General features: G+C 64.8%; 408 protein-coding genes and 11 pseudogenes. 224 read left to right on the forward strand and 195 right to left on the reverse strand.

The window, feature by feature from the left end; all coding sequences use genetic code 11:
- Positions 1–21 precede the first annotated feature (21 nt).
- Positions 22–588 (reverse strand): annotated as a pseudogene (locus tag AC1DMA_RS06270) (isochorismatase family protein); the annotation flags it as partial.
- On the opposite strand from AC1DMA_RS06270, the pseudogene AC1DMA_RS06275 reads away from it, so the two are divergent.
- Positions 581–997 (forward strand): annotated as a pseudogene (locus AC1DMA_RS06275) (LysR substrate-binding domain-containing protein); the annotation flags it as partial. The pseudogenes AC1DMA_RS06270 and AC1DMA_RS06275 overlap by 8 nt on opposite strands.
- A 59-nt stretch (positions 998–1,056) precedes the next feature.
- Here AC1DMA_RS06275 and AC1DMA_RS06280 read toward each other — a convergent pair.
- The gene (locus AC1DMA_RS06280; protein ID WP_478124257.1) at positions 1,057–1,593 is read right to left on the reverse strand and encodes a hypothetical protein; all 537 of its coding nucleotides are present in this window, start codon (positions 1,591–1,593) and stop codon (positions 1,057–1,059) included.
- 11 nt (positions 1,594–1,604) lie between these two features.
- Here AC1DMA_RS06280 and AC1DMA_RS06285 point away from each other — a divergent pair, with 11 nt between their 5' ends.
- On the forward strand, positions 1,605–3,992 hold the full coding sequence (locus tag AC1DMA_RS06285) for a fatty acid cis/trans isomerase (protein WP_478124258.1): 2,388 nt from the start codon (positions 1,605–1,607) through the stop codon (positions 3,990–3,992).
- Between the two features lie 7 nt (positions 3,993–3,999).
- On the opposite strand, the gene AC1DMA_RS06290 is transcribed toward AC1DMA_RS06285, so the two are convergent.
- Positions 4,000–4,881, reverse strand: coding sequence for an alpha/beta hydrolase (locus tag AC1DMA_RS06290; protein ID WP_478143615.1), 882 nt, complete (start codon positions 4,879–4,881; stop codon positions 4,000–4,002).
- Between the two features lie 8 nt (positions 4,882–4,889).
- Positions 4,890–6,392, reverse strand: coding sequence for a flavin-containing monooxygenase (locus AC1DMA_RS06295; protein ID WP_478143616.1), 1,503 nt, complete (start codon positions 6,390–6,392; stop codon positions 4,890–4,892).
- A gap of 143 nt (positions 6,393–6,535) precedes the next feature.
- Between AC1DMA_RS06295 and AC1DMA_RS06300 the strand changes: the two genes are divergently transcribed.
- A complete protein-coding gene (locus AC1DMA_RS06300; protein ID WP_478143617.1) occupies positions 6,536–7,513 on the forward strand; it encodes an AraC family transcriptional regulator in 978 nt (325 codons plus the stop codon).
- 40 nt (positions 7,514–7,553) lie between these two features.
- Here AC1DMA_RS06300 and AC1DMA_RS06305 read toward each other — a convergent pair whose 3' ends face one another.
- Positions 7,554–7,784: a hypothetical protein gene (locus tag AC1DMA_RS06305; RefSeq protein WP_478143618.1), complete on the reverse strand. Its 231-nt coding sequence runs from the start codon at positions 7,782–7,784 to the stop codon at positions 7,554–7,556.
- A 196-nt stretch (positions 7,785–7,980) separates the two neighbouring features.
- Here AC1DMA_RS06305 and AC1DMA_RS06310 point away from each other — a divergent pair, with 196 nt between their 5' ends.
- From AC1DMA_RS06310 to AC1DMA_RS06320, 3 genes are all read left to right on the forward strand, one after another.
- Positions 7,981–8,784 carry a DUF2092 domain-containing protein gene (locus AC1DMA_RS06310; protein WP_478143619.1) on the forward strand — a complete coding sequence of 268 codons (804 nt, stop codon included), beginning with the start codon at positions 7,981–7,983 and terminating at the stop codon, positions 8,782–8,784.
- Positions 8,781–9,272, forward strand: coding sequence for a hypothetical protein (locus AC1DMA_RS06315; protein WP_478143620.1), 492 nt, complete (start codon positions 8,781–8,783; stop codon positions 9,270–9,272). Before AC1DMA_RS06310 ends, AC1DMA_RS06315 begins: the two co-directional genes overlap by 4 nt.
- Positions 9,273–9,376: 104 nt before the next feature.
- Entirely contained in the window at positions 9,377–10,321 is a 945-nt protein-coding gene (locus tag AC1DMA_RS06320) for a hypothetical protein (RefSeq protein WP_478143621.1), read from the forward strand.
- A 24-nt stretch (positions 10,322–10,345) separates the two neighbouring features.
- Here the strand turns inward: AC1DMA_RS06320 and AC1DMA_RS06325 are convergent, their stop codons facing one another.
- The gene (locus tag AC1DMA_RS06325; RefSeq protein ID WP_478124265.1) at positions 10,346–10,717 is read right to left on the reverse strand and encodes a response regulator transcription factor; all 372 of its coding nucleotides are present in this window, start codon (positions 10,715–10,717) and stop codon (positions 10,346–10,348) included.
- A 220-nt stretch (positions 10,718–10,937) separates the two neighbouring features.
- On the opposite strand from AC1DMA_RS06325, the gene AC1DMA_RS06330 reads away from it, so the two are divergent.
- Entirely contained in the window at positions 10,938–12,407 is a 1,470-nt protein-coding gene (locus tag AC1DMA_RS06330; protein ID WP_478143622.1) for a DUF1254 domain-containing protein, read from the forward strand.
- Between the two features lie 37 nt (positions 12,408–12,444).
- Positions 12,445–13,398: a SphA family protein gene (locus AC1DMA_RS06335; protein WP_478143623.1), complete on the forward strand. Its 954-nt coding sequence runs from the start codon at positions 12,445–12,447 to the stop codon at positions 13,396–13,398.
- Between the two features lie 27 nt (positions 13,399–13,425).
- Here the strand turns inward: AC1DMA_RS06335 and AC1DMA_RS06340 are convergent, their stop codons facing one another.
- From AC1DMA_RS06340 to AC1DMA_RS06350, 3 genes are all read right to left on the reverse strand, one after another.
- The gene (locus tag AC1DMA_RS06340; protein WP_478143624.1) at positions 13,426–15,306 is read right to left on the reverse strand and encodes an ATP-binding protein; all 1,881 of its coding nucleotides are present in this window, start codon (positions 15,304–15,306) and stop codon (positions 13,426–13,428) included.
- A gap of 61 nt (positions 15,307–15,367) precedes the next feature.
- The gene (locus tag AC1DMA_RS06345) at positions 15,368–15,679 is read right to left on the reverse strand and encodes a hypothetical protein (protein WP_478143625.1); all 312 of its coding nucleotides are present in this window, start codon (positions 15,677–15,679) and stop codon (positions 15,368–15,370) included.
- 63 nt (positions 15,680–15,742) lie between these two features.
- Positions 15,743–16,186 carry an outer membrane lipoprotein gene (locus tag AC1DMA_RS06350; RefSeq protein ID WP_478143626.1) on the reverse strand — a complete coding sequence of 148 codons (444 nt, stop codon included), beginning with the start codon at positions 16,184–16,186 and terminating at the stop codon, positions 15,743–15,745.
- 137 nt (positions 16,187–16,323) lie between these two features.
- Between AC1DMA_RS06350 and AC1DMA_RS06355 the strand changes: the two genes are divergently transcribed.
- From AC1DMA_RS06355 to AC1DMA_RS06375, 5 genes are all read left to right on the forward strand, one after another.
- The gene (locus AC1DMA_RS06355; RefSeq protein ID WP_478143627.1) at positions 16,324–17,112 is read left to right on the forward strand and encodes a DUF3313 domain-containing protein; all 789 of its coding nucleotides are present in this window, start codon (positions 16,324–16,326) and stop codon (positions 17,110–17,112) included.
- The gene (locus AC1DMA_RS06360) at positions 17,109–17,921 is read left to right on the forward strand and encodes a transporter family protein (RefSeq protein WP_478143628.1); all 813 of its coding nucleotides are present in this window, start codon (positions 17,109–17,111) and stop codon (positions 17,919–17,921) included. Before AC1DMA_RS06355 ends, AC1DMA_RS06360 begins: the two co-directional genes overlap by 4 nt.
- 148 nt (positions 17,922–18,069) lie before the next feature.
- Positions 18,070–24,975 carry an autotransporter-associated beta strand repeat-containing protein gene (locus tag AC1DMA_RS06365; protein ID WP_478143629.1) on the forward strand — a complete coding sequence of 2,302 codons (6,906 nt, stop codon included), beginning with the start codon at positions 18,070–18,072 and terminating at the stop codon, positions 24,973–24,975.
- Positions 24,976–25,076: 101 nt separating this feature from the next.
- Positions 25,077–26,420, forward strand: a complete 1,344-nt coding sequence (gene gdhA, locus AC1DMA_RS06370) for an NADP-specific glutamate dehydrogenase (RefSeq protein WP_478143630.1) — start codon at positions 25,077–25,079, stop codon at positions 26,418–26,420.
- A gap of 61 nt (positions 26,421–26,481) precedes the next feature.
- On the forward strand, positions 26,482–27,375 hold the full coding sequence (locus AC1DMA_RS06375) for a DMT family transporter (protein ID WP_478143631.1): 894 nt from the start codon (positions 26,482–26,484) through the stop codon (positions 27,373–27,375).
- A 14-nt stretch (positions 27,376–27,389) separates the two neighbouring features.
- Here AC1DMA_RS06375 and AC1DMA_RS06380 read toward each other — a convergent pair whose 3' ends face one another.
- Positions 27,390–28,901, reverse strand: a complete 1,512-nt coding sequence (locus tag AC1DMA_RS06380) for a nitronate monooxygenase (protein ID WP_478143632.1) — start codon at positions 28,899–28,901, stop codon at positions 27,390–27,392.
- Positions 28,902–28,940: 39 nt separating this feature from the next.
- Entirely contained in the window at positions 28,941–29,645 is a 705-nt protein-coding gene (locus AC1DMA_RS06385; protein ID WP_478143633.1) for a CBS domain-containing protein, read from the reverse strand.
- 138 nt (positions 29,646–29,783) lie between these two features.
- Between AC1DMA_RS06385 and AC1DMA_RS06390 the strand changes: the two genes are divergently transcribed.
- The 3 genes from AC1DMA_RS06390 to AC1DMA_RS06400 all read left to right on the forward strand — a co-directional run bounded on the left by AC1DMA_RS06390 (position 29,784) and on the right by AC1DMA_RS06400 (position 33,628).
- On the forward strand, positions 29,784–30,695 hold the full coding sequence (locus AC1DMA_RS06390) for a LysR family transcriptional regulator (RefSeq protein WP_478124278.1): 912 nt from the start codon (positions 29,784–29,786) through the stop codon (positions 30,693–30,695).
- A gap of 78 nt (positions 30,696–30,773) precedes the next feature.
- Complete coding sequence (locus AC1DMA_RS06395; protein WP_478143634.1) at positions 30,774–31,748, forward strand: DUF2272 domain-containing protein; 975 nt, start codon at positions 30,774–30,776, stop codon at positions 31,746–31,748.
- A 170-nt stretch (positions 31,749–31,918) separates the two neighbouring features.
- Positions 31,919–33,628, forward strand: a complete 1,710-nt coding sequence (locus AC1DMA_RS06400) for a uracil-xanthine permease family protein (protein ID WP_478143635.1) — start codon at positions 31,919–31,921, stop codon at positions 33,626–33,628.
- A gap of 35 nt (positions 33,629–33,663) precedes the next feature.
- Here AC1DMA_RS06400 and AC1DMA_RS06405 read toward each other — a convergent pair whose 3' ends face one another.
- Positions 33,664–34,347: a TetR/AcrR family transcriptional regulator gene (locus tag AC1DMA_RS06405; RefSeq protein ID WP_478124281.1), complete on the reverse strand. Its 684-nt coding sequence runs from the start codon at positions 34,345–34,347 to the stop codon at positions 33,664–33,666.
- A 149-nt stretch (positions 34,348–34,496) separates the two neighbouring features.
- Between AC1DMA_RS06405 and AC1DMA_RS06410 the strand changes: the two genes are divergently transcribed.
- The 3 genes from AC1DMA_RS06410 to AC1DMA_RS06420 are packed head-to-tail and all read left to right on the forward strand — an operon-like array spanning position 34,497 to position 38,046.
- Positions 34,497–35,300: an SDR family NAD(P)-dependent oxidoreductase gene (locus AC1DMA_RS06410; protein ID WP_478143636.1), complete on the forward strand. Its 804-nt coding sequence runs from the start codon at positions 34,497–34,499 to the stop codon at positions 35,298–35,300.
- A 40-nt stretch (positions 35,301–35,340) separates the two neighbouring features.
- Positions 35,341–36,474, forward strand: coding sequence for a DUF5938 domain-containing protein (locus AC1DMA_RS06415; protein ID WP_478143637.1), 1,134 nt, complete (start codon positions 35,341–35,343; stop codon positions 36,472–36,474).
- A gap of 12 nt (positions 36,475–36,486) precedes the next feature.
- Positions 36,487–38,046: an AMP-binding protein gene (locus AC1DMA_RS06420; RefSeq protein WP_478124284.1), complete on the forward strand. Its 1,560-nt coding sequence runs from the start codon at positions 36,487–36,489 to the stop codon at positions 38,044–38,046.
- A 7-nt stretch (positions 38,047–38,053) separates the two neighbouring features.
- On the opposite strand, the gene AC1DMA_RS06425 is transcribed toward AC1DMA_RS06420, so the two are convergent.
- Together AC1DMA_RS06425 and AC1DMA_RS06430 are read right to left on the reverse strand one after the other, a co-directional pair.
- Complete coding sequence (locus AC1DMA_RS06425) at positions 38,054–39,340, reverse strand: MFS transporter (RefSeq protein ID WP_478124285.1); 1,287 nt, start codon at positions 39,338–39,340, stop codon at positions 38,054–38,056.
- Between the two features lie 69 nt (positions 39,341–39,409).
- Positions 39,410–40,732, reverse strand: a complete 1,323-nt coding sequence (locus AC1DMA_RS06430; protein ID WP_478143638.1) for an amidohydrolase — start codon at positions 40,730–40,732, stop codon at positions 39,410–39,412.
- 359 nt (positions 40,733–41,091) lie between these two features.
- Here AC1DMA_RS06430 and AC1DMA_RS06435 point away from each other — a divergent pair, with 359 nt between their 5' ends.
- The 5 genes from AC1DMA_RS06435 to AC1DMA_RS06455 are packed head-to-tail and all read left to right on the forward strand — an operon-like array spanning position 41,092 to position 45,915.
- Entirely contained in the window at positions 41,092–42,210 is a 1,119-nt protein-coding gene (locus AC1DMA_RS06435; RefSeq protein WP_478143639.1) for an ABC transporter substrate-binding protein, read from the forward strand.
- Positions 42,211–42,220: 10 nt separating this feature from the next.
- Entirely contained in the window at positions 42,221–43,255 is a 1,035-nt protein-coding gene (locus tag AC1DMA_RS06440) for an adenosine deaminase (protein WP_478143640.1), read from the forward strand.
- The gene (locus tag AC1DMA_RS06445; protein WP_478143641.1) at positions 43,252–44,052 is read left to right on the forward strand and encodes an ABC transporter ATP-binding protein; all 801 of its coding nucleotides are present in this window, start codon (positions 43,252–43,254) and stop codon (positions 44,050–44,052) included. Before AC1DMA_RS06440 ends, AC1DMA_RS06445 begins: the two co-directional genes overlap by 4 nt.
- Positions 44,052–44,873: an ABC transporter permease gene (locus AC1DMA_RS06450; protein WP_478124290.1), complete on the forward strand. Its 822-nt coding sequence runs from the start codon at positions 44,052–44,054 to the stop codon at positions 44,871–44,873. Before AC1DMA_RS06445 ends, AC1DMA_RS06450 begins: the two co-directional genes overlap by 1 nt.
- 34 nt (positions 44,874–44,907) lie before the next feature.
- Positions 44,908–45,915 carry an isopenicillin N synthase family dioxygenase gene (locus AC1DMA_RS06455; RefSeq protein ID WP_478143642.1) on the forward strand — a complete coding sequence of 336 codons (1,008 nt, stop codon included), beginning with the start codon at positions 44,908–44,910 and terminating at the stop codon, positions 45,913–45,915.
- A 4-nt stretch (positions 45,916–45,919) separates the two neighbouring features.
- On the opposite strand, the gene AC1DMA_RS06460 is transcribed toward AC1DMA_RS06455, so the two are convergent.
- From AC1DMA_RS06460 to AC1DMA_RS06475, 4 genes are all read right to left on the reverse strand, one after another.
- A complete protein-coding gene (locus AC1DMA_RS06460; RefSeq protein ID WP_478143643.1) occupies positions 45,920–46,861 on the reverse strand; it encodes a LysR family transcriptional regulator in 942 nt (313 codons plus the stop codon).
- A gap of 74 nt (positions 46,862–46,935) precedes the next feature.
- Positions 46,936–48,117 (reverse strand): ABC transporter substrate-binding protein, encoded by a 1,182-nt coding sequence (locus AC1DMA_RS06465; protein ID WP_478143644.1) that lies wholly within the window; start codon positions 48,115–48,117, stop codon positions 46,936–46,938.
- Between the two features lie 168 nt (positions 48,118–48,285).
- On the reverse strand, positions 48,286–49,806 hold the full coding sequence (locus AC1DMA_RS06470; RefSeq protein ID WP_478124294.1) for a tripartite tricarboxylate transporter permease: 1,521 nt from the start codon (positions 49,804–49,806) through the stop codon (positions 48,286–48,288).
- Between the two features lie 15 nt (positions 49,807–49,821).
- Positions 49,822–50,313, reverse strand: coding sequence for a tripartite tricarboxylate transporter TctB family protein (locus AC1DMA_RS06475; RefSeq protein WP_478124295.1), 492 nt, complete (start codon positions 50,311–50,313; stop codon positions 49,822–49,824).
- A 229-nt stretch (positions 50,314–50,542) separates the two neighbouring features.
- On the opposite strand from AC1DMA_RS06475, the gene AC1DMA_RS06480 reads away from it, so the two are divergent.
- From AC1DMA_RS06480 to AC1DMA_RS06515, 8 genes are all read left to right on the forward strand, one after another.
- Positions 50,543–50,962, forward strand: a complete 420-nt coding sequence (locus tag AC1DMA_RS06480) for a MarR family winged helix-turn-helix transcriptional regulator (RefSeq protein ID WP_478124296.1) — start codon at positions 50,543–50,545, stop codon at positions 50,960–50,962.
- Positions 50,963–51,265: 303 nt separating this feature from the next.
- Positions 51,266–52,894 carry a D-alanyl-D-alanine carboxypeptidase/D-alanyl-D-alanine endopeptidase gene (dacB, locus tag AC1DMA_RS06485; RefSeq protein WP_478143972.1) on the forward strand — a complete coding sequence of 543 codons (1,629 nt, stop codon included), beginning with the start codon at positions 51,266–51,268 and terminating at the stop codon, positions 52,892–52,894.
- Positions 52,895–52,911: 17 nt separating this feature from the next.
- Positions 52,912–55,005, forward strand: a complete 2,094-nt coding sequence (locus AC1DMA_RS06490; RefSeq protein WP_478143645.1) for a hypothetical protein — start codon at positions 52,912–52,914, stop codon at positions 55,003–55,005.
- Between the two features lie 64 nt (positions 55,006–55,069).
- Positions 55,070–56,755, forward strand: coding sequence for a histidine kinase (locus tag AC1DMA_RS06495; RefSeq protein ID WP_478143646.1), 1,686 nt, complete (start codon positions 55,070–55,072; stop codon positions 56,753–56,755).
- Complete coding sequence (locus AC1DMA_RS06500; RefSeq protein WP_478124300.1) at positions 56,728–57,393, forward strand: LuxR C-terminal-related transcriptional regulator; 666 nt, start codon at positions 56,728–56,730, stop codon at positions 57,391–57,393. The genes AC1DMA_RS06495 and AC1DMA_RS06500 overlap by 28 nt, the downstream gene beginning before the upstream one ends.
- Positions 57,394–57,499: 106 nt before the next feature.
- Positions 57,500–59,380: a serine hydrolase domain-containing protein gene (locus AC1DMA_RS06505; protein WP_478143647.1), complete on the forward strand. Its 1,881-nt coding sequence runs from the start codon at positions 57,500–57,502 to the stop codon at positions 59,378–59,380.
- Between the two features lie 40 nt (positions 59,381–59,420).
- Positions 59,421–61,007 carry a serine hydrolase domain-containing protein gene (locus tag AC1DMA_RS06510; RefSeq protein WP_478143648.1) on the forward strand — a complete coding sequence of 529 codons (1,587 nt, stop codon included), beginning with the start codon at positions 59,421–59,423 and terminating at the stop codon, positions 61,005–61,007.
- 4 nt (positions 61,008–61,011) lie between these two features.
- The gene (locus AC1DMA_RS06515; protein ID WP_478143649.1) at positions 61,012–62,190 is read left to right on the forward strand and encodes a serine hydrolase domain-containing protein; all 1,179 of its coding nucleotides are present in this window, start codon (positions 61,012–61,014) and stop codon (positions 62,188–62,190) included.
- 258 nt (positions 62,191–62,448) lie between these two features.
- On the opposite strand, the gene AC1DMA_RS06520 is transcribed toward AC1DMA_RS06515, so the two are convergent.
- From AC1DMA_RS06520 to AC1DMA_RS06535, 4 genes are all read right to left on the reverse strand, one after another.
- Entirely contained in the window at positions 62,449–63,792 is a 1,344-nt protein-coding gene (locus tag AC1DMA_RS06520) for a sigma-54-dependent transcriptional regulator (protein WP_478124304.1), read from the reverse strand.
- Positions 63,785–65,737: a sensor histidine kinase gene (locus AC1DMA_RS06525; protein WP_478143650.1), complete on the reverse strand. Its 1,953-nt coding sequence runs from the start codon at positions 65,735–65,737 to the stop codon at positions 63,785–63,787. The genes AC1DMA_RS06520 and AC1DMA_RS06525 overlap by 8 nt, the downstream gene beginning before the upstream one ends.
- Positions 65,738–65,892: 155 nt before the next feature.
- The gene (locus tag AC1DMA_RS06530) at positions 65,893–66,849 is read right to left on the reverse strand and encodes a tripartite tricarboxylate transporter substrate-binding protein (RefSeq protein WP_478143973.1); all 957 of its coding nucleotides are present in this window, start codon (positions 66,847–66,849) and stop codon (positions 65,893–65,895) included.
- 131 nt (positions 66,850–66,980) lie between these two features.
- A complete protein-coding gene (locus tag AC1DMA_RS06535) occupies positions 66,981–69,278 on the reverse strand; it encodes a DUF6351 family protein (RefSeq protein WP_478143651.1) in 2,298 nt (765 codons plus the stop codon).
- 240 nt (positions 69,279–69,518) lie between these two features.
- Here AC1DMA_RS06535 and AC1DMA_RS06540 point away from each other — a divergent pair.
- Positions 69,519–69,614 (forward strand): annotated as a pseudogene (locus AC1DMA_RS06540) (nitronate monooxygenase); the annotation flags it as partial.
- Between the two features lie 31 nt (positions 69,615–69,645).
- Here the strand turns inward: AC1DMA_RS06540 and AC1DMA_RS06545 are convergent.
- The 28 genes from AC1DMA_RS06545 to AC1DMA_RS06680 all read right to left on the reverse strand — a co-directional run bounded on the left by AC1DMA_RS06545 (position 69,646) and on the right by AC1DMA_RS06680 (position 105,691).
- Positions 69,646–69,987, reverse strand: coding sequence for an IclR family transcriptional regulator domain-containing protein (locus tag AC1DMA_RS06545; protein ID WP_478143652.1), 342 nt, complete (start codon positions 69,985–69,987; stop codon positions 69,646–69,648).
- Entirely contained in the window at positions 69,893–70,237 is a 345-nt protein-coding gene (locus AC1DMA_RS06550) for a hypothetical protein (protein ID WP_478143982.1), read from the reverse strand. The genes AC1DMA_RS06545 and AC1DMA_RS06550 overlap by 95 nt, the downstream gene beginning before the upstream one ends.
- An 891-nt stretch (positions 70,238–71,128) precedes the next feature.
- Entirely contained in the window at positions 71,129–72,628 is a 1,500-nt protein-coding gene (locus AC1DMA_RS06555) for a hypothetical protein (RefSeq protein ID WP_478143653.1), read from the reverse strand.
- Positions 72,625–76,287: a BadF/BadG/BcrA/BcrD ATPase family protein gene (locus tag AC1DMA_RS06560; RefSeq protein ID WP_478143654.1), complete on the reverse strand. Its 3,663-nt coding sequence runs from the start codon at positions 76,285–76,287 to the stop codon at positions 72,625–72,627. Before AC1DMA_RS06560 ends, AC1DMA_RS06555 begins: the two co-directional genes overlap by 4 nt.
- A 262-nt stretch (positions 76,288–76,549) precedes the next feature.
- Positions 76,550–77,674, reverse strand: coding sequence for a prolipoprotein diacylglyceryl transferase family protein (locus AC1DMA_RS06565; protein WP_478143655.1), 1,125 nt, complete (start codon positions 77,672–77,674; stop codon positions 76,550–76,552).
- Positions 77,671–78,258: a HEAT repeat domain-containing protein gene (locus tag AC1DMA_RS06570; RefSeq protein ID WP_478143656.1), complete on the reverse strand. Its 588-nt coding sequence runs from the start codon at positions 78,256–78,258 to the stop codon at positions 77,671–77,673. Before AC1DMA_RS06570 ends, AC1DMA_RS06565 begins: the two co-directional genes overlap by 4 nt.
- Complete coding sequence (locus AC1DMA_RS06575; RefSeq protein WP_478143657.1) at positions 78,255–80,348, reverse strand: eCIS core domain-containing protein; 2,094 nt, start codon at positions 80,346–80,348, stop codon at positions 78,255–78,257. Before AC1DMA_RS06575 ends, AC1DMA_RS06570 begins: the two co-directional genes overlap by 4 nt.
- 2 nt (positions 80,349–80,350) lie before the next feature.
- Complete coding sequence (locus AC1DMA_RS06580) at positions 80,351–82,978, reverse strand: eCIS core domain-containing protein (RefSeq protein WP_478143658.1); 2,628 nt, start codon at positions 82,976–82,978, stop codon at positions 80,351–80,353.
- A 35-nt stretch (positions 82,979–83,013) separates the two neighbouring features.
- Positions 83,014–83,919, reverse strand: coding sequence for a hypothetical protein (locus tag AC1DMA_RS06585; RefSeq protein WP_478143659.1), 906 nt, complete (start codon positions 83,917–83,919; stop codon positions 83,014–83,016).
- 11 nt (positions 83,920–83,930) lie between these two features.
- On the reverse strand, positions 83,931–84,716 hold the full coding sequence (locus tag AC1DMA_RS06590) for a hypothetical protein (RefSeq protein ID WP_478124317.1): 786 nt from the start codon (positions 84,714–84,716) through the stop codon (positions 83,931–83,933).
- 20 nt (positions 84,717–84,736) lie between these two features.
- Entirely contained in the window at positions 84,737–86,842 is a 2,106-nt protein-coding gene (locus tag AC1DMA_RS06595; RefSeq protein WP_478143660.1) for a phage tail protein, read from the reverse strand.
- A gap of 5 nt (positions 86,843–86,847) precedes the next feature.
- Positions 86,848–87,840: a hypothetical protein gene (locus tag AC1DMA_RS06600; RefSeq protein ID WP_478143661.1), complete on the reverse strand. Its 993-nt coding sequence runs from the start codon at positions 87,838–87,840 to the stop codon at positions 86,848–86,850.
- A complete protein-coding gene (locus tag AC1DMA_RS06605; RefSeq protein ID WP_478143662.1) occupies positions 87,837–90,665 on the reverse strand; it encodes a hypothetical protein in 2,829 nt (942 codons plus the stop codon). Before AC1DMA_RS06605 ends, AC1DMA_RS06600 begins: the two co-directional genes overlap by 4 nt.
- 2 nt (positions 90,666–90,667) lie before the next feature.
- Complete coding sequence (locus AC1DMA_RS06610; RefSeq protein ID WP_478143663.1) at positions 90,668–92,803, reverse strand: putative baseplate assembly protein; 2,136 nt, start codon at positions 92,801–92,803, stop codon at positions 90,668–90,670.
- 5 nt (positions 92,804–92,808) lie between these two features.
- Positions 92,809–96,273, reverse strand: a complete 3,465-nt coding sequence (locus tag AC1DMA_RS06615) for a putative baseplate assembly protein (RefSeq protein WP_478143664.1) — start codon at positions 96,271–96,273, stop codon at positions 92,809–92,811.
- Positions 96,270–96,683, reverse strand: coding sequence for a GPW/gp25 family protein (locus AC1DMA_RS06620; RefSeq protein WP_478124323.1), 414 nt, complete (start codon positions 96,681–96,683; stop codon positions 96,270–96,272). The genes AC1DMA_RS06615 and AC1DMA_RS06620 overlap by 4 nt, the downstream gene beginning before the upstream one ends.
- A 4-nt stretch (positions 96,684–96,687) precedes the next feature.
- A complete protein-coding gene (locus tag AC1DMA_RS06625) occupies positions 96,688–96,969 on the reverse strand; it encodes a PAAR domain-containing protein (protein WP_478124324.1) in 282 nt (93 codons plus the stop codon).
- A 13-nt stretch (positions 96,970–96,982) separates the two neighbouring features.
- A complete protein-coding gene (locus AC1DMA_RS06630) occupies positions 96,983–97,648 on the reverse strand; it encodes a phage baseplate assembly protein V (protein WP_478124325.1) in 666 nt (221 codons plus the stop codon).
- 15 nt (positions 97,649–97,663) lie between these two features.
- A complete protein-coding gene (locus tag AC1DMA_RS06635) occupies positions 97,664–98,857 on the reverse strand; it encodes a phage late control D family protein (protein WP_478143665.1) in 1,194 nt (397 codons plus the stop codon).
- Positions 98,857–99,510 (reverse strand): CIS tube protein, encoded by a 654-nt coding sequence (locus AC1DMA_RS06640; protein ID WP_478143666.1) that lies wholly within the window; start codon positions 99,508–99,510, stop codon positions 98,857–98,859. The genes AC1DMA_RS06635 and AC1DMA_RS06640 overlap by 1 nt, the downstream gene beginning before the upstream one ends.
- A 3-nt stretch (positions 99,511–99,513) precedes the next feature.
- On the reverse strand, positions 99,514–100,254 hold the full coding sequence (locus AC1DMA_RS06645; protein WP_478143667.1) for a hypothetical protein: 741 nt from the start codon (positions 100,252–100,254) through the stop codon (positions 99,514–99,516).
- Positions 100,255–100,268: 14 nt separating this feature from the next.
- The gene (locus tag AC1DMA_RS06650) at positions 100,269–100,478 is read right to left on the reverse strand and encodes a DUF6760 family protein (RefSeq protein ID WP_478124329.1); all 210 of its coding nucleotides are present in this window, start codon (positions 100,476–100,478) and stop codon (positions 100,269–100,271) included.
- On the reverse strand, positions 100,430–100,801 hold the full coding sequence (locus AC1DMA_RS06655) for a phage tail assembly protein (protein WP_478124330.1): 372 nt from the start codon (positions 100,799–100,801) through the stop codon (positions 100,430–100,432). The genes AC1DMA_RS06650 and AC1DMA_RS06655 overlap by 49 nt, the downstream gene beginning before the upstream one ends.
- 13 nt (positions 100,802–100,814) lie before the next feature.
- Positions 100,815–101,240, reverse strand: coding sequence for a phage tail protein (locus AC1DMA_RS06660; protein ID WP_431273008.1), 426 nt, complete (start codon positions 101,238–101,240; stop codon positions 100,815–100,817).
- 11 nt (positions 101,241–101,251) lie between these two features.
- On the reverse strand, positions 101,252–102,433 hold the full coding sequence (locus AC1DMA_RS06665; RefSeq protein WP_478124331.1) for a phage tail sheath family protein: 1,182 nt from the start codon (positions 102,431–102,433) through the stop codon (positions 101,252–101,254).
- 39 nt (positions 102,434–102,472) lie between these two features.
- Positions 102,473–103,303 carry a Pvc16 family protein gene (locus tag AC1DMA_RS06670; protein ID WP_478143668.1) on the reverse strand — a complete coding sequence of 277 codons (831 nt, stop codon included), beginning with the start codon at positions 103,301–103,303 and terminating at the stop codon, positions 102,473–102,475.
- Entirely contained in the window at positions 103,293–105,455 is a 2,163-nt protein-coding gene (locus AC1DMA_RS06675) for an ATP-binding protein (protein WP_478143669.1), read from the reverse strand. Before AC1DMA_RS06675 ends, AC1DMA_RS06670 begins: the two co-directional genes overlap by 11 nt.
- Positions 105,452–105,691, reverse strand: a complete 240-nt coding sequence (locus AC1DMA_RS06680) for a hypothetical protein (protein ID WP_478124334.1) — start codon at positions 105,689–105,691, stop codon at positions 105,452–105,454. Before AC1DMA_RS06680 ends, AC1DMA_RS06675 begins: the two co-directional genes overlap by 4 nt.
- A gap of 322 nt (positions 105,692–106,013) precedes the next feature.
- Here AC1DMA_RS06680 and AC1DMA_RS06685 point away from each other — a divergent pair, with 322 nt between their 5' ends.
- Positions 106,014–107,045, forward strand: a complete 1,032-nt coding sequence (locus AC1DMA_RS06685; RefSeq protein WP_478143670.1) for a sigma 54-interacting transcriptional regulator — start codon at positions 106,014–106,016, stop codon at positions 107,043–107,045.
- A 110-nt stretch (positions 107,046–107,155) separates the two neighbouring features.
- On the opposite strand, the gene gcvA is transcribed toward AC1DMA_RS06685, so the two are convergent.
- A complete protein-coding gene (gene gcvA, locus AC1DMA_RS06690; protein ID WP_478124336.1) occupies positions 107,156–108,061 on the reverse strand; it encodes a transcriptional regulator GcvA in 906 nt (301 codons plus the stop codon).
- Positions 108,062–108,154: 93 nt separating this feature from the next.
- Between gcvA and AC1DMA_RS06695 the strand changes: the two genes are divergently transcribed.
- The 9 genes from AC1DMA_RS06695 to AC1DMA_RS06735 all read left to right on the forward strand — a co-directional run bounded on the left by AC1DMA_RS06695 (position 108,155) and on the right by AC1DMA_RS06735 (position 116,746).
- Complete coding sequence (locus AC1DMA_RS06695; RefSeq protein ID WP_478143671.1) at positions 108,155–109,159, forward strand: Bug family tripartite tricarboxylate transporter substrate binding protein; 1,005 nt, start codon at positions 108,155–108,157, stop codon at positions 109,157–109,159.
- Positions 109,160–109,199: 40 nt separating this feature from the next.
- Positions 109,200–110,621 (forward strand): 3-isopropylmalate dehydratase large subunit, encoded by a 1,422-nt coding sequence (leuC, locus tag AC1DMA_RS06700; protein ID WP_478124338.1) that lies wholly within the window; start codon positions 109,200–109,202, stop codon positions 110,619–110,621.
- A 21-nt stretch (positions 110,622–110,642) separates the two neighbouring features.
- On the forward strand, positions 110,643–111,248 hold the full coding sequence (gene leuD, locus AC1DMA_RS06705) for a 3-isopropylmalate dehydratase small subunit (protein ID WP_478143672.1): 606 nt from the start codon (positions 110,643–110,645) through the stop codon (positions 111,246–111,248).
- Positions 111,249–111,276: 28 nt separating this feature from the next.
- Positions 111,277–112,341 (forward strand): 3-isopropylmalate dehydrogenase, encoded by a 1,065-nt coding sequence (gene leuB / locus AC1DMA_RS06710; RefSeq protein WP_478143673.1) that lies wholly within the window; start codon positions 111,277–111,279, stop codon positions 112,339–112,341.
- Between the two features lie 38 nt (positions 112,342–112,379).
- Entirely contained in the window at positions 112,380–113,285 is a 906-nt protein-coding gene (locus AC1DMA_RS06715) for an SMP-30/gluconolactonase/LRE family protein (protein ID WP_478143674.1), read from the forward strand.
- Positions 113,286–113,303: 18 nt separating this feature from the next.
- A complete protein-coding gene (locus AC1DMA_RS06720; RefSeq protein WP_478143675.1) occupies positions 113,304–114,269 on the forward strand; it encodes a Bug family tripartite tricarboxylate transporter substrate binding protein in 966 nt (321 codons plus the stop codon).
- A 19-nt stretch (positions 114,270–114,288) separates the two neighbouring features.
- Positions 114,289–114,582: a YciI family protein gene (locus tag AC1DMA_RS06725; protein WP_478124343.1), complete on the forward strand. Its 294-nt coding sequence runs from the start codon at positions 114,289–114,291 to the stop codon at positions 114,580–114,582.
- 173 nt (positions 114,583–114,755) lie between these two features.
- A complete protein-coding gene (locus tag AC1DMA_RS06730; RefSeq protein WP_478124344.1) occupies positions 114,756–115,757 on the forward strand; it encodes a Bug family tripartite tricarboxylate transporter substrate binding protein in 1,002 nt (333 codons plus the stop codon).
- A gap of 11 nt (positions 115,758–115,768) precedes the next feature.
- Entirely contained in the window at positions 115,769–116,746 is a 978-nt protein-coding gene (locus AC1DMA_RS06735) for a D-2-hydroxyacid dehydrogenase family protein (protein ID WP_478143676.1), read from the forward strand.
- Positions 116,747–116,778: 32 nt separating this feature from the next.
- On the opposite strand, the pseudogene AC1DMA_RS06740 reads toward AC1DMA_RS06735, so the two are convergent.
- A pseudogene (locus tag AC1DMA_RS06740) lies at positions 116,779–117,130 on the reverse strand (IS30 family transposase); the annotation flags it as partial.
- A gap of 250 nt (positions 117,131–117,380) precedes the next feature.
- On the opposite strand from AC1DMA_RS06740, the gene AC1DMA_RS06745 reads away from it, so the two are divergent.
- Positions 117,381–117,569 carry a hypothetical protein gene (locus AC1DMA_RS06745; RefSeq protein ID WP_478124346.1) on the forward strand — a complete coding sequence of 63 codons (189 nt, stop codon included), beginning with the start codon at positions 117,381–117,383 and terminating at the stop codon, positions 117,567–117,569.
- Here AC1DMA_RS06745 and AC1DMA_RS06750 read toward each other — a convergent pair.
- From AC1DMA_RS06750 to AC1DMA_RS06760, 3 genes are all read right to left on the reverse strand, one after another.
- The gene (locus AC1DMA_RS06750) at positions 117,566–119,524 is read right to left on the reverse strand and encodes a hybrid sensor histidine kinase/response regulator (protein WP_478124347.1); all 1,959 of its coding nucleotides are present in this window, start codon (positions 119,522–119,524) and stop codon (positions 117,566–117,568) included. The two genes, AC1DMA_RS06745 and AC1DMA_RS06750, sit on opposite strands and share 4 nt — an antisense overlap.
- A gap of 529 nt (positions 119,525–120,053) precedes the next feature.
- Entirely contained in the window at positions 120,054–120,515 is a 462-nt protein-coding gene (locus tag AC1DMA_RS06755; protein ID WP_478124348.1) for an AAC(3)-I family aminoglycoside N-acetyltransferase, read from the reverse strand.
- 128 nt (positions 120,516–120,643) lie between these two features.
- Entirely contained in the window at positions 120,644–120,967 is a 324-nt protein-coding gene (locus tag AC1DMA_RS06760) for a winged helix-turn-helix transcriptional regulator (protein ID WP_478124349.1), read from the reverse strand.
- A gap of 72 nt (positions 120,968–121,039) precedes the next feature.
- Between AC1DMA_RS06760 and AC1DMA_RS06765 the strand changes: the two genes are divergently transcribed.
- A complete protein-coding gene (locus AC1DMA_RS06765; RefSeq protein WP_478143677.1) occupies positions 121,040–121,594 on the forward strand; it encodes a carboxymuconolactone decarboxylase family protein in 555 nt (184 codons plus the stop codon).
- 105 nt (positions 121,595–121,699) lie between these two features.
- Positions 121,700–122,026 carry an EthD family reductase gene (locus AC1DMA_RS06770; protein WP_478143678.1) on the forward strand — a complete coding sequence of 109 codons (327 nt, stop codon included), beginning with the start codon at positions 121,700–121,702 and terminating at the stop codon, positions 122,024–122,026.
- A gap of 675 nt (positions 122,027–122,701) precedes the next feature.
- Here the strand turns inward: AC1DMA_RS06770 and AC1DMA_RS06775 are convergent.
- Positions 122,702–122,854, reverse strand: coding sequence for a hypothetical protein (locus tag AC1DMA_RS06775; RefSeq protein ID WP_478143679.1), 153 nt, complete (start codon positions 122,852–122,854; stop codon positions 122,702–122,704).
- A gap of 679 nt (positions 122,855–123,533) precedes the next feature.
- Here AC1DMA_RS06775 and AC1DMA_RS06780 point away from each other — a divergent pair.
- The gene (locus AC1DMA_RS06780; protein WP_478124353.1) at positions 123,534–124,253 is read left to right on the forward strand and encodes a hypothetical protein; all 720 of its coding nucleotides are present in this window, start codon (positions 123,534–123,536) and stop codon (positions 124,251–124,253) included.
- Between the two features lie 125 nt (positions 124,254–124,378).
- On the opposite strand, the gene AC1DMA_RS06785 is transcribed toward AC1DMA_RS06780, so the two are convergent.
- A complete protein-coding gene (locus AC1DMA_RS06785) occupies positions 124,379–125,428 on the reverse strand; it encodes a ParB/RepB/Spo0J family partition protein (protein WP_478143680.1) in 1,050 nt (349 codons plus the stop codon).
- A 1-nt stretch (position 125,429) separates the two neighbouring features.
- Positions 125,430–126,737, reverse strand: a complete 1,308-nt coding sequence (locus AC1DMA_RS06790) for a ParA family protein (protein ID WP_478124355.1) — start codon at positions 126,735–126,737, stop codon at positions 125,430–125,432.
- A 511-nt stretch (positions 126,738–127,248) separates the two neighbouring features.
- On the opposite strand from AC1DMA_RS06790, the gene AC1DMA_RS06795 reads away from it, so the two are divergent.
- From AC1DMA_RS06795 to AC1DMA_RS06825, 7 genes are all read left to right on the forward strand, one after another.
- Positions 127,249–128,622 (forward strand): hypothetical protein, encoded by a 1,374-nt coding sequence (locus tag AC1DMA_RS06795; protein ID WP_478143681.1) that lies wholly within the window; start codon positions 127,249–127,251, stop codon positions 128,620–128,622.
- A gap of 108 nt (positions 128,623–128,730) precedes the next feature.
- Complete coding sequence (locus AC1DMA_RS06800) at positions 128,731–132,759, forward strand: Pls/PosA family non-ribosomal peptide synthetase (RefSeq protein ID WP_478143682.1); 4,029 nt, start codon at positions 128,731–128,733, stop codon at positions 132,757–132,759.
- A 235-nt stretch (positions 132,760–132,994) separates the two neighbouring features.
- Entirely contained in the window at positions 132,995–133,861 is an 867-nt protein-coding gene (locus AC1DMA_RS06805) for a branched-chain amino acid ABC transporter permease (protein WP_478124358.1), read from the forward strand.
- Complete coding sequence (locus tag AC1DMA_RS06810) at positions 133,861–134,880, forward strand: branched-chain amino acid ABC transporter permease (RefSeq protein ID WP_478124359.1); 1,020 nt, start codon at positions 133,861–133,863, stop codon at positions 134,878–134,880. The genes AC1DMA_RS06805 and AC1DMA_RS06810 overlap by 1 nt, the downstream gene beginning before the upstream one ends.
- Positions 134,873–135,637 (forward strand): ABC transporter ATP-binding protein, encoded by a 765-nt coding sequence (locus AC1DMA_RS06815; protein WP_478143683.1) that lies wholly within the window; start codon positions 134,873–134,875, stop codon positions 135,635–135,637. The genes AC1DMA_RS06810 and AC1DMA_RS06815 overlap by 8 nt, the downstream gene beginning before the upstream one ends.
- Entirely contained in the window at positions 135,624–136,331 is a 708-nt protein-coding gene (locus AC1DMA_RS06820) for an ABC transporter ATP-binding protein (protein ID WP_478143684.1), read from the forward strand. Before AC1DMA_RS06815 ends, AC1DMA_RS06820 begins: the two co-directional genes overlap by 14 nt.
- Positions 136,332–136,374: 43 nt before the next feature.
- A complete protein-coding gene (locus AC1DMA_RS06825; RefSeq protein ID WP_478143685.1) occupies positions 136,375–137,559 on the forward strand; it encodes an ABC transporter substrate-binding protein in 1,185 nt (394 codons plus the stop codon).
- 6 nt (positions 137,560–137,565) lie between these two features.
- Here the strand turns inward: AC1DMA_RS06825 and AC1DMA_RS06830 are convergent, their stop codons facing one another.
- The 5 genes from AC1DMA_RS06830 to AC1DMA_RS06850 form a co-directional block, all read right to left on the reverse strand.
- Positions 137,566–138,801 (reverse strand): acyl-CoA dehydrogenase family protein, encoded by a 1,236-nt coding sequence (locus tag AC1DMA_RS06830; protein WP_478143686.1) that lies wholly within the window; start codon positions 138,799–138,801, stop codon positions 137,566–137,568.
- Between the two features lie 21 nt (positions 138,802–138,822).
- Positions 138,823–139,587, reverse strand: a complete 765-nt coding sequence (locus AC1DMA_RS06835; protein WP_478124364.1) for an SDR family NAD(P)-dependent oxidoreductase — start codon at positions 139,585–139,587, stop codon at positions 138,823–138,825.
- Between the two features lie 71 nt (positions 139,588–139,658).
- Positions 139,659–140,678: a cytochrome d ubiquinol oxidase subunit II gene (gene cydB / locus AC1DMA_RS06840; RefSeq protein WP_478143687.1), complete on the reverse strand. Its 1,020-nt coding sequence runs from the start codon at positions 140,676–140,678 to the stop codon at positions 139,659–139,661.
- Positions 140,675–142,090 (reverse strand): cytochrome ubiquinol oxidase subunit I, encoded by a 1,416-nt coding sequence (locus tag AC1DMA_RS06845; RefSeq protein WP_478143688.1) that lies wholly within the window; start codon positions 142,088–142,090, stop codon positions 140,675–140,677. The genes cydB and AC1DMA_RS06845 overlap by 4 nt, the downstream gene beginning before the upstream one ends.
- Before the next feature lie 13 nt (positions 142,091–142,103).
- Positions 142,104–143,489, reverse strand: coding sequence for an aldehyde dehydrogenase family protein (locus AC1DMA_RS06850; protein WP_478143689.1), 1,386 nt, complete (start codon positions 143,487–143,489; stop codon positions 142,104–142,106).
- A gap of 202 nt (positions 143,490–143,691) precedes the next feature.
- Between AC1DMA_RS06850 and AC1DMA_RS06855 the strand changes: the two genes are divergently transcribed.
- The 4 genes from AC1DMA_RS06855 (at position 143,692) to AC1DMA_RS06870 (ending at position 147,636) form a co-directional block, all read left to right on the forward strand.
- A complete protein-coding gene (locus tag AC1DMA_RS06855) occupies positions 143,692–145,605 on the forward strand; it encodes an ABC transporter ATP-binding protein (RefSeq protein ID WP_478143690.1) in 1,914 nt (637 codons plus the stop codon).
- Positions 145,606–145,615: 10 nt separating this feature from the next.
- Positions 145,616–146,644 (forward strand): phospholipase D-like domain-containing protein, encoded by a 1,029-nt coding sequence (locus AC1DMA_RS06860; RefSeq protein WP_478143691.1) that lies wholly within the window; start codon positions 145,616–145,618, stop codon positions 146,642–146,644.
- Entirely contained in the window at positions 146,641–147,342 is a 702-nt protein-coding gene (locus tag AC1DMA_RS06865) for a hypothetical protein (RefSeq protein WP_478143692.1), read from the forward strand. Before AC1DMA_RS06860 ends, AC1DMA_RS06865 begins: the two co-directional genes overlap by 4 nt.
- Positions 147,343–147,432: 90 nt before the next feature.
- Complete coding sequence (locus tag AC1DMA_RS06870; protein WP_478124371.1) at positions 147,433–147,636, forward strand: hypothetical protein; 204 nt, start codon at positions 147,433–147,435, stop codon at positions 147,634–147,636.
- Between the two features lie 29 nt (positions 147,637–147,665).
- On the opposite strand, the gene AC1DMA_RS06875 is transcribed toward AC1DMA_RS06870, so the two are convergent.
- Positions 147,666–148,568, reverse strand: a complete 903-nt coding sequence (locus tag AC1DMA_RS06875; RefSeq protein ID WP_478143693.1) for a LysR family transcriptional regulator — start codon at positions 148,566–148,568, stop codon at positions 147,666–147,668.
- A 111-nt stretch (positions 148,569–148,679) separates the two neighbouring features.
- Here AC1DMA_RS06875 and metE point away from each other — a divergent pair, with 111 nt between their 5' ends.
- Positions 148,680–151,019, forward strand: coding sequence for a 5-methyltetrahydropteroyltriglutamate--homocysteine S-methyltransferase (metE, locus tag AC1DMA_RS06880; RefSeq protein ID WP_478143694.1), 2,340 nt, complete (start codon positions 148,680–148,682; stop codon positions 151,017–151,019).
- A gap of 1 nt (position 151,020) precedes the next feature.
- On the opposite strand, the pseudogene AC1DMA_RS06885 reads toward metE, so the two are convergent.
- Positions 151,021–151,104, reverse strand: a pseudogene (locus tag AC1DMA_RS06885) (ImmA/IrrE family metallo-endopeptidase); the annotation flags it as partial.
- Positions 151,105–151,256: 152 nt separating this feature from the next.
- On the opposite strand from AC1DMA_RS06885, the gene AC1DMA_RS06890 reads away from it, so the two are divergent.
- Together AC1DMA_RS06890 and AC1DMA_RS06895 are read left to right on the forward strand one after the other, a co-directional pair.
- The gene (locus tag AC1DMA_RS06890) at positions 151,257–152,117 is read left to right on the forward strand and encodes an isocitrate lyase/PEP mutase family protein (RefSeq protein WP_478143695.1); all 861 of its coding nucleotides are present in this window, start codon (positions 151,257–151,259) and stop codon (positions 152,115–152,117) included.
- A 164-nt stretch (positions 152,118–152,281) separates the two neighbouring features.
- Positions 152,282–154,687 carry a DUF6351 family protein gene (locus AC1DMA_RS06895; protein WP_478143696.1) on the forward strand — a complete coding sequence of 802 codons (2,406 nt, stop codon included), beginning with the start codon at positions 152,282–152,284 and terminating at the stop codon, positions 154,685–154,687.
- A gap of 78 nt (positions 154,688–154,765) precedes the next feature.
- On the opposite strand, the gene AC1DMA_RS06900 is transcribed toward AC1DMA_RS06895, so the two are convergent.
- Positions 154,766–155,797 carry a GlxA family transcriptional regulator gene (locus AC1DMA_RS06900; RefSeq protein WP_478143697.1) on the reverse strand — a complete coding sequence of 344 codons (1,032 nt, stop codon included), beginning with the start codon at positions 155,795–155,797 and terminating at the stop codon, positions 154,766–154,768.
- A gap of 65 nt (positions 155,798–155,862) precedes the next feature.
- On the opposite strand from AC1DMA_RS06900, the gene AC1DMA_RS06905 reads away from it, so the two are divergent.
- Complete coding sequence (locus AC1DMA_RS06905) at positions 155,863–156,852, forward strand: fatty acid desaturase family protein (protein ID WP_478143698.1); 990 nt, start codon at positions 155,863–155,865, stop codon at positions 156,850–156,852.
- A gap of 24 nt (positions 156,853–156,876) precedes the next feature.
- On the opposite strand, the gene AC1DMA_RS06910 is transcribed toward AC1DMA_RS06905, so the two are convergent.
- Positions 156,877–158,364: an arylsulfatase gene (locus AC1DMA_RS06910; protein WP_478124378.1), complete on the reverse strand. Its 1,488-nt coding sequence runs from the start codon at positions 158,362–158,364 to the stop codon at positions 156,877–156,879.
- 139 nt (positions 158,365–158,503) lie between these two features.
- Positions 158,504–158,965: a YidH family protein gene (locus tag AC1DMA_RS06915; RefSeq protein ID WP_478124379.1), complete on the reverse strand. Its 462-nt coding sequence runs from the start codon at positions 158,963–158,965 to the stop codon at positions 158,504–158,506.
- Between the two features lie 186 nt (positions 158,966–159,151).
- Here AC1DMA_RS06915 and AC1DMA_RS06920 point away from each other — a divergent pair, with 186 nt between their 5' ends.
- Entirely contained in the window at positions 159,152–160,411 is a 1,260-nt protein-coding gene (locus tag AC1DMA_RS06920) for a cation:proton antiporter (protein WP_478143699.1), read from the forward strand.
- Here AC1DMA_RS06920 and AC1DMA_RS06925 read toward each other — a convergent pair.
- From AC1DMA_RS06925 to AC1DMA_RS06965, 9 genes are all read right to left on the reverse strand, one after another.
- On the reverse strand, positions 160,401–161,162 hold the full coding sequence (locus tag AC1DMA_RS06925; protein ID WP_478143700.1) for a hypothetical protein: 762 nt from the start codon (positions 161,160–161,162) through the stop codon (positions 160,401–160,403). The genes AC1DMA_RS06920 and AC1DMA_RS06925 overlap by 11 nt on opposite strands.
- Positions 161,163–161,186: 24 nt before the next feature.
- On the reverse strand, positions 161,187–161,972 hold the full coding sequence (locus AC1DMA_RS06930) for a DUF3313 domain-containing protein (protein ID WP_478124382.1): 786 nt from the start codon (positions 161,970–161,972) through the stop codon (positions 161,187–161,189).
- A gap of 38 nt (positions 161,973–162,010) precedes the next feature.
- Complete coding sequence (locus AC1DMA_RS06935) at positions 162,011–162,541, reverse strand: hypothetical protein (RefSeq protein ID WP_478143701.1); 531 nt, start codon at positions 162,539–162,541, stop codon at positions 162,011–162,013.
- A 20-nt stretch (positions 162,542–162,561) separates the two neighbouring features.
- Complete coding sequence (locus AC1DMA_RS06940; RefSeq protein WP_478143702.1) at positions 162,562–162,993, reverse strand: hypothetical protein; 432 nt, start codon at positions 162,991–162,993, stop codon at positions 162,562–162,564.
- A gap of 121 nt (positions 162,994–163,114) precedes the next feature.
- Positions 163,115–163,726, reverse strand: a complete 612-nt coding sequence (locus tag AC1DMA_RS06945; RefSeq protein WP_478143703.1) for a response regulator transcription factor — start codon at positions 163,724–163,726, stop codon at positions 163,115–163,117.
- 13 nt (positions 163,727–163,739) lie between these two features.
- Positions 163,740–165,632, reverse strand: coding sequence for a GAF domain-containing sensor histidine kinase (locus tag AC1DMA_RS06950; protein WP_478143704.1), 1,893 nt, complete (start codon positions 165,630–165,632; stop codon positions 163,740–163,742).
- 93 nt (positions 165,633–165,725) lie between these two features.
- Positions 165,726–166,691, reverse strand: a complete 966-nt coding sequence (locus tag AC1DMA_RS06955) for a tripartite tricarboxylate transporter substrate-binding protein (protein ID WP_478124387.1) — start codon at positions 166,689–166,691, stop codon at positions 165,726–165,728.
- 57 nt (positions 166,692–166,748) lie between these two features.
- Positions 166,749–167,159: a hypothetical protein gene (locus AC1DMA_RS06960; protein WP_478143705.1), complete on the reverse strand. Its 411-nt coding sequence runs from the start codon at positions 167,157–167,159 to the stop codon at positions 166,749–166,751.
- Between the two features lie 132 nt (positions 167,160–167,291).
- The gene (locus AC1DMA_RS06965) at positions 167,292–168,215 is read right to left on the reverse strand and encodes a LysR family transcriptional regulator (protein WP_478143706.1); all 924 of its coding nucleotides are present in this window, start codon (positions 168,213–168,215) and stop codon (positions 167,292–167,294) included.
- 95 nt (positions 168,216–168,310) lie between these two features.
- On the opposite strand from AC1DMA_RS06965, the gene AC1DMA_RS06970 reads away from it, so the two are divergent.
- Positions 168,311–169,351: an SDR family oxidoreductase gene (locus AC1DMA_RS06970; RefSeq protein ID WP_478143707.1), complete on the forward strand. Its 1,041-nt coding sequence runs from the start codon at positions 168,311–168,313 to the stop codon at positions 169,349–169,351.
- On the opposite strand, the gene AC1DMA_RS06975 is transcribed toward AC1DMA_RS06970, so the two are convergent.
- Entirely contained in the window at positions 169,297–170,217 is a 921-nt protein-coding gene (locus AC1DMA_RS06975) for a protein NO VEIN domain-containing protein (protein WP_478143708.1), read from the reverse strand. The two genes, AC1DMA_RS06970 and AC1DMA_RS06975, sit on opposite strands and share 55 nt — an antisense overlap.
- Positions 170,218–170,741: 524 nt before the next feature.
- Here AC1DMA_RS06975 and AC1DMA_RS06980 point away from each other — a divergent pair.
- From AC1DMA_RS06980 to AC1DMA_RS06990, 3 genes are all read left to right on the forward strand, one after another.
- Positions 170,742–171,251, forward strand: a complete 510-nt coding sequence (locus AC1DMA_RS06980; protein ID WP_478143709.1) for a PH domain-containing protein — start codon at positions 170,742–170,744, stop codon at positions 171,249–171,251.
- A gap of 217 nt (positions 171,252–171,468) precedes the next feature.
- Positions 171,469–172,554 (forward strand): carboxymuconolactone decarboxylase family protein, encoded by a 1,086-nt coding sequence (locus AC1DMA_RS06985; RefSeq protein ID WP_478124397.1) that lies wholly within the window; start codon positions 171,469–171,471, stop codon positions 172,552–172,554.
- Positions 172,554–173,333, forward strand: a complete 780-nt coding sequence (locus AC1DMA_RS06990) for an adenylate/guanylate cyclase domain-containing protein (protein WP_478143710.1) — start codon at positions 172,554–172,556, stop codon at positions 173,331–173,333. Before AC1DMA_RS06985 ends, AC1DMA_RS06990 begins: the two co-directional genes overlap by 1 nt.
- A 19-nt stretch (positions 173,334–173,352) precedes the next feature.
- Here AC1DMA_RS06990 and AC1DMA_RS06995 read toward each other — a convergent pair whose 3' ends face one another.
- On the reverse strand, positions 173,353–174,252 hold the full coding sequence (locus tag AC1DMA_RS06995) for a dienelactone hydrolase family protein (RefSeq protein WP_478143711.1): 900 nt from the start codon (positions 174,250–174,252) through the stop codon (positions 173,353–173,355).
- Positions 174,156–174,952: pseudogene (locus AC1DMA_RS07000) on the reverse strand (type 1 glutamine amidotransferase domain-containing protein). Before AC1DMA_RS07000 ends, AC1DMA_RS06995 begins: the two are co-directional and overlap by 97 nt.
- 273 nt (positions 174,953–175,225) lie before the next feature.
- Between AC1DMA_RS07000 and AC1DMA_RS07005 the strand changes: the two are divergent.
- The 7 genes from AC1DMA_RS07005 to AC1DMA_RS07035 all read left to right on the forward strand — a co-directional run bounded on the left by AC1DMA_RS07005 (position 175,226) and on the right by AC1DMA_RS07035 (position 181,843).
- Positions 175,226–176,104, forward strand: coding sequence for a UDP-2,3-diacylglucosamine diphosphatase (locus AC1DMA_RS07005; RefSeq protein ID WP_478143712.1), 879 nt, complete (start codon positions 175,226–175,228; stop codon positions 176,102–176,104).
- On the forward strand, positions 176,101–177,312 hold the full coding sequence (locus tag AC1DMA_RS07010) for a glycosyltransferase (protein WP_478143713.1): 1,212 nt from the start codon (positions 176,101–176,103) through the stop codon (positions 177,310–177,312). Before AC1DMA_RS07005 ends, AC1DMA_RS07010 begins: the two co-directional genes overlap by 4 nt.
- Positions 177,313–177,502: 190 nt before the next feature.
- Positions 177,503–177,844 carry a hypothetical protein gene (locus tag AC1DMA_RS07015; protein ID WP_478143714.1) on the forward strand — a complete coding sequence of 114 codons (342 nt, stop codon included), beginning with the start codon at positions 177,503–177,505 and terminating at the stop codon, positions 177,842–177,844.
- 281 nt (positions 177,845–178,125) lie between these two features.
- Positions 178,126–178,284, forward strand: a complete 159-nt coding sequence (locus AC1DMA_RS07020; RefSeq protein WP_478124404.1) for a hypothetical protein — start codon at positions 178,126–178,128, stop codon at positions 178,282–178,284.
- A 274-nt stretch (positions 178,285–178,558) separates the two neighbouring features.
- Positions 178,559–179,998 carry a metallophosphoesterase gene (locus AC1DMA_RS07025; protein ID WP_478143715.1) on the forward strand — a complete coding sequence of 480 codons (1,440 nt, stop codon included), beginning with the start codon at positions 178,559–178,561 and terminating at the stop codon, positions 179,996–179,998.
- A 48-nt stretch (positions 179,999–180,046) separates the two neighbouring features.
- Complete coding sequence (locus tag AC1DMA_RS07030) at positions 180,047–180,616, forward strand: 5'-nucleotidase C-terminal domain-containing protein (RefSeq protein WP_478143716.1); 570 nt, start codon at positions 180,047–180,049, stop codon at positions 180,614–180,616.
- Positions 180,617–180,631: 15 nt separating this feature from the next.
- A complete protein-coding gene (locus AC1DMA_RS07035; protein WP_478143717.1) occupies positions 180,632–181,843 on the forward strand; it encodes a tetratricopeptide repeat protein in 1,212 nt (403 codons plus the stop codon).
- Between the two features lie 111 nt (positions 181,844–181,954).
- Here the strand turns inward: AC1DMA_RS07035 and AC1DMA_RS07040 are convergent.
- Positions 181,955–182,251 (reverse strand): annotated as a pseudogene (locus AC1DMA_RS07040) (alpha/beta hydrolase domain-containing protein); the annotation flags it as partial.
- Between the two features lie 89 nt (positions 182,252–182,340).
- On the opposite strand from AC1DMA_RS07040, the gene AC1DMA_RS07045 reads away from it, so the two are divergent.
- On the forward strand, positions 182,341–183,498 hold the full coding sequence (locus tag AC1DMA_RS07045; protein WP_478143718.1) for a type 1 periplasmic-binding domain-containing protein: 1,158 nt from the start codon (positions 182,341–182,343) through the stop codon (positions 183,496–183,498).
- Between the two features lie 260 nt (positions 183,499–183,758).
- On the opposite strand, the gene AC1DMA_RS07050 is transcribed toward AC1DMA_RS07045, so the two are convergent.
- The 3 genes from AC1DMA_RS07050 to AC1DMA_RS07060 all read right to left on the reverse strand — a co-directional run bounded on the left by AC1DMA_RS07050 (position 183,759) and on the right by AC1DMA_RS07060 (position 186,462).
- Positions 183,759–184,166: a thiolase family protein gene (locus AC1DMA_RS07050; RefSeq protein ID WP_478143719.1), complete on the reverse strand. Its 408-nt coding sequence runs from the start codon at positions 184,164–184,166 to the stop codon at positions 183,759–183,761.
- Positions 184,167–184,208: 42 nt separating this feature from the next.
- The gene (locus tag AC1DMA_RS07055) at positions 184,209–184,346 is read right to left on the reverse strand and encodes a hypothetical protein (RefSeq protein WP_478143720.1); all 138 of its coding nucleotides are present in this window, start codon (positions 184,344–184,346) and stop codon (positions 184,209–184,211) included.
- 145 nt (positions 184,347–184,491) lie between these two features.
- On the reverse strand, positions 184,492–186,462 hold the full coding sequence (locus tag AC1DMA_RS07060) for a hypothetical protein (protein ID WP_478143721.1): 1,971 nt from the start codon (positions 186,460–186,462) through the stop codon (positions 184,492–184,494).
- Positions 186,463–186,691: 229 nt separating this feature from the next.
- On the opposite strand from AC1DMA_RS07060, the gene AC1DMA_RS07065 reads away from it, so the two are divergent.
- Positions 186,692–186,901 (forward strand): hypothetical protein, encoded by a 210-nt coding sequence (locus AC1DMA_RS07065; protein WP_478143722.1) that lies wholly within the window; start codon positions 186,692–186,694, stop codon positions 186,899–186,901.
- A 122-nt stretch (positions 186,902–187,023) separates the two neighbouring features.
- On the forward strand, positions 187,024–187,620 hold the full coding sequence (locus tag AC1DMA_RS07070) for a hemerythrin domain-containing protein (RefSeq protein ID WP_478143723.1): 597 nt from the start codon (positions 187,024–187,026) through the stop codon (positions 187,618–187,620).
- A gap of 41 nt (positions 187,621–187,661) precedes the next feature.
- Here the strand turns inward: AC1DMA_RS07070 and AC1DMA_RS07075 are convergent, their stop codons facing one another.
- Together AC1DMA_RS07075 and AC1DMA_RS07080 are read right to left on the reverse strand one after the other, a co-directional pair.
- Positions 187,662–188,345, reverse strand: a complete 684-nt coding sequence (locus tag AC1DMA_RS07075; RefSeq protein ID WP_478143724.1) for a cupredoxin domain-containing protein — start codon at positions 188,343–188,345, stop codon at positions 187,662–187,664.
- 4 nt (positions 188,346–188,349) lie between these two features.
- Positions 188,350–188,772: a COG4315 family predicted lipoprotein gene (locus AC1DMA_RS07080; protein WP_478143725.1), complete on the reverse strand. Its 423-nt coding sequence runs from the start codon at positions 188,770–188,772 to the stop codon at positions 188,350–188,352.
- A 201-nt stretch (positions 188,773–188,973) separates the two neighbouring features.
- Here AC1DMA_RS07080 and AC1DMA_RS07085 point away from each other — a divergent pair, with 201 nt between their 5' ends.
- The 5 genes from AC1DMA_RS07085 to AC1DMA_RS07105 are packed head-to-tail and all read left to right on the forward strand — an operon-like array spanning position 188,974 to position 194,392.
- Positions 188,974–190,008, forward strand: coding sequence for an amidohydrolase family protein (locus AC1DMA_RS07085; RefSeq protein WP_478143726.1), 1,035 nt, complete (start codon positions 188,974–188,976; stop codon positions 190,006–190,008).
- Positions 190,005–190,904: a VOC family protein gene (locus tag AC1DMA_RS07090; protein ID WP_478124416.1), complete on the forward strand. Its 900-nt coding sequence runs from the start codon at positions 190,005–190,007 to the stop codon at positions 190,902–190,904. Before AC1DMA_RS07085 ends, AC1DMA_RS07090 begins: the two co-directional genes overlap by 4 nt.
- A gap of 55 nt (positions 190,905–190,959) precedes the next feature.
- Positions 190,960–191,823, forward strand: a complete 864-nt coding sequence (locus AC1DMA_RS07095) for a fumarylacetoacetate hydrolase family protein (RefSeq protein ID WP_478143727.1) — start codon at positions 190,960–190,962, stop codon at positions 191,821–191,823.
- A gap of 2 nt (positions 191,824–191,825) precedes the next feature.
- A complete protein-coding gene (locus AC1DMA_RS07100; RefSeq protein ID WP_478143728.1) occupies positions 191,826–193,418 on the forward strand; it encodes a bifunctional 3-(3-hydroxy-phenyl)propionate/3-hydroxycinnamic acid hydroxylase in 1,593 nt (530 codons plus the stop codon).
- Complete coding sequence (locus tag AC1DMA_RS07105) at positions 193,415–194,392, forward strand: Bug family tripartite tricarboxylate transporter substrate binding protein (RefSeq protein ID WP_478143729.1); 978 nt, start codon at positions 193,415–193,417, stop codon at positions 194,390–194,392. The genes AC1DMA_RS07100 and AC1DMA_RS07105 overlap by 4 nt, the downstream gene beginning before the upstream one ends.
- A gap of 6 nt (positions 194,393–194,398) precedes the next feature.
- Here AC1DMA_RS07105 and AC1DMA_RS07110 read toward each other — a convergent pair whose 3' ends face one another.
- Positions 194,399–195,340, reverse strand: a complete 942-nt coding sequence (locus AC1DMA_RS07110; RefSeq protein ID WP_478143730.1) for a LysR family transcriptional regulator — start codon at positions 195,338–195,340, stop codon at positions 194,399–194,401.
- A gap of 64 nt (positions 195,341–195,404) precedes the next feature.
- Here AC1DMA_RS07110 and AC1DMA_RS07115 point away from each other — a divergent pair, with 64 nt between their 5' ends.
- The 6 genes from AC1DMA_RS07115 (at position 195,405) to AC1DMA_RS07140 (ending at position 200,764) form a co-directional block, all read left to right on the forward strand.
- Complete coding sequence (locus AC1DMA_RS07115) at positions 195,405–196,310, forward strand: 1-acyl-sn-glycerol-3-phosphate acyltransferase (RefSeq protein ID WP_478143731.1); 906 nt, start codon at positions 195,405–195,407, stop codon at positions 196,308–196,310.
- 121 nt (positions 196,311–196,431) lie between these two features.
- The gene (locus AC1DMA_RS07120; protein ID WP_478124422.1) at positions 196,432–197,586 is read left to right on the forward strand and encodes a zinc-dependent alcohol dehydrogenase; all 1,155 of its coding nucleotides are present in this window, start codon (positions 196,432–196,434) and stop codon (positions 197,584–197,586) included.
- 21 nt (positions 197,587–197,607) lie between these two features.
- Entirely contained in the window at positions 197,608–198,096 is a 489-nt protein-coding gene (locus tag AC1DMA_RS07125; protein WP_478124423.1) for a hypothetical protein, read from the forward strand.
- Between the two features lie 130 nt (positions 198,097–198,226).
- Complete coding sequence (locus AC1DMA_RS07130) at positions 198,227–198,562, forward strand: hypothetical protein (RefSeq protein ID WP_478143732.1); 336 nt, start codon at positions 198,227–198,229, stop codon at positions 198,560–198,562.
- On the forward strand, positions 198,559–198,798 hold the full coding sequence (locus AC1DMA_RS07135; protein ID WP_478143733.1) for a hypothetical protein: 240 nt from the start codon (positions 198,559–198,561) through the stop codon (positions 198,796–198,798). The genes AC1DMA_RS07130 and AC1DMA_RS07135 overlap by 4 nt, the downstream gene beginning before the upstream one ends.
- Positions 198,799–199,108: 310 nt before the next feature.
- Positions 199,109–200,764 carry an ABC transporter ATP-binding protein gene (locus AC1DMA_RS07140; RefSeq protein ID WP_478143734.1) on the forward strand — a complete coding sequence of 552 codons (1,656 nt, stop codon included), beginning with the start codon at positions 199,109–199,111 and terminating at the stop codon, positions 200,762–200,764.
- Here AC1DMA_RS07140 and AC1DMA_RS07145 read toward each other — a convergent pair.
- From AC1DMA_RS07145 to AC1DMA_RS07160, 4 genes are read right to left on the reverse strand one after another with little or no spacing between them, the layout of a single operon-like run.
- Positions 200,749–201,915 carry a hypothetical protein gene (locus AC1DMA_RS07145; RefSeq protein WP_478143735.1) on the reverse strand — a complete coding sequence of 389 codons (1,167 nt, stop codon included), beginning with the start codon at positions 201,913–201,915 and terminating at the stop codon, positions 200,749–200,751. The two genes, AC1DMA_RS07140 and AC1DMA_RS07145, sit on opposite strands and share 16 nt — an antisense overlap.
- 28 nt (positions 201,916–201,943) lie before the next feature.
- Positions 201,944–203,149: a glycosyltransferase family protein gene (locus AC1DMA_RS07150; RefSeq protein ID WP_478143736.1), complete on the reverse strand. Its 1,206-nt coding sequence runs from the start codon at positions 203,147–203,149 to the stop codon at positions 201,944–201,946.
- A 43-nt stretch (positions 203,150–203,192) separates the two neighbouring features.
- On the reverse strand, positions 203,193–204,098 hold the full coding sequence (locus AC1DMA_RS07155; RefSeq protein WP_478124701.1) for an MBL fold metallo-hydrolase: 906 nt from the start codon (positions 204,096–204,098) through the stop codon (positions 203,193–203,195).
- 18 nt (positions 204,099–204,116) lie between these two features.
- A complete protein-coding gene (locus AC1DMA_RS07160) occupies positions 204,117–204,626 on the reverse strand; it encodes a ferritin-like domain-containing protein (RefSeq protein WP_478124429.1) in 510 nt (169 codons plus the stop codon).
- A gap of 430 nt (positions 204,627–205,056) precedes the next feature.
- On the opposite strand from AC1DMA_RS07160, the gene AC1DMA_RS07165 reads away from it, so the two are divergent.
- Positions 205,057–205,383, forward strand: coding sequence for a Rieske (2Fe-2S) protein (locus AC1DMA_RS07165; RefSeq protein WP_478124430.1), 327 nt, complete (start codon positions 205,057–205,059; stop codon positions 205,381–205,383).
- Positions 205,384–205,411: 28 nt separating this feature from the next.
- On the opposite strand, the gene ligD is transcribed toward AC1DMA_RS07165, so the two are convergent.
- From ligD to AC1DMA_RS07180, 3 genes are read right to left on the reverse strand one after another with little or no spacing between them, the layout of a single operon-like run.
- Complete coding sequence (gene ligD / locus AC1DMA_RS07170) at positions 205,412–207,949, reverse strand: DNA ligase D (protein WP_478143737.1); 2,538 nt, start codon at positions 207,947–207,949, stop codon at positions 205,412–205,414.
- A gap of 27 nt (positions 207,950–207,976) precedes the next feature.
- The gene (locus tag AC1DMA_RS07175) at positions 207,977–208,201 is read right to left on the reverse strand and encodes a hypothetical protein (RefSeq protein WP_478124432.1); all 225 of its coding nucleotides are present in this window, start codon (positions 208,199–208,201) and stop codon (positions 207,977–207,979) included.
- Positions 208,202–208,238: 37 nt separating this feature from the next.
- Positions 208,239–208,868 (reverse strand): uracil-DNA glycosylase family protein, encoded by a 630-nt coding sequence (locus tag AC1DMA_RS07180; protein ID WP_478143738.1) that lies wholly within the window; start codon positions 208,866–208,868, stop codon positions 208,239–208,241.
- A gap of 252 nt (positions 208,869–209,120) precedes the next feature.
- Here AC1DMA_RS07180 and AC1DMA_RS07185 point away from each other — a divergent pair, with 252 nt between their 5' ends.
- Entirely contained in the window at positions 209,121–210,053 is a 933-nt protein-coding gene (locus tag AC1DMA_RS07185; protein ID WP_478143739.1) for a hypothetical protein, read from the forward strand.
- Positions 210,054–210,101: 48 nt separating this feature from the next.
- On the opposite strand, the gene AC1DMA_RS07190 is transcribed toward AC1DMA_RS07185, so the two are convergent.
- Positions 210,102–211,835: an OPT/YSL family transporter gene (locus tag AC1DMA_RS07190; RefSeq protein ID WP_478143740.1), complete on the reverse strand. Its 1,734-nt coding sequence runs from the start codon at positions 211,833–211,835 to the stop codon at positions 210,102–210,104.
- 98 nt (positions 211,836–211,933) lie between these two features.
- Here AC1DMA_RS07190 and AC1DMA_RS07195 point away from each other — a divergent pair, with 98 nt between their 5' ends.
- The 3 genes from AC1DMA_RS07195 to AC1DMA_RS07205 all read left to right on the forward strand — a co-directional run bounded on the left by AC1DMA_RS07195 (position 211,934) and on the right by AC1DMA_RS07205 (position 214,822).
- Positions 211,934–213,490, forward strand: a complete 1,557-nt coding sequence (locus AC1DMA_RS07195) for a long-chain-fatty-acid--CoA ligase (protein WP_478143741.1) — start codon at positions 211,934–211,936, stop codon at positions 213,488–213,490.
- 163 nt (positions 213,491–213,653) lie between these two features.
- Entirely contained in the window at positions 213,654–214,277 is a 624-nt protein-coding gene (locus AC1DMA_RS07200; protein ID WP_478143742.1) for a hypothetical protein, read from the forward strand.
- Positions 214,274–214,822, forward strand: coding sequence for a hypothetical protein (locus tag AC1DMA_RS07205; RefSeq protein WP_478124438.1), 549 nt, complete (start codon positions 214,274–214,276; stop codon positions 214,820–214,822). The genes AC1DMA_RS07200 and AC1DMA_RS07205 overlap by 4 nt, the downstream gene beginning before the upstream one ends.
- A 10-nt stretch (positions 214,823–214,832) precedes the next feature.
- Here AC1DMA_RS07205 and AC1DMA_RS07210 read toward each other — a convergent pair whose 3' ends face one another.
- The 7 genes from AC1DMA_RS07210 to AC1DMA_RS07240 form a co-directional block, all read right to left on the reverse strand.
- Positions 214,833–215,948, reverse strand: a complete 1,116-nt coding sequence (locus AC1DMA_RS07210; protein ID WP_478124439.1) for an ABC transporter ATP-binding protein — start codon at positions 215,946–215,948, stop codon at positions 214,833–214,835.
- 22 nt (positions 215,949–215,970) lie between these two features.
- Positions 215,971–216,822 carry a carbohydrate ABC transporter permease gene (locus tag AC1DMA_RS07215; protein ID WP_478143743.1) on the reverse strand — a complete coding sequence of 284 codons (852 nt, stop codon included), beginning with the start codon at positions 216,820–216,822 and terminating at the stop codon, positions 215,971–215,973.
- Positions 216,812–217,744 carry a carbohydrate ABC transporter permease gene (locus AC1DMA_RS07220; RefSeq protein WP_478143744.1) on the reverse strand — a complete coding sequence of 311 codons (933 nt, stop codon included), beginning with the start codon at positions 217,742–217,744 and terminating at the stop codon, positions 216,812–216,814. Before AC1DMA_RS07220 ends, AC1DMA_RS07215 begins: the two co-directional genes overlap by 11 nt.
- 13 nt (positions 217,745–217,757) lie before the next feature.
- Positions 217,758–219,026, reverse strand: coding sequence for an extracellular solute-binding protein (locus AC1DMA_RS07225; RefSeq protein WP_478143745.1), 1,269 nt, complete (start codon positions 219,024–219,026; stop codon positions 217,758–217,760).
- 39 nt (positions 219,027–219,065) lie between these two features.
- On the reverse strand, positions 219,066–220,667 hold the full coding sequence (locus AC1DMA_RS07230) for an FAD-dependent oxidoreductase (RefSeq protein WP_478143746.1): 1,602 nt from the start codon (positions 220,665–220,667) through the stop codon (positions 219,066–219,068).
- Positions 220,668–220,703: 36 nt separating this feature from the next.
- Positions 220,704–221,738 carry a LacI family DNA-binding transcriptional regulator gene (locus tag AC1DMA_RS07235; protein WP_478143747.1) on the reverse strand — a complete coding sequence of 345 codons (1,035 nt, stop codon included), beginning with the start codon at positions 221,736–221,738 and terminating at the stop codon, positions 220,704–220,706.
- A 114-nt stretch (positions 221,739–221,852) separates the two neighbouring features.
- Positions 221,853–223,046 carry an MFS transporter gene (locus tag AC1DMA_RS07240; RefSeq protein ID WP_478143748.1) on the reverse strand — a complete coding sequence of 398 codons (1,194 nt, stop codon included), beginning with the start codon at positions 223,044–223,046 and terminating at the stop codon, positions 221,853–221,855.
- Between the two features lie 207 nt (positions 223,047–223,253).
- Between AC1DMA_RS07240 and AC1DMA_RS07245 the strand changes: the two genes are divergently transcribed.
- Positions 223,254–225,491 (forward strand): NADP-dependent isocitrate dehydrogenase, encoded by a 2,238-nt coding sequence (locus AC1DMA_RS07245; protein WP_478124446.1) that lies wholly within the window; start codon positions 223,254–223,256, stop codon positions 225,489–225,491.
- Positions 225,492–225,660: 169 nt separating this feature from the next.
- Complete coding sequence (locus tag AC1DMA_RS07250) at positions 225,661–226,830, forward strand: YihY/virulence factor BrkB family protein (protein WP_478143749.1); 1,170 nt, start codon at positions 225,661–225,663, stop codon at positions 226,828–226,830.
- Between the two features lie 32 nt (positions 226,831–226,862).
- Here AC1DMA_RS07250 and AC1DMA_RS07255 read toward each other — a convergent pair whose 3' ends face one another.
- On the reverse strand, positions 226,863–227,474 hold the full coding sequence (locus AC1DMA_RS07255) for a ParB-like protein (RefSeq protein ID WP_478124448.1): 612 nt from the start codon (positions 227,472–227,474) through the stop codon (positions 226,863–226,865).
- A gap of 68 nt (positions 227,475–227,542) precedes the next feature.
- On the opposite strand from AC1DMA_RS07255, the gene AC1DMA_RS07260 reads away from it, so the two are divergent.
- From AC1DMA_RS07260 to AC1DMA_RS07290, 7 genes are all read left to right on the forward strand, one after another.
- On the forward strand, positions 227,543–228,055 hold the full coding sequence (locus AC1DMA_RS07260) for a DUF421 domain-containing protein (protein WP_478124449.1): 513 nt from the start codon (positions 227,543–227,545) through the stop codon (positions 228,053–228,055).
- A gap of 82 nt (positions 228,056–228,137) precedes the next feature.
- Positions 228,138–229,922 (forward strand): thiamine pyrophosphate-requiring protein, encoded by a 1,785-nt coding sequence (locus tag AC1DMA_RS07265; protein ID WP_478143750.1) that lies wholly within the window; start codon positions 228,138–228,140, stop codon positions 229,920–229,922.
- Positions 229,923–230,139: 217 nt separating this feature from the next.
- A complete protein-coding gene (locus tag AC1DMA_RS07270) occupies positions 230,140–230,475 on the forward strand; it encodes a hypothetical protein (RefSeq protein WP_478124451.1) in 336 nt (111 codons plus the stop codon).
- 108 nt (positions 230,476–230,583) lie between these two features.
- Entirely contained in the window at positions 230,584–230,889 is a 306-nt protein-coding gene (locus AC1DMA_RS07275; RefSeq protein ID WP_478124702.1) for an NIPSNAP family protein, read from the forward strand.
- A 17-nt stretch (positions 230,890–230,906) separates the two neighbouring features.
- Positions 230,907–231,545, forward strand: a complete 639-nt coding sequence (locus tag AC1DMA_RS07280) for an ABC transporter ATP-binding protein (protein ID WP_478124452.1) — start codon at positions 230,907–230,909, stop codon at positions 231,543–231,545.
- Positions 231,546–231,671: 126 nt separating this feature from the next.
- On the forward strand, positions 231,672–231,884 hold the full coding sequence (locus AC1DMA_RS07285) for a hypothetical protein (protein ID WP_478124453.1): 213 nt from the start codon (positions 231,672–231,674) through the stop codon (positions 231,882–231,884).
- Positions 231,885–231,945: 61 nt separating this feature from the next.
- Complete coding sequence (locus AC1DMA_RS07290) at positions 231,946–232,692, forward strand: ATPase (protein WP_478143751.1); 747 nt, start codon at positions 231,946–231,948, stop codon at positions 232,690–232,692.
- A 64-nt stretch (positions 232,693–232,756) separates the two neighbouring features.
- Here the strand turns inward: AC1DMA_RS07290 and AC1DMA_RS07295 are convergent, their stop codons facing one another.
- From AC1DMA_RS07295 to AC1DMA_RS07310, 4 genes are all read right to left on the reverse strand, one after another.
- Complete coding sequence (locus tag AC1DMA_RS07295) at positions 232,757–234,049, reverse strand: MFS transporter (RefSeq protein ID WP_478124455.1); 1,293 nt, start codon at positions 234,047–234,049, stop codon at positions 232,757–232,759.
- Entirely contained in the window at positions 234,046–234,603 is a 558-nt protein-coding gene (locus AC1DMA_RS07300) for an isochorismatase family protein (RefSeq protein ID WP_478143752.1), read from the reverse strand. The genes AC1DMA_RS07295 and AC1DMA_RS07300 overlap by 4 nt, the downstream gene beginning before the upstream one ends.
- A 31-nt stretch (positions 234,604–234,634) precedes the next feature.
- Positions 234,635–235,081 (reverse strand): MarR family winged helix-turn-helix transcriptional regulator, encoded by a 447-nt coding sequence (locus AC1DMA_RS07305; RefSeq protein WP_478143753.1) that lies wholly within the window; start codon positions 235,079–235,081, stop codon positions 234,635–234,637.
- Positions 235,082–235,256: 175 nt separating this feature from the next.
- Complete coding sequence (locus tag AC1DMA_RS07310) at positions 235,257–236,714, reverse strand: efflux transporter outer membrane subunit (RefSeq protein ID WP_478143754.1); 1,458 nt, start codon at positions 236,712–236,714, stop codon at positions 235,257–235,259.
- Between the two features lie 100 nt (positions 236,715–236,814).
- On the opposite strand from AC1DMA_RS07310, the gene AC1DMA_RS07315 reads away from it, so the two are divergent.
- The 9 genes from AC1DMA_RS07315 (at position 236,815) to AC1DMA_RS07355 (ending at position 251,762) form a co-directional block, all read left to right on the forward strand.
- Complete coding sequence (locus tag AC1DMA_RS07315) at positions 236,815–237,432, forward strand: TetR/AcrR family transcriptional regulator (RefSeq protein ID WP_478124459.1); 618 nt, start codon at positions 236,815–236,817, stop codon at positions 237,430–237,432.
- Between the two features lie 76 nt (positions 237,433–237,508).
- Complete coding sequence (locus tag AC1DMA_RS07320) at positions 237,509–238,624, forward strand: efflux RND transporter periplasmic adaptor subunit (protein WP_478143755.1); 1,116 nt, start codon at positions 237,509–237,511, stop codon at positions 238,622–238,624.
- The gene (locus AC1DMA_RS07325; RefSeq protein WP_478143756.1) at positions 238,621–241,782 is read left to right on the forward strand and encodes an efflux RND transporter permease subunit; all 3,162 of its coding nucleotides are present in this window, start codon (positions 238,621–238,623) and stop codon (positions 241,780–241,782) included. The genes AC1DMA_RS07320 and AC1DMA_RS07325 overlap by 4 nt, the downstream gene beginning before the upstream one ends.
- Before the next feature lie 41 nt (positions 241,783–241,823).
- Positions 241,824–242,630, forward strand: a complete 807-nt coding sequence (locus AC1DMA_RS07330) for an oxidoreductase (protein ID WP_478143757.1) — start codon at positions 241,824–241,826, stop codon at positions 242,628–242,630.
- 378 nt (positions 242,631–243,008) lie between these two features.
- Complete coding sequence (locus AC1DMA_RS07335; protein ID WP_478143758.1) at positions 243,009–247,139, forward strand: CheR family methyltransferase; 4,131 nt, start codon at positions 243,009–243,011, stop codon at positions 247,137–247,139.
- Between the two features lie 100 nt (positions 247,140–247,239).
- The gene (locus tag AC1DMA_RS07340) at positions 247,240–247,914 is read left to right on the forward strand and encodes a 2Fe-2S iron-sulfur cluster-binding protein (RefSeq protein WP_478143759.1); all 675 of its coding nucleotides are present in this window, start codon (positions 247,240–247,242) and stop codon (positions 247,912–247,914) included.
- The gene (locus tag AC1DMA_RS07345; RefSeq protein WP_478124465.1) at positions 247,911–248,888 is read left to right on the forward strand and encodes an FAD binding domain-containing protein; all 978 of its coding nucleotides are present in this window, start codon (positions 247,911–247,913) and stop codon (positions 248,886–248,888) included. Before AC1DMA_RS07340 ends, AC1DMA_RS07345 begins: the two co-directional genes overlap by 4 nt.
- A 13-nt stretch (positions 248,889–248,901) precedes the next feature.
- Positions 248,902–251,127 (forward strand): molybdopterin cofactor-binding domain-containing protein, encoded by a 2,226-nt coding sequence (locus tag AC1DMA_RS07350; RefSeq protein ID WP_478143760.1) that lies wholly within the window; start codon positions 248,902–248,904, stop codon positions 251,125–251,127.
- Positions 251,124–251,762, forward strand: a complete 639-nt coding sequence (locus AC1DMA_RS07355; RefSeq protein ID WP_478143761.1) for a UdgX family uracil-DNA binding protein — start codon at positions 251,124–251,126, stop codon at positions 251,760–251,762. The genes AC1DMA_RS07350 and AC1DMA_RS07355 overlap by 4 nt, the downstream gene beginning before the upstream one ends.
- Here the strand turns inward: AC1DMA_RS07355 and AC1DMA_RS07360 are convergent.
- Together AC1DMA_RS07360 and AC1DMA_RS07365 are read right to left on the reverse strand one after the other, a co-directional pair.
- Positions 251,752–252,654, reverse strand: coding sequence for an aspartyl/asparaginyl beta-hydroxylase domain-containing protein (locus tag AC1DMA_RS07360; RefSeq protein WP_478143762.1), 903 nt, complete (start codon positions 252,652–252,654; stop codon positions 251,752–251,754). The genes AC1DMA_RS07355 and AC1DMA_RS07360 overlap by 11 nt on opposite strands.
- A gap of 112 nt (positions 252,655–252,766) precedes the next feature.
- Entirely contained in the window at positions 252,767–253,654 is an 888-nt protein-coding gene (locus AC1DMA_RS07365; protein ID WP_478143763.1) for an ion transporter, read from the reverse strand.
- Between the two features lie 63 nt (positions 253,655–253,717).
- Here AC1DMA_RS07365 and AC1DMA_RS07370 point away from each other — a divergent pair, with 63 nt between their 5' ends.
- From AC1DMA_RS07370 to AC1DMA_RS07470, 21 genes are all read left to right on the forward strand, one after another.
- A complete protein-coding gene (locus tag AC1DMA_RS07370) occupies positions 253,718–254,938 on the forward strand; it encodes a helix-turn-helix domain-containing protein (protein ID WP_478143764.1) in 1,221 nt (406 codons plus the stop codon).
- 45 nt (positions 254,939–254,983) lie between these two features.
- Positions 254,984–255,700: a Vgb family protein gene (locus AC1DMA_RS07375; RefSeq protein WP_478143765.1), complete on the forward strand. Its 717-nt coding sequence runs from the start codon at positions 254,984–254,986 to the stop codon at positions 255,698–255,700.
- A gap of 30 nt (positions 255,701–255,730) precedes the next feature.
- Positions 255,731–256,288 carry a hypothetical protein gene (locus AC1DMA_RS07380; RefSeq protein WP_478124472.1) on the forward strand — a complete coding sequence of 186 codons (558 nt, stop codon included), beginning with the start codon at positions 255,731–255,733 and terminating at the stop codon, positions 256,286–256,288.
- 84 nt (positions 256,289–256,372) lie between these two features.
- Complete coding sequence (locus tag AC1DMA_RS07385) at positions 256,373–257,329, forward strand: LysR substrate-binding domain-containing protein (protein ID WP_478143766.1); 957 nt, start codon at positions 256,373–256,375, stop codon at positions 257,327–257,329.
- Between the two features lie 37 nt (positions 257,330–257,366).
- Positions 257,367–258,269 (forward strand): formate dehydrogenase accessory sulfurtransferase FdhD, encoded by a 903-nt coding sequence (gene fdhD, locus AC1DMA_RS07390; RefSeq protein WP_478124474.1) that lies wholly within the window; start codon positions 257,367–257,369, stop codon positions 258,267–258,269.
- A gap of 163 nt (positions 258,270–258,432) precedes the next feature.
- A complete protein-coding gene (locus tag AC1DMA_RS07395; RefSeq protein WP_478124475.1) occupies positions 258,433–260,142 on the forward strand; it encodes a sigma 54-interacting transcriptional regulator in 1,710 nt (569 codons plus the stop codon).
- Positions 260,143–260,366: 224 nt separating this feature from the next.
- Positions 260,367–260,636, forward strand: a complete 270-nt coding sequence (locus AC1DMA_RS07400) for a phenol hydroxylase subunit (protein ID WP_478143767.1) — start codon at positions 260,367–260,369, stop codon at positions 260,634–260,636.
- Positions 260,637–260,677: 41 nt separating this feature from the next.
- On the forward strand, positions 260,678–261,682 hold the full coding sequence (locus AC1DMA_RS07405; RefSeq protein ID WP_478124477.1) for an aromatic/alkene monooxygenase hydroxylase subunit beta: 1,005 nt from the start codon (positions 260,678–260,680) through the stop codon (positions 261,680–261,682).
- A 34-nt stretch (positions 261,683–261,716) separates the two neighbouring features.
- Positions 261,717–262,013, forward strand: a complete 297-nt coding sequence (locus AC1DMA_RS07410; RefSeq protein ID WP_478143768.1) for an MmoB/DmpM family protein — start codon at positions 261,717–261,719, stop codon at positions 262,011–262,013.
- Positions 262,014–262,060: 47 nt separating this feature from the next.
- Positions 262,061–263,641, forward strand: a complete 1,581-nt coding sequence (locus tag AC1DMA_RS07415; protein ID WP_478143769.1) for an aromatic/alkene/methane monooxygenase hydroxylase/oxygenase subunit alpha — start codon at positions 262,061–262,063, stop codon at positions 263,639–263,641.
- A gap of 97 nt (positions 263,642–263,738) precedes the next feature.
- The gene (locus AC1DMA_RS07420; RefSeq protein WP_478124480.1) at positions 263,739–264,101 is read left to right on the forward strand and encodes a phenol hydroxylase subunit P4; all 363 of its coding nucleotides are present in this window, start codon (positions 263,739–263,741) and stop codon (positions 264,099–264,101) included.
- 18 nt (positions 264,102–264,119) lie between these two features.
- Positions 264,120–265,178 carry a 2Fe-2S iron-sulfur cluster-binding protein gene (locus tag AC1DMA_RS07425; protein WP_478143770.1) on the forward strand — a complete coding sequence of 353 codons (1,059 nt, stop codon included), beginning with the start codon at positions 264,120–264,122 and terminating at the stop codon, positions 265,176–265,178.
- Positions 265,179–265,191: 13 nt separating this feature from the next.
- Complete coding sequence (locus AC1DMA_RS07430) at positions 265,192–265,542, forward strand: 2Fe-2S iron-sulfur cluster binding domain-containing protein (protein WP_478124482.1); 351 nt, start codon at positions 265,192–265,194, stop codon at positions 265,540–265,542.
- Positions 265,543–265,572: 30 nt separating this feature from the next.
- Positions 265,573–266,505: a catechol 2,3-dioxygenase gene (locus tag AC1DMA_RS07435; protein ID WP_478124483.1), complete on the forward strand. Its 933-nt coding sequence runs from the start codon at positions 265,573–265,575 to the stop codon at positions 266,503–266,505.
- Between the two features lie 13 nt (positions 266,506–266,518).
- The gene (locus AC1DMA_RS07440; RefSeq protein ID WP_478143771.1) at positions 266,519–267,973 is read left to right on the forward strand and encodes a 2-hydroxymuconic semialdehyde dehydrogenase; all 1,455 of its coding nucleotides are present in this window, start codon (positions 266,519–266,521) and stop codon (positions 267,971–267,973) included.
- A gap of 4 nt (positions 267,974–267,977) precedes the next feature.
- Entirely contained in the window at positions 267,978–268,808 is an 831-nt protein-coding gene (locus AC1DMA_RS07445) for an alpha/beta fold hydrolase (protein WP_478143974.1), read from the forward strand.
- A gap of 39 nt (positions 268,809–268,847) precedes the next feature.
- Positions 268,848–269,630 (forward strand): 2-oxopent-4-enoate hydratase, encoded by a 783-nt coding sequence (gene dmpE, locus AC1DMA_RS07450; protein WP_478143772.1) that lies wholly within the window; start codon positions 268,848–268,850, stop codon positions 269,628–269,630.
- Between the two features lie 13 nt (positions 269,631–269,643).
- Positions 269,644–270,573: an acetaldehyde dehydrogenase (acetylating) gene (locus AC1DMA_RS07455; protein ID WP_478143773.1), complete on the forward strand. Its 930-nt coding sequence runs from the start codon at positions 269,644–269,646 to the stop codon at positions 270,571–270,573.
- A 10-nt stretch (positions 270,574–270,583) separates the two neighbouring features.
- Positions 270,584–271,651: a 4-hydroxy-2-oxovalerate aldolase gene (gene dmpG, locus AC1DMA_RS07460; protein WP_478143774.1), complete on the forward strand. Its 1,068-nt coding sequence runs from the start codon at positions 270,584–270,586 to the stop codon at positions 271,649–271,651.
- Positions 271,648–272,436 (forward strand): 2-oxo-3-hexenedioate decarboxylase, encoded by a 789-nt coding sequence (gene dmpH / locus AC1DMA_RS07465; RefSeq protein ID WP_478143775.1) that lies wholly within the window; start codon positions 271,648–271,650, stop codon positions 272,434–272,436. Before dmpG ends, dmpH begins: the two co-directional genes overlap by 4 nt.
- A 41-nt stretch (positions 272,437–272,477) precedes the next feature.
- The gene (locus AC1DMA_RS07470; protein ID WP_478143776.1) at positions 272,478–272,669 is read left to right on the forward strand and encodes a 2-hydroxymuconate tautomerase; all 192 of its coding nucleotides are present in this window, start codon (positions 272,478–272,480) and stop codon (positions 272,667–272,669) included.
- Between the two features lie 195 nt (positions 272,670–272,864).
- Here AC1DMA_RS07470 and AC1DMA_RS07475 read toward each other — a convergent pair.
- Positions 272,865–272,927, reverse strand: a pseudogene (locus AC1DMA_RS07475) (hypothetical protein); the annotation flags it as partial.
- A 198-nt stretch (positions 272,928–273,125) separates the two neighbouring features.
- On the opposite strand from AC1DMA_RS07475, the gene AC1DMA_RS07480 reads away from it, so the two are divergent.
- Together AC1DMA_RS07480 and AC1DMA_RS07485 are read left to right on the forward strand one after the other, a co-directional pair.
- Positions 273,126–275,009: a CocE/NonD family hydrolase gene (locus tag AC1DMA_RS07480; protein ID WP_478143777.1), complete on the forward strand. Its 1,884-nt coding sequence runs from the start codon at positions 273,126–273,128 to the stop codon at positions 275,007–275,009.
- Positions 275,010–275,018: 9 nt separating this feature from the next.
- Positions 275,019–276,020, forward strand: a complete 1,002-nt coding sequence (locus tag AC1DMA_RS07485; protein ID WP_478143778.1) for an acyltransferase family protein — start codon at positions 275,019–275,021, stop codon at positions 276,018–276,020.
- A gap of 18 nt (positions 276,021–276,038) precedes the next feature.
- Here the strand turns inward: AC1DMA_RS07485 and AC1DMA_RS07490 are convergent, their stop codons facing one another.
- Positions 276,039–276,788, reverse strand: coding sequence for an SDR family NAD(P)-dependent oxidoreductase (locus AC1DMA_RS07490; RefSeq protein WP_478143779.1), 750 nt, complete (start codon positions 276,786–276,788; stop codon positions 276,039–276,041).
- Between the two features lie 104 nt (positions 276,789–276,892).
- Between AC1DMA_RS07490 and AC1DMA_RS07495 the strand changes: the two genes are divergently transcribed.
- Entirely contained in the window at positions 276,893–277,780 is an 888-nt protein-coding gene (locus AC1DMA_RS07495) for a LysR family transcriptional regulator (protein WP_478143780.1), read from the forward strand.
- A 110-nt stretch (positions 277,781–277,890) separates the two neighbouring features.
- Here AC1DMA_RS07495 and AC1DMA_RS07500 read toward each other — a convergent pair whose 3' ends face one another.
- The 25 genes from AC1DMA_RS07500 to AC1DMA_RS07620 form a co-directional block, all read right to left on the reverse strand.
- Positions 277,891–278,436 carry an Ohr family peroxiredoxin gene (locus AC1DMA_RS07500; protein WP_478143781.1) on the reverse strand — a complete coding sequence of 182 codons (546 nt, stop codon included), beginning with the start codon at positions 278,434–278,436 and terminating at the stop codon, positions 277,891–277,893.
- A gap of 117 nt (positions 278,437–278,553) precedes the next feature.
- A complete protein-coding gene (locus AC1DMA_RS07505) occupies positions 278,554–279,309 on the reverse strand; it encodes an SDR family oxidoreductase (protein WP_478143782.1) in 756 nt (251 codons plus the stop codon).
- 64 nt (positions 279,310–279,373) lie between these two features.
- Positions 279,374–279,853 carry a carboxymuconolactone decarboxylase family protein gene (locus AC1DMA_RS07510; protein WP_478124496.1) on the reverse strand — a complete coding sequence of 160 codons (480 nt, stop codon included), beginning with the start codon at positions 279,851–279,853 and terminating at the stop codon, positions 279,374–279,376.
- Between the two features lie 317 nt (positions 279,854–280,170).
- Positions 280,171–280,806 (reverse strand): peroxiredoxin-like family protein, encoded by a 636-nt coding sequence (locus tag AC1DMA_RS07515; protein ID WP_478143783.1) that lies wholly within the window; start codon positions 280,804–280,806, stop codon positions 280,171–280,173.
- Positions 280,803–281,726, reverse strand: coding sequence for a glutathione S-transferase family protein (locus tag AC1DMA_RS07520; protein ID WP_478143784.1), 924 nt, complete (start codon positions 281,724–281,726; stop codon positions 280,803–280,805). Before AC1DMA_RS07520 ends, AC1DMA_RS07515 begins: the two co-directional genes overlap by 4 nt.
- 223 nt (positions 281,727–281,949) lie before the next feature.
- Entirely contained in the window at positions 281,950–282,369 is a 420-nt protein-coding gene (locus tag AC1DMA_RS07525; RefSeq protein WP_478143785.1) for a cupin domain-containing protein, read from the reverse strand.
- 73 nt (positions 282,370–282,442) lie between these two features.
- Positions 282,443–283,678, reverse strand: a complete 1,236-nt coding sequence (locus AC1DMA_RS07530) for a bifunctional alpha/beta hydrolase/OsmC family protein (RefSeq protein ID WP_478143786.1) — start codon at positions 283,676–283,678, stop codon at positions 282,443–282,445.
- A gap of 80 nt (positions 283,679–283,758) precedes the next feature.
- Complete coding sequence (locus tag AC1DMA_RS07535) at positions 283,759–284,118, reverse strand: hypothetical protein (RefSeq protein ID WP_478124501.1); 360 nt, start codon at positions 284,116–284,118, stop codon at positions 283,759–283,761.
- Positions 284,115–284,747, reverse strand: coding sequence for a glutathione S-transferase family protein (locus AC1DMA_RS07540; RefSeq protein ID WP_478143787.1), 633 nt, complete (start codon positions 284,745–284,747; stop codon positions 284,115–284,117). The genes AC1DMA_RS07535 and AC1DMA_RS07540 overlap by 4 nt, the downstream gene beginning before the upstream one ends.
- Positions 284,744–285,697, reverse strand: coding sequence for an Ig-like domain-containing protein (locus AC1DMA_RS07545; RefSeq protein ID WP_478124503.1), 954 nt, complete (start codon positions 285,695–285,697; stop codon positions 284,744–284,746). The genes AC1DMA_RS07540 and AC1DMA_RS07545 overlap by 4 nt, the downstream gene beginning before the upstream one ends.
- Before the next feature lie 3 nt (positions 285,698–285,700).
- Complete coding sequence (locus tag AC1DMA_RS07550; RefSeq protein ID WP_478143788.1) at positions 285,701–286,936, reverse strand: hypothetical protein; 1,236 nt, start codon at positions 286,934–286,936, stop codon at positions 285,701–285,703.
- 133 nt (positions 286,937–287,069) lie between these two features.
- A complete protein-coding gene (locus AC1DMA_RS07555) occupies positions 287,070–288,194 on the reverse strand; it encodes an iron-containing alcohol dehydrogenase (RefSeq protein WP_478143789.1) in 1,125 nt (374 codons plus the stop codon).
- A 123-nt stretch (positions 288,195–288,317) separates the two neighbouring features.
- The gene (locus AC1DMA_RS07560; RefSeq protein WP_478143790.1) at positions 288,318–289,241 is read right to left on the reverse strand and encodes a LysR substrate-binding domain-containing protein; all 924 of its coding nucleotides are present in this window, start codon (positions 289,239–289,241) and stop codon (positions 288,318–288,320) included.
- A 99-nt stretch (positions 289,242–289,340) separates the two neighbouring features.
- Positions 289,341–289,970 carry an NAD(P)H:quinone oxidoreductase gene (gene wrbA, locus AC1DMA_RS07565; protein WP_478143791.1) on the reverse strand — a complete coding sequence of 210 codons (630 nt, stop codon included), beginning with the start codon at positions 289,968–289,970 and terminating at the stop codon, positions 289,341–289,343.
- A gap of 51 nt (positions 289,971–290,021) precedes the next feature.
- Positions 290,022–290,972 carry a ring-cleaving dioxygenase gene (locus AC1DMA_RS07570; protein ID WP_478143792.1) on the reverse strand — a complete coding sequence of 317 codons (951 nt, stop codon included), beginning with the start codon at positions 290,970–290,972 and terminating at the stop codon, positions 290,022–290,024.
- A gap of 31 nt (positions 290,973–291,003) precedes the next feature.
- Positions 291,004–291,684: a nitroreductase gene (locus AC1DMA_RS07575; protein WP_478124704.1), complete on the reverse strand. Its 681-nt coding sequence runs from the start codon at positions 291,682–291,684 to the stop codon at positions 291,004–291,006.
- Between the two features lie 168 nt (positions 291,685–291,852).
- Entirely contained in the window at positions 291,853–292,740 is an 888-nt protein-coding gene (locus tag AC1DMA_RS07580; RefSeq protein ID WP_478143793.1) for a tryptophan 2,3-dioxygenase, read from the reverse strand.
- Positions 292,737–294,143, reverse strand: a complete 1,407-nt coding sequence (locus AC1DMA_RS07585; protein WP_478143794.1) for an amidase — start codon at positions 294,141–294,143, stop codon at positions 292,737–292,739. Before AC1DMA_RS07585 ends, AC1DMA_RS07580 begins: the two co-directional genes overlap by 4 nt.
- 111 nt (positions 294,144–294,254) lie before the next feature.
- Entirely contained in the window at positions 294,255–295,304 is a 1,050-nt protein-coding gene (locus AC1DMA_RS07590; RefSeq protein WP_478143795.1) for a glutathione S-transferase family protein, read from the reverse strand.
- A gap of 174 nt (positions 295,305–295,478) precedes the next feature.
- Positions 295,479–296,102, reverse strand: coding sequence for a glutathione S-transferase family protein (locus AC1DMA_RS07595; protein WP_478143796.1), 624 nt, complete (start codon positions 296,100–296,102; stop codon positions 295,479–295,481).
- Positions 296,103–296,191: 89 nt separating this feature from the next.
- Entirely contained in the window at positions 296,192–296,407 is a 216-nt protein-coding gene (locus AC1DMA_RS07600) for a dienelactone hydrolase family protein (RefSeq protein ID WP_478143797.1), read from the reverse strand.
- 10 nt (positions 296,408–296,417) lie between these two features.
- Positions 296,418–297,293: a hypothetical protein gene (locus AC1DMA_RS07605; RefSeq protein WP_478143798.1), complete on the reverse strand. Its 876-nt coding sequence runs from the start codon at positions 297,291–297,293 to the stop codon at positions 296,418–296,420.
- A 32-nt stretch (positions 297,294–297,325) separates the two neighbouring features.
- Complete coding sequence (locus AC1DMA_RS07610; protein ID WP_478124515.1) at positions 297,326–298,294, reverse strand: alpha/beta fold hydrolase; 969 nt, start codon at positions 298,292–298,294, stop codon at positions 297,326–297,328.
- Between the two features lie 119 nt (positions 298,295–298,413).
- Positions 298,414–299,457 (reverse strand): LysR family transcriptional regulator, encoded by a 1,044-nt coding sequence (locus AC1DMA_RS07615; RefSeq protein WP_478143799.1) that lies wholly within the window; start codon positions 299,455–299,457, stop codon positions 298,414–298,416.
- 166 nt (positions 299,458–299,623) lie between these two features.
- Positions 299,624–302,494, reverse strand: a complete 2,871-nt coding sequence (locus AC1DMA_RS07620) for an ATP-binding protein (RefSeq protein ID WP_478143800.1) — start codon at positions 302,492–302,494, stop codon at positions 299,624–299,626.
- A gap of 564 nt (positions 302,495–303,058) precedes the next feature.
- Between AC1DMA_RS07620 and AC1DMA_RS07625 the strand changes: the two genes are divergently transcribed.
- The 5 genes from AC1DMA_RS07625 to AC1DMA_RS07645 all read left to right on the forward strand — a co-directional run bounded on the left by AC1DMA_RS07625 (position 303,059) and on the right by AC1DMA_RS07645 (position 308,196).
- Complete coding sequence (locus tag AC1DMA_RS07625; RefSeq protein WP_478124518.1) at positions 303,059–303,832, forward strand: sensor histidine kinase; 774 nt, start codon at positions 303,059–303,061, stop codon at positions 303,830–303,832.
- Positions 303,833–303,994: 162 nt separating this feature from the next.
- A complete protein-coding gene (locus AC1DMA_RS07630; RefSeq protein WP_478143801.1) occupies positions 303,995–304,294 on the forward strand; it encodes a hypothetical protein in 300 nt (99 codons plus the stop codon).
- Positions 304,295–304,346: 52 nt separating this feature from the next.
- Entirely contained in the window at positions 304,347–305,165 is an 819-nt protein-coding gene (locus tag AC1DMA_RS07635; RefSeq protein WP_478143802.1) for an alpha/beta fold hydrolase, read from the forward strand.
- A gap of 156 nt (positions 305,166–305,321) precedes the next feature.
- The gene (locus AC1DMA_RS07640) at positions 305,322–305,501 is read left to right on the forward strand and encodes a hypothetical protein (RefSeq protein WP_478143803.1); all 180 of its coding nucleotides are present in this window, start codon (positions 305,322–305,324) and stop codon (positions 305,499–305,501) included.
- Positions 305,494–308,196, forward strand: a complete 2,703-nt coding sequence (locus AC1DMA_RS07645; protein ID WP_478143804.1) for an ATP-binding protein — start codon at positions 305,494–305,496, stop codon at positions 308,194–308,196. Before AC1DMA_RS07640 ends, AC1DMA_RS07645 begins: the two co-directional genes overlap by 8 nt.
- Here the strand turns inward: AC1DMA_RS07645 and AC1DMA_RS07650 are convergent.
- The 10 genes from AC1DMA_RS07650 to metC form a co-directional block, all read right to left on the reverse strand.
- Positions 308,193–310,916 carry an ATP-binding protein gene (locus AC1DMA_RS07650; RefSeq protein ID WP_478143805.1) on the reverse strand — a complete coding sequence of 908 codons (2,724 nt, stop codon included), beginning with the start codon at positions 310,914–310,916 and terminating at the stop codon, positions 308,193–308,195. The two genes, AC1DMA_RS07645 and AC1DMA_RS07650, sit on opposite strands and share 4 nt — an antisense overlap.
- Positions 310,917–311,106: 190 nt before the next feature.
- The gene (locus AC1DMA_RS07655; protein ID WP_478143806.1) at positions 311,107–311,463 is read right to left on the reverse strand and encodes a c-type cytochrome; all 357 of its coding nucleotides are present in this window, start codon (positions 311,461–311,463) and stop codon (positions 311,107–311,109) included.
- Positions 311,464–311,473: 10 nt separating this feature from the next.
- A complete protein-coding gene (locus tag AC1DMA_RS07660) occupies positions 311,474–313,234 on the reverse strand; it encodes a GMC family oxidoreductase (protein ID WP_478143807.1) in 1,761 nt (586 codons plus the stop codon).
- 12 nt (positions 313,235–313,246) lie between these two features.
- Positions 313,247–313,996: a gluconate 2-dehydrogenase subunit 3 family protein gene (locus tag AC1DMA_RS07665; RefSeq protein WP_478124526.1), complete on the reverse strand. Its 750-nt coding sequence runs from the start codon at positions 313,994–313,996 to the stop codon at positions 313,247–313,249.
- Positions 313,983–314,375 (reverse strand): hypothetical protein, encoded by a 393-nt coding sequence (locus AC1DMA_RS07670; protein WP_478143808.1) that lies wholly within the window; start codon positions 314,373–314,375, stop codon positions 313,983–313,985. Before AC1DMA_RS07670 ends, AC1DMA_RS07665 begins: the two co-directional genes overlap by 14 nt.
- 38 nt (positions 314,376–314,413) lie before the next feature.
- Positions 314,414–314,893: a carboxymuconolactone decarboxylase family protein gene (locus tag AC1DMA_RS07675; protein WP_478124528.1), complete on the reverse strand. Its 480-nt coding sequence runs from the start codon at positions 314,891–314,893 to the stop codon at positions 314,414–314,416.
- A 124-nt stretch (positions 314,894–315,017) separates the two neighbouring features.
- Positions 315,018–315,935 (reverse strand): MBL fold metallo-hydrolase, encoded by a 918-nt coding sequence (locus tag AC1DMA_RS07680; RefSeq protein ID WP_478124529.1) that lies wholly within the window; start codon positions 315,933–315,935, stop codon positions 315,018–315,020.
- A 350-nt stretch (positions 315,936–316,285) separates the two neighbouring features.
- Positions 316,286–317,065, reverse strand: a complete 780-nt coding sequence (locus tag AC1DMA_RS07685; protein ID WP_478124530.1) for an amino acid ABC transporter ATP-binding protein — start codon at positions 317,063–317,065, stop codon at positions 316,286–316,288.
- The gene (locus AC1DMA_RS07690; RefSeq protein ID WP_478124531.1) at positions 317,062–317,712 is read right to left on the reverse strand and encodes an amino acid ABC transporter permease; all 651 of its coding nucleotides are present in this window, start codon (positions 317,710–317,712) and stop codon (positions 317,062–317,064) included. Before AC1DMA_RS07690 ends, AC1DMA_RS07685 begins: the two co-directional genes overlap by 4 nt.
- A 10-nt stretch (positions 317,713–317,722) precedes the next feature.
- Positions 317,723–318,880 (reverse strand): cystathionine beta-lyase, encoded by a 1,158-nt coding sequence (gene metC / locus AC1DMA_RS07695; RefSeq protein WP_478124532.1) that lies wholly within the window; start codon positions 318,878–318,880, stop codon positions 317,723–317,725.
- A gap of 109 nt (positions 318,881–318,989) precedes the next feature.
- Here metC and AC1DMA_RS07700 point away from each other — a divergent pair, with 109 nt between their 5' ends.
- Both AC1DMA_RS07700 and AC1DMA_RS07705 read left to right on the forward strand, forming a co-directional pair.
- Positions 318,990–319,943 carry a LysR substrate-binding domain-containing protein gene (locus tag AC1DMA_RS07700; RefSeq protein ID WP_478143809.1) on the forward strand — a complete coding sequence of 318 codons (954 nt, stop codon included), beginning with the start codon at positions 318,990–318,992 and terminating at the stop codon, positions 319,941–319,943.
- 123 nt (positions 319,944–320,066) lie between these two features.
- On the forward strand, positions 320,067–320,912 hold the full coding sequence (locus AC1DMA_RS07705; RefSeq protein WP_478143810.1) for a transporter substrate-binding domain-containing protein: 846 nt from the start codon (positions 320,067–320,069) through the stop codon (positions 320,910–320,912).
- A 7-nt stretch (positions 320,913–320,919) separates the two neighbouring features.
- On the opposite strand, the gene AC1DMA_RS07710 is transcribed toward AC1DMA_RS07705, so the two are convergent.
- A complete protein-coding gene (locus AC1DMA_RS07710) occupies positions 320,920–321,732 on the reverse strand; it encodes an SLOG cluster 4 domain-containing protein (RefSeq protein ID WP_478143811.1) in 813 nt (270 codons plus the stop codon).
- Positions 321,615–322,280: a GntR family transcriptional regulator gene (locus AC1DMA_RS07715; protein WP_478143812.1), complete on the reverse strand. Its 666-nt coding sequence runs from the start codon at positions 322,278–322,280 to the stop codon at positions 321,615–321,617. The genes AC1DMA_RS07710 and AC1DMA_RS07715 overlap by 118 nt, the downstream gene beginning before the upstream one ends.
- Position 322,281: 1 nt before the next feature.
- Between AC1DMA_RS07715 and AC1DMA_RS07720 the strand changes: the two genes are divergently transcribed.
- Both AC1DMA_RS07720 and AC1DMA_RS07725 read left to right on the forward strand, forming a co-directional pair.
- Positions 322,282–324,723, forward strand: coding sequence for a molybdopterin-containing oxidoreductase family protein (locus AC1DMA_RS07720; protein WP_478143813.1), 2,442 nt, complete (start codon positions 322,282–322,284; stop codon positions 324,721–324,723).
- A gap of 30 nt (positions 324,724–324,753) precedes the next feature.
- Positions 324,754–325,704 carry a PDR/VanB family oxidoreductase gene (locus AC1DMA_RS07725; RefSeq protein ID WP_478143814.1) on the forward strand — a complete coding sequence of 317 codons (951 nt, stop codon included), beginning with the start codon at positions 324,754–324,756 and terminating at the stop codon, positions 325,702–325,704.
- Positions 325,705–325,805: 101 nt separating this feature from the next.
- On the opposite strand, the gene AC1DMA_RS07730 is transcribed toward AC1DMA_RS07725, so the two are convergent.
- The 8 genes from AC1DMA_RS07730 to AC1DMA_RS07765 form a co-directional block, all read right to left on the reverse strand.
- Complete coding sequence (locus tag AC1DMA_RS07730) at positions 325,806–326,132, reverse strand: hypothetical protein (protein WP_478124538.1); 327 nt, start codon at positions 326,130–326,132, stop codon at positions 325,806–325,808.
- Entirely contained in the window at positions 326,129–326,890 is a 762-nt protein-coding gene (locus AC1DMA_RS07735) for an orotate phosphoribosyltransferase (RefSeq protein ID WP_478143815.1), read from the reverse strand. Before AC1DMA_RS07735 ends, AC1DMA_RS07730 begins: the two co-directional genes overlap by 4 nt.
- Entirely contained in the window at positions 326,844–327,749 is a 906-nt protein-coding gene (locus AC1DMA_RS07740; RefSeq protein ID WP_478124540.1) for a helix-turn-helix transcriptional regulator, read from the reverse strand. The genes AC1DMA_RS07735 and AC1DMA_RS07740 overlap by 47 nt, the downstream gene beginning before the upstream one ends.
- A 136-nt stretch (positions 327,750–327,885) precedes the next feature.
- A complete protein-coding gene (pyrC, locus tag AC1DMA_RS07745) occupies positions 327,886–328,953 on the reverse strand; it encodes a dihydroorotase (RefSeq protein ID WP_478143816.1) in 1,068 nt (355 codons plus the stop codon).
- Positions 328,954–328,963: 10 nt separating this feature from the next.
- Entirely contained in the window at positions 328,964–330,220 is a 1,257-nt protein-coding gene (locus AC1DMA_RS07750) for a hydantoinase/carbamoylase family amidase (RefSeq protein ID WP_478143975.1), read from the reverse strand.
- Between the two features lie 23 nt (positions 330,221–330,243).
- A complete protein-coding gene (locus AC1DMA_RS07755; protein WP_478124542.1) occupies positions 330,244–331,194 on the reverse strand; it encodes a dihydroorotate dehydrogenase in 951 nt (316 codons plus the stop codon).
- Positions 331,187–332,098, reverse strand: a complete 912-nt coding sequence (locus AC1DMA_RS07760; RefSeq protein WP_478124543.1) for a dihydroorotate dehydrogenase electron transfer subunit — start codon at positions 332,096–332,098, stop codon at positions 331,187–331,189. The genes AC1DMA_RS07755 and AC1DMA_RS07760 overlap by 8 nt, the downstream gene beginning before the upstream one ends.
- Positions 332,095–333,306 carry an MFS transporter gene (locus AC1DMA_RS07765; protein ID WP_478143817.1) on the reverse strand — a complete coding sequence of 404 codons (1,212 nt, stop codon included), beginning with the start codon at positions 333,304–333,306 and terminating at the stop codon, positions 332,095–332,097. Before AC1DMA_RS07765 ends, AC1DMA_RS07760 begins: the two co-directional genes overlap by 4 nt.
- A gap of 399 nt (positions 333,307–333,705) precedes the next feature.
- On the opposite strand from AC1DMA_RS07765, the pseudogene AC1DMA_RS07770 reads away from it, so the two are divergent.
- Both AC1DMA_RS07770 and AC1DMA_RS07775 read left to right on the forward strand, forming a co-directional pair.
- Positions 333,706–333,798 (forward strand): annotated as a pseudogene (locus AC1DMA_RS07770) (NADP oxidoreductase coenzyme); the annotation flags it as partial.
- Between the two features lie 22 nt (positions 333,799–333,820).
- Positions 333,821–333,946: a hypothetical protein gene (locus tag AC1DMA_RS07775; RefSeq protein ID WP_478124545.1), complete on the forward strand. Its 126-nt coding sequence runs from the start codon at positions 333,821–333,823 to the stop codon at positions 333,944–333,946.
- 280 nt (positions 333,947–334,226) lie between these two features.
- Here AC1DMA_RS07775 and AC1DMA_RS07780 read toward each other — a convergent pair whose 3' ends face one another.
- Positions 334,227–334,925, reverse strand: a complete 699-nt coding sequence (locus AC1DMA_RS07780; protein WP_478143818.1) for a TetR/AcrR family transcriptional regulator — start codon at positions 334,923–334,925, stop codon at positions 334,227–334,229.
- Positions 334,926–334,972: 47 nt separating this feature from the next.
- Between AC1DMA_RS07780 and AC1DMA_RS07785 the strand changes: the two are divergent.
- From AC1DMA_RS07785 to AC1DMA_RS07795, 3 genes and pseudogenes are all read left to right on the forward strand, one after another.
- A pseudogene (locus tag AC1DMA_RS07785) lies at positions 334,973–335,722 on the forward strand (SDR family NAD(P)-dependent oxidoreductase); the annotation flags it as partial.
- Positions 335,723–335,816: 94 nt separating this feature from the next.
- A complete protein-coding gene (locus tag AC1DMA_RS07790) occupies positions 335,817–336,446 on the forward strand; it encodes a class I SAM-dependent methyltransferase (protein WP_478124548.1) in 630 nt (209 codons plus the stop codon).
- A 139-nt stretch (positions 336,447–336,585) separates the two neighbouring features.
- Positions 336,586–336,984, forward strand: a complete 399-nt coding sequence (locus tag AC1DMA_RS07795; protein WP_478124549.1) for a nuclear transport factor 2 family protein — start codon at positions 336,586–336,588, stop codon at positions 336,982–336,984.
- A gap of 523 nt (positions 336,985–337,507) precedes the next feature.
- Here AC1DMA_RS07795 and AC1DMA_RS07800 read toward each other — a convergent pair.
- Positions 337,508–337,981, reverse strand: a complete 474-nt coding sequence (locus tag AC1DMA_RS07800; protein WP_478143819.1) for an NAD(P)-binding domain-containing protein — start codon at positions 337,979–337,981, stop codon at positions 337,508–337,510.
- Positions 337,982–338,040: 59 nt separating this feature from the next.
- On the opposite strand from AC1DMA_RS07800, the pseudogene AC1DMA_RS07805 reads away from it, so the two are divergent.
- The 13 genes and pseudogenes from AC1DMA_RS07805 to AC1DMA_RS07865 form a co-directional block, all read left to right on the forward strand.
- Positions 338,041–338,226, forward strand: a pseudogene (locus tag AC1DMA_RS07805) (hypothetical protein); the annotation flags it as partial.
- A 587-nt stretch (positions 338,227–338,813) separates the two neighbouring features.
- The gene (locus tag AC1DMA_RS07810; protein ID WP_478143820.1) at positions 338,814–339,128 is read left to right on the forward strand and encodes a helix-turn-helix domain-containing protein; all 315 of its coding nucleotides are present in this window, start codon (positions 338,814–338,816) and stop codon (positions 339,126–339,128) included.
- A 3-nt stretch (positions 339,129–339,131) separates the two neighbouring features.
- Positions 339,132–340,472 (forward strand): type II toxin-antitoxin system HipA family toxin, encoded by a 1,341-nt coding sequence (locus AC1DMA_RS07815; protein ID WP_478124552.1) that lies wholly within the window; start codon positions 339,132–339,134, stop codon positions 340,470–340,472.
- A 740-nt stretch (positions 340,473–341,212) separates the two neighbouring features.
- Positions 341,213–342,025: an alpha/beta fold hydrolase gene (locus AC1DMA_RS07820; protein ID WP_478143821.1), complete on the forward strand. Its 813-nt coding sequence runs from the start codon at positions 341,213–341,215 to the stop codon at positions 342,023–342,025.
- 9 nt (positions 342,026–342,034) lie between these two features.
- Positions 342,035–343,087, forward strand: coding sequence for a 2,5-dihydroxypyridine 5,6-dioxygenase NicX family protein (locus AC1DMA_RS07825; protein WP_478124554.1), 1,053 nt, complete (start codon positions 342,035–342,037; stop codon positions 343,085–343,087).
- Positions 343,088–344,323: 1,236 nt separating this feature from the next.
- Positions 344,324–345,487 carry a thiolase domain-containing protein gene (locus AC1DMA_RS07830; protein WP_478124706.1) on the forward strand — a complete coding sequence of 388 codons (1,164 nt, stop codon included), beginning with the start codon at positions 344,324–344,326 and terminating at the stop codon, positions 345,485–345,487.
- A gap of 4 nt (positions 345,488–345,491) precedes the next feature.
- Complete coding sequence (locus AC1DMA_RS07835; protein ID WP_478143822.1) at positions 345,492–345,902, forward strand: Zn-ribbon domain-containing OB-fold protein; 411 nt, start codon at positions 345,492–345,494, stop codon at positions 345,900–345,902.
- Positions 345,899–346,771: a MaoC/PaaZ C-terminal domain-containing protein gene (locus AC1DMA_RS07840; protein ID WP_478143823.1), complete on the forward strand. Its 873-nt coding sequence runs from the start codon at positions 345,899–345,901 to the stop codon at positions 346,769–346,771. The genes AC1DMA_RS07835 and AC1DMA_RS07840 overlap by 4 nt, the downstream gene beginning before the upstream one ends.
- A 14-nt stretch (positions 346,772–346,785) precedes the next feature.
- Entirely contained in the window at positions 346,786–347,703 is a 918-nt protein-coding gene (locus AC1DMA_RS07845) for an SDR family NAD(P)-dependent oxidoreductase (protein WP_478143824.1), read from the forward strand.
- A gap of 116 nt (positions 347,704–347,819) precedes the next feature.
- Positions 347,820–349,016 carry an acyl-CoA dehydrogenase family protein gene (locus tag AC1DMA_RS07850; RefSeq protein WP_478124557.1) on the forward strand — a complete coding sequence of 399 codons (1,197 nt, stop codon included), beginning with the start codon at positions 347,820–347,822 and terminating at the stop codon, positions 349,014–349,016.
- 11 nt (positions 349,017–349,027) lie between these two features.
- Positions 349,028–350,194: an acyl-CoA dehydrogenase family protein gene (locus AC1DMA_RS07855; RefSeq protein ID WP_478143825.1), complete on the forward strand. Its 1,167-nt coding sequence runs from the start codon at positions 349,028–349,030 to the stop codon at positions 350,192–350,194.
- A gap of 50 nt (positions 350,195–350,244) precedes the next feature.
- Complete coding sequence (locus tag AC1DMA_RS07860) at positions 350,245–351,231, forward strand: Bug family tripartite tricarboxylate transporter substrate binding protein (RefSeq protein WP_478143826.1); 987 nt, start codon at positions 350,245–350,247, stop codon at positions 351,229–351,231.
- 27 nt (positions 351,232–351,258) lie between these two features.
- Complete coding sequence (locus AC1DMA_RS07865) at positions 351,259–352,917, forward strand: long-chain-fatty-acid--CoA ligase (protein WP_478124560.1); 1,659 nt, start codon at positions 351,259–351,261, stop codon at positions 352,915–352,917.
- Between the two features lie 478 nt (positions 352,918–353,395).
- Here the strand turns inward: AC1DMA_RS07865 and AC1DMA_RS07870 are convergent, their stop codons facing one another.
- Positions 353,396–354,178: an IclR family transcriptional regulator gene (locus AC1DMA_RS07870; RefSeq protein ID WP_478124561.1), complete on the reverse strand. Its 783-nt coding sequence runs from the start codon at positions 354,176–354,178 to the stop codon at positions 353,396–353,398.
- 344 nt (positions 354,179–354,522) lie between these two features.
- On the opposite strand from AC1DMA_RS07870, the gene AC1DMA_RS07875 reads away from it, so the two are divergent.
- The 9 genes from AC1DMA_RS07875 to AC1DMA_RS07915 all read left to right on the forward strand — a co-directional run bounded on the left by AC1DMA_RS07875 (position 354,523) and on the right by AC1DMA_RS07915 (position 364,693).
- Complete coding sequence (locus tag AC1DMA_RS07875) at positions 354,523–355,497, forward strand: Bug family tripartite tricarboxylate transporter substrate binding protein (RefSeq protein WP_478143827.1); 975 nt, start codon at positions 354,523–354,525, stop codon at positions 355,495–355,497.
- A gap of 17 nt (positions 355,498–355,514) precedes the next feature.
- On the forward strand, positions 355,515–357,815 hold the full coding sequence (locus AC1DMA_RS07880) for a xanthine dehydrogenase family protein molybdopterin-binding subunit (protein WP_478143828.1): 2,301 nt from the start codon (positions 355,515–355,517) through the stop codon (positions 357,813–357,815).
- Positions 357,816–357,825: 10 nt separating this feature from the next.
- Positions 357,826–358,665 carry a CoxG family protein gene (locus AC1DMA_RS07885; protein ID WP_478143829.1) on the forward strand — a complete coding sequence of 280 codons (840 nt, stop codon included), beginning with the start codon at positions 357,826–357,828 and terminating at the stop codon, positions 358,663–358,665.
- Positions 358,665–359,528, forward strand: coding sequence for an FAD binding domain-containing protein (locus tag AC1DMA_RS07890; protein WP_478143830.1), 864 nt, complete (start codon positions 358,665–358,667; stop codon positions 359,526–359,528). Before AC1DMA_RS07885 ends, AC1DMA_RS07890 begins: the two co-directional genes overlap by 1 nt.
- Positions 359,525–360,037 carry a (2Fe-2S)-binding protein gene (locus AC1DMA_RS07895; RefSeq protein WP_478124566.1) on the forward strand — a complete coding sequence of 171 codons (513 nt, stop codon included), beginning with the start codon at positions 359,525–359,527 and terminating at the stop codon, positions 360,035–360,037. Before AC1DMA_RS07890 ends, AC1DMA_RS07895 begins: the two co-directional genes overlap by 4 nt.
- Positions 360,034–361,254, forward strand: coding sequence for an FAD-dependent oxidoreductase (locus tag AC1DMA_RS07900; RefSeq protein ID WP_478124567.1), 1,221 nt, complete (start codon positions 360,034–360,036; stop codon positions 361,252–361,254). Before AC1DMA_RS07895 ends, AC1DMA_RS07900 begins: the two co-directional genes overlap by 4 nt.
- Position 361,255: 1 nt before the next feature.
- Positions 361,256–361,966: an isochorismatase family protein gene (locus AC1DMA_RS07905; protein WP_478143831.1), complete on the forward strand. Its 711-nt coding sequence runs from the start codon at positions 361,256–361,258 to the stop codon at positions 361,964–361,966.
- 1,009 nt (positions 361,967–362,975) lie between these two features.
- Positions 362,976–364,301 carry an NAD(P)/FAD-dependent oxidoreductase gene (locus AC1DMA_RS07910; RefSeq protein ID WP_478124570.1) on the forward strand — a complete coding sequence of 442 codons (1,326 nt, stop codon included), beginning with the start codon at positions 362,976–362,978 and terminating at the stop codon, positions 364,299–364,301.
- 62 nt (positions 364,302–364,363) lie between these two features.
- Positions 364,364–364,693, forward strand: a complete 330-nt coding sequence (locus AC1DMA_RS07915; RefSeq protein WP_478124571.1) for a hypothetical protein — start codon at positions 364,364–364,366, stop codon at positions 364,691–364,693.
- A gap of 18 nt (positions 364,694–364,711) precedes the next feature.
- On the opposite strand, the gene AC1DMA_RS07920 is transcribed toward AC1DMA_RS07915, so the two are convergent.
- Positions 364,712–365,362 carry a TetR/AcrR family transcriptional regulator gene (locus AC1DMA_RS07920; protein WP_478124572.1) on the reverse strand — a complete coding sequence of 217 codons (651 nt, stop codon included), beginning with the start codon at positions 365,360–365,362 and terminating at the stop codon, positions 364,712–364,714.
- A 156-nt stretch (positions 365,363–365,518) separates the two neighbouring features.
- On the opposite strand from AC1DMA_RS07920, the gene AC1DMA_RS07925 reads away from it, so the two are divergent.
- Together AC1DMA_RS07925 and AC1DMA_RS07930 are read left to right on the forward strand one after the other, a co-directional pair.
- On the forward strand, positions 365,519–366,901 hold the full coding sequence (locus AC1DMA_RS07925) for an MFS transporter (RefSeq protein ID WP_478143832.1): 1,383 nt from the start codon (positions 365,519–365,521) through the stop codon (positions 366,899–366,901).
- Between the two features lie 137 nt (positions 366,902–367,038).
- Positions 367,039–367,992, forward strand: coding sequence for a dipeptidase (locus tag AC1DMA_RS07930; RefSeq protein ID WP_478143833.1), 954 nt, complete (start codon positions 367,039–367,041; stop codon positions 367,990–367,992).
- Between the two features lie 497 nt (positions 367,993–368,489).
- Here AC1DMA_RS07930 and AC1DMA_RS07935 read toward each other — a convergent pair whose 3' ends face one another.
- Positions 368,490–369,377 (reverse strand): LysR family transcriptional regulator, encoded by an 888-nt coding sequence (locus AC1DMA_RS07935; protein WP_478143834.1) that lies wholly within the window; start codon positions 369,375–369,377, stop codon positions 368,490–368,492.
- Positions 369,378–369,499: 122 nt separating this feature from the next.
- On the opposite strand from AC1DMA_RS07935, the gene AC1DMA_RS07940 reads away from it, so the two are divergent.
- From AC1DMA_RS07940 to AC1DMA_RS07955, 4 genes are all read left to right on the forward strand, one after another.
- Positions 369,500–370,501, forward strand: a complete 1,002-nt coding sequence (locus tag AC1DMA_RS07940) for an ornithine cyclodeaminase family protein (RefSeq protein WP_478124576.1) — start codon at positions 369,500–369,502, stop codon at positions 370,499–370,501.
- Positions 370,498–371,325: a phosphate/phosphite/phosphonate ABC transporter substrate-binding protein gene (locus AC1DMA_RS07945; RefSeq protein ID WP_478143835.1), complete on the forward strand. Its 828-nt coding sequence runs from the start codon at positions 370,498–370,500 to the stop codon at positions 371,323–371,325. Before AC1DMA_RS07940 ends, AC1DMA_RS07945 begins: the two co-directional genes overlap by 4 nt.
- A gap of 29 nt (positions 371,326–371,354) precedes the next feature.
- The gene (locus tag AC1DMA_RS07950) at positions 371,355–372,311 is read left to right on the forward strand and encodes a tripartite tricarboxylate transporter substrate binding protein (RefSeq protein ID WP_478124578.1); all 957 of its coding nucleotides are present in this window, start codon (positions 371,355–371,357) and stop codon (positions 372,309–372,311) included.
- A gap of 142 nt (positions 372,312–372,453) precedes the next feature.
- On the forward strand, positions 372,454–373,074 hold the full coding sequence (locus AC1DMA_RS07955) for a hypothetical protein (protein ID WP_478143836.1): 621 nt from the start codon (positions 372,454–372,456) through the stop codon (positions 373,072–373,074).
- A gap of 646 nt (positions 373,075–373,720) precedes the next feature.
- On the opposite strand, the gene AC1DMA_RS07960 is transcribed toward AC1DMA_RS07955, so the two are convergent.
- Both AC1DMA_RS07960 and AC1DMA_RS07965 read right to left on the reverse strand, forming a co-directional pair.
- Positions 373,721–374,671, reverse strand: coding sequence for a PDR/VanB family oxidoreductase (locus AC1DMA_RS07960; RefSeq protein WP_478143837.1), 951 nt, complete (start codon positions 374,669–374,671; stop codon positions 373,721–373,723).
- Positions 374,668–375,984 (reverse strand): Rieske 2Fe-2S domain-containing protein, encoded by a 1,317-nt coding sequence (locus AC1DMA_RS07965; RefSeq protein WP_478124581.1) that lies wholly within the window; start codon positions 375,982–375,984, stop codon positions 374,668–374,670. The genes AC1DMA_RS07960 and AC1DMA_RS07965 overlap by 4 nt, the downstream gene beginning before the upstream one ends.
- Before the next feature lie 167 nt (positions 375,985–376,151).
- Here AC1DMA_RS07965 and AC1DMA_RS07970 point away from each other — a divergent pair, with 167 nt between their 5' ends.
- From AC1DMA_RS07970 to AC1DMA_RS07980, 3 genes are read left to right on the forward strand one after another with little or no spacing between them, the layout of a single operon-like run.
- The gene (locus AC1DMA_RS07970; protein WP_478124582.1) at positions 376,152–377,147 is read left to right on the forward strand and encodes a Bug family tripartite tricarboxylate transporter substrate binding protein; all 996 of its coding nucleotides are present in this window, start codon (positions 376,152–376,154) and stop codon (positions 377,145–377,147) included.
- Between the two features lie 9 nt (positions 377,148–377,156).
- Positions 377,157–378,212 carry an SDR family oxidoreductase gene (locus AC1DMA_RS07975; RefSeq protein WP_478143838.1) on the forward strand — a complete coding sequence of 352 codons (1,056 nt, stop codon included), beginning with the start codon at positions 377,157–377,159 and terminating at the stop codon, positions 378,210–378,212.
- Positions 378,209–379,045: a sugar phosphate isomerase/epimerase family protein gene (locus AC1DMA_RS07980; protein WP_478143839.1), complete on the forward strand. Its 837-nt coding sequence runs from the start codon at positions 378,209–378,211 to the stop codon at positions 379,043–379,045. The genes AC1DMA_RS07975 and AC1DMA_RS07980 overlap by 4 nt, the downstream gene beginning before the upstream one ends.
- A gap of 6 nt (positions 379,046–379,051) precedes the next feature.
- Here AC1DMA_RS07980 and AC1DMA_RS07985 read toward each other — a convergent pair whose 3' ends face one another.
- The 3 genes from AC1DMA_RS07985 to AC1DMA_RS07995 are packed head-to-tail and all read right to left on the reverse strand — an operon-like array spanning position 379,052 to position 381,427.
- Positions 379,052–379,849: an enoyl-CoA hydratase/isomerase family protein gene (locus tag AC1DMA_RS07985; RefSeq protein WP_478143840.1), complete on the reverse strand. Its 798-nt coding sequence runs from the start codon at positions 379,847–379,849 to the stop codon at positions 379,052–379,054.
- A 6-nt stretch (positions 379,850–379,855) separates the two neighbouring features.
- A complete protein-coding gene (locus AC1DMA_RS07990) occupies positions 379,856–380,254 on the reverse strand; it encodes a Zn-ribbon domain-containing OB-fold protein (protein WP_478143841.1) in 399 nt (132 codons plus the stop codon).
- A gap of 3 nt (positions 380,255–380,257) precedes the next feature.
- On the reverse strand, positions 380,258–381,427 hold the full coding sequence (locus AC1DMA_RS07995; RefSeq protein WP_478124587.1) for a thiolase domain-containing protein: 1,170 nt from the start codon (positions 381,425–381,427) through the stop codon (positions 380,258–380,260).
- 75 nt (positions 381,428–381,502) lie between these two features.
- Here AC1DMA_RS07995 and AC1DMA_RS08000 point away from each other — a divergent pair, with 75 nt between their 5' ends.
- Genes AC1DMA_RS08000 through AC1DMA_RS08015 form a run of 4 tightly spaced genes read left to right on the forward strand, consistent with a single transcriptional unit; the run spans position 381,503 to position 384,715 of the window.
- Complete coding sequence (locus AC1DMA_RS08000; RefSeq protein ID WP_478124588.1) at positions 381,503–382,276, forward strand: SDR family NAD(P)-dependent oxidoreductase; 774 nt, start codon at positions 381,503–381,505, stop codon at positions 382,274–382,276.
- A 1-nt stretch (position 382,277) separates the two neighbouring features.
- Positions 382,278–383,075, forward strand: coding sequence for an enoyl-CoA hydratase/isomerase family protein (locus AC1DMA_RS08005; RefSeq protein ID WP_478143842.1), 798 nt, complete (start codon positions 382,278–382,280; stop codon positions 383,073–383,075).
- A 4-nt stretch (positions 383,076–383,079) separates the two neighbouring features.
- The gene (locus AC1DMA_RS08010) at positions 383,080–383,952 is read left to right on the forward strand and encodes a MaoC/PaaZ C-terminal domain-containing protein (protein WP_478143843.1); all 873 of its coding nucleotides are present in this window, start codon (positions 383,080–383,082) and stop codon (positions 383,950–383,952) included.
- Between the two features lie 28 nt (positions 383,953–383,980).
- Positions 383,981–384,715 carry a tyrosine-protein phosphatase gene (locus AC1DMA_RS08015; protein ID WP_478143844.1) on the forward strand — a complete coding sequence of 245 codons (735 nt, stop codon included), beginning with the start codon at positions 383,981–383,983 and terminating at the stop codon, positions 384,713–384,715.
- A gap of 57 nt (positions 384,716–384,772) precedes the next feature.
- On the opposite strand, the gene AC1DMA_RS08020 is transcribed toward AC1DMA_RS08015, so the two are convergent.
- The gene (locus tag AC1DMA_RS08020; protein WP_478143845.1) at positions 384,773–385,744 is read right to left on the reverse strand and encodes a Bug family tripartite tricarboxylate transporter substrate binding protein; all 972 of its coding nucleotides are present in this window, start codon (positions 385,742–385,744) and stop codon (positions 384,773–384,775) included.
- 79 nt (positions 385,745–385,823) lie between these two features.
- Here AC1DMA_RS08020 and AC1DMA_RS08025 point away from each other — a divergent pair, with 79 nt between their 5' ends.
- From AC1DMA_RS08025 to AC1DMA_RS08080, 12 genes are all read left to right on the forward strand, one after another.
- On the forward strand, positions 385,824–386,882 hold the full coding sequence (locus AC1DMA_RS08025) for a phosphotransferase (protein WP_478143846.1): 1,059 nt from the start codon (positions 385,824–385,826) through the stop codon (positions 386,880–386,882).
- Complete coding sequence (locus tag AC1DMA_RS08030; protein ID WP_478143847.1) at positions 386,879–387,874, forward strand: NADPH:quinone oxidoreductase family protein; 996 nt, start codon at positions 386,879–386,881, stop codon at positions 387,872–387,874. Before AC1DMA_RS08025 ends, AC1DMA_RS08030 begins: the two co-directional genes overlap by 4 nt.
- Positions 387,875–387,979: 105 nt before the next feature.
- The gene (locus AC1DMA_RS08035; protein ID WP_478143848.1) at positions 387,980–389,071 is read left to right on the forward strand and encodes an ABC transporter substrate-binding protein; all 1,092 of its coding nucleotides are present in this window, start codon (positions 387,980–387,982) and stop codon (positions 389,069–389,071) included.
- Positions 389,055–389,957, forward strand: coding sequence for a branched-chain amino acid ABC transporter permease (locus AC1DMA_RS08040; protein WP_478143849.1), 903 nt, complete (start codon positions 389,055–389,057; stop codon positions 389,955–389,957). Before AC1DMA_RS08035 ends, AC1DMA_RS08040 begins: the two co-directional genes overlap by 17 nt.
- Positions 389,954–391,750 carry a branched-chain amino acid ABC transporter ATP-binding protein/permease gene (locus tag AC1DMA_RS08045; RefSeq protein ID WP_478143850.1) on the forward strand — a complete coding sequence of 599 codons (1,797 nt, stop codon included), beginning with the start codon at positions 389,954–389,956 and terminating at the stop codon, positions 391,748–391,750. The genes AC1DMA_RS08040 and AC1DMA_RS08045 overlap by 4 nt, the downstream gene beginning before the upstream one ends.
- Entirely contained in the window at positions 391,747–392,460 is a 714-nt protein-coding gene (locus AC1DMA_RS08050) for an ABC transporter ATP-binding protein (protein WP_478143851.1), read from the forward strand. Before AC1DMA_RS08045 ends, AC1DMA_RS08050 begins: the two co-directional genes overlap by 4 nt.
- Before the next feature lie 23 nt (positions 392,461–392,483).
- Positions 392,484–393,413 (forward strand): SMP-30/gluconolactonase/LRE family protein, encoded by a 930-nt coding sequence (locus tag AC1DMA_RS08055; RefSeq protein WP_478143852.1) that lies wholly within the window; start codon positions 392,484–392,486, stop codon positions 393,411–393,413.
- Positions 393,403–394,611, forward strand: a complete 1,209-nt coding sequence (locus AC1DMA_RS08060) for an acyl-CoA dehydrogenase family protein (RefSeq protein WP_478143853.1) — start codon at positions 393,403–393,405, stop codon at positions 394,609–394,611. Before AC1DMA_RS08055 ends, AC1DMA_RS08060 begins: the two co-directional genes overlap by 11 nt.
- Before the next feature lie 14 nt (positions 394,612–394,625).
- Positions 394,626–395,675 carry a DUF7064 domain-containing protein gene (locus AC1DMA_RS08065; protein WP_478143854.1) on the forward strand — a complete coding sequence of 350 codons (1,050 nt, stop codon included), beginning with the start codon at positions 394,626–394,628 and terminating at the stop codon, positions 395,673–395,675.
- Positions 395,672–396,874, forward strand: coding sequence for a CaiB/BaiF CoA transferase family protein (locus AC1DMA_RS08070; protein WP_478143855.1), 1,203 nt, complete (start codon positions 395,672–395,674; stop codon positions 396,872–396,874). The genes AC1DMA_RS08065 and AC1DMA_RS08070 overlap by 4 nt, the downstream gene beginning before the upstream one ends.
- Positions 396,871–397,644: an enoyl-CoA hydratase-related protein gene (locus AC1DMA_RS08075; protein WP_478124603.1), complete on the forward strand. Its 774-nt coding sequence runs from the start codon at positions 396,871–396,873 to the stop codon at positions 397,642–397,644. The genes AC1DMA_RS08070 and AC1DMA_RS08075 overlap by 4 nt, the downstream gene beginning before the upstream one ends.
- A 13-nt stretch (positions 397,645–397,657) precedes the next feature.
- On the forward strand, positions 397,658–398,587 hold the full coding sequence (locus tag AC1DMA_RS08080; RefSeq protein WP_478143856.1) for an SMP-30/gluconolactonase/LRE family protein: 930 nt from the start codon (positions 397,658–397,660) through the stop codon (positions 398,585–398,587).
- Here AC1DMA_RS08080 and AC1DMA_RS08085 read toward each other — a convergent pair.
- Genes AC1DMA_RS08085 through AC1DMA_RS08125 form a run of 9 tightly spaced genes read right to left on the reverse strand, consistent with a single transcriptional unit; the run spans position 398,574 to position 407,695 of the window.
- Entirely contained in the window at positions 398,574–399,557 is a 984-nt protein-coding gene (locus AC1DMA_RS08085; RefSeq protein ID WP_478143857.1) for a Bug family tripartite tricarboxylate transporter substrate binding protein, read from the reverse strand. The two genes, AC1DMA_RS08080 and AC1DMA_RS08085, sit on opposite strands and share 14 nt — an antisense overlap.
- A 20-nt stretch (positions 399,558–399,577) precedes the next feature.
- Complete coding sequence (locus AC1DMA_RS08090) at positions 399,578–399,943, reverse strand: DUF6285 domain-containing protein (RefSeq protein ID WP_478124606.1); 366 nt, start codon at positions 399,941–399,943, stop codon at positions 399,578–399,580.
- A 12-nt stretch (positions 399,944–399,955) separates the two neighbouring features.
- Positions 399,956–400,966 carry a phosphotransferase family protein gene (locus tag AC1DMA_RS08095; protein ID WP_478124607.1) on the reverse strand — a complete coding sequence of 337 codons (1,011 nt, stop codon included), beginning with the start codon at positions 400,964–400,966 and terminating at the stop codon, positions 399,956–399,958.
- The gene (locus tag AC1DMA_RS08100) at positions 400,963–401,937 is read right to left on the reverse strand and encodes an NAD(P)H-dependent flavin oxidoreductase (RefSeq protein ID WP_478124608.1); all 975 of its coding nucleotides are present in this window, start codon (positions 401,935–401,937) and stop codon (positions 400,963–400,965) included. The genes AC1DMA_RS08095 and AC1DMA_RS08100 overlap by 4 nt, the downstream gene beginning before the upstream one ends.
- 7 nt (positions 401,938–401,944) lie before the next feature.
- Complete coding sequence (locus AC1DMA_RS08105; RefSeq protein ID WP_478124609.1) at positions 401,945–402,928, reverse strand: tripartite tricarboxylate transporter substrate binding protein; 984 nt, start codon at positions 402,926–402,928, stop codon at positions 401,945–401,947.
- Between the two features lie 28 nt (positions 402,929–402,956).
- On the reverse strand, positions 402,957–403,835 hold the full coding sequence (locus AC1DMA_RS08110) for a crotonase/enoyl-CoA hydratase family protein (protein WP_478124610.1): 879 nt from the start codon (positions 403,833–403,835) through the stop codon (positions 402,957–402,959).
- A gap of 10 nt (positions 403,836–403,845) precedes the next feature.
- Positions 403,846–405,378: an acyl-CoA synthetase gene (locus AC1DMA_RS08115; RefSeq protein ID WP_478143858.1), complete on the reverse strand. Its 1,533-nt coding sequence runs from the start codon at positions 405,376–405,378 to the stop codon at positions 403,846–403,848.
- A 10-nt stretch (positions 405,379–405,388) separates the two neighbouring features.
- Positions 405,389–406,525: an acyl-CoA dehydrogenase family protein gene (locus tag AC1DMA_RS08120; protein WP_478143859.1), complete on the reverse strand. Its 1,137-nt coding sequence runs from the start codon at positions 406,523–406,525 to the stop codon at positions 405,389–405,391.
- A gap of 9 nt (positions 406,526–406,534) precedes the next feature.
- On the reverse strand, positions 406,535–407,695 hold the full coding sequence (locus AC1DMA_RS08125) for an acyl-CoA dehydrogenase family protein (protein ID WP_478143860.1): 1,161 nt from the start codon (positions 407,693–407,695) through the stop codon (positions 406,535–406,537).
- A gap of 65 nt (positions 407,696–407,760) precedes the next feature.
- Between AC1DMA_RS08125 and AC1DMA_RS08130 the strand changes: the two genes are divergently transcribed.
- A complete protein-coding gene (locus tag AC1DMA_RS08130) occupies positions 407,761–408,507 on the forward strand; it encodes a FadR/GntR family transcriptional regulator (protein WP_478124614.1) in 747 nt (248 codons plus the stop codon).
- 6 nt (positions 408,508–408,513) lie between these two features.
- On the opposite strand, the gene AC1DMA_RS08135 is transcribed toward AC1DMA_RS08130, so the two are convergent.
- On the reverse strand, positions 408,514–409,497 hold the full coding sequence (locus AC1DMA_RS08135) for an NADPH:quinone oxidoreductase family protein (RefSeq protein WP_478124615.1): 984 nt from the start codon (positions 409,495–409,497) through the stop codon (positions 408,514–408,516).
- 102 nt (positions 409,498–409,599) lie between these two features.
- Here AC1DMA_RS08135 and AC1DMA_RS08140 point away from each other — a divergent pair, with 102 nt between their 5' ends.
- Together AC1DMA_RS08140 and AC1DMA_RS08145 are read left to right on the forward strand one after the other, a co-directional pair.
- A complete protein-coding gene (locus AC1DMA_RS08140; RefSeq protein WP_478143861.1) occupies positions 409,600–410,232 on the forward strand; it encodes an EthD domain-containing protein in 633 nt (210 codons plus the stop codon).
- Positions 410,229–410,363, forward strand: a complete 135-nt coding sequence (locus AC1DMA_RS08145) for a hypothetical protein (RefSeq protein ID WP_478124617.1) — start codon at positions 410,229–410,231, stop codon at positions 410,361–410,363. Before AC1DMA_RS08140 ends, AC1DMA_RS08145 begins: the two co-directional genes overlap by 4 nt.
- Here the strand turns inward: AC1DMA_RS08145 and AC1DMA_RS08150 are convergent.
- Positions 410,350–411,318: a Bug family tripartite tricarboxylate transporter substrate binding protein gene (locus tag AC1DMA_RS08150; RefSeq protein ID WP_478143862.1), complete on the reverse strand. Its 969-nt coding sequence runs from the start codon at positions 411,316–411,318 to the stop codon at positions 410,350–410,352. The genes AC1DMA_RS08145 and AC1DMA_RS08150 overlap by 14 nt on opposite strands.
- A gap of 92 nt (positions 411,319–411,410) precedes the next feature.
- Between AC1DMA_RS08150 and AC1DMA_RS08155 the strand changes: the two genes are divergently transcribed.
- Complete coding sequence (locus AC1DMA_RS08155) at positions 411,411–411,710, forward strand: hypothetical protein (protein WP_478124619.1); 300 nt, start codon at positions 411,411–411,413, stop codon at positions 411,708–411,710.
- On the forward strand, positions 411,710–412,858 hold the full coding sequence (locus AC1DMA_RS08160; protein ID WP_478143863.1) for a CaiB/BaiF CoA transferase family protein: 1,149 nt from the start codon (positions 411,710–411,712) through the stop codon (positions 412,856–412,858). Before AC1DMA_RS08155 ends, AC1DMA_RS08160 begins: the two co-directional genes overlap by 1 nt.
- A gap of 6 nt (positions 412,859–412,864) precedes the next feature.
- On the opposite strand, the gene AC1DMA_RS08165 is transcribed toward AC1DMA_RS08160, so the two are convergent.
- Positions 412,865–413,383: a nuclear transport factor 2 family protein gene (locus tag AC1DMA_RS08165; protein WP_478124621.1), complete on the reverse strand. Its 519-nt coding sequence runs from the start codon at positions 413,381–413,383 to the stop codon at positions 412,865–412,867.
- 85 nt (positions 413,384–413,468) lie between these two features.
- Between AC1DMA_RS08165 and AC1DMA_RS08170 the strand changes: the two genes are divergently transcribed.
- Positions 413,469–414,776, forward strand: a complete 1,308-nt coding sequence (locus AC1DMA_RS08170; protein WP_478143864.1) for a CaiB/BaiF CoA transferase family protein — start codon at positions 413,469–413,471, stop codon at positions 414,774–414,776.
- Positions 414,773–415,336, forward strand: a complete 564-nt coding sequence (locus tag AC1DMA_RS08175) for a DUF2889 domain-containing protein (protein WP_478143865.1) — start codon at positions 414,773–414,775, stop codon at positions 415,334–415,336. The genes AC1DMA_RS08170 and AC1DMA_RS08175 overlap by 4 nt, the downstream gene beginning before the upstream one ends.
- 18 nt (positions 415,337–415,354) lie before the next feature.
- Here AC1DMA_RS08175 and AC1DMA_RS08180 read toward each other — a convergent pair whose 3' ends face one another.
- On the reverse strand, positions 415,355–416,332 hold the full coding sequence (locus AC1DMA_RS08180) for a Bug family tripartite tricarboxylate transporter substrate binding protein (RefSeq protein WP_478143866.1): 978 nt from the start codon (positions 416,330–416,332) through the stop codon (positions 415,355–415,357).
- A gap of 130 nt (positions 416,333–416,462) precedes the next feature.
- Between AC1DMA_RS08180 and AC1DMA_RS08185 the strand changes: the two genes are divergently transcribed.
- From AC1DMA_RS08185 to AC1DMA_RS08210, 6 genes are read left to right on the forward strand one after another with little or no spacing between them, the layout of a single operon-like run.
- Positions 416,463–417,146: a nitroreductase gene (locus AC1DMA_RS08185; RefSeq protein WP_478124625.1), complete on the forward strand. Its 684-nt coding sequence runs from the start codon at positions 416,463–416,465 to the stop codon at positions 417,144–417,146.
- A gap of 4 nt (positions 417,147–417,150) precedes the next feature.
- Positions 417,151–418,332: a thiolase family protein gene (locus AC1DMA_RS08190; protein ID WP_478124626.1), complete on the forward strand. Its 1,182-nt coding sequence runs from the start codon at positions 417,151–417,153 to the stop codon at positions 418,330–418,332.
- A complete protein-coding gene (locus AC1DMA_RS08195) occupies positions 418,329–418,721 on the forward strand; it encodes a Zn-ribbon domain-containing OB-fold protein (protein ID WP_478143867.1) in 393 nt (130 codons plus the stop codon). The genes AC1DMA_RS08190 and AC1DMA_RS08195 overlap by 4 nt, the downstream gene beginning before the upstream one ends.
- Before the next feature lie 51 nt (positions 418,722–418,772).
- A complete protein-coding gene (locus tag AC1DMA_RS08200) occupies positions 418,773–419,747 on the forward strand; it encodes a Bug family tripartite tricarboxylate transporter substrate binding protein (RefSeq protein ID WP_478143868.1) in 975 nt (324 codons plus the stop codon).
- 2 nt (positions 419,748–419,749) lie between these two features.
- Positions 419,750–420,340: a nuclear transport factor 2 family protein gene (locus AC1DMA_RS08205; RefSeq protein ID WP_478124629.1), complete on the forward strand. Its 591-nt coding sequence runs from the start codon at positions 419,750–419,752 to the stop codon at positions 420,338–420,340.
- Positions 420,337–421,308, forward strand: a complete 972-nt coding sequence (locus tag AC1DMA_RS08210; protein WP_478143869.1) for a Bug family tripartite tricarboxylate transporter substrate binding protein — start codon at positions 420,337–420,339, stop codon at positions 421,306–421,308. The genes AC1DMA_RS08205 and AC1DMA_RS08210 overlap by 4 nt, the downstream gene beginning before the upstream one ends.
- A gap of 17 nt (positions 421,309–421,325) precedes the next feature.
- Here the strand turns inward: AC1DMA_RS08210 and AC1DMA_RS08215 are convergent, their stop codons facing one another.
- Positions 421,326–423,881 (reverse strand): CaiB/BaiF CoA-transferase family protein, encoded by a 2,556-nt coding sequence (locus tag AC1DMA_RS08215; protein ID WP_478143870.1) that lies wholly within the window; start codon positions 423,879–423,881, stop codon positions 421,326–421,328.
- Between the two features lie 59 nt (positions 423,882–423,940).
- On the opposite strand from AC1DMA_RS08215, the gene AC1DMA_RS08220 reads away from it, so the two are divergent.
- Together AC1DMA_RS08220 and AC1DMA_RS08225 are read left to right on the forward strand one after the other, a co-directional pair.
- Positions 423,941–424,915 carry a Bug family tripartite tricarboxylate transporter substrate binding protein gene (locus tag AC1DMA_RS08220; protein WP_478124632.1) on the forward strand — a complete coding sequence of 325 codons (975 nt, stop codon included), beginning with the start codon at positions 423,941–423,943 and terminating at the stop codon, positions 424,913–424,915.
- The gene (locus tag AC1DMA_RS08225; RefSeq protein WP_478124633.1) at positions 424,912–426,585 is read left to right on the forward strand and encodes an AMP-binding protein; all 1,674 of its coding nucleotides are present in this window, start codon (positions 424,912–424,914) and stop codon (positions 426,583–426,585) included. Before AC1DMA_RS08220 ends, AC1DMA_RS08225 begins: the two co-directional genes overlap by 4 nt.
- Here the strand turns inward: AC1DMA_RS08225 and AC1DMA_RS08230 are convergent.
- Positions 426,506–427,324 (reverse strand): FadR/GntR family transcriptional regulator, encoded by an 819-nt coding sequence (locus AC1DMA_RS08230; RefSeq protein WP_478124634.1) that lies wholly within the window; start codon positions 427,322–427,324, stop codon positions 426,506–426,508. The two genes, AC1DMA_RS08225 and AC1DMA_RS08230, sit on opposite strands and share 80 nt — an antisense overlap.
- Positions 427,325–427,399: 75 nt before the next feature.
- Between AC1DMA_RS08230 and AC1DMA_RS08235 the strand changes: the two genes are divergently transcribed.
- Positions 427,400–428,224 carry an SDR family NAD(P)-dependent oxidoreductase gene (locus AC1DMA_RS08235; RefSeq protein WP_478124635.1) on the forward strand — a complete coding sequence of 275 codons (825 nt, stop codon included), beginning with the start codon at positions 427,400–427,402 and terminating at the stop codon, positions 428,222–428,224.
- A gap of 18 nt (positions 428,225–428,242) precedes the next feature.
- Here AC1DMA_RS08235 and AC1DMA_RS08240 read toward each other — a convergent pair whose 3' ends face one another.
- Positions 428,243–428,998, reverse strand: a complete 756-nt coding sequence (locus AC1DMA_RS08240; protein ID WP_478124636.1) for an SDR family NAD(P)-dependent oxidoreductase — start codon at positions 428,996–428,998, stop codon at positions 428,243–428,245.
- A gap of 96 nt (positions 428,999–429,094) precedes the next feature.
- On the opposite strand from AC1DMA_RS08240, the gene AC1DMA_RS08245 reads away from it, so the two are divergent.
- Genes AC1DMA_RS08245 through AC1DMA_RS08255 form a run of 3 tightly spaced genes read left to right on the forward strand, consistent with a single transcriptional unit; the run spans position 429,095 to position 431,858 of the window.
- Positions 429,095–430,276, forward strand: a complete 1,182-nt coding sequence (locus AC1DMA_RS08245; RefSeq protein WP_478124637.1) for a thiolase C-terminal domain-containing protein — start codon at positions 429,095–429,097, stop codon at positions 430,274–430,276.
- Complete coding sequence (locus AC1DMA_RS08250) at positions 430,273–430,719, forward strand: Zn-ribbon domain-containing OB-fold protein (protein WP_478124638.1); 447 nt, start codon at positions 430,273–430,275, stop codon at positions 430,717–430,719. Before AC1DMA_RS08245 ends, AC1DMA_RS08250 begins: the two co-directional genes overlap by 4 nt.
- Positions 430,701–431,858: an MFS transporter gene (locus AC1DMA_RS08255; RefSeq protein ID WP_478124639.1), complete on the forward strand. Its 1,158-nt coding sequence runs from the start codon at positions 430,701–430,703 to the stop codon at positions 431,856–431,858. Before AC1DMA_RS08250 ends, AC1DMA_RS08255 begins: the two co-directional genes overlap by 19 nt.
- 452 nt (positions 431,859–432,310) lie before the next feature.
- Here AC1DMA_RS08255 and AC1DMA_RS08260 read toward each other — a convergent pair whose 3' ends face one another.
- Both AC1DMA_RS08260 and AC1DMA_RS08265 read right to left on the reverse strand, forming a co-directional pair.
- Positions 432,311–433,408 carry a CaiB/BaiF CoA transferase family protein gene (locus AC1DMA_RS08260; RefSeq protein WP_478124640.1) on the reverse strand — a complete coding sequence of 366 codons (1,098 nt, stop codon included), beginning with the start codon at positions 433,406–433,408 and terminating at the stop codon, positions 432,311–432,313.
- Positions 433,409–433,434: 26 nt separating this feature from the next.
- Positions 433,435–434,274 (reverse strand): hypothetical protein, encoded by an 840-nt coding sequence (locus AC1DMA_RS08265; RefSeq protein ID WP_478143871.1) that lies wholly within the window; start codon positions 434,272–434,274, stop codon positions 433,435–433,437.
- 139 nt (positions 434,275–434,413) lie between these two features.
- Between AC1DMA_RS08265 and AC1DMA_RS08270 the strand changes: the two genes are divergently transcribed.
- The 5 genes from AC1DMA_RS08270 (at position 434,414) to AC1DMA_RS08290 (ending at position 439,051) form a co-directional block, all read left to right on the forward strand.
- Entirely contained in the window at positions 434,414–435,124 is a 711-nt protein-coding gene (locus AC1DMA_RS08270; protein WP_478124642.1) for a FadR/GntR family transcriptional regulator, read from the forward strand.
- A 139-nt stretch (positions 435,125–435,263) separates the two neighbouring features.
- Positions 435,264–436,496: an amidohydrolase family protein gene (locus AC1DMA_RS08275; protein ID WP_478143872.1), complete on the forward strand. Its 1,233-nt coding sequence runs from the start codon at positions 435,264–435,266 to the stop codon at positions 436,494–436,496.
- 7 nt (positions 436,497–436,503) lie between these two features.
- Positions 436,504–436,905: a cupin domain-containing protein gene (locus AC1DMA_RS08280; RefSeq protein ID WP_478124644.1), complete on the forward strand. Its 402-nt coding sequence runs from the start codon at positions 436,504–436,506 to the stop codon at positions 436,903–436,905.
- On the forward strand, positions 436,902–437,579 hold the full coding sequence (locus AC1DMA_RS08285) for an EthD domain-containing protein (protein ID WP_478143873.1): 678 nt from the start codon (positions 436,902–436,904) through the stop codon (positions 437,577–437,579). Before AC1DMA_RS08280 ends, AC1DMA_RS08285 begins: the two co-directional genes overlap by 4 nt.
- The gene (locus tag AC1DMA_RS08290; protein ID WP_478124646.1) at positions 437,576–439,051 is read left to right on the forward strand and encodes an FAD-dependent oxidoreductase; all 1,476 of its coding nucleotides are present in this window, start codon (positions 437,576–437,578) and stop codon (positions 439,049–439,051) included. Before AC1DMA_RS08285 ends, AC1DMA_RS08290 begins: the two co-directional genes overlap by 4 nt.
- Before the next feature lies 1 nt (position 439,052).
- Here AC1DMA_RS08290 and AC1DMA_RS08295 read toward each other — a convergent pair whose 3' ends face one another.
- Genes AC1DMA_RS08295 through AC1DMA_RS08310 form a run of 4 tightly spaced genes read right to left on the reverse strand, consistent with a single transcriptional unit; the run spans position 439,053 to position 441,793 of the window.
- Positions 439,053–439,811: a FadR/GntR family transcriptional regulator gene (locus AC1DMA_RS08295; RefSeq protein WP_478124647.1), complete on the reverse strand. Its 759-nt coding sequence runs from the start codon at positions 439,809–439,811 to the stop codon at positions 439,053–439,055.
- A 27-nt stretch (positions 439,812–439,838) separates the two neighbouring features.
- The gene (locus tag AC1DMA_RS08300) at positions 439,839–440,165 is read right to left on the reverse strand and encodes an NIPSNAP family protein (protein ID WP_478124648.1); all 327 of its coding nucleotides are present in this window, start codon (positions 440,163–440,165) and stop codon (positions 439,839–439,841) included.
- A gap of 15 nt (positions 440,166–440,180) precedes the next feature.
- Positions 440,181–440,603, reverse strand: coding sequence for a Zn-ribbon domain-containing OB-fold protein (locus tag AC1DMA_RS08305; RefSeq protein ID WP_478124649.1), 423 nt, complete (start codon positions 440,601–440,603; stop codon positions 440,181–440,183).
- Positions 440,600–441,793 (reverse strand): thiolase family protein, encoded by a 1,194-nt coding sequence (locus AC1DMA_RS08310; protein WP_478124650.1) that lies wholly within the window; start codon positions 441,791–441,793, stop codon positions 440,600–440,602. The genes AC1DMA_RS08305 and AC1DMA_RS08310 overlap by 4 nt, the downstream gene beginning before the upstream one ends.
- 77 nt (positions 441,794–441,870) lie before the next feature.
- Between AC1DMA_RS08310 and AC1DMA_RS08315 the strand changes: the two genes are divergently transcribed.
- Genes AC1DMA_RS08315 through AC1DMA_RS08325 form a run of 3 tightly spaced genes read left to right on the forward strand, consistent with a single transcriptional unit; the run spans position 441,871 to position 444,921 of the window.
- A complete protein-coding gene (locus AC1DMA_RS08315) occupies positions 441,871–442,830 on the forward strand; it encodes a flavin reductase (protein ID WP_478143874.1) in 960 nt (319 codons plus the stop codon).
- Positions 442,831–442,832: 2 nt separating this feature from the next.
- Positions 442,833–444,596: an FAD-dependent oxidoreductase gene (locus tag AC1DMA_RS08320; RefSeq protein ID WP_478143976.1), complete on the forward strand. Its 1,764-nt coding sequence runs from the start codon at positions 442,833–442,835 to the stop codon at positions 444,594–444,596.
- Positions 444,580–444,921 carry an NIPSNAP family protein gene (locus AC1DMA_RS08325; protein ID WP_478124653.1) on the forward strand — a complete coding sequence of 114 codons (342 nt, stop codon included), beginning with the start codon at positions 444,580–444,582 and terminating at the stop codon, positions 444,919–444,921. Before AC1DMA_RS08320 ends, AC1DMA_RS08325 begins: the two co-directional genes overlap by 17 nt.
- 48 nt (positions 444,922–444,969) lie before the next feature.
- On the opposite strand, the gene AC1DMA_RS08330 is transcribed toward AC1DMA_RS08325, so the two are convergent.
- Genes AC1DMA_RS08330 through coxB form a run of 4 tightly spaced genes read right to left on the reverse strand, consistent with a single transcriptional unit; the run spans position 444,970 to position 449,909 of the window.
- Positions 444,970–446,295 carry a ferredoxin reductase family protein gene (locus AC1DMA_RS08330; RefSeq protein WP_478143875.1) on the reverse strand — a complete coding sequence of 442 codons (1,326 nt, stop codon included), beginning with the start codon at positions 446,293–446,295 and terminating at the stop codon, positions 444,970–444,972.
- A gap of 16 nt (positions 446,296–446,311) precedes the next feature.
- Positions 446,312–446,659 carry a hypothetical protein gene (locus tag AC1DMA_RS08335; RefSeq protein WP_478143876.1) on the reverse strand — a complete coding sequence of 116 codons (348 nt, stop codon included), beginning with the start codon at positions 446,657–446,659 and terminating at the stop codon, positions 446,312–446,314.
- Positions 446,656–449,193, reverse strand: a complete 2,538-nt coding sequence (gene ctaD / locus AC1DMA_RS08340; RefSeq protein WP_478143877.1) for a cytochrome c oxidase subunit I — start codon at positions 449,191–449,193, stop codon at positions 446,656–446,658. Before ctaD ends, AC1DMA_RS08335 begins: the two co-directional genes overlap by 4 nt.
- Positions 449,190–449,909, reverse strand: a complete 720-nt coding sequence (gene coxB / locus AC1DMA_RS08345) for a cytochrome c oxidase subunit II (RefSeq protein ID WP_478124657.1) — start codon at positions 449,907–449,909, stop codon at positions 449,190–449,192. The genes ctaD and coxB overlap by 4 nt, the downstream gene beginning before the upstream one ends.
- A 36-nt stretch (positions 449,910–449,945) precedes the next feature.
- Between coxB and AC1DMA_RS08350 the strand changes: the two genes are divergently transcribed.
- A complete protein-coding gene (locus AC1DMA_RS08350) occupies positions 449,946–450,494 on the forward strand; it encodes a DUF2231 domain-containing protein (protein WP_478124658.1) in 549 nt (182 codons plus the stop codon).
- Here AC1DMA_RS08350 and AC1DMA_RS08355 read toward each other — a convergent pair.
- Both AC1DMA_RS08355 and AC1DMA_RS08360 read right to left on the reverse strand, forming a co-directional pair.
- On the reverse strand, positions 450,458–450,970 hold the full coding sequence (locus AC1DMA_RS08355) for a CopD family protein (RefSeq protein WP_478124659.1): 513 nt from the start codon (positions 450,968–450,970) through the stop codon (positions 450,458–450,460). The two genes, AC1DMA_RS08350 and AC1DMA_RS08355, sit on opposite strands and share 37 nt — an antisense overlap.
- Positions 450,967–451,707, reverse strand: coding sequence for a cytochrome c oxidase assembly protein (locus tag AC1DMA_RS08360; RefSeq protein ID WP_478143878.1), 741 nt, complete (start codon positions 451,705–451,707; stop codon positions 450,967–450,969). The genes AC1DMA_RS08355 and AC1DMA_RS08360 overlap by 4 nt, the downstream gene beginning before the upstream one ends.
- Between the last annotated feature and the right edge of the window lie 103 nt (positions 451,708–451,810).

Below are 451,810 nucleotides of genomic sequence, written 5' to 3' on the forward strand. Positions count from 1 at the left end.
CGCCAATCGGCAGCTACTTCCTTGTGAGTCCAGTTGCTCGCTGTTCTTCACGACTTCCTGAGCTCTCGCATAACTCTCGATCAGCAGCTGGTACGGCGGGAACACGGCGCTGTAGGCTTCGGCCCACTGCCCCGCATCTTCGCGGCTCCAGGTCTTCTGGATCTCGGAGCACACGCCGGCGGTATCGATCGGCACCACGCCCGCCTGCACGACGCGCGCCAGCGTGATCTCCTGGGCCATCTTCGAATAGGTGCCTGAAGCGTCGATCACCGCAAACACCTTGTAGCCTTCATGCACCGCCGCGATGCTCGGGAAGGCCATGCATACGCTCGTGATGGTGCCGGCGATGATCAGTGTGCCGCGGCCGGTGGCCTTCACTGCAGCGACGAACTCGGGGTTGTCCCACGCATTGATCTCACCCTTGCGTGCCACGTACTCGGCATGCGGCGCGTACTTGTGGACTTCAGGGATCAAAGGCCCGTTCGGACCCTGCGGGACCGAGGCCGTCGTGATGACAGGAATCCTTGCCAGCGTCGCCACCTTGGCAAGTGTGGTGACATTGGCGCGCAGCTCCGTCATCGGCATGTCCCTGGTAGCAAGCCCGCGCCTTCTGGAGAAGACGGGCACTCCTCAGTTGCCCGCGGACTTGTCCAAGCTCCCCAGCATGGACATGGGCATGCCCCAGAGCCAGCACGTTTGGAGTCTCATCGGCCCCAATGGCGCGCATGTGGATGTTCACCACAACCCGCGGTTCGTCACGCGCAGCATGCTGGCGCTTCGTGCGGGCGCTGCGTCGGGAGTGGGCGTGGTCCAACTCCCGACGATGATGGTGCGCGAGGAGATCGAGCGCGGGGTGTTAGTGCACGTGATTCCCGGCTGGGCACCTCGGCGCGAACTCATTCACGCTGTATTCGGCTCTCGCCGTGGTCTCCTGCCGGCTGTCCGAGCGCTGATCGATGACCTCGCCGAACGCTTCGCGCGGCTGGAAGAGGACTGACGCGAGCGAGCTGGTTGCCCTGCGAGGCGTGGATGCGCGGCCGGACACAAGGTCCTTTCTCAGGGGCCGAAACCTCCGACGAAAGCCACGCCGCCACCGCCCCACGCGCCCCAATCTGCATTGTTCAGCTCATCGTACTGAGCCTCTCGCAGATCCTCTTTGTTCATTTGTTGGTGATAGCGCATTTCCTGGTAAACCGAGTATTGCGCCGAGTTGCCAACGAGTGCCATTCCATTCGTGGAATCGCGCATCACGTAGTAAATGACTCCCTTGTACTTGACGGGTGTGACAGTGTCTTTGGGTAGCTTGGCGTAAATGGCCGACTGTTCAGGAGTCGTCGGCGTAACGATCTTGAAGCCCGCAGCAATTGCGATCTTGTCGCGGTCCGGGTGGCTGGTTGCGCATCCGGCGGCGGCCAACGCAATCAGCGCCACGCCGCAGATTCTCTTGAAGATGACTTTGAATTTTTTCATGGTTTTTGCTTGAAGTTGGCGACAGGTGACCAGACAACGCAGCAGTCCGCTTTCTGTTTCGCGGATTGCTCTCGAAGCCTGCCAGCAATGTAACCCCTTGCCGCCGGAAAGCTGTCCTTCCACGGGTACATTGCATGTCCTTTGCCGAATCCGAGAACACCCGCATGCGCCGCGTCAAAACCCTGGTCCTGATCATCCTGCTCATCCTGATCGCCGCATGCACGACCTTGGCGCTCCAGCACTTCGATGAGCTCTACGGACCGGCCGACCCGAAGCGCTTCGACCATCCGCTTGCGCCAATGCCCGGAGAGTCCTATGCGCAGACGATCCAGCCGATCCTCGACCGCCGCTGCGTGGTCTGCCACGCCTGCTATGACGGACCCTGCCAGCTCAAGGCCACGGCCTGGGAAGGCTTGGCTCGAGGTGCCAGCAAGACGCCGGTGTACGACGCGTCGCGGCTGCTCGCGGCGAATCCCACGCGGCTTTTTGTCGACGCGCAGGAGCCTTCGCAATGGCGGGATAGGGGCTTCTTTCCGGTGCTCAACGAGCATGCGCCGACGCCCGAGGCCAATCGCACGGCCGGGCTGATGCACCGGCTTCTGGTGCTGAAGGAGAAGCATCCGCTGCCCACCAGCGGGATCGTGGGCGCAGGGCTCGATTTTTCAATCGGGCGCGAAGCGATGTGCCCGGCCGGTGCCGAGATCGACGCCTATGAACGCAAGATGCCGCTCGGCGGCATGCCCTTCGGCCTTCCGGGCCTGAGTCCGGCCGAGCAGAACCAGCTCAAGAGCTGGATCGAACGCGGCGCGCCTTACGAAGGCCCGCCGCCGCTGGCGCCGCTCGCGCAAGACCGCATCGCGGCTTGGGAGCGCTTCTTCAATGGCGATTCGCGCAAGGAGCGGCTCTTCAGCCGCTATGCGTACGAGCACCTGTTCCTCGCTCATCTCTATTTCGATGACGATCCGCAGCGCCAGTTTTTCAAGATGGTGCGTTCGGCAACCGCGCCCGGCCAGCCAGTGCAATTGATCGCCAGCCGCCGGCCGGTCGACGATCCAGGAGTCGAGCGCTTTTACTACCGCCTGGTCCCGGAGCGCGAATCCATCGTTGCCAAGACTCATATGCCCTACGCGCTGAGTCCCGCCCGAATGCAGCGCTGGCGTTCGCTGTTTCTTGATGCGCCCTACACGGTCGATCGCCTGCCCGGCTACAGCGCCGATACGGCCGCGAATCCATTCGCAACCTTCGCCGCGCTACCCGTGGAGGCGCGCTACCGCTTCATGCTCGACGAGGCCGAGTTCACGATCATGGGCTTCATCAAAGGCCCTGTGTGCCGCGGCCAGATGGCACTCGACGTCATAGAGGACCGTTTCTGGGTCACCTTTTTTGCGCCGGGTGGGCGCAATGATCAGGTGCAGGCAGACCTGCTCGCAAAGGACAGCAACCTGCTGCGCCTGCCAACCGGCAGCAGCAACGAGCAAGTGGTCACGCCTTGGATTCACTACGCGCGCCTGGAGAACGAATACCTGCGTGCCAAGTCAGCGTTCCTGGCCCGCAACATCGGTGGCCCCCAGCAGCAGAAGCTCGACCTGCAACTGTTGTGGGACGGTGATGGTCGCAATGACAATGCCGCACTCACCGTGTTCCGCCACTTCGACAGCGCCAGTGTCGTCAAGGGCATGGTCGGTGACGCGCCCAAGACTGCCTGGGTCATCGGCTATCCGCTGCTGGAGCGCATCCATTACCTGCTGGTTGCCAATTACGACGTGTTCGGCAACGTCGGGCATCAACTCAACTCGCGCCTCTACATGGACTTCCTGCGCATGGAAGGCGAGTTCAATTTCATCGTGCTGCTGCCGAAGGCACAGCGCATTGCGACACGCGACTATTGGTATCGATCCGACAGCCGTGCCGCACGCGATCAGGTCTACGGCGGCCCATCGACCACGCTGTCTGTCGACAGCGGCATTCACTACCAAACTGCAGATGCCCGACTCGAACTGATGGAGATAATGAAGAAGGGGCTAGCGCCGGTGCTGCCCCGGGAGTTCGAGCTGAGCCGCGCGGCGCCGCCTTTGCAGGGGCCGTTGCGCGAACTCGAGGCGGTGCGCGGCGCGTCATTGCAATGGCTTCCGGAGGAAGCCGCATTGGTGGTCGAGGCGCCCGGTGCCGCGCCAGCGACCTTCAGTCTTCTGCGCAACACCGCGCATGCGAGCGTGTCGCACCTGCTGGGTGAGCGCCGCGAATTGCGGCCGGACGAGGACACCCTGACGCTGGTGCCCGGTGTGATCGGCGCCTATCCGAATGCCTTCTACAGGGTTGACTCATCGCAGCTGCCGGCGATGGCCGACGCGATCCGGAAGCTGAAGTCTGAAAAAGATTACGCAGCCTTTTCGGAACGCTTTGCAGTGCGTCGCACCGACCCGGCCTTCTGGGCCGTGAGCGACGGGCTTGTCGAGCGGTACCGACGGGACCAGCCTGTTCAGGCCGGCATCCTGGACCTCAACCGCTTCGAGGACAGGTGACAGTCCTTCACTCAGCGACGTGCTTACGGAGAAAAGCCAACTGGGCGCGGACGTTCTCGTCCAGGTAGCGTCCGTAGTAGGGCTGAAAATGATCCGATGCATGCAGAGTGAACTCGGCGTTGGGCATGCGTTCGGCTGCCTTGCGAGCGACATCGGCCGGGATGATGCTGTCGTTCGATCCGGCAATGACGAGCGTCGGCACCCGCACCTTGTGCGCGCTGCGAATGGGGTTGTAGAGCGGGATCTTCAACAGCACTCTTGCGAGTACCTTGTTTTCCCACGTCACGTTGGCGATGTCCTTGAGCTTTTCCATCCCGCTCCATGCCTCGGGGCCTGTCAGCACGGCGAATTCGCCAGGCCGGCCGACGACGGGCAGGTAGTGCGGTCTGCCGAACAAGCTGCCAATGACATCGCGTATGCCAGCGGCAGTCAGCCGCAGAATGACCTTCGGGCTCAGCGAGCCAATCACACCCAGTCCACTCATCAGCGGATGCCCTGCAATGACCGCGGATACGCGATGACCGCGCGCCGCCATGCAGACTACGTGGCCGCCGGAGAGTGAAGTGCCCCACAGCACCATGCGCTGCCCATCCACCTCGTTCCTTGTCTTGACGAACCGAATGGCGGCATCCCAGTCCTGCAGGTGGCGGTCCGGATCGACCCAGTGCCGCGGTTGCCCTTCGCTGTCGCCGAAGTTGCGGTAGTCGAAGAGGAACACGGCATACCCGGCTTCGACGAAGCGCTCCGCGTGCGGACGCAGCATCGCCCGCACGCCGGCAAAGCCGTGTGCCATCACGATGACGGGAGGGCGATCTCCATGGCTCGGCAGCAGCAGGGTGGCCGCGCAGCGCAAGCCGCGGCTCATGAATGAAGAGTCGATGATTTCCACGGGATCTCTCAGGCGCTCACGGGGACTGGCGCAACGCACAGAGATCCGCCGCGAAGCGATTCGACACCGAACTCCAGTGCGGAATCCTCCACCGGATCCTTGAGGAGCATCACACGGTCTTTTTCAGGGCTGTGCAGCACGCGCCATGGCAATGCGCGGCCTTGTCGCGGCAATATCGCCGCCCCGCGCTGCGCATAGCCTGACTGGAGCGCACCCGCGATCGTTTCGTCCTGCGCCTGGCCCTGCGGCGCGCGTGCCGTGACGACGTCGAGACCTTTGCTGTCCATGTGCTTGAGCAGCCGACAGATGTACCCTCCCGCCATGTCGACCTTCAAGGTCCAGGATGCATTGACGTAGCCGAAGACCCACGCCAGGTTGGGAATGTCCTGCAGCAAGACTCCCTTGTAGGTCATCAGTTCATTCACGGAACGAGTCTGCCCGTCGACCCGCAATTCCATGCCGCCAAAGCACTGCAGTTTCAAACCGGTCGCGGTCACGATGATGTCAGCTTCCAGTTCCTTGCCGGACTTCAGTCGGATGCCGTTCTCCGTGAAGCTGTCGATCTGGTCAGTCACGATGGAGGCCTTGCCTGCCCGGATCGCCTTGAAGAGGTCGGCATCAGGCACTGCGCACAGGCGCTGATCCCACGGCTTGTAGTTGGGCGAGAAATGGCGTATGTCGAAGTCCTTGCCCAAGTGCTTCCTCACACCTGACAGCAGCAGCTTTCTCATCCGTTCGGGCCACCGCTTGGACGCCTTGTAGATCAGTCTCTGCAGGAACAGGTTGCGGGCACGTGCCATGCCGAAGACCCAACGGTCAGGCAGCACGCGCTGCAACACTTCCGAAATCCTGTCGTAGCCCGGCACGGAGAACACGTAGCTGGGCGAACGCTGCAGCATGGTGATATGGGCCGTCTCCTGCGCCATGGTCGGAACCAGCGTCACGGCGGTCGCACCACTGCCGATCACGACAACTCGCTTGTTGCGGTAGTCCAGGCCTTCGGGCCAATGCTGGGGATGCACGCACTGGCCCTTGAAACGCTCTACGCCGGGAAAGCTCGGGAGATAGCCCGCGTCGTAGTCGTAGTAGCCCGTGCAGCTGATCAGGAAGCTGCAAGTGAAGGTGCGGGTCTCACCGCTCTCCTCGTCGACTGCACTGATGGTCCAGCACCTGTGCTCGCTCGACCACGATGCCTGCGTGGTGCGGACGCCAAAATGAATATTCTTGTCGACTCCGAACGCCCGCGCCGTATCGGCAACGTACCGTCGGATCGATGGCCCGTCCGCCAGGACCTTGAGTTCATGCCATGGACGAAATGCATAGCCGAAGGTGAACATGTCCGAATCTGAACGGATGCCTGGATAGCGAAACAGGTCCCAGGTACCGCCTATCGCTTTGCGGCGTTCCAGAAGGCCCACGCGCTTGTCCGGGCATTCCTTCTGCAAATGGCAAGCCATGCCGATGCCGGAAAGTCCGGCCCCGATGATCAGGACGTCGTAGTTTGTCTCCATGTGCTGTCGCCTCTGGTTATGTAGTGGCCACGAGTATTGCTGTGCGTCGTCAGCTCTTCTTGACACTGGGAGACTAATCTTTGACAGTTTGAGACATGACAGCAATGGTCCGAGCGAGTGGATTGCAAGGCTATGCGGCGCTCATGCAGAGCATGGGCTGCAACCCGGCAGTGCTTCTGAAGCGACATCGAATGTCCTTGGCGTTGTTGGCAGATGAAGACGCAATGGTGTCGCTTCGCTCCGGCGTGCAGCTTCTGGAAGCCAGCGCTTTCGAGACCGCCTGCCCCGACTTCGGTTTGCGGATGGCGCAGCTCCAGAATGTCAGCGCGCTCGGTCCGCTCGCGATCGTTTTGCAGAACGCGCCCACTGTCAGGAGCGCGTGGGACTATGTGTCCAGCCATCTGTTCGTCCAGAGCCCCGGTCTCGGAATGAGCGTCCACGAGGATAGTTCGGTGGTCCAAGACGCAGCGGAAATTGCAGTCGAGATCCGGCTGCCTCGATTGCCTGCGCAACGACAGACGATTGATCTGTGCCTGGGCGACTGTCATCGCATTACCCGCTTGCTTGCAGGCAAGAATTACCACTTGCACGCGGTCACCCTGCCTCATGAGCCGCTTGCGCCACTCTCCGTCTACAGGCGATTCTTCGGGGCACCCGTGTTCACTGAGCAGCCGAGAGCCGCCCTGCACCTAAGCCGCGAAACCCTCGACGCAGACTTGCGCGACGCGAATCCTGCGTTGAGACAAATCACCGAAGACTATCTCGACAGGCACTTCCGCAACCCAGGCGAAAGTGTTTCGGCTCGAGTCCGCCTTGCCTTGCGGCGCACGCTAGGAACGCCGCGGGCCGACAAAACACACGTCGCCGAACTACTCGGCGTCCATCCCCGTACCTTGCAACGCCACCTTGCTGCCGAACGCACGACCTTCGAAGCGATTCGAGAAGACACCCGCAAGGAGGTTGCGCATCACTTTCTGCGTGAGACCCGTATTCCTCTTGGCCAACTCGCCCACCTGCTCGGCTTCTCTGAGCAGTCGGCCATGACACGATCTTGTCGCCGCTGGTTCGGCGCCCCACCTTCAGTGATACGCGGGCAAGAATCCAGTCTCGAGTCTGACTGAGGTCTGCCTCTGGGCGGCCCGCATGCTGGCAATGCCAGCGCTACTTGCGGACAACCGCCGCGCCGTTGGGACCCACGCAGCCCGCGCGGTAAACGCCATTGGCGCACGCGACTTTGGGGGGCGGAGGCTTCCTGACCGCGACTGCGCCGTTGGGACCGGCGCAGCCCGCCCGATACACGCCTTTGACGCAAGCGCCTGCGGAGGCGTCCAGCGGCAGCAGCACCATCATTCCGAACGCTGTGGCCGCAGCCAGCGAGTACCTGAGTTTCATGCGTTGTTCCTGTAGTCGAACGGCTGGCCCGCCATCAAAATTCCAGCGGTCTCTCCCGGGCAGAGGGTACTGACAAATGCCGCGAGACGCACCTTCCCCAAAGGGAAGTAGACGGCGAGCGCGCGCGCGCCCAAAGTACTTGCGGATCAAAGAATGGACATTCGGCCTGGTCCGTTCCCATCCGCTCTGGAGATATATGAACCTGAACCTCAAAACAACCACTCGCCAGCTTGGCATTGCCTTGTTGGCCGTCTCGACGCTGATCGGGCCCGTGGGCGTTGCAATGGCCCAAGAGGCACCCGCGACAGCCACGGCACCTGCAAAGACATTCAAGGACGAACGCGCCCTCGGATTGCTCAAGGCCATGAGCGACACGCTCACGGCGGCGAAGACGCTCGACTTCAAGATTCGAGGCATCGTTCCGACGCCCTCTCCGACGGGGCAGTACGTCAGCCTGTTCGCTTCGTCGCGCGTCGTGATGCAGCGGCCCGACAAACTCTTCGTGACCTCGCGTGGAGACCTGTTTCCAAGCGACATCGTCTATGACGGCAAGACGGTGACAGTCATCGGCGCGGATCACAAGTTCTACGCGCAGCGCGAGGCAGCGGGCGGTGCCATCGAATCGCTCATGAAGAACGAGCTGCCAGGGTCGGATGCGACAACGCCGTTTCTGGATCTTCTCGTGCCGGATCCCTTCGCACTGTTGACGCGGGATCTTTCCAGCGCGTTCTGGGTCGGCCAATCGACTGTCGGCGGCGTCAAGACCGACCATCTCGCATTCACTGCCGAGGGGCTGGACTGGGAAATCTGGATTGGTGCCAAGGACAAGCTGCCGCGCCTGATGGTCATCTCCTATCGCACTGGCGAGCGCCAGCCGACGTTCACCGTAGAGTTCTCCGACTGGAGGCTCGGTGCGCCGGTTGCGTCGCAGACCTTCAACGCGCCGATCCCCAAGGGCGCGCTGAAGCTCGAGTTCAAGCAAATGGACGCCCTCAAGTGATCCTGCAAAAAGGCAATGTGATGAAGCATCTCAAGACACTCGTGTTCAGCGTCGCAATCGTGTCCGGTACGCTCGCGCCCTTGTCTGCCGCGAACGCATGGGTCGCCGCTGCCGGCGGCTGGCGCGGCGGGGCGGTCGCGGTCGGTGGCGTCCACCGGCCCTACTACCACCCCTACTATCGTCCCGCGGGCTGCTACGGGTGTGGTGCTGCAGCGGGTGCGGTCGCAGGAATGGCGGTCGGCGCGGCAGTCGCTACTGCGGCGCGACCTACCACTGTGGTGGTCCAACAGGCCCCGGCGGTGGTAGTCCAGCAGCCCGCCTACGTGGTCCACCCGAGCTTGCCGATCGGCACCCAGATCGCCAACGTACCGGGCGGGGCGAGGGAGATGGTCGTGAACGGCACCCGGTATTACCAGGCAGGTCCAATCTGGTACAAGCCCTACTTTGGTTCGAGCGGGGTCTACTACGAAGTCGTGCCGGCGCCATAGGGCGCCCAAGATTGCGACGCGGACTCGACGGCCGCGCCGCGTCTTCGTTCGTGAGCAATCCATTACCTCGCCGCGGCGGCCAGTCCTCGTTTGATTTTCGGAGCATGAGGTCTATCGCGTTGGCCTTTGTGCTTGGTGCTGCGGTCTTCGCCTCCTGCGTGGCGGCACAACCGGCAGACCTCGTGCTGACTGAGGCCAAGCTTCAACAGCGCGTGAACGGTGTGCTCGCGTTGATGAGCTATTCCGTTGTGCCCGACCTCGCTTCGAGTTCGCTATCGATCTCCAGTCCCGATACTGGAGATCCAACGATTGCGATGTCTCAGGTCGCCGGTGGATTCACCGTCAGCCAATCCTTTCCGCTCTATCTCGAAGGAGGACTCGCCGCGAGCCGCTATGACCCGACGTTCTACGCGAGTAGAGGCAATGAGGAGCGACCGATCCCGGCGAAATGGAACAACGGCGCGTTGACCGGCGGAATAGGATGGGACTTCCCCTTGATTCCAGACCTCAAGTTCAGGCCTATCGTCAATGTCGCGCTCGGACGCGTCGCAAGCGACTTGGCAATAGCCAGAGCCCTTCTCGGCCCCAATGGGGGGCCCGAGTTCGATTTTCTCGACAGAGGCCATCTCACGGCCTACGGCTTTGGCGGCTCACTGATGCTGGACTACGAGCGATATCGGCCGGAGGATGAGATCGACGTCGAGCTTCGCTACACCAACATCCGGCTGCAAAGTCGCAGCAGCAGTTCACTGGCCGTACAGGGCCACGCCGACGCCATCACCGCCAGTCTTTGGAGCCGCTACCGGGCTCCGACCGGATTCACGGCAATGGAGCGCCCATTGCGCTATGTACTGGAGTACGCATACACACGCTATCTCGGCGACCAGGCAGGGGTGCTGGGGTTCTCTTCGCTGAATTCGGTCGGAATCGGCCTCGAGCTTGATTCGAGTGCGCGCGACCTCTTCATTACCCGCACGCGACTCGTTCTGCGTCACATGTTCGGTCACGCGGTGTCGGGGTTCTCGGTCGGACTGGCAGTCAGCTTTTAACGTTCCGCCGGCAAACTCCGCATCTCAGTCGGCCACGCGCCGGATCGCCTCGAGCACATCGGCTCCCGCCTCGCTTTTGAGAAAGTAGGCCGCACAGCCGATGTCCCGTGCCGCAGCCCGGGTCTCAGGGTCGTCGTGCGCAGTAATGAAAATGAATGGCGGGTGCCCGCCCTGCGCGACCATGTACTGAGCCAATTCAATGCCCGATAGGCCCCCGAGCTGGATGTCCAGCAACAGACAGTGGAACCGGGGTTTCTTCGCGTCCGCGAGGAACTCTTCTGCCGAGCCGTAGGTAACCGGCTGCATGCCGGACGCGCGCAGCAGCCTGCCAAGCGATCGGCAAAGGCTGTCGTCATCATCGACGACGGCAACGTAAAAAGGAGTGATGGTGCTCATCGGGAGTCACCTTCTACTTTGGGCGCCTCCGAAGTCGCCGTCTACTGCCCCTTAGGGAAGGTCGGAGTGGGCAGCTACCTACCACCGAGACTGCTATACCTCAAGGCAAGGGTGCGTCGACCCTGCCCTTTGGTGCAGTTGCCAACTCACTGATGCCGCTGGCATCATGCCGCCGAACGCTGCAACACTGCAGTGACGACACTGCACGCAAAGGGCAAACATGAAAGCGAAACGGAAGATATGGCTCACGGTGCTTGCCGGGGCGATCAGCCTGACGGTTGGCTGCGCGAGCAAACTCGATCCAGTCAGCCAGGCGGCCAAGGCCGATGCTGCGAAGGGAGCGGCAGTGCCCAGCATTGCCGAGACCAAGGCGATCGCCGAAGAGGCCTTCGTCTATGGTCTTCCGATCGTGATGAACTATGCGGTGATGTACGAATTCGCCGTGGATTCGAAGTCGAGCCAATTCAAGGCGCCGTTCAACAAGATCAATAATCAACACCATGTCGCCACCTATGAGGACACGGCGATCGTCACCCCCAACAGCGATACGCCCTATTCCTTTGTCTGGCTTGATCTGCGCGCCGAGCCGATAGTGGTCTCCGTGCCTGCAGTGGATAAGCGGCGTTACTACTCCGTGCAGCTCATCGACGGCAACACCTACAACTACGGCTACATCGGCACTCGCGCCACGGGCAGCGCACCGGGCAACTACCTGGTGGTTGGCCCGGACTGGAAAGGCGAGACTCCGGCGGGAATCAAGAAGGTCTTCACCTCGACCACCCCGTTTTCACTCGCACTGTTTCGGACACAGCTGTTTAACCCGAAGGACATCTCGAATGTCGAGAAGGTGCAGGCAGGCTACAAGGCGCAGCCGCTTTCCGCATTTCTCAACCGACCCGCGCCGCCTGCCGCCCCGGCCCTCAACTTCCTGCCGGCGACCACGGCCGGGATCAAGCAGAACTACTTCGAGTATCTCGACGCGGCGCTTCAGTTCGTGCCCGTGACACCCGAAGACAAGGAGCTGCGCGCCAGGCTTGCCCGCATCGGCATCGGCCCAGGCAAGACCTTCGAGTTCAAGGATCTATCGCTTGAACACAAGGGTGCCGTTCTGCTGGCCATGAAGGAAGGGGACGAGAAGATCGACAAGTACGTGGCCACTGGCGTGAAGAACATCAACGGTTGGAACGTCGGCTCGTTCTTTGGCGATCGCGCCTACTACAAGGGCGACTGGCTCAAGCGCGCTGCAGGCGCCAAGTCCGGCGTGTACGGCAACGACGACGTCGAAGCGATGTATCCCATCACTCGCGTGACAGCGACGGGCGAGACGATCGACACCAGCAAACGCAACTACACCATCACCTTCCCTGCCGGGCAGTTGCCGCCCGTGAACTCGTTCTGGTCGGTGACGATGTACGACGGCAAGAGCCAGCTGCTGATCAAGAACCCCATCAACCGCTACCTCATCAATTCGCCGATGGTCTCGGCGATGAAGAAGAACGCCGACGGCTCGCTGACGCTCCACATCCAGAAGGACTCACCGGGCAAGGCGCTCGAAGCCAACTGGCTGCCGGCGCCGAATGACACCGTCTACCTGGTAATGCGTCTGTACTGGCCCAAGGAGTCGCCGCCTTCGATCCTGCCAGCAGGAGCAGGCACCTGGAAGCCGCCCGCAGTCGTGGCGTCGAAATAGGCCTCTGCTGGCGAGCTTCAGTTCGTCGCCAAGACCTATGAAGGCTCGCACCCTGCTCGCGAGCCGCTGCCTTCTAGGCGCGGCACTGGCGCTCACCGCAGTGCACAGCCACGCGGACGAGGGCGGTGTGCCCTTCTGGTTCTCGGGCCAGTATTCGAGTCTTTCTGCCACACCGGCCACGCCCGGCTGGTCACTCACCACGATGGGCTACGGCTACAGCGGCAGCGCCTCGACGGGCAAGCTGCTGCCGAGAGGCAACACCGTGTCGGCGGGGGTGAGTTCCGATGTGGCGTTGCTGCTCGCACAGCTAAGCTACGCGCCAGAGACCCAGTGGCTGGGCGGCCAGGCTTCTCTGGGCGTGGGCTTCGGCTACGGCAGGAACTCGACGAAGGCAGACATTTCAACGTCCGCCCTCGGCACCGAGCTAAAGCGCACCGATACGACCAACGGCTTCACTGACCTTTACCCGATCGCCAGCATCGCCTGGACACAGGGCGTGCACAACTGGATGACCTACGCGACGGGTGATGTCCCGGTGGGCGCCTACGACAGCAAGAGACTCGCGAACATCGGTATTGGGCATGCGGCCTTCGACGCCGGTGGCGGCTACACCTATCTGGATCCGCAGAGCGGGCGCGAGTTCTCGGTCGTGGGGGGCCTCACCTACAACTGGGAGAACTCCGACACGAACTACAAGAATGGGGTCGACTCGCATATCGATTGGGCGGCGTCGCAATTCCTCTCGGCCAACTGGGAGGTCGGGCTGGCAGGCTACGTGTACTACCAGCTGACCGGAGACAGCGGATCGGGTGCCAAGCTAGGACCGTTCAAGTCTCGGGTCGCAGCCATCGGACCCGAAATCGGATACGCATTCAAATTAAGGGGACTGCCGGCCTATGCCAATTTGCGCGCTTACTACGAGTTCTGGGCGCAGAATCGCATCTCGGGCTACTCGGTGTTTGCAACGTTGGTACTGCCACTCGGGAAATGAAGCCTCACTGGGTGCCGAGCGCGCAATTCACGCCGCCTTTAAGGCTCCGGCAGATCCCATAGGCCTCGGCACAGGCTTGGCAGTCTGATCTGTCAATGAGGCCGGCAGCGTAAAGCGCAGGCTGGCCCCGCCACCTTCGCTGTTCTCGGCCCACAAGCGCCCTCCATGCGCCTCGATCAACGAGCGCGAGATCGACAGGCCCATGCCCATCCCGGCGGATTTGGTCGTGAAGAACGACTCGAAGATTTGCTCCGTTCGCTCCCTGGCAATGCCGGCACCGGTGTCGTTGACGGCGATCTCGACCGTGCCGGCGGCACGACGCATTGCGCTGACCACAATGCGCCGGCCCTTGCCTGCGGCTTCATCGATGGCGTCCATGCCGTTGGAGATGAGGTTGAGCAGCACCTGCTGCAGATGGATCCGATCACCCAGCACCGCAGGCAGACCGTGCGCAACTTGCAAGACCACCCGAATGTGCCGCGCCGCCGCATCGGGGCGCACCAGCGCGGTGGCGTCCTCCAGCAGCTCATCGACCTTCAGGGGCACGACTTCGATTTCGTGGCGCCGCAGCATCGCGCGCATGCGGTCGATCACGGCACCGGCGCGCTGGTCGTCGGCGCGGATGTCTTCGACGATCTCGCGGATCTCGTCGAGATCCGCATGCCCTGAGCGCAACATCAGTTCAGCGGCTTCGGCGTTGCGAAGGATCGCGCCAAGCGGCTGGTTGATTTCGTGGGCCAGGGCCGCTGCCAATTGGCCCATGACCGACAGGCGGCCCGCATGAGCGATCTCGTCGCGCAGGCACAAATTCTCTTGCTCGGCTTCCTTGCTCGTGGTGATGTCGCTGCATACGCCCCGGCTGCGGACCGCGCGATCGCGGTCGAATTCGAACTGGCCCTGCGCCGAGACCCACCGCAAGTCCCCATCAGCCCCGCCGGCGCGAAACTGCATCTGGTAGCGGCCTTCCCCGACGCCGGCGGCCGCTTGCGCGAACGCCGACCGAACTGCGTCGCGGTCGTCCGCATGCACCTTCAGCAGCAATGATTCGAAGCTGATCTCCTCGCCCGGCGAGAAGCCGAACAACTGGCGCGTTCTCGGACTCGCCCAAACCGCATCGCTCGCCACATCGCGCATCCACAGGCCGAGTTTTGCAGCCTGCGTGGCGAACGTCACGCGCTCTTCGCTCTCGCGCAAGGCGTTGACCAGGTTTGCTGCAGAACGCACGTTGCGGCTCAGCTCGTACGCCATTGCAAACACGATGCCCAGGGAGAACAAGCTCACGGTGATGGGCATCTCGATGAAGCCCCAGAACACGAGGATGGCCTGGCCGACGCCGCCCACTGCGAACAGGCAGGTCGTCCCGCCGATGGTGAGGGCGGCGGACCTGTCGCCGCGGCGCCAAGCCGAGCGGCCTGCATCCAGCACAAAGATGGCGAACAGGCCCATTGCCACCTGAGCAACCAGCATCCAATGATTGGGTGTGCCGACAGCGACCGAGACGTTCTCGCCCAGGAACGGCAGGGCGCGCAAGTCCGAGATCTCGTCATAGTTCAATGACTGGCCGCTCAGGAAGTTGGGCACCAGCGTGAAGGTCCTCAGTGCGATGACTGTCCACCCCAGCCAAGGGCGACCGCTCCGGAGATAGCTGCGCACGAAGGCGACCAACGATACGGTGACAAGCCATACCGCCACCTGCCCCACGCGATTCGCAAGCGCATATTCATCTGGCGTCTGCGATTTCATGGCGACGAGTTCGCAGAAGGCAAGCGCGGCCGTCGCCATGGCCAGGAGCGACAGGAACAGACTCGGCCATGCGGCCCGGTCCTTCACCCAAACCAGCAGATGCACTGCAGCCAGCATGAGGCAGGCGGAACCGACCATGGCCCAGACAATGGTGACCCAGCTCATAGAACTCCATTCGTTGCGGACCTCGATTCTCGTTCGAGTCCAGCAACGAAGGCGACGGGATCTAGGAGCGAGCGCGAATCACGTCGGATACAACACCGTTCTCGTTGACTGTGCAGTTGACGTCACGTTGTCCGGCACCGATGGCGAGCGTGACCACGTAGATCCCTTGCTGCATGGTCTCTGTGTCGCCAAGCGGCTTCACGTCTTCCCTTGCGACCTTGTACTCGCGGGAAACAGCATCGACGCAACTGGTTCGTGCCATGACCGGGGACATGAAGCCTCCGATGATCGGCGCCGCAGGGCGGTAGTTGGCACAGCCGCCGACGACCGAACAAAGAATGACGAAAGCTGTCGAACGATTGCGAAAGGACATGCTGATTGCCTGGGGAGTGTGACTCACGAAGCGAGACTCATGACGACGAGAACTACTTGTGCCTCATTGAGGCAGGACGCGAGCGGCCTCGCCATTGCCCTGGATGAAGACGCGCTGACCTACCCGCAATCCGTGCGTCACCGGCTGAGTCACCTCGACAAGCACGCCGCTGTCGACTCGAACGAAGATCTGCTGACCTTCAAGTGGCTTGCTGTAGCGTTCCGCGATTTGGCCGCCCGCCATGCTGCCGCCGATCGCGCCCACCACCATGGCGACGTCGCGGCCGGTGCCGCCGCCGATCAGGCTGCCAATTCCCACACCCGCCAGTCCGCCGAGCACCGCGCCCACGCCGGCGTGGTGAGAAGTCGGGATTTCTGTAGGCGAGATCTGCTCAATCTTGCCTTGTCGGATCGACACTGATGCTTGCTGCGATGCCGGCACGGCGCAACCCGCGAGAAAGACAGCCATTGCGAATGCGGAAAACAGTGAGAGAAGACGCAATTTCATGAACTCAATAACTCCTGGATTTTGGAAACAGCGCGCACTGTGTGCGCTTCGCGCAGTGGCGTCTACTGCCCTTTAGGGAAGGGGCGCATTCGCCTGTTTACCCATATGCTCGGCCTCAAAACCAATGAGGAGTCCAAGTGGGAATTCGAGTTCGTCCTTACGTCGCGCTGATGGCGCTTGCTTCCGGTGCACTCCTTGCGGGCTGTTCCACGCCGGGCGCAAGCAGCACCGGAATCGTGGCATCCAACAACGCCGAGGCCAAGATCGGCAAGGTTGGATTTCTTACAGAGCCGGCACGGTTGAAGCCCACGCCGGGCGGCGAAGGATTTCTGTGCTGGCTGCAACCCGACGTGAGGTGGAGCAGCTACGACAAGGTCATGATCGAACGCATTCAGGTTTACCTGGAGCCCGGTGCGGTGCAGCGCCCTGTCGACCCGACCGACCTGAAGGCACTGCTGGACTACTTTCATGGCGCATTGGTCAAGAACCTTGCGCCAGTCGTCCAGATCGTTGATGCGCCAGGACCGGGTGTGCTGCGCTTGAAGTTCGCGCTGACCTCCCTCATTCCGACCAACACCGTTGCAAGCCTGGCAGGTACGGCGGTGCCCTATGGGTTCGTTGCCGAGATGGGCGCTGGCGCTGCGACCGGCCGCCCTGTGGGCTCGACGCCCTATATGGGCCAGACAGGGCTGGAGGCACAGTTCAGGGACGGCGCAACGGGCAAGGTCGTCGGCGAGTGCGCGGACACCGAGATCGGCCTCAAGTACGCCGCCGACCTGAATAAGGGTGCAACGACTGCAGCGGTCGCATGGATGAACGGCTATGCCAGTTCGTTCACGAGCTGGAGCTATGCGCAGGACGCCTTCAATAAATGGTCGGAGGCGTTCGCCCGCCGTTTCGCTGTCCTGCGCTCGGCGTCACGATGAAAGCGTTCGCTCGGACACGGGCCATCAGCGTCGTGCTGATGGCTCTTTCTTCGGCGGCTTCGCACGCGCAGCAAAGCAACGAGGAGCTCGCCAAGGCGGCGCAGAACCCGCTCGCCAGCTTGATCAGCGTGCCGTTCCAACTCAACACCAACTTTGACACCGGCCCCGAGCAGCGCACGCAGAACGTGCTGAACATCCAACCGGTCGTGCCGTTCAGCCTCAACGAGGATTGGAACCTGATCTCGCGGACCATCATGCCGCTGATCTGGCAGCCGCCCTCCTCCCCCCTTGAAGGCTCCACGTTCGGTCTCGGAGACATCCAGGTCAATGGCTTCCTGTCGCCGAAGAACTCGGGGAGCTGGATCTGGGGCGTTGGTGCTGTGGCACAACTGCCCACCCACACCAACGACAGGCTGGGCAATGACCGCTGGGGCCTCGGTCCCACAGCGGTGGTCCTTCGGCTCGAGAAGGGCAGCCCTTGGGTCTATGGCGCATTGATCAACAACATCTGGTCAGTGAGCAGTTCCTCGGCGGACCCGAAGATCAACCAACTCACCTTGCAGCCGTTCCTGAACTACAACTTTGCAGGCGGCTTCTACCTGACCTCGTCACCTCTCATCACAGCGAACTGGGAGGCGTCGGGAGGCCAGAAGTGGACGGTGCCCGTGGGCGGCGGAGTCGGCAAGATTGTCCGGTTCGGAAGGCTCCCGGTGAACCTGCAGGCCTCTGCTTACTACAACGTCGAGCGGCCCGACAACGCGCCTCGCTGGTCGATGAGACTCCAGGCGCAGCTGATGTTCCCCAAGTGAGTGTTCAGAAGATGCGCTGGCGACGCGCGATCCACAGCAAGGTGCATCGCAGCGTCATCGCCATCGCCATCGCTCTGGGACCTACGTGGACGACGGCGAGTCGGGCGTAGGGCTGCGACGGACCGTCAGACAAGGAGACGATTTCACAATGAACAAGTCGTATCACAGCCTTTGGAACGCCGCATTGTCGTCCTGGGTAGCAGTACCCGAGACGGCGCGCACACAGAGCAGCGGCAAGTCCCGAGTGGCATCTTGTGTTGGCGGATTGCGGCTCGCCGTCCTGGCCTTCGCCGTAGCAAGCGCCTGGGCGATGCCCGCGGCAGCAGCCACGCTGTACTGGGACACCAACGGCAACACTGCGGGCCTCGGCGGCACGGGCATGTGGGATACCAGCAATTCATCTTGGAATACCAGCAGTACCGGTACCGGTGGCACGCTGTCCGCCTGGAACAACGCGGCGCCGGACAACGCGCTCTTCGCGGGGAGCGCTGGCACCGTGATCCTTACCCAGCCGATCAGCGTAGGTAACGTTAGCTTCAGCACCAGCGGTTATGTCCTCAATGCTGGTCAATTGACGCTTGCTGGCACTGGCGGTTCCACCTTCACCACTGCGACCGGGATTACGGCCACCATCAATTCCGCCATAACAGGGACTGCTCCCCTCGTCAAATCAGGGGCCGGCACACTGAACATCTCCAATATCGGCAACAACTATTCCGGCGGCACCGTTGTCTCGCAGGGCACGGTCGTTTCCGGGGCAGGTGTGAACCCGTCGAGTGCGAACAACTATCTCGGGTCCGGCACGATTACCCTTGGCGATGCGAATACCGGATCCGGCAACGTCGCATTGCTGATGAACTACGGTAACTTTTTCACCAATCAAACGGTTTTCGGCAACAACATTGTTGTGAGCAGTCTGGCGGGTGGCCAAGTCACCATCGGCACAACGTTCTTCAGTCCGGGCACCAATGGATCTCAATACAGCGGAACCATCACATTAGGACGTGATGTGACACTGCAGGGAGGCAATGCCGACCGGACAACGTACATAGGAAAGATTACCGGCACCGGAAACCTCACTGTCACCGGGGGCCGCACGACCTTCCAAAACAGCATCAACGATTTTCTGGGTACCGTCACCGTGACGTCTGGCGCGACGTTACAGCTCAGCGCATTGAATGCCGTACCCAGTACATCTGATGTCACGATCAACGCGGGAGGCGTTCTGGACACGGCCGCTGCAGGAGCCCACCAGACCATCAAGTCGCTGAACGGGGCTGGTACCTTCTTGGGGTCGGTCACGGGACACGCGACGACGCTGACCCTGGGTGCCAACAATGGCTCGGGTGTGTTTTCTGGAGCGATTCAGAATGGAGGCGTGGTAAGCCTCGTAAAGACGGGCTCCGGCACGCAGAGCCTCTCAGGAACGGGCAACAGCTATACGGGCAGTACCACGCTCAGCGGCGGCACTCTCAGCGTCACGCGACTGGTTGACGGCGGTGCTGCCAGCAGCATCGGTCAATCGACCAATGCAGCGGGCAACTTGGTGCTCAACGGGGGCGCCTTGAGCTATGTTGGCGCGGCTACGAGTACCAATCGCCTGTTCACCATCAACGGAAGCGGCACGCTGGATGCCTCCGGCAGCGGAGCGTTGACGTTCAGCAACGCGGGCGCCATCGTGGGCAACGGCGTCCTCACGCTCAGCGGCAGCAGCACCAGCAATAACAGTCTGGCGCCAACGCTTGGCGGAACATCGTCGCTCGTCAAAGGCGGAAGTGGAACGTGGATAGTCTCCGGGAACAATTCGTATACCGGCGGCACCGCGTTTAATGGCGGCACTTTGCAGGTGTCCAGTGATGGCAATCTGGGTGCTGCCAGTGGCGCGATACGTTTCGACGGTGGAACTTTGCGCTTGGGCAGTAGCTTCGATCTTGCGATCGGTCGCGCTGTCGTTCTAGGCGCCGGAGGCGGCACGATTGACCTCCAGGGCTTTGATTCCGTGTGGGGCCAGGGCGCCAGTGGCAGCGGCGCACTCACGAAGGCCGGTGCGGGAACACTTGTTCTCACCGGTAGCAACACCTATGGCGGAGGCACGACCATCGCTGGCGGTACCTTGCAGATCGGCGCTGGCGGCACCTCGGGCGCCATCGTCGGCGATGTGACGGACAACGGCGCTCTCATCTTCAATCGCAGCAATGCCTTCGCTCTCGAGGGCGCCATCTCAGGAGCCGGAAGCCTCTCGCAGATAGGCGGCGGAGTCACCAGCCTGAGTGGCAACAGCAGCACCTTCTCAGGCAGCACCAGCATCACGAACGGCACCCTGCTGGTCGACGGCGTCCTGGGTGGCTCCGGTAGCGCCATGAGCGTCTCCAATGGCGGCGCCCTTGGCGGCAATGGCACCGTTGGCGGAAGCGTCGCGATCAGCGACGGCATCCTCGCGCCTGGCACCATGCCCGGCAACGTGCCCGGGACGCTGACGATCAACGGCAATCTGTCGCTGACAGGCGCGTCACGGCTCAACTATAAATTCGGGCAGGTCGGCGTCGTCGGCGGTCCTCTCAATGACCTGACGGTGGTGGGCGGCAATCTGACGCTGGACGGCACCCTCAACGTCGCCACCTCGGCAGGCGGCAGCTTCGGCCCTGGCCTGTACCGCGTGATCAGCTATGCCGGCACGCTGACCGACAACGGCCTTGTCCTCGGCACGCAGCCCGTCGGCAGCACGAGCTTCGTGCAGACCGCCGTCGCCAACCAGGTCAACCTGGTCAACACGGCGGGCCTGACGCTGAACTACTGGGACGGCCCCGCCGTGCCGCGCAATAACGGTGTCGTCAACGGCGGCAATGGCACTTGGCAGACCTCAGCCGGCAACGACAACTGGACCGAGGCGACCGGCGCCATCAATGCGCCTTATGCGAACGGCGCCTTCGCGATCTTCTCCGCTGTGCCCGGTACGGTCCAGGTCGACAACAGCTTAGGTGCAGTGGTTTCCGGCGGCATGCAGTTCGCCAGCAGCGGGTATCGTGTGCAGGGCCAGCCCATCACACTGGCGGCCGGCAGCAACACGCTTCGAGTCGGTGATGGCTCGGGGCCGAGCGCGGGTTACGTCGCGACGATTGCGTCCGCGCTGACCGGTGCCGGCGGCATCGACAAGACCGACCTCGGCACCCTCGTGCTCACCGGCACCAACAGCTACACCGGCGGCACCACTGTCAGTGCGGGGACGCTGCAACTGGGCGCTGGTGGCGCGTCCGGGGCGATCGTCGGCAACGTACTCAACAACGGCACACTCGCCTTCAATCGTCCCGATGACGTCATCTTCGATCCCGTCATTTCGGGCGGCGGTGGTGTGATTCAGCGCGGTGCCGGCGCCCTCACCTTCACGGCTGACCAGAGCTATACGGGCGGAACGACCATCAGCAGCGGCGCGCTGAGCCTGGGCAACGGCGGCACGAGCGGGACCGTCGTGGGCAATGTGGTCAACAACGCGGCGCTGGTTTTCAACCGCTCGGACGATCTCAGTTTCGGCGGCGCCATCTCCGGTGCGGGCATGGTCGCGAAGGTCGGCGCCAACAAGCTGGTCCTGACGGGAGACAGTACGTTCACAGGCGGCACAACCATCGCGGGAGGAGGCACGCTTCAACTGGGCAATGGCGGGACCTCGGGCAGCATTGTGGGCGATGTCGTGAACAGCGGCACGCTTGTCTTCAACCGCAGCAACGACCTGAGCTTCGCCGGTTCCATCAGCGGCGCCGGAGCGCTGTCCCACATTGGCAGCAGCAGCACAACGCTCACYGGTGACAGCGGAGCCTTCGCAGGCAGCGCCAGTGTCACGAATGGGGCCTTGTGGATCGAAGGCTTACTGGGCAACGCCGCTAGCACGCTCAACGTGGCGACCGGCGGAACATTGGGAGGTACTGGTACTTTCGGCGGCAGCATGACCATCGCGGATGGCACCCTGGCGCCGGGCAACCCGCTAGGTACGCTGACCATAGGCGGCAATCTTTCGCTGGCCGCGCCGTCGGTACTGGCGTACGAGTTCGGACGGTCGAACGTCGTCGGCGGCGCGCTCAACGACCTCACCCTGGTCGGTGGCAACCTGACCCTGGACGGCACGATCAATGTCAGCGCACCAGGCGGAGGGGCGGCCGGTCCAGGCTTGTACCGCGTGATCAGCTATGGCGGCACGCTGACCAACAATGGCTTGGCGATCGGAACCCAGCCGGCAGGCAGCTCGCTGTTCGTTCAGACGTCCGTGCCGCAGCAAGTCAACCTCGTCAATACCGCGGGTCTCGCTCTGAATTTCTGGGATGCAGGCAACACAACCCGCAACAACGGTGTCATCAACGGCGGCAACGGGGTGTGGCAGGCGACGGGCGGGAATGACAACTGGACCGAGTCGACCGGCGCCATCAATGCGCCCTATGCGACAGGCGCCTTCGGGATCTTCTCGGCCACGCCCGGCACCGTGACAGTGGACAACAGCCTGGGCGACGTCGTATCGGGCGGCATGCAGTTCGCCAGCAGCGGCTATCGCGTGCAGGGGCAGCCCATCACGCTGGCTGCCGGCAGTAACACGCTTCGCGTGGGTGACGGTTCGGGACCGGGCGCCAGCTACCTCGCGACGATTGCATCCTCGCTAAACGGTGCCGGAGGAATCGACAAGACGGACCTGGGCACCCTCGTGCTCACCGGCGCCAACGGTTACACCGGCGGGACCACCATCAGCGCCGGCACTCTGCAAGTCTCGCTGGACACAAACCTCGGTGCCGCAACCGGTGCGCTCAATCTTGCGGGCGGCACGCTCCGGACCACAGGCGACATCGCCACGGCGCGGCCCACCACCATCAGCGCTGCGGTCGGTTCGATCGACACCGCCGCTGGCACAACCCTGACGCACACGGGCAACGTGGCAGGCGGCGGCGCCTTGCTGAAGCTCGGCGCCGGCACGCTCGTGCTGGGTGCCGATGCCACCTACCGCGGCGGCACCACCATCGCTGGCGGCACGCTGCGATTGGGCAACGGCGGCACGATGGGCAGCATCGTTGGCAATGTCTTGAACAACGGTGCGCTGGTATTCGACCGCAGTGATTCGCTGACCTTCGCGGGGGCCATCAGCGGCAGCGGCACGGTCACCAAACTCAACGGCGCGAATCTCACTCTCGCAGGAGCGAACAGCTACAGCGGCGGCACTGCGCTGAAGGGCGGGCAGATCACGGTCGGCAACAACAATGCGCTCGGCAGCGGCGCGCTGTCCATGGACGAAGGCACGACGCTGGGCTTCGCGGCGGACAGACTGAAGTTGGGCAATGCCGTAGTGCTGACCGGCACGAGCGATCCGGTCATCGACACCGGCTCCTTCACCGAAACGCTGTCGGGCGTCATCTCGGGCGGCGGCGCACTCACGAAGAATGGAAGCGGTACGTTGGTGGTGTCGGGTGCCAACACCTACAGCGGTGCCACCAACGTGGCTTTCGGAAGCCTGCAAGCGGGCGCCGCCAACAGTTTCAGCGCGGCATCTGCCCACAGGGTCGCCGCGGGTGCCACGCTCGATACCGGCGGATTCAATCAGCGCGTGGCCGCGTTGACGAACAGCGGCACGGTCAATCTGGCAAGTGGCGTCGCGGGCAGCGCACTGACCGTTGCAGGACCCTACGTGGGCAAAGGCGGCCTCCTGCGTCTGGGCACGACTCTGAACGGCAGCGCCAGCGCGAGCGACAGGCTGGTACTCGACGGACCGACTGCCGTGGCGAGTGGCAGCACCAGCGTGCAGATCGTGAATCTCGGCGGCCTCGGCGGCTTGACCACGGGCAATGGCATCGAGGTCATCAGCGCGACCAACGGTGCCACCACGACCGCGCAGACCACCCGCAACGCATTCAGCCTCGCAGGTGGTCACGTGGATGCGGGTGCCTATGAGTACCGCCTCATCGCAGCCGACGCGCTGGGTGCCGGCGAGAACTGGTACTTGCGTTCATCCACCACGGCTGTCATTGCGCCACCGGTCGATGAAGTGCTGCCTCCCGGACAGCCAACGCCACCTGCGACGCCGCCCGTTCAGCTCCCGACATACCGCGCGGAGGTTCCATTGGTGGCCGCTTTGCCTTCGCAGCTCAGGCAGGCAGATCTGGCGATGCTCGGTAACCTGCACCGGCGCGTGGGCGACGAAGATCCAGCGACCCTCGCCAGCACCGCCGTCGGCACCGCCCCAGACTCGGCGAGCACAGGCGCGCGCCGCACGTGGGGCCGCCTCGTCTATGCCGACCTGGACATCCAGCAGCAAGGCATCGCTCAGCCGCACAGCGATGGCAGGCTGAGCGGCCTGCAGGTCGGCACCGACCTGTTCGCCACCGATGCATGGAAGGCCGGCATCTACGTCGGCTATCTCGACGGCAGCGCCGATGTCAGCGGGAATGCGCGCGGCCTCACGGCACGAGTGGGCAACAACGACCTGCGCTCGCGCTTCCTTGGTGGGTACGCGACCTGGATGGATGCGAGCGGCTGGTATGTCGACAGCGTGCTGCAGGGCGCGAGCCAGCGCTACAACGTGAACCCCGACATCAACCCCCACGCCTCGGGCAAGGCCAGCAGCTTCTCGGCCTCGGTCGAAAGCGGCAAGGCCTTTGCGCTGAACGAGCGCTGGAGCATCGAGCCGCAGGCGCAGCTTGCGTGGCAGCACAGCAGCTTCGATGATCTGGTGCTCGGTGGCGCGCGCGTGCGGCAGGACGCCGGCGACGGCTGGATCGGACGGCTTGGCGTGCGCGTCAAGGGCGATCTCGCAACGGGTGCGGGAAGGCTACAGCCCTATGGCCGCGTGAATGTCTACCACGCGAGCTTCGGCGATGACGTCGCCAGCTTTGTCGGCCCTGCGGGCGTGACTGCCATCGTCAGCCCGGGCGGCTACAGCGCTGCCGAAGTGGCCGCGGGCGCGACGCTGTCGCTCACAAGAGCGACCAGTCTCTACGGGGAAATCGGCCACATGTGGAGCATCGGCGGCAATGCCAGCGTCAAGGCATCCGTGCAGGCATCGGCAGGGCTCAAAGTGCGTTGGTAGCGAAGCGCCATTGATAAGATTCGGTGGCGTCTCGTTGCGCGTGAGTTCGCAAGCTCAGGGCCGCATTCGGGCCTCTCACCACCCTCTGATCAACCCTCAAGATGAAATACCGATCGCCAGAAGATTTCCTGAACTGCGTTGCGACACGCAATCCCGACCAGCCGGAGTTTCTGCAGGCTGTCGGGGAAGTGATCGAAAGCTTGTGGCCGTATGTTCAGAAGCATCCCAAGTATGCGGACAACGGACTGCTCGATCGCCTTGTCGAACCTGAGCGGATCATCATTTTTCGCGTGTCCTGGGTGGACGACCACGGCGATGTCCAAGTGAACCGCGGCTACCGTGTCCAGCACAGTTCGGCCATCGGACCCTTCAAGGGCGGATTGCGTTTTCATCCCTCGGTGAACCTGTCGATCCTGAAGTTCCTCGCGTTCGAGCAGACTCTGAAGAATGCGTTGACGACGCTCCCCATGGGCGGTGGCAAAGGCGGATCTGACTTTGATCCCAAGGGGCGCAGCCCGGGCGAGATCATGCGGTTCTGCCAGGCATTCGTGAGCGAGCTTTTCCGCCACCTGGGCGCGGACCGGGATGTACCCGCGGGCGACATCGGTGTTGGCGCGCGTGAGATCGGATTCATGGCGGGCATGATGAAGAAGCTCAGCAACAGCGCAGACTGCGTCTTCACCGGCAAGGCATTGAGCTATGGCGGATCACTGATTCGACCGGAAGCAACAGGTTATGGCGTTGTTTACTTCGTCGAGGAAATGCTCCGGCAAGAGGGTCGCTCGCTTGAAGGGCTGCGGATCAGCGTCTCCGGGTCAGGAAACGTGGCGCAGTTCGCGATCGAAAAGGCCATGGCGCTTGGCGCCCGTGTGGTCACGGTTTCGGACTCGAGCGGCACGGTGTACGACGAGACGGGTTTCACGCCGGACAAGCTGGCTCAATTGATGGAAGTGAAGAACCATCTCTATGGCCGGGTGGACGAGTATGCGCGCCGGGTTGGCGCCGAGTTTCATGCAGGAAAGCGTCCGTGGATCGTGCCTGTCGATGTTGCGCTGCCCTGCGCCACGCAGAATGAACTCGGCGGCGAAGACGCGGATACATTGGTCCGCAATGGCGTGCGCTGTGTCGCCGAGGGCGCGAACATGCCCTCAACCATGGACGCCATTCGAACGTTCGAAAGCAGCGGCGTTCTGTTCGCGCCCGGCAAAGCCAGCAACGCTGGTGGCGTAGCCACCTCGGGACTTGAAATGAGTCAGAACGCGATGCGCATCTCGTGGCCGCGTGAGGAAGTCGACACGCGCCTGCACGGCATCATGCGCAGCATTCACGAGGCTTGCCGCCACCACGGGCGACGGGAAGACGGAACGATCAGCTACGTGAGCGGCGCCAATGTCGCCGGATTTGTGAAGGTCGCGGACGCGATGCTGGCGCAAGGGGTCATCTGACCGAAGCCCGGTCATCAACTTCGACGGGTGGCACTACGCACTACCACGAGAGAAGTCTCCCTTGCACTCAACCGGAACCCTGCGCGGCATCGCCGCCATGCTGCTTGCTTGCGCCTTCTTCGCCTGCATGGACGCGCTGCTCAAGAACCTCGCCGGGCACTACCCGCCGGTGCAAGTGATGGCACTGCGCGGCCTCACGGCGCTGCCCCTGGTGTGCGCGTACATCGTGTGGCGGCGCGAGGCTTCCGGCGTGTTCAACCGCCGCCTGCGTTGGCGCCTGCATCTGTTGCGCGTCGCGCTGAACATGACGATGCTCGTGCTCTTCGTCAACGGCCTGAAGATCCTGGGCCTGGCGCAGGCCTACACGCTCAGTTTCATTGCTCCATTTCTGATGGTGCTCATTGCGGTGCCGATGCTCGGCGAGCCGGTCCAGCCTCGGCATTGGATCGCTATCGGGCTGGGCTTCATTGGCGTTGTGATCGCACTGCGGCCGGACCAGAGCGCCTTTCTTTCGATTGGTGCGTTGTCGGTGCTGGCAGCCGCGGTCTGCTATGCGCTGTCGAACATGCTGGGTCGGCTCATCAGCCGCACCGAATCGAGTTCAGCCCTGGTCTTCTGGACCACGGCAGGCATGGCAGTGGGAGGCAGCCTTTTGTCGGCACCTGGTTGGGTCCCGCTTGAGCCTGAGCACACGTGGGTGCTTGCAGGCCTGGCGATCAGCGGCTTTCTCGGCCAAATGTGCATTGCAGAGGCCTTCCGGCACGGCCAAGCCGCCGCCATCGCCCCGTTCGAATACAGCGCCTTGGCCTGGGGGCTCGTGCTGGACTGGCTTTTCTGGCGGGCCACGCCCGACGCATGGACGTTGGGCGGCGGCGCACTCATCATTGCAAGCGGACTCTGGCTTGCGCGAAGCGAAGCGTCGAGGTCCGGGCCGCCGAACCGGCAGACCGCCTGAGCAGCGCGGCGCGGTCAGCCTCGAAGATAGTCATCCAGGCCCGCGATGTTCAGCCTGTGCGAGCGCAGCATTTCCGCCAGTTCATTTTGAAGGCGCTCTTCGCGCAATCGAGGCGTCAGGCTCTCCAGCTTTCTCACCACCCAGGACTGGCCGCGATTGAGAAATTCCAGCCGCTTTCTCCGATCGGGAATGGCTATCAGTTTGTTGTAGAACTCGCCGGTGCGCGTGCTGGGCACCGCATTGCAAGCCTGTATTCCCCGGATCAGGACGCCGCACCACTTCACTTCGTCTTTCCATATGCCGCGCGCGATTGTCCTGAGTGCGTCATCGTCGGTCTCGCGGGCAAGTTCCATGGACACGCGGGCGCCGGCGCGTTCTGCCTCCAGCAGCTCGTTCAATGCGCCAATCACCTCATCGTCGTCTGCGAGGTCCACATACGCCGCTTCCAACTCGTTGGCGTAGCAAACGGGCGAGGCGAATTCAATCTTCTCAGTCACCGAGTCCGTCCGCACAAACAGCGCTGCCGCAGCCTCAGCCGCAATTTTCTCGATGCGTTCGCCCGCAGCCAGAACGTCCCGGATGCGCGCCGCACCTTCCCCTGCATACAAGGCCATGGCCTCCAGGTCGCCAGTCGTGGTTCGCAGCGGTGAGTCGGTACTGAAAAGGTAGATCGGTCGATCTGCTTCGCGGCCTATCGGCGTCAGTTCATGTCCAAACGGGTCGCCTCGCTCACCTCGAGTGACGCTGTTTTGCAGCACCCGAACCTGTGCATCGGGTGGCCAGTTGATGTGAAAGGCATGCGTCAAGATCGTGTCCCCGTCACGCGAGTCGACAATCGCGTCCTTGTGGAAGTCATGGGCGAACGACTCTTGGGTTGCCAGCAAGGCCGTACCGAGCACCGCGCCTTGTGCGCCCAACGACAGCATGTTCGCGACGTCCTGACCATCCGCCATGCCGCCCGCCGCGAGGACCGGAATGTCGACCTTGGCAAGCACGTCCGCGAGCAAATCGGCCAACGGCTGGTTGCCGCGCACATGACCACCAGCCTCCCTCCCCTGCGCGATCAGCACCTGGGCTCCGGATCGCTCCGCCAACACTGCCTCTTCGGCACTGCCGATCTGGCACATGACGAGCGTGCCCGCTTCGCGAAAGCGGCCGATGATGGCTTGTGAAAGATCCCAGAACAAACTTACGACGGGCACCTTCAGTTGAATGCAGGTCGTTACTTGTTCGTCGAGCAGCTTCCTTGGAGTGGCCGCGGGGATGATGCTCACGCCGAAAGGGCGGCTGGTGAACGAGCGAACCTTCTCGACCTCGCGCCGGATCAGATCCACTGGCTCCCTCACCATGCCGAGCAGTCCGAAGCCGCCCGCCTCGCTTACTGCGCAGACGAGTTCAGAGCGCGAGACTCCGCCCATCCCCGCGAGGACCAGCGGGTAGCGGCATTCCAGCAGATCGCACACAGGGCGATACAGCGCGCCCGAGCGCAGAGGCTCGCGAGCATTGGACTCATCAGTGATCGTCATGGGCAGGCAGCTTGCAGGGTACGTTGGAACATGAGGGACTCAGAACATCACGCCATAGTCCCCGTATTGCAGCCTGCGGTCGTTCACGCCGCAGACACCCGGAATGTTTTCCGCGGCGATTCGCGCGGCATCACGATCGGCGGCTCGCTGGACAATTCCGACGAAGCTCACGACCCCTTCGTGAACGAAAACGTTCGACCATCCGCCGGACCACCACGAGTGTGAGCTCAATTCGGCCAGCAGACGCTTGCGGATGGAATCATCATCGAGGCTCTGTGCGTCGGAATGCGCCGCGAAGTCATGACTCGTTGCAATAGCGCGCATCAGATCGGCACGCGTCACCAATCCGCGCAATTCGCCTTCCTCGAGTACCGGGACACGGCGGATGTGGCGCGCCTCGAAGATCGAAGCGATCTGACCGAGTGGCGCATCGACATTCACGCTCACGAAGTTGCCACTCATGACATCCCTGACGTGCCCGCCATAGGCCCTGACATAGGCGCGAGGACTCGGATCGACTCCCACGAGCCGCTGCCACCATGTGCGGCCATCGGCACAGCGATCCGTTCCGATCTCGTGCCGATGCACAAGATCGCCGTCACCGACCACGCCTACGACCTTGTTGTCCTCCATCACCAGCACGCCGCTGATGCGACGCGCCAGAAGGATGCCGATCACTTCGTGCAGGGCCGTATCGGGCGTCACGGTGATGACCGGGGTGATCATGATGTCGCCAGCCTTCATGTCGTTCTCCTCTTCAGGGGCAGAAGCGCAAAAGCGTCCGCGTCGAAGCTATTGTTGTGCCAGCGTACGCTCCTTGTAAAACGAGTTTTATTGCTTGTTGAATGCAATAATTCCTCATCGATATTGGAAGGCCGGACCATGGATCTGACGCTCGCAGAGACCTTCTTGCGGATCGCTCAGGTCCGAAGCTTTCTGCGCGCGGCAGAGCAGTTGCATGTCACGCCTACTTCAGTCAGCGCCAGGGTCAGGACTCTCGAGCAGTTGCTCGGACGCAGTCTCTTCGTGCGAAACAAGTCCGGCGCTGTCCTGACACCGGCGGGCGAACAGTTCCTTCCGCATGCGACCAGCCTGATGCAGGTGTGGGAGCGCGCTCGGCACCAGGTCGCCGTGCCCGCGGGACGCCGCGCCGTCATGACGATCGGCTGCGAGGTCAGCCTGTGGGACCCGCTTGTGCTTCAGTGGCTACTCTGGATGCGCTCGGCCGCGCCGCATCTCGCGATTCGCGCGGAAGTGGGGCTTCCTTCGGAGCTTCTTGAAAAGATCGTCAGCGGCGTCCTGGACATTGCCATCGTCTACGCACCGCAGCGGCGGCCCAATCTTCGGATCGAACTCCTGATTGAAGAGAAGTTGATCATGGTGACCACGTCCAAGCGGCTGCGGGCGCCACGCCCCGAAGACTATGTCTACGTCGACTGGGGCCCTGAGTTCGCGGCGCAACATGGCCTGGCGTTTCCAGAACTTTCCAACGCGGCGGTGAAAGTGGGGCTTGGGCCGCTAGGGCGCGAGTATTTGCTCAGCGCCGGCGGCACTGGGTATTTTCGACAGGACGTGATCCGCGAGCACCTCGACAACGGCCGGCTGCACAAGGTGCCTGGCATGCCCGAATTCCTCTATCCAGCCTATGCCGTCTATGCGGCCGGTGCCGACGCGAACATCGTCAAACCCGCACTGGTCGGGTTGAGAAATGTGGCACGGTCCGGCCGAGAGGGAGCGAGCGCGCCGGCTTCGAAGTCGCGGCAACCCAAGAGGCGGCCAAAGTCGTCCCGATAGGCAGAGCGGCTATGGCTATGCTCAGTGCGCATGTGCACCTTCTTTCGATCGCAGCGGTTGGTTTCGAAGTGCGCGTCCGTGCTTTTGCTCGCGCTCCCGTTGGCCGCCCAAGCTGCCTCCTTCTGCCTCGACAGCGCCAGGCATCCGCCGCCGCCGCGGGCGCTCGCCATGGCCGCCGCCGCGCAGCGCGAACACCTGGCTTTTGGCGGCCAAGCCATGGACGCCGAGGGCCGGCTTACTGAATCGGGCCTCTCCGAGGCCGAGGACGTGCGCGCAACGCGCTTCTCGCCGGCGCCCTGGCAGCGCGTGCTCGGCTACTGGGAAGCTGTCCAGTTCAAAAAAGGCGAAGAAGGGCGCCTGCCGTCGCTGGTGCGATTCGGCGCCCTTCTGCCGGCCGATCGGCGGCTGCTCATCCAAGCGCTGAATCAGGCGAGCACGGACCATCTGCAGGGCCTGGGCGTGGGGCCGGATCAAGGCCTGCAGTCGCACGAGCTGCGGGCCGCCAGGACCGCGATCGATCGCGTGGCGGTGATCGACACACCCTGGTCCGCGGCCTTCGTGAGCTGGCTTGCACGCGAAGCCGGACTGTCGCCGCAGGAGTTCGAATTCTCGGATGCGCATGCCGACTACGCAGGCGCCGCTTGGCAGGCCGGCAGCGCCGAGGCATCGGGCCGCCCGACGTCCTACGCGATGCGGGCCTGCGACATCACGCTCACCACGCCGAGAGTCGGAGACCTGATCTGCCAGGCGCGCGGCACCCAGGCCGGCCTCGACAGCTTCGAGAAGATCGGCGAAGCCCTGGCCGCTCGCACAAGCAGCGGCGGTGCGCTGCCGATGCATTGCGACGTGGTGGTCGCGGTGGATGCGGGCGGCTTCGATGCCATCGGCGGCAACGTTCTGCAGTCCGTCACTCTGCGCCGGATGGCCTTTGTGCCCGGCAGCTCGCTGATCGATTCGAGTTATCTGCCCGGCGGCTGCAGTGCCGCGCAAACGGGTTGCGTGGATCGCCACCTGAGCCGACAGCCGTGGTCATTGCTGCTGCAATGGCGCTGAGCGATCCGATCGCAACAGCGCAGAACCGCTTTGCGCCCTGCGAGCCCGCGGTCGCCAAGTTCTCCATGTGACCGCTTCTCCTCTCAACGGGCTATGATCCGCGCGGCCAAGCGACCGCACTGCGGCTTCGTCGCTCGCAAGCGCCTCAAACCAAGAAGGAACGCAAGCCGATGTCGCAAAAGCCTGTGGGGCTGATCTATGGGGTCGACGAGACTCCGCCCGTCGGCGTCAACATCCTCGCCGGACTGCAGCAGGTTGGGCTGATGTCGATTTTCCTGGTCTACCCAGTGTTGATCGCGCAGGCGGCCGGCAGCACGGCAGAGGTGGCAGCGGCGATGGTCAGCGCCACAATGATCGCGATGGCCGTCGGCACCATTCTTCAGGTCATCAGGGTCGGGCCGATCGGCTCCGGCTTCCTGTGCCAGCCATCGCCCAGCGTGGTCTATCTCGTGCCCTCGCTGATCGCCGTACGCGGCGGCGAACTGTCGGCGCTGTTCGGCATGACGATCCTCGCCGGCCTCTTCGAGGTGGCCTTGGCACGCGTGCTGCCGCGCCTGCGTCCACTCTTCACGCCGGAGATCACAGGCCTTGTCGTGCTGATGTCCGGCATCTCGGTCGGCGTTGTGGGGCTGCGCACCGCGCTGGGTGGTTCGCAGCCAGACGCGCCGCCCGCGGAGATGGACGTTTTGCTGGGACTCGGCACGCTCGCTCTCATGGCCGCCCTCAACGTCTGGGGCCGTGGCGGCCTGCGCGTCTTCAGCGTGCTGATCGGCCTCGGCTTCGGTTGCCTCGTCGGCGCAGCGCTCGGCCGGCTGGACGCCCACGACATGGCGCGCGTCGCAACGGCGCCGGTGTTGTCCGTACCTTCCTTGGGGGCGATCGGCTTGTCTTTCGACGCGTCGCTGGTGTTGCCCTTTGTGATCGCATCGGTGGCTGCAGTGCTGAAGGTGATCGGCAATGTGACGACCGCGCAGAAGGCCAGCCAGACGGGCTGGGTGCGCGCCGACATGCGTTCCATCAGCCGCGGCGTGATGGCCGACGGACTGGCGTCGGTGGCCGCCGGCGTTCTGGGCGCGCCAGGCATCAACTCGTCCACGGGTGCGGTCGGCCTCGCGACGGCGACGGGCGTGGTCAGCCGCCGCGTCGGATGGTCTGTGGCGGCGATCCTGCTGCTGTTCGCCTTCGTACCGAAGCTGGGCCTTCTGTTCAACCTCATACCGCGACCGGTGCTCGGTGCGGCGCTGGTGTTCTCGTCCACTTTCATCGTCATCAACGGACTGATGATCATGACCTCGCGCCTGCTCGATGCGCGCAAGACGCTGGTGATCGGATTGGCGATTGTCTTCGGCCTGGCGGTGGAAATTTTCCCCGGACTGCTGGTGGTCCTGCCGGTGGCGCTACGGCCTTCCTTGGGCAATTCGCTGGTGCTGGGCACGCTCGTGGGGCTCGGCTTGAACCTGCTCTTTCGAATCGGCCTGCGGCGCAGCGTATCGATGACGATAGGACCGGCGGCCATCGACCCGTCGGCGCTGGAGCAGTTCCTCGATCTGCACGGGGCGACCTGGGGTGCGCGCAGCGACGTCATCGTGCGCGCCAAGTTCAACCTGGTGCAGTCCATCGAGACGCTGGTGTCGAGTGGCGTCGCCGCCGGTCCGTTGGTCATCGAGGCCTCGTTCGACGAGTTCAACCTCGATCTGCAGGTGTCATACGAAGGTCTCGAACTGGAGTTGCCGCAGCAGCGTCCGACGATCGACGAGATCATTGATTCGGAAGACGGCGAACGGCGGCTGTCCGGCTTTCTGCTGCGCAGCTTTGCCGATCGCGTGACGTCGCGGCGTTCAGGCTCGCAGGCGTCGGTCGCGTTCCACTTCGATCACTAGCCAGGGCACGAGAGGCATCGCCTCTTCTGCGCACTTCAGGCTGCGCGGGGCCGAGCGTTGACCAAACTGCCGCGAGAGGCACGCCGCGCACGACGGACGGGCGCATCAGCCGCAGCACCAAACCATTGCCCCACGACCAGTCTGACCTGCGATTTCATGGCAGCCACGGCCCGGCGATCGCCCGCCAGGTGCTTAAGCAAGCATTGCTGGAACAGGCCGTCGAACATCGCATAGGCCACGCTGCTGGGGACGGGCACCGGCGTTCCGGACAGTTCGGCGAAACGAGTGAGGACGCGCCAGATCATGCGCTCCAGGCTCTTGTCGATTTCGGCGACGTCGGCGCGGAACGCCTGCTCGAAGAGCGACTGCGCGCGCAGGTCATACCAGAGCCGATGCATGCTCGTGTCCTTTCGCAAGGTCTCGGCCAGGCTCTCGGTGAAGCCCTCCATCAGCGCGTTGAACGAACCGGCATCGGCGGTGACCTCGTCGTAGCGCGTCACGCAGCGCGCCTTGTACTGGCGCACGCTGCACAGGATCAGGTCGAGCTTGTCGGTGAAGTAGTAGTGCAGCACCCCGTGCGAGAAAGCGGAGTTCTGCGCGATTTCGCGCAGGCTGGTGCGGGCATAGCCGAGTTCGGCAAGGGTTTGCATGGCTGCCTCGCCGAGCTCGGCGCGGCGCTCGGCGAACTTGGGATCGGATGCGCGGGGCGTCTTGAGCATGTGCCGATTGTAGAGAGCGATCCCGACTTGCGCCCGTGCAAACCCTCGCTTCTTGACAACTGTCCAGATTCATCTTGACAGCCGTCAAGACGACTCCTAGCATCGACTCGCGTTCCTTGACAGTCGTCCAAAAATCAACAGGAGACATCGTGCAGAAGTTCAACTTGACGGGCCGCAAGGCCCTGGTGACGGGCGGGGCGCGCGGCCTCGGCGAAGGCATGGCGCAAGCGCTCGCAGCCGCAGGCGCCTCGGTGATGATCGGCGACGTGCTTGCGCCCCTGGGTCGTGAAACTGCAGGCAAGCTCTCTGCCAGCGGCGCGAAGGCCGGCTTCGTCGCATTGGACGTCACCAAGGAAGAGGACTGGGCAGCAGCCGTACAGGCCACCATCGAAACGCTCGGCGGCTTCGACATCCTCGTCAACAACGCCGGCATCGAGATCACCGCGCTGGTGGCCGATGTCGACGCGGCCGACCTGCGCCGCATGCTCGACGTGAACATCGTCGGCACCGCGCTCGGCATGAAGCACGCTTTTCGCGCGATGCGCCCCGGCGGCGCCGCCGGCAAAGGTGGCGCGGTGGTCAACATCTCCTCGGTTGCGGCGACCATTGCCTTTCCGGCCATCGCGGGCTACTCGGCCACCAAGTCGGCGGTGGACCGTCTGACGCGCGTCGGTGCCATGGAGGCCGGCAAGCTCGGCTACGGCGTGCGCGTGAACTGCATCTACCCCGGACTCGTGGCCACCGAGATGGGGATGAGACTCGCCGGTGACGTGGTCGCGGCGGGACTCTTCCCATCTCCCGACGCAGCGGTAGGCGCAATCGTCGAACTGACCCCGGCCGGACGCTTGGGCGAAGTGAGCGACATGGCCGATGCGGTGGTGTTCCTGTGCTCCGACGCCGCTCGCTTCATCACGGGCGCAGGCTTGCCGGTGGACGGCGGCATGGGCATGTGAACTGCGCGTTCCATTCACCACCACCGACAAGGACGACACAATGAGCAGCAGCAAGAAACCCGTCGTGGTCTACGGCGCGTCCGGCTACACCGGCCGACTCGTGTGCGAGTACCTGCGCGAGTACAACATCCCCTTCATCGCCGCGGGCCGCAGCAAGGAAAAGATCGACGCCGCGATGAAGTCCAATGTCGCGGGCATCGAGACCGCGAGCTTCGAAGTGATCGAGGTGGCGCACACGGTCGATGCGCTCACCGAGCTCTTCAATGGCGCTTCGGTCGTGCTGAACACCGTCGGCCCCTTCGCGAAATTCGGACCGGAAGTCGTGCAGGCGTGCCTTGCCGCGAAGTGCCACTACACCGACACCACGGGCGAGCAGGACTGGCTGATCACTCTCGAAGAGCAATACGGCGCGAAGTTCGCGGCCGCCGGCCTGCTGCTGTCTCCGGGCCTTGCGCAGATGTACACCACGGGCGAGATCGCCGCACAGTTGTGCCTGGAGACGCCGGGGCTCGACACGCTCGACATCGCGGTGTTCTGGGGCGGGAGTCCGACCATCGCATCGACGCAGACGATCCTGGTCAACGCCGCGACGTCCAAGGCCTACTACCTCGAGCAGAACCAGTACGTCGAATGGCAGCCCGATGCAGGCTTGTACAGTCTCTCGATCCCCGGCCAGCATGAGGCGGGGTTGGCGCTTCCATGGGGCGGCACTTCGCATCCTGTGTGGTTCAGGAAAGACCCTCGCGTGTCCAACGTGAAGGTGCTCGGCGGCGTGTTCAACAAGCCGTTGATGCAGGGCGTGCCGCACATTGTTGCCGCAGCCCTCAAAGCAACCGAAGGCATGAACCCCGACGACCGCTACGCCGCACTGGCCCAGACGGCCGCCGGTGTGATGAACACGATGCCCCCGCGCGAGAACCCGCGCATCAACAAGTCGGTCGATTCCGTTCACGCCTCTGGCCCGCTGGCGCGGGCGCACTGCGTCATCTTCGGCAACTGCAACTACAAGCAGACCGGCTTGCTGCAAGCCTATGCCGCCGCGTCGCTGTTGCAGCAGGCGCCCAAGCGCGTCGGCTTTGCGTCGGGCTGCCAGGCCTTCGGCCACCACGAGCTGCTGGGCACCTTGCGCAGCTTCGGACTGGTGCAGGCGCCGCTGTTGACAGTGCATCGCTGATCGGCGCGCGCCGTGCGGTTGATCGACTATCTCGACAAGGGCGCCCAGCTCGGCGACGGGGCACCGTGCCTGACGATGGGTGACCTGGACCTGTCGTATGCGCAGGTGCAGCGGATCAGCCATCGCGTGGCACGCGCACTGCAGCGCTCCGGGCTTCGCCCCGGACACAAGGTGGCAGTGCTCTCGGGCAACGACGCAGTGGCGTTCGCCTGTGTGTTCGGCATCTCGCGCGCGGGCGCCGTCTGGTGTCCAATCAATCCGCGCAACGAGGCGGTCGAGAACCGGTATGTGCTCGACGCCTTCGACTGCGCATGCCTTATCTTCCACAGCAACTACGCGGCGATGGTCGACCAGATCCGTGCCGAGTGCCCCAAGCTCACGACGCTCGTGTGCCTGGACAAGGCGCTGCCTTTTGCGCCTTCATGGGCGCAGTGGGTCGAGGAAGCGGGTGAGGAAGCGCTTCACCTCGAGCCGCCGGACGACCTCGCCATGATCGCCGGCACCGGCGGCACCACGGGTCAGCCCAAGGGCGTCATGCTGTCGGGCCGAAATCTCGAGACGATGTCGGCCTTGACCTTGATGGGCTACCCGTTCGATGGCCGTCCCACGTACCTGGCGCTCGCTCCACTGACACACGCGGCGGGCGTGCTGTGCTTGCCCGTAATGGCATTGGGTGGGCGCATCGTCATCATGCCCAGCCCCGATCTCGGTGACTTCCTCGGGTTGATCGAGCGTCACCGCGTCACTCACACCTTCTTGCCGCCCACGTTGATCTACATGCTGCTGCAGCATGAGCAGCTGGCATCGACCCGGCTCGATTCGCTGCAGTGCTTCTGGTACGGCGCAGCGCCGATCTCATCGGCGCGGCTGGAAGAGGCCCTCACAAAGATCGGCCCCGTCATGGCGCAGCTGTTCGGCCAGACCGAAGCGCCGATGATGATCTCGATGATGGCACCACGTGACCATTTCCACGCCGACGGCACGGTGGCGCGCCAACGCCTCGCCTCCGCAGGGCGCCCGGGCCCGCTGGTGCAGGTTGCGACTATGGCCACGGATGGCGCATTGCTGCCGACCGGTGAGACTGGGGAGATCGTGATTCGCAGTTCGCTGGTGATGATGGGCTACTACAAAGACCCGGCGGCCACGCAAGAGGCGTGGCGCCACGGATGGCATCACACCGGCGACATCGGCCGACTCGACGCCGACGGCTACCTGTACATCGTCGATCGCGCGAAGGACATGATCATCACGGGCGGCTTCAACGTCTATTCGGTCGAGGTCGAGCAGGCACTGATGCAGCACCCCGACGTGCAGGACAGCGCCGTCATCGGCCTGCCCGATGACAAGTGGGGCGAGCGCGTGGCGGCCGTGCTGCAGCTACGTTCGGGCCGCAGCAGCGACAGCGACAAGACAGTCGACGAGATTCAGGCCTTCGTGAAGGCGCGCATCGGCAGCGTCAAGACGCCCAAGCAGATCGAGATCTGGCCAGACCTGCCGCGCTCGAAGGTCGGCAAGGTGCTCAAGAAGGACATTCGATCGGTGCTTCTCGAACGGCTCTTGGCGCCCCCTTGAATCCTCGTCACGGTGCTGGCTCGCAGTGTCTCGACGATGTCCTCGGGCGCCATCGCACCGTGCGCAGCAGCAGCGTCGCGACAATCGTGAGGTTCAGCAGGTTCCATGCGATGCCGTTGAGGAAGGCCGCGTGATAGCTCCCCGTCAGATCGAAGACCTTGCCCGACATCCAGCCGCCCAGCGCCATGCCGAACAGCGTGCACATCAGCACCGTGCCGACGCGCGCACCGGCTTCGGCGGGCGGGAAATGCTCACGCACGATGATGGCGTAGGAAGGCACGATCCCGCCCTGAAAAAGTCCGAACAGGGCCGACACCACGTACAGCGACACAAGCCCGTCGAAGGGGAGGAAGAGCAGCAGCGCAAGCCCCTGCAACGCAGACCCCAGCAGCAAGGTGCGCAGCCCGCCGATCCGGTCACAGATCGCCCCGGAGACCAACCGGCTGATGATGCCGAAGCCCAGCATGATCGACAGCATCTGCGCGCCGCGCGCGGCGCCATAGCCGAGATCGCCGCAGTAGGCCACGATGTGCACCTGCGGCATGGCCATGGCGACGCAACAAGCTGTCGCCGCCACGCACAGCAGGCCCTGTGCCGTGCCAATGCTGAGACCGAATGGGCGCAGCGCAGCCGAAGACAACGCGGCCGTCGCGCCGCTGGCCGCGACGGCCGGCGCGGCAGCCAGCGCCGGCGGGCGGGGTCGCATGAACAACGCGAGCACCGCCATGGTCACACCACAGAACACGCCCATGCCGAAGTAAGTCTGCCGCCAGCCGACCGTCTCGACGAAATGCTGCACGATCGGTGGCCAGACCGCGCCGGCAACGTAGTTGCCACTGGCGCACAGCGCGACGGCAATGCCGCGTCGTCGCACGAACCACAGCGAGGTGTCGGCCACCAATGGCGCAAAGACCGCCGCACTGCCGAACAAGCCGACCAGCACGGCCTGCGCGGCAGTGAAGGCCACGATGCCACGGGAGAAACTACAGGCGATGTAGCCAAGCCCCACGCCCACTGCGCCAAGCAGCAGCGGCCACATCACCCCGAACCGATCCGCCAGGCGGCCCATCAGCACGCCGCCGGCGCCGAAGCCGATCATCAGCAAGGTGTACGGAAGCGATGCGTCCGAACGCGCGATGCCAAAGTCGGCCTGCACGGCGGGCAGCACCACTGACACCACGTACATGCCGCTGCTGCCCACTGTCATGAGCAGGATCGTCACCACGAGGCGCAGCGCCGCGTAACGCGAGTCCGGCAGGTGGCGAGACGGCGCAAGCAAGGTGTTGGAAGTCATGAAGCGAGCATATCCAACCGGCCGCAGACGACCGCCTCTGCGGTCGCCCACGATTCAACACAAAAGACACTACTTGGGTGCCATCGTTGTCAGCACCGCGACGCTCATCGCCTCCACGCTTGTCTTGATCGATGGCTCGGGCACCGGCGCGAAGAAGGGCGAATGGTTGAAGGCCAGCGGCTTGCCCCCGGGCTTCATCGACGCGGCAACGTCTTCGGGCGAGAGCACGCCGACAAAGAAGAACATCGACGGCACGCCGGCATTGACGAATTCCGAGAAGTCTTCGCTCGCGGTGATGGGCGGCACCGCCACTACCTTCGGGTCGCCGAACGCTGCCTTGAGCGCGGTGACGGTGCGACCGACCACGGCCTCGTCGTTGACGACGGCCGCACCGCCGGGCACCAGTTCAACCACCGGCTCGGGCGCACCACCCATCATCGCTGCCGCATTGGCGGTGCGACGAATGCCTGCGAGCAGCTTCTCGCGCACCTCGGGCTTGTACGAGCGGATGGTGCCGCGCAGCACCACCGAGTCGGGAATGATGTTGCCTACAGTGCCGCCCTGGATCGCACCGACGGTGACGACTCCGAACTCCGCCGGATCCTTTTCGCGGCTGACCACCGTTTGCACATCGGTCACGAAGCGCGCTGCAATCGCGATGGGGTCGATGGTCTTGTCAGGAGCCGAGCCATGGCCGCCGCGGCCCTTGAAGGTGATTTCGAGCGAATCTGAATTCGAGCTGACCGGGCCGACCTTGTAGCCGACGAAGCCGTAAGGTGACGGCGACGTGTGCAGCGCAAATGCATAGTCGGGCTTGGGGAAGCGCTTGAACAGACCGTCCGCAATCATCGCCTTGGCTCCGGAGACGGTTTCCTCGGCGGGCTGCGCCACGAACATCAAGGTGCCTTTCCACTGATCCTTCATCGCGAGCAGCGTGCGCGCGGTGCCGACCCAGCTCGCCATGTGGATGTCGTGTCCGCAACTGTGCGCAACGAAAGTCTCCCGGCCGTTGGATTGCGTTTTCACCTTGCTCGCATATGGCAGTCCGGTCTTCTCTTCCATCGGCAGGGCATCGAGTTCGGTACGAACCAGCACCGTCGGACCTGCGCCATTCTTGTAGATCGCGACGAGGCCGGTGCCCCCGACTTTCTCGGTGACGTCGAAGCCGAGCTTGCGCATTTCATCGGCCAGTTTTGCGGCGGTGCGCACCTCCTGGAACGCGATCTCGGGATTGGCATGCAGGTCCTTGTAGAGCGTCTCCAGCGAAGGGTACATGCCGCCGACGATGGGCGTGATCTGCGCATGCAGGGCCGATTGGGTTTGGGCGCCGACGGACGCGGCGAAAAGAACGGCAGCGACCATCGCGCCGCTGCGGAACAGAACAGATCCCATTGCGAAGACTCCAGTGAAAAATTGGATGACGGAACCAAAGGCTCTCGTGCATTGTGAGGGCGTTTTCGGGACGCTCCCGTGGGAGGCTACTTCACAGGCACGGCGACCACCGACGCAAGCTGTGGCGCACCGATTAGTCAGTGTGGCTTCCGTCGAACGCACCAAGCGTGTGCCGCATTCGGCGCGCACGGCCTCCCTGCCTGTATAGCGCTCGCCCGGGGTGCGGATTGCCCCAATCTTGAGCACAAAACACCCAAATCAATGATCTAACTATTCGCACATTACTCTCTAAATATTGATCCCACGATAAGCATTCCAACCGATAACCTTCATCGCACGTCACCCCTTCAAAGACCTCGATGAAGCTCACATTCCTCTCAAGATTCAAGCGCCCGGCCGTGCAGGCCATTGGCGCCGCGCTCGGCCTCCTGGCCCTGAGCGCTCAAGCCCAGCAGTTGGGCACAAAGCCGCTGAAGCCAGTCACCATTGCCCTGGGTACTCAGGTGGTCAATGTGACCTATCCCTGGCTCACGCTTCCGATTGCCTTGGGTTATTGGAAGGAAGAGGGCTATGACGTCAAGATCGTTACCACCGGCGGCTCGCTCCAGGGCATTCAGCAGATGGTGGCCGGTGGGGTGGACTTCGCACAGGTGAACTCCACGGGCCTTGTCCAAGCCAACACCGAGAACAACGTGGCGGTGCGGGGTCTCATGGGCACTGGCGTCATCGACTGGGGCATTGGCATCCTCGAGGGCAGTGCAATCAAGTCTGTGGCCGACCTGAAGGGCAAGAAGATCGGCATCTTCAGCTTGGGCACGGGCGGCATGCCTCTACTCAAAGGCTACCTGCGCGCCAACGGCATCAACCCGGATTCGGACGTACAGATCATCGCCACCGGTGCCGGCGCCCCCGCACTCGAGGCTCTCAAGTCCGATCGCGTGCAAGCTCTGATGTTCTGGGGTTCTGCACTCACTGGATTTCAAAATGCAGGAACGAAGATGCGCGTGATCTTCGACCCGGCTTGGCGCGCCCTGCCGGACTTCACCTTCGCCGCGATGCAGAAGACCATCGATTCGGACCCCGCGATGGTGGAGGCCATCTCGCGCGGCGCGGCCAAGGCGACGCTCTTCGCGCAGACCAACCCCGAATGCACGCGCAAGATCCACTGGAAGAACTTCCCGAGCACGAAGCCCACCGGCGCCGATGAAGCAACACTTGCCAAGTGGGATCTGGCGCTGCTGGAATCGCAGCTCGAATCCATGTCCGCCGCCTACACCATGAACGGCGGCAAACTGATCGGCGCGATGAACCCAGCGGCCTATGGCCGTATGCAGGACCTGATGCTCAAAGACGGTCTCATCAAGCGCACCCTGCCGCCCGAATCCATGCTCTATCTCAAGCCCGGTTTCGTGGAGGCGATCAACCGCTTCGACCACGCCGCCGTGATCGATGCCGCCAAGTCCTGCAATGGCGCCTGAATCCGTTCAGATGACGCCTGAAGAATTCGTCGCCGGCCTGCCCAAGGCCGAGCTGCACATGCACATCGAAGGCTCGATCGAGCCCGATCTGTTCCTGCGGCTGGCAAGCCGAAACGGCGTGGCCATCCGCTGGCAGTCCGAGGCGCAACTGCGCGCCGCCTACCGCTTCACTGACCTGCAGGACTTTCTGGACCTCTACTACGACGGCTGCCGGGTGCTTGTGCAGGCGCAGGACTATTTCGATGTGACGCGCGATTACCTCCGGCGCGCTCACGCGGACGGCGTCTTGCACGCGGAAATGTTCCTCGGCCCCCAAGGCCACACCCTGCGCGGCGTACCCATTGCCACCGTAATGGAAGGCGTCTTCGCGGCGATGGACGCGGCACAGGCCGAGGACGGCATCACCAGCGGCCTCATCCCGGTGGCGCAGCGCCATCGCAGCGAGACGGAGGCGCTCGCCATGCTCGAAGAACTGGAGCCCTGGTACGGCCGCCTGCTGGGCTTTGGCCTCGGCGGTGCCGAAGTCGGCAACCCACCGGGCAAGTTCGCCGAGTTCTTCCGCCGTTGCCGCGCTCTGGGCTTCAAGGTCGTGGCCCATGCAGGCGAGGAAGGTCCCGCAGCGTATGTGCGCGAGTCGGTCGAACTGCTGCAGGTGGACCGCGTTGACCATGGCAACGCGTGCATCGACGACACCGCGCTCGTCGAGATGCTCGCGCAGCGGCGCACGCCGCTCACGATGTGTCCGCTGTCCAACCTCAAGCTGCAGGTGATCGACTCGTTGGCTGCGCATCCGCTCAAGCGCCTGCTTCAAGCGGGCCTGTGCGTCACCGTGAATTCCGACGACCCCTCCTACTTCGGCGGCTACGTCAATGACAACTACCTGGCCTGCCAGCGCGAACTCGGCCTTGGGCACAACGAGCTGGCCCAGCTCGCGCGCAACAGCTTCGAGGCGGCGTTCATCCCGGACGCACAGCGTCGAGACGCAAACGCTCGCATTGACGACTGGATGGCGCGGGCCGCCCCATTCAAGAAAGACCACCGATGAGTTCGCTTTTGGCGTCTGAACCGAAGGCGCCTGCATTCAGATTCGACCGCCTGCACAAGACCTTCCGCTCCAAGGATGGCGGCAACGTCGTCGCGCTCCAGGACATCGACTTCCGTGTCCGGCACGGCGAGTTCGTGACCGTCGTCGGTCCCAGCGGCTGCGGCAAGAGTACGCTGCTTCGCATCCTTGCGGGCCTGGAGCGCGCCAGCAGCGGCAACGTCGAACTCGGCGGACGCGAGCATGTCGGCCCGAGCAGGGACGTGGGCGTCGTCTTCCAGGCGCCCGTGTTGCTGCCCTGGCGCAACGTCCTTCAGAACGTGCTGGTACCCGCGCAGATCCAGGGCCGCGATGCCAAGGCCGCGCGTGAGCGGGCCATCCATTACCTGAACCTCGTGGGCCTGTCCGGCTTCGAGACCAAGTACCCGAACGAGTTGTCCGGCGGCATGCAGCAGCGCGTGGGCATCGCCCGTGCGCTGGTCAACGATCCGATGCTTCTGCTCATGGACGAGCCCTTCGGGGCACTGGATGCCATGACACGCGAGACCATGAACGTGGAGCTGCTCAAGCTGCGCGAACGCACCGGCGCGACCATCATGCTCGTGACTCACAGCATTCCCGAGGCGGTTTTCCTCGGCGATCGGGTGATCGTCATGTCCCCGAGGCCAGGACGCGTCACCCAGGTGATCGACGTCGAGCTCCCATTGCCGCGCAGCTTGGACTTGATCAACACCGAGGGCTTCGGCAAGTACGTGTCCTCCATCCGCGCCAACCTGAACGCCAGCGGAGGCCTGGACTGATGAGCACAACCACCCCCAACCCGGAAAGCCCGGCCAACAAACTCACGCCCGGGCGGCGCCGCGCACTCATTGCGATGTTCTTCGTCGCAGTGATCGCTGGCTGGCATGTCGCGGTGACCGCACTGAATGTCTCGCACCTGATCTTCCCCGGGCCGGCTGGCGTTGCGCGTGCGGTCTACGATGCGCTCGCCTCTGGCGAGATCTGGCCGCACCTCGGCGTGACCCTCTACGAGATCCTTGCGGGCTTTGCGGTGGGGGCGCTTTCCGGCTTCGTGCTGGGCGCCCTCATTGGGCAGAGCGCCGTGCTCGAAGCTGTGCTTTATCCCTACGTACTCGCCTTCCAGACCGTGCCCAAGGTAGCGGTTGCGCCGCTCTTCGTGCTCTGGTTCGGCTTCGGGACCACCTCCAAGGTGGTGATCACGGCCACCATCGTGTTCTTTCCGGTGCTGGCCAATACCATCGTCGGACTGCGCTCTGCGCCGCGCGATCAGATCGACCTGATGCGCGCCTTCACCGCCTCCGGCTGGCATGTGTTCCGCATGGTGCGACTGCCGCATGCCCTGCCCTACGTCTTCGCGGGGCTGGACATCGGGATCGTGCTGGCCGTCATCGGCGCGATCGTCGGCGAATTCGTGGGCGCCCAGGCGGGGCTGGGCTACCTGATCCTGCAGCGCAACTTCTCGATGGATGCCGCCGGCATGTTCGCCATCCTCATTGTCCTGTCCCTCATCGGAATCGTGCTGCATGCGATCGTGAAGACCATCGCACGGCGCGTCATCTTCTGGGCCGACGCCTTCACCGACCTGTCGCGCGGCACCTGATCAATCCCTCTTAGCCAACCAAGGAGCCCATCCAATGCACTCGTCCTCCGAACACGCGGTGGACGCACCGCGCCGTGCGTCCGCCGAAGAAATGCCAGTCCTCGACCTCGGAGCCTGGCTCGCGGGCGGCCCGATCGAGCCGCTCGTCGAGCAGTTCAAGGCTGCCTGCACCAACACCGGCTTCTTCTATGTGAAGAACCACGGCATACCGCAGGAAACCATCGATGGGGTCTTCGAGGCCACCCGGCGCTACATGTCGCTGCCGATGGAAGAACGCCTGCGCGACAAGATCGACGAGCGCTTCCGCCGTGGCTTCATGCCCATGGGAGTGACGCAGCATCCGGGCCACAAACCCGACCTCAAGGAAAGCTACGAACTGGGCCTGGACCTGCCGCTGACCGACTCCGACGTGGCCTCGGGGCGCCCGCTTCACGGCCCCAACCACTGGCCGGCAGACAAGCCCTGGCTCGAACAGGCAGCCATGAGCTACTTCAACGCGAGCATCGAGCTGGGCCGCAATCTGCTGAAGGTGTTTGCCGCGGCCGTGGGCAAGGAAGAAGGCTTCTTCTTGCAATATGCGAAGAAGCCGATGGTGCAGGCTCGCCTCTTCCACTACCCGCCCCAGCAGTCGTTTACCAATCTGGAACTGGGTGCGGCCGCGCACACCGACTACGGCATGCTGACGCTGCTGGCGCAGGACCCGATCGGCGGGCTCGAACTCCGCACCCGAAGCGGCGAATGGGTGGCGGCGCCCTATATCGAGGGCACGCTCGTCATCAACCTCGGAGACCTCGTGAAGGTTTGGACCAACGACGTGTATGTGTCCAATCCACACCGGGTCGCGAACCGCACTGGCAAGGAGCGCTATTCGATCCCCACCTTCTTCAACCTGGACTACGACACGCCCGTGGCCTGCCTGCCCGAGTTCGCGCCGGCCTCCGGTGCCCCCCGGCATGCACCGATCAAGTCGGGCGAGTATCTGGTGAGCCGCTTCGCCGCCGTGCAGAAGTACAAGACCCCGGCCGAACTGGCGGCCGGGTAGCGTCTCAGACGGGTGCGCGGCCGGTCTTGGCGCGGCGCTCGATGTCCTCGAGCACCGCCGTCAGGTCACCGAGGAAGGTGTCGACCGCGAGCGGCAGGTTTCTCCCCTTGTGCACGCTGAGCGCAAAGCGCTGCGGCCTGGCACGCGGATCCTTGAGCGGGATGTAAGAGCCCGCGCGCGGGTTGCCGAAGGGATCGTCCAGTGGCCGGGTGGTGAAGGTCAGACACATGCCTTCCGCCGCGACGTTGCGCATGAGCTCGTACGAGTTCGTCTCCAGCGCCACCCGAGGCCGCACCTTGGCCTTGGCAAGCATCTCGTCGTACTGCTGCTTGGCCCACAGCGACGCATCCAGGGTGGACATGCTGTACTCGGCGCAGTCGCTTAAACGCAGGGTCTCGCGATGCTCCAGTGGATGGCCCTTCGGCACCAGCACGAACAGCGGCAGCAGACGCGAGTACAGCACCGAAAGGTCCTGCAGTGCGACGTCTCCGAACGTGAAGCAGGCATCCAACTCGTCTTCGAGAACCATCTGCGCCAGTCGCGGGCTGCCGGCCACATGCACATTGAAAGACAAGCCCGGATAGCGCTTGGAAAAGCGGGACAGGAACTTGGGCATGAGGTCCCGCACCAGCGACTCGGGCATCCCGAAATTGATGCCGCCCCGCTTCAGGCCCTGAAGAGATTCGATCTCGGAGTGAAGTCGGCGTGTCTCGTTGCCCACGTTCTTGTAGTAGCGCATGAGGGCTTCGCCCGCGGCGGTGAGCTTGACCTTTCCTCGCCCCTGGCGCCGCTCCAGCACCGGAGCGCCAAGCGCGTCCTCAAGCAGCGCAAGCTGCCGACTGATTGCCGACGAGGCGACGAACAGCGTCTCTGACGCCGCTCTGATCGACCCGGTGCGGACGACTTCCGCGAAGTAGCGAAGCGAAGTGGTCGAGACGGGATTCAAGAGGCGGCTCCGCAGCGCGATTGCCCAACAAGATCAGGGAAGCCGCGATGATGCCTGACACGGACATGCGTCGCTCACTTCGCTTTCCCCGGATCCTTGACGGCCGTCTGGGTGTCGAACTCCACGTTGTACAGCTTGCCCCCGACGCGTTCGACCTTGCGGATGTACACGTTCTGGACGATGTCGCGGGTCTGCGGATCGATCAGCACTGGGCCTCGGGGGCTATCGAATTGCTGCCCCTTCATTGCATTGACCAGTGCTTCGCCGCCTGCGCCATTCGTCGTCTTCAGGCCCTCCATGATGACGCGCATGCCATCGTAGCCACCGACGGCCATGAAGCTGGGCCGCATGCCCTTGTTGGCTTTTTCGATCGACTCGACGAACTTCTTGTTCAACGCGGAAGGATGCGCGGCGGAATAGTGGTGTGACGTGATCGTCCCGAGCGCGACGTCGCCCATTTGTCCGAGTACATCGTCATCCACGATGTCGCCCGTCCCAATCAGTTTGATCCCCGCCTTGTCCAGTCCGCGTTCCGCGAACTGCTTCATGAAGATGGCCGCCGAATCGCCCGCCGGCAGGAACAGGAAAATCGCATCCGGATTGGCGTCCCTGGCGCGCTGCAGGTACGGCGAGAAATCAGTGGTGATCATCGGCATCCGCAAGGCCTCGATCACCTGACCGCCTTTCCCGACGAACTGCTCCCTGAAGGTGGTTTCGGCATCGACGCCGGGTGCGAAGTCCGAGACCAGCGATACGACCTTCTTGATCTTGTTGTCGGCCGCCCAATCCGCCACGCCGACAGTCACCTGCGGCAGAGTCATGCTGGTACGCACGATAAAGGGAGACTTCTCCGTCACCGAAGACGTCGCCGCCTGCATCACGACCATGGGCGTCTTGCTCAGTGTCGCGACGGGGGCCGCGGCAAAGGCTTGCGGGGTCAACCCAAAACCAGCCAGAACTGCGACCTTGTCGTTCAATACAAGTTCTTGCGCCAGTCTTTTGGTGGTCGCAGGCACGCCAGCGTCGTCCTTGAGCACGATCTCCACTTTGCGGCCCGCGACGGTGTCACCGTGCTCCGCCAGATACAGCGATGCCCCGGCCTCGATCTGGCGGCCCATGTACGCGAATGGCCCTGTCACGGGCACGACCAGGCCGACCTTGATCGGATCTGCCGCAGCGGCCTGCCCGGAGGTAAGGGCCGCTGCGGCCAAGAGCGCGATCGCGGCGACACGAGCCGCGATTTTCCTGAAGATCATGATGTTCTGTTCCTTTAACCTTTGCGCCATTCGGTTCAGTATTGCATGCACGGCGACGCCGCGTTCGCAGACCGGGCAGCACCGATTGTCACGCTCGGTTTGTTGGGAACAGGAACATCCTCGCCAGGGGATCAAGCAAGCGTCCGCCGGCGCCTGAAGGTCAAGAGGCTAGCCCACCTCCTCGACGAACGCCTCCTCGCGCTTGGAACGGATGGAGGGCAACAACACGATCACCAGCAGCAGCATCGCCGCGATCAGCAATCCCATCGAGATCGGCCGGGTGACGAACACGCTCCAGTCGCCGCGCGAGAGCAGGAGGGCACGCCGCAGGTTCTCCTCCATCATCGGCCCAAGGATCAGACCCAGCAGCAAAGGAGCCGGCTCGCACCCGAGCTTGATGAACGTATAGCCAACGATCCCGAAGATCGCCACCAGCCAGATGTCGAACACGTTGTTGTTCGTCGAGTACACGCCGATGGCGCAGAACAGAACGATCGCGGGAAACAGCCAGCGATAGGGGATCGTGAGCAGCTTGACCCAAAGGCCGATGAGCGGCAGGTTCAGGACCACGAGCATCAGATTGCCGATCCACATCGACGCGATCAGGCCCCAGAACAGTTCCGGGTTGCTGGTCATCACCTGCGGTCCGGGTTGGATGTTGTGGATCGTCATGGCGCCGACCATCAGCGCCATCACCGGATTCGGTGGAATGCCCAGGGTCAGCATCGGAATGAACGAGGTTTGCGCGCCCGCGTTGTTGGCTGCCTCGGGGCCCGCCACGCCGCGGATGTTGCCCTTTCCGAAGGGAACCTCGCCGGCCTTGAGCTTGATCTTCTTTTCGATCGTGTAGGCGGCGAAGGCCGACAGCAGCGCGCCCCCTCCCGGCAGGATGCCCAGGGAGGAGCCCAGCGCGGTGCCGCGCAGCACCGCAGGCACCATGTGCTTGAAGTCTTCCCTGGTCGGGAACAGCCCCGTCACCTTCGAGGTGAACACCTCTCGCTCATCTTCGGGACGAGCAAGGTTCGCGATGATCTCGCCATAGCCGAACACGCCCATGGCGATCGCGATGAAGCCGAGCCCGTCGGTGAGTTCCGGAATGTCGAAGGTGAAGCGCGCCACGCCGGAGTTGACGTCCGTTCCCACCAGGCCCAGGAGCAGTCCCAGCAGGATCATGCAGATCGCCTTGATCAACGACCCCGATGCCAGGACGACCGCACCAATCAGCCCCAGGATCATCAGCGAGAAGTACTCGGCCGGGCCGAACTTGAACGCGATTTCCGTCAACGGTGGCGCAAAGGCCGCCAGGATCAAGGTGCCGACGCAGCCCGCGAAGAAGGACCCGAGGCCTGCCGCCGCAAGCGCCGCCCCTCCTCTCCCCTGCTTGGCCATCTGATGCCCATCGATGACCGTCACGACGGACGATGACTCGCCCGGGAGGTTCACGAGAATGGCCGTCGTCGAGCCACCGTACTGCGACCCATAGTAGATGCCCGCCAGCATGATCAGTGCGGCCACTGGCGGCAGCGCATAGGTGGCCGGCAGGAGCATGGCGATCGTGGCCGTCGGGCCGATCCCGGGCAACACCCCGATCAGCGTGCCCAGGAGGCAGCCGATGAAGGCGTACATGAGGTTCTGCAGGCTGACGGCGGTCGCAAAACCGATCGAAAGGTTGTTGATCAGATCATTCATGGTGTCGGCTCTTGCTCAACCGCTGATGAAGGTCGGCCATACCTGAAACTGCAGCTTCAGGCCGACAATGAAAGTGAGATAGCTGCCGATTGCCAGCACGGTCGCGAGCATGACGGCCAGCTTCATCCTGAAGTCGGCCCCGGCCATGCACGCGACGATGACGAGCGCATAAATGGCGATGACCAACCCCATGGCGGGAAGCCCGATGCTCCCAATGCCCGCGAGCAGGATGCCGAAGAGCACGTTGGCGCCGATCACGAACCCCAGCGGCTTCCAGGCAATCCTGCCGATCGGGTCTCCGTCGCCCACGCGCCTGGACGTGAGGGAGCCCGCGACCACGACCAGCCCCAGCAGAGTCAGCAAGACGCCGATCATCAGCGGGAAGTAGCCCGGCCCCATGCGGGCCGCACTGCCGACGTTGTAGCCGGTGGCGCCCAGCGCGAACGCCGCCCCGACGGAAGCGAACAGGAGCCCGGAGGCGAAATTCTTCTTGCTCTTGATTTGCATAGGCAGATTACTTTTGGATCAAGGAGGTTGAAACGGAAACGGACAGGCGCCGGCCGTTGAAAGCCGTGGCTTGTGGGAATGGCTCCCACCTCGGCGCGGGGACTGCGACCTTGGTCAGGTCGCATTCAGTTAGGTCATGTTATGAGGTTTAATACCTCACGCTGTGAGCAATTACCCTTGCTGCCGGCCCGCTGTTACATTCAGCTCCCCTCCCCTTTCAACGCCGTCCATGCCCGCCGTTCGAGGATCCGTCGACAAGCAGCGCCTCGAAGCGCTGTCCGAGTTCAGGTACAGGCTGCGCAGCTTTCTTCGCTTCAGCGAAGACGCCGCCCGCGCCGAGCGCATCACCGTGCTCCAGTACCAGGTGCTGTTGCACACTCAAGGTTTCCCAGGTCGCGAATGGGCATCGATCAGTGAGATCGCAGAGCGATTGCAAGCGCAGCCGCATGGCGTCGTGGCACTCGTCTCGCGCTGTGAGGAAGCCAAACTGGTCAAGCGCCAGCCGAGCACCACCGACCGAAGACAGGTGGAGGTGCACTTGCTTCCGGCAGGACGAAGAAAGCTTGAGGCACTCGCCAAACAGTTCGAGACCCATGTGGCCGATCTGGCTGAGGTCGTGGCGTTCGCGGGCGGTTCGCGGTTGCCTTAGAGCGACGCGTTCTGGTTTAGGCGCCGCCACCAAGCGGCTTCATGCCTGCAAGTTCGTGTCTCCACCTGCGGCCAGCCGGATGACCTTCCGGCTGTTCGGCGGCACGAGATGGCCATGGCGTTCCATCGCATCGACCAACATCGGGATCAACGCCTAGGCGTTTGCCGCAGACCCGATCGGCAGCCTCCCACAGCACCGTCAGCGATTGGGAGCCAGGTCCGATGCGCAGGACCGGGGATGAATGTTTCACTCGACGGATCGACCACGAACATCACCCATGCCGCAGCACCTGTCGAGGGCCCCATGACACCCCAACCCCTGCTCTTACGCGCGCTGTGTACCGCAGTCTTCGCCAGCGCCTTCGCGCTCACGGGCTGCGGTGGCGGTGGTTCCGCCCCTGTGTCGATTACCGTTCCCATCGAAGAAGGTGCTCCCGCCGGAGGAGGGTCCGGCCGTGTGCCTCCCTCCGTTCGCGACGCCATCACGGCAGTCCAGGCCAAACCGGCATTCGCCTCCGCCACATGGGGCATTCACGTGATCGATCTCGCCACGGGCGGGGTGCTGCTCAACCAGGCCGGAGGAACCTCGCTGGTGCCTGCCTCGACGATGAAGGTCTTCAGCGTCGCGACGGCGCTTGAAAGATATGGCGCGGACTACCGGTTCCACACGCCGGTCTACCGCGTCGGAGAGGTCTCGAACGGCGTGCTCGCCGGAGACCTGGTTCTCGTCGCCTCCGGCGACTTCAGCTTCGGGCTGCGCGAACAGGCGGATGGCACGCTGGCCTTCAACAACCTGCCCGAGGTTGACCACAATTCCACCTACACCGGCTTTCCGGGCGGTGCCTTCGTCAAGAACAGCAATCCGCTTGCGGCGCTTGACGCGCTGGCCGCGCAGGTCAAGGCGGCAGGCATTGGCGCCATCACCGGCGATGTTCTGATCGACGATCGCCTGTTCGAGACTTACCGCAACTTTCCATCCGGAACCATCGCGCCGATCTGGGTCAACGAGAACGTCATCGACATCACGGTGACGCCCGGCCGGAACGGCGAGAAGCCGGCCATCGACTGGCGTCCGAAGAGCGCGGCCATCACGGTCGAGAACGATGTCACCACGGTCGCCGGTCCGGCCGGGGCGCTGACCGTGACGACGCCCAGCCCGGGCGTGGTCCGGGTCAGCGGGTCCATTGCGGCGGACAGCACCCCGGTGCTGACGATGTCCCAGATCGCCGATCCGTCGGCCTTCGCGCGGACGGCCTTCATCGAGGCGTTGGCGCGGGCCGGGGTCACGGTCGCGGCCCAGCCCCTGGCCGCTGCCGGCGCGCTGCCCGATGCGAGCGCCTATCTCGACGCTGCCCGGGTGGCGGAACGCGTGTCCCCGTCGCTGTCGGAATACGTCAGGGTCATCCTGAAGGTCAGCTACAACCGCGGCGCCGATCTGATGCTCTGCCTGGCGGCGGTCAAGGCCGGAAGCCGGGATTGCGGCGATGGGCTGGCCGAGGAACTGAAAGTCCTCGGCAGTCACGGCATTGCCAGCACCTATCCCTTCGACGGCGCAGGCTCGAACGGCAACAATCGGACGACCGCGTCGGATATCGCGGGCTTCCTCGGCGCGATCGCACAGACCCCCACGGGCATCGCAATCCGCAACGGCATGGCGGTCCTGGGCGTCGACGGCTCGCAGGCGCAGAACGGCCTCGGCACACCGGCGGCCGGGCATGTCCGAATCAAGGACGGCGACCTCATCGCGGGAACCGCAGCCGGGCAGCTTATCGCCATCGCCATGACTCAGGCCGGCTTCATCGACGCCAGGAGCGGACGCCGGCTCGTCTACAGCGTGTTCGTCAACAACGCCGCCTTCTGGTCGTTCGAGGATTACGCCGCCGCTCGCGCGGAGCTGGCGAGCATCGTCGTGGCGTTCCAGCAAGCCTATTGAGAACGGAGGAGAAATTCATGACACGCAACGCACTGATTTCACGCGCGCTGCGCGCCGTCGCCCTGGCGGGCGCTTTCGCGCTGGCGGGCTGCGGCGGCGGCTCCGGTTCGGATGTCGGCGCCATACCTTCGACCGCCCCCAACCCGGCGCTTCCCCCGGGCCCTCCCGCGAGCGCCCCGGGCGCGGTGACGTGCCTGGACCATGACAACAAGCCCATGGCGGTCGCGCCCAAGACCATCACCATCAACAACGATTCCGATGGCGCGATCTATCCGATTCTGGCCATCGGCAAGAACGAGGAAGACCAGTGGGTTCAAGGATGTCTGCGCACGCAGGATCCGAATCCCTCCAACTACATCTACAGGCTGTATGTCAACGAGGGCCAGGGCATACCGCCGAATTCGTCGGTGACGATCACGCTCCCCCTGTTCAGCGAACTTCCGGCGGGGACCCTGCCGAACGCGAAATACATCACCTGGTGGAATGGCGGGCGCGTCGTGCTGGCCGACAGGAATGAGAGGCTGCGCCTGGACTCGGACCAGCGATTGACAACACCGGCCAGCGTGACGTGCATCGGGGAAGGCGCTCAGTGCGCGCTCAGTGTCTATGCCGGCACGGAGGGGCTTCCGGAAGACATCTATGCGCAACTGTCGGAATTCACCTTGGGAGATTCCCTCGATCCTCCGGCTGGACAGACCACGCGGTGGCTTAGGCCGGACAACGTGGGATACAACATCTCGTACGTGGACCATGTCTATCTGCCCGTGGCGATCGGGCCGAAGAACAATCCCTATATCGGATACAGCGGATCGACAAGGTCCTTGCCGTCGTTCAGAAGCGCCCTGAATGCGTTTTTGCAGGCCGGCGCCGTCGGCGAGGGCTGGCCCGTCTACAACCTGTACGAACGGAAATTGCCGGGCGGCTACAACATCCTTGCCCAGCGCACCGGCACCTTGAACGACCACGACGTGCCCGTGAAACCCGTCAACCCGCCTGATCTTCCGCCGGTGTTGACCGTGATGAAGTGCATCGAGGGCGGATGCGACAACAACGAGAAGAAGGCCGGCAATTTCGGCGCAGCGGTCCAGAACATCCAGAATCTGTGGGGTTCCTGCGTCGCATGGACAGCGGAAGAACAAGCGAGCGGCTACATCACCGAACAGATCCCCTGCCCGGATGAACTGAAAGTCAAGATGGAAGCGGTCAAGGCTTTCTTCAAGAAGAGCCACGATCAGTACCTGGCGCTGCATGCCGGCAATCGATGCCCTCAGGCGATGCCGCAAAGGCTGGCGACCTTCACCTACTGGGAGGCCCTCCTGCACATCTATGGCTGGGTGCCTTTCAACGAAGGCTGCGGCTCAGGGGCGAACAAATTGGTCGACACGGTGATTCCAGGCTGGACGCATGCGACCATCCAGCCCATGTACATCCATGACCTGCAATACAACCACTTGCAGCAGTACGTCAAAAACGACACCCGGTTGACGTTCAACCCTTACGTCAAATTGATCCATGACGATCTCGGGATGAGCGCCTATGGGTTCTCCGTGGATGACGCCGTCGGGTTCATGAGCGAACTGGGTGACGGCCTGATCTTTGCCGTGGGCGGAGATCGCGGCCTGGAAACCAAGGGGCAGTTCACCTATTCGGGCGGTTTTTCCCTGGCGCTCGGCGTGCCTCAAAGCCAGGCTCCCCTTGTGACCCAGCCCTTGCTCAAGAAATACGGCGTATGCGCCTTCGGCAGGGAGGCCGGCGATCCGAATTGCGAGCAGGACAAGCAGGACGTCACCATGCCCAGCCATAGCCAGATCGCGGGGTTCAGGGTGGGCACGGTGCCTTCTTATCCCATCAAGGTGCGCTTCACCGACGCGAAGGACAACCGCTACACCCTGGTCATCAAAGCGCCGTTCCCCGAATGCGCGGCAGCGCAGTGCGACCCGAACAAGGCGCTGATCATCGATCCGGCGGATTGCAGCGTCGTCAACAGCAACGGCATGCCGCATCCCAAATCGAGCGCCTGGTGCCAAGCCGCCTATCCACACCAGACGAGGGAAGATCAAGTGACCAAGAACAGCCTGCAGGCCACGGTCGCGGTTGACTATTTGCCGTGACTCGATGAACCGCCCCGCCTCGCCACGGGGTGCGTTGTCGTCCCCTTTTGGGCTGGCGTTGTGGATGCTGGGCGGGCTGGGCGTCGTGCTCGGCCTGATGCTGTTTCCGCTGTTCACCTTCGAGGGCCTGCCGCCGCTGGCGGTAGCGACGGTCTGGGCCTTGCCGGTGGTGTTCTGGATCTACCTCGCGGCGGGCTTGATCGCCTGGTGGCGCCGCCCCCGCAACGGCGTCGGGATGCTGCTGGTGTGGACCGGCCTGGGGGTCTGGATCGTCGGCCTCAACAACACCACGGTGCCGGCGTTCCTGATGGTGAACGCGGTGGTCCCGACGCTCTATGGGGCGCTCGTCCATCTGTTGGTGGCGTTCCCGACCGGGCGGCTCTCCTCGCCGGGGGAACGCGCGCTCGTGGCCGGCGGGTACTTCGCGGGAACCGGGTTGCAAGTGCTGCGCTACTTCTTCGATCCGCCGGCGCCGACTGCTGTTTGGAGTCTTGCCGGCATGTTCAGCATGGCGCAATCGTTCGCCACCACAGCGCTCAGCGTGGCCGTCGCGATCGTCCTGATCGCGCGATTGCTCCGGGCCAGGCCCGAGCATCGCCGGCCGCTGGGCGTGGTCTATGGCTACGGAATCTTCGTGATGGTGTTCGTGCCCTTGATGGCGTGGGTGTTTCGCATCTGGTCGTCCGAGTACGGCGCCGAGGGGGAAATACGCGATTCGCTTCAGATCATCGCGGTCGCGGCACTGCCGCTGGTGGTGCTGATCGCGTTCCTGCGCGGCGGCTTTCTCCGCACCGCCGACCTGGAGACGCTGGGCGCGTGGCTGGGCGAATCAGAGGCGTCGCGCATCCCGATCCGCGATACGCTGGTCGCCGCGCTGGGCGACCCGACCCTCGCGATGCGCTACTGGTCAACCGAGCTGCGTCACTGGGTGAACGCGGAGGGCCTGATCGCCGCCGAACCGGAGGGCGGGAAGGGACGCACCCGCCACCAGATCGACCTGGGCGGGGCACCGGTGGCGGTGATCGAGTACGACGGCGATCTGCTGCGCGACCCGCACGAGGTCGAGCGCGCCGCCAACTTCGTCGCGCTGGCGCTCGAGCGCGAACGGCTCACCGTCGAACTGCGCGCCTCACGGCAAGCGGTCGTCGAGTCGCGCGAACGGCTGTTCAGCGCCGCCGATGCCGAACGGCGGCGCATTGGCCGCGACTTGCACGACGGGCTGCAGGCCCGGCTGGTGCTCATCGGCGTCGAGGCACAACGCATCGCCACCGCACCGGCGCACCAAGTGGCGCAACGCGCGACCACGCTGCGAGACACCATCGACCAGGCCGCGGCCGAGCTGCGTGCCATCGTCCATGATCTGGTGCCGCCGGCGCTGGTCGAACTGGGCGTCGCCGGAGCGGTGGAAGAACTGGTCCAGTCGATGCCGATCCCGACCCGCCTCGATGCGGCAGTGCCGGGACGGCTCGGCGACAGCGCCGAAACCGCAGCCTACCTGGTGGTGGCCGAGGCGCTGACCAACGTCATCAAGCACGCTGGCGCGACGCGCTGCACCGTGTCGCTCCACGCCGACGGCGCACACCTGCGCGTCGCCGTCATCGACAACGGCAACGCCCGCATCGATCCGCGACGCGGCACCGGCCTGGCCGGCATCGCCGACCGGGTCGCGGCGCTCGGCGGTGCGAGCGGCGTGGACATGCCACCAGAAGGAGGGACAAAGGTATGGGCGCAAATCCCCTGCGGGTCGTGATTGCCGAAGACGAGGCGCTGATCCGCCGCGGGCTCGAAGTGGTTCTCGCGGACGGCGACTTCGAGATCGTCCGCATGGTCGGCACCGCCGACGAACTGATCGCTGCCGTGCGCGACGAGTCGCCCGCGCTCGTCATCACCGACATCCGAATGCCGCCGGGCTTCACCAACGAGGGACTCGCCGCCGCGCTGGAGATCCGCCGCACCTGGCCCGCCATTCCGGTCTGCGTGCTGTCTCAATACGTGCTGGCGCATTCCGCGCGTGCGCTGCTCGACGCCGATGGGGGTGGGATCGGGTATCTGCTCAAGCAACGCATCACGCACATCGACGACTTCCTGTCCGACCTGCGCCGGATCATCGCCGGCGAAATCGTGCTCGACCCCTCTGTCGTCGAGCAACTGCTCGCACGCGCGGACCAGGCCGGCACACCCGCGGCCCAACTTACGCCCCGCCAGCGCGGCGTGCTCGCCCTGGTCGCCGAAGGCCGCTCGAACGCGGCCATTGCCGCGCGCCTGTTCATCTCCGAGAAGACCGTGGTCAATCACCTCACGAGCATCTATATGACGCTCGGGCTGGAGATCGACGACGACGCCCACCGGCGAGTCCAAGCCGTGCTGGCCTATCTCTCCAGCCGTTAGCTTCAAGGATGCGCTTGGGAGCCAGGTCCGATGTGTGCGCCGGAGGGCGGTGTTCAACTCGCCACCGAGCCAATCCAACGTCTGCCAATCCATGACTGATTCGCCATTGACCGCTTCCCGCACCCTCATCGAGCCTTCCGCGTTCTCCACTCCCGGCATTTCGCGTCGCGCCTACCTGGGTTCGGCCGTGGCCGGGCTTGCCGCCCCGCTGCTGCAGGCCTGCGGCGGCGGCAGCAGTGGTTCCGGCACGCCAATCGCTCTGGCCGACCGTGAATCGGTGCGGTGGTGCCGCGAGGCCATCCAGGCCGCGCTCGGCCGACCTCAATCCGCCACCACCGCCGTGTCCGTGGCGCTGTTTGATGAAGACCGCGTAGTCTGGCGCGAGGCCTTTGGCTACGCCAACCGCGATACCGGGCAATTGGCGACCCCCGACACGCGCGTCTACATCGGCTCGGTCGCCAAGGTAATCGCCACGCTGGTCGTGATGATCCTGCGCGACCGCGGCCAGTTGGCGCTCGACCAGCCGCTGGTCGAACTGCTGCCCGGGTTCACCATGCTCGCCCCGGGCTACGAGCGGGTGACCGTGCGCCACCTGGTGTCCCACAGTTCCGGCTTCCCGGGCACCAACATGCACAACGCGTTCATGTTCGTGCCTTATCTGGACTATGCGCAGGACACCCTGCAGGAGCTGGCGAACTCGCACCTGAAGCACGAACCGGGGGAACTCGCGGTGTACTGCAACGACGGCTTCACCATGGTCGAACCGCTGGTGCGCGCGCTGACCGGGCTGCCCTTCTACGAATTCGTCCAGCGCGAAATCTTCGCTCCCCTGGGCATGAACCTGTCGGGCTATCCGGTGACGCCTGCCGCCGAAGGCACTTATGTACACCCGTACGCCGAAGGCCGCAGCCTTCCCCAGGAAATGCCCGCGCCCTATGCGACCGGCGGCGTTCTCACCACCCCCACGGACATGTTGAAGCTGGCGCAAATGTTCCTGGACCAGGGCGTCTACCAAGGCCGACGCATCGTCTCGGCCGACGCGGTGCGCGAGATGGGCGTCGAACAGGGCGCCCGCACGCGCATCAACCCCTCGGCTTCGTCATGGCGCTGGGGCCTGGGGTGGGACTCCGTGCGGCAGCCGGGCCTGGATGCTGCGGGGCTGCTGGCCTGGAACAAAAACGGTGGCACCGCCTTCTTTAATGCCGACTTCTTCGTGCTACCCGAAGCCCGGCTGGCCATGTTGATCAGCGGCAACGGCTTCGATTACGGCATGCGCCAGTTGGCCGAGGGCCTGCTGCTGCGCGCAGCCCAAGAGCGCGGCGCCACCAAAACGCTGCCGCCGGCGATTGCCGGGGCAGTACCTCCCGCGGCGTCGCCTGCTCCAGATCTCGATGTCTTGACGGGCGTCTATGCAAACTACACCGCCCCCTTCCAAGTCCTCGCGGCGGCCGACGGCTCGCTGACCCTGCGCCGCTGGAGCGAAGCTGGCTGGACCCTCGTGCAGGCCAATCTGCGCGCCCGCACCGATGGCCGCTGGTGGACGGATGGACAAACTTCCACCTGCTACCGCTTCCAGACCGTGGAAGGGCATCTCTACCTGATCACCCGCACGCTCTCGGCCAACGCGCTGTACTGGGGCGAGGGCCCCCTGGGCGAACGACTTCTGCCGCTGGACACGCCGCTGCCGCCCGCGTGGCGCGCGCGCGTGGGGAGCCAATGGCGTCTTGTCAACGAATCCCCCGATTCGACCGTGAGCCGCCTGCACTCGCCAGTGATCTATCGCATGGGCGAGTTGGCGGAGAGGCCGGGCTACGTCATGCTGAACAATGAGCAGTTGCTGCGCGTGGTGAGCGACAACGAAGCCGGCATGACCGTCAAGATCCCAGGCAACGAAGGCCGCGACCTGTACGAACTTTTCATGGTGACGGTGGACGGCCAGGAGGAGATGCACACCGGAACGACGGTCTGGCAGCGAGTGGCGGCATGACGAACAACGAGCAGCATTTGCGCGTGAAAAAGGAAAGTGCATGAGACACAAATCCCCGGTTTTGCGCGCGCTGCACGGCATCGCATTCGTGAGTGCTTTCGCGCTCGCGGGCTGCGGCGGTGGTGGCGGTGGCGCGGGTGGCGCCAATGTCTCGGCGACGGAGCTTCCGGCCATCCCGCCGGCTCAGATCGACGCGGCCATCGCCCAGATCGACCGATTGGCAGCCGACCTGATGCGCCGCTCGGGCATTCCGGGCATGGCCGTGGCCGTGGTGAAGGACGGCAAAACCGTTTACGCCAAGGGTTTCGGGGTGCGCCGCTTGGGTTCGCCTGAAAAGGTCGACACGGACACGGTTTTTCAACTGGCTTCGGTGTCGAAGTCGGTAGGCGCAACCGCGATGGCCACGCTGGTCGGTGCGGGAAGCGTCAACTGGGACACTCGGGTTGCCAGTGTGATGCCTGACTTCAAGCTGGCCAACGACGCGGTCACGCAGCAAGTGACGATAGGAGACTTCTACGCCCTCCGTTCGGGCCTGCCGGCCGGGGCGGGCGACATGCTCGAAGTGCTGGGCTACGACCGGGGGCAAATCCTCGAGCGCCTGCGCTACGTTTCGAACCAGGGATTCCGGACGCAGTACGGGTACGCGAACTTCAGCATCACGGCCGGGGCGCAGGCCGCGGCCACGGCCGCCGGCATGGATTGGGAGACGATCAGCGAGCAGAACCTCTATCGGCCGCTTGGAATGGCGTCCACCAGTTCCCGCAATGCCGACTTCATGCGGCAGAGCAACCGCGCTTCGCTGCACGTCAAGCGGGGTGGCAACTATCAGCCGCTGTATCTGCGTCAGCCGGACGCCCAATCCCCCGCGGGCGGCGTGAGTTCCAGCGTCAAGGACATGGCGCGCTGGCTGGCCATGGTTCTGCAAAACGGCGTCTACGAGGGTCGGCAGGTGGTCAAGGCCGATGCCTTGTTGCCCGCCTTGAACGTGCAGATCGACCGGGGCCCCGCCGATGGTGTCTCCGCGCGTTCGAGCGGCTATGGCTATGGCTTCGTCGTCACTGTCGCGCCGTCTGGCCGCGTCAAGCTGGGGCATTCAGGGGCGTTCACGGCGGGCGCAAGCACGTCCTTCTCGATCATGCAATCGGCTGGCGTGGCGATCGTCACGCTGACGAACGCGATGCCGGTGGGGGTTCCCGAGGCGTTGAACTCGTCTTTCGATGATCTGGTCGAGTACGGCAAGGTCACGCGCGATTGGTATTCCATCACGCGAGCCGCATTCGAGCCGATCAACGATCCCTTGGGTTCGCTGGCTGGCCAAACGCCGCCGGCCCCGCCGGTTCCAGCCCTTGCCGCCACGGCTTATGCCGGCACCTATGCCAACAGCTACTTCGGCGACGCGGTGGTCGAAGCCAGCGCCGGCAATTTGACCTTGAAGATGGGCCCCGGCGGCGTGACGGTCTACCCCTTGCGCCACTGGAGCGGAAATACTTTCATCTTCGACTGGAGCGAAGGCGAAGGCAGCCTGATGAGGGTCGATTTCAATGAAGCTTCAGGCGTGGTGAATGGTGTGCAGATCGAGGCCTTTGTGGAAGACCAGACGGGCGGCGTGTTCACAAGGAAGCGATAGCCACATGACAAAGCTCAAATTTCCGGGCTTTACGTGGTCGCTGCCATTCCTGCTGAGTCTGGCCGCGTGCGGCGGCGGTGGCGGCGGCAATCTGATGGCGGTCTGTCGAGCCGGGCAGGTCCAGCTCGAATCCAACTGCGTCGACGCGGCACAGACCGCCGATCTGGTGCGCGAGGTCGTGCGCGAGACGATGGCCGAACTCGACCTGCGCTCGGCCATCGTGGGTGTGAGCGTGGGCGACACACCGGTCCTCAGCCAGGCCTGGGGCGAATCCGCGCACGGCCAGGCGGCCACCGTGGACATGCATTGGCGCAATGGCGCAATCGGCATCTCCTACCTGACCACCGCCTTGCTCCAATTGCAAGACCAAGGCGTGCTCAGCATCGACGACAAGCTGTCGAAATGGCTGCCCGACTACCCGCGAGCCGGCGAGATCACGCTTGCCATGCTGGCAAGCAGCACGTCGGGCTATGCGGAATACGTGGACCCGGACGTCATTCCGCTGAAAGGCGACGTTGATCGGCAATGGACCCAGGACGAACTGATCCAGATCAGCCTGGCGCAGGGGATGAAGTGCGAGCCCGGCACGTGCTTTTTGTATTCGCACGCGAACTTCGTCATCCTCGGGCGTGTCATGGCGATGGCCAGCGGCAAGCCGGTCGCCGATTTGATCCGCACCGGCATTCTGGAACCGCTGAACCTGCGCGAGACACGCAGCGACTCGACGCCCTTCATCCCCGAGCCGGTGCTGCACGCCTTCTTGAATGTTCGGGGAAGCTATGAGGACAGCACCGGTTGGAACCCCTCGTGGTCTACCGCCGAAGGCGCAATCATGACCAGCACCATCCCCGACGTCATGCGCTCGGCGGAGGCAATCGCCACGGGCCGCTTGATCTCGCCCAAGAGCCACGCGCAGTTTCTGGAACCACGCACCGCCGCGTTCGCGCCGTGGACGCGCTCGCGCTACTACGGCCTGGGTATCTTTGTATCCAACGGATGGCTCATGCAGAACCCGGCTTTCTACGGCTATGCGGGCACGATGGCCTACCTGCCGGCGCAGAAGATCACGATCGCGGTCAGCACCACCCTGGGGCCTGATGCTTCCCCTGACGGCAATGCGTCGTCCACGCTGTTTGAGCGGATCGCGCGGCGCCTGACGCCATCCAGCGCACCCACATCGTGACGCAACGGTGACTCAGCAGGCACTTCCGGCTCAAATGCAAGACAGAGAGTGGCGCACTGCACTAGCTTCCAGCGTCTGCATACCGCTCGACCTGACAGGCATAGCTGCCGGGACCCGATGAGCACGCCGAGTACGGATTGGGCGGAAGGGAGCATCCGCCGAGGACACACAACAGCACGAAGCTGATCGCAATTTTGAACACTTTGGCCTCCTGAATCTTTGCTGTGACGTAGCGCCCATTCCCTGGGCGAGCTCGGTTCAAGCCGCTGCACGCATGGGGCCCAAGCGTCGCATCTTGTCGTACAGCGTCTTGCGCGGCAGACCCAGGCGCTCGGCTGCTGCGGCCGCGCTGCCGTTGCACGCTTCAAGGGCCTCGTTGATCAGGTAGCGCTCGAACTGCGCCAGTTGCTCGTCGAGCGTGCGTTCGATGTGAGTGAGCTCGCGCACGCCGGCCTCGCCGTCCCACAGGCCGAGCACGAAGCGGTCGGCGACATTGCGCAGCTCTCGCACGTTGCCCGGCCATGCATGCGCCACCAGTGCCTCCAGGTGGCGCGGCGCCACGGTGGGCAGTTCGCGCTCGTGCCGCAAGGCGGCCTGGGTTGCGAAGTGGGTGAAGAGCAGCGGGATGTCCTCGCGCCGGTCGCGCAGCGGCGGCAACTGCAGCAGCACCACGCCAAGACGCCAGTACAGGTCGTCACGGAACTTGCCCTCGCGCGCTGCGGCCAGCAGGTCGGCCTTGGTGGCAGCAACCACCCGGCAATCCATGGGCCGCAGCTCGTTGGTGCCCAGCCGCTCGAACTGCCGCTCCTGCAGCGTGCGCAGCATCTTCACCTGCAGGTTCATGGGCATGGTTTCGATTTCATCGAGAAACAGAGTGCCTCCGCGGGCATGCTCGATCTTGCCGATGCGCCGCTTGGCCGCTCCCGTGAAGGCGCCGGCCTCGTGGCCGAACATCTCGCTTTCGAACAGCGTCTCGGGCATGCCGCCGCAGTTGATGGCGGCAAAGTGCCCTGCGCGGCGGCGGCTTCCTTCGTGCAGGCAGCGCGCCACCAGCTCCTTGCCGGTGCCGGTCTCGCCCAGGATCAGAACATCGGCGTCCGAACTTGCAACGTCGCGCACCAGGCGCCGCAGCTGTTGCATGACTGAAGAGCGGCCAATGAGGCGGGCCTCGATCGATTCGAATCCAGCCAGCTTTGAACGCAGCTGCTCCACCTCCAGGCTCAGCGCGCGCCTTTCCATTGCGCGACGGACCACATCGGTGAGCTGCTCGGGTGAAAAAGGCTTTTCGAGAAAGTCGTAGGCGCCCAGGCGCATGGCCTGCACGGCCATGGTGATGTCGCCATGGCCGGTGACCAGAATCACCGGCAGCGCCGGGTCGATCTTCAGTGCGCGCGAGAGCAACTCCAGTCCGTCGATGCCCGGGAGCTTTACGTCCGTGACCAGCACGCCCCGCAGGCCAGGTGCAAGCCGCTCCAGCACTTTCTCGGCCGAGCCAAAGCCGGACACGTTCAAGCCAGCGAGCTGCAGAGACTGCGTGCTGCCCAAGCGCACGGCCGGGTCGTCTTCCACGAAGAGCACTTCCATTGCATTCGATTCAGGCATGTGATGTTTCCCGTTGTCCATGGCGCAGCACTGCGATGAAAACCGCACCGCCCAGTTCGCTGCGACCCGCCCGCAAAAGGCCGCCGAAGTCGCGAACGATGCCGGCCGAGATAGCCAGCCCCAGCCCCAAGCCAAGGCCTTGGTCCTTGGTGGTGAAGAAGGGCTCGAACACGCGCTGCGCCACTTCAGGCGCAATGCCCGGGCCGTTGTCGTGCACCTCCACCACCACGTTGGCGCCCGAGCGGAACACAACGATGCGCACGCGGCGCCGGCCCTGCGGCTTTGTGAGCGCGGTTGCGTCGAACGCGTTGACCAGAAGGTTCACCAGCACCTGCTCGAGCCGGTTGCCCTCGCACAGCGCATGCAGGCCTGGCTGCACCCGCTGCTCGAGCTCGATGTGCTCCTGCCTGATGCGCTGCTCCAGCAGGAACAGCGCATCACTGATCACGTCCGCCAGCGGCACCGGCTGCAGTTCGACGCCCGAGCGGCGCGCAAACTTCTTGAGCTGCGCGGTGATCTGCCCCATCCGGTCGGTCAGCTGGCAGATGGTGCGCAAGTTCAGGTCCACCTGCTCCGCCTCCCCGCGCTGCAGGAACACCACAGCGTTGGCCGATAGCGTGCGCAGCGCCGCCAGCGGCTGGTTCAGCTCATGCGTGATGCCTGCAGACATCTGGCCCAACACGGCCATCTTGCCGGTCTGCACCAAGTCTTCCAGCGTGTTCTTCAGGATCTCCTCGGCCTTCTTGCGTTCGGCCACCTCGGTCTGCAGATGCTGGTTGGCTTCGCTCAGCGCCTCGGTGCGCAGCTGCACCTTGTGTTCCAGCTCGTCGTAGGCGCGCTGGAGCGCTTCGCGTGCAGCCAGTCGCTGGTGCACGATGCGGCGGCGCTGCTGGAAGAACAGCACCAGCAGCGTGAGGAACACCAGCGTGAACATGGTCAGTACCGCCGCTGTGCGCGCAGACGCATGCACAGGACCCATGTCCGACAGCATGATCAGCTTCCAGTCGGTGCCTTCCACAGCCCGCGCGTCCAGTAGCAGGTCGGGCCCGAAGCGGACGGCGGCCGACCGGCCGGGCGCACTGTCGGCGCCGATCTGCACCACTTTTGCCGCACCGCCCGACATGGGCCGGTGCTCGCGCATGGCCAGCGGCGTGAGCGTGCCGGCCTCTGTGTACTGGCGCGTCTGCGCCAGCTGCGCCTGCGTCTGGCTGGAAAGCGGGTGCAGCGTGCGGAACTTCCACCCCGGCACGGACGACAGCACCACCACGCCGTTGCTGTCGATGGCCAGCACCTTGTCGGCCGAACTCGACCACGCCGCATCGAGCTTGTCCAAGCCCACCTTCACGGTTGCCACGCCAATCTGCCGCCCGCCGTCCGAAACAGCAAACGAGAAGTAGTAGCCAGCCTCTCGGCTCACGGTGCCGATGCCATAAAAGCGGCCCGGAACGCCGCGCATCGCGTCGTGGAAATACGGCCTGTACGAAAAATTCATGTGCACGAAGCTGCCCGGTTGATCCCAGTTGCTGGCGGCCAGCGTCAGGCCAGTGGCGTCCATCACGTAGCTTGCACTCGCCTGTGCGTGGGCGTTCACGGTTTCAAGATAGCGGTTGGCGTCTTGCCGCAGGCTGTCGTCGCCGGGCGAGCGCAGCAGGTCCAGAACATCAGGACTCAACGACAGGACCTGCGGCAGGTACTCGTAGCGGCTGAGTTCGCTGCGCAGGCTGGTTGCATAGATGTCGAGCCGATGCAACGTGCCCTGCTGAAGCGAGCGGATGCCGCTGCGCTCGGCCGCAAGATAGGCCAGCGCACCTGACGCCGCGGCCAGGCAAACCCACGCGCCGACAGCGAGCCAGCGCCACCATCGCGTGTGCGGCGCGGGATGTTCCCGAAGCTCGTCCAGGGAGCCGGTCAGGCTGGCACGGTAAGGCTCGGCGAGCCTCAACACGGTACGCCCAGCCGAAAGGAGCAATGACACAGGAGCGGGAAGCGGTGCCGCTTGGGTTGGCAACAATGGGAAGCGATCATAGGGACGCGCCTCCCCGAGCGGGAGGTCGGAATTACCCTGCTTGCGCTCTGCGGCCGCTTCACCGCACTGGGCTCTTAGTCCGCGTAGATGCCCGCGGCCCTGATGACCGGCCCGAAGCGCTCCACTTCGGCCTGCACGAACTTCTTGTGCTCGGCCGGTTCCTCGCGCTTGTCAGCCATCACCACCGCGCCCAAGCCTTCCTGCTTCTTGATGAAGTCCGGGTCTTTCAGAGCCACCCTGAGCGCATCGTTGAGCTTCTTGAGCACTGGCGCTGGCGTGCCCTTGGGCGCGTACATGCCGTGCCAGATCGTCACCTGGAAGTTCTTCAGGCCCGACTCGTCCAGTGTCGGAATGTCCTTGAGCGCGGGCGTGCTGAGGCGCTTCAAGGTGGTCACCGCGTAGGGCTTGACCTTCTTCGCCTCGATCTGTCCGGTGGTGTTGGTGGTCTGGTCGCACAGCAGGTCGATCTGCCCGCCGATCAGGTCGGCAATGGCCGGTGCCGTGCCCTTGTACGGCACGGTGGTCATCTCGGCCTTGAGCTCGCTCTGAAACAGCAGCCCGCACAAGTGCGAGGCCGAACCAATGCCTGCATTGCCGAGGTTCACCTTGCCTGAACTCTTGGCGATCCACTCGCGCAGCTCCTTGAAGTTGTTGGCCGGCAGGTCGGGCTTGCCGATGAGCGTCATGGGCACGTCGTTGATCATGCCCAGGTACTCAAAATCGGTGTCGTATTTGTAGGGGAGCTTGCGATACAGAACGGGGGTGGTGGCCATGCCCACGTGGGTGATCAGCAGCGTGTGGCCATCTGGCTTGGCGCGCGCCACCTTGGCGTTGCCGATGGTGCTGCCTGCACCGACCGTGTTGTCCACCACGATGCTCACGCCGTCCAGCGGCGTGCGTAGGGCCTCGGCCAGGTCGCGCGCGACGCGGTCGGTGGGCCCGCCGGCGGCAAAGGGCACCACCAGCGTGATGGGCTTGCCATCCGGGAAATTCTGGGCATGGGCGCTCATCGATGCAGCGGTGGCTGCCATCAGCGCGATGGCTGGAAGGATCTTTTTGTAGGCGTTCAAGTTTCACTCCGCATGGCGGCAGGTGGTTGGAAAGAAAAGTGGAAGGAAAAGCCGGAAAGATCGGCCGCCGGGCGCACCCGGCGGCCGACGGATCATTGCGGCAGGCTCGGCGTCAGCTGGCCCGTGATGTCGAACAGCAGGTTCACCGTCGAGGGCCCGAACGACAGCCACGTACCGGCTAGCGGCTGCTGGCCAACGCCCGGCTTCGTCCAGTCGCACACGCCTTCGGGGAATGCGGCGTTGAGCCGCGCCCATTGCGGGCCGCTGAAGATCACGCCGTAGTCCGACGGGTTGAGCGGCTTGAGCTGGCACTTGGCAATGTCGTCAACCAGCGGCCCCCCGGCTGCCATGCGTGGTGTGGTGCCTGCCGGGTAGAAGGTGTTGCAGGCGCCCGGGCCGAATGCGGTCTGCTCTTCCTCGTACTTCAGGCCATTGGCCCAGCAGGCATCCTTCAGGTCGGCCGGGCGATCTGCGCGAACCTTCTGCGCCAACGTGCGATCCGAAGCGTCGGCCTTCACGGCGCGCAGCCAGCGGTCCATGGCATCGAACGCCTCGGCGCTGCTTGCGCCCTTGGTCCACATCACGTGGTTGCCGATATCGCCATTGGCTCGGCGCAGGCGCTCGCGCATGGAGAACGAGTGGATCTTGGTGTGAATGTCGCCGCCGACCGTCTGATCGTTGTAGTCGCGCAGGTCGATCACGGCGGTAGAGGCGAGCCCCCCGGCGCCGTTGACGATGCGACCCGACTGGTAGGCCCGGCGCAGCGCTTCGATGTCTCCGACCGTGCGCGTTGCGGTACGTTTCATGTCGCGGTCCACACCGCCGACCCGCTCGTTGAGGTCCAGAAACTTCTCGAGGCTCAGCTTGCCCTCGTTGAGCGCGCTCAGGCCGTACTGAATGCCCACGTTGTCGATGGGTCGCAGCGCAAAGCCTTCCTGCGCCGTCTTGCCATAGACGTTGATCGTGTGGTCCCACACGGTGGCGCGCGCTCCGGTCGGGTTGTTGATCGGGTGGTAGCGCTGCGCCGCCGGCACGCCCGCGGGGAAGGACACCACCGGGTCCAGCCGGCCGGCGCTGTTGCTCATGTTCGAGATGTTGCCGATCTGCAGGTAGCCCGAGATGGCCTGCTTTTCCGCGACCGTGTAGCTCAACGCGCTCGTGGCCGGATCGTTGAAGTAGTTGTTCAACACCCGCGAGTCGTGCAGCTTGAAGATGGTCGACGAGGTCACGTCGGCAAACACCTGGCTCACCACCACACCGTCGAAAAGGCCCGGATAGTTGTCGCTGGTCTGGTGGCTCTGGTATGAACCCCCAGAGCCGCCGGTGCCGATTGTGTAGTCGGGTACGCCGAAGTTCTCGATAAAGCGTTCCTTCACCATCGCAATCGTCTCGGACGAAAGTTGGTCGTTGCAGTTGGTGCCGAACACGTTGAGTGTGGACGTGGTCACCGCCAGCCCGCGGCTCTGGTAGGTGGGATTGATCAGCGTGCCGAAGTCATTGCCCTGCTGGAACCACCCGCCCTGGCAGCCGCCCCCTAGCGGATAGATCACGCCGCCGGTCCAGCCGGCCGGTCGCGACGTGGGCGACGGCGCAGGCTCGTTGAGCACGTCATGCAAGATGGCCGACTGGTACAGCGCGCGATTGATGGTGCCGCTTTCCAGCCGCACCACATAGGGCACCGACTTGCCGTTCACGGTCAGATAGCTCATGTTGGCCGGGTACGAGGTGATTTCTTCCGGCACGAACCGCGTGTTGCCGCCGGCGGTGTTGCGGTAGTAGTAGTCGACTCGGGTCACGACAGAGCACTTGTCGTCGCCCGTGGGCGTGAGCTTCTGGCCGCCCATGCGGGTGAAGGTTTCGTAGCCACACACGAAGGGCTGTTCGTGCGGGCCAGAGATCATCGGCCCGGTCACCGGGTACGCGGTGAGCACCTGGTGCGCGCGGTAGCCGCGGAACTTGGCCACCAGGTCGTTGTTCCCCAGCTTCAGACCCGTGAGCTTGCCGATCAGCCGGCCGGTCACGGGATGCGTCTGAAACACATCGGTCACGTCAGTGCCATTGAGCGTGACGGAGAAATCCTGACTCGGTTGCGGCGCCAGCTTTTCCAGTTCGACCAGCGCGTCGTCGCCCGACACCAGGTGGGGCTTGGACGACAGCACGTTGATGCGGATGGTGGGCGCGCTATTGCGCGGCTCGCCGGGAACATCGTTGCCAGGCTTGGCCGCCGAAAATGCGCTAGCGGTTCTCGTGCCGATAGCGCCACCGCCACCGCCAGCGCCATCGCTCCCTCCCCCGCAGGCTGCCACGATGAGTGCGGCGCCAAGCGCAGTGATTGCGCTCGGGTGCCCAGGCACGCGAGCGCGCGCCAGGACTTTGTCGGTTCTGTTCATTGATCTGTCTCCTTCTTGGACTTGCAAAAAGCACGGACCCGGCGCCGAATGCAATTGCCACTTCTCTTCGCGGCGCGCGGCGGCCAGGGCAAATCGTGAATAGCAACGCACATGCCAATCGGCACATGGCTTGCAAGTCGTTGAATTCAAAGGAGCGCGCCCGTGATGCTCAGGGTTTTCCCCGGCGCTTGCGGATGGAGATCCGCACAGCTGGAATCAGCTTTGTCTGGAAAATGGCACGCGAGCATCGTCGGGACCTTCCCCGCGCTGAATGCGCGACCAGCAAACGAACTGGAACGCTGGATCGATGAAATCGAGCGGCACCTCGCCGAACACGGGACAAGGTGCCATGCCCAAGACGGCAGCGCTACCGAATCGCGCGAATCGAACCAGCCCCCTTGCGCCCCGCCATCGCACTCGAGATTTCAGCCCCGCGCTCGCGCAGATCCTCGCCAAGCGCCTTGATGTCGGTCTTCGTCATCTGCGCGCCGATGCCCACGGCACTGATGGCCATCAACGGCTTCTTGAGTTCGTCCAGCACGGCCGTCGAGACTGTGGTGACACCTTTCGCGTAGTGCCCGTGGTCAACGGCGTAGCCGCGCTTGCGTGCCTCTTCAACTTCCGTTGTGACGCAGAGCGACCTCCCGCAGATGCGGCTTGACCATTGCGATATAGCTGGCTTGCTCGAGAGTCCCCTTGGCAAGGGCAAGCAAGCCCAGGCCCACCGAATAGGTCTTGAGCTGCTTTCCAAGGCTGTCCATGGCGGGATCCGTGTTTCGAGCGCGGCGCATGGCTGCTAGGCCTGCACGCCGCTCAACATAGTCGGCCACGCGTGCGCGCGCCGCGTCGGCGAAGCCGTCGACCGAAAGCACCTCCGTGGCAAGACCAAAACCCAGTGCCTGCCTTGCAGCGAGTTCCCTGGCACCGACGCACAACTGCGCCACAACCGCCAAAGGCAAGCGCGACTGCAGCACGGCCGGGTACAGAGAACCGCGCGCTCATTTCCTTCAGCCGGACTGCCTGGTTGTCGCAGAGTGTGCGCACCAGTACGCGACAAGCGATTTCCGAACGAGCAAAGGCCATGAAGAATCGGTCGCGGAAAGCCGGCGGCGAGCGCTACAGGGGGATCGACGTGCAGTCGGAGGCCTGACAACAAGCGTCGACCTCAGGGTCGCCAGGAGCTCTCCGGTGGAGGCGTCCTTTAAGAGCCTTCGAGTGAAACTTTTTGGCGCCGTAGTTCGGGCGTCCACACTGGTACCTTCTTCGCCCAGCCAGAAGCCAGGGCTCCCAAGGACGGTCGCCATGCTGGGCAAGGTCTGGAGGTCCTTCTCGTAGAGGAAGGAAAGATCAAGCGGGTCGGGTGGTTCCCGCGGGCAGCAAACGCTAAGCCCGTAGAGGAGCGTATCGCGCAAACCATACGCTTGCTCGATCGGCTAAAACTTCCAGTTCTTCAGGTGCTCAACATCCACGCGCGACCTTTTGTCTAATGGCCGACCTTGATTGCGATCTTTCCTACAGCCTTGCGATTTTCCACCGCCGCGATCGCCGCAGGCGCATCCTCAAATGAAAAAGCGGTTGCACTTCCGGCTGTATCAACTGCTCGTACCAAAGCGCGACAAGCGACGCAATGTTGCGACCATTGCCGGCAGGGTTCTCCAATAAAAAGCCGCGCCAGTCCACACCGAGAACCTTGCAACGCTTCAATAGGACCAGGTTCAGGGGCAAACGTGGAATTCCAGCGGCAAAGCCGACCACCAGATGCCGGCCACCGGCGCAGAGAGCGCAGCGCCGCCTCACTGTAGTTGCCACCAACGTCCGCTTCAAAGCAGATTGTCCGCAATTCGGCGGCGTCAGAAATCACTAGAGCGGCGCCCTCGGGCTTCATCCCGCGCCGCCCGCTTCGCCTTGAACAGATCCCGAAGTACCCGGCTGTATGCATTGGCGGCGCCGTCTCCTGTCGTCTCGATGGCGCAAAAGATCGCCTGCGGATACTTCTCGGTCACCAGCGACTGAACGCCGTCCGACACCCCCGAGGACGGCATGCAGCCGAAGGGCTTGACGCTCACCACCATGTGCGCCTTGCGGTGCCGAACGCTCTGGATGAGCTTGCCGACTTCCATGTGGCCTTCGCCGCCGCGCAGATGGTTGTCGTAGTAGGGGTGCGAAAGCGTCGCGATCTCGTCGAAGTCCGACAAATGGGCTTTCTTCAGCCCCAGTAGCGCCGCACAGACACCGAATGCGGCTCGCAATGCAGACTCCGCCGCCATCATCGAGAGCAGCCTGCGCACCGGGCGCTTTCCGGCCAACCCATGCCGCGCATCGTCATCCGAGGGCAAGGCCATGCGCCGCCGCGTGTCCCACTTCACCTGCCATAGGTTGTAGAGCAACCAGGCCGTGACCGGCTGCACGTCGACCTCCGCACCCTCGGCTTCGAGAAAGCGCTGCAGTCGATAGTTGCCGTCGCCCTCCGTGGTCATGGCCCAGAACTCGCCGATGACCGAGACCTTGGGCTTGACTTGCGAGCGGTCGAGCGCAACCGCGGCAAGCAGGCGGCGGCATTTCCACAGCGCGGCAAGCATGCTGCTTCGATGCTCGAGCGCGTCGTGCAACAGGGCCTTGCAGCGATCCAGCGCGGCATCTGTTGCGCCGTGCACCTGTTCGTAGGGTCGCATGCGATAGCCCATCGCATTCAGGACGTCGCCGGCAACGACCGCTCGCAGCACCGCCAGGAAGAACCTGCGGTCGAGTTCCAGCCCATCGCCCTCGCCGCAAGCCTGCCTGAGGCCGCCCTGCTGCTGGAACAGCAGCACGCGAAAGCCCTCGAAGCCCGCATCGCGCAAAGCCTTGCGGTATTCGGTGGCGTAGGTACCAAAGCGGCACGGGCCGCATGCGCCCGCGGTGAGAAAAACATGGCGCTCGACGATCTCGCGTGTGCTCAAGCCCTGCACATCGCGCAACGCAACCAGGTGCTTGACCAGATTGCCCACGGTGAAATACGTCGGATTGCACTGCCCCCGGTTGCCGAACTCGCGACCGAAGCGCAGCGCCTCGTTGTCCGGCACATCGAGCACGCGAACCCGATAGCCGATGCCTGCGAGCGCGCCCTGAACGAGCAGGTCCTGCGCCTGTGTCAAGCCGCCACACAGCAGCGTGGTGTGCTCGCGTTGGGCACGCGTGAAGCGCGTCGGTGCGGCATCGCGCCAATGAACCGGCGGTTTTCCGTCCAGCCCGAGCCGGGCGCGCTCTTCGCGTTCGAAGCGGCGCAGTTCTTCCTCGATGTCGGCGGCGCGTGCCGCTTCGTCGCGCAGCCAGACGACGGTGCGGGGCGCCGCGTTTGAAACATTGTTCATGCCAGCCTCCGTGGGTGGTCGGAGTCGGTCGCGGATTGAGGCCGCGACCGGTGGATGGTGATCGGATGCACGTTCGAAGGCGGCGGCGCGCCGCAGGCGCGGTCATGCACCGGCTCGGGCCGTGCGAACACCATCGGCTTTTCTTCGGCCAGGTACGACGCGTAGGCCATGTCGAGGGCGTCGGGCACTTCCGAAACTCCGCCGCCCTGGCGCGCCGCCCTCAGTTCCCGCCGCCTTTCGACGATTCGCCGCTCGAGTTCGCTGCGCGCCTGGCGCAAGTCCTCCAGCTTCTCCGAATGCCGCTGAAGCGCATGCGCATAGGTCCTCACCCTGATCTTGATCGAGCCGGACGGCTTGTTGGCGTCGATGTCGTGCAGCGCCGCGTAAGGCGTGGTGCTCGCACCGATGATGTTGTCGATCATCCCGTAGGTCGGCGCATCGTGGCCGCACTTGAAGCTGGAGAAATCGAGCACGACCAGGTTGGGATGGCGCGCTGCGAACTTTGCGGCCCAGACCTTTTCCGCGCTGTTGGTCGAGTAGGCCTCGGGCCACACGTCGGCGATGCGAAGCGCATCGCCCTCTTCCGCTTCCTCGTCGGCAAAGAAGCGCGCCAGCCATCGTGGATCCTTCGGGATGGAGCGAATCGAAAGCACCGGATAACCAAGCGCCTGGAACTCGTCCAGCACGCCATGGTTCAGGCCCGGATCGTTGTGATAGGGCCGCCCCAGCATCAGGATGCCGACCTTGTTCTCCTCCTCGAGCCGCTCCAGCAGCAGCAAGCCGCGCCGTTGCATCTCGCTCTCGAAGGCCTGCATCGCCGCAAGTCCCTGCTCCACCGCGAAGTCGCTCTCGTCGCGCGTGATGCGCAGGCGCGTGCCCCAGGCCTCGAACATCTGCATCTTCATGTAGTGCTGCTCGTTCAAGGTGATCGCCGGATCGACATACGCCACGCCGGCTTGCCCGAAGTAGTCCACCTCTTTCGTAAAGGCGGCGCGCACGACCTTCGGAACCCCCGCCACGATCGGGCACGCGGTCGTGTCGGGCATGCCCCGCACGAAGCTCGGCAGATGGGTGAGGCAGGGGAAGAAGATGAAGTCCAGCGGCCGGGACTTGTGCTTGACCATCAACAGGTCGTGGACGTGTGCCTGCGCCACCTTGGACGGAAAGCACGGGTCGATGGAGCCGTATCGACTGCCCGCTTCCCACAGAGCCTCGCTCGTGAAGTCGGAGAACACGATCTGACGACTGTCGACGCCAAGCGCTTCGAAATACCCGCGAAACAGCGGCGCGGTCGAATACATGTTGAGCACGCGCGGCATGCCAATGCGCAGACGTGCGCGGTGCGCCGCGCTGTCGTCGCACGAGCGCTCGAAGCCTCGCTCGAAGGGCCGGCGCGTCATGCCCAGGTAGAAGGACTTCCATGACCTGCGTACGCGCACGTCCTCGACCGGTGTGCCTGCATCAGGCAACGGCTCCGCCTGATGGAATGACTTGAAAGCAAGCTCCGCCTCGTAGTCGACCAGATTGGGAAACTGCGATTTCAGCGACTTGCGCTGCGTGACCAGCGCCTTGAGCGCCTCCTTCGACTCCACCGTGCCGTTCTCGCAAGAGAAGCCGGCGATGTAGCGGCTCTTCCTGCCGCTCTGCGTTGCGGCATCGATGAAGGTGCGCTTGCAGGCGTTGGCGCAGAAGTGGCAGACGGTGCTCTCGTCGTTGCGCGTGGTGTACCCGAGCCCGATCGCCGCATCGAGCCCGACGAACCGACTGGCGCCACGCCGCATAACGACACGCCTCGCCTCCAGGGCCGCGCCGATCGCGCCCGCTTCTCCGCAGTGCGGGTGCACGCGCACCACGGCGCCCGGCACGCGGTCCACGATGTAGTCATGTTGCGCCTTGACAGCTGCGAGGTTGTGTTGCGTGCCGCCCTGAAGCACGAAGACGCGGCCGAGCTGCGCCAGCCTCGGCATCTGCACCACGTACTGCCAGATGTTCTTCGGCAGCACGAGCGCCAGGCCGGCCATGAGTTCTTCCTTGGCGTAGCCCTCTTTCTGGAAGGTCACGCGGTCGGTGTCGAGAAACACCGCGCAGCCGTAGTTGAACTGCGGGCTGAGCCTCGCCTTGAATGCCGTCGCGGCATAGTCTTCCATCGCGACACCGAACTGGCTCGCCATGGCCTGCAGCAGCATGCCGTTGCCGGCGGAGCATTGGTTGGAAAGCCGGAAGTTGCGGATTTCCCCCTGCGCCATGAAAAGCACCTTGATGTCCTGCCCGCCGACATCGCACACCACGTCCACATCGCCGAAGCTGCGCGTGGCCGACATCATGTGCGCGACTGTCTCGACGATGTTCGCGTCCGCGCCGATGGTTTCTTCCAGGATGTCGGCCGCATAGCCGGTCGCGCCGAGGCCGAGCACTTGCAAGGTGGCGCCCTGCGCCGTGACGAAATCGCGCAGTCGCGCCAGGATCTGCTTCGCATCCGCGATCGGGTTGCCTTGCGAGAGCTGGTAGTGCTTGAACAGAAGCTCGCCGGCCGGATCGAGCAGCACGGCCTTCGACGACGTCGAGCCGCCGTCGATGCCGACATAGGCCTCCACCAGCCGGCCCGGAGAGAACGCCGCTGGCACGAAGGCAGGCACACGAAAGCGGTCGATGAATGCGTCGCGCTCTTCATCGCTCGCCACCAGCGCCGGGCCTTGCGCAAGCATTGCGCGAGCGCCTTTATCTACCGCAAGGGAGGCACGCAGCGCAGCGCTGCCCAGGTAGCGTCCCGTCTCGGCCGGTTCCTCCAGTCCGTAGACCGCCGCGCCATAGGCGGCGTACAGCGCAGCGTTGTCCGGAACGAAGACGAGTTCCTCGGGACGCGCGTCGCGCACGCATGAATGGTCGCGCGCCCGCCATAGCTCGACGATGCGCTGCCGCCAGCAGGCCTGCAGAAACGGCAGGTAGGTATTCGGCCCGCCGAGCAGGAGCACGCGCGGCTGCAAGGTGTGCCCGCGCGTGAGCACGGACAGGTTCTGCGCCACGATCGCATCCGCGAGCGAGCACATGACCTCTTGCGCCGGAATGCCCGACTTCACGAGGCCCACGATGTCGGTCTCGGCGAACACGCCGCACTTGGCGGCCACGGGATGCAGCTTGTCGGCATTCCACGCGAGCGTCGCGAGCGCCTCGGCTGGCAGGCCCACCTTCATCACGCACTTGTCGATGGTCGCGCCGGTGCCCGAGGCGCACTTGTCGTTCATCGAGGCGACCACGCGCCGGTCGGAAGCCGCCGCACCGGGCGGCGCGGGCTTGTAGATGATGATCTTCGCGTCCTGCCCGCCGAGCTCGATCACGCTGCCGACATCCGGATGCAGCGCATCGACGGCGATGGTCACCGCATTCACCTCCTGCACGAACTTCGCGCCGATGAGCGGGGCCAACGGCGGCGCACCGGAGCCGGTGACGAAGGCGCGCATCGATGAAGGCGGTACATCGCCGAAGTGCGATTCGATCGCCGAGAGCTGCACGTCGAGCGCCGCAGCCTGGCGCGTCTCGTGGCGGCGATAGTCGGACCAGAGGACGGCGCGCGTCGCTGCATCGACGACCACGGTCTTGACCGTCGTCGAGCCGATATCGATGCCCAGGACGCGTTCCGACGCCGCAGATCGTCTTTCCACGTCAGTCCTTCTCGGCTTTGACGCCTGTCATCCGTCCCCAGGCGATCGCGAGGCGGGCTCTCAGCGGCACCCGGGGCGCCACGGCCGGTGCGCACAACGCCTGTGGTGTCGCGCTCGCGCATGTCGTCGAGGACGGAGAAACCGCCAGCAGGCGCGCGACCTCGCGATTGCCAAGCGTTTGCTGCAGACGCAGGACCGTGCGGGGTGGCAAGGGCCGGCCCCCACTCCCGGCTCTCAACGGGTCATTCATCCGAGCCTCCCTTCAGCGCGACTCGCCGCGCAGGATCAAATGGAACACGCCGCGTCGGCTGTCCAGCAGTTCTCGACGGCGGCTGGTGCCGGCAAAGGCCAGGCGCGCAATCAGCCGCGCGAGCGTACGCGCTTCATCCGCCGTGAGCCGCCTGTTGGCGCGGGACAGGGAAACCAGGAGGGCTTGGGAGTCTTCCAGCGTTTGCGTGGAGACGCAGATCGCCAACGAGGTGCGCCTGACATCGATGGACCGCGCCGAAGATGGCGCCGCCTGCACGATGTCGGCGATCTCGCCCGCGTGGCCGGCCAGCCCAAGCATGCGGAGAGGAGACCGTCCGATAGCGAGCCAGGCCATCGACAACACAGCAAACACGAGCATGGCGAGATGCCATGGCGACATCGGCAGGCGCCCCTGCCACTCGCCGATCACGACGCCGGAGAGAATGACCATCGAGGTCCATTGCGCTTCGGAGAGCCTGTGCCAGTAGGGCCGCAGCGCGTCGCCGCGCAGTTCCTCCAGCCAGATGCGCAGGGTCGAGTACGTGGCGACATACCACGACAGTGCCGTCCCGGGCGCCCAGCCTTGCAGCACGAGCAGCGTGCCGCCGCAGACGATGGCCAGCACCAGCAGCGATTCGAGGGCCTGCACCGGAAACAGACGGACACCGACATAACGATGCGGAAAGCCTTCGTCGGCATGGGCCTCGCTGTAGGCGACGCCGAACGCATGCGGCTTGCCGTGGCAGCATCCCACCATCAGGCAGCCCTGGCGCCCGCACGCCAGGAACACGCCCAGGCCGAGTGCCGTGAGGTCAAGGTATGGCAACACCGGCAGCCCACGGGTACGGAGGACCAAGGCGCAGCACGCGAGGATCGCTATTTCGTGGTGGTAATAGACGAGCGACTCCCTCCCGGTGAGCACCTTGGTCGCCATCGCCAGCGTGAGGAACACGATCGCCGCCACGCCAAGCAGGCCGCACAGCACGGTACGCGACAGACCCGTCTGCCCCGCCAGCCACATCGCCAGCGAGGCGCCGAGCACGAGACCCGTCATCCCGCACACCTGGAAGCTGCTCCAGTCGCGGCCCAGCAGCCGCATGCGCGGTCGCGGCCAGCCGGACGGTGGACGGCGGTTCACCGGGCCCCCTTCAGCAATTCAAGCACCTGGGGATCGGGCTCGGTCGCGCGGTGTCGTCGCAGTGCGTCGATCGCGAGCGGCGTGCCGGCACGAAGCAGGCCGCGCACCGCGCTTGCGCGTGACGCCGCCACAGGACTTGCAAGCAGGCCCATGATCGCCGACTGCGCGGTCGCTGCGCCACTGCCCTGCCCGGCCACCCGATCGCCCAGCAGCACGGCGGCGTGATTCACGAAATCCGCGTTGCCGCAATCCAGCACCTCGACCAGCGCGGAGATCGCCTCCTCCGTGTCGATGGCGGCCACGGCTTCCATCGCGCCCGGGAGCACGACCGGATCGCGTTGGGCCAATGCCTCGCGAAAGGCGCCCAGCACTCCCGGCAGCGTCGAAGGCAAGGCAAGCTCACGCAGCAACAGCAGGATGCGCCAGCGCCCGGTCGGCCCCAAGGTGCTGTCGCCCAGCCCCCGCAGAAGCAACGGCGCAGCCGCAGGTCCCTGCGCCCGGAACCATCGGAACGCATCCTCGTAGATCGACGCGGCATCGCTCGCAAGACGATCGAGTTGCGCGTCACCCTGTTCGGCGGTCATAAGCTGATCCCCATGATTTCCTTGACCTTCAGCACGAAGAAGTCCTTGTCGCGCTGGAGGATCTCGTCGTTGGCATCGACGCGTCGCTTCAGCTCCTTGAGCACGGCCCTCGCGACATCGGGGTGCAGGACGTCCTTCATGACTTTCAGCCTCTTCACGATGTTGTCATCCGGATGGATCCCGCCGGACGGAAGCTCCTTGCCGCCGCCTGGCGGTACACGATATCGGCGCTGCCAGAGCGACGCGTAAATTTCGGTTTCGGGGTATTTGTACGCTTCGAAGAACTTCTGCGGGTCGCCGATCACTCGCTTGCGCTCATCGGCGGACAGCGGCGAAAGTGCTGCGTCCATGATTTCGCTCGAATAGGTCGTGCCGTATTGCAGGTGCCCCGCCATCTCATGGGCAAGGTTTTCCCATACGTTCTTCGGGTCCTGTTCGGCGATCTGAACCCACGACATGCCCACCGTCAGCGTATTGCCGTTCTGCGAGGCATAGAAGCCGCCCTTGAGCGCTGCCGCCGGATCGAAGTTGAACGTGACGCCCTTTGCAACTTTTTCAAGCTCGGTGCCCTTCACGCTCGCCACCACGCTGGCCCATGCGGCAGCGGCACGCTTCTTCCATGCCGGCTGGTCGGCGGTGTCCCAGGACGTGGTCGGACTCGCCTTGAGGCTGTGTTCATCCACGTCCTTCTTGACGACGTCCTCGAGTTCCACCTTCGGCGCCTTGGCCGGCGGTGGCAAGCCATTCTTCTTCGCTTCGTCCTCCGCTTCCTTCTTGAGGCGAGCCTCCTCGGCCTTGCGCTTGTCCTCCATGTAGCCGCCCTGGAGCTTGCCCAGGCGCTCGATCTCCTTTTGTCGTTCGCTCTTGCCGCACCGACTCAGGCGCAGTCCGGTCCGGATGCGCGGCACGGCGTTCCTGCGCACATCGCCCGTGGACGTGCGCGTCCGGTCCCAGAGCGACTCGACCGCTGCGGCGGCCGAGCGATCGGCGTCCGCTTCAAGCCTGCCCGCGCCGTCGTTCGATTTCGTCATCGGGCTCGATGCCGTGCTGCTTCCTTGCTGGACCACATGGGCCAGTTCGTGCGCGATCAGGGCGTCCCCAGCGACCGTGCCGGGCCGAAATTCCCCGGCACCGAAGGCGACATGGCGGCCGACCGTGAACGCGTGCGCATTCAGTTGGTCCGACAACCGCGCGCCCTTTTCGTCCGCATGCAGCCGCACATCCGCGAAGCTCGTCCCGAACACCGGCTCCATGCGGCCGCGCACGTCTGCCGGCAACTGCCGTCCTTCGCCCAGTTCCTCCTGGATCGAGCCGGGCGGCTTCGCCGCACGCGGCCCGCCAGGACGTGCCTTGAAGAACATGCCGCCGAAGGCATCGAGCATCTCGCCGCCGGGCATGACGCCCGCGGGCAGGTCCTGCGGAATGCCGACGACCTGCCCGGTGCGGGCAAAGGTCACCGCGCTTCGATGCACTCTTGCGGCAACAATACCGATGTAAGCGTCGGCGCTTGCCGCGTTGCGTGCCTCGGGGGCATAGCGGCGAAGCGAGACCTCGATTTGCGACGCGTTGCGCTCCGCGTAGTAGTCGAGCCAGTGGTCGATCCACGGACAACCCTGCGAGTCCCGGCCAGTGCCGCTCAGACCCTCGTCGACGGCATTGCAAACGGACTCGCGCAGGCGGGCCAGGAATTCGCTCTTTCGCATCTGTCCGCGCACGACGGTCGCATCGTCCTCTGCCAGCAGGTGCGAAGCCTGGTCGGCGGCCGGCTGCTGCCCCTTTTCCTGCCCTTTTTCTTGCGACAGGTCCTGCACAGCGGCAGGGGGTGGCGCGGGTGCCTTTGCGGGCGGTGGCTCGTCCTTGGGCGCGCGCCTGATCGTCGGCACACCGGCCCCGGAAGCTGCCGACCATCCTGTCTCGGGCAAGCCGTGGAAGTCGCTGCGCCCCACCGCATCGGCAATGCGGTGTGCTTGCACTTCGGCCGCATCGTCGACCCGTCCCACGGGCTCGACGAAGCTGCGCTGTGGCAGGCCGCGCGCCGCCGTCGAACGGTTCGCGGCCTTCGAATCGGCGGGTGCTCTCTTCGTGGCCATGCCTACCTCCTTCGCCCGCCCGGCTGGGCAGGTCGTCGCCCGCCGCCGGCCAGCGCATCCGCCAGGGCCTGGTTCGCGGCCTTCAGCGTCGGGCCGCTGTGCTTGTGCAGCGGCGCATCCTTCTTTTCCCAGGCCACGGCATTCGGTCCGRTACCGTCGTTCTCGGTCATCACGATCAGGTGGTTCGATACCCAGAAGTGCTTTCCCTGCCGCGTCAGGTGGGCCAGGGCGTGGCCTTCATCGATCTTGTTCGCGGCAATGTCCGTGTCGGTCGCGCGCACGGCCACCACGAACTCCCTGAGCGAAGCGCCAGCTTCCACCATCAGGTGTGCGCCGAGCAGCGCGTAGCCCGTACAGACCAGTCTTCGCACACCGAACACCGAGAGCTGGGTCTTGTAGAGCTCCGACACATCGACCACGTCCATGTCGGCGAGCGTTGCCACCTGTCCATGGAGGAAGAAGGCACTTGCATAGTCCGTGTAGGCCGCGAACACTTCGTCGTTCTTCTTGCCTTTGAGTGACTTGAAATAGTCCTCCGCGTTGCCTTGCGTCGGTATGGGCTTGGCTGCGACCTTGGCCTGCGCCATCTTTGCGCGCACCGCGAGTTGCTTCTCGAGCAGGTCCGCGTAGAGCAGGAACGCATCGAAGCCCTGCACCACCTTGCCTTCGCCGAAGACGATGCCGAAGTCGTGCTGCAGGTTGTGCGCTTCGCTCGTGAAGGTCTTGATCTCTTCCTCGCTCGGCGCCTTTCCGCGCGCGGGCGCATTGAGCGCGAGAAAGCTGCGCAGCACGAAGATCACGTGCTCCATGGCTTTGGGCGTCTCGGTGTCGCGCGACTGGATTTCCGTGATCTGCTTGCCGATCGACTTGACGCGCTTCTCGACCTCGTCCTTCGCGTCCGCAATGGTGCCGGGATTGGACTGGGCCCCTGCGAGCGCCGTGGCGATGGCGTCGGAGTCCTTCTTGATGTCCTTCACGTCCACCAAGGCGCTGGCCTTCACGACCAGCTCGTCGAGTTCATTCGATGCGGTGATCGCCAGGTTCAGTGCGTGCTTGCTCGCCAATGCGTCGTCCTGCGGTCCGTACCCGGTCTTCGGGTTGTTGGCGACCTTGGTCTGGTCGAGCACGTCCTTGAGCTTGGGCCGCAACGGGTCCAGGGCCTTTGCCCCGGAGAGCGCACTGGCCTTCGTCAACAGCTGGATGGCCGTCGCGACGTTGGTGGCTTGTTCGTTGTCGAGCTTGCTCACTCCCTTGATGTCAGGGACCTTCTGCACCTTTTGCTGCAACGAGACCCACTTGTCGACGTCGCGCAGCCGCTCGCTGGCACCGGCAATCGAATCCTGGCGCTCTTGCGCCGGTGACAGCTTGACCTTCACTTGCGGACCTGCCGCGGCCTTTTGGCCGCCGCCACAGCGCTGCAGGCTGAGTCCCGAGCGCATGCGCGGCCTGGCCTGGCTGCGCAACTCGGAGAACGATCCCGCGCCCCAAAGCGCCGCCGCCGCACCAGCCGCCGAGCGGTCCGCGTCCTGTTCCAGCGCTTCGGTCGAGGCAGCCGCTCCACGCGCATCGGCGCGCCCATCGAGCGCCGTCGCCGCATGCCCCTGCTGCACCACATGCGCCAGCTCATGCGCAATGAGTGCATCGCCTGCCAGCGTGCCCGGCTGGAACTCGCCGGCCCCAAAGGCCACGTGCGGGCCCACCGCGAAGGCACGCGCATTGAGCCGGTTCGACATTCGCGCGGCCGCGCCATCCGTATGCAGCCGCACGGCGGCGAAGCTGGTGCCGAACGCGCCTTCCATGCGCGAGCGCAAGCCGCTGCCAAGCGACTCTCCGCGCCCGAGTTCCTCGCGCACCGAAACCGGGTCGGCGGCCTGTGCGCCACCCGAGCGCGCCTTGAAGAACATCGCGCCGACACCCGCGAGCAGGCCGCCAGCAGCGCCTCCGGCCGGCGCTTCCTCGGGCAGCCCGGTGACTTCTCCCGTATTCGCCCATCGCCGTGCGCTGACGCTGACGCGCGCGGAGACGACCCGGATGTATTGCGAGGCGCTCGATGCGCCGGCTGCCTCGGGTGCGTAGCGCAGCAGCGCGCGCTCGATGTCAGCGGCGCCGCGTGCTTCGTAGTAGCCGAGCCAGTGGTCGATCCACGGACAACCCTGCGAGTCGCGTCCGGTGCCGGCCAGCGCCGCGTCGACGGAGGCGCAGATGCCGGCGCGCAAGGCCTTCATGAATTCGCTCTTGCGCATTTGTCCCCGCGTGACCTCGGCATCGTCCGCCACCAGCAGCACAGGTGCGGCATCGGTCACGGCGGCTGCGGGCTGGGGTGCACGCGCAGGCGCGGCCGGTTCCGGCGCGGCAATCGGCGCTTGTTCCGCGACCGCCTTCGGTGCGCGACGGATCGGCGCGCCCTGGCCGTCGGGCCCACTGGCCGCGGACCATCCTCCCTGCCTCGGCGGATGCCAGCGCCCGCCGTGCAGAACTGCGTCCGCGATTCGATCGGCCTCCTGCTCGAATGCATCGTTGGCAGGACCGACGGCCTCGCTGAATTGCGACACGCGAGCGCCCGGCACGCCGCCCAACGCACCGCGCTGCGGGCTTGCTGCCTGGACTGCGGTTCTATGGGACTGGCTCATCGTGGCGCATTTCTCTCCGCCGTATCGCCTGGGCTTCAGCCGGGAGGACGACCGGGCGTGTTGTTCGTTCCCGGCACCGGCGCGGGTGCCGGTGCCGGCACTGGCGCAGGCGTTGGCGCAGGCGCCTGCACCACCGGATCCGAGCACTGCCACCAGTATGGTGCGAGCGTGCGCACCATGCGGCGGCACCCGCAGTTGTCGATCGAGACTACTCTGCCCTGGCCGTCGACCGTCGCGATCGCGAGCACCACCCACGGCTCGGTCGGACACGGCGGACATTCCGGGATGGTCGTCGGCTTCGCGAATTGGTCGAGGCTCGGCGGCTTAGCGTGCGAGTCGGGGCAGGCATCGAGCACGCATATTTCATAGCCGTCCTGCCAGCGCGAAAACTCGCAGCTCGTGTCGTCGCAGCCGCAACCCACTGGCGCCACGCGAACCGGCCGTGCAGGCACTTCCTTGTAGCGAAGCGCAATGTAGAGCGGCGCGTTCCCGGTGCGACCCGTGTCGACGATGCGATCGGGGCACAGGGGATCGATCACGACGTCGTCGCAGGCGTCTGCGCCACCGGACGTGCAGCGCGTGCGAAGGTCGAAGCAGACGTCCTGCTCGATCACGATCTCGTCGCCATACGGACCCAGGATGTAGCCGGGATGCACGATCACCATCCACGGCTTGGTGCTGGTCTCGACCTTCGCGCCGCACACGACCCCCCAGCCGTGCAGGTAGCGATTCATGCGGCGCAGCTTGTTGCGGAAGTACTCCTGGCCGAGCGTGAGGTCGTCGGGCGTGACCAGTTGGCGTGGAAAGAAACGCGGCCGCTCGATGCTTCCACGGCCGGTGATGCCGCCCGCCGATGAGGTGGACGTGCATCCGCACCCGCCTCCGCACCCTCCGCCGCATCCGCAGCCGCCGATCGACTTGGTTGCCGTCATGGTGGACATGTTGCTTCCTTTCAGTTCTTGCCGGAGCGGCGGTTGGGAGCGTCGTGGCTGAGCGCCAGCACCAGTTCCCAGAGCAGATCGAGGCTGTAGACGATCGGCCGCACCGAGATGTCGATGTCCGAGGGCTCCAGCGTCTTGTCCGTCGCGGGAAGATGAATGTTGGCGAGCGTGATGCAGCCCGGCCCGCTGTCGCAATCGCAGGGCGCGCTGACCCATTCGACCAGCGCGCGGTAGTTGATGTTGTTGCCCTTGACGAGCCCCTGGATGACGGAATCGAGCGGGATGTCGGGCGCCTTGCCCGGTTGCAGCGACAACGAGTAGCCCTCGCGGATCGCGCCCGGTGAACAGCGCGAGGTGGTGTCGCAGCCGCCTGACATCACGGGTTCGGGGTCGGCCTTGCATTCCTCGTAGCAGATGACGAGGTGCACCCAGTCATCGTCGCAATGGTCCTCGTTGCCGTAGTTGCTGCCACCGTTGTTGCCGGATGGCGCGCCTTCGGGTGCTGCGCGCGCAGGAATCGCGAGCGGCTTGCTGCGCGCCGGCATGACGATCTCGCGCCCTTGCCTGTCGAGCGCGAGCCCGGGCAGCACGACCACGCTGTGCTCGTCGTCGCCCACCTGCACGTCGAGCCCGCACACGACGCCGAAGCCGTCGACCAGCCGGTTGCGCATCCATTGCTTGCGCTTGAAGTAGGCCTGCTCGGATTCGAAATGACGAACGTCGAGCAGTTGACCGTAGAAGTAGCGCGGGCGAGAAAAGCTTCTCAGCGCATCGCATTCGACCGAATCGTCTTGCATGTCGTTTCTCCTGGTGTCCATCAAAGTTGTGCGCCTTCGCCCACGCGGCTGTCCATGCCGAGCCGCGCGCGCGGCTGCCCGCCCAGTACCAGGGCGCCATCGCCCAGCAGGCCCGGCTCGGCCGGACCGCCACCGAGCAGGGTGTCGATGCCCAGGCAGGCCTGGTAGCCCACGCGCAGGCCCGACTCGATCACGCACAGGTCGTAGAGCGTGTGCGCCGGCTTCTCGCGTTCGACGATGGCGCGCACCTCTTCGAGCTTGCCGGCGCAATGCAGGTCGCCCGGATAGAGCCGCACAAGGAAGCGGTAGGCGGCCGCCTCGAAGAGCGGCGTTCCGAAGTCGTCCTGCGTGATGAGTTGCGAGCGGTCGAACGTGGCCGTGGTGCCGACCACCGCGCCCTGCGGCTCGGCGTCTGCGAGCACGGTGTTGAAGCCGAGGATGGAGTCGCCTCCGTCCGTCCAGGTGCCGGCCTCGCCGGGTTTGCACGACGTGGACGGCGCGGGCAATCCCCACCAGGCCATGGCCTGTAGCGGCTCGTCGATCAGCGCGCGCACGCCCGCCTCTTCGCGCAGGGTCTCGCGCAGCCCGGCGACCGTGCCGCGCCTGGCGTAGCGTGCAAAGGCACTTGCGATGGATTCGCGCTGCGCGTTTTGCGCCTGCACTTCGGGCAGCGGCAGCGCGAGGAAGCCGGCCAGCCAGGGCAGCGCATCCGGCGGTGCCGCGGCCGGATCGAGTAGCGCCGGCAGCCCGTCGACCTTTGCTTCGAGTTCGTCGAAGAAGCTCTCGAAAAGGCTCAGGTAGCGCTGCAGGAAATTCCCGCATTCGCGGGACTCGCGGTAGATCGCAGGCAGCGCCAGAAGGTAGCTCGTCTGGTCGAAGTCGACCCGCGCCTGCGACAGCACCGGCGTCGAATGCAGTTCGCTGGCGAAGCGCGCGCCCAGCCAGAGCGCCTCCTGCTTCGAATCCCCGGCGAGGTCGATGAAGAAGTCGGTCACATCGCTGCCGACTGCGCGCCACGGTGCGCCGAAGATGCCTTCCGGCGATGGCGGCGGAGGTGGCGTTCCGCGAGCGCCGGTGAAGGCGAAGAACTGCACATGGCTGCCGTCTGGGAGGTCGATGTCGGCATGCAGGCGGTTCCAGTCATGCGTGAGCGTGTCGAAGTAGATGGCATCGCTCCAGAGCCAGCCTTCGGTCGCATGGCTGGCGTCGAGTCGCAACCGGAAGGGCGCGACGCAGCCGCCGGGCGACACCAGCAGTCCGCCCGCGCCGTCAGACGCAAGGGCTGCCACCGGCCCGTCGTAGTCGGCCGCGTCGCCCACGGACCGGTACTTGCCGGCCTGGTCGCGCTGCCACACGGCAATGCGCCGACGGTTCGGGTCGCCCAGGTAGATCGCGCCGTCGATCACGGTGAAGACGCTCGCCGCCGCGATGCCGGTGACCACGACCTCCACCAGGGCGTCCTGCGAAAAGACGCACAGCTCGTGCGTGGACCCGTCGAGCACGTACACCCACTTCCCTTCGCAGGCGACCGCGCAAGGGTCGCCCGCATGGCCGCTCGCTGCGACCATGTCGCCGAAGGCAGGCTGCTTGTCGGCCGAAGTGCTGAACAGGTCGACGCGTTTCGCTCCGGTATCGACCACGTACAGGCGGCCTTCCTCGTCCAGCGCCAACGAAAGAGGCGTGACGAATCCATCCAGCACTTCCGACAGTGCCATCGCGTCCAGGTCGAAGATCTGCACGCGGCCATTGCCGGCGTCCGCCACATACAGCGCATGCCGCTTCGGCGCGATCGCCAGGCCCGAGGGACGGTCGAACTGCGCGTCGCCCGATCCGTGGCCGCCGATGCAGGGCGCGGGGTCGACTTCTCCGAAGCAGCCATCGAGGCGGCAGATGTTGTCGTTCGCCGGATCGCTGATGTAGACCGATCCGTCCGTGTCGACCGCGAGGCCTGCGGGCGGTGGCTGCGTGTTCGACGCTTGCGGCATCGCCGGTGGTACGCCGTCGAACGCGGGCAGCCCCGGGAGGCGCAACGCACCGTCCTCGCCGAGCGTGAGTCCTTGCCAGTGAAAGCGCGGCCAGAGGCCGTCGTCGTTCAGGTGGCGGAAAGGGTGGGTGTCCTGGTCCATGGCATTCATCCCTCGACGCCGATCCAGTCGATGGTCCACAAGTCACTGGCCTGCTTGGCCAACTGCGCTTCGAAATCGGAGGCATTCGTCGGGTCCGGGTCGTCCGCGGATGGCGGCAAGGTCGAAAGCAGCGCATCCGGGACCAGCAGCGAAAAGCGGAAGCCCGATTTGTCCGCAGCCAGCAGCATCACGAAGCCATCGACCAGCCGCATCACCTTCTTGCCCTTCACGTCGAACGTGAACTCGCGGCTGCCCATCACTTGCGCCGAATAGCAGGGTGCGGTGCGGAAGGCGGCCTCCGTGGTGTCGACCGCAGCGACGAGCTGCACCCCGAAGCCCGAGGCGCCGCCGCCCGACACCGTCCAGTCGAGCTTTTCGGTGGCACCGCTGGCGACATAGGGCTGGGCCGCAGGCCGCGCGTTGCGGCGCTGGGCCAGCGAAAGCGGCTGCTCCAGCTTGCAGTTGAGCACCTGGGCGCGGGCGAGCCGCAGTTGCGTGCCGTCTTGCACCGCGTCGCGCAGGATCGGGTCCTTGGGCAATCGATCCGGCGCCGGCCCCAGGCGAACCCAGCAGAACACCGGTGTCTCGCGCAGGCGAATCGCCCCGGTCGGCGCGCCGCAGACGCCTTCGCGCGTCTCCGCCACGTTGAGCGCGCGTTCGTCCGGGTACGACACGGTCAGGTCGAAGAACACCGGCGCGCCGAAATCGTCGCCCGCAACCGGCGGCACGGCCAGCACCATGGCATCGGTCAGCACGATCTCCCGCCCGGCCGAATCGATCGCATAGCCGGGTTGGATCGACACCTCTCGATCCCCCTTGGCGCCGCTGACCGCGAAGCCGGCGCCGATGCCCGGCTGGTGCAGGCTCTGGTTGTGCAGCCAGCGCATCTGGCGATTGAATTCCTCCACGCCCTGCAGATCCGAGGCGAACAGGCGCTGGCCGTTGAAGAAGGTGCTGCGCTCGACGAAGCGGGTGTCACCGATGATGGATAGGGTCATGAGTCCTCCGGGGAAGTCGCCGGCGCAGCGGACGCGCAAACGTCGTAGGGCGCCTGCGCCGGACAGCCGCGAGCGGGGGAAAACTCCTCCTGGCAGCCGATCCAGCGCACCACGAGTTGCTGCTTCTGCGCGAAGGTGGCAAACGCGCGCGGAAAGTCGGTGTTGAAGCGTGTGATCAGGGAGAGCGTCTCGGGACGGAAGCGGTAGGGTTCCGTGCCCTGGATGAAGAAGATCAAGTGGGCGCCCGCAGGGTCCAGGATGAGCGGCAACACGCTGCGCGACTGGAACTGGCCGGTGAGCAGGTCGAGGCCATAGGCGGTCGCGGGCGAGCGACCATCGAGCCCCTCGAGCGTCTCCATGCGCACCAGCGGCTGCCAGAGTGACGGGAAAGACAACTGCACGGGCGAGGGCAGGCTCACCGCGGCGGGGCCGACGATGCCGCCGTCGATCCAGCCCTGGTCCACGATGCCGTCGCCGTGCTCCAGTCCCGGCAGCAACGTCAACAGGTTGCCTTCGATCTTCTCGACATAGCCCGGGTTGGAAGCGTCGGCATGGTGCGTGAACACCCCGACCACGTCGCCTTCCCGGAAGGCCACGGCGCCATCGACCTCGACGTGCGTCGCGTCGGCCGGGTCCACGGTCTTGACGCCCGCGAGATCGCGCCAGTGCACCGTCGCCAGCCTGTCGCCGGGCGCGAGCGCTCCAGGCGATTCGGACAGCACGACCTGCGTGCCACTGATGCTCACGACCTGCACGACCGCACCCTCGTCGACCGACGCATCGCCGGACGGCACGCGCATCACGCAATCGCCGGCGTTCAAGGCACCGGCCTCGGCAATGGCGACATTGGCCGGGTCCGTGTCCTGCGAAACGACGGTCGCGATGCGCGGAAAGCGGCCGACCGCAAGGGTGTCGAGCCGTGCCGCGCCGACGAGCGACCCGTCCAGCGTGAGGACCTTGTCGGCGACGCTCGCAACCGGCACTGCCGTTGCGAACTCGTCCGCTGCACGCAGCGCCACGAAGTCGCCTGGCAGCGCCGCCTTTGCGCGACCCACGGTCACCTTGTTCGGAATCTTCGAATCGAAGACATCGACCGTGGTTGCTGTCTGCCAGTTCACGCCGACGATCACGGAGCCCGCCTTGACCGCGAGCGCCGTGCTCAGCTCCAGTTGCTTCTTGCCCTTGTTCACCTGCTCCACGACCGCGACGTGCGCCGGATCGTCCGACGCGGCCACGAAATCGCCGACATCGAAAGGTCCGACGCTGTCGACCCCGACAGTGCTGCGGTTCTTGGGCTGCAGACTCTGGATCGTGATGCCGGCGGCCAGCGGCGCGACGCGCGCGAGGCCCGCGATCTCGGCGGCGGTCGGCACCGGCTGCACTTCGATGATGGCCCCGCTATGGCTGGTGACCTTCGGCGTGCTCGCGAGCGGAAGCGGGAGCTTGTCGCCATCCAGCAGCACGAGGGACATGCCGAGTTCGACACCGTGCGTCGCGGGCTTGAGCTCCAGCACGAGACGGGCGCCGTCGGCCGATGTCGAGACGGTCTTCACATCGGCGGCACCGGTCATGCGGGCGACCATCAGTGGGTCTGTGGCCTTCCAGCCGGCGAAGGGCTTGCCGATGGTGAGCTTGCCTTGCGACACGCGATCCACGACGGCCAGCGCACTGTCGGCGGTGCGTTGCAGCACGTCGCCCTTCTTCACCGGCAGCGTGGCCGTGAAGGCCGCCAGCACGGCGGGGTCTTCGGGCAGCACTTCGAGCACGGAGGCCATGCGCGGCAGATTGGCCACTGCGAGCGTCGTGACGCCCGCTTCCACCGGCAGCGTCGCGGCGAGCGTGAGCTTGTTGCCGGCGAAAGTGTCGATGCGAACGACGGAGCCTGCCCGCGGCCGCAACTGCGCGACCACGTCACCGACCTTGAACGTGGCCTGCGGGTCCACTTCCACCAGCAGTCGATCTCCGACGCCGCGGGCGATCGAAGCGACCCTTCCCGTACCGAACCACGCGCTGTTGCGACGCCGCGCGATTTCGGTCATCAGCAGCCGGAAGGTGAAGCCGTCCGCCGCCGGATCGGCCAGGCTCGGAAAGAAGGCCGGCGCGAATTCGGCAGTGGCCAGATCCCAGTCCTGCGCCTGCAGGTTGGCAACGTAGCGCGGCGTCTGCGTGAAGCCGCTCGCCGAGGTGTCGATGTGCGTCTGCACCCCGACCACCTGGCTCAGGATGCCGCCCTTGCCGTCCGGCCGCTCGACCACCCAGGGTTCCCAGGGCGTGTCGCCCTTGACAGTCTCGCCGCGCGCAAGTCGTGGGCGGGCGATCGGCCTGGCCTGCGTCGGCACGAATTTGTCGTCGAGCACGCCGTCGCCGAAGATCGCCAGCATCACACCGTTGGCGGGGGCGAAGGATGAACGCGGAGCCCAGGCCAGTTCGACATCCTGCTCCAGCAGATGCGTGTCGGCGGGTGGACATCCGGCGTCGAAGGGCACGCAGCATGTGGACGCGCGCGACGGGGCGGCGTTCTTCATGCGAAGTACCAGCCAACTCGGCGCCGTGGGCACGGCGATGCGGCGCGCACGCTGCAGGATCAGCTCGCGTCCGCGCGCGTCGTAGGCCAAGCCGCAAGCGACCTCGACCGTCTGGCGGTCGCTGTCGGAGAACTTGACGGCGAGACCGAAGGCCACGCCGCCGGTGGAATGCAGCGCGCGGTTGTGCAACTGGCGGCGCAACGCATCGAAGCGCTCCTGGTCGCGTGCATCGACGCTGCGCAAGGTCTGGCCCTGCCAATAGCGCAGCCTTTCCAGATCGCGGCGGTAGGGAGTCGACATGGTCAGGCCACCTCGATGTTGTGCGGCCCCGCATCGACCAGCCAGGTCGGGCGCAGGCAGACGTTGCCGCAGGTGGGCGCGCAGCCCTCGGCGATGAGTTCGAGCGACAGGACGTGATCGACACCGGGCGTCTGGTCGATGACCTGCATCACCTCGGCGCGGTAGACGTCTCGGCCCAGCGGCCAGCCGGTGCCATCGGGTCCGCCGCCCAGGGGGTCGAAGAAGGCATCGAGCGCCTGCGCCACTTGCGCGGCAAGCCGCTTTGAGTCGGTGCCCTCGAAGGCCTTGAGCGTGGCGTGCACTGCCACTTCCAGATAGCGAGGGCCCGCGACCACCACCCGCGTTCCGATGGTGCGCCGCGCCTCGATGCGCACTGCGATGCGCTCGATGAAGCCCATGCCCGGAACCGGGCGGGACAGCGGCAGCGTCGGCATCACGATCACCGTGACCATGCCGGGCGCGTTCACGCATTGCAGCGCCGGGTAGAGGTTGGGCCGGGCGATGGCACGCGCCACGCGCAGGCCGGGGGTCTCCGTGGCGATGGCTTCGAAGTCTTCGGCCGTCACGGCACGCAGCCGAGCTTCGCGAGATGCGATCGCGCGGCCGATGGCATGCGTGAGCGTCTCGGCATCGGCAGCGGCTTCGACTGCAACCGGCGCGTCGGCGGCGACGCGCCCCATGGCGCTCGCATCGGTGATGAAGGCACGGTTGTGCGGCGTATCGGCCAGCCCGGTGAGTTGCGACAGCGCGGGAGCCGGCTGCGTCGCTTCGTAGCTAGCGAACACCTGGCAGCCTTTCGGAAACACCCTGCCCTTCTCGCCATCGCCGGACACCACCTCACCGCGGGTCGGATCGAGATGGAAATGCGCGTCGGCGCGGGTGGACGCCGCGAAGTCATCCACCTGCTTCCATTCGCGGTATTGGTCGTTCTCGGCACTGAAAAGCCGCAAACTCGATTCGACCAATGGTCGTTGCCTCAAGGTGATGCGCTGGCCGGGCTCGCCGGTGCCGGTGCCCGCGAGCGAGCCTTCGATGACGAGCAGGCCAGGCAGGGTCGCGGTCGCGGCCTGGTAGGCCAGCAGGACGAAGGCAGGAGCGTCGGGCGCAGTGTCCACGGACAGCGCGACGATCTGTCCCTTCTGCACGGTCAGTCGCAGGCCGGTGGACTGGCTGGGCGTCAGGCTGCCCGTGACCACGGTGCCCATCGCGATGGGCCACGAAGTCGTCACTGGCACCGACTGCACGAGTTCCACGCCGTTGGACATCAGACGGGTGGCGCGTGGCGCGTCGTCGAATGCGCCTTGATCGAAACGACAGCGCACCCAGCAAAGCGCCTCGGCGATGCGCCCGAGCGCCGCGGATTTCATGCCCTGCGTCGGGCGCAGTCGCACCGAACCGGTGAGGCTGAAGCTGCGCGTCTCGTCGACGGCCTCCAGCGCTAGCCAGGTGCCTGAAGCGCCGACGTCCGCAAGGTATTCCCACGCCACGCGCGCGCCGTGATGCACGAGCGGTGCCGTGGCGTTCTCATCGGCCGCGATGCGCGCCCGCTCGGCGAGGCTCGCTTGCGCACCATCGATGCAGAAGTAGAGCTGCGCCCAGGCGCCGACGGGCAGGGCCTGGTCGAAGCCCAGATAGAGCTCGGCGCCAGGCACCGGGTCGTCGCCGAACAGCGCGATGCTCTCCTGGCGCGTCCATGCCGCGGTGAGATTCTGGAAGCCTCCGGCGTCCTTGCGTTGAACGGCGCGCAGGCCGGCGGCGACCACGTCGATCGCGGCTTTCGAGCGCAGCAGCACGGGCGTTCCGTCAAGCCGCGTGCCCGCGAATTCACTCCCTGCAGGCAGCGACACCGGACTCGCGCCCGCGGTGATGCGCAGCGCACTCGCCACGGTGGCAGGACGCGGTGGTTCAGGGCGCACACCCATCAGCGCGAGCAGCCGCAGCTTCTGGGCGTCGGTCAAGCGGTTCAGCCGGTAGATGTCCATCTCCGCCACCCAGGCGAAGAGTTCCATCAACGTGATGCCAGGGTCGGATGCGTTGTGGTCCGTCCATTCCGGCGCATAGAGCGGCACGAGCGCACGGCCCTGCTCCACGAGGTCGGACCAGCGGCGATCGTCGAGGTTGGGCAATGCGATCGACATGATGCTCAGGCTCCCGATTCGTCGATGCGCAGCACGATGGGCCCGGCCGCGACCACTTCGTCGTCCGCCACCCGCACCGACTCGCCCTGCGGCACGCCGCCGATCACGAGGTCGAGCGATTCGATGTAGTCGACGCCCGGCACGCGTTCGAGTTCGGCTGCGACATCGGACATGTAGACATCGCGCCCCAGGTCCCACCCCGTTCCGTTCGGGCCGCCGAAGACCGGATGCAGGAAGCGTCCGAGCGCATTGCGCACGCTCTGCTCCACCGCGCCGGCCTGGCTCGGGTCAACCGGCGTGATGCTCGCCGTGACGCCCACCGGCAGGTAGGTCGGGCCGGTGACGTGAATGCGACGCAGCGCCGCCAGATCGGCCGGCGCGCGCGCCTCGATGTACTTGCGCACCTGCTCGCGCAGACCGAAAGAGGGATAGGGCTGCGCGTCGAGACTGCCGGGCACGATGAGCACGGTGACCCATCCCGCGAGCGTCTGCCCGGAGGGGCTTCGGCCGGGGATGGCGTGCACCATCTTCACCGCCGGCGAAGCCTGCACGGCGAGCGTCTCGTAGTCGGCCGGCGCCATCGCGCGGCCGCGATGCCGCACCGTGCGAGGACCGCGATCGAGCACCGCCGACGCGGGCTCGCCATCGGCGCCACCTTCGGCTGCGCGCGGATTGAAGACATCCTGGATGCCGGGCACCACGCCCAGCAACTGCTTGATCGCGCCGGCCGCCACGTTGCCCTTGGAGCCGCCGCCCACGCTCACCTCGCGCACGAGGATGGCCGCGCTCGCCGGCGGCACGCGGCCGTTCTCGCCGTCGCCGAAATCCACGCGCCCGCTGCTCGCATCCAGCGCGTAGTGCCGGTCGGCCGGCGCGGAAAAGAAGAGCTGTTCGCGCCGAACCCACTGGACCCAGGCTTCGGTCACTTGCTTCTGCCGGTTTCGCACGAGCCGCAGCGGCCCGATCGCAACCTGCGTGTCGGTGGACTCGCGCGCCAGCAACTGCTCGAACTGCGCCAGCACGCTGCCGTCGCCGTTCCAAAGCTCCATGGCGAGGATGCGCCATTCGACATTCGCGCGGGGCCCGCCGAGCTCGCGCACCTCGATGCGCTCGCCGTCGAGTACCGGCGTCTGCGTGAGCGCAAAGCGCTGGTTGGGCGTGCCGTTGCTGGTGCCGAGCGGCAGGTCGTGCAATGTGTGCCGCTCCGAAGCCCACACCGCGTTCGGATAGAGCGAGGTGAACACCGGCTCGCCGGGCGGCCCGTCTTCCTTCAGCCGCGCACGCAGCCAATGGTGGGGCGCGTCGAAGCGTGCAAGTTCGCTGTCGTCCGATTGCGCGAGCACGTTCACGATGCCGGGGCGACGCAGGTAGCCGGTCTCGTCGTCGGCTGGCGTGCGCGTCCATTCCAGTCCGTCCCAGTATTCCCACACCAGCGCAGGACCCAGCGGTGCATCTGGCGCTTCCACCACGTCGAAGAAGAGACCGAGCTGGTCGACGGGCGGCTGCTTGTCGAACCCAAGATAGAGCGCCGGCGTGAGATCGCGCACGCGTTCGAAGGGCGCGAAGGTGCTCCCCGGCCACATCGCCTCGGCGGTGCGCTCGACGTAGGCAAAGTCGTTGTACGCCAGCACGGACTCGGCATGGAAAGGCCCGTACTGCCACGTGTAACCGATGGCGAAGGACGCGAGCACCGGCGGCTGCGCAGCGACGTAGGTAAAAGTGTTGCTGGTACCGACACCCGCCGCGTCGGTCTTGAAGCTGATGGTCTGCTTGAAGCCATAGGAGCCGCTCTGCAGGCGCACACGCACCCAGCGCGCCTCCTGTTCGTTGACCTTGACCGGCGTCATGTCGATCGGCACGGTGAAGTCGATCACCTCGGTGCGATCGAGGTCGAGCTTCGAGTCCGCGAAGTTCGACGTCACCGCGAGTGGCGCCCACATGCGGCTGTTCCAGTATTCCCAATCCACTTGGTGCGCGAGCGCGGTCGAGCCCGACACTGCCCCTTCGTCCTGGGGCGACAGCGTGCGCGCGATGTAGATGCGAACCTTGGCCAGCGGCTTGCCGAAGGCTTCCTCGTTGGCGAAATAGAAGGCGGAGCCAGGTTGCGGTTGTTGGCCGAGCGGATAGAAAGGCTTGCTGAGGTCGAGCGCCGTCGCATCGGCGAAGGCCTTGTCCGCCGCGAGCCCTTCGACGGAAAGCGTCAGGTCGACCTTGGGCCGCACCGTCGATGCGGCCTGCGCGGGACTCCGAAGCTCGTCGGGCGCCGAGAAGGTGATGCCGGCGAAGGTCGCATCGAACAGATACGTGCGGCTGAAATTGACATTGGGAATCTGATAGATGCCGTCCGCCCCGGTCGGTGAGGAGGTGTACGCCGCGCGCGTCGGGTCGGCGGGGTCGGTCAGTCGCACGATGGCGCCCTCGACGGGCCGACCCGCTGCGTTGCTCACCACTCCGCCAAGGCTGCTCGGTGGGTTCGGCGTCGGCGCTGCCTTGCTGTAGGCGAGCATGAGCGACGCCTCACTTGCCACGGCGGGCGCAGCGACCGCCTTGCCCACGGCGATGCGTCCGCGCAGCGCGCCGTTGACCGTGCTCGACAGGCGGATGGTGTCGACCTCGGGCAGCGACTGCCCCGGGTCGGGCGGCAGCGGTTCAGTCAGTCGCGCGCGCAGCCAATAACCATCGCTGCCGTTCACCTTCGTCTTTGCGGCCGATGCGCAATCGGTCTCGAGAACGAAGCTCCCGCTTTGCGTGAGTCCGTCCGTGCTGTCGAAATCCGCGGCGGCCGCCCCACCGCACTCGGTGCTGGTCGCAATGAAGCCGCGCCAGGTGGCGCCGTCCCAGTACTCCCAAACGATGTCGAGCCCCGAAGTGGCACCGTGCTGCAGTTCGAATTCGACTGAAAGCCGTACCTTGCCCGACAGCGCAAGCAACACCGGGTGCGACAGATACAGCTGATGCGGCGTCGGCTCGCGCAGGCGCGCAGCGAAAGGCTCGACCGGATCCCCGCGCAGGAAGGCCGCGGTGTGGTCGATGTATTCGTCGCGGCCCGGCCAGAGGCTCACGATCTGCACGATCTTTCCGGCTGTGACGCCGACCGCGCGTTCGGTCTCGTAGAGGATCTGCTCGCTGCTGCCGGGCGGAGGTGCGGCACCGACGGGTGTTCGGGCCGGGGCCGAGCCGCCGGTCGCCTGGTCGTTCAGCTTGAACACGACGGGCGCGCGCGCCGCCTGCGCAGGCACCAGGCTCAGGCCGGCGATGTCGAGGAAGCCGAGCTTGAGCTTGGGCGGCACCTGTTCGAGCCGCTGGGCCACCGCTTCGAGGTAGCGCGCAACGATGGCGGCCAGGCCGACACCGGCGCTCTTGTCGGCCGCGAGCCACTCCGGCGTATAGCCGACGCGGCGAGCGAGGAGGGCCGCGAGCAGCGCCTGCGCGTCGCGGCGGTCCAGGTCGACGGTAGGCTTCGTGTTCACTGCGCGGACCCTTCCTCGAGGTAGAAGGGATAGACCAGGTTGGCATGCGAGTTGGTCGCACGAACCCGGTAGCTCATTTCGATCAGCACCTTGCCCACGCTCGCGACATCGGCCGTGGCAACGACGCTGTCGACATCGATGCGCGGCTCCCAGTCGATGAGCGCTTCCATCACACGCTGGCGCAGCGCCTCCAGCGTGGAAGGATTGAGCGGCTCGAAGACGAACGCGCGCAGCCCCGCGCCGAAGTCCGGCCGCATCACGCGCTCGCCGGGGTCGGTGCCGAGGATGATGAGAATGGCCTGGCGCACGTCTTCGTCATAGGCGGCCGTGGCCGTCTGGCCGGCATCGACGCACACCGGAAAGCTCCAGCCCTTGCCAAGGAACGACGACGTGAGATCGATCCGGGCCATCGCGTCAGCCTCCGATTTCCACGAGCGGGCAGCCCATGACGATCGGCGCGCCACAGCCGCTCATGTCGCCCATGCGTGCGGCCGGCCGGCCGCCGATCAGCACCGTCAGGCTGCCCTTCACGATGGGCGTCGGCGGATGCGGGCCGGCGAGCGGCGGCATGGAACACGCATGCATGTCGCCCATCACGGCGGCCGGCATGCCGCCGATGAGCACCATCGGTACGCCCGGGCCGGTGATGACGCCGGGATGAGCGGTGGGGTCGCCGACGCGGGCTGCGAAAGGCATGGCGTTTCCTTCCTCAGTTGAGCTTGATCGGCAGGCCCTGAACGGTGCAGGGGCCGGAGGACTGGATGTTCACCATCGCGCCCTTGATGTCTACCTGCGTGCCTTCGAGCGAGATCTGCAGGGCCTTGAGTTCGATCTTCACGGCCGCCTGCACCGTGACGGTCTGCGTCGTGTTGTCGAGCGTGATCGAAAGCGTGCCGGCGGTGTTCTCCAGCTTGATCTGCAAGGGGTCGATGGTCACCTTCTGCATCGTGCTGGTCGTGATGGTGATCGACTGCTCCAGATCGTCGAACTCGATCTCGTGGCCGAGACCGCCGGCCATGCCGGTCTTGATGACGCGCTTGGTGAGGAAGTCGGTGGGCAAGGTGAGCGGCGGCCGGTCGGCCGTGCTCCACAGGCCGCCCAGCACATAGGCCGCACTCGCGTCGTTCTGCGCGAAGGCGACCAGCACCTCGTCGTCGATCTGCGGCACCCACACGAAGCCGCGACCCGAGCCGCCACCAACGGACGGCAGGCGGCACCACGGCTCTATCGCCGGAATCGACGGAATTCGCACCTGCACCCGTCCCTCGGCGACCGCGTCAAGGTTGTTGGTTACCACGCCAGGTGCAATCGCGAAGCCGTCGGGCTGCGATTCGACGCCGAGCTGGTCGAGCCGTTCGAAGAGTTGGTCATCCATGGTGGCCGCCTTTGCTCATACGGTGAACTGGCCCTGCAGCCGCACCAGCCCGCCGCGGCCCTTGGGCAAGGGAATGGACCCGAACCAGACTTCCTTGCGCGCCTGAAAGCTCGTGCGGTAGCCGCCGCCGTCGATGGTGTGCGTGGCCGAGGTGATGCGGTAGAGCCCCCCGAACTGGTCGCCAAGCCCTTCCAGGTTGATCACACGGCTGGCCTTGATGCGCGGATCGCCGACCGTGCTGCCGGAACCCGTCAGCCGGTTGTTGAGCTTGGGCAGCAGCTCGGTGAGGATCTTGCGCGGCGCGGTCGCGTAGCTGGTCGGCTTCAGCGTCGTGACCTTGCCCGGCGCGAGCAGCTCGCCGATCTCGCCACCGGGCGTGATCGAGAGCTTGAACATCGCGCGGTCGTAGTCCCAGTTCAGGGCGATGACGAAATCCATCTTGATGCTGTCGACCCACACGCGCGCGGCCACGCCTTCGATGTCGCCCACTGTCGTGAGGCGCGGCGTGAACTCCATCAGCGAGGCACCCCATTTCAGCGTGAGGCTCGGCGCGTAGTCCTGGATCAGGAATTGGAACTTGAGCACCCGCCCGTGCGGCTCGGCCGTGTGGTCGATGTACATCTGCCAGCCGTTGTCCTTGGCGACTTCGGTGAGGAACTGGAAGTCGTCCACGCCGCTCTGTTTGCGCACTGCCATTTGCGCAAACTGCGGAAAGGCCAGGAAGGTGGCCAGTCCGATCAGCGTCGACAGCGTGCCGCCGACCGGGTCGAGTTCAGGGATCAGGGCATTGGTGCCGGCCACGAGCGCGGCCACCGCGGAATCCGGCAGCGGGAAATTGCCGACCGATGGAATCTTGATGCGGAAGGCTCGGTCCTTGGTGCCGATCTGCAGGCGCTGCAGGTAGTCCTGCGCGGTGAGCCGGATCATCGGAATGCCGCTCGACGGGAAAGAGGGCTCGATGCCGGTGATCTCGCCCACGAACACTTCTTCGAGCGGGCCGGGCGCATAGCCCATCGAAAGGCGGAACTCGTTGTTGACCTGCAGCAGCGGATGGTCGAGCCACTGCAGCGATGTGTTGGCGACGCTCACTTCGACGCGGTCCGCACCCTCCATGCCGTCGGTGTGGGTGACGGAGACGATCGACGCGCGCAAGGCCGCCGGAATGGCGTTGCCGTCGATGCTGATCGCGAATTCAGGAGCGAGGCGCATCAGGATGTCACCTCGCCGGTGGCCGGATCGGTAAAGGGCAGGGCCGGCACCTTGAGCGCCTGTCCCGGTTCGATGGCACGCGGATCGTTGATGTCGTTGGCCGCGGCGATGGGCCGCCACAGCGCCGGGTCTTCGTAGAAGCGGAAGGCAATGGCCGAGAGCGTGTCGCCGCGCTGCACTGTGTAGCCCTTGCTGAAGTCCGCGGTCTGTCGATTGACCTCCTTGGCCTCGCGTTCCGGGTCGATGAACTCGCTGAAGCTCACCGTGACGCGCGCCCGCGTGGGCCGCCCGTCTTCGAGGAACTTGATGAACTTCTGGTTGGCACGCGCGAGCACGCAGCGCAGTTGCAGCGACCCCCAGGCCACGCGCAGCACCGGCGGCGCATGCAGTTCGGAATCGATCTTGAGCAGGTCCACCACCTTCTGCGTCTCGGCACGCACATCCGTGCGGGTGTCGGTGGTGTCGAAGAAAAGCTCCATCTCCAACGTGCGCAGGTTGCCATGCACGAACTGCAGGATCGGCGAGCCCAGGCCCGGTATGGCCTGCGACGCGTAGTTGTTGTCCTTGTTGAGGCCGTACTCCTCGGGGTTGAACATCACGTCGAAACGCGCGCCCGTGTGTTCGACCGTGATGCTTGCCTTGGCGAGTGCCATGGTTCAGGCCCTCCCCATGCGTTCGCGGTAGGCCACGAGGCGGCGATCGATTTGCTGGATCACCAGGCCGGTGAGCGCCTCGACGTTGAAGGCTGGCGCGGCGTGCGGCGCCCTCGCCTCTTCCAACCGCGTGCGCGACAGCGCAGACCCTTCGATGCTGTCGACCGCGCTTCCGGCCGGCTGCGCTGCTGCGCGTCGCGGCACAGCCAGCACTGCGGGCCCCATGGCGGGCCTGACCTCCTCGCGATGGGCGTTGAGCCGGAGGCGCACTGCCATGTCGCCGGCATGCGTCGCGATGGTCGAGACTTCTTCGCCGCGCCGCACCGACAGGCGAATGGGCTGGTGCCCAGCCGGCGCCGCGTGTGCGGGTCCGACCTTTCGGAACGCGGGAACAAAGGCCGGCGACGCCACGTGCGCGACAGGCTCACGGTGCTCATCCGATTGCGCGACATGCCGTGGCGCGTGCCCGACGAACATCTCCGGCTCGCGCCAAGCGCTGCCTGTGGGTAGCGCACTGCGCAGGATCAAGGGCCGCGCCATCGCCGGCCGCATGCTCACGGTGATCAATGGCGAGACAGCGAAGTGCGTGTGCAGATGGAGGCTCGGCCGCAGGTGAACGTGCCGAGCCTGCGCGGCGGCGCCGAGCCCTCGCTGCTGCAGCACCATCGCGCCCGGCGCGCGCCATGCGTCGATGCGGCCGTGCCGCGCGCGCAGGCGCTGAGCCCATGCTTGCCATCTGTTCACGTCGTCCACTCCTCTTACTGAAGGGCTTCGCTGTTGGCTCTTTCGTTGATCGCGGAGATCTCTTCCATCCAACGCTGCCGCTCCTTGTGTTCGAGCGACATCACGACTTCCTGCGACCAGTGAAAGTGATAGGCGATGAAGGCTACTTCCCTGTACAGCGCGGGCAGGGGGTAGCCTACGATCCCCCCGGGCTGTTCATCTCCAGCGCGAACTCGTGCGCGCACTTCGGGCAGGCCGCCTCGATCACGGCCTTGCCGCTGCGGTTGATGCGGTTGTAGAACTCCTGCAGATAGGCCAGGTCGGCGGCGTAGACGCCCTCGACCACCTTGGGCGTGACCTGCGCCACCGAGCCCAGGCGCACGATCACGCGCGACAGCAGGATCACGGTGAGGTAGGCCTCGTTGCTCTGCACACGCGGGTCCTTCAGCGGCAGGATCTCGTCGGCCGCGGTGGCGAGCCGCATCACGCCTTCGCGGTGCAGGTCGCCTTCAGCGTCGACGAAGCCCAGCGGCAACGTGAACTCGTATTCGGTCTGGAACGACGTCATGAGAGGCTCCGTCTCACGCACGCTCGACGCGCTCGCAACTCACCGTCATGCTGTCGAGCGAGACGTCGTTGCCCTTGGCGTTGAAGTCCGGCCCGTCATATTTGCTGGGCCACGCGCTGAAGAAATTCCAGCGCACCTTCTCCTGGCCCGAATCGTCCTGAAGAATGATCGAGCCATTGCGCCGGTCGATGGTGCCGTTGACCGCTGCGAGATGCCAGTCGTAGAGCTCGCGCGAATCGGTGACGCCCCACTTGAGCGTGATGTCCGGGTAGGAGATCTTTCCGGGCAGCTTGCGCACTGTGGCGGCTTCACCGCCTTCGCGGTACTCCACCACCTCGATGTTGGAGCCGAAGCCGCTGCACTCCGAGAAGCCGGCCTGCACGATGCCGTCGATCTCGACCAGAAAGCGGAAATTCCTGTAGGGGTCTTTTCTTGCCATGACGTTGCTCCTCAAGCGCCGGTGTTTTGCTGAATGCGGAAGATGACGAACTCGGCCGGCTTGGTGACGGCCACGCCGATCTCGGTGATCACCTGCCCCGCCTCGCGCGTGCTCGCCGGGTTGGTCTCCGCGTCACACTTGACGAAGAACGCGTCCTTGGGCGTCGCACCGAAGAGCGCGCCGTCGCGCCACTGGTTGTAGAGAAAGTCGCTGACCGAACGGATGATCCGTTGCCACAAGGCGGGCGTGTTCGGTTCGAACACGACGAACTGCGTGCCCTGGTCGATCGACTCTTTCAGGAAGTTCATGAAGCGGCGCACGTTGAGGTAGCGGTATTCGCCGTTGCGGTCCCCGCCCAGCGTGCGCGCGCCGTAGACCATCGGCGAGCCGCCGAAGGGCCGGATCACGTTGATGCCCGGCGGGTTGAGGCTGATCTGTTTGTTCTTGTCCATCGGCCTCTCAAGGTCGACGATGCCCACCACGCCTTCGTTGGCAGGCGCCTTGAACACGCCGCGCGTCGCATCCACCCGGGCCCAGATGCCGGCGACATGGCCGCTCGGCGGCACATCGAGCAATTCGGGCTCCGCGCCGCCGTCGGTGAACAGCGGATTGAAGACCTTGAGCCACGGGAAGTAGATGGCCCCGTAGCTGAACTTGTCCGGCGTGGTGGGGCCGCCGCCGGGCATCGGTCCGCCGTAGATGTCGTCCGGCGTACTGTCCGACGCAGGCGCCTTCTCGCCGTCGAGCACCGCAACGCGGTCCTGCATCTCGAAGCAGTGATCCATGATCTGCACCTTCGGCGCGGTGCCCTGCGCACCCGGTGCAGCGACGATGGCGATCTCGTCGATGGGCTTGAGCGTGTCCAGCGGTGCCTGCAGGTTGCCCATGCCGCCCGCCGCGATGGGTACGACGTAGCAAGTGGTCCCGCCGTTGGCGAAGAAGCCGAACACTGCCAGCGCCAGTGTGCGATTGACCGTGGTGTAGATCGGCGTGTCCGGCGTCGCGCCCGCGCCCTTGATGAAGGCCGAGAATTCGCTCCAGTTGGTGAACTTCTTCGGCTTTCCGACATCCGCGCCGGCGAGCCGGTCGGCCTCACCGATGAAGGCGGCGGTGCTGGTGCCCACGCCCGCGATCGGCCTGGCGAGCGGAGGAATCTCTTCGACGTAGACGCCGGGTGCGAAATAGTTTGCCATCCTTGCCCTCTCCTTCTTGCGGTGTAGGGATGAAACCGTTCAGGTCAACTGCACGTCGTAGCCCGCGAGCGCAGGTGCCGGGACGACGACGGCCCGGTCTTGCGTCACGGCGCCCGCCGTCACGCGCAAGGTGAAATTGCCGGCCGGAATGGCCGACAGCGAAAACTTTCCTTCGGCATCGGTGAGCGTGCTGCGCCCGCGCTCGACGATGCGCACGCCCGCATTCGCGACCGGCGCGGAGGCCGCGTCCACCACGACCCCACCGATCTGGAAGAAGGGCGCATCCAGCGCCGCGCCGCCGGGCTGTGTCTCCAGGCGGATTTCGCTGGTGATCACGGTCGGATAGGTCGCGGTATCAAAGGCCTTGAGCGACACAGTCACCGACAGCAGAACCGAGGCCTTGATGCGATTGCCGATCGCCGCCCAGAACTCCGCCGGGTTGCGCACGCCGTCCGGCTGCAGCATCAACATTGGCAGCGGCGGTTCCTGCAATTGCAGGTTCGGCGTCAGGAAGGCGTGCGGCAGCAGCGGCGATCCGGCGATCAACTGGAGCACCTGGCCCAGCAACTGGTGCTCCTGCTTGGGCAGGTCGGTGCCGCCCACCGGCCACGCGGTGACGAGGTACAGGCAGGTCGCGCGAAAGGCAGGCGGCTCGACGAGCGACTGGCCACCCACGCGACGCGTGACGCTCTCGTTGTTTCGTAGCTCCAGGTTCTCGTGCACCTCGAAGAGGAACAGATTGACCGTGGTCTGGTCGAGCGCGTAGGGGTCGGTCGGCCGATCGAACCGGATCGCCGCATCGCGCAGCGGCGGCGCGAGACCGGGCTGCTTGAAGAAGGCCTCCAGGCTTTCGGTCACTTCATTGAGCATGAAGGCCTCCGTTGCCCATGGCCTCGACGCGCGGCGCGTAGGCGCCGAATTCCGAGCCTGCGACACGACGCCCGGATTTCTCGATCTCACGCCGCGCCGCCCACAGCAAGTGCTCTGTCTTCACGTCGCCGCCTTGCTCGGCCGCGAGGAAGGCCGCGGCCACGGCGATGTTCTTGACCGCGCCGCCGGGCAGCTTGAATTGCGTCGCCATGAATTCGAGATCCAGGTCCTTGCTGCGCGGCAGCTTCGCCGGCCAGATCGACTGCCACAGCCGCCGCCGGCTCTCTTCGTCGGGAAAGGGGAAGTCCACGATGAATCCCAGGCGGCGCGTGAAGGCCACATCGAGGTTCTGTCGCAGATTGGTCGCGAGGATGCACACGCCGTCGTGCTCGTCGAGCTTTTGCAGCAGGTAGGCCACTTCGATGTTGGCGTAGCGGTCGTGCGCGTCCTGCACGGTGGTCCGCTTGCCGAAGAGCGCATCGCATTCGTCGAAGAACAGGATCGCGTTGCCGGCGCGGGCTTCCGCGAACAGGCGATCGATGCTCTTCTCGGTTTCGCCGATGTACTTGCTGACCACTTGCGAGAGGTCGATCTTGTAGAGCTCCAGCCCGAGATCGTTGGCGATGACTTCGACCGCCATCGTCTTGCCGGTGCCGGGCGGTCCGCTGAAGAGTGCGCTCAGTCCCTTGCCGAGCGAGAGCTTCCGGCCGAAGCCCCAGTCGTCGTAGACCACATGCTGATGGCGGGCCTGCCGGCAGATTTCCTTCAGTTGAGAAATCGAGTCCGCCGGCAGCACGAGATCGCTCCACACGTACAAGGGCGAGAGCTTGCGCGCAAGGGCGCCAGGATCGCGCGCGACTTGCAGGCGAGCGGCGCTGGCCAATTCGGCACCGTCGGGCTTGCCCTGCTCGAGCGCGGCCTGCCGCTCGGCATGCACGACCGCGCCGGCGATCTGGGTGTCATTGAGCCGGTAGCGCGCCGCGAGTTCGTCGATGCTGCGTGCGTCGATGTCGAGCCGGCGATCGCGGAGCTCGGATGCCCAGAGCGCGCGGCGTTCGACAAAGCTTGGCGGCGCGACCTCGAGCGTCGCCATGCCGCAAAGGGCGGGGCCGCAAGGCCGCGTTCCGGAGAGCACCACGACATTGCCGAAGGCTTGCGTCGATTGACGCGGCTGCAGCGCATCCGCGAGCGCTGCGCGGTCCTGTGGCGACAGCGCATCGAAGCCCTCCAAGTGCAGAACTGCGGACAGCAACTGGGCCTCGCGCAACAACAGCGCGACCGTATCCCCGAAATCGCCGACAGGCTCGGCCGCCTTTCCGAGATCCGCGGTGATGAGGGGTTGACGCAGCTTCGCAGCCAGGCTTGCCACGGCGGCTTCTTTCTCGCCACCGTCCGCACCTTGCAGATACACGTGCGATCCTTCGCCGGCGGCCAGCGCCTTGGCGATGGTCTTGCCCAGCGCCTCGGCGCGCGTACCCACGCCTGCCGCGGGTTGCATGTCGAATCGGGCGGCTGCAAGCAGGCGAGCATCGAGCGACGTCTGTCCGAGCAGGAAGCGCACGACCGGCTCCTCCAGCTGCAGCGTTTGCGCCAGCAGCGGCGGAGGAAGTCCGACGTTGTCCGCCGCAAGGTGCAATAGCCGATGCCGCAACAGAGGCGCATCGGGCGCGAAACGGGCTCGCGCAGCGATCTTCGCGTCACGGGACGCGCACAGCAGGTTGAGCACCAGATCCACCGTGGGCCGCCGGCGCGTCACGTCATCCTGCAGATAGGCAAAGAGCCTCTCGTAGCGCAGGTCGACCTCGGGTGCTAGCGCGATCAGCACGATGTCGAGATCGATCGTGTCAAGACCGAAGGCCTGCTGGAGCCATGGAAAGCGCGATCCGTCAGGCATCGGCGTGCCGCCTGCGGCATCCACGCCTGCGAGGAAGGGCTCGCCCGCGCCGCGCCGCACGAGCCGCTGCACGTCCTGCGATGTCACATAGAGCCCCCTATAGGGCTCGGTCTGAACGCTCGCGCCGGTTCCGCTGGCCGCGGCATCGGCGGCCGTCGTGGCGCGCTCCAGCATCCGATCAAGGCGGCCAAGGGCGTTCCACAAACCCTCCATCTGGAAGGCGGGAGCCTGGGACTGCGAAGCAATGGCGTTGATCATCGTTGCACTGATCGATAGACAGTGAGGCCGTCGGCACCGGTCGACGCTTCCATCCGGCCTGCGGCCACGAGGCCCTGCAGCGCTGCAGCAACCGCCTTGCGCGTGTCATCGCGTCGCTGGCGCACGAGCCACCAGTCGCAAATGCCCTCGATGGAATCGCAGGCATCCGGATGCGCAGTGACGTAGCGCAGGATCGTTTCCGCGACGTCGTGGGTCAGGAGCGAATCGGTTGTCACACTTCACTCATCGCTTGAATCGTGCCAACGCGGCGGCGCGTCTAAGTCGTTGATTCCATTGACCTTGTCCGCAAGCGCTTCGCGGGGGCCGAGTCGATGCCGACACGGGCGCCCCGGGCAAGCCGCACTGCCGCGCCCTCTTGATCACGCTCGATTTGCGCTGGTGTGTCGCCACCGACACGGCCCGTGCGCAAACAACACAGCCGCGAACCACGAGAGAGGCTTGCTTAGTCGGTACGTCGTTTGGTGGATGTGCGCACGCGCTTCGCTTCCTAGAATGCGCCCCGAGACGAACGATCCCTGGACGGGAAGGAGGTCCTTGATGCACGGAATCACGGAAAGCCGTGACGCACCGCTCGATTCGAGAATCGTCGGCACGTCCCCGATATTCATCGCCGCCATCGAGCTGATGGCCCGCTATGCCGCGTGCACTGCGCCGGTCCTGATCGTCGGAGAGAGCGGGACTGGAAAGGAACTGGTGGCGCGCGCCACGCACTACATCGGGCCTCGCCGAGACGGCGCCTTCATTCCGGTGAACTGCGGCGCCCTGCCCGAGTCGCTCGTGGAGAGCGAATTGTTCGGCCACGCCCGCGGTGCATTCACGGACGCAGGCCGCGCTCGGCTCGGTCTTGTGCGCAAGGCCGAGGGTGGCACCTTGTTCCTTGACGAGATCGAAGCGCTGTCCCCGCGCGGACAGGTCGCGCTGCTTCGTTTCCTGCAGGATGCGTCGTTCCGCTCGGTGGGCGATGACCACGTGCAGCATGCCGACGTGCGCATCGTCGCTGCATGCAACGTCGACCTGCGAGAGTTGTCACAACGCGGCGAGTTCAGGGCCGACCTCTTCTTCCGACTGGACGTGCTCCGCGTTCGGTTACCGCCCCTTCGCGATCGTCCGGAAGACCTGGACCTGCTGGTGCCGCACCTGCTGCGCAGTGCCGCACGCGCCACGACCGGAGAGCCCAAGGAGATCAGCGACGACGCGCTCGCACTGCTGCGATCCTTCGACTGGCCGGGCAATGTGCGCGAGCTCGAACACACGCTGCTGCGCGCCCATCTCATCTCGACCGACAACTGCATCAATGTTGATGCGCTGCTTGCGAGTGCCCCTGCCCTCGCGAAATCGTCCGCGCAAGTGCACCCCGCGCGAGACCTTGCCTCGCTGCGCGAAGCCAAGCGCTCGGCTGTCTGCAACGTCGAGCGCCAGTTCGTCGAAGACGCTCTGGCCATGACCAACGGCAACATCAGCGAAGCCGCACGCTTGTGCGACATGCAGCGCGCGTCGCTGAGCAAGCTGGCAAAGAAGCACGCGATCCTCGCTGAGAGCGTTCGATTCGGAGGGGTGAGCGGCCGCTGATATTGCGGCACATCGTGTCGCCCCCTGCTGCGGCAGAGAATGTTGCCTTCCCTGTTCGCTCGGAGTGAGCCATGCAGAGTGGCACATACGGCCGCGTCTGGACGTGGCCATCAGGCCTCCGCCAATGCCGCCTCCCTTGCCAGCCAGTCCTCGAAGTCCCGCACCCTCTGTGGCACAGCCCGGTCGGTGCGCCAAGCCATGAAGTACCCGCCATCGGTTGGCACCCGCAGATCGAAGGGCGCAACCAACCGCCCCGCCGCAAGGTCATCGCGCACGAAGGCGAGCAATCCAACCATGACTCCGAGCCCTTCGGCCGCCGCTTGATAGGCCATGGCAGCGTTCTCGAACTTGAGCCCGCGCCGCGTGTCGGTGTCCGGTACGCCTGCGGCGGTGAGCCATGCACGCCAGTCGTGTGGCCGGTTCAGTGAACTCAGCAAAGCTTGTTGAGCCAGGTCGGCGGGCTCTTTGAGCGGCGGGCCGGCGCCCAGCAGCGAAGGCGCGCAGACAGGGAGCAGCGTTTCGCGAAACAGGAGGCGGTAGCCAGGACCTTCAGGCGGGCTCGGCTGGGAATGAATGCTCACGTCGATCTCGTCGCGCTCGAAATCTGCCGGCCTGTGAGACGTGGTGATTTGCACATCGATGCGTGGATGCAGCGCATGAAAGCGAGCCAGCCGCGGAATAAGCCAGCGAATGGCGAAGGTCGGTGGCAGCTTGACGCGCAGCAGCCATTCGTCGGGGCTTTGATGCTGCAACTGCCGCGTGCCAAGCTCGATCTGGTCGAACGCCACGCTCATGCTGGCGAAGTAGCGCTGTCCCGCCGGTGTGAGACTGATACCGTGCCGTCCGCGCTCGAACAGTTGAACGCCAAGCCAGCCCTCGAGCGTCGCGATGTGCCGGCTGACGGCCCCCTGCGTGACGAAGAGTTCCTGCGCCGCTCGCGTGAAGTTGCCGCAGCGCGCGGCGGCGTCGAAGGCCCGCAAGGCGTTGAGGGGGGGAAGGCGGCGTGTCATAGGCATGAAGTTTACTCATGCATGCATGTTTTTATTGTGATTGCGATACGCCATTCCTTCGGCATAGCATGGCCCCACTAAAAGATAAGGAGACAAGCTATGACGATGAAGAAATTGCATGCCCGAGTGAGTGCGGCACTGATGGCTCTCACGGCCGCGGCGATCTTGGGCTCGCCCCTTGCTGCGCGCGCCGAAGACGCGGCCAAGAACTACCCCTCCCAGCCGATCAAGCTCATGGTCCCGTGGCCTCCGGGGGGCGGCGTAGACACCACTGCGCGCATCCTTGCCGAGCTGCTGGGCCAGCGCATGGGTCAGCCCATCATCGTCGACAACCGCTCGGGCGCGGGCGGCAACATCGGTACCGAGTTGCTCGCTCGCCAGCGGCCCGATGGCTACAACCTCCTGATGTCTTCGATCAGCCCGAACGCGGTGAACATCAGCCTCTACAACAAGCTGGGCTTTGATCCGGTGAAGGATTTCGAGCCGATCATCTACGTCTCGGCCGTGCCCAACATCCTCGTGGTGCCGGCCGACTCGCCCTTCAAGACGGTGAAGGACGTGATCGAGGCGGCGCGTGCCAAGCCCGGTTCGCTGAACTACGGCTCCGCCGGGATTGGCTCGTCGCAGCACTTGGCGGCGATCCAGTTTGCGACCGCGGCCAAGATCGACATCGTGCACGTGCCGTACAAGGGCACGGCCCCGGCCGAGGCCGACCTGGCCGCCGGCCATGTGTCGCTGATGCTCGATACGACCACGTGCCTTCCCTTCATCTCAGGCGGCCGCATGCGCGCATTGGCGGTGGCCTCCAAGCAACGCAATCCTGCCTTGCCCGACGTGCCCACCTTCGACGAAGTGGGCCTGAAGGGCATCTATGCCTCCTCGTGGTACGGGCTCTCGGCGCCGGCGGGCACGCCGCGCGCCATCATCGCCAAGCTCAATGTCGAGGCCAACGCGGTGCTCAAGTCGCCCGAGTTCCACAAGCGCATGGCTGCGTTCGGCGCCGAGATCGGCGGCGGTTCGCCCGAAGACTTCGGCCGCTTCATGGCCAGCGAGACCCAGCGCTACGCCGAGATCGTGCGCATCTCGGGCGTCAAGCTCGACTGAGCCTTTCCTCTTTTTCTTCGTTCTCCACAGCGGTTCCTCAATGCCCCCCCAAACGCCCCACACGCTGTTCGACAAGATCTGGCAGTCCCACGTCGTCACGCAGCGCGAAGACGGTCAGAGCCTGCTGTACGTCGATCGCCACCTGGTGCAGGACGGCTCGGCGCCGGCCTTCGAGATGCTGCGCCAGCGGGGCCTCCCCGTGCGTCGGCCCGAACGCGCCTTCGCCACGCCCGACCACTACGTGCCGACCAGTTCGCGCTCTTTTGCCGATATCGCCGACCCCGAGAAGCGCGCGATGGCGCAGGCGCTGAAGGACGACAGCGCCTCCGCGGGCATCCGCTTCTTCGGACTGGACGACCTGCGCCAGGGCATCGTGCATGTGGTCGGCCCCGAGCAGGGTCTGAGCCTGCCGGGCCAGGTGATCGTTTGCGGCGACAGCCACACGGCCACGCACGGGGCGCTCGGCGCACTGGCCTTCGGCATCGGCGCGTCCGAAGTGGCGCACGTGCTGGCCACGCAGACGCTTTGGCAGCGCAAGCCGCGCACTCTGCGCGTGAACATCGACGGACGGCTGGGCGAAGGGGTGTCGGCCAAAGACATCATCCTGGCCGTGATTGCGCGCATCGGCGCGGGCGGCGGCACCGGGCACGTCATCGAATACGCGGGCGAGGCGATCCGCGCGCTGTCGATGGCGGGGCGCATGACCGTGTGCAACATGTCGATCGAGGCCGGCGCACGCGCAGGCATGGTCGCGCCCGACGACACCACTTTCGAATGGCTGGCCGGCCGGCCCGAGGCGCCCAGCGGCGCCGCATGGGATGAGGCGCTGGCGCTATGGCGCACGCTGCCCGGCGACGAAGGGGCGGTGTTCGATCGCGAAGTGCAACTGCACGCCGGCGACATAGCACCCATGGTGACCTGGGGCAACAGCCCCGAAGACGCGCTGCCCATCACTGGCCGCGTGCCAGACCCCGCACAGGCCGCGAGTGCCGAGCGCCGCGAAACCCTGCAGCGCACGCTGGCCTACATGGGCCTGCAGCCGGGCCAGGCGCTGACCGACGTGAGCGTCGACCGCGTCTTCATCGGCTCTTGCACCAACGGCCGCATCGAGGACATGCGCAGCGCCGCCGACGTGGTACGCGGGCGCCGCGTGGCGGCGGGTGTCGAGGCCTGGGTCGTGCCCGGCTCCGGGCTGGTGAAACAGCAAGCTGAAGCCGAAGGGCTCGACGCCGTCTTCCTGGCGGCGGGCCTGCAATGGCGCCATGCGGGCTGCTCGATGTGCCTGGGCACCAACGGCGACCAGGTGGCCGCCGGACAGCGCTGCGCCTCCACGTCGAATCGCAATTTCGTCGGCCGTCAGGGACCCGGATCACGCACTCATCTCATGAGCCCGGCCATGGCCGCCGCCGCGGCCATCACCGGCCGCCTGACCGATGTGCGCCGCTTGCTGGCCGCGCACTGAAAAAGAGGAAAAGCCAACACCATGGAAGCCTTCACGCGACTCGACGCCGTGGCCGCGCCGCTGGACCGCGCCAACGTCGACACCGATCAGATCGTGCCGGCGCTATACCTGCAGAAGCCGCGCTCCGACAATTTCGGTGACTATCTTTTTCGCGACGTGCGCCACGATGCGAACGGCGTGCGGCGGCCCGGCTTCGTTCTCAACGACCCGGCCTATGTGCATGCGCGCATCCTCGTCGCGGGTGCCAACTTCGGCTGCGGCTCGTCGCGCGAACACGCGGTGTGGGCGTTGCATGACGGCGGCTTTCGCGCGGTGATCGCGCCGAGCTTCGGTGACATCTTCCATAGCAATGCGCTGAAGAACGGCCTGCTGCCCGTGCGCCTGCCCGCGCCCGTCGTGCAGCGCCTGCTGGGCGAACTGCAGGCCGCCCCCGGGGCGCACATGCAGGTCGACCTGCTGGCGCAGACCGTCACCGGCCCTTCGGGCGATGCAGAGCCTTTCGCCATCGACCCGTTCCCGCGCCGCTGCCTGCTCGAAGGCCTCGACGAAATCGACTACACGCTGACCCAGCGCGGCGCCATAGACGCCTTCGAGCAAGCCCGCGCACGCGAAGCTGCTCATGCCTGATTGAACTCAACACCAGAGGTTTGTGAATATGAAGATTGCAGTGATGCCCGGAGACGGCATTGGCCATGAAGTGACGGCGCAGGCCGTGAAAGTGCTGAAGGCCGTCGTGGGCCCGACCCAATCGCTGGAACTGGTCGAGGCCGCCATCGGCCAAGCCGGCATCGAAGCCGCGGGCGACCCCTTGCCGGCGGCCACCAGCGAGATCGCGCGCAAGGCCGACGCCATCCTGTTCGGTTCGGCCGGCATGCCGGGCGACGAAGCCATCCCCTTCATGATGCGCCCGGGCGCCAGCCTGCTGCGCCTGCGCAAGGAACTGGGCTTGTTTGCGAACTTCCGCCCCGCCTTCTTGTTCCCCGAACTCATCGGCGCATCGACGCTGCGCCCCGAAGTCGTCGAAGGCCTGGACATCCTCATCCTGCGAGAACTCACGGGTGATGTGTATTTCGGCGAGCCACGGGGCACGGGCATCAATGCGGCCGGCGAACGCGAGGCCTTCAACACGATGCGTTACTCGGAGCCTGAAATCGAGCGCATCGCGCACGTCGCTTTTCGCACCGCGCGTGCGCGTGGCCACCGGCTGTGCTCCGTGGACAAGGCCAACGTGCTGGAGGTGATGCAGCTGTGGCGCGAAGTGGTCACGCGTGTGGGCAAGGAGTATCCCGACGTCGAACTCACGCACCTGTTCGTCGACGCGGCCGCCATGCAGCTGATGCGCGCGCCCAAGCAGTTCGACGTGATCGTCACCGGCAACATCTTCGGCGACATCCTGTCCGACGCCGCGGCCATGCTCACGGGCTCGATCGGCATGCTGCCCTCGGCCTCGATGGCCGCAGGCACTTTCGGGCTGTACGAGCCGGTGCACGGCACCGCACCCGATATCGCGGGCAAGAACCTCGCGAACCCGCTGGCGTCGATCCTGTCGATGGCCATGATGCTGCGCTTCTCCTTCAAACAGACCGCCAATGCCGAGCGCGTGGAGCGCGCCGTGCGCCGCGTGCTGGCTGAAGGCTTGCGCACTGGAGACATCTTTCAGGAAGGCTGCACACGCGTCGGCACTGAAGAAATGGGCGCAGCGGTCGCGGCATCCCTTTGAGGCATCCCTTTGAATTTTTGCTAACACGACCTAGCGATATGAAGATCCTGGCTGAAGGTTTGCAATTTCCTGAAGGTCCGGTCGCCTTGAGCGACGGCTCAGTGGTGCTGGTGGAAATGCGGGCGGGCAGGATTGTGCGCGTGACGTCGGACGGCAAGGTGCACGTCATTTCGGACTGCGGCGGCGGACCCAACGGCGCCGCTATCGGTCCTGACGGCGCGCTCTACATCTGCGACAACGGCGGCAGCGCCTATGTGCCCGGCCAATTCACCTCGACCGGCCCGGCGCCCGACTATGCGGGCGGCAGCATCCGCCGCGTAACGCTCGAAGGGGGCGCATGCACCACGCTGTACACCCACTGCGATGGCCAGCGGCTCTCGTCGCCCAACGACATCGTGTTCGATGCGCAAGGCGGCTTCTATTTCACCGACTTCGGCAAGAAGCATCCCCGCTCGCGGGACATGGGCGGCATCTACTACGCGCTGCCCGATGGCTCCAGCATCAGGGAGGTCGCCTACGGTCTGCTGTCGCCCAATGGCATTGGCCTGTCCCCCGATGACAGCGTGCTCTACATCGCAGAGACCGAAACCGCGCGGCTGTGGGCCTTCGACATTGTCGAGCCTGGCATCGTGACGAAGCTGCCCTTTCCGTCGCCGCATGGCGGCCGGCTGGTGTGTGGGCTGCCGGGCTTTCAGCGCTTCGACAGTCTGGCCGTGCAGGCGCAAGGCGACATCTGCGTTGCCACGCTCGTCACCGGCGCCGTATCGGTCATCACGCCGCTGGGCGAACTGCGGCGCCAGTTGGTCTTGCCCGACATCTACGTCACCAACCTCTGCTTCGGCGGACCGGACCTCAAGACGGCCTGGCTCACGTTGTCGGCCACCGGACAGCTCGTGTCCATGCCGTGGCCCGAAGCGGGGCTGCGCCTTCATTTCAACGCCTGAGTGGCACCCGGAGACACCATGAATCGTCGAGAACTGATGAGCGCCCTGGCCGGAGGCTGCCTCTATGGCGCCCTGCCCGCACATGCCGCGAGCCCCTACCCGCAACACCAGGTGCGCGTGGTCGTGCCGTTCACGGCAGGTGGCGGCACCGATGTGGTGGCGCGCGCCATCACCACCAGCATGTCCGGCTCCATGGGCCAGACCTTCTATGTCGAGAACAAGCCGGGCGCCAGCACACTGATCGGCTCGGAGTACGTAGCCAAGTCGGCGCCCGATGGCTACACGCTGCTGGTGGCCAGCGTCCCGCACGCCACCAATCCGTCGATGATGAAAAGCCTGCCTTTCGACACGGTCAAGGCGTTCGCGCCCGTCAGCCTTGCCACGCAGTCACCCTTCATCATGGTGGCCGCGGCAAGTTCGTCGGTGCAATCGATGAGCGACGCGCTCGCCCTGGCCAAGGCGCAGCCGCTGTCGTTCGCGTCCACGGGCAGTGGAACGGCCGACCATCTCTCGATGGAACTGCTGGCGCTGCAGTCGGGCGTCAAGATGACTCACGTGCCCTATAAGGGCACCGGGCCAGCCCTCGCCGATGTGATGGGCGGCCACGTCGACCTGATGTTCGCCAACGTCGTGGCGGCGGCGCCGCTGGTGAAATCAGGCAAGCTGCGCGCGCTGGCCGTGTCAACGGCGCGCCGCTCGACCTCGCTGCCAGACGTGCGTACTGTGGCCGAACTCAGCGGAAAGCCCTTCGACGTGAGCGCATGGACTGGCGTGCTTGCGCCCGGCGGCACTGACTCGGCCCTGGTCGAGCGGCTGAGTGCCGAGGTGCGCAAGGCACTTCAGACGCCGCTCACGCGCGAGGCGCTGGTGACCAATGGCGCGGAACCCGTGGGCAGCACACCTGCCGAGTTCCAGGCCTTCATCTCGCGTGAGATGCAGACCTGGAGCGGCATCATCGCCAAGGCGGGCATCACGCCGAGCTGAGCGGGGACGCGGCCAAGCCATGCCCTACGCAATCGTCTCGCACGACAAGCCCGGTGCGCATGCGCTGCGCGCGTCGCTCAAGCCGGCGCACCTCGACTACCTCGTCGCGCGGCAGCATCTACTGCTGGCCGGCGGCGCCATCCTTGACGACCAGGGCCGGGCTATCGGCGCGCTGGTGGTGGTCGACACGGATGACGCACGCGAAGCGAAGGCCTTCATCGCGGAAGACCCGTTCACCACGGGCGGGCTGTTCGAGTCGTCGCAGGTAATGCCTTGGCGACAGGCATTTTTTGATCGCCGGCGCACCCGTTGAAGGGGTTCGCGCGCGAACGCGGGCAAGCAGGGCGCCCTGCGATACGTTGCCATCCACCGGATTCGAGCACGGTCCTGTAATTCCAAGGAGTGGAATTGGAGGGCTGCGCCGCGGGAGTATGGGGGCTAAGCTTTGAACGCAGCTCCAACCCAAGTCAAGAGAAAGAGACATCCATGCGTGCATCCACTCGCCTTTCCATCGACCGACGCGGCTTCCATCAGCTCGCCGCGTCGGCCACCCTCATGGCGTTGGGCTTGGCAAGCCCCCTCGCACACGCAGCCTTCCCTGACAAGCCGCTGCGCATCGTCGTGCCCTTCGCCCCCGGCGGACCCACCGACCTGATGGCGCGCGCGATCGGCAAGAGCATGACGGCGAGCCTTGGCCAGCCGGTCATCGTGGACAACAAGCCCGGCGGTGGTGGCGTGATCGGCATGAGCGAGGTGGCGCGCGGTCCGGCCGACGGCTACACGATGGTGTTCCCCTCGATCCTTGCGGTTACCAATCCCGCGCTGATGGCCAACTACCCTTTCGACACGCTGCGCGATTTCGCGCCGCTCACCGTGGTGGGCTTTATCCCGCATGCAGTGGTGGTGCGGCCGGACTTTCCTGCGAAGACGCTGCAGGAGTTGGTGGCGATGGGCAAGGCCAAGCCCGAAAGCCTGTCCTATGGCTCCTCGGGCAACGGCACCTCGGCGCACCTGGGCGCCATGATGTTCGTGCAGCGCGCCGGCATTCAAGCCGTCCACGTCCCCTACCGCGGCGCCGGTCCGGCGGTGCAGGACCTGCTGGGCGGCCAGATCCAGTTCATGTTCCTCGACATGAGCTCGGCGCTGGGGCAGATCAAGGCCGGCAAGCTGCGCGCACTCGCCGTGGCACCGAAGACGCGCTTCGCGGGCCTTCCAGAGGTGCCGACCGTGGCCGAGCAGGGCTACCCGGGCTTCGATGTGCATGGCTGGTATGGCCTGCTGCTGCGCGCGGGCACGCCAGCGCCCGCGATGCAGCGGCTGTACGCGGAGGTGAAGCGCGCGCTCGAGACGCAGGAGGTGCGCGAGGTCTTCAGGGCGCAGGGCATCGAACCGGGCGGCATGCCGCCGGCCGAGTTCACGGCACTGGTGCGCGACGACCTGGCGCTCTGGAAGCGCACCGTCGAGCAATTGCACATCCCCATGCAGTGAGAAACCAGCCGATGCGCATCGCCATCCCCGACGACTACCAGGACTGCGTGCGAACGCTGGACTGCTTCGCCCGGCTCGCAGGTCACGAAGTCCGCATCTTCAACGACACGGTGAAAGGCACCGATGCGCTCGCCGCGCGCTTCGCCAATGCCGAGGCGATCGTGCTGACGCGCGAGCGCACGCGCATCGATGCGGCATTGCTCGATCGCCTGCCGAAGCTGCGCCTCATTAGCCAGACCGGCAAGCTCGCGGGGCACGTGGACCTGGAGGCCTGCACCGTGCGCGGCGTGGTGGTGGCCGAGGGCCGCGGCGCAGGCTCGTCGACCGCGGAACTCACCTGGGCACTGACGCTGGCAAGCCGCCGTCATCTTGTGCAGGAAGCCAACCGTCTGCAGCAAGGCAAGTGGCAAGGCCACCTGGGCCAACAGCTCGGCGGGCAGCGCTTGGGCGTGTGGAGCTACGGCCGCATCGGTCGCCAAGTGGCCGCCTACGGGCGCGTGTTCGGCATGCAAGTCTGGGTCTGGGGTCGAGAGGCCTCGACGCAGGCTGCGCGCGCCGATGGCTTCGAGGTCGCTCCCACGCGCGAAGCCTTCTTCGCCGATAGTGACGTGATCAGCCTGCACGTGCGGCTCAGCGAGCACACCACCGGCATCGTGCGCGGAACGGATCTCGATCGCATGAAGCCCACCGCCCTGCTGGTGAACACCAGCCGCGCCGAGCTGGTCGAGGCCGGTGCGCTCGAACGTGCGCTGCGACACGGCCGGCCGGGCTTCGCGGCCGTGGACGTGTTCGAGGAAGAGCCTCCGCAGGGCGCCGCGCATCCCCTGCTGGCCTTGCCCAATGCGCTGTGCACGCCCCATATCGGCTATGTCGAGCGCGACAACTACGAGCGCTACTTCGGCATTGCGTTCGACAACATCAACCGCTTTGCGGAAGGCACGCTGACCGACGCCGTCAACCCACAGGCCCTGGCAACCATCACCCGCTGAAATTGCTCCAGTTCTGCGGGCGCCGCGCAATCCGCGATCTGGCTGTTGGAACTTCCGAACAGCAAGTCACCTTCCCAATGGCCAGGCACTGCTCGATCTTCTGCCGTGGCCGGGCGCTCGCTGATCGAGACCGCGTCAACGATTCTTCCGTGGGTGTCGGTCTTCTGCGGTGTGGTGGCGCGAGCGACGCATGCCTCGCGTGCGCCTGAGATGCTGCAGCAGTTCCTTCTTCAAGGCCCCGCGGGCTTGAATGAACAGGCTGCGGTAGATGGTCTCGTGTGACACGTGGCAGTTCTCGTCGCAAGGGTAAGTGCGTTTGAGCCACCCCGCAATCTGCTCCGGAGACCATTGCAGGCGAAGTTTGTCCGTGACGATGCCCGCCAAGCCGGGTTCGACCACATCTGGGACTACTTGGCCATTCAGTGCCAGAGTGATCTGGTCAATAGGGCAAGGTCAATGATGCCAGCGAAGCCATGAACACCTTTTCTCGCCCGTGGACACTGGGCCTCTCAGCCGCGAGTCACTACAGCGGCAGCACCGATGCGAATGACCAATCCGGCACACGGATGCGCGCGAGGCGGTCACGCTGGACGGTGCGTGTGCGTGCCGTCTCTCGCGCTCATTCCGGTTTGACATGACCTCGTTCGGGAATGTCGCTGGTCTTCGTCGGTCGACCGCCTTGTCGGCGGCATCGGACCACACTGAAAACAACGGCGGCACGGCGGTGATCGGGAAGAAGCCGACGAAACTGCCGATGATGCCGCCACCGACCTGCGTCACCTCGGTGCGCGTCGGCGACGACGTCCAAACCGCCGCCGACTAAGCCCTCTGACCTAGCGTGAAGCGAATCCTCCGCGCCAGATCCTCGCGGGAGTACGGCTTGCTCAACAACTCCACCCCGGCATCGAGGCGACCACCATGGACGATCGCATTTTGTGTGTAGCCCGACGTGAATAGCACCGCGATGTTCGGCAGGTAGCCGCGAGCCATTCGGGCCAAGTCCAGGCTGCGCAAGGGGCCGGGCATGACGACATCAGTAAACAGCAGGTCGATCTTGATGCCGCTCCTGATGATGGCCAGCGCGCTCTCGGCATCACTCGCTGCAAGCACCTGGTAGCCAAGCTCTTGGAGCGTGTCCATAACCGTTCCACGCACTTGATCATCGTCCTCCGCAACGAGGATGGTCTCGGTCCCACCTACGGCTGGGGTTGATCCTGTCGGCGTGATCGACTGTTCCAAGTCCTTGGATCGTGGCAGGTACAGCTTGACCGTGGTTCCATGACCGAGCTCGCTGTAGATTTTGACGTGCCCCCCGGACTGCTTGACGAATCCATAGACCATGGACAAGCCCAACCCCGTGCCTTTTCCCTCCGGTTTGGTCGTATAGAACGGCTCGAAAGCTTGTGCGATTACCTCTGGGGACATTCCGCTGCCGGTGTCAGAAACTGCGAGCATGACGTATTCGCCCGGATTCACCTCCGCATGGACGAGTGCGTAGGCCTCGTCCAGCAGAGCATTCCCAATTTCAATCGTCAGCTTGCCGACTCCCTCCATGGCATCGCGTGCGTTGATGGCCAGATTGAGCACGGCGTTCTCGACCTGGGCGAGATCAGCGCACGTGTTCCAGAGACCCTCGGCTACAAGCGTCTGCACCTCGACAGTTTCGCCCAAGGCCCGCTGGAGCATGTCGTCCAAAGTGAATAGGAATCTCCCAAGATTCACCACCTTAGGCTCAAGGGCCTGGCGCCTGCCATACGCGAGGAGGTGCCCGGCAAGTCGCGCTCCCCCACGAACAGCCTCGAGCGCGTTCTGGACCCGCCGCTCCGCGCGCTCGTTACCGACCACCTCTCGGGCAAGCAACTGCAAGTTGCCAGCGATGACCTGTAGCAGATTGTTGAAGTCATGCGCCACGCCGCCCGTGAGCTTGCCGATGGTCTCCATCTTTTGTGCTTGTAGCAGGGCTCGCTCCGTCCGTTTCAGCGTTTCCGCAGCGGCCTGACGCTCAGTGACGTCCCGCGTGATCTTGGCGTACCCGACGAAGTTGCCATGGGAGTCGTGGATCGGGTCGATGACCACATGCGCAAGGAAGCGGGACCCATCCTTTCGTACGCGCCATCCTCCTTCCTGTTCAAAACGGCCCTCAACCAGAGCCGTCGCAAGAGCTCGCTTGGGCAACTCAGACTCTTGATCTTCAGGCGTATAGAACTTGGAAAAATGAGTCCCGATGACTTCAGCTCGGGTGTACCCTTTGATTCTTTCCGCGCCTGCGTTCCAAGTGGTGATCAGCCCCGAGGGATCGAGCATGTAGATCGCATAGTCGGTGACGCCCTCGACCAATAGGCGGAACTCCTGCTCTCGCTTGCGAAGTGCCTCTTCGGCGGCCTTTCGCTCGCCGACGTCGCGGGTTATCTTGGCGAAACCGAGCAAGCGCCGGTCGGGCGTATAGATCGGATCGATGACCACGTTTGCCCAGAATCGGGAGCCATCCTTTCGAACCCTCCAACCCTCGGCCTGGAACGTACCTTCAGCTTCTGCGGTTTTCAGCGCGCGGTCTGGAACTCCGGCCTCTCGGTCCTCAGGCAAATAAAAGCGCGAAAAATGCTGACCTATGATTTCTTCAGCGGCGTATCCCTTGAATCGAGCCGCACCTGTATTCCAGCTGACGACATTTCCGTTCGCATCCAGCATGTAGATGGCGTAATCATGGATCGCAGAGACGAGCAGTTCGAACCTCTGTAGTTCCATCATCCTGCGATCATCTGGAAGCTGGTTGTTCATGTCGTTGCACTGATGTGAAAACCCCGCATTTTGCTGGTTCGTGACGCTCAGGGTGTCCCCAAACGGCCCAACAAACGAAAACGATTTTGGCCCAAGCAGCGCTCGAATTCGACACCTCTCTAGCGTCGCTGGAGCGGCGTCTGCCTTTCGACATCGTCGACGCATGGTGCACTGCACAAAGGACAATATCCAGAACTCCTGGTCGGGACTAGGTTCGAGCCTTTGGGACGCCAGAGCAAGTGCGCGGCAACACGCTCGCCTACTTTGCTGGGGATCAGGCTGGACCTTGAGCGAACCCACTGTATTCATCGTCGACGACGCTTGTCGCGATTTGGTTCGCGAGTTGGTCGCGTCCGTTGGACTCGCGGCAGGGGCCTTCAGCTCTGCGGCTGCATTTCTGGTCGTCTTTGAACATGGGTGCTTGCTTGGTGCTCGACCTATTCATGCCGCGCTAAAGGGCTCGCACTCCAGGAGCGCCTTCGATAGCTGCGCGTCAACCTGCCCATAGTTTTTATCAAGGTCATTGCTTTCAGTGTGGAGGCCGTCGGACCGGGATGTCGAAGTGCAGCACCTCTTCTCGCACACCAAGCTTTTCGTAGAGGCGTATGGCCGGAGTGTCGGGCGGATCGGCCTGCACAAAGACCACCCAAGCACCGCGCTCAGCGCCGATCTCCTGGAGGCGGCGGATGAGCCCGGTTGCAACCCCCTGGCGACGATGCGCTGCCATGACGGCAAGGTCGTAGATGTAGATCTCCGCACGCTCCTGCTCGAACTTCTGCAGGACATAAGCGGCAAGTCCCCCGATGACCTGTTCGCCCGCGCGGGCGACAAGCCCAATAAAGCTATCGCCGCCTAGAAGTCGCTGAAGATAGGCGGCACTGGGACGACGAGCGGCGTAGATTTCAGGATCTTCAAAGGCCTCCGCGAATACGTCGAGCATGCCCGACATCCAGGCACCGTCGGCCGCGGTCAATTGATGGAACGTGTGCATTGTTCTTTCTGGCATCTGCGTCACAGAACGAAAGTGGATCTTGCCAATGACTACAGCGAGCCACGGAGGGCCTAGGCCCGCTTCTGGCCGAATTTTGCCCGGGATGCCGAGCATCGAAGGCGCGCGACTCAGCGGGCCGTGGGCTTCCACTGACGCGCCCAATCGCTCAGAGGCGTCAGCGCTGCACTCAACTTTCGCCCCTCTTCGGTGAGTCCGTAGCCGCCTTCGTCGTGCTCAACCAAACCAAGCGCTCGTAGCTCTGCGAGCCTCGTGTTCAACAGACTGGAGTTTGTGTCGCAGGCCTCCTGAAGCGCGCGAAACGTCAGCTGCTCCTTGCGGAGCTCCCAAAAAATCCGAAGCGTGGACCTTCGACCCAGTAGGTCCAGAGCCACCATGATGGGGCGGCCGGTCCGTGAACCGCGCACGGGGACGCCAACCTTTAGAACAGCCATGCTTTACTTTTCAAAGCAACGTGGATAGAGTTCAATGCTTTAGAAAATGTAGCAGATGCTTGAGAGCAAGCCATGACTGTTCGTATCGCTCCCGCGGAGCCACCTTTCCCCGCCGGTATCCAATCTTCGCTTGACGGCCTCATGCGTGGAAAGTCGCCCCTGGTGCTCTTTACCACGCTCGCGAGGGACCCTCGCCTTTTCCAGAAGTTCTTCGCGGGCGGGCTGCTTGACCGTGGAAACCTAACGTTGCGACAGCGCGAACTCGTCATCGCGCGCACCACGGCGCTGTGTGGGTCGGAATACGAATGGGGCGTCCACATCGCACTGTTCGCATCGCACGCCCGATTCGATGAAGCGCAGATCCTTTCGCTCGCCTCCGGACAACCGCGAGATACCTGCTGGCAGGATGAGGACAGGCTGCTGTTAGAGCTTTGCGACATGCTTCACGCCAACTGCACTGTCGACGACGCTCTATGGCAGTCGCTGAAGACAGCGTTCAGCGACGAGGGCATTCTCGAGTTGCTCATGCTGGCAGGCTTCTATCGCACCGTCAGCTATCTGACAAACGCTCTGCGCTTGCCGGCCGAGCCAGGCTCGGCAACCTTTCCCTCGACTTACGGCGGCTAAGCCCCCTTCGTGCCCTGTCGCTTGAAACAAGTGGGAGGTCGCCAGCCAAGCCTTCGAAGTTCGTCGCGAGTGGCGGACGACGGCAATGATGACAAGGAGAACCGAATGATCGAAGTCACTGTGATGTACCCGTGCGCCGAAGGCGCGCGCTTCGACCACGCCTACTACCGCGACCGGCACATGCCGATGGTGAAGGCCAGGCTGGGCAGTGCATGCGCCTACTACACCGTCGAAAAAGGCCTGGCCGGCCGAGCACCAGGTTCACCGCCCGCCTTCGTGGCGACGTGCGCGTTCATCTGTAATTCGGCCGAAGGCTACCTTGCCGCAAGCCAGGAGAACGGCGCCGAGATCAGGGGCGATATCGCCAACTACACCGACATCGTGCCGGTGATCCAGATAAGCGAGGTCGTCGTCGAGCGGTCGGATCGTTGAACGGACCAGGTCGATCAAGGCCAGCTGGACTGATTTTCAATCTGGCTCCGAGGCTTGTCGCAATATGGGCGCCTAGCTTGAGTTAGACCTGCCGCTTGAAGCAGTAGTGTCGCGCGCGTTCATCGCCGACCTCGTCGTCGTCAATTCGAAGAGGTTGGGCCGTGTCGGGTGCGCGCGGTTCCTTGTCGATGAACGGAAGCAGTAACTGTCATTGATTCCTCGATCGAATCCAAGGCAACCCAGCCTTCGCAACCAGCGTTCGTGATCTCGGCTGCGTAACATGGGCGCAACGTGCCAACGCTTGGCGCCGGTTTTGCTCGGTCGCTTTGAACTCGGCCAAGCGAATCACCTCGTGGCCACCATCGGCATCATGTGAGCAAGAACATGCGAGCCTCAATCGCCGGGCTGAGGCGCTGGGGCTCGCCCTCCCCGCCCCCGCAAGCTACGCGGCCCTATCGCTTCTCTGCTTCGCTTCGGAACGCCTTCAGCGCGTCGTTGGACACGCCAGGCAGCGCCTGCGGCGGCGAAAGACACCCACTTCGGATCGGCCGGGATCAGCCGTGCGCTCTTCTTGCTTGAAGAATCCGCCCTCCTTGGCAGCTCACAAGAACTTTCACGACGGTTTAACGGGCGCGATCGTTGCAGCGGTTCTAGCTGCTGCAACTCGCTCTCTCGCTAGGCGCCGGCGGCGTTCGACTTCAAAAGACGCGCACTCCTCAACGGGTTTTTGTCGCCCCGCAGCGCCTGCGCGCGCCAAGCGGCGGCGATTTGTTTCCGGCGCTCCCCGTCGAGACTGGCGATCTCGCGCGACGTGGGCAGACTGGCCATTCGGAAAATGATATCGATTAAAACCTGGACAGTTGAGCAACCGCTTGTCAGTACGCCCTCTGGGCAGAGATTTAGGCATCCGCGCTAGGAAAATCTTTCGTTTGGCGCCAGGTTAAAAGTGCCACGCCTGTTCTATTCGCCCGGTTCGAGCCCCTGAGTTCACCATCTAGTCAGATTTGCGGCATTGGGACCTGATGCCCCTTGGGCCGTCTGTACGAGGCACCGGACTCGTCAGTCCAAAGGATTCAAGTCGCCGAATCGGGGATTCTTTGATGTTCGTGGTTGCTTTAGTGTTTGGGGATCGCCATTCAGCGCGATCGAGCCCTGTGGGGAACGCCACTCTGCGGCGATTTCGCTTCGTGAAAAATGAGGTGAAATGTTGGCCGACTCGCACGGGAATGATGTCGCACGACACGATTAGAAGCTGGACATTTCCAAACCAACGCCGTGAAACAATTTCCGTGCCCCGGTAGGCAAGTTAATGAGGCTGTTTTCTGAACAAAAACAACGAGTTAGCACTCAATTTTGATTTTCCGCTGGCGATGTTTCACGCAAATGCCTTATTTGCCGGGACATGGGTCCAAGTTCAATCCATAATTTGGTTACTGAATAACCTATTGCTCCTATGCCATCTCCAAACGGACCGAATCCTGGGGTTGAGAATCCCTCCTGGGCGCCGGTGATCAGCATCGTCGACCTCGGCCGAATTCTCATGCTCCTGCATGGGGCCAATGCCCCATCGATGGCCACGCTCAAGAAATGGAGCGCCAGCGGCGAATTTCGAAATTGCTTGCTAACCGCAGATGATGCATTCGGAGGACGTACAGACCCCGCGCGTACGGAGAGGGAAGGAACATCTCCGCGCGCACGTCCCGGGCGCCCGGGTCTGCGGCTAAGCACCGATAGAGCGATCGCGCGTGTCTATGAACTATGGCCACAATTGGTGGAGAGTTCTTCCCCTGCTGCTGTCTTCGAGCAAGCAGTCGCTCGAACGGCGGACCAACTCGTCGCCGCCATTCGGCCGTTGATTCACGATGCATCTTCAACGTCGCAAACACCACGAGTTGAACACCCGAGACTCGGTGCGCCGCACCAAAGTGCCAGCCAAGAATGGCAGCAGCGCATCGAAGAGGCGGTTTCGTTGCTGGGTCGGGACATGCGTGAACTGCGCCGCGAGATGGCGCAGTTCACGGCCTTGCGCAACAACCTGATCACACGGCTGGATGAAGTGGTCGCACGTTCTCGGGAGTCCTTGCTTGCGGGGCCGCGAGCAGAAGCGGGCACTGACCCGATCGTCGAAGCTCGGCGCGACAGAGACATGGGTGTCCTCAAGTCGACCATCGATCAAATTCGATCGACGCTCGAACGGATCGAGACATCAAACCGTGGATCTCGTTGAGGGGTGTAGTACGGTACTACGCGCTGCAGGCGCCGGTCGATCGGAAGCGCCGTAGTACGGTACTACACCTGACCAACCCAAAAGAAAAGGCGCCAAGCGGCGCCTTTTCCTTTGGGTTTCATCGCTCAACCGGCAGCCGCGAAGTCTTCTAAAAGCCGTGCAAGTTCCACTTGGCGCGCGGCACTCAGCGCCACATGAATGCGAACCGAGGCTCGTCCATCCTTGTCGATCTTCATGGTCGCCACGGTCTCGCCGTCCTTGGCGAAGGACTGAATCGATGGGTGTGAAGGAGCACGCATGACCGATTCGCTGGTGGAGGTGAGCCTTGCGAAAATGTCCTTCGCACTCATTGAGCCACGGTTCATGGCAATCTCCGCGGCTCGCGACTCCACCACCGCCGGGTCGCGCTCAAGCGCAGCCTTGAAGGCGGTCGACCACCGAAACTGCAAATCAAGGGGTGACGCAAAGGCGCGCAACACGGCGTCCGGCAAGCGCGCCAGCACCAATGCCTTGGACAAGTTGGTTGCATCGACGCCGATCGCAGCAGCCATCTGGCGCAACGATGGATAGAGCCCTCGGTCCAGCGCCCGCGCGTACATCACGCCTTGCTCCCAGGCCGACAGGTCTGCCCGCTCCCGGTTTTCGCGCTCCATTTCCTCGAACAGCGCCCGATCGTCGAGGTTGTCGACGAAAACCAGAACCTGAAATCCCAACTGCAAGCACGCCTCGTGGCGACGGTGACCAAACACGATCTCATACCTGGGCCCCTCACCCGAGTTCGCGATCGCCCTCACCTTGATCGGCTGGATATTGCCGCCCGCCTCCTTGATCTCTCGTTTCAGATCTTCGAACGACCTGCTCTGAAAGCTCGACTCGTGGCGGTTGGCAAAATCACTGCGGCGAATCAGATGAGGATCGAGAAGCCGGGTGGCCTTGGCGCCGTCCCAAGCGCTGAGCTCGGTCACCGCCTCGCTGAGGCGTCCTTCCAGTTCGACGGCTTTTGCGGCTTGCTGGCGCAACTCGTCGTTTTCGCGCAGAAGTTCGGACCGCTGGTCGTTTGCAAGGGCCATCATGGCTCCGGGGGCCGTCTTCGGCTTCGCAGCCTCCGGATTCGGCGCCGACGCCGGCATCAGCGAGGCGAAATCGATCTTCGATGCTTTGTCCTTGAGTCCCATGTCAAACCGCCGTTTCCAGAACTTGCCGTTCGGCCACCTGTCGCGCCCAGACGGCTTCGATTTGCTGCTCGATCAATTCGCACATACGGTCGTAGGCGACTCGCGCGCGCGAAAAGGTCTTCGAATTGACCGAGCCGCGAGGCAAGTCATAGACGGTTCCGAATTCGGCGCTCGCCGTTGCGGCCACGGCCGTCTTCGGAATTTCGATCGGCAGCACCTTGTCGCCGTAACCCTCGAGCACCCATTGCCGGACCACCGAGCTCGCGGTGTCTGATGCTTCAACCCTGGACAACAGCACGTCGATGAACTCAAAGCTCTTGTCTTTGCCTCGGCTGCGAACCAGCTGATTGCAGAGATCCGAGAACAGATCCCAGAACTGGGCGGAACTGGCGAAGTCCAGGGCCGAGGGCGGCAGCGGCATGATCACTCCATCCGCGGCCATGAGCGCATTGATGGTGACGTAGCTCAGCGAGGGCGGCGTGTCGATCACGATCACGTCGTACTCCTCCCGCGGCAAATCCAGACCCCGATCCAGCACGCGCCAGAATTCAAAGCCCGGGTCCCTGGCCTGCCGGGCCGGCAAATGGAATTCCGCGCCATAAAGCAGGGGCGCCGCGCAAACCAGGTCGATGTTGGGCCAGTAAGTCGAACGAACCGCATATTTGAGGTTTTCCTGTTCGCCGGTGAACAGCGACATGGCGGTGTGCTCGGTCTCGACCTCCGCGTCAGGGAGCACGCCGAACAACGTCGTTGCAGAACCCTGGGGATCGAGGTCGACGAGCAGCACCCTGTGCCCCCGCATGGAAAGCCCTTGCGCCAGCGTGACAGCCGACGTCGTCTTGGCCACGCCCCCCTTGAAATTGGCCACAGTGATGGTGATGCCGGCGGCGCCGTTCGGCCGAAGGTGCTCGGACCGCAATTCACGCGCCCAACGCTGCGCATCGCCCATGGACCATTCGCGGCTGTTTCCGTGGATTTCCCCGGCGGGCAAGTCGCCCCGGGTCAATCGGTAAGAGATCTTGGATTTGTCGACCCCACACAACTCAGCCAATTGCACCGCCTTGAGCGTCGGTGCAGACTTCACCGCGGTCGGTGCCAGCATGGCAGCGCGGATCCGGTCCATCATGCCGGCGATCTTCTGCGCTTGCTGTTCGATGTCTTCGAGATTCTGTCGCCGGATTGTTTGTTTGATGTCCACGCGTTTGTGCCTTGAAAGTTTTGCAGTCGTGCGATTATGCCCATCACACCTCAAAAAACGAAGAATCGCGTAGACACTGCAAGAACAAGCGTGCAATCGGCGGGTTTTCATGCCTTTTTTGACAGAAAACCTCCGAGATTAAGAAAGCATCTTGAATACCTTAAGAGATTAAGGACTCCCGTCGAAGTGAAATTCATCAATGAAATCAATGACTTACGAGATTTTTTCGATCCTTTACGTCCGACTTCTCATCGCATGTGTCCGGGTTTTCATCGGATGTGTCCGACTTTCCATCGCCCGCTGTCCGGAATCTGATCGCCTCCGCCGAAGGTTATCCACAAAGCATGCCGCCGCTCCAGCGGCGTGCAAAACAGCAACTGTCCAGGTATTTATCGGCTGTTTTTTGGCCGCTGGAGGGTACGAGCCGCACCCGGCACGGCAAATGTCCGGGTTTTGATCGCGGTCTGGAGCCATGGACGGGCGCCAGCAAACAGAGAATGTCCAGCCTTTAATCGGGTCGCGCGCCAGCTTTGCGTGCGAACTGTCCAGGTTTCCATCGCCTTAGCGCTGAACTTCTGCGGATCTTGTGTCCAACAGCCCTTGGACATAAGATCTCGCCTTCATGAGCACACCCTCCGCCACACCTGTCGACAAACCGGCCATCGGACCGGGCGTCGATGAGATTCTGGAGTTGCGCAAGCCGCACGAGATGATCGTGATGATGCCTCGCTCCGCGCGCGTGACGCTCACGGGCCGGCGCATCTACAGCGCGTTGCTGCAGGTGGCGCAGACTCGACTGGTCGCGCTGCCGGCCATGCCCGCGGCGGACTTCATGTTCGAGGCGCCTCTGGCGGCCATCCTGAGGACGACCGGTTCCAGCGGCAGCGAGCGCACCGCAGCGAAGAAGTATTTGATCGAGATGCGCAGCCTGGAGGTGGACTGGGAGTCGACCGCGCCCGGCGACGGCGTCAAGTGGCGCGGCTTCTCGATGCTGTCGGAAGTGGCACTGGAACAGCGCCGCGGCGAAAACTGGGTGAGCTGGTCCTACCCCCCCACGATCATGGCCGCGCTGAGAGAGCCGCAGCGCTGGGCGAGGATCGACCTCGATGTCCTGGCCAAGCTGGGCTCCTACACCGCCGTCGCGCTCTACGAGATTTGCGCGCGCTACCGCGAGAATCCAAGCGGGGTGACCAGCCGCAAGCCCGTGAACTGGTGGGTGGACGCCTTGAGCAACGGGCCCGGGCCTGATCGTCGTGAATGGCGCAAGTTCAAGAACGAACGCGTCAAGGACGCCATTGCCGAAATCAACGCCGAGACGGATCTCGACATCGACCTGGTCGAGCACAAGCAGGGCAGGGTGATCACCGAAGTGCAATTTGCGGTGCGCAAGAAGCGCCAGGCGATCGCGCCGCGGCAGCTTGCGGGCGAACCCGTCGATGCCACGCTCGTGCTGCGGGCCGAGACGCTCGGCATCCGCGAAATCAAGCTCGAAGGGCTCATCAAGGAGTTCGGCGACGAGCGTGTGCGTATGCAGATCGAGGTGCTGGAACGGCGCGCTGCCAACAAGTCGTTGCGGAGCATCGACAACGCCTTTTCGTACCTCCGTTCCCTCTTGCGCAACGAGCCCGTGCAGGACGGCGCGGGGGAGGGCGCACGGCCGGCCAGCGCACCGGTCATTCAGGCGCCGCCTCCGGAAGATCCCCCCGCCGCGCCGGCTGTCGCGAGCGTGGACAGCGGCACTTGGCTTCGAGAGCAGATCCAGGCGATGAAGAAGGAAGTCGCCGCCCTCGAACCGGCACAACTGAAGCGCTGGGTCGACCTGGCTTTGCAGGACCTGGCGCGCAAGGGCGCGCTGACTGCAGTCATCAGCCGACGCGCCGCGCAAGGCGATGTACTCCACGGACTGCTGGGTTCCGCCGTTGTGTATGCATATGCGGATGCGACCTACGGTCCGGAATGGAAGGTCGACCGCCAATTGTTCGACGCGTTGCCATAAGTTGCACTGTATGGGTGTCGGCGGCTGCCTTCTTTGGCGAAGCTTGAACGACAATCCAGGCCCGGTCGCCGGCAGACGCATTGCCGCGCTGCCAAGCCCGCACGCCCGATGTTCCGCCCGAATTCCGACTCCAGCCCCCACGCCGCTTCCGCAGATTCTCCCGACATCATTCATGGCCCTGACCGGCCTGAGTTGCTCCGATCCGAGACCCTTGCCGACCTGTTCGAGGCCACTGCCGAGAGGGCTCCCGCACGTACTGCGCTGATCTTCGGCGAGCGGGAGATCAGCTACGGAGAACTCGATGCCCAGGCGAGTCGGGCCGCTTCCAGGCTGATCGATGCCGGCGTTCGGCCGGGGCACATCGTCGGCCTGTGGCTCCCACGCGGCGTCGAGCTGCTGGTCATGCAGCTCGCCATCGCCAAGAGCGGCGCTGCCTGGCTGCCCTTCGATGCCGACACGCCGCCCGAGCGCATCGCTGCTTGCCTGGATGACGCCGATGCTGTCGGCGTCGTGGGTTGCGCAGCCCTGGGGCCCGAGCGGCTGGCGACCGAGCGGACCCTCTGGACGGACGAGATGCTCCTGGGCGGCGTTCAACGAGAGACGCTGCGTCGCCGCGAAGGCACAGCGCCGGATCACCCGGCGTACGTGATCTACACCTCCGGCTCCACCGGCAAGCCCAAGGGAATCGGGATCAGCCAGCAAAGCATCTGCCACTTCCTTCGCAGCGAGAACGCCGTGTTGGGCGTGCGGGAGGACGACCGCGTCTACCAGGGCTTCTCGGTTGCGTTCGACATGTCCTTCGAGGAGATCTGGCTGAGCTACCTCGTCGGGGCGACGCTCTGGATTGCGCCGAAAGCCATTGCGTCCGATCCGGAAGCATTGCCGAAGGCGCTGATCGAACAGCGCATCAGCGTGCTGCATGCCGTACCGACGCTGCTTGCGTTGTTCGATCGCGATGTCCCCGGATTGCGCCTGATCAACCTGGGCGGCGAAATGTGCCCCGCATCGCTGGTCGAACGCTGGGCGCGGGCCGACCGGCAGATCTTCAACAGCTACGGCCCGACCGAGGCAACCGTCTCGGCGAGCATGGCTGAGTTGCGTGCTGGCGATCGCGTGACCATCGGCCTGCCGTTGCCGAATTACGCGTTGCTGGTCATTGCGCCTGACGTGGAGCAGGGGCTCAAATTGCTGCCGCGTGGCGAGGTTGGCGAACTGTGCATTGCCGGTCCCGGCGTCGCTGCGGGCTATCTCGCGCGCCCCGAGCTGACGGCCGAGAAGTTTCTCCCCAACCCTTGGTCAAGCGGTGCGCACGACGATCGGCTCTATCGCACGGGTGATCTGGCGCGCATCGACGAAGACGGGCGCGTGCAGTGCCTGGGCCGCACGGACGACCAGATCAAGATCCGCGGCTTTCGGGTGGAGCTCGGCGAGATCGAAGCTGTGCTGGCGCAGCAGCCGGGTGTCGGCACAGCCGCTGTGGTGCTGCGTCAGGTGGAGGGCGTCGACCAGTTGATCGCCTTTCTCGTGGCGGACAGTGGCACGGCGCTTTCAGCGTCATCGTTGCGCTCCGCGCTGGGCGCGCGGCTGCCACCCTACATGGTGCCCAGCCGCTACGAGGTGTTGGCGCAAATGCCGCGCCTGAGTTCCGGCAAGATCGACCGAAAGACGCTCAAGTCCCAGCCTCTGCCCGAAGCGAAAGGGCCATCCGAAGGCTCGGATGCACCGGAGACTCCGGTCGAAGTGGCGCTCTTCGCCGCTTTGGCAGGGCTCTTTCCCGGCCTGGCGATCCGACGTACGTCGGATTTTTTCGACGAACTCGGCGGCCACTCGCTGCTGGCGGCACGCCTCGCGTCCCTGCTGCGCGCCGATCCGCGCTTTGCCCAGATCACGGTGCGCGATATCTACCAGCGCCGCACAGTGGACGGCATTGCCGCAGCGCTCGAATCATGCGGTGCGCGGCAAGCGCAGCCCGTGCCGGACTGGACGCCGCCTTCGGCATGGCGCCGCTGGCGTTGCGGAGTCGCACAGGCCGCGGCAATCCCCGTATTGGTCGCGATCCGCATGATGCAGTGGCTCGCCCCGTTCTTCACGTATCACTTCTATACAGGCGGGGCAGGGGATTCCATCCCCTTTGCGGTGGTGATGTCGGTCGTGGTGTTCCTGGGCGCGACGCTGCTTGAATTCGCACTGGCCGTCGCCGGCAAATGGCTCATCGCAGGCCGGCTCAAGCCGGGTCGTTACCCGCTCTGGGGCCTGACCTATTTCCGCTGGTGGCTGGCCGACCGGCTGGTCGATGCCGCGCCGACGTACTTCATCAGCGGTTCATCGCTGCATGCCTGGTGGCTGCGCGCATTGGGCGCGCGCATCGGCAAGGACGCGAGCATCGGCTCGATCAAGCTGCGCGCACCCGACCTGTTCACGCTCGGCGACCGCGCGAGCATCGGCAATGCCGTGAACTTCGAGAACGCGCGCGTGCAGCGCGGCGAACTGATCATTGGTCCCGTCGACATCGGCGCAGAGGCGCACATTGGCTCCTACGCCGTGCTGGAAGGCAACACGCGCGTCGGGAGCTGGGGCCATCTGGACGGGCAGTCGGCGCTCGCCGATGGGCAGACAGTGCCTGCAGGGCGCATCTGGAGCGGTTCACCCGCGCGCGACGTCGGCCCTTTCGACGCTGCCGGGTTGCGTCCCCGCCCACCGGTCAGCAATCGGCGGCTCGCGGGCGAAGGCGTGTTCTTCCTGGGCGGTGCGATGCTGGTGGCGGCCCTGTTCTTCCTGCCGGTGTTTCCGACCTTCATGCTGATCGACGTGCTGGACGACACCGAACGGTTTCCGTGGCTCGAAACGAGTTCGACGGTGTTGCGCCTGTTCAAGTACTTCGTGCTCGCGCTGCCGGCAGGGGCCGTGATGATCGTGCTCACGGCCTTGATTTCCGCGGCCATCCGCTGGAGCGTCTTGCCGCGCCTGAAGAGCGGGAGCTGGCCCGTGCACAGCAATGTCTACTGCGGCAAATGGCTGGTCAACCAGATCCAGGAATCCAGCCTGCAGGTGCTGCATGGTGTGTACGCCACGCTTTTCGCGCCGATGTGGTACCGGTTGCTCGGCGCCAAGGTGGGGCGCAACGCGGAGATCTCGACCGCGCTTGGCGTCGTGCCTGACATGCTGACGCTTGGCGACGACACCTTCATCGCCGACGCGGTGCTTCTGGGCGACGAGGAGATCGACGGCGGCTGGATGACGATGCGGCCGACCGTCATTTCCCGCCGCAGCTTCGTCGGCAACGGCGCCTATCTGCCCGATGGCACCACCTTGCCCGAGAACGTGCTGATCGGGGTGCTGGGCCGCGCGCCGGAAGCATCGGCGCTTCGCAGTGGCGACACCTGGGTGGGCTCGCCCGCGCTGCGGTTGCCGGCGCGCGAGATCGTCAGCGGCCATCCTGAATCGCTGACTTTCAAGCCCTCGCCACTGCGCCGCCTGGGCCGGGGCATGGTCGAAGCCTTCCGCATCGTCGCGCCGCACGCGATGGTGATCGCCGCCGGCTACAGCATCGTGCTGGCCGTGATGCCGTCCGCGGCTGCCGAGCACTGGGGCGCCGTCGCGTGGTATCTCACCGTCGACGGGCTGATCTTCGGGCTCTCCACCTTCGTCTTCGTGGCGATGTTCAAGTGGCTCTTCTTGCGCCGCTACCGGCCGTTGGCGGTGCCGATGTGGACGCCTTTCGTCTGGCTCTCCGAAGCGGCGACGAACTTGTACGAAGGGCTCGCGGTGCCGAACTTCATGCACTATCTGCGCGGCACGCCCTGGCTGCCCATCGCCTTCAATCTGATGGGCGCGCGCATCGGCCGCGGCGTCTATCTGGACACTACCGACTTCACCGAATTCGATTGCGTCCACATCGGCGACTACAGCGAACTCAACGCGATGACGTGTCCGCAAACCCACCTGTTCGAAGACCGGGTGATGAAGATCCATCACGTGAACATCGGTTCGAAAGTGAGCATCGGGCCGCGCAGCACGGTGCTGTATGGGGCGACCGTGAACGATGGCGCGCAACTGGGGCCGATGACGTTGGTCATGAAGGGCGAAAGCATTCCGCCAGCGACACGCTGGAGCGGGAACCCCGCCGCACCCGGCTGAGCCTCTTTCGCCTTTCCAGCAGGCTCAGGCCCGGGGCGGGCCAATTCCCGAAAGTTGCAGGGATATTCGCCGTTCCCGCCGTGCCCAACCTACCGGCCGGTAGGAGTGACTGTCTCCTGGGTGTCTCTCAAGTGACGCGCTCTCCGGACAAACCTTGAGCCCGCGCGGCAGCCCGCGCTTCCACAATGACCGCTGTCTCAACCCGGAGCCATCCCGGGCCATCCCGAGGAAGCATGTGGAACTCTTCTTTCAACAATTCCTGAACGGTCTCACCATCGGCGGTGTCTACAGCCTCGTCGCGCTGGGGCTGACGCTGGTGTACGGCATCCTGCACGTGCCGAACTTCGCGCACGGCGCGTTCTACATGAGCGGCGCATTCGCTGGCTACTACCTGATGGCCAAGCTGGGCGTCAACTACTGGCTCGCGATGGCCGGAGCGGCGGCCATCGTCGCGGTGATTGCGATGCTCGCGCAAAGGCTGGTGTTTCATCCGCTGCGCAATGCCCCCGAACTGCACGACATGATCGCCGCCATCGGCATCCTGCTTTTCCTCGAAGCCGGCGCGCAGGCGTTGTTCGGTGCGGACTTTCATCGCATGCCGACGCCTTACGGGCAGGTGGTGGAGATCTTCGGACTCACCGCGCCCCTGCAGCGACTGCTGATCATCGCCGGCGCGTTCGGGCTGATGGTGTTGCTGCACTTGTTCCTGAACCACACGGTGCTCGGCTCGACCATCATCGCCATGGCGCAGAACCGCGACGGCGCCGCGCTTGTGGGCATCGACGCCACGCGCGTGACGCTGCTGGTGTTTGCCATCTCTGGCGCGCTCGCGGCCATCGCCGCGGTGCTGTATGCGCCGATCAACCTCGTTTATCCCGCGATGGGAAATCTGGTCATCACCAAGGCCTTCGTCATCATCATCCTGGGTGGCATGGGGAGCTTTCCGGGCGCAATCGTGGGCGGGCTGATCATCGGCATGGCGGAGAGCTTTGGCGGCTTCTACTTCTCGACGGACTACAAGGACATCATCGCCTTCGTGCTGTTGGTGGTGATCCTTTCGTTCCGGCCGCAGGGCCTCTTCACGGCGAAGGGGGCGCGCTGATGAAGTGGCTTCAAGGCAAGACCGGCTGGGCGCTTCTCGCCGCCGTGGCGCTCGTGTTTCCGCTCTTCGCGCAGAACAACTACCTGATCTCGGTCGCGACGCAGGCTTTCATCATGGCCATCGCCGCGCTCGGGCTCAACCTCATCACCGGCTACACCGGCCAGTTCAACCTGGCGCACGGGGCCTTCATGGCGGTGGGCGCTTACACGGTCGGCATCCTGACGGTCGATCATCACGTGCCCTTCTGGATTGCGTTCGCTCTGGCGGGCGTGGTGACCGGCATCCTCGGCTACTTCATCGGGCTGCTTTCGTTGCGCCTGAGGGGCCATTACTTCTCGATCTTCACGCTGTGCGTGAGCTACATCATGTTCCTGCTCATCGAGAAGTGGGAAAGCCTGACCCACGGACCGGTCGGGATCATGGGGATCCCCGCGCCCACCGGCATCGGCCCGGTGCAGTTCGGAACGCCGCTGTCGCAGTACTACCTGGTGCTGGCCTTTCTCGCGCTGGGCATCTGGATCATGTCGCGCATCGTCGGTTCGCTGCTCGGCCGAAGCTTCATGGCGGTGCGCAACAGCGACGATCTGGCCGAAGCGCTCGGCGTGGACCTGATGCGCACCAAGACGCTTTCCTTCGTGCTGTCGGTCGTGTATGCGGGATTCGCGGGCGCGCTGTACGCAGGGCAGGTCCGCTTCCTGGGGCCGGATCTCGCGAGTGAAACAGTGACCTTCGACCTGATCATGTTCGTCCTGGTCGGCGGCATCGGGACGCTGCTCGGGCCGCTCGTGGGCACCTTCCTCGTCACGTGGCTCACGCAGAGCCTGCAGTTCCTGCAGGACTACCGCATGGTGGTGTTCGGCCCCGTGCTGATCGCGCTGATCATCTTCCTGCCCGATGGCATCGTTGGCACGTGGCTCAAGCGGCGTGCGCAGCGCGCCGATGCGGCGAGGGCAGGGCGGCAGCCGGGCGAGACGACGGCTGACGATGCAAGCGCAAGGGAGGCGCAGGGCAATGCTTGAAATCGATGCACTGACGAAGCAGTTCTTCGGCCTTACCGCCGTCGACCAGGTGTCGACACGCTTCGAGCGCGGACAGGTCAGCGCCATCATCGGCCCGAACGGCGCCGGCAAGACCACTTTCTTCAACCTCGTCGCAGGCACGCACAAGCCGACCTCCGGCCGCATCACTTTCAACGGCAGGGACGTCACCGGCATGCGGCCCGATCACGTCGCCAAGCTAGGCATCGCGCGCACCTTCCAGGCCACGCACCTGTTCGACAACGCGACGGTGCTGGACAACCTGATCGTGGGCCATCGCCTGCGCACGAAGTCGGGCCTGTGGGACGTGCTCGCGAATACGCAGCGCCTCAAGGAAGAAGAACGCCTTTGCCGTGAGAAGGCGCGCGAGGCGCTCGAGTTCGTCGGGCTCTCTCACGTCGCGAATCGCATTGCGGCCGACATCACGCAGGAAGAGCGCAAGCGCGTGGCCTTTGCGCTGGCGCTCGCCACCGAACCCGAACTGTTGCTGCTCGACGAGCCGGCCGGCGGCGTCAATCCAGAAGAAACAGTCGGCCTCGCGGCCCTGATCCGCAAGCTGGTGGACCACGGCAAGACCGTGTGCCTGATCGAGCACAAGATGGACATGATCATGCGACTGGCCGACAAGATCGTCGTGCTCAACAACGGCGCCAAGATCGCCGAGGGTACGCCCGCCGAGATCCGGCGCGATCCGCATGTGATCGAAGCCTACCTGGGAGCGGACCATGCTGCGGTTTGAAGGCGTCGACCTGCACTACGGCAGTTTTCGCGCATTGAGCGGCGTCACGCTGCATGCAGGCCCCGGCGAACTGGTCGTGCTGCTGGGGGCCAATGGCGCTGGCAAGACCTCGATCTTCATGGCGGCCAGCGGCATCCAGAAGCCGAGCGCCGGCAGCATCCGCTTCGGCGATCGCGAACTGGTCGGCCAGCGGCCCGCGCAGATCGTCGGCGCCGGCCTCGTGCACTGTCCAGAGGGTCGCAAGCTGTTCCCGATGATGTCCGTCCGAAAGAACCTCGCGCTCGGCGCCTATGTGCATCGGCGCGACAAGGCGGGCATCCAGCGTTCGATCGATGAAGTCTTCGAGCTCTTTCCGATCCTCGAGAAGAAGCAGAACGATCCCGCGGGTTCGCTCTCGGGCGGCCAGCAGCAGATGGTGGCCATCGGGCGCGCCATGCTAGGGCGACCCAAGGTGCTGCTGCTGGATGAGCCTTCGCTCGGGCTGGCGCCGCTGATCGTCAAGCAGGTGTTCGAAGTCATCCAGCGCATCAACCAGGCAGGCACCACCGTGCTGCTCGCGGAACAGAACGCGTACTCGGCACTGGCGATCGCGCATCGGGCCTATGTGATCGAGCGCGGCCACATCACGCTCGAAGGCGATCGCGAATCGCTGCTGCACAACGAAGCGGTGCGGGCTGCCTACATCGGCGCGTGAGCCGCTTCCATCTTTCCTTTCCATCAACCGGAGACATTTCCTCATGAACGTAATTGCATTTCCCCGTCGTCGCCTGGCCCTGCTGCCGATAGCCGCCGCATTTGCCGGTGCCTTCGGAGCCGGCAGCGCGTTGGCGCAAGACACCGTCAAGATCGGCTTCACCGGGCCGCTGAGCGGCGGTGCTGCGCTGTACGGCAAGAACGTGGTCAACGGCATGGAAATGGCGATCAAGGAGATCAACGCCTCCGGCCTCGAAGTCGCCGGCAAGAAGGTCAAGCTGGAACTCGTGGCGCTCGACGACAAATACTCGCCAGCCGATGCCGCGATCAATGCCCGCCGCCTGGTGCAGCAATACCAGACCCCGGCCGTGTTCGTGCCGCACTCCGGCGGCATCTACGCCATGCAGGCCTTCAACGAGCAGGAGAAGTTCATCGTGATGGCGTACTCCAGCACGCCCAAGATCACAGAGACGGGCAACAAGCTCACGGTGCGCATTCCGCCTACCTTCAATTCATACATCGAGCCCTTCACGCGCTACGAGATGACGAAGTTCGGCAAGAAGGTCGGCATGCTGCCTGGCGACCACGAGTACGCGAAGAACTGGACGCAACTCTTCGGACCCGCATGGGAGAAGGCCGGCGGCACCATCGTGTCGAACAACCCCATGTCCTATAACCGCTCGGCCGACTTCTACAGCGGCGTGAGCCGTGTGCTGGCCGAGAAGCCGGACGTGCTGTTCATCGGCGGTCCGTCGGAGCCGACGGCGCTGGTCGCCAAGCAGGCGCGCGAACTCGGCTTCAAGGGCGGCTTCCTGATCATGGACCAGGCCAAGCTCGACGAGATGGCCAAGGTCACGGGCGGCCTCGCGCCGCTGGAAGGCTCGATCGGCGTGCTGCCGGTGTCCTACGACGAACGCGTCGGCCCGAAGACCTTCGCCGCGGCCTACCGCAAGGCCTACGGCGCGGACAAGGACCCGACGACCGAATCCTCGTACAACTACGCGTTGACGCATGCCCTGGCCAACGCCATGAAGCTGGCGGGCACGACTACCGATGCCGCCGCCATTCGCGCCAAGATGGGCGAGGCGCTCGCCAAGCTGCCGAAGGAAACCAACGCCGGGGATTTCAAGGGTGTGGATGACGTGGGCGGAACCATCGTCGATCCGGTGGTTGCCACCGTTGAAGGCGGCAAGATCAAGCCGGTGAACCTGAGCGACCTGATGAAGTAAGTGCCGTCAGGCCGCCGGGTACTTGCCGTATTCCATCCGGGCAATCGCCCGGTTGTGGACTTCGTCGGGCCCGTCGGCCAGGCGCATCGTGCGCATGCTCGCGTACTGCTTGGCGAGGCCGAAGTCGGTGGTCACGCCGCCGGCGCCGTGCGCCTGGATCGCGTCGTCGATGATCCTCAGCGCCATGCGCGGCGCCGCGACCTTGATCATCGCGATCTCGAGTCGCGCCACCTTGTTGCCGACGCGGTCCATCATGTCCGCCGCCTTCAGGCACAGCAGACGCGTCATCTCGATGTCGATGCGCGCTTCGGCCACGCGCTGTTCCCACACCGACTGCTCGGAGATGCGCTTGCCGAAAGCCACACGCGACTGCAGCCGCTTGACCATCTTCTCCAGCGCGACTTCGGCGCTGCCGATGGTTCGCATGCAGTGGTGAATGCGACCGGGGCCGAGCCGACCTTGTGCAATCTCGAAGCCGCGGCCTTCGCCCAGAAGCAGGTTCGACGCCGGGACCCGCACATTGCGGAACACCACTTCGGCATGCCCGTGCGGCGCATCGTCGAAGCCGAACACCGGCAGCATGCGCACGATCTCGATGCCGGGTGTGTCCAGCGGCACGACGATCTGCGACTGCTGCGAATGGCGCGTCGCGTCGGGGTCGGTCTTGCCCATGACGATTGCGATCTCGCAGCGCGGATCGCCCACGCCTGAAGACCACCACTTGCGGCCGTTGATGACGTAGTGATCGCCGTCGCGGCGAATCTCGGTCTGGATGTTGGTTGCGTCCGAAGAGGCTACGTCCGGCTCGGTCATCAGGAAGGCGGAGCGAATCTCGCCCGCCAGCAGCGGCTGCAACCAGCGCGCTTTGTGCTCATCGGTTCCGTAGCGGATGAGCACTTCCATGTTGCCGGTGTCCGGCGCCGAGCAGTTGAAGACTTCGGACGCGAAGTTGACCTTGCCCATTTCTTCGGCACAGACCGCGTACTCGAGATTGGTCAGGCCCGCGCCGCGGTAGGGGCTGCCTTCGGGCACCGAATCGAGCGGCAGGAAGAGGTTCCACAGACCTTCGGACTTTGCCTTGGCCTTGAGGTCCTCGACGATGGGAACCACTTGCCAGCGGTTCTCGCCGAAGTCCTTCATCTGCTGCATGTAAAGCGGCACCGCCGGGTAGACGTGGCGATTCATGAAGGCGACGACGCGATCGCGCCAATGCACCTGCTTTTCTGAAAGTGTGAAGTCCATGTGTTCCTCTGCCTGATGGCGTTAACAGGTCACGCCGCCGTCGATGACGAGGCTTTGCCCCGTCATGAAAGCGCCCGCTTGCGATGCGAGGAAAACCGCGGCGCCCGCGATCTCGTCGGGTTCGCCGATGCGCCGCAGCGGCGTGCTGGCCGTGCGGTGCCGAAGGTTCTCCGGGTCCTCCCAGAGCGCGCGCGCGAAGTCGGTCTTGATGAGGCCGGGCGCGATGCAATTCACGCGCACGTTGTGCGGCCCATACTCCACGGCCAGGTTGCGGGCCAACTGGAAGTCGGCAGCCTTCGAGACGTTGTAGGCACCAATCACCGGCGATCCACGCAGCCCGCCAATGGAAGAGACGATGATGATCGACCCTTCCTTGCGCTCGATCATCTGGGGCACCGCGAAATTGATCAGCCAATGGTTGGCGATTACGTTGTTCTCGAGGATCTTGCGGAACTGGTCGTCTTCGATGCCTGCCAGCGGCCCGTAGTAGGGGTTGGACGCCGCATTGCAGACCAGCACGTCGACCTTGCCGAGCTGCCGGGTCGTCTCTTCCACCAGGTGCTTGAGCTCCTGCTTGGAGGAAATGTTCGCGGGGATCGAGATCGCGCTGCCGTCACCGTGCTTGCGGTTGATCGCATCACGCACTTCGGCGCAGGGCTCCGGCTTGCGTGAAGAGATGACGACCCTGGCGCCTTGTTCAGCCATGCGTTCGGCGATGGCGCGCCCGATCCCACGCGACGAGCCCGTGATGATGGCCACCTTGCCGGCCAACGAAAACAAGGACATGGATTTCTCCTGGAAAGCTTGCGGATCTGCGATTTTGAAGATAGCAGGACCGCCGGGAGAGATCTGTCGCTTTAGTTCCTCGAATCGGCCTGGGCGCCGCGTACCTTGCCGCGGAACACCCAGTAAACGCCGAAGGTATAGAGCGCGATCACGGGCAGCACGACGACACCGCCATAGAAGAGAAAGCGCAGCGATTCGTCCGGCGCTGCCGCGCTGCCGACCGTCACTGCATACGGGACCATGTAAGGCCAGAACATCACTCCCAGCGTCAGGTAGGCTGCGGCGATGAACAGCACGGTCATCGCATAGGCGGCGCCATCCCTGCGCGAGCGGGCGCCGGTGAGGACGCCGATCAGCGCGGCAATTGCCACCACCGGAAAGACCCAACCCCAGGGCCGATCGGCGAGGTGCCCCTGCGCGACCGCTCCCGCGTCGACCGTGAGCGAAACGGCGAAAGCGAGCCCGATGACCGCGAAGACTGACGCTGCCAGCCAGGGAATGCGGCGATAGGCCCAGGCGCGCAGCTCGCCTTCGCTCTTGAGCACGATCCAGCCTGCGCCGAGCAGCGCATAGCCGAGGACGAGGCCGAAGCCGGTGAGCACCGAAAAGGGATGCAGCCACTCCAGGGAAGTGCCTGCGAACTGCTCGTTTGCCACGGGAAGCCCGCGCATCAAGGCCCCCACCGCCGCTCCCTGGACGAACGCGACCATCGTCGAGCCGAGGAAGAAGCCGGTGTCCCAGACCCAGCGCATCCTGCGGCTGTGAAAGCGGAACTCGAAGGCGATGCCTCGAAAGATCAGGCCCACGAGCAACAGGAGGATGGGCAGGTAGAAAGCGCCGAGAAACACGGCATAGACCACGGGAAAGGTCGCGAACAAGCCTGCGCCGACCACCACCAGCCATGTTTCGTTGCCGTCCCAGAAGGGCGCGATCGTTTCCATCATGGACAACCGATGGCTCTCTTCGGACGTGGTGCCGAAGAGGATTCCGACGCCGAGATCGAAGCCGTCGAGGATCACGTAGACCAGGATCGACCCGGCGATCACAGCCGCCCAGAAGAGCGCCAGATCGCTGGGCTGGGCCTGGCTCATGCGATGCCTCCGGCCTTGGCCCTGACGTCGGCGGGCGTTTCAGTGTGCGCCGCAATGGCGAGCGGCCGGCTGCCCGTGACGGTGGCCGTCACCTTCGTCCTGGCGCGCGGTCCGTCCCGAAGCAGCTTGTAGATGTAGTAGATGCCGAAGGTAACGAAAAGGCAGTAGACCGCCACGTAGACGATCAGCGATGTCATCACGTCGCTGGCGGTGAGCGAAGGGGTGACGGCATCCGCGGTTCGCAGCAGGCCATAGACCACCCAGGGCTGGCGCCCGATCTCGGCGGTGTACCAGCCCGTGAGGATGGCGACAAAGCCCGTCGGAAAGGCCGCGAAGGCGCACCAGAGAAACCAGCGCGAGGACTCCAGCTTGCCGCGCCAGCGCAGCAGATTGCCAACCCACGAGACAGCCAGCATGACGAGTCCCATGCCGACCATCAGCCGGAACGCGAAGAAAGGAATCAGCACCGGCGGCCGGTCCTCCGGCGGAAACGATTCGAGGCCCCGCTCCGCCGAGGTGAAGTTGCCGGACGCGATGAAACTGCCCAGCCTTGGCACCGAGATGGCATAGAGGTTGCGTTCATTCTTCTCGTCGGGAATGGCAATCAGCACTTCGCTCGCGGGTTGCTCGTTCTTCCAGCGTGCCTCGATGGCGGCAAACTTTGCCGGCTGGTGCTTCAGCACGTACTCGCCCGTCAGATGCCCGAAGAAGAGTTGAACCGGGATCAGTACCGCGGCCAGCCCGAGTCCCCAGTGCAGCATCATCCGGCCTTCGTCGACATGCACGCGCCGCAGCAGATACCAGGCGCCAGTTGCGGACACGCACATCGACGTCGTCAGCATGGCCGCGAGCAGCATGTGCGGCCATCGCACCAGTTGGACAGGACCGAGCACGATCTGCATCCAGTCACTCGGGATGATCTTGCCGTCGACGATGGTGTGACCCAGCGGCACTTGCATCCAGCTGTTGTTGGCCAGGATCCAGAAGGACGAGAACATCGTGCCCAGCGACACCATGCAGCACGCCACGAAGTAGAAGCGCGGCGACACGCGGTCGCGCCCGAGCAGCATCACGCCGAAGAAGGTCGCTTCGAGCATGAAGGCCGTGAACCCCTCGTAACCCAGCAGCGGCCCCTGGATGGCGCCTGTCTTTGCCGACAGCACACCCCAGTTGGTGCCGAACTGGAATGCCATCACGATGCCGGTGACCACCCCCATTCCGAAAGACACAGCGAAGATCGGCAGCCAGAAATCGAAGACTCTCCGATAGAGGTTGTTGCCAGTCGCCAGCCTCGCGCCTTCGATGGTGGCCAGCCACGCCGCCAGCCCGATCGTGAATGCCGGGAAGATGATGTGGAAGCTGATCAGGAACCCGAACTGGATTCGCGACAGCAGGACCGCATCGAGCATCATGACGCCGCCGCGGCTAGGGCATCAGCTTGTTGACGACAGTGCGCTCGAGCCCGTGCCTGGCGTAGGGCGGATAGCGCACGCCAGGGTCCACGGCGCTGCTGTGGTGGAGCACCCCGCGTGCGTTGGTGAAGGCCTCGAATCCCCATCGCCCGTGGTACTTGCCCATGCCGGAATTGCCGACGCCGCCGAATGGAAGCTCCGGAAAAAGCGGATGGATGGCGCAGTCGTTGACTTCGGCATCACCGGAGCGCGTGGCCGAAAGAATCCTGTCGACCACCTGCTTGTCCTCCGCGAAGATGTAGAGCCCCAGTGGGCTCGGGCGGCTGTTGGTCCACCGGATGACCGCATCGACCGAATCGATCTCCAGCACAGGCAGGATCGGTCCGAAGATCTCTTCCTTCATGATCGGCGAATCGACTGCAACATCCACCAGCACTGTGGGCGCGATGTACAGCTCATCGGCATCGGTCTGGCCGCCAGCCACGGCCCTGCCGCTGTCGAGCAGTGCCGCGAGGCGGTCGAAGTTGCGACGATTGATGATGCGTCCATAGTCCGGGCTCTGCTTCGGATCGTCGCCGTAGAACTCGCGGATCGTGTCCTTCATGTGCTGCACGAATTCATCCTTGATCTCGGGCCATGCCAGCACGTGGTCAGGCGCGGTGCAGATGTGCCCTGAATTCAGGAAGCGCCCGTAAGTGATGCGCCGGGCGGCCGACTTCAGGTTCGCCGACGAGTGGACGATGGTCGGATTCTTGCCGCCGAGTTCGAGCACGCACGGCGTCAGGTTCTTTGCGGCGGCCTGGTGCACGATCTTCCCGACCGGCGGACTGCCGGTGAAGAAGATCATGTCCCATTGCTGCGAGAGGAGGGCCGTGGTCTCGGGAACCGCGCCTTCGACCACCGCGACCGCGCGTGGATCGAAGTACTTCGGCACCAGACGGGCGGCAGCGGCGGCGCAGTGGGTGGCGATCTCGGAGGGCTTGAGCACGGCGGTGTTTCCGCCGGCCAGTGCAGCCACCAGAGGCCCGAAGACTAGCATGAAAGGTTCGTTCCACGCGCCGATGATGAGCGCCACACCCAAAGGATCGCGGTTCACACGGATGTACCCCGGCTCGAACACCAGCGGCATCGGCTCGTGGATCGGCTTCATCCACTCGTCGATGTGCTTGAGCGCGTAGGCAGCCTCCTTGGCGCAGTAGTCGACATCCATCAGGTCCGCGTCATTCACATTGCGCCTCAGGTCCTTCCAGAGCGCTTCGCACAGTTCGTCGTGGTGCTCGGTGAAGAGTGCCTTGACCGCTTCGAGTTGGGCCTTGCGCCAGGCCACGGGCCGAGTGTGGCCTTCGAGAAAGAAGGCTCGCTGGCTGGCGACCAGCGAGCTGAAGTCTGGAGATGCCATGTTGCTGGGTTCCTGCTGTAGATGGACGTATGCCCTCGGAGGCAGTGATCGTCGAACCGCCTGTGCGATGGGTCAATCCCGGCGGCTACGGGTGAGTGCATCAATTCCGCGGGGATCACGTACGTGACCGTAAGTGGCCCCCGGGATTGCCATTGGCGCGTTCGAATCGAGAATTCCAGGCTAGCCAGCCCCTGGGCCCATCATGTCAATACCGATCCCTCCCCAAGCGGCGGTGCCGCCCAAATCGGCGACCGCACCGCTGGATTCCGCAACAGTGGTTGCGACACGTGCCGCCAAGGCGCAGAGCAGGGACATGACACGCCTCGTGCTGGGCCTGATGAAGCCCTATCGCACATGGCTGGTGATCGTGCTGATCGCCATGCTGGTCGAAGTGCTGATGAGCCTGGCGGCTCCCTGGCCGCTCAAGCTGATCCTCGACGACGCGCTGGGCAAGCACCACTTGCCGTCATGGCTGGAATGGGCGCACCAGATGGGCATCGGCCGGCACACGCTCGGCGTCGCGCTGTTTGCCGGCATCGCGACCCTGTTGATCGCGGTCATCAGCGGCGTCGCGGCCTATATCGACAACTACTACTCGGCCAGTATCGGCCAGTGGGTCGCAAACGATCTTCGCCTGCGAATCTACGAGCACCTTCATCGGCTGTCCCTCGCGTTCTACGACAGCGCCAAGACCGGGACCTTGATGTCGACCATCACGAGCGATGTCGCGACGGTGCAGAACTTTGCTTCTTCGTCGACGCTCGGCATCGCCATCGACATGCTGACCATCATCTTCATGCTCGGACTGATGGTGTGGCTGGATTGGGACTTCACGCTGATTGCGGTGGCGGTGATGCCCTTCCTTCTGCTGTTCGTGTTCCGGTTCAAGAAGGCGGTGAAGGAAGTCACGCGCAATGTTCGCGCGCGCCAGAGCGAGGTGGTCGCCGTGGTCCAGGAAGGCCTCGGCTCCGTGCGCGCGATCAAGGCCTTTGGCCGCCAGGACCTCGAGTTTGCGCACATGGAGACCGCCAGCCACGCCACCGCTGAAGCGGCCCTGCAGGCGAGAAAGATCAAGTCGCTGTTGTCGCCGGTGGTCGCCATCGTCGTTGCCTTCTGCACCAGCATCGTGCTGTGGAAGGGGACGGCGCTCATCGTCGCCGGGACCATGACCGCGGGGGCGTTGACGGTCTATCTGGCCTACCTGGGCAAGTTCTTCAAACCTGTGAAGGACCTTGCGAGCATGGCGAGCACGATTGCCCAGACGACAGTCGCGCTCGAGCGAATCCAGAAGATCCTGGGTGCGGACGACATCATCCATGAGCACCCCGATGCGGTCGATCCAGGCCGGGCGAAGGGCGAAATCACCTTCGAGCACGTGGCCTTCGGCTATGGCGCGGACGACCCTCCGGTGCTCCGCGATGTCTGCTTCAAGATCGAGCCCGGTCAGGTCGTGGGCATCGTCGGCCCGACCGGCAGCGGCAAATCGACCGTGGTGAGCCTGATGCCGCGCTTCTACGATCCGACCGGCGGGCGCGTGCTCATCGACGGCCACGACATCAGCAAGTACAAGCTCGCGGCGCTGCGTTCGCAGATCGGCTTCGTCCTGCAGGAAACCGTGCTCTTCAGGGGCACCATCGGCGAGAACATCGCCTACGGAAAGCCCGATGCCACCAAGGAAGAAATCGTTGCGGCGGCCAAGCTCGCCAATGCCGACGAATTCATCAGCCGCATGCCGCACGGCTATGACTCGCTGGTGGGCGAACGCGGCGACACGCTTTCCGGCGGCCAGCGCCAGCGCATCGGCATCGCGCGCGCCGTGATCCGCAACAGCCCCGTCATGATCCTGGACGAGCCGACCGCCGCGCTCGACACCGAATCGGAGCGCCTGGTGATCGAAGGATTGACGCGCCTCATGAAGGGGCGCACGGTGATCATGATTGCGCACCGGCTCAGCACGATTCGCGACGCCGACAAGATCATCGTCCTGAAAGACGGGGTCGTGGTCGAGGAAGGACCGAACGACGAACTGATCGCACTCGGGGGCGTGTACGCCGAACTGCATCGCATCCAATACGAAACGCAGCCGTCGGCCGCTGCCGCTGCTGCATCCGCGTGAGGTTCACACCATGTCCCACAAGCTCATTGTTCTGCCCGACGACACATCCAAGCCCATCCTGGACGCCATCCAGGGGGCGAAGACGGCACTCAACATCCGGATGTTCCTGTTCACCGACGAGACGCTCCTCGATGCCGTCATCGCGGCCCGGCAACGCGGCGTCAAGGTTCGCGTGATGCTGAATCCCGCACGCCGGAGCGGAGAAAGCGAGAACGAGCAGGCTCGCGCCAAGCTGGTGGCCGCCGGCATCGAAGTGCGCGACAGCAACCCGAAGTTCGACCTGACCCACCAGAAGTCGATGGTGGTCGACCACCAGACCGGCTTCGTCGAGTCATTGAACTGGGAGCCGAGGGACCTGACCGAGACGCGCGACTACGCGGTCATCACCACGCACGACCTGGAGACGCGCGAGATGGTCTCCTGCTTCGACGCCGACTGGGCCCACGAGGACTTCGCGCCGCACCCGGAGTCTCGCTTGATCTGGTGTCCGGACAACGGGCGCCAGCGCGTCGCCGCTTTCATCGACTCCGCCGAGAGCACCCTGTGGGTGCAGAACGAACGCTATCAGGACATGGTGATCATCGAGCGACTCGTGCGCGCGGCAGTGCGCGGGGTCAAGGTCCACATCCTGACAAAGCCGCCACATTCGCTGAAAGCCGAAAAGCTGATCGAGGGCGTGGGTGGACTTCGAATCCTCCAGGATGTCGGCGCCAAGGTGCACACGATGCGGCACTTGAAGCTGCACGCGAAGATGATGCTGGCCGACGGCAAGCGAGCCATCGTCGGGTCGATCAATCTGGCGCCTGGCAGCTTCGACGGACGGCGCGAACTCGCGATCGAGACAGATGATCCCGGCACGGTGCATCGCCTGCAGGAAACGGCGCTGCATGACTGGGAGGCGTCGCACAAGATCGATCTCAGCGACGCGGGTCTGCTGCAGGACCTCAAGAAGCGCGAACTCGATCCGAGCCACCTGGTGCTCGACGGCGACGCCGCACCGGCGAAGAAGCACAAGGGCAAAGACAAGGACAAAGCTTGAAGAGCCGCCCAGTCATCGCGGCCGCAGTCTTGCTGTGGCTCGCCAACATGGCGCACGCCGGGAGCCCTGCGGAATTCGCCATTCGCTGGGACACCGCGGCAGGCGGACCCCGATCGATCGAAGAGGCTGCTGCCTTGCTTGGGCTGGGGGTCGGCAAGCGCAAGTCCTTCGAGGTGCGGTATTTTTCAGTCGAGCAGCCGGCCGACGCAAAGGATCGCTCGGCCCTYATCGTCCGGCAGCGCTCCTCCGGGCGTTCCGTCGAATCCATGGTCAAGCAGCGAAGCGCCGATGCATTTTCGGCCGGCGATCCGCTGGCGGGCTGGCAGTGCCCGTTTCCGGCAAGGGCGAAGGCAAAGTCCAAGAGTGAAGTCGACGTGGGCTGGACTGTCGAGGGGCTGACGAAGAAGAGCTATTCGCTCAGTTGCCAGGCCGCCGGCGAGGTCGAGACTCTGCTGCCGGCCCGTTTCATGGCAAAGCCGTTCGGATGCGTCAGCCATGTGGAGCGAGCGCAGGCGCAAGGCATCAAGATCGAGCATTGGCGCCTGCCGCGGGGAGCGGATTCGATCGAGGTGTCCTGGAACGGCGAAGACACAGCCGCTGACCTGGAAAAATTCGCCAGCCGGGTCGTTCGTCCACTCATGGCGCACGGTGTCAAGCCCGTGGGGGAGAGCAAGACTGCGCTGGGCAGTGGGTGCTAGCGTTTTCATCTGTCATCAACACTTTTGAGGATGTCCTTCCGCCGACTCCGGCAAGAAACTCCGGGTCAACAAAAACAAGCGGAATGATGGATGGAATCGATGCACTGGCTGTTGGTGTCTGGCTTCTTTGCGGTTGCCGCTGCCTTGGCATGGTTGCTCGTGATCCGCCCTGCGTATCGCGTCTGGGCCTCGTTGAACGACCGGATGGCCGACCAGGTCACCCAGTCCGCTGAATTGCTGAGGGATTGCGGTGCGGGTGGATCCGTACCCGCGCGGCTCTCGACGATTCGCTGACACATTGCAGACCGATCAGCGCAGGCCAGTCAGGTTGCCTTTCCCCGCGCGGGCGCACGGCGCGACAGCCCGATGAAAGCCTTCAGGTAGTCCACGTCCATATCCGACTCGCGGGCCCCGAGGAAGATTTGCTTGGCGAGCCCATGGCGGCCGAGCCGCACAGGGACGATCTCCAGTTTTCCCGCGTACTCCTGCACCAACCAACGGGGAAGGGCTGCCACGCCTCGGCCGCTGGCGACCATCTGCAGCATGATGTCCGTCGTCTCGATGGTCTTGTGGCGCTTGGGGGTGATGCCGGCGGGCATCAGAAACTGGTTGTAGACGTCGAGCCGTTCGGCGGCCACGGGATAGGTGATCAGAACCTCGGATGTCAGTTGCTGCGGCTTGACATAGGGGGCTGAAGCCAGCGGATGCCTGGCACCGACCACCAGCACCTGTTCATAGTCGAACACCGGCTCGAAGCGCAGCCCGGGTTTGAACAGGGGGTCCGGGGTCACCAGCAGGTCGATCTCGAAGCCGAACAGCGCGCCGATGCCACCGAACTGGAATTTCTGCTTGACGTCCACGTCCACGTCGGGCCATTCAGCGAGATACGGTGCCACCACCTTGAGCAGCCACTGGTAGCAGGGGTGGCATTCCATGCCGATGCGCAGCGTGCCGCGCTCGCCCTGCGCGTACTGCCGGAGGCGTTCCTCCGCGACCTCGAGTTGAGGCAGCACCCGGTTGGCCAAGGCGAGCAGGTAAACGCCTGCCTGCGTGGGTCGCAGGCTGCGTCCCTCACGCAGCCAGATCGCGGTGCCCAGTTGTTGCTCGAGTTTCTTCATCGCATGGCTCAGCGCTGACTGCGTGAGGCAAAGCGTGCCTGCAGCGGCGGTCAGGGAGCCCTGTTTGGCGACTTCCTGCACGATGGCCAAGTGAATCCGCTCGAGCATTTTGTATGAGCGAAATTAATCGATCGTTGAAATAAGACCATTTTACTTCATGGACACGCCTGTCTACGATCGCGCCATCCGAAATCTGAATCGTCCAAGGCAGTCACTCTCATGGTCCTTACCCACAACCTTGGTTTTCCCCGCATCGGCGCGAAGCGCGAACTCAAGTTCGCGCTCGAGTCGTATTGGAAGGGCGCATCCTCACGCGACGAGCTGAAAGCTTTAGGCGCGCAGCTGCGCCAACGTCACTGGCAGCATCAGGCCGGCCTCGATCTCGCCCCGGTCGGTGATTTCGCTTTCTATGACCAGGTCCTGGACATGAGCTTCACGCTGGGCAATCTGCCCGAACGCGTGTGCGATTTCCATGGCGATGCACTGGACAACTATTTCCGGGTCGCGCGCGGTCGCTCGGCTCAAGGCGCCGAAGACCACGGTGCATGCTGCGGCGGTGTCGCTGCCGGCGAGATGACCAAGTGGTTCGACACCAACTACCACTACATCGTGCCGGAGTTCAGCGCGCAGACCCAGTTCCAGCTCGATGCCTCTCGCTTGCTGGAACAACTGGCCGAAGCGAAGGCCCAAGGCGTCAACGCGAAGCCCGTGATCGTCGGGCCGGTCACCTACCTGGCCATCGGCAAGGCCAAGGATGGCTCGGACAAGCTGGCGTTGCTGCCACGTCTTCTGACGGTCTACGCCGACTTGCTCGCCACCCTCGCCGCGCAGGGAATCGAATGGGTGCAGGTCGACGAACCGTTGCTGGTCACCGAGCTCGATGCCGAATGGCAGCACGCCTTCAACATCGCCTATCACCAACTCAAGGGCGCCCGCGTCAAGCTGCTGCTGGCCACCTACTTCGGACAGCTGCTGGACAACCGCTATCTCGCGGTCAACCTGCCGGTTGCGGGCCTGCACATCGACGCGATCAACGGGCGCGACGACGTGAAGCCGTTGCTGAACCTGTTGCCATCCCACAAGGTGCTGTCGCTGGGCGTGATCGACGGCCGCAATATCTGGAAGACCGATCTGGCCGCGGCGCTCGACTGGGTCGAGCCGATCGCGCATCAACTTGGCGACCGATTGTGGATTGCGCCGTCCTGCTCGCTGTTGCACGTGCCGGTCGATTTGGCGAGCGAGCAAAAGCTCGACCCCGAAGTCAAGTCGTGGCTTGCCTATGCACTGCAGAAGCTGGACGAACTGAAGGTGCTGGCGACAGGTCTCAACCAGGGCCGCGATGCAGTCAACGACGCGCTGGACGCCAACCACGCTGCCATCGCGACGCGTCGGTCGTCGCCGCGCGTCAACAAGCCGGCAGTCAAGGCGGCGATGGCCCGACTCGATGCCAAGCTCGGTGAGCGCAAAAGCGGCTACGCACAACGTGCCCCTCTGCAGGCGGCCAGGCTGAAGCTTCCCGCGTTCCCGACCACCACCATCGGCTCGTTTCCGCAGACCGCCGAGATCCGTCACGCGCGAAGCCAGTTCAAGGCCGGCGAACTCGATGAAGTTGGCTACAAGGCCGCAATGCAGGCGGAAATAGCCCGCAGCGTGCGTGAGCAGGAGGCATTGGGCCTGGATGTGCTGGTTCACGGCGAGGCCGAGCGCAATGACATGGTCGAGTACTTCGGCGAGCAACTCGATGGCTACGCCTTCAGCCAGCTCGGCTGGGTGCAATCCTATGGCTCACGTTGCGTGAAGCCGCCGATCCTCTTCGGCGACATCACCCGCCCCAAGGCGATGACGGTCGAATGGATCCGGTACGCGCAGTCGCTGACCGACAAACCGATGAAAGGCATGCTGACCGGCCCGGTCACGATCCTGAACTGGTCATTCGTGCGCGATGACCAGCCGCGCTCAGTGTCCTGCAAGCAGTTGGCGCTTGCGATCCGCGAGGAAGTGCTCGACCTGGAGAAGGCCGGCGTGCGCGTGATCCAGATCGACGAAGCGGCTTTGCGCGAAGGGCTGCCGCTGCGCAAATCGCAGTGGAAATCCTACCTCGACTGGGCCGTCGAGTCCTTCCGCATCACCGCCAACGGCGTGCACGACGAGACCCAGATCCACACGCACATGTGCTATTCGGAGTTCAACGACATCATCGGGTCGATCGCCGACATGGATGCGGATGTGATCACGATCGAGACCTCGCGCTCGAACATGGAACTGCTCGACGCGTTCGACAATTTCAACTATCCGAACGAGATCGGTCCCGGTGTCTATGACATCCACTCGCCCAACATCCCGACGCAGGCGCACATCGTGCAACTGATGGAGAAGGCGGCCGAGCGTATTCCGGCCGGGCGACTGTGGGTGAATCCGGACTGCGGCCTCAAAACGCGCCAGTGGGCAGAAGTGATTTCCGCGCTGACCCACATGGTGGAAGCCGCCAAGACCCTGCGCACGACAGCCCGGGCGGGCGCCACCACCTCGGATTCGCCGATCCGGCCGGGTAGGGAGTGAAGTCGTAGCGCAAGCTCTCCGCCGCCGTGAGGAACGGCGCATAGGGGAGCAGCAAGGCGCCCGCAAAGTAATTCGTCAGGCGAGCGATACGGCCGAGGAGGTCTCGATCTACGATGGTGGCGCCGACGGCATGGCCGCGGCGAAACGTCCAGCACCAGCAAGACGGTGATCCTGTCCATATGGAAGGCCAGCTTCGCGTGCCTGGCGACAGCTTTTGAATCTCACAGGAGTTCCTGAATGTCTACCCGCAAACAACTCAGGGCTTTGGTCGAAGCCCGCCGCGGCGTGATCGTGCCCGGCGCGTTCAACGCGCTCTCGGCCAAGGTCGTCGAAGACCTCGGCTTCGATGCCATCTACATCACCGGTGCCGGCGTGACCAACATGTGGTTCGGCATGCCCGACCAGGGCTTCATGGGCCTGCATGAGATCGCCGAGCACACGGCGCGCATTCGCGATGCGGTGAGCGTCCCGCTCATCGTCGACGCCGACACCGGCTTCGGCAACGCACTCAATGTGCGGCACACGGTTCGCGTGCTGGAGCGGGCGGGCGCCGACTGCATCCAGCTCGAAGACCAGGTGGCACCCAAGCGATGCGGCCACTTCTCGGGCAAGGAGGTCATCTCGACCGAGGAGGCGGTGAGCAAGATCAAGTCGGCCGTCGATGCGCGGCATGACCCGGACTTTCTCGTCCTCGCGCGCACTGACGCGTGTGCCACGCAAGGCTTCGAGGCTGCCATCGAACGGGCGCAGAAGTTCGCCGAGGCCGGCGCTGACATCCTCTTCGTCGAAGCGGTCACCACAGCGGAAGAGATCCGTGCATTGCCGCAGCGCCTGCACAAGCCGCAACTGATGAACATGGTGATCGGCGGCAAGACGCCAATCTTTGGCGCTGAGGAGCTGGGACAGCTGGGATACGGCGTGGTGCTCTACGCGAACGCGGCACTCCAGGGCGCCGTCGCGGGAATGCAGAAAGCACTCACCACGTTGCGCGACTCCCGCCGTCTGACGGAAGACCCGGCACTCGTCGCGCCATTCGCGGAGCGACAGCGCCTGGTCGGAAAGCCCGAGTGGGATGCGTTGGAGAAGCGCTATTCCTGACTTGCTCTGACGGGTGCTCCGCACTCTGCATTAACCACTGTCTCCGATGCGACTAAGGCCGAGTTGCAATGAGGCCCGATTAGGGAAAACCTCGTGAATGTGACACTCGGTCACCCATAGCATGACTCGGCTTTCTAACGCCTGAGAAAAACGGAGACAAACATATGAGGCTTTATAAAAGGCTGGCGGCGTGTGCCGCGGGCTCGACCTTGTGCGTCTTATTGGCTGCCTGTGGCGGCGGTGGCGGAGGCGGGTGGCTCCCCACGTCGACACAGGGAGGACAGGTGAAGGTGCAGCCGCTGTCGACGCGCGCCGACATGGTGTCCGGCGGCTCTGCATTGGTCGAGATCAAGATGCCGGTCGGCGCCTCGACTTCAATGCTGAAAGTCACGCTCGGCTCTACCGACGTGACGAGTGCTTTCAAGGAAAAGCGCAGTGACGGGCGCATCGTGGGACTCGTGACCGGACTGGCCAAGGGTGACAACTCACTCAAGGTGACGTCCACCGACAACTCCTTCCGCGGCGCTTCGCTCACACTGACCAATCATCCGATCGGCGGTCCTGTGCTGTTGAGCTCGCAGGTCATGCCCTGGGTTTGCGCGACGCCGACACCGACGGCCGCAACGGCATCGGCCGCCGGAACGAATGCGAGTGGCCTGCCGACCACCGCGACCGACGCGCAATGCAATATCGCGACGCAGGCCAAGCTGTACTATCGGACGCTCACGCCGTTGACCGTGGCCGCCGGCGATGGCGGCTGTTCGTTCGTGCTGCCGGACCCTTCGCCCACCATCGCGAATCCGAACCCGCCGACACCGGCGAACTCGTGCCTGCAGCCTTATGTGCACGGCACGACGCCAATGTCGTCGGTCGCGACCACCACCCCGCTCGGCGCGACGACGCCGGTGCCGTACATCGTCAGGGTCGAGCGCGGGACCGTGAACCGCGGCATCTTCGACATCGCCGTGCTGTTCGATCCGACCAAGCCCTGGACTGCCAATGCACCCCAGGCGCAATGGACCGGCAAGGTCGTCTATTCGTTCGGCGCGAGCACGGGCCAGCCGCGGCAGCAGTTCCGCTCGGAACAGAACTGGGCGGACGACAGCGCGCTCTCCCGGGGCGTCATGGTCGTCGACAACAGCATGACCGATTCGCTCTACAACTCGAATCGCATCCTCGCCGGCGAAACCGTGATGATGATGAAGGAATACATCACCAAGTCGTACGGTGAGATCAAGTACACGACGGGCAATGGCTGCTCCGGCGGATCGATCGGACAAAACACCGTGGCGTCGACGTTCCCAGGCCTGCTCGACGGCATTCAGGTTCAGTGCGACTACCCCGACTCGATCACCACCGGCATCGAAGTGGCCGACTGCGTGCAGCTCGTGAACTTCTACGCCAGCCCAGCCTGGAAGAATCTCCAGACTGGCCTCGACGCACCGACCGTTGCCGCCAAGAAGACCGCCATCAATGGCCACCTCGATCAAACGGGCTGCCATTCGTGGGTTAACGCCTTCGGCTACAACAACAAGCCCGGCAACTACGCGCCGATGTTTGTTGCCAATCCGGCCGGGGATCTCGTGCCGGGTGCCGCCACCAACAATTGCAAGCTGCCGGCAAGCCAGGTCTATGACCCGGTCTCCAACCCGACCGGCCCGCGCTGCGGTGACCCCGATCTCGCAGTCGCTGTCTGGGGAGTTGCACCGGGCACGACGCGAGCCAACCAGACGAACGACAACGTCGGCGTCCAGTACGGCCTGAAGGCGCTGCTTTCCGGAGCGATCAACGCCGAGGAATTCGTGACGCTGAACGAAGGCGTCGGCGGCAGCGACGCTGATTCCAACCTGACGACGTCGCGCTCGGTGGCCGATCCGGCCGGATTGCAGATCGCCTACCAGAGTGGAATCGTCGCCAGCGGCGTGCAGCTCGCAAAGCTCCCGATCATCGATCTTCGCGGCTATGACGAATCCGGTATCCACTACATCTGGCGCAGCTTCGCGGAACGCGATCGCCTCGACCAGGACGGTGGTGGCCACGGCAACCAGGTGATGTGGCGCTTCGGTACCGGCCTGGTTGCGCCGGCACCGCTCACGCTCCAGTCTTTCCTGATGATGGACACCTGGCTCTCGAGCCTGGTCACTTCCGCGCCGAAGGCGACGCTGAACAGCGAGCGCACGCCGGCTCAGGTGCTCGCCTCCAAGCCATCAGCGGCATTCGACTATTGCTACCTGAGCACCGACACTTCGTTCTCGACCAAGGTGACCGATCAGGCGACATGCAATGCGGACCCCAAGCTCGCCATCCATGCGTCGCCGCGGCAAGTCGCTGGTGGCCCACGCGCGGAGAACATCCTGAAGTGCACGCTCAAGCCGCTGAATTTCAGCGACTACGCCGGCATCACCTTCACGGGCATTCAGCAAACCCGCCTGCAAGCAGTGTTCAGCACCGGCGTCTGCGACTACTCGAAGCCGGGCGTGGGGCAGCAAGCGCCCGTCTCGCCCCGCACCTATGCGAACGGCCCAGGCGGGACGCCGCTTCCGCCGGCACCGCAGGCGACGCCGATCTGATCAGCTGATCTGATCCGCGCTTCATCCAGGCCGGTTCGCCGGCCTGGATGATTTTGTTTGTTCGTCGCTCAGCGTCGATCAGCGTCCCTGTGGCCCGACCGAATGATCGACCCGATATCGGCGCGGAGCCTTGCCGCGAGCGGCGGCGAATGCGCGGCTCAGGGCGCTGGCGCTTGCATAGCCGCACTCGCGCGCCACGTGCGCCAATGGCAGGCGCGTCGTCGCAAGCAGATGGTCGGCATGTTCGAGCCGCAGGTTCGCGACGTACTGGCGCATGTTGAGGCCCACGGCCTCGGCGAAGCGGCGTGACAGGCTGCGTTCGCTCAATCCAACCTGCCGTGCAAGGGCAGCCAGGGTGGGCGGCGGGTCCATTTCCCGCTCGAGTGCTTCCTGTGCGGCAATGACTTGCGCATCGCCGTGTCTCTTGTAGGGCGCACTCCACAGCGCGAGTTTGTTGTCCGCAGGGAGCGCCTCGGTGCTTGTGTGGCGCAGAAAGCGGCGTGCGCGCTGCATTCCGAAGAATCGCTCGATCAGGTGTGCACAAGCGTCCACCGTGGGGCCAATGCCGCATACCGTCACGATGTCGGCGGCGGCGACGATCCGGCGAGACGACTGGTAGCGCACCTCCGGAAAGCGCCGCTGGATGATCGAGCGCTCGCTCAGCAGCCCCGTGGCCTCGCGGCCATCGAGCAGCCCCGACTTCGCCAGCAGAAGCGCTCCGCCGAAGCTCATCAGCAATGCACCGCGCGCGTGCTGGCGCCGCAGCCATAGGCCGTACTGCGCGTCGTCTTCGGTGGTCTCGGCCGCCGGTGCGAACTGCGCAGGCACGACCACCACGCTGAAGTCTCCCGATCGCCTCAGCGTCAGGTCAGGTGCCAGAGGCAGGCCGCCAAAGCTTGTGACCGGCGCTCTGCTGCGCGCCACGAGCCGCACATCGAACAGCGCACTGGCCGCGATGTCGTCGTTGCGCATCGCCAGCGTGCCGGCGGCCTGGAGCAGGTCGCGCACCAACAGTACCGATCCTGCCCACGGCCTGTCAGGAAGAACGATCGCCACGCGCACTGGCTTCGCGGCGCCCGACGCTTTCATGTCATTGATCTGGCGCTTCATGTCAACAAATTGTGCCGGTGCTTTGCTTCAATCGAGGCTTCCGGATTGGAAATGGAGTGTGATCGATGAATGACGTACGCAAACTGCTGGACCGCCAGGAGCTGCGCGACTTGCAGCGCAAGTCCAACGGGCACGCCGCCTGGATGCTGTTGGTCAACTGGAGCCTGATCGCCGCCAGCTTTTTCTTCGTCGTCGCGTGGCCGGGCGTTGCCGCCGTGGGTGTGGCCATGCTGGTGCTGGCCGGCCGCCAACTGGGACTGGGCATCCTGATGCACGAGTGCGCACACCGCTCGTTCACGCCTTCGCGCGCCTTGAACGACTGGATTGGACAGTGGCTGTGCGCCGCGCCCGTGTTCGCGGATCTTTCGATCTATCGCAGCTATCACATGACCCACCATGTGAAGACCGGTACGCCGGACGATCCCGACTTGCCCAACTACCGCGGCTATCCGGTGAGCAAGGCTTCCCTCGCACGCAAGGTCTTGCGCGACCTTCTCGGCATCACCGGGCTCAAGGCGGCGACGACCCTGGCTGTGTTGTATGCGCATGCGGAACCCCAGAACCTGCGATTCGGCTATGCCTACAAGAAGCAGAGCGCCCAGGCCGGGGCAGCGCTTGCCGACGGGCCGGAAAAGCGCACCGTGCGCCATCTGCTGTGGAATGCTCGCCGCATCCTGCTGGTCCACGCAGCCGCACTGGCACTGCTGTGGGCTTGCGGCCATCCGATGGCGTATGTGCTCTGGCCGGTGTCATGGCTCACCACTTACATGCTGGTCAGCCGCATCCGCAATGCCGCAGAGCACGGCGCGCTGCCGGGCACCATGAGCCAGGACGTCTGGAGCAACACCCGGACTGTCCTCGCGTCGTGGTGGGAGCGTCTTCTCTTCGCGCCCAACTTCGTCAACTATCACGTCGAGCACCATCTGGCACCCACCGTGCCGTCATACAACTTGCGCCGCATGCATGCGATCCTCGAGCGAAAGGGCGCCTTGAAAGAGGCGCGGGTCGCGCACGGCTATGTGCAAGTCGTGCGCGACCTCGTCAAAGCGAAGTGACCTCCGGCCGGCGCCTTGCGGGCGTCAATGCGCGGCGCTGTTCGCTTCCTGCAGCTTGCGCAAGACTTCATCCAGGTTGAAGGACGCTGGCTTCTGCCTTGGCGGGAACTTGACGAATGCCTCGATCTGCTTGGACACCACCGACTGCATGGCGTAGACGATGTAGGCGTGCGAGATCACCCAGTCCCAATAGGTATTGGAGTTCTCGTCCGCTCGCTCGAAGGGGTCTCGACGCAGGTTGAAGATCTTCGGTGCCCGGTATTTGACGAAGGGCTCGAACCAGCATTGCAGCGTCTTGGCACGTTGCTCCATCAGCACCACCTTCCAGTCGTGCATGCGGATCGCCATGATCTCGCCGTCGTCGCTGATGTAGAAGAAGGTGTCCCGCGGCGAAGCCTTGGCCTCGCCGCTCAGGTAGGGCAGCATGTTGAAGCCGTCGATGTGAACCTTGAAGTTCTTGTCGCCGACCTTGCAGCCTGCCACGAGCTTCTCCTTGACGTCGGCCTCGCCCACTGCCGCGAGCAGCGTCGGAAGCCAGTCCTGGTGCGAGACCATGCCGTTGATCACCGTGCCGGCCTTGAACTTCTCGGGCCACCGCACGAAGCACGGCACGCGCCAGCCGCCTTCCCAATTGGTGTTCTTCTCGGCCCTGAAGGGGGTGATGCCCGCGTCGGGCCAGCTGTTGTAGTGCGGGCCGTTGTCGGTCGAATACATGACGATGGTGTTGTCGGCGATGCCGAGCTCGTCCAGCTTGTCGAGCATCTGTCCGATGTGTTCGTCGTGCGCGACCATCACGTCGTTGTAGTCGCCCTGGCCGCTCTTGCCCTTGTGCTTTTCCGCGCAGTGGGTGCGGAAATGCATGGCCGTGGTGTTGTACCAAAGGAAGAATGGCTTGTCGTCCGCGTGGCACTTGTCGATGAACTTCAGCGCCGCCTCGGTCGTCTCGTCGTCGATGGTTTCCATCCGCTTCTTGGTCAGCGGGCCGGTGTTCTCGATGGTCTGCCCACCCTTGCCGTCCGCCAGGCAGTGCAGCACGCCGCGCGGGCCGAAGGCCTTCTTGAAATTCGGGTCCTTGGGGTAGTCCGGGTCCTCAGGTTCCTCTTCCGCGTTCAGGTGGTAGAGGTTGCCGAAGAATTCGTCGAACCCGTGCACCGTGGGCAGGTATTCGTCCTTGTCGCCCAGGTGGTTCTTGCCGAACTGTCCCGTCGCATAGCCATGCGGCTTCAGGAGCTCGGCGATGGTCGGGTCTTCCTCGTGCAGGCCGACGGATGCGCCCGGCATTCCGACCTTGGTCAATCCGGTCCGGATGGGGTTCTGGCCAGTGATAAAGGCGGCCCGGCCGGCGGTGCAGCTCTGCTGGGCGTAGTAGTCGGTGAATGCGATGCCTTCGTTGGCCACGCGATCGATGTTCGGCGTCCTGTAGCCCATCTGGCCGCGGCTGTTGTAGCTGATGTTCCACCAGCCCACGTCGTCGCCCCATAGGATCAGGATGTTCGGCTTCTTGCTCGTCATGTTTGTTCCTCTGTGATTGAACTGATGGAGAGGTGCCAGGTGGCCCTGGATCCGGACTTGTGGGCATTCTCAAGACTCGGGGCGTCGAAAGCCATCCGAGTGCGCACGCAGCACCACGTACGTGCGATTTCGCTCGCGCTCATAGCGTCCTGGAGATGATCCCGACAAAGATCAATATCCCGACCGCGCACATGATCAGCCCCATGATGAACGAGGGCTGCATGAGCCGCAAGTACTTGGTCCGCCGAAGCTCCTTGATGCGCGTCCAGTATTCGATCGAGCCCATCACCATGGCCAATGTGCCCAGGGCCGTCAGGAAAAGACCGGCATCGCGCGGCAATCCTTGCCTGATCGGCGTGGTGGCCTGGCTCGCGAGCGCCTCCAGGACCTTGTAGATCGTGAATCCGAAACTGATCATCGACAGCGAAGTCCGCGTCCAGGCCATCAAGGTCCGGTCTGCCGCCATGACGGTGCGGTCGATGGCCAGGTCGGTGTTGATCTGCGCCGATGTGGGCGCAGCGCCGGGAGCGGCAACTGGCAGTGCGGACGGCGGTGCAGACGGACGCTTCGCGCCGGTTGGACGTCGGGGTGTGGAGTTCATGTGAAACCGTCGGGCCTTGTCATTCCCTGAAGGCTAGGCCCAGTCCGGCAGCTGGAGAATCGTGGCGGCCACGGCTTCGACCACGTACGTAGCGGTCAGTACGCGCAGTCATAGGCAACGCCTGCACCGGCGTTCAAAATCCCCGACAGAGATCGGCGCTGGCACGCTGCCAGTCCCGCAAAGGCAATGGTGAAATCACCGGGGATCGACATGCTGTTCCTTGAAGTCGTACATCGGGCCATAGAGTTGCTTCCGACGCTGGCGAGATTCGCGATCTTCATGGCCTTGATCCTCGTCATGCCGCACATTGCCCGCATCCTTCGGGTGCCGGTGGTCGTCGGCCTGTTGCTCAGCGGGGTCCTGCTCGGCCCGCACATGCTGGACGTCTTCCCGAAGGATCACCCGACCGCGCAGTTTTTCTCCGAGCTGGGCATGTTGCTGCTGATGTTTTTCGCCGGGCTCGAAATCGATTTGACGCTCTTTCGCGAAAAACTCGCGCGGTCCATCATCTTCGGGGTGGTCACGACCTCGATTCCGCTGGTGCTGGGTGCGCTGGTGGCCACTTGGCTGGGTTACACGCTCCTGCCCGCGATCGTCGTCGGCTCGCTGCTCGCCTCGCACACCTTGCTCGCACTGCCCATCGTTACCGCTCGCGGCCTGACGAAGTCGGAGCCGGTGGTCGTCACGATCGGCGCCACGATGGTGTCCGACACACTCTCGCTGCTCGTCTTTGCTGCCTGCGTTCCGATGTTCGTCAGTGGGTTTTCCGCGAGCGGCCTGGCGGTGCAGGTGATCGAGATCGTCGCATTCGTCGCCTTCGTGCTGGCGGGACTGAGTCGTGCGGCCGCCTACATCCTCAAGAGGGTGGAACACGATGAGGAAACCTACTTCGTCATCATGCTGGCGATACTGGCAATCACCGCGCTGCTCGCCCAGGCCATCAATCTGCCGGGCATCGTGGGCACTTTCATGGCGGGCTTGGCGGTCAACGCCGCCGTGAAGGACAAGCCGGCCAAGAACAAGCTCGAATTCATGGGGACGACCTTGTTCATCCCCGTCTTCTTTGTCGTCACGGGCTTCCTCATCGACCCGTTGGCGCTGCTGCGAAGCCTGTCTGTCGACGGCCTCCTGGCGGGCGGCATCATTGGCGCGCTCTTCATCGGCAAGCTGCTGGCCACTGAGAGCTGTGGCCGCGCCTTCGGCTATCTGCCAGAGGAACGGATGACGATGTGGTCGCTGACCCTTCCGCAGGTTGCCGCAACGCTCGCGGCGGCGCTGGTGGCCAAGCAGACGTTCAATGCAGCCGGGCAACCCCTGCTTGACGGCCGCATGTTCGACGGCGTGCTGATCATGGTGCTGGTCACATCCATCGCCGGGCCGCTGTTCACAGAGCGCTTTGCACGGCGGGCTCCGGGCGTCGCGCCGGGCCCCCGTCTCAAAACTTGAAACCCGCGCCGACGTAAAAGCCGCCCAGGGCGACCTTGTTGAGAACGGCGTTGTCTCGATCGAAGCTCAGGTAGCGATAGCCGAACTTCAGTGAAACCGTGGGCGAGTACTGGTAGCTGGTGCCGAGGATGCCCTGCCAGCTCGAAGTCGAATTGCCTTCGCCGGCATCCAGGTAGCCCATGGCCGACCATTTGTCGCCGAGCGGCACGATGGCGCGAACGCCGACGATGCCATTCCACCAGCTGGCCGATGCATCCGTCTGACGGCCCAGCCCGCGCAGGCTGGGCGAGATGTCGAGGGTGCTGCGCGCGTCGACATAGCGAGCACCGCCCAGCACGTCGACCGCAACCCTCGGGTCATCGACGACGCGGTAGTAGCCCGCCAGCGTCACGAGCGTTTGCTCGTACTTCAAGTTGTAGCCGCCCGCGAGCCCGCCCAGGAACTGGTTCGACACGCCGAGCTTCACGTACTGCATGTCGAGCAGCCCGCCCCAGGGTCCCTTGCGTGCTTCCAGGGTTCCCATCGCGCCGAAGTCGAGCGCTTTGAGCACGCCGCTCGACTTGATACGTGCGGTGTTCTCGGGCAAGGGGCCGAGCTTGATGTCCGAGCGGATTCCGGCGGCCCATAGATACGGGATGAACTCGAACTGCCACGCGTTGGCTGCAGGCAAGTCCTGCGCAGCGGCGGGAAGCGCTGCGAACAGCGGAAGCAGGCAGGCGGTCGGAAGAGATAGTTTGTTCAGGCGATTCATGCGATTCATGGGCTTACCAGAAGATCAGGCTCCAGCGCGCAACTCCGAAAACCTGCGCGCAAAGGCCGCCGACCACTTGTTGAAGGCGTCCTGAGCATACGTCCAACTCTGGAACGAGCTGGCGTAGCCATCAAGCCATGCTTTTGCCGCGGTCGTTGCGCCGCTGTTCAGGTCGGCCGCGTACTTCAGGCCGATCTCCGTGTCGGCGCATTCACCCAGCACCGCGCCGGTGGCGCCGTCGCGGAACTGCGCCTCGAGACCGGTCTGGCCCATGTAGGGCGTCGACCCGACGGGGCGGCCAGTGGTCGAGCCCGATCCGATTTCCGCCACGAAGCCATAGGGCACCGCAGTGCCTGCGAGGCTCTTGGCGGTGTTGGTGGGCACCAACGCCGTCAATGCCAGCCGGACACGAATGACGCCTGGCCCCGCCGTGTCCACGATCTTCACGTCACGTCCCAGATCGCGCACGAGCGCGCCATGGAAATAGTCCAGCAGCGTCTTGAGATCGCTTGGGTCGATGGGGCGCTGGTCAGGTGTGGGCTGGATGTAGACCTGGATGCGCTCGATCATGGCCTTGTCGTAGCGCTTCCAGTCCACACCGGGCTGGCGCCAGCAGAGCAAACCGCCGGTCGCGGCCACTGCCTTGAGCCGGCCCGGCTCGCTCAGGAAGCCGACATCCCGGACCTTGTCCTTCGAATTCTCGGAGGCCACGACGTCGGCGCCTGTGCTGGGCGAGGCGCAGCCGGCAAGCTGGCCGGCACAGATCACGATACACGCCAGCGAAGCGGCGGAGAAGAGAGACACTTTCATGGGAGTTCCTGTTGACTGTCGAGGGAAGATCAGGCCGGCTACGGCCCAGGTACCAGAATGGCCGCCCGAAGCTCGTTGTAGCGGGCGACAAAATTGACCAGCACGCTCGCGGTCCATGCAAACGCGAAGATGCCGGACATCGCGATGATCGGCGCCACGATGCGCCAGGTGCGCGGCAGCGAGAAGGGCTCGCCGAGTGCCGTATAGCAGTTGGCTGCAAAGTAGGTCGCGCTCGCCCAGTTGCCGACGATGTTGCCGAAGAAGAGCGCCGCCGCCCAGACGACCACCTCCGCCAGGTGCAGCACCAGCATCATCATCACCATGGCGGCAAACAGCAGGTCCGCGCGCCATAGCGACACATGCATGCGGATGACTTGCGAGCGCTTGAGAAACGAGTTGGTGATGACGCGTATCCAGAACGCGTGGAACATGATCACCACGACCAGCACGCAACCTCCGAACATGATGTCGGGCAGCGGCAGGGCCTGCGTCAGTGCGTTCGACAGCTCCGACGTGGCTGTCGTCAGCGCACCGGGGAGCAAGTCCGGGTCGATCTTGGTGTCGCTCATGTTCGGCTCGGCGCTCGCTGTCAAAGCGTCTCCGCGCAGGCGCGCCGCACTGCCGCGCACAGTTGTCTCACGCTGGCTGGCCTTTCGAGAAAATCGGTCGCCTCCAGCCTCGCGATGTCCACCGCCGTGCGAAACGCGGTGTGCGGCCCCAGCACGATGACCGGCAGGGTGGCGCCCGAACTCCTGAGCTCGCGCACCAGCCGCAGTGTCGCCGCTTCGTCTTCGTCGGCCGAGACGATCAGGCAATGTCCCGGGCCGCGCGGCATCTTGGCGAGCTGTCCGCGCACATCGTGGAGGAAGACCAGCGAGTCCACCCAGCGCACGAGCGCGGACTCGATCCATGCGCGATCGTGCGGATCGAGGACGAGGACATACACGTGTGCAGGCATCAATTCCGACAAGCCGGCACTCATCACGATGGGAATCACCACGCCAGCGTATGGCGGCGGCATGCCCGTCGGTGCCCACTGGATCGGCCCTTTCCTGTGCCCATGGTGACCGCCCGCACCCGGGCAGTCCATCCCGGTGAGCACGCAGAGCCACGTACGTAGCGAGCGGCCGCAGCCGCCTGCGCTATTCCAGCGAGCCTTGGAGATTCAGGCGCAGCAGCTCGGTGATCGAGCCGACGCCGAGCTTTTCGAGCAGGCGGCTGCGGTGCTGTTCGACCGTGCGATGGCTGATCGCGAGTTCCTTCGCGATCACCTTGCTGGGCAGCCCCTGGAGCGCCAGCGTCATGACTTCCCGCTCGCGCGGGCTCAGTGCCGCGACGCGGCTCGCCAACGCCTGCTGCGTGTCGCCGCTGTAGGTGCGCGGGGCCGCGTTGCGGCGCAGCGCTTCGTCGATGGCGTCGAGCAACTGTTGTTCGCGGTAGGGCTTCTGCACGAAGTCCACCGCACCTTCCTTGACGGCCTTGACGGCCATCGCGATGTCGCCGTGGCCGCTGATGAAGACGATCGGGATGGTGGCGCCCATCGTGCGGAGCCGCTCCTGAAGTGCCAGGCCGCTCATGCGCGCCATGCGCACGTCCAGCACCAGGCAGCCAGGCCGCGCGCAATCGAAGCTCTCCAGGAAATCGAGCGCCGAGGCGAAGGTCTCGGTGGGCAGGCCGACCGAACTCACGAGCTCCTGCACCGAGTCCCGGTAGCCTTCGTCGTCGTCGATGATGAATACCGTCGGTTCTGCCATGTCGTCGATCTTGTCAATCCGCATGAGAAGCGGTGGGAATGGTGAATCGGAAAAGAGCGCCGCCGCGCGGATTGTGCGCGGCCCAGAGCATGCCGCCGTGCGCTTCCATCAGCTTTCGGCAGATCGCGAGTCCGACGCCCAGGCCACTGGCCTTGGTCGAATAGAAGGACTCGAAGATCCGCTCCAGATCACCTTCGGCAATGCCGCTGCCGGTATCGGCGACCTCGACCTGAACCTCGTCCCGCTGGTTGAGCGCAATCGAAATGTTGATCACGCGCTCGCCACCGCCCTGCTCGATGGCCTCCATCGCATTGCGAAGCAGGTTCAGCACGACCTGCTGCAGATGGATCTCGTCCACCGTGATGCGGGGCAGTCCGCTGTCGGCCAACAAGCGGATCTCGATTTCGCGCAGATCGCAATCCATCTTCACCATGCCGACGCATTCGGAGACAGCGCGTTCGATCTCGATCAGCTTCAGGTCGAGCTCGTGCCGCTGCACCATGCTGCGCATGCGCGTGACCACGTCGCCGGCACGGGTGGCCTGTCCAACCACCTTGTCGAGCAGTTCGGTCACCCGCGCCAAATCAGGCGCGGGCTCACCCGCACGCCGGCGTGCCGCCAGCGCATAGTTCTCGATCGCGCCGAGCGGTTGGGTGATCTCGTGCGCGAGCGCTACCGACATCTCGCCCGCCGTATGCACCCGGACCAGGTGGGCCAGCCGCTCGCGCCAGTGCGCTGCCTCGACCTCTGCGGCGAGCTTGCGGCGTTCGGCCGTGTCCCGGGCATGAAGGCTGCCGAACACTTCGGCGAGCAGACTGACGCCGGGCATCAACGCGTCCGGCCATTCGTGTTCGAGCTGTGTGCTCGCGATGGACAAGGCGCCCGCGATCCGGCCCGATACCGAGATGGGCACCACGAGCAATGAACGGACTCTGGAGGCCTGCAACGCGATGCGATCGCCCTCGGCGTCACGCGGAAGATCGCTGACCCGGGCCAGCCGCACGATGTTCCCCATGGCCAGTCGCTGCATGATCCAGGGGAGATCCGGTGTGTCGCCCAGCGCCAGTGGTGGCGCGAATTCATCCTCTTCCCAGCGCTGGACCGAACGGAAGGTCGCCTCGCCCGCCATGCGGTCCCAAAGTGAAACCCGCTCGGCGCCCATGAACTGTCCGATCTGCCGCAGGCCGATTCCGATGGCGGCATCCGTCTGGCCTGGATCGGCCAGCACCAGGGATGCCAGGATGCAGCTTGCCAGCCTTTCGAAGCCGATGGCATTGTCAAGCTGGTCCTGGGTGCGTTTGCGTGCAATGGCACTGCCGAAGATATTCGCCAGCAGTCGCATGCGGCCGAGAAGGTCGGCCGACCACCTGCGCTCGTTGCGCACGCAGCCAAAACTCAGGCCGCCATGCAGTTCGCCCGCCACGATGATGGGCATCGTCACGTGCGACTTGAGGCGAATGCTGCGGTAGTTCTCCTTGTCCACGCTGGCCTCGGGCGGGAGATCGTCCAGTCGCTCGAAAACGACGGGCTTGTTGGCCATCGCCATCTTCAACGCCCAGGGACTGACCTCGCGCGCCGCGAGGCTCATGGGCACCGGCTCGATACCCTCCACGGCGTACGAGTGGGTGACCTCGATGCGGCCGGTCAAGGGAAAGACCCGCGCGAGCGTGGAACGATCGATGCCGAGCGTCGAGACGATGAGCGCCAGGCTGTCCTGGATGGCCCCATCGATCTCCTGCGGAGGCAGCGCGATGAATGTCGCCGACAAGTCGGAGAGCAGCCGCTCGAAGCGCAGCGGATCGTGTACTGAAGGCGGAAGCGGCTCTTGCACCTTGCCCGCTAGCGAATCGGAAACGAGCCGGATGGCTGCCGGTGGGGGACAGGCATCGGAGGGGCGCACGGCCATTAACGACGTCCAGTTGTGTCGGGCCGCCCATGCTAGCGAGCGTCTTGTCCTACGGCAATAGACCTTTCGGGCAATGGTGCGGCTGCGCCGGATTCAGTCGGCGTGAAAGCCCGCTGCCTTGATGACTGGCTGCCAGCGGGCAATATCGCTCGCCAAGGCGGCCGCGAGTTCGCCGGGGCCCGTTCCGGTCGGTTCGAGGCCCAGTTCGGCCAGCCTGGCGCTTGCCTGCGGCGAATGCACGATGTTCGCGAACATCGATGACCATTGATCGACAAGTTTCCTCGGGGTCCCGGCAGGGGCGAAGACGCCGACCCAGCCGGTGGCCTGCACGGTCGGAAAGCCCTGTTCGGCAAAGGTCGGTACTTCGGGCAATTGCGCCAGGCGCTTCGGGCCGGACACCGCGATGATGCGGAACCTGTGCGCACGATGCATCTCGATCAGGTCGGAAATCGTCGAGATGCCGGCGGGGATGCGACCCGCGATGAGGTCGACCGTCATGGGCCCCGCGCCCTTGTAGGCCACGTGCATCATCTCGATGCCCGCCGCTTGCGCCATCATCATCCCGAGGAAATGCGGCAGGCTTCCCGCCGCGCCGGTGCCGAAGAACGCTTGCGAGGGATGTTCCCTGGCCCACGCCACGAACCCGGCAACCGACGTGGCGGGGTGGTCGTTGGGCACCGCGAGCGCCAGGCTGTAGGTGGCGATTTGCGATACGGGCGCGAAGTCGCGCACCGGGTCGTAACGGACGTCCTTGAAGATCAGCGGCGCCAGCACCGGCACCACGAAGGGAAACAAGGCGATCGTTCTGCCGTCGGGCGCGGCGTTCTTGACCATCATCGCGCCGATGCGGCCGCTCGCACCGGGCTTTTCCTCGACATAGACGTGGGCGCCGTATTCGGCGTTGGCTCGTTCGGCCAGATACAGCGCGACCGCGGTGCCGGAGCCGCCTTCGAAAGGCATGACCAACCGGGTCGGCACGCCGTCGTCCGCACGCGCAGGCCCTGCGAGCCAGATGCCCAGCGACAAACAAAAGACCTTGAGGACCCTGGCCAGGCGCATGGCCGCTCCTTCAGCAACGCGCCCGTCCGGCGGACGACCTCGCGCGAAGCTGCGATGCTAGCGCGCAAATCCGATAAAGCCCGGTCCGCCCCATCCGCCCCAGCCACCCCAATCCATGTCCATCTGGTTGATCTGCGCCGCCTCGAGGTTGTTGTTGCTGAGCTGCTTCGCCACGCGCAGCTTCTGGTACTGCTGGTATTCCGCAGGGCCGCCCACATAGACCAGGTTGTTCATCGAATCGGGGATCACGTAGTACATCTTGCCCTGGTAGTTGACAGGTGAGACCTGGTCCTTGGGCAGTTTGGCGAGCATGGCGCGCTGCTCCGGCTTCACGGGCGTCACGACCTTGAAACCCGACGCAATGGCCAGGTTGTCGTTGTTGAGTGCGTTCGTGCTGCAGCCAGCGGCCAGCGCGATCAGGGCAGCGGCCGCAAAGCGCTTGAGCGATGTCACGGAGAGAAGGGTCATGATGGTCACCGGGTTGTCGGCTCGTTATTGGCCCTGCAGATCATGGAATGCCAGGGGCCGCTGCGTAATCCGGGCGCCCACGTAGCAAACACGTACGGGGCGGGGGCGCGAAGAGGGGGGATGGGATCGGCCCTAAGGCATTGGGCCGGCCTGGCGCGGCGCGGCCGTGTATTCCTGCATGCCGTCGGCCAGCGCGTCGAAAGTGGCGCGGCACCGGGGGCTGCCGCGTAAATCCTCGTGCATCGTCACCCAGGTTTCGAGATGAAGCGAATACGCTTTCGCCAGCACACGCCGCAGCGAAGCGTCGCGCCTGGCCAGCGGGACCTGACAAAAGCCGATTCCCGCGCCGCAGCGAATGAGCGCCAGCTGGGCGAGATCGCTGTCCGTGCGCAGCGAGAAGCCGTCGCGACGCAAGCCCGGCAGGGTCTTGCCGACGCGCCGGATGAAATCGGTCGGTTGGTCATATCCGATGAGCGAATGGTTCTCCAGGTCGCGCGCATTGCGCGGCGTGCCCTGGCGGCTCAGGTACTCCTTGGTCGCATGCAGGCCAAGTTCGATTCGTGCAACGCGACGCGCCACGAGCTGCTCCTGCCTCGGAGGCGTCATGCGAACGGCAATGTCCGCCTCTCGCCGCAGCAGATCCTGCACCCGATTGGTCAGCACCAGTTCGACCTTCAGGTCGGGGTGGCGCTCGCGCAGTCGGGCAACGATGGGCGGCAACACCTCCACGCCGATCACATCGCTGGCCGACACGCGCACCACCCCGCGCACCCCTTCGCCCTGGCTGGAGGCTGCGCGCGCCAGGGAGGCGGCCGTGCTTTCCATCGCTTCGGCATAGGAGCGGAGCGCCAGTGCCAGTTCTGTCGGCATCAGGCCGAGCTGGGAGCGCGTGAACAAGACGACACCCAGCGCCTTCTCGAGCGCCGCAACGTGGCGGCCGACAGTGGGCTGCGTGATGCCGAGTGCGCGCGCCGCTCCGGACAACGAGCCTTCCTTCAGCACGCCAAGGAACGACCGATAGAGCTCCCATCCGATTTCCTGAGTCTTCAGAGTCATACATAAATGTATAGCGGCACATCCGTTCTCGGCAATTTCAATTGAGCGGATCAAAGCCAAGAATCCATGCATCGGCAACAAACGGAGTGAATCCCATGAGCGGCAGCAGCAAGACGGTTCTGGTTCTCGGCGCCACCGGCGGCATTGGCGGTGAGCTTGCCCGCCAACTGAAGGAAGAGGGCTGGCACGTCCGCGCACTCACGCGCCGCGCCGAACAAGCCTTGGAGCACAAGGATGGCTTCACATGGTTGCGGGGCGATGCGCTGAATCCGCAGGACGTCGCCCGGGCCGCGAAGGGCTGTGCGGTCATCGTGCATGCGGTCAATCCGCCGGGCTACCGCCGGTGGTCGGAATGGGTCTTGCCGATGCTGGACAACACCATCGCGGCGGCCATCGCGGAAGGCGCGACGATCGTGCTGCCGGGTACGGTCTACAACTTCGGGCCCGATGCGTTCCCGGTGCTGCATGAAGACTCGCCGCAGCGCCCGTCGACCCGCAAGGGCGCGATCCGCGTCGAAATGGAACAGCGCCTGCGCAAGGCGAGCCAGGAGGGCGCGCGCGTGCTGATCGTTCGCGCCGGTGATTTCTTCGGGCCGAAGGCGGCCAACAACTGGTTTTCGCAGGGCCTCGTCAAGCCGGGACAGCCGGTCAAGTCCGTGAGCGACCCCGGCCGGCGCGGCGTCGGCCATCAATGGTCATACCTGCCCGACGTGGCACGAGTCGTGGTCGAGCTGTTGGCACGCCGGCATGCGCTCGATGCCTTCGCCAGCTTTCACATGGCCGGTCACTGGGACGCGGACGGCACGCAGATGAGCGGCGCCATCCAGCGCGTCGTCATGCGGCGCACCGGCATGGCGCCGCGCGTCTCGGCCTTTCCCTGGTGGCTGCTGGACTTGGCGTCGCCATTCGTGAGCGCCTTCCGGGAAATGCGCGAGATGCGCTACCTGTGGCGAACGCCCGTGCGAATGGACAACGCGCGACTGGTCGCGGCGCTCGGCCGCGAGCCGCACACACCGCTCGACCAGGCGGTCGAAGCCACGCTGGTCGGCATCGGCAGCCTGCCCGCCAGCAGCCCGGCTAGTTATTCGAGCAGGGGCTCGAGCCCGGGCGCGCTGTCGATCTCGGAAGGCTTGTAGAGCTTGTGCTGCGCTGCGGGACTCGTGGCGTCCGTGACCACCACCAGGCGCCACGGGTCGCCCCGCTTCGCGCCCGCGCGCTCTTCGCTCGTCAGCTGGAAGCTGGTCATGCCTGGCACGGTGCCCTTGACGGCCAGCTTGAGCAGGGTGTTGCCCTTCTTGTCGGACACCTCGATGTCGTAGCCGAGCTTCTGGCTCGTGACGTTCTCGGCCTTGTAGCCGTAGCCTCCGAAATGGCGCGTCAGATAGTCCAACGCCGCTGCCTGGACTTCTTCCCGCGATGCCTGGCCCGAGGAACCCTCCGGCTCCGGGGCCACTGCGGGAAGGCTGCCGCGCGCTCGCGCCGCCTGGATCTCTTCGTCCGTCGGTTGCCATCCCCGCTCGCCGCGAACGAGGACCGCGAACTTCTGATCGGCATTCCACGAGGCGATATGCCACTCTTCATCGTCCGGCACCCGGGTGGAGACCCTGGCGGCCCTGTCAGTCTCGATGTCGAGAATGGCGACGCGGTTCGTCTGAAGAACCGCCCTCAGCCCTTGTCCTGCGTCGAGCGTGCGCTTGAGCAGGGTGAGCCGGTCGTTGGCGCGCTGCATCTGCAATGCGCTGCGTTCGCCGCCGCCGATCCGGTGATGGGTGTCGAGCGACTCGAGATAGAACCACCGCCCGCCGACGCCGACACTGACGAATTCAGCCCAGATCGTGGCGATCACGTTGTCGCCCGTGGCCAGCCAGGCGTGGTCGGATGCCTTGTCGCGGGCCTCGAAGACGCCCATTTTGGCGATGATTTCGACGGGCGTCCGCTTTTCGCCTCTCAGGCGCTTTTCATTGATGACCGCAAGTACTGCGGGGTCGACTTCTTTGTCCATACGGAAGGGTTTTCAACACAGTTGTGATCGCTTCGAGTATGCCGTGGAGCCATCGCCCACACGGCGGGCGTGCCGCTTCGCTGATTTGCTCGGCCGCGCAAGCTACTTGTGCGGCGGAAGCGTTTGAGAACGCGGTGGCGTCAACGAGTAGAGCGCCGAAGTCCTATGCAATCGTCATGGAATGGTGTCGTTGCATTTCGAACACGGAGTAGGCGTGCTTCCTGGGGACCATTTGCCTATTGGGTCTATCCGGAAGCAGCAAAAACATCCCTGTTGGTTCTAATTGGCTAATACCAAATGCCAAATCCCAACAAGCGAATGTTTGAATAGAACTAAATAGCCGCGCCTTCGGCAGTTACTTATTTGCGGACATTGCCGGCCTTTGGTTGCGTGCCATCTCCGATTGGCAGAACATTGAGAGTAATCCGCGGCGCGGGATTCCGGTAGCGTCCCGGCGCGAAGTCGTCGCCACCATTCAAAATATGGCGCTGCGTGCAGCAGCACTCTACTGAGCGAAGGTCTACATGCAATTGCAAGACGTGGGTGTGAAGCCCTTTGGAATCTTGTTTGCGATTCTTGCCATTGGGCCGATCGTGGCGGGCATGGTTCTCCAGCGCCAGGCGGGTAGCGCCAACCATTTTGCATTTTGGGGAATTCTTGCCATCGGAATCCTGGTGTTCGGCGCGGTCGGGTGTGCGATGTTGAATCGGAGCGTGACGATTCAGGACGCCGTCCTCACTGTGAAGTCGACCTTCTATGCAACCAGCGTACCGTTGCCCACGATCACGAATGTCCAGACGATAGTTGGGGGTTCGAAAGATGACTTGGTCGGCTTACGCGTCAACGGAGTCGGACTTCCGGGCTTTCGCTCCGGATGGTTCAAGTCCCGAAGCGGTGGCCGCTTGTTCGTGGACCGTTTAGCTGGCGACTACCTGCTGATATCCGTGGATGGCAAACCGAGGCTCGCGCTTGAGTTTTCCAACCATCAAGCGGCCGCGAAAACACTAGCGGCCGCGATAAGCGATGAGCAATAGGAGCCCGGATGAGGCGTGAGCTGGGTGGCTTGGCCACGCGAGCGATTTCCGTGGTTGCGTAGGCGGCCCGTGACGCGGAGCAAGTCATGCGCGTACAGTCCCGGTCACAGACGCGAGAACCCTGCCCCGATGGAAATGAAGGACCGAGGCCGCTCGCATTGGTTAGCGCAGGGCCAATCGCCGAGGACCCCAATCACGAGCCGACAGGAGCGCGCCCATGGCAGTCTTGCTGAGCGAAATCCAGTGGAGCGAACCGCTGCTGCCGACGGCGCACGACGCCGAGTGGGAAGCCGAGCTCAAGCGCCGCGGCGCGCAGGTGCTCGAAGTCGACCGACGGGTTGCGCCCAGCCGCTGGCTGCGCGAGGCGGCCTACCAGGCGACGAGCTATGTGCCGGCGGTGTTGCCCGAACGGCTGTACCGCATGGGCAGCATGGTGACGGCGCAGGAAAACGCGTGCCGCTACTGTTATGGCGCGAACCGCGCCTACATGAAGGTGCTGGGGTATTCGGAGTCTTTCATCCAGAAGGTCGAACGCGACGTGCAGACGGCCGAGCTGGACGAAAAGGAGCGCGCCTACATCGCCTTCTGCCGCAGCCTGGCTCGATCCAGGCCCCGGCCTGCCGCGGCCGAGCGGGCGAAGCTGCTGGCGCTTGGCTATACGCCGGTGCAGGTCGGCGAGATCGCCTTCTCGATCTCGTTCGGCTGCTTCTTCAACCGGGTCAGCACCTTGCTGGCGTGCCCGCCGGAGCAAAAATTCGAACGCATGGCGGCCGGGCCTTTCCGTTGGATGCTGCCGCTCATGATGGCGGCGATGAAGAAGTTCGGACCCGCCAAGCCTGCCGATGCCGTGCCGGGCCCATCCGAGTTGGCCAAGGGCCCCTTCGGCGCGGTGGTGGCGCCGCTTGCCGGTCTGCCCGCGGGCGGCGTCATGAAGGCGGCGCTCGACGGCTCCTTCGACTCCGGCGTGCTCAGTCGCGATGCCAAGGCGCTGATGTTCGCGGTGATCGCGCGCACGCTCGGGTGCCCGCATTGCGAGGCGGCGGGTACACGGTTGCTGCGCGACCAGGGCCTGAGCCAGACGGAAATCGAAACCGCCATGGCAACGCTGCGTTGCCCCCGGCTGGCGCCGCGCGAAGCCAGTCTGCTGGCCTGGGCGCGAGACACGGTGTATTACGAGCCTTCGTCCATTCAGAAAAAGACGCGCGCCCTCGGCGCCCAGCTGGGCACGGACGCGCTGCTGGACGCCATCGGAGTGGCATCCCTGGCCAACGGAACCGTTCGCCTGGCGATGTTGCTCGAGTGATGGCGCTGACCTGGGTCCTTGGGGCTGGCGTCGTCATCGCACTTTCGGCCTTTGCGGTGCTCGTGCTGCGGGCCAGGCGGCAGAACGAGCAGCTCGAAAAGCTGCTGCTGGCGGCCGACGACAAGCTGGAGCAGCTGCAGCGCCAGTTCGAGCGCTTCGTGCCGGCTGACGTGGTCGAGCGGCTCACCCGCGCCGGCGACGCTTTCGCGCCCGAACGGCGTCAGGTCACGATGTTGTTTGCCGATCTGCGCGGCTTCACGGCGTTTTGCGATCGGCTCGATCCCGCCGTGACGGTGAAGATCCTGAACGACTATTTCCGGCACATGACGGCAGCGATCACCCATCATCACGGCCACGTCACTGAATTCGTGGGCGATGGCTTGCTGGCCCTGTTCGGCGCCATGGAGTCCAACCCGTGGCAGGCACGGGACGCCGTGCTCGCTGCCTTGGACATGCGTGCGGAATTGGCGCGCTACAACGCGATCCTGCGTGAGCAGGGACTGCCTGAATTGCGCTTCGGCATCGGCATCCACGGCGGCGAGGTGGTTGCCGGTGTGATCGGCACTGCGGGGCTTTCGAAGTTCAGCGTCACGGGCGACCCGATCAATGTCGCGTCGCGGGTGGAGGGGCTGACCAGCAAGTTCGAAGTCGATCTGCTGGTCACCGAGGACATCCGCCGCGTCGTCGACGACCAGGTGCGCCTGCGGGCCATGCCGCCGGCGATGGTCAAGGGCAAGGCGGAGCCGATCCAGACTTATTTCGTGGAGGGTGAAGCGTGAAGCTTTCTGGCGCTCCGGGCTATTCGCCAGCGAGCTGCGTCTTCAGGAAAGCGACCGTGCGCGACCAGGCGAGCTTGGCTGCGGCCTCGTCGTATCGCGGCGTGGTGTCGTTGTTGAAGCCGTGCTGCGTGCCGGGATACTGATAGGCTGTGAACTGCACGCCGGCGGCACGCAAGGCGGCTTCATAGGCTGGCCATGCGGCGTTGATCCGCTCGTCGACTTCGGCGCGCTGGATGAGCAGCGGCGCCTTGACTTTCGCGGCCTCCGACGGCGCGGGCGTATTGCCGTAGAACGGAACGGCGGCATTGAGATCGGGCAGCCTGACCGCGAGCTGGTGGACGATGCCGCCGCCGTAGCAAAAGCCGACCGCGCCGAGCTTGCCGCTGGCATCGGGACGCGTTCGAAGCCACGCCGCAGCAGCAAGGAAATCATTCAGCGCATGCGTCTGGTCCAGCTTGGCGAATGCTTCGCGCGCCTTGTCTTCATCGCCGGGATAGCCGCCGAGCGGCGTCAGTGCGTCCGGCGCAAAGGCCATGAAACCGTCGAGCGCCAGCCGCCTAGCAATGTCCTCGATGTGCGGATTGAGTCCGCGGTTTTCATGAATGACGAGCACTGCCGGCAGGCGCTTGTCACCAGCCGCCGCCGGGCGCGCCAGATAGCCCTTGACCGTGCCGCTGCCCGAGGGCGAGGGATAGCTCACCCGTTCGGTCTTGAGTCGTGAATCGCCGGGGCTGATTTGCTGTCCGGCCGCAAAGTCGGGGCTCAGCGCGGCCAGCAAGGTCGTCGCCGCAATTCCCGCCTTGGCAAATTTCTGCGCTTGGCTCAGGAAGGAACGCCGGTCGAGATCGCCATGCACATAGGCATCGAAGAGGATGAGCAGTTCCTGGTCGAAATCACGAGCTGTAAGACGAGAGGGCATGGCGCAGTGCATTGGAGAAACGAGTCTTGCAGCATAGCGCCGAACGCCGTGCCGGCCTTCGGCCCTTCGTTGCTGTTCGGGCTCGGCGAAGGCACCATCCTCCCCATCGTTCCCAGTGCGCGCACGAACGGCACCATGTCCTGTGGTCCGCGGCTGGTGAGCCAGTTGCCGTCCTGCACAACCGTCTCGTCCACCCAGGTCGCGCCCGCGTTGACCATGTCATCGCGCACGCCCGGCCAGGACGTCATGCGCCGGCCCGAGTGAGTCCGGCAGAGGCCAGCAGCCAGGGCCCGTGGCACCGGGTCGCGATGGGCTTGCCAGTGGCGTCGAACTTGCGCACGAACTCGCGCGTCTCCGCCGATTGGCGCAGGAGGTCGGGGTTGATGAAGCCGCCGGGGATCAACAGGGCGTCGTAGTCTTCTATCGCGACTTCCGAGAGTGTGTAGTCCACCTTCACCCGGCTCGCCGGCTCGTGAAGGTTCACCCCGTGGATGCGTCCGTGGCGAAGGGAGATGATGTCGACGTCCGCGCCCGCTGCTCGCATGGCCGTGACGGGCACGGTCAGTTCGACCTTCTCGAACCCGTCCGCGGCGAGCACCGCGATACGTCTTCCCAGGTCGACCGCATCCTCATAGGAGCCCGTTGCGCTCATTTGCACTCCTTTGGAACGGAAAAGAAAATCTGAGCGCGCCGCGCGCATCCGGTGTGGGACGAGGACGCTGACTGGGCAGGAAGTTTCAAGGGCCCCTGCGTTCGCGCAGACGCGGCGTATGCTGGATCTCGTACGGGAGACAAGGAGACCGCACCATCTTCTTTATCCCGACCGGGGCATGCAGCGTCTAGACGGCGTACGACACGGATGAGCAGCGGAGCGCGACGCGGTCGAGAGCGTCCGCGGCATCTGGCGGCATGTCTTTGCTGCGTCACGCGAGTGCCACTTCCTGGTCACTTGCGGGTGCGAAGCTGTGTGTCCATGCAACGCGACGACGCTTTTTTGCGTGCATGGCACGCCAATGCTCCTCCACTGATTGATCCGGACGAGGGGGATGCGACGCGGCCTCTCCAGCGTTTTCGCACGCTGTGGATCTCGGACCTGCACCTCGGAACCCCGGGCTGCCAGGCGACTGCACTGCTCGACTTTCTCAAGCACACTGATTGCGAGACCCTCTTCCTGGTCGGCGACATCATCGACGGCTGGCAACTGCGCCGTCACTGGTACTGGCCGCAGACGCACAACGACGTTGTCCAGAAGTTGCTGCGCAAGGCGCGCAAGGGCACACGCGTGATCTTCATTCCGGGAAACCACGACGAGTTCGCGCGCAAGTATCTCCACCACAATTTCGGCGGCATCGACGTGGCGGACGAATGGATCCACGAGACAGCGGACGGCCGCAAGCTCTGGGTCATGCATGGCGACCTTTTCGATGGTGTCATCCAGTGCGCCAAGTGGCTGGCGCATGTGGGGGATTCACTGTACGAGTTCACGCTGCGGCTCAATCGTCATCTGAATTCGTTGCGCGCACGAATGGGCCTGCCGTACTGGTCGCTTTCCAAGTACCTGAAGCAGAAAGTGAAGCGTGCGGTCAGCTATGTCGGTGATTTTGAGACCGCGGTCGCGCGCGAAGCGCGACGCCTTGGTGTGCAGGGCGTCGTCTGCGGCCATATCCATCACGCTGAACTGCGGGACATCGACGGCATTCTGTACGCCAACGACGGCGACTGGGTCGAGAGCCTCACCGCCCTCGCCGAGCACACTGACGGGACGCTTGAAATCCTCTATTGGGCCGGCCAATTGCCCGTGGCCACCCAAGCCGGACGGCCAGCTTTCCGGTCCGAGCCGGCAAGCGTATGACCGGCGTCAAGCTTCCACGATCGGGAACGCGTAGGACGGTCGACCTCGTTTACTTCAATGCGGGCGGGGGCCATCGGGCTTCGGCGCTGGCGCTCTCGGCGGCCATTCAGCGCGCGGGTCTGCCATGGACGGTGCGCCTGGTCAACCTGCGCGAGATGCTCGATCCCGGCGACAGCTTCCGCAAGCTCACCGGCATGGACCCGGAGGACATCTACAACAAGCGGCTCGCGCGCGGATGGACGCTGGGGCTCTCGCACGAACTCAAGCTGCTGCAAGGTCTGATTCGACTTGCGCATGCAGGCCTCGTCCGCATCCTGCAACGGCATTGGCTCGTCATGGAGCCGGACATGGTGGTATCGCTCATCCCGAACTTCAACCGTTCGCTGTGCGAGTCGCTGAGGTCCACGCTCCCGGGCGTACCGTATGTGACGGTCCTCACCGACCTTGCCGACCATCCGCCTGCTTTCTGGATGGAGAAGGATCTGCCGCAGCATCTCGTGTGCGGTAGCCCCAAAGCCGTTCAGCAAGCCCGCGCCGCCGGCTGCGCCGAGGCGCGCATTCACGCGACCTCCGGCATGCTGTTGCGAGCGGCCTTTCATGATGCACCGCGGATCGATCGCAACGCCGAGCGAGCCGCTTGCGGGCTCGATCCCGATCGCCTGACGGGGATCGTGCTCTTCGGCGGTCAAGGCTCGAAGGCCATGCTGACGATCGCACGGCGGTTGCCGGACATGCAGCTCATCTTTGCGTGCGGGCACAACGCGAAGCTGGCGCAGGCCCTGCGTGCGCTGCCGTCACGCGCGCCGCGATTGGTGCTGGGATTCACGCCGGACGTGGCACGCTACATGCAGCTTGCGGACTTCTTCATCGGCAAGCCAGGACCTGGAAGCCTCAGCGAGGCGGTGCAGATGCACTTGCCAGTGATCGTCGCGCGAAACCGAGCAACGCTTCCGCAGGAGCGCTACAACGTCCAATGGCTGAGGGAGCAGGGCCTGGGAGTGGTGTGCAGCAGCTTTACGCAGATCGACAAGGCGGTCGAATGCCTGATGGCCGGGCTGGATGGCTATCGAGAGGCGACTCGGCGGATGCAGAATCGCGCAATCTTCGAAGTGCCTTGCATCCTGGAGCGCATCATGTTCGAAGCGGGAAGGGCGGTGCGAGGGCAGCACGGAGTAGCTCTGCCACCACTGAAGGAAGTTCTTGGTTAAGCCCCTTGGCATTGATCGCCCTTGCGCCGCCGCCAGACAGAGTTGCTCGCAAGCGATAGAACCTCGATATTCGTGAACCAGTTGCCGAGTCAGCGCTTTCGATGTATTGCGCCAAGACGCACCGAAGCCTAGTCTTCGCTCAAGGTCCTCGATTTTTCTTTTTCCAAGAACCATTTACGCACGAAGCCTCATGTTGGCCGCATTGCTCATCCTTCTGTTGCTGGCGGGTTGGGAACTCCAACTCCAGTTCCGAATGGCAAGCGCCGTGCGTATCCGAGCGAAGCGCACGGGCGTGTTCATGATAGAGGTGAGGCGACGCGTTTCAATGCAGCGCGTGCCTGACCATGTGTCGGAGTTTCCAATGCCACGAGAGGAGCGCATGCTGGTCCGTCGACTCTTCGGTCTTGTGCTCTGGCACGAGGAAATCAGCGTGGCGCTTCCAAATGCCGCCTGTGAGCATCTCGCGGACATCACGCCACACGAATTCGATCGTCAGTTCCCGAGCCGGCTGCGCCTCGGAAGCCCCACCTGACTTCGCAATAAAACGTCAACCTTCGATCGCTGATCCAGATAGTCCAGATCGCGCACTGGGCTCGTCGGAGGCAGAGGCGTCCGGATAAGTTCTGCGTTGCGCCATGCTTCGAAGTCCAAGATCTGCAGCGCAGAAAGGGTCCCGTGTGGAGGTTTGGTGACCGACCCCACGGCAGGCTTGGGCTTTGATGCTTGTTCATCGCAGAGCCACAGGTGGCCGCTAGCCTTTGACGCATGGCGCCGCAATGGGGTAGCGCTCCAGGCCATGGAAGGCAAACCATCATGAACACACCGATTTCGAAGATTCTTGCGGTCACCGCGGTCGCGTGGCTGCTCGGGCCTGCTAGCCCGCGACTCTTCGGCGGCCGTCTCGGCCTGGAGCGAGATCAAGGACGGGTCCGGCAAGACGATCGGGTACAAGTGATGCCGGCGCTGGGGTGATGCTCGATCAAACGATCAACCGATCAAACGATCAAGCCCCTCTGTTGCTCTCTAAGACAATGACATCTGCCTGACCTGATGGGACGGGTCGAAGAGCTTCGCCTTTCCCGCGTAGTACCGGTCGATGCGCCACTCTTCGAGGATCTTCATCGCGAGTTGAATGCGTCGATGTCCTCGCAACATCGGGACGATGGCGCTCGGTTTCACCGTGCCGTCACCACACGGTCACCTTTGGACTCGATAGTTTGCGATCCAAAGGCCCGGAGGGAACCCCATGTCGAAACTTCGCTTCTCGCTGGTCTGCGCCCTGTCGTTGATGGCGCCATGTTTGGCACTGACGATCACCACGGCTCACGCGCAGCCCGATGCGAGATCCCGCAATTCCTATAGTGCCGACCGGGACGGGGGCCGCGACAATGAGCGTGATCGCGGAGGCGATCGTGATCACGACCATGACCGAGACAACGACCACCACGGTCGGCCGCCCGAGCCGATCAAGGTCAAGATCATCGGGTTCAATGACTACCACGGCAACCTGCAGACACCGGGCACCTTCGGCGTCAACACGCTGGTGCCGGCAGCCGAGCGCCCGGCGGTCGGCGGAGCCGAATACCTCGCCGCATACGTTGCGCGGATGAAGGCGCAGAACCTCAACAACGTGGTGGTGGGGGCGGGCGACTTCATCGGTGCGTCGCCCCTGATCTCGGCTCTGTTCTTCGACGAGCCCGCAGTCGAGACGCTCAACAGGATCGGCGTCGAGTTCAACGCCGTCGGCAATCACGAGTTCGACAAGGGTTTGGTCGAACTCCGGCGGCTGCAATCGGGCGGGTGCAAGACGACCGGTGGCATGCCCGATCCGAACAGCTGCAAGGGACTGGGCTCGAATGCGCCGGGTACGTTTGACGGTGCTCGCTTCAAGTGGCTGTCGGCCAACGTCATCGAGACGGCGACCGGGCGCACGCCGTTTCCCGCCTATGGCATCAAGACCTTCCAGGGCGCGAAGATCGCCTTTATCGGGATGACGCTGAAGGGCACGCCGAGCATCGTGACGCCGACCGGCGTCGCCGGTCTCGAGTTTCGCGATGAGGCGCAGACCGTCAATGCCCTGATCCCGCGGCTGCGCGCACAGGGCGTCGATGCGATCGTGGTGCTCGTCCACCAGGGAGGCTTCCAGACCAGCCCCAACGTCGGGGACATCAACGGCTGTGATGGCAACCTGAAGAACGCCGACGGTACCGATTCCGACATCGCCAGGATCGTGAAGGGTCTCGGCAACGAGGTCGACCTGGTCATCAGCGGCCACACGCATGCCGCCTACAACTGCTCCGCCAACACGGTCGAGGTGAAGGGCGTCACCGGCGCGCCGGTCAGCATGCCGCGGCCGACGGGGCTGCCCAACCGTGCAGGCCGCCTGGTCCCCGTCACGAGCGCGAGCGCCTTCGGTCGTGTGCTGACAGACATCGACCTGACCCTGCACCCGCGTACCCACAAAGTGCTGGCGGTGTCGGCCACGAACCGCCTGGTCGACCGCACCGACCCCGCCATCAACAATGCTATTGCGAGTGACCCGAGCGTCCGGAACATCGTCGACGGATACAACACGCTCGTGTCGCCGCTGTCCAACCAGGTCATCAGCACGATCACGTCGGCCCTGCCGAACACCGCGAATGCGGCCGGTGAGATGCCCGCAGGGAGCCTGATCGCCGACGCGTAACTGCAGGCTACGCAACCGGCATCGCTCGGTGGCGCGGTCGTCGCGTTCATGAATGCCGGCGGCGTGCGCAGCCCGGGCTTCGTGAATGCGGCCGGGACCTACCCGTACGACGTGACCTATGGCAATGGCTTCACCGTGCAGCCCTTCGGGAACAGCCTGGTGACCATAACGCTGACGGGGCAGCAGATCAAGGATCTGCTGGAGCAGCAATTCACTGGCTGCATGGGACAGACTGCACAGCGTGTGATGCAGGTGTCGAACGGTCTGAAGTACTCCTGGAGCGCCGGCGCGCCGGCCTGCTCCAAGATCGTGAACCTGGTGCTGACGCCCACCGACGTGACCGTGACGCCGCCCATTGCGACCGGTGCGCCAGACAATATCGTGGTCAATGGCGTCGTCCAGAACCCGGCCAAGACCTATCGGGTCACCGTCAACAACTTCATGGCCACCGGCGGCGACGGCTTCACGGTTCTGCTTGGCGGCACCAACTCGCTCGGCGGTGCCCAGGACATCGATGCGCTGACGGCCTACTTGAACGGCGGCTACAAGGCGCCCAGGCCCGCTTACGATCCGACGCTGCCCGCACTGGCGATTCCGAGGATCACGCAGCTCCCCTGACGGCGATCGAGATTGATGCGCGCGGTCCGGACCCTTGCAATGGCGGTGCTCGCGTTGAGCCTGCAGGGTATGCAGAGCCTCGCACAGCAGGCCCCCGCGAACAACTCCTGGCCTCACTCGGCGGCGGCGATCACGGACTTCCGGGTGAACGACCCCATGATGATGGCGGCCCGCTCCGCGCTGCTAGACCGCGCCGAAGCGCAACTCGCCCGCGGCGAAGTCGTCGAGGCCACCGACACCTTCGAGCGCGCGGCCATGATGCTGCACGCGCCCGATACCGAGATGGGCCTTGTCCGTGCCTACATGCAGGCCGGGCAGTACCGGCGGGCACTTTCCTTCTGTGCCCATGTGAGCGGCGCTCACCTTGAATCCGGCGCTGCGGGCGCGTTGTACGCCTGGCTGCTCAGCGCAGGGGGACAGAGGCAATTTGCGACGCGCGTGCTCACGGAAACGCGCGAGCGCCTGCCAGGAGATCCCGTCGGGCTCGAAGTCGCCCGAGCCTTCGCGTCTGCGGCCCCCGTCGCGACGGGCCTCTTGGTGCAGTCGCCGCAGCGCATGGCACCGCAGGCCGTGTCGGAGCGCGGCGCGCCGACCCTTCCGAATTCGGTCCGCGTGGTTTCGAGTGGCGTGCTGGTCGCCAATGGGACGATGGCGCTGGTACCCAGCACAGCCGTGGAGCCTGCGAGCAGCGAGGCCGTCCGGGTCCGCAACGGCATGGGGCTGATAACGCAAGCGCATGCGGATGTCGCGCAGCCCCTCGCGTCGCGCGGCGTCACGGTGCTGCGCCTTGACGTTGCACTACCGGTCGAGGGGATCCCGGCCGTGGCGCCGCGGGATCCGTTCGCGGGGAGCGCAAGTTTCGCATTCGCCTATGCGGCACAGGAGAGCGCGCAGCCTGCATGGCCTTGGCTGAGTCAAGGCTTCTTTGGCAGTTTTCTGGGTCGCGATGGCTATCGAAAGCTCGGCATCGGAATAGTTGGCAGTTACGGCGGACCGGTTCTCGACGCTGCAGGGCGGCTTGCAGGGATGGTGCTGGAGGGTCGCGGGGAAGAGCCCGCGATGCTGTCCGCTTCGCACTGGCTCGACTTTTTTCCGGTGTCGGCGCCAGCTGTCGTCTCGGCCTCGTCGTCGGTGGGCGCTGCTGAAAGGCAAATCGGCGCCATACCCGCCGATGAGGCCTACGAGTACGGAATGCGCATTGCGCTTCAGGTGCTCATGCCTCGCTGAGTCAGGCATACCTTTTTCGCGCTCCGCAATCGATGGCGTGCATGTTGCCTTGTGCTCACCGGCGCGGGCCGGCCGAGCCGATCAGCGGAGATCGCCGAGCCGTTTTCCAAGTCAAGGCAGAACCGGTGTCGCCGCTGCCGCAGCGATTGCTGCATCGGCATCCGCGCGCAGCATGAAGCGCTTCGCCACCAGGTCGTTGGCTGCAGAGGTCACGGCCGCCACGTAACCGGCTTGGTCGATACGCCCCGGGACGTTCGTGACGTTCCAGCCGGTGTTGGTGCCCAGCGGCACGGCCACATCGAGGCTGCGGATGCCGGCCAGGTCGTTGCCGTCGGCGTCGACCTGTGGCACCAGGATCGCGTAGTCGCGTCCCAGGTAGGCGGGCGGCACCTGCGTCGCGATACCAGCGCTGAAAGCGTGACGCGATCGTGACATAGTTCACGTCCACGCAGGCCTGTGTCGTTGAATCGACATATTGCATCCGCAGGATGCGCCCGATGAATTCGTCCATAACAGTCCATCATCGGCGGCGCTTCCTCCGCAGCGCGGCTGGAATCGCCAGCCTTGCCGCTCTTTCCACGCCCGTTTCATTCGTCCATGCGCAGTCGCGACCGCTCGATGTCAGCGCCTTGCGGGTGACCCAGTTGCTCGACATGTCGCCAGACCAGCAGCAGTTGTCACGCGACTATTCGACCGGACTTCGCCTGGCCTTCGCCGAACTGAAGAAATCGAAGGTGCCGGTGCCGCAACTCGCCACTGTCGAGACCGATGGCACGAACGCGGCGGTCCGCAGCGCTTTGCAGGACGTCAGGAATGACCCGGCTCAGGTCGCCATCTTGGGCGCGGTAGGCGAGGAGCTGGCGCTTTCGAGCCTTGCCGAATCCGCGCAGTTGGGCATGGACATTGCGCATGTCGCGCCCTGGCTTGCGGACTCGCGGATGGATGGGGATCCACGCCTGTTCGCGCTTTTCGCCTCGCGCGAAGATCAGGTCCGCCATGTACTCAAGGCGCTCGCGGTGGCTGGCGTGAGCGAACTCGGGGTCGTTTACCCGAACCCGCGTCACGCACAGGCGATGCACGGCGGGATGGCCGCCATGGCGAGCCGCCTGAAAGTGAATACGCGCGACATCGTCGTGCCGCCCGACCAGGACGTCGCCGGTTTCGCCTCGCGTCTGCCGGCGAGCGCACCGTTCTACCTTTTGTTCATGGGTGGCAGCATCGAACTGTCGCTGTTCACGCAGGGACTCAGCAAGCGCGGCATGCAGCGCTACATGGTGTGCCTGTCGGACAGCGACACAAATACATTCATGCAGTTGAACCCCGGGAAGTCGGTACCGGTGATATTCACCGACGTGGTTCCAAACCCACTCACCAGCAAGTTGCCCGTGGTCCTCGCATACCGGGCGGCCCTGCAGCGTCTGTTTGACGAGGCGCCGTCGCCGGTGAGCCTGGCCGGCTATTTGGCAGGGCGCTACACGGCGACGGTACTCGCGGGGGTCGGCGCCAATCCGACGCGCGCACGCGTGCTTGCGGAATTCCAGCGTCGACGCCCACTCGAGCTCGATGGCTGGCACCTCGCTTTCAACCAAGCTGGGCGCGCGAGCGAATTCGTGAGCCAGACACTGCTCAACGGAAACGGCAACTTCGTCGGTTGAGCCTCACAGAACCTCGACGGATCGCTCGGGCGGTGCTTAAATCGCCGCCTGAGATGCTCTGCCGCCGCGGCGCCTTACCGTATCTGCGGCAGGGCAAGAGCTTCTCTGCGCCATCGGCATTCTGGTGGGCGTCGGCTTCTACTTGCCGGCCGTGGGATTGACTGCACTCTTCGTCTTTTCAGTCTCTGTTCTTCCGAAGATTGAGCAAATGCTCCCCGCCCATGGCGCATTGGCAGGGAATCTGCGGTTTCGCGAAGGGGTCAGGCCTCGGGCCGAAGAGATCCACCGGTTCCTGGAAAAGCGCGGTCTGAGAATTCCTGCGGAAAGCCTGGCCATTGACTTCGACGGCAAGCGCTACGAACTCCAGTGCGTGATCTTCGCACCGCCTGCATCGAGGAGCCGCAGAAGCGGTTTACGGTCATGCCGCCCACGGTCTCCGGCAAGCCCGCGAGAAGGCCGACGATGCGCGCCAGGTTGTTCCCCTGTGCGGCCTCGGGGTAGGCGCAGCCAAGGATCACATCCTCCAGCAGTGCCGGGTCGAGATCGGTGCGCTTCAGCAGGCCTTGCACGACCTGCGCGGCCAAGGTGTCGGGCCGTACCTCGGCCAGGCGGCCCTTGCGGGCAAAGTGAAAGGGCGAACGTGCATAAGCGGCGATGACGGCTTTCATGGTGTGTTTTCCTCGTGGCTGATGAAGGGATTGCTCAGCGGCCTATCTCAAGAGCGAAGCCGTGCAGAGGACAACGCCGGCGATCGAGAACGTTGCCAACAGGCACGGCAGGATGAAGAGCGCGGCGCCGAAGTCTTCGTAGCCGTCGGCGTCGTCGATCGCGCCAGCGTGCGGTCCCAAGCCTTTGCCGCTTCGCGCGGGCGCGGACTTTCCCTGTGAGTAGGCCAACTCAAGGCAAAGAAGCCGGGGCTCGTGTCCCGGCTTTTTTTTGTTGAAGGGGATCTGTCCCCACACGAGTAGGGAGCAAACAGGAGCCTTGCGCGCCTCAGGGCACGTTCGCCGTTGAGATCTGGAAAGGTTTGCCGGGCATCGACAGGGCGCCCCCGTACTCGGCGATGCTGCCGTTGATCGCATTGACCGGGCACCCCTTGGGCGCGGGGCAAGCGCCGCCGTCCGCGAAGACGACGGGCCCATAGCGATAGTTGCGCACGGCCTTTCCCGCGTAGTCGGCCACGCTCACTACGTGATTGCCGTTGGCGAAATTGTCGGCCTCTTCGACTGCGACGAGATCCGTCAGCAGGTTGTGCTTGATCGTGCGAACGACGCTGCCGGTGTTGCCGTCCTTCGAGAAGCGCACCCAAGAGATCCGGTTGTCGCCGCGCGAGCCGACGATCACCTGCTGGTTGATGGGTTCGCCGTCCCACTTGCCCGGTTCGCCCTTCGACGTGGCCAGGGACGTCGGATTGCGGCCGATGCCGGTCACCGTGCCGACTTCGGCCATGGCATCCGCATCGGCTTTCGGCGTGGCGACCACGGCACCCGGCGCAAAGCCGCCCAGGCTGTAGATGTGCAGCGTGCCGTCCTGCGTGGCAATCCAGGCGCGCTGATTGCTGCCGAAGATGGTCGTCTTCACGGCGGTGGGCCGGGCGCCGAGCGATACCGTCTTGATCACCTCCGGCATCTGCGAGGGCACGTGCTCGAAGGCGAAGGGCCACTGGTTGGGTGCGCGTCCGAGATTCGATGTGCTGACGACGTTGGGGCTGAAGTACGTGTCGTTGAAGTAGCTGAAGAGTGGCCTCAGATCGATGAAGGCCGCTTTCTGCTCCGACTTCGATATCACCACGGCCACGCCGCCCTTGGCGTAGCGGTCGTAGTTGGGTCCGCCGCGAACGAAGCTCGCCCAATGCTTGTGCAGGGGCGAGTGGTCGGAGCCCATGAAGATGCCGCCCCCCTGCACCGTGCTGAACTGGTCCAGGCCGGTGGTGACCGCAATCTCGGTTGGCGCCGTCATCCCGGGCAAATCGACATAGCCCAGTACCTTCATGAAGGCGATGTTGCCCATGTTGGGCAAGCCTGGGTAGACGCCGATCCAGTCGTTCCACCAGTTGTGCCAGGCTGCGTAGGAGCGGCCGTCCGCCTTGTGCTCGGCGGCATTCATTGCGTCGCAGCCGTCGCACAAGCCGGCGAGCGCCACCACGGCGACCTGGCCTTTCATCGCTGCGGTGTCCCAGACGGTGACCAGTGCGAATTCGTTGCCGTTGGTCACGGCGACGCCGGTCGGCACCTTGTTGGGCGCGAGCCTGGCGGTGGCGTTGTTGCTCGCCGTGTTGCTGCCCACTGCGCCGAGCACGCCGTTCTGGAAAGCGACCACGGCTTCCGCGCAGAAGCCGGTGCGGCCGGAGCAGCGTCCGATGGCGACCGGATTTCCGCTGGTGATGCCGGCCGCCTTGTAGTTCATGACATTGGGCGTGTCGATGCCTTGCCCTGCCTGGTAGATCTGCCACGGAAGCTGGGGCAGTTGGGCAAACACGTTGTACATGTAGGCGGAAACCTGGAGCAGGCTGACCCCGACCCGTTGCGATGGATCGTCCGCCACGAAGATCGCGTTGGCCTGGTTTGTGGAGAAGGGGCCCGCGTCGGCCGTCACCGGCCCGCCAACGGACCAGTAGAACGGGAGGTTCTGCGCCGGCTCGGTGAGCCGCGTGTCCTCCCGCTTCGCAAGGGCAGGCCCGGTGTTGGCCGTGCCGTAGGCCTGCGCGTCCGGCCCATAGCGGTAGGCGATGCCCGCGTCGCTGCTGAGCTGGCCCGCCATCTGGACATACGAATTCTTGATCACCGCCAGTTTGGAATCGACGATGTCGCTACTTCCGTGCGCAGCGCGCGGGGGAGCCTGAGTCTTCGGGGTTGCCGCGGTCGCTGGTGCCTTGGGCTGGGCATAGGCGCTTCCACAGAGACAGAGCGCGAATGCACTGGACTCCAGCAGGAGCACAAGCCAACGTGAAGAGAGTTTTTTCATGAAACCTCGGGTCAGGATCAATGAATACGATGTGGACGATTCCGGACAATAAGCGCTGTCCTACGCGCGGCTGCGAAAACTTCTGAACAGCCCCTGGTCACCGGGGCATATGGTGCGTCGACGATTTCGGCACGCAAACGCACGCCGGAGTTGTCACAGACCCCTCGCGCAAGGCTCCTTGGCGAGGGGCTTTTTTCCGTTTTAGCGCAAGACGATGGAGACAAAACCTATGCCGTTTGAACTTTTGGCCCAGGTGGGGAAGGGCCCGTTTCCGCAACTTTTCCACGATGGCGAAAGGGTGGAAAAAGTGATGTTGCTCAACGCCGCCGGACTGGTCAAAGCGGGTCTTTCTGAAGACTTGGACGAAGTCATGGTCTACGGAATCACCGACAAGGGCCGCCAGGCGCTGACGCCGGAAGCGGCCCCTCGGCCACGGTGATGCTAGCCGCGCCGCTCGGCAGCGCTACGTAGGATGCAGACGCGCGGCGCGCTCGCTTCTTTCTGACGGGAGGATCGCAGTGCTGATCTTTCAATGAGCCATCACTGTTTATTGGAGGTCTCATGACCAGTCTCGTCTCCCAGATCATGCCCAGCGCGACCAACATGCTTCGCCTGGATCACACGCATGTCATGTCCACGTTCCACCAGTTCAAGGTGGATGCGCCCACGCGCGTCAAGAAGGGTCTCGTGAACACCATCTGCACCTCCCTGGAGGTACACGCGCAGCTGGAAGAGGAGATTTTTTATCCGGCGGTGCGGGAGATCTGCGGCGAGCGCATCCAGCAAAGCCTGCACGAGCACGATGAGATGAAGCGGCTGATCAAACTGCTACGCCAGATGGAGCCCGAGGCGATCGACTACGACGAGACAGTGATGGCTCTCATGCGCGACGTCATTCACCACGTGGCCGATGAGGAAACCATCGTTTTTCCCGCGGCCGAGCAGAAGATGCGCGACCAGCTCGGCGAATTGGGCACGCAGTTGACGAAGCGGCGCCTCCAGTTGGTTGCGCCACGCACGGGTGAGATCGCGCTCGACATGGGGCGCGCGGTCTCGGGCAACACAGCGGCGCTTGCTTTCGCGGCTGCGGCGGCGCTCAGCGTGCTGGCCATCGGCCGGGCGAGAGCGCGCTCAAAGAGCGCACATCCGCATTTGTGACGGCCGCGCGCGCAGCACGCGCGGGCAGAGCCTTCAGACCCTCAGATCCTTTTGCGCCGAGGAACCACGTTGAGTTGCAAGCTCGCCTTGGCCGGGCCATCTCCGAGCACCACCTGGAGCGGTGCGATGTCGATGAGCTGGTCTGCGTGCCACACCTTGATGGTCGCGGCGCCCTCGGGCACGTCGAGCGTGGCGAGGCCGTCGGCGGCCGTCACTGCGGCCCAGGGCGAGTCGCTCACGTAGACGTGTCCCCGCATCGAGCTGTGGAGATGGCAGCCGAGCAGCACCGGGCCGGCCTTGTCGAAAGCCGCGTCGGCCGTCTTGCCGGGTTTGCCTTCGGGCTTGCCGGCGATCATCAGTTCGAAGCCGCCTGCGGGACCGACATCGAATTGCGCGACCCCGGCGGCTGAAGCCCGCACGTGGTGATCCCATGGGTCGTTGTTGACAAAGTGAACCTTTGCGCCGACCGGTACCAGGGTCACTGCGGGAACGAAGCGCATCTTCTCCTGGCTGATCGTCACCTCCTTGGCCAACGGACGGGACGGTGCCGCCTTCGAGGTCGTGACCACGACGACGACCGCTTCGGTCACGGGTTGTCCGTCCTTGTCGATGACGCTGACCTGAAGCGGCGTCGCCGAGCAAAGTGCGCAGAGAAGCGCACCGGCGAGGGTAACCACCGAACTGCGGATGCCCAAGACGCGCCGGGGTGAGGAGTGGCTCTGCATACGCTTACAGCTGGCCCGTCTTCACGACGTGCCAGACCTTGTCGTAGTTGTCGCCGTACACGTCCCCGGGCTCCTGGTCCTCGGGCCACGTGTAGAGCGGCTGACCCTTGAATGTCCACTGCCTGGCACCGTCGGCGCGGGTGATCACCGAGAGTTTGCCCGTCGGATTGACGCCTTCGCCAGCGAGGACCGGCGGCCAGGTCACGGCGCAATTGCCATAGCAGGCCGACCGGCCCGTGTTCGGCTTGTCGTCGTCGAAGGTGTAGAGAGTCATCCCCTTGTCGTCGACCAGCATTCCGTTGGCGAGCTTGATGGTCGAGACGTTGGCGGCCGTTGGCGCCTTGGTCGCGCAACCGGCGAGCAGGCCGGAGACAAGGGCGAGACTGATGGCGGCATTGCACATTGAGCGACGCATTGAGTGGCGCACGGAGTGGCTCCTTTGGAGTTTTGTTGAGATCGCGGTGTATTAAACATTTAGATACAGCAACGCCACTGCGCACTTTGTCACGGCCACGAAGCTTCGTTTGCGGGCGCATCCACCGCATGAATTCAATGTATTCACGGAATCACCTTCATCGATGCGGCGCTTCTGTCTAGAGTTCGGGCCCATAGAGCTGGAGACAAATGGATGGGCAACGCAACGATGACATGCCGCTGCGGTGTCGACGTGCATGCGCATGTCGTCCCGCGGGACTTCCCTGCTTACCTGGGCAGCAAGCTGCCGGCGCAGTGGCCTTCGATGGCGCCGGCGCACGAATGTCATCGCAACGTGATGATCGCGGGCAAGCTCTATCGCACGGTCTCCGACAAGGCCTGGGATGTGCCGAAGCGGCTCGCAGACCTGCCATCCATGGGGCTCTCGCACCAGGTGATTTCGCCGATGCCCGAGCTGCTGTCGTATTGGATGGACGCTCCCGCAGCGCAGCAATTGCTGCGCTTTCTCAATCAGACGATCGCTGCGATGGTCGACGAGTCGGCGGGTGCACTGCTGGGCTTTGGCGCGGTGCCCTTGCAGGACATCGATGCCGCCATCGCGGAGCTGCAGCACATCCATCGAACGCCGGGCCTCGTCGGCATCGAAGTGGGAAGCAACGTCAATGGGGTTCCCGTGGGCGATCCGAGCCTCGACCCCTTCTTCGAGGCCTGCGAGGCGCTGAACATGCCGGTGTTCGTTCATGCCGTGAAGCCGACGGGCATGGACCGGCTGGTCGGGCCGCCGCCGTTGCAGCAAGTGCTCGCCTACCCCGCTGAAGTGGGACTCTCCGCTGCTTCAGTGATCACCAGCAACCTGATGTTGCGCCGCCCGCGCCTGCGCATTGCCTTCAGTCATGGCGGCGGCACCCTGAGTGCGCTGTTGCCCAGGCTGCAGCAGGGCTGGCAGGTCTTCCCCGCCTTGAAAGAGGCTCTTCAGTTGTCACCGGTGGAGCAGGCCCGCCGGCTCTACTACGACACCCTCGTGTTCGACACGCCTGCCCTGCAGCACTTGGTGAAGACGTTCGGCCACGGGCAACTGATGCTCGGCAGCGACTATCCATTCAACTTCCACGAGCGCCTGCCCGCGCAACGCGTGGCCGAAGCAGGCTTTGACGAGGCCACGCAGGCGCGGCTCGTTCATCTGAACGCCGAAGCCTTCCTGGGCATTGAGACAAGGAGTTCCCCATGAGTTCACCGTGGATCGCGGGGCTGCGCAGCGTCTCGCTCGACGTGCCCGATCTTGCGCTGGCCGAGACTTTCTATACCGGCACATGGAACCTCGAAGTCGCCGCGCGGAGCGCCGAGGTGCTTTACCTGCGCGGCACGGGTGCCGATCACCATCTGCTGGCCCTGCACCGCGGCGGCCTCGCACCGGCGATTCGCAAGGTCACGTTGCGCGCCCGCTCGGAAAAGGCCTTGCATCACATTGCCGATGCAACAGCGGCTGCCGGCGGCCGCGTGCTCCAGGCGCCGTGCGCGAGCGATGAGCCATCGGGCGGCATTGCAATGCTGATCGCCGATGCCGACGGCCGGGTGATCGAGGTCGTGCATGGCGACGCGCGGCGCCCCGAAGCGACGGAAGTCAGGGACCGGCCGATCCGGCTGGCGCACGCGGTGCTGAACGCGCACGACGTGGAGGCGACCCAGCGCTTTTTCGAACAGGCGCTGGGCTTCACGCTGGCGGACCGGACCCGCATCATGGCTTTCATGAATTGCGACCGCGACCATCACAGCATCGCGCTGGGCGACTCGGACAACGACGCGCTCAACCACATCGCTTTCATGATGCCCGAGCTCGATTCGGTGATGCGCGGCGGCGGCCGGATGAAGGACGCGGGCCATCCGATCGAGTGGGGTCCGGGTCGCCATGGTCCGGGCGCGAACGCCTTCAACTACTTCATCGACCCGTTCGGCATCGTCATCGAGTACACGGCCGAGGTCGAGCAGATCGACGACAGCTACGTGGCAGGCCGTCCGGAAGATTGGAAGTGGCCGCCCGGACGGGTCGACCACTGGGGTATTTCGCAGCCACCGAGCGCGCGGCTCAAAGAGGCGCAACGCCGGGTGCTGTTCAAGCCTGCATGAGTGCATTGGTGCATGCGTGCATGAGCACGGCAAAAGAATCCAAACGGAGAACTCAATGAAACTCGTGACCTTCATCGAAGCGGGCGCGCCCCGGCTCGGCGTTGTCGATGGCGATGCCGTCGTCGACCTGAACAAGGCCCAGCCTCAAGTGCCGGCGGATCTGCGCGCGGCATTGCGAGCGGGCGCGGACCTGGCCGGAGCGGCAACCGCTGCCATCGCCTCGTCTGCGCCGCGCCTTCGCCTCGGCGCCATCAAGTTCGCGCCGCTGATCCCCGAGCCCGGCAAGATCATCTGCCTCGGTCTCAATTACTACGACCATGCGAAGGAGGGCGGCCGCGAGAAGCCGGTGTATCCGTGGTTCTTCTACCGTGGCGCGACATCCTTGCTTGCGGCGAACGAACCCGGGTTGCGGCCGAGGGTTTCAGAGAAGTTCGACTTCGAGGCCGAGCTCGCGGTGGTGATCGGCAAGTCCGGCAAGCATGTTTCGCAGGACGATGCCTTGTCGCTCGTCTTCGGCTACACCTGCTTCAACGACATGTCGGTACGCGACTACCAGAAGCGCACGCCGCAGTGGACCATCGGCAAGAACTTCGACAGGACCGGCGGCTTCGGCCCGGTATTGGTGAGTGCCGATGAACTGCCGCCGGGCGCGGTGGGTCTCAAGATCCAGGGCCGCCTCAACGGCGAGGTCATGCAGGACGCCAACACCGCCGACATGATCTGGGGCGTGGCCGAGACGCTCGCCCTGCTCACCGAATGCCTGACGCTCGAACCCGGCGATGTGATCGTGATGGGCACGCCCGCCGGTGTCGGGCAGGCCCGGACGCCGCCCGTCTGGATGAAGCATGGCGACCGCTTCGAAGTCGACATCGAAGGCATCGGGACCCTCGTGAATCCGATCGTCGACGAAGAGGCTTGACGATGACGGACGACTCGACACGCGACATCGTGGACGTCGCGGTGATCGGCTTCGGCCCGTCGGGCGCGGCGGCGGCCGGCCTGCTCGCGAGCTATGGGCTGCGCACGTGGGTCTGCGACCGCTCGACCGAGGTGTACGACAAGCCGCGAGCGATTGCGATCGACCACGAGATCCTGCGTGTGTTTCAGCAGATCGGTGTCATCGACAAGATCGAATCGGACGTCGAGCCGTTCACTCCGTCGGAATATTTTGGCGTCGACGGGCAGTTGATCAAGCGCATGACGATGGTCGCTCCGCCCTATCCGCTGGGCTATACGCCCTCGAACGTCTTCACCCAGCCGGCTATCGAGAAGAAGCTACGCGAGCATGTCTCGCGCATGCCCGGCGTCACGGCCGCGCTCGGCTCGGAGGTGATCCGCATCGAGCAGGACGAAGCCGGCGTCCAATTGCATGTGAAGGATGCCGAGGGCGACATACGGACTGTGCGCGCGCGCTATGTGGTTGCCTGCGATGGGGCCTCCAGCGGCATTCGTGAAGCAATGGGCCTCGAACTCGAAGACCTGGCCTTCGACGAGCCCTGGCTCGTGATCGACGTCCTGGCGAACGACCGCGGCCTGGCGAAGCTGCCGAAGACCAGCGTGCAGTATTGCGACCCTGCGCGTCCGAGCAGCTTCCTCATTGGGCCGGGCAGGCATCGGCGCTGGGAGATCTCGCTGAAGGAAGGTGAGGATCCGCAAGTGGCCGCCACGCCGGCGCGTACCTGGGAACTGCTCGCGCGCTGGATGACGCCGTCCGACGGAGAGCTCTGGCGCCAGGCGAGCTATCGCTTCCATGCGCTGGTGGCAAAGCAATGGCGCCGCGGCCGCGTCTTCATCGCGGGCGATGCGGCGCACCAGCAGCCGCCGTTTCTTGGACAGGGCATGTGCCAGGGTATTCGCGATGCAGCCAACCTGAGCTGGAAGCTGCGCGCGGTGCTGCGCGACAACATGGGAGCGGACGCCACCGAGTCGCTGCTCGACAGCTACGGCGTCGAGCGCGGCGAGCATGTGCGCCAGTTGACCACGCGCATCAAGGACATTGGTGCCGTGATCTGCGAGCGCGATCCGGCAAAGGGGCGGGAGCGCGATGCCCATCTGCTGGCGCAGGGCGGCGGGATGGTGGTGGACACGCCACGACAGGATGTCATTCCGAGGTTGCAGGGCGGACTGCTGTCGCCCACGGCGAGCGCAGCAGTCGGCACGATCTTTCCCCAGCCATGGCTTGAGCAGGGCGGCGAGCGGATTCGCTTCGACACGCTGGCCGGCGACGGATGGTGGCTGGTGCTCGATGCGGCTTTCGATGGCGCCATCCCCGGTGCTCCGGCAGCCTTGCGCAGTCTACGGACCATCCGGTTGGGTGCGCTGCGCGAGACCGAACACGTGGCGGCTGCATGGTTTCGCCGCCACGGCTGCGGCGCTGCCATCGTCCGGCCGGACCGCTACGTCTACGGCGTAGCCGCGACACCGGCTGAACTCGCGGCGCAACTCGCCAGCCTCGCGGCCCGGCTCGGCTCGCCGGAAGTCCGAACCCACAAACAACCCGGAGACCCAAGATGAAACGAAGAGACTTCCAGATCCAGCTTGCCATTGCAACCATCTTCGCGCCCTACGGTCTCGTGCGCGCGCAGGAGCCCTGGCCGACAAAGCCCATCAGGCTGGTGTTGTCCCAGCCGGCCGGCTCCGGGCCCGACAACGTGGCCCGCCTTCTCGGCGATGGGTTGTCGCAGTCGGTCGGCCAGCCTTTCGTCATCGACAACAAGCCGGGCGGCCAGAACGTGATTGGCGCACAGGCCGTGAAGCATGCGGCACCCGACGGCTACACCTTCTATTTCGCGACGACGGCGGCGCTGGTGACCAACAGCTATCTCTTCAAGTCGCTGTCGTACGACCCCTTGAAAGACTTCAGTCCGGTGGCCTTCGTGGCAAACAGTCCGTTCGCGCTGCTTGTGAATGCGCAGTCGCCTTTCAAGTCCGTGGCCGATCTCGTTTCGCGCAGCAAGGCCGATGCGGGCAAGCTGTCGCTCGCCAACGAGGGCCCGCGCACTTTCGGCGGCATGATCGCGCGCCTCTTCAATGCGCGCACCGGCGCGGGAGCGAACCTGGTGGCCTACAGCTCCATCGGCACGGGTGTGCAGGACTTGATCGGCGGCCAGGTGGATTCGCTGGTGGCCGATGTGGCTTCCACCGCCGAACTCGTGCGCAGCGGTCGGCTGCGCATGCTGGGCGTCACTTCGCCCAAGCGCATCGTCGGTTGGGACAAGGTGCCCGCATTGGCGGAGACTCTGCCGGGCTTCGACATGGTCGGCTGGATGGCCGTCGTCGCCCCGGCTGGAACGCCAGCGCCCATCGTCGCGCGAATGAATGCCGGCATCAACGCCATGCTGGAGAAGCCGGCCTTCGCGGAGAAATTGCTGGCGATCGGTCCAATCGCCGCGCCGCCCACTTCGCCGCAGCAGTTCGATGCCTATCTGCGTGCCGAGCATCAGCGCTTGGGCCAGATCGCAGCCGAGATCGGGCTGCTCCCTGAATAGACGGGATCAGGACCGCCTGCGCGCAGCCGGCGAGCTGCGCAGGCCATCGCCGCCGAACAGTTCGTGCACGAGTGAGCGCAGCCAAGCGCTGGCCGCATCCTGATGGAAGCGGCGGTGCCAGAACTGATGCACCTCCACCACCGGTGACCTGAACGGCGGATCGACGATACGGATGTTTCCGTGGCGCACGCAGATGTTCGCCAGATCGCGCGGCACGGTTGCGATGAGGTCCGAACTTTCGATGATCGGCAGCAGGCTCATGAAGTGCGACAGGCCCACCGCCACATGGCGCTGCAACCCACGGCGCTGCAAAGCCTGCTCCAGCAGATGCTCGCGGCCATCGGGGCTGACGACCGCGTGCGAAGCGGCCAGGTAGGTTTTCAGCGAGATGCGCTCGCCGACCACAGGATGCGCGCTGCGCACGATGCACACATAGTCGTTGCGAAACAGCTTCTGCATGAAGAAGCCGGCCTTCTGCAAATCCGGCAGGTAGCCGATCGCGAGTTCGGCAGCGCCCGACGCCAATGCATCGGCCGCCGTATGACGCGCCATCGACAACGTGCGCAATGAGCATCCAGGCGCCAGTTGTGCCAGGCGCGACAGGATCTGCGGCAGGAAGTGAACCTCCGCGATGTCGGGCGTGACGATCGAGAACTGCTTGCGAGCGCTGCCGGGGTCGAACTCAGAGGCAGGGAGGATTTCGGTCTTGATCGCCTCCACGACGCGCCTGATCGGCTCGCTTAGTTCGATGGCGCGCGGCGTAGGTTGCATGCCGGCGCCCGTCTTGACGAACAGCGCGTCTCCGAACAGCACGCGCAGCCGCCGCACCGCCGCGCTCATCGCAGGTTGGCTCAGCCCGACCGCCTCGCCAGCCTTGGTCACGCTTTGGTGCTCCGACATCGCCGAAAAGGCAACCAGCAGGTTGAGGTCCACGTCGGTGATATTCATGCCGTGGATTCTAGGAAGCCAGGAGATCATGCGGCATCATTGCGCACACCATGAAGATCCAGGGATGACCGCCGCCTCGCCATTGGTAGAGACACTGACCGAGCTCAACGTCGTCGATCTGCTCGATTCGACGGGCCTGTCGCGCCTGCACCGCACGCCGTTGCGTCGCTTGTTCCGGCCCGCCGCCCACCGATTCGCCCGGACCGCGCACGAGTTCGATACCCGTGTGGGCGAGCACGGTCTCGCGCAGGGCAGCGCCTGGCTGATGAAGCGAATGACCGCGGGCATCGTCACATCGGGACTGGAGCACGTTCCACCACAAGGGCCGGTGGTCATCCTCGCGAATCATCCGGGCATGACCGACACGGTCGCACTTTTCACCAGCTTGGCATCCCGCCCCGACCTCCGGGTGATCGCCCTGGATCGCCCATTCCTTCGCGCCTTGCCTAACGTGGCGCGCCAACTGATCTTCCTGCCTGATGAGGAAGGCGGGCGCCACGAAGGCGGACGCATGGCCGTGCTCAGGACGGCCGCCAGGCACTTGCAGGAAGGGGGTGCGTTGTTGACCTTTCCGGCGGGTGAGATCGAGCCCGATCCCGCAGCCTTCGGCGTGCAGCGGGCCGCAGCGTCCTTGTTGAACTGGTCGAGCAGCTACACCCTGTTCGCCCGGCTGGCGCCGCGGACCCGGTTCGTGCCCGCGCTGGTGAGCCATGTCATTTCGCCGCATGCGCAAAGGCATCCGCTGACCCTGCTTCGCCGCACTGCGCGCGACAAGGAAAAGTTCGCTGCCGCATTGCAGGTGGCCTTTCCGCGCTATCGCGATCTGGTGGCGCGGGTCACCTTCGGGGTCACATGCGGCAACCCGCCGCAAGCTGGATCTGACGGAGTGCAGGCGCTCGATGTCTTGATCGCCGCGCAGATGCACAAACTCATCCTTGCGAACGGATCGTCTTCACACGCCATCGCCTAGCACCTGCGTCCACCCGCGGGCCGATCGCAGGATGCCGCCTACAGCCCTTACGCCCGATGCCCCACGGAGGGCCGCCTGCGTCGGCTCCTAGCTTGGTCGGTCCAACGATCAAGGAGCGCGCATGCTTGCAATGAACTACCGGGGCCCGTATCGCGTACGAGCCGCACAGAAGCCCGATCCGGTGATCGAGCACCCCAATGACGCCATCGTGCAGGTCGAGCGGTCCTGCATCTGCGGGTCGGACCTGCACCTCTACCATGGGCTGGTGCCGGACACCCGCGTGGGGACCACCTTCGGCCACGAATTCGTCGGCACGGTGAAGGAAGTGGGCAGCTCGGTGCAGAACCTGAAGGTCGGCGACCGTGTCCTGGTGCCGTTCAATGTCTTCTGCGGCACCTGCTACTTCTGCCAGCGCGAGCTGTACGGCAACTGCCACAACACCAATCCCGAAGCGACGGCGGTCGGCGGCATCTATGGCTACTCGCACACGGCGGGTGGCTACGACGGCGGCCAGGCGCAATTCGTGCGCGTGCCCTTTGCCGACATCGGCCCGACAAAGATTCCGGACGAGCTGTTGCTGGAAGACGCGTTGATGCTCACCGATGCGCTCCCCACTGGCTACCAAGCCGCCGAGATGGGCGAGATCGAGGAGGGCGACACGGTGGTCATTTTCGGCGCCGGCCCGATCGGCATCTTCGCGGCCAAGTCCGCATGGCTGCTCGGCGCCTCGCGCGTCATCGTGGTCGACCACCTCGAGTACCGGCTGGAGTTCGTCAAGAACTATGCGCAGTGCGAGACCATCGACTTCAAGTATGTGGACGACATGGCCATTCACATCAAGAAGATGACGGACTGGATGGGCGCCGACGTCTGCATCGACTGCGTCGGATGCGAAGCGGCCGGCAGTGCGTTGCAGCGGCTGACAGGCATCAAGCTCAAGCTGCAGGCGGGCGCGTCGACGGTGCTGCACTGGGCCATCAACTCGGTGCGCAAGGGCGGGGTGGTGTCGATCGTCGGCGTCTACGGGACCACGTTCAATGCCGTGCCGATCGGCAATGCGCTGAACAAGGGGTTGACGCTGCGAATGAACCAGGCCAGCGTGAAGCGCCATCTGCCTCGGCTCATCGAACACATCCAGGCCGGCCACATCGAGCCGCACAAGATCATCACGCACCGGATCCCTCTCGAAGAAGTGTCCGATGCGTATCACATCTTCTCGAGCAAGCTCGACGGCTGCATCAAGCCTGTGTTGATTCCGCCGGGCGCCACGCTCTGAACACCCCGCAAGGAGAACCGTATGGAAGCACCTCTCAAGCACAGCCACATCAAAGGCTGGGGCAGTGACCTGGACCATGCCAATCGGCCTGCATATCCGAGAGAGCGGACTCCGCCGCGCCTCGAGGGCGTTCACTGGGACAAGCCGGAGCAGCAGCCGAGGAACGTCGAGATCCTCTGCTCCATCGAGCGGCCGGGCATCACGCCCGTCTTTGGCACGCCCCAACCGCCGCGGGGCATGAGCGGAAGCCTGAGGCGCATCGCCTTCCGCTACAGCGAGAACGACGTTCGCCACTGGATGCTGTTGCTCCTGGCCGACCGGATCAACGTGGGTGAAGGGCTCATCGAAGACCTGTCGCACGGCCATGTGCCGAGGATCTACGCCGAGATGGGCGGACGTGCCGAGTTGAAGCACAACCCCATGGGCGCCGCCCGCAAGGCGCTGACGGTCGTGGCGGTCAGCGGCCTGCTCTATCTCTGGCTGAAGCCGCGCAGGCGCACGCGCTACTGAGGTGCGCTCACTTCGCGGGTTCGAAAAAATTCGTTACTTTGTCGCCCGCTCCGCCGGCTTGAAGAGGGTCGCCGCGGCCCTTATTTTTCCGGCGTTCCACTTTGGTCAGAGAGAAAAGGAGGACCAGAAAATGGCCATGGACATGCTCAGGCAACTCGCCGGCTCGCCGCTGCCGGCTACGTTTCGCACGCGGGCCGAGATCGATCAGATCAAACTGCTGCGCGCTGCGGGACTCGTGATCGCGCTCACACCGGCGCCATCCGATCCACTCACGCTTTCGGGGCCCTCCGACGCCGCCCAGGTGCTCGCGATCACCGAGAAGGGACGCGAAGAACTCGCCCGCTACGGGTATCCGGGAGACGTGCCGATGTCCCACGTCAAGTCTCACAGCCCACCCAAGGGGTGGAAATCGAGGCTGGACGCCGTCGTCCGTTCGCGTCGTCCGACGTGGGGAGACCGGCCATGAAAGCGGCGATGGCGAGTCCGCTCGTATACCGCGGCGTGCAGATCGACGTCAAGGTGAACCAGGCGGGCAAGCGCGTCTTCGGCCATGCCGATCTCTTTGCGAACAATGAATTCAAGGCTCGCCTCTCGGTCGGAAGCGCGAAGTCTCGCCCCGAGGACCTGCGCGATCGGCTCCGATGTCTTGCGAAGTCGAAAGTGGACGTGTGGGCGATCGCCGGATCAGAGGCCGTCCACTGAGGCGTGAAGCCTGGCCCGTGCCTGGCCCGTGCGCGGTGCGCGATGCGAGGCGTCGCCTACACAGCGTCGGGCCAACCACCGATCCGGTCCGCGTTCGCGCTCGCCAGATTCGAGCATTCATCAACATGCCGCTCCGATGCGCATAGATCACGAACAGACAGCTCCAGCGCACCTGCCGCGGACGCAAGGCCGGCCGCGAGTCCGTGAAGAACACCGAGAAGAGCCGCTGTCGCAGCAGCCGGGACAGCTCATTGCCTGGCTGGTGCGCCGGAGATGGTGGCAGTTCTCGGCACTCTGGCTGTCTATCATCATGGCCGCGTCGCTGGGTGTGGCGGCCCAGTACGGAATGAAGCTCATCGTCGACGCGATGTCCTTGCAGAGGCCAGCGGAGAGCGTCTGGGCCTTCCTGACGCTCTTCATCGGCCTCGTCATGGCAGAGAGCGTCTTCTGGCGGCTCAGTGGATGGATCGGCTGCAACACAGTGGTCGACGTCGGCATCGACGTGCGAACGCGGCTCTTCGCCTACCTCAGCGCCCATTCGGTCGATTTCGTCACGCGCAACAGTTCCGGGGCGCTGGGCGGCCGCATCACTGCGACGGCCGGCTCTACGGGCGCGCTCATCGCCACGCTCACCTGGCGGATCGCGCCGCCATGCGTGGACTTTCTCGGCGCGGTCGTCCTGCTGATGACCATCCAGCCCTGGATGGCCGTCGCACTGGTTTGCTTCGTTCTGCTGATGGCCGCGGCTCTCGCGCTGTTCGGTCGGCGCGGACGGCCTTTGCACCAGGCCTATGCGGCGGCGCACTCGAAGGTCACCGGCGAACTGGTCGACCTCGTCAGCAATCTCTGGACCATCAAGTCCTTCTCGGCGCGCGAGCGCGAGATCCGCCGCGTCGCGGAAGTGACGGGCAGCGAAGGGCAGGCGCACCGCACCAGCTGGCTGTTTCTCGAGCAGGCGCGAGTGCTGCACGACGTGTGCGTCTGGATCATGACCGGAACGATGATGACGTGGTCCATCCACCGCTGGCTCGAAGGCACCAGCACCGCAGGCGACGTGGTCCTGGTCAGCGCCCTGAGCTTCCGGATCCTGCACGGCTCGCGCGAACTCGCACTCGCGTTCGTCGAGGCCACGCAGCACGTCGGTGTGCTTCGGGAGATGCTGGGCGTGATCGCCATTCCGCATGACCCGCAGGACGCGCCGGGAGCGAAGGCCTTCCAGCCGGGCGCGGGGAGCATCCGGCTGCAGGACGTCGACTTTGCATACCGGGATGGTTCACCGGTGCTGAAGAACTTCTCGCTGGACATTCCAGCCGGCCAGCGCGTGGGCATCGTGGGCCCTTCCGGCTCGGGCAAGAGTACGCTGCTGGGGCTGATCCAGCGGCTGCACGACGTGCAGGCCGGGGCAGTGATCGTGGACGGACAGGACGTGCGCACGGTGAGCCAGGAGAGCCTGCGCGCAGCCATCGCCGTGGTGCCGCAGGAGATCTCGCTCCTGCATCGCAGCATCAGCCAGAACCTGCGTTATGGGCGGCCGGATGCCACCGACGCGGAACTGAAAGCGGTCGCCGAGGCGGCTCACGTCGATGAGTTCGTGCGGGATTTTCCGCAAGGCTATGAGACCCTCGTCGGTGAACGCGGTGTCAGGCTTTCCGGAGGGCAGCGCCAGCGCGTCGGCATTGCACGCGCGATGCTCAAGGACACCTCCATTTTTCTGCTGGACGAGGCGACCTCGGCGCTCGACACCGCTGCCGAGCGCCAGATCCACGCCGCGCTGCATCGCGCCATGGAAGGACGCACCGTGGTTGCCGTTGCGCACCGGCTTTCGACCGTGGCGAGCTTCGACCGCATCGTCGTCCTCTGCCAGGGCCGGGTCGTCGAGGACGGCCATCCCGAGCAGCTGCGTCGTGCCGGTGGGCTCTACGAGCGGCTTTGGAACGCACAGGCCAAGGGTCAGAACGTGGCCTGAGCGTGCCGGGGCAGCAGCTCCTGCCAATAGCGCAGGCGCCGCGCGAGCGGTCGATCGATGACGCGGCGCTCCGGTTGCTCCAGAGGGTCGGGCAAGTCCCAGAGGCCGCTTCGATGCCAGTGCGCCGGGTCCAGCCAGTCGGGGCGGTCCACGATCGGATAGAGGCAGATTCCCTGGATCGGCACCCCTGCGGCGACGGAGCGGCGCACCGCCGATGCAATGTAGTCGAGCCAGTCCGCCCGGCCATGCCCCATGTGGCCGGTCTCCGCGATGAACACCGGGCGGCCATAGCGCTGGCTGACTTCGCGCAGCATGTCCGCGGCGTCCCGCCGTCGCGGGTCGTCCAGATGCCAATGCAGTCGCTCGTTGCTCGGGTGCTCCCACTGGTTGGGGTGGTAGTAGTTGACGCCGATCACGTCGAGGTAGCGAGGCGCGCCGCCGAGTTGCGGCTCTGTTCTTCCCGAGATCATGTCCCATGCCTGGAACTGCGACTCGGCGACCGACTGTGCTTCGCACTGCTGCGCCTCCGTGCCGTCCGCGGGGCCGATCACGTGGATCATCGGATCCGTGTGCACCATGCGCGCTTGCGGTGCGACCGACCAGAGCGCGTCGCATCCCATGAGGGTGGCTCGCACCAGCTGCCGCTTCATCGCATCGCCGGCGGCCGGGCCGGGCGCTTGACCGGTCTTTATCAATGCACCGGCGCTCGCCGCCCAACTCAGGTAAGAGATTTCGTTGATCGGCTGGAAGATCGGTACACCCTCCGTCAGCGGCACGAGACAACGTGCCGCGCGTTCGCAAAAGTCGGCAAAGCGTGCCCCGAAGTCCGCCGCAAAGAAATCGACTCCCGGCGGCACACCGTAGTGATGAAGCGTCCAGATCACTTGCACGCCGCACCGCCGAGCCACTTCCGCGTGGTGCGTGAGCCGCCGCGGACCGGCGCTGCCTGTGTCGAACTCACGCCAGCCGACGCTCTCTCGCACGGTGGCGATGCCGAAGTCCGCGAGCCGCCTGTAGTCGTCCTCGATCAGGTCCCAGTGCGCGTTCGCGCGGTTCATCGACAGCGTCTGCCCGAGGCTGTTCACGTGGTCGGCGCCTTCGAATCCCGCTATCCAGAAGCTCTTGAACAGAGCAGCCTCGCGCCCGTTCATGCACTCTCCGAACATGTTTCCGTGCGGTTCAGCGGTCCAGCGGAACGACCATTCGAGTGTCGACCTTGGCGCCGGCGTCCGCCAGCAGCGGCGCCGGGAGCAATTCAGTTCCCGGGGGCTGCGCGTCCTGCTGCTGAGTGAACCTCGCAGCCTCCAGCAGCGCCAACATGCTCGCCGCCGTCTTGTCCCACGACGTGCTGGCGACCACGGCCGCGCGCGCACGGGCGGCTTTGGCGCGTGCGGCTTCGTCCATGGCCAGCACCGCTTCGCATCGCGCGACGAACTCGAGCGGTGTGGAGGCAATGCCCACCACGCTGCCGAAGCAGTCGACGACGTCCTTGATGGGCGTACTGACGACCGGGCGATCGGCCGCCAGGTATTCGAGCRTCTTGGTGGGGCTGATGTAGCGCGTCGCCTGGTTGAGCGCAAAGGGCAGCAGACACACGTCCCAGCCCGCCACCAGTGCGGGAAGTTCCTCGTAGCTGCGCTGTCCCAGCCATTGGATGTTGGGCCTGCGCGGCAGTGTCGACGGGTCGATCTTGACGACAGGCCCCACCATGACAATCTGCCAATCAGGGCGCCTGTCCGCAATGGCAGCGACGAGACTCAGGTTCAGGCGCTCGTCGATGACTCCATAAAAACCGAGCCGGGGGTGAGGCACATCGGCTTGTGCCGGATGCTCCCCACGGCCCGTTGCCGAGCCGCTGAAGTGCACCGCATCGACACTGCTCGGAAAGCAATAGACGTTCGGATGGCGCAGCCGCTTGGCCTGGTACAGGCTGGTGCCTCCCGTGAAGACGACGTCCGCCGTTTTCAACAAGGCGTTCTCTCGCTGGAGCAACTGTCGCGGCGCCTTCAGGAAAGCCGACAGCTCATCCATGCAGTCATACACGATGCCGATCGGATCGAACTCGGCAGCCAGCGGGAGCGCCATGGGCGTATAGAGCCAGAGCCAGTACGGCTCCGGCTGCTCGGTTCGAAGGTATTCCATGAGGAGCGAGCGCAACCCCGGCAAATGATCGTCGTGAAAGCCCATCGCAGCACCCGGCAAGTGGGGTCGAAGGATTTCGACGCCCGGTGCCGGGTGAAGCCGCTCGAGCCGCGGCACGTCATCCCGCACCGGCTCTTCGATGAAGACCACCGGATATGTTCTTGCCAGTCTGGAGAGAAGGTGTTGCGGGCGCTGGTAGACGAAATCCCAGCGAAGGTGCGAAAAGGCGATGAGCCGTGTCATGGAATTCTCTGATGGGTTGTTGAAGAGATGGCGTTGGTCTGACTCAAGTCGCTGTTGCATGCACCGCCTGGCCGGGCCGCAGTGCGTGCGGCGCCTGCAGGGGGTCTCCGGCATTGCGCTGGGCCAGCCTTTCGAACTCGGCCGGGTCATGTGCGCAAAAGGATTCGAATTCCCCGTCAAGCGACTGCTTGAGCGAGCGCAGCCGCCGCTGGTTGTCCAAGCGCGCGCGGCGATCCTTCTCCATCAGCGTCTGGTACATGCGAAGGCCCGGCGTACACCAGGGCTCCAGGTCCATCTCGCAGTGATGAAAGTAGGCATCGCCCGCCAGCATGATCCACCGCGCGCCCGCGCCCGAGCGCACTGCGATGCCTGCATGGCCCAGCGTATGCCCCGGAAGGGGCACCATGAGGATGTCGGGCGCAATGCCTTGCAGCTCGCGCACGCCGTCGAAGCCGAACCAAGGTTCGCCCACTCCAAGGCCATACGCCTGCCAGCGGTCTCGACTCGACCATTGCTGGGGCCTGTAGCGCTGCCGGTCGAGCCATGAGCGCTGGCGCAGCGCGTCGTCGCGCTCGGTGCGCAGCATGTGGATCCTGGCTTCCGGAAAGTCGTCGAGGCCGCCGGCGTGGTCGAAGTCCAGATGGGTCAGCACGATGTGCCGCACGTCGCGCGCGCTGAAGCCGAGGCTCTCCACCTGGCGCACGGCGGTCATTTCCTCGCGGAAATCCGGCGACATCAGCTTGAGAAAGAAGCCGCTGAGCCGGCTGCGCGGATCACGCACGTCGCGCAGGCCATAGCCCGTGTCGGCCAACACGAGCCCGTCATCGGTTTCCAGCAAAAGGCAATGGCAGCACAGGGTGCCACGCTGGAATGCGGAAGGACTGCGTCCATCCATGAGCCGGCCACCGAGCGGGCAAGCGGAAACGCAGTTGAGATGGTGGACGGCAATCATCGCGGCGCCGCGACATCAGCCCCGGGCGCGCATCTGGTCGCGCAGCGCCTTGATCTGATCATGGTTGCGCTGCGCACCCCGCGCCTGGCGTTCGACCACGGTGCGCACGTCCGCCGGCAGGTTGGCCTTCATCGCCTTGCGATAGCGGGCCACGGCTGCATCTTCGCCGCGCTCGCATTCCTCGAGAATCGACAGGGCACTGTTCGCGCCCACGGCGCTCTTCACGTGGACCCATCCGCGATGCAGAGCGCCGCTCACGCTGCCGCTCGTATCGTCCGCAGTGCCGCCGCATTGGCGGATGAGTTGGGTCAGCTCCGATGCGCTTCGTGCACACTCGGCGGCGCGTTCGGTGAAGACCTGCTTCAGGTCGGGCGCATCGACTTCTTCCGCGCAGGTGCGGAATCCATACTCGCCGTCTCGCGTGGTCTCGAGCAGGTCTTCGAGCACCTCTCTCACGTCGTCGAGATCGCTGGCCGAAGGTGTGACGCCGCTGGCTGTCCCCTGCGCAGCCGACGACGAAGCCATGGAGGAGGGCTTTGAGGAAGGCATCGAAGAAGGCATCGAAGATGGCATGGCTGGGAAGTTGGTGTAAATGGGCATGATGTCGTCGAATCCGTGTCGGCCTCTCGTTGACGTCGAGGCCCTGGGTGGGCCCATGGTTGGGCATGGCCAAGGGCTGCCGCTCTTCGCTGTCCGTCAACGCCAGCGTGTCGAAGAGCGTTCCGTGACCTTGGTGCTCATTCCATGATCGGAAACGAACCCTCGCTCCTTGTCGTCGGCGCGCGATGCCCGCTGTAAGCATTCGTCCCCTCGCTTTGGTGGGGCTTCGTTTCTTTGGGAAATCGGCGGGCCGTTTTTGCGGCAATCTTTGCAGCGGGTGGTTGGCGAAAGTCCGCTGCCCTTGACTCCCCGCGAGAGACCCCATGGGCATTTGACTTGCTTGGAACAGCCCGCAATGAGCACCAGTCCGAAGAAGCAGTCGCCGAGTCCCGCCGGGCCCACGGACTCGAGTGGCCAGCGCAGCGTTCAACAGTTGCAGATCCCGCCGATCCAGCAAATGCCCGGCTTCTCGGAGATCACCTTGCTGTCATTGGAGGAAGGGGCCCTGACTGTCGAACTGCGAGGCGGCCCCGTCTTTCTGCGAAGCGCGGAGCAGCGACTGCATCGCCGAACCCCGGCCTTGCTGGGAGAGGACGCCGTGAGCCTGAAGGCACAGTGGTCCCGAATGCTGGACAACACGCATATGGTGCTGCGATGCCGGATCTACCCGGTTGCGGACTGACCTGCCGCGGAAGCGGCGCGACCGACGATTACCCCCGGTGGAGCATCTTCATTGCGCCGCTCAGCGTCTGCTTCTTCTTCCAATAGCCCGCCCAAGGGTCTTCGGTCTGGAAAGACAAGTGCTCCCGCGCGGTGGCGATCGTCCACTGCGCACCGCTCTTGAGCTTGGCAAGGTCGTCCCATGGCACTGGCATCGATACGCCCAGCCCCGGACGCGCACGCGCGGAAAACGCAGCCGCGGTGGTTGCGCCGTGCCCATTGCGCAGATAGTCGACGAACAGCTTTCCCTTCCGGTTCGACGGCCCGCTCTTGGCGACGAAGCGAGACGGTATGGTGCGCGCAAGGTGCTCGACGACCCTCTGCGAAAAACCCTTGACCGTCTCGTAGTCGAGCCGGGGAACGATCGGCACGACGACGTGCAAGCCCTTGCCGCCGCTGGTCTTCAGCCACGCCTCCAGGCCGAGTTCAGACAAGAGCGTCCGCACCAGCGAGGCGGCGTCCTGCACGTGCTGCCATGGCGTGCCTTCGCCGGGGTCGAGATCGAAGACGATGCGATCGGGTTTGTCGATGTTCTTCGCTGTCGAATTCCACGTGTGAAATTCAATGACGTTCATCTGTGCGGCATTTGCGAGCGCGAGGGCCGACCCGATCTCCAGCAGGGCGCCATGTCCCGGCCAAAGGGAGGAATCGAGTTCCTTGATGCCCGGGATGCTGACCTTCTCGTCGTGCTTCTGGAAGAACAGTTCTCCGTGGATGCCTGACGGTCCACGCACCAGTGAACAGGGCCTTCCCTTGAGATGCGGCAGCATCCATGGCGCGATCGACTCGTAATAGCGGACCAGATCGAGTTTTGTCAGTCCCGAAGAAGGATCGATCACTCGATTGGCATTGCTGACCTTGATCCCACCCACCGCGGATTTGCCCGCCGTCCTCACCGGCCCATTGCCGATCTGCCTGGCGGTCTCACGCACGACGGCTGTTGCCTGCTTGTCGGCTCGCAGCGCGACGTACGACGCATGGCGGATCTGGCCATCGGGTGTCCATTCCCCGAAGGCCACTTCGGCGACGAGATCGGGCTTGACCCATCGTTCACTGCCCGCCTCGCGCCGCGACCATCGTCCTGGCTTGGCGGCACCTGCGGAAAACGGCGGCTTGTTCGTTTCGATCTTCGACAGCTTCTTCTTGAGTTCCGCGGCTTCCTTGGCATCCCACCCGGTGCCCACGCTCCCTACTGAAATCAACTCGCCGTTGGGCGCATGCACCCCGAGCAGCAGGCTGCCTACCTGCGACGGCGATCCGAGGCGGTCGGTGTAGCCTGCGATCACGAACTCCTGCCGCAGCTGGCACTTGAGCTTGAGCCACGTCTCGGTGCGGCGTGACAAGTAGGGCGCATCGGTGCGCTTGGCGATCACGCCTTCCAGGTTCATCCGGCACGCGGAAGTCAGGATCGACGAAGGATCGGCATCGAAAGCCGCGCTGAACCGGACCCGCTCGCTGCCGCGCTCCTTCAAGAGCCCCTCGAGCAATTGCCGGCGCGCGCCGAGAGGCGATTCACGCAGGTCATAGCCCTCGAAGTAGGGCACGTCGAAAAGGAAGTAGACGATCTGGTCAGTGCCTGACCCGCGTTCGAAAGCACTCTGGAGTGCGTTGAAGTCCGGCAGGCCCTTGTCGCCGAACACGACGATCTCGCCGTCGAGCCAGGCCGACTGCAGCCCGAGGCCTTCCAGCTCGCCGACGAGGCTCGGCATCTTGGCCGACCAATCGTGCCCGCCGCGCGTGACGAGGGTTGCCTTGCCGTCGCGGATGCGAGTCATCAGCCGGTAGCCGTCGAACTTGATCTCGTACACCCAGTCGCCGCTGGCTGGCACGCCGGTCGAGAGTGTGGCGAGCTGCGGCGTCATCCTTGCCGGCATCGGTGCCTTGGTCGCGCCCGGCATTCCCTTGTCGGACTCTTCCTTGCGCGCGGGTTTTCGTTCCTTCAGCGGCTTGGCAACGACGCTGTCGGGCAGCGCCGTGACGACGTCGTACTCCTCCCTGGAGCGCGCGAATGCATCGCGCTTCTTGAAGAGGATCCAGGGCTCCTGCTTCTCGCCGCCCTTGGCGATCTTCACGAGTTCCCACAAGCCCGCGAGCTTCTGGCCGTTCAGATGGAAGACCAGCTTTCCCTTTGCCAGACCTTCTCGCGGGTCGCCGACGGGCTCCCAAGTCCCGTTGTCCCAAACGATCACCGTGCCGGCGCCGTATTGCCTGGGGGGAATCGTCCCTTCGAAGGAGCCATACGAAAGCGGATGGTCTTCCACGTGGATCGCCATGCGCTTGTCGTTCGGATCGAAGCTGGGGCCTTTGGGCACGGCCCAGGACAGCAGCACGCCGTCCAGCTCGAGGCGGAAGTCGTAGTGCAGCCGGCTCGCCGCGTGCTTCTGGATGACGAACGACAGCGCCTTCTGCTTTTTCTGCGCCTTGGGCTTGGCGGGAGCGCGGCTACCGCGCGGCTCGGAGGTGACCTCGAAATCCCGCTTGGCCCAATACCGCTCCAGCGGGTCCGCTCTCGCATCCTTGGCCGGCATGGTCGAAAGTAGCGGGCGGGGAGCCCGTCAGCGCCTGCCGCTGGCGGGCGAGCCGGTCTGGACGCCGGCATCCGTGCGCGGGGTGCGCTTGGCGGGCTTGCGCGGCCCCAGTTGCAGAAGCGGCTCTACGTTTTCGTTGCGCGTTACTGGCGGATCGAGGACCTGGCGCATCCCCTCTGAAAACTCCCGGCACGAACGCTCGAACTCCGCCAGCGCCTGGAGGTATTCACGACGAGCGGCTTTGTGTGTCATGGATCGCGCAGTGTCCGCGATTTCGAGGGCGCATGCATCAGGCTTTGCGCGCACCCCGGCTCATGATCTCGCGCACTCTTTCTTGCAATACGGGCACCAGCTCGTCATCGAACCAGGGATTCGACTTGAACCATGCCACGTTGCGCGGCGACGGGTGGGGCAGGGGGATCACGCCGGGCGCATGTGCCCGCCACTCTTTCGTGGTGGCAGTCACCGATGCGTGGCCCTTGTCGCGAAGAAAGTGAGTCTGCGCGTATTGGCCGATCAGCAACGTGAGCTCGATCCGGGGCATTCGGGCGAGCAGGGCATCGAGCCACAGCGGCGCGCATTCGCGGCGCGGCGGCAAGTCGCCGCTCGTGGCGCGCCCGGGATAGCAAAAGCCCATCGGAATGATCGCGACGCGATCTCGGTCGTAGAAGGCATCGGGCGAGACGCCCATCCAGCTGCGCAGCCGCTCACCGCTGCGATCGTCCCACGGCACGCCACTCGCGTGCACCTTGGCGCCGGGCGCCTGGCCGACGATGAGGATCCGCGCGGCTGCTCCCGCTTGCAACACGGGTCGCGCACCCAACGGGAGGTGGGCTTCGCACACGCGGCAGGCTCGCACCGACTCCAGAAGAGAGTCGAGGGATCGGCCACTGTCTACGATTTGAACGGGGCTCCTCATAAGTCGGGCAGAGCGTGCGTTGCGGTCCACTGAAAAGGAAAACGGCAACAATCGTAGTCGCTGCGCTACGGCCATTCGATCGACCATCACCTTCTCAAGCCCATCGCTCTCGCTGACGTGCTGGGGCTGCTGCGGCGCCATTAGCAATCCGTTACGCGCACAGGTGATTGCCGCCGAATCCTTGAAAACCAAAGTTCCTATTCGAGTCCCGGTAATGCGAAACTCTGGTCACTCGCACAAATCGGGATATCAATGGATAACGAAGCCGATGTGGTCGGGCAGGCGTTCTTGCGCGGAGAGCGCCGCCTCACCGTTCCTGAATACATCGGGCTGGTTGCATCGTGCCAGGCGGCGTTCGATGCGGCGATGGCCGAGTTGCCTCCTTCCAGGCAGGTGGATCTCTGGAACGCTTTTCATCCCGAGACCTTCCTGCCGTCCAGCGGAAGGCGGTTGCTTTGGGTGCTGCGCCGAGGCGTTCTCGACGACCTTGCCCCGAAGGCCGAGGACGTCCTGCCGCAGACCTGGCGACCCGCGCCGACCGAGCACGAGCAACTGGCCTTTCGCGCCATGCTCGAAGCGCTGGCGACGGGCCGCGAGCGCTCCGGCGAACTCGCGGACTTTTGCAACGAGATTTATCAGTGGCCCTCGGTCCAGGGCGTGGCCGAATACCTCACGGCGAACCTCGCGTCGGCAGTGCGCGTAGCCGCATTGGACGTCCCTGTTGATTCCGGGCCGAGGCGGTTGGACTTGCCGAGCTGGGCGCTCGTCGGCACCTTGCTCGACGCGTTGGGCGCTGCGCCCGATCACCGGGAAATTCCGCTCGCGGCTTTCACGGCCGCGCTGTCGACGGCACTCGGCGCTGAAAGGGACACGCTGAACCGCAAGCACTCGCAGTTGCTGGTCGAGTTCTACTTTGCGACGGATTCAGGCCGCCAGGCTTCTGCACCCGAAGCGCTGCTCCGGCTGAGGCTGGGTTTTGCCGAAGAGCTTGGCGAAGCGTTGGCCCAAGAGAGCGACGTTTCCCGGATCTCGCTCGAAGACCGCTTTCATGAGCTTCTGCGTCCACTGCAATGGCTGCGGCTGCTTCAGTTGACTGAAGGTCTGATCGGCTGGACTGCGCTCACTCTCGTGCATCTGCCGCCGGGCCAGATTGCCAGCGACTCGCCCTTCCGGTTCCTGAAGTGATGTCGAGCGAGGTCGAGCGAGGTCGAGCGCTTTTCGCGCTTGCCGAGGCTAGTCCAGAACCGCCAGCAGGCTGACGATGCCGATCGCCACGGCGGCCAGCGCATCGCCTGCGATCAATCCGCCGCCGAACAGCGATGCGCTGCTCATGTCTTCCGGCACGTCGCTTTTCGCAGGCGTGCGCGCCGTCCAGAGGCTTCCTGCGACACCGCCAGCGCCGAACCACAGCGAAGTCGGCAAGTTGACGAAGCCTCCGAAAGACAGCGCATAGGGCGACGGCAACACAATGGCATCGAGCACGAAGCTGCGTGGACGCAACCACTTGCGCAGCAGCTCGATCACGAGGCCCGCGGCGATGCCGACGGCCATCGCAGTGCGCTGAAACGGCAGGTCCTCCGTCAGGCCGCGCAGCACGCCGACGAACTTGTAAGTCATGGCCGAACTCCATTCGGCCGGCTGCTGATCGGCCTTCAGCACGGTCTGGTCCTGGAGCAGCACCGGATAGGCCGCCATGAACAACCGCGCGAAGACCACCGCCAGCACGGCACCCACGACGACGCCCATCACCTGATAGCGGAACTGCACGACGCGCGGCGTGCCGAGCCGCCAGCCCGTGGAGCGGTCCTGCTGCATGTCGCAGGCGACACTCGTCGCCACCAGCAACACAGCGCCGGCCATCAGGCCCACGCCAGGATCGCGCAAGCCGATGGCGGCGAGGATGACGACCGTCACGACGAAGGCGGACGAGATCGGATTGGAGTCGCTGACGCCCACCGAGATGCCGTTCACCAGGGCAAACACGAGGACCAGCGCGACGGCCACCGCGAGAAAGAAGAGGGGCTGCCCCAGCAGCCAATGCCCGCATGCCAGCGTGGCGGCGGCCCAGAAGAGCACCCATGCGATCAGCCGCACGCTGTTGACGCGCCGCCAATCGTCTTTGCCTGGCGATGCATCTTGCGTGGCCCTCAAGCGTTCTTGCGGAAGGGCCCGCACGAAGAGGAGCGTCATGTCGACCAGCGCGGCGCCCATGATCGTTCCCAGGGCAATCAGGAACATGATCTTGCGCGGCGGATCGCCGGTCTGCAGCCATCCGATCGAGACGAAGTACGGTTGCAGCGCAATGCCGATCAGGCCGCCCGTCACGGCGGGGATGCCGATGCGGGCGCCGACGACGAGGCCCGCACCGAAAGTCGAAGCAGACAAGCCGATGGCGCCCAGCAGCGGAACCCGGGTCGACGCCAGCCCTGACAACAACCCGATGCCTATCCCACCGCCGAGCTGTCCCACGGAGCGCCGCAGCAGTGCGGGATCGGTCAACGCCCGAAGGATGTTGGCGACCGCCAGCCCCGAAGGAAAGGCCAGGCGCATGCGGTCGACCAGCACGGGCGTGTAGAGCATGCCGACCCCCACACCGAACATGCCCACGCAGGCAAGGTAGAGCGCCATCTGCCACGCTGGCGGCTGCGGCATGCCCATCCACGCCATGGCCTGCAGCAGCACGCCGAGCCCGCTCATGCTGGCGACGGACGAAGCCGCTGTCTGGATGTAGTTGGCGCCGTGGCGCCCGGCCGCGCCGTAGCCTGCGGTGACGGCAGAGCCGAGCAGCCCTGCCAGCACTTGTCCGCCGACGAAGAAGCCGAGCGAGAAGTTCATGTAGGCCGCCGTCACGCCGGCCAATGGCCCCAGGATGAACATGCCCGTGCACGCCAGGAGCAGGTGATATTGCCAACTGCCCTCGGCGGGCAACCAGCGCCATCGGGGGCTTTGGCTTTGGTGGGGATCCATGGACGGCGATGATCTCGCACTCGTGCCCCGCATCGGCCATTCAGTTCACCGTCAGATGACTTTCCTCGACACAATCACGCCAAACAAGAGGAGACAACATGACGGTTCCAGCCACCTTCACCGAGATCCTTGCCCACTGGGAAGCCCGGCAGCCCGATGCCATGGCGCTGACCTTTGGCGAATCAAGCCTGAGTTGGGCCGAGCTGGCCCGGCGGGTGCGCCGCAATGCTGCAGCGCAGCGGGCGGCGGGGCTCCAACCCGGCGACCGGATTGCCGTTCTCGATCTCAACCATCCGTCTTGCCTCGAACTCACGCTCGCGTGCGCGCAGGTCGGTACGGCCAATGCCGTGGTCAACTTCAGACTCGCCCCGCCCGAGATCGCCTATGTGATCAACGACGCGCGCGCCCGGCTGCTTTTCGTCGGACCGGAGTTCGCCGGGGCCGTCGAAAACCTGCGCGACAAGCTGCCCGCCGTGGAGCGGGTGATCCGCATCGGCGGGCCCGAAGACGAGTACGAAGCCTGGCTCGCTGCGCATGAGCCCGATGGCGAGATTCATCCGGCAAAGCCGGACGATTGCTTTCTGCAGTTGTACACGTCGGGCACCACGGGCTTTCCCAAGGGCGCGATGCTCACCCACCGCGGAATGGTCGCGCATTCGTACAACGTGGCAGTCGACCAGGGCATGGATGTCGACGCACGCGTCCAGGTCGCAATGCCGTTGTTTCATGTCGGCGGGACCAGCTACTCGCTCGCGGTGATCAGCCAAGGCGCACGGATTTTCATGCTGCGCATGCCCGACCCCGCGGCGGTGCTGGAAATGCTGGAGCGCGAGAAGATCACGCACACCTTCCTGGTGCCGGCGCTGCTGGCAATGATGACCAAGGTCCCCGGTGCGGCGCAACGCGACTTCTCCGCATTGAAAACGCTGTCCTACGGTGCCTCTCCGATGCCGCTTCCGGTGATGCGCGCTTCGCTTGAGCTGTTTCCCGGAGTGATGCAGCAGGTCTATGGCATGACCGAGGAAAGCGGCGTCGTGACCATCCTCGGCGCAGCGGACCATGCCGACCCGGCGGTGGCTCACAGGTTGGTGTCGGCGGGTACGCCGATTCGCGGCGTCGAAATAAAGATCTGCGACCCGGCGACCGGCGAGGCGGTTGCGACAGGCGAGCCCGGAGAGATCTGGGTGCGCAGCGAGCAGGTGATGAGCGGCTATTGGGGCAAGCCGGAGGCCACCGCGGCGGCGATCACCAAGGACGGCTGGCTGCGCTCGGGCGATGGAGGCCACATGGATGCCGATGGCTATATCTATGTCACCGACCGCATCAAGGACATGATCATCAGCGGCGGCGAGAACATCTATCCGGCGGAAATCGAGCGGGTGCTGATCGAGCATCCGTGCATCGCCGATGTTGCAGTGATCGGTATTCCGGACGATCAGTGGGGAGAGGTCCCCAAGGCGGTGGTCGTTGCCGCGCCAGGGGCCACCGTCGATGTCGAAGAGGTGTTGGCCTATTGCCGCGAACGCCTGGCTTCGTTCAAGTGTCCCAAGTCCTTCGATGTCATCCTGGAGTTGCCGCGGAACCCGACCGGCAAGGTCTTGAAGAAGGATCTTCGCAAGCCCTACTGGGAGGGGCGCAACCGCCAGGTCGTGTAGACCGAGGGCGAACCGACGGCACTCCTGTAGGCAGTCTCCCACGCCCGAAAGTCTCGTGGGCTGCGGTGGGTCCGCGCGACCGCGACGCAGCATGAATTCGTCTGCCGTCGCCGCGTCGCCGTGATTGCAGCGTGCGGCGCGACGCATCACTCCAGGAGATGCCATGGACAAGATCGTGGACAAGATGACACCTGAGACGTGGATGCTGATCGCCATCGTCGCGGCGGTCGTGCTGATCGCCCTCATTGCCTATGCCGTTTATCGCGGCAGACAGTCTCGTCGATTGCGGGAGCGCTTCGGTCCCGAGTATGAACGTGCGGTCGCGACGCACGCCAGCCGCGCCGAGGCCGAAGCCGAGTTGAGGCGCCGCGAGGAGCGCGTCGAACATCTGACCATCGTTCCACTCACCCCGGCGGACGGCGCACGCTTCAGCGAAGCCTGGACCGCGCTGCAAGCCCAGTTCGTCGACAACCCGCGAGGTGTGGTCGACCAGGCGGATGCACTGGTGCGCGAACTGCTCGCCAAGCGCGGCTATCCGCTGGCCGACTTCGAGAACCGCGCGGCTGACGTTTCCGTCGATCACCCTGTCGTGGTGAACAACTACCGCGCAGCGCAGGAGATCCGGCACCGCGTTCTCCAGGGCGACGTGGAGACGGAAGAGCTGCGCAAGGCGGTGGTTCACTACCGGGCGCTGTTCGACGAATTGCTGGAAGTGCGTGAACAGCGGCCGGGCGCCAAACCCGTGCAATCAATGCGGCCGGGCCGGCCGATGGAGGTTCGATCATGATTTTCGATTCCAAGCGCCGTCGGCCGCCAGAGGCCGAATCGGAAGTGGCGACGGTCGCGGACCGCGAGCACCGTCCCGACGAGCGAAGCGGCGGACATGAAGACGCCCCGCCCGTGGCGCGCGCCACGGCCGACGCCAGAGCCGAGCAGCCGATTTCCGGCGGTGGAGTTGGAATGGACGCCCATGCCCCCGCGAACCGAGCCGTGGAGCGGCAGGGCGCCGACGCTGGGCATGCGCACGGTACTGGCGGTACATCGGAGAGCGAGCGCGAAGAACTGGAACCGCTCTTTCCGCCAGACCTGGCGAAGCAATTCCGCCACGGATGGGACGCAGTGCAGATCGGCTTCGTCGATGACCCGCGGCAGGCGGTGCGCAACGCCGACGAGTTGGTGAAGCAAGTGCTGCAAAGCCTCACGGAGACCTTCGGCGGAGAGCGCGGTCGCGTCGAAGCGCAGGTTGCGCAAGCGGATTCGACATCGACGGAAGACTTGCGAGTGGCCCTGCGGCGCTATCGCTCCTTCCTGCACCGACTGCTGTCGCTTTAGCTCCAGGCGCTCAGGTCGAGAGAAACGGCACGCCGGTGGCGGTGCCGCCTTCGATATCGGCATCGATGTCGATGCGCGCGCCGCTTGCGGAATCGAACAGATGCACTCCGCCCGGCTTCGGGCGCAGATGGACGGTGTCGCCGGGCGCGACGGACAGGCGCTCGTGGAAGAGTGCAATCACCTGGGTATCGCCCATGCGGACGCTGAGTTGCGTGTCGGACCCGAGCGGTTCGACCACCAGGACCTGACTTGCCGCACCTTCAGCCGGCGTACAGATCTCGAAGTGCTCGGGCCTGATCCCGCAAAAGACGTCGCGTCCCGCATGGATGAGAGAAGCCGTCTGCGACAGCGGCAAAGAGACGCCTGCCGCTTCGAATCCTTTCGGCGTGCAGCGGCCTCGGATGAAGTTCATCGCGGGCGAGCCGATGAAGCCCGCGACGAACTGATTGGCAGGCCGGTCGAAGAGTTCGAGCGGCGATCCGACCTGCTCGACACGGCCTGCGTTGAGCACCACGATGCGGTCGGCCATGGTCATGGCTTCGACCTGGTCGTGCGTGACATACACGGTGGTGGTCTTGAGCCGCTGGTGCAGGCCCTTGATCTCGCCTCGCATCACGATGCGCAGCTTGGCATCGAGGTTGGACAGCGGCTCGTCGAAGAGGAACACCTGCGGATTGCGCACGATGGCGCGCCCCATGGCGACGCGCTGGCGCTGCCCGCCGGAGAGTTGGCGCGGATAGCGATCGAGCAGTTGCGCCAGCCCGAGGATGTCGGCCGCCCATTGCACGCGCTGGGCGATCTCGGCGCGAGCACTGCCGCGATGCTCCAGCGAGAAGCCCATGTTCGCCGCCACCGTCATGTGCGGATAGAGCGCGTAGTTCTGGAACACCATCGCGATGTCGCGGTCCTTCGGATCGAGGTCCGTCACGTCGCGTCCGCCGATGTGGATGCGCCCCTGCGTGACCGCCTCCAGTCCGGCGATCATTCGCAGCAAGGTCGACTTGCCGCAGCCCGAAGGCCCGACGAGCGCGACGAATTCGCCGTCATGAATATGCAGGTCGAGCCCGTGGATGACCTGCACGCCGCCAAAGCGTTTCTGGATTCGGGAGAGAAGGACTTCTGCCATGAATGGATTGGAGTGAAGAGGCTCAGCCTTTGAGTCCCGTATGCGCCAGGCCTTCGACGAACTGCTTTTGCGCGAGCACGAAGACGATCAGCACCGGCAGTGCCGTGAGCGTGGCCGCGGCAAGCTGGATGTTCCACATCGGCCCGCCGTAGGCGTCGGTGTATTGCGTGAGCGCCTGCGGAAGCGTGAACTTCGATGGCGTCGACAGGAAGACGATCGGCTCAAGGTAGAGGTTCCAGCTGTGCAGAAAGGTGAAGATCGCCACCGACGCCAGCGCCGGACGCGCCAGCGGAAGTGCGATGGTGCGGAAAATCCTGAAGCGGCCGAGACCGTCCACGCGCGCGGCTTCTTCCAACTCGGGCGGCAGTGCGATGAAGAACTGGCGCATCACGAATGTCGCAAAAACGCTCGGTGCGCCGAACACCGGAATCAGCACCAGCGGCCAATGCGTGTTGACCCAGCCCAGCTTCAGAAACATCTGGAACAGCGGCACGATGGTGACTTCGGAGGGGATCAGCAAGCCCGTCAGCACCACGATGAACAACGCATTGGCGCCAGGAAAGCGAATGCGCGCGAACGCATATCCGGCCATCGATGAGATCGCGAGCGTGGCAGCCGTGACCACTGCGGCAATCCATGCCGAGTTCCAGTACTGCTGCGCGAAGGGCTGCACCGTGAACACCTGCTTGTAAGTGCTCCAGTCGGGATGCGACGGAAAAAACTGCGGCGGAAAAACGAAGATGTCGCTGATCGGCTTGAGGGACGAAGTCACCATCCACCAGGTCGGGAACACGAACGGAATCAGCAGCACGCACAGCAAGCCGTACAGCACGACCTTCATGCGTGCGGAGGTCTGGTTGATTTCACTGTTCATGGAAGACGAACTTCTTGCGCATCTGCCATTGCGCGAGCGTCAGCAGTGCGACGATCGCGAACAGCACGATCGCCAGCGTCGATCCGTAGCCGAACCGATGGAACTGAAAGGTCTGCTGGTACAGGTAGTACACCAGCACGGTGGTCGACACGCCGGGGCCGCCTTGCGTCAGCACCGCGATCTGCGCGAACACCTGCAGCGAACCGACGATCGTGATGATGGACGTCAGCAGGATCGTCGGACTGATGAGCGGCAGCGTGATGCGGCGAAACTGCTTGAAGCGCGGTGCTCCGTCGATGCGCGCAGCCTCGTAGAGTTCGCGCGGGACGCCTTGCAAAGCCGCGAGAAACAGCACCATGTTGAGCCCGACGTTCTTGAACACCTGCACCACGATCACCGAAAGCATCGCCGTGGTGGGTGTGCGCAGCCAGTTCGGTCCTTCGATGCCCAACAGCGCGAGCATGCCGTTGATGCCGCCGTTGTTCTGCAACAGAAAGCCCCAGACGATGGTCCAGGCAACCAGCGAAACCACCACCGGGGAAAAGAACAGCGTGCGAAACACCGTGATGCCGGGAAGCTTCTGGTTCAGCAACACCGCCAGCAAGAGCGCCAGCGACATGTTCAGGATCACCAGTCCGCCCGAGAACAAGGCGGAAGCGATCAGCACAGAAGGCAGCAGAGGGTCGTTCAGCAACTGCTGGTAGTTGGCGGTGCCTGTGTAGTTGAAGGTGTTGGCCAGCACGTTCCATTCGTGCAGCGAATACCAGAACACCAGCAGCAGCGGCACGAGCACGAAGACGAGCGTCCCCGCCAGTTGTGGTGCGGCGAACAGCAAGCCCGCCACGCTGTCGCGCCGCGCAATGGTCCAGAACGGCCGCGGCGCCGGGAGCGGCTCGGGCGTGCGATCGAGTACGCGTGCCATGGCGCCTCAGGCCTTATTGCGCGAGCAGCGGGCCGATCTGCGCGCAGATCGAGCGCGTCGCCGCGGGGATGTCGGCCTTCGGCTGCCACACGGCATCGAGACCGGAGCGCACCATCTGCTGCAGGCGCGCGAAGTCCGTGTGTGCCGGCATGACCTTGCCGGTGGAGATGCCCGAGACGACGACCTTGTCGAGCTGCACCGGCGAGAGCAGGGCATTCGTCTTGCCGAGCACTTCGGCATTGAGCAAGGACTTGCGCGCCGAAGGGAAGAACTGCGCGAGCTTGGCCGAGTTCTCCGGATTGGTCATGTAGCCGACGAAAGCGGTCGCCATCGCCGCGTCCTTGGCTGCCTTCAGCACGCCGATGCCTGCCTGTCCGACGATCGCGTAATCGCCGGCCGGGCCCTTGGGCAGCGGCACGAGATCCCAGTCGAAGCGCTTGTCCTTGGGCAGCAGCGAGGCGCGGCTGATCTGCGTGATCGTCATTGCGGCGTCGCCGGCGAAGAAGTCGACGTTCTGCCCCGGCCCGGGGATTGCCTTCTTCACGAAGATCGCCTCGTGGATGAAGCCAAGCGCATCGACCATCGGCCTGTCTGCGAAGGTGCAACGCTTGCCGTCGGCACTCCAGGGCGCGGCGCCCCATGCGTTCCATACCGACGACAGGTATTGCCAGGCCTGGTAGTTGAAGTCGCGCACCACGAGGCCGCCCTTGCCGCCTTGCGCCACGGCCTGAGCGGTTGCGATGGCATTGGGCCAGGTCCATTCGCCGGCGGCGATCAGTTCCGCCGGGGTCTTGGCGCCGGCCTTGCGGATGAGGTCGTTGTTGACGAACACCGCAAAAGGCGAGGTCGAGAAGGGATAGGCGTAGAGCACGCCGTCCTTCGACCAGCGCTCTGTGGCGGAAGGGCTGATCTCGCCCAGGTTGTAGCCCGGGGTGGCGGCGAGCGGCTTGCTGAGCGGCACGAGCGCGCCCGAGTTGACGAAGTCATAGGCGCTGGTCTCGAAGATCCACGCCATGTCCGGCGCGTTGCCGCCGGCGATCTGCGTGGTCAGTGCGGTGGTGTAGTTCTCGAAAGGCAGCGACTCGAAGGTGACCGTGACGTCGGGGTGCTCCTTCTTGAATCCGTCGGCAATGCCGTTGAAGAGCTTCAGATGGGCTTCGTTGGCGCTCCAGATGGTCATGCGCAGCCTGGTCTCTGCCGATGCGCCGGCGGCGAGCGCGAGCGACAGGGCCAGACCGCCGGCAATGGCGCGCAGGGTGACGGACTTCTTGCTTTGAAACATGGGGGTCTCCTCGGTGTCTTGTCGCTGCCTTGAGCGGGCTCAGTAGGCGCGCACGTCGGGCCAGCGCGTCTCCACGCCCGCGCCGGCCAGCAGCGCCTGGAAGCTCGCGAGCCGCGTGTCGTCCGCCTGCACCTGGTGCGGCGTCACCTTGCCTTCGAGGCAATGCGCCGCCAGCATGCCGGCCACTTCGCCTACGTTCCATTCGACCGGGTGCAGCCGGTAGCAGCCGTTGGTGATGTGCGTGGTGGCGATGTTCTTGCCGCCCGCCAGCAGGTTCGTCATTCGGCGCGGCAGCAAGGCGCCGAGCGGGATTTCGAAGGGGCAGGACGGCACGTCGATGTAGTTGTCGCCGCCCGTCGAGGGGTGCAGGTCGATGCGGTACATGCCGACGCCCACGCTGTCGCGGTAGTGCACTGCGCCCTGGTCGCCGCGCACGGCATGCGACAGATGCTGCTCGACGATGCGCGTCATGCCGATGATGCGCCGGCTTTCTCGCACATAGGGCGCCATGGCCAGGCCGTGCGTCGTGCCCGTGACATCGCCGCGCAGGCGCAGCCCCGGAAAACCCGTTCCGCCATCGGCGCGTGGTGCTTCGGTCTGCAGCCAGTAGAAGACCGAGTGCGACAACTCCGCCGCGGACTGCAGATGGCGCGCCTTCTCATCTTCGGAGACATCGAGGATCGACCCCTCCATGTAGTCGATCATGGGCCAGTTCACGAGGCAGATGTCGGACGCATAAGCGCCCGGCCTGAAGTTGCGCCGCGCCGCGATGCGCCTGAAGGTCCACAGGTTCTGGTCGCCTCCGCTCTTGCGTTGGTCTGCATCGACGAGCAACGGATCGTCATCCGGATTGGGCGTGAACGATCGCTCGGCGATCTCCAACGTGCGCGGATTCGGCGCCTTGAAGCCGAGCAGCGGGCCGCCCCAGAAGTGCGGTTGATATTCGCGCCAGAAGTCGTAGTTGCGGGGTTTGTCGATGGTGTGGTCGCCGTCGACGTGGTCGATCGCAAAGCAGATCGAAACCGCCTGCACGTTGGCCGGCTGTGCGGTCGGCGGGGCGCTCGGCTCGCCGGTGTCGGCCTGGCTTTCGAAGCCGATCGCGTATTCGCAGCCAGTCAGCGGCAGCACGTCGCCCAGCTCGGTGGCGTCGATGACGAACGCGGCCGCCACCGTGATCTCTTCCTGGGTGTCGCGGTGGCGCAGCGTGACCGAACGCACTTTGTCGCCGTCGGTGTCGGTCGCCACCGGGCGGTACGGTTGCAGCACTGTCAGGCGGCCTGCGCCGCGATGAGGCGCCAGCATGGCTTCGATCACCGCGAGGCCGACGCGCGGTTCGGCGCAGAGGCGGCTGACCCAGCCGGCGCCGGGGTTGAGTTCGTCCCATGCGCGGCTGGCCGCGGTGAGCGGATAGTGATCGCGGTAATAGCGCCGGATGCCATTGCGCAGCGCGCGATAACGGCGGGTGACGCCGAACTGCTCGACCCAGCTGTGCTCGTCCGGCGGCACTGCCTGGCTGGTGAGCTGTCCGCCGATCCAGTCGTACTCTTCGCTCATCACCACTGAACGGCCGGCCTCCAGCGCGCCCAGCGCAGCGGCCACGCCGCCGAGGCCGCCGCCTACCACCAGGATGTCCGTCTTCATTTCTCGCATGCTGTGTCGTTTCAGTCGGTTGAGGTGTCAGTGAGCCTTGGCGGGCCCGAGGGTTTCGCCGCGGATGGGCTCGCAGGGCAGCAGCACTTGTTGCACCGGTTGCGACATGCCGCCTTCGACGCGACGGACCAGCATCGCTGTCGCCTGGCGGCCCATCTCTTCACGCGGAACCACGAACGATGCGAAGCGCGTGCCGCTGCCTTCGGTGCGAACGTGAGAGCCCAGGGCAACGACAGACAAGTCTTCCGGCAGCCCCAGGCCGCGCGCCTTGGCCGCGCGCTCCATCCGAACGGCGTCGGCAAGCTCGACGCAGAAAGCGACCGTCGCGCCGCTGCCGAGCAGGGCGTCGAGCAGTTCAACGTCGTCGGCTGGCGTGTCCGGCATTTGCAGGACCAGTTCCATGTCGGCGCCGAGGGCCGCGGAGAAGCCTGTCCAGCGATCGAACTGCGACTCCGCCGGACCGATGGACCCCAGATAGGCCAGGCGGCGATGCCCGAGGTCGTGGGCCTGCCGCACGAGAGCGCCCGTGGCCGCGGCATAGTCGCCGCCCACGAAAGGCACTCGCCCGCCGGCATCCTCGCGCCGGCCGATCGCAACGAAGGGAAAGTCGCCGGCCACCAGCCGCGCGAGTTCCGTCCGGTCGAAGGTCTTGCCCAGCACGATGCAGCCATCGGCGATGCGCAGCCGGCTTTCCTCGGCAAATATCTTTCGCTGTGCGTCACTGCTGGCGCCGGTCAAAAGCAGAAGGTCGTAGCCCCGCGCCTGCGCTTCCTCCTCGATTCCGAAGAGAAAGGGCAGGAAGAAGTCGGCGTGCGCGTTCGGAAAAGCGGGTTCGTAGGTGAACACGCCGAGGATGCGGTTCGAGCCCTTCGCCATCCGGCGCGCAATCGGATCGGGCACATAGCCGGTGTCGCGAATGATCTTCTGCACTCGCTCGCGGGTTTCAGGCGGAATGCGGGCAAGCGCGTTTTCGGCCCCATTGAGCACCAGGGACACGGTCGCCTGACTCACGCCCGCGAGCTTGGCGATGTCGAGCTGGGTGACGCGGCGGGCGGCGGGCATTTGTGGCTGCTGATGCGCATTAGCAATTTGGTAATGCGTATTATCAGCAAAGAATCCGCAATTTCGCGGTGGAAAGAGGGCAGGGATTTCCCTGCTTTATCTGCTTTATCTGCTTTAGGGACGCAAAAGCAGCGGCCGCAAAAACAGCAAACCCAGCAGAGGTCCGGGCAGCAAGAGCCAGGCGATCGAGGTTCCCATCCGGTCGACGCTCGAAGTCACCCAGGTGATCGACAACACTGTCACGAAGAAGCCCAGGCTGTTCTGGATTGCCAGTGCACTGCCGACGGCGGTGGGCGGGCAGGCCTTGGCCGCGATGGCCGAGAACTGCGCGGAGTCCGCAATGACCGCGACGCCCCAGAGCACCAGCGCCGCCATGCACAGGCCGAGTCCCGCGGTGCTCACCCAGGGATAGACAAGACACATCGTCCCCGACGCTGCCAGGGCTGCGGCGGCGACCCTGGGGCTGCCGAATCGCTTGCTCATGGAGCCGCCGAGCACGCAGCCGACTGCACCGACAGCGATCACGAAGAAGGACAGTGACGAGATCCAGCGCGGCTGGATCGCTGCGGCGATTCCTGACTGCCGCACCGCATGGGCGACCAGGAACGGCACCACGGTCCAGAAGGCATAGAGCTCCCACATGTGACCGAAGTAGCCGAGCGCACCCGCCCTGAATTCGGGGTTCCTGAACATGGTGAGCGCTTCGCCCCAGCGCGCGCTTCTTCCGGGTTGTCGCTTCAAGTAGGGCCCATCGCCCAGCGAGAACACTGCGGCAGCCGCGAGCAGCGCCAGCACGGATGACGTCAGGATGACGCCCTGCCAAGACAGGTCGCCGCCCGCCGCACGTATGGCGTGGGGCAGGGCGGTTCCGAGCGTCAGCATCGCCACCAGCAGCCCCAGCGATGCACCGGTGCTGCCTTCGCTCCACGAGATGACCATCTTCATGCCCAGCGGGTAGATCCCGGCCAGGCACACGCCGACGATCAATCGCAGCACGAGCGCTTGGTGCAGGTCGACGGGCGCCAGCGCAAAAGCCGCGTTGAATGCAGCGCCCGCCACGCACGAGACCGCGAATATCCGGCTCGCGGAAAAGCGATCCGCCAGACCCGATATGGCGAGGAGCAGCGTTCCGAGGATGAACCCGATCTGCACCGCACTCGTGAGCTGCCCCAGTTGCGCCGGAGAAAGCGACCAGACGCGCACCAGGTCGTCCGCCGCGCTGTTGGGGCTGAACCAGAGCGAGGTGCCGAACAGTTGCGCCATGACGATGGTCGCGACCGGGTGTCGGCTCCAGGTGTGACGCTTCATTGGTCGACCCGTCGTTTGTCGTTTATGTTTCCCCTGGGCAGGACGCCGGCACCGGCCGCCTCGCCGGGCTTTTCTGGTACGGGCGCCGATAATGCGCCTCGCCGGATAAACCCTGCTTCAACTTGCTAAAGTTCGCGTCAGTTCGCAAACCATTTGCCCTGCTGGCGAGTGCCGCTGCGCCCTTGTTCAACCTATCCAAAGCCTGCCATGACTGCCGGAAAATCCCAGATCATCTACACCCTCACCGACGAGGCGCCTCGCCTGGCAACCGCTTCGCTGCTGCCCATCATCAAGACCTTCGCCGCGCCGGCCGGCATCGACGTCACCACCAGCGACATCTCGGTGGCCAGCCGCATCCTGGGGCAGTTTTCAGAGCTGTTGACCGAAGCGCAGCGCGTGCCGGACAACCTGGCCGAACTCGGCAAGCTGACGCTTCGCCCTGAAGCCAACATCGTCAAGCTGCCCAACATCAGCGCGTCCGTGGCCCAGCTGAAAGCCGCCATCAAGGAACTGCAGGACAAGGGCTACAAGATTCCGGATTACCCCGAGAATCCGAAGACGGACGAGGAAAAGGACATCCGCGCCCGCTACAACAAGTGCATCGGCAGCGCGGTGAACCCGGTCCTTCGCGAAGGCAATTCCGACCGCCGCGCGCCCAGGGCAGTGAAGGAATTCGCACGCAAGCATCCGCACAGCATGGCCGAGTGGAGCCAGGCGTCGCGCTCGCACGTGTCGCACATGCATCACGGCGACTTCTATCACGGCGAAAAGTCGATGACCCTCGACAAGGCCCGCGACGTGAAGATGGAACTGATCACCAAGAGCGGCAAGGCGATCGTGCTCAAGCCGAAGGTCTCGCTGCTGGAGCGCGAGGTGGTCGACTCGATGTTCATGAGCAAGAAGGCGCTGGTCGACTTCTATGAGCAGCAGATCCAGGACGCCCACAACACCGGCGTGATGTTCTCGCTGCACGTGAAGGCGACCATGATGAAGGTGTCGCACCCGATCGTGTTCGGCCATTGCGTCAAGATCTTCTACCGCGAGGCTTTCGAGAAGCACGCCAAGCTCTTCGAAGAACTGGGCGTGAACGTCAACAACGGCATGGTCGATCTCTACAACAAGATCGCCGCGCTGCCACAGAGCACGCAGGACGAGATCCGGCGCGACCTGCATGCGTGCCATGAGCACCGCCCCGAACTGGCCATGGTGGATTCCGCCAAGGGCATCACCAACTTCCATTCGCCCAACGACATCATCGTGGACGCCTCGATGCCCGCGATGATCCGCAACGGCGGCAAGATGTACGGCGCCGACGGTCGCCTGAAGGACGTGAAGGCCGTCATGCCTGAAAGCACCTTCGCCCGCATCTACCAGGAGATGATCAACTTCTGCAAATGGCACGGCGCGTTCGACCCGAAGACCATGGGCACGGTGCCCAACGTCGGCCTCATGGCCCAGCAGGCCGAGGAATACGGCTCGCACGACAAGACCTTCGAGATCACCGAAGACGGCGTGGCCAACATCACCGACCTCAACACCGGCGAAGTGCTGCTCAGCCAGAACGTGGAAGCCGGCGACATCTGGCGCATGTGCCAGGTCAAGGACGCCGCCATCCGCGACTGGGTCAAGCTGGCCGTCACGCGTGCGCGCAACTCGGGCATGCCGGTGGTGTTCTGGCTGGACGCCTATCGTCCGCATGAAGCGCAGCTGATCACCAAGGTCAAGATGTACCTGCACGAGCACGACACGACGGGGCTCGACATCCAGATCATGAGCCAGGTGCGTGCCATGCGCTACACGCTGGAGCGTGTCGTTCGCGGTCTGGACACCATCAGCGCGACCGGCAACATCCTGCGCGACTACCTCACCGACCTGTTCCCCATCATGGAACTCGGCACGTCGGCCAAGATGCTGTCGATCGTGCCGCTGATGGCCGGCGGCGGCATGTACGAAACGGGCGCCGGCGGCTCGGCGCCCAAGCACGTACAGCAACTGGTGGAAGAGAACCACTTGCGCTGGGATTCGCTGGGTGAGTACCTGGCGTTGGCCGTGAGCCTGGAAGACCTGGGCATCAAGAACAACAACGCCAAGGCCAAGGTCCTGGCGAAGACGCTCGACGCCGCCACCGGCAAGCTGCTGGACAACAACAAGGGTCCGTCGCCCAAGACCGGTCAGCTCGACAACCGCGGCAGTCATTTCTATCTCGCGCTCTACTGGGCGCAGGCTTTGGCCGAACAGTCCGACGACAAGGAACTGGCCGCGCACTTCAAGCCGCTCGCAGACGCCTTGGCCGCCAACGAGAAGAAGATCGTCGACGAACTCGCTGCCGTGCAGGGCAAGCCGGCCGAGATCGGCGGCTACTACCTGCCGGACCCGGCGAAGACCGATGCCGTGATGCGCCCCAGCGCAACGTTGAACTCGACGCTCGCCGCCGCGAGCGCCTGACCGCGGAAGCCTCCTTCGGAAGCGCCGCTTTCAACGGCCTTCCGACGGCCTCCGATCGAGCCGGTCAGTTGGCTGCCTACAGCCAATCGCGCGCTCCGCCTGACGTCGCGCCCCACCCGCGCGAAATAGCTTGGTAGAACCAGCCGCCCGGGAGTGCGGAAGTCTGATCATGCCGGCTCCCGAGCTGTTCCAGCAGACGGAGCCAGCCATGAAGCCCAAGCAGTTCATCGATCTTTGTCGAACTTCGGTCGTGGCGTGGTCCGACGACTACGCGCCCAGCATGGGCGCAGCCATCTCGTACTACACGATCTTCTCGATGGCGCCGCTGCTCGTGATCGTGATCGCCATCGCCGGCGCCTTGTTCGGCCGTGAAGCCGCCCAAGGGCAGATCGTGGCGCAGATTTCAGGGCTGGTCGGCCAGGACGGAGCGACCGCGGTCGAAGGACTGCTGCGCAGCGCGAACGAGCCGCAGCGCGGCCTCATTGCAGGATCGATCAGCGTCGTGGTGCTGCTCATCGGCGCGACGTCGGTCTTCGCTGAGCTCCAGAGCGCGCTCGACCGCATCTGGCATGTCCCCGAAAAGGAAAAGCCCTCGGGCGTGTGGGCCGTGCTGCGTGCGCGGATCCTGTCGTTTGGCCTGATCCTGGGGCTCGCTTTCCTGCTGATCGTCTCGCTTGTCGTGAGTGCAATGCTGGCGGTGTTCGACACGTGGTTCGGAAGCCTGCTCCCCGGCTGGGAGGTCATTCTGCAGGGCATCAACGAGCTGTTCTCGATCGGGATCTTCACGCTTCTCTTCGCGATGATTTTCAAGTTGATGCCGACCGTGCCGATTGCCTGGAAGGACGTGGCGACCGGCGCCTTCGTCACGGCGCTGCTGTTCGAACTCGGCAAGTTGCTGATCGGGCTCTACTTGGGCAAAAGTGGATTCCAGCAGTCGTTTGCGGCCGCCGGGTCGCTGGTCGTGCTGGTGGCCTGGGTCTACTACGCCTCGCAGATATTTCTGCTCGGCGCCGAGTTCACCAAAGCCTACGCAGACCGGCACGGCTCACGCTCCGCTCGCCGGGCGGCGGACGCGACGCGCAGCAGCGCGGACAGCGCAGGGCCGACCAAGGCTTCGGCCGGTGCGGCACCGCCGCCGCCGATGCCGGACTACTCCGGCCTTGGCCAGACTGCCAGGATGCAAGTCGAGGTCGACCGTCGCGTCGACTCGGCAGCGCAGCAACTCATCAAGCGCCTGGTGGTGCTGGGCGTTCTGGTGACCGCCAACGCAGTGGCGGCCCGCTGGACCAAGCGCAAGGAAAAATCAAGGCGCCAGCGCAGGATGCGCACTGCGGCTTGAGCGCATCTGGCTTCGCAGGCCTTCAGGGGCTTTCAGCTGTGTCCCGGCCAGCCGGGCAGGTACGCGCATTTCTTCGATCGAGCCACTTCCAGCGCCTGGGCCAGGGCCTCCTTCGGATCTTCGTCGAGAAGGTTTTTCTGAATGGCGCGCCGAAAGTGATTCGCCCAAAGGAACTCGAGAAACGGCGCATCGGACTTGGCAAAGCCGCCGGCATCCCGAACCTCGCCGGCCAGGCTGCGATACGGATCGTCGCGCAGGTCCTCGAACGCCTTGGGAATGTCGTCGAATTCCCGCCGGTCGCCTGATTCGTCGTAGGGGTGGACCCAGCTGTAGTGGTCCATGAAGATCCAGAAGCTCCGGGGCTCGAGTTTGGACAGGTCCTTCACCACACCGACCGTGACGGATTCGGATTTTTCGCGCACGAGTGCGGCGGCGGTGTGATGGTGGTCGACGATGTAGAAGGTCTTGCCCGGCCCCTGGATGGCCGGGAACAACTCGCGCCGCATGGCCTCACGCCTTTCCTTGGGCGCAAGCTTAGACCACGACTTACGCTTTTTGTCGACTTCCTTGAACCCGACAGTGATCTGCGTTGGACGAAGCTCTCGGAGCTTCACGTCCTTGAGCTGCGAGCCAATGCTGTACATCGAAAGCCCCCAGGCAATGATGAAGGATCTTCGCGCAGTCCCTCGGCGCCGTGCAGTAGGAGAACGCCGTGAATGAACTCACAAGCCTCGTCAGCACGCTGTTCGGAGAAGGCCCGGATCTGGAGGTCTGGCAAATGGCGATGCGCGGTGCAGTGGTGTTTGTCATCGCGCTCGTGCTCATTCGCGCTTCGGGTCGGCGTTCGTTCGGCCAGCACAGCCCGTTCGACGCATGCATCACGGTTCTTCTCGGCGCCGTACTGAGCCGTGCGGTGGTGGGTGTGTCGCCGTTCTGGGGCATCGTTGCCGCGGCTGCGGTGCTTGTTGTCATCCATCGTGCAGTGGCGCTGGCCAGCACGCGCTGGGCCTGGTTGGATCACCTGGTCAACGGGCCGGAGATCGAACTCGTCCGTGACGGACAGATCGACCCGGCCGCCATGCGGCGGGCCCTCCTGACGGACAGGAATCTGCACGAGGCCATCCGGCAGTCGATCGGGAACAAGGCGATCTCGGATGTCGCGCTGGCCCTGCTCGAAACCGACGGAAAGGTCACCGTCGTCGGCAGGGAGGACCATGCGGGCTGAATGCGCGCAACCGGCTTCTCTTTTGTCCCACAAACGGCCCTGATGCAAAGGCCCAGGCTGGGTCCCTGTAAAGGAGCCGGCCATGCGCATGAACGTCAGCGAGTTTGTCTGCCAGAGATTGCAGGAATGGGGTCTTCATCGCATCTACGGCTATCCGGGTGATGGCATCGGCGGTCTGGATGTCGCTCTGGAGAAGGCCAAGGGCCTGCAATACGTGCAGGTGCGACACGAAGAAATGGCCGCGTTCATGGCTTCGGCGCACGCCAAGTTCACCGGCGAGGTCGGCCTCTGTTATGCGACGTCCGGCCCGGGCGCTATTCATCTCTTGAATGGCTTGTATGACGCGAAGATGGACCATGTGCCTGTCGTGGCGATCGTCGGTCAGCAGGCACGAACCGCGATCGGCGCCAGCTACCAGCAGGAGGTCGACCTTCAATCGTTGTTCAAGGACGTGGCGGGCGATTTCGTCGCCACGGCCGCGGTGCCGAGCCAGGTGCGCCACCTCGTCGACCGCGCCGTGCGCATTGCGGCGACGAACCGGACCGTGACCTGCGTCATTTTGCCGAACGACCTCCAGCAACTGGACTATGAAGAACCGCCCATGGCGCACGGGTCGACCCACACCGGCGTCGGCTATGCGGGGCCTGCGCAGCTTCCGGCGCCCGAATTCCTGCAAGCGGCAGCCAACGTGCTGAACGCGGGCGAGAAGGTGGCGATGCTCGTCGGCGCGGGTGCGCTGGGCGCCACGGATGAGGTGATCGCCGTCGCGGAACGGCTGCAGGCGGGCGTCGCCAAGGCTTTGCTCGGGAAGGCCGTGTTGCCGGACGACCTGCCGTGGGTGACTGGACAGATCGGCCTGCTGGGCACCGAGCCGAGCTGGGACCTCATGCAGAAGTGCGACACCTTCCTGATGGTGGGCTCGTCATTTCCTTACAGCGAGTTCCTGCCCAAGCCCGGAAGTGCGCGAGGCGTGCAGATCGACATCAACGGCGCGTCGCTCAGCTTGCGTTATCCGATGGAAGTCAACATCGTCGGCGACAGCGCCGTGACGCTCCGCGCCCTGTTGCCGCTGCTGGACCCGAAGCCGGCCGGCGCGTGGCGCGAAGGCATCGAATCAGGCGTTGCCAAATGGTGGAACACGCTCGAAGAGCGCGCGATGCAACCGGCCAAGCCGATCAACCCGCAGCGCGTGTTCCGGGAGCTGTCGCCACGCGCGCCGGACAACTGCATCTTCACCGGCGACGCCGGCACGGTCGCCAACTGGTATGCACGCGACATCTCCATGCGCCGGGGAATGATGGGCTCACTGTCCGGCAGCCTGGCATCGCTCGGCTCCGCAACGCCCTACGCGGTGGCCGCGAAGATGGCGTTCCCTGATCGTGTCGTCATCGCCTTCATTGGCGACGGCGCGATGCAGATGAATGGACTGAACGTCATGATCACCGTCGGGAAATACTGGCGGCAGTGGTCGGACCCGAGATTGATCGTCCTGGTGCTGAACAACCGCGATCTCTCGCAGGTGACATGGGAAGAGCGCGTTCAGATGGGCGAAGGCAAGACCGAGTCGACCCAGAGCATTCCGGACTTTCCATACCACCGCTATGCGGAGCTGCTGGGGCTCAAGGGCATCTACGTCGACGACCCGGAGCAGTTGGGCGCGGCTTGGGACGAGGCGCTCGCCGCCGACAGGCCGGTGATCTTCAACTGCGTGACCGACCCGAACGTGCCGCCGCTGCCGCCGCACATCACCGCCGAGGACGCGAAGAACTTCATGAAGATGACGGTCTCCGAGCCGGAGCTTGGCAGCGTGCTGTCGAATACGGTCAGGCAAGTCATGGCGAAGGTGTTGCCGGGATCGCGGCACTGAGGCGAACCAGTCATCAGGGTCTTGGGACTCCCGTCGGGTGGGTGCGGTCAGCAGGGCTCATCAGCGTAGGATGACCCCGCATCACTGAACAGAAAGCCCATCGTCATGTCCGGAACGCTCATCCTCATTGCCCTCGCAATCGCCGCAGTGGTCATCATGGTTGCTTTGGCAGTGCGCGAGAGCCGCAAGAAGGAAGATTCCTGACGCCGGATCGAGCATGCAATCGAAGCAGCTTCTCGCGCAGAAAGTCGAATTCGGCAACGCCGGCGATTTGGACACCAGCGGAACCGGCTGGTTTGTCGGCTTCAGCGACTGGACCAGGACGCCGCCGGCCCACTTGCGCCACATGCCCGCCGAAGAACTTGCGGCCGGGCTGTGCGTCAAGTGGTTTTCTCATCCAGCTGGAAATCCAAACGGTGAATCGAAGCCATTGAGCGATGGCCGGACGATGTCGATCCTGGTGAGCCCAAGTAGTGAATTCCGGATCGAGTTCGGCCACGGCCGACTTCGCGTCGAAGGAAATTCTGGCGCACACCTTGCGCCGCCATGGTGACTTCGTCATTTGGGGGTCCGGCCTATTTCATCGCGCATTTGGCGTGCAGCCGGCATGCATACTCACGGTTCGATGGTCCTCGCCACCTCCAACCCTTCGCAATTCAAAATGGTCACCTGCTATCTCCGATATGTCATCGACCCCTTCAAGCTGAAGGAATTCGAACACTACGGCAAGCTCTGGATCCCGCTTGTCGAGAAGTTCGGGGGACAGCATCACGGCTACTTTCTGCCGTCCGAAGGAGCGAACAACATCGCTCTTGCGATGTTCACCTTTCCAAGTCTTGCGGCCTACGAGATCTACCGCATTGCGTCCGCCGATGATTCCGAGTGCCAGGCGGCATTCAAGTATGCAGAAGACACGCGCTGCATCGTCAGCTATGAACGCAGCTTCTTCAGGCCGGTGTTCGAGTGACGAGCCCGGGTTGCGGCATGAACGCCACGGCACTTGCCCCCATCCTCGAGATCGAGGACTTGAGATTCGCGTACCCAGGGCAGCCGGCACTCGCGGCTGGATGGAGCGCTTGCATTGGCGGTGGAGTCACGCTGTTGTACGGCGACACAGGCAGCGGCAAATCGACCCTTCTTCGGCTGCTTGCGGGCACCATGCCCGGCAAAGGCCGACTGATCCTCTCAGGCGCACGCCTCGAGAGCGAACCGGAAGCCTATCGACGCCACGTGTTCTTTTGCGATCCGACGACCGACACGTTTGATCAGGTCACGGCAGTGCAGTGCACGGCATCTCTCAAGGCTGGCGATGCGCGCTTCGATGAGGCGAAGTGGCAGGGACTCGTCGAGGGATTTGGCCTGACTCCGCACCTGGACAAACCGATGTACATGCTCTCGACCGGCTCGAAGCGCAAGGTGTGGCTGGCCGCGGCGCTCGCATCGGAACGCGCACTCACGTTGCTCGACGAACCTGCAGCCGCACTCGACGCAGCATCGGTCCGCTTCCTGTGGCGCTCGCTCGCTGAATTGGCCGAGCGGCCCGACCGCGCCATCGTTGTCGCAAGCGCCGAGCGGATGGATTCGGTTCCGCTTGCCGGTTTGATGGAGCTACCGTTGCGGTGAACGCTGGCTTGGCCCGATAGCCCTTCGGACAGCCTTCCGGTCAGCCGCTGCTAGACTGCGCGCATTGCCTTCAATCGGACTCAAATGTCTACCCGTTCAAGCCTGAATTCCCTCACCGAAAGAGGAATGCGAATCGTCGAGCGACGCATCCCTCAACTCGCGGCAAAGGCTGGGCATGACGCCTATTGGGCGACTCTGAAACAGACCGGCGCCGTCATTGTGAAGACGAGCACCGGCCAAATGGTCGAACGCAAGCGCGACGGCAGCATCACCGTCATCAAGGATCTGCCGATCGGCAAACGCGTCAAGCCGGGCACGGTCCTCAAGCGTGTCAGGTAACGCGGCCGACGACGAACCTGGGACCAAGACTGCCAAGCCACCCCTGCGGGGGGCGGCCCAAATGGCCCGGCCGCGCCTTCGTGTTCTGGCCGGACCCAATGGTTCTGGAAAAAGCACGATCAAGCCTGAACTGGAACCCCGCTGGTTAGGCGTTTTCGTCAATGCTGACGAGATGGAGCGCGATCTCAAGGCCAGCCAGGGCTTCCTGAGCTTGCGCAATCTTGGGATCAGCGGCGAGCCGGTCGCGGCGTTAAAACGGATCAAGCGGAGCCTCAAGTCATCGGAACTGAAAAAGAGCTTCGACTTGCCGGCGCTGCTTTCGGGCATCACGCTCAACGACGCCATGATGCTGTGGGTGCCCGGCCCATACAACTCTTACCTCGCCGCGGCGTTGGCAGATGCCGTACGTCAGGAGCTTCTAGAGGAGGAACGGACCTTCACCTTCGAGACGGTGATGTCTCATCCCTCAAAGATCGAGTTCATGAGGAAGGCCCGAGCCCGCGGCTATCGCGTCTACCTCTATTTCGTGGCCACGGACGACCCGGACATCAACATCGACCGCGTGCAGCGGCGCGTGCTGCTGGGCGGACATCCTGTCGCTGCCGAGAAGGTTGTCGAGCGATATCACAAGTCGATCGCCCTGATGACTCAGGCGTGCGAGGTCGCCCACCGTGCCTACATCTTCGACAACTCGGGTTCCAAGCACAAGCTCCTCGCCGAGGTCACTGACTTCGAGACCATCGAGCTCGCGTCCAGCCGCATCAACCCTTGGTTTCTCGGCACCGACCTTTGGAATGCCTTCGCCTGAGCCTAGGACGACGACCAAGAGAACGATGGGAACTCGCCGCGAGCGCGTGTGCGAGTTTCTCCATTCAAGACGCGCTCGCACCCGGCTCCGTCGCCACGCTGGAGGGCGTCGGCGCGCTGAACCGCAGCCACATCCCTTCGCGCCGCAGCCGGAAACCGTGCGCCTTGACCAAATAGCGCAGTCCGATCAGCGCAGACCCCAACCCTGCGGCCGCAGCCACACCCATCGCCCAGCGCGGACCGAATGTGTCGGCCACCCAGCCCACCACGGGTGCGCCGATCGGCGTGCTGCCCAGCAGCGTGGCAAGCAGGATCGCGATGACGCGGCCTCGCAGCGCGGGCTCGGTCGACAACTGCACGAGGCTGTTGGTGGACGTCGTGATCGTCTGCGCCGCAATGCCGGTCACGACGAGCGCGATCCCGAAGCCGATGACGTTCGGCATCGATGCGGCCGCGAGGCAGCCGAACCCGAAAGCCGCCGAGCCGAACATCAGTAGCTCGAAACGCGGCCTCGCCCTGCGCGCCGCGAGCAACGCGCCGGTGACGGAGCCGATGGCCATGGTCGACGACAACAGACCGTACTGCCCCGGCCCGCCATGGAAAGCGCTCACGGACATGGTCGAAATGAAGATCGGAAAATTGAGCCCGAAGGTGGCCACAAGGAGCAGCATCGCGAGCAAGGCGCGAAGGTCGGGCCGCCGCCAGACATAGCGGAAGCCCTCCATCAGGCTGCCTTTGGCGCGTCCGGTCGTGCCCAGCCGCGGAAACAGTTCAGACCGGCGCAGGCTGAACAGTGAAGCCAGCACCGCCACGTATGACAGCGCGTTCAGCAGGAATGCCTCGCCGGGTCCGGTCGCGGCGATCACCAGCCCCGCCACCGCCGGGCCCACCATGCGCGCGGCGTTGAAGGATGTGGAATTGAGCCCCACCGCATTGGCCAGCTCGGTCTCCGGGACCAGCTCCGAGACGAAGGTTTGCCGGGCCGGGGCATCGAAGGCCGCGACGCAGCCCAGCACAAGCGCAAACACGTACACGTGCCAGAGCTGGACCATTCCGCTCATGGTGAGCAGGCCCAGTCCGAGCGCCAGCAGGCCCATGGTGGCCTGTGTCGCCATCAGCACCTTGCGCCGGTCCAGCCGATCGGCCGCCAGTCCGGTGAAAGGCAGCAGCACGAGTTGCGGCCCGAACTGCAGCGCCATCACGATGCCGACAGCCGTGGCGTTGTGCTTGGTCAGGTGCGTCAGGACAAGCCAGTCCTGCGCAGTGCGCTGCATCCATGTGCCGATGTTGGACACCACCGCCCCGGCCGCCCACAGCCGGTAATTGCGAATTCGCAGTGATCGGAAGGTGCCGCTCACCGCACCTCCAACTTCGCGAGGATGTCCGAGCTGCTGCCGGTTTCGCCCAGGCGCGGAAAGATGCGCTCGACGCTGTTGGCATGCGCCTGCTCGCTGCGGTCGGTCATGGCGTCGATGGCCAATGTGACGCTGAAGCCCAGTTCATGGGCTTGTCGCGCGGTCGATTCGACGCCGATGCTGGTGGCGATGCCGGCCAGCACGACCTGCGTCACACCGCGCCCGCGCAGGGTGGCCGCCAGATCGGTGCCGGTGAAGGCGCCCCAGGTCTTTTTGCTGATGCGGATGTCTTGCGGCTGCGCACCGAGTTCTGGCACGAGGTCGGCCCAGTCCGCGCCCGGAGCGGCTCTGGCCGGTTGCGGATCGGTTCGCCCGGGAGCGCCGCCGATCACGTTCACCAGCACCACCGGCAACTGGTGGCGGCGGAAAGCGGCGGCCAGCTCCGCGGCGCGGGCAACAACGTCGCTTGACGGATGCGCGGTGGGCATGCCGACGATGCCTTTTTGCAGGTCGATCAGAACCAGGGCCGTGTGGGGGTCGAGTTGTGTGATGGGCATTTGAATGAATCTGCAGTTAGGGAGAGGTGGGTCAGTCCAGCAAGCGCTGGAGCAGCCGCACGGCGCCCTGCAATTGCTTCAGTTCGGAAGAGGAAAAGCGCGCCGCGATGGCATGTTGCAGCCAGTCCTCGCGCGCCGCGCGCACTTGGCGAAACACCTTGCGCGCATGCGGCGTGAGAGAAAGCAGCGTGCGTCTGCCGTCTGCCGGGTCGGGCGCACCCTCGACGTAGCCGGCTTCGATCAGCGACGCCACGGTGGCGCCCATCGACTGCGAGCGCACGCCCTCGGCAAGCGCGAGTTCGGTCACCGTCGCGCGGTCGTGGCGCTCCAGCCGCAGCAAGACAGCCCGTTGCGATTCGGTCCAATCGGCGGCGGATGCCTGCTGCCGCAGACGGCGGCGCAGTTGGGAGGCCACCAAGCGGAGTTCGACCGCGACCGTGTGCGTGGTTTCGGCGTCGGTTTCGGCGAGGGAGGACATGTCGGACGGACCGGTGCAAAGGCGAACTGCGAAGTCTACCTTCCTATCTGGAACCGTGCGGACGAACGCTTCATAGCCACTTCGCTTTGAGGGTTGGCAGATCTAGTTTTTTGGTGTGACAGTCAAGAGAGCCTTTTCACACAACCCCATCTAACCAGCGGACAGTCGAGGATGGCTATCTGATTGCCGCTACGTGGGATTCGTTGGGCTGCCAGCCCCCGCCCAGTGCCTTGAAGGCAGTCACCGCAGCGCGTGCTGAATCGGTCTGCGCCTGTGCCCGCGCATCGGAGGCACGTAGCAAGCTTTCGTCGGCTTGCAGGACTTCGATCAAGCTGACGACGCCGCTTCGGTATGCCGCGAAAGAAGCGCGCCGCGCACGGTCGAGCGAGTCCACCCCCTGCGCGAGCACGCTGGCCTGCTCCTCTCGCTTGACCAGGGCCGAGAAGGCGTTTTCGACGTCCTCGGTTGCACGCAGCACGGCCAGTCGATAGGCAGCGAGCATCTCGGCGTCCTGGCCCTTGGCGAGCTCGATCTGCGCGTTGATGCGGCCGAAATCGAACAGGCGCCAGCGCAGGCCCAGCACGCCGGCGGCCTGGCTTGCACCGCTCGTGAACAGGTTGTCGGCGGACACCGATGTGGCGCTGCCGATCAGTCCACTCAGGGAGAGCTTGGGGTAGTACTCGGAGATCGCAACGCCGATACGAGCGTTCGATGCGGCAAGGCGGCGTTCGGCTGCGATGAGATCGGGCCGGCGCCTGAGCAACTCACCTGGCGAACCCGCGCCCGCGATCTGCGGGGCGGCGGGGATGATGCCGCCATCGGCCACTTCCGCCCGATGCGTGCCTGGCGACGACCCGAGCATCACATCCATCGCGTTCATGGCCGCATCCAGGCCTGCTTCCAGGACGGGTACGGACGCCCGGACCTGGGCCAACTGGCCTTCGGCCTGTTGCACCTGAAGTTCGGCTGCCAACCCTTTGCCATAGAGGAGGTTGACGGTGGAGAGCAGCTCCTGCTGCGTCCTCACTTGGTGCCGCGCAATCTCAAGCCGGGTCTGCAATCCCCGGATACTGATGTAGATGTCGGCAGTCTGTGCCGCCACGGTCAATCGGGTGGCGGCCGCGCCTGCTTCCGAAGCCCGGTAGTCGGCAAGCGCCGCTTCCCGCCCACGGCGCAGACCGCCGAACACGTCCAGTTCCCAGCTCGCACCAAGATTGGCTTCGTAGACGTTGCCATAGCGATCGAAGCCGGGCGTCGAGTTCAGGACGCGTCCCAGCGGCGTTTCGACCGACCGGTAGGCCCTGGCTGCTTGACCGCTGATGTTTCCGGACGGCAGCAACGCGGCATTCGCTGCCCCGAGTCCCGCGCGCGCTTGAGCGACGCGGGCGGAAGCCTGCGCCAGATCGAGGTTTTGCTCCAGCGCAAGCGTCACGAATCGAGTCAGTTGCGGGTCGCCGAACCCCGTCCACCATACAAGGAGGTCGGCGCTGGCAGCGGCAGGACGTCGATCCACTGCCGCCTGGCCCAGGTACTGTTCCGGCATGGGCGTTTCGGGCCGGACGTAGTCGGGGCCGACTGCGCAGCCTGCCAGGAGGCTGGCTGTGATGAGCGCGACGAGGGTGCGTTTGGGCATGGGCTTCTTCCGGAGCAGCAGAAAACGTGTCCGGGACGTGACTATAGTCCAAATTGGTCACTAGTTGGTGATTTTCGACCGTCGCGGTAAGCTGTGAGACATGAACAAAGCAACCAGTTCTCCCGTTCCGGCTCGAGGCCCGGCCGATCACGAAGTGCGCGACCAGATCGTTGCTGCGGCGACCGAGCACTTCAGCCGCTATGGCTACGAGAAGACGACCGTCTCCGATCTCGCCAAGGCCATCGGCTTTTCCAAGGCCTACATCTACAAGTTCTTCGAATCCAAGCAAGCCATCGGCGAGATGATCTGTGCGAACTGCCTGCGCGAGATCCAAGTCGAGATCAGGACGGCCGTGGACGGCGCCGACCGGCCGGCCGAGAAGCTGCGGCGGATGTTCAAGGCAGTGGTCGAGGCGAGCCTGCGCTTGTTCTCCCAGGATCGCAAGCTCTATGAGATTGCAGCTTCTGCAGCCACTGAGCGCTGGCAGGCGGCACTCGACCACGAAGCGTGGATACGGCAATTGCTTCAGGACATCTTGCGGGAAGGGCGGGAGACGGGCGAGTTCGAGCGCAAAACGCCTCTGGACGAGACCGCGATCGCCGTCTACCTGGTCATGCACCCCTACGTCAATCCGCTGCTCCTGCAGCATAGCTTCGCCTACACGGCCGAGGCGCCGGCTCAACTGTCTGGCCTGGTGCTGCGCAGCTTGTCACCCTGACGTCGTTGTGACGATTGACTGAAATGGTCACAAGCATCAAAATGGAGGTCCCGATCAACTCACTCCTGGGCCTCTCATGCTTCGGCGCCTCCTCGTTATCTCTACAGTCATCTGCGCATTGCCATGTGGGTTAGTCGCTTGCGGTGAGAAGGCGCAACCTGATCCGCGCTCGGAAGCGCCGCTGGTGCGTGCCGCCACCCTTCAGGGGGCAAGCGCCTCATCGCGCTCCTTCACCGGGACCGTAGCTGCTCGGGTCCAGAGCGACCTGGGGTTTCGCGTCTCCGGCAAAGTGCTCGAGCGGCTCGTAGATGCGGGCCAGGTCGTCAAGCGCGGCCAGTTGCTCATGCGCATCGACCCGGTCGATCTGAAGCTCGCGGCGCGTGCGCAGCAGGAGGGGGTCGCCGCTGCGCGAGCGCGGGCGCGGCAGACGGCGGAGGACGAAGTCCGCTACCGCGATCTGCGTGGAACCGGCGCGGTATCGGCTTCGGCCTACGACCAGATCAAGGCCGCGGCGGATGCCGCCAAGGCCCAACTCAGCGCGGCCGAGGCCCAGGCCGACGTGGCTCGCAATGCGAGCCGCTATGCGGAGCTGGTAGCCGACGGCGATGGTGTGGTCGTGGAAACTCTGGCCGAACCCGGCCAGGTGGTCAATGCCGGACAGGCCGTGGTCCGCCTAGCCCGCGCCGGAGCTCGCGAGGCAATCGTCCAGTTGCCTGAAACCCTGCGCCCGGCGATAGGCTCCGCCGGACAGGCCACGCTGTTCGGCAAAGAGGGCGTCAGCGTGCCGACCACCCTCCGGCAACTCTCGAATGCTGCGGATCGGCTGACCCGCACCTTCGAGGCGCGGTACGTGCTGAACGGAGATCTCGCCAATGCACCACTGGGTGCCACGGTCACCGTTCGGATTCCGGATAGAGATTCCTCTGCGCAAGATGGCTTGCAGGTGCCGATTGGCTCCCTGTTCGATGCAGGCAAGGGGCCGGGGGTGTGGGTCATCAGCGGCGAGCCGGCGAAGGTTCACTGGCAACCGGTTGCGGTTCAGCGCCTGGATGACGATGGCGCACTCGTCGCCGGCCAGCTCAAACAAGGCGACCGGATCGTCGCGCTCGGCGCGCACCTGTTGCGCGAAGGCGAGCGGGTTCGCGTGGCCGGCCAAGCTGCCGCCGCTGCGACGGAGGGAGTCCGCCCGTGAGCGAAGGCCGTTTCAACCTGTCTGCGCTCGCGGTCCGCGAGCGCTCCATCACACTCTTTCTGATCTGCCTGGTGTCGCTGGCGGGTCTCGTTTCGTTCTTCAAGCTGGGCCGAGCGGAAGACCCGGCTTTCACGGTCAAGGTGATGACCATCATCACGGCCTGGCCCGGCGCCACCGCGCAGGAAATGCAGGACCAGGTCGCCGAGAAGATCGAAAAGCGCATGCAGGAGCTGCGCTGGTACGACCGGACGGAGACCTACACAAGACCTGGCTTGGCCTTCACGACCTTGACCTTGCTCGACAGCACACCGCCTTCGCAAGTGCAGGAGCAGTTCTACCAAGCCCGCAAGAAAGTCGGCGACGAGGCAGGCAACCTTCCGCCTGGTGTGATCGGACCGATGGTCAACGACGAATACGCTGATGTCACCTTTGCTCTGTTCGCGCTCAAGGCAAAGGGCGAACCGCAGCGCCTGCTGGTGCGCGACGCCGAGACGCTGCGCCAGCGGCTTTTGCATGTGCCCGGTGTGAAGAAGGTCAACATCGCCGGCGAGCAATCCGAGCGAATCTATGTCGAGTTCTCACATGAGCGCCTGGCCACGTTGGGCATCAGCCCGCAGGACGTGTTCGCTGCGCTCAATGGCCAGAACGCCCTGACGCCGGCTGGCTCCGTCGACGCCCAGGGGCCACAGGTGTTCATTCGCCTTGACGGCCCTTTCAACGAATTGCAGAAGATTCGCGACACGCCGGTCGTAGCGCAGGGTCGGACACTGAAGCTTTCAGACGTCGCCACCGTCGAGCGTGGCTATGAAGATCCGGCGAGCTTCATGATCCGCAGCGGCGGCGAGCCGGCCCTGCTGCTGGGCGTCGTCATGCGAGAAGGCTGGAACGGGCTCGACCTGGGCAAGGCCCTGGACAAGGAGGTCGGTGCGGTTAACGCCGAGCTGCCTGTGGGCATGAGCTTGACCAAGGTCACGGACCAAGCCGTCAACATCAGCGCCGCGGTCGACGAGTTCATGGTCAAGTTCTTTGCCGCGCTGCTGGTGGTCATGCTGGTGAGCTTCGTGAGCATGGGCTGGCGCGCGGGTCTCGTGGTCGCCGCAGCGGTGCCGCTGACCTTGGCGGTGGTCTTCATCGTGATGGCCGCCACCGGCAAGAACTTCGACCGCATCACCCTGGGCTCCCTGATCCTGGCGTTGGGACTGCTGGTGGACGACGCCATCATCGCCATCGAAATGATGGTCGTGAAGATGGAAGAGGGCTACAGCCGCGTCGCCGCCTCCGCGTATGCATGGAGCCATACCGCAGCGCCGATGCTCGCGGGCACGCTGGTGACCGCAATCGGCTTCATGCCCAACGGCTTCGCCCCCTCCACCGCGGGCGAATACACGAGCAACATGTTCTGGATCGTCGGCATCGCACTGATCGCCTCCTGGCTGGTCGCGGTGGTTTTCACACCCTACCTGGGCGTCAAGCTGCTGCCTCATTTCAAGGTGGTCGAAGGCGGCCACGCCGCGATCTACGACACGCCGCGCTACAACCGCTTGCGTCAAGTGCTGGGTCGCGTCATCGCTCGCAAGTGGCTGGTCGCCGGCGCCGTGGTGAGCCTTTTCGTCATGGCCATATTCGGCATGGGCATCGTCAAGAAGCAGTTCTTCCCGATTTCCGACAGACCCGAAGTCCTGGTCGAGGTGCAGATGCCCTATGGCACTTCGATCGCGCAGACCAGCAGCGCCACGGCGAAGGTGGAAGCGTGGCTGGCCACACAGAAGGAAGCACAGATCGTCACGGCTTACGTCGGGCAAGGCGCACCACGCTTCTACTTCGCGATGGGACCCGAGCTGCCGGACCCCTCATTTGCCAAGATCGTGGTCCGTACGGGCAGCCAGGATGAGCGCGAGGCGTTGAAACACCGACTGCGCCAGGCGATCGCCGATGGCCTGGCCTCTGAGGCGCGCGTGCGTGTCACGCAACTCGTGTTCGGGCCGTACTCGCCGTTTCCGGTCGCCTACCGGATCAGCGGGCCGGACCCGGACAAGCTGCGCAAGATTGCGGCCGAGGTGCAGCAGGTCATGGATGCCAGCCCGATGATGCGTACTGTCAACACGGACTGGGGCACGCGCACGCCCACCTTGCACTTCACCTTGCACCAAGACCGATTGCAGGCCTTCGGGCTGAGCTCTAGTGCCGTGGCGCAGCAACTGCAGTTCTTTTTGAACGGAGTGCCTGTCACCGCCGTGCGCGAGGACATTCGCACGGTGCAGGTCGTGGCCCGTTCGGCAGGCGCCATCCGTCTCGACCCGGCGAGGATCGCGGACTTCACGCTCACCGGCGTCAATGGGCAACGCATCCCTCTGTCGCAGGTGGGCGAAGTCAATGTAGTCATGGAGGAGCCCATGATGCGCCGGCGCGATCGAATGCCGACGATCACCGTGCACGGCGACATCGCCGATGGTTTGCAGCCGCCGGACGTTTCGACAGCCATCACGCAGCAACTCCAGCCGATGATCGACACGCTGCCAGGCGGCTATCGCATCGAGCAGGCGGGCTCCATTGAGGAATCAGCGAAGGCGACCAAAGCCATGCTGCCGCTGTTCCCGATCATGCTGGCTTTGACTCTGCTCGTCATCATCTTTCAGGTGCGCTCGATCTCCGCCATGGTCATGGTCTTCCTGACCAGCCCGCTCGGGCTGATCGGCGTCGTGCCAACGCTGATTCTGTTTCAGCAGCCTTTCGGCATCAACGCACTGGTCGGCCTGATTGCACTGTCGGGCATCCTGATGCGCAATACGCTGATTCTGATCGGGCAGATCCACCAGAACCAACAGGCTGGGCTGGATCCCCATCGTGCGGTCGTCGAGGCCACCGTGCAGCGTGCCCGACCGGTGATCCTGACCGCGTTGGCGGCGATCCTGGCGTTCATTCCGTTGACCCATTCGGTGTTCTGGGGAGCGCTCGCTTACACGCTGATCGGTGGCACTCTGGCGGGAACGGTCCTGACTCTGGTGTTCCTGCCGGCCATGTATTCCATCTGGTTCAAGATCAGGCCCGGCCACGGTGGCCGATCTGTGGACGAGAAGCCGGCAAGCAAGGCGTCCATCTGGGCGCTTGTTATGGCGGGCGCAAGAAAAGCCTATCCGCAGGGCTCGTCCCGCCGCTGATCCGCTCCTCATTCTCATTCACCTCCATCGAAAGGACTGCAATGTCGAATTCGACAGTTGTCGTGGTTACCGGCGTGTCATCAGGTATCGGACGCGTCGCTGCAGAGAAGTTCGTCAAGCGCGGTTGCCAGGTATTCGGCACCGTGCGCGACATCACGAAAGCTCCCCGAGTTGCCGGCCTCCTTCTTGTCGAGATGGATGTTCGCGACGAAGCTTCCGTTCAATCGGGCATCCGATCAATCATCGGCCAGACTACGCGCATCGACGTGCTCGTCAACAACGCGGGAGTGACCATGATCGGCGCGGTGGAGGAAACTGCGATCACCGAGGCGGCAACGTTGTTTGACACAAACGTGCTCGGCATCCTGCGAACGACACAGGGAGTGCTCCCCCACATGCGCGCACAGCGTCGCGGGAGGATCGTCAATGTCAGTTCGGTGCTCGGCTTTCTTCCGGCCCCGTACATGGGACTCTATTCGGCTTCGAAGCATGCCGTGGAGGGACTGTCCGAAACTCTGGATCATGAGGTACGCCAGTTCGGCATCCGCGTCACGCTGGTCCAACCCGCTTACACGAGGACCAATCTGGAAGCCAATTCGCCCCGCGCAAAGTCAAGGATCTCTGACTACGAACGCGAGCGCGAGCTCGTATCGCGCTCTTTCGCCGACACGGTCAGCGGTGCTCCCGAACCCGATGGCGTGGCAAGCACGATCGTCGAAGCGGCGCTTGGCGAGTGGCGCATGCGTTGCACTCCGCCCGGACAGGCGTCCCTGTTGAGCAAGCTGCGCCGCTTCATGCCTGCCGGTCCCGTCGATTCCAGCCTCAGAAAAACGCTCGGGCTCGCCTGAGATTGCATGCAGCCACCAGGAAGATTCATAACTTCGTGAATGTCTGAGCGTCTCCGTTCTTGTTCAATGCTCTTGCCCTGCACGCGATAGCCGCCCAACGCGTGCGCCGTTAGCGACTAGCGCATGGTGCAGTCCACGCGCGACGCCCACTGTGCCGGGCAACCCCTGGCAGACCACGCTTGCGAACGCGCGCGCGGCCGAAGAAGCAAGCTGATCTCATGGGAGGTGATAGTCGACGCACATCACTGCGCAGAGTTCTCGATGACGCGGGACATCGCCAGACCTTATTCTCTTTCTAGACCCCCGCTCCGGCATGTCGCCAAGCGGCTGGAATTGGGCCATCATCATGGCTCACGCTGAGTTCGAGCCGAAACATCCATGACCAAGCCTCTCCTTGATTCCGCCCTTGCGCCGGAGGCCGACGAGCTCACGCCGAGTTCGCTCAGCTTTCCCGTGATCGGCATCGGCGCCTCGGCGGGCGGGCTGGAAGCGCTTCTCAGCTTTTTAGAGCATGTCCCCGCCGACTCCGGCATGGCTTTCGTTACGATTTTTCACCTGTCGCCGGAGCACGAAAGCAGTGCTGCGGAAATTCTTCAGCGCGCAACGCAGATGAAGGTCGTGCAGGTCAAGCAGCCGATGCGGATCGAGGCCAATCACGTCTATGTCATCCCGCCGGGCGTGGACCTCACGATGGACGACGGCCATCTTCGCGTGGCGCATCGCCAACGGGCCGCCGGGCCGCACGTGGCAATCGATATCTTCTTTCGCACCTTGGCGCAGGTTCACCGGGAAAGGGCGATCTGCATCGTCATGTCGGGAACCGGAAGCGATGGTGCCGTCGGCCTCACGCGCGTCAAGGAAATGGGAGGCATCACCGTCGCGCAGTTGCCTGAAGACGCGCTGCACGACGGCATGCCGCGCGCCGCCATCGCAACGGGCATGGTGGATTTCGTCTTGCCGGCGGGGAACATGGGCGAGCGGCTGATGGAGCTGTGGAGCAATGCCCGCAAGGTCCAGCTGCCCGACGTGCGATGGGTCTCGCCGAACATCAACGAGCCCTCCGACGACGAAACGAACCGAAGGGCGGGGGCCGCCCTGCGCGAAATCATGGGCCTGCTGCGGACCTACACCCGGCACGATTTCCGGCACTACAAGCGCGCGACCGTACTGCGGCGCATCGAGCGGCGAATGCAGGTGAATCGGCTGTCCACCCTGCCCGCTTACCAGCACTATCTGCAGGAACACGCCGAGGAAGCCGGCCCCCTGCTGCAGGACATGTTGATCAGCGTGACCAACTTTTTCCGCGACCGCGAGCCTTTCGAGGCGTTGCAGCAAGAGGTGATCCCGCAGCTCATAGAGCGGAAGGCGGCGGGCGAACAATTGCGCGTGTGGGTGGCCGGGTGCGCGACCGGCGAGGAGGCCTATTCGCTCAGCATCTTGCTGCACGAACAACTCGACGCGCAATCGAAGCAGCTCGACATCCAGATCTTTGCCACCGACATCGACGAGCGGGCAATCAATGTCGCGCGCAAGGGCCTCTATGCGGAGGGCATCGTCGAAGACATGTCCGCGGCGCGTCTGAGGCAGTTCTTTACCAAGGAACAGGACCAATACCGCGTCGCCAAGGCGGTTCGAGAGCCGGTGCTCTTCGCGGTCCATAACCTGTTGCGCGACCCGCCGTTTTCGCGATTGGATCTGATCTGCTGCCGCAACCTGCTCATCTATCTCGATCGCAGCGCCCAAGCGCGCGTGCTCGAGCTTTTTCGGGCATCGCTCAACCCGGAGGGTGTTCTCTTCCTTGGCTCGTCGGAGTCGACCGAGGCGGCGGGCGAACTCTTTGTTTCGATCGACAAGAAAAACCGCATCTTTCGCGGCAATCCCGGCGCTGCGCCGCGGCGCCAGGTGGCACTGATCGGCGATTCGCCAGCGGACAGCGGACTGCCAAGCGCATCGACGGCGAAGCAGGCCGTGCGCAACGCCGAGCGCCCCAGTTTCACGGCGCTTCACCAGCGTGCGCTGGAGCAATACGCACCACCTAGCGTGTTGATCGACAAGAACCACATGGTCTTGCACCTCTCCAACGGCGTGGGGCGCTACCTGGAACGTCCGAGCGGTGAGCCCTCCGACAACCTGCTGGTCAATGTCCGCGAGGATCTTCGGCTCGAATTGCGCACGGCCTTGTTCAAGGCCGCGCAGGCCAACCGCAGCGTCGAGACGCGCGTTGCACAACGCAAGCAGGACGGTCGGCAGGTCTACCTGAACATCATCGTCCGCCCGTTGCCGCCCGACTGGAGCGGGGCCCCGCTGACCTTGGTGGTCTTCGACGAGGTCGAGGAAAGCATGCGGCCCGCGGATGGAGAGCCGCCGGACCTCGCGCGCGCGCAGTTGATCAAGCAGCTCGAAGAGGAGATCCAGCAGCTCAAGTTGGATTTGCAGGACACCATCGAAGGCTCCGAAACATCGACGGAAGAACTGAAGGCTTCGAACGAGGAGCTGCAGGCCATCAACGAGGAGCTGCGTTCCGCCACCGAAGAACTCGAAACGAGCAAGGAAGAACTGCAGTCAATGAACGAGGAGCTCGTCACCGTCAACTACGAGCTCAAGGTCAAGGTCGAGGAACGCGGTCATATCAATGACGACTTGCAGAATCTCATCGCCTCGTCGGAGATTGCCACCGTGTTCGTCGACCGCGGCATGCGGGTAAAGCGCTACACGCCTCATGCGAGCAAGCTGTTCAACCTGATCCCTACCGATCTGGGGCGCTCGCTGTTCGACATCACCAGCCAGCTGGACTACCCGCAACTGGCCGAAGACACAGCGTCCGCCTTCAGGGATCTGCGAATCACCGAACGGTATGTGACGGGCGAGGAAGGGCACCACTACCTGGCGAAGATCCTGCCGTACCGCACGGCAGAAGACCGGATCGAAGGCGCGATCCTCAATTTCTTCGACGTCACCGAACTGCGAAGGGCTGAGGAACGCGCAAGAGAAGGCGAAGAACGCCTGAAAGTGGTGGCGGCGACCACGCGCGATTTCGCGATCATCACCACCGACTCGCAAGGAATCATCGCAACGTGGAATGCCGGCGCCGAGCGCACTTTCGGCTATGAGGAACGGGAGATGCTGGGCCAGCCCATCGGCCGCATCTTCACACCCGAGGACCAGGCCAGCGGCGTGCCCGAGCGCGAAATGCGCACCGCCGCCGAAACAGGGCGGTCGGAGGACGAGCGCTGGCACCGCCGCAAGGACGGCAGCCGCTTCTTCTGCAGCGGCGTGATGACCCCGCTCGACAGCGCCTCCGGCGGCGGCTTTGCCAAGATCGCGCGCGACATGACCGGCTCCAAGCGGCAGGAGCTCGCCCAGGAGCAGCGCATCTTCAAGGAAAAGAAGGCGAGCCTGACGGCGCAGATGGCCAACGAGCTCAAGGACAGGTTCCTGGCCGTGATGTCGCACGAGCTGAAGCAGCCGCTGAACCTCATCCAGATGAACGTCGAGCTGTTGACGCGCCTGCCGGCGGCGGAAGAGCATCCCAAGGTCAAGTCGATCGGCGACACCATCAAGCGGGCGGTGGCGAGCCAGACGCGAATCATCAACGACTTGCTGGACCTCTCGCGCATCAGGACGGGCAAGCTGCGGCTCAAGCGCGTGGCGGTGGATCTGAGCGAATTGATCCAGACGCTGGCAACCGCCGCGACGCGGGAAGTGCCGAGCAAGCGCTTCGTGCTGGACGTGAAATGTGCGCCGAGCATCGCATGCGTGGGCGATCGCGTGCGCATCGAGCAGATCGTCTGGAACCTGCTGAGCAACGCGGTCAAGTTCACGCCCGATGGCGGCCGCATCTCGGTGTCCGCCGAAGAAGAGAACGAGCAGGTCAGGATCACCGTGGCCGACAGCGGCTGCGGGATCGCCAAGGAGGACCTGCCGCGCGTGTTCGGCATGTTCAACCAGGCCGACGTCGACGCGAATGCCCGCAACGGCGGTCTGGGCATCGGCCTGGCGCTGGTCGAGGAGCTTGCGCGCGCCCACGGCGGACGCGTCGAAGTGGCCTCGGAGGGCATCGGGCAGGGCGCGCGGTTCAGTGTGTGGCTGCCGATGCATGGGTCGGTCGTGGCGCCCGCACCGGCGGTGGAGTCTGCCGAGGTCGATTTCAGGAAGCTTCGGGTGCTTGCGGTCGACGACCACGCCGAAAGCCTGCTTCCGTTCGCCGAAGTGCTTCGCCTCGAAGGCGCCTATGTCGACGTCGCCAACAGCGCCAGGGCGGGGCTGGACCTGCTCTCGGCGAACAGCTACGACGTGCTCATCTCGGACCTGGGCATGCCCGAAATGGATGGCTACCAGTTCGTCTCCGAGGTTCGGCGGCGGCCGGAAACCAGCCGGATGATCGCCATCGCAATGTCCGGCTTCGGACGCCGCGCGGATGCCCGACGCGCGCTGGAGGCGGGCTTCAACGCTCATGTGGCCAAGCCCGCGAGCATCGAAGACATCAAGACCGCACTCCAGAAGGTCTAGCGCGGGAGGACAGTCGCGGACTACATGCCGTCGGCATGGAGCCTGATCAACGCGGACTTCGTGCGGCGGCATACCTGCGCTCTAGCTGTCAGGAGCCAATATGGACGATCCCGCCTCGCGTGATCCCGCCGAGTCCGCCTGGGCAATGTCGCGTCGCTCGCTGTTCCAGACCGGCGCGGCCCTGGTGGCGTTGCGCGCGGGCAATCATGCAAGCGCCCAGCCGGCCACCATCGATCGCGGCGAGCAAGTCGATCTTGCACCGCAACACGCCGCCGTCCAAGTGGAAGTCAATGGGACTGCGCATCGCCTCGAAGTCGACACGCGCACGACGCTGCTGGACGCCTTGCGCGAAAACCTCGGCATGACCGGCACCAAGAAGGGCTGTGACCACGGCCAGTGCGGTGCTTGCACCGTGCTTGTCGAAGGGCGCCGCATCAATTCGTGCCTCTCGCTCGTGGTCATGCACGACGGCCAGCGCATCACCACCGTCGAAGGGCTTGCCGATGGCGACCGGCTTCACCCAGTGCAGCAAGCCTTTCTGGCGCACGACGGCTTCCAGTGCGGCTACTGCACGCCGGGTCAGATCTGTTCGGCCATCGGCATGCTCGGGGAAGCCGACCGGGGCATGCCCAGTCATGTCACGCGCGATCTCGGCGCGCCGGTCACGTTGGCCGACGAAGAGATCCGTGAGCGCATGAGCGGAAATCTTTGCCGATGCAGCGCCTATCCGAACATCGTCGCGGCGATCAAGGAAGTTGCAAGGAGCCGCTCGTGAAGGCGTTCACCTATGAACGCGCCGCGTCGCCCGCTGCCGCCGCCGCGGCTGCTGCGAAGCCGGGCGCGAAATTCATTGCCGGCGGCACCAATCTTCTCGACTTGATGAAGCTGCAGATCGAGACGCCGGTGCATCTGGTCGACATCAACAGACTCGGGCTGGAGACGGTCGATACGACCCCCGACGGCGGGTTGCGCATCGGAGCGATGGTGCGCAATGCCGACTTGGCGGCCGATCCGCGCGTGCGGCGCGACTATGCGGTCTTGAGTCGTGCGCTGCTGGCGGGCGCATCGGGGCAGTTGCGCAACAAGGCGACGACCGGCGGCAACCTGCTGCAGCGCACGCGTTGCAACTACTTCTATGACACCTCCAAGCCTTGCAACAAGCGGCTGGCCGGATCGGGCTGCTCGGCCATCGGCGGCTACAACCGCATGAATGCGGTGCTCGGCACCAGCGAGCAATGCATCGCGACGCACCCTTCGGACATGGCCGTTGCGATGCGGGTGCTCGATGCCAAGGTGGAGACGATCTCTTCCAGCGGCGGCCGGCGGGTCATTCCGATTGCCGACTTTCATCGGCTGCCCGGCAATGAGCCGCAACGGGATACGAACCTCGCGCCCGGCGAAATGATCATTGCCGTGACACTGCCGGCGCCCGTTGGCGGGCATCACGTCTACCGAAAAGTGCGCGATCGCGCGTCCTATGCTTTTGCGCTGGTTTCAGTGGCCGCCATTGTGGATGCGAACGGCGGACGGGTCCGGACGGCTCGCTTCGCCATGGGCGGGTTGGCGCACAAGCCCTGGCGTGTCGAGTCGGCCGAAGCATCGCTGACCGGTGCCAACGCGAACGAGGCGAGCTGGAACCGTGCCGCCGACCAGATGCTGCAAGGGGCGCGCGGCTTCGGGCACAACGATTTCAAGATTCCGCTGGCGCGGCGCACATTGGCCGCGGTCGCCGCCGAAGCCAGCGCCTGAAGGAGAGCAGATCGTGGAGATGACCGCACCTTCCGCTACCAATCCGATCGACGACAACCGCGAGGGATTGATTGGCAAGCCGATCGACCGCGTCGACGGCAGGCTCAAGGTGACGGGCACGGCACCGTATGCCTATGAGGTGCAAGACGGGGGCAAGCGCGCGGCCTACGGCGATATCGTCGAGTCCTCGGCTTTCGGCCGTGTGGCCGACATCGACACATCGGCCGCTGAGCGCGCACCTGGCGTGCTGCTCGTCTACACGCACCGCAATGCGCCTGCACAGGCACCCTGGGGTCCTGTGGAAGCTCAGGACCGCTATGGCAGGTCATCGCCCCAGCTCGCGAGCGATCGGCTTCGCTACTACGGCGAGCCCGTCGCCTTCGTCGTTGCGGAAAGCTTCGAGCAGGCGCGCGCTGCGGCCGGTCTGGTCCGCGTCCGCTACGACACCAGCCGGGGCGACTTCTTGCTCGACAAGAACAAGGCACTAAAACCCGCCGACACCGCCGAGAAGAAGGCGGACAGCGCGGTCGGCGACTTCGCTCTCGGTTTCGCGGACGCTCCCATCAAGATCGACGCCACCTACACCACACCGCACTACATCCACGCGCAGATGGAGCCGCACGCGACGCTCGCCTACTGGAGAGACGGCAACCTGACCGTGCATTGCTCGGCGCAGCTTCTTGTCAGCGCGAAGAAGGCGGTCGCGGCCACGCTGCAGATTCCGCCCGACAAGGTGCGTGTCGTGAGCCGCTACATCGGGGGCGGCTTCGGCGGCAAGCTCCCTGTCTATGGCGACGTCATGCTGTCGGCCTTGGCCGCCCGGCAACTCGATCGTCCCGTCAAGACGGCGATGACGCGCCAGCAGATGTTTCACCTCGCCACACACCGCAGCCAGACCATCCAGCGCGTGCGGCTCGGGGCTACCCCCCAAGGGCAACTCATCGCGATCGGGCACGAGACTTGGTCGCACAGTGCGCGCTTCGACAACTTCTACGAGAGCGCGAGCGCGCAGACCCGGTCGCTCTACGCGGCGCCCAATCGCATGAGTGCACACCGCTCGGCCAAGCTCGACTTGCCCGTTTCCGATTCAACCCGCGCGCCGGGCGAAGCCGTGGGCATGCTCGCTCTCGAAGGTGCCATGGATGAGCTGGCCGAGGCATTGCGCATGGACCCGATCGAATTGCGCATCCGCAATGAGCCGAAGATGGACCCGGAAAAGAACGTTCCGTATTCGACGCGGCAACTCGTGCGCTGCATGCAGGAAGGGGCCGAGCGCTTCGGCTGGAGCCAGCGCAAAGCCGTTCCGGCCTCGCGGCGAGAAGGTCGCTCATGGATCGGCATCGGCATGTCGGCGTCCACGCGCGGCAACTTCTTGCGGGACTCCAAATGCACGCTCTATCTGGACAAGGACGGCCAACTGACCGTGCGCATGGCGATGACCGACATCGGTACCGGCAGCTACACCGTGCTGTCGCAGATTGCCGCGGAAATGATGGGCCTGCCCGTGCGCATGGTGCGCATGCAGCTCGGCGACAGCGACTTTCCGGAAACGCCCGGCTCGGGCGGCTCCTTCGGCGCCGCGAGCGCCGGATCGGGGCTCTACGACGCCTGCATGAACCTGCGACAGAAACTGGCGCGTCGCATGAACGTCGCCGCCACGGAGGCGCGCTTCGAGAACGGCAAAGTGGTCGCAGCGGGACGCTCGGAGCCGCTCGGTGCCGTCGCCGGCACGCTGGGATTGCAGGCAGACGGAGAAATCAAGCCCGGCGACATGACGAAGAAGTATTCGCAGCAGGCTTATGGCGCGCACTTCGCCGAAGTCTCGGTCGACATGGACACCGGAGAGATTCGTCTGCGCAGGATGCTCGGCGTCTTTGCCGCTGGCCGCATCCTGAATCAGAAGACCGCGACCAGCCAGGCCATCGGCGCCATGATCTGGGGCGTGGGCAATGCGCTGCATGAAGAGGCCGCCCTCGACCCGCGCTACGGGTTCTTCGTCAATCACGACCTGGCCGAATACCACGTCCCGACCCATGCCGACACTCCGCGCGTCGAGGCTTATTTCCTGCCCGAAGTCGACGACAAGGCCAACCCGCTCAAGATCAAGGGCGTGGGCGAACTCGGCATCTGCGGGGCGGGCGCGGCGGTCGCCAATGCCGTCTACAACGCTTGCGGCGTTCGCATTCGCGACTACCCGCTGACGCTCGACAAAGTGGTGGCCGGTCTCGAAAGATCATGACGCGTGCGTCCGCATCCGATGCTGTGGCGCACAGTCCGCGCGGCATCGAGGCGCTGCGCAAGGCGACCAACGCCTGTCGCGAGTGCCCTCTGGGCGCGCTGGCGACGCAATCCGTGGTCGGCGAGGGGCCGCTGCGGGCCGTTCTGATGGTCGTGGGCGAAGTGCCGGGCGACAAGGAAGACCTGGCGGGAAGGCCCTTCATCGGGCCGGCCGGGAAGCTCTTCGACCGCGCCGCTGCCGAACTCGGATGGCGCCGCGAAAAGCTCTACGTCACCAACGCCGTCAAGCACTTCAAGTACGAGCTGCGCGGCAAGCGCCGGATGCACAAGACGCCAGCCCAGCGCGAGATCGATGCTTGCCGGCATTGGCTGGAGGATGAGATCGAGCTGGTGCGACCCAAAGCCTTTCTTGCGCTGGGCGGCACGGCAGCGCGCGCGCTTCTGCAGCGCCCGGTTGCGGTCTTGCGGGAGCGCGGTAGCTGGCAAGCCGACCCGGCAGGGCGCCGCGTGCTCGTCACGCTGCATCCGTCGGCGCTGCTGCGCGGCGATCCGTCGCAGCGCGAAGAAGCCTGGGCGGCCTGGCTGAAGGATCTTTCGATGGCTTCGAGCCTGATCGCGCCGAAGGTCACCACCTGATCAGGACCGCAGCCACGAGCACCATCAAGCCATAGCGCGTGAAGGTGTAGACCATCGGGTTCCACGACTTGAACCGGCGGCGAAGGCGTCCCGTCACGAGCGAGACGTAGAAGAGCTTGCTGATCAGCCCGGTGCGGTCGCCCGAATCGTTGGGCGACGCCGCGGCCGTCATCACGTGGCGCGCGAACGCGCGATTCAGCGCCTCTGCCCAGCGAAAGCGCAAAGGCCGCTCCACGTCGCACAGCAGGATCAGCCGGGAGCGGTCGGTGTCGTTGCGCACCCAGTGGATGAAGGTCTCGTCGAACACCACGCCCGCGCCATCGCGCCAGCTATAGGGTTCCCCGTCGACCCATATCCGGCAGCGATCGTCGTTAGGCGTCGACAGCCCCAGGTGATACCGCAGCGACCCGGCATACGGATCGCGATGGCGCTTCAGTTCGGAGCCCGGAGGGAGTTCGGCAAACAGCGCGCCCTTGATGCAAGGCACGCGCTGCAGCAGTTCGACGGTGCGGGGGCAATAGAGCGCGGCGGAGGGCGGCGCTTCTTCATACCACTTGAGATAGAAGCGCTTCCAGCCATGCTTGAAGAACGAGTTGAACCCCGCGTCATCGTTCTTCTCCGAAGCCTTGATGCGGCGCAATGCGGCAAGGGCCTCGGCTTCGTCGCGGATCGTCTCCCAGTGCTTTTCGAGTTCGCGCAGTCCCTCGAACTCATCCACGCTGATGTAGGGCTTGGTCGGCACCCGCGACAGCATGTAGAGCATCACGTTCAGCGGCGCCAGGAATGCGGAATGGTCGAACAACTGCTTGCGGAACCGGTGGCGCTCGCTTCCGCGCAAATGCACGTAAATGATCGACGCCAGGAATAAGCACACGACAAGCGCTTTGAACATCGTGACGTACCGGCTGTGGGCAGTAAGAGCAATCTCCTGTTCTGGTTGCGCAAGATAGTCTCTTCGCGCGCCGGATGGCGTAGGAATGTTCTGACGCGCGGGTGCTGTGCCCTCAGCCACCTGCCCCCGACTGACGCTGCCAGGGCGGCAGTGGGGCGCCGCAGTCGCTGCAAAACCTGGCCTCGGGTGCGTGCCCTTCGCTCAGGCACTCGTGGCAGGTGCGCGTGGTGGGCTCGCGGTGCATGCGCTGCGAGGTGAGTTCGGCGCTCACGATGCCGGTCGGTACCGCCAGCGTGCCCCATCCGAGCAGCATCATCATCGATGCGATGAACCGCCCGACGTCCGTGTGCGGCGCGATGTCGCCGAAGCCGACCGTGGTCAAGGTGGTGATGGCCCAGTACACCCCCGTCGGAATGCTGGTGAACCCATGCTCCGGCCCTTCGACGATGTACATGAGGGTGCCCATGATGACGACCACCAGCATGACGAACGCCATGAAGACGAGGATCTTTCGCCTCGACAAGGCGAGCGCGCGCCCCAATGCGCCGAACTCGGCCACGTACTCGGTGAGCTTGAGGATCCGGAAGATCCGCAGCAGCCGCAGCAGGCGGACGTCGATGAGCGCGTTCGCGCCGGGCACCAAGATGGCCACATAGGTGGGCAGGAGCGCCAGCAGGTCGATGATGCCGAACGCGCTTCGCGCATAGCGCAGCGGGCGACGCACGCAAAGCAGGCGCGCTACGTATTCGATCGTCAGCGCGATCGTGAAGGTCCACTCGAGCGCGTCGAGCAAGCTCTCGTACTTGTCGTGGATCGAAGCGACGCTGTCGAGCATGACTACGGCGACACTCGCCAGGATCACCGCGATCAGCGCCAGGTCGAAGCGACGTCCCGCCCGCGTATCGGCTTCGAAGATGATGGTGTAGGTGGCCAGTCGCCAGCCGTGGTCCGGCCTGCCGAACTTCGTTTCGGGAGGGCGCGGGAGGGGTTCTGTCGACATGCGCGGGATCGTATGCCATTCGCTCGTCTGCATAATCCGCGCGCCGCTCTTTTTTCTTCCTACATGGACTCCTTGATCGCCGCCTCGGGGCGCGCCCTTGCAGCCGGAGATGCACTCGGTGCGCTCAAGCGCATTGCGCTGCGCGACGATCCGCCGGCGCTCGCCTTGCGCGGCATCGCCATGGCGCAGCTCGGCGAGCATCCACGCGCTCGCGAGCTGTTGCGCCGCGCCGCCCGCGCCTTCGGCAGCCACGAAGTGCTGGCGCGTGCACGTTGCGTCGTGGCCGAGGCCGAAGTGGCGCTGGCGATGCGCGATTTCGGTGGCTCGACGCGTTCTCTGGCAGCCGCGGCGGCCACCCTCGATGCGCACGCCGATCGCACCAACGCATTGCAGGCCAGACTGATCGCGGCGCGCCGGCTGCTGCTGCTCGGACGGCTCGATGAAGCCGCTGCCGCGCTGGAAAGCATCGACGCGAAAGGCTTCGCGCCGTCGCTGGCGGCAGTGGCAGAGCTGACGGCGGCCGAACTGGCCCTGCGTTCGCTGCGCGTCGGCCCTGCGCGAGAAGCCCTTGCCCGTGCGCATGCCCTGGCCACTCAGGCGCGCGTGCCGGCGCTTCTGGCCGAGGTGGAAGAGGCGCAGGCCGCGCTCGACCGGCCCGCCGCCCGGCGGCTTTCGGCGGAAGGCGAGCAGATGCTGCGGCTCGATGAAGTCGCGGCGCTCCTGGCATCGGACGCATTGGTCGTCGACGCCTGCCGTCGCGGCCTGCAGGTCGGCGACGCATGGCGGCCGCTGGCACGCCGGCCTGTGCTGTTCACCCTGGCGCGTGCGCTCGCTGCGGCATGGCCCGGCGACGTCGACCGGGAAGCCTTGATCGCCAGCGCTTTTCGCACCCGCCACCCCAACGAGACCCACCGGGCCCGGCTGCGGGTCGAAATCGGGCGCTTGCGGGCGCTTGTCACGGAACTGGCGCACATCGAGGCCACCGCCCGGGGCTTCGTGCTCAGGCCGCGAGGTGAGCGCCCTGTAGTCGTGCTGGCGCCGCCCATCGATGGCGATCAGGCGTCGGTGGTTGCATTGCTGTCCGATGGCGCGGCCTGGTCGACTTCGGCCCTGGCGCTGGCCCTGGGCGCCAGTCAACGCACCGTTCAGCGTGCGCTTGCCGAGCTCGAGGCCGCCGAAAGGGTGCGTTCGATCGGCCAGGCGCGGGCTCGTCGCTGGCTGTCGCCGCCGCTCGCGGGTTTCACGACGATCTTGTTACTCCCCGCTGCGCTGCCGATTGAATAGAGTTGCCCTGTCGCGCCAAACCCGGCGCATCACGAGGAACTCGATATGAGCGGACAGACAATCAGGAGCAGACCCCGCGCCAAGTCGCGCGCGGCCGAGATCGTGCGCGAATACGGCCCCTTCGACGGCGCGAGCACGGTCGCGGGCGTGACGCACGACGGCCACCGCGTCTGGGCCGCCACGGGCGCCCGGCTGGTTGCCTTCGACCCGGAAAGCGGCCAAACCACGCAGACGCTCGACCACGCCTGTGACGCCGGCACCGCGTTCGACGGCACATACCTCTATCAGATCGCCGAAAAGCGCATCGACAAGATCGATCCGGCCACCGGCAAGATCGTGTCGTCGATCCCCGCGCCAGGCCAGGGGTACGACTCGGGGCTGACCTGGGCCGAAGGCAGCCTCTGGGTCGGCGCATACCGCGATCGCAAGATTCACCAGATCGATCCCGAGACGGGCAAGGTCCAGCGCACCATCGAATGCAACCGCTTCGTGACCGGCGTGACCTGGGTCGACGGCGAGCTGTGGCACGGCACCTGGGAAGGGGACGAGAGCGAGATCCGCCGGATCGACCCGGCGGACGGCGCGGTGCTCGAAAGGCTGGAAATGCCGGCCGGCGTCGGCGTCAGCGGGCTCGAATCGGATGGTGCCGATCTTTTCTATTGCGGCGGCGGTCCGAGTGGAAAAGTCCGCGCCGTGCGGCGCCCGAAAGCCGAGCAGCCCGATGCGGACAAGGCGGGATCGTGCTGTCTTGCGAGCTCCTGAGCGGGTGCGCGCAGACATCGCGCATGCGCCATGGAAAGCCTCTGGCCTTGGCTGGTCGTCGCGGGCGTCGGCGCGCTCCACGGGCTCAACCCCGCGACCGGCTGGATGTTTGCAGCGGCGTGGGGCGTGCGTTCCCGCAACAGGGCGCAGGCTCTGCGGGCGCTGGTGCCAATCGCGATCGGGCACCTCATGTCGATCGCGCTGGTCGCTGGTGCGGTCGCATGGGGCCTGTCAATGGATCGCACGGTGCTGCAAGTGTGGCTGGGCGGACTGCTCGTCGTTGGGACGATCGTCCACCTGTCGGGCCGCATGCCGAGAATGGCGCGGGCGCCCGCGGGGCACGCCGGTCTGGCGCTCTGGTCATTCATGATGGCCACCGCCCATGGGGCAGGCCTGATGCTGGTGCCGGCGCTGATCCCGATCTGCATCGGAGATGCGGCCACGCACAGAATCACCGCCTCTGACTCGCTCATGCTGGCTCTCGCGGCGATCGGTGTTCACACGGCTGCCATGCTTGCCGTCACCGGCCTGATCGCCGCAGGCGTGTGCCGGGGACTCGATGCCGCACGGACAAGGCGCAAAGCTTGACGCGGTCCGGGCAGTTGCGGATGGCGCAGGGCCCGTTCGCAAGTAGATTCAGGATCCAAAGAAGATCCGCACGAATCCTGCCGCATGAACCTTTTCGTCTCGCTCAAGTATCTGGTTGCCCTCGACGATCATCGTCACTTCGGTCGCGCTGCGCTCGCTTGCAGCGTGACGCAACCGGCCCTTTCCAATGCCATCAGGGCGCTCGAAGAGAACTTCGGCACTTCGATCGTGAAGCGGGGCCGCAGCTTTGCCGGGTTCACCGTCGAGGGTGAGCGGATCCTTGCCAGCGGCCGCACGATCCTGCGGGAGTATGAAATGCTGCAGCAGGACCTGCACAGCGGAGCGGGTGATCCCACAGGCAATCTGTTGATCGGCGCAGTACCGACTGCAATGCCGATCGCGGCGAGGTTCGTCGCGATGCTGCAGGACCGCCATGCGGGCATCGTGCCGACGCTGCGCTCGATGAGTTCCGTCGAGCTCGAAACGGGCCTTGAAAGCATGGCACTGGACCTCGGGCTGGGCTACACAGAGCGCATCGGCAACAACCATTCGACGATACGGGTCCTGCCGCAGTATGTGGAGCATTATTTTCTGCTGCGCAAATGCGAGAGCCTGAAAGGCGAGGGTCTGCGGATGGGGCCTGCGACCACTTGGGCCGAGGCTGCCAAGCTGCCGCTGTGCCTGCTGAGTTCGGAGATGCACAACCGCACCATCGTGGACCGCGCGTTCGCGCAGTTCGGCGCGCGGCCCAAGCCTGTCATCGAGACGAATTCGATTCTCGCGTTGGCCCTGAGCGTTCGGGCTGGACGCGTGTGCAGCGTGATGCCGGGCGCACTGGTCGATGCGGTGCAAGGCTATGACGACCTCGAAGCGCTGCCGCTGAAGGACCCGCACGTCGAGGTGCCGATCGCATTCATGGTGCATGAGACCAACCGCCCCTCACGCACGCTGCAGGCCGCCCTGTCTTTCGCCGCCGAGCCGATCTGGCTTGGCGAGGTGGCGCTGCACGCGGGATCGCTCGGCAGCCGCGAATCCGCTTGAGCGTTAGGATGGTGCATGCGTCACGGTGAGCATGCGCATGACTGACGAGCCCAACTCAGCCCAACCCGCGAAAGACGCGCCTGTCGTCTGCCAAGGTGCTGTCTGCGTGCCTGTGCGGGGCGTGCGCGCCGGGCGCGAGTTCACGGCGCAGGATTGGGTCGCTGATGAAGTGCCGGTGGCGCTCGAATACAACGGCATCTCGCACGCGGTGATGCTCGCCACGCCACTCGATCTGGAGGACTTCGCCTTGGGGTTCTCGCTCAGCGAAGGCATTCTCGGCGCACCGCGCGAACTCTTCGCCGTCGACGAGGAACGTTCTGAAATGGGCATCACGCTCCACCTGCAGGTGGCGAGCGGACCCTTCGCGCGCTTGAAAGAGCGCCGGAGATCGTTGACGGGCCGCACCGGCTGCGGCCTTTGCGGCACCGAGAGCCTCGCGCATGTCACGCACAACCTTCGTGTGCTGTCGCCCGTCGGCCTGCCATGGCGGCGCGAGGCAGTGAGCCGGGCGATGTCGAAGCTGGGCGAGTTGCAGGATCTGCAGCATGTGACCGGCGCTGTTCATGCGGCGGCCTGGTGTTCGGCCGATGGCCAGGTGCGATGGCTGCGCGAGGATGTCGGGCGGCACAACGCGCTCGACAAACTGATTGGTGCGCTGGCTGCGAACCAAGTCGACGCCTCTAGCGGATTCATCGCGGTCACAAGTCGTGCCAGTTTCGAGATGGTGCAGAAGGCGGCGCTGGCGGGGGTTTCGCTTCTGGCCGCCGTCTCCGCGCCGACCTCATTCGCCGTTGCGACTGCGCAGCGCATGGGCATGACCCTGGTCGGCTTCGCGCGGAAGCAGGACCTTGTCGTCTATTGCCACGCCGATCGACTGGAATTCGGTCTCGCCGATGGAGACCGCCCGGACGGCTTCGGAGGTCCGGGCATTGCTCGTTAGGGCAGACGAACGAGCTGTCCGTTTGCCGCGCGCCTGATCGACGACTTTGGGCTCGATGTCGTGCAGCTCGTGGCGCACGTAAGCCGGTCGCGACCCTACCTAGACGGCTTTCGATCTGGCGTCCGGGACTGTCCCGACCTTGACGTTGCGTCCTTGCGGGAGAATGCGGCAGGAACGATTCCAGACAAGTAAAGGGGACACGGTGGGAGAACTTCTTTCTCTCCTGCGCTTCAGCGCCGGCTCGGGCCATATCTGGCTGGACGAGCAGCGCATGCTGCTCATGCATGCCCGGGCCTTCGCTGAACTGCGTCGCGAACTGCTCGACTCGCTGGGCATCGAGCGCGCGCGCGGCCTGCTGGTGCGCATGGGCTTTGCTTCGGGCCTGCGTGACGGCGAGGTGGCCGTGCGCGAGCGCCGCGCCGGCATGCGCGCCGAAGACGCGTTCATGCTCGGGCCGCGCCTGCATTCCATCGAGGGCATCGTCTCGGTGCAGAAGGTGCAGCTCGACCTGGATGTGGCCACCAAGCACTTCTATGGCGAATTCCTCTGGGAGAACTCCTGGGAATGCGAGGCCCACGTGGCCGACTTCGGCTACGGGGAAGACCCGCAGTGCTGGTCGCAGATCGGCTACGCCTCAGGCTACACCACCGCCTTCATGGGGCGGCTCGTGGTGTTCAAGGAAGTCGAATGCACCAGCATGGGCGACAGCCGTTGCCGCATCGTCGGCCATCCGGCCGAGGAGTGGAACGACGAACACTACCTCGAGTACTTCCGCCAGCACCATGTGGCCGAGAAACTCATCGACTTCAACCTCGGCCTGCAGCACCTGCGCCGCTTGCAGCCGCGCCGCGAGTACGACCAGAAGCTGGTCGGTGTGTCGCCGGGCTTCCGTGCCGCTTTCGACCTCATGCGCAGCGCGGTCGACAGCGCAATCACCGTGTTGCTGCTCGGCGAGACCGGCGTCGGCAAGGAGGTGTTCGCCCGCTGGCTGCATGACAATGGGCCCCGCGGCAAGCAACCCTTCATTGCCGTCAACTGCGCGGCGATTCCTGCCGACCTGATCGAGGCCGAGCTGTTCGGCGTGGAGAAGGGCGCCTACACCGGCGCCCACCACGCGCGCGCCGGGCGCTTCGAGCGCGCCCACGGCGGCACCCTGTTCCTGGACGAGGTGGGTGACCTGCCGCTGGCCGCGCAGGTCAAGCTGCTGCGCGTGCTACAGACCGGCGAGGTCGAGCGCCTGGGCGCCGAGCAGCCGACCACGGTCGACGTGCGCATCGTGGCGGCCACCAACGTCAACCTGCAGCAGGCCATGCAGGCGGGCAAGTTCCGCACCGACCTGTTCTACCGGCTCAACACCTTCCCGATCCAGATTCCGCCGCTGCGCGAGCGTACCGCCGACATTCCGGCGCTCGTGGCGCGCTTCGTCGAGAAGTACAGCGCGCTGTACGGCAAGAAGCTGCGCGGCCTCACCGACAAGGCCGCGCTCGACGTGCAAAAGCATGCCTGGCCCGGCAACATCCGCGAACTCGAGAACGTGGTCGAGCGCGCGGTGCTGCTGGCGCCCGATCACGGCGACATCGAGGCCTGCCACCTGTGGATGCAACCGTCGGGCGTGATGCCCGGCAACCAGCTCGACGCCAGCGGCAAGGTCGCGACGGGGGCCGCTGCTTCAGGTGCCGACGCGAGCGAGCTCGATGCGCTGTGCCAGCGCGTGCTCGAGCAGAACATCGACATTGCCTCGCTCGAGCAGCGCCTCATGCAGACCGCGATGCAGCGTGCCAAGGGCAACCTGTCGCAGGCCGCGCGCATCTTGGGCATCACGCGCCCGCAGCTGGCCTACCGGCTCAAGAAGGAAGGCCTGCCGACGTCTTGAGCGGACGCAGGCGGCCGCGTTTTCCGGTTTTCACCATTTGATCAAGCTGCACTGCAGCAAATGATCAAACCAGCATCCGGGACTTCCCGGTGCTTCGGGCCCGCAGGCGCAGCGGGCCCATGCAAATCAATCACTTAGCCACGCTGGCACGTCCGTTGCCCTTATCAGGCCGGGCGGCGCTGGTGCCGTCCACCTGTTGATGGATTGAACAAGTGATGCCCTCGATGCAGCCCGACTCCCGCAGCGGCAGCGCCGGACAGATGACCGGCCAGCCGTGTTTCGTGCGCGTCACCGGCACGCGCAACGCGCGCTTCGTGGAGTTCGAGTTCGCCATCGGCGACCCCGAGCTGGCCGTGGAGCTGGTGCTGCAGTTCGACCAGTTCCGGGAGTTCTGCACGCGCCACCAGGTGCGCCACCTGAGTACCGAAGAGGGTGCGCGCCTTGACTTCGAGCGCATGAAGTGGCGCTTCGGCGCGCCCGGCATCGACCACTGACGACCCCGCATTTTTTCCCGCGACAACCAAGGAGACACCCCGTGCAAGTCGACATCAAGACCTCGGACATCCGGCCGATCCGGCAGACCTTCTCGCATGTGGCGCGGCGGCTCGGCGACAAGCCGGCTTCGCGTTACCAGGAGGCCACGCTGGACATGCAGCCCACGGCCAACTTCCACTACCGACCGCTGTGGGACCCGCAGCACGCGCTGTACGACAAGCGCCGCACGGCCCTCGTGATGGCCGACTGGTACAGCTTCAAAGACCCGCGCCACTACTACTACGGCGTGTACACCATGACGCGCGCACGCCAGCAGGAAGGCGCCGACCGCCAGTTCGAGTTCGCCGAAAAGCGCCAGCTGCTGGCCCAGGCCGATGCGGGCGTGCGCGAGTCGCTGCAGCAGGTGCTGGTGCCGCTGCGCCACTACGAGTGGGGCGCCAACATGAATCACAGCTACTGCTGCGGCTACGGCTACGGCACGGCCATCACGCAGCCCTTCATCTACGCGGCCATGGACCGCCTGGGCATCGCGCAGTACCTCTCGCGCGTCGGCCTGCAGATCGACGGCAACTCGGGCCGCGCACTGGACGCCGGCAAGCAAGCCTGGCTCGCGCACCCAGCCTGGCAGGGCGTGCGCCGCCTCATGGAAAACCTGTTCGTCACGAAAGACTGGTTCGAGGTGTTCGTGGCCCAGAACCTCGTGCTCGACGGCCTGCTGTACCCGTTGATCTACCGTCACTACGTGAACGCGCACAGCGCCGCCACCGGCAACGCGCTGGCGATGCTGACCGAGTTCATGAACGAGTGGTTCGACGAGAACGTGCGCTGGGTCGACGCCACGCTGAAGACCGCCGCCGAGGAATCGCCCGCCAACGCCGAGCTGCTCGCGCAGTGGTACGCGGGCTGGCGCAACCAGGCCGTGCAGGCGCTGGCGCCGCTGGCCGCGCTGGCCCTGGGCGCGCAGGGCGCCGAGGTGCTGAAGACGCTGCACACCGCGCTCGATGCGCGCGTAGCCCGGCTGGTACGCACGGGCGCGGCCGCCTGAACGATCACACCTCGAGAACCAAGGAGACCACCCCATGACCACCGTCACCGCCGAAGTGTCCCGACCGCCCGTCTTCATCGCGCTGCAGACCGGCGAGGCCGCGCGCTCGATCCTCGAAGCCATCGTGGCCGACAACCCCGAGGCCACCGTCACCGAGTACCCCGCGATGGTGAAGATCGATGCGCCCGGCCGCCTCGTGATCCGCCGCGACAGCGTCGAAGCGCTCGTCGGCCGCCGCTGGGATCTGCAGGAGCTTCACCTGAGCCTGATCTCGCTGTCCGGAAGCATCGAAGAGACCGACGACGAATTCATCCTCCACTGGGGCGCATGAGCGGACGCCGCCTGCGATCTCTGGACCACGACCCCAAGGACAACGCCATGACCACCCAAGCAGCAAAGACCCCCACGACCCCACGCCTCGGCCTGAAGGAACGCTACGCCATGATGACGCGCGGCCTCGGCTGGGAGACCACGTACCAGTCAATGGACGACGTGTTCCCGTTCGACAAGTTCGAGGGCATCAAGATCCACGACTGGGACAAGTGGGAGGACCCGTTCCGCCTCACGATGGACGCCTACTGGAAATTCCAGGGCGAGAAGGAGAAGAAGCTCTACGCCATCATCGATGCGTTCCAGCAGAACAACGGCCAGTTCAACATCAGCGATCCGCGCTACCTGAACACGCTCAAGCTGTTTCTCACCGGCGTCTCGCCGCTGGAGTACGCGGCGCACCGCGGCTATGCGATGGCCGGGCGTTCGCTGCGCGGCGTGGGCGCGCGCGTGGCCTGCCAGATGCAGTCGATCGACGAATTGCGCCACGCGCAGACGCAGTTCCACACCATCAGCCACTTCAACAAGTACTTCAACGGCCTGCACGACCCGCAGCACATGCACGACCGCGTCTGGTACCTGTCGGTGCCCAAGAGCTACTTTGAAGACGCGATGAGCGCGGGGCCGTTCGAGTTCATCACCGCCATCTCGTTCTCGTTCGAGTACGTCCTGACCAACCTGCTGTTCATGCCCTTCATGAGCGGCGCGGCCTACAACGGCGACATGGCCACCGTCACCTTCGGCTTCTCGGCGCAAAGCGACGAGTCGCGCCACATGACGCTGGGGCTGGAGGTGGTGAAGTTCATCCTCGAGCAGGATCCGGACAACGTGCCCATCGTGCAGAAGTGGGTCGACAAGTGGTTCTGGCGCGGCTACCGCCTGCTCACGCTGGTCGCGATGATGATGGACTACATGCTGCCCAAGCGCGTGATGAGCTGGTCCGAAGCGTGGGAGATGTACTTCGAGAAGAACGGCGGTGCGCTGTTCGAGGACCTTGCGCGCTACGGCATCCGCATGCCCAAGTACCACGAGGTCGCCTCGCAGGAAAAGAGCCGCATCTCGCACGAGGCCTGGGCCATCTTCAACAACTACGGCCATGCCGCCAACTTCAATGTCTGGGTGCCCAAGCCCGACGAGATGGCCTGGCTGGCCGAGAAGTACCCCGAGACCTTCGACCGCCTGTACCGCCCGCGCTTCGAATGGCTGGCCGAGCAGGAAAAGCAGGGCAAGCGCTGGTTCAACAACACGCTGCCCATGCTGTGCCAGACCTGCCAGATCCCGATGGCCTTCACCGAGCCCGACGACCCCACCAAGATCTGCTACCGCGAGAGCAGCTACCACGGCATGAAGTACCACTTCTGCTCCGACGGCTGCAAGGACGTGTTCGACGGCGAGCCCGAGAAGTACGTGCAGGCCTGGCTGCCGGTGCACCAGATCTACCAGGGCAACTGCTTCCCCGAGGGCACCGACCCGACGGTGGAAGGCTTCAACCCGCTGGCGGCCGTGCTCGACTACTACCACGTCAACGCCGGCGCCGACAACGGCGAGTTCAACACCTCGCCCGACAAGGCCAACTGGGAACGCTGGACTGGACAGGACCTGTCGGCGGCCGAGCCCAAGGTGGCTTGAGCACCCAGGCCCCGCGTCCACCCCTTCAACGTTCCCGCGCTCACGCTGTGCCCCACGCACGGCGCGAGTGGCGCTCACCCCAAAAAAGGAGACCGACATGTCTGTTGTTGCACTCGCCCCCGGCTACACCGGCACCGTCATGGACAGCGAAGACCGCTTCCACGGCAACCGCCTGCTCTACATCGGTTGGGACGACCACCTGCTTTTCTGCTCCCCCGTGTGCCTGCCGCTGCCTGCGGCCATGCCCTTCGGCGCGCTCGTCAGCGACGTGCTGCCCGGCGTGTACGGCAGCCACCCTGATTTCGGCCGGATCGACTGGTCGCGCGCCGAGTGGCTCGACTCCGGCAAGCCCTTCACGCCCGACGCATCGAAGTCGCTGGCCGACAACGGCCTGGTCCACAAGTCGGCGCTGCGGTTTCGCACGCCCGGGCTCACGGGCATCGGCGGTTCGTTCAGCTGAGCACGGGAGGGCCTTGCCATGAGCTTCCAGATCATGATCGAGCCGCTCGGACAGGCTGTGGCGGTGCGCGACGGACAGACCGTGCTGGACGCCTGCCTGCGCGCCGGCGTGTGGCTGCCCCACGCTTGCGGCCACGGCGTGTGCGGCACCTGCAAGGTGCAGGTGCTCGAAGGCGAATGCGAGCACGGTGACGCCTCCAACTTCGCGCTCATGGACTTCGAGCGCGACGACGGCAAGATCCTCGCGTGCTGCGCGATGGCGCAGGCCGACCTGGTCATCGAGGCCGAGATCGATGAAGACCCCGACGCGCAGTTCCTGCCGCTGGAAGACTTCGACGCCGAGCTGGTCGAGGCGCGCATGCTCACGCCCACCATCCGCGGCTTGTGGCTGCGCACCGACCGGCCGGCCCCGTTCCAGGCTGGCCAGTACGTGATGCTGCACGTGCCGGGCGTGGAAGGCGCACGCGCCTTCTCGATCGCCAACGCACCCGACGATGAGCTTGTCGAGCTGCACATCCGCCGCGTGCCCCACGGCCACGCCACGGGCTGGCTGCATGACGAGCTGCAGGTGGGCCAGCGCCTTCGCTTCACCGCGCCCAACGGCCGCTTCTTCGTGCGCAAGTCGGCAGGGCTGCCGATGATCTTCGTGGCCGGCGGCTCGGGCTTGTCGAGCCCGAAGTCGATGGTGCTGGACCTGCTCGCCGAAGGCTGCACCTTGCCGATCACGCTGGTGCAGGGTGCGCGCAGCACCGAGGAGCTGTACTTTCGCGAGCTGTTCGAGCAGCTCGCCGAACAGCACCCCAATTTCACGTACGTGCCCGTGCTGTCGCACCTGCCGGCCGACAGCCACTGGCTTGGTGCGCGTGGCTTCGCGCATGAAGCGCTCAAGGCCCATTTCGCGAACGACTTCCGAGGCCACAAGGCCTACCTGTGCGGTCCGCCCCCGATGACCGAGGCCTGCATCGCCACGCTGATGCAGGGCCGATTGTTCGAGCGCGACATCTACACCGAGAAGTTCTTCACAGTCGCCGACGCGGCGTCCGCGGCGCCGCGCAGCCCGCTGTTCAAGGCGCTGTGACGTGGAGTCGGCCATGAGCTTCCGTGTCGCCATCGGCAACACCCACGAGCGCTACAGCTGCCGCGCCGACCAGACCCTGCTCGGCGGCATGGAGCAGCTCGGCCGCAAGGGCATTCCCGTCGGCTGCCGCGGCGGCGGCTGCGGCGTGTGCAAGGTGCGCATCGAGTCCGGCGCCGTGCGCCGCGAGCGCATGAGCCGTTGCCACGTCAGCGTCGAAGAAGAAGAGCAGGGCTACGTGCTGGCCTGCCGCGCCTACCCGCAGAGCGATCTGGCCCTGCGCGCCGTCGAGAAGCTGGCGCGCTGCATCGAGCGGCGCCTGGCGGCGTCGATGCCATCGCCATCCGATTCCCGTTCCCCCACCTGAACTTTCCATCACCAACCAAAGGAGACTTCCATGGCACTCACTGGCGTCATTCGCCCCGGACACGTGCAACTGCGCGTGCTCGACCTCGGGGCTGCCCTCACGCACTACCGCGATGTGCTGGGCCTGATCGAAACCGGGCGCGATGCGCGGGGCCGCATCTACCTCAAGGCCTGGGACGAGCACGACCACCACAGCGTCGTGCTGCGCGAGGCCGACGAGGCCGGCATGGACTTCATGGGCTTTCGCGTCGATTCGCCCGCCACGCTCGACAAGCTCGCCGCCGACCTGAAGGCCAGCGGCCTGGCCACCGACATGCAGTGGATCGAAGCCGGTGAGCACCTGCGCACGGGCCAGCGCTTTCGCTTCACCGTGCCCACCGGCCATGCCATCGAGCTCTTTGCCGAGAAGGAGAAGGTCGGCAACGGAATGCCCTACGAGAACCCCGAGGTCTACCCCGACGATCTCAAGGGCATGGCGCCTTCGCGCTTCGACCACTGCCTGCTGTACGGCGACGACCTCGACGGCACCATGAAGCTGTTCACCGAGGTGCTGGGCTTCCAGCTGGCCGAGAGCGTGGTGGCCGGCCCCGAGCGCATGTACATCGCGGCCTTCCTCACCTGCTCGACCAAGCCACACGACATCGCGTTCATCCGCCATCCGGAGAAGAACAAGTTCCACCATGCCTCGTTCCTGCTCGACAACTGGGGCGAGGTGCTCAAGGCGGCGGACATCATCACCAAGCGGCGCGTGTCGCTCGACATCGGGCCCACGCGTCACGGCATCACGCGCGGCGAGACCATCTACTTCTTCGACCCGAGCGGCAACCGCAACGAAGTGTTCTCGGGCGGCTACATCTTCTACCCGGACAAGCCGCCGCTGGTGTGGACCGACGACGAACTCGGGCGCGCGATCTTCTATCACGACCGCAAGCTCAACGAGAACTTCCTGAGCGTGGTGACCTGAAGGAGTCGGTGCGATGAAACAGTTCATGAACTTCATCGGCGGCGAGTTCGTCGCCACTTTGAAGACCTTCGACAACCGCGCGCCGGTGGACAACCGCGTCATCGGCAAGGTGCACGAGGCAGGCCGCAGCGAGGTCGATGCGGCCGTGCGCGCCGCACGCGCGGCGCTCAACGGTGAGTGGGGTCGCATGAGCGTCGCGCGCCGCGTCGAGCTGCTGCACGCCGTGGCCGACGAAATCAACCGGCGCTTCGACGACTTCCTGGCGGCCGAGATGGCTGACACCGGCAAGCCGCACGCGCTGGCCTCGCACGTGGACATTCCGCGCGGCGCGGCTAACTTCAAGGTGTTTGCCGACATCGTGAAGAACGTACCGACTGAGAGCTTCGAGATGACCACGCCGGACGGCGGGCAAGCGCTGAACTACGCCGTGCGCTCGCCGCTGGGCGTGATCGGCGTCGTGTGCCCGTGGAACCTGCCTCTGCTGCTCATGACCTGGAAGGTCGGCCCGGCGCTGGCCTGCGGCAACACCGTGGTGGTCAAGCCTTCGGAGGAAACGCCCGCCACTGCCACGCTGCTGGGCGAGGTGATGAACGCGGTCGGCATTCCACCGGGCGTCTACAACGTGGTGCACGGCTTCGGGCCTGACTCGGCCGGCGAGTTCCTCACCACGCATCCGGGCGTGGACGGCATCACCTTCACGGGCGAGACGCGCACCGGCGAGGCCATCATGGGCGCCGCTGCGAAGGGAGTGCGGCCCGTGTCCTTTGAACTGGGCGGCAAGAACGCCGGCATCGTGTTCGCCGACACCGATTTCGACAAGGCCGTGGCCGGCATCACCCGCTCGGCCTTCGAGAACTGCGGCCAGGTGTGCCTGGGCACAGAGCGGGTCTACGTGCAACGACCCATCTTCGACAGGTTCGTCGCGGCGCTCAGGGCCAAGGCCGAGGCGCTCAAGCCGGGCCCGTCGGAAGAAGCCGGCGTGGGCATCGGCCCGCTGATCTCGCGCGAGCACCAGCAGAAGGTGCTGTCGTACTACCGCAAGGCGAGGGAGGAGGGCGCCACCGTCGTCACCGGCGGCGGCGTGCCGGCGATGCAAGGCGCGCTGGCCGAGGGCCACTGGGTGCAGCCCACGATCTGGACCGGCCTGCCCGAGACGGCTTCGGTGATCCGCGAGGAAATCTTCGGCCCCTGCTGCCACATCGCGCCGTTCGACACCGAGGAAGAAGCCATCGCGCTGGCCAACGCCACCGACTATGGCCTGGCGACCACCGTGTGGACCGAGAACCTGGGCCGCGCGCACCGTGTGGCAAAGCAGGTGCAGGTCGGCATCTGCTGGGTCAACAGCTGGTTTCTGCGCGACCTGCGTACCGCCTTCGGTGGCGCCAAGTCGTCGGGCATCGGGCGCGAGGGCGGAGTGCATTCGCTCGAGTTCTACACCGAGCTGCGCAACGTCTGCATCAAGCTGTGAGGACCTGGCGGTGAGCAACCCCGAAATCGCGAACAGCGTGCGCACCGGCGCTTTCGACACCAACGTGCACGACCTGGGCGAGGGCGCGCCGGTGCTCTTCATCCATGGCTCGGGCCCGGGCGTGAGTGCGTGGGCCAACTGGCGCCTGGTGCTGCCCGTGCTCGCGCGCACGCGCCGTGTGATCGCGCCCGATATGGCTGGCTTCGGCTTCACGCAGCGCGTGCCCGGCGCGACCTACACGATGGACACCTGGGTGCAGCAGGCACTCGACCTGCTGGACGCACTGGACATCGAACGCGCCGACGTGGTGGGCAACTCCTTCGGCGGAGCGCTCGCGTTGGCGCTCGCCATCCGTGCGCCGCACCGCGTGCGCCGGCTGGTGCTCATGGGCAGCGTGGGCGTGCCCTTCCCGATCACGCCCGGGCTCGATGCCGTCTGGGGCTACATGCCCTCGTTCGCGAACATGCGCCGGATCATGGACGTGTTCGCGTTCGACCGCACGCTCGTCACCGACGAGCTCGCGCAGCTGCGCTACGAGGCCAGCATGCGGCCCGGCTTCCAGGAAGCCTTCGGTGCGATGTTCCCGGCACCGCGCCAGCGCTGGGTCGATGCCATGGCGAGCCCGGAGCCCGACATTCGGGCGCTGGCGCATGAGACGCTGCTGATCCACGGCCGCGAAGACCAGGTAATTCCGCTGGCCACCTCGCTCACGCTGAACCAGTGGATTCCCAACAGCCAGCTGCATGTGTTCGGCCGCTGCGGCCACTGGACGCAGATCGAGCACAGCGCGCGCTTCGCCCGCCTGGTCGGCGACTTCCTCAACGAACCCGATTGATTGATTCACCCCCGAGACAGAGCAAAGGAAAGACTTCCCATGGACTCCACCCTCATCCGGCGGCTCGGCGACGAGCTCTACGACGCGCTGCGCGAGCGCAGCGTCGTGGACCCCCTCACGAGCCGGCACGATGGCATCACCATCGCGGACGCCTACGGCATCCAGCAGCGCATGATCGCGCGCCGCCTGGAAGCCGGCGAGCGCATCGTCGGCAAGAAGATCGGCGTGACCTCGCGCGCCGTGATGAACATGCTGGGCGTGTTCCAGCCCGACTTCGGCTATCTGCTCGACGGCATGATCGTCGGCGAGGGCGAGTCGATCGACAGCCGCACGCTCATCCAGCCCAAGGCCGAGGGCGAGATCGCCTTTCTGCTCAAGCGCGACCTCATGGGTCCGGGCATCGGCAACGCCGACGTGCTGGCCGCCACCGAATGCGTGATGCCCTGCTTCGAGATCGTCGACTCGCGCATCCGGGACTGGAAGATCAAGATCGCCGACACCGTGGCCGACAACGCCTCGTGTGGCGTGTTCGTGCTCGGTGACCACGCGGTCGATCCGCGCCGAATTGACCTGGCGACCTGCGGCATGGTGCTTGAGAAGAACGGCGAAATCATCGCCACCGGCGCGGGCGCCGCCGCGCTCGGCTCGCCGGTGAACGCGGTCGTGTGGCTGGCCAACACGCTCGGCGCGCTGGGCATCGGGCTCAAGGCGGGCGAGGTGATCCTGTCGGGCGCGCTCGCCGCGATGTTCCCTGCGCAAGCCGGCGACAACTTCCGCGTCTCGATCGGCGGCCTGGGCGGCTGCTCGGTGCGCTTCCATTGAAGGAGACAACCCCATGACGAACCCAACGAAGATCAAGTGCGCGCTGATCGGCCCCGGCAACATCGGCACCGACCTGCTCGCCAAGCTGCAGCGCAGCCCGGTGCTCGAACCCGTGTGGATGGTGGGCATCGACCCCGAGTCCGACGGCCTGAAGCGTGCCCGCGAGATAGGTCTGAAGACCACGGCCGAGGGCGTGGATGGCCTGCTACCGCATGTGAAGGCCGACGGCGTTCAGATCGCTTTCGACGCCACCAGCGCATACGTGCATGCCGAGAACAGCGCCAGGCTCAATGCCCTGGGCGTGCTCATGATCGACCTCACGCCCGCGGCCATCGGCCCGTTCTGCGTGCCGCCGGTCAACCTGAAGAGCCTTCTGATGGCGGGCGGCGCGCGTCCGGCCAACGTCAACATGGTCACCTGCGGCGGACAGGCCACGATCCCGATGGTGGCGGCGGTGTCGCGCGTGCAGCCCGTGGCCTACGGCGAGATCGTGGCCACTGTGTCCAGCCGCTCGGTCGGTCCTGGCACGCGCAGGAACATCGACGAGTTCACGCGCACCACGGCCGGTGCGGTCGAGCGCGTGGGCGGTGCGGCCAAGGGCAAGGCAATCATCATTGTCAACCCGGCCGAGCCGCCGCTGATCATGCGCGACACGGTGCACTGCCTGACCGAAGGCCCGCCCGACGAGGCGCGCATCACGGCCTCGGTGCACGAGATGATGGCCGAGGTGCGCAATTACGTGCCGGGCTACAAGCTCGTGAACGGACCCGTGTTCGACGGCAACCGCGTGTCGATCTACCTGGAGGTGGAAGGCCTGGGCGACTACCTGCCCAAGTACGCCGGCAACCTCGACATCATGACCGCCGCGGCGGCGCGCACGGCCGAAATGTTCGCCGAAGCGATGCTCGCCAGCCTCCCGCAACCCGAGCCCGCCGTGGCCTAGGAGCACACTCATGACCACCACGAACACCCATCTCCAGGGCCGCCGCGTGACCCTGCACGACATGACGCTGCGCGACGGCATGCACCCCAAGCGCCACCTGATGACGCTCGAACAGATGAAGCACATCGCCAGCGGGCTCGACGAAGCGGGCGTGCCGCTGATCGAAGTGACGCATGGCGACGGCCTGGGCGGCAGCTCGGTCAACTACGGCTTTCCCGCGCATTCCGACGAGGAGTACCTGGGTGCCGTGATCCCGCTGATGAAGCAGGCCAAGGTCTCGGCCTTGCTGATTCCCGGCATCGGCACCGTGGAACACCTGCGCATGGCGCACGGCCTGGGCGTGCACACCGTGCGCGTGGCCACGCACTGCACCGAGGCCGACGTGTCCGAGCAGCACATCACCATGGCGCGCCAGCTCGACATGGACACGGTCGGCTTTCTCATGATGGCCCACATGGCCTCGCCCGAGACGTTGGTGCGCCAAGCGCTGCTCATGGAAGGCTACGGCGCCAATTGCATCTACGTGACCGACTCGGCCGGCTACATGCTGCCGGACGATGTCACGGCGCGCATCGGCGCGGTGCGCGCGGCGCTCAAGGCCGATACCGAGCTGGGCTTTCATGGCCATCACAACCTCGCGATGGGCGTGGCCAACTCGGTCGCGGCCGTTGCGGCCGGTGCCAATCGCATCGACGCCGCCGCCGCGGGTCTGGGCGCGGGCGCGGGCAACACGCCGATGGAAGTGTTCGTGGCGGTGTGCGACCGCATGGGCATCGAGACCGGTATCGATGTGTTCCGCATCCAGGACGTGGCCGAAGACCGCGTCGTGCCGATCATGGACCACATGATCCGTGTCGACCGCGACTCACTCACGCTGGGGTACGCGGGCGTGTACTCGAGCTTCCTGCTGTTCGCCAAGCGCGCGGAGAAGAAGTACGGCGTGCCCGCGCGTGAGATATTGGTGGAACTGGGCCGGCGCGGCATGGTCGGCGGGCAGGAAGACATGATCGAAGACACGGCCATCACGCTGGCTCGCGCACGCCAGGCCGTGCAACAACAGGAAGGAGTGGCGGCATGAAGCTCGACAAGAACACCATCGCCGCGCTCGCCGAGCACCTGGAGACCTGTGAGCTGGAGGCGCGCGACACGCCCAAGATCACCGACGAGTATCCCGAGATGGATTGGGACGACGCCTACGCCATCCAGAACGAGATCCGCCGCCGAAAGCTCGCACGCGGCCATCGCATCATTGGACTGAAGGCCGGGCTCACCTCTCACGCGAAGATGAAGCAGATGGGCGTGACCACACCGGTCTTCGGCTTCATGGCCGACAACTACGCCGTGCCCGAAGGCGGCGAGTGCAAGATGAGTGAGCTCATCCATCCCAAGGTCGAGCCCGAGATCGCGTTCGTCACCAAGCGCGCGCTTAGCGGCCCGGGCTGTCACATCGGTTCTGTGCTCGCGGCCACCGACTTCGTGCTGCCAGGCATCGAGGTGATCGACAGCCGCTACCGCGACTTCAAGTTCGACCTCAAGAGCGTGGTGGCCGACAACACCTCGGCCTCGCGCTTCGTGGTGGGCGGGCGCGCCGTGCCCGCGAGCGAGGTCGACCTGCGTACCGTCGGCATCGTGCTCGAGAAGAACGGCCACCCCGCGGCCTTCGGCGCGGGCGCCGCGGTGCTCGGGCACCCGGCCGCGGCCATTGCGATGCTGGCCAACCATCTGGGCGCGCGCGGCGAGGAGATTCCGGCGGGCACGCTGATCCTGTCGGGCGGCATCACCGAGGCCGTAGCCGTGCAGGCCGGCGATGCCGTCACGCTGAAGGTGCAGGGGATGGGCAGCGTGGGCCTGCGATTCGTTTGATCTGCATCAATCACCGAAGCACATACCACTGGAGTAGACGAATGCCCTTTGCACAGATCTATCTCATCGAAGGTCGCACCGAGGAGCAGAAGCGCGCGTTGATCGAGAAAGTGACCAGCGCCATTGTCGAGGCCGTCGACGCGCCGAAGGAGAACGTGCGCGTGTGGCTGCACGACATGCCCAAGGAAAACTGGGGCATCGGCGGCGTGTCCGCCAAAGACCTGGGGCGCTAACCGGTTCGCGCCGCGGCGCGTCGGAAAGGTGTGGAATGGGCAGTGAGAAATCCACGGCGCTTGCCGCGTGCACGAATCAGAAGGTCTCGCCGCGGGTCGTCCTTTCCGATGCGGTCCGCACATCTGCGCACGCTCTTCAGCGACGAACCCGCCTTCAACAAGCACGGCGAGGTGCTTGAGGGCCGAAGGCAGCGCCATCCCCAGCGTTGCGGCCGGCTCGGACACCGAGGCCGGTCCGCGGCTCAGGCGGTCGAGCATGCCGCGGCGGGCAAAGGTCGCGTCGTCGAAGCGCCACGTCGGTGACCATCGCTTCCAGAAGATCCGGTTGAATTCGCGGCGGTACTTCGCGTAGCCGGAGCGACCGCCAACGTTTGTCGTGCGAAGGACTGTCGATGACGCAGCAATGCCCTAACATCGCCACGCCGCCGATCCGGCAAGCCCCCAAGTACACGAACCATGAAGAAGTTCATCGTTGCCGCCATTACGCTCACCACGGCGTTCGTCACGTCGCTCGCAGCACATGGGCAGGATGTCCCGCTGGATCCCGACACGGGCCTGCCGGCGTCGCGGCCTTTCGATTTCCCCGCGCAGGGACCGGCCGCACCGTTCTGGGCCAAGCGCCTCACTGGCTATTTCACGACGACCGACGGCGTCAGGCTGCGCTACAGCGTGCTCTTGCCGAAGGCCTCGGGCAAGGTCCCCGTCATCCTGAGCATCAACGGCTACGACGCCGGCTCGATCGGCGGAACGCCCTATCTTCAGTACAAGACATCAATGTCGGTCGAGCTCGACAAGCGGCTCGTCGAGGCCGGCTATGCCGTGATGGGCGTCAGCGCCGCGGGCAGCGGGTGCTCCACGGGCCCGCTCGAGTACACGCGGCCGCAACTCGGAAGACATGGTGCCGAAGCCGTCGAATTCGCGGCGTCGCAACCGTGGTCCGACACCAAGGTCGGCATGGTGAACTGGTCGTACGGAGGTTCGTCCCAACTGGCGACGGCGCAGCACCGGCCGCTGCATCTTCGGGCCATCGTGCCCGGCATGGTGCTGACGGACTTCCGTGACGCCCTGATGCCCGGCGGTGTGCCGGCGCCAGGTTTCATCACGCCCTTGCGCGGCTCCATGCGCGCCTACTGGGAAAAGGTGGTTGCGCAGACCGCAACCGAAGAGGGCGATGCCGCCTGCCTGGCGCAGATCCGGAAGAACCTCGCGGCAGAGGACGCGAGCTCCGTGATGCACCTGTTCCTGTCGCATCCCCTTCGGGACGATCACATGAAGAGCTTCGACCTGGCACCGCATGCAGACCGTGTGCAGGTTCCCGTGCTGTCGCTCGAAGCGTTCCAGGACCAGGCCATCACACCGCGCAGCGGCTACTACCAGGCCCGACTCGATCCGTCCAAGCTGTGGTCCGTGCAGACGAACGGTCGGCACGACATGTACTTGGCCGCGGATTTCCAGGCGATGGCGGTGCGCTTTCTCGACCGCTTCGTCAAAGGCGAGAACAACGGATTCGAGCGCGACACGCCACGCACCACCGTCTGGATGGAAACCGCCGAAGCAAGCGCGAGCGCCAATGCGCTGGAGCGGCGCGTCTCTCCCAAGCCGCGCTGGGTGGTGCAAAGGGGGCCGATCCGCAGCGACGACCTGGTCGTCAAGGCGTTCCACCTGGGTGCGGGCCATACGCTCGCCGATGCGCCCGGCTCCGGAGCCGCTGATGGCTTCGACTATCCCGGTACCGGTGTGGTCGTCAACGACATCGCGGGAAGGAGCTTCTGGGGTCCCTTGCCAGGAGACTGGGAGACCACGGGCGTGGCCTACACCTCGCCGCCGTTGGGTGAGGACATGATGGTCTACGGGCCGGGCAGTGCCGACCTCTGGGTCACGGCCAGCGCCGGCGACGCCGACTTGCAGGTCACCGTCACCGAACTGCGGCCCGACGGGCAGGAAACCTATGTCCAGCGGGGCTGGTTGCGCTTGTCGAACCGCGCCTTGGACACCTCGCGCTCGACGCCGTTGCTGCCCATCCGGCTTGAACGACCGGAGCAGCCCATGCCGCTGCTGCCGGGCCGGCCGGTGCTTGCGCGTGTCGAGATCAACAAGATGGGCCACTACTTTCGCAGCGGCTCGCGGCTGCGGATCTGGATCGACACGCCGGCCCAAACCGGTGGCCTGGTGTTCGACACCTTCACGCAGAAGCAGCGCCTCCATGTGCTGCACAACGCCAGGTACGACTCCGTGGTGCGGCTCGGCGTGCTGAAGGACGTCAAGGGACCGGCAAGCTTTCCGGCGTGCGGTGCGACGATCCTGCAGCCGTGCCGTGCGGACCCGCTGGCCACGCGCTGAGCCGCACGGATGTCCATGCCCTACAACCCGGCGCTCGACGGTGTTCGCGCGTTGTCCATCCTCGCGGTGGTCCTGTTCCACTGCCAGGTCCCCGGTGCGCATGGCGGGTTCATCGGGCTGGACATCTTCTTCGTTCTGTCCGGCTACCTCATCACTTCGCTGCTGACAGCCGAGCACCGCCATGGCGGCATCGAGATCGGCCGCTTCTACGCGCGCCGGGCGTTGCGGCTGTACCCGACATTGCTGCTCGTGGTCGCGGTCTACGTGGGGCTGGCCCCCATCCTCTGGCCGGCAGAGAATCGCTGGCTGTCCGCCGTGCTCGCCGCACTCTATGTCTACGACTATGCGCTGGCCTTCTGGGAGGTGGCCTACACCATCGGCCACACCTGGTCCCTGGGCGTGGAGGAGAAGTTCTACCTGCTATGGCCCCTGGTGCTGCCGCTGCTTCTGCGAACGCGCCACCCCGTCGGCTGGCTCGTATCGGCATTCCTGGCAGTGACCGCATGGCGCTATGCCGTGGCCATGAACTGGACCTGGTCGCAGGCGTATTTCCGCTTCGACACGCGAATGAGCGGGATCCTGCTCGGGGCCATTGCGGCGCTGTCCCCTGTCAAGGTGTCGAGGCGCCTGCTCGCAGTGGCCTGCATGGCACTGCTGGTTCTCATGACCTTGCCTTCGCTGCCCACGAGCCACCAGACCGAAGCGGTCACGCTGCGCATCACATTGGCGGAGTTGTCGGCATTCGTGCTGATCTGCTACGCCGCAGCGCATGGGAGCGCGACCTTGCTCGCGTCGCGGCCCATGGTCTACATCGGCCGGCTGTCCTATGGCATCTATCTTTGGCATTTCCCGCTGGTGCTGCTGCTGCGCGATACGCAGCCGCTTTGGATCACGCTGAGCGTGACACTTGCGTTCTCGTTCACGATGGCGGCGATCTGCCTGCATCTGGTGGACACGCCCCTGAAGCGATGGCGTCAGAAGGCCTGGCCGCAGGTCCGCAGCACCGCGTGAGCGCCGGGCATTGGCCTTTCAGGTCAGCGCCATCCCGCCGTCGACCTTCAGGTTGACGCCCGTGACGAACACGCTGTCGTCGCTCGCCAGGAAAAGCGCTGCCTGCGCCAGCTCGTCCGGTTGGCCCAGGCGTCCCAGCGGGATCGCGGCCGACATGGCCTTGTCGAACTCGGGCCGCGCGGATTCCGTGATGCCCAGCTTCCCCAGGATCGGCGTGTCGACCGGTCCGGGGCTGAGCACATTGACGCGGATGCGGCGCTCCTTGAGTTCGAGCGCCCAACTGCGTGCGAAGGCCTCGATGGCGGCTTTGCTGCCTGCGTAGACCGCGTGGTTGTCCATGACCTTGCTGGCGGCGATCGAGCTCGTGAGAATGATCGAGCCGCCATCGCGCATGAGTGGCAGCGCCTTGGTCACGCCGAAGAACACGGCGCGCGCGTTGGTGGCGAACTGTACGTCGTAGTTGTCCACGGTGACGGCAGATGATGGCTCGAGAATGGCCGTGCCCGCATTGGCCACGTAGATGTCGATGCCGCCAAAACGCGCCATCACCGAAGCGAGCAGACGGTCGTGCATCYCCAAATCCGCCACGTCACCGACGAAGCCCATCGCCTCTGGGCCGAGGCTCGCCAACGCCGTGTCCACGGCGTCCTGGCGGCGACCCACGATGACGACACGGGCGCCTTCAGCGGCGAACGCCTGGGCGCAGGCCAGGCCGATGCCGCTGTTGCCGCCGGTGATCACGGCCACTTTGTCCGAGAGTTTTTGCATGATGCTTTTCCTTGTTCAACGAAGAGAGAAGCCTTCAATCTAGGGCGTCCCCGTGAACTCCAGTAGTGGGAAAAAATGGAAACACTTGTGCCTCGGAGTCTTCAATGAATGTTCTCGACCACGCGCCCGGATTGATGGCCTTTGCCACTGCTGTCGAGGCCGGCTCGTTCAGTGCGGCCGCGCGGATGCTGGGCACCTCACCGTCGGCGGTTTCCAAGGGCGTGGCGCGGCTGGAGCAACGCTTCGGCGTGCGGCTCTTCCAGCGCTCGACGCGGTTGCTGTCGCTCACGCAGGAGGGGGCCGCGTACTACGAACGCATCGCGCCGCTGCTGCGCGCGCTCGACGAGGCGAGCGACGTGATGCAGCCAACGGGCATAGCGCGGGGCGTGTTGCGCATCACCGCCCCCGGCGACCTGGGTCGCATCTTGCTGGAACCCGTGGTCGGCAAGTTCCTGCCCAGGCACCCTGAGCTGAAGCTGGAGATGAGCCTGGCCGACCGCCATGTCGACCTGATCCGCGAGGGCTACGACATCGCCATCCGCGCAGGGGATGTGGCGGACTCCGACCTCACCGCGCGGCGCCTCGCCGATCTGCCGCTCGCGCTGGTTGCGTCGCCCGGATACCTCGCGAATCGCGGCACGCCCGACTCGGTCGAGGCTCTGCACAGCCACGCGCACGTGCGCTACATGCTGGGCGGCAAGGCGTTTCCGATCCGCTTTGCCGATGGCACGGTGCTGAACCCCGCCGGCGTGTTCGACACGGACAACAGCGTCGCTCTGCGCGTCGCGGCGCTCGGCGACCTGGGCATCGTGCAGATCCTGCGCCTGTTCGTGCAGGACGACATCGATGCTGGTCGACTGGTGCCCGTGCTGCCGTCCCAGCCGTTGCCGCGTGTGACCATCTCGGCCCTGCATGCCTTCGGGCGCCAGGCGCCGGCGCGTGCACGTCTGTTCATCGAGTTCCTCGCGGCGCAGCTCGAACGTCTGTTCTGAAATAGCGCTGCCTTGCAGACCCAGCTTTCGCCACGCCGGCGCCGTAGGCCGGATCGGCCCGGGTGATGGGTGATGGGTGCCCCGCCTGAGGGCGCAGAGGGGGTGGACTCCTAGGTCGCCAGTGCCACGATGGTGGTGATGCCGTTGCGCGCCATCTTGGCGTACGGACAGAACCGCTCGGTGCTGCGCACCAGTTCCTCGGCCACGCTTTTCTCGACGTCGGGCAGGTGAATCCGGACATCGGCCGTGAGCATGAAGAGCCCGTCGACGGGGTCGCGACCGAACGCGACGGACATCTGCACGTTGGCGTCGTGAATCGGAATCCTTCTTTTCGCGGCCAGCAGGTTCAAGGCCCCATGGAAGCACGCGGCGTAGGCTGCTGCGAACAGCTGCTCCGGGTTGGTGCCGTCGCCGTCTCCGCCCAGGGCGGTGGGAAGGCGAAGCTGCACGTTCAGGTTGCCGTCGTCGGAGCGCGCCACGCCCGAAGCCCGTCCGTGTTCGGCTTCGCCGCCGCTCACTGTGACGACCGTCGAATAGATCGGTTCGAACTCCTGTCCCTTGTACCTGTCGAGCAGCGCGACGGGAGGCGGTTGCAATCGACCTCGTTGCGCCGCTTTCGCTGCGACGACGTCGGCTTTGTCTTTCTGCGTGGGCATTCCAGGCTTCCGTTCAATTCAAGGAGGGAACGCTTTGGGGTTCACAAAGAAGGGGAGGGGAGACTTGGGGCAGCAGCCCCCGGCCGCGTCAGGCGGCGGCCGAGGGCGGACTTCGCATCAGCGTGCGGGCTTGGGCAGTGCGTACCAGGCTTCGAAGTTGAGCGCGCCGATGCGTGGGTTGGCGCCCGGCACCAGCGTGTCGTCCTTCAGCTCCGCGCCGAAGTAACGCGCGTGCACGTCCTGGACGACCTTGCGCGGATCATTGGTCTTGGCGAGAAAACGCTGTACCAGATCGGACAAGCGAACGCGCTCGGGGCCCGCAATTTCGACCACGCCGTTCACGGGGCTGCCCAGGGTGTAGTCCGCGACGGCGGCGGCGACGTCATCCGATGCGATCGGTTGTACGAAGGCCGGCGAGAGATGCACGGTGTCACCGTCGGTGCCCGACTGCGCGATGCCGCCGAGGAACTCGAAGAACTGCGTCGAATGGACGATGGTGTACGGAATCTTCGATTCGCGGATCAGCTTTTCCTGCGCGATCTTGCCGCGGAAGTAGCCGCTATCGGAAAGGCGGTCGGTGCCGACCACCGACAGCGCGACGTGGTGCTTCACGCCGGCCACGGCTTCCGCGGCCAGCAGGTTGCGCCCGGACGTCTCGAAGAACTCGAGCACGGCCTTGTCCTCGAACGAGGGCGAGTTCGCCACGTCCAGCACCACCTGCGTGCCTTGCAGGGCCTCGGCCAGGCCTTCGCCGGTGATGGTGTTCACGCCCGAGGCGGGTGACGCGGCGACGACCTCATGGCCGGCGTCGCGCAGCTTGCTGACAACCTTCGAGCCGATGAGGCCCGAGCCGCCGATGACAACGATCTTCATGATGATTTCCTTGTAGCCCGCAAGGGGCCGGGTGGTTGATGGAAACGGTTCCTGCCAGCGGGGCTCAGGAGAGCTTTGCCTTGTCCAGGCCGAAGACCTTGTCGGAGGCTCCGGGCACGCTCTTGAAGGCGATGTTCAGGCGGCTCCATGCGTTCGTCGACATGACGAGAAAGGTGAGGTCGGAGATTTCCTTTTCCGACAGCTGCGTGCGCACGCGCTCGTAGATTTCGTCGGGCACGCCTTGCTCGGGCAGCTTGGTCAGCACTTCGGTCCAGGCCAGTGCCGCACGCTCGCGCGGGATGAACAGCGTCGATTCGCGCCACGCGGCCAGGTGGTACAGGCGCAGCTCGCGCTCGCCCTGGATCTTGGCCTGCTTGACGTGCATGTCCAGACAGAAGGTGCAGCCGTTGAGCTGCGATGTGCGGATCGACACGAGGTTGCGAAGCGGCTCTTCGATTGCGCCCTCCTTGATGGCATTGAGGAACTCGACGAACTTCTTGAAGAGTTCGGGCGACTGCTCGACATAGTTGACACGTTGGGTCATGACTGGCTCCTGGAAATGGGTGGCGGATGCCTGTACTCAGACTCGGCTGAGTCATCCGTTTGCGAAGATCGCGTAGACAGGGAGGTAGCGTAGGTTTGGCAGGTCGCCACCGGTAGCCACGCACAAGGCTTCACGGTGTTGCCCCTCGCGCAACAATCCGGCGGGGGACTCGGCATGTTTTTTTTGGGCGCCCGCGCCAACGCGGCGTCATCCCATTTCCCGGTGGAACGCCCAACTGAGCAGCGAACTGTCGATCCGCCAAGCGACGAAGCCCGTCAATTCCTGGCGGGCTTCGTCATTTGGGGCGGCTGCAGCCCTCAGCCCCCACCGGCTGCCGAAGGCGCACGGCTGCGTACGAGGTCCTCGATGACGCGCAGCACATTGGCCGGCTCCGCGCGCTTTCGGATGTCTTCCTCGATGTGGGCGAAACGGATGCGGCCTTCCTCGTCGATCACATAGGTCGCCGGGACCGGGAGCACCCACAGGCCGTTGCCATTGAGGACGGGGATGTCGGTGCCCACCGAACCGTAGAAGCTCACGAGTTCGGGAGGAAGCGTGAAGGCCAGCTCGAAGCCATTGGCGGCCTCGAGGTCGGAATCGCTGAGCACGGTGAACGCGAGCTGGTTGTCCTCGGCCGTTCGCATCGAGTGATCAGGCGTCTGCGGCGAGATCGCCAGGAGCGTGGCACCGAGCCTTGCCAGGTCGTCTGCGCGCTGATGCCAGGCCCGCAGCTGGAGGCTGCAGTAACCGCACCAGCCGCCGCGGTAGAAGACCAGCACGAGCGGTCCCTTGCGCCACACGTCCGAAAGGCGGACCGGACGACCGTCACCGTCCGGCAATGTCGCGTCAGGCGCCAGGTCGCCGGCACGCTTGGCGCGGGCAGCGATGCCTGTGGCGTCGAACACCGCATCGGCGGCGTCGTTGTGGTCAAAGGCGGAAAGTTGCGCGCTCATGGCGGGGTTCCCAAAAGTGAGGACAGGTCGAGCCGGATCGCGCCATTGCTGACATAACGCGAGAAGTTCTGGAACGGAATGGCTGCCTGTGCGCGGTAGTTCTCGTCCTGCCAGCTGAAGACCGTGTCCATCCGGACGACCTCCACCTGCACGAGACCACGGCGCACTTCGAGCTCGGGGCCGTCGCCTTCGCTGTACTCGACCACGCCGACCACTTCGGCCGTCAGCGTGGTGGCCAGGTTGTCGCGGATCCGTTCGGTCAGGCGCATCAGCTGATCAGGCGCACTGGGCGCACGTTCGGTGTGCGGCGCCAGACCTTCCTCCATCACGAGCGCCGCATGCACGCCTTCGTCGGCATGCATGCGGCGAACGAAGGCCGTCAGGTGTTCCAAGCCGTGCAGGCCGACCTTCGTGCCGATGGCCCAGCGCAGCATCACGAAGTGATAGGCATCGGCAATGGAACGCTGGCCCGTGAGCCATTCGCGCCCGGCGAGTTGCGCATCGAGCCGCGCGAGGTACTCGCGCACGCGGCTGCGCGCCGTGGCAGCCAGTCGCGCCGCCTGGCCGTCGTCCGGCAGGTAGCGCTCGGGAAAGAAGATCGGCCTGAACGCCTTGTGCACATCGGAGTTCAGGAAACCGAGCCAGCGCATCACCTCCGCCCGCGCGCGCGGCGAGCCGTCGCCTGCCAGCTGCAGTTGCGGATGCAGGTCCGCAAGGTAGCCAAGGATGGCGACGTTCTCGGTCAGCGTGAAGTCGCCATCCACAAGCAGCGGCACTGCGCCTGTCGGGTTGAGTGCCAGGTACTCCGGCGTCTTGATGCTGCGGCGGTCCATGCGCACCGTTTCGTACGGCTGGCCGGACCACTCGAGCACGATGTGATCGGCCAGCGCGCTGGCGCCGGGCATGTAGAAGAGTTTCATGGCGGGGGTCCTGTGTGCGTGTGCCGGCTTCCTGTTGCAGGAAGCAAGGGATGCCTTCCACCCGCCGCGTCGCCGTGTTGCTGGTCGGATTTACGCGGGGACACCGCGCCGACGTGAGTCTGTCCCGTGCACGAACGGGTGGAAAGTGCACGCCTCATTACAGCCGCCTCGGCGATCTGACACCCGTCATCTTCGTCGCGGCGGGTGGAATGCAACCGGTGGGTTATTTCACTGGAATGAAGAACTCGGCACCCTTGTTCTTCACGAGCATGACGACGAACTTCGCGGGCTTGGTCTTGCTCGCGTTGCGCCCGACGGTGTGGATGTCGTCGGGGCCTTCGTAGAAGGTGTCTCCGGCCTTGAGCGTGACTTCCTTGCCGCCTTTGACGCCCATCACGATCGAGCCCTCGAGCACATACACGTAGCTGTGGGCGTCATGGCGATGCACGGGGTCAACGGCGCCGGGCGGGTAGTCCACCGTGATCATCAGCACTTCCTTGCCGGGGATGTCCTTCATCTCCTGGGTCAGCAGCGGCGTCACCTTGGCGTCTTTGGGCGTGCCGTGCGCGATGGCGTGCTGTGCCATGGCGGCGCCTGCGGCGAGCACAAATGTGAGCCCGAGGCTTCTTGCGATCTTGATCATGGTCTTGCCTTTGTTGAAGCGATGGATGAATCGTAGGATCGGGTTTCCGGGTGCGGTAGGCCTGCGCGATGGATCACGGTGTTGTCTGCAAGGCACCAATCGCGCAAAGGCCGCTGCGCTCCGGGGGCTCCCCTTCCACAGGCTCGAAGCGCGCGCCCGCTTCGAGCGTTCGGTGAACGGGGCATCGCTGCGCCATTTCCAGAAGCTCCTCGCGTTGCGCCTGCGTGAGGGTGCCCTCGATGGACACCCGGCGGCTGAAGACATCGGCCGGGGAGGCCGACTTGTCCTTTCGGTGACTCACCGCGGTGCGGATGCGCGCGACCTGCCAGCCCTTGCTGTCGGCGTAGTGGCGCAGCGTCATGGTCGTGCAGGCGGCGAGCGCGGATGACAGGAGGTTGTAGGGTGTCGGTCCCGAACCGAGCCCTCCCACCGTTGCGGGTTCGTCGGCGAGCCAGCGCGAGCCGCCCGAGCGCAGCGCGAGCTGGAATTTGCCCAACCCCGTTTCTTCGGCCTCGGCATCCGCCGCGAGGGGGTGCCCGGCGGGCGGCTCGGGCAGGTAGGGGGCCGCCCAGGTCGCGATGAGGCGCGCGACCTGTTCGGCGTCTTCGCGCTTGGACAACAGATGGTCCGCATCATCGAGCGAGACGAAACTCTTCGGATGCCTTGCCGCCAGAAAGATGCGCGTGGCGTTCTCGATGTCGACCGTCCGGTCCTGCGGCGCGTGCAGCAGCAGCAGCGGCCGGTGAAGTGCCGCGATGCGCGCACCCGGGTCGTGTGCGCGCAAGTCGTCCACGAAGGCCTTGCCCACCGCCATGGGCCGTCCGACCACCTGGACCAGCGCATGCCCCTCGAACTCCAGGCGCGCAAGACCCGCCGGGTCCAGCAGGTGCAGCACCTGGGCTACGTCGAACGGCGCGGCAATGGTCGCAACCGCTCGCGCGCCCGCGATGCGGCCTGCCGCGGCGAGCACGGCGGAGCCGCCCAGGCTGTGACCGATGAGCAGGCGCGCCGGCATGCCGGCGGCCTCCATGGCGTCGGCGGCAGACACGAGGTCCTGCACGTTCAGCGAAAAGCTCGCGTCGGCGAAGTTGCCCTCGCTGTCGCCCAGCCCGGTGAAGTCGAAGCGCAGCACACCGATACCCACGCTGGCCAGCGCGCGAGCGATGCGCACGGCCGCGAGGTTGTTCTTGCCGCAGGTGAAGCAGTGCGCGAAAAGCGCCCAACCCCGCTGAATGCCCTCGGGCATTTCGAGGCTGCCTGAGAGGCGGTGTCCCTGGGCGTTGATCACTTCGAAGGGGCGTGTGGGCACGGGGCGAGTTCCTGTGTCTGGAGCAGATGCGTTCGGATGGGGATGCGTCCGATGCGCGCTGCGCCTTGGGCCAAGGGGGCTCAGGCGTCGGGCGCGGTCGAGTCACGCCAGCACAGCGCCGCAAGCACAGCACCTTCGCCGTCGATCTCGAATTCGTCGGGCAGCGGCCCGTCGATGCGTTCCAGTTGCACGGCGCCGGCCAGCCGTTCACGCAGATCGCGCGCCCAACGGCTGCCGTGAGCCATCCAGGCGGGGCTGATCTCGTCGCCGTCCAGCGAGGGTTCCAGCATGACGATGACGCGCAGCATGGGCTCGTCGGTCGCCTGGACGGCCCACAGCCGCCGCACGGCGGGCTGTTCGGCGTACCAGTGGGCGAGCGCGCCCGAGGTGGCGCAACGCGGCTCGGAGGCTTCGGGGGAAGCTGCCAGCGAAAGTCTCATGGCGTTCCGGCTTGCTGCGCCATATCGCGCTCTGCGTCCAGCGCGGCTTGCACGCCGGCGTCGCCGTCCATCATCCGGACGAAGCGTGCGAGGTTGTCCAGGCCCTGCATGTCGACCTTTTTGGCCGCCGACCAGCGCGAGAGCACGAACAGGTACGGGTCGGCAATGGAGCGTTCGCCGGTGAGCCAGTCGCGCCCTTCGAGTTGGTCATCGAGTCGCACGAGATAGTCGCGCACATGGCCGCGCGCGTTCTCGGCCAGCGCGGGCGCCATCGCCGCGTCCCTCAGGAAACGCTGCGGCACGAAGATCGGCTTGAACGCCTTGTGCACATCCGAGTTGAGAAAGCCCAGCCAGCGCATGACCTCGGCGCGGGCGCGCGGTGAGCCGTCACCGAGCAGGCGCGCTTCGGGGTACAGGTCTGCCAGGTAGCCGAGGATGGCGACGTTCTCGGTGAGCGAAAGGTCGCCATGTACCAGCAGCGGCACCGTGCCGCCCGCGTTGATGGCGAGGTAGTCGGGCGACTTGATGCTTTCCAGGCTCATGCGCACCGGCTCGTGGTCTGCGCCGATCCACTGGAGGACGATCAGGTCGGCGAGGGAGCATGCGCCGGGCATGTGATAGAGCTTCATGATGTATCCGTTGGGTTGAAGTGAGTCCTTCGCTTTCGGCGGGGCAGTCGGCCTCGCGTCGTGAAGGAGAGGCTGGCGAACGATTCGATGCTAGGCAGGCGTGCACAGTGGCGGTAGGCCTGTGTCGGGCTGCACCGTGTTGTCGCCGGCGCACCAATCGCGGCACTGGCCAATGACGAGGTAGAGTCCACGGTGAATGCAAGTGCGGCATCGGCGGGTACAGTCTCCGGCGCGTCTGCGGGCGTTTCGAAGCGTCCGCCAAGGCGATTGCCGGCCGGGTCTTCGAGGGTCCCGCGGACGATCAGTCGGTATTCGCCGGCGCGCCATGCGGTGTGTGGCGTGAACGACCAGGTGCGCTCGCCGTCTTTCAGCAGGGCTTGGCCACTCACGCGCCGGCCGTGTGGGTCTGCGATCGCGATGTAGTCGGCTTCCCGGCCATCGATGGCGTCGTCCAGCGTCACGACGAGCGCTTGCTTCGATGCGGCGCGCACGGACGACAGGCGCCATGCCGCCACGGCGGGACCGCTCGTGTCCGGGGGGCCGACGCGCCAGTGATGTATGGGACGGCCGTCAAGCGTCAAGGTCACATCGCCTCCCTCGACCAGGATCGGCCCCAGGACATCACGCGCTTTCAAGCCGGTCTTGACGCGGCCTGGATGCATCAGCACGGTCAGGACTCGGCCGCTGGGCGACCAGAGTTCCTGCTCGAGAAACGGTTGCGTGAGCGGCTTTCCGTCGGGGCGCAGCAGTGCGAGCCTCGGCAGCACCGGGCCTTCGATCGGTGTCGCGAACTCGATGGACAGGCGCAGCAGGTTGGCCGGCACCTGGCCAGCGGACGGCTGGACGCGCACCATTTGCGCAGCTGCGGGGGATGGCGCGGCAGGTCCGGCGTGCGACGCGCCCAGCATCACGACGAGCGCCACGGCACCGCATAGTCGGCGAAGACGCACGGCTTACTCCGATGCCTTGATCAGGTCCGGGAAGCCTTCGTCCTTCAGCAGGATGTCCTGCCGGGGTTTGATGTTCTGCAGCTGGAAGTTGTCGCCCTTGAAGCTGTACTCTGCGAAGGCGTACTCCGAGACATGGTCGGTCAGCCGGAAGCTCAGTTCCTTGCCGATGGAAACGAGCTGCAGCGCGTCCTTCTCGAGCCTGCGGCGCACGACGACGAACGATTTCTCGTCGAGATTGTCCAGCCGCAGTGTGCCGGCCAGCGGGGCCTGCATGACTTCGACACCCGCGAGCTGCCCGAAAGGCACCTGCTTCTCGATGCCAGGACGCGAACCCGTCGCCTCCAGCTCCGACACGGGAATGACGTTCGACACGCGGTCGAAGTTCGCCAGCAGCAGGAAGTCTTCGGTCTTGCCTTGCTCGCTGCGCGAGTAGGCAATCATGTCAGCCGGCGTGTTGCCGTAACCGAGTTCGGCGACGGTCTTGCCGCGGATATGCGCGCCGTCCTTCAGGTCATCCAGCGGGATCGTCACCAGCGGCGTGCAGGTGTAGGCGGCCACCAGGTAGGGCTTGCCGCCCCAGCTCGCGAAGCTCATCGCGCGGATCGGCGCGCGCGTCTCGATCAGGTTGTGGCCCGCGTGGTAGATCTCCACCGAGGTGATCGACTGCTCCGTGTCGAAGGGGTACTTCACCCGGCGCAGCGTCGAGGCGAAGTCCTGGTTGGAGAGGCCGGCAACGAAGAGTTCGCCTTCGCGCCACTTCATGTCGGTGACCGTGAAGCTGCGCTCCGGCGTTTCCTTCCAGAAGCTGTAGTCCGAGGTGGGCGCGTCGCGCAGTGCGACCGACGTAGAGGCCGCCGCCTTCAAGTCGACGCGGCGCGCCTTCTTGTCGCTGGTGATCATGATGAGCGCTGGCGTCTTCGCGGCGCCGTAGCTCACAGCCACGTACACCTGCGCGGTGCCAGGCCGCACGACCATGTCCTCGACAGTGACCTTGGCGCCGCCGACCTGGGCGGAGAGCAGGCTCTCCAGGTCAAGGATGTTGAACGCCGTGCCTGCCGGCCGCTGCTGTGCCGCAGGTAGCGAGATCGCGTGGACGCGGGCGGCTTTCCAGTCGGCGATGAAGAGGATGTTGCCGGGGCCCGCGGCAAGGCGGGAGATGGACTTCACATCCGCCGCGACGGCGTTGAGAGAGGCACCGAGGCAGCAGGCGAGGGCGGTGACGATGGTGCGCAGACGCATGGGGAGCTCCTTGAAGGTTGGATGGACCCATCGATCCTAGGAACGGCCGGCCCTCGGCGGTAGGTATGCGAGAGGGAGCACGGCGTTGTCTGCAAGGCACCAATGCGTTTGCGGCCAGGCGCTCACCAAGGACTTACCAGAGGCTATCGAGCAGCGCGTCGAGCTTGACGCTCGCGTTGTTGCCCAGGTCGGCGACTTCATTGGGGTAGTTCTTCTTCAGCAGCCGCGCGACCTCGGGGAGTTTGGCCCGGTCGAGATCGAAGGCGCCGATGCGATCGGGCAAGCCGAGCGACCTCACCACTTGCGAGATGCTGTCGGCCAAGTGAGCGGCGGCATCCACGTCGCGCGAAGCGCCGGCATTGATGAAGATGCCGAGCTTGTCGCCGTAGAAATCCGCGCAGGCGCGAATCACCGGTGCCAGCGTGATGCAGGACGTCGCACTGTGCGGCAGGCCGAAGGTGCCGCCCAGGATGTGGCCGATGCGATGGCTCAGGCCGTAGATGACCGAGGCGGGCGAGAAGTAGCACTGCCAAGCCGCCAGCTGCAGCTGCAGCAGGTCGTCGGGGGTCACCAGCCCCTTGTCCAGCGCCTCGCGCGTCGTCACGGCCTGCGGCCACTTCTGCAGCACCTTCAGGAACCGCTCCAGCCCGCTTGCCGCCATGATCGCGTGGGGATGCTCCTTCGTCACCTTGCGCATGCCTTCCACCGCATGATCCATGCCCTTGATGGCGGATGACAGCAGCAGCGCGCGCGGCGTGTCGAACACGAGAACGGGGTCGATCACGACCGCCTTAGGCACCGTCTCGCGCACCGCATAGCTGCGCTTGAATTTCTCGGGGCCGTCGGTCTCGGTGATGCCGAAGTAGTGAGAGAACTCGGAGCCCGAGAGCGTCGTCGGCAGCGCCGCGATGGGCAGGTAGCGTCCCGTCTTTTCATGGTGCAGGTAGGACACGGCCTTGGCCGCATCGAGCACCGAGCCGCCGCCCAGCGCCACGATCGATTCGGCGCCGGCGTGCAGGAAGGCGTCGAGGCCGGCTTGCACCGCCACGTCGGGCACGTGCGCCGGCAGTTCCATGAAGCTGCCTACGGACTGCTTCAGGTTGGGGCGCACGCACTCCTGATAGAGCTTCGTCAATGGTTCGACGGTGAACGCCATCGGGCGATGGATGCCGTGCTCGCCGAGCCGCGCCACCGCGCCTTGCAGGATGTGATGGCCCCAGAAAATGCCGTCTTGCGGCAAGCAATTCAAATGATTCATCTCGATCGGCCTTGTGGAAGTCAGGGCCGAAAAGATAGGTCCTTCACCGATCGCTCACAAGCCGCTCTTTGCCAGACGCAGCGTCCATGTTCGTGGACGACGCGACCGTGCCGCGCGGGCGCTTCACTCGAAGCTGCGCGGGTGGTCGAAGGCCGTGACGACCGGCATCTCGACGGCGAGGAAATCGACCAGTGAACGCACCGCGGGAAGCAGCCCGGTGCGAAACGGAATCAGCGCCGAGATGCGCGCATCCGCCGCTGACCAGTCGGGCAGCAGCTGCTGCAGGACCCCATCGCGCAATTCCGACCTGCAGATGTAGCCCGGCAGCGCCGCGATGCCCAGGTTGGCGCAGGCCGCCTCTTTGAGCGCGACCATGTTGTTGCTTTGAAAGCGTGGGTCGATGGGCATCACGAGCTCTTCGTTGTTCGGCCCATTCAGTTGCCATTGCAGCGGCCCGTTGCGCGCCATCGCGATGCTCGCGTGCTGGGCAAGGTCCGCGGGGCTCTCGGGCACGCCGCTTTGCGCGAGGTACCCGGGGCTTGCGAACAGATACCAGGGCACCTCGGCCAGCGCGCGCTGCACCAGCGTGGAGTTCTGCAGCGCCGCCGTGTGCCCGCGTATCGCAAGGTCGAAGCCTTCGCCCACGATGTCTACGTACCGGTCGGTCGCGATCTCGACGATGCGCACCTTCGGGTACCGGTTCAGGAAAACGGGAAGAATCTCGCGCAGCGCAAACTGCGCAATCTCCACGGCGGTGGTCAGCCGGATCACACCGCTGGGTTCGGCCAGGCGCTGGCGCACCGCCTCTTCGGCCACGTCGGAACTGTGCAGCATCGCGACCGCGTACTGGTAGAACTCCTTGCCGATGTCGGTCATACCGAACTGGCGCGACGTCCGGTTGAGCAGGCGCACGCCCAGGTAGCCTTCGAGTTCCTGGACGCGATGGCTCAGTGTCGACTTCGGCAGGCGAAGGGCTGACCCAGCGGCCGTGAACCCTCCGCGGTCGACGACTTGGACGAAATAGAAGACATCCTTCAGATCCAGCATCGCAATCCTGGTGAGAGCGCAGGCAAATCGCGCCGCATGTGCAGCGACAGCGCTGCCGTCGAGGATAGCGCCGCCGCTGCCTGTCCGCTATTGCCTGTCTCAGGCGGCTTCGGCCACCGGCTGCACCACACGCAACGACCGCGCCACCGAAGCAACACGCCGGCCCTGGTAGGTCGCGACGGCGAGGTCTTCGGCGCCGGGCATGACCGAGTCGCGGATGGAGACGTGGGTCGCGCCATAGGGCGTGCCTGCCGCGAACATCGCCGGATCGGCATAGCCCAGCGGCACGATGATCAGGCCCAGGTGCGCCATGGGGCCGTACAGCGACAGCAGCGTCGACTCGTTGCCTCCGTGCCTGGAAGAGGTCGAGCCGAACACCGAGCCGGCCTTGCCGTTCAGCTTGCCCTGGAACCAGAGACCGCCGAGCGAGTCGATGTAGGCCTTGAGTTCGGCGGCAATGGAGCCGAAGCGCGTCGGTGTGCCGAAGACGATGGCATCGGCCCATTCGGCGTCGGCCTCGGTCGGGGCTTCGTACTTGGCGTTCATCTCGCTGGCCCGCTCGGACCATTCGGGCACCTGGCGCATGACCTCGGGTGCAACGAATTCCCGCGCGCGGCGAAGGCGCACTTCCGCGCCCTCGGCCATGGCGCCTTGCGCGAGGGCCTTGGCCAGAAGCTCGGTGGAACTGTTGCGGGAATAGAAAGCGATGAGAACCTTGGGTTTGGACATGGGTTGACCTGTATGGGAAGCTAGGGGAAAAAGAAGGTGCCTTGCACGTCGTCAGACGGCGATGGGCTCCAGGCGTGCAAGCAGCTCGTCCTTGCGCTCGCGCAGCCATGGCGGCAGCTGGAACTCCGCCCCGAAGTGGCCGGGCTCTTCGTCGATGGCAAAGCCGATGTCGGTGGTCGCCGCCTCGAACATCACGCCGCCGGGCATCTTGAAATACATCGAGCGGAAGTAGTTCCGGTTGACCGATTCGGAGGTGTCGATATGACCCATCGACATCAGCTTCTCCTTGATCTGCATCTGTTGCTCGACGTTGTCCACCGCGAAGGCCACGTGATGGATCGTGCCCTCGCCGTAGATCGACGAGCCTTGCAGGCGGTCGGGTTCGTGCACGAACTCGACGATGGTGCCGGGCTTGCCGTCGGCGGTCTCGAAGCGATGGTGCGGGCCGGCTTGGCCGGCGTAGTGGAAGTCCAGCGCTTCCTTCATGAAAATGATGGATTCATCGACCTCCCGCAGCGACAGCGTGATGCTGTGCACGCCGCGGATCGCGACCTCGGCCGGAATGTCGTCCGCGATGCAGGGCGGGCGTGCGTCCTTGTTGGAGGCCACAAGATCGAACTCGATGCCGCAGGGATGCTGAAAGCGTTGGCGCTGCTCGCCGAAGCGCTCGACGACGTTCTTGTCGAAGGTCACGCCATGGGCGCTGAAGCGGTCGCGCCAGAAATCCAGCGAGCCTGCCGGCACCGAGTAGTTGATGACCTTGATCTGGCCCGAGCCGCGGCGCCCCTTCACGCCCTTCTGCTTGAAGGGGAACGAAGTGACCAGCGTGCCGGCGTCGCCCTGTGCGTTGCCGTAATAGAGGTGGTAGACCGGTTCGTCGCCGTCCAGCAGCACCGTTTTCTTGACCAGGCTCTGGCCCAGTAGCTTCACGTAGAAATCCACGTCTTCCTGTGCGCCGCTGACGCACGCGGTCAGGTGATGAAAGCCTTTGATGATCGACATGTGTGTACCCTTGTGTGAATGCGGTTGGTGGCTAGTGGGTGAACGAGGCGAATTGCTCGACCGGTGTTTTGTGCAGGGTCATGCGGTTCTCCGGCATGCCGTTGTTGGCCCAGCCCAGCGACATGCCGGCGATCACCATCTCGTTCTGCGGAATGCCCAGCTCTTGCCGCAAGATGTGGTGTTGCAATGACCAGATCTGCTGCGGGCAGGTGTCCAGGCCCCGGCCTCTGGCGGCCAGCATGATGTTCTGCAGGAAGCAGCCGTAGCACAGGAAGCTGGCCCATTCCAGACGCCGATCCATCGTGAAGATGATCCCGACCGGCGCATCGAAGAACAGGAACTGGCGCTCCACGTCGCGCAGGCGCCCGGTCTTGTCGCTGCGATGCACGCCCTGTGCGTCGCCGAGCTGGCCGCGGAAGGTGTTGAAGCGGGTGCCGTAGGGTTCGTGCAGCGGCTGGGGGAAGAAGGGGTACTCCGGGGCCAGCGTGGCATGGTTGGCACGGAACTCCGCCACGGCAGCCCGGGTGACACGGTCGCGGGTTTCTCCGGTCACGACATAGCAGCGCCACGGTTGCGTGTTGCTCGAACTGGGTGCGTGGCTCGCGGCCGACAGGATGTCCTTCACTGTGTCGATGGGGACGGGCCGGTCGAGAAAGCCACGCTTGCTGCGCCGATCCCGGATGAGGTTATCGATGAAAGGTGCCGAATTCATTTCCAGAATCTCCATCAGTAGGTTGGCTGACATGGTTGTCTCTTGCGGTGTTGTTGTTGAATTCACGCGATCTCGTGAAGGCTGGGGAAATCGTAGGCAGACGGCTGGCGCCTGAGAAGACGTTGCTTCTTGCACGCACGGTCCGACAATCGCGAACGATCAGGGTGTTCATTTCCCCTGACGGGCCATGTGAGGGCACACGGGTGGCGGATCACCGATGAAGGTGCGTGCCGACCAGAGTTCGGGGAACGGAATCTCGTCCATCGTGGGCGCGAGCCACGCGACGCCTTCCGTGCCGAAGTACGCCGGCCGCGCACCGAAGGTTCGCCGCGTCGCCATCAGGTGGCGGAATTTCCAGTTGCAGAAGCCTTCGGCAATGTCGGCCAGGGTCTCGCCGAGCTGCTGGAGCTCGATGTTCGCGTGCGGGTCGGCGTAGACCTGGCGCCAGGCCTGTTCGACGTCGCGACTGGGCTTGTAAGGCGCGCGCAGGTCGCGTGCGAGCACCTCGGCCGGCACGTTCAGTCCACGACGCTGGAGGAACGCGAGCACGTCGTCATACAGGCTGGGTTCGCCCAGCGCCTTGTTGAGCTGTTCCCAGCGATGGGGTTGCGGCTCGAAATGCTGCAGGTGCTCGGCCTGCTTGATGCCCAGCAGATAGACCATCTGCCGGTAGGTCCACCCTTGGAGCGCCGTGTCCTTGCCATGCGTGGCGACCGCGCGCGAAAGGATGGCGAGCAGGTCATTCGGCGTCATCCAGTCGATCGAGCGCCAGATGGCGTCCAGCGGCGCGTGATGCGCAACGACGCGCTGCAAAGTGCGCCAGGCCTGCGGCAGATCGTCGGCCCGCAGGAAGGCCTGGGCCGACTGGATCTCCTTGATGATGAGCATCCAGTAGAGCTCCGACACCTGCACATGCACGATCCAGGCGTGCTCGCCCGGATGGTCGCTGACTGTGCGCTGCAGTGAGTGCAAGGTGTCGGTCTGCATCCATGCGCTGTAGGGTGTCTGGCCGGCCGCAGGACGTTCGATGGTCTGAGGGGTGGGGGTGTCGCTCATGGTGTGCTCCTGGTGGTGGGGGGATACGTCGTCGGTGCGCCGGCATGCAACAGGCGTTCGATCTGCTGTGCGATCTGCAGCAGGGCGCCGTCGTGGCCCGGCTTCGCCACGATCTGCAACCCGACGGGCAGCCGGCCGTCGCGTACGGCAAGGGGGATCGAGAGGGCGGGGAATCCTGCGACGTTGAAAGGCGCCGTGTAGGTCATCAGCGCCTCGCGCACCGTGCCGGACCATGGGCCGATGTCGATCGATGGCTGGCCCACTCGCGGTGCGATGCAGGGGCAGGTCGGCAGCACGAGATAGTCGAGCACCGACATCGCGCGATGCAGCCGGGCGGTGAAGTCGCGCCGCGTCTGCTGCGCGCGCGCGTAGTCGCCGAGCGTGAGGGTCCTGGCGCGCTCGAGCCTTTCGATGGTTTCACGGCCGTAGTGGGCTGCGATGCGATCGACGTCGTTGCGCCGGAAGTGCTCGACCCCGCCTTCGGTGAGGACGATGTGCGCAAAGGCTTCGAAGACGCCGTCGAACAACCCGGGCGCATCGAGCGCCGTGCACGCAAAGACCTGGCCGAGGCTCGCCACGGTGGCGTCGAACGCGTCCGCGACGTCCGCGCCCAACGGCACGGGCGCGATCTCGCGCACCACGCCCAGGCGCGCGGAGGCCGGGACGGCGTGCTGCGGCATGTCGATGGCGAAGGCAGCCGCCAGCATCGCGACGTCGTCGACCGTCGCGCCAAGTAAGCCGGGATGGTCCAGCGTCGGCGCCAGTGGAAAGATGCCGCGCGTGGACAGCGCGCCGTAAGTCGGCTTGAACCCCACGACCGCGCACAGCGCGGCCGGGATGCGCACCGACCCGCCGGTGTCCGTGCCGAGGCCGGCCGCCACGGCGCCGCAGGCGATGGCCGCCGCGGCGCCGCCGCTGGAACCGCCGGGAATGCGTGTGCGGTCCCACGGATTCAAGGCGTCGCCGAAGGCGGCGCTGGCGGTGGTGACGCCCCATGCGAATTCGTGCGTGGCCGTCTTGCCGATGGGAATGGCGCCGCGCTCGGTCAGCGTGCGCACGATGTCGGCGTCCGCGCTCGGAATGTGCCCCATGTAAGCCGCAGAGCCATAGCTCGTTTCGACGCCCTGGGTGTCGATCAGATCCTTGATGCCGATGGGCAGTCCTTCCAGAGGCCGCTGCCGGCCTTGCGCATAGCGCCTGTCGCTTTCGGCCGCGGCGGCCAGCGCGCCGTCCCGGTCGATGGCTGCGAACGCGTGCAGGTCGCGCTTGCTGGCCTGTGCGGCCTCGAGTGCCTGCTCGACCAGCGCCACGGCTGTGATGCGCCGCCCGGCCAGTGCCTCGAGCGCAGAGCGCGCACCGGGTGCGCGAGGGATCACGGGGGATGGCGGGCGATCGGCGATCAAGGTTTTTCTCCGTGTTCAAGAAGGCGTGGGACGAGCGCACCCGCCACCACGACATGTCGGGTGAGGGGAACGAGAATGGAAAAGGCAGCGGCTTGGCTGCGCAGGGAGACGTCAGGCCGTGGCGTCGGCCCGGCAGTCAGCCAGTGCATCCATGCAGCGGGAGTGCGGCATCGAATCGATCGAGGCCTGGATCGACTCCTTGCACAAGGAAGGCCGCTTGGCCAGCGCATCGACATAGCGCGCGACATGGGGCAACGCATCCCACATCGACGCCAGGCCGAGGTAGTTCAGCCGCACGAGATTGACACCCCAGAACACGTCGGCCAGGGAGAAGGCGTGGCCATCGAGGAAAGCGAATGACTCAGCGGCCAGGTCGCGCTCCAGTTCGATGAGCAGCTGCGTCGTCTGCTGGCGCGCCGTGCGTTGGAATGCTGGATCGCGGGATGCCTTCTTGCCGCCGCTTTCTTTCACGATCTTGGCGCGGTAAGCCGCCACCAGCTCGGGCTCGCCCGCGTTGTCGGCGATCAATCGCTCCAGCGCCATGACCTTGTAGTCATAGACCGTCTGCATCGAAGCCTTGAGTGCGTCGGGCCGCAGATCCGCATCCGGATGAAAACCGTAGAGCAGGGCGCCGTTGGCGATCCGGTCGACGATACCGACCTGTCGCAGGACTTGCGCACGTGCATCGGGTGCATCGGGAACGAGCTGGAGCGGGGTGCGTGAGACGCCGTCGAGATAGATGCAGATGCGTTGCGAATCGGCAATCACGCGGCCGGTGTCGTAGTCGACGAGCAATGGCACAACACAGGGATCGAAGCCTTCCGAGTCGACCGAGGTCCGTCCGCTGTAGCCGCTGACGTACTCGCGGTTCAATTCACGCGCGGCGACCAGGCGCAGGCGGATGTAGGCGGGGCTGTAGTGTTCGGCCGGAACCAAGCCGCCGCTATCCATGGTGCTCAGGATGCGCATGTCGTTGGAGCGATACGGCAACGCCTTCTCGTGCAGCACCGTGCGCACTTTCTGGGAGCACAGTGAGCTTGCCGCATGGAAGAGCTCGAACCGGGGTTCCGAGCCACCGCCCACGGTGGTGACGCGGGAAGGGTCCGCAACGGCGGCGCGCGCGGCGGCGGCCATTTCGATCAGCAAGGCACGACTCGTCATCACATTCCTCATCTGCCTGCGCGGCAGGCACACCAACCAACAATCAATGAGCAGCTTTTCGTTCGATCCGGCGGTGGATGAACGCAGGCAAATCGTAGGGAAGCGGTGGGTGATTGAGAAGGCGTCGGACCTTGTACGCACGGTCCCGGAATGTCGAACGATCGAAGGCGCGATTCAGCGTCCGGCTGTCTGGCCGGCTTCCGGAATCAGGGGCACCCAGCCGCGCCGGCCATGCACGCGTACCAGCCAGTCACGGATGCCGGCAAAGCGGGCCATGTCGTAGCCGCCCTGCTCGGCCAGTGACACGTAGCCGGAAAGTGCGAGGTCGGCGACGGTGTAGTGCGTGCCCACGAGCCATGTGTGCCCGCGCAGACACTGGTCGAGTTTTTCGAGGCCTGCGTACCCGTCGACATGGAGCCGCTCGATGTCCTGCTGCCTTTCCTGGGCAAGGCCTTGCAGGTGAAGCACGCGCGGGATGGCAATGGCTTTCTGGAGGTCGGCCTGCTCGAAGAAGAGCCAGCTCATGACCTCCGCTCGCAGGTACGGGTCGTCGGGAAGGTAGGGCGTTCCTTGGGCAAGATGCAGCAGGATCGCGCCCGATTCGACGATCGGGCGCCCGTCGTCGAGTACCAGGACCGGCACGCGTGAGAACCGGCTGATCCGGCCAAACGCGGGTTCGCGCGCCTCGCCCTTCTGCAGGTCCAGCGTGACGCGCTCGTACGCCAGGCCCAGCTGGCTCAGCAGGATGCGGATCTTCCAGGAGTTGCCCGACAGACGGCTGTCGTAGAGACGCAGCATGGTTGACTCCATCAAGTGATGGCCCGCGACAGGCCGTGCGGCGATTTTCGCTGGAGAAAGTCGTTGTTGCTACGGGTGCGTCAGGCGTTTCAGTGCGGCTGCAGATGAAGCGCCAGGAAATCCGCGGTCCTGCCGTTGGCCAGGTAACCTTGCGCCGCGAGTTCATCACAGGTCTGGCGCATGTCGGCGTTGACGCCAAAGACTTCGTGGATGACGACGATGGCTGGCGCGGGAAGTTTCTGCGGGCGGGCGACGTACGCGGTGAAGCTGCCGCCGGTGGTGGCGATCCGAAAGGGCGCGTGCATGGTTTTCTCCTCAAGCGGGCTGGTCGGCGCTGAGCCAGAAGGCGACGTTGCGCACGTATTGCTTCGTCGAGCGAAGCGCTTCGGAGAAGCGGATGATTCCATCGCCGGCCGGTTCCGCCACGAAGGAAGGACAACCGGCCGAAGGGTCCCAGTTGTAGTCGGCGAAATGATGAAAGGTCGACTGCGCGATGGCCCGACCACCGTGCTCGGAGTGCTCGAACGCGACCGCGATGTTGAAGCGCCTGCCGGACAGCGAGCTCTGCCCTTCCATGACCACGCGGCAGCTCGAATCACCGGGCGGTACACCGACCGTGCCTTCATGCGGATGCGCGGGAAGGTACTGGATCACACCCGTGGCCGAGCGCCTGTCGCGCATCACCGGGTGAATGCTGCCGACCGACCGGATGCGCTGGTAGTCGCCGTTTGCGCCCGAGTGGTAGTTGGGCCACGAGATGGCGCCCGAGAACGGGTTGTCGACGCATTGGCGATTCGTATCGGGCTCGCAGTTGCGGCTGTGGAAGTGGTGCGCGGCGCCGACGCCATTGAGGTTGCAGATCGAACTGCCCAGGTCCATGTGGTCGCGCGTGACCATGAGGCCGCCGCCGCGACGGCGGAATCGGCTGATGCTCGCACAATCTTCCGGTGTCAGGCCGTCGCCGGTATCCACGGCAAAGAGCCAGAGCTGGTCGAAGTCTGATTCATCCAGGGTAGAGAGTACGGGGTCGGGAACGGTGCGTGACGAACGGTCGCGCGCGGTCACTTGGAAGGCGGGCCGACCGTTGTCGTCCTGCAGCTGCGAGAGAAACGAACCCAGGCGACTGAAGCGCGCGATGTTCCAGTCGTCCGGGTCTCCTTCGATTGTGGTTTGCAGCAAAAGATTCAGCATGGTGCAAGTTCGAGGTCGGTCGTGTGCGTGGTTCAGCTCTTGAGGAAGGCAAGCAGGTCTGCATTGATCTTGTCTTGCATCGTGGCGGTGAGCCCGTGCGGCGCGCCGGGGTAGTAGATCGCCTTGGCGCCTTTGACGAGCTGGACGGACTTCTTTGCCGAGTCGTGGATGGGCACGATCTGGTCGTCCTCGCCGTGCATGATCAGGGTGGGCACATCGATCTTCTTCAGGTCTTCGGTGAAGTCGGTTTCGGAGAAGGCCTTGATGCACTCGTAGGAATTCTTCTGGCCGCATTGCATGCTCCAGATCCAGAACTGGTCCAGGATGCCTTGCGACACCTTCGCGCCCGGTCGGTTGGCACCGAAGAACGGGAGGGCGAACTCCTTGTAGAACTGCGAGCGATCGCCGGCGACCCCGGCGCGAAGGCCGTCGAACACCTCGATCGGGAGGCCTTCGGGGTTCGCTGCGGACTTCAGCATCACCGGCGGCACCGCCCCGATGAGCACGGCCTTGGCCACGCGCTTGCTGCCATGGCGTCCGATGTAGCGCGCCACCTCGCCGCCGCCGGTGGAGTGGCCGACCATCGTGGCCTTCTTCAGGTCGAGCGCCTCGAACAGAATCGCGAGGTCGTCGGCATAGCCGTTCATGTCATTGCCCGACGAAGACTGGCTCGAGCGGCCATGCCCGCGCCGGTCATGCGCGATGACGCGAAAGCCGTTGCGCGCCAGGAAGAGCATCTGTCCGTCCCATGCGTCGGCGTTGAGCGGCCAGCCGTGGGAGAAGGTGACGACGGGGCCGTCGCCCCAGTCCTTGTAGTAGATCTGCGTGCCGTCGGGCGTGGTGATGGTGTTGCTGGTTCTCGAGGGGCTTTGAGACTGGGGCGCTCGGTTGCGGTTTGCTGCGCCGGCTGCTTCTTGCATGCCGAACGCGAGGGTGCCAGTGGCGACGGCAGCGCCGGTCGCAATCAGGTGTCGGCGCGAAGGATTTTGTGTGGTCTTCATGGTTTCCTGCGGTTGAATTTGAAACGTCGGACCACGGTGCGCGAGCGCTGCGAAAGAGGCCGTGGAACGATTGAAATGCTAGGTTCGCCGAGGGCGAGGGGGTAGGCCTGCGCAGGGACTCACGCTGTTGTCGCGACGGCACCAATCCCGGCATCGGCCTGCAGCTTCGGGCTGAGGTCGGTGAGGCAGTCCAGGTCGGCGGCTCGGATCTTCGAAGTCATGAAGTCGATGAACACGCGCATGCGCGAAGGCAGATGTTGGCGGCTCAGATAGCAGATGTAGTGGCCGCTGTCGTCGGGCGCGTACTGAGTCAGGCACGGGACAAGCGCACCGGTCTTGAGCGCCTCGCAGGCCAGGTAGCCCGGCAGTTGGGCGATGCCGTGGCCGTCGAGCACGGCCTGCAGCACCAGGTCCGCGTCGTTGTAGGTGAGCTTGGCCTGCGGCACGAGTTTGCGTGGCTGGCCCCCGATCTTGAACTCCCACTCGAAGATGCGGCCGGACGAAAAGCGAAAGTTGATGCACTCATGCTGGGCCAGCGCTTCCACACTGTCGGGCAGTCCGTGGGCCACCTGGTAGGCGGGGGAGGCGCACAGCAGCAGCTGCATGGGGATGATCTGCTTGGCGATGATCTGGGCATCTTCCATGCGGCCGTTGCGAAACGCGATGTCCACCCGGTCGGAGGTGAAATCGGTCGGCTTGTCGTTGAGCAACAGGTCGATGGTGACCGCCGGGTAGGTCGCGCGAAATTCGCCCAGCAGCGGTGCGACGACCCGGCGGCCGAAGCCGACTGCGGCGTTGATGCGCAGGTGCCCGCGGGGTGGGCCTTGCCGCAGGTCTCGCATCTCTTCCACTGCCTGGACGATCCGGTCGACGCCGGTGTGGCAATTGGCGTAGAAGAGGTCGCCTTCGCGCGTGAGCGTGGTGCTTCGCGTGGTGCGCAGGAAGAGCCGGACGTTCAACTGGTCTTCCAGCTTCTGGACGCTGCGGCTCACGGCGGACCGGCCGATGCCCAGGCGATCGGCGGCCCGTGCGAAGCTGCCTTCCGTGACAACGGCAATGAAGGCAACCACCCCGGCATAGCTGGTGGCGAAGCTGGAGGCCAGCGGGTCCGCGCGTGGCGAGAGGGGGATGGAAGAGGGCGAAGGAAGGGCAGAGGTTGTCATGAGTACGGCTTCTCGGTTCGAGGGATCAGATGTCCTGGATCCCCCATGAAAGCGAAGAGGTCACTCTGCGCGCAAAGCCGTGCCGGGGCCAGTTAAGCCCTGTCAATCCTTGTTATGCCCGGCGTTCCGGCACTGTCCCCGTGAGCCCGATGCGGCGCGGAGCCTCTCAGGTGCGGGAGAGTGCGCGGCGCAGTGCGCGGGCTTGCGCAAGGCCCGGGTGCTCGACGCGAGGCGCCGCGCGCGCGCAGATCAGGTCCAGAAGGTCAAGGGCGTCCTTCCTCTTGGCTCGGCGATCCCACAGCCGGGCGGTGCTGATCGCCGCACGAAATTCCCATCCCAGCGCGCCTTGCTGCCTGGCGGTATCGACGGCACGCAGGTAGAACGCCTCAGCTTCATCGTCGAGGCCGCGCTGCTCGCAGCGCCGGCCCGCAGCGCGCCAGGTCTCGGCCGCGCTCCATTGGCCGTGTCCGGCGCCGGCGCGCGCGATCGTCTCGTCGTCGATCCAGTCGGCGCAGAAGGTCACGAGCATTTCCCTGCGTGGCGCGTCAAACTCGTCGAGTTGCTGCGCGACCTGGCGTATATGCCGGTGGGGGTCGTGCGTGGTGAGCGCCTGCAGGCCCAGTGCATAGCAATGCGCCCACTGGTGCCAGTACACCAAACCTCTGCGCTGGGCCTCGTCCAGCAGCATGCGCACCCATTTGCGCGCCAGTTCCAGCTCGCCCGACCAAAGGGCGACCGGGCATGTGCCGAACAGCGCGAAGCACAGCGACAGCGCATTGCCCCCGGCCTCGGCAAGAGCCACCGCGTGGGTGGCGGTGGCCATGGCCTTCGCCGCATCGCCCTGGAGCCAGAGCGTACGGGCCAGAAAGGCGTTCGATGCGACGGCGGCATCGACCTGGAACAGATTGACGGGTGTCTGGCGCACGGTGCCGCCCACAACGATCGCCGCCTGGGCGCCGGCGCTGGCCGCAGAAAAGTTGCCGCAGAAGTGACTCGCCAACGCGGTCATGCGATGTGCCAGGTTGAGCGCGGCGGGATCGGGGGTCGATTGCGCGAATTCGAACAGCACCTGCGAGTGGTGTAGCGCGGCCGAGTATTCGCCGCGAATCGCATGCAGCACGCAGATACCCCAGCGGGCCTGGAGCTCCAGCACGACCGACCGGACCAACATGGCCACAGCAAGCGCCCGATCGTAGGCGGCGCTCATTTCGGGGACCGGTCCGCGGGTGTGCCACAGCGCATTGCCCAGGGCGATCTGCAGCCATGCCTCTGTCTCTGTGCCCGCACCCGGCGGTTGCACGAGGCATGCGAGCGCGGCGATGACCCGGTCGCGATACTCCTCCACCTGCGAGACGTGAAACCACAAGGGCGCTGAAGCGATGGTGAGCGCGGCGCCGGTTTCCCAGTCGTCCTGCTGCGCCAGGCAGGCGTCCAGCGCACTGCGCACGTCGTCCAGCCGGTGCGCATAGCGTGCGTTCCAGGCCTGTACGGTGAGTTCGCCCGAATCAGACGTCGCGGCGCTCATCAGCTCGCGCATGAAGAGCGCATGGCGCCGCCGCAACGCCGGGCCTTCATCGGTCTCCGCGAGAAGTACGGCGGCGTAGCTGCGCGTCGTGTCGAGCAGCCGGTAGGGCGCGATGCCGTCGCTGTTGTCGAACGACACCAGCGATTTGTTCGCCAGCGAGATCAATGCATCGAACGCCACTTCGGAATCCATGTCCGCCCGGGTGACGCTCAGCGCCGACTCGACATCGAAGCGCCCCCGGAAGACCGAGAGCCGCCGAAAGAGTCGCAGTTCCGCGTCGTCGAGCAGTGCGATGCTCCAATCCAGCGCGGCCGCGAGCGTGCTGTGCCGGGGCAGAACGGCTCGACTGCCGGCGGAGTACAGCCGCATGTGGTCATTCAGCCGGAAGGCAAGGTCGCCGATCGGCTGGACGCCCAGGCGTGCCGCCACCAGTTCGATGGCCAGCGGGATGCCATCGACCTGTCGGGCGACTGCGGTGAGCAACGGGCCGTCGGAATCCTCGAACGCGCGGGCACCCACGGCCTTCGCACGCTCGACCAGCAGTTCGACCGCGGGCGACGCCATGGCTTCGGCCAGGTCGGCACACTGCCCGCCGGGCACCGCGAGCGGCGACAGTCGCTCGACGTGTTCTCCCTCGATGCGAATCGCCTCCCGGCTGGTTGCGAGGATGCGCAAGCCGGGAAGGACGCCGAGCAGTTCGGTGACAAGAAGCGCCAGCGCGTCGAGCACGTGCTCGCAGTTGTCGATCAGCAGGAGCACGTCGCGGTCCTCCAGGCGCTGCAGGATGGCCCGCGTCGTGTCGGGGGTGTCCGCCGGTGCGTCGAGCGCGCGGGCCACCGTGCTCGCCAGATGGGCCTGCGAGACCAGCGACGAAAGGTCGATGAAAGCCAGCTGCATGGCCGTGCGTTCTGCATGGCATTCGGCCGCATGGATCGCGACACGGGTCTTCCCGATGCCGCCGGTGCCGACGAGGGTGACCAGCCGGCGCGTGGCGAGTGCCGCTAGCACGCGCTCCATGTCGGCGTCGCGGCCCACCAGCCGGGTGAGGCGCTCAGGCAGCTTCGCGAAAGACAGCGCGGGCAGGGCCGCCGCCCGCTGCCGATCCTCGGTCGGCATGCCAACCTGTTCGCGAAAAACCGTGCCATTGAACCGATAACCACGCAGGGGAATGTTCGAAATCCATTCCTTGCAGTTGTCCCCGTCTTGAGGCTCACCCAAAGCCTTGCGAAGCGCGGAGATGTGGACCCGCACACTGGACTCCTCGACCACCACCCCGGCCCAGACGGTGGCGAGCAGCTCGTCCTTGCGCACGACTTCGCCCACACGTCTGAGCAGTTGCAGCAGCAGCTCGAACGAGCGCGAGCCCAGGCGCACGCTGTGCCCGAGTCTTTCCAGCCGGCGCTGGGCCTCCCAGAGGATGAATGCGCCAAAGCGCCAGCGCACTTCGCCCGGCCCCTGCGCCGCGCCGGCATGCGCCTCCCCTGGCGTGGCGCGCGCCGCGATGTCGTACATGTCACCCACTCGCGAGCCCTCGCAATGCCTGCGCTGCGGCCAGGCCCGTGCGGCGTCGGACGGCGGCGACCCGCCAGCCTGCGATGGGAAATGCCTCGAGCGCAGATTTTTTCATTCGATGATCCAGTCAAGAAGATGAAGGCCGCAGCCACTCGGACCCCACGACGGAGGAGGAACTGCCTGCCTGGCGGCCGGGGACACGCCCCTTCGAGATACAAGACGGCCAGGCCTGAGGTTTTGTGACAGGGATCGCGATGTGCGCCTTGCAGAGGCAGCAATCACCGCCGTCGGCGTTGTCGAGCGATTGGATGCGATGAGGGGCGGTTCAGGAATCCGGTTCGGGTGAACGAAGCGTCCTGAGATCACGAACGATGTGCTGCTGCCGGCTCTGGTCGATTGGTGTTCCGCCGGCAACACGGTGCGCCACCGCAGCGCCCTTCTGCGAGGAGATGCGGCTGCCTACGATCGGTGTCATCGCGAAAAACAGAGAACAACATCGTTCATCACCGAGGCCCCCTGCCGCGATGAATCCGGGGCGGCCGCATCAAGAAGCACGGATTTCTCGTGAACCTTTATCACACCGGGGGCGCGCAATCCGCCCTTCAGACCCCGCACGACGTTCGAGCCGCAACGAACTTGCGCTGCACGACCCGAGACCGGGCGCTGGCCGTCATCTCGCACGAACTCAGGCAGCCCCTGAATGTCATTCAGATGAACGCGAGCCTGCTGCAGCGCCTGCCCGCATCCGCGGAGCCCTCGCAACTGCAGCGCATCGCCCAGGCGATGCAGCGCGCCATCGAAAGCCAGACGCGACTCATCGACGACCTGCTCGATTTCTCGCGCCTGCGAACCGGCAAGCTGGCGCTGCGCCGCGCGGAGGTCGACTTCGGCGCACTCGCGCTGGACCTCGTCGCCGCCTTCGGTGCGCGCTGGTCGTCGGGCCGCTTGCGCGCACAGATGCAGACGGCCGATGCGTTGATCTGCCATGCCGACCCGGTGCGGCTGGAGCAGGTCGTGGGCAACCTGCTGGACAACGCGATGAAGTTCTCGCCCGCCGGCGCGGAGGTTCAAGTGCGCCTGTCCTCCGAGGATGGCTTCGCCCGGCTGGCCGTCGCGGACAGCGGCTGCGGCATCGCGCGCGAGTTCCTGCCGCATGTCTTCGGCCTGTTCAGCCAGGCCGGTACCGGGGACCGCGGCTCGCGCAGTGGGTTGGGCATCGGCCTGGCGCTGGTTCACGGTCTTGCGGTCGCTCACGGCGGCTTCGTGAAGGCGACCTCCGCGGGACCCGGACGCGGCGCCGAGTTCAACGTGTGGCTTCCTCTTCATCGACGCGCCTGACAGTGCGCCGCACATTGATGCCGGGCATGCAACACGGCAGTACCTCCGGCATGACTACCGCAAGCGAGATGCGAAATCTAGCATTCGAGCCGTGCCGCGATGTTCGCGAACCGGAGCCCAGCCGTCCTGAGGCGAGGGCCATCACGCCCTCGAGGAGTCACCATGACGCAGCGCATTCATTCCTTCGCGCCATCGGGCGCGACACGCCGCACGCTCAAGGCGCGCACGCAGGCCTTGCAGGCGGCCGCCGAAGCCGCGCCGCGAGGTGCGATCGATCGGGTCTGGAGCGCGGGATACATAAGCATCTCGCTGCTGGCCATCGTGGCCGCCTACGCGATTGCCGCCGGTGAGGCGGCGCACGCGGAACTGCGATTTGCGACCGCGGCCATCCATGCGACGGCGTCCGTGCATGACATCTGTTCCGCTCATGTGCACGGAAGCCACTTTCCGGGCGCGTATTGAGTCGCCGCCCATTGCGGCCGCCCAGGCCATCCATTCATCAAAGGACATCAGCATGAAGAATTTTTCCAGCCTCGCACGCGCATTCACAGCCCTCGGCATCCTGACGCTGCATCTGTCGGCACCTGCAACCGCGGCCACCTCGGGCGCGCCGGCAAAGCCCACTGTCGTGCTGGTCCATGGCGCCTTCGCCGAATCGGCCAGTTGGAATGACGTGGCGCGCGACCTTCGTGCGCGCAGCTTTCCCGTTGTCGCCGCCGCGAATCCGCTTCGCGGCGTGAAGTCCGACGCGGACTACGTGGCAGCCCTCGTGGGGTCGATCCCCGGTCCGGTCGTGCTGGTCGGACATTCGTATGGCGGGTTGGTGATTTCCGCTGCGGCGATGGGAAAGCCCAATGTCCAGGCTCTGGTCTTCGTGGCTGCGTTCGCCCCCGAAGTGGGCGAGTCCGCGGCTGACCTATCGGGCAAGTTTCCCGGCAGCACGCTCGGCTCGGCGCTGGCGGCGCCGGTGCTTCTGCCGGACGGCGGCAAGGACCTCTACATCCAGAAGGACAAGTTCAGCAAGCAATTCGCCGAAGACGTGCCGCCGTCTCTTGCCGGGTTGATGGCCGTGTCGCAACGCCCCATCACAGAGGGCGCCCTGGGCGAACCGTCGCCTGCTGCCGCATGGAAGAACGTGCCCTCCTGGTTCATCTACGGCGACCGCGACAAGAACATTCCGGCTGCCGTGCAGGCCTTCATGGCCGAGCGTGCCAAGTCGATGAAGACGGTCGTGGTCAAGGGCGCTTCACACGTGGTCATGATCTCGCGGCCGAAGCTGGTGTCCCGGCTGATCGTCGAAGCCGCGGACGCGGTCGCGAGGGCACAGCCCTGAGACTGCGTGCCGCTCGTGTCCTGGCGCTCGTGTACCCATGAAGGTCTCGCTGCCTGGCGCATCCGGGCCCTTGACAAGGCTTGACATGGTTTAACTGGCGACGCGATCGCCAACTGCACAGACTTCCACCCATGACTTTCAGAAGGACTTGAAGCCATGACCGCGCCGATCCAGGCCAGGCCGATCCATGTGGCGGTCACGCACCGCGACCGTTGTGTGGCCGCCGGCACCATCACCGTCAAAGCACACGTCTCCAGCATCTGCGAGAAGCCGCGTGTCGGCTCGAGGGTGCAGGTGGGGGCGAAGGCGGCGCAGCGCGGGCTGGTCCGTGTCTGAGAGTCGCCGATGGCGCTTTGGTGCCTTCGTACTGTTGGAAGCCGAGCCAAGGCTCGAGCGCGACGGGCAGCCGGTGAGGCTCGGATCGCGCGCCATCGGCCTGCTGGTCGCACTCGTAGATCGCGCCGGCGAAGTGATCAGCAAGGACGAGTTGCTCGCGGCGGTCTGGCCCGACACGGTGGTCGAGGAGGCGAGCGTTCGAGTCCATATGTCGATCCTGCGCAAGGCGCTGGGTCGGCCCAGTGACCAGGACGGCTGCCTGGAATGGATCGCCAACATCCCACTGCGCGGCTATCGCTTCCTCGGCCGGGTGCACTGCGAGTTCGTGCCGTCCGCTGCGGCCGCGCAAGTGGCCCATGCGTCGCTGCGGGATGCGCCTGCCGGGTTGCCCGTTCGCTTCTCCAGGCTCGTGGGGCGCGAGGCGGAGGTCGAGCGCCTGCTCGCCATGCTCGCGGCGAGCAGGCTGGTCACCGTCGCCGGACCCGGCGGCGTGGGCAAGACCAGCGTTGCCATCTGCGTCGCCGCGCGCTATCGGGAAAGGCCGCCGCATGGCCAGGTCTGCTTCGTCGATCTCGCGCCGCTGACCTCGCAGGACCACGTGCTGACGACCATGGCGCGCGCCATTGGCGTGCGAGGCGGCGTGTCGGACATCGAAGAAGCCATTGTCCAGCGCCTCGAAGGCCAGGCGATGCTGCTGCTCGTGGACAACTGCGAACATGTCATCGAGAGGCTGTCGCCGCTTCTGGGCAGATTTCTGGCCGCCTTGCCCGGGTTGCAGGTCCTTGCCACCAGCCGCGAGGTGCTTCGCATGGGAGGCGAGCATGTCTTTCGCTTGATGCCTCTGGCAGTCCAGCAGTCCCAGCCCGATTCCCTGGCGCATGCGTTGCGCTCGCCGGCGGTTCAGTTGCTCGTCGAGAGGGCCGAGGCCGCGGGGGCCCGCGGATTCGATGACGCAAGCAGCGGTCCGCTGACCAGGATCTGCCAACAGGTGGACGGCATCCCGCTGGCGATCGAGTTGGTCGCGGCCCGCCTGGGCGCACAACCCGTGAGCGAGCTGGCATTCAGACTCGACGATCACATGCGCCTGCATTCGACGGCCAGGCGAGCTGCGCTGGCAAGACAACGCACACTGGCTGCGACGCTGGACTGGAGCATCGGCCTGCTGGGCGATGCCGAGCTGCTTCTGTTCCGCAGGTTGTCGGTGTTCCGCGCTTACTTCGGCGTCGCGGCGGCGCTGAGCGTGGCAGCGAGTGCGCTGGACCCGGACGTGGCGTCCGATGCGTTGCTGAGCCTGGCCAGCAAGTCGCTCGTCGTCTACGACACCGATCAGGCCGCGGACTCGCCCTACCGCCTGCTCGATACCACCCGCAGCTATGCGCACGCGCTGCTGGTGCGGGCGGGCGAGGAAGACGCGGTGTCGAAAAGCCATGCCCTTTTCATGCTGGACCTCATGGGCATTGCCACCGCGGAACTCGCGTCGCTGGACGCAGATGCCTGGACGCAGCGCTACCGCGGCTCCCTCGACGACCTTCGTGCGGCGCTGGATGCTTGTATCGGCCACCACGACGACATGACGATCGCGGGCGCGCTCACTGGCGCATCGGCGCCGCTGTGGTTTCGCCTGTCCGAGGTCAGCGAATACCGGGATCGTGTTCGGGCGGCGCTGGACCACGTTGATTCGCTGAAGGTACCCGACCGCCTGACGGCCGGGCGGCTGGAGATCGCGCTTTACAACGCCTTGTGGCACACCGGCGGCACGGTGCCGGAGATGACACAGGCTTGCGAGCGGGCGCTGGATTGCGCACTGGAATTCAAGATGAAGACGCTCGAGTTCCAGGCTCGGTGGGGCCTTTGCGCACTGAACGTCACGCGCGGCGCGTACCCACCAGCATTGCGGCATGCCGAGATCCTGAACGAATTCGCGAGCCACTCGACCAACGCCGTGACGCGCAACCTATCGCACCGGATGCTGGCGCTCGCCAGTCACTTCTGCGGCTTGTTCGCCCAGGCCAGGATGCACGCCGAAGCGGCGGCGGACGTGGACGAGGCGATCCGGCGCAACCATGTCAACGCGTTCCAGCCTGACGCACGCACCACCGCCATGGCCATTCTTGCCAGGACGCTGTGGATCCAGGGCGAGAGCCGTCTCGCCATGGCCACTGCCGTCCGGTGCATGCAGGAGGCGGAGGCACTAGGGCACGCACTGTCGCTGTGCGTTGCGCTCTTCTGGATCTGTCCGATGGCCATATGGGCCGGCGAACAACCGGCAGCGCGCGCCTGGGTCGACACGATGTTGCAGCAGACCCGTTCCAAGGGCTTCGCCTACTGGCATGACTGGGCCCTTTGCTACGACGACGCCATGAAGCTCGGTGAGGTCGACGACGCCGGCGCGCACATCGATGCCGTCGCGGCAAAGGTCTTGGTCATGGATGAACCCCGCAGGGAAATGATGGTCACGTTCTGCGACCGGTGGGTAGACGATCATCTGGTGGCTCGCGCGATGCAGGGCGAAGGCCAGTGGAGCGCTGCCGAGGTCTACCGTGCCGCCGGGCGGCGCAAGGAACTGCTGGGCGACGCCGCGCAAGCCCAGGCACTTTATTCGCAGGCCCATGCCCTCGCACGCTCGCACGGCGCATTCGCCTGGGAACTACGTGCAGCGCAGACGCTGGAAGAGTTTCGCGCCAGGACGGGTTAGCGTTGAACCGGCCGGGCGCCCGGTGGGCGGGTCCGTGCCAATGTGGCGCGCTGTTCCCAGGCGACGGCACCCTGTCGCCTGGCGGTTTCGATGGCCCGGAGGTAGAAGACCTCGGCCTTGTCAGGCGCAGCGCTTTGCGCTGCGCGCCACCCGGCGGCGCGCCAGACCTCGGCGGCGACCCAGGGACTGTCTCCGCGCGAGACGCGCTCGACCATCTCGTCGTCGACCCAGTCGACGCAGAAGGTCGCGAGCATTTCCCGGTGAGGGGCGTCATAGGTCGCGAGCTGGTCGGCCACTTCGCGCACGTAAAGGTCCCGGTCCGGCGCGATGCCCAACTGCAGCCCCTGGGAGAACCACTCGGCATAGCGCAGCCAGCCCACCAGGCCCCTACGCTGTGCTTCGTCCGTCATCAAGTGAATCCATTGGGCGGCAAGCTCGAGTTCGCCGGCCCACAGCGCGACCGGGCAGGCGCCATACAGCGCGGAGCACAAAGAGACGGACTTTCCGGCCGCTTGCGCGCGGTCCACCGCGTCGCTTGCCTCTTCGAGGGCCCTGGCCGTTTCCCCTTGCACCCACAGCGTTCGGCTCAGCATGGCTTTTGCCGCAACGATGGCGTTCACTCCCACCATGTTGGCTCGGGCATGGCCCAGGCCGCCGCCCACGCGCACGGAGGCTTCGCTGTGCATTCTTGCCACACCGAAGTGGCCGCAAAAGTGGTTGGCCATCGCCATCACGCGGTGAGCGAGATTGAGCGCGGCGGGATCAGACCAGGATTGCGCGGCCGCCATCAGCGTGTGCGCCTGATCCAAGGCCGCCGAATACTCGCCGCGGAACATGTCGTGCGTGCACCGGCCCCAGCGGGCTTGCAGTTCCAGCACGGGGATCTTGACGGCAAGCGCGCCGGCCAGGGCTTGGTCCGCGGCGGCCCCAAGCTCGGGCGAGGACCTGCCGGTGTGGAGCAGGGCGCTGACCAGTGCCGTGTTCAGCCAGGTCGCTGTTTCCGTGTCGCGGGTGGGTTGCCGATCGACCAGCGCTAGCGCTGCGGAGACCCGGTCGCGGTATTCCACGACCTGGGCCAGGTGAAACCACAAGGGCGCGGAAGCCGTGACCAGCGAGGCGGCCATCTTCGCGTCGGGTTGCTGCGTGAGGCAGACTTCGAGTGCAAAGCGCACGTCGTCCAGGCGGTGCGCGTATCGATCGGCCCAGGCCTGCTCGGTCAGGTCCGAGAGTTCCGCCGCCGCGGCCTTCATGAGATCGCGCATGAGCATCGCATGGCGCCGCAGCAAAGCCGGTCGTTCGTCGCTCTGCGCGAGAAGCGCGGCGGCATAGCTTCGCGTCGTGTCCAGCAGCCGGTAGGGCGCGACAGCGTCGCTGCTGTCGAAGAAGACCAGCGACTTGTTGACCAGCGAGATCAGAGCGTCGAATGCCACGTCGGTGTCCATGCCGCCGGCACTCACGCCGAGCGCGGATTCGACATCGAACCGGCCGCGGAACACCGACAACCAGCGAAAGAGCCGCAGTTCCGTATCGCTCAGCAACGCGATGCTCCAGTCCAGCGCCGCGGCGAGCGTTCGGTGTCGTGCGAGCGCGGCGCGGCTGAAGGCATAGAGGCGCATGTGGTCGTCCAGCCTGCGCGCCAGATCGGCGACCGGTTGGACGCCCAGGCGCGCGGCCACCAGTTCGATCGCCAAGGGAATGCCGTCGACCTGCCTGGTGATCTGGGCCAGCAGAGGGCCATGCGATTCGTCGAACGCACCCGCACCCGCAGCCTTGGCCCGTTCCACAAGCAATTCGACGGACGGCCAGTGCAGCGCCTGCGTGAGCGAGATCTGTTCGGCGTCCGGAATCGCCAGCGCCGGCAATCGGAAGACATACTCGCCCGCCACGCGAAGCGCCTCACGGCTGGTCGCGAGGATGCGCAAGTCGGGGAGCACGGAAAGCAGGCCGTCGATCGGCGGCGCCAGGGAATCCACCACGTGCTCGCAGTTGTCAATCAACAGCAGCACGGCGCGCCCCGCCAGCCGCTGCGTGATGGCTCCGACGATGTTCGGCAGGTCGGCGGGCACCCCCACGGCGCGTGCCAACGTGCCGAGCACGTGATCCTGGGAAATCAGCGACGACAGATCGGTGAAGCCGATCTGCGTGCCGTGTCGCTGCTGATGGTTCTGCGCCACGTGGATCGCGAGCCGGGTCTTGCCGATGCCGCCCGTGCCTGCAATCGTGACCAGCCGGTGGGCTTCGAGCGATTCGAGAAGGCGCGCCACATCGGCTTCGCGACCGACAAGCTCGGTCAGCCGAACGGGCAGCGGCGTGAAACCAGCATCGGGCAGTGACGCCACGGGCTTGGTCCAGATGCCGGTCGTCTCGCGCCGGACACGCCCATTGAAGCGGTAGCCGCGCAGCGGAATGTTGGAGATCCACTCCTTGCATTCGTCGCTCCCGCCTGGCTCCCCGAGCGCCTTGCGGAGCGTGGACATGTGGACACGCACGCTGGCCTCTTCGACCACCACGCCGGCCCAGACTGCGGCAAGCAGGACGTCCTTGCTCACGAACTCGCCGGCCCGCTTGATCAATTGCAACAGCAGATCGAAAGAGCGCGGCCCCAGCCGAACGGCCTCCCCGGCCCGCTCGAGGCGGCGCTGCGCCTCCCAGACAACGAAAACGCCGAAGTACCACCGGACTTCCGCCGACGCCAGGTCAGGTGACTCCTCAGGCTGCATTTGAATGAGCGTCGCAAGGCGGCTGACTGGGAAGGTGGATCAGGTCGACGGTTTCCATGGGCAGGGACTCAAGTATCTGTTTGATCGTAGCCGGAGGCTGCACGACAGCCGGCTAGGCCCTCCTGCCCATGGGTCATAGAGTCATGCAGTGTGCCCTGGCGTGCAAGGCATCTGCGGCTTGGCAGCCGTCCTATCGCAGTGTCTTCAGGTACCTGACGAGTTCCGCCACCTCGGCCGGATCCGGAACGCCTGCAAAGGGCATCCGGTTGCCCGGTACGGCTTGCTGCGGATCGCTGAGAAAGGCCGCCAAGAATTTTTCGTCCCAGGTGAACTGTGCGTTCTTCATGGCTCGGCTGTAGCCGAACCCCGGCGACGAGCCGGCCCTTCGGCCCACCACGCCAGCCAGTGGCGGCCCAATGGCGGCCGCGCCTTGTGCCGTATGGCATGCCGCACAGGTCGCCCATGTCTTGGGCGGCTGCACGGACGATTGACCATGCGCCAGGTTCATCAAAGCTGCAGCGCAGGCTGTGAGCAGGAGTGTTCGCATTGCGGGTCCTTCAAAGCATGCGCGGTTGCTTTGCATAGCGCACCAGGTCGTCTCCCAGGCGCAGCGCCAATGCCGCGAGCGGACCCGTGGGGTTGTATCCCGCGTTGTGTGCGTAGACGGAGGCGCCAACCACGAAGAGGTTCTGCGCATCCCAGTGCTGAAGCCGCGGCGACACCACGCTCGTTGCAGGGTCGGCGCCCATGATCGTTCCGCCTGTGGTGTGCGTCGTCTGGTATTGACGCGTATCGAAGTCGCCTTGCCGCGGTAGCGGTGTACCGACTGCAGTGGCACCCATGGCGTGCGCGATCCCGACGGCCTTGTTCGTGACGTACTCGCTCATGCGGTGGTCGTTCTCGTGGAAGTTGAAGGTCATGCGTAGCAGCGGCAAACCGTAGGCGTCGCGGTACGTCGGATCGAGGTCGAGGTAGTTCTGGCTGTGCGGGTAGTTGCTGCCGTGCACCGCGACGTTGAAGGCATGCGCGTACCAGTCGACGTTGGCCTGTTTCCACGCAGATCCCCAGCGCGGCGTCCCGGGCGGGTGGAGCCGGGCATTGATGGGGCGGCCGTTGGTCACGTTCGAGTAGATGTAGCCGCCGCCGAAAAAGCCCAGCCCTGCGTGGTCGAAGTTGTCGCCGTTGAATTCGTCCACCACCATCTGCGAGGCACCCGAGGCCATGAACGGATTGATGAAGCGGTCCTTGAAGAACACCGGCACCGACGACATCACCTGGTAGCAGAAGTTCTTGCCGACCACGCCCTTGCCCGTCTTCGGGTCATAAGGGCGGCCGATGCCGCTCGTGAGCAGCAGCTTGGTGTTGGTCATGGTGAAGCCGGACAGCACCACGACATCGGCCGGCTGCTCGTACGTTTGCGCGGTCTGCAGGTCGATGAACTGCACGGCCGTCACGCGCTTGGCGTGCTTGTCGTAGACGAGGCCGGTCACCTGCGAGTGAAGTCGAATTTCGAAATTTCGTCGCTTCTGCAGCAGCGGATACAGCAGCACTGCCGGGCTGGCCTTTGCATTGGCCTCGCAGATGAAGCGCTCGCAATGGCCGCAGTACTGACACGGTGCGAGACTTGCGCCATCGGGGTTGGTGTAGGCGCGTGGCGAGTTGGCCGCAGGCAGGGGGAACGGCTTGTAGCCGAGGCCTTGCGCGGCCGCCTTGAAGATGCGACCCGACTCGAGAATCTCGAGCGGGGGCTGCGGAAAGTCGCGTTTTCGGGGTGCCTCGAAGGGGTTGCCACCTTCTATCAGCTGCCCGCCGATATTGCCGGCCTGCCCCGCGATGCCGAAGAGCTGCTCGAACAGGTCGTGGTACGGCTCCATCTCTGCGTAGCTGACGCCCCAGTCCTGCACCGTCATCTCGCGCGGGATTGCCGCCTTGCCGTAGCGCGATTCGAGCCGGGTGCGCAGGGCCGGGTCGTACTCGGCCCAACGCCAAGTCTGTCCGTTCCAGTGATTGGCCGCGCCGCCCATGCCTTCGCCGGGAAGGAAGGCTTCCATGCGGCGCACCGGCAGCGCGCTCTCGCTGATTGAATGACGCAATGTGTAGGTCTCGTTGGCCCAGTTCTGCACCAGGCTGTTGCGCACGCCCCAGCGCAATTCGTCACGCTGGTTGGGCAGCGTGGCGGCCGCACTGCCGTCGAGATCGCCACCGCGCTCGAGCACCAGCACGTCGATGCCGGAATCCATCATCTGCCGCGCCGCGAGGCCGGCGGTGAGGCCGCCGCCGACGAAGACGACGTCGCGTTTGGGAAGTTTGTGAGTCATGGGAATAGACCTTCAGCTGAAGTCATCGATCGACTGGGGCTTGGCCGCGCCAGGAAAGGGCTGGCCGCGGTACTGAACCACGTTGCGTCCGTGAAAAGCGGGCAGGCCGGGGAAGCCGACCGCGCGCCAGAAGACTTTGTCGCGGTTGCCGCCGTACATCGGGTCGGCAAAGCAGGCCTGAACGAACAGGGGATAGAAAAAGTCGTTGAACCAGGCACCGAGCGCATAGCGCTCGTCGTCCATCCGGCCGGCAGCGACCTCCTGCAGCAGGGCGTCGAGCCGGGCGGCTTCGAGCTGCTCGATGGGCTCGCCCGTGCGTTGTCCGGCCGCGCGGCGCAGCACTGCGAGGCCGGCCTTGAAGTGCTGTTCGGGTGTGAGGGGAGACTGGTAGCCATGCTGCGGCTTGCCGGGGCGCCAAGGGCCTTGCCGATAGAGCTGGTCGCCACGCCCCCAGCCGCCGGCCAACTGACGATCGATGTACAGATGCAAGCCGCAGCCGACCCCATTCGGTGTCATCGCATCGGCCGGGCACATCACGTTGACGAGGGCCTCGACGCAGGCGGCTTCCTGCGGGCCCAGCGACAGGTAGCCCGTGGGGTGGGCGTTGTCGGTCGGCTGCGCTGCGCTGGGCTGCGCCGCCGCCAGCGGGCTGCCGAGGCCGCTCAGCAGTGCGGGCGCCGCAAGCGCTGCGACGCTGGAAGCGCCGCCGATCTGGCGCAGAAATAGACGTCGCGGGGGGGACTCTTGGTCAATCAGGGACATGGGGGCTTTCTTCGTGGGGCAGAGTTCGTGCAGGCGCATCGGGAGGATGGACAGGCATTGCGTGCGATGGGGAAAACGGGTTCGCACGTTCTTCATCTGTTGCACCAAATCTAGATTTCGACAGCTCGATGCGGTAGCCCTGTCGAGCGAAACGCCGCAGTGAGCCAGCGGCACCAATGGCGACGTGACACCGCTTCAGTGCGATCGAAAACGCGCTGTTCCAAAACGCACGGCTGCGCCGCCGCGAAGTGGCGAGAAGGAAGTCGAAGTGGGGAAAGGCAATGGTCTGCGAGGCGCGGCCATCGATGGCGAAGGGAGACTGCGCTCCCGAGGTGCCATTGGACTTCGGCGCGAAGGGTGTATCGCGCAGGAAGAGCAAGCGCCACCGCCAGAGGCGGCGACGCTTGCGGCAAAGACTCAGGAAAGGTTTGCCTTGTCCAGGCCGAAGGCCTTGTCGGACGACCCTGGCACGGTCTGGAACGCGACGTTCACGCGGTTCCATGCATTGATGGCCATCACGCTGAAGGTCAGGTCCGAGAGTTCTTTTTCCGACAGCTGCGTGCGCACGCGCTCGTAGATGTCGTCGGGGACGCCGAGTTCGGGCAGCTTGGTCAGCACTTCGGTCCAGGCCAGGGCCGCGCGCTCGCGGGGAACGAACAGCGTCGATTCACGCCATGCAGCCAGATGGTGAATGCGCAGTTCGCGCTCGCCGTGGATCTTGGCTTCCTTGATGTGCATGTCGAGGCAGAACGCGCAGCCGTTGATCTGCGAGGCGCGGATGGCGATGAGGTCCCGAATGGTTTGCTCGATGGTGCCGTTATCCACGAGTGTGCTGAACTCGATCAGCTTCTTGAAGAGCTCGGGCGATTGCTTGATGTAGTTGAGGCGATGAGTCATGTGTGGCTCCGCCCTCAGTGCGGCTGAGGTACCCGTTCGCGAAGAGCGCGAGAGAGAAAAAAATCCTGGCGTCGACGATTCGGCGCATCAGGCCGGCGGCCTGCTTGCGCGCCGCAGGCTGTGTTCAGTAGTCCCAGATGATCGGAACCCAGCGAAAGATGTCACCGTCGATCGCCACTCGGCCGAGCGAGGGGAAGGGCAGGTGAGCGGCCACCAGCAGCCCGCGGGTCTGCGCCAGTTCGCGCAGGAGTCCGATGCGAACTTCGGCCGCTTTCTCGGGGTCGTGCTCGAAGCCGTTCTGCCAGTCAGGGTGGTCGAACGCGACCGGGAACATGGCGTCGCCGGCGAACGTCAGTCGCTCAACGCCCGACACCAGGTCGACCACGCTGTGCCCTGGGGTGTGGCCGCCGGTACGGCGAACCACCACGCCCGGCGCTACCTCGCGTCGCTCCTCGAAGGTCTGCAGCCGGTCGCGGTATTCGTTGTAGAAGCTCTTGGCCGTCGAGCGGAGCACCTCCGGCACCGGCTTGGGCATCACTGTCTGGGAAAAATCGGGCGAGATCCAGAAATCGACTTCGGCCTTGGCCACGTGGATGCGCACGTCGGGACGCAGCCGTTCCTTGATGCCGGGAACGAGCAGCCCGCCGACGTGGTCCATGTGCATGTGGGTAAAGATCACGTCGGTGACGGACTCGAGCTCGATGCCGGCCGCGGCCAGACGCTGGGGGAACTGCCCGGCGCGCGGAAAGCCCGGGAACTGGCCTCCCAGGCCGGCGTCGATCAGGATGGTCTGGTCCCCGCTGCGGGCCACCATCACGTTCAGCGGCCAGTCGTACTTGTCGGGCGGCATGAACATCTGGTCCAGCCAGCTCGCCAGATCTGCCGGGTCGGCGTTGGTGGCCATGGTCGAGGTGGGCAGCGGCAGCACGCCATCGCTGACCACCAGCGCGTCGATATCGCCGATGCGCAGCGCGTAACGGGAGGGCACCAGATCTTTGGGTTTCTCGCTCGTTGGTTGCAAGATGTCATCTGTGGGGGACATGACGGAATCTCCAAAAGGGCGGCCCGGTTGCGCGGGCCTAACGTGCCAGGTGACTGGCAGCAAGTTGCCGTTCAACACCGAAGGTTGTCGGGCCCGGATCACGGCGGAAGGCCGTATGGCGTTGATCGTAGGGAAGCAGGGGAGGCGCCGGTAGGCTCGCAAACGGACGCACAGTGGTGCCTGATACGCACCAACGCATGGTTCGTGGGATGGGTGGTGACAGTCTTAGGTCACCTGCAATGCAAGATCGGGAGAAGCGGCGTTGACTGCGGAAAAGTCAACGCGCGCAGGCCGAGGGCATTTGAATGTCCTTCGCAGTGGGGTCCTGCCAGCCCTGCTGCGCGTGGCAATCAGTCTTCGATCAAGCCAAGAAAATCTCTCGAGCGCTGGCTTGCGGACGGTCCGAAGAAATGATCGGGAGAGGCGTCTTCCGCGATCACGCCGCCTTCCATGAAGACGATGCGGTCGGCGACATCCCTGGCGAACCGCGTCTCGTGTGTCACAACCAGCATCGTCATGCCCTTTTCAGCAAGATCGCGCATCACCTTGAGCACCTCCCCGCGCAGCTCGGGGTCGAGCGCGGAGGTCGGCTCGTCAAAGAGAATGACTTCGGGGTTCATCGCCAGGGCGCGTGCGATGGCCACGCGCTGCTTCTGGCCGCCGGAAAGGCGGCCCGGATATTCGTCGGCCTTCTCCAAGAGGCCGACCTGCGCCAGCAAGTCGCGGCCGCGCGGCAGCGCTGACGCTTTGTGGACACCTTGTACCGACACCATTCCCTCGATCACGTTCTCCACCGCCGTCATGTGTCCGAAAAGGTTGAACGACTGGAACACCATCGCTGTCTTCTTGCGAATTTCACGCATCTTGCGACGCGTGTCGCCCGAGGGCTTCGGGCCCGCGTTGGCGATCTCGATGCCGCACATGCGGATGGTGCCGCGGTCGGGCATCTCCAGGAAGTTGAGCGAGCGGATCAACGTGGTCTTGCCAGAACCCGAGGGGCCCATGATGACTACGACTTCGCCGCGTGCCACCGTGAGGTCGATCTGCCGAAGCACGTGGTTCGCGCCGAAGCTCTTGGCCAGGCCCTGCACCTGCACAGGGGGGGCGGTGTGAGTGGAGGATGTGTTCATGTGTAGCGCTTCGAGAGGTGGTTTTCGAGCCAGGTCTGCAGGATGGTGAGCACCTGGTTGATGAACCAGTAGATGGCTCCGACGATGAGGAACATCTCCATGTAGCGAAAGGTCGTGGCGCCCAACTGCTCGGCCACACGGGTGAGCTCCACCACCGTGACTGTCGATGCGAGGGACGTGTCCTTCATGAGCCCGATGAGCCGGCTGCCCACCGGGGGCAGCGCGATGCGGAAGGCCTGCGGCAGCACGATGCGAAACAGCGTCTTCCAGTAGCCCATGCCCATGGCCCACGCAGCCTCCCACTGTCCCTTCTCCACGGCCATGATCCCGGAACGGAAGTTCTCACTGAGGTAGGCCGCGGCGAACAGGCTCAGCGCGAGCAGCGCAGAGGGAATCGGAGAGATCACGATGCCGTAGCTCGGCAGGCCGAAGTAAATCAGCAGGATCTGTATCAGAAGCGGCGTGCCGCGAAAGATCGACACGTAGGAAAAGGCGAACCAGCGCAACGGCCGAAACGGAGAGATCCGCGCCAGTGCCACCAGTAGCCCCAGCACGCAGCCGCAGAAGAATGCAGACAGCCCGAGGCCGAGGGTGACCAGCACCGCCTTCTCGAGCAAGGGCAATGCCCTGAGGAACAGGTCGAGCATCTTGTCCTCCTCAGCGGGTAGGCAACAGCGCGCTGTAGCCCGCCAGGCCGGCCTCCAGGTCTGCGATGAGGTCGTCGGTGTCTTCCAGGCCGATCGAGAGTCGGATGACCGGCTGGTCGGTGGCAGGGAACACGCGCTCGGCCTGCAATGTCGCGGGATAGTAGGCCGCCAGGCTGTGCACGCCGCCCCAGCTCGCGCCGATGACGAACTGCTTCAGCGAATCGAAGAAGCCATGGAAGGCACGCTCGGGTCCGGGCTTGAGCACCAGGGAGAACAGGCAGCCGTTGGTACGGAAGTCGCGCTTCCATAAGGCATGGCCGGGGTCCGGTTCAAGCGGTGGGTAGAGCAGCCGCTCAACCTCGGGTTGATCGGCCAGCCACCGCGCCACGCGCAGAGTGGATGCGCTCTGGGCTTCGAGCCGCAGCTTGAGGGTCTCCAGCCCGCGCAGCACGAGGAAACAGTCGTCCGGGCTCACTTGCTGGCCGAGGATGCTTTGCGTCTCGCGCAGCACATCGTAGTGCGCGTGGTCGTTCATGCTGATGCTGCCCATCAGCAGGTCGGAGTGGCCGCCGAGGAACTTGGTGGCGGCCTCGATGCTGAAGTCCACGCCGTGATCCAGCGGCCTGAAGCCCAGCGGGCTGGCCCAGGTGTTGTCCATCATCGTGAGCACGCCGCGCCGGCGCGCCACCGCTGCGATGGCGGGCGTGTCCTGCATTTCCATGGTCACGGTGCCGGGCGACTCCATGCAGATCATGCGAGTGTTTGGACGAATCAGCGATTCGATTTCCGCGCCGATGGCGGGCGGATAGAACTCCACCTCCACATCCATTTGCGCGAGCCACTTCAGCGCGAAGGCCTTGAGCGCGCCGTAGCACGCGGCCGACACCAGCAAGTGGTCTCCGCCGCGCACGAAGCCCATGACGGTGGTCATCAGCGCCGATTGCCCCGAGGGCGTGACGACGCAATGTCGCCCGCCCTCGAGTGCCGCGATCTTCCTCTCGAGGCCTCGCGCCGTCGGCGTGCCGGTGATGCCGTAGCTGAAGCCGTCGGGCTGCCGACTTTTGCGTTGGACGAAGTCCTCGAAGGTCTTGAAGACGACCGTCGATGCGCGCATCACGGGCGGCGACAGGCTCTCGAACTGGTCATTAGTTGTGGCAATTGATTGCATCTATGCTATTCGTCCAGATTAGGTGTGTTGGCGGGTGCGCTGGAGTATTTGTCAGGCGTTCGATCAACTCAAGAGCGTGGATTACTCGCTCGATAAACGGAGGTTATGGATGGAAAAGCGCGACATCGAGGTCTTTCGCGCGGTGATGCGCGCCGGCACCACCAGCCAGGCTGCGAACCTGCTGGGCGTTTCGCAACCGGCGGTGAGCCAGTCGTTGCGCAAGTTCGAGCAGGCCTGTGAGCTGCGCCTGTTCGAACGCGTGCGGGGGCGGCTCGTGCCTACACAGGAGGCCGTGGCACTGATGGTGGAGGTGGACCGCTACTTCACCGGCTTGGAAATCATCGAGCACCGCATCCGCAGTCTCAAGTCGTTCGGGCTCGGACGTCTGGCCATCGGCTCGCTCCCGGCGCTGGGCACCGGCTTCATGCCGCGCGCCATCGCGGCGTTCGGGCTCGACAAGCGGCAGATCCAGCTGTCGTTCCAGGTCATGAGTTCGCGCGAGGTCTACCAGCAGGTGTCCGCCGGACAACTCGACTTCGGCCTCATGGCGGAAGAGTTGTCGGTGACGGGCCTCGAGCACTCGCCCTTCGCGTCGGTGTGCGGCGTCATCGTCATGAACGCGCAGCATCCGCTGGCCAGAAAAAAAGTGCTCGACGCCAACGATCTGGCGGCCCACCCGTTCATCGCACTCAATCCCGAAGACGTGGGACGACGCGCATTGGAGGAGGCGTTGGCGGCGCAGGGCAAGGTCCTGCGGCCTGTGATCGAGACGCCTTACTCGAACTCGGTGTGCGAGTTCGCGCTGAACGGTGTCGGCATGGGAATGGCGCACCCTGTCATGGCCCTCGACTACTTCTCGCGCGGCCTGCTGCTCAAGCCGATGGCCTTCGATATTCCCGCGACCTCGCTGCTTGTGTTCCGGCCCGGCATGCCGCTGTCGGACAACGCAAAAGATCTGCTGCGCGTCATGCGCATCCAGCTGGATACGGACTTCAAGCGATTGCGCGAGGTCCTCGGCCGCTCCCCGGTCTCTGCGATCAGGAGGGCACCCAAAAGGGGATAGTAGTTTCCCTGATTGGTGCATAAGTCCAGCTTATCGACCAACTAGCGGCGCCGGATTGCGGCAGGGCGGTGCGGCGCGACAAGATGGCGCCCATCGAATCGACCTACAACTCTGGACCGCGACATGAATCGAACACGCCCCCTGCAGCGAAGACTGCTCTGCACACTGGTTGCCGCTTCGGCGATGGCCACGATGCTGGCCGCGCCCACCTGGGCACAACAGCAACCGCGTGACATCCTCGCGAGTGCGAGAGCAGCGGGCGTGATCCGGATCGCGAACACACAGGCCAGCCCGCCCTGGAGCATGCTGGACGACAAGAACCAGCCCGCGGGATACGACGTCGAAGTGGCGAAGGAAGTGGCCAAGCGCATCGGCGTGGCCCGCGTCGAGTTTGTGGCCGACCTTTTCAAGAACTTCGTCGAGGGGCTCAAGGCCGGCAAGTACGACCTCGTGATGAACGACCTCACGCCGACGGTCGAGCGCGAGAAACAGGTCGATTTCAGCGCGGCGTATGGCCTGGAGGATTTTCGAATCTTCGTGCGCAATGCCAACAGCGACATCAAGGACCGGCCTGACCTGAAGGGCAAGCGCATTGGCGTGACCGCCGGCACCAGCAACGAATCGTGGTCTCGCGAAAATCTGCTGGGGTCCGAGATCGTCACCTACGACAACGGTGGACTCGTGTTCAACGACCTCGCCATCGGCCGCGTCGATGCGCTCATCAGTTCGCATTTCGGGGGCATGAAGTACGCCACCGTGAACAAGCTGCCAATCAAGGAGGTCGGCCCGATCCTCACCTACCAACTCTCGGCCGCAGCCATGGCTAAGAATCAGCCAGCCTTGCGTGAAGCCGTGAGCAAGGCCGTGAAGGACATGCGCGCTGATGGCACCATCGATCGGTTGTCGAACCGATGGTTGGGCGTGAGCTACCAGATGTCCGTTGAGATCGCGAAGGCGGAGCGACCGTGAAAGCCGCTCAATGGAGCTTCGCTGTGGCAATAGGGCTACTGTAGGAACGCTTCGAAGTCTTCAGTGATCCACAGGGAAGCGCTGCGCTTGGATCAAGCGATTTTTCAGTGGTTTGACTCAGGGAAGATTTCAGTTTCCTACAGCGCCCGCCCACACCTGAATCCTTGGTGGACACCATCGTCATGGACGCAGGGCCGCAGCTCAAGACGGGATCACCGCGCGCGCACGTTGAGAACCCGTCGAAGGCGGACGTGGGGCCGAAGTACAGCAGAGGCTTGCGGAAGCGGCAACACAAAGAAGCCTCATCTTTTGTCCCAGAGCCGCCTGGCAACGCAACCATCAGATCGCTGCCAAGGATATTCGCACAGGTGCGAGTCAGGCGATCCATAGAGTGGCTTGACTCCTTGCGGGGCAATGGCGTCACGATTGGAAGGTTGATGAAGCGGTTCGGGTACCCCGGTAGTGGAATGAACTCTCCCACCAAGTCTTTGCGGGTGGGGACTATGCTGATAGACCTGCCTTTGCGCCCAGTGACGCTGCAGAATGCGCGTGCCACCGACGTCATTGCTCCTGAGCCTGCGCTAGTCAACAGATCGTGTCCGCTCTCTGCAATCCACATCCCACGAGGCGTTGCCCACTCTGGCCACTCATAAGAGCCAGACCCCATGACACCGATTGTTGCCGTTCGATACCATCTCAATGCTATTGCACATCGCGCTGGGCGGGACCGCGGCCAATGATCTCCAGGATCAGGCGTCCGGTGCCCACGACATGGGCAGTCACAAGTGCTTTTGCACCGCTCGCATCGCCCGCAAGACATAAGCGCAACAACTTCTTGTGTTCGACCTCCGACCGATCAACGTTCATTCTTGATCTCCAGGGAAGGTGAAGATAGCGACCAAGATTTAGTCGCGCGGAGTCCACCGATTGCAGCAACAACGGGCGATCGGCCTTGATATACAAACCCGTATGGAAAGCCTCATTCAGGCGGACTACGTCTTCAACTTCCTTTGCTTTGCTTAGCTGATCCAGCAGCTCGGCTGCCCGACCAATATCTGCGCGTGAGAGGTTCGGCACCGCAAGCTCGATGAGGCGTCCCTCCAGGAGCCACCGCAGTTCAATGAGCTCGACAGCCTGCGCTGCACTCAGGGAGGCAACAGAAGTGCCTTTGTTTAGCTTGGCTGTCGCAAGTCCTCCTGCGACCAATCGAGACAGCGCCTCGCGAACCGGAACATGGCTGACGCCAAAGCGCGCAGCGATGTGGTCTTGCTTCAACGCCGCCCCAGGCTCGAGCTTGGCCGTCGCGATCTCTGACCTGAGCGCCTCGTAAACAGATCCCGCGCCCACTTGCGAGTTGCCTTGCTTCATGTTGTGTCTTTTTCTGAATTATATATACTACAAATCTTTAATATATTATACGGGGACGGCGGCCGTTCCCGCCTTTAGGACTATGGCTGAAAAGATCCCAGGCTTCTGTGCCCTCTGTCGCTCCCGGTGCGGATCCATCAGCGTCGTCGAAAACGGCGTGCTGATTGCGCAGGAGGCGAACCCCAGCCACCCGACCGGCAAGGCGCTCTGCGTCAAAGGCCGAGCCGCGCCCGAACTGGTGGCCAATGCGCAGCGACTGCTTCATCCTTTGATACGTACAACCCCGAAAGACGGCGGCGATCCCGGCTGGCGACGCGCCTCGTGGGACGAAGCCCTGGACTTGGTCGCGCAACAGATCGGACGCATCAGGGAAGAAAGTGGATCAGAGTCCGTTTCCTTTGCGATCACATCGCCGAGCGGTTCTCCCTTGTCCGATGGAATCACTTGGATCGAACGGCTCGTCAATGCGTTCGGTAGCCCGAACCTCTGCCGCGGTACCGAGATCTGCAACTGGCACAAGGACGTCGCGCACGGGTTCACCTTCGGCCGAGGGATCAGCTCGCCCGAATTCTCGAACACGAAATGTGTCCTGCTCTGGGGCCACAACCCGTCCGCAACCTGGCTGGACCACGCAACGGGTGTGACAGAGGCGTTTGCGCGCGGTGCGAAGCTCATCGTTGTCGACCCGCGCAAGGCGGGGTTTGCCATGCGCGCGCACCAATGGCTTCGCGTGCAGCCGGGCTCTGACGGGGCGCTAGCGCTGGCCATCGCCGGGGAGATGATCCGCAATGACTGGTACGACGTAGACTTCATCCGTCGCTTCTCCAATGGTCCGCTGCTGGTGCGGGAGGACTCAGGCGAGTTCCTTCGGGAAGCAGACATTACGGGCGTTCCGTCGGGCCGGCTTGTGGCTTTCGACGAAAGCGGCGGATCAATCGTTCCCTACGACCTCGGCACGGGAAAGTATGCGCCGCACAATGGCGTCCTTGCGCTTTTCGGCGCGAGGGACGTGAAGACGCTGGCTGGTCCCGTCAAATGTCAGCCTGCCTTCTCGCTCTATGCCGATCTGTGCAACAGCATGCCGCCAGAGCGAGCTGAGGAACTTTGCTGGGTACCTGCCCAACAGATTCGCGATACGGCACAACTGCTGTTCTCCAATCGCCCGGTCAGCTATTACGCGTGGTCGGGCGTGGGCCAGCACACCAATGCGACGCAGACCGACCGAGCCATCGCGCTTCTGTATGCATTGACCGGTAGCTTCGATGCTGCAGGCGGCAACGTCGACTTCGCGCACCCGCCGGCGCGGAAGGCTTCGGGCAAAGAGCTGATCTCAAAAGAGCAGCTCGCAAAGTGCGTCGGCATCGACGATCTTCCTCTTGGACCGGCCGCACAAGGATGCATCGGCAGCGATGCACTTTATCGCGCAATTCTCGACCAGAAGCCCTATCCGATTCGCGGTGTGGTCGGGTTTGGCGCCAACCTTCTGATGGCGCACGCGAATCCACTGCGCGGCGCCGAAGCACTTGGTCGACTCGCGTTCTTCGTTCACGCCGACGTGACGTTGACGCCCACGGCGCACTATGCGGATGTTGTATTGCCCATAAGTACGCCCTGGGAACGTGAGGCATTGCGCATCGGATTCGAGGTGAGTCAGGACGCAGAGGAACTCATCCAGTTGCGACCGCAGATGGTGGCACCGGCCGGCGAGAGCCGGTCGGATACCTGGGTCGTTTTCGAGCTTGCGAAACGGCTCGGCCTGGCGGACAAGTTTTGGGACGGAGACATCGATGCCGGCCTGCGATACATGCTCGAGCCTTTGGCCATCACCCTGGAGGCGTTGAGGGAGCGCCCCGATGGCATTCGCTATCCACTCACGACGCACTACCAGAAGCACCTCGAAGAGGGATTTCGGTTTGCCACTGACACCGGCAAGGTTGAGATCTATTCGGCGCTCCTGCACCGACACGGCTATTCGCCACTTCCAATATATGTTCAGCCGCTGCCGAAGCTCCGACTTCGGCAAGACATCTCAGATTTCCCGCTTGTCCTGACCTCGGCCAAGCTGCCCCAGTACTGCCACAGCCAGCATAGACAGGTCGCATCCCTTCGCAGCAAAGCGCCGGAGCCGCTCGTGTCGATGAACCCCGCCACAGCAGCTGCACGCGGAATCAGACCGGGAACGTGGGTCCGGGTGCGCTCTCCGAGCGGCTCTGTCCGCTTCAAAGCGTCTCTGGACCCAAGCCTTGACTCCCGTGTCGTCTGCGCGCAATACGGATGGTGGCAGGGCAATGAACAGCTAGGCCTACCCGCGCATGCGCCGCTGTCAGACCAGGGTTCAAATTTCAACATGCTCATCGATGACAGCGACCTCGACCCGATCAGTGGATCAGCTCCCCACAGGTCTTACATCTGCGACGTCGCGCCTGAGGTCGAGCCAGGCTAGTCCATTCGAATCACTTCCAGCAACTGAGTCATGCAAGTCAAAGTCCAACGCAAAGCACTCGAAGCGACCGACATTTATTCCTTCGAGCTCGTCTCCACCGATGTCGGTGCGCTTCCTCGCTATGAGCCAGGCGCCCATATTGACGTCGAAGTCGGCAGCGGAGAGATCCGTCAATACTCGCTGTGCACGCCGTACAACGACAGCTGCTACGTTGTCGGCGTGAAGCGCGATCCACGATCGCGCGGTGGTTCCATCTTCATGCACGCTGAAGTGAAGGAGGGTGACATCCTCTCAATTGGACCACCGAGGAATCACTTCCCGCTCGCTGAGAATGGCGAGCGTTTCATCCTCGTCGCGGGGGGCATCGGGATCACACCGCTGCTTGCCATGGCTAGCTATCTCAGCGGTTGCGGGAAGACCTTCGAACTTCACTACTTCGCGCAGTCAGAAGAGCATGTCGCTTTCCGCCGGCACCTGCAGAACTCAGTTCTGGCGTCTTCGGTCAGCTACCACCTTGGCTGTGAGCCAGACGCACTTCCCGAGTTGCTGGCTTCCATCGTGGGAGATCCATCTTCGCGAAAGTATCTCTACCTCTGCGGACCTCGCCCCTTCATGGAACTCGTGCGGCAAGCGGCATCGAGTTGGCCTGCAGAGCAGGTCAGGTTCGAATATTTCGGCGCAGGTTCGACATTGACGGCCGGCCCGGCGCCCGAAATCGCCTTCGAAGTCCACGCAGCCGCATCCGGGGTCTCCGCTCAAGTGCAGCCGGGGGAAAGCATCGTTGCCGTGCTTCGTGCCAACGGGGTGCACATCGAGACGTCTTGCGAAGAAGGCCATTGTGGGACATGCATGACCGAGGTGCTGGAAGGGACGCCTGAGCATCGAGACTCGTACCTCACTGCGGACGAGAAGACGGCGGGGGCGCGGATTCTCCCTTGCGTTTCGCGGAGCTGTTCCGCGCGGCTCGTCCTGAATCTGTGAAGTGCTTTGGGGGGCCAATTCGCGCTAGCCAGTACTTGTCCACTCGGGTGGCACGAGGACAAGAGCGAATGTGGCCCTCTTCGCAGGATAGGTCGACGCGATCAGAAAATAGAGATGTCCCACTCGTACTCCGTCGCGACCTCGCCGAGCATGAGCAGGCGCTGCGCCGGTTCTGCATCGAGTGCGGCGACGACCTTCGTGGTCAATGCGGACATCCTGGCCTTCGCGTTGTCGGCAAACTCAGGCGTGATTCCCTGGTCCTCGTACCTCTGGACGAAAGCCTGCGCTGCAACACCAATGACGAAATAGAGGCCCGCGTTGTGAACGTCGGCCTTCATGAGATCGAAGGCTCCGCGATACAGGGTCTTGAAAGCGTCAGTGCCTGAATGGTCGGTCGAGAATCGGTCGCTGATTTCTTTGAATGTCATGGCGTTTTACTCTCAGTGTGGTAGATGATGGAACCCTTGCCGCCGTGCGCTCGCGACCAGGCAACGGGGTCCGCCAGAAAGTCGTTGAGTTCGGCGATGGCGTCGCTGGTGAAGTCACCACGGCGGATTGCTGTCGTCCGGATGTCATGCCATGTTGCCAGGGCATGCACTTTCAGTCCCGTCGCTGCGAGGATCCGGTCGGAGCCGAACACCTTGTAGTCGAACAGCACGAGCACGTCACGGACCTGTGCGCCCGCCCCTCGTAGCGCCTGCGCGAAATTGAGCTTCGATGTGCCGGTCGCCATCACGTCGTCGACCAGCACAACACGCTCTCCGGGCCACACCACGCCTTCGATCTGGCCCGCACCCGCTGCGCGCTTTCTGACGTACTGCATTGGCAGATCCAGGGCGTCCGCGATCCAGGCGGCCAATGCAATCCCACTAGACTCGCCGCCCGCGATAGAGGCGGCTTCGGCAAGGCACCCATTGGCTTTTAGAGCCTCCACCGCATAGCCAACGAGAGCGCGGCGAGCTTCGGTAAAGGAGATAAGCCGCCTGCAATCCATGTAGACCGGTGTTGCCCACCCGGAAGGCAGCCGGAAAGGTTCGTCGGTGCGCAATATCACACAGCCGGAATCGATGAGACGAGCCGCAACCGCTAGGCCGGTCTCGGAGGAAGGGCGAGGTGTGGTCATCGAAATGGGGCCATGGCTAGTGAATTCGATCGAGTAGTTTTCGAAGGTGCTGTGCGCCGGCATTTCCTTTGTAGGAGGCCTTCCAGAGCTTGCCAATCATGGCTTCATACATTCGCACGGCCTCGGGGGAAGCGGTGACGGTCGCGATGCCGTTTCGCACATTAGGCAGCTCGCCCAGGCGGAACGGACTCACGGCCAGGACGCTACCTTCTCGGCCGGAAAACACCTGAAAAGTCGCGGCTGGCATGGCGTCATCAATGAGGCCGATCTGCACGTCAATGGGTTCGCTTTCCATCAGATCTGCGATCCGTTCTACTTCGCGGCGCGCCGCCAGCCGACGTTCAGAGCGAACTCTCTCGGGCAGATCGATCCGGCCGACCAGCCCCGTCTCGACAAAGCGCTCGATCTCGCGCAGCCCAATCAGGCTCACGATGTGGGGACGTCGCCGCTGGAAGTAAGCGCGGCGCTCCTGCATGATTTGAAGCATCTTGTCTACGTCGGCAGAAGTCGGGCCCTTGCCCGACCCCTTCGGCGAGGCCTCTATGAGCATCTGGCGCAGGACGGGCAGGTAGTCTTCGGAGGTCAGCAACAGCGAGATGGGCTCGAAGTGCGCAAGAATGCGATCCGACGACTCCTCGAGCTGGCGCATGCGCTCGAATAGGCCAAGCGCCGTCGAGTAGTACTCAACCTCCACCCCCAGCAAGGAGGCTAGGGAAGTATCGAGCAAGTCGGCCAAGCGCTCCAGAGTTTCAATTTTGACGATCTCTCCTTTTTCGAGCCGATAGACGACCGCGCGGGAGACACCAAGCCGCTCCGCCACATCTTCCGCCAGGAGCGAAGCACCGACACGGTAAGCACGCAAGCGGTTGCCCAGCGCCACATAGTCGATCGTTGATTTAAGGGTCGAGTTTGACGTTTCCATCTCGTTTTCCACCTCGTGGATCGAAAAAGAAACTATAGGCGAAATTCGACACGGGAAATCCTTACCGAAGCCGGCCGGGGTGCTGATCTCTGCAAGATTGCAACCGCGTCTGCATCGGGCGTCATAGCGTGCCGCGTCATGCTGCATTGGTTCCGTCGCGCGTCGCTTGCAAGGTCCATGGCAAGCGATTTCCGCCAAGGAACGGATGGAGCATCCCGCCTTCGGGGAGCGCCACGTTCTGGGGGACGTCGCAAGGTACCCGCACCAGCGTCACCGTCCCGTCATTGGGTGCTAAGCCATAGAACCTGGGGCCGTTCAGGCTTGCAAACGCCTCAAGATGCTCCAAAGCGTTCTCCTCGTCAAAGACACTGCAGTAGCTTTGCAGCGCGACAGGCGCGTTGAAGATCCCGGCGCAGCCGCAGCCTGCCTCTTTCAGCATGCGAAGGTGCGGCGCCGAATCCGTCCCTAGGAAGAAGTGCATGTCGCCCGATGTCGCAGCTTTGCGCAGCGCCATGCGATGGCGCTCTCGCTTGAGCACCGGCAGGCAATAGAAGTGCGGCCGGATGCCCCCCGTGAAGATTGCGTTCCTGTTGAACATCAGATGCTGGGGCGTGATCGTCGCGGCCAGACGTGCGCTCGAGTCGGCAGCGACAAAATCGACGGCCTGCTCGGTCGTTATGTGCTCCATCACTACCTTGAGTGCGGGGAACGCGCGCAACAAGGGGCGCAGCGTCGACTCGATGAACGTGGCCTCACGGTCGAAGATGTCTACGTCTGGGTCGGTGCTCTCACCATGGAGCAACAGGGGCATCCCAATGGCCTGCATCGTCTCAAGCACCTTGGTTACTTTGGAAATTGAAGTAACTCCGTACTCGGAATGCGTCGTGGCTCCGGAGGGATACAGTTTGGCCGCGGTCAGCACACCTTCTTCAAAGCCACGGCGTAATTCGTCTGCCGGCGTGTTGTCGCAGAGGTAGGCCGTCATCAGCGGCACGAAGTCGACGGACCTCGGGAGAGCCGCAAGGATCCGGTCCCGATAGGCACGTGCGAGTGCGGTGCTTGTCACGGGGACCTTGAGGTTCGGCATGACGATCGCGCGTCGGAATTGCAGTGTCGTGAACGGCAATACGGTGTCGAGCACAGCGCCATCGCGCAGATGCAGGTGCCAGTCGTCGGGGCGGCGAATTGTCAGTCGTGTAGTCATATTGTGAGACTCACTTCAATTGCGTGAACGCAGCGTCCATTGCACAAACCCCGAGCATGAAGTCGCCGATGTCCATCGCCTCGTGCGGATTGTGTGAGCCGTTCTGGTTACGTACGAACAGCATGCCGCTGGKGATCCCGGCGTTGGCAAACAGCGAGGCGTCGTGCCCCGCGCCGCTCGGAATGACCTCGAATGCAGCGTCCTGCGCCGCGCAGGCGCTCGCGAGCACGTCGCAGATCCCCGTGTCCATCGTGGCAGGCTCGCTAAGCAGGCGGCGATCGAACACGAAGCGCACCCCGCGTTCGCGCTCAATAGCGGTGCATTCGGCGCGCATGAGCTGATAGAACCCCTCCAGCGTGTCGGTGCTCTTGCTTCGTGCTTCGAAGCTGAAACTCACTTGGCCGGGAATGCGCGAGACCGAATGCTCGGCGGGGTCAGTACCGACGATGCCCGTGGTGACGACGAGATCGGTGCCGCGCTCTAGCAGCACGCGCCAGTGTTCATCGATACGCATGATCAAGTCGGCGACTGCAAACATGGCGTCATGACGCAGCCAGCGCGGCACAACGCCTGAATGCTGCGCGTCGCCGTGGCACACCACGCGGTTGTGGCGCACATTGCCGCGGATACCGGAAACCACGGCGAGCGGGAGTTGTCGAGAGACCATGACGGGCCCCTGCTCGATATGCAACTCGACATAGGCCTTCACGCGCGACTTGTCCAGCAGAAGCTTCCCGGCTCGGATCGCATCCACGTCAGCCCCGCAACGGCGCATGCAGGATTCCATCGACTCGCCCGTTGTGCGCTGCTTCAAGGAGAGATCCCTTTCGCTGATCTTGCCAAAGAGAGCGCCTGATCCCATGTACGCCTTACCGAACCAAGCACTTTCCTCGCCCCGGAAGGCCACAACCTCAAGGGGCCGCTTGTAGGCTTTTCCGCTCGTCTTCTGAGCGACCAGACACAGCAATCCCGCGACCACTCCGGCATAGCCGTCGAAGTTACCGCCTTGGGGTACCGAATCGATGTGAGAACCGGTCCAGGTAACGGCATTTGACGATGCAGTCTCAGGCCACCGAAACACGAGGTTCGCGGCCTTGTCGGGTTTCACTTCGAGCCCCTCACTTGCGGCGAAGGCGCACAAGTACTCGGCGGTATCCGATTCTCCAGGGCCGTAGCTTTGCCGGGTGACACCCACCCCATCGAAGGTCAACTCGCGAACATCCGAGAAGAGTTTCTCGGCCACAGGCCGAAGCCCAAGAAGGCTCATGATCGATTCATCCATTTCCTCATCTAGCCCGACTGCTGCGCAAAGCGCAGCCAACGGTCTGAGAGCTGGCGGTCCAGCTTGACCTGGCCTGTCAGATCGCGGATGTTCGTGACGCCGGATTCCTCGCAGTAGGTGGCCAGTCCGTCGATGATGGTCTGCATGACGCCCGGATCGATGAAGGAAGCCGTGCCCACCTGCACAGCACTCGCACCGGCCAGCATGAACTCGACGGCATCGTCAGCATTCGATATTCCGCCGCAACCGACAATGGGGATTCGGACGCTGCGATAGCACTGATGCACCATCCGCAGAGCGATCGGCTTGATGGCGGGCCCCGACAGCCCGCCCATCACATTGCCGAGTTTGGGCTTGCGCGTGCGCACGTCGATCGACATGGCGAGCACGGTGTTACCCATCACGAGCGCATCGGCGCCAGCCTCTTCCGCGGCCCTGGCAACAATCCCGATGTGCGCGGCGTTCGGCGTAAGCTTTGCCCACACCGGATGATGCGTGCGACGCCGGATTGCGCTCACCACCTTGTACGTCGTTTCCGGGGCCATCGCAAATGCCATGCCGTCAGCCTCGAGGTTCGGGCAAGAGATGTTGGCCTCGATCACGGCCACCTCGGGCAGAGACATCTCGGCCACGGAATCCGCGAACTCGTCGACAGTGTCCGCCGAGATCGAAACGACGACCGGCGTGTCAAAGCGCGTGTACGACGGCAGCACCGATTTACGGTAGTGGTCGAGACCCTTGCTGGGGATTCCGATGGCATTCAGCATGCCGCTGTAGGCCTCGGACACTCGAGGCGTAGGATTGCCTGCGCGGCTCTTGGGAGAAACGCTCTTGATCACCAGCGCCCCGAGCTTTTTAAGATCGAGTGCTTCCGCGTACTCGATGGCAAAGCACCCTGACGCTGGCATTACCGGGTTGCGCAGACTGACCTCGCCGACCCTCACGTTCAGATTAGCCAAACTCCACCTCCCCGACGACGTCGCAAATCGGAAACACCGGGCCTTCGCGACAAACGCGGAGGAATTGCTTGTCGCCGTTTCGATCGAACAGCCGAACACATGACAGGCACACGCCCATGCCGCAGGCCATGCGCTGCTCCATGGCCACTTCGCCTCGAATGCCAGGGTAGTCGGCAAGAATGCGCTGCAGCAGCATCAACACACGATGCGAGCCGCAGGTGTAAACGGCGTCATGGTGTTCTGCATCGAGGAGCCGACGGATGATGACGCCGGTGGCCTCTACCGAGGAGCTGCCATCGGAGTCGTAAACGCAGTGCACGTCGACTTCGGCGCCACGCAGGAATTCATCGCGCATCAGATCCTTGGGCGTGCGCGCCGACATAATCGCAGTGATCCGGATGCCGGTCTTGGATGCCTGCTGCAGTAGCGGTGCCATCGTCGCCAGACCGACTCCGCGTGCGACGACCATGATGCGCCGGAAGTCCGGTCCCAATACGAAGGTGTTTCCCAGCGGGCCGACGATGTCCATGTAGCCGCCAACGGGCAGGCTGGCGAGCGCGTGGGTGCCGAGACCGGTCACGTTGTAGAGGAACTCGATCGTGCCCTCCTCGGGGCCTACGCCATAGACGCTCATGGGGCGCAGCAGAAAGGGCCTGAGTTCGTTCGTGACCGGGCACTTCAGCTGGTAGAACTGCCCTGGCTTCGTAAGGCTCAGCAAGTCGGCCGGCGCGGTGAGCCTCAGGTACCTGTAGCGTTCGTTCACCCAGCGGTGTTCTGCGACCTCGCAGCGATACGAGGCAACGGTCTGCGCGTTGCGCGAGAAGCATTCGCCTTTTGATGGGGAAAGAGGCGCATGCACGAGCCCGCACCCAAGCGACCGGTTGTCGGCGTGTGCGAGCATCATTCGAGTTCCTTGCCCTTCAGCTCTGGAATGAGGAAAAGGGTGGCGATCATGGCGAGCAGGTAGGTCGCGGCGAGCATCGAAATGGCGACCTGGAATGAGTATGCGGTGACGAGAGCGCCAACCACCACCGGTCCGAAGCCTCCGAGGCCACGGCCGATGTTGAACAGGACGTTCTGCGCTGTGGCGCGCGCCTGCGTGGGATAGGCCTCGGAAATGAGTGCACCGTATCCGCCAAGCATTCCGTTGACAAACATGCCGAGGATCGCCCCGACCCAGAGTAGCGAGATCGGATCCGACAGCTGGGAATAGGCCAGGACCATAGCCACAGCGCCAGCCTGGAATAGCAGGAAGCTTGGCTTGCGCCCGATGCGGTCGGCCAATTGCCCGAACGCAAAGATGCCGGCCATCATCCCAAGGATGGTCACCGAGGTCCACATCCCGGATTTCGTGAGGTTGAAGCCGAGCTTGTTGGCCAGGAAGCTTGGCATCCAGATCATGATCCCGTAGTAGCCGAAGTTCTGGACAGTGCAGAGCACAACGATGCCCAGGCTCGTGCGGGTCGTGCGAGCATCCTTTACGAGCAGCTTGAACGACTTCAGTTTCGAGCCTTTGGCCTTGGGTTTGCGCACGAAGACTTCAGGCTCGTGAAGCCGGTTCCGCACTACCCATGCCACGATCGCCGGAAACACGCCCACGAGGAACATCCCACGCCAGCCGATGTGGGGCATCAAAAGCGGCGTGAGCAGTGCGGCCCCGAGCACGCCGATCTGCCAGCCGAGCGCCACATAGGAAGACGCGCGCGCTCGATGCTTGGCTGGCCAGGCCTCTGCGGCCAGCGCCATGCCAATGCCAAACTCGCCGCCAAGCCCGACACCCGCGATGGTGCGGTAGAGCAGCAGGTCCCAGTAGCCTTGCGCGAAGGCGCAAAGGCCGGTGAATACAGCGAACAGGACGATCGTCCATGTCAGCACCCGGATGCGCCCGAAATGGTCGCTGAGAGACCCGAAGACGATGCCGCCCGCAACCGCGCCGATAAGCGTCCAGGTCACCAGCGAACCGGCTTGGCCGGGCGTCAGGTGCAGCTCCGCGGAGATCGCGGTGAGCATGAAGCCCAGGATCAGGAGGTCGAAGCCGTCCATGGCGTAGCCCACGGCAGATCCGGCAAGTGCCTTCCACGCGTAGCCGGATACCGCTTCGTCGGGTCTCATGGACGCCGTTCGGTCGAGAGTTGATGACACGTCAGTGCTCCTGGTTCGACGCGAAACGGTTGGCGTCGGCAGATTGATGAACGAAGAGGGCAGCGGGCCGCAAGAGACCGCCGTTGCGGAGGGTGATACTAGGATCAAAAATGAGATTGTTCAAGTGGGAATCAACTATGACTCGATCGGTGCATTGTTCCTTCGTCTCGGGTCCATCGTCGGGACTTGTCAGTCAGAGGCGCTCGTTGCTCCTTGCGTGGTGCCTATTTGAGGTTAATAAAAATGATACGAGAATCAAAAATGAGATCAAATTCTCTCTGCTTTTTCGCGACCATGGATGAGGGTTTTTCCGGTGCGCGTGGTGCGCAGGCGGCATGTCGTGGACGGCGTTCACGCGTGCGCGGATAAATCCAGCTTGGCGGGCCTTCCGAAGATGGACTGCTCGTGCAGGCACGGGGAAACAGCTGGGGCCGCCTGATCTTCAAGGACCTCGTCGACTGATGAGCCTGACGGAGAAGACGACATGAGCACCCGGAACAACGTCAAGGTCGTAAAGGACTTCTTCGCCACCATCGGCCTCGGCGACAAGCAGGCTCCGCGGGCTGGTCGCCGACGACATCGAGTGGATCATCCCGGGCGAGGACGCTAGTACTGCGGACATGCGGCAATCGCGGACGTGCTTCGGAAGGCGTCCGATGAAGTGGAGATGAACTACCCCACGCCTCCGGAATTCCTTGCACAGCGATCGTGTTCTGGTCATCGGTGTCGCGACGGGAAAGATCAAGGCCACGAACAAGCCATTCGAGGACCGCTGGGTACTCGCCATCACGGTTCGGGGCGGCAAAGTGGCCACGATCCGCGAGTACATCGACACGCAGGCCATGACGCGAGCGGCGCGGACCGACGCGTCGGGGCCGGACAGCGAAGCCTTACGGCTCGGGCTTGGCACGTCGCTTTGCGACACCGTGACCCGGCAGATTCGGCAGGATGGCGCTTGCGACGATGTGGGAGAGATGATCGGCCCGCCTCGCGAATGCCGGCAGGTCGACAAGCCAACCGAGCGCCGACATCAGTCCGAACAGGTCGTCCCCGTTCATATCGGTGCGCGCCTCCCCGGTGGCCTGAGCGCGAAGCAACAGGCGCTCGCTCGCTGAGTGCACCGCGGCGCAAGCAGCATAAAGAGCGGACTCCGGGTTTGTGTGGGCGGCCGCCATCATGGCGACAACGCCTCGATAGCGCTGAGCGAACCCCATCCATTCGTCAAACCAAGAGACGAGCGCTTCGCCGGGCGCATTCAACTTTTCGAGCTCGAGCGCCTTTTGTGTCAACTCGTCCAGATGCGTGCACAGCAAGGCTTCGAACAAGGCCTCGCGCGTCGGGAAATGACGAAGCAGTGTGGCCAAACCGACATCGGCACGGCGCGCGATATCGCGCATGGACGCATTGACACCCTGTTCGGCGACGACGTCTAGCGCGACCGCAAGGAGATGGGTTCGATTCTTTTGGGCGTCGGCTCGCATAGGTTCCTTGACAAACGGATCACCGATCCGTATATTTGGATCACTGATTCGGATGCTATGAATCTTGATCTGGATCAGTGAACCAAATGATACAGCGCCTCGTGCCAAACGGAGCAGCGGCGTTGCGTCACACCACAAATGAAAGGTTGAAGATCATGAAAAAACTTGAAGGTAAGGTTGCAGTCGTCACGGGCGGGAGCAGCGGGATTGGCTTGGCCACAGCCAAGCGCTTCGTTGAAGAAGGTGCACACGTTGTGATCACTGGGCGACGAGAGAAAGAACTGGTGGAGGCTGCGGCCTCCATCAAGAGAAACGTTACGACGGTGGTGGGCGACGTGTCGCGCTTGGAAGATCTGGACCGGCTCTATGCCGTCGTGAAAGAAAAACACGGCCACATCGACGTCCTTTTCGCGAACGCAGGCGCGGGGACAATCGCGCCGCTCGCAGTAGCTACTGAGGCGCATTTTGACCAGACCTTTGACGTGAATGTGAAGGGGCTGTTCTTTACGGTGCAGAAGGCACTTCCCCTCTTCAAAGACGGCGGTTCGATAATCCTCAACTCGTCGGTCTCAAACGTGCTAGGCCTTCCAGGATTTACTGCTTACGCTGCGAGCAAGGCAGCTGTGCGCAACTTCTCGCGCGGTTGGACTTTGGAATTGAAGGACCGCCACATCCGCGTGAATTGTGTGAGCCCCGGAGCCATCGATACTCCGGCCTTGGCGACGACAACGGGCCTTACCGCTGAGCAGGCAGAGCAGGCGGTCGCACAGTTCACCGCGCAGATCCCGATGGGTCGTAGAGGCGTCCCCGAGGAAATCGCGGCTGCAGTTGCGTTCCTCGCCTCTGATGAGAGTTCCTACATCACCGGTGTGGATCTTGCCGTCGATGGAGGCATGGCGCAGGTCCAATACGAGAGTGCAGATCAACGGTGGACCCGCCGTGGACCGCCCCCTCGCACGCCCGCGCGCTCGTCGTATGCCAACCGCAAAGGAGATTCCGATGTACGACCAAGCCAAACTCTCAGAGTTGATCCAGTTCGCGCGAGTCGGTGCGGGCTCCATCGTCATTGACGTTTACCCAGGCGATGGCGATTGGACTCGTCTCTTCTCCGAGATCGTCGGACCCGCAGGACGGATCTTCAGTTTCGTGCCCGCCGAAGTCGCCCACTTCAAGAACGATCCGGTCAGCCGCATGCGAACGCTTGCGACGGAGCCGGGCCGAGAGAACGTGGAAGCCGTCTCGGCGGACCTTGTGGCGATGCCCAAGGTCACGCAACAAGCGGATGTTCTTTGGATGCATCTGTTCTATCACGATCTTCACACTGCGCTGATGCAGGCCAGGGGCGCGACGGCGGCCCACTTCAATCGAGCGGTCTACGAGCGGCTGAAGCCCGGTGGCTACTACGTCATCGTGGACCACGCCGCCGCCGGGCTGGGCACGAGCGACGCCCAGTCGCTGCATCGGATCGCGCCTGCATCCGTTCGCGAGGAGGTGGAGGCGGCCGGCTTCGTATTGGACGCGGAAAGCAACCTGCTCGCCAGAAGTGACGATCGGCACTCGATCAAGGTGTTCGATCCTTCGATCAAGGGCGAGACGGATCGCTTTGCCTATCGGTTCGTGAAGCGCTGACAGGTACCCGCGGCGACGGGAGCGACTCGAACGACGCGAACCTCAAGAAGCGTTTCGTCCCTTGCTCCAGTCTCGGTTTTTTTCAATCGTGTCCTATTGGTCGGACACGATGCGCTGCAATGTAAATGGAGAAATCTCGATGAGCACACAAGCGAATGTACGGACTGTCAAGGACTTCTTTGCGGCTGTTGGCCGCGGCGACCAGCGGGGTCTGCGAACCTTGTCGGACGATGGCATCGAGTGGATCATTCCGGGCGCGGACTGGCCGCTGGCCGGCACGCACCGCGGGCACGCGGGACTTATCGACTTGCTGCACAAGTCTTCCGAGTTGACGACTTCGTTTCCCGAGCCCCCCGAGTTCGTTGCGCAAGGCGACCGGGTTCTGATGATCGGCTTCAGCCGCGGGAAGGTCAAAGCCACGAACAGGACGTTCGAGGACCACTTCGTCTTCGCCATCACCGTTCAAAACGGCAAGGTGACGAAAATCCGCGAATACATCGACACGCTCGCCATGGCGCGGGCTTCCGGACCAACTTGATGCAACGAACGACGAATCTCAGAGAAGTCGCGAAGCAGCTTTCGTCGAGTCCGGTCTAACGCGGACCTCAGCTCTCGATTCCAAACGGAAGTTCCTGCATCAAGTAGCGGCGCCCGCAAGCGGCCACCCGCCGCACCGTCGACCAGCTCTGCGGCGGCACGGCAGTGAAATGCTTCCCAGGGACTTAAAAAGAGGAGCCCGCGGGCGTTTGCGAAAATTCGGGCGTGGGCGCCCAAACTGGCGTGCTCTCGGTCCGCAGATCGTTCGGAGGCCTGACGGGTCAAGGTGCTCCAGACCTTCCTGGCAGCTGCGGAGCCCACAGACGGTCCATTTCATGTTCAACGCATATGCCACGGGAGAAAGCAGCGCGGCTCGTGCGCGGTACTCGCCTCAAGTTGAAGCGAATCTGTCTTTGGCCGGCCCGTGGTTCGGATCGTTGCTTGCCCAAGCCTATCCTCCGAATTGAGTCTTTCTGTAGTCCCACGAAGGATGGACAACGATCGAGCCCGCTCAGCCGCCGAGCTCAATGAGGTTCTGCAGAACGAGCGGACCGCGGAACCGCAGCAGGCTTCCGCGACGCGACCAAAGATGCGACCTCTGTGTTCGCCTCGTCATGGTTGCCAGCCACAAACATCACTCGCCGTCCGCCGTCCGCCGCCCTCGACCGGATTGCTCGCGAGGAGAGCTGCCGGGAGCTGATTGAACGGCTTGACAAGTCTCGCACCGGGAGTCCCATAGCCACGAAATCACTCGATTGCAACCCACCAAGCGGCGTGAGGTCCGTTTCGCGGAAGTTCGTGACATCAACGACGGTCTTGCCCTTCCAGTCCTTCCAGTCCTTCCTGGCCTTCGCGATCTGCGCATGTGCTGCGAATTGCACGGGCAGAAGGATGATGTCGGCCTCCAGGGCGTCCTGGAGGCTGGCAGCAGTCACTGCAGGCGCCAGCTCATTCACAAGCTCATTGAGGGAAGCAGGGCCGCGCGTATTGGAAATCATCACGGCAATCCTGATGCGCGCGAAGCTTCTCGGCTGCGGCTCGCAAGCTCAACCGCGTCCAGTCGGCGGTAAGCGGTCGGGTTGCCAGTCTCGAGGACCATATCGGGTTGTGCTCTTTGACCGCTCCGGTCAAGGACTGCGTGGAGTGGGGCGGGATACCTTTGCACATGGTCGAGGAGAACATTGCCGCGGGTACGTTGGTTGTCCTTGATTGCACGACATCTCGCCGACAGGCTTTGAGTTGACGATGTCCGCATACCACCGGCCTTCAGAACCGCCCGGGCCCGCCGGCAGATGCCTTGATGGCAATGCCCCTAGCAGACCTTCGCCGATAACCAGATCTGGCCGAAGTCGGAAATCGACATGCGCCGTCCGAACAGAAACTCCCGCTGCGTAGCCGCAGAGGCCGTTGCTGGTCGGTCGGGTCGTCGGATCGGTCTGCTATGAGTCGGACCGGGTGATCATGAGGTTTAGTGCTGTGGTTGGTGCACTATCACTATCCCGACGGAAATGATCCAGGGATTAATGGGGAGGCAGCGTTTCGACGCCTTTCTTTCCGGACGCAATCGCATGATCGAAGGCTTGCGAGCTGCGGTACTGCCAGAGCAATGAGGGATAGGGCAAGGCGGTTGCGAGAGCAGTGCTGCTAGTTCAGGGCCAATGCGCAAACTGAACGGTACAAAGCCGCCGAGGAGAAGCGATGGACCACCTCTGCGGAGTCCCGGAAAACTAGCGACGTGGTGAGTAATCTGCAGATTATCTGTTTTATGGGTATTACGCCGAATACCCTTCACATAGTTAAACTGTGATTATCATCCACACGGGTAGTCCGATGAGACAAGTGCTTTCGATCCCTTCGCAGCTGGGACCACTCCTCAAAGCTGCTCGAAAAGCCGCGGGGCTCTCGCAAAAAAAACTCGCCGAGCGCGTGGGCATCAGCCAGAGCCGAATGTCGCACATGGAGTTGAACCCGGGCTCTGTGAGCCTTGGCCAGCTACTGGATATTTTCGCAGTTCTCGGCTTGGAAGTCGTGGTTGGCGCCAAGCCAAGTGCAGCGGTGGCATCCGCTACGCAAACGCTCGATTCCGCTGGTCAGGGCGCCATCGTCCGGGGCGGCCACCTTCCGGACCAAAAGCCGGAGTGGTGACAAATGGGCCGCAAAGCACACTCACAGGCACTTTCCGTGTGGGCCAATGGCGAACGAGTCGGCACTTGGCGCGTCCCTGGGCGCGGGGCGGACGAACTGCGCTACGACGAAAGATGGCTGGAGTCCGCGTCTGGGCGACCGCTGTCGCTGTCCTTGCCCCTCGTCCGGGGCATTGCTCACAAAGGCGCGTTGGTCCAGAACTACTTTGACAACCTCTTGCCCGACAGCATCGCCATCCGGCAGCGTCTCGCTCAGCGCTTCCAAACGGAGACAGCCGGGACATTCGACCTCCTGCAGGCTGTTGGGCGAGACTGCGTGGGCGCCATCCAGTTGCTGGGGGAGGACGCCGCGCCGGCCGGCGCCGAGCGCATCGACGGCTTGCCCATGAACGAAGCAGATGTTGAACGCCTCCTCCAGCAGACGGTCGCACCGGGTGGCTTCGGACTTGGCATGGGCGCAGACGACGAGCTGCGCATCTCTCTGGCTGGTGCACAGGAAAAAACGGCTCTTCTCTGGCACGAAGGCCAGTGGCTCCTGCCTCGCGGCGCCACGCCAACCACTCACATCCTGAAACTGCCACTAGGTCTGGTGGGGCACCGCAAGGCAGACTTCAGCACGTCCGTCGAGAACGAGTGGCTATGTCTGGCTATCCTCGAAGAGTACGGAATCCCGGTACCCCGGTCGGCTGTGCTGCACTTCGGAAGTCAAAAGGTGCTCGCGGTCGAACGCTTCGACCGCAGAATGCATTCTTCTGGCAAATGGTGGCTACGCCTTCTCCAGGAGGACTTTTGCCAGGCACTTGGAAAACCCTCGCACTTGAAGTACGAGGCTGATGGCGGTCCGGGGATGATTGACCTGGCCAACGTGCTGCGCCAGTCTGTGCAGGCACATGAGGACCTGGGCACGCTACTCACCGTTCAACTGCTTTTCTGGATGCTGGGCGCTCCTGACGGCCACGCGAAGAATTTCAGCATAGCGTTACTACCAGAGGGCCGCTACCGCCTCACGCCAATCTACGATGTCATGTCCATATGGCCGGTAGAGGGCAACGGGCCGAGCCAGTTCTCCAGACATGAAGCCAAGCTCGCGATGGCTGTTTTGGGAAAGAACAAGCACTACCGTTTCAAGGATATCCAGCGTCGGCACTTCAATGCAACAGCCCAGAGATGCCACTTTGGGCAGGATGCCGAGAGCCTGATTCAGCGGGTTTTGGCGGCAACCCCGCGCGTCATTGAGCGCGTCGGCGCGCGCGTGCCAGAGGGTTTTCCGGCGGCCGTCTCCGAAGGCATCTTCGCCGGCCTCGCACGGTCAGCGAAGGCGTTGGAGGCGATGCCGCCGAGTTAGCATCCAAAGAAAAACGAAGCTCCCAGGAACTCCGTTCAGTGGGAGGAAGAGAGCCCCCCGGGGATAGTCCGTCAAGCCCGGGGGGAACGCTGACGCTGAGATGCGGGCCTACGCCATTGTTGAGGGAATGAAGCCTTGCTGGAATGACTGGCAGCCGTTGCTGTCGACACCGCAAAGGCAAGCCCGGTTCAGGCTAATCGGCCTGCTTGGCGGAGATGACTTCTCCGTGGATCAGGACGAACACACGACCACACCGGCCATGCGAGCGGAGCTGGCACTTGAGATCCCGCAAGCTGTCCTGGAACATCCATGCTCTCTGGCTACCGCTCAGACTTGCTGACTATGAGTGCGGTGCCTGATGATTGTGCGCCGAATCCTGCCACTTACCGCGCGCGTGCTTTCCAGTTACGAAAGCGTCCGCCGCGCAGAGTGGTCGTCCCTTCAGGCTGCCGGTGATTCCCGCGCAACCTCTGCAGCCGTGATCCCTTCAAGCGCCAGGCCACCCAACGCCTTGGTCGACGATGCGGCGCAGCCGCTGGGTAAATCCAATACGCGTGTATTTCGTCCTTAGCGGAAGCTGGGCTGCACCCGACGCAGCGAGTTCGCAAGCAAAGCGCAAGTTCGCCGCGGCTTGGAGTCTCTGTCGCGCGCACCTTGCTGTCTGTTTTGCTTGACGGAATAAGATTCCTTAGGGCAGAATGAACCTCCGCTTTTCCGGGGCTGCGAGCAATGGAGAAAACTTGAACTTTGGAAGAGGAACAAACGTCCGTGCCAATGGCATACGGCAGCACTACCTGCATTTCCCGGGTGTTGGTCCCCGCGTGCTCATCGTGCCCGGCATCGTGAGCCCTGCAATCCTCTGGAGTCACGTCGGCAGATGGCTCATGAGCCGCCATGACTGTTTCGTGCTGGATGTCCGAGGTCGTGGACTGTCCGAGGCCGGACCGCATCTCGACTACGGACTGACCACGTGCGCGCATGACGTTGCAGCTTTTATTCGCCAGACAGAGTTGGGGCCTACGATCCTGATTGGGCATTCGATGGGCGCTCGGATAGCGCTGCGGGTATCGGTACAAGATCGAGAACTCGTGCATGGCCTTGTGCTCGTGGACCCGCCCACCAGCGGGCCCGGTCGAAGAAGCTACCCTGTTCCCATCGCCCGGACCCTTGGTCTATTACACGCAGCCCAACGCGGGGAAGCGGCCGAGGCGTTGCGCAGGAGCACTGCCGCTCCGTGGCCAGAGGATCTACAAAGTTTGCGCGCGGAATGGCTGTCGACTTGCGATGAGCGAGCGGTCTATGCAGCCTACGAGGACTTCCACTCTCAGGACATGTTTGCAGACCTTGCAGCGAGTGCATGCCCAGTCTCCTTGATATGCGCAGGCGAGGGCGGCGTGGTTTCTGATGCGGACATTGAGGAGATGCGTCATCTGCGCCCTGATCTAGAGGCGCTCCGTCTAGCAGGCGCGGGACATCAGCTGCAAGCAGAGGACTTTGCTGGATTCAGCGACCTGCTGAGTACCGCGCTGCGCCGCCAATATCAATCGGATTAGGAGAAGCAATTGAAACTTGATGTCGAAATGCTCGATCTGTTCACTCGCGAGCTGGAGCTCTGTCGAGTGAAGCAGGGAGAGAGCGTCGTGGTACTCACTGCCGATGACGAATGGCAGGAGCACGCTCATGCTTTCATGGCGGCCGCTGCCCACCTTGGGGCCACCACGTTCAACATGAACCTGCGCCGCGGTCGGCAAAACGCGGTCGGTGTGCAAGGACGGCACCCTTTGGTGGGCAATGCGCTCGCAATGACCACGCTGAAATCCGCGAGCATGGTCATCGATATGGTCGGCCTGCTGTTCTCGCGTGAGCAGGCAGAGATCCAAGCCGCGGGTGTACGCATCTTGCGGGTGATGGAACCCTTCCATGTGTTGAAGCAGATGTTCCCCACCGAGGATCTTCGGCGCCGCGTTGAGTACGCGAAGGGATTGTTGGAGTCGGCAAAGCAACTGCGCTTCACTTCGGATGCCGGGACCGACATCGTCTACAAGCTCGGCCAGTATCCGGTCATCTCGGAGTACGGATTCACTGCCGAGGCCGGGCGCTGGGACCATTTCCCATCGGGTTTCTCCTTCACTCAAGGCAACGACGGCGGTGTCGATGGTGTGGTCGTGATGCAGCCCGGTGACATCCTTTGCGCCTTTAAACAGTATGTCCAGTCGCCAGTGGTGCTGCGTGTCGAGAAGGGCTATGTGGTCGAAATAATCGGCGAGGGACTAGATGCCGAGCTCATTCGCAGTTATATCGACAGCTTCTGCGATCCTCGGGCCTACGCCATTTCTCACATCGGTTGGGGTCTCAATGAAAAAGCCCGCTGGTATCAATTTTCGGTGACGCGCCAACTCACGAGCGAGCATGTCATGAATGCGCTGTCCTTCTACGGCAACGTGCTCTTCTCGCTCGGGCCGAACCTGGAGCTCGGCGGTACGAACGACACTGCGTGCCACCTGGACCTGCCAATGCGTAACTGCAACCTCTGGCTGGATGATGTGCAGATTCTGAAGAACGGTGATGTTATTCACCCGGCAATGCGCGTCGACATCGCGTCCTCGGATGCGTGAGCGGCGCAACCTGCAGCGCATTCCATCGCATCCGAAGGAATGGCGCCCACGTTCCCCATGAGATGCCCGTTGCGTCCGCGAAAGAAATGGTCCAGAGCAAGGTGAGTCGAGCTGCTTGCGGGACCTCGGCCATCGTCGATTCAGCCGGTCGATCGCTGAGGGGGTGCGTGCTCGACACTTGACTCTGGGCGAACGTTCGGACGGTAGGCACGCGGGAACATCGTCGGGCCTGTCGGCCACGTCCTGGTCAATGCGCCTGGGCTTCTTGCCGTACGCGCAGGTGATCGACTCGGTTCGGTGGTGGACATCGGCGCGCTGCAGGCGCGCCGGCGGCAGGGTGCGGCCGTTGCTGCGTGTTCCGCGGCGTCGGGCTGGTGGGGAGAGAAGCGGCCCAGCTCGGCTTCGATGGCCTCCGTTTGGAGTCCAGCATGTTCTCCAAAATGACCTGCCTGTTCTGGATCGCACTTCTCGCTGTGCTTGCGAAAGCGCAAGCGAAGCACTCGGGTTGTGCGAGCTCTCAGCGAAGCCATCGATGAGCCACAGGCTCACTTTGTGACTGCTCTGCATCGAGGCCCTTCAGTCGTCGGCATTCACCACGAGACGCAGAGAGTCGCGCGGTCGCGCTAGGGACATGAGCTTGCGGTGCAATTGCAGGCCCGTGGGAGTTCGCACGGCCGTGATCACCTCCTCTACGCCCCGAGCACCGGAGCGTCGAGCTGTTCCCCCACATCACCGCCATCCGTAATCCGGGCACGCGTAAGCCGCAACGTGCAGACGCTGGTGCAGACGAGGCGCGGGCACAGCCAGATGGGGATGCCGCAGTGCCCAGCTCCTCGGCGGTCGAAGGGAGCCCTTCCAAAGCTCGCGCACTGCTCATTTCAATCGCCATTGAAGGATGGAAGGAACTGCGGCAAGGCTGGCTCCACGGCGGGAAAGGACCGACCGATTTGCGCCGCCGGGCTCTGGCCCGCCTGGATTGGAGTGGCATGGCGGCTGGACCGCGAAGAGGGGATTTCGCTCTGGTAGACGGCGGTTGCGCAGGCTGTGGGTCGCGCTCGATGCAGAGCGGTCGTCGGAGCCGCGGCGTTAGGAAATTGATCAGGGCTATTGCGCTTTCCGAAATTGCGCCCCAAAATCGTTCCTGTACGCACAACACCGTTCTGTCTGAGGGAATTAACAAATGAAACGCAGATGCTGCCAGCGCGAACTTCGACGCCCAACGGAAAGCGCGTCTTCATGACCATGAAGGGAAAAGCCTGCATTGCGGGCGCGTTCGAACATCCACTGCGCAAAGCCGAGCATCACTCGGTTGCCCAGTTGCACGCGGAGTGCGCTCGCGGAGCACTCGCCGACGCGGGGCTTTCGATCAAGGACGTCGACGCCTACTTTTGCGCCGGTGATGCTCCAGGGTTGGGACCTCTGTCCATGCTGGACTACATGGGGCTGGACGTGAAGCATCTGGACACGACGGAGACCGGAGGCTCCTCGTATCTCATCCACGTCGCGCACGCGGCCCAGGCCATTGCGGCGGGCAAGTGCAATGTCGCGCTGATCACGCTGGCCGGCAAGCCGCGCACTGATCCGTCGACGGCGAAGCCGCGCGAATACGGTGCTACATCGCCAGATGTGGCGTTCGAGCAGCCCTTCGGCATGAACACGCTCACCGGCTACGCCCTTGCTGCGCGCCGCCACATGCATGTCTACGGCACGACGCCAGAGCAGTTGGCCTGGATCAAAGTCGCGGCTGCCACGCACGCTCAGCACAATCCGAACGCGATGCTTCGCCAGCTCGTCACCGTCGAGGACGTGGTCAACTCACCCCTCGTCGCAGACCCGCTTCATCGTCTCGATTGCTGTGTTGTGAGTGATGGCGGCGGCGCGCTCGTGGTCACTCGGCCAGAGATTGCGAGAAGTCTCAAGCGCCCAGTGGTCACTGTGCTGGGCGCGGGAGAGTCTGTGCGCGGTGTCTATGGCGGCTGGGAGGACCTGCTGGTTACGGGGGCGGCGCATTCGGGTTCGCAAGCCTTTGCTGAAGCGGGCGTCAAACCGGCCGATATCCAGTACGCCTCCATCTACGACAGCTTCACGATCACAGTTTTGCTCCAGCTGGAAGATCTTGGGTTCTGCCGCAAGGGTGAGGGCGGCCGTTTCGTGCAGGACGGCGGTCTCATCTCCGGCGTCGGCAGGCTGCCCTTCAACACAGATGGCGGCGGCCTGTGCAACAACCATCCTGCCAACCGCGGCGGCATCACCAAGGTGATCGAAGCCGTGCGCCAGTTGCGTGGCGAGGCGCATCCAAAGGTCCAAGTTCCCAATTGCGAGATCGCTCTCGCCCAAGGCACTGGCGGCAATTTGGGGGCGCGTCATGGAAGCGCCACGCTCATTCTCGGACGGAGTTAACCAGATGTTTCTTTCAGACGACCGCGAATGGCCCGCTCCCGCTACGAATCCAGAAAACGAGGCGTTCTTCGCCGCGGCCGCACAAGGGCGTTTGCTATTCGGCCAATGCCGAGACTGCGGAAAGCGCCACTACTACCCCCGCCGTAGTTGCCCACATTGCTTCTCGGCCCAAGTCGACTGGGTCGACGCGAGCGGCCGCGGGCGAATCTACTCCTACACAGTGAGCGGAGCAGCCTCCGACCGGCAGGTTCTCGCTTTCATCCAGCTGGAAGAGGGCGTACGCATGTTGTCCAACATTGTGGACGCGGCGCCTGCAGCACTGTCCGTTGGCGAGGCCGTGCGAGTCGCATTTGGTCGCGCAGGGAGTGTCAGAGTGCCTGTCTTCGTGCTGGATGATGCGGGAGCGAAAGCGTGAACGTCGAAGCCGTGATGGCCTGGAGCCGAACAGTCATTCACGACTACTCCTTGCGCGAGTCGGCGCTCTATGCTTTGGCAATTGGTGCAGTATCCGACCCGCTCGATAGGTACCAGTTGCGACTGGTGGACGAGGCCGACCAGGTGGTTGTGCCGTCCATTGCGGCCGTAATTGCGTCGCCCGGCTTCTGGGCTCGTGACGAAAGGTCGATGGAGATTGATGCCGCGCGCCTGGTCCACGGGGAGCAGCGAATCGCGCTGGAGCGTGCGTTGCCTCCGCACGGCCGTGTCGTCGGCGTGTCTCGCGTCTGCCGCATCGTCGACAAGGGCGAAGGAAAAGGCGCGCTGATCACCGTGCGCAAGACCTTGCAGTCCGAGCAGGGAGAGCGCTATGGGCAGGCGTGGCAGCTTTTCTTTTGCCGAGGCGACGGGGGCTTCTCGGCAAGCGGGGCGGCCGACCTGATTCTTGACGATGAGCCCTTGCCCCCGCTCGCTGCAGCTCCAACACGGGAGGCCGATCAGCGCGTGCGGTACTCGGTACGGAAAGAAGCAGCATTGCTCTATCGTCTCTGTGGAGACGCCAACCGGCTTCATATTGATTTGGAAGTTGCGCGCCGCGCTGGCTTCCCCCGGCCGATTCTTCACGGCCTGGCTACCTATGGCTTGGCGGCCGTTGCAGTCATTCGGGCCTTCGCTTCAGGCGACGCGCAAAAGTTGCACGGCTTGGATGCCCGTTTTTCCGCGCCGCTCTACCCAGGCGAGGAAGTCGAGTTCCGGATGTGGGACGAAGGCACACATGTAGCGCTTGAGGGCCATGTCGCCGCGCGCGACGCTGTCGTGATCAGCCACGCCCGAGCGCGTTTTCAATAAATGAAAGTGAAGCAATGAGCAAATTCATGGATGGCAAGGTTGCCGTGGTCACGGGCGCGGGCGGCGGCATCGGGCGAGACATCGCACTGCAGTTGGCACAGGCCGGCGCTCGAGTCGTGGTCAACGACATCGGCGCATCGCTCAGTGGCGAGGGCGGCGATCCGGGGCCGGCAGGCGGGGTGGTCGCAGAAATCCAAGCAGCCGGGGGGGAGGCCAGCGCCAACACAGATTCCATCGCCATGCAGGGCGGAGCTCGCCGGCTGATCCAGCAAGCGGTCGACACTTTCGGTCGGATAGATTGCGTGGTCAACAATGCGGGAATCCTGCGCGATCGCTTCTTCCACAAAATGAGCGAACAAGAGTGGGACGCGGTAGTGAAGGTGCATCTCTACGGCTCTTTCTACACAAGCAGTGCTGCGGCCGGATTCTTCAAGGAGCAGGGGAGCGGGTCCTTTGTCCATATGACCTCCACCTCGGGACTCGTCGGCAACCGGGCGCAGGCCAACTACGCGGCCGCCAAAATGGGCATCGTGGGTCTCTCGCGCTCCATTGCCCTCGACATGCAGCGATCCGGGGTCCGCTCCAACTGCATTGCTCCGTTTGCTTGGGGGCGCATGGTGGCATCTGTTCCGATCACGACCGAAGCCCAGCGGCTTGCTGCCGAGCGCAAGCAGCAGTTGATGACGCCAGCCAAGGTCGCACCCTTGGCCGTGTTCCTCGCGAGTGATCTGGGTGCAGATGTCAATGGCCAGGTTTTCGCTGTGCGCGCGAATGAAATCATGCTCATGAGCCAGCCGCGCCCGGCCAAATCTGTACATCAGTCGGATGGTTGGACGCCCGAGAGCATCGCCGAACACGCACTGCCCGCCATGCGCCACGCTTTGACGCCCCTCGAGGAAACAGCGGACGTCTTCAACTGGCCGCCCATCTAACGCAAAGTCCTCGCACCCACTCAGACCGCTCGCAGCGGCCGGCAGTGCCGCTGCGCCGCAGAAGCGTGAGCGATCGCGACGGTTCCTCACTTTGAATCAACGCATAAGGAGCAAATGTGGATCTGAACTACAGCGCGGGGGACCTGGAGTTCCGCGACACCGTGGTCGCTTGGTTGCAGGAGAGCGTGCCCGAAGACCTGCGGGCCAAGGTGCTCCACCACAAGCGGTTGAACCGCGAAGACTTCGTACGCTGGCACAAGATCCTGGCCGCGCAGGGATGGGTTGGGACCAACTGGCCGGTCGAGTACGGGGGAACAGGCTGGTCCGCAGTCCAGCGTCATATCTGGGAAGAAGCGTGTGCCGCCGCGGGCGCACCAATCGTCATGCCCTTCGGCGTCAACATGGTGGCACCCGTCATCATGGCCTTCGCCAACGAGGCGCAGAAGCGCCACTACCTGCCGCGCATCCTGAACTGCGACGACTGGTGGTGTCAGGGCTATTCGGAGCCCGGCGCAGGCTCCGACCTGGCTGCGCTGAAGATGCGCGCAGATCGGGTCGGCGATCACTACATCCTGAACGGTCAGAAAACCTGGACGACGTGGGCGCAACACGCCAACATGATCTTCTGCCTGGTGCGCACCGATGCAAAGGCGCGGAAGCAAGAAGGCATCTCCTTCCTGCTGATCGACATGAAAACACCGGGCATCACTGTGCGGCCCATCATCATGCTCGACGAAGAGCATGAGGTGAACGAAGTGTTCTTCGACAACGTCGCGGTTCCGGTTGCGAACCTGATCGGCGAGGAGAACCGGGGCTGGACCTACGCGAAGTATCTGCTGGGTCACGAGCGCACAAACATCGCGGCCGTCGGGCGCTCCAAGAGAGAAATGCGTCTGCTCAAGCGACTGGCGCAGAAGCAGCACAAGAACGATAAGCCGTTACTGAGCGACCCCGTGTTTGCCGCAAAGGTGGCGTCCCTTGAGATCGAGTTGATGGCACTTGAGATGCTGGTGCAGACAACAATCTCCCGGGAAAGCCACGGCAGATCACCAGGCCCCGAAGCATCGATGCTGAAGATCAAAGGAAGCGAGATTCAGCTGGCAATCACCGAGCTGATGCTGGAAGCCGTTGGCCCCTATGGTGCTCCCTTCGATCCCGCGTTCCTCATTGGCGACCGCGCGCACAGCGTGACGCAGAACGACGACGCAGCGCCTTTGGCGTCGCTGTATCTCAATTACCGAAAGATCGCGATCTACGGCGGATCCAACGAAATCCAGAAAAACGTCATCGCCAAGCTCGTACTGGGCCTGTAAGGGATCGAATCATGAACTTCAATTACACACAGGAACAGCAACAGTTCGCCGACAGTTTGCGCCGCTGGATCGAAAAGGACTACAGCTTCGAGCAACGAAAGGCCATCATTCACTCAGAGACTGGTGTCTCGGAGAAGGCGTGGACCGCCCTGGCCGAACTTGGAGTGACGGCGCTGGCGTTGCCCGAGTCTCTTGGCGGGCTCGACGGCAGCGTGTTGGACATGTTCATTGTGATGGAGCAGCTAGGGCGCGGTCTGCTGGTCGAGCCCTGCTTTTCATCGGCGATGGGCGCCGAGTTTCTCAAGCTCTCCAGTCGTCACACCGCGCTGCTGGAAGATGTCGCTGCAGGTCGCATCAAGCTGGCCTGTGCGCTGGGGGAGCGGCAATCCAGGCATGACCTGTTCGACGTCGCGACGACGGCGAGAGTGATCGACGGTGGCCATCTGCTTGACGGCACCAAGACGGTCGTGATGCATGGCGGGCAGGCGGAACATCTCATCGTATCCGCCCGTAGTTCTGGGGGCCGCCGGGAGACGGGAGGCATATCCCTCTTCTTGCTACCTGCCGATGCGCTAGGTGTCGTTGTGCGCGACTACCGGACAATCGATGGCCTGCGCGCGGCCGACGTCGAACTGAATGATGTTCGGTTGCCCATATCGTCTCTATTGTGTTCCGAAGGTCGCGGCTGGGATCTCCTTGAGGCGGCGACGGACTACGGCATCGTGTTGCTCTGCGGTGAAGCCGTCGGCGCTATGGATGCCCTGAACGCCGCGACATTGGCCTATCTGAAGGAGCGCCAGCAGTTCGGTGTACCGATCGGCAGCTTCCAAAGCTTGCAGCATCGGATGGTCGACATGGCGATCCACCTTGCTCAGGCGCGCGCCATCTCCACGCTTGCGGCGGCCAAGCTCTCCGCGGGGGTAGGTCCGCAGGAGCGTCGGCGGATCACGTCGGCGGCCAAGGCTCGCGCAGGCCAAGCCATGAGGTTCATCGCGCAACAAGCCGTGCAATTGCATGGTGGGATGGGGCTCACTGACGAGTTCCCTGTCTCCCACTATGTGAAGCGGCTCACTGTGATTGAGCTGATGCTCGGCGACACCGATCACCACCTGGCCCGGTTCGCCGCGCAGCCTGAATTCCTCGACGAAAACGCTCTGCCCTCGCCATCACCGGGTTGACTTCTCTGCCCACTGGTTTCCTTGTCAGATGCATCAATGGAGTCATCATCATGAAGTGTCGCGTTCAGTTCTTCTCAACGTGCCGGAGTTTCCTGCTTGCCGCCGCCGTGGCGTCGGCAGGCACGCTGGCCGCCGCCCAGACCGCCTTCCCCAGCAGGCCGATCAAATTGATCGTGCCTACCAATCCGGGAGGAAGCATTGACACAGTCGCGCGGATTCTCGGTGAAGAGCTTTCCAAGGAGTTGAAGCAGCCGGTCATCGTCGAAAACAAGACCGGTGCGAGCGGAATGATTGCGGCTTCAGCGGTGTCGCATTCGGCACATGATGGATACACCTTGCTCGTCACGCACACTGGCGTTCTGCAGGCTGATCTGTTGCGCAAAAATTCTTCTTACCGACTCAGCGATCTTGCTCCAGTGGCGGAGGTGTCGAACACGCCGGTGGCTTTCGGCGTGAACAGCAGCGTCCCCGCTACCGATCTGAAGTCATTTATTGCGCTGGCGAAGGCGCAGCCCGGAAAGTTGAGCTATGGCTCATACGGAAAGGGCACCTCGGCGCATATTTGGGCGGAGCAGTTTAGCCAGCAAGCGGACATCCAGTTGGTCCACGTCCCCTATGCTGGGGAGGTCCCCGCCCTGCAAGACGTCCTGTCTGGCAACCTGACCTCGGGATGGGGTGCCGTGGGTACCTACAAGCAGTACGCGGATGCCAACAAGATCCGCATTCTTGCGATAGCAAACCCGGTGCGTTCAGTGCTGATGCCAAACGTTCCCACGTTCATCGAGGCAGGTTTCCCCGAGATGAATGCGAGCGGATGGTGCGGAGTCTTTGCCCCTGCCGGCACGCCCAAGGCGATCGTTGCGCAGCTGTCCCAGCTCATCGTCAAGATCGTGCAACGTCCCGAGATCTCGGCGCGCATATTGCCCACTGGGCAAGAGCCAACCGGCACAGATGATGATGCCTTCGGCAAACGAGTAAATCGCGATCGGCAGGCCTGGGCGAAGGCGATCTCCGCATTCAACATCACGCTCGACTGAATGTTATTGATGGACTGAACTAGAACGATGAAATCGCAGCAAATCCGTAACTGGCCTCAACACCTTCCGCACCAGCTGACGACGCCGGCCACCACTCTTTACTTCAACCTGTTCGTGTCGGCAGTCCGTTTTCCTGAAAAGGCTGTCCTGATAGATGCGCGTGGTTCCCTCACCTACTGTGAGCTACTCGATCAGGTGGATCGGATGGCCGGGTTCCTGGAGCGGGGTCTGAAAGTCCAAGGAGCGGACCGCGTCATGTTGTATATGCAGAACTGCCGGGAGTTTGTCATCGCGTACTACGCAATCCTGCGGGTTGGTGCCGTGGTGGTACCTGTTAACCCGATGAACAAGCGTGGGGAGCTAGGGCACTACCGAGCAGACAGCCAAGCGCTTGTCGCGTTCTGTGGCAGCGAAGACCTGGACGAACTCTTGGCCATGGATGGGGCCACGGAGCTTGCGGCAGTCGTCGTCGCAAACGGGCGACCTCTGGCGGGTAGCCCTATGGAACGGGTGTCCGCACGTTCGGTTCCATCGGTCCACGACTTCGAATCGGCCATGGCGGCCGGGCATACGACCGCAAGCCCTGCTGCGCAGGACTTCGAGCAGGTGGCGGTGATTCTCTACAGCTCGGGAACCACTGGCAGTCCCAAGGGTTGCATGCATACGCACCGCTCGATGATGGCAAGCACCAATTCGGTGGCCCACTGGATGGGGATGCAATCGGAAACTGTCGTGCTGGCGGCGCTCCCTTTCTTCCACATCACCGGGATGCAGAACATGATGAACACCCCGATCTATGTTGGGGGGACGCTGGTCCTGCTCCAGCGATGGGATCGGGATGCCGCGGCTGAACTGATTGCCCGCTGCAAGGTGACGCACTGGAACATGATGCCGACCATGTTGATTGACTTCTTGGCCAGCCCTCACCTGGACAGTTATGACCTGCGATCGCTGCGGCGCTTGGGGGGCGGAGGCGCAGGGATGCCTGAAGCGGTGGGCGAGCGCATCAAGGCGTTGATCGGACTCGACTTTCTTGAAGGCTATGGATTGTCCGAGGGCATGCCTTTCACGGGCAACCCTGCCGTGCATTTCAAGCGGCGGTGTTTGGGCGTCCCGCTGTTCAATACCGATGTGCGGATCGTGGATCCCGAGAATCTGCGGGAGTTGCCACAAGGCGAGGTAGGCGAAATCGTTGTCTCCAGCGACAAGACGTTCAAAGGTTACTGGAACAACGAAACCGCTACCCGCGATGCATTTATCGACTTGGACGAAAGAAAGTTCTTTCGTACCGGAGATCTGGGCTACATGGACCAGGACGGCTACTTCTTCATGGTGGATCGGCTCAAGCGCATGGTCAATGCGGCCGGCTACAAGGTGTGGCCTACAGAAATCGAGGCACTCTTGCATGAGCATCCGGACGTGAGAGAAGCATGCGTGATCGCCGCCAGCGACCCTTATCGCGGAGAGACGGTGAAAGCTGTGATCGTGCTGCATGAGGCTGCGAGAGGACGCGTATCTGCTGCAGATGTCATTGAATGGTCCAAAGCAAAAATGGCTGCCTACAAATATCCTCGGTTGGTGGAGTTTGTTGAGGAGCTTCCGAGACTAGCCACAGGCAAGATCGCATGGCGGCAGTTGCAGGAAGCTGAACGAGCCAAAGACCGCGCGATCTCAGAAGCGCCGTAAGCAGCTCCCTGTCTCGCACTGGCCAGCCGCGTCCACCGACCAGGACGTGGGGATCGACTTCGGTAGTCGGCTGGTCCTCGCATAGTCGATGGGGCTTGGCCGGGCACGGCACGGGGGCGCGTCGGGAAGCATCGGAGATATCCACCAAATAGCCGCTGACCTCGACCCCTGGAATCTCCCGCCAAAGAAGCTCAAGCCAATTGCGTCCAGTGTCGAAGGCACGATCTGGCATGCATGAAAGCCGGCCGGCATCGGCCATGATTCATGGACGGCGCCGCGGTCTGTGCGTAGTTCCGAACAATACGAACGACAACGCGGGCCACCTTGGCCGAGACAAACAGGCTCTCGACCTTTCTATGGCAGAACTTCGTACGCGGTCCGCCTCTACAGAGGCGCATGGCTTCGGCAACGGTGTGTTGTCGCTGCTCCTCTTGCGAAGCCACGCCATGGAGCACGCGATGCGAGCTGACGGGCGATGCTAGGTCGCTCTCGCGGATGCCGACGATGGAACCGTTGAAGCGAAGTCGGAATTTGCAGATGCGGTTTCGAACACTGCAGTGTCGCCACCGAGGCGCCGGGTCAAATCGGAGGCAGCCTTGAGCACCGCCAGCGACATGCCAGGTATGAACTCTGAGGAGAAACGTGCCGACGGGCCAGAAATAGCCAGGGCGCCGCGCAGACTGCCCATGGGACCGAAGACCGGCGCGGCAATCGCGCCAATGTCCGGCTCTCGCTCGCCAATGGTCACGATGAGCGGCTGCTCGGGGAAATTTGCCGGAGGAGTCAGTGCGCGGTCGAAGCTGTGCAGCACTCTGCCGGCGGCACCTTTATCCAAGGGCAGAAGGTCACCGGTGCGGATGTGATCGCGTACCGATTTCGGCGAGTCAACTCGAAACAGGCACACCCTCAGATTGTCCTCACGAGTGAAGAAGGAAGCGCCTTCGCCTGTTTCCTGAACCAATCGTCTCAGGATAGCGGGCACGTGGTCGTCGAGCCGCAGGGCCGCTTGATAGAGTCCCCCCCAATGCAGAAGCATCGAGCCCAATTGATAGGTGCCGTCATCGAGGCGAACGATGCAATGCTCGCGGATCAGCGAGGTCATTGTTCGCAGGATGGTGCTTTTGTACATCCCAGTGCGCTGCGCTAGCTCACTCAGGTTGAGCGAAGTGTCGCCTGCGCGGAAAGCACGGAGGATCGCGAAAGCTCTTTCGACGGCGGCAACGCCTCCGACCTTTTGCTCGTCTTCTCTCTCAGCTTTCATCAGTTGCTCCGTCCAATTGAGGTTTCTTCGACATCACGGATCTATGTAAGCCAATCCGATGAACAAGTGGCGTAGGCCACCTCTGCTGGCTCCACAAACGAGTGGGGCGGTGCAGCGCTATCTGGCGGCGGGCCGTCGTTCGCTTCTGAGGGTCGCTGAACATGCGTGCAAAAAGGCAAGGCGAACGAATTGCCAGGCTCCCCACATTACAAATGCCGCTCAAATTCCGCTTGACATCATAGCGTGGCGCAGAACAGAATTAGATTCCCTAGGGCGATATCGTATTCTGCTGTACGCAACGGAAGAGACGCCCGCTCGCGAGACCCATTTGTAGGAGTTTCTTTATGTTCACGACGAAAAAGGTACTTGCGGCGTGCTGCGGGGTCGCACTGGCTGTGCTTGCGATCTCTGTACAAGCGCAGACCTACCCCAGCAAAGCCATCACGATCGTTGCGCCGTACCCGCCGGGCGGTGCAACCGATCTCTATGCCCGCTCGGTGGCGAACGGACTCGCCGAGTTTGGGCAGCCCACCATCGTCGACAACAGGGCTGGCGCCTCTGGACTCATTGGCGCCGAATACGTCTCACGGCAGCCGGCGGACGGCCAAACGCTGCTCATCGGCGCGTCGTCGATGTTCTCCATCCTGCCGCAGCTCTTGCCGCGCATGAAGGAGGTCGCCGGCCATGTCGAGCCGGTCTCTATGCTGGGATTCAATCCCTCCTATGTTGTCGTGCCGGCCTCGCTGCCGGTAAACACCATCCAGGAACTCATTGCCTACCTCAAGGCAAAACCGGGCGAGTACGCCTACGGTTCGGCTGGCAAGGGGACGTCCCAGCATGTGTTCATGGAACTCTTCAAGCAGCGCGCCGGCGTCGATCTGCTGCCGGTTCAGTACAAGGGCAGCAGTCCTATGGTGGTGGACCTCATCGCTGGCCGGGTCGTGATGGCGATCGAACAAGGCCCGGCGGTGCTGTCGCAAATCAAGGCTGGCAGGCTTAAGGCGCTGGCAGTGACGACGGCCAAGCGTGCGCAGGCAATGCCCAATATCCCGACCCTCTCGGAGACCGTGCTCCCCGGCTTCGAGGCCGTGACGTGGTTCGCTCTCTATGCGCCCTCCGGAGTTCCAAAGAGCGTCATCGCCAAGATGGTTCCGCAAATCGCCAAGACCATGAACTCCGCAGAGGTGAAGGAACGGATGTACGCGGTCGGTGTAGAGCCCACGTCCAGCTCGCCCGAGGATGTCGCGAAGCGGCAAGCGGCAGAAACCAAGACCTGGGCTGCTGTGATCTCCCAGTCGCACATCACCCTGGACGAGTAACCTCTCTCCTACTCGGTATGCATTCCCATCCGAACCTTCCGCTCCATCAGGAGCCTCGTGCCGACTATCTCCAGAAAGTCACGGGCGCGGCGATCTTCGCCAGCGACGTCGAGGTGCCCGGCATGCTGCAAGGGAAGATCTTGCGCAGCACGGTGCCCCACGCTCGCATCCGCAGCATCGACACGAGCGCTGCGCTGGCCATGCCGGGTGTGGTTGCCGTCCTTACCGGGGCCGACATGAGAAACCTCCCCGGGAGTGCCAACCGGTGGGGACTCTACCTGCGCGACCGCGAGGTGATTGCTATAGAAAAAGTGCGGTATGTCGGCGATCCGGTCGCAGCGGTTGCGGCCATCGATGAGGTCACAGCGGAAGAGGCTCTGGATGCCATCGTCGTCGAGTACGAGCCGCTGCCTTTCGTGACAACCGCCCGCGAGGCGATGGCCGAAGGCGCCGAACTTGTCCATGAAGAGATGGACAAGCTGAAGGATTTCTATTTTCGAGGCGAGGCCAGCCCCGTAGAGGGGACAAACATCTTCCAGCACTGGAAGTACACCAGCGGGGATGTGGACCAGGCCTATGCCGCGGCGGCCCGCATCTTCGAAGACACCTTCACCTTTCCGATGGTGTTCCATTTCGCGATGGAGCCTCATGTCAGCATCGCGAATTGGAAGCCGCATGCACTGGAGATCTGGAGTGGCGGTCAAACGCCGACCGCGATCGCCCGGGTGTGCTCGGAGACACTCGGCATTCCTCTGGCATGCGTGCGCGTGCATTCGCCCTACATCGGCGGAGGCTTTGGAGGAAAGGCATCGGTCAAGATCGATCCGCTCGTGGCGGCATTGTCCTGGAAGGCTCGGGCACCCGTGCGCGTTTGCCTGTCCATTGCCGAATCGATGCTGACCTGCCGACGCCTCGATGCCGAAATCACGCTCAAGACCGCAGTCGACGAAACCGGTCGGATCACGGCGAAATCCATCAAGGCCGTGCTGAACGGCGGAGCCTTTGCCGATACTGGGCCAGCGATCGCCATCAAGGCAGCCATTCGTGCCATCGGCCCGTATCACATTCCAAACCTTCGGCTGGAGTCGTACGGCGTCTACACCAACACGGTACCGGGCGCGGCCTTCCGATCCATTGGTGGGCCGCAAGCCGTCTGGGCGACAGAGTCACAGATGGACATCATGGCCGATGCGTTGGGCGTGGATCCCATCGAGTTCCGCATGTTCAACATGGCAGACAAGGGACAGACCATCAAGCCGGATCTGCGACCCCTGGACGTGGACATGCGCAACTCCCTGCGCCAGGCCGTGGGCGCTCTGGAGGCGCTTCCCGAGATGACCGGCGCACAACGTCGCGGCCGGGGTGTTGCGGTAGGCGTGAGCGATCCCGGCATCATGCCCATTGGCGGGGCCACCGTTCGCCTGCGGGCGGACGGCTCAATCAACGTATCGGCCAACTCGGTCGAAATCGGTCAAGGCAATCGAGGCGTGCTGCGGATCGTCGCGCAGAAGATGCTGCGCCAGCCACTGCGCATGATTTCAGTGTCGGAACCGGACACCTTGCTCGCGCCATACGATTGGGGGACCGGCGCCAGCCGATCGACGGTGATCATCGGGCTGGCCGTACAGATGGCCTGCGAAGACATCCTGCGCCAGATTGGCGAGACGGCTGCCACTGTGCTCGGTGGTTTGCCTTCGGACTACCAATTGGAAGAAGGCCGCATCGAAGGGCCCGCCGGGTCGATCTCCATCCTTGAACTGTTGAGCCGCTTCAACGGCATGAGCGCTGGCGAGTTTTTCGGGGTCGGCCGGGTGAACTCGGAGACGAAGAACGGCGCGTTCAAGCTCGCCCCCCTGTTCTGGGAAACCGGTGCCGGCGCATGTGAAATCGAGGTCGACGAGAGCACTGGAGCCGTCCGCATTGTCCGGGTCGGGGGCGCTGCGGACTTGGGCTATGTCGTCAATCCCAAGGCCGCAGAGGGCCAGGACGAAGGTGCCATGGTGATGGGTTTGGGTCATACCCTCTTCGAGGAATACATCTACGAGGACGGCCAGGTGGTGAATGGAACCTTGTTCGACTACAGGGTGCCGACCATGGAAGACGTGCCGGTCCATGTTGGAACCGTATTGATCGAAAGCCTTGACGGCCCTGGCCCGTTTGGCGCCCGCGGTGGTGGAGAAGGCGCAATCCTACCGGTCGCTCCGGCCGTCGCGAATGCACTCTTCCAAGGCTGGGGAGTACGAATCAAGGACCTGCCGTTGACGCCCGAGCGGGTCTGGCGAGCGCTGAAAGCAGTCAAGGCTGCGCAAAACAACTGAAGAGGAAAGCATGGATTTCAGGATTGACGCCACCCTCCCGGCATCGGCCGCCCAGCTCTGGGCCATCTTCTTCGACGTCCAGCGCGTCGCCGGCCTGATTCCGGGCTGCGAGAACGTGACTGAGGTCGAGCCGCTCAAGCAGTTCTCGGCGCTGATGAAGCAGAAGATCGGCCCGTTCAAACTGGAGATTCCGACCAACATCGTGCTGGGCTCTTACACGCTGGAGCGCCACGTGGAGCTCAGTGCCATGGGGCGCGACAAGTTCACGGGAACGACCATCGATGTTCGCATGAAGGTCAACCTCGATGAGAAGCGCAGCGATGACAAGGTTGAGTGCACGCTGGGAATCGATGCGGAAATGCAGGTTGCCGGCCGACTCGCATCGCTGGGCTACCCGGTCGTGAAGAAGCGCTCGGAAGAGCTCTTCGGCGAATTCGAAAGGCGGCTGCGCAATGAGCTGGCGGGTTTCTCGGAGCCCCATTCCTCCGATGGTGCCGCGGCGCCCGTTGCTCAGATCTCGATCGCCAATCCGGCTGCTGCCGCACCGGCGCAACTCCGCTGCTCGGTTGCATCGGTTGCATCGGTTCCGTCCCCGGCCCCCTCCGCTGCCGTTCAAGCGCCTCTCGCTTCATATCCGCAACACGCCTATTCGTCTCAGCAGCATGTGCCGGTGCCCCGGTCTTCGCACGGTGTCGATCTGGTACTTCAGTGGCCGCGCGTCGGCGTCAGCGTCGCGGTTGCCTGTGTGGTCGCGTATGCGGCGACGACCGCCTTCCATCAATCGCCGGGATGGTGGTTCGTGGCGCCGATGCTGGGCGTCGCCGCCGGGCTTGGGCGGAGAGCTGACTGATGCGTCCAGCGCGCTTTACGCTGCATCGACCTTCAAGCCTGCGCGAAGCTCTGGCAATGAAGGCTCAATTCGGAGATACCGCGACGTTTCATGCCGGAGGCACGGAGCTGCTCGTCGCCCTGAAGGCGCGCGTGCTGCAGTACGACCATGTCATCGATATCAAGCAGGTCGAAGAACTGCGCAGCATTCGCCTTCTCGATGACGGCACGCTCAGCATCGGATCGCTGTCGACGCACCATGTGATTGCCAACGATCCGCTGGTTCAGCAGTTGCTTCCCGGCTATGCCCACCTCAGCGAGCATGTGGCCAACATCAGGGTGCGTGTCGCCGGGACCCTTGGCGGCGTACTTTGCTTCGCGGAACCCCATGCCGATGCGCCCACGATGTTGTGCGCGCTGGATGCCAGGATCGTCCTGGCCAGTGCAACTGCTCAGCGCACCGTTGCTTCGCGCGAGTTCCACGTCGGCGAATTCGCGACGGCGCGGAAAGACGACGAGCTGCTTGTCTCTGTTGATGTGCCTCGTCAGTTGCCAGGCGACAGGTCCGCCTATCGACCCTTCGGCCATACGGAGCGTCCCGCGGTGGGCGTGGCTGCCGTATGGTCGCCCACGGGTCCCCAGCGGCTGCGTCTTTGGGTCGGCGCTATCGTGGCTGTGCCTGCGCCATTGTCACAAGCGCAGGAAGAGGCCGCACGCTTGCCCCCCGATGCTTCCTTCGAGGCGGTATGGGGAGCTTTGGAGCCTGTCATCAGCGCCGAGGCCGAGCAGATAGACGCGCATGACGACCTCCACGGCAGCGCTGAGTACAAGAAGCACTTGGTCACCGTCCTCGCCCGGCGGGCTCTTGAGGGATGCTTGAAATGAGCCAAACAACGCAAACTTTCCCGCTTCTTCGGGTGGACATATCGCTCAACGATACGGAGCGGTCCATCGAGATCGAGCCGCGGGAGCTCCTGATCGACGTGTTGAGAGAACGCTTCCGGATGACTGGCACGAAACGCTCTTGCGATGTACAGGTCTGCGGTGCCTGCACGGTGCTGGTCGACGGCATGCCTGTCTCAAGCTGCACGACGCTGTGCGCCGATGTCCACAAGCGACACGTCACCACGATCGAGGGACTGGCATACGAAGGACGATTGGATCCTGTCCAGCGCGCGTTCATCGCCCATGGCGCACTGCAATGCGGTTTCTGCACCCCTGGAATGATCCTGGCGGTGAAGTCCATGCTGTCGCTGCACGAAAACCCCTCGGAAGAAACCATTCGCCATTTCCTGCGCGGCAACATTTGTCGATGTACGGGATACGTAAAGATCCTCGAGGCCATCAAGGACCTCGTGCAGAACCCACTGAGCTTTGAACCGGAGAGAAAATGACTCAAGATAAACAAAAGGCCGACAAGCCACATGTACTGATTGCCGGCGCTGGCATGGGTGGGCTGACACTCGCCATCGCGCTTCTGCAAAAGGGATGCGACGTCGACATCTACGAACAATCTCCGGAACTTCGAGAAGTTGGGGCAGGGCTTTGGATCTCGGCCAACGGCAGCCGCGTCATGGCGGACTTGGGATTGAAGGAAGCTCTTGAGGCCATCAACCTCTCTCCCGAGGACCGCGTCATCCGCTTCTGGAAGACGGGAGAAGAACACTCTGTATACAACCGGGACGTCACGGATTCCAAGGTCGACCACACCCTGATCCAGGTGCTGCGCGGCGAACTCCAGCGCATCCTCTACGAGGCCGTGATCAAAATCAAGCCGGATGCGGTCCATTTCGGCGCTCGCACCTTGGGTGCCGAGACGATCGGAGATCGCGCACGACTGCTGTTCGACAACGAGACCTTCGCTGAAGGCGATGTCGTGGTCGGTTGCGACGGCGCACATTCTCGCGTGCGCCAATCGCAGTTCGGCCCGGCCCCCGCACGGTATACCGGTGCGGTGGCCTGGCGCGGCTTGGCGCCGATGTCGAGTCTGAAAGCTCAACACAAGCGTGCCTTGGCGTCGACCTGGGTGGGCCCGACGGCTCACGTGACTTGCTATCCGGTGCAGCGCAACGGCGAGCAATTCGTGAGCTTTTCGGCCCAGGTAGACAGCGAAGTGTGGCAGACCGAATCATGGTCCGAGCGCGGCGAACTGGCCGATGCGTTGGAGGATTTTGAAGGCTGGAATCAGGACATCCTTGACCTCTTCATTCACTCTGAAAACCTCTTCCGATGGGGCCTGTTTGTCCGTGATCCGCTGGAGCGCTGGTCCAATGGGCGCGTGACGCTGGTCGGCGACGCATGCCACTCGATGACGCCCTATCTGGGCATGGGCGTGAACGTCACGATGGAAGACGCGTATGTTCTGGCTCGTTGCCTGGCGGACCAACCAGGCGACATCCGGGGGGCGCTTTCCCGCTATGACGCGGCGCGCATCGAGCGCACCAATCTGACGAAGGCCAAATCGATGGAAATGCTGAAAATCTTCCACAACCCGGCACTGGAGCAAATCGAAACTGCCCGGCCCTATATCGAAGAAAACTGGGCCCCCGACGTTGTGCGCCAGCGCTACGACTGGCTGCTTGCCTACGACGCGACCAAGGTGGAGGTCTGAAATGCTCGCTGCTGCAGCAACTCACGGCCGGCCATGGGACGGCGTCATTCCCGAAGACGAGCAGGCCATCTACCGAAAGACCGGCTGGGGTACGCCCACCGGTCTTGGCAAGCGCCCGGCTCTGCTGGTGATCGACGTGCAATATCGCTCGATGGGTGATCAACCCATGCCGATTGAAGAGGCGATCACGACGCTGCCAACGAGTTGCGGTGAATACGGCTGGCGTGCAGTGCCCCACATTGCAAGGCTCTTGGCGGCATTCAGGAACATGGGGGCGCCTGTTCTTTACCCGTACGTTGCGCCCAAGGGGCCCCAGAACCGAGGTCAATTCGAACTGAAGGTGCCTGGCGTCATGCGCATCCCCAAGCACGGCTACGACTTCGTTGCCGAGGTTTCGCCCGCTCAGGCGGACATCCTGATTCCCAAGTTCCAGGCCAGCGCCTTCCATGGCACGCCCCTGACCAGTCATCTGATCGGCCTGGGAGTCGATACCGTCATTGTGACGGGGTGCACGACCAGCGGCTGTGTGCGTGCGACGGTCATCGATGCGTGCGCTTTGAACTTCAAGGTGGTCGTGCCCGAGGATGCGGTGTACGACAGGTCGCAGACGTCGCATGCCGTGAATCTGTTCGACATGGCAAGCAAGTATGCTGACGTCATGCCTACTGAAGATCTCGTGCGCGCATTGCAAGAAGAGCTCAACAGAAAATAGAGAAATGCGGCGCCGCCTGCGCAGCGCCGGTGCCTGCCTCAGCCGCTTCGATGGCGCGACGCAGTTGACCGAACAGGTCCAGTTGATACGACAAGGAAACCCCCGCGCTGTATGTGCCGTGGGTGGGCGGCTCGTAGTCGCTCTGCAGGAGACTCAAGCCCGACACGTGTCCAAACCCGGGCCGCCTCTAACCGTCACCGTCGTTCTCTCACTTCAGTGCAACTCGGACTCCAGCGCTTGATCGCGCTCCAGGTTGGTAACGGCCTGCCGCAGGTCGGTGTTGTGTTCGAGCGCCCGCGCGACCAACAGGTTCAACTGCCGGTGGTTGTAGAGCCTCCACCAGTGCGGCGGCAGAGTCGTTTCCGCCCATAGCCATCGACGGATTGGAATGTGCCCGGGGAGCTTGTGCGAAGGAGAGGGGGGCGGGGGCGAAGTAGTCCGGCTCGACCGGGATAGCGAGGACCGACTGGAAGGGCGCCGAGCCATCGCCGAAAAGCGCGCTCCGGGTTTCCCGGAGTTGGTCCATCCCTGCCTCCATCGCTCCCACATCAATGCCTTCTGGCTGACTGTGTAGTAGGTTCGTGTCGGGTCGTCATCTGCAACACTCCTTATTCCAACGGCAGTCATCAGTGTGTTGCATCGACCGGGTGAATCCGCAGCTGGAAGACGCCTAACGTCATTGAGTACCTGCGCCAGAACTCGCAGGTGAAGTTCGTCCGGTGCGAAATGCATCCGGATTGCCAGGATCTGCCGGGCGCCGCCACCCCGGCCCGAGCGATGCCCCCCGCATCATCATCGTCGCTCCTGCGAATCAACCCCCGGCTGGTAGTCCGTGTGAGGCCACGACGCGCCCTACCTGCAGCCTCAATAAGCTGGTCAAAACTGTGATTGCATGCCTTCGTTCGGTTAATATACATTACATGCTTAATGTTATATCTGTCCCGGATTGACGCTCACCCCCGGTCTTAGGCTTTGGGGGCGCATTGCGGGGCCTACTCAGGGATCCAACATGGCGGTTCGCATTGGGCGCTTGCCCATAGATGATCAAAGCAATGGATGGAGCGCATTGCTGCCGACGCGACGGGCAAAGGCCGCGGTACAGGGCGAGCTGGACTTCGACTGGGTGGTGGTCGGCGCAGGGTATGCGGGCGTCGCTGCAGCCCGGCAACTCGCGCGGCTCCAGCCCAGCGCATCCATCGCTCTTGTCGAAGCCGGCGTGGTCGGGGAGAACGCTTCCGGCAGGAACTCCGGCTTTGCGATCGATCTTCCGCACACGCCAGGGATATCGGAACATTGGACGGAGCAAGGCCGCCGCGCGATCCGCGTGGGACGCTTCGCGCTCGACGAACTGGATCGCCTTGTCAAGGCGCACAGCATCGATTGCGGCTGGGAGAAGCGTGGGCGATACCACGTTGCGGTCACGGAAGAGGTTGCGAAGCATTCTCTCGCAACGTACGAGGCCAATCTCAAGGCTTGGCAAGAGCCGTACCGATGGGTTGATCGAGGCGAACTGCGAGAAGCACTGGGCACCGCCTACTACTGTGCTGCCATTCACACCCCGGGCACCTACCTCGTCAATCCGGCGAGTCTTATCCGCGGGCTGGCCGACAACCTTCCTCCCCAGGTCAGGCTCTTCGAAAACTCACCAGTGATCGAAGCGGACATCCGCAGCCGGACGCCTTCCGTGCGGACCCCGCACGGCCGAATTCGCGCGAGCGCCCTCATCCTCGCGGTCAACGCCTTCTCGCAGTCCTTCGGCGTCTATAGGGCGCGTCAGATTCCGATATTGCTGTTCGCGAGCCTGACGCCCGTGTTGAGCGATGAACAACTCGGCCAGCTCGGCAGCGAGTCGACCTGGGGCGTGACGCCGGCGCATGCCATGGCCGGATCGACGCTGAGGCTGACGCGAGAGCGTCGGCTGATGATTCGCCAGGGGTTCGAGTACTCGCCATCATTGCGCACCACTGATGCCCGACGCGCGAAGGCACGGCAGACCAATCTGGCGCTCCTGCGTCGGCGATTTCCTCAGCTCGGCCCGATCGAGCTGGAACACTTCTGGGCTGGCTGGCTTGCCGTGTCGCAGAACCACGCGCCTGCATTCGGTCGCATGGGGCCGCGTTCGTTTGCCGCCTCGTGCTGCAACGGGTCCGGCATCGTGCGGCACACCGCGGCGGGCATGTTCATCGCGGACCTCGCCCTTGGCCTGGAGCATTCTCTGATGGCAGATTTTCTTTCGCAAGGAACCGCCAGCTACATCCCTCCACGCCCGCTGCGCGACATCGGCGTCAGCTTGGCCCTTTCCTCTGGCGTGTGGACCGGGCGAGGCGAACGATGACGTCGTCGTCGACGACGCGGCAGGGCCCGGAATGTCTCATTTTTCTCACACGGAGCACCTGAATGACTTCTCTTCGCCTCATCCCGGGACACACGATCGCCTCCGAGGCGCGCGGGGGCGCATCCGACGGCGTGGCTGAAATCTCTTGGGTGGTTAAGGATAGCGAAGGCGCTGCGCTGCCCTGCGGCTTCGGTCGGTGGCACGAGGCAGCCTGTGAGCCGAAGACGCTCGCCTATGACGAAATCATCCTGGTGCTGGAGGGCGTCTTCGGTGTCGAGACCGGCGACGGAGAGCGCGTTGAAGGTGGCCCCGGCGACGTGATCGAAATCTGCGAGGGGACCACGGTCAGATACTTCGGGCGCCAAGCCCGGCTCTTCTTCGTGACGAACTAGACTCGGGCTTGGGGAGGGCTACGACTTGCCCGTCTTCCGCGGCTTCTCCTGGCCCGCGGCAACGATCATCCCTGAAAGGCATTCGAGTTGAGAGGCGATGGATTCTTCCGTCACCGGAAACAACCTGAACACAGCGATCCCGCGAAGCGTGGAGAACACCATTTCGGCGAACCCGTTGGGATCGCTATGGCTCCTAGAGATCTCAGGGAAGAGCGCTAGGAAATGGGCGAACGATACCGGGTCTTCCGTCTGTCGTTTCGCATCGATGCGCTTGAAGAGCGAGGGAATCGACTTGCAACCGAAGAACAATCCCCAGGCAGCCACATACGAGTCTGCACCGTAGATGTGCAACCAAGCGCGTTCGACGAACTCCGTAGCCCGCTCACTGAGGGGGGTCGTTGCGTCCGGCCACACAGGCCCCCTGTCTGACAGCGGGGCCATCACCTCTTCCACGACTTGCTCCAGCAGGGCCTGCCGGGTCCCGAAATGATGCTGCAGCGCGCCGAGCGTGACCTTCGCGCCGGATGCAATGTTCTGCAGGTTGGCTTTCTGGAAACCCTGTCGCCGAATCAGCGATATGGCTGAATTCAGGATGCGACGCTGAGTCGTCTCGCTGCGCTCCGCCTGGGTTCTGACGACGCGCCGGGGTTTGTATGAGGAGGTAGCCATCTTCCGCGCATTGTATTCAAAGCTCCGGAGGTCGCGTAAACCCTATACATGTTGCGTTAAACGCTTATTGTTTTATGCGGGCTCCAAACGTACCATGCAGACTCTGCAAGCCGACCATCAAGCGCTGAGGCTGCCGCACTGACAGCTCGACTGCCAGTGGGAGATTCGCGTGGTCCCCTTATCTCAGGAATGCGAACTGCTGTCATGAAAACTGTCCATATCGAAGACATTGCCCAATTGCAAGCGCCATCGCAGGCGGCAGAGGCTTCTCTTCAAGCGGCTCACAAGAAAAGGGCGCTGGTCGCTGCCATCATCGGCAACGCGCTGGAGTGGTACGACTTCATCGTCTATGGATTTCTGGCGGTCTTCATCGCCAAGCAGTTCTTTCAGGCCGGCGATGACGCAGCAGCGCTCTTGTTGACCTTCGCGACCTTCGCTCTCTCCTTCGTCGTGAGGCCGATTGGTGGCGTATTGATCGGTCTGTATGCCGATCGCTTCGGGCGACGCCCCGCGCTAAGCTTCATCATGGCGTCGATGACCGTGTCGATGCTCATCATGGTCTTCGTGCCCTCTTACGCCTCCATCGGGGTGACCGCCACAGTGTTGATGGTCATCGCGCGTGTCCTTCAGGCGCTATCGGCGGGTGGCGAGTTCGCGAGTGCCGCGACCTACCTTCTGGAGTCCGTTCCAGCAAAAAAACGAGGTCTCTACAGCGGTCTTTACAACAGCGGACCACTGCTAGCGACCGTCATGGCGGCTCTTGTCGGGCTGTTGATGACCCAGGTGATGTCACCAGAATCCAGAGACAGCTGGGGATGGCGGGTTCCCTTCGCCTTCGGCCTGCTAATTGCTCCGGTTGGTTACTACATCAGAAGATACCTCCCGGAGTCCGAAGCGTTCGAGAAACACGCTGGCGCCCGGGGAACTATCGAGATGCTTCAAATCGTCTTTCGAGACCATCGCCGTGCACTCATGGTCGCGCTCTCTCTGGCGGCGATCGGCACGTCGGTGCAATACGTCCTCCTCGTCTATGCGCCCACCTATGCCGTGCGTGAACTCAAGCTGCCGGCCCATGTTCCGTTTCTGGCTCTGTTGGTCTGTGGCAGCATCGGAACTGTCCTGACACCGCTGCTGGGAATGGTCGCTGACAGGATGGGTGCGACAAGGCAGCTGCACATCAGCCTTGGCGCACTGATTCTGCTGATCGTGCCGCTCTATGTCTGGATGACCTCCGGGCCAACGACGACCAAGTTCATCGTCTGCTCGGCAATATTCACTACGGTGACGTCGGCCTCCAACGCGGTCTATCCGAAGTTGATGGCGTATCTCTTTCCGCCTGAACTTCGCTCCACAGGCATGGCGATCTCCTACAACCTGAGTGCAACCATTTTTGGAGGCTTCTCGTTGTATGCGATCACAGTGCTGCTGAATGCTGTCCAAAGCCCCCTGGTGCCTGCCTTTTACGTGGTCGCCCTGACGGCCGTCTTCTGGGTCGTCCTGGTTGCGCTTCATCGACCCGGCTCGGACTTCAAGGTCTGACAGTGATGGTCGGCAGGAAATCGAGTCCCACAACCCAGCCTCTCAGGAAAAGCATCATGCCCAATGCATCCAATGCAATGAAACCCGCCGCATCAGACCGAGCGCGCGAACTGTATTCCCGCCTACTCGTGTGCGATATGACTTCGCCCTTCTGCGCTCCCGCGGACCAACGGCTCAAGAATGCGTTCGTTTCACGGCTCATCAACGACGGCTTCACCTATGTTTCTTTCACACTGGTGGCAGACAACTGCGACACGATCGGTGCGATCCAGGCCATCGCGGCGTATCGGAAATTCTTCCTTGACCAGAGCGATCTCTGCACCCTCGTCAACACAGTGGACGACATCCAACGAGCAAGGAAGGAGGGCAAGCTTGCCGTGGGCTTCCATTTTCAAGGGTCGGTTCCGGTCGGTCGGGACCTCTCGATGGTGGAGGTCTTTTACAAGCTGGGGATCCGCCACATGCTGTTGGCGTACAACCAGAAGAACTTCGTGGCGGATGGATGCCACGAACTGGGTGAGGGTGGGCTCAGCAGATTCGGGCGAACGCTGGTCACCGAGATGAACCGGGTCGGGATGCTCGTGGACGTTGCCCATGCCGGCTATCGCTCCTGCATGGAGGCCATCGAGTACTCCGATCGCCCGGTGATCTGCAGCCACGGCAATATCTGGAACATCCATCAACATCCGCGTTGCTACCGAGACGATCAGATCAAGGCGGTAGCGGCCAGCGGTGGGGTGTTTGGACTGACGGGTCTCTCGATCTTCACTGGAGACGATGAGGCATCGCCTTCGAAGTTCGCCGACCAGATCGACTACATCGCTCAGTTGGTCGGGCCCCAACATGTCGGCCTGGGGCTCGACTACATCGTCGATTTGCCTGCGATCACAGCCGACGCAGCAGCCCACGCTGACAAGCTGCCGCCAGACGGCGGCTACACGCGCAGCGACATGAAGCAGGTGGAACTCGATGCAATGCCCGAAGTGGTGGATGCGCTCTTGGGCAAGGGCTATTCCGACTCGGATATCGCCTTGGTCATGGGTGAAAACTGGCTGCGCGTGATGAAGGAAGTCTGGAAGACGCCGATGTAGCGCTCATGAGTGAAAGGGAAAACGGACGGCCTGATCGCGCGGGGCCCTTCCCACTGCCTGCCCGCCGCGAGCTCTCGCATGACCTGACCCCATCAGGGCAAAGATGGCCCGCTTCGCATTGATTCGCTATTTCATGCCGCTTGTTCAGGAGACAGAATGAGTTCTTGGTCGTCAAAGAAAACTTGTTGGTATGTGCTGCTTCTAGGATTAGGAATTCTTCTGACGTGGCTGAAGCCGCCCTTGCGACACAGGTCCTTGATCGGCAAACCAGATTCGGCCTGCTTGATGAAACCGATGATTGCTCTTTCTCATGTCCGTCATTCTCCAAGTTGACGGACTTCACTGCCATTCCGCTGGTACGGCTGGGCGGGGGCAGGTCACGGAAAGCGGACAAGCGGGCGATTGCTCGCCAGTGACGCTCACTGAAAAGTAGGTAGCGAATAGAAGGCGCTTACTGAAATCTACGTTGATTGACTGAAAACTCAGCTGGCTTCCCTTCACCGCTCCATCCTTGCCGTCAACGCTTCCACGAAGTTCATCGATAGGCGCGATAGCGGTTCGGTCTGGACATGGGAAATCTGGACCGAGGCGTTGACCTTCGTCTTGACGGGAACCACGACGATATTCGGCCACGTCTGCCCAAACACGGTCATGGCGTCGACCAGCGCGATACCCGCCCCCGCCTGTGCCAGCGCCCGAGCCACGTGCGCTTGCTCGACTTGGATGCTCATGTCGGGCTGATTCTCTTCGTCGCCAAATATTTCACGCACCAGCAGTCCGAACGGAACATCGGCTTCATAGCCGATCAGAGACTCCTTTGCCAGCTCCTCGGGTCGCACGAAAGAGCGCGCGGCAAGTCGATTGCCTTTCGGAATCAGGGCAACGATAGGGTTCTTGACCAACAGGCGCGCTTCCAGGTTGGGATGCGCCAACGCCATGTTGGATACGCCGAGTTCCGCCTGTCCAGAAAGCAACGCGCGCAGCATGGTGCTAGGAATCTGCGTACGCACCACGATGCGCACTCCCGGATGCGCTTGCTTGAATGCTGCGATCGCCAGAGGCAGGACGGTCTGACCAAGGTTGGGACTGCATGAAAGTCGCAAGCTGCCGATTCGGTTGGCTGCGAGATCCTCCGCGACCTCGTTGACGCGCTCGACGCCCTCATAGACGGCGTTCACCTCGCCCATCAGCCGCCGTGCCTCCGGCGTCGGATACAGGCGCCCTTTGATGCGCCGGAACAGTTCAAGTCCCAGGCGTTGCTCCGTGTGCGACATCAGCCGGCTGATGGCTGGCTGCGACACGTACAAGAGCCTTGAAGCGGCGCTGATCGAGCCGGTCAGCATGACGGCACGGAAGACTTCGATCTGCCGAAGGTTCAACTTCATTGCATAACCTGCTGTTAAGAACAACGGACGAAAAAGCATACGACATTTATGGATGCGAAACCTAGACTTGCATTCATCCCGGCGCGGTCGTGATGGCAGCCCCTTCGAAGACTGGAGATGGAATGAACGAGATTTATCTGACGTATATCAACGGCAAGGACATCGCAAAGGTGGCGATGACCAATGCGGAGATCCTTGTCGCCGTGGAGCGAGCGCTCATTGCGCAAGGCAGGGGCGAGACGGTGATCGAGCCGCGCGTGCACCTGATTCCCGATCCGGCCTTCAACGGGCACTTCAATGTGCTGCGCGGATACGTCGCGCCGCTTGGCCTGGCCGGCGTCAAGATCGTTGGCGACTACGTTGACAACTACAAGCTCGGCCTACCGTCGGAGATGGCCATGCTCAATCTCTTCGATCCAAGGACGGGAGTCCCTGTCGCGATGATCGATGCCACCTTCATCACGGACGCCCGCACCGGGGCTATGACTGCTCTCGGGGCCCGGCACCTGGCTCGCCGCGAGAGCAAGGTGCTCGGGCATGTCGGGGCGCGTGGTACCTCCTACTGGAACGTCCGGCTGCTTGACAGCTTGTTCGACTTTGATGAGATCCGCGTGCATTCGCGCCGCCCGGAAAGTCGCAACGCCTTTGCCGCTCGCCTGGAGCGAGATCTTGGCAAGAAAATCGTGGTCACGGAGGACTGGGAAGCTTGCGTGCGGGGTGCCGACATCGTGGTGGAGGCGTCGCGGCTGGAGCGTCCGAGTCCGATGCTGAAGACCGAATGGATCAAGCCGGGCGCGTTCGTGGTGCCCTACGGCACGATGAGTGCCGTCGAACTCTCGCTCACCGACATCATGGACAAGATGGTGGTCGACGACTGGAGCCAATGCAAGGGCGGCATCTTCGGCTCGCTGCGCGCACACGTCGAGGCGGGCAAGCTCTCGGAGCAGACCCTCTATGGCGAGCTTGGCGAGATCGTCGCGGGCCGCAAGCCTGGTCGGCAGAGCGACGACGAGATCAATCTGTTCTGGCATCGTGGCCTTTCCCTGAGCGACATTGCCCTGGGTCATGCCATCCTGCAGAAGGCCGAGCGCATGGGCCTCGGGCAGAGGCTGCTGTACGCATGATCGCCAACGCGCGCATGTATGACGTGAGCAAGCCGGTCGCGCTGGCATGGCGGGCGCTTTTCGCGCGCCTGGCGGAACGCGCCGGCATTGCGTTGAGCTACGTCGAGCACGCGCCGCCGACACCCATCAGCGCCTTGTGGGCCCGTCCTGATTGCGGCTGCGTGTTCATGTGCGGTCTGCCGTATGTCACCAGCGCGAGGCGTCCTCAACTCCTGGCTGGGCCGGTTCCATCACTTCCTCGGTACGGCGACCGCCCGGTGTACTTCACCGAGTTCATCGTGCGGACCGACGCGAATGTGCATTCGCTTGCGCAGACCTTCGGCGGTCGGCTCGCTTGCATGCTGCGGGAATCGAACTCGGGCCACAACGCGCCCCGCCACTATCTGCTGAATCACGCGGCGGCAGGCGCACGAGCGCTGTACCGGTCGACCACATCGCCAACGCCGACGCCGCTGGAGGTGATTGACGCGGTGGCGAGCGCCCAGGCGGAAGTCGGCGTCGTCGACAGCTATGTACTGGATCTGTTGCGCCTGCACTCGCCAGAGCGTCTGAGGCACCTCAAGACGGTGGCGGTGACGCCGGCATCGCCGATTCCGCCGCTGGTCGCATCAGATGACATCAGCGGCGACACGGTCGCTCGCATGCGTGCCGCCTTGCTCGACTTGCATCGCGATGCAGATGCCGCCGTGCAGATGGCGACACTGGCTCTGGCTCGCTTCGCGCCCGTGGAGGAGTCGGACTACGCTGTGCTGGCCGGCTACGTTGACCGTGCTGACGCCGCAGGCTTCGCATTGACGGGCGACATCCCCACTGTTGTGGCTTGAGACACTTTCCAGACCCATCGGAGATTTCCATGAAGCGCTTCCTGATCGCCATCCTCATGGCTTGCATGCCGCTGCTGGCATCCGCGCAGGTCTATCCCGCCAAGCCGGTTCACTTGGTGGTGCCCTTTGCACCCGGTGGCCCGGCCGATGCCATTGGCCGGATCGTGGGGGAGGGATTGTCCAAGCCATGGGGACAACCCGTCCTGGTGGAAAACAAGGCGGGTGCGGCCGGTTCAATCGGCGTGGGCCAGGTCGCCAAATCTGCGCCTGACGGATACACGCTGGGGGTCGTTCCCGTGGGCAATATCGCGGTCAATCCCAGCTTGATGCCGAACTTGCCGTACAAGACGACAGACCTTGTGCCGGTGACCATGCTCGCGAGAGCGGAGAACGTGCTGGTCACAGGCTCCAGCGTGCCAGCGCTGACTCTGAGTGAGCTACTCAAGCTGGCAGCCCAGAAGCCGGGACAGCTCACGTTTGCATCCGCGGGTGCTGGCAGCCAGGCCCACCTGGCGGGCGAAATGCTTCAACTCGACGCCAACATCAAGCTGATCCACGTGCCTTACAAAGGTCTCAGCGTGGCGCTGACCGACGTGGTTGGCGGCCAGGTGACGATGATGTTCGCACCGCTGTCGACGGCACTTCCCTTCATCAAGTCTGGCAAGCTCCATGCGCTCGGCGTCGCCAGCGCGAAGCGCTCCACTGCAATGCCCGACTTGCCGACCATCGCGGAGTTGGGCTTCCCGAAATTCGAAGCCGTGTCCTGGTATGCCCTCATGGCTCCAGCGGGCACGCCGCCCGAAGTGTTGCAGCAGATCAGCGGCCAGACGAACGAGGTGCTGGCAGACCCCTTGTTGAAAGAGAAGCTGGCTGCTGTCGGATTGGAGGTCGGCGGTGGCACTCCGCGCGAGCTCGACGCCACTATCCAGAAGGAAGCCGCCCGATGGGCCGACGTGATTCGCACGCGCAAAATTTCAGTGGACTGATGCCATCGCGCGACGGATCCGGGCACGGTGAGATCGCTCGCGCTTGTGTCTCGCTCCTGGTCCGCGGCCAAAGCTCGCAGCACGGCGAACTCGCGCCCAACGCTGTGGGCGCCTGGCGGTCCGTGGGTCAGGGAGGGCCTGCTTGAGCCACATTCCCTCGCCGGTTGCCACAACGCAATCGCCGACGTTCGCCGAGCTCCGCATCACAGGGCCCGATTTGGCGCCGTACCAACTCGGCCAACTCATGTATGTCTACGATGGCGAGACACATGTCGGAACGATCGGGGCGGTGGTCGTATTGCGCGGTGGGCACGAGGTTCACCTCGACCGCTTCGTGCCCGCAGTCATCCAAATGCGGCATCACCGGGTGCCGAGGAGCCTTGTGCTCGTTGAAGCAGTCGCATTCCTGGCTGAACATTTCCCGGCAGTAAGAACGATCAGGGTCTCGTTGAGTTCGCCCATTGAAGGACGCGACGACTTCCTCAAGGTCGCGAGGGCCCGTACCCGGCTCCTGCATTGGATCGGCGCTCAACAGATCAACGTCGTCCCCAACTTCGTGCCCTCGGATCGGGGCAATTTCATGGTGAGCGGGGTCTGGAAGCGCAACCCGCAAACCCTCAAGACCTTCAATGCCGCTCTACGCCATGAACGCGAAGCACACCGGTCTCGGAGGGCGGCTGCAACCACCGTCAGAGGTCGACTAGCGAAAGTGGGTGAGCGGGTCCGACAAATGCTTTTCGGCTCGACCGAAAAAGGCATCTAAGGAGATGGCATTCAATCTGTGGGCCGCCGTCGAGACGAGATGACTGCGCGATCTTCGCGCGGGTTTGGACTTGGTGACCGTGGAGACATAGCGCGCCAACGCATTCACTTGCGCATCGGTCAGCGCGTTGAACGCTGGCATCGGGCCCATGCCGTTGCGGATGCGGGAGAGCTGCTGGACTCGTCGGATGGAGTGAGCGCGTCGTGCGCGTCGGCGCGGATGAAGCTCGGGATGCTAGGCGCGCCAGCACGTGGCCGTCAGGGTCGCGGACCACCATCGCGCCGCCGTCACGGCGGCAGGCGATCTCCATCCCGAGGATCGTGGCCGTCGTGTCGGGCGCAACGAGAGGGGCAAGGGCGGCGGTCAGAAGGTCGCGGGCGATCAGGTCGGTGAGCATCTGTGTCACCCCCGTGGCGCTTCCGCGAGATCTTCCGATTCGTCGACTTCTTCTTCGGCGAGATCGGCGGGTGCCACGGGAAGTTGCAGGCGTCCATCTTCAGGAGGACAGTTGCCACCTCGGTACCGGATTCGCGGAAGGTGCCTGCCGGGATGTCGTCCACCTCGGCCAAGCTGGCGGTCGCTCAGGGAAGATTTCAGTTTCGTACGACGATAGATGCCAATTGCTCTCAGCTCAGGATCGATGCGCTCAAATGTCGAGCACCAGTTGCGACGTGAGGCTGCCCGAGCAGCAAACCATCATCGTCTGGTTGGTCGCCTTTTCCTCCTGGGTGAGGTAGTCGTCGCGGTGATCGGGCGTGCCTTCCAGCACCGGCGTGCGGCAGGTGCCGCAGACGCCCTGGGAGCAGGCGTATTGGACAGGCACGCCGGCATCGAGGAGCGTGTCCAACAGCGTCCTTCCGACTTCCACGCTGAGCGTCTTGCCGCTGCGGGCCAACTGCACCTCGTAGCCGCCGGCAGTGGCCGCCTCCTGGGTGGCACTGAAGCGCTCCAAATGGACGCGCTGCGGCGCGAGGCCGCTGCAGGCATTGATGAAGGCATCCAGCATGCCGCTTGGCCCGCAGCAGTACAGATGCGATCCGGCCGCCGCCTCGCGCGCGATGGCGGCGATGTCCGGTCGCTCCAAGTCTTCGCCGGTGCAGTGCAGCTTCACCGCGTTGCCGCTGCGGTCCAGCGCGTTCAGTTCCTGGACGTAGGCCGCTCGATGCCGCGAACGCACTGCGTAATGCAGCCGCCAGGCGTGGCCAAGCGAGTTCAGCCGGGCGGCCATCGTCATGAAGGGCGTGATGCCGATCCCGCCCGCGATGAAGATCGAAAGTGGCGCGCCTTCATGCAGTGGGAAGTTGTTGACGGGCGTGCTGCTCGAGAGATGGTCGCCAGGGCGCGGCATGCTGTGCAACCAGGCTGATCCGCCGCGGCTGTCGGCGGCACGGTCCACCGCGACCACATAGCGGTGCCGTTCTGCCGGATCGTTCACCAGCGAATAGCTGCGCTGCAAGCCACCTGGCAATTGCAGGTCGATGTGCGCGCCGGCCGTGAAGGGCGGCAGCGGCGCACCGTCGGCGGAGACGAACTCATATGAAACGATCCCTTCCGCCTCGCGGCGAAGCTGGCGCAGCAGCAGTTGCGGTCCGTTCACGGGGTGTAGCCGAAGCCCGCATCCAGGCGTGCCGTCATGTGCTCGGCGTGGTCCTGCCACTGCACGCCGGCGGGCAGTGTGAGCGACGCCGCGCGCACCATGAAGGTCGCCGGGTCATTGACGCCCTGCGGTTGGGTGCCGTTGCCCTGCAGGTTGCGCACGGTGTCCAGCAAAAGGCGCCGCGTCATCGCGACGCCCGTGTCGCTGATGCCGAGGTTTTCCTTGCTGCGGTCGTAGATGGCGGCAACGCCCGACTGGCATGCCGCGTCCTGAACCCACAGTCCGGGCAGGCCGGAAAACCAGGTCTTGGTCTGAGCGTCGTAGTTGAAAAGGTAGCCGTTCTGGCGGTTGTACTTGGTCCAGTATTTGGCGAAGGGCTCCGTGGCCGGCCGCGGCGCGAAGGAGTCGTTGCTGGCATGGCCGGTCTCGCGCCCCGCATGACCTTTCTCGAACAGTGCGCGCGACTTGTCGTAGAGCTTCTCCGAGGGGTGATAGGAGAACATGATGCACAGCGAGTTGTAGTCGTCGATCGGCACCCAGGCGTGACCTGACAGTTCAGGGTATTGCGATTGCGGCGGCACCAGCGTCCAGAAGGGCAGGAGGAACTGGTTCACTCGCCAATAGCTGGTCTCTTCGTCCAGCTTGCGGCGGGAGGCGATGCTCATGCCGAAGGGCTGACGTTGGCACTGGAAAGTCGGGCGCAGGTCACGCTTCGCGATCCAGTCGCTGATCGCACCCTGCGCGTCGATGCGCCCATGCAGGATCGGCGCGTGGGCGGAGTCGATCTCGCCTTCAACCGCCTGGAGCCAGTTGCATTCCTGCACGCGGAAGCTCACATGCACGCGCTCGGCGGGCACCAGGTTCCATTCCATCTCCGGCAGCGGCGGCGGGTTGTCCTGTTGCGGGCCCATGTAGGCCCAGGCGATGCCGTTTCGTTCCTGGCAGGCGTAGGCCTTGAGCCGGACCTTGTCCTTCAGGCGGCTCTCTGGCAACTCGGCCGGCAGGTCCTGCACGTGGCCGTCGGTGCCGAACTTCCAGCCGTGATAGACGCAACGCAAGCCGCAATCCTCGTTGCGGCCGAAGACCAGCGGCGCACCACGGTGCGGACAGGCATGGTCCACGAGGCCTAGCTTGCCTTCGCTGTCGCGGAACGCGATCAGGTCCTCACCGAGCAGGCGCACCCGTTGGGGCATGCCGCCGGCCGGCAGATCGCTTGTCGGAAGGAAGGGAATCCAGAACAGCCGCATCAGGCTGCCCATGGCGGTGCCCGGGCCGACGCGCACGAGCGTTTCGTTGTCTTCAGGGGTGAGCATGGGAGCTCCGTAAAAGTTGAATAATTGGCATATTGGTTAGACCATTATAATAGTTAACCAAGTGATGGAAAGGGGAAAACGTCGTCGCGATTCGGGGTAATGCCTAACAATGTCCATTGGTCTGTCCATTATGATTTTGGCCAATTGATCACTTCAGGAGTCCTGTCATGCCCGCTCCGCGCCCCAGCCGTCGCGCCGCCCTGTTTCAGATCGCGGCGGGTGCTGCCGCCCTTGGCGCCTTTCCCGGCCGCCTGCTCGCGCAAGGGACCTGGCCAGAGCGCCCCATTACGCTGATCACGCCCTTCGGCGGTGCCGTTGACATCCTGGCGCGCCTGATCGCGGCCGATCTTGGCCGGCGCCTGGGACAGACGGTGGTCGTGGATCAAAAGATTGGCGGCTCGGGAACCATCGGTATGGCGGCGGTGGCCCGTGCACATGCCGACGGCTACACGATTGGAATGGGCACGACCACATCGCTAACCTCCGCACCGCATCTCATCAAGAACCCCGGCTACGACGTCGAGAAGTCGTTCACCTACCTGGGCCTGATCCAGACTTCGCGCCAGGTGCTGACGGTGTCGCCCAAGCTGGGCGTGGACACGCTGCAGGACTTCATTGCACTGGCCAAGGCCAAACCCGGCACGCTCAACTTCGGCTCGAGCGGTGTGGGCAACAGCATCCATCTGGCGGTGGAGCAGTTCAACGCGGCCGCGGGCATCAAGGCAGTGCATGTGCCCTTCAAGACGGGCAACGAGACCGACACCGCCATGATGGCCGGTGAAGTGCAATATACGATCGCGTCGCTCGCCACCTCGCTTCCGCTGATCCAGGCCGGGCGCATCAAGGCGCTGGCGGTGACGGGCGAGGGCCGCGATCCTGCCTTGCCGAACGTCCCTAACCTTCAGGAGTCCGGTCTGCAGGCGCGGATCCCGGATCAGCTCTTCGGCATGGTGGGCCCGGCCAACATGCCTGCGCCGGTGACGTCGAAACTTCTGAAGGCTGTGGCGGACATGCAGGCTGATCCTGCGTTCCAGGAGGCCGTGCGGCGCGGCGGAGGCGTGCCGTCGCAGGTGCACGGCGATGCCTTCCGCAAGCTCGCGCTGAGCGACAGTCAGACATGGGGCGATCTCATCAAGCGACTTGGCATCACGCTCAGCAGCTGAGGGTTCCGCATGCAACAGAAGAAGACGGCGCTGATCGCCGGCGCCAGCGGCATCGTGGGGCGCGGCATTGCCGAGCGACTGGTGGGCGGGGGCTGGCGCGTCTTGTGCGCGAGCCGTTCGGGCGGCGGCGGCTTGTCCGGAACCGAAGGCATGGCCATGGACCTCATGGATGCGGCCGCCTGCGCGCGGGCTGTCGCGCCGCATACGGGGATCACGCACGTATTCCACGCAGCCTTCCGGCCGGCGCCCAGCCGCGCGGCGGAAGTCGCACCCAATCTTGCGATGCTGCGCAACGTGGTGGAGGCGGTGCAGCGGGCCTCGCCGGCGCTGCGCAAGGTGGTGCTGGTCACGGGCGCGAAGTTCTACGGCATCCAGTGGGGCGCGAGCCCCACGCCCTGTCGCGAGAGCGATCCGAGACAACTGCCGCCAAACTTCTACTACGACCAGGAGGACTGGCTGCGCGAGGCCGGCCGCGGCGCACGCTGGCGCTGGGTCAACCTGATTCCTCCCTTCGTCTCCGGTTACGCCATCGGCAACCCGATGAACCTGGTGCTCGGCATCGGCCTCTATGCCGCTGTCTGCAAGGAACTGGGCATGCCGCTGCGCTTCCCCGGAAGCGCGCGTGCCTACGAGGCGTTGCACCAGATCGCGGACGCGCGCCAGATCGGCGCCGCCGCAGCGTGGGCCGCGGATGCGCCCGCGGCGGAGGACGAGGCTTTCAATGTCACCAACGGAGATCCGGCGCGCTGGCGACAGACCTGGCCGGTGATTGCCGAAGCGCTCGCCATGCCTTGCGGCGAGCCGAAGACGCTTCCGCTTGCGGACCTGATGCCGGCGCAGCAAGCCGTGTGGGGTCGCATCGCGCAGCGTCACCGTCTGCGGACGATCGACATCGGCCAGATCGTCGACTGGCGATGGATGGACTACATGCTGCGCCAGGCGCACGACATCGTGCTGGCGACGGCGAAGATCCGGCGCGCCGGCTTCCACGACTGCATCGAGACCGATGCGACGCTGGTGCAGCGCCTGCGCGAGCTGCAGGCCGCTGAGGTGCTGCCGGCATGAGCAGCAATCGCCGCTGCCGGGAAGTCCGCGCGCTCACGTTCGGCTTTCTCTCGCTCGGTGCGCAAGCGGCGCCGCTGGATGTTCTCGCCGCGGCTGCCGAAGCCAGCTTCGGCGCGGCGGGACTGCGCATCAGTGGGCGCAATCCCGGCGACCCGTGGCCGGGACCCGGTGCAGACGGAGATGGCTTCGAGCAGCTACGCGCGCAGGCCGAGGCGTTGTCGGTCCGCGTCTCCAGCATCTCCGGCTACTACATCTCGGAGAAAACCAACCTGTCGCACCTGCTCTCGAACGTGGAAGCCGCACGCCGCCTCGGCGCGCCGCTGATCTCGCAGGGATGCTTCGAGCCCGACCTGGCGCGTGTCGGCGAGTTGCTGCGCGACTACGCGCGCACTGCCGCCGATGCCGGCGTGCGCATCGCGCTCGAGTTCATGCCCATGAGCACGCTCAAGACGATCGCTGATACGCAGCGCGTGATCGCCGACAGCGGCGGCCGCAATGTGGGCCTGTTGATCGACTCGCTCCATCTGGCGCGTTCGGGCGCGGGCGTGGCCGATGTGCGTGCGCTCGACCCTGAATGCATCTATCTCACGCAACTGTGCGATGCGCCTGCGGTGCGTGCGCCAGCGACAACCCTGTTCGACGAGGCGATGTCGGGCCGCATGTACCTGGGAGACGGCGGGCTGGATCTGCAGGGGTTGGTGGCGGCTTTGCCGCCGGATGCCGAGATCGAGCTGGAGACACCGGTTGTTGCCGACGCTGCATTGCCGGCCGCTGAGCGTGCACAACGCGCAGCGAAGAAGGCCGAGGCCTTCTTCTCGTTTCATTTCGGCTGACGGGCGTCAGCCCCGCGCGGACTTCAGGCCGCCGAAGGCGGGGCGTTGCTTCCCGAGAATGGCCTCGATCTGCGCAGCCGGTTCTGGCGCCGCGAAGGCGGCGGCTTGGCTCGCCGCTTCGAGTGCGAAGGCGCTCTGCCGGTCGCCGTCGAGCGAGGCATTCAGCATCGCCTTGGACAGTGCCACCGCGGTCGGCGCAGCCTGGGCCATGCGCTCGGCCATCTCTCGCGCACGCGTTTCGAGCGCTTCGCTCGCGTGCACTTCCATCACGATCCCGAATTCGCGGGCTTCCTCGACGCCGACGTCGCGGGTGGAGAACACCAGTTCCTTCGCGCGCTGCAACCCGACCACGCGTGGCAGCAGGTAGAGCGCGCCGAGGTCCGGCACCAAACCCAGCCGCAAATGGGCCATGGCGAACTTGGCGCGCGGGCTGGCGATGATCATGTCCGCGCACAGCGCCAGCGCGAAGCCCGCGCCGATGGCCGGACCGTCGATGGCGGCGATCACGGGGCAGCCCACATTCAACAGGTCGTCGGTGAGCCGAAGACCGGCGTTGATTCGCCGCTGCCAGTAGGCGGGGCCCGCATCCGCATGTTCCTGCAGTGCGTGGAGGTTTCCACCGGCGCAGAAGGCGCCCGCGCCACCGGTAAGGACGAGCGCACGCACCGCCGGGTCATTGCGTACCTGCTCCAGCACCGCCATCAGGTCGGCGCGCAGCGCAACGTCCAGCGGATTGTGGATCTCGGGTCGGGCTAGGCGAACCCAGCCGACCGCGTTCTCCACCGAGAAGTCGAGCGTTTCCATGTCCACTCAGGCACGCCTGAACATCGGGACCATCGCGCCGCCCTCGGCGGGCTTGAACGTGACCTCGACGCGTTGGCCGATCTTCAGATCATCGAGATCGCAGTCGACGATGTTGGTCAGCATCGTGATGCCCTCGTCGAGGGTGACATAGGCGATCGCGTAAGGGATGGGGCCGCCGCGGCGCGTGACGCTCACGCTGTAGATCGTGCCTCGACCCGAGAGGCTGCACCACTCGGTCTCGCCCATGCAGAAGGGGCAGAGGACGCGCGGGTACCAATGGACCTTGCCGCAACTGGTGCAGTGCCGCGTGCACAGCAGGCCTTCCTTGGCTTGTGTCCAGAAATGCCTGGTGGCGGCGTCGACATGCGGAGCCGCCAGCGCCCGGTCGGTGAAGGGAGTGGTCATCGCTTATTGCCTTTCCATGATCAGGGTTGCGCTGCCGTGGCGAGAGCCGAGCAGGCCACCGGTGCCCTGGGCCAGGGCCAGGGTGCAGTCGGGCACCTGGACCTTCGGGTGCGCTTCTCCGCGCAGCTGGCGCACGGCCTCGATCACCTTCGTGATGCCGCCTCGGTTGGCCGGATGGTTGTTGCACAGGCCGCCGCCATCGGTGTTGAAGGGAAGCTTGCCGACGCCCGAGATCAGATTCCCATCGGCCACGAAACGGCCGCCTTCGCCCTTCTTGCAGAAGCCCAGGTCCTCCAGCTGCATCAGCACCGTGATGGTGAAACTGTCGTAGATCGATGCGTACTGGATGTCGCTCGGACTCACGCCCGCCTCCTTGAACGCGATGGGACCGGAGATCGCCGCGCCGGACCAGGTCAGGTCGACCTGACCGCCGAGCTGGCCCTTGATGGTCTCGCCTGCGCCGAGCACATTGATCACCGGGCGTTTCAGACGCGCAGCGATCTCGGGCCGCACCACGACCAGCGCGCCACCGCCGTCGCTCACCACGCAGCAGTCCAGCTTGTGCAGCGGGTCGGAGATCAGGGGCGAGGCCAGCACCTCCTCCACGGTCACCGGCTCACGCAGCATCGCATTCGGGTTGTGCTGCGCGTGGGCCGCGGCCGCTACCTTGATCCAGGCGAGCTGTTCGCTGGTGGTGCCGTACTCGTGCATGTGGCGGGCTGCGGCCAGCGCGTACATGTTCACGGTGACGGGGTTGTACGGCATCTCCCAGGGCACGTCCGGCGTGTCGGCCGTGACCAGTCGCGGCGCGACGCCGATCGATCCTTCGCTGCGCGGGCGGCCCGCAAGAGTCACCAGCGCGACATCGCACTTTCCGGTGGCAATGGCCTGCGCTGCGTGCGACACGTGGATCAGGTAGGCCGATCCGCCGGTGTCGGTGCTGTCGACGTGGCGCAGCCGGGTCAGGCCCAGGTAGTCGGCCATGCTGTTGGCACCCAGGCCGGGCGCGTCGCCGGCGCAGAAGTAGCCGTCCACGTCCTGCAGGGTGAGGCCGGCATCGGCCAGCGCGCCGCGGGCACATTCTGCGTGCAACTGTGCCACTGTCTTGTCGGGGGCCTTGCGCGTCGGGTGTTCGTAGGCGCCTGCGATGCAGGCCTTGCGTTTGATGGTCATGTGTTTGCTCCAGTCACTGTTCACAAGTAGGATATCATTGGTTCAACCATCGGACAATCAACAAGGAGCATCAAAGTGGATCCCATCGTCAGCCTGCAAGGGCGCACCATCGTCGTCACCGGCGCCGGCCAGGGCATCGGTAAGGGCATCGTGGAACTGGCCATTGACCTGGGGGCCAACGTGGTAGCCGTCGATCTCAATGGCCAGACGCTGGACGCCGCGGTCTCGCCGCTGCCCCAGGCGCGCGTGCTCGCGGTGCAGGGCAGCGTGGCCGATCCGGCCGTGGCCGACCGCGCCGTGGCCGATGCGGTCGCGAAGTTCGGGGCGGTGCATGGCCTTGTCAACAACGCCGGCATCATCCGCCCGGCCATGATCGACAAGATGACCGACCAGCAATGGCAGGAGGTGATCGACGTGCACCTCACCGGCTCCTTCTACTGGATGCGTGCCGCAGGCCGGCACATGGTCGAGCGGGCCAAGATCGGCGACAAGACCGGCGGCTCGATCGTCAACATCTCGTCCGACGCCGGCCGCAAGGGCTCGATCGGCCAGATCAATTACGCGGCGGCCAAGGCCGGCATGCTGGGCATGACGATGACGGCGGCGCGCGAATGGGGCCGCTACAACATCCGCACCAACTCAATCTGCTTCGGCGTGGTGGAGACACCGATGACGGAAGTGGTGCGCGGCGAGAAGTTCCGCGACCAGATGCTCGCCCAGATTCCGCTGGGCCGCTGGTCCACGCCGGGCGAGGTGGTGAAGAGCGTCTGCTATCTGCTGTCGGATGGCTCGAGCTATATCACGGGCCAGCATCTGGGCGTCAACGGCGGCTTCCACATCAGTCTCTGACATGGCGGGCGACAACGTCCTTCTGGAGCGCGCGGACGGCGTGGCCGTCCTCACGCTGAACCGGCCGTCGGCAAAGAACGCCATCGACATCCCCACCACTGACGCGCTCGTTGCTGCCCTGCGCGCGTTGCGTGTCGACGATGACATCCGCGCGGTCGTGCTGACCGGTGCAGGCGGCGATTTCTGCGCGGGCGGCGACGTCAAGGGCATGGCCGATGGGGGCTCGCGCACCCTCGAGCAGCGCCGCGCGGGCATGGCTCGCTATGCCGAACTGGCGCGCGCGTTGGCGGCGCTGGACAAGCCGCTGATTGCCGCGATCGACGGCGTCGCATTCGGAGCGGGGCTCAGCATGGCGCTCTATGCCGACATCGTGCTGGTGAGCACGCGGGCGCGGTTAGCGATGGTTTTCCATCGCATCGGCCTGGTGCCGGATGTGGGCGCCTGGTACCAGTTGCCACGCGTGGTGGGATTGCAGCGAGCCAAGGACCTGATCTACTCGGCGCGCGAGTTCGGCGCCGAAGAGGCGCTGCGCATGAACCTGGCGCTCGAGGCTCTCGCACCGGAGGCTCTGATGCCGCGTGCAATGCAACTTGCTCGCAGCCTGGCCGACGCGTCCCCTACTGCCTTCAGCCTCTCCAAGCGCGCGCTGGCCGCGACGCTGCAGAGCGATCTGGACACCATTCTGGACATGGAGGCTTCCTCGCAGGTGATCGCCTCGTCCAGCGCGTACTTTCGCGAAGCCATCCGCCGCTTCGCCGCCAAGGAGCCGGCGCAGTTCCGCTGGCCGAACAAGGATTGAACCCATGATCGACTACGAGAAGACCAAGGCCTGGCGCTCCGGCCCTGTACGCCAGAGCTATACCGAGCGCGACACCATCCTCTATGCCTTGGGCGTCGGCTTCGCGGCGGACCCGCTGGCCGTGGAGGAACTCCGTTTCGTCTACGAGAAGGAACTCCAGGCCGTGCCGACCATGGCCGCGGTACTGGCCTCGGCCGGCTTCTGGATGCGTGATCGCAAGGATCTGGGCATTGACTACCTGAAGCTGGTGCACGGCGAGCAGGGCGTGACGATCCATTCGTCCTTGCCGGCCTCCGGCACGCTGATCGGCGAAAGCTGCGTCACCCGCATCGTCGACAAAGGCGAGGGCAAGGGCGCGACGATGCATGTGGAGAAGACCCTCAGCGACGAGGCCAGTGGCCGGCTGGTTGCCACGGTCGAGATGGTGCTCTTCCTGCGTGGCGACGGCGGCTTCTCGAAGAGCGGCCGCGGTGACGAACCCCCGGCCGCTGCGGCTGCAACGCCGGATTCCGCACCTGATCTGACCATCGAACTGCAGACCCGCGCGGACGCGGCGGTGCTGTACCGGCTCTCCGGCGACATCAACCCGCTGCACATCGACCGCGCGGTGGCCGCAAAGGCTGGCTTTCCGCGGCCGATCCTGCACGGCCTCGCGACCTACGGGAATGCGTGTCGTGGCATCCTGACCCGGTTCTGCGAGCACGATGCGTCGCGCATGAAATCGATCCGCGCGCGGTTGACTTCGCCGGTCTATCCCGGCGAAACGCTGGTGCTGGATTGCTGGCGCATGGGCTCGGAGGAGGTCGCCTTCCGTGCGAGCGTGAAGGAGCGCGGCGTGCAGGTGCTTGCCAACGGGCGTGCTGTCCTGGGTGCCTGATGCGGGCCGTCATTGCGGCGCGATGAACATGTCATCGCATGCAGCGCCCGTCGTGGCGAGCGTGCCGAACCTGCGCGACCTGGGGGGCATCGGCACGGCGTCGGGTCATCTGATCGCGCCGGGGCGGCTCTGGCGTTCGAGCCATTTCGGCGCGATACCCGACGACGATCTGATCGCGCTGCGTGCCATTGGATTCCGCTCGGTGGTTGACCTGCGCGGCACGGACGAGCGGAAGCACACGCCGTCGCGCCTGGTGCAGTCAGGGATCCAGGAGGTGCATCTGCCGATCGAGCCGCGCGCGATGGGCGCGCTGCGCCAACTGCGCGAGGCCGGCCAGGCCGACACTTCCGCGCTGACTGCCATCATGTTCGAGGTCTATCGCCGCTTCGCGCACGAGCACGTGCCTGTCTTCGCCTCGCTCCTGCGGCTGGTTGCCGACGAGGCAACGCCCCTCCCATTGGTTGTTCACTGCACTGCTGGAAAGGACCGTACCGGTTGGGCGGCGGCGCTGTTGCTGCTCGCGCTCGGAGTGCCGCGCGAAGCCGTGCTCGATGACTTCATGGCGAGCAACGGACGTTGGCGCATGCACGGCGCCTCGAGCGACTGGGCGCTGCTGGCCGCGGTGCGCGCCGAATACATGCAATGCGCATTCGACGAGATCGACAGTCGCTGGGGCTCGATGAACGCCTATCTGGAAGGCCCCCTCGGTCTTGATCGCCAGGCACGCGAAAGGTTGTGCGCGCGCCTGCTCGTCAACTGCTAAGGACGCAGATACCGCGATCGAACCGCTGCAACCAGAGTCGCAGCGGCTTTTGCTCGGCTAGAGCTTTACGCGCCCCGCGTCCACCAGCTTCTGCGTGAGTGCAAGCTGGTCCTTCATGAAGCGCTGGGTCTGGTCGGCGCTCCATGGCGTCGGCTCGAAGCCCAGCTCCAGCAGCTTGGCGCGCACATCCGGCATCACGAGAATACGGCCCATCTCCGCGGTCAGCTTGGCGACGATGGCCTTGGGCGTCTTCGCTGGCACGAAGGCGGCGGCCCAGCCGGGCATGTCGACTTCCGGATAGCCCAGTTCGGCGAAGGTCGGCACGTCGGGGTACGCGGGAAAGCGCGTAGCGCTGGCGACGGCCAGCGGCTTGATCTTGCCGGGGTAGCGATTCACGCCGCCGACCGATACCACCGCCGCATCGATCTGGCCGCCCAGCAAATCCTGCAGTGCCGGCGTCTCTCCCTTGTACGGCACGTGCACGGTGTCGATGTCGGCGGCCATGTTGAACAGTTCGCCGACAAAGTGGCCGCCCGAGCCCTGGCCATAGGAGCCATAAGAGAGCTTGCCGGGGCGCGTCTTGGCGAGCGCCACGTACTGCTTGAGGGTAGAGGCGGGCAAGCTTTCGCGGATGCCGATCGCGATTGGGGTGAGCGCCAGCATGCCCACTGGTTGCAGGTCCTCCATCCGATAGCCCGGCTTCTGCATCAGCACCGTATTGCTGAGGAGTGCGCTGTAGCCGATCAGCACGGTATATCCATCGGCCGGCGCCTGCGACACCGTGGCCGCGGCGATGGCGCCGCTTGCGCCGGACTTGGTTTCGACGATGCAGGGCTGGCCCCAGGCCTCGGTCAGCTTCTGGCCGATGAGTCGCATCATGGTGTCGTGGCCCCCGCCGGCCGGCGTGGGAATCACGAACTTGATCACCTGCGAGGGGAAGGGCTGCGACTGCGCCTGCGCAAGCGGCAGGACGCCCGTACCTAGCGAGCCGAGTGCGGCTGCGAGCGTCTGGCGTCGGGTGAAGTTCATGGCGGTGTCTCCTTGTGTGATGGATGTAGCTGCTATACGATCGTTCAATCATTGGTTCAACCATAGATTAAACGACAAAGTGAACGATTCATCCACCCCTCCAATCACGGCGAATGGGTTCAATGCGACTGCGGCGAGCGCGCTCGATGCGTTCATCCGGCGCGAAATCGCTGGCTTCGACGGCGCGCTGCGGGTGCGGCAGGTCGAAGGCGGACAGTCCAATCCCACCTTCATCGTCGATGCGGGCGCACGGCGGCTCGTGCTTCGGCGCAAGCCGCCCGGCGTGCTGCTTCCTTCGGCCCATGCGGTGGAGCGCGAGTTCCGCGTGCTGCGCGCGCTCGAAAAATCGAACGTGCCGGTGCCGCCTGCGCGCGTGCTGTGCGAAGACCCGGCTGTACTGGGCAGCACCTTCTACCTGATGGACTTTGTGGAAGGGCGCATCCTCACCGACCAGACCCTGCCAGGCATGGCTCCCGCCCAGCGCCGCGCGCACTACGCCGAGATGGCCGGCGTGATGGCCGCGCTCCATGCGGTGGACTGGCGTGCGCGCGGTCTGGCCGACTTTGGCCGCGAAGGCCGCTATGTCGAGCGTCAGATCGAGCGCTGGACTCGCCAGTACCGCGCGAGCGAGACCGACCGCATCGAGGCGATGGAGCGGCTGATCGAATGGTTGCCGGCGCATGTGCCGCCGCAGGAAAGCACGTCGCTCGTGCACGGTGACTTCCGGCTCGACAACCTTGTGTTTCACTCGAGCGAGCCGCGCATCGTCGCCGTGCTCGACTGGGAACTCTCCACACTGGGAGATCCGCAGGTGGACTTCGCCTACCACTGCCTCGCCTGGCGGCTGCAGCTCGGAACCCATCGCACGCTGGCCGGGCTCGGCGCTTTGCCGGAAGGCATTCCGACCGAAGCGCAGCATGTGGCTGACTACTGCCGCGCAAGCGGCCGCGCCGATACGCACATCGCGCACTGGCACTACCACCTCGCGTTCAACATGTTCCGTCTTGCTGCCATCCAGCAGGGCGTGGCCCGTCGCGCGCTGGACGGCAACGCCGCCAACAGCCGCGCGGCCGCCGTTGCCGCGCGCGTTCAAGCAACTGCCGAAGCCGGCTGGGCGGCGACAAAGGAGACCCGATGACGAGCAACCTGCCTCCATCGATGCGCGCGTGGCGCGTCGAGGAAATCAGCGAGGGTGGCCAGATGCATCTGCGCGACGTCAAGGTGCCCCAGCCCGGCCCCGACCAATACCTGGTGCGGGTCGAGGCCGCCGGCCTTGCGTTCGGCGATACGTTGATCGTGCGCGGCAAGTACCAGATCAAGCCGCCGCTGCCCTTCACGCCCGGTTCCGAGGTGCTGGGCACCATCGTGGCGGGAGAAGGTGGCGAACTGCCGGTGGGCACGCGCGTGGCGAGTTCTTCCAGGCAGGGCGGCTTCGCGCAGTACGCGCTGGTGCCGCGCAGCGAGGCGATCGCGATCCCTCAGGACATCGACCCGGGGGAAGCACTTGCATTGCGCAGCAACTATCCCACCTCGCTGTTTGCGTTGCGCGTGGCGGGGCGCCTGCAAGAAGGCCAGACGCTGCTCGTGCATGCCGCCGCGGGCGGTGTCGGCAGCGCCGCTCTGCAACTCGGCAAGCTGATGGGTGCGCGTGTGATCGCTACCGCGGGCGGGGCGCGGAAGGCGCAAGCCTGTCTCGACGCGGGCGCGGATGCCGCGCTGGACTATGGCGATCCCGGGTGGGTCGATGCCTTCCGCAAGATCGCCCCCGGCAGCGCTGATGTGATCTACGACCCGGTGGGTGGCGAGGTCGGCGCGCAGAGCCTGCGCTGCCTCGCCTTCGGCGCGCGCTACCTCGTCATCGGTTTTGCGGCCGGCGCGCTCACACAGCTGCCGGCCAATCGGCTGCTGCTTCACAACGCCAGTGCGGTGGGTGTGCTGTGGGGTGAGGTGCGCAAGCGCGACCTCGCGCTGGCGGCGCAGCTCACGCAAGAGGTCTATGCGTGGCATGCGGAAGGCCGTATCCGCCCCATGCCCGGGCCATCGTTTGCCTTCGACGACGCATGCGCGGCCCTGGCCGCGCTGGAAGGCCGATCCACGGTGGGCAAGGCTTGGCTTCGTGTGCCGCACTAGCAGCCGCTCTCCGTACTTTCCCCGATGCGGTCGCCATTGATCCGATACTTTAATGGTAGAACCATTACGGAGACAAGCATTATGCGCAGAATTTTTTCTCCCGCCGTGCGCGGCCTCGTTGGCGCGGGCCTTGTCGCCGGTCTGCTCGCGAGCGCGCCCGCGTTCGCGCAGGAGATCAAGATCGGCGTGCTCTATCCGATCAAGACCATGCTCGGCCAGCAGGGCCGTAACGGCGCGGAGATTGCCGCCGAGATGATCAATGCCAACGGCGGCGCGCTGGACGGCCGCCCACTCAAGCTGGTGGTGTACGACGACAACTACCAGCCCGCCGATGCCGTGGCCGCGGCGCGCAAGCTCCTAAGCGAAGACAAGGTGCCGGTGATCGTCGGCGCGATCAACACGGCGGTGTCGCTCGGCGTGACGCAGGTCGCGCAGCAGAGCGGCGCGGTGTTTCTCGCCGCCGTCACGAAGGCACCGCAGGTCACCGACTACGACCGTGCATTTCGCTTCAATCCGCTGGTGTCCACCGATGGCGAGGTCTTCAACCGGTACCTCAAGGACAAGGTGAAGCCGCAGCGCATGGCGGTGGTGGTGGAGAACGGCGACTACGGCCGCTCGATCATCGCGAGCATGAAGGGCAGCTTCGGCAATGCGGTCGTCGCCACCGAGCTGTACGACATCCTGAAGCAGACCGACTTCAGCACGATCGCCGCGCGCGTGAAGGCGGCCAGCCCCGACGTGGTGTGCATGGCCTTCTCGGCGCCGGAGCAGGGCGGCAGCCTGCTGCGCACGCTGGTCGAGGCGGGCGTCAAAGCGAAACGCTGCATCCTGCCCGGCTCGGTGACGCCCGCGCTACTGCAGGTGGCCGGGGCGGCGGCAGAGGGTGCGTTCACGCTGGACATCTGGGCGCCGACGATGAACACCGAAACCAACCAAAAATTCGTCGCCGCCTACCAGGCCAAGTACAAGGCGATGCCCGGCAAGGTGGACTTCCTCGGCTTCGAGAGCATGTGGGTCCTCGGGCAGGCGATCCGCTCGGCCGGCACCGTGACCGACACCGCCAAGCTGGCCGTCACCCTGCGCGAGGGCACCTGGGACTCGCCGCGCGGCAAGGTGCGCTTCCCGGGCAATCAGGCGACCTCCGACAAATGGGTCGTGCTGGAGGTCAAGGACGGAAAGATTGCGACCGGCGATTGACGAAAGCGACGCCGAAGCCATGACTGACGCGCTGCTTCAGCAACTGCTCAACGGACTTTCCATCGGCTTCGGCTATGCGCTGATCGCGCTGGGGCTCACGCTCGCCTTCGGCGTGCTGCACATCATCAACTTCGGCCACGGCGAAGTGGTGATGCTGGGCGCGCTCACGGTGGTGCTGGCGAACAAGCTGCTGGGCCTGCCCTATCTCGCTGCGCTGCCGCTCGCCATGCTGGTGGGCGCCGTCGTCGGCTGGATATTCGATGCGCTCGCGGTGTCGCCGCTGCTGCGGCGTGCGGACGGGCGTACCGACATCCTGCTCACCACTTTCGCGGTCGGCGTGCTGTTCAACCAGGCCGTGCTGTCGGTGTGGGGGCCGGCACCGGCGCGCGTCGACGGACTGCAGGGTCGTATCGAGCTCGCCGGCGTGGGACTCAGTGCGCAGCGCCTGTTCGTCATCGTGGCGAGCATCGCTGCGCTGGTGCTGTTGGGCCTGCTCGCGCGCCGCACACGCTTCGGCGTGGAGATGCGTGCGCTCGCGCAGAGCGAGCATGCCGCGCGCGTGGTGGGCATCGATGTCAAGTCGGTCGGCACCCGCGCCTTCCTGCTGGCCGCGGTGGTCGGCGGTCTCGGCGGTGCGCTGCTGGCGCCGATCACCTCCTACTCGCCGATGCTGGGGCAGGCGGTGCTGATAAAGGCCTTCGTGATCGTGGTGCTGGGCGGGCTGGGAAGTGCGGGCGGCGCCGTGCTGTGCGCACTTGCCGTGGGCGTGCTCGAGGCCATGCTGGGGCTCGTGATGGAAGAGGGCTTGGCCGCGGCCACGGTGTATTCGCTGATGCTGGTGGTGCTGCTGGTGCGGCCGCAGGGTCTCGCAGGGGTGGCGCGATGATCCGCACCGTGCGCGACATGCTGATCGGTATCGCCGCGGCGGCGCTGCTGGCGAGCGTGATCCGCTCTCCCTATCTGCTGGACGTCGCCGCCTATGCCGCCGTCCTCGCGATCTTCGTGCTCGGCGTGTCGGTCACCTTTGGCCAGTTGGGCTACGTGAGCTTCGGGCATGCGGCCTTCCTCGGGCTGGGTGCGTACACCGTCGGCATCCTGGTCACGAAACTCGGGTGGAACTACTGGCTTGCGGTGCCGCTGGGCATCCTGCCCGGCCTGCTGCTCGGAGGCTTGGTGGGTATCGTGTCCGCGCGCCTGAGCGGTGCCTACTTCGCCATCGCGACGCTCGTGGTGGCCGAGATCCTCGTGCTGCTGGTGGTCAACTGGGTGGACCTCACGCGCGGTCCCATGGGGCTGATGGTGACGGCACCGCCGCTGCCCTTAGTGCAGGGCGTGGGCTGGAATGCGCAGCAGGGCTACCTGTTCGCGGTGGCGGCGGCGCTCGCCATCGCCTTCGTGGTTTTGCGCAACCTCCGCGACAGCGCAACCGGACGCGGCTGGACTGCGATCCGCGAAGCGCCGGCGCTCGCCGAGTCGCTGGGCATCGCGACCGTGCGCTCGCGCGTGCTGAACGTCGCGCTGTCGGGTGGGCTCGCTGCATTGGCCGGGGCGCTTCTCATTCCGAAGGTGTTCGTGCTTTCGCCCTCGCTGCTCGGCGTGAGCTACTCGGCCACCGGCATCCTGGGCGTGATCCTTGGCGGCAAGGCGACCCTGGTGGGGCCCGTGCTGGGCGGGGCGCTGTTCGCGATCATCCCCGAGGGGCTGCGCTTTCTCGGTGATCTCAACTTCGCAGCCTTCGCACTCATCCTGCTCCTCGCGGTGCGCCTGCTGCCAGGTGGGCTGGTGGGCTGGTTGGTCACTCGGCCCGCTTTCCCGCGATGGCGCGTCGCGCGCGCCGCGCGCGAATTCGATGCATCGCAGCCCGCGCCTCTTGCAGCCCGGCCGCATCGTGAAGGCATGGTGCTCGAAGTCGCGGGCGTGAGTCGTCATTTCAAGGGACTCAAGGCGGTGCAGGATGTGTCGTTCGACGTGCGGGCCGGCGAGATCGTGGGCCTCATCGGGCCCAATGGCGCCGGCAAGACCACGCTCTTGAGCATGCTGTCGGGCTTCCTGCCGGTGAGCGCCGGTGCGATCCGCGTGCGCGGGCGGGACATCGTGGGGCAACCGGCCCATCGTGTCGCGCGGCTGGGCGTGGTGCGCAGCTTCCAGCAGACCGCGCTTTGCGCCGGGCAGAGGGTTGCTGCCAACATGGCAATCGCCAGCCACCTGCACCGGCCGGGCGGGTTCTGGGGCTCGCTGTTGCGCGCGCCGCGCTGGCGTGCGCGCGAGCGGCAGCGCACCGCGCATGCGCTGGGCTGCCTGGCCGAAGTCGGCCTGCTGGCGCGCCGAGATGACGTGGCGGGCAGCCTGCCCTACGGCGAACAGAAGCTCCTGGGTGTGGCCATGGCTCTGGCCACGCAGCCTGAACTCCTGCTGCTCGACGAGCCAGCCGCCGGCCTCAACCAGGTCGAGGCGACGCGTCTGGCCCAGGTGCTGCGTGGCCTGCGCGACAAGGGCATGACGCTGATCGTGGTCGACCACAACCTGAAGATGCTGATGTCGTTCGTCGACCGGGTGGTGGTGCTGCACCATGGCGTGAAGATCGCCGACGGCGCGCCGGGCGCGGTGACGCGCATGCCGGATGTGGTGTCGGCCTACCTGGGCAGCACACCCGCGTCGTGCGAGGAGCTGGCTGCATGACGGCACCGCTGCTGCAAGTCGAAGGCCTCGATGTGCGCTATGGCGAGACGCGGGCGCTCGTCGGCGTGAACCTGACGCTCGGTGCACGCGAGGTCGTGGCACTGGTCGGCGCCAATGGCGCGGGCAAGTCGTCGCTGCTCAATGCGCTGCTGGGCTTGGTTCCGCACGCTGCCGGCGCGGTCGCGATCACCGGCAAGCGCATCGACACGCTGCCCACGCGCGAGCGCATCACCGCCGGCCTGGCGCTGTCGCCCGAGGGCCGGCGGGTGTTTCCGGACCTGTCGGTCGAGGAAAACCTGGACCTGGGCGATCTGGGCCGCGATCCGGCTGCGCGGCGAGAACGGCGCGAGAGCTTGTATCGCTGGTTCCCGCGTCTGCGCGAGCGTCGGCTGCAAATGGCGGGCACGCTGTCCGGTGGCGAGCAGCAGATGCTGGCGATCGGCCGCGCGCTGATGGCACAGCCGCGCGTGCTGATGCTGGATGAACCCACGCTGGGGCTCGCGCCGCTGATCGTGCGGGAGATCGCCGCCTTCATCCGCCACATCCGCTCGACCGGCGTCTCGGTGCTGCTGGCCGAGCAGAACGCCGAGATGGCGCTGGCCGCCGCCGATCGCGCCTACGTGCTCCAGAACGGCGAGGTGGTGATGAGCGGCAGCGCCCGCGAACTGGCTGCGCATCCGGATGTGCGCGCCGCATACCTGGGCCTGTAGATGCGCCAAACGAGGAATCGAAGATGAAGATCGTTGCAGAGAACCTGGACTTCCCCGAGGGCCCCGTGGTGCTCGCGGATGGCTCGCTCCTGGTGGTGGAGATCCAGGCGGGGCGCCTGACACGCGTGTTCGCCGACGGCCGCCGAGAAGTGGTGGCGAAGACTGGCGGCGGCCCGAACGGCGCAGCCATCGGCCCGGACGGCGCCTGCTACGTGTGCGACGGCGGCGGCTTCGAATGGCATCGCCATGCGGATGGGACGCAGACGCCTGGCTTGCAGCCATCCGAGTATGCCGGCGGCCGCATCCAGCGCGTGGACCTGCGCACCGGCCGGGTCGAGGTCCTTTACACCCACAGCGACAAGGCGCCGCTCAAGGGCCCCAACGACCTCGTCTTCGGCGCCGACGGCGGCTTCTGGTTCAGCGATCTGGGCAAGCGCCGCCAGCGCGACATGGACCATGGCGCGATCTGCTGGGCGCGGCCCGACGGCAGCGAATGCCGGGAGGTCATCTTTCCCATGAACACGCCCAATGGCGTGGGCCTGTCGCCGGACGGCAAGCGGCTGTACGTGGCGGAGACTGCGCCTGGGCGGCTGTGGGCCTTCGACGTGATCGGCCCTGGGCGCATCGCGCGCGCGCCGGACTCGCTGGCACCGCACGGCGGCACGCTGGTCGCGGGCCTGCCGGGCTACCAGCTCTTCGACTCGCTGGCGATGGAGGAGGACGGTCGCATCTGCGTGGCCACGCTCTTCAACGGCGGCATCACCGTCATCGCGCCCGATGGCAGCGCGGTCGAGCATGTGCCGCTGCCGGACCGCTTCACCACCAACCTCTGCTTCGGCGGGGGCGACATGAAGACCGCGTACGTCACGCTGTCCTCCACCGGCCGGCTTGCCGCCCTCGACTGGCCGCGTCCCGGACTGCGGCCCCACTTCTTCACACGCGATGGACTTTGAACACAGCCCCCGTACCGTCGAGCTGCGCGAGCGGCTTTCCGCCTTCATGGATGCGCACGTCTACCCGGCCGAGCGCATCGTGCACGAGCAGTCGCAGGCGCAGCCCTCGGGGCATGCCCAGGTGCCGCCCGTCATCGAGAAACTGAAAGCCAAAGCGAAGTCGCAGGGCCTGTGGAACCTGTTCCTGCCGGACAGCGAGCATGGCGCCGGCCTGAACAATCAGGACTACGCACCGCTGGCCGAACTGATGGGGCGCTCCCCGATCGGGCCCGAAGTGTTCAACTGTTCGGCGCCGGACAGCGGCAACATGGAGATCCTGGCGCGCTACGGCACCGAGGCGCAGAAGGCGCGCTGGCTTGCGCCGCTGCTGGAGGGCCGCATCCGTTCCTGCTTCTCGATGACCGAGCCCGCGGTCGCGTCCTCCGACGCCACCAATATCGAGGCCGAGATCCGGCGCGACGGCGATCACTACGTGGTCAACGGCCGCAAGTGGTGGACCTCCGGCATCGCCGATCCACGCTGCGAGCTCATCATCTTCATGGGCAAGACCAATGCGGCGAGCGAGGACAAGCATCGCCAGCAATCCATGCTGCTGATTCCGCGCGAGACGCCGGGCGTGCGCATCGTGCGCAACCTGCAGGTCTTCGGTTGGGACGATGCGCCGCACGGCCACTCCGAAGTGGTGTACGACAACGTGCGCGTGCCGCTGGAGAACATCCTTCTGGGCGAAGACCGCGGCTTCGAGATCGCGCAGGGCCGGCTCGGCCCCGGGCGCATCCACCACTGCATGCGCCTGGTGGGCCGCGCCGAGCGTTGCCTGGAGTTGATGTGCGCGCGCTCGAAGGAGCGCGTCGCTTTCGGCCGGCCAATCGCGAACCAGACCGTGACCATGGAACGCATCGCACAGGCGCGCGTGCTGATCGACCAGACCCGCCTGCTGACCCTGCATGCCGCCTGGAAGATGGACACGGTGGGCATCAAGGGCGCACGCAAGGAGATCGCGATGATCAAGGTCGCGGCGCCTTCCATGGCCTGCCAGGTGATCGACTGGGCCATCCAGGCCCATGGCGCGGCAGGCCTGTCGCAGGACTTCATCCTCGCGCGCTCCTATGCGCAGGCGCGCGGCCTGCGCATTGCCGACGGCCCCGACGAAGTGCATCGCAACCAGATCGCCCGCCTCGAGCTGGCGAACCATTGAAAGGATTCCCCGTCATGTACATGCCGCCCGACACCCGGCTCAAGCTGGACCCACGCGACGAATACACCCACCCGCCCGAGCCGGTGGGCAACTACAACGAGAGCATGTATTTCAATGCCTTCGATTCCGCGCGCCGCATCGGCGCATGGGTTCGCGTCGGCAACCGGCCCAACGAGGGCCATGCGGAGATGACCTGCTGCGTGTACTTGCCTGACGGCCGCGTGGGCTTCATGTTCGGCCGCCCCGCCATCACCGGCAATGAGCGGATGGCCGCGGCCGGTATGGCGTTCGAGGTGATCGAGCCTTTCAAGCGGCATGGCGTGCGCTACGAGGGTGACTTGCTTTTGATGGACGATCCGCTGGCCATGATGGACCCGAGCGCGGCCTTCAAGCGCTACCCGAAGCGGCCGGCCTCGATCGCGCTGGACTTCGAGGGCGTGTCGCCGATGCATGGTGGCGAGATCGTCGACCTGCAGGGCCGGCCCATCGAACTCGATCCCGAGCACGCGGTGTATCGCGGGCATACCGAGCAGAACATGGCGGTCAACGGACACATCACCGTGGATGGCGTGAAGCATGATCTCGTGGGCGGGACCGGCTATCGCGACAAGTCCTGGGGGCCTCGGCACTGGCACAGCTTCTTTTGGTACAAGTGGCTGCCCGTCACCTTCTCGCGTGACTTCGGGATCCTGCTGTCGATCAAGGGACGCCCGGAGGGGGGCCCCAACCGCGTCAGCGGCAATGTGCTTCGCGATGGCGTGCACGAGCCGGTGATCGACGGCCGCATCGAGACCGAGTACGACGCGGCGTGGATTCCACAGGGGCTCACCGCGTGGGTGACGACCGAGCGCCAGACCTATGTGATGAAGGGGCGCATCCTGACCACCGTGCCGCTGCGGCACCGGCGCGTGGGGGTCAACGACTTCAAGACCTACACGCGGATCACGGAAAGTATGACGGAGTTCACCTGCGAAGGGCGGACCGTGCTGGGGATGACGGAGTACTGCGACCTGATGAACGACGGCGTGCCGATCTCGGAGCGGCCGGCGGGCACCGCGCAATGAGCGTGTTCAACGGCCTCCGGGTCCTCGACGTCGCCAGCTACATCGCCGGGCCGGCGGCGGCGACGATCCTCGCGGACTTCGGCGCTGACGTGATCAAGATCGAGGTGCCCGAAGGCGATGGCTTTCGCAAGACGGTCCTCAATCCCAACCTTGCTTATTCCGATCACAACTATCTCTGGATGCAGGGCGCACGTAGCCGGAGAGGCATCGCGCTGGATCTCAAGAAATCGGAGGGCCAGGCGGTTCTGCACCGCCTCGTGTGCGAGGCTGATGTGCTGATCACCAACTACCCGCTGCCGGTGCGCGCCCGTCTGGGTCTTGCCTGGGAGACGATGCGCCAACTCAATCCGCGCCTGGTGTATGCATCGCTCACGGGCTACGGGGAAACCGGCCCCGAGTCCGGCAAGCCCGGCTTCGACGCCACCACCTACTGGGCGCGCAGCGGGCTGGCCGACCTGACCCGTCCCGACCCTGAAGGCCCGCCCGCCAACCCCGCCAACGGCCTGGGCGATCAGCCCACCGCGGTCACGCTGTTCGCGGCCATCGTTACCGGCCTGTACGCCCGCGAGCGCACGGGCAGGGGCGGCATGGTGAGCACTTCGCTGCTGGCGAATGGGGCATGGGCCAACGCGATGGCGATCCAGGGCATGCTGGTCGGTGGACGGTTGGTGTACCGACAGCCGCGCAGCCAGCCGCGCAACGCGCTCACCAACTTCTATCGCTGCCGCGACGGGCGTTGGTTCATCCTCAGCCTCGTCACGGAGGAACGCGACTGGGAGGCCTTCTTGCGCGCGATCGAGCGCCCCGCGCTCGCGCAGGATCCGCGCTTCGCCGCAATGCCAGCGCGACGCGAGAACGCACCGGCGCTCGCTGCGCTGCTGGACGAGGTCTTGGGGGAGCGGGACAGCGCCGACTGGACGGACCGCTTCGGCGCCGAAGGCCTCACGGTCGGCGTGGTCGCGCGCAGCGCAGATGTGCTGGGCGACGAGCAGATGCGCCTGTGCGGCGCGCTGGTGCCGGGCGAAGGCATCCCGGGCACCGGCCTGACAGTCAGCAGCCCCTTCGAGGTGGCAGGCGCGGACAAGACCTTTCCGCGCCATGCGCCCCGTATCGGCGAACACACCGATGAGGTGCTGCGCGAAGCCGGCTACGCGGAGGAAGAGATCGCTCGCCTGCGCGCGGGTGGAGCTGTGAAATGAGCGTCGTGCTGCGCGAGGACCAGGACGGCCTCGCGATCGTCACGATCAACCGGCCTCAGGCGCGCAACGCGATCAATGCGGAGGCCGCGCTGGCGCTTGCCGGAATCGTTGCCGCGGTCGAACGCGATCCGGCCGTGCACGTCGCGATCCTGACCGGCGCCGGTGAAATAGCCTTCTGTGCTGGCGCCGATCTCAAGGAACTCGCGAGCGGTTCCGCGCCCGGCGGGCGCTCCACGTCCGAAGGCGGCTTCGCTGGCTTCGTGCATGCCCCGCGCGAGAAGCTGTGGATTGCGGCAGTGAACGGCGCGGCGGTTGCCGGCGGCTTCGAGCTCGTGTTGGCCTGCGACTTCGCTATCGCGTCGTCCAACGCACTGTTCGCCCTGCCCGAGGTGAAGCGCGGCCTCGCCGCCACCGCAGGCGGTGTGTGGCGGCTGCCGCGCAGCATCCCTCGCGGCGCGGCACTGGAGATGATCGCCACCGGCGAATCGATCGATGCCGCTGAGGCGCTGCGTCTCGGCCTGGTCAACCGTGTGGTCGCGCCCGAACGCCTGCTGCCCGAAGCGATGCATGTCGCGGCGCTGGCGGCGGCCAATGCGCCGCTGGCCCTGCGCGCCAGCCTGGCGCTCGCGCGTCGCGCCCTCGACCTGCACGATGAAGTGCTGCGTGCCGAGGCCGATGCGGCAGGGCGCCGCGTCATGGCGAGCGCCGATGCGCGCGAAGGCCCGCGTGCATTCGCCGAGCACCGACCACCGCGCTGGACCGGCGCATGAAGGAGCAAAGAGGATGGATGAAGACCTGAAGATCCTGGCCAGCGGCCTGCAATTTCCCGAGGGGCCGGTGGCACTCGAGGATGGCTCTGTCCTGTTCGTGGAAATCGAGGCCGGGCGCCTGAGCCGCCTTCGACCCGACGGCCGAGTGGAGACCGTGGCCACGCCCGGCGGCGGCCCCAATGGCGCGGCGATCGGGCCGGACTGCGCCTGCTATGTCTGCAACAACGGCGGCATGCAGTGGCACACCGATCCGAGCGGTGGTCGCTATCCGCACGGCCGTGCCGTCGACTACGACGGCGGGCGCATCGAGCGCATCGACCTCGCGAGCGGCCGGGTCGAGCGCCTGTACGAACGCACAGGTAGCGGACCGCTGCAAAGCCCCAACGACATCGTGTTCGACGCGCACGGCGGTTTCTGGTTTACCGATCTCGGGTCCATGGGCCACGAAGCGCTCCATCGCGGCCGCATCTGCTATGCCCGGGCCGATGGCTCATCGATCCGCGAGGTGGTGTTCCCCATGCTCACGCCCAACGGCATCGGCCTGTCACCGGACGGCCGGTGGCTGTACGTGGCCGAGACCGTCACCGCGCGTGTGTGGCGCTTCGCGATCAGCGGGCCGGGCGAACTGGCGCTGCATGGCTGGCCGGCGCTGACGCCGGGGGACATGCTGTTCGCCTCGCCCGTCTACTGCATGTTCGATTCGCTCGCGGTGGAGGCGGGCGGCAACGTCTGCGTCGCGACCATCGGCGCGCCGGGTATCGCGGGCATCACGGTGATCGACCCGACGGGCGCGCTGGTCGAGCGGGTGCCGATGCCCGACCGCTCGACGACCAACATCTGCTTCGGCGGCAACGACGGGCGCGACGCGTACATCACGCTGTCGCGCTCGGGGCGGCTCGCTGCCACGCGTTGGCCTCGCGAGGGTCTTCTCACTCCATCGTGATGCCGGTGGCCTTGATGGCGTCGGTCCAGCGCGTGGTCTCTTCCTGCACGAAGCGCCGGGCCGCGTCCGGGTTGCCGCCCTCAGGCTGGAAGCCGTAGGCGAAGATGCGCGCCGATACGTCGGGCGTCTGCACGATCCGCGTGATCTCGGACGACAGGCGCTCGACGATGGGTTTGGGCGTGCCCGAAGGCATGGCTATCACCGACCAGCCCGACAGGCTCACCGCGGGATAGCCCAGCTCGCTGAAGGTAGGCACGTCCGGAAAGTCCTTCAGCCGGTTGGGCAGCGCGACGGCCAGCAGCTTCATGCGTCCCGCCTGGGCCTGAGCGGCCAGGGTGCCGGCCGCGCCGATCACGACGGCGATCTGGCCGCCCAGCGCAGCCTGCACCGCGGGCGCCTCGCCCTTGAAGGGGACATGGACCATGCTGATGCCGGCTTGCTGCGCGAACATGCTGCCGAGGATGTTGGCCGAACTGCCCGGGCCGCTGGTGCCGTAGTCCACGCCTTCCTTGCGGTTGCGCGCCCACGCGATGAACTCGCGCAGGTTGCTGGCGGGCACATGCTTGGCCACGGCGAAGCTGTTGGGCAGCATCGCCACCAGCGACACCGGCGTCAGTTCCTGAAGCGTGTAGCCCGGTAACTTCACCATCAGGCTGGTGAGCACCAGGCTGCTGAGCGACAGCACCATCGTGTAGCCGTCCGCCGGCGCCTTCGCGACCACGCCATAGGCAATGGCCCCGTTGGCGCCGGCACGGTTGTCCACCACCACCGGCTGCCCGAGGGAAGCCGCGAGGCGCTCTGCGATCAGGCGCGCGGTGCCGTCCAGCGCGCCACCCGGCGGCGTGGGGATGACGATGCGCAGCGGCCTGTCGGGCCAGCGGGCCGCGTCCTGCGCGGCGGCGGTGCCGGTGAATGCGAGCGAGGCGGCGGCAAGGGCGCAAAGGGCCTGACGTCGGGTGCCGTGTTGCATGCTGTGTCTCCGTGGGTTCTTCAGGCGCGCTCGCCGGTCCAGGCGGGGTTGTCGATGGCCAGCGCCTCGCGCAGGCTTTCGCGGAGGTGCCGTACCAGTGCCTCATCGTCGAGATCTACGGAGGCGGCTTCGATACGCCGCGCCAACTCCATGCGCAGCGCCGCCAGGTCCTCCGATCCCGTGTCGAGCAGCGCCTGCAGTCGCGCGTGCTCGGCAGCGTCGGCCGCATCGCCCAGCGCGAGTTCGCGCGTCAAGAGGCGCAGCACGTTGACGATGACGCGTGTGCGAAAGCGCGGGAAGCCGGCCAGTGCCGGCAGCACGTCGCGCTCCAGATCGTCGGCGGCGGCCTGCAGCAGTGTCGCGGCGGGTGGAACGAAGGCGGGCATGGGTCGTTCTCCTCAATCCTTGGCAGTGGCGAGCGTCATGAAGTCCCACAGCGGCTCTTCCAGCCGGCGTCCGATGGCGGCGAGCTCGCTGCTCGCCGGGCCTCCATCCATGCCGCGCGCGAGGCCGCGCCGCACGCACGAGATGGCCCACTTGAGGTTGGACATCGCTTCCCAGAACCGCACGCGCTGCGGATCGACCGACCTGCCCGAAGCGCGCTCGTAGGCCGTGTACAGGTCCTCGCGCGACCCGAAGCCGCCCACCTCGCCCTTTCCGCCGAAGCGCCAACTGCGCATGCAGAGCACGCCCAGGTCGTGCATCGGATCACCGATCCGCGCGATCTCCCAGTCCAGCACGCAGCGCACGCCTTCGCCCGGGTCGACGATCAGGTTGCCGGTGCGGAAGTCGGCGTGCACCACGCAGGCCATGTCGTCCGGCGGGAGACGTTCGCCGACCCAGCGCAGCGCATACGAAAGCGCGGGATGCGCGAAGGCATGCTCCTTGAGCAGACCTCCGTAGATCGCGAGCTCGTCGGCGGGGCTGAGTCGCGAGAGGAAGGGGAGTCTGCCCGTGGGCATGCGGTGGATGCCCGCGAGGATCTCGCCGCACTGTACCGCGAGGCGCGGGCGCACCGCATCGAAAGCGGCATCGGCTACGACGCGCTTGCCGAGCGCTTCGCCGTCGATGCGCTCGGTGATGTAGCCGCCGCCCAGTCCATCCGCGGGTGCGAGCACATGCACCACGCGTGGTGCCGCGACGTCCGTTTCGCGCGCGACGATCATCAACGCAGCGTCTTCTTCGCCCGTGAGCTTCGGCGGTCGGCGCGCGGAGGCTTCCGCATCGGGCGCGCGCGGCGGGGTCTGCTGCAGGATCAGCGGATGGCGGCCCTCGTCATCGACCCAGTCGAAGGACCAGGTCGTCTTGGTCGCGCCGCCGGTGAGCCGAGCCAGTGCCTGCACCTCGCCATGGCGGCCGTTGCGCGCGAGCAGTGCCGCCAACGCGTCGCGCGTCTGCTCGGCATTCATGCGCCCGCCAGCGCCGCTGCGGCCGAGAGCCGCGCGCGGCACTGCGCGACCATGCGTTCGATCAGCTCGCCGCAGGAGGGAATGTCGTCGATCAACCCGGCCACCATGCCCGCCCAGATCACGCCGTTCGTGATGTCGCCGCTCTCCAGCGCTGCCCGCCCGCGCTGCCCGTTGACCAGCGGTCGAATTACATCGAAGGCTGCGCCACCGGGCCGATGCTCGAGCTCGAGCACTTCCTCGGACACCGGATTGAGCAGCACGCGCGAGCTGTTGCGCAGGGTGCGCATGATCAGTCGCGTCTGGTTCTCGCGCGCATCGATCAGGGCCTGTTTCACGTTGTCGTGCACCGGCGCTTCGTGTGTGGCGACGAAGCGCGTGCCCATGTTCACGCCTTCGGCGCCGAGCGACAGGGCCGCCGCCATGCCGCGCCCGTCCGCGATGCCGCCGGAGGCGATCACCGGAACGCTGAGCGCCGATACCGCGGCCGGAATCAGCACGAGGCCGGGTACGTCCTCCTCGCCCGGATGGCCCGCGCATTCGAAGCCATCGATGCTCACGATGTGCACCCCGCGCTTCTCCGCGGCCAGCGCATGGCGCACGGAAGTGCACTTGTGCACGATCACGATGCCTGCATCCCTCAGCCGCTCGAACACGGCCGCCGGCACATTGCCGGCCGTCTCCACGATGCGAATGCCGTGCGTCACGATGACGTCGAAGATTTGCTCGTAGGGCGGCGGGTTCACTGTCGGCAGCATGGTGACGTTCACGCCGAAAGGCTTGTCAGTCATCGCGCGGCAACGCTCGATCTCGCGGCCCAGATCCTCGGGCGTGGACTGGGTGAGCGCGCCCAGCGTGCCAAGTCCGCCCGCGTTGGAGACGGCCGCGGCCAGCTCGGCGCGGCCGACCCACTGCATGCCGCCCTGGATGATCGGGTAGCGGATGCCCAGCAGTTCAGTGATGCGGTTCTTCATGGTCGCTTCAGTCCAGCCGGATGTCGTTTTCGCGCGCGATCTTGGTCCAGCGCTTCAGGTCTTCCTGCAGAAACTGCGCGAACTCCGTGTTGGTGTTCGCCACGGGCTCGTAGCCGAGCTGATAGATCTTTGCCTGCACATCGGGCATTGCCGTGATTCGGCGGATCTCCTGCACGTACTTCTCCACGATCGGCGCCGGCGTGCCGGCGGGCAGGAACATGGCGCCCCAGCCGGGCAGGTTGATGTCCGGATAGCCGAGTTCGGCGAAGGTGGGGAGGTCCGGAAAGGTCTTCAAGCGATTCGGCGAGGCCACCGCGATCAGCTTGACCTTGCCGGAGGCGATCTGGTTGGCGTAGAACCCGACCGAACCATAGGCCAGCGCGATCTCTCCGCTGGCCACGTCGACGAAGGAGGCGGCCTCGCCCTTGTACGCGGCATGCTTGATGCGGATGCCCGCCGCCTTGTTGAGGCCCTCGCCGATCAGGTGCGCGCCGGAGCCCACGCCGTAGCTGCCGAAGGTGTACTTCTCCGGATCCTGCTTCGCGAGCCGGACGACGCTCGGAAGGTCGTTGGCCGGCAGCGCCGCATTGGCCGCGAGCGCGATGGGGAAGCTCGCCACCAGCGACACGGGCGCCAGGTCGCTCATCTTGTACTGCGGGTTGGACTGCAGCACCAGGTTCTGGATGAAGCCACTGATGGTGAAGAGCGCGGTATAGCCGTCAGCCGGCGACTTGGCGACGTACGAGGTCGCGAGGATGGTGTTGGCCCCAGGCCTGGGTTCGACAATGACCTGCTGGCCCCAGGCCTCGGTGAGCTTGGCCGCATACAAGCGCGCCAGCGCATCCATGTTGCCGCCGGGCGCCGTGGGAATCACGATGCGAATCGGCTTGGTCGGGAAGGGCACGTTCTGCGCCGCTGCGGGAATGACCGCGCCAAGCGCCAGGGCGGCGGCAAGGATCGCGCGACGCGCGCGCGTGAAATGCTTAGGCATGCTTGTCTCCTTGTGGGTCCAAAAAATTTCACCAGCTCGGCCGGGCGATACCGTCGCCGAAAGGCTCGTCGCGCTTGTGCACCGCGGCCTTGAAGCCGAGCGCGGCGACGTCGGCATCGAACTCCTTTTTCGCGCGCGAGAGGTGGGCACGCGCATCCATCTCGGCAGCCAGACGTGGCAAGGTGCCGGCGCCCGCCAGTTCCAGCGCGAGGTTGACGATGCGCTTGTTGGTCGCCAGCAAATCAGGGTCGACGCTCGCGAGGCGGTGCGCCAGGGTCGACACTTCTTCCTCCAGCCGCGCGGCGGGAACACTCGCTACCACCAGGCCGATGCGTGCCGCGTCGGCGCCGCTCACCACGTCGCCGCTCAGCAGCAGTCGTTTGGCCCACTGCGGGCCGACGTTGTAGAACCACATGTGGTTGGGCGGCGAGCCCATGGCGCGAGTGGCGGGGAAGCCGATGCGTGCCTCGTCGGCCGCGATCACCATGTCGCAGTAGAGCGCCAGGTCGGTGCCGCCGGCTACGCAATGGCCGTGCACCTTGGCGATCACCGGCTTGTGCACCACGAAGGCGGTGCGCAGCAGCTCCTGGAATCGCTCCAGCTTCCACGCATCGTCGTCGAAGGAACCGCTGCCGCTGCGATAGTCGAGTGCGGCCTCGCCTTCGGCGGCGTAGCGGGCATAGGCCGACTTCATGTCGTAGCCTGCGCAGAAGTCGGGTCCCGCGCCTTCGAGCACGATCACGCTCACGGCGCGCAGGTCGTCCGCTTCGAGCAGCGCGGCGCGCAGCTCGGAAAGCAGTTCCCACGAGAGCGCATTGCGCCGGTCTGGCCGGTTGAGGGTGATGCGTGCGACGCGCTCGCGCACGTCGAACACAAGGTGCTCGCTCGATTGCAGCCACTTGCCCATCGCCCCGCCCTCAGATCCTGCGCCCGGCGTTCTGCCAGAACGGATCGCGCAGACGGCGCTTGAAGATCTTGCCGCTGTCCTCGCGTGGCAGCGAATCGTGGAAGTCGATCCGCTTGGGCACCTTGAACTTGGCGAGACGCTCGAGCAGGTAGGCCCGGATGTCTTCCGCCGTGACCTGCGCATCGGGCATCCGCTCGACCGCGGCGGCGAGCGATTCGCCGAAGTCTTCGTCGGGGATGCCGAACACGGCGCAGTCCTTCACGCCGGGGCACTGAGTCAGCGCCATCTCGATCTCGGCCGGGTAGATGTTGGTGCCGCCGAAGATCACCATGTCCGAGCGTCGGTCGCACAGGTACAGGCGCCCCGCCTTCATGTAGCCCACGTCGCCCAGGCTGATGAGGCCGTCGCGCTCCACGCTCTTGCGCTTCTCCTCGTGGTTGAGGTAGGTGAAATCGGCATAGGCGGGCACACGTGCAAAGATCTCGCCGGTTTCGCCCTCGGGCAAGCGGCGCCCGGCCTCGTCGTAGAAGGCCATGCGCGTGCCGGGCGTTGGCACGCCCACGCAACCGGGATGCTCCAGCCAGTCCTGCGGCGTGGCGAGGGTGGCGGTGCCGACCTCGGTGCCGCCGTAGGTCTCGTAGACCACCGGGCCCCACCAGTCCATCAGCTCCTTCTTCACTTCGCGCGGGCAGGGCGCGCCGGTGTGCGTGACCCAGCGCAACGAACGGACGTCGTGGCGGCCGCGCACCTCGGGCGGCAGCTTGAGCATGCGCACGAACATCGTGGGCACCATCACCGCGTTGTCGATGCGGTGCTTCTCGATCAGGGCCAGCGTCTCTTCCGGATCGAACTTGGACTGCAACACCAGCACGTCGGCCGTCATCAGCGCCTGGYGGCCATAGGCGTTGGGGGAGGCGTGGTAGAGCGGGCCGCTCACCAGCGCACGCACCCCGGGCTTGAGCCCGTAGACGCTGGCGAACAGCTCGACATAGGCCTTGCTCTCCTCGGGCGTGGCGGGCTGGCGCTTCACGCCCTTGGGATGGCCGGTCGTGCCTGACGTGTAGATCATCGTCGCGCGCGCGCGGCGGGGCGGTGCCTGCAGCGGCTCGAAACGCTCGGCCCATTCGCGCCACACCATGTCGCCGGGCGCGGGCCGAGCGAGTTCGGCCGAGACGCCGTAGCGCTGCTGGATCTCCGGCGGCGTCGGCACCACGAAGACGCGGATGTCCGCCGGCACGAGCGCGCGGATTGGCGCGAGCAGGTCGGCATGCGCGACCAGCACCTTGGGCTTCGCGTCTTCCAGCACATAGATCACTTCTTCCGTGCGGCCATGCCAGTTGAGAGGCACGCCATAGGCTCCGACCGCGGCGGCGGCCTGCTGCACTTCGAAGAAGGCGAAGTCGTTGCGCAGCAGCAGGGCGACGGTGTCGCCTTCGCGCACGCCGAGTTGCTCGAAGCCGGTGGCTGCCTGCTGCGCTACGCGCAGCACCTCGTCGCGCGTCACGCCGCGGCCGTCGAGGTAGATCATGGGTGTGATGCTCATGGATATGGTCTCAATGGAGGGCTGCCGCGAGGCGGGCGGCATGGGCGTCGGCGTCGCCGAACAATTGGTCGAGCACATGGATGCGACGCAGGTAGTGGCCGACCGCATATTCCTCGGTCATGCCGATCCCGCCGTGGAGCTGGATCGCACCGTGCGCCACGTGGCGCGCGTTGCGGCCGACGGAGAGCTTCGCGCGGTGCAGGTCGAGGGCGCTGCCCTCCGCGCCCGCATCGTCGGCCGCGACAGCGGCAGCCATGGCCATGCTGCGCGCCATCTCGAGGCTGACGAGCATCTCGGCCGCGCGGTGGCGCAGCGCCTGGTTCTCGCCGATCAGGCGGCCGAACTGCTTGCGCGTGCGCAGGTAGTCCATCGCCAGGTCGAAGGCCGCCTGCGCGGCCCCGCTCATGTCCGCGCAGACGGCAGCGATGCCGGCTGCCACCGCGCCCTCGATTGCACGCCGGGCGCGTGTCGTGTCGTCGGGATCGGCCAATGGTTGGGCTGCGGCCTGCTTCAGCACCAGCTCGCCCGCCATGGTGTCGTCGACCAGGCGGAACTCGCGCAGTGCGACGCCCGCGTCCTTCGCGTCCACCAGGAACAGCGCACAGCCGTTCGCGTCGGCCGGCGCACCGGCGATGCGCGCGCTCACGACGAAGTACCGCGCCAGGCCGGCGGTCAGCACGTTCGATTTGATGCCGTCGAGCTTCCAGCCGCCGTCCCTGCGCTCGGCGCGTGTCTCCACCCACAGCGGCGCATGCCGGCTGCCGGACTCGTCGTGCGCCCACGCCAGCACGAGTTTGCCGCTGGCCAGGCCGGGCAGCAGTCGAGCCTGCATCACCTCGTCGGCGCCGAGTCGCAACGCGGTGCCTGCGAGCACGGCGCTGGCCAGGAAAGGTTCCACCGAGAGCGAGCGGCCGAAGGCCTGCATCACGGGCAGCAGGTCGCGCGCGCCGCCGCCGAAACCGCCGTGCGCCTCGGGCACCGGCAGGGCGGTCAGGCCCAGCTCGGCGAGGCCGGCCCAGGCCTTCGCGTCATGTGCCACGTCCGAGGCCGCGAGCGCGCGGCGCTTCTCGAAGTCATAGCGATCGGCCAGCAGGCGGGAAAGGCTTTCCGCGAGGGCCGACTGTTCCTCGTTCAGTTCGAAATTCATGGGGGTGTCCTATCCGACGATGGCTTTGGCCAGGATGTCCTTCTGTACTTCGGTCGTGCCGCCGTAGATGGATGCCGCGCGCGAATAGAAATAGCGTGGCGTGATCGGGCCATGCGCGACCTCCTCCGCGGAGCGGCGCTCCAGTCCGCCCGGGCCGGCGATGCGCGCGAGCAAGGCATTGATCTCCTGCTGCAGCTCGGTGCCCTTGAGCTTCAGCACCGAGGCGAAGGCGGGCAGGCGTTGCTGCTCGCTGTTCGTGAGCAGGAAGCGCCAGTTGGTGATCTCCAGGGCGCGTGTCTCGGCTTCCAGCGCGGCGATATCGGCGCGAAGCTTCGGATCGTCGAGCAACGGCCTGCCGGCCTGCGTGTGACGTCCGGCGACCTCGCGTGCGTAGTCGAGCCGCTCTCGGCACAGGCCGACGTTGGCGATGCCGGTGCGCTCGTTCGACAACAGGAACTTCGCGCAGTCCCAGCCCTTGTTCTCCTGGCCGACCAGGTTGCCGACGGGCACGCGCACCTCGTCGAAAAAGACCTCGTTAAGGTGGTGCTCGCCGTCAATGGAACGGATCGGCCGGATCGTGATGCCGGGCGTGCGCAGGTCGATCAGCAGGAAGGAGATGCCTTCCTGCTTGCGAGCTTCCGGATCGGTGCGCACCAGTGCGAACACCCAGTCGGCGAGATGCGCCGTGGTGGTCCAGATCTTCTGGCCGTTGACGAAGTAGTGGTCGCCCTCGCGGCGCGCTGCGGTGCGCAGCGACGCGAGATCGGAGCCGGAGCCCGGTTCCGAGAAGCCCTGGCAGAACCACAGGTCGAGGTTCGCCAGCCGCGGCAGGAAATGGTCGCACTGCGCAGGCGTGCCGAACTTCATCAGCACCGGGCCGAGCATGCCGACGTTGAACACCTGCGGCAGTGGGGCGGGCGCGCGGTAGGTCTCGTCCAGAAGGATCAAGCGTTCCATCGAGCCGAGATCGGCGCCGCCGTAGCGCTTGGGCCAGTGCGGCGCGGCCCAGCCGCGCTCGTTGAGGATGCGCTGCCAGATCACGGTGTCCTGCTTGCGCGGCGGGTGACCGGCGCGAAGGCGGTCACGGATCTCCGCAGGTAGTTTTTCGCGAATGAAGGTGCGCACCTCGTCGCGGAAGGCACGCTGTTCGGGGGTGAGGTCCAGGTCCATGGCGAATCATCTTATGGTTCAACCAATGAATATGCAATACTTCAGAACCCTCAAAAGGATCTTTCATGACAAACGAATCGCTCTTTCAACCCGTGCGCACCCGCCGTGGCTTCGAGGCCGTGTGCGATCGCATTCGCGAACAGTTGATGAGCGGCGAGCTGAAGCCGGGCGACCAGTTGCCAGGCGAACGCGAACTGGCCGAGCGCTTCGGCATCGGTCGCGCGGCGGCACGCGATGCGCTGCGCAGCCTGGAGGTGTCGGGCATCGTGGAAGCGCGCAAGGGCATCCAGGGCGGCTTCTTCATCAAGAGCGGCGGCAGCGGCGGGCTCGCGCAGACGGTGCAGGACATGGTGTCGCTCGCGCAGGCCTCGCTGGAGAACGTGATGGAGGCGCGCACCGAGGTCATCTGCGTCGCGATCCGCCTCGCTTGTCCGCGCGCGACCAACGAGGAGTTCGATGCGATCCAGCGCGACATCGATCTGCACGCCGACCTGTTCCGCCTGGGGCGGGCCTCGCGCAACACGCAGTCGGTGATCGAGTTCTACCGGCTCATCGCGCAGGCCACGCACAACCCGTTGGTGCTGATGATGGTGGATGCCCTGTCGGAGGTGTACCGCGCGATGCTCGCGAGCGTGGACCCGCGGCCCAACAAGGACATCATGGTGGTGCGTCAGCGCGTGCTCGACCTGATGCGCAAGCGCAATGCGCAAGCGGCGTCGGACGCCATGGCGGAGCACCTGCGAACGGTGACGGAATACCTGATCAGCGAGCGCGACAAGAAGCACAATCGCCTCTCGAAGCGATCCACCTGATGGCCGTCAGCCAGTAACCAGCACCACCTTGCCGGTGGTGCCGCGCGAGGTGATGCTGCGCATCGCTTCGACGGCGCGTCGCAGCGGGTAGCTGTCCGAGACGAGCGGACGCACACGGCCCTGCTCATAGTGGGCCAGCACCTGTTGCAGGTTGGCGCGCGCCTCGGGCCAGCTACCGTCGCGCCATACGTCGTAGCGCACGCCCAGGATGTCGAAGCCCTTTACCAGCGGGTAGTTCACCTTGATCTCGGGGATGCGGCCGGAGGTAAAGCCGATCACGAGGTAGCGGCCGTCGAAGGCCATGCAGCGCACCGCTTCGTCGAAAGCATCGCCGCCCACAGGGTCGTAGGCCACGTCCACGCCGTGTCCGCCGGTGAGCGCCTTGACCTCCTCGCGCCAGCCGGGTTGCGTGTAGTCGATGGCGTGTTCAGCGCCGTGCTCGAGGCACAGGGCGCGCTTCTCGGGCGTGCTCGCCGCGGCGATCACGCGCGCGCCCATGGCTTTGCCGAGCTGCACGGTGGCGAGGCCGACGCCCCCCGCTGCACCCAGCACCAGCAACCACTCGCCGGGCGTGAGCCGGCCGCGCTGCTTCAGCGCATAAAGCGTGGTGCCATAGACCACCGGCGTGGCAGCCGCCTCTTCGAAGCTCATGGCGGGGGGCAGGGCGAACACGCGCCCCGCATCCAGCACGATCTGCTCGGCGAAGCCGCCGCCGCGCGCGTCAGACACGCCCATCACCCGGTCGCCGGGGCTGACGGATCGCACCTCCGCGCCGACCGCCTCGACCACGCCGCCCGTTTCGCTGCCCGGTATCCAGGGCAGCGGCGGTTTGATCTGATGCAAGCCTTCGACCTTCAGCGAATCGGGGAAATTGACGCCCGCGGCATGCACGCGGACGCGCACTTCGTGCGGCAGCAGCGGGCGGGCGGGGATTTCGGCGTAGTCGAGCTGGTCGACGGAGCCGAAGTTGCGACAGACGATGGCTTTCATGATCGGCATTGTGATGCAAATGGTAGAACCATACAATGACGCAACCAAATCGACTCGCCCCTCATGTCGACCCACATACTTTGCCTTGCTGGTGACGCCGCCGTGCGCGCCGCGTTGCCGCTCCTGCCGGATGCGCAGGTACATGTCTACCGCGTGCTGCGCTACATCCCGACCGATTCGGTGACGGAAGATCGGGCGCGGCGGCCGATCGTGCCGGATGCCGAGCGTATCCACACCATCGTCGAATGCAACTTCCGCGATTCGGCCGCGCAGGCGCGTGCCCAGGCCGGTGCGGATTGGCGCGCCTTCGCCGCGGCAGTCGATGAAACGAGCGAGCGGTTGTATGCCTTCGATGCCTTATCGAACATCCCGATACCGGCGGTGCGCGGCGCGGTCGAGGGCGGCTTTCGCCGGTGGATGCTGCTGCGCCGTGCGGCGGCCAGTCCTGATGCGTTCCGCGACGCCTGGTTCGGACGGCATGCCGACCTCGTGAAGAAGCTGCCGCGGGTGGACGGCTATGTCCAGAGCCTGGTGACAGGGCGATTCGGCCCCGATGGCGAGGCCGCGAGTCACGAAAGTCTCTGCGTCGACGGCATCGCCGAGCTTTGCTTCGCCAACGAGGCCGCGATGCTGGAGGCCTACTCTGCCGATGCACGATTGCCCCTGCGAGACGACGGGCGTGCGCTGCTGGCCGGCATCGTCACGCTGCTTGTACACGGGAGCCGCGCGTCATGAGCGAGCGTCTCGACGAAGTGGATGTGATCGTGGTCGGCAGCGGCGCTGGCGGCCTGGCTGCGGCCGTTGCTGCGAGAAAGCTCGGGCTGGAGGGGCTGGCGGGCGAGGCCGCGGTGCTCAGTCCATCGTGATGTTGTTGTCCTTCACCACCTTGGCCCACAAGGTGTGGTCGGAAACGATGATGTCGCCCAGCGCCTTCGTGCCGCTCTTCGGGACCACGTAGACCGCGCGGAACTTCTCCTGGATGTCCGCTTGCGCGAGCAGCTTGGCGACCGCGTCGGCCATCTTCGCGATCACCTGCGGCGGTGTGCCGGTGCGCGCCACCAGGCCGAACCAGGTCTGTGTGTCGTAACCCGGCACCACTTCGGAGATGCTCGGCACGTCGGGCAGCAGCGGGCTGCGCTGGGCGGTGGACACGCCCAGAATGCGCATTTTTGCGTCTTTCACGAAGCCGGCGGTGACCGACGACGGCGTCGAGAGCATGTACTTGGTCTGGCCCGCGAGCAGTGCCTGGGCGGCCGGCCCCGCGCCGGGGTAAGGCACCATCACCATCTTGCGAATGCCGGCCGCCCCGTGGAAGGCCTCCATCGCGAGCTGGCCGACGCCGCCCAAGGCCGAGGCGCCCCACTCGAGAGAACCGGGCTTGGCCCGGGCCTGCTGCACGAATTGCGCGAGTGTGTCCGGCATCGATGGATTCGTCATCAGCACCATCGGCGAAGTGCCTAGCAGAGAGACCGGCACGAAGTCCTTGACCGCGTCGTAGCTCGGTTTGCGCTGCACCAGCGGCACCGTCACCAGGCCGCTGCCATGCAAGAGGAAGGTGTAGCCGTCGGCCGGCTGCTGTGCGACATACTGCGAGGCGATCGCGCCGCCCGCACCAGGCTTGTATTCCATCACCACCGGCTGGCCGAGCATCTTCTGCAGCGGCTCCTGGACGTAGCGGCCGAGCACGTCGTTGGTGCCGCCCGCCGCGGCGGGCACGATGAACTTGATGGGGCGATCCGGCCAGCGATCTTGCGCCAGCGTGGGGCCGCTTGCAGCGAGGGCAGCGAGCAGGGCGCCCGCGATGAGGGTACGGCGATACATGACATTGTCTCCTTGTCCCGCATGATCGATCGAATTGGCCCAAATGTCTATAGGTCTTACCAAAAGACCACTGCCTGTGTATGATGAAGCCGATGAATACCACCCCCGCCACCCGAACCGTGGCCGAGCGCCAGTTCGACGTCGAAGACGCGCGCGGCCGTACCTATCGCGTCACCCGCTACGTGTGGGAGGAGGAGCGCGATGGCGCCTGGGTCGAGCTGTGGGACATGCTGCTCACCGCGACCGGCGGCCTGCTTGATGAACTGCCCGGCGGCGGCTATCGCGTGGACGGCACCGGCACCTGCGTGCGCGCAGTGCCGGGCAGTGTGCGTACGCGCGCATCGCGGCAGATGGAGACGGTCGTGCCGGTCGGTGCCACCGGGGCGCATTGATGGCCGCCGTGCGCCAGGGCCCATTGGCGGGGCTGCGGGTCGTTGAAATGGCGGGCCTCGCGCCCGGCCCCTTCGCCGCGATGATGCTCGCCGACATGGGGGCCGAGGTGCTGCGCATCGACCGACCCGAACCCGCTGCGCGGCCGATGCCGCAGCGCTACTGGTTCACTGACCGCAACCGGCGCTCGATCGCGCTGGACCTCAAGACCGGGGATGGCGTGGCGCTTGCGCGGCGGCTGATCGGCGAGGCCGATGCGCTGATCGAGGGCTTCCGTCCCGGCGTGATGGAACGCCTGGGCCTCGGACCCGACGAATGCCTTTCGCTCAATCCGCGCCTGGTCTAYGGCCGCATGACCGGTTGGGGCCAAGAGGGCCCGCTCGCGCAGGCGCCGGGCCACGACATCAACTACATCGCTTTGGCCGGCGTGCTCGACGCGATCGGGCCGGCGGAGGGACCTCCCGTGGTGCCGCTGAACCTGGCGGGTGATTTCGGCGGCGGCGGCATGTATCTCGCCTTCGGTATCGCCTGCGGGCTGATCGAGGCCGCGCGCTCGGGCCGGGGCCAAGTCGTCGATGCCGCGATGGTCGACGGAGCCGCGTCGCTGATGACCTATTTCTACGGCTACATGGCAGGCGGCAAGTGGCCGGGCCGCGGGCGCTCGACGCTCGGCGGCGCGGCGCCGCACTATGGCGTGTACGAGACGAAGGACGGCAAATACGTTTCCGTCGGCTCGGCCGAGCCGAAGTTCTATGCAGAGTTGCTGCGCATCACAGGCATGGACCGCGATCGCCTGCCGGATCGCGGCGACCCCGCGAACTGGCCCGCCTTGCGCGAGCGACTGGCCGCGATATTCCGCAGGCGCACGCGCGACGAGTGGAGCGCGCTGATGGAGTCGTCCGAGGTCTGCTTTGCGCCCGTGCTGGATCTGCGCGAGGCCGCAGCCCATCCGCACAACGTGGCGCGCCAGACCTTCATCGAGATTGACGGCCATGTGCAGCCGGCGCCTGCACCGCGCTTCTCGCGTACGCCGAGCGCAATGCCTCAGGCCGGCGTCGCGCCGGGGGTCGATGCGAAGGCCGCATTGCAAGGGTGGGGCCTGCCGGCGAGCGAAATCGACGCGCTGATCGCGCGCGGCGCGGTGGTCTGAGGGGCCTCAGTCGATGTCGAGCCAGTCGGGTTTCGCCTGCCGCTGGCCTTTCAACGCCGAGGGCTGCGCCGCGTCGACGGGATCGATGCGCAGCCGCGTGAGGCGCAGGAAGCTGATCTTCCATTCGCCGTCTACCGCGCGGTACTCCTCTTCGTAGTGGCCGTAGCCGCGAAAGCCACGGCTGCCCGGCGCCTCCTTCACCGTGCTGCCGTCGGTCCAGTCGACGTAGTCCTCCATCGCCCAGATCACGCGCGCGTGACCAGGTCCGAGCAAGCGGATCTCCGGCATGTGGCAGTGGTGCACGGAGATGGTGTTCGCCAGGCGCGTCGAGACGCCCTGCACGAACGTGGCCACATCGGCGCCGGCGGGCGCCGAGCCCAATCCCTCGAAGCGGCAGTCGGGCGTGAACAGCGAGGCCAGCCTTGGCCATTGCTTGGTGTCAATGTAGCGGCAGTAGCGCGCCTTGGTTTCGACGATGGCCTGTAGTGCCAGCAGGCGCTGCACCGACGGGTCGGACTCTGACATGCGTGCTCCTCGGGTGAATGCGTTGACGGCGCGAGAATCTGGCAAGTATAATGGTCTTACCAATGATACTTTAAGGCCGCCTTCCATGTTCGAACGCCTCGAAAACGACTTCCCGGTGCATACGCCGCGCCCTGCCGATGCGCCCGTGGCGCTGGAGGGCATCCGCGTGATCGACTTCAGTCACTTCCTCGCCGGCCCCTTCGCCACCATGATTCTTGGCGACATGGGCGCGGACGTGATCAAGGTGGAGACACCCGGCCGCGGCGATGAATTCCGTCACTACCCGCCGGTGCCCGCCGAGGCCCCGGCGCAGGGCGCGCCCTATGCATGGGGCAATCGCAACAAGCGCAGCGTCGCGCTGAACCTCAAGAGCCCGGACGGCGTGGCGGTGGTGAAGGAACTGATCGCACAGGCCGACGTGCTGTGCGAGAACTTCTCCACCGGCGTGATGGAGCGCTTCGGCCTCGACTATGCAAGCGTGAAGAAGATCAATCCGCAGATCATCTATTGCTCCGTCTCGGCCTATGGGCGCGAGGGCGCCTTCAGCGATCGTCTGGGATTCGATCCGATCGCGCAGGCGGAAAGCGGCTTCATCTCGATGAACGGCTATCCCGACCGGCAGGGCGTGCGCACGCTGTCGCCGGTGGTGGACATCAGCACCGCGATGATGGCCTGCAATGCCATTCTTGGCGCGCTGCTGGCCCGTGCGCGTACCGGGCAAGGGCAGCAGATCGAGATCGCGCTCTTCGACAACGCGGTGCTGATGACCGGCTACGCCGCCATGCAGCACCTCTACACCGGCGCGCATCCGCAACGCCATGGCAACACCAGCCCCGACACCTGCCCGTCGGGCGTGTTCATGAGCCAGGACAAGCCCTTCTATATCAACTGCGGCAACGACAAGATCTTTCATCGCCTGGCGGAGCAGGTGCTCGAGATGCCCGAACTGGCGAACGACCCGGTCTACTCGGACCGCAATGGGCGCATGGGCAAGCGCGAGGAGATCTTCAAGCTGCTTGAAGAGCTGTTCGTGCAGCACCCGTGGTCATACTGGCAGCCGCGCATGCGAGCCGCGCAGATCCCGTGCGGCGAGGTGCGCAGCGTCGGCGATGCGCTGCGGTCGCCCGAGGCGAAGGAGCGCGGACTGGTGACCCGCGTCGAGCACCCCACGCTGGGCTGGATTCCCAATGTGCGACTGCCGATCCTCTACTCCGCCACGCCCCTGGCCGACCCGCAGGCCGCGCCCGCGGTGGGTCAGCACACGAACGAGGTGCTGGCCGAGGTGCTGGGCTACGACGACGCGCGCATCGCTGCACTTCGGGCCAGCGGCGCGCTAGACCCGGCCGCAGCGCGCCGGCCCGTGCAGGCTGCCGCGGAGGCGGCGGCGGAATGAAGCAGCTCTCGCCCGCGGCACCCCGCGCGTTGCTGCATACGCGCCGGGTGGAATGCACGGGGTGGGAGCGCGAGGACGGCCTGTTCGACATCGAGGGCCGCCTGTCGGACGTGCGCACGCACGACCAGGACGGCTCGCGCGGCAATGCACCGCGCAAGGCGGGCGATCCGGTGCACCTGATGTCGCTGCGCATCACGCTGGACGACCGCTTCACCATCGTGGCAGCGGAGGCCTGCTCCCACCAGGTGCCCTATGCGGACTGCGATGGCATCAATGCGGCCTACGCTCAATTGGCTGGGCTGCAGATCAAAGGCGGCTTCACCAAGGCTGTGAAGGCGATGTTCTCTGGTGAACACGGCTGCACGCACTTGACCGAACTGCTCGGCCCTATGGCCACTACCGCCTTGCAGGCGATCAACCCTGCCCTCGAACGCCGGCGCGCGCGGCGCGGCGAGCCGATCGACGACCCGAAGTCCGGAGATCGCCTGCTGGGCAGCTGTCACGGCCTGCGCCGCGGGGGCGAGCCCGCAATCATTCGCTGGGGCGGACGCGGCGCCTGAGCGCCGCCGCGCCTTGGCTCATTCCGGCTGGATGCCCTTTGACTGCAGCAAGGCCCCAAAGCGCGCGCCTTCCTTGTCGACCAACGCGCGGAACTGCTGCGGCGTGCTGAACTTCGGCTCGTTGCCCGAACGCTGCAGAGCCTCGCGGACGGCGGGATCCGTCAGCGCTTGCCCCATCGCGTCGTTGAGCTTCGTCACCACGGCATGAGGCGTTCCGGGCGGCGCCACGAGGCCGAAGAACACCTCGGTCGTCATGCCGGGAAAGCCTTGCTCGGCCATCGTCGGTACTTCGGGCAGTTCCTTCTCGCGCTGCGGGCCGGTCACCGCAAGTGCCTTGAGCTTACCCGAGCGTACAAGGGGAATGTTGGACGACAGCGCGTCGAACAGGAACTGGATGTTGCCGCCCATGATGGCGCTTGCGGATTCGGCCCCGCCCTTGTAAGGCACATGCAGGGCGTCGAAGCCGGCCTCGCTCTTGAGCAGTTCGGCAAGCAGATGCAGGCTGCCGTTGATGCCGTTGGAGCCGAAGCTCAACTGGCCGGGATGCGCCTTGCCGTAGGCCACGAGTTCTTTCACATTGTTCACGCCGAGCGTCGGCGATGCGACCAGGATGAAACCCGAGGTGGTGGCCTGGCCCACCGGGATCAGCGTCTTCACGTCGTAGCCGGGATTCTTATAGAGAAAGGGCGAGATCGCCATCACGCTGTTGCCCACCCACACCAGCGTGTAGCCGTCGGCGGGCGCGCGCACTGTCTGCGCAACGGAGAGCGTGCCCGAGGCGCCCGGCTTGTTGTCGATCACAACGGGCTGGCCGAGCAGCTTGCCCATCTTGTCGCCCACCAGGCGGGCGGTGATATCCGTTGTGCCGCCGGCGCCAGCACCCACGAGGATCTTGATGGGGCGCGACGGGAACGGCTCCTGCGCCCAAAGGGGCTGGACGGCGATGGCTGCGCCGGCGGCAAGCAGCGTGCGGCGCCGGATGCGGCAATCGGTCATGGGTGTCTCCTTCATCGAGTGGGGAAAAGATCCGTGGACGCCGTCAGCCGTTTCGACTGATTGACTCGGCATGGATACCCCATTATATTGGTCCTACCATTTAAATATGCAACCTATAACCAACCACACGATGAACCTCACGCCGGCCCAGATGCTCGATTCGCTGCTCGCGCAGCGCCACAGCTGCCGCGCCTTTCTTTCGACGCCGGTGGAGCGCGCCACCATCGAGTCCGTTCTGCGCACGGCGCAGCGAGCCGCCTCGTGGTGCAACTCGCAGGCCTGGCAAGTCAGCGTGACCTCGGGCGAGGCGACCGAGCGCCTGCGGACCAAACTGCTCGAAGCCGAGCGCGCGGGCGAGGGCGGCGGCACCGACTTTCCTTTTCCACAGGAGTACCGAGGCGTCTACCTGGAGCGCCGGCGCGAATGCGGGTTCCAGCTCTACAGCGCGGTCGGCGTGGAGCGCGGAGACAGGGAAGGCTATGCGCGCCAGACGCTGGAGAACTTCCGGCTCTTTGGCGCGCCGCATGTCGCCATCCTGACCAGCGACCCGGGCCTCGGCGTCTATGGTGCGGTCGATGTGGGCGGCTATGTGCAGGTGGTGCTGCTCGCGATGCAAGCCCATGGCTTGGCTGCGATTCCGCAGGCCGCCCTGGCGCATCAGAGCGCTTTGGTGAAAGAGGAGCTCGGCATTGCGAAGGAGCGCCTGATGGTGTGTGGCATCTCCTTCGGCTACGAAGACACCGAGCATCCTGCCAACAGCTATCGCACCTCGCGCGCGCCACTCGGGCAGGCGGTCCAGTTCGTGGGAGCGTGACGACATGAAGACCCTTGCAGACCGCAGCATCGCGATCGTCGGCTACGCGGAAACCAAGCTGGTGCGCAGGAGCGGACGTACCGCGCTATCGCTGGCCGGCGAAGCCATCGACCGCCTGATCGCGCAGACAGGCATCGAGCGCTCGCGCATCGACGGCTTCGCCACGACGCTGGCCATGAGCGAAGGCGGCAACCCGTTCTACAGCAACCTGCTGGCCGAAGGGCTGGGCCTGTCGGTCACCTGGTGCCAGGCCACCGAAATCGGCGGCGCCTCATCGGGTGGGAATATCGCGCGCGCGGCAGCTGCCATCCAGGCAGGCCTGTGCGACATCGTGCTGTGCCTCGCGTCGGACGCGGTGTCCACCGTCGACCGCTCGGTGCAATCGGGCCATCGCACCGAGTACTGCGACCCGGCCGGTTACGCGGGCCCGCTGTCGGCCTTCGCACTGCTGTCCAATGTGTACGACCAGCGCTACGGCCTGCCGCACGACGCGCTGGCGCGGCTGGCGGTGACGCAGCGCGAGGGCGCGCTGCTCAACGAGAACGCCTGCGACGTGCTGCGCCGGCCATTGACGGAGCGCGAGTACCTCGACTCGAAGATCGTCTCAGACCCGCTGCGCATCCTCGACTGCGTGATGCGCTGCGACGGCGCAAGCGCGGTGCTGGTGATGTCGACGCGGCGCGCACGCGAGATGGGCTTCCAGAAGCTCGTGCACCCGATCGCCTATGCCGAGCGCATCAACTTCGATCCGACCGAGTCCAGCGGCGACATGCTGCGCACCGGCTTCACAGATGTCGCTCCGCGCGCCTTCGGCGCCGTGGGCTGGAAGCCCGGCGACGTGAAGATGCTGCATTGGTACGACGACTTCCTGATCGCGCTGATCCTGCAGCTGGAACAAACTGGCTTCTGCGGGCCGGGCGAGGGTGGTGCCTTCGTCATGGCGCACGACATGACCTGGCGCGGCGAGCTGCCGCTGAACACTGGCGGTGGCCAGATCTCGGCCGGCCAGCCCGGCCTCGCCGGCGGTGGCGTCAACCTCGTCGAGTGCCTGCGTCAGATGTTCGGCGAGGCCGGCGCGCGCCAGGTGGGCGATGCCAGCAACGCGATGCTCTCGGGCATCGGCGTGATCCAGTACGCCCGCACCTGGGGCACCAGCACGGTGATGCTTCTGGAGAGAAGCCAATGAGCATGACGATCGATCTTCCCCCCGACGTTGGCGCCTCCTTCTTCGAAGGCTTGCGCGATGGCCGCCTGATGCTGCAGTTCGACCGCGGCAACGGCCGCGCCCAGTTCTACCCGCGCCCACAGAGCCTCTGGAGCGAGGGCGGCGTGGAGTGGCGCGAGGCCGGCGGCCGCGGCACGATCTTCGCGCTGACGCTGAGCCGCGTCGGGCCGCCGCATTTGGCCGACGCGGTGCCCTACCCAATGGCGCTCGTGCGCCTGGCAGAGGGCCCGCGCATGCTCGCCCGCATCCATGCGCGCTATGACGACTTGGCCATCGGCCAGGCGGTAGAGGTGGACTGGAGCCATCCCGACTCGCGGCGCGCCTTTCCGGTGTTCAAACCGGCAGGCTGAAGGACGCGCGGCCTCTGCATTTCTTCAATACACGATTCCAGGAGACAACCCATGATGTTCCGACGCCAATGGCTGGCCTTGTCGGCGCTCGCGCTTTCCGCGCTGGCGCTGGGTAGCGCGCAGGCCGACAGCTTTCCGAGCCGGCCGATCAAGATCGTCGTGCCTTTCGCCGCGGGTGGCACCGGCGACGTGCTCATCCGCACGCTGCAGGAGCCGATGCAGCGTCGCCTGGGGCAGCCGATCATCGTGGAGAACCGCCTCGGCGCGAGCGGTTCGATGGGCACCGTGTTCGTCAAGAACGCGCCACCCGATGGCTACACGCTGCTGCAGGTGGGCAATTCGACCGTGACCACGCCGATGCTGCAGAAGACGGCCAATTACGATTCTCAGAAGGACCTCGCGCCGGTGGGACTGATCGCGACCACGCCGATGGTGTTCCTGGTCAATCCGGTCGTGCCGGCGACCAACATGCAGCAGTTCATCGACTACGCACGGGCCAATCCCGGCAAGCTCGAGTTTTCGTCGGCCGGGCGTGGCTCGCTCGCGCACCTGGCGACCGAGTCCTTCAACCAGGCGGCCGGCCTGAAGATGGTCTTCGTGCCCTACCAGGGCGCGGCACAGGCCGTCAATGCGGTGCTCGCCGGGGATGTGAAGGTGGCGCTGACCACGCCCTCGGACGCGATCAATGCCTTCGTGAGCGCGGGCCGGGTGCACATGCTCGCGGTGTCGAGCGAGAAACGCAGCCCGCTGCTGCCCGAGGTGCCGGCAATCTCGGAGGCGTTGCCCAACTTTGCGGTCAACGCCTTCTTCGGACTGTCGGCGCCGGCGGGCACGCCGAGCGCCGTGGTCGCGAAGCTCAACGACGCGCTGAACAAGTCGATCGCCGAGCCCGCGGTGCAGGCCAKGCTCAAGGCCCTGGGCATGTTCCCGAACGCAGGCAATGCCGCGAGCTTCGGCGACATGATGAAGCGCGATCATGTGCTGTGGACCGGCGTCATCGCCAAGGCGGGCATCGAGGCGGAGTGATGATGAACAACACCCTTGACGACTACTCGCCCGAGCGAATCGCCGACCGCATGCAGATCCAGGACTGCATGTACCGCTGGTGCCGCGCGGTGGACCGGCTGGACTTCAGCGGCATTCGGGACGTCTTTCATCCCGATGCGACCGACATGCATGGCGCCTACGATGGCCCGGTTGACGGGCTGGTCGAATGGATCCGCAGCCGCCACGCGGCCATCCCCTTCTCGATGCATGCAGTGAGCAATCTCCTGATCGAGTTCGCCGGCCCCGATCTCGCGCTGGTGGAGACCTACGTTCGAACCACCCAGCGTTACCCGGCCGAGGCGCGCGCGGCGCTTGACCAACTCGCCGGCGGCAAGGCAGGCGCGGACGGCGGCGGCATGGACCTCATGACCTGCTCGCGCTATGTCGATCGCTTCGAGCGGCGCGATGACCGGCGCTGGAAGATCGCGCGACGCACGCTCGTGGCGGACTGGAAGCAGTTCGTGCCCGTGCCCGCCGGCCTGCCGACGCCGCCCGCCTCGCAGCAGACCGGCCGGCGCAACCAGGACGACTTCATCTTCCAGGAACGCAAGGCGTTGGGGATCCGACCATGAACCGAAAGCAATTCCTTCGCTGCACGTTCGCAGCGTTGGCTGCAGGCGCCGCGTGGCCCGCGCTGGCTGCCTATCCCGACAAGCCGGTCATGCTCGTCGTACCCTATCCGCCGGGGGGCATGGGCAGCACCTTCGGCAACATCGTCAGCGAGGCGCTCAGCCCGAGGCTCGGCGAAAACATCGTGGTCGACTACAAGGGCGGCGCCAATGGCGCGCTTGGCGCGGCCTACGTGGCCAAGGCGCAGCCGGACGGCTACACGCTGCTGATGGCCGTCAACAGCACCATGGCCATCAACCCGCACCTGTACTCCAGGCTGCCTTTCGATCCGCTCAAGGACTTCGCGCCGGTGTCGATGATCTTCACCAATGCGAACGTGCTGGTGGTCAATGCGTCCAGCCCGGTGCGCTCGGTGAAGGACCTGATCGCCTACGCCAAAGCCAATCCGGGCAAGGCGAACTACGGCTCGGCCGGCAACGGTTCCACGCCGCACCTCTCGGGCGAGATGTTTCGCCAGCTCACCGGTGCGCCGGTGGTGCACGTGCCGTACAAGGGCAGCGGTCCGGCCATCGTGGACCTTCTCGGTGGCCAGATCGACTTCCTGTTCGTCGACACCTCGGTGCTGCCGCAGGTGCGCAGCGGCAGGCTGCGTGCACTGGCCGTCACCGGCCGCACGCGGCTGGGCGCCGCGCCCGAGCTGCCGACGATGGAGGAGGAAGGCGTGAAGGGCTTCGTGGTGGATACCTGGTACAGCATCTGCGCGCCCGCCGGTACCCCGCCCGAAGCGGTGAAGCGCCTGAACGCGGAGATCGCGAAGATGCTGGCCGATCCCGCGGTGCGCCAGCGCATGCGCGACATCGGCGTGGACCCGGCCGAAGACACGAGCGCGGCCTATCTGCAGAAGACCATTCAGGCCGACAGCGCGCGCTGGAAGAGGTTCATCCAGTCCACCGACATCCACCTCGACTGAGGCGGCGGGCGCGCGGGTCAGATCACGCCGTCGCGCTCGAAGGCGCGGATCTCCGATCCCGCGTAGCCGAGCAGTTCGCCCAGCACGTACTCGTTGTCCTCGCCATAGACGGGCGCGCCGCGCTGCGGCAACCCGCCCACATGGCTCGGCGTCTTCGACAGCCGCGCGGGCAGTTCGGTGATGGGCCATGTGCCGATGCGCGGCGCCGTCACCTCGGTCATCCACCGCTGCTGCGCAAGCTGCGGGTCGAATTCACACCGATCTTCCGCGGTCTGGCACACGCCTGCCGCGATGCCATGCGACTGCAGCAGCGCCATGCAGGCGTAGCGCTCCTGCGTGCGGGTCCAGCTCTCCACCGCTTCGTCCAGCGCGTCCTGTTGCGCGATGCGTGAGGCGAGGGTGGCGAAGCGCGGATCGCGCAGGGCCTCGGGCTCGCCAGCGGCGCCCGCCAGGGCGTGCCAGTCCCGGTCGTCGAAGCAGGCGATCGCGATCCAGCGGTCCTCGCCCGCGCAGCGATAGGCTCCATGGGGCGCCGCGGGCACGTAGGGCGATCGGTTGCCGGTGCGCGTGAAGGGCTTGCGCTGCAGCGCCCACTCCAGGCATTGCACGCCTGTGAGCATCAACCCGGACTCGCATTGCGACGCATCGATCCATTGGCCCTGGCCGGTTCGCTCGCGGTGCAGCAGGCCTGCAAGGATGGCCTGCGCGAAGCCGTAGGCGCCCATCCAGTCGAGGTACGAATACCCCCAACCGGYCGGGGGCGCGGGCTCGGGCAGGCCGGACATCTCGCTGATACCCGTGAATGCCGCGGCGATCGGGCCGACGGTGCGCATGCGGCCATAGCGCCCGTGTGCGCCCATCCCCGACTGCTGCACGTAGACGATGTCCGATCGGATACTCTTCATCGCTTCGTAGCCCAGGCTCCAGCGGTCCATGACGCCGGGCGAGAAGCCCTCGGCCACCACGTCGCTGATTGCTACCAGCTTCCGCGCGATCTCGAGGCCGCGCGGGTCGCGAATATTGAGCGACAGGCCGCGCTTGCCGGCGTTCTTGTGGTTGTAGTGCCCGCCCATGGTTGGGTCGTCGAGCCCTTGCAAAGGGCCGGTGGCATGCTGGTGCGCTTCGCGACCACCGATCGGAGCCATTGCGCCCAGACGGCTGTCGAGGTTGTCCTTCCATTCGACCTTGATGCATTCCGCGCCGAGCGCCGTCACCATGCGCGTGCCGCCGGCGGAGGCAAGAAACCAGGAGAAGTCGAGGATGCGGATGCCCTGCAGAGCAAAGGGCCTGCCGCGCCGGGAACGCGCGCTCATGGCGTCAGGCACCTTGTCCTTGCGGGCGGCCGGCGCTTCGCTGTGCGGTGTCGAGCCTTGCTGCGGCCGCCGCTCTCCGGGCCGCGGCGCGGCGCGATCGGCCACCCATGAGGTGGTCGATCCGATCCATTTGCTGCGCGGATAGGGCAGCCCGTCGATCCACGCATAAGTGCCACGGGCAGCCCAGTGCGGGTCCTCGAGATTCTCGTGCGGCTTGCGCAGTGGCGCCCACATGAGGCCGTGCGCCTGCGCCTCTTGCCAGGGCAGGTCGCGGAACCGGAAGCTGCGCACGAAGCGCTGCACCACCTCGAAGACATGGGCCTTGTGCTCATCGAAGGCCGTGGCACCTGGCACGTCGCGCTTCTTGGGGTCACGCAACGGATCCGGGCCGGTGAGGTCGTAGGCCATGCGGCGGGACGATAGAAACTCGACAAGCTTCTTCTCTTCCGCAGCAGTCACCATCCAGCCGAGGTTCCAGCGCCCGTCCTTGGTCTGCGCGAGCGACGTGGTGATATTGGGCAACTCGGCGGAGTGGCGGCAGGTCTGCCGCCGCTGGTGGGCGGCGCGCATCACCCAGGACATCAGGTCCATCTCGGTCGAGACGGACACCGCCGTGTGGATCGCACAGCTCACGTCCTGGCCCTCTCCGGTGCGTTCGCGGTGCATCAGTGCACCAAGAATGCCGATCAGCGTCTGCTCGCACGCGATGTGGCTGGCGTGGAAGGCCTGCGGTGCGATCGGAGGCAAGTCGTAGTCGCCCTTGGGATCGGGGTCATAGCCCGTGTTCATCATGACCCCGCCGAGGGCCAGGTGGATCAGGTCGCTGCCGCGGAAGTCCTTCCATGGACCGTCGTCGCCGAACGGGGTGATGCGCGCGGTGACCAGACCGGGGAAGTGACGGGCGAGATCTGGCAGCGCGAGCCCGGTGGCGAATTCCACCTGCGCCAGGCCGCCGCACAGAAAGACGTCGGCTTCTACCAGAAGCGCAAGCAGAGAAGCGCGTGCCGGCGCGACCGGCAGGTCCAGCAGCACCGAGTCCTTGTCGCGGTTGTAGGCCTGGAAAAAGAGGGAGCGCCCGTCCTGCGAGAGTGGCGGCATGCGCCGCGACGCCGCGCCGGCGAGGGGCTCGACCTTGGTGACATGTGCGCCGAGCCCGGCGAGCAGAAGGCCGCAGTACTCGGCCTCCGGCTCGCACAGTTCCAGGATCCGCAGACCCTGCAACAGGCCAGGATTGTCAGAATCATTGAATGGTTGGACCATTTAGAATATTATAGGGACACTCGCGCTTTTCACCAGAGAGAACCCAGGAGACATATCTTATGAAGACCGCCCGCCTGTTCGCCGCCGCCGCGATGCTCGTGGCCGCCGCGACTTCGTTCGCACAGGGCCCGGACGCCTATCCTTCCAAGCCTGTGACGATCATCGTGCCGTTCTCTGCGGGCGGCGCCACCGACCTGTCCGCCCGCATGATTGCGACGCTGCTGTCGAAGCAGCTCGGCCAGCCCTTCGTTGTGGAGAACCGCGCAGGCGCGGGCGGCATGATCGGCATGGGTGTCGTGGCGCGCTCCCAGCCCGATGGCTACACGCTGGGGTGGGGCGGCAACAGCCCCATGAGCGTCACGCCCCACGTCACGAAGAACCCGCCCTACGACCCGCGCAAGGCCTTCGCGCCGGTGAGCCTGGCGGCGATCTCGTCGTGGACGCTGACCTCCCGGGCCGACCTGCCCGCCAAGGACTTCGGTGAACTGGTCAAGCTCGCGAAGGCCTCGCCGGGCAAGATCAGCATCGCTTCCTCGGGCAATGGCAGCGCGCCGCACTTGCTGGCTGAGATGCTCAAGCAGTCCGCCGGGATCGACCTGCTGCATGTGCCCTACAAAGGCGAGATCGAAGGCGTCAACGCGCAGCTCGGCGGGCAAGTCGACCTCATGTTCACCTCCACCTCGGCCGCCACGCCGCAAGTGAAGGCAGGCAAGCTCAAGGGCTACGCAGTCACCACGCCCAAGCGCGAGCCGGCGCTGCCGCAGTTCCCGACGATGACGGAGGTCGGGCAACCGGACCTTACGATCGAGATCTTCTTCGGCCTGGTCGCACCAGCTGGCACGCCCAAGCCCGTGGTGGACAAGCTCGCCGCGGCGATGAAGGTCGCAGTGGCCGACGCCAACTATCGCGAGTCCATGGAGAAGGCCGGCGTCACTGCCACCAGCAGCACACCCGAGGAGTTCGGAGCCCTGCTGACTCGCCACAACGAGCGCTGGGTCGCTGTCATCAAGCGCAACAACATCACGCCCGAATGAGTCCGAAGACCCCTGGCATGGAGCCGAACGCCGTTACCGCCGACACCTACGCCCTGCGCGAGCTGACCTTTCCGAAGATGCTCGCCAGATTCACGCAACGATCGCGCGACAAGGTCTTCCTGACCGAGACGGCCACCGGCCGCACCTTCACTTACGGCGAGATCGACGCCTGGACCGACCGCGCCGCGCATGCGTTGCAGGACTTCGGCGTGAGGCGTGGCGGGCACACGGGCCTGCTCATGGGCAACTCGGCCGAGCATCTGGCGGTGTTTCTCGCCATTGCCAAGATCGGCGCAGTATCGGTGCCGGTCAACACGGCCGCGCGCGGCGAACTGCTGCGCTACTACCTCGGCCAGTCCGACTGCGAAATAGTGCTCGTCGATGCGACGCTCGCTTCGCGCCTGCATGAAGTGCTTCCGGAACTGCCGCAGCTCAAGCGCGTGATCGTGGTGCGCACGGGAGAGGAGGGCGAAACTCCGATCGAATCGGCTGGCGCATTCGAGGTCGCCGATTTCCATGCACTGGTCGAGCGCGCCCCCGGGACGCCCTTCGTTCCCGCCATCGAGCCGCGCTTCTGCGACCTGGTGCTGATCGCCTACACCTCTGGCACCACTGGTCCGTCCAAGGGGAGCATGCTGTCTCAGGCCGCGGCGCTCACCTATGGCACCAGTGCGGCCGAGGCGCAGGGCTACCGTGCATCAGACATCTTCTACGTGTGTCTGCCGCTCTTTCACAACAACGCGCTGTTGGCAGCCACGGGCGCCGCGTTGGTCTGCGGGGCTTCGGTGGTGATGTCTCGGCGCTTCTCGGTGTCGAGGTTCTGGGATGAGATCCGAGAAGCGAAGGCGACAATCACCAACTTTCTCGGCGCGATGTCCAGTTTTCTCTGGAGCCAACCCCCGTCGCCCGCCGATGCCGACAACTGCCTGCGACTGGTCAGCATGGCACCGACGCCGAAGTACGCGGCCGAGTTCGAGGAGCGCTTCGGCCTGCGGGCGATGAACAACTACGGACTGTCGGACTACGGCATGGTCACGTCCTTCACCGAGTGGGACCCGCGCGACAAGCTCGGCTCCATCGGACGGCCGAGGCGCGGCGTCCAGGTCAGCATCGTGGACGACGACGACTTCGAGCTGCCAACGGGCGAGCCGGGCGAGATGGTGCTGCGCTTCGAGGAACCCTGGCGCGGCACCATGGGCTATTACAAGATGCCCGAGGCCACACTGGCGTCACGCCGCAACCTGTGGTTCCACACCGGCGACCGGGGCATGCGCGACGCCGACGGCTACCTCTACTTCGTCGACCGCAAGAAGGATTGCATCCGTCGTCGCGGCGAGAACATCTCGGCCTTCGAGGTCGAGCAGATCATCGCCACGCATCCCGGCGTGGCCGACGCCGCGGTCTTCCCGGTGGCGACGGCGAGCAACGACGAGGAGGTGGCGGCAGTGATCGTCACGAAGCCCGGCGCGCAGCTCGACGAGCTGCAGTTGGTCGCGCATTGCCAGCGCAACATGGCCTACTTCATGGTGCCTCGCTACATCCAGTTCCGAGAAGCGCTGCCGACTACCATGAGCCAGAAGGTGGAAAAGTTCAGGCTTCGCCAGGAGCTCGAGGCCGGGCTTTCGCAGGCCTGGGATCGCGAGGCGGCCGGCGTAGTGCTGGCGCGTTAGCGTCGGGCGTGTCGGCATTCACCATGTAGCCGCGGTGCAGTTTGGTGAGCGCCGAACTCATCTCGGACACCGCCTTCTCCGCGTCTCGCGCGCGCAGGTGCTTGAGCAGCCGCTTGCGCGAAGGATGCGTGTAGTCCTGCTGCTCGGTCGGGCCGATCGCCTTCACAAACTGGCGGGTGATCTCCATGATCCCTTCGGTCGTCGCAATCAGGACGGGGTTATGCGTGGTCCGTGCCAGCATCACGTGGAAGGCCTGGTGGTGCCGGGTCCGCTCTTCGAAATCGCCGGCCTGCTTCGCGCGCGCGGCGGCCGCGACGTTGGCCTCCAGTGCGTCGATCTCCTCGTCGGTGATGCGCTCGCAGGCTACGCGGATCACCGCGGCGCTCACCGCGATGCGCGCCTCGGTCAGGTGCTGCGGCGTGATCGCGCCGAGGAAGTAGAGATCGCGCATGCCCGCAACGACGGCGTTCGAGCTGCCCGGCAGCACGAAGGCACCGCCGGTTGCGCCCAGTCGCAACTCGATCAGGCCGCTGAGTTCAAGCGCGCGCAGCGCCTCGCGCATGGTATTTCGGCTGACGCCGAAGCGCTTGGCCAGCTCGCGCTCCGGTGGGAGCTTGTCGCCGGGACGCAGCTTCCCTTCCGAGATCAGGCGCCGCAACTGGTTGGCCACCTCCTGGAAGATGCGCTGCGGATTGATGGGAACAACGTCGAAGTCGTCGCGGTCGAGGGAGTTGGGCATGAGGCGGATCGTAGCGGCAACGAGCATGTCTGCCGCACATTGACCTAATGGTTGGACCAATAATATGATCGATCAATGAGAAACGCCATCACTTCCACGCTGCAAGGCCAGGTGGCCATCGTCACCGGCGCCGCGCGCGGCCTCGGGCGCGCATACGCGTTGCGGCTCGCGCAACTGGGCGCCGATGTGGTGGTCGCCGACATCGACCTTGAGTCCGCGCGGGAGTTCGGCGAGGGGCTCACGGCATCGGGTGTACCCGAAGAGATCCGCGCCCTGGGCCGCCGCAGCATCGGCGTGCAGGGCGACCTGCGTCGGCGCGAGGGCGCGCGCGCCCTCGTGGAAAGAACGATGGCGGAGTTCGGCCGCATCGACATCCTGGTCAACAACGCCGGTGGGGCCTTCACGCCGGTCGAGCGCAGCCTGGCCTCGCAGATGCCGGACGAGGACAGCGATGCGATGCTGGACGTGAACTACCGCAGCGCTCTCTTCTGCAGCCAGGAGGTATTGCCCGCGATGCGCGCGCAGGGTGCCGGCGTGATCGTGAATATCGCCACCCTGGCCGCGCTCGACCCGTCGCGCGCCGCCGGGCGCCTCGCGCCCTATGCCATCGCGAAGGGAGCGCTGCTTACTCTCACGCGATATCTCGCCCACGAGCTCGGTCCAGAGGGCATTCGCGTCAACTGCATCGCGCCCGGTTCGATGATGACCGAGCGCATTCGCAAGCAGGCGGCCGAGCGTGGCATGCAGAACGAGAAGGAACTCAAGCGCATCCCGCTGCGCCGCTTCGGCGAAGTCGAGGACTGCGCGAACGTGCTGGAGTTCCTGGTCACGCCGTTGTCGGGCTATGTGACGGGGCAGTGCATCTCGGTGTGTGGTGGGCAGGTATTGACGCCATCGTGAGGTCGCTCATGGGCTGTCTCAGCCCATGAACACGCCACCGTTCACGTCCACGCACGTGCCGGTGACGTAGGACGCCTGTTCGCTCGCAAGGAAGAGAACGGCAGCCGCCACTTCGTCCGTGTGCCCCAGCCGCCCCATCGGAATCGCGCGGGTCGCCGCAGTGATGACTTCCGGACTGGAAAGCGAGGACAGTGCAGTCTCGATCCGGCCCGGCGCGACGCAGTTGACGGTGATGCCATCTGGCGCATAGCTGCCCGCCAGGTGCCGCGTGAGTCCGATCAGGGCCGCCTTGGAGGCGGCATAGTCGACGCCGGCCGGTGCCACGAAAGTGCGTCCGGCGCGCGAGGCGATGTTGATGATGCGGCCGAAGCCCCGCTGGCGCATGCCCGGGATCAACTCGCGCGAAAGAATGAATGGCGCGGTGAGATTGACTCGCAGCACGCGCTCCCAGTCTGCGGTCGTTACCTCGGTGGGTGGAACGGGCTGGCCGTTGCGCTTGCTGGAGACGCCGGCGCAGTTGACCAGGATGTCGCCGCCGCCGAACAGTTCCTTCATGCGTGCCGCGACACCCAGCACCTGCGTTTCGTTCCCGATGTCGGCCACTTGCGCATGCACCGGTGCGTGCGGTGTGGACAGCCGGTCCGCCGCGGCTTGAACGCTTTCGCTCACATCCGCCGACAGCACGCGGTGCCCCAGCCCGACGAAGCCGCGAGCGATGGCCAGGCCGATGCCGGCTGCGCCGCCGGTGACGAGTACGGATCTCTGGGTCGGCATGGCTTGACGGCTCCTTCGTGAAACATGGATTGAGGAACGAAGTATAGGCACTGTGATAGCATTGGTCCAACCATTCAACAGTTAGATGTTTTGAGCATGAACAACCGAACATTGCGCGGTCGCGTCGCCATCGTCGGCATCGGCGAGACGACCTACTACCGTCATGGCCAGTCGCCCGATTCCGAGTTCAAGCTGGCGCTCAAGGCGATCCTCGGTGCCTGCCGCGATGCCGGGATCGACCCGCGCGAGATCGATGGCTTCGCCTCGTACAGCAACGATCGCAACGATCCCTCGCGCCTGGCTGCCGCGCTCGGGCTGCGGCAACTGCGCTCCACCACCATGCAGTGGGGGGGCGGGGGCGGCGGCAATTGCGCGGCAGTGGCCAATGGCGCGGCCGCAGTCGCGGGCGGCCTGTCGGACTGCGTCGTCGCGTTCCGTGCGCTGGCACAGGGGCAGTTCGGCCGCTTCGGGCAGGCGCCCACCGGGCCGACGATTTCCGGCGACATGGCCTGGCAGGCGCCCTACGGCGTGCTGTCGCCCGCTCAGAAGTTCGCTATGAAGGCGCGCCGATTCATGCACGATCACGGGGTGAAGCAGGAGGCGCTGCGCGCGATCGCCATGGCGTCCTATGCGCATGCCCAGCGCAACCCGCGAGCGGTGATGCACGGCAAGCCGTTGACCGAGGCGCAGTACGACGATTCGCGCTGGATCGTCGAGCCCTTCCATCTGTTCGATTGCTGCATGGAGAACGATGGGGCGGCCGCGGTGATCATGGTGCCGGCGGAGCGGGCGAAGGACTTTCCCAACAGGCCGGTGTACGTCCTCGGCGCGGCCACCGGGTCGGACGAGCGCGTGGGCGCGGTGCCCCACAACACGCCTAACTACGCGAGCTCCAGCTTCGCCACCGTCGCGCCGAATCTCTACCGCATGGCCGGTGTCACACCGAAGGACGTGGGCGTGGTGCAGAGCTACGAGAACTTCACCGGCGGCGTGCTGATGGCGCTGGCCGAGCACGGCTTCTTCCATCCGGACGAGGCCAACGAATTCCTACGGCTCGAGAACCTGCTGGCACCCAGCGGCAAGCTGCCGCTCAACACCAGCGGTGGCAATCTGGCCGAGTGCTACATGCATGGCTTCGAGCTGGTGCTCGAAGCGGTGCGGCAGGTGCGCGGCACCTCCACCGCGCAGGCGCCGCGCAACGACGTGGCGCTGGTCATCGGCGGGCCGATGGTCACGCCCGTCAGCAATCTCATGCTCGGATCGGAGGCTGCACTGTGAGCGCTCATACCTATCTGCCACCCGGCTTGCCTATTCCGGTCCCCGAGCCGGACGGCCTCTCCAGGCCCTACTGGAGCGGCTTGAGCGAGAACCGCCTGCGAGTGCAGCGCTGCGGCGGTTGCGGCACGTGGCAGTTCGGACCGGAATGGATCTGCCACCACTGCCATCGCTTCGACCCGGACTGGGTCGAGGTCGCGCCGCGCGGCCGCATCTACAGCTGGGAGCGCGTGTGGCACCCAGTGCATCCCTGCCTGAAGGGCGCAGGACCGTACCTCGTGGTGCTGGTGGAGCTGCAGCAGGCCGGCGGCGTGCGCATGCTCGGGAACCTGCTCGGCGATCCGATGCGGCAGGTGGTGATTGGCGCCGAGGTTGAGGGGGTCTTCGAGCACCACCCGCAGGCCGAGCCGTCGTACACGCTGATGCAGTGGCGCTGCGTGGCCTAGGTTCGGCCGGCCTGCCGCTCGGGCTGATCGTCGCGCTCGGGGTCGGGCACGCGGCGTTCGCCGGCAACCGCTTCACGATCACGCTGCACGCAGTCGCGCTGCATGCATCGCCGCTGGCGATCGGCACCCTGCTGGGGCTCGTGATGATCGTTCCGATGCTGGCCGCGGTGAAGATCGGACGCTGGTCGGACCGCATCGGCTACGCGCCCTTCGCGGCCGGCGGCCTGGCGCTGCTGCTGGTGGCCGGCCTGCTGGTCGCCGCATGGCCCTCGATGCCCTCGCTCTATGCCGCGAGCGTGCTGACCGGTACGGGCTACATGTCGGCGCATGTCGCAATCAACCTGGCGATCGGCCGCGCCAGCGCACCGCAGCGCCGCACGGATGCCTTCTCCGTGATGGCCGTCGTGTTCTCGCTGTCGGGGCTCACGGGGCCGATGCTGGCGGGTGTGGTCATCGATCATTCCGGGCATCGCTGGTCCTTTCTGGCCTTGTGCGCCTTCGCGCTCGCGAGCTTGGCGCTGTTGCGCCGCGCGGCCTCCCGATATCGTCTGCCGCCGTCGGGGGAGGGCGCTCAGGCGCGGCCGCGCGTCGGCGACTTGCTGACCCAAGGACCGCTGCGCGCGGTGTTCTTTGTCAGTGGGCTGCTTTCGATGGGCTGGGACCTGTTCACTTTTCTGGCACCGCTGCAGGGCGTGCGGGCCGGCTTGAGCGCGACCAGCACCGGCGCGCTGATGGGCCTCTTCGGCGTCGGGACCTTTGCGATCCGACTGCTGCTGCCGCGCATCTCGCGCGGCGCGGGCGAATGGGGCACGATGGGTGGCGCCTTGTTCGTCACGGCGCTGGGGTACCTGGCCTTCCCGCTCCTGAGCGACTTCGGGCCGCTGATGGTCGCGTCCTTCCTGCTCGGGATGAGCCTGGGTTGCGGGCAACCCGTCTCGATGGCACTCGTTCACAGGCATTCGCCCGAGGACCGCATTGGCGAGGCGGTCGGCGTGCGTTCCACCATCACCAGCGCGAGCCAGACCTTCCTGCCAATGCTGTTCGGCGCGCTGGGCTCGGCCGTCGGGATGATCGCGGTGTTCTGGGCGGTCTCGGTGCTGCTGGCGGCGGGCGGTGCCTTCGCTATCCGGCGACGCTGACCCGCCGCCGGAGCAGCGGGGCGAAGCCTGCGCCCACAACGGACAGGGCGGCCGCAGGCAGCAGCAGCGGGGCGGCATACGCTTGGAGCCAATCGCTCGGTGTGGTGGTCTTCGGCGGCTCGGTCGATGCCAGCCGCCGCCATGCCCCACAGTGCGCGCCAGGCCAGCAGCGCGTCGAAGAAGTCCGCGCGTGCCGCGGCTGCCGAAGTGAGGCCGCAGCCGACGAGCGCAAACGTCATCAAGCGCTGCTTGCCGAAGCGGTCCGCGAGCGGACAACAGCTGCATCAGTCCATAGGCGACTGCAAAGGCGACGATGAGGCGGACTGCATCGCCCGCGCCGCGGTGAAATTCGAGAGCGAAGCGCGGCAGCGGCGAATCGCACACCCGAAGCGCCGCGGCGCTGAAGAAGGCTGCCGCCGCGAGCAGGCGGACTCGCGCGCCGGGTGCAGCGCTCATTGCCAACGCTCGAGCACGTCGGCTGCAGGCGTTGGCTGTTTCGGCGCCGGTCCCTGAATCTGCGAAGGCGTGCGGGAGAAGCGCGGGGCGGGCGCCGGCTGGCGGACGCCTTCCACCTCTACGAACGTGTTGCGCGCTCGGTTGTGCGGATGCACCTGTGCCCGCGACAGGGGCAGCACGGGGGCGAAGCACACGTCGGTGCCTTCCAGTGCGGCCGTCCATTCCTGCTGCGTCTTCTGCTTGAAGACGCGGGCGAACTCATCGTGCAGCCGGGGCCATTGCGCGCGATCGTTCTGCGCGCGGTGCAGCTCGGCCGGAAGTCCGACACGCTCGCAGAACTCCGAGAAGAACTGCGGCTCGATCGCACCGAGCGTGACATGCTCCCCGTCCGCGGTCTCATACACGCGGTAGTAGGGCGCACCGCCGTCGAGCAGATTGCTGCCGCGCGTTTCGCCGAACACGCCGCGCATCTGCTGGCTCACGAAATTGGTCATCAGTGAGGCGGCGCCGTCGCTCATGGCTGCGTCCACCACCTGGCCGCGACCGGAAAGGCCCGCCTCGCGCAGCGCCGCCAGGACGCCGACGATGAGGTAAAGGCTGCCGCCGCCGTAGTCGCCGATCAGGTTCAGCGGCGGCACGGGCGCGCCGTCCTTCGGCCCGATCGCATGGAGCGCGCCGCTGATCGCGATGTAGTTGAGGTCATGGCCGGCAGATTGCGCGAGCGGTCCCTCCTGGCCCCAGCCCGTCATGCGGCCGTAGACGATGCGCGGGTTGCGCGTGAGCACCGTGTCGGGGCCGAATCCGAGGCGCTCCATCACGCCGGGGCGGTAGCCTTCGATCAACACGTCGGCCTTCTCCAGCAGCTTGAACACCTGCTCGCGCGCGGCGGCGTCCTTCAGGTCGGCCAGCACCACGCTGCGGCCCCGGCCGGTGATGTTGTGCGGCTCGCCCAGCTTCTTGCCGGGCCGGTCGATGGTGACGACATCCGCGCCCATGTCGGACAGCAGCATGCAAGCGAACGGACCGGGGCCGATGCCGGCGAACTCGACAACGCGCAGGCCGCGCAAGGGGCCGGAAGGGGATTCGGTCTTCATCCAGTTTCTCCAGGGTTTCGAGATGTTCAGGCCAAAAGCAGCAGGGCGGCCTCGCGGGCGGATTGCCCGACGCGCACGCCCTTGTCGCGGGCGATGCGGTTGGCGGCGCTGATCACGCCGTCGAAGTAGGTACTCTGGCCATCGCCCATGCGTGCGGTGAGCGCACTCACGCTGGCACCGGCAATGCCGTCGGGCTCTACGGCCTCGAGCGCGCTCAGGCCGCTACCGTTCTTGCCGCCGCCGCCGTCGGAGCAGATGAAGGCCCAGGGGCGGAAGTCGCGGAAGTAGCCGACCACGCTGCGCCCGGTGTGGCCGGCGGTGCACAGGACATTGCGCTCGCGGTCCTCGGGCCGGGCGTAGGCGATGGAATCGGTGCACACGATGCTGCGGCCGCTATCGGCCGTGTGCACCACGAGTCGGCGCGCGGGATCGAAGGTCGCGGGCTTATTCTCGCCCGTCAGCATGCAGCGCGCGGCATCGCGTACCGTCATGCCTGGCGTGATGCCCAGCGCCTGCGCTGCGTCGTTCACACGGCTGACGATGCCGTGGTCGTACAGATCGGCGCCGTTGCCCATCTCGGCGGTCATCACGTCGGCTGCGGCGGCCGGCACGCCCAGTGCCTCGTAGTACCACAGGCCCGCGATGCCCGCGCCATCCTTGCCGATCGCACAGTCCAGCCCGATGACGGCCTGCGGCCTCGCCAGCATCACCATGCGGGCGCAAAGCACGCCGCTGTATGAGGCGTTGACGACCACGTCGCCGACGGTATCGGGCGCGTGGGCCACATGGCTCTCGACATAGGTCGCGGAATCGAAGACCAGCACGCGGCCGGCGGGAAGATGGTGGATCGTGGGAGGGTTGGCCATGGATGAAGTGTAATGGTCAGTCCATTGCAAGTCTACGAAATTGAGCTGTCAGACCCTTGGTGCCCTTGGGCTATCCTCGGTCAACACAACTTTGACGACCCAAGTGATGCAACCCATTCCGCAGCTGTCCTTCCAGGAGGTGAAGACGCGTCGCGTCTTCGAGGAGATCTGCGAGCAGATCCGAAAGCGCCTAGCCTCCGGCATGCTCAAGCCCGGTGACAAGCTGCCGGCCGAACGCGACCTGGCGGTGGAGTTCCAGGTCAGCCGGCCCGCGGTGCGCGAGGCGCTGCGCACCCTGGAGATCTCCGGCGTCGTATCCCTGCAGAAGGGCGTGAAAGGCGGCGCCTTTATCCGCGACGGCAACCCGGCGTTGCTCACGCAGTCGCTGCAGGATCTGATGTTCCTGGGCCGTGTGTCGCTGGCCGGTCTGGTCGAGGCGCGGCGGCTCATCAACGGCATGGTGATCCAGCTGGCCTGCGAGCGCGCGACGGAGGAGGATTTTGCCGCCATCGAGCAGAACATGATGGAGATCGAGAAGAGCGAAGATTTACCCAAGCGCGCCGACGCGGGCGTGCGCTTCTTCGGTCTGATCGCCCGGGCCACGCGCAACGAAGTGCTGGCGATGCTGGTCGATTCGCTGTCGGACATCATCCGCTACGTGATCGACCAGACCGGCCGCAAGGCGCGCCCCGAGTTGGTGCCGGTGCGTCGGCGCATCCTGAAGGCCTTGCGAGCGCGCGATGCGAAGGCCGCGGCCAAAGGAATGGACGAGTACCTGACGATCGTGCAGGAAGGCATGGATGCCGTGCCCGCGTCGGTGCCCGCGCCCGCCCGCAAGACTTCTCGCTGATTTCCCACTGATCCCCCGCCCCGAGCGAGGGCTCGTCCCGGCCCAGGGGCTTGACAGGTGCTCTTCGCTGTTTAGAATGGTCAAACCATTCACATATAGTGGTTCAACCTTCCACGCATTCCCACCGAGGACCCCTGTCATGACCGAGATCGTCGTCAACGAAGCCAACCAATGGCGCCTGAACACCCCCGGCWCTGCCGGTTGGGAGAAGTCGCCGCAGCCCGGAGCCGCCAACAAGTACCTGATGATCTCGGCGGACACGCATGCCAACGAGCCCGGCAACCTGTGGGCCGAGCGCATCGACGCCAAGTACCGCGACCGCCTGCCCAAGGTGTGGATCGACGAGAAGGGCGTGCAGTGGCGCAAGATGGAAGCGTCGGAGCAGCCTGACCGCCTCATCCTTGCCAAGCTCGAGGGCGAGGACCTGGCCCGCTCCAAGGCTGGCGCGACCGCTTCCGAGCGCGGCCCCAGCGTGGAGCAGCGGCTGAACGACCTGGAACTCGACGGCATCGATGGCGAGATCATCTTCCCCGGCAAGGGCCTGGGCATGTGGTACACGTTCGATCCCGACTTTGCCCACGCGCAGTGCGAGGTCTACAACACCTGGGCCTGGGAGAACTTCGGCCCCCACGTCGAGCGCCTGTCGCCGGCCGCGGCGCTGGCCACCGGCAACATCGAAGCGACGCTCAAGGAGATCGACCGCTGCCTGAAGCTGGGCTTCCGTCACTTCACGCTGCCATGCAAGCCGCTGTTCGGCCCGCCCAAGACCAACGAGCTCAACTACAACAAGGTGGAGTTCGACCCGATGTGGGCGCGCTTCGTCGAGGCGGGCGTGCCGGCGACGTTCCACGTCTCCACCGGCAAGGACCCGCGCACGACGCGCGGCAATGGCGGCGCGGTGGTGAACTACGTGGTGCACTCGCTGTCGCCAACTCTTGAGCCGCTGGTGAACATCTGCGCCTCGGGCGTGGCCGAGCGCTTCCCAGACCTGCGCTTCGGCAGTGTCGAGGCCGGCATCGGCTGGGTGCCATGGATGCTGGACGCAATGGACGAGGCTTACCTGAAGCACCACTTCTGGGTACGGCCCAAGCTGAAAATGCTGCCCTCGGACTACTTCAAGGCGCGCGGCTTCGCGACTTTCGGGGAGGACCGCGCCGGCCTCGGCCTGATGGAGGAACATGGGCTGCAGGACAACTTCATGTGGGCCAACGACTACCCGCACCACGAGGGCACCTGGCCGCACTCGGCCCAGGCCATCGAGCGCCAGATGGGCCATATGAGCGAGGTGTCGCGCCGCAAGGTGCTGGGTGAGAACGCCGCGCGCGTTTTCGGCTTCAAGGAAGCCGCCGCCAAGTACGGCTACCAGTTCTGACGGGGCGATGACGACCTTCACGCCCTTCCATCCCGGGCACGAAGGGCTGGAGGCGGACGCATCCCGCTACGTGGACGTGGCGAGCCTGCCCTGGAAGCCAACGCCCACGCCCGGCATCGAGATGAAGGTGCTGATGCAGGACGACGCCAGCGGGCTGCTGACAGCGCTGTTCCGCTGGCAGCCGGGCACGCAATTGCCGCTGCACGAGCACGTGGAGGTCGAGCAGACCTACGTGCTCGAGGGCAGCATCGTCGACGACGAAGGCGAGGTGCGCGAGGGCGACTTCGTCTGGCGCCCGAAGGGCAACCGGCACCTGGCCCGATCGCCCGGCGGCGCGCTGGTGCTGTCCTTCTTCCTCAAGCCCAACCGCTTCCTCGAGGGGGAGCATGCCGGCAAGGAACTCAAGTGACGATCTACCGATGCGCGCTGTTCAGCCGGCGTGCGGATGTGACGCGGGCGCAGTTCAAGAGCCACTGGCTCGACGTGCACGGACCGCTGGCGGCCCGTCTGCCTGGCCTGGGCACCTACCGGCAGAACCATATCCGCGAGCGACTGTATGAAGCGCCGGGCTCGCCGCTGCAGGCGATCGACGGCATCGCGCAGCTGTCCTTTCCGAGCATCGCTGCGATGGAAGTGTCCGATGCGTCGCCCCAGTACGCGGCCTGCAAGCTCGACATTCCCAAATTTCATGGCGGGATCACCATCCTCGTGATCGAGGCCGATGAGTTGATGCCGGGATCGGCGACGCCGGCCAAGCTGATGTGGGTGTCGACCTGCCGCGCCGACGCCACGCCGGGCGGTCTGCGCGAGCGCTGGCTGGCAGCGCACCGTGACGCTGCGTGCGAGCTGCCCGGTGCCCGCCGCTTCGTGGAGAACTTCGTAGTGGATCGTGCGCATCCCGTGGCGGCCGGCGTGCCGTCGGGCGACCCATCAGGCGCCGAGGCGGTGGGCGAGCTGTGGTTCGACGATGCCGCTTCGGCGCGCGCGGCGCTGGAATCGCCCGCCGGCCGCGGGCTGGTCTTCGAGGACCCGCTGCTTGAGTCCGTGGCCGTGTATCTCGTGCAGGAAGTGAAGATCGTGTGAGCGGGACGTCCTCTCGCCAGTGGGATGGCGTGGACGCGGCCGACGTGGTGGTGGTCGGCGGCGGCGCTTCCGGGCTCGCTGCCGCCATCGAGGCGGCTGCCGCAGGCGCCAGCGTGCTGGTGCTGGAGAAGAACCCGGTCCCGGGCGGCAGCAGCCGGCTGTCCGTCGGCTCCATCAATGCTGCGGGCTCGCGCCTGCAGCAGCGCGCCGGCATCGTCGATTCGCCCGACGAGCACTTCGAGGACATGGACCATTTCATGGGCCCGTTCGCGTCGCAGGAGAACCGCGCGTTCCGGCGCCTGCTGGTGGACAACGCGGCCGACACGCTGCACTGGCTGATGTCGCTGGGGCTGAGCTTCTACGGGCCCACTGCCGATCCCCCGCACCGCCATCCTCGCATGCACAACGTGCTGCCGAACTCGCGAGCCTATCCCTACTACCTGTCGAGGGAGGCGAAGCGCCGCGGCGCGCGGGTGTTGTGCGGTGCCCGGGCGACCGAACTGCTGCGCGCGGATGACGGCGGTGTAGGGGGCGTCGAAGCGCTCATCGACGGGCGGCGTGTGGAGATCACCGCGCGGCGCGGCGTGATCCTCTGCTCCGGCGACTACAGCAACGGAGCTGCGCTGAAGGCACGTTTTCGGCCGGAGCTAGCGCACGTCCCGGGCGTCAACCCGACGGCGACCGGCGACGGCCACCGGCTGGCCGAAGCGATCGGCGCGCGCATCGTCAACGGCGAGGTGGTCTTCGGCCCCGGCCTGCGCTTCGGCGCGCCGGCGAGACCGAGCCTGGTACAGCGGCTGCCGCCTTCATGGGCGCTCGGCAAGCTCATGGCGCTGGCGCTCGCGGCACTGCCGGCCGCGCTCTTTCGTCCCTTCGTGATGTCCTTCATGACCGCCTCGCTGGGGCCGGAAGCAAGCCTGGTGCGCAGCGGCGCCGTGCTGGTCAACCGCGACGGCGAGTGCTTCGCCGACGAACAGCTGGCACCCGGTCTCGCGATCGCCGCGCAGCCGGGCGGGCAGGCTTGGCTGGTGTTCGACGATGCGCTCGCGCGCAGGTTCTCGGCGCCGCCGCACCATGTCTCGACCGCTCCGGGTGTCGCCTTCGCCTACCTGCCGGACTACCGGCGGCATCGCAAGGACCTGTATCGCACTGGCACCACTGCAGCGGCGCTGGCTCGTGCGATGGGACTGCCGGCCGATGCGCTCGAAAGCACCTTGAGGAGTCGCCAATGGCAATCGCCGCTGCATGCGCTCGGCCCATTGGAGGCAAGGATCGTCATCACCGATGGCGGACTGGCGGTCAACGGCTCGCACCAGGTGCTGCGTGCGGATGACAGCATGATTCCCAGGCTCTACGCGGCGGGCGCCGCAGGGCAGGGCGGCGCGCTTCTGGCCGGCAACGGCCATCACATCTGCTGGGCAGTGACGTCGGGGAGGCGGGCAGGACGATTCGCGGCGACCGCTGCCGCATGACTCACTGCTTGCGCGAGTTCCAGAGTTCCATGTAGTTCGCTTGCAGGCGTTCCAGGAACTTGTTCATCTCGGCGACCGCTGCATCGGCGTCACGTGCACGCAGGTGCTTGAGCAGCCGGCGGCGCGAGGGCAGGGTGTAGGGGTTGTCGCTCGGGCCGATGGCCTTGACGAACTCGCGCATCACTTCCATCACACCTTCCATCGTGATCTCGATGATGGGGTTGCGGGTGGCTGCGGCCAACAGGTTGTGGAACTCGCGATGCAAGTCCGCGCGCTCCTCGAAGTTGCCGGCCTTGTCGGCCTTGGTGGCCTGTGCCACGTTGAGTTCGAGCGCCTTCAGATCGTCTTCGGTCAGGCGCTCGCAGGCCACCCGCACCACGATCTCGCTCAGCCAGACGCGCGCCTCGGTGAGATGCGCGGGCTTGATGGCGCCGAGGTGATAGAGGTCCCGCAGGCCGTTGACGACCACGCCGGAGTTGCCCGGAAGCACGAAGGCGCCGCCGGCGGCGCCCTTGCGCAGCTCGATCATTCCGCTCAGTTCGAGGGCACGCAGCGCCTCGCGAAGCGTGTTGCGGCTGACCTTGAATTTTGCGGAGAGATCGCGTTCGGCGGGGAGGCGGTCGCCGGGCTTGAGCCGGCCGGTGGCCACCAGGTCGCGGATCTGCGCCGCGATCTCTTCGAACGCGCGCGAGGGTGCGATGGGCTCGAATCCAAGGGAGGATTCGAAGGCTTCTTTCGTGCGGAGGTCGGCGTGGCTCACGGCGCGGATTCTAGCCCCTCGCCCCGTTCAACCGGCCAGCGGAAACGCCGCCGCGAGCAGTTCATTGGCGATCCTGACGACCGCCGGGCCGTCCTTGTCAGACTCGGCCAGGGCCTTTTGCCAAGCGGGATCGGCACGGAAAGCCGCCCATGCGCGGTCGCGTTCCTCGTGCGATTCCCACTGGAGCATGTACTTGACCTGCATGTTGTCTTCGCCGACGGCCACGGTGAAGACCGGCGTCACGCGGCGGATGCTGTATTTCTCGAAGAGTCCGAGGGTGGTCGTCTCGAAGCGCTTGAGGACTGCGGGCAACTTGCCCGGAGCACAGGTATAGGTGCGGAATTCGTAGAACAAGGGGTGAATCCTTTACTAGAGCGGACGCGAGGCGAGCAGCGGCCCGTCCTCGTACTGAAGGACGACGAGTTCGACCGGTATGCCGCACTCGAACGGCTTGCCATCCCGCTCGACGAGACGGGTGGCGATTCGCAGGCCAATGTCGAGGTCGACCACGCACACGGCATAGGGCGCTTCGTCCACGAACACCTTGGGTGCGGCATGGATGCGTGTCCATGAATAGAGCGTGCCGCGCTGTCCCAGCTCTTTCCACTGCATCCGCGGCGACCAGCAATACGGGCATACCGGCTTGGGCGGGAAGGTGAACTTGCCGCAGGCCTCGCAGCAGGTGCTTTGCCAGCGGCCGTCGCGAAGGCCTTCCCAGAAGGTCTGCGTGAAGGCCGACACGCGCGGCGGGTAGGCGCGCGTACGTCCCACGGGAATCATCTCGAGCGTCATCGTTGGGCCTCCATCACGTGGACAAGGGCGGCGTTGTAGTTGCCGAGTTCGCCGGTAGTCAGGCCCAGGCGTGCACCCGCGACCTGGCGTTCGCCGGCGCGGCCACGCAGCTGGTCGGCCATCTCGCAGTAGTTGTAGAGGGATGTGACGTACGCCGGATGGCCGCGCGAGGTCAGGCCGCCAGAGGTCGAGATCGGAATCTGCCCGCCGAGCTTTGTGCGGCCGTCGGCGGCGGCAGGTGCGCCTTCCCCGCGCCCGAAGAAGCCCACCGCCTCGCTCACCAGCACCTCGACGATGGTGCAGGGCGCATAGAACTCGGCCACGTTGATGTCCTTCGCGGCGAGCCCTGCCTGCGCGTACGCCGTGGCGGCCGCCTGCTTTGCGGCGATCAGCTCGGTCATGTCGTTCGGCACCTCGTTGATCTGGTGCGACCCGTCATGGCAGAAGCCGCGCCCGCGCACCAGCGCATAGGGGCGGCCGAGCGACTTCGCGACCTCCTCGGACGCCAGCACGAGGCAGGCCGCGCCGTCGCTGCGGCCCGGCACGTCATAGAGGCCCAGCGGCTCCACGATCGGTCGCTGCTCCAGCACCTCCGGCAGGGTGATCGGCTTGCGGTACTGCGCCAGCGGGTTCATCGAGGCATGCCAGCGGTTCTTGACAGCGACCGCACCCAGCTGCTCGCGCGTGGCGCCGTATTCGTGCATGTAGCGCATGGCATCCATGGCGTACCAGCTGATGGGGATGAAGCCGCCCGAGGCATGGAAGTCCACGTCGCCCGTGGTGCGCATGCTGCTCATCGCGTGCTCGGAGGCCGGCGTGGCCGCCTCCATGTTGATGCCCAGCGCGAGCGCGACCTCGGTGCGGCCGAGCAGGATCTCGTCGCAGGCCCGGTCGAAGCAGACAGCGCCAGTCATGCCGTTGCCCATCACCTCCAGCACGCTGCCGGTGCATTGCAGACGTAGATGGCTGACCAGGAAAGTGGAGAAGTACTTCTGCAGCGTGTAGGGCCTGGGCAGCGTCAGCACCAGACTGCCGATGTCCTTCTTCTCGACGCCGGCGTCCGCGACTGCCTCGACCACCAGCTTGGTCATGATCTCCTGCTCCAGCACCTGCAGCGGCTCTTCCGCCTTGGTCTGGTGGCGGCCGACCGGGATCGCGCTGGTGCCAATGATGGCAACTCGACGAGTCATTGGGTGGGTCCCCTTGGTTGAAATGGTAGGCCAGTATATCTATAATGGTCTAACCATTCAACTTCTGGAACAAACCCGTGACGAACCCGAACCTCGCGTCCGCCGACACGCAGAACGCCTTCGACGTGCGGGCCTTCCGCAGCGCGCTCGGCAGCTTCCCGACTGGCGTCGCCATCATCACCACCACTGGCTCCGATGGAAAACCGATCGGACTCACCTGCAACTCTTTCAGCTCGGTGTCGCTGGAGCCGCCGCTGGTGTCCTGGGGCCTGCGACTGGCCAGCAAGAGCCTGGAGGACTTCCGTCAGAGCGGTGCCTTCGCGATCAATGTGCTGGCGGAGGACCAGAAGGAGCTGTCGGCGCGCTTCGCCAGTGGTGCCGTCGTCGACAAGTTCGATGGCGTGGCATGGACGTCGGGCCACCGCGGGCTGCCGGTGATCGCCGGCAGCGTGGCCACCTTCGAATGCGACAAGTTCGCCGAGCACCTCGCCGGCGACCACGCGCTCTTCCTCGGCCAGGTGGCGAAGTTCGACCACGGCCGGCAGGAAGCCTCGCTGGTGTTCTACAAGGGCGCCTACATGATGCTGGCGCAGTCGCTGCGTGAGTTGGCCGCGAGCGGACAGCTCGATTCGCTCCACCTCGACCAGGCGCGGCGGCTGATCAATTGCATGCTGCTGCGCCTGGCATGCCAGAACGGCGCGACGGAGGACTTCGACGCCATCGAGAGCAACATCGCCGAGATCGAAAACTATCAGGATGCAGCGCATCGCGCCGAGGCCAGCATCGAGTTCTTCCGCTTGGTTACCAAGGCCGCGCACAACGACGTGCTGGTGGTCGTGGCGGAGACGCTCACGACGCTGCTGCGGCATGTGCTGCAGACCGATTCCACACTTCGGGCCCGTCCTGAGCTCGTGCCGGTGCGCCGGAAGATCCTGGCGCACATGCGCGAGCGCGACCCCGACGCGGCGGAAGCCGAAATGAGCCACTACTTCGACCAGCTTCGCCGCGATGCCGCAGCGCAGGAGACCCTCGCATGAACATGAATGAACTACCCACGACGGAATGTGACGTGCTGGTGATCGGCTCGGGCGCCGGTGGCCTCTCGACCGCCATCACTGCCACGAAGAACGGCCTGGATGTCATCGTCGTCGAGAAGGAGCCGGTTTTCGGCGGCACCACTGCCTTTTCCGGCGGCGTGCTGTGGATTCCGCTGTCGCCGCATGCGAAGAAGGCCGGCTACGCCGACACGCGCGAGGCCGTCATTCGCTACATGAAGGCCGAGACGGGGCGCTGGTACGACGCTCCGGCGGTCGAGGCTTTCATCGACAGGGGCCCCGAGATGGTGGAGTTCTTCGAAAGTGAGACGGAGGTGCGATTCATCCCCACGCTCTACCCCGACTACCATCCCGACGCGGCCGGCGGCGTGGACATCGGACGTTCCATCCTTGCTGCGCCCTACGACATCCGCGCGCTGGGGTCGGATATGGCTCGGCTGCGCCCGCCGCTCGCGACCATCACCTTCATCGGGATGATGTTCAACTCCGCCAACGCGGATCTCAAGCATTTCTTCCGCTTCAGCAAGTCCTTCGCTTCGTTCCAGTACGTCGTCAAGCGCCTGCTCAACCATGTGAAGGAGTTGGTGCTCTATCGTCGCGGTATCAATGTGACGAGCGGCAATGCATTGGCGGCGCGGCTGGCGAAATCGGCGCTCGACCTGAAGATTCCGATTCGCACGAGCACGCCGGCGCAGGAACTGATCATCGAAGACGGTCGCGTCATCGGTGCACTGGTGAAGGGGCCGGAAGGCTTGCAGCGCATGGTCGCTCGCAAGGGCGTGGTGTTGGCCGGCGGCGGTTTCTCGCATGACCTGCAGCGCATCGCTCAGGCCTACCCGCACGTGCGCGCAGGTGGCGAGCATTTCTCACCTGTACCCCGGGGGAATACCGGCGACGGTGCACGCATGGCCGAGAAGGTGGGCGGGCGCGTGGAGATTCGCTTCAGCTCGCCGGCGGCCTGGATGCCGACATCGAAGGTGCCGCTGGGAAACGGAGAGTACGGCGCCTTTCCGCATCTGCTGGACCGCTACAAGCCCGGCATCATCGGCGTGCGGACGAGCGGCAGGCGCTTCACCAACGAGTCGAACTCGTACCACGACGTGGGCGCGGCGATGGTCGCGGCAGGGCAGGGCGCAGACACCGGGATGTGGCTGGTCTGCGACCAGGCCACGATCGGCAAGTACGGCATGGGCTATGCCAAGCCGGCGCCGGTGCCGCTCGGGCCCCTGGTGCGCAACGGCTATCTGGTCAAAGGCGCCACATTGCGCGAGTTGGCCCAGAAGGCCGGCATCGACCCGGCCGGGCTTGAGCAGACGGTGCGCGAGTACAACGAAGGCGCGGTGCACGGTGAAGATCGCCAGTTCGGCCGCGGCACGACCTCTTTCAACCGCTACCTCGCCGACCCGGACAACAAGCCGAATCCCTGTGTGGCGCCGATCGGCCGGGGTCCCTATTACGCGCTGCGCTTGGTGATGGGCGACCTGGGCACCTTCGACGGCATCGCCACCGACGTGGTGGGCCGCGTGCTCGATGCGCAGCGCCAGCCGATCGAGGGCCTCTACGCGGTAGGTAACGACCGCGCCAGCGTGATGGGTGGCAACTACCCGGGCGCCGGCATCACGCTGGGGCCGATCATGACCTTCGGCTACATCACCGGCCGCCACTTGGCCGGGCTGGAGCCGGCGCTTTCTTCAACGACCAACATGACTCCCACGACCGAAAGTCAAGCCGATGTCATACCCGCCTAAGCCGTTGGTCGATCAGCGCATCTACACGATCCGGCTGCGCAAGATGCCGGAATTCCTCGAGGTCTTCAACCGGATGGCTCTGCCGTTCCTGATGGAGACGCTGGGTACGCCGCTGGGCTTCTACGTGAGCCATGTCGGCCCGCTCAACCAGTTCGTGCATCTTTGGGGCTATGACGACCTGGCCGACTACGAACGGCGCTGCCAGGCGCGCGATGCGCACCCGGACTTCCCTGCCTATTTGAAAGCGTCTGAGCACCTGATCACGGCGCAGGAGACGCGGCTGATCAAGGCAGTCCCGATGACAGGCTGGAGATCTCCCACCTGAAGGTCAGGATGAGGGACTGAAAACTTCAATGAGTCCCTACAGCTACTACTACACAAAGCTATACCGTTCAGAGTGGTACTTGGCCAGCGGCACCTTCATCTCCCCCAGCGCCGCTTCGATCGCGTCGAGCATCACATCGGGTCCGCAGATGAAATACTCGTGAGCCGCGTAGTTCGGCGGGAGGTGGCGCTTGAACACCTCCACCGTGATGCGGCCTTTTTCACCCGTCCAACCTTCAGGCGGGTTCGAGAGCACGTGGACCACCGTCAGGTCGACCCGCTTCGCCAGCACGTCCAGTTCTTCCCGGAAGGTCACCGACTCCCAATCCTTGCTGCCATAGATCAGGATCAGCGGCCGCTTGTCCCCGCGATCCGCGAAGGTGCGGATGATGCTCATCATCGGCGTGATGCCGATGCCCCCAGCGATGAGCACGTGCATGTCGGCCGGGTTGCCTGTGGTGAATGCGCCGTAGGGACCGTCCAGATAGATGCGCGTGCCGACCGGCACCTTGGGGATTTCGTTCGTGAAATCGCCGAGCTTGCGGATGGTCATCTCGACGCGTCCATCCGCGGCTTCGGCGCTCGACGAGAAGGAAAACGGATGGCCGGTGATCTTGAAAGGGCTGCCCCATAGCGTCAACCAACCGAACTGGCCCGGTCTGAAGCGAAAGCCCGCATGCCCCTCGGGCCGCATCACGAGGGTTGTCGTATCGCCGCGTTCCTGGCGAACTTCCGACACGCGATAGGGCCGCCGCAGCATGAAGAGCGGCTTCAAGATGCGCACGTAGGCCAGCAGGGCAATCCAGAAGAGCGTCATGCCGATCCAGAGGGCGCGCTTCATGGGGTCGACCAGATAGAAGCCCCAGCCCACCATGTGGAGCAATCCGCCACCGATGGCCAGCAGGGCAAGCAGGATGTGCGTGATGTGCCAAAGCTCGTAGCTGATCTTCAGGCGCACACGCCACAGCGCCATGACCACGAGCGTGACGACCGAGCCGAGCGAAAGCACCGCGAAGACGGCGCCCATGGGCACATCGGCCAGCGTCTCGGGCGGCGCGAGCTTGTCGGAGCCGGTGGCGATCAGGATGAGTGGATGCGCCACCACGAGCGCCACGGCGATGAGCGAGATGCGCCGGTGAAAGTGGTAGATGACATCTTCGCCCCAGGGATCGGTGACATACCTGAAGCGCGCGGTGAGCCCGAACTGAAGTCCCATCATCGCGAGGCCGGTGTAGCCGAGCCCCACCGAGAACTCGGTCCAGAAATTGCGGCTCGGTGGCAGGGTGCCGGTCAGCAGCGCGAGCATGGGCGCGAGGATGAACAGCAGGTAGATGACGGCCCAGACGGCCTTTCGCAGGAGATCGCGGTTCGTCATGTGTCGACGCGTCAGATCAAATGCACGTCGTGAGAAGCAGCGGCGGCCCCAGCGCGAGCACTGCGCTGGCAAAGGCCACGATGGTCGACCACACGATCACGTCGTGCAGGAAGCTACCAGTCTTGCCAGCGTCTGCATTCGGTGTCTGCCTGGCGAACTTCAGCCACATCCAGCCGATGACGAGCAGGTGCGCGATGAACACGATGACGAGGCTCCAGCGGAGCACGGCTGTCGGCCAGCCGAAGGCACATCCGACCGCATGAAGCGCATAGAGTACCGACAGCGCAAGACACCACACACCGAAGCCGCCCGCAAGCCACCAGATGCGTCGGGGCGGCACGATCGCGCTGGTGGCGGCGTTCATGGGCGGGCCCCGAGTACGGTCACCAGTGAGGGCAAGGCAAGCACGAGTCCCACCGCGATGATGCCCGTGACCAGCGTATAGCCAACCCAGAGTTGCGTCAGACGCAGGTCGCTCGAACGGCGCTGCGAAATGTAGCCATTGCGCACACGCTGGAAGTTGCTGAAGAGAAACAGCAGTCCGGCGCCGGCATGAAAGGCGACGTAGCCCAGGAGCACCGATGCCGTCGCCCCGAGCGCATGCTCTCGCGGGCTCGGCGTCACGCCCAGGATCATCTGCACGATGGCTGCAACGGCAGCGATCAGCGCAATCGCGGTGAGGCCCATCCAGGCTGATGCCTTGCCGCTGGCGGCCACCACTTTGAGCGAGCCGCGTGTCGAGACTGCCGCAATGACAAGCGACACGATGGCGCCGAATGCAAGACTCCAGCTGGGTGTCGGCGGCGTCATCTTCTGCCAGTCCCCGCCCGCCAGCCAGAGATAGAAGGTGCCAAAAATGAGCGATGTGAACAGCGTGCCGTTCGCGAAGAGGGCGCAGATCATCGCGAGGTAGGACGGCGTGCTGGCGACCTCGGTGTGCGGCGGCACTTCGACGCCGAGCCCGACTGGCAACGGCCCGTGGTCGCGCGACAGCCCCGCGCGACTGCCCGCATGGACGAACAGTCCGAAGGTGACGAGCGCCAACACGAGCGACAGCCAGTAAGCCTTGAACAGGAAGCCCAGGACCACGCCGCCGGTGACGATCGCCGTGACCAGCGGCAGGTAGGTGGGATTGGGCAGGACGATCACCTGATCCGGCTTGCCGCTGGTGATGTGGACACCCAGCGTCTCTTGCCATCCGTTGCGCGCAAAGCCGAGGTAGCCCTCGCCGCGCGCCAGCGACAAGGCTAGCTCGCCCCTTGGCACGCTGTCGGTCTGTGGACCCGCGTGCGGAATTGAGGCGAACGCATACGACGCCGGCGGCAGCGCCATGGCCCATTCGAAAGTCGCTGCCTTCCAGGGGTCTCGCCGCACGCGGCGTCCGAAGCGCAACTGCACGACAAGATCGATAAGGAGCAGGCCGAAGCCGATCGTCATCACGAACCCCCCGACGGATGACAACAGGTTCAGCCAGTTCCAGCCTTCGTCGCCGCGGTAGGTATAGACGCGCCGCGGCATGCCGAGCAGGCCCGTCAGGTGCATCAGGAAGAAGGTCATGTTGAAGCCGATGAAGATCAGCCAGAACGCGGGCACGGCCAATCGATGCACGGCCGTGCGCCCGGTGACCAGAGGCAGCCAGTAGTAGATCGCGGCCATCATCGGAAACGCGAGCGCTCCTGCCACCACGTAGTGCATGTGCGCGACGACGAAGTAAGTGTCATGCGCCTGCCAGTCGAAGGGCACCATCGCGAGCATCACGCCGGTCAACCCGCCCATCGMGAAGATGAAGAAGAAGCCGAAGATGTAGAGCATCGGCACGCCCCAGCGCGGCTTGCCGTGCGACAGCGTCGCGAGCCACGCGAAGACCTGCACGGCGGTGGGTACGGCGACGATGGCGGAGCCGGCCGAGAAGAAGGCGAGCGCGAGATGCGGAATGCCCACGGTGAACATGTGATGCACCCAGATGCCGAAGCTCAGGAATGCCAGCGCGATGATGGCGACCACGATCGCGCGATATCCGACCAACTGCCGGTTGGCAAAGACCGGGATCATCGTCGACAGCACACCGGCCATCGGCAGGAAGATGATGTAGACGTCCGGATGGCCGAACAGCCAGAACAGGTGCTGCCAAAGCAGTGAGTCGCCGCCGCGCGTGGGGTCGAAGAAGGGCATACCGAAGGCGCGCTCGAGTTCGAGCAGGATCGAACCGAGGATGAGCGGCGGGAAGGCGACGATCATCATCAGCGCCGTCACAAGGATGTACCAGCCGAAAATCGGCATGCGGTCGAGCGACATGCCCGGTGCGCGCATCTTCAGGATCGAGACTGTGATCTCCACCGCGAGCGACAGCGCGGAGATCTCCACGAAGGTGATGCCGAGCAGCCAGATGTCCGCATTGACGCCCGGCGAATAGACGTTTGAACTGAGCGGCGTGTACATGAACCATCCGCCATTGGGCGCGATGCCCAGCACCAGTGACACCGTGATGATCGACGCGCCGAAGAGATAGCACCAATAGCCGTAGGCGGTCAGCCGCGGAAATGCGAAATCGCGCGTGCCGAGGATCTTCGGCGTCAGGTAGACCGCGAAGCTCTCCACCATCGGAATGGCAAACAGGAACAGCATCATCGATCCGTGGACCGTGAAGACCTGGTTGTAGGTCTCGGGGTCGAGGAAGCCCGAATGCGGCGTTGCCAACTGCACGCGCGTCAGCATGCCCAGCACGCCCGCGATGAGAAAGAACGTGAAGGACGTGAGGAACATCCGTTTGCCGATGACCGAGTGGTTCACGGCGGCAAGCCGCTGCCAGCCAGGACCTGTGGCCCATATCCGGTTCAACTGGCGGTGCAGCCGGAGTGCGTGTGCACCTTCGGGTTGCGAACTGACGGGTCCACTCATTTCTTCGCCTCCGGTGCTTCGAGCGCCTGTGTCAGGGCCGCGGAGAAGTCCTCCGGTCGATGGACGATGACGACGAACCGCATGCCGGCGTGGCCCAGCCCGCAGAACTCGTCGCAGGTTCCTTCGTAGCGGCCGGGGTGGTCGGCCTGGATGCGCAGCCTGTTGGTCCGGCCCGGCACCGCGTCGATCTTGCCCGCGAAGCGCGGAACCCAGAAGGCGTGGATCACGTCTTTGCTCGTCACCGCCATGTCGACGGGTTGGCCGGCAGGCAGAAGCAGGACGTTGCGTGTCTCGGCGCCGCCGTGCTCCGGATAGCGAAACGTCCAGGCCCATTGCGCCGCCACCGCCTCGATGCGCTGCTGCGGCGCGCTGCCGGGCAGGGGCAGCAAGCGTTCGCCGGTCACGAGCCCATAAGCCAGCAACGGCAGCAGGACGCAAGCGGGCAGCACGAGTCCGCCGAGGACGATCCACCGCATCGGAGAGACGCCGGAGCCCCAGCCCGGACGCCTGAACACCTGGATGAAGATCCCGATGACGAGAAGGAAGAGAACGGCCGAGCCGATCAGCATCACCCACCAGAGCGTCGCGATCGAAGCGGCAGCCGGTCCGGAGGGATCGAGCGCCGACAACGGCCCGGTGCAACCAGACAACGCGGACAACGCCGCCAACGATCCGGCTTGGAGCACCGCGCGCAAGACGCTACGATGGCCGCCCATTGACTGCGTCGGCGTCCGATGCAAAGGAGAAGAAGCATGGCGAGCCATAGCGACGGAGTTAGCGACGGAGTTCTCGGCAAGACTGCCGACAGGGCTGCTTCTTCGCAGAGCGAAGTCCTGCTTGAACTGCAGCGGCTCGATGTCGGCTCTGCCGTCGCGGTGATCGGGCACCCGATCCACGTGATGCTGGTGCATTTTCCGGTGGCGTTCATCGTCGCGACACTCGGTGTCGACGTCTTCTACTGGTGGTCCGCCGATGCCTTCTGGCTGCGCGCGGGCATCTGGGCGTCGGGCATGGCGTTCTGGAGCGGCGTGGGCGCGAGCATCGTCGGCACCGGTGAGCTTCTGCTTGTCCGCGGAATTCGGCTGCACGAGGCAAGCTGGTCGCACGCCATCGCTGCGATGACCTTGGTTGCCATCGCAGGCGCAAGCTGGGGACTGCGATTGACCGATCCCGCATCGGTCTTGCCGCACGGTCTCGTGCTGTCGGCAATCGCCTCGGTCATGGTCGGCTTCGCCGGCTGGCATGGCGGCAAGCTGGTGTTCGATCATGGCATCGGCATCCTGGTGTCGCCGAAGGACTGATGCCACAGCCGTGAAAGGCCGCCGGGCTCGAACAGGTGCGCGGCGAACATGTTCGAGTCGATGTGAGGCTTGGCCAGCACGACCCAGAGGATGGCGGCGATCAGCACGACATAGGCGACGGTGAGCGCCACGAATGAGAAGCGGCCGAAATGGCCCCTGGGCATGAACAACTGGTGCATGACCAGCCCGGCCACCACGTGCAGCATCGCCATGAGACTGACCAGCACCATCTTGATGGTGAACCATTCGACGAAGGTCGCCTGCAGGAAGATCAGCGCCGTGCCAGTGCCGATAGCAATGAACGCGGCGGGCGAAGTCATCTCCACATACACCAGGCGCGTGATGCGGTGCAGGCGGTCGAGGTCTCCGCTCGCCGTCAGAGCTTTGCGCTGCCAGAAGAGGAAGGGCAGGACGATCAGTCCGCCCGACCAGACCGCGATCGCCGCAAGATGAGCGAACTTGAGGAACGTCGTCACAGGGCGGGCTCGCTCGGTCGAAGGCTGGACCATGCGAGCCAGAGCCCCACGCCCAGATAGGGCAGCATCGCGGGGACCCACATCAACAGCCCCGCAAGCTGCTGGTCGGCGATCGGAGTGAACCCCCAGGACACTGCGCTTGCGATGTGTACCGGGTAGAGGGGCACCGAGGCGAAGACGATCAGCGCGCCGAGAAGACCCATTTGCGCGATGGTGGCGACCAGTGCCATCAGCGCGGGGCCCGTCGGAGTCGATGCCGAAAACACGCCGCGCCACAGCAGCCACCCGGTGCCGAGCAGCGAAACCTGCATCAGCCAATAGGACGGCACGCTGGCAAGCCCCCATGCATAGGGCCCGGGTGCGTGCCAGAGCCACAGCACGATGGTGTGGGCAGCGACGAGCATCGCCAGCGGCGGAGTACCCGCGCGTGGCAGCGGAAAGGCCCGCGCCAGCAGCGGCGCAACGACAGTGACGAGCAGCATGTGGTGGAACACCCGCGCCGAGAACAATGCCGATGACAACGCGCAGAGTGGAGACACGAAGACAATGAACATCAGCGCGAGCGCACTCCAGCCCGCACGCGCGTCGGACGATTTGCCTCGGGCAACGGCCACTGACAACGCGATGAGCGCTGCCAGCAGCAGTGGATCCGTATTCCAGCGCGTCCAAAGGTCCGAAGGGACCGGCGCAGGGCCGCAGTAGGCGATTGCGAAATCCAGCGTCACAAGACCACCCACAAGATCACCTTTCCCCCGTTCCCGGCCTTGCCCGTCATGCGGCGGCCGGCTTGAAGTGTTCGAAAGGATAGTAGCTGTCGAGCGAAGGCTCAAGCGCTGTACG

The organism is Variovorax sp. 05N34 (assembly GCF_056397405.1).

What these genes read in the sequence shown, in the direction of transcription:
- dmpH (WP_478143775.1), top strand. Translation starts at nt 271,648, where the DNA reads ATGAAGCTCGACAAGAACACCATCGCCGCGCTCGCCGAGCACCTGGAG.
- AC1DMA_RS07135 (WP_478143733.1), top strand. Translation starts at nt 198,559, where the DNA reads ATGAAAGCGGCGATGGCGAGTCCGCTCGTATACCGCGGCGTGCAGATC.
- AC1DMA_RS08185 (WP_478124625.1), top strand. Translation starts at nt 416,463, where the DNA reads ATGAACCTCACGCCGGCCCAGATGCTCGATTCGCTGCTCGCGCAGCGC.
- AC1DMA_RS07070 (WP_478143723.1), top strand. Translation starts at nt 187,024, where the DNA reads ATGACCAGTCTCGTCTCCCAGATCATGCCCAGCGCGACCAACATGCTT.
- AC1DMA_RS06490 (WP_478143645.1), top strand. Translation starts at nt 52,912, where the DNA reads ATGACACGCAACGCACTGATTTCACGCGCGCTGCGCGCCGTCGCCCTG.
- AC1DMA_RS08180 (WP_478143866.1), bottom strand. Translation starts at nt 416,332, where the DNA reads ATGACCGATTGCCGCATCCGGCGCCGCACGCTGCTTGCCGCCGGCGCA.
- AC1DMA_RS06920 (WP_478143699.1), top strand. Translation starts at nt 159,152, where the DNA reads ATGGTGAAATCACCGGGGATCGACATGCTGTTCCTTGAAGTCGTACAT.
- AC1DMA_RS06890 (WP_478143695.1), top strand. Translation starts at nt 151,257, where the DNA reads ATGTCTACCCGCAAACAACTCAGGGCTTTGGTCGAAGCCCGCCGCGGC.
- AC1DMA_RS08220 (WP_478124632.1), top strand. Translation starts at nt 423,941, where the DNA reads ATGAAGACCGCCCGCCTGTTCGCCGCCGCCGCGATGCTCGTGGCCGCC.
- AC1DMA_RS06555 (WP_478143653.1), bottom strand. Translation starts at nt 72,628, where the DNA reads ATGAACAATGTTTCAAACGCGGCGCCCCGCACCGTCGTCTGGCTGCGC.
- AC1DMA_RS07935 (WP_478143834.1), bottom strand. Translation starts at nt 369,377, where the DNA reads ATGAAGTTGAACCTTCGGCAGATCGAAGTCTTCCGTGCCGTCATGCTG.
- AC1DMA_RS07560 (WP_478143790.1), bottom strand. Translation starts at nt 289,241, where the DNA reads ATGCTGGATCTGAAGGATGTCTTCTATTTCGTCCAAGTCGTCGACCGC.
- coxB (WP_478124657.1), bottom strand. Translation starts at nt 449,909, where the DNA reads ATGGGCGGCCATCGTAGCGTCTTGCGCGCGGTGCTCCAAGCCGGATCG.
- AC1DMA_RS06475 (WP_478124295.1), bottom strand. Translation starts at nt 50,313, where the DNA reads ATGCAAATCAAGAGCAAGAAGAATTTCGCCTCCGGGCTCCTGTTCGCT.
- AC1DMA_RS07050 (WP_478143719.1), bottom strand. Translation starts at nt 184,166, where the DNA reads ATGAAAGCCGTCATCGCCGCTTATGCACGTTCGCCCTTTCACTTTGCC.
- AC1DMA_RS07985 (WP_478143840.1), bottom strand. Translation starts at nt 379,849, where the DNA reads ATGGAAACGCTCGACTTCTCGGTGGAGAACGCGGTCGGCTGGGTTCGC.
- AC1DMA_RS07685 (WP_478124530.1), bottom strand. Translation starts at nt 317,065, where the DNA reads ATGAACACATCCTCCACTCACACCGCCCCCCCTGTGCAGGTGCAGGGC.
- AC1DMA_RS07130 (WP_478143732.1), top strand. Translation starts at nt 198,227, where the DNA reads ATGGCCATGGACATGCTCAGGCAACTCGCCGGCTCGCCGCTGCCGGCT.
- AC1DMA_RS06790 (WP_478124355.1), bottom strand. Translation starts at nt 126,737, where the DNA reads ATGAAAACCCGCCGATTGCACGCTTGTTCTTGCAGTGTCTACGCGATT.
- ligD (WP_478143737.1), bottom strand. Translation starts at nt 207,949, where the DNA reads ATGCCGGCCAAGGATGCGAGAGCGGACCCGCTGGAGCGGTATTGGGCC.
- AC1DMA_RS08105 (WP_478124609.1), bottom strand. Translation starts at nt 402,928, where the DNA reads ATGCCTAAGCATTTCACGCGCGCGCGTCGCGCGATCCTTGCCGCCGCC.
- AC1DMA_RS07730 (WP_478124538.1), bottom strand. Translation starts at nt 326,132, where the DNA reads ATGACATTCAAAGAAATCAGCGACCGATTCTCGACCGACCATTCAGGC.
- AC1DMA_RS06450 (WP_478124290.1), top strand. Translation starts at nt 44,052, where the DNA reads ATGAGCACAACCACCCCCAACCCGGAAAGCCCGGCCAACAAACTCACG.
- AC1DMA_RS06955 (WP_478124387.1), bottom strand. Translation starts at nt 166,691, where the DNA reads ATGCGCCTGGCCAGGGTCCTCAAGGTCTTTTGTTTGTCGCTGGGCATC.
- AC1DMA_RS06860 (WP_478143691.1), top strand. Translation starts at nt 145,616, where the DNA reads ATGTCCCACAAGCTCATTGTTCTGCCCGACGACACATCCAAGCCCATC.
- AC1DMA_RS06285 (WP_478124258.1), top strand. Translation starts at nt 1,605, where the DNA reads ATGTCCTTTGCCGAATCCGAGAACACCCGCATGCGCCGCGTCAAAACC.
- AC1DMA_RS07270 (WP_478124451.1), top strand. Translation starts at nt 230,140, where the DNA reads ATGCAATCGAAGCAGCTTCTCGCGCAGAAAGTCGAATTCGGCAACGCC.
- AC1DMA_RS07210 (WP_478124439.1), bottom strand. Translation starts at nt 215,948, where the DNA reads ATGGCAGAAGTCCTTCTCTCCCGAATCCAGAAACGCTTTGGCGGCGTG.
- AC1DMA_RS06675 (WP_478143669.1), bottom strand. Translation starts at nt 105,455, where the DNA reads ATGATCAACGCCATTGCTTCGCAGTCCCAGGCTCCCGCCTTCCAGATG.
- AC1DMA_RS07910 (WP_478124570.1), top strand. Translation starts at nt 362,976, where the DNA reads ATGGCGGTTCGCATTGGGCGCTTGCCCATAGATGATCAAAGCAATGGA.
- AC1DMA_RS07570 (WP_478143792.1), bottom strand. Translation starts at nt 290,972, where the DNA reads ATGTCGATCATCAAAGGCTTTCATCACCTGACCGCGTGCGTCAGCGGC.
- AC1DMA_RS06325 (WP_478124265.1), bottom strand. Translation starts at nt 10,717, where the DNA reads ATGAGCACCATCACTCCTTTTTACGTTGCCGTCGTCGATGATGACGAC.
- AC1DMA_RS07415 (WP_478143769.1), top strand. Translation starts at nt 262,061, where the DNA reads ATGACCACCCAAGCAGCAAAGACCCCCACGACCCCACGCCTCGGCCTG.
- AC1DMA_RS06385 (WP_478143633.1), bottom strand. Translation starts at nt 29,645, where the DNA reads ATGAAGGCTGGCGACATCATGATCACCCCGGTCATCACCGTGACGCCC.
- AC1DMA_RS07455 (WP_478143773.1), top strand. Translation starts at nt 269,644, where the DNA reads ATGACGAACCCAACGAAGATCAAGTGCGCGCTGATCGGCCCCGGCAAC.
- AC1DMA_RS06795 (WP_478143681.1), top strand. Translation starts at nt 127,249, where the DNA reads ATGAGCACACCCTCCGCCACACCTGTCGACAAACCGGCCATCGGACCG.
- AC1DMA_RS07360 (WP_478143762.1), bottom strand. Translation starts at nt 252,654, where the DNA reads ATGTTCAAAGCGCTTGTCGTGTGCTTATTCCTGGCGTCGATCATTTAC.
- AC1DMA_RS06870 (WP_478124371.1), top strand. Translation starts at nt 147,433, where the DNA reads ATGGAATCGATGCACTGGCTGTTGGTGTCTGGCTTCTTTGCGGTTGCC.
- AC1DMA_RS08165 (WP_478124621.1), bottom strand. Translation starts at nt 413,383, where the DNA reads ATGTCAGAGTCCGACCCGTCGGTGCAGCGCCTGCTGGCACTACAGGCC.
- AC1DMA_RS07100 (WP_478143728.1), top strand. Translation starts at nt 191,826, where the DNA reads ATGACGGACGACTCGACACGCGACATCGTGGACGTCGCGGTGATCGGC.
- AC1DMA_RS07280 (WP_478124452.1), top strand. Translation starts at nt 230,907, where the DNA reads ATGAACGCCACGGCACTTGCCCCCATCCTCGAGATCGAGGACTTGAGA.
- AC1DMA_RS07715 (WP_478143812.1), bottom strand. Translation starts at nt 322,280, where the DNA reads ATGAAGCAAGGCAACTCGCAAGTGGGCGCGGGATCTGTTTACGAGGCG.
- AC1DMA_RS07220 (WP_478143744.1), bottom strand. Translation starts at nt 217,744, where the DNA reads ATGGCACGCGTACTCGATCGCACGCCCGAGCCGCTCCCGGCGCCGCGG.
- AC1DMA_RS06725 (WP_478124343.1), top strand. Translation starts at nt 114,289, where the DNA reads ATGCCCTACGCAATCGTCTCGCACGACAAGCCCGGTGCGCATGCGCTG.
- AC1DMA_RS07065 (WP_478143722.1), top strand. Translation starts at nt 186,692, where the DNA reads ATGCCGTTTGAACTTTTGGCCCAGGTGGGGAAGGGCCCGTTTCCGCAA.
- AC1DMA_RS06575 (WP_478143657.1), bottom strand. Translation starts at nt 80,348, where the DNA reads ATGGCCACGAAGAGAGCACCCGCCGATTCGAAGGCCGCGAACCGTTCG.
- AC1DMA_RS06930 (WP_478124382.1), bottom strand. Translation starts at nt 161,972, where the DNA reads ATGAAAGTGTCTCTCTTCTCCGCCGCTTCGCTGGCGTGTATCGTGATC.
- AC1DMA_RS07680 (WP_478124529.1), bottom strand. Translation starts at nt 315,935, where the DNA reads ATGTCCCCCACAGATGACATCTTGCAACCAACGAGCGAGAAACCCAAA.
- AC1DMA_RS07480 (WP_478143777.1), top strand. Translation starts at nt 273,126, where the DNA reads ATGAAGAAGTTCATCGTTGCCGCCATTACGCTCACCACGGCGTTCGTC.
- AC1DMA_RS07440 (WP_478143771.1), top strand. Translation starts at nt 266,519, where the DNA reads ATGAAACAGTTCATGAACTTCATCGGCGGCGAGTTCGTCGCCACTTTG.
- AC1DMA_RS06440 (WP_478143640.1), top strand. Translation starts at nt 42,221, where the DNA reads ATGACGCCTGAAGAATTCGTCGCCGGCCTGCCCAAGGCCGAGCTGCAC.
- AC1DMA_RS07015 (WP_478143714.1), top strand. Translation starts at nt 177,503, where the DNA reads ATGTTGGCCGCATTGCTCATCCTTCTGTTGCTGGCGGGTTGGGAACTC.
- AC1DMA_RS08060 (WP_478143853.1), top strand. Translation starts at nt 393,403, where the DNA reads ATGGACTTTGAACACAGCCCCCGTACCGTCGAGCTGCGCGAGCGGCTT.
- AC1DMA_RS07160 (WP_478124429.1), bottom strand. Translation starts at nt 204,626, where the DNA reads ATGGCTTCGTCGTCGGCTGCGCAGGGGACAGCCAGCGGCGTCACACCT.
- AC1DMA_RS08330 (WP_478143875.1), bottom strand. Translation starts at nt 446,295, where the DNA reads ATGACGAACCGCGATCTCCTGCGAAAGGCCGTCTGGGCCGTCATCTAC.
- AC1DMA_RS07610 (WP_478124515.1), bottom strand. Translation starts at nt 298,294, where the DNA reads ATGAAGACCACACAAAATCCTTCGCGCCGACACCTGATTGCGACCGGC.
- AC1DMA_RS07240 (WP_478143748.1), bottom strand. Translation starts at nt 223,046, where the DNA reads ATGAAGCGTCACACCTGGAGCCGACACCCGGTCGCGACCATCGTCATG.
- AC1DMA_RS06435 (WP_478143639.1), top strand. Translation starts at nt 41,092, where the DNA reads ATGAAGCTCACATTCCTCTCAAGATTCAAGCGCCCGGCCGTGCAGGCC.
- AC1DMA_RS07835 (WP_478143822.1), top strand. Translation starts at nt 345,492, where the DNA reads ATGTTTCTTTCAGACGACCGCGAATGGCCCGCTCCCGCTACGAATCCA.
- AC1DMA_RS07875 (WP_478143827.1), top strand. Translation starts at nt 354,523, where the DNA reads ATGTTCACGACGAAAAAGGTACTTGCGGCGTGCTGCGGGGTCGCACTG.
- AC1DMA_RS06715 (WP_478143674.1), top strand. Translation starts at nt 112,380, where the DNA reads ATGAAGATCCTGGCTGAAGGTTTGCAATTTCCTGAAGGTCCGGTCGCC.
- AC1DMA_RS08170 (WP_478143864.1), top strand. Translation starts at nt 413,469, where the DNA reads ATGTTCGAACGCCTCGAAAACGACTTCCCGGTGCATACGCCGCGCCCT.
- AC1DMA_RS07255 (WP_478124448.1), bottom strand. Translation starts at nt 227,474, where the DNA reads ATGTACAGCATTGGCTCGCAGCTCAAGGACGTGAAGCTCCGAGAGCTT.
- AC1DMA_RS07795 (WP_478124549.1), top strand. Translation starts at nt 336,586, where the DNA reads ATGAGCACACAAGCGAATGTACGGACTGTCAAGGACTTCTTTGCGGCT.
- AC1DMA_RS06895 (WP_478143696.1), top strand. Translation starts at nt 152,282, where the DNA reads ATGAGGCTTTATAAAAGGCTGGCGGCGTGTGCCGCGGGCTCGACCTTG.
- AC1DMA_RS07650 (WP_478143805.1), bottom strand. Translation starts at nt 310,916, where the DNA reads ATGCAGCCTGAGGAGTCACCTGACCTGGCGTCGGCGGAAGTCCGGTGG.
- AC1DMA_RS07395 (WP_478124475.1), top strand. Translation starts at nt 258,433, where the DNA reads ATGCGGCAGGAACGATTCCAGACAAGTAAAGGGGACACGGTGGGAGAA.
- AC1DMA_RS07965 (WP_478124581.1), bottom strand. Translation starts at nt 375,984, where the DNA reads ATGCTCACCCCTGAAGACAACGAAACGCTCGTGCGCGTCGGCCCGGGC.
- AC1DMA_RS06950 (WP_478143704.1), bottom strand. Translation starts at nt 165,632, where the DNA reads ATGGCCGTGCGCCCCTCCGATGCCTGTCCCCCACCGGCAGCCATCCGG.
- AC1DMA_RS07165 (WP_478124430.1), top strand. Translation starts at nt 205,057, where the DNA reads ATGAGCACCAGTCCGAAGAAGCAGTCGCCGAGTCCCGCCGGGCCCACG.
- AC1DMA_RS06940 (WP_478143702.1), bottom strand. Translation starts at nt 162,993, where the DNA reads ATGCCGCCGCCATACGCTGGCGTGGTGATTCCCATCGTGATGAGTGCC.
- AC1DMA_RS08095 (WP_478124607.1), bottom strand. Translation starts at nt 400,966, where the DNA reads ATGAATGCCGAGCAGACGCGCGACGCGTTGGCGGCACTGCTCGCGCGC.
- AC1DMA_RS07310 (WP_478143754.1), bottom strand. Translation starts at nt 236,714, where the DNA reads ATGCCCAAACGCACCCTCGTCGCGCTCATCACAGCCAGCCTCCTGGCA.
- AC1DMA_RS07095 (WP_478143727.1), top strand. Translation starts at nt 190,960, where the DNA reads ATGAAACTCGTGACCTTCATCGAAGCGGGCGCGCCCCGGCTCGGCGTT.
- AC1DMA_RS07190 (WP_478143740.1), bottom strand. Translation starts at nt 211,835, where the DNA reads ATGGATCCCCACCAAAGCCAAAGCCCCCGATGGCGCTGGTTGCCCGCC.
- AC1DMA_RS07335 (WP_478143758.1), top strand. Translation starts at nt 243,009, where the DNA reads ATGACCAAGCCTCTCCTTGATTCCGCCCTTGCGCCGGAGGCCGACGAG.
- AC1DMA_RS08030 (WP_478143847.1), top strand. Translation starts at nt 386,879, where the DNA reads ATGACGAGCAACCTGCCTCCATCGATGCGCGCGTGGCGCGTCGAGGAA.
- AC1DMA_RS07705 (WP_478143810.1), top strand. Translation starts at nt 320,067, where the DNA reads ATGAATCGAACACGCCCCCTGCAGCGAAGACTGCTCTGCACACTGGTT.
- AC1DMA_RS06405 (WP_478124281.1), bottom strand. Translation starts at nt 34,347, where the DNA reads ATGCTCAAGACGCCCCGCGCATCCGATCCCAAGTTCGCCGAGCGCCGC.
- AC1DMA_RS07125 (WP_478124423.1), top strand. Translation starts at nt 197,608, where the DNA reads ATGGAAGCACCTCTCAAGCACAGCCACATCAAAGGCTGGGGCAGTGAC.
- AC1DMA_RS08135 (WP_478124615.1), bottom strand. Translation starts at nt 409,497, where the DNA reads ATGAAAGCCATCGTCTGTCGCAACTTCGGCTCCGTCGACCAGCTCGAC.
- AC1DMA_RS06830 (WP_478143686.1), bottom strand. Translation starts at nt 138,801, where the DNA reads ATGGACTTCACACTTTCAGAAAAGCAGGTGCATTGGCGCGATCGCGTC.
- AC1DMA_RS07085 (WP_478143726.1), top strand. Translation starts at nt 188,974, where the DNA reads ATGGGCAACGCAACGATGACATGCCGCTGCGGTGTCGACGTGCATGCG.
- AC1DMA_RS08070 (WP_478143855.1), top strand. Translation starts at nt 395,672, where the DNA reads ATGAGCGTGTTCAACGGCCTCCGGGTCCTCGACGTCGCCAGCTACATC.
- AC1DMA_RS07385 (WP_478143766.1), top strand. Translation starts at nt 256,373, where the DNA reads ATGAACCTTTTCGTCTCGCTCAAGTATCTGGTTGCCCTCGACGATCAT.
- AC1DMA_RS07740 (WP_478124540.1), bottom strand. Translation starts at nt 327,749, where the DNA reads ATGGAAACGTCAAACTCGACCCTTAAATCAACGATCGACTATGTGGCG.
- AC1DMA_RS06390 (WP_478124278.1), top strand. Translation starts at nt 29,784, where the DNA reads ATGGATCTGACGCTCGCAGAGACCTTCTTGCGGATCGCTCAGGTCCGA.
- AC1DMA_RS07885 (WP_478143829.1), top strand. Translation starts at nt 357,826, where the DNA reads ATGGATTTCAGGATTGACGCCACCCTCCCGGCATCGGCCGCCCAGCTC.
- AC1DMA_RS07575 (WP_478124704.1), bottom strand. Translation starts at nt 291,684, where the DNA reads ATGAATTCGGCACCTTTCATCGATAACCTCATCCGGGATCGGCGCAGC.
- AC1DMA_RS07005 (WP_478143712.1), top strand. Translation starts at nt 175,226, where the DNA reads ATGCAACGCGACGACGCTTTTTTGCGTGCATGGCACGCCAATGCTCCT.
- AC1DMA_RS06985 (WP_478124397.1), top strand. Translation starts at nt 171,469, where the DNA reads ATGGCAGTCTTGCTGAGCGAAATCCAGTGGAGCGAACCGCTGCTGCCG.
- AC1DMA_RS08335 (WP_478143876.1), bottom strand. Translation starts at nt 446,659, where the DNA reads ATGAACGCCGCCACCAGCGCGATCGTGCCGCCCCGACGCATCTGGTGG.
- AC1DMA_RS06535 (WP_478143651.1), bottom strand. Translation starts at nt 69,278, where the DNA reads ATGAACAGAACCGACAAAGTCCTGGCGCGCGCTCGCGTGCCTGGGCAC.
- AC1DMA_RS06785 (WP_478143680.1), bottom strand. Translation starts at nt 125,428, where the DNA reads ATGGGACTCAAGGACAAAGCATCGAAGATCGATTTCGCCTCGCTGATG.
- AC1DMA_RS07620 (WP_478143800.1), bottom strand. Translation starts at nt 302,494, where the DNA reads ATGTACGACATCGCGGCGCGCGCCACGCCAGGGGAGGCGCATGCCGGC.
- AC1DMA_RS08155 (WP_478124619.1), top strand. Translation starts at nt 411,411, where the DNA reads ATGAATACCACCCCCGCCACCCGAACCGTGGCCGAGCGCCAGTTCGAC.
- AC1DMA_RS06455 (WP_478143642.1), top strand. Translation starts at nt 44,908, where the DNA reads ATGCACTCGTCCTCCGAACACGCGGTGGACGCACCGCGCCGTGCGTCC.
- AC1DMA_RS07370 (WP_478143764.1), top strand. Translation starts at nt 253,718, where the DNA reads ATGGACTCCTTGATCGCCGCCTCGGGGCGCGCCCTTGCAGCCGGAGAT.
- AC1DMA_RS07285 (WP_478124453.1), top strand. Translation starts at nt 231,672, where the DNA reads ATGCGAATCGTCGAGCGACGCATCCCTCAACTCGCGGCAAAGGCTGGG.
- AC1DMA_RS08005 (WP_478143842.1), top strand. Translation starts at nt 382,278, where the DNA reads ATGGCGGGCGACAACGTCCTTCTGGAGCGCGCGGACGGCGTGGCCGTC.
- AC1DMA_RS07860 (WP_478143826.1), top strand. Translation starts at nt 350,245, where the DNA reads ATGAAGTGTCGCGTTCAGTTCTTCTCAACGTGCCGGAGTTTCCTGCTT.
- AC1DMA_RS06745 (WP_478124346.1), top strand. Translation starts at nt 117,381, where the DNA reads ATGACCTCGTTCGGGAATGTCGCTGGTCTTCGTCGGTCGACCGCCTTG.
- AC1DMA_RS06510 (WP_478143648.1), top strand. Translation starts at nt 59,421, where the DNA reads ATGAGACACAAATCCCCGGTTTTGCGCGCGCTGCACGGCATCGCATTC.
- AC1DMA_RS07980 (WP_478143839.1), top strand. Translation starts at nt 378,209, where the DNA reads ATGAGCAGCAATCGCCGCTGCCGGGAAGTCCGCGCGCTCACGTTCGGC.
- AC1DMA_RS07895 (WP_478124566.1), top strand. Translation starts at nt 359,525, where the DNA reads ATGAGCCAAACAACGCAAACTTTCCCGCTTCTTCGGGTGGACATATCG.
- AC1DMA_RS07855 (WP_478143825.1), top strand. Translation starts at nt 349,028, where the DNA reads ATGAACTTCAATTACACACAGGAACAGCAACAGTTCGCCGACAGTTTG.
- AC1DMA_RS06960 (WP_478143705.1), bottom strand. Translation starts at nt 167,159, where the DNA reads ATGACCCTTCTCTCCGTGACATCGCTCAAGCGCTTTGCGGCCGCTGCC.
- AC1DMA_RS07315 (WP_478124459.1), top strand. Translation starts at nt 236,815, where the DNA reads ATGAACAAAGCAACCAGTTCTCCCGTTCCGGCTCGAGGCCCGGCCGAT.
- AC1DMA_RS07945 (WP_478143835.1), top strand. Translation starts at nt 370,498, where the DNA reads ATGATCGCCAACGCGCGCATGTATGACGTGAGCAAGCCGGTCGCGCTG.
- AC1DMA_RS07950 (WP_478124578.1), top strand. Translation starts at nt 371,355, where the DNA reads ATGAAGCGCTTCCTGATCGCCATCCTCATGGCTTGCATGCCGCTGCTG.
- AC1DMA_RS07765 (WP_478143817.1), bottom strand. Translation starts at nt 333,306, where the DNA reads ATGAGACCCGACGAAGCGGTATCCGGCTACGCGTGGAAGGCACTTGCC.
- AC1DMA_RS07275 (WP_478124702.1), top strand. Translation starts at nt 230,584, where the DNA reads ATGGTCACCTGCTATCTCCGATATGTCATCGACCCCTTCAAGCTGAAG.
- AC1DMA_RS06380 (WP_478143632.1), bottom strand. Translation starts at nt 28,901, where the DNA reads ATGACGATCACTGATGAGTCCAATGCTCGCGAGCCTCTGCGCTCGGGC.
- AC1DMA_RS07630 (WP_478143801.1), top strand. Translation starts at nt 303,995, where the DNA reads ATGACGCAGCGCATTCATTCCTTCGCGCCATCGGGCGCGACACGCCGC.
- AC1DMA_RS07320 (WP_478143755.1), top strand. Translation starts at nt 237,509, where the DNA reads ATGCTTCGGCGCCTCCTCGTTATCTCTACAGTCATCTGCGCATTGCCA.
- AC1DMA_RS06295 (WP_478143616.1), bottom strand. Translation starts at nt 6,392, where the DNA reads ATGGAGACAAACTACGACGTCCTGATCATCGGGGCCGGACTTTCCGGC.
- AC1DMA_RS08010 (WP_478143843.1), top strand. Translation starts at nt 383,080, where the DNA reads ATGATCGACTACGAGAAGACCAAGGCCTGGCGCTCCGGCCCTGTACGC.
- leuD (WP_478143672.1), top strand. Translation starts at nt 110,643, where the DNA reads ATGGAAGCCTTCACGCGACTCGACGCCGTGGCCGCGCCGCTGGACCGC.
- AC1DMA_RS06445 (WP_478143641.1), top strand. Translation starts at nt 43,252, where the DNA reads ATGAGTTCGCTTTTGGCGTCTGAACCGAAGGCGCCTGCATTCAGATTC.
- AC1DMA_RS06770 (WP_478143678.1), top strand. Translation starts at nt 121,700, where the DNA reads ATGATCGAAGTCACTGTGATGTACCCGTGCGCCGAAGGCGCGCGCTTC.
- AC1DMA_RS07250 (WP_478143749.1), top strand. Translation starts at nt 225,661, where the DNA reads ATGCCGGCTCCCGAGCTGTTCCAGCAGACGGAGCCAGCCATGAAGCCC.
- AC1DMA_RS06605 (WP_478143662.1), bottom strand. Translation starts at nt 90,665, where the DNA reads ATGTCGACTCCCTACCGCCGCGATCTGGAAAGGCTGCGCTATTGGCAG.
- AC1DMA_RS07615 (WP_478143799.1), bottom strand. Translation starts at nt 299,457, where the DNA reads ATGACAACCTCTGCCCTTCCTTCGCCCTCTTCCATCCCCCTCTCGCCA.
- AC1DMA_RS07300 (WP_478143752.1), bottom strand. Translation starts at nt 234,603, where the DNA reads ATGCCCATCACACAACTCGACCCCCACACGGCCCTGGTTCTGATCGAC.
- AC1DMA_RS07690 (WP_478124531.1), bottom strand. Translation starts at nt 317,712, where the DNA reads ATGCTCGACCTGTTCCTCAGGGCATTGCCCTTGCTCGAGAAGGCGGTG.
- AC1DMA_RS06755 (WP_478124348.1), bottom strand. Translation starts at nt 120,515, where the DNA reads ATGCACACGTTCCATCAATTGACCGCGGCCGACGGTGCCTGGATGTCG.
- AC1DMA_RS07430 (WP_478124482.1), top strand. Translation starts at nt 265,192, where the DNA reads ATGAGCTTCCGTGTCGCCATCGGCAACACCCACGAGCGCTACAGCTGC.
- AC1DMA_RS06360 (WP_478143628.1), top strand. Translation starts at nt 17,109, where the DNA reads ATGAAAGCGTTCGCTCGGACACGGGCCATCAGCGTCGTGCTGATGGCT.
- AC1DMA_RS06980 (WP_478143709.1), top strand. Translation starts at nt 170,742, where the DNA reads ATGCAATTGCAAGACGTGGGTGTGAAGCCCTTTGGAATCTTGTTTGCG.
- AC1DMA_RS07900 (WP_478124567.1), top strand. Translation starts at nt 360,034, where the DNA reads ATGACTCAAGATAAACAAAAGGCCGACAAGCCACATGTACTGATTGCC.
- leuC (WP_478124338.1), top strand. Translation starts at nt 109,200, where the DNA reads ATGCCCCCCCAAACGCCCCACACGCTGTTCGACAAGATCTGGCAGTCC.
- AC1DMA_RS06515 (WP_478143649.1), top strand. Translation starts at nt 61,012, where the DNA reads ATGACAAAGCTCAAATTTCCGGGCTTTACGTGGTCGCTGCCATTCCTG.
- AC1DMA_RS06590 (WP_478124317.1), bottom strand. Translation starts at nt 84,716, where the DNA reads ATGCAAGACGATTCGGTCGAATGCGATGCGCTGAGAAGCTTTTCTCGC.
- AC1DMA_RS07920 (WP_478124572.1), bottom strand. Translation starts at nt 365,362, where the DNA reads ATGGCTACCTCCTCATACAAACCCCGGCGCGTCGTCAGAACCCAGGCG.
- AC1DMA_RS07225 (WP_478143745.1), bottom strand. Translation starts at nt 219,026, where the DNA reads ATGTTTCAAAGCAAGAAGTCCGTCACCCTGCGCGCCATTGCCGGCGGT.
- AC1DMA_RS07330 (WP_478143757.1), top strand. Translation starts at nt 241,824, where the DNA reads ATGTCGAATTCGACAGTTGTCGTGGTTACCGGCGTGTCATCAGGTATC.
- AC1DMA_RS07400 (WP_478143767.1), top strand. Translation starts at nt 260,367, where the DNA reads ATGCAGCCCGACTCCCGCAGCGGCAGCGCCGGACAGATGACCGGCCAG.
- AC1DMA_RS07510 (WP_478124496.1), bottom strand. Translation starts at nt 279,853, where the DNA reads ATGACCCAACGTGTCAACTATGTCGAGCAGTCGCCCGAACTCTTCAAG.
- AC1DMA_RS07600 (WP_478143797.1), bottom strand. Translation starts at nt 296,407, where the DNA reads ATGCACGCGCCCTTTCGGATCGCCACCACCGGCGGCAGCTTCACCGCG.
- AC1DMA_RS07800 (WP_478143819.1), bottom strand. Translation starts at nt 337,981, where the DNA reads ATGATTTCCAATACGCGCGGCCCTGCTTCCCTCAATGAGCTTGTGAAT.
- AC1DMA_RS07890 (WP_478143830.1), top strand. Translation starts at nt 358,665, where the DNA reads ATGCGTCCAGCGCGCTTTACGCTGCATCGACCTTCAAGCCTGCGCGAA.
- AC1DMA_RS08175 (WP_478143865.1), top strand. Translation starts at nt 414,773, where the DNA reads ATGAAGCAGCTCTCGCCCGCGGCACCCCGCGCGTTGCTGCATACGCGC.
- AC1DMA_RS06340 (WP_478143624.1), bottom strand. Translation starts at nt 15,306, where the DNA reads ATGAGCTGGGTCACCATTGTCTGGGCCATGGTCGGTTCCGCCTGCCTC.
- wrbA (WP_478143791.1), bottom strand. Translation starts at nt 289,970, where the DNA reads ATGTCCAAACCCAAGGTTCTCATCGCTTTCTATTCCCGCAACAGTTCC.
- AC1DMA_RS08320 (WP_478143976.1), top strand. Translation starts at nt 442,833, where the DNA reads ATGAATGAACTACCCACGACGGAATGTGACGTGCTGGTGATCGGCTCG.
- AC1DMA_RS06995 (WP_478143711.1), bottom strand. Translation starts at nt 174,252, where the DNA reads ATGCCCTCTCGTCTTACAGCTCGTGATTTCGACCAGGAACTGCTCATC.
- leuB (WP_478143673.1), top strand. Translation starts at nt 111,277, where the DNA reads ATGAAGATTGCAGTGATGCCCGGAGACGGCATTGGCCATGAAGTGACG.
- AC1DMA_RS07665 (WP_478124526.1), bottom strand. Translation starts at nt 313,996, where the DNA reads ATGTCCCTGATTGACCAAGAGTCCCCCCCGCGACGTCTATTTCTGCGC.
- AC1DMA_RS07500 (WP_478143781.1), bottom strand. Translation starts at nt 278,436, where the DNA reads ATGCCCACGCAGAAAGACAAAGCCGACGTCGTCGCAGCGAAAGCGGCG.
- AC1DMA_RS06910 (WP_478124378.1), bottom strand. Translation starts at nt 158,364, where the DNA reads ATGACGAGCAAGAAGCCGAACATCCTGATCCTATGGGGCGACGACGTG.
- AC1DMA_RS06400 (WP_478143635.1), top strand. Translation starts at nt 31,919, where the DNA reads ATGTCGCAAAAGCCTGTGGGGCTGATCTATGGGGTCGACGAGACTCCG.
- AC1DMA_RS06900 (WP_478143697.1), bottom strand. Translation starts at nt 155,797, where the DNA reads ATGAAGCGCCAGATCAATGACATGAAAGCGTCGGGCGCCGCGAAGCCA.
- AC1DMA_RS06975 (WP_478143708.1), bottom strand. Translation starts at nt 170,217, where the DNA reads ATGGACAAAGAAGTCGACCCCGCAGTACTTGCGGTCATCAATGAAAAG.
- AC1DMA_RS07635 (WP_478143802.1), top strand. Translation starts at nt 304,347, where the DNA reads ATGAAGAATTTTTCCAGCCTCGCACGCGCATTCACAGCCCTCGGCATC.
- AC1DMA_RS06810 (WP_478124359.1), top strand. Translation starts at nt 133,861, where the DNA reads ATGAAGTGGCTTCAAGGCAAGACCGGCTGGGCGCTTCTCGCCGCCGTG.
- AC1DMA_RS08265 (WP_478143871.1), bottom strand. Translation starts at nt 434,274, where the DNA reads ATGGCCAACCCTCCCACGATCCACCATCTTCCCGCCGGCCGCGTGCTG.
- AC1DMA_RS06915 (WP_478124379.1), bottom strand. Translation starts at nt 158,965, where the DNA reads ATGAACTCCACACCCCGACGTCCAACCGGCGCGAAGCGTCCGTCTGCA.
- AC1DMA_RS07940 (WP_478124576.1), top strand. Translation starts at nt 369,500, where the DNA reads ATGAACGAGATTTATCTGACGTATATCAACGGCAAGGACATCGCAAAG.
- AC1DMA_RS06835 (WP_478124364.1), bottom strand. Translation starts at nt 139,587, where the DNA reads ATGTCCTTGTTTTCGTTGGCCGGCAAGGTGGCCATCATCACGGGCTCG.
- AC1DMA_RS07340 (WP_478143759.1), top strand. Translation starts at nt 247,240, where the DNA reads ATGGACGATCCCGCCTCGCGTGATCCCGCCGAGTCCGCCTGGGCAATG.
- AC1DMA_RS07905 (WP_478143831.1), top strand. Translation starts at nt 361,256, where the DNA reads ATGCTCGCTGCTGCAGCAACTCACGGCCGGCCATGGGACGGCGTCATT.
- AC1DMA_RS07010 (WP_478143713.1), top strand. Translation starts at nt 176,101, where the DNA reads ATGACCGGCGTCAAGCTTCCACGATCGGGAACGCGTAGGACGGTCGAC.
- AC1DMA_RS07355 (WP_478143761.1), top strand. Translation starts at nt 251,124, where the DNA reads ATGACGCGTGCGTCCGCATCCGATGCTGTGGCGCACAGTCCGCGCGGC.
- AC1DMA_RS08050 (WP_478143851.1), top strand. Translation starts at nt 391,747, where the DNA reads ATGACGGCACCGCTGCTGCAAGTCGAAGGCCTCGATGTGCGCTATGGC.
- AC1DMA_RS07030 (WP_478143716.1), top strand. Translation starts at nt 180,047, where the DNA reads ATGAATGCCGGCGGCGTGCGCAGCCCGGGCTTCGTGAATGCGGCCGGG.
- AC1DMA_RS08260 (WP_478124640.1), bottom strand. Translation starts at nt 433,408, where the DNA reads ATGAAGACCGAATCCCCTTCCGGCCCCTTGCGCGGCCTGCGCGTTGTC.
- AC1DMA_RS06720 (WP_478143675.1), top strand. Translation starts at nt 113,304, where the DNA reads ATGAATCGTCGAGAACTGATGAGCGCCCTGGCCGGAGGCTGCCTCTAT.
- AC1DMA_RS06640 (WP_478143666.1), bottom strand. Translation starts at nt 99,510, where the DNA reads ATGGCACTCGCCAAGGCAAGCATCACGGTCGAACACACGGGCGCGCGT.
- AC1DMA_RS06905 (WP_478143698.1), top strand. Translation starts at nt 155,863, where the DNA reads ATGAATGACGTACGCAAACTGCTGGACCGCCAGGAGCTGCGCGACTTG.
- gdhA (WP_478143630.1), top strand. Translation starts at nt 25,077, where the DNA reads ATGAAATACCGATCGCCAGAAGATTTCCTGAACTGCGTTGCGACACGC.
- AC1DMA_RS07410 (WP_478143768.1), top strand. Translation starts at nt 261,717, where the DNA reads ATGACCACCGTCACCGCCGAAGTGTCCCGACCGCCCGTCTTCATCGCG.
- AC1DMA_RS07090 (WP_478124416.1), top strand. Translation starts at nt 190,005, where the DNA reads ATGAGTTCACCGTGGATCGCGGGGCTGCGCAGCGTCTCGCTCGACGTG.
- gcvA (WP_478124336.1), bottom strand. Translation starts at nt 108,061, where the DNA reads ATGCCTATGACACGCCGCCTTCCCCCCCTCAACGCCTTGCGGGCCTTC.
- AC1DMA_RS07520 (WP_478143784.1), bottom strand. Translation starts at nt 281,726, where the DNA reads ATGAAACTCTTCTACATGCCCGGCGCCAGCGCGCTGGCCGATCACATC.
- AC1DMA_RS07235 (WP_478143747.1), bottom strand. Translation starts at nt 221,738, where the DNA reads ATGCCCGCCGCCCGCCGCGTCACCCAGCTCGACATCGCCAAGCTCGCG.
- AC1DMA_RS06470 (WP_478124294.1), bottom strand. Translation starts at nt 49,806, where the DNA reads ATGAATGATCTGATCAACAACCTTTCGATCGGTTTTGCGACCGCCGTC.
- AC1DMA_RS06660 (WP_431273008.1), bottom strand. Translation starts at nt 101,240, where the DNA reads ATGGCAAGAAAAGACCCCTACAGGAATTTCCGCTTTCTGGTCGAGATC.
- AC1DMA_RS06310 (WP_478143619.1), top strand. Translation starts at nt 7,981, where the DNA reads ATGAACCTGAACCTCAAAACAACCACTCGCCAGCTTGGCATTGCCTTG.
- AC1DMA_RS07700 (WP_478143809.1), top strand. Translation starts at nt 318,990, where the DNA reads ATGGAAAAGCGCGACATCGAGGTCTTTCGCGCGGTGATGCGCGCCGGC.
- AC1DMA_RS07870 (WP_478124561.1), bottom strand. Translation starts at nt 354,178, where the DNA reads ATGAAAGCTGAGAGAGAAGACGAGCAAAAGGTCGGAGGCGTTGCCGCC.
- AC1DMA_RS07035 (WP_478143717.1), top strand. Translation starts at nt 180,632, where the DNA reads ATGCGCGCGGTCCGGACCCTTGCAATGGCGGTGCTCGCGTTGAGCCTG.
- AC1DMA_RS08090 (WP_478124606.1), bottom strand. Translation starts at nt 399,943, where the DNA reads ATGCCCGCCTTCGTTCCACCCGCCGCGACACTGCTGCAGGCCGCCGCC.
- AC1DMA_RS08100 (WP_478124608.1), bottom strand. Translation starts at nt 401,937, where the DNA reads ATGAAGAACCGCATCACTGAACTGCTGGGCATCCGCTACCCGATCATC.
- AC1DMA_RS07115 (WP_478143731.1), top strand. Translation starts at nt 195,405, where the DNA reads ATGACCGCCGCCTCGCCATTGGTAGAGACACTGACCGAGCTCAACGTC.
- AC1DMA_RS08045 (WP_478143850.1), top strand. Translation starts at nt 389,954, where the DNA reads ATGATCCGCACCGTGCGCGACATGCTGATCGGTATCGCCGCGGCGGCG.
- AC1DMA_RS07735 (WP_478143815.1), bottom strand. Translation starts at nt 326,890, where the DNA reads ATGCCGGCGCACAGCACCTTCGAAAACTACTCGATCGAATTCACTAGC.
- AC1DMA_RS08125 (WP_478143860.1), bottom strand. Translation starts at nt 407,695, where the DNA reads ATGGACCTGGACCTCACCCCCGAACAGCGTGCCTTCCGCGACGAGGTG.
- AC1DMA_RS07265 (WP_478143750.1), top strand. Translation starts at nt 228,138, where the DNA reads ATGCGCATGAACGTCAGCGAGTTTGTCTGCCAGAGATTGCAGGAATGG.
- AC1DMA_RS06530 (WP_478143973.1), bottom strand. Translation starts at nt 66,849, where the DNA reads ATGGCAGCCACCGCTGCATCGATGAGCGCCCATGCCCAGAATTTCCCG.
- AC1DMA_RS06600 (WP_478143661.1), bottom strand. Translation starts at nt 87,840, where the DNA reads ATGACCCTATCCATCATCGGTGACACCCGCTTCGTCGAGCGCAGCACC.
- AC1DMA_RS07495 (WP_478143780.1), top strand. Translation starts at nt 276,893, where the DNA reads ATGAATGTTCTCGACCACGCGCCCGGATTGATGGCCTTTGCCACTGCT.
- AC1DMA_RS07025 (WP_478143715.1), top strand. Translation starts at nt 178,559, where the DNA reads ATGTCGAAACTTCGCTTCTCGCTGGTCTGCGCCCTGTCGTTGATGGCG.
- AC1DMA_RS07540 (WP_478143787.1), bottom strand. Translation starts at nt 284,747, where the DNA reads ATGAAGCTCTATCACATGCCCGGCGCATGCTCCCTCGCCGACCTGATC.
- AC1DMA_RS07515 (WP_478143783.1), bottom strand. Translation starts at nt 280,806, where the DNA reads ATGAGCGCGCAACTTTCCGCCTTTGACCACAACGACGCCGCCGATGCG.
- AC1DMA_RS08150 (WP_478143862.1), bottom strand. Translation starts at nt 411,318, where the DNA reads ATGTATCGCCGTACCCTCATCGCGGGCGCCCTGCTCGCTGCCCTCGCT.
- AC1DMA_RS07505 (WP_478143782.1), bottom strand. Translation starts at nt 279,309, where the DNA reads ATGAAGATCGTTGTCATCGGCGGCTCGGGCCTCATCGGCTCGAAGGTT.
- AC1DMA_RS06670 (WP_478143668.1), bottom strand. Translation starts at nt 103,303, where the DNA reads ATGCTCAATGAAGTGACCGAAAGCCTGGAGGCCTTCTTCAAGCAGCCC.
- AC1DMA_RS08080 (WP_478143856.1), top strand. Translation starts at nt 397,658, where the DNA reads ATGGATGAAGACCTGAAGATCCTGGCCAGCGGCCTGCAATTTCCCGAG.
- AC1DMA_RS08130 (WP_478124614.1), top strand. Translation starts at nt 407,761, where the DNA reads ATGACAAACGAATCGCTCTTTCAACCCGTGCGCACCCGCCGTGGCTTC.
- AC1DMA_RS06760 (WP_478124349.1), bottom strand. Translation starts at nt 120,967, where the DNA reads ATGGCTGTTCTAAAGGTTGGCGTCCCCGTGCGCGGTTCACGGACCGGC.
- AC1DMA_RS07185 (WP_478143739.1), top strand. Translation starts at nt 209,121, where the DNA reads ATGGATAACGAAGCCGATGTGGTCGGGCAGGCGTTCTTGCGCGGAGAG.
- AC1DMA_RS07590 (WP_478143795.1), bottom strand. Translation starts at nt 295,304, where the DNA reads ATGACGAGTCGTGCCTTGCTGATCGAAATGGCCGCCGCCGCGCGCGCC.
- AC1DMA_RS08015 (WP_478143844.1), top strand. Translation starts at nt 383,981, where the DNA reads ATGTCATCGCATGCAGCGCCCGTCGTGGCGAGCGTGCCGAACCTGCGC.
- AC1DMA_RS06495 (WP_478143646.1), top strand. Translation starts at nt 55,070, where the DNA reads ATGCTGGGCGGGCTGGGCGTCGTGCTCGGCCTGATGCTGTTTCCGCTG.
- AC1DMA_RS07555 (WP_478143789.1), bottom strand. Translation starts at nt 288,194, where the DNA reads ATGAATCATTTGAATTGCTTGCCGCAAGACGGCATTTTCTGGGGCCAT.
- AC1DMA_RS07365 (WP_478143763.1), bottom strand. Translation starts at nt 253,654, where the DNA reads ATGTCGACAGAACCCCTCCCGCGCCCTCCCGAAACGAAGTTCGGCAGG.
- AC1DMA_RS07425 (WP_478143770.1), top strand. Translation starts at nt 264,120, where the DNA reads ATGAGCTTCCAGATCATGATCGAGCCGCTCGGACAGGCTGTGGCGGTG.
- AC1DMA_RS07205 (WP_478124438.1), top strand. Translation starts at nt 214,274, where the DNA reads ATGATTTTCGATTCCAAGCGCCGTCGGCCGCCAGAGGCCGAATCGGAA.
- AC1DMA_RS06965 (WP_478143706.1), bottom strand. Translation starts at nt 168,215, where the DNA reads ATGACTCTGAAGACTCAGGAAATCGGATGGGAGCTCTATCGGTCGTTC.
- AC1DMA_RS06775 (WP_478143679.1), bottom strand. Translation starts at nt 122,854, where the DNA reads ATGGCCAGTCTGCCCACGTCGCGCGAGATCGCCAGTCTCGACGGGGAG.
- AC1DMA_RS07215 (WP_478143743.1), bottom strand. Translation starts at nt 216,822, where the DNA reads ATGAACAGTGAAATCAACCAGACCTCCGCACGCATGAAGGTCGTGCTG.
- AC1DMA_RS06685 (WP_478143670.1), top strand. Translation starts at nt 106,014, where the DNA reads ATGCACGGAATCACGGAAAGCCGTGACGCACCGCTCGATTCGAGAATC.
- AC1DMA_RS08305 (WP_478124649.1), bottom strand. Translation starts at nt 440,603, where the DNA reads ATGACGCTCGAGATGATTCCCGTGGGACGTACGCGCGCCTACCCGCCG.
- AC1DMA_RS08225 (WP_478124633.1), top strand. Translation starts at nt 424,912, where the DNA reads ATGAGTCCGAAGACCCCTGGCATGGAGCCGAACGCCGTTACCGCCGAC.
- AC1DMA_RS06845 (WP_478143688.1), bottom strand. Translation starts at nt 142,090, where the DNA reads ATGATGCTCGATGCGGTCCTGCTGTCGCGAATCCAGTTCGGGTTCCTG.
- AC1DMA_RS06935 (WP_478143701.1), bottom strand. Translation starts at nt 162,541, where the DNA reads ATGAGCGACACCAAGATCGACCCGGACTTGCTCCCCGGTGCGCTGACG.
- AC1DMA_RS07915 (WP_478124571.1), top strand. Translation starts at nt 364,364, where the DNA reads ATGACTTCTCTTCGCCTCATCCCGGGACACACGATCGCCTCCGAGGCG.
- AC1DMA_RS07105 (WP_478143729.1), top strand. Translation starts at nt 193,415, where the DNA reads ATGAAACGAAGAGACTTCCAGATCCAGCTTGCCATTGCAACCATCTTC.
- AC1DMA_RS06850 (WP_478143689.1), bottom strand. Translation starts at nt 143,489, where the DNA reads ATGGCATCTCCAGACTTCAGCTCGCTGGTCGCCAGCCAGCGAGCCTTC.
- AC1DMA_RS06305 (WP_478143618.1), bottom strand. Translation starts at nt 7,784, where the DNA reads ATGAAACTCAGGTACTCGCTGGCTGCGGCCACAGCGTTCGGAATGATG.
- AC1DMA_RS06320 (WP_478143621.1), top strand. Translation starts at nt 9,377, where the DNA reads ATGAGGTCTATCGCGTTGGCCTTTGTGCTTGGTGCTGCGGTCTTCGCC.
- AC1DMA_RS06430 (WP_478143638.1), bottom strand. Translation starts at nt 40,732, where the DNA reads ATGGGATCTGTTCTGTTCCGCAGCGGCGCGATGGTCGCTGCCGTTCTT.
- AC1DMA_RS08055 (WP_478143852.1), top strand. Translation starts at nt 392,484, where the DNA reads ATGAAGATCGTTGCAGAGAACCTGGACTTCCCCGAGGGCCCCGTGGTG.
- AC1DMA_RS07140 (WP_478143734.1), top strand. Translation starts at nt 199,109, where the DNA reads ATGGCCGCGTCGCTGGGTGTGGCGGCCCAGTACGGAATGAAGCTCATC.
- cydB (WP_478143687.1), bottom strand. Translation starts at nt 140,678, where the DNA reads ATGAGCCAGGCCCAGCCCAGCGATCTGGCGCTCTTCTGGGCGGCTGTG.
- AC1DMA_RS07580 (WP_478143793.1), bottom strand. Translation starts at nt 292,740, where the DNA reads ATGAGCGACACCCCCACCCCTCAGACCATCGAACGTCCTGCGGCCGGC.
- AC1DMA_RS07605 (WP_478143798.1), bottom strand. Translation starts at nt 297,293, where the DNA reads ATGCTGAATCTTTTGCTGCAAACCACAATCGAAGGAGACCCGGACGAC.
- AC1DMA_RS07880 (WP_478143828.1), top strand. Translation starts at nt 355,515, where the DNA reads ATGCATTCCCATCCGAACCTTCCGCTCCATCAGGAGCCTCGTGCCGAC.
- AC1DMA_RS06425 (WP_478124285.1), bottom strand. Translation starts at nt 39,340, where the DNA reads ATGACTTCCAACACCTTGCTTGCGCCGTCTCGCCACCTGCCGGACTCG.
- AC1DMA_RS07195 (WP_478143741.1), top strand. Translation starts at nt 211,934, where the DNA reads ATGACGGTTCCAGCCACCTTCACCGAGATCCTTGCCCACTGGGAAGCC.
- AC1DMA_RS06330 (WP_478143622.1), top strand. Translation starts at nt 10,938, where the DNA reads ATGAAAGCGAAACGGAAGATATGGCTCACGGTGCTTGCCGGGGCGATC.
- AC1DMA_RS08190 (WP_478124626.1), top strand. Translation starts at nt 417,151, where the DNA reads ATGAAGACCCTTGCAGACCGCAGCATCGCGATCGTCGGCTACGCGGAA.
- AC1DMA_RS07710 (WP_478143811.1), bottom strand. Translation starts at nt 321,732, where the DNA reads ATGTCTTGCGGGCGATGCGAGCGGTGCAAAAGCACTTGTGACTGCCCA.
- AC1DMA_RS06925 (WP_478143700.1), bottom strand. Translation starts at nt 161,162, where the DNA reads ATGAATCGCCTGAACAAACTATCTCTTCCGACCGCCTGCCTGCTTCCG.
- AC1DMA_RS07975 (WP_478143838.1), top strand. Translation starts at nt 377,157, where the DNA reads ATGCAACAGAAGAAGACGGCGCTGATCGCCGGCGCCAGCGGCATCGTG.
- AC1DMA_RS06825 (WP_478143685.1), top strand. Translation starts at nt 136,375, where the DNA reads ATGAACGTAATTGCATTTCCCCGTCGTCGCCTGGCCCTGCTGCCGATA.
- AC1DMA_RS08280 (WP_478124644.1), top strand. Translation starts at nt 436,504, where the DNA reads ATGACGACCTTCACGCCCTTCCATCCCGGGCACGAAGGGCTGGAGGCG.
- AC1DMA_RS07970 (WP_478124582.1), top strand. Translation starts at nt 376,152, where the DNA reads ATGCCCGCTCCGCGCCCCAGCCGTCGCGCCGCCCTGTTTCAGATCGCG.
- AC1DMA_RS07865 (WP_478124560.1), top strand. Translation starts at nt 351,259, where the DNA reads ATGAAATCGCAGCAAATCCGTAACTGGCCTCAACACCTTCCGCACCAG.
- AC1DMA_RS07305 (WP_478143753.1), bottom strand. Translation starts at nt 235,081, where the DNA reads ATGTCCTCCCTCGCCGAAACCGACGCCGAAACCACGCACACGGTCGCG.
- AC1DMA_RS07775 (WP_478124545.1), top strand. Translation starts at nt 333,821, where the DNA reads ATGAGCACCCGGAACAACGTCAAGGTCGTAAAGGACTTCTTCGCCACC.
- AC1DMA_RS07815 (WP_478124552.1), top strand. Translation starts at nt 339,132, where the DNA reads ATGGGCCGCAAAGCACACTCACAGGCACTTTCCGTGTGGGCCAATGGC.
- AC1DMA_RS06875 (WP_478143693.1), bottom strand. Translation starts at nt 148,568, where the DNA reads ATGCTCGAGCGGATTCACTTGGCCATCGTGCAGGAAGTCGCCAAACAG.
- AC1DMA_RS08075 (WP_478124603.1), top strand. Translation starts at nt 396,871, where the DNA reads ATGAGCGTCGTGCTGCGCGAGGACCAGGACGGCCTCGCGATCGTCACG.
- AC1DMA_RS07995 (WP_478124587.1), bottom strand. Translation starts at nt 381,427, where the DNA reads ATGACCATCAAACGCAAGGCCTGCATCGCAGGCGCCTACGAACACCCG.
- AC1DMA_RS06730 (WP_478124344.1), top strand. Translation starts at nt 114,756, where the DNA reads ATGCGTGCATCCACTCGCCTTTCCATCGACCGACGCGGCTTCCATCAG.
- AC1DMA_RS07640 (WP_478143803.1), top strand. Translation starts at nt 305,322, where the DNA reads ATGACCGCGCCGATCCAGGCCAGGCCGATCCATGTGGCGGTCACGCAC.
- AC1DMA_RS08065 (WP_478143854.1), top strand. Translation starts at nt 394,626, where the DNA reads ATGTACATGCCGCCCGACACCCGGCTCAAGCTGGACCCACGCGACGAA.
- AC1DMA_RS07485 (WP_478143778.1), top strand. Translation starts at nt 275,019, where the DNA reads ATGTCCATGCCCTACAACCCGGCGCTCGACGGTGTTCGCGCGTTGTCC.
- AC1DMA_RS07675 (WP_478124528.1), bottom strand. Translation starts at nt 314,893, where the DNA reads ATGACTCATCGCCTCAACTACATCAAGCAATCGCCCGAGCTCTTCAAG.
- AC1DMA_RS06665 (WP_478124331.1), bottom strand. Translation starts at nt 102,433, where the DNA reads ATGGCAAACTATTTCGCACCCGGCGTCTACGTCGAAGAGATTCCTCCG.
- AC1DMA_RS07790 (WP_478124548.1), top strand. Translation starts at nt 335,817, where the DNA reads ATGTACGACCAAGCCAAACTCTCAGAGTTGATCCAGTTCGCGCGAGTC.
- AC1DMA_RS06620 (WP_478124323.1), bottom strand. Translation starts at nt 96,683, where the DNA reads ATGGCCCGGATCGATCTCACGTCGTCGTTCCTTGGCAAGGGCTGGAGC.
- metE (WP_478143694.1), top strand. Translation starts at nt 148,680, where the DNA reads ATGGTCCTTACCCACAACCTTGGTTTTCCCCGCATCGGCGCGAAGCGC.
- AC1DMA_RS06345 (WP_478143625.1), bottom strand. Translation starts at nt 15,679, where the DNA reads ATGTCCTTTCGCAATCGTTCGACAGCTTTCGTCATTCTTTGTTCGGTC.
- AC1DMA_RS08230 (WP_478124634.1), bottom strand. Translation starts at nt 427,324, where the DNA reads ATGCCCAACTCCCTCGACCGCGACGACTTCGACGTTGTTCCCATCAAT.
- AC1DMA_RS07660 (WP_478143807.1), bottom strand. Translation starts at nt 313,234, where the DNA reads ATGACTCACAAACTTCCCAAACGCGACGTCGTCTTCGTCGGCGGCGGC.
- AC1DMA_RS07045 (WP_478143718.1), top strand. Translation starts at nt 182,341, where the DNA reads ATGAATTCGTCCATAACAGTCCATCATCGGCGGCGCTTCCTCCGCAGC.
- AC1DMA_RS08310 (WP_478124650.1), bottom strand. Translation starts at nt 441,793, where the DNA reads ATGACTCGTCGAGTTGCCATCATTGGCACCAGCGCGATCCCGGTCGGC.
- AC1DMA_RS06820 (WP_478143684.1), top strand. Translation starts at nt 135,624, where the DNA reads ATGCTGCGGTTTGAAGGCGTCGACCTGCACTACGGCAGTTTTCGCGCA.
- AC1DMA_RS06750 (WP_478124347.1), bottom strand. Translation starts at nt 119,524, where the DNA reads ATGAACAACCAGCTTCCAGATGATCGCAGGATGATGGAACTACAGAGG.
- AC1DMA_RS08350 (WP_478124658.1), top strand. Translation starts at nt 449,946, where the DNA reads ATGGCGAGCCATAGCGACGGAGTTAGCGACGGAGTTCTCGGCAAGACT.
- AC1DMA_RS07845 (WP_478143824.1), top strand. Translation starts at nt 346,786, where the DNA reads ATGAGCAAATTCATGGATGGCAAGGTTGCCGTGGTCACGGGCGCGGGC.
- AC1DMA_RS06465 (WP_478143644.1), bottom strand. Translation starts at nt 48,117, where the DNA reads ATGATCTTCAGGAAAATCGCGGCTCGTGTCGCCGCGATCGCGCTCTTG.
- AC1DMA_RS08110 (WP_478124610.1), bottom strand. Translation starts at nt 403,835, where the DNA reads ATGGGCAAGTGGCTGCAATCGAGCGAGCACCTTGTGTTCGACGTGCGC.
- AC1DMA_RS07550 (WP_478143788.1), bottom strand. Translation starts at nt 286,936, where the DNA reads ATGCGTCTGCGCACCATCGTCACCGCCCTCGCCTGCTGCCTCGGTGCC.
- AC1DMA_RS07810 (WP_478143820.1), top strand. Translation starts at nt 338,814, where the DNA reads ATGAGACAAGTGCTTTCGATCCCTTCGCAGCTGGGACCACTCCTCAAA.
- AC1DMA_RS07470 (WP_478143776.1), top strand. Translation starts at nt 272,478, where the DNA reads ATGCCCTTTGCACAGATCTATCTCATCGAAGGTCGCACCGAGGAGCAG.
- fdhD (WP_478124474.1), top strand. Translation starts at nt 257,367, where the DNA reads ATGACTGACGAGCCCAACTCAGCCCAACCCGCGAAAGACGCGCCTGTC.
- AC1DMA_RS08120 (WP_478143859.1), bottom strand. Translation starts at nt 406,525, where the DNA reads ATGAATTTCGAACTGAACGAGGAACAGTCGGCCCTCGCGGAAAGCCTT.
- metC (WP_478124532.1), bottom strand. Translation starts at nt 318,880, where the DNA reads ATGCAATCAATTGCCACAACTAATGACCAGTTCGAGAGCCTGTCGCCG.
- AC1DMA_RS07655 (WP_478143806.1), bottom strand. Translation starts at nt 311,463, where the DNA reads ATGCGAACACTCCTGCTCACAGCCTGCGCTGCAGCTTTGATGAACCTG.
- AC1DMA_RS06945 (WP_478143703.1), bottom strand. Translation starts at nt 163,726, where the DNA reads ATGGCAGAACCGACGGTATTCATCATCGACGACGACGAAGGCTACCGG.
- dacB (WP_478143972.1), top strand. Translation starts at nt 51,266, where the DNA reads ATGACACCCCAACCCCTGCTCTTACGCGCGCTGTGTACCGCAGTCTTC.
- dmpE (WP_478143772.1), top strand. Translation starts at nt 268,848, where the DNA reads ATGGACTCCACCCTCATCCGGCGGCTCGGCGACGAGCTCTACGACGCG.
- AC1DMA_RS06350 (WP_478143626.1), bottom strand. Translation starts at nt 16,186, where the DNA reads ATGAAATTGCGTCTTCTCTCACTGTTTTCCGCATTCGCAATGGCTGTC.
- AC1DMA_RS06815 (WP_478143683.1), top strand. Translation starts at nt 134,873, where the DNA reads ATGCTTGAAATCGATGCACTGACGAAGCAGTTCTTCGGCCTTACCGCC.
- AC1DMA_RS06300 (WP_478143617.1), top strand. Translation starts at nt 6,536, where the DNA reads ATGCAGAGCATGGGCTGCAACCCGGCAGTGCTTCTGAAGCGACATCGA.
- AC1DMA_RS07830 (WP_478124706.1), top strand. Translation starts at nt 344,324, where the DNA reads ATGACCATGAAGGGAAAAGCCTGCATTGCGGGCGCGTTCGAACATCCA.
- AC1DMA_RS07075 (WP_478143724.1), bottom strand. Translation starts at nt 188,345, where the DNA reads ATGCAGAGCCACTCCTCACCCCGGCGCGTCTTGGGCATCCGCAGTTCG.
- AC1DMA_RS06500 (WP_478124300.1), top strand. Translation starts at nt 56,728, where the DNA reads ATGGGCGCAAATCCCCTGCGGGTCGTGATTGCCGAAGACGAGGCGCTG.
- AC1DMA_RS06735 (WP_478143676.1), top strand. Translation starts at nt 115,769, where the DNA reads ATGCGCATCGCCATCCCCGACGACTACCAGGACTGCGTGCGAACGCTG.
- AC1DMA_RS07120 (WP_478124422.1), top strand. Translation starts at nt 196,432, where the DNA reads ATGCTTGCAATGAACTACCGGGGCCCGTATCGCGTACGAGCCGCACAG.
- AC1DMA_RS06585 (WP_478143659.1), bottom strand. Translation starts at nt 83,919, where the DNA reads ATGTCCACCATGACGGCAACCAAGTCGATCGGCGGCTGCGGATGCGGC.
- AC1DMA_RS06635 (WP_478143665.1), bottom strand. Translation starts at nt 98,857, where the DNA reads ATGCGCCTCGCTCCTGAATTCGCGATCAGCATCGACGGCAACGCCATT.
- AC1DMA_RS06630 (WP_478124325.1), bottom strand. Translation starts at nt 97,648, where the DNA reads ATGGATGACCAACTCTTCGAACGGCTCGACCAGCTCGGCGTCGAATCG.
- AC1DMA_RS07930 (WP_478143833.1), top strand. Translation starts at nt 367,039, where the DNA reads ATGACTTCGCCCTTCTGCGCTCCCGCGGACCAACGGCTCAAGAATGCG.
- AC1DMA_RS06570 (WP_478143656.1), bottom strand. Translation starts at nt 78,258, where the DNA reads ATGACCGCCGAACAGGGTGACGCGCAACTCGATCGTCTTGCGAGCGAT.
- AC1DMA_RS06765 (WP_478143677.1), top strand. Translation starts at nt 121,040, where the DNA reads ATGACTGTTCGTATCGCTCCCGCGGAGCCACCTTTCCCCGCCGGTATC.
- AC1DMA_RS06855 (WP_478143690.1), top strand. Translation starts at nt 143,692, where the DNA reads ATGTCAATACCGATCCCTCCCCAAGCGGCGGTGCCGCCCAAATCGGCG.
- AC1DMA_RS08145 (WP_478124617.1), top strand. Translation starts at nt 410,229, where the DNA reads ATGAGCGAGCGTCTCGACGAAGTGGATGTGATCGTGGTCGGCAGCGGC.
- AC1DMA_RS07290 (WP_478143751.1), top strand. Translation starts at nt 231,946, where the DNA reads ATGGCCCGGCCGCGCCTTCGTGTTCTGGCCGGACCCAATGGTTCTGGA.
- AC1DMA_RS06695 (WP_478143671.1), top strand. Translation starts at nt 108,155, where the DNA reads ATGACGATGAAGAAATTGCATGCCCGAGTGAGTGCGGCACTGATGGCT.
- AC1DMA_RS06970 (WP_478143707.1), top strand. Translation starts at nt 168,311, where the DNA reads ATGAGCGGCAGCAGCAAGACGGTTCTGGTTCTCGGCGCCACCGGCGGC.
- AC1DMA_RS08205 (WP_478124629.1), top strand. Translation starts at nt 419,750, where the DNA reads ATGAACAACACCCTTGACGACTACTCGCCCGAGCGAATCGCCGACCGC.
- AC1DMA_RS06610 (WP_478143663.1), bottom strand. Translation starts at nt 92,803, where the DNA reads ATGTCGATCGCATTGCCCAACCTCGACGATCGCCGCTGGTCCGACCTC.
- AC1DMA_RS07375 (WP_478143765.1), top strand. Translation starts at nt 254,984, where the DNA reads ATGAGCGGACAGACAATCAGGAGCAGACCCCGCGCCAAGTCGCGCGCG.
- AC1DMA_RS07180 (WP_478143738.1), bottom strand. Translation starts at nt 208,868, where the DNA reads ATGAGGAGCCCCGTTCAAATCGTAGACAGTGGCCGATCCCTCGACTCT.
- AC1DMA_RS06595 (WP_478143660.1), bottom strand. Translation starts at nt 86,842, where the DNA reads ATGGACCAGGACACCCACCCTTTCCGCCACCTGAACGACGACGGCCTC.
- AC1DMA_RS07595 (WP_478143796.1), bottom strand. Translation starts at nt 296,102, where the DNA reads ATGCTGCGTCTCTACGACAGCCGTCTGTCGGGCAACTCCTGGAAGATC.
- AC1DMA_RS08020 (WP_478143845.1), bottom strand. Translation starts at nt 385,744, where the DNA reads ATGAACTTCACCCGACGCCAGACGCTCGCAGCCGCACTCGGCTCGCTA.
- AC1DMA_RS06655 (WP_478124330.1), bottom strand. Translation starts at nt 100,801, where the DNA reads ATGACGTCGTTCCAGACCGAATACGAGTTCACGTTGCCGCTGGGCTTC.
- AC1DMA_RS08195 (WP_478143867.1), top strand. Translation starts at nt 418,329, where the DNA reads ATGAGCATGACGATCGATCTTCCCCCCGACGTTGGCGCCTCCTTCTTC.
- AC1DMA_RS07990 (WP_478143841.1), bottom strand. Translation starts at nt 380,254, where the DNA reads ATGACCACTCCCTTCACCGACCGGGCGCTGGCGGCTCCGCATGTCGAC.
- AC1DMA_RS07020 (WP_478124404.1), top strand. Translation starts at nt 178,126, where the DNA reads ATGAACACACCGATTTCGAAGATTCTTGCGGTCACCGCGGTCGCGTGG.
- AC1DMA_RS06520 (WP_478124304.1), bottom strand. Translation starts at nt 63,792, where the DNA reads ATGCCTGAATCGAATGCAATGGAAGTGCTCTTCGTGGAAGACGACCCG.
- AC1DMA_RS08235 (WP_478124635.1), top strand. Translation starts at nt 427,400, where the DNA reads ATGAGAAACGCCATCACTTCCACGCTGCAAGGCCAGGTGGCCATCGTC.
- AC1DMA_RS07245 (WP_478124446.1), top strand. Translation starts at nt 223,254, where the DNA reads ATGACTGCCGGAAAATCCCAGATCATCTACACCCTCACCGACGAGGCG.
- AC1DMA_RS06335 (WP_478143623.1), top strand. Translation starts at nt 12,445, where the DNA reads ATGAAGGCTCGCACCCTGCTCGCGAGCCGCTGCCTTCTAGGCGCGGCA.
- AC1DMA_RS06480 (WP_478124296.1), top strand. Translation starts at nt 50,543, where the DNA reads ATGCCCGCCGTTCGAGGATCCGTCGACAAGCAGCGCCTCGAAGCGCTG.
- AC1DMA_RS08240 (WP_478124636.1), bottom strand. Translation starts at nt 428,998, where the DNA reads ATGCCGACCCAGAGATCCGTACTCGTCACCGGCGGCGCAGCCGGCATC.
- AC1DMA_RS07110 (WP_478143730.1), bottom strand. Translation starts at nt 195,340, where the DNA reads ATGAATATCACCGACGTGGACCTCAACCTGCTGGTTGCCTTTTCGGCG.
- AC1DMA_RS07525 (WP_478143785.1), bottom strand. Translation starts at nt 282,369, where the DNA reads ATGATCAAGATCGCAAGAAGCCTCGGGCTCACATTTGTGCTCGCCGCA.
- AC1DMA_RS08085 (WP_478143857.1), bottom strand. Translation starts at nt 399,557, where the DNA reads ATGCAACACGGCACCCGACGTCAGGCCCTTTGCGCCCTTGCCGCCGCC.
- AC1DMA_RS08245 (WP_478124637.1), top strand. Translation starts at nt 429,095, where the DNA reads ATGAACAACCGAACATTGCGCGGTCGCGTCGCCATCGTCGGCATCGGC.
- AC1DMA_RS06625 (WP_478124324.1), bottom strand. Translation starts at nt 96,969, where the DNA reads ATGCCTTTCGCAGCCCGCGTCGGCGACCCCACCGCTCATCCCGGCGTC.
- AC1DMA_RS07380 (WP_478124472.1), top strand. Translation starts at nt 255,731, where the DNA reads ATGGAAAGCCTCTGGCCTTGGCTGGTCGTCGCGGGCGTCGGCGCGCTC.
- AC1DMA_RS06800 (WP_478143682.1), top strand. Translation starts at nt 128,731, where the DNA reads ATGTTCCGCCCGAATTCCGACTCCAGCCCCCACGCCGCTTCCGCAGAT.
- AC1DMA_RS07175 (WP_478124432.1), bottom strand. Translation starts at nt 208,201, where the DNA reads ATGACACACAAAGCCGCTCGTCGTGAATACCTCCAGGCGCTGGCGGAG.
- AC1DMA_RS07145 (WP_478143735.1), bottom strand. Translation starts at nt 201,915, where the DNA reads ATGAACGGGCGCGAGGCTGCTCTGTTCAAGAGCTTCTGGATAGCGGGA.
- AC1DMA_RS07420 (WP_478124480.1), top strand. Translation starts at nt 263,739, where the DNA reads ATGTCTGTTGTTGCACTCGCCCCCGGCTACACCGGCACCGTCATGGAC.
- AC1DMA_RS07435 (WP_478124483.1), top strand. Translation starts at nt 265,573, where the DNA reads ATGGCACTCACTGGCGTCATTCGCCCCGGACACGTGCAACTGCGCGTG.
- pyrC (WP_478143816.1), bottom strand. Translation starts at nt 328,953, where the DNA reads ATGACTACACGACTGACAATTCGCCGCCCCGACGACTGGCACCTGCAT.
- AC1DMA_RS08210 (WP_478143869.1), top strand. Translation starts at nt 420,337, where the DNA reads ATGAACCGAAAGCAATTCCTTCGCTGCACGTTCGCAGCGTTGGCTGCA.
- AC1DMA_RS07535 (WP_478124501.1), bottom strand. Translation starts at nt 284,118, where the DNA reads ATGAGACTTTCGCTGGCAGCTTCCCCCGAAGCCTCCGAGCCGCGTTGC.
- AC1DMA_RS08325 (WP_478124653.1), top strand. Translation starts at nt 444,580, where the DNA reads ATGTCATACCCGCCTAAGCCGTTGGTCGATCAGCGCATCTACACGATC.
- dmpG (WP_478143774.1), top strand. Translation starts at nt 270,584, where the DNA reads ATGACCACCACGAACACCCATCTCCAGGGCCGCCGCGTGACCCTGCAC.
- AC1DMA_RS07060 (WP_478143721.1), bottom strand. Translation starts at nt 186,462, where the DNA reads ATGAAAAAACTCTCTTCACGTTGGCTTGTGCTCCTGCTGGAGTCCAGT.
- AC1DMA_RS06990 (WP_478143710.1), top strand. Translation starts at nt 172,554, where the DNA reads ATGGCGCTGACCTGGGTCCTTGGGGCTGGCGTCGTCATCGCACTTTCG.
- AC1DMA_RS07760 (WP_478124543.1), bottom strand. Translation starts at nt 332,098, where the DNA reads ATGATGCTCGCACACGCCGACAACCGGTCGCTTGGGTGCGGGCTCGTG.
- AC1DMA_RS07200 (WP_478143742.1), top strand. Translation starts at nt 213,654, where the DNA reads ATGGACAAGATCGTGGACAAGATGACACCTGAGACGTGGATGCTGATC.
- AC1DMA_RS07230 (WP_478143746.1), bottom strand. Translation starts at nt 220,667, where the DNA reads ATGAAGACGGACATCCTGGTGGTAGGCGGCGGCCTCGGCGGCGTGGCC.
- AC1DMA_RS06415 (WP_478143637.1), top strand. Translation starts at nt 35,341, where the DNA reads ATGAGCAGCAGCAAGAAACCCGTCGTGGTCTACGGCGCGTCCGGCTAC.
- AC1DMA_RS07725 (WP_478143814.1), top strand. Translation starts at nt 324,754, where the DNA reads ATGCAAGTCAAAGTCCAACGCAAAGCACTCGAAGCGACCGACATTTAT.